399 protein-coding genes, 4 tRNA genes, 2 pseudogenes, 2 riboswitches and 1 other annotated feature (2 of these 408 running past the window's edge) are annotated in these 461,373 nt (G+C 56.6%); of the genes and pseudogenes, 89 read left to right on the top strand and 316 right to left on the bottom strand.

Annotation, left to right across the window (positions count from 1 at the left end; genetic code table 11):
• Positions 1 to 2,502, bottom strand: partial view of a nitrate reductase subunit alpha gene (locus SELSP_RS03530; protein WP_037367709.1) — the 5' portion only. The gene continues 1,194 nt to the left of window position 1, outside the view; only the first 2,502 of its 3,696 coding nucleotides appear in the window; it begins with the start codon at positions 2,500 to 2,502; the stop codon falls past the left edge of the window.
• A gap of 254 nt (positions 2,503 to 2,756) precedes the next feature.
• Here SELSP_RS03530 and modA point away from each other — a divergent pair, with 254 nt between their 5' ends.
• From modA to modB, 3 genes are read left to right on the top strand one after another with little or no spacing between them, the layout of a single operon-like run.
• Complete coding sequence (gene modA / locus SELSP_RS03525; RefSeq protein WP_013740671.1) at positions 2,757 to 3,548, top strand: molybdate ABC transporter substrate-binding protein; 792 nt, start codon at positions 2,757 to 2,759, stop codon at positions 3,546 to 3,548.
• The gene (locus SELSP_RS03520) at positions 3,548 to 4,591 is read left to right on the top strand and encodes a sulfate/molybdate ABC transporter ATP-binding protein (RefSeq protein WP_006193121.1); all 1,044 of its coding nucleotides are present in this window, start codon (positions 3,548 to 3,550) and stop codon (positions 4,589 to 4,591) included. Before modA ends, SELSP_RS03520 begins: the two co-directional genes overlap by 1 nt.
• 9 nt (positions 4,592 to 4,600) lie before the next feature.
• Complete coding sequence (modB, locus tag SELSP_RS03515) at positions 4,601 to 5,254, top strand: molybdate ABC transporter permease subunit (RefSeq protein WP_006193122.1); 654 nt, start codon at positions 4,601 to 4,603, stop codon at positions 5,252 to 5,254.
• An 88-nt stretch (positions 5,255 to 5,342) separates the two neighbouring features.
• Here the strand turns inward: modB and groL are convergent, their stop codons facing one another.
• From groL to SELSP_RS03475, 9 genes are all read right to left on the bottom strand, one after another.
• Positions 5,343 to 6,974, bottom strand: coding sequence for a chaperonin GroEL (groL, locus tag SELSP_RS03510; RefSeq protein ID WP_006193123.1), 1,632 nt, complete (start codon positions 6,972 to 6,974; stop codon positions 5,343 to 5,345).
• A 57-nt stretch (positions 6,975 to 7,031) separates the two neighbouring features.
• A complete protein-coding gene (groES, locus tag SELSP_RS03505) occupies positions 7,032 to 7,313 on the bottom strand; it encodes a co-chaperone GroES (protein WP_006193124.1) in 282 nt (93 codons plus the stop codon).
• 197 nt (positions 7,314 to 7,510) lie between these two features.
• A complete protein-coding gene (locus SELSP_RS03500; protein ID WP_006193125.1) occupies positions 7,511 to 8,764 on the bottom strand; it encodes an ATP-binding protein in 1,254 nt (417 codons plus the stop codon).
• A 249-nt stretch (positions 8,765 to 9,013) separates the two neighbouring features.
• Positions 9,014 to 10,138 (bottom strand): HNH endonuclease family protein, encoded by a 1,125-nt coding sequence (locus SELSP_RS03495; RefSeq protein ID WP_006193126.1) that lies wholly within the window; start codon positions 10,136 to 10,138, stop codon positions 9,014 to 9,016.
• Positions 10,135 to 10,419 (bottom strand): adenine-specific methyltransferase EcoRI family protein, encoded by a 285-nt coding sequence (locus SELSP_RS03490; protein WP_006193127.1) that lies wholly within the window; start codon positions 10,417 to 10,419, stop codon positions 10,135 to 10,137. Before SELSP_RS03490 ends, SELSP_RS03495 begins: the two co-directional genes overlap by 4 nt.
• 7 nt (positions 10,420 to 10,426) lie before the next feature.
• A complete protein-coding gene (locus SELSP_RS12620) occupies positions 10,427 to 10,603 on the bottom strand; it encodes an adenine-specific methyltransferase EcoRI family protein (RefSeq protein ID WP_407635837.1) in 177 nt (58 codons plus the stop codon).
• 7 nt (positions 10,604 to 10,610) lie between these two features.
• A complete protein-coding gene (locus tag SELSP_RS03485) occupies positions 10,611 to 11,834 on the bottom strand; it encodes an adenine-specific methyltransferase EcoRI family protein (protein WP_006193129.1) in 1,224 nt (407 codons plus the stop codon).
• Between the two features lie 66 nt (positions 11,835 to 11,900).
• Complete coding sequence (locus SELSP_RS03480; RefSeq protein ID WP_006193130.1) at positions 11,901 to 12,653, bottom strand: exodeoxyribonuclease III; 753 nt, start codon at positions 12,651 to 12,653, stop codon at positions 11,901 to 11,903.
• Positions 12,654 to 12,665: 12 nt separating this feature from the next.
• Positions 12,666 to 13,496 carry an undecaprenyl-diphosphate phosphatase gene (locus SELSP_RS03475; RefSeq protein WP_006193131.1) on the bottom strand — a complete coding sequence of 277 codons (831 nt, stop codon included), beginning with the start codon at positions 13,494 to 13,496 and terminating at the stop codon, positions 12,666 to 12,668.
• A 261-nt stretch (positions 13,497 to 13,757) separates the two neighbouring features.
• Between SELSP_RS03475 and SELSP_RS03470 the strand changes: the two genes are divergently transcribed.
• Positions 13,758 to 14,189 (top strand): Dps family protein, encoded by a 432-nt coding sequence (locus SELSP_RS03470; protein ID WP_013740669.1) that lies wholly within the window; start codon positions 13,758 to 13,760, stop codon positions 14,187 to 14,189.
• 77 nt (positions 14,190 to 14,266) lie between these two features.
• Here SELSP_RS03470 and SELSP_RS03465 read toward each other — a convergent pair whose 3' ends face one another.
• The 23 genes and pseudogenes from SELSP_RS03465 to SELSP_RS12610 all read right to left on the bottom strand — a co-directional run.
• Entirely contained in the window at positions 14,267 to 15,979 is a 1,713-nt protein-coding gene (locus SELSP_RS03465) for a methyl-accepting chemotaxis protein (protein ID WP_169304914.1), read from the bottom strand.
• Between the two features lie 516 nt (positions 15,980 to 16,495).
• Complete coding sequence (gene thiC / locus SELSP_RS03460; protein ID WP_013740666.1) at positions 16,496 to 17,803, bottom strand: phosphomethylpyrimidine synthase ThiC; 1,308 nt, start codon at positions 17,801 to 17,803, stop codon at positions 16,496 to 16,498.
• A gap of 106 nt (positions 17,804 to 17,909) precedes the next feature.
• Positions 17,910 to 18,013, bottom strand: a riboswitch (TPP riboswitch).
• 171 nt (positions 18,014 to 18,184) lie between these two features.
• Positions 18,185 to 21,244, bottom strand: coding sequence for a type I restriction endonuclease subunit R (locus SELSP_RS03455; protein WP_006193135.1), 3,060 nt, complete (start codon positions 21,242 to 21,244; stop codon positions 18,185 to 18,187).
• A gap of 21 nt (positions 21,245 to 21,265) precedes the next feature.
• Complete coding sequence (locus SELSP_RS03450; protein WP_006193136.1) at positions 21,266 to 21,538, bottom strand: helix-turn-helix domain-containing protein; 273 nt, start codon at positions 21,536 to 21,538, stop codon at positions 21,266 to 21,268.
• A gap of 1 nt (position 21,539) precedes the next feature.
• Positions 21,540 to 21,626 (bottom strand): hypothetical protein, encoded by an 87-nt coding sequence (locus SELSP_RS12415; RefSeq protein ID WP_233275193.1) that lies wholly within the window; start codon positions 21,624 to 21,626, stop codon positions 21,540 to 21,542.
• Between the two features lie 17 nt (positions 21,627 to 21,643).
• The gene (locus tag SELSP_RS03445) at positions 21,644 to 22,975 is read right to left on the bottom strand and encodes a restriction endonuclease subunit S (RefSeq protein WP_013740665.1); all 1,332 of its coding nucleotides are present in this window, start codon (positions 22,973 to 22,975) and stop codon (positions 21,644 to 21,646) included.
• Positions 22,972 to 24,549: a type I restriction-modification system subunit M gene (locus SELSP_RS03440; protein ID WP_006193139.1), complete on the bottom strand. Its 1,578-nt coding sequence runs from the start codon at positions 24,547 to 24,549 to the stop codon at positions 22,972 to 22,974. The genes SELSP_RS03445 and SELSP_RS03440 overlap by 4 nt, the downstream gene beginning before the upstream one ends.
• A 110-nt stretch (positions 24,550 to 24,659) precedes the next feature.
• Positions 24,660 to 26,426 carry a GmrSD restriction endonuclease domain-containing protein gene (locus SELSP_RS03435; protein ID WP_013740664.1) on the bottom strand — a complete coding sequence of 589 codons (1,767 nt, stop codon included), beginning with the start codon at positions 26,424 to 26,426 and terminating at the stop codon, positions 24,660 to 24,662.
• A gap of 513 nt (positions 26,427 to 26,939) precedes the next feature.
• Positions 26,940 to 27,677, bottom strand: coding sequence for a hypothetical protein (locus SELSP_RS03430; protein WP_006193143.1), 738 nt, complete (start codon positions 27,675 to 27,677; stop codon positions 26,940 to 26,942).
• Positions 27,678 to 28,087: 410 nt separating this feature from the next.
• Positions 28,088 to 28,627 (bottom strand): hypothetical protein, encoded by a 540-nt coding sequence (locus SELSP_RS03425; protein WP_006193144.1) that lies wholly within the window; start codon positions 28,625 to 28,627, stop codon positions 28,088 to 28,090.
• Between the two features lie 107 nt (positions 28,628 to 28,734).
• A complete protein-coding gene (locus tag SELSP_RS03420) occupies positions 28,735 to 31,788 on the bottom strand; it encodes an AAA family ATPase (protein WP_233275189.1) in 3,054 nt (1,017 codons plus the stop codon).
• A 17-nt stretch (positions 31,789 to 31,805) separates the two neighbouring features.
• Positions 31,806 to 32,969, bottom strand: a complete 1,164-nt coding sequence (locus SELSP_RS03415; RefSeq protein ID WP_013740662.1) for an exonuclease SbcCD subunit D — start codon at positions 32,967 to 32,969, stop codon at positions 31,806 to 31,808.
• Positions 32,970 to 33,020: 51 nt separating this feature from the next.
• On the bottom strand, positions 33,021 to 34,505 hold the full coding sequence (gene panF / locus SELSP_RS03410) for a sodium/pantothenate symporter (protein ID WP_006193147.1): 1,485 nt from the start codon (positions 34,503 to 34,505) through the stop codon (positions 33,021 to 33,023).
• Positions 34,502 to 34,777, bottom strand: coding sequence for a YhdT family protein (locus SELSP_RS03405; RefSeq protein WP_006193148.1), 276 nt, complete (start codon positions 34,775 to 34,777; stop codon positions 34,502 to 34,504). Before SELSP_RS03405 ends, panF begins: the two co-directional genes overlap by 4 nt.
• Positions 34,778 to 34,960: 183 nt before the next feature.
• A complete protein-coding gene (locus tag SELSP_RS03400) occupies positions 34,961 to 36,901 on the bottom strand; it encodes a GGDEF domain-containing protein (RefSeq protein ID WP_232362365.1) in 1,941 nt (646 codons plus the stop codon).
• A gap of 136 nt (positions 36,902 to 37,037) precedes the next feature.
• Positions 37,038 to 40,085: an efflux RND transporter permease subunit gene (locus SELSP_RS03395; protein ID WP_006193150.1), complete on the bottom strand. Its 3,048-nt coding sequence runs from the start codon at positions 40,083 to 40,085 to the stop codon at positions 37,038 to 37,040.
• Complete coding sequence (locus tag SELSP_RS03390) at positions 40,082 to 41,158, bottom strand: efflux RND transporter periplasmic adaptor subunit (RefSeq protein ID WP_013740660.1); 1,077 nt, start codon at positions 41,156 to 41,158, stop codon at positions 40,082 to 40,084. The genes SELSP_RS03395 and SELSP_RS03390 overlap by 4 nt, the downstream gene beginning before the upstream one ends.
• A gap of 29 nt (positions 41,159 to 41,187) precedes the next feature.
• Positions 41,188 to 41,643 carry a MarR family winged helix-turn-helix transcriptional regulator gene (locus SELSP_RS03385; RefSeq protein WP_013740659.1) on the bottom strand — a complete coding sequence of 152 codons (456 nt, stop codon included), beginning with the start codon at positions 41,641 to 41,643 and terminating at the stop codon, positions 41,188 to 41,190.
• Between the two features lie 567 nt (positions 41,644 to 42,210).
• Positions 42,211 to 43,008 carry a diaminopimelate epimerase gene (locus SELSP_RS03380; protein WP_006193154.1) on the bottom strand — a complete coding sequence of 266 codons (798 nt, stop codon included), beginning with the start codon at positions 43,006 to 43,008 and terminating at the stop codon, positions 42,211 to 42,213.
• Between the two features lie 86 nt (positions 43,009 to 43,094).
• Entirely contained in the window at positions 43,095 to 43,973 is an 879-nt protein-coding gene (locus tag SELSP_RS03375; RefSeq protein WP_006193155.1) for an RpnC/YadD family protein, read from the bottom strand.
• A gap of 134 nt (positions 43,974 to 44,107) precedes the next feature.
• Positions 44,108 to 44,896 (bottom strand): amino acid ABC transporter substrate-binding protein, encoded by a 789-nt coding sequence (locus tag SELSP_RS03370; RefSeq protein ID WP_013740658.1) that lies wholly within the window; start codon positions 44,894 to 44,896, stop codon positions 44,108 to 44,110.
• Positions 44,897 to 45,096: 200 nt separating this feature from the next.
• Complete coding sequence (locus SELSP_RS12615; RefSeq protein ID WP_407635836.1) at positions 45,097 to 45,951, bottom strand: methyl-accepting chemotaxis protein; 855 nt, start codon at positions 45,949 to 45,951, stop codon at positions 45,097 to 45,099.
• Between the two features lie 36 nt (positions 45,952 to 45,987).
• Positions 45,988 to 46,584: pseudogene (locus tag SELSP_RS12610) on the bottom strand (PAS domain-containing protein); the annotation flags it as partial.
• Between the two features lie 263 nt (positions 46,585 to 46,847).
• On the opposite strand from SELSP_RS12610, the gene SELSP_RS03360 reads away from it, so the two are divergent.
• The 4 genes from SELSP_RS03360 to SELSP_RS03345 all read left to right on the top strand — a co-directional run bounded on the left by SELSP_RS03360 (position 46,848) and on the right by SELSP_RS03345 (position 51,535).
• A complete protein-coding gene (locus tag SELSP_RS03360; protein WP_006193159.1) occupies positions 46,848 to 47,837 on the top strand; it encodes an ABC transporter substrate-binding protein in 990 nt (329 codons plus the stop codon).
• Between the two features lie 78 nt (positions 47,838 to 47,915).
• Positions 47,916 to 48,797, top strand: coding sequence for an ABC transporter permease (locus tag SELSP_RS03355; RefSeq protein ID WP_006193160.1), 882 nt, complete (start codon positions 47,916 to 47,918; stop codon positions 48,795 to 48,797).
• Complete coding sequence (locus SELSP_RS03350; protein WP_006193161.1) at positions 48,797 to 49,591, top strand: ABC transporter ATP-binding protein; 795 nt, start codon at positions 48,797 to 48,799, stop codon at positions 49,589 to 49,591. The genes SELSP_RS03355 and SELSP_RS03350 overlap by 1 nt, the downstream gene beginning before the upstream one ends.
• 252 nt (positions 49,592 to 49,843) lie before the next feature.
• Positions 49,844 to 51,535 carry a methyl-accepting chemotaxis protein gene (locus tag SELSP_RS03345; protein ID WP_006193162.1) on the top strand — a complete coding sequence of 564 codons (1,692 nt, stop codon included), beginning with the start codon at positions 49,844 to 49,846 and terminating at the stop codon, positions 51,533 to 51,535.
• An 82-nt stretch (positions 51,536 to 51,617) separates the two neighbouring features.
• Here SELSP_RS03345 and SELSP_RS03340 read toward each other — a convergent pair whose 3' ends face one another.
• Entirely contained in the window at positions 51,618 to 52,946 is a 1,329-nt protein-coding gene (locus SELSP_RS03340) for a replication-associated recombination protein A (protein ID WP_013740656.1), read from the bottom strand.
• A gap of 140 nt (positions 52,947 to 53,086) precedes the next feature.
• On the opposite strand from SELSP_RS03340, the gene SELSP_RS03335 reads away from it, so the two are divergent.
• On the top strand, positions 53,087 to 54,346 hold the full coding sequence (locus SELSP_RS03335; protein ID WP_232362366.1) for a bacteriohemerythrin: 1,260 nt from the start codon (positions 53,087 to 53,089) through the stop codon (positions 54,344 to 54,346).
• Between the two features lie 316 nt (positions 54,347 to 54,662).
• Here the strand turns inward: SELSP_RS03335 and SELSP_RS03330 are convergent, their stop codons facing one another.
• Entirely contained in the window at positions 54,663 to 55,382 is a 720-nt protein-coding gene (locus SELSP_RS03330; protein ID WP_006193165.1) for a hypothetical protein, read from the bottom strand.
• A 300-nt stretch (positions 55,383 to 55,682) separates the two neighbouring features.
• The gene (gene hcp, locus SELSP_RS03325; protein WP_013740655.1) at positions 55,683 to 57,320 is read right to left on the bottom strand and encodes a hydroxylamine reductase; all 1,638 of its coding nucleotides are present in this window, start codon (positions 57,318 to 57,320) and stop codon (positions 55,683 to 55,685) included.
• A 307-nt stretch (positions 57,321 to 57,627) separates the two neighbouring features.
• Here hcp and SELSP_RS03320 point away from each other — a divergent pair.
• From SELSP_RS03320 to SELSP_RS03305, 4 genes are all read left to right on the top strand, one after another.
• Positions 57,628 to 57,704: transfer RNA gene (locus tag SELSP_RS03320), tRNA-Pro, on the top strand.
• A gap of 509 nt (positions 57,705 to 58,213) precedes the next feature.
• Positions 58,214 to 58,714, top strand: coding sequence for a methylated-DNA--[protein]-cysteine S-methyltransferase (locus SELSP_RS03315; protein ID WP_006193168.1), 501 nt, complete (start codon positions 58,214 to 58,216; stop codon positions 58,712 to 58,714).
• A gap of 190 nt (positions 58,715 to 58,904) precedes the next feature.
• Positions 58,905 to 59,249, top strand: a complete 345-nt coding sequence (locus SELSP_RS03310; RefSeq protein ID WP_013740654.1) for a single-stranded DNA-binding protein — start codon at positions 58,905 to 58,907, stop codon at positions 59,247 to 59,249.
• 58 nt (positions 59,250 to 59,307) lie between these two features.
• Positions 59,308 to 59,937, top strand: a complete 630-nt coding sequence (locus SELSP_RS03305; RefSeq protein WP_013740653.1) for a hypothetical protein — start codon at positions 59,308 to 59,310, stop codon at positions 59,935 to 59,937.
• Positions 59,938 to 60,404: 467 nt separating this feature from the next.
• Here the strand turns inward: SELSP_RS03305 and SELSP_RS03300 are convergent, their stop codons facing one another.
• From SELSP_RS03300 to SELSP_RS03265, 8 genes are all read right to left on the bottom strand, one after another.
• Positions 60,405 to 60,698 carry a hypothetical protein gene (locus tag SELSP_RS03300; RefSeq protein WP_006193172.1) on the bottom strand — a complete coding sequence of 98 codons (294 nt, stop codon included), beginning with the start codon at positions 60,696 to 60,698 and terminating at the stop codon, positions 60,405 to 60,407.
• Positions 60,695 to 60,904, bottom strand: coding sequence for an antitoxin VbhA family protein (locus tag SELSP_RS03295; protein WP_006193173.1), 210 nt, complete (start codon positions 60,902 to 60,904; stop codon positions 60,695 to 60,697). The genes SELSP_RS03300 and SELSP_RS03295 overlap by 4 nt, the downstream gene beginning before the upstream one ends.
• Positions 60,905 to 61,754: 850 nt before the next feature.
• The gene (locus SELSP_RS03290; RefSeq protein ID WP_013740651.1) at positions 61,755 to 61,976 is read right to left on the bottom strand and encodes a hypothetical protein; all 222 of its coding nucleotides are present in this window, start codon (positions 61,974 to 61,976) and stop codon (positions 61,755 to 61,757) included.
• Positions 61,973 to 62,587 (bottom strand): recombinase family protein, encoded by a 615-nt coding sequence (locus SELSP_RS03285; RefSeq protein ID WP_013740650.1) that lies wholly within the window; start codon positions 62,585 to 62,587, stop codon positions 61,973 to 61,975. The genes SELSP_RS03290 and SELSP_RS03285 overlap by 4 nt, the downstream gene beginning before the upstream one ends.
• Positions 62,588 to 62,731: 144 nt before the next feature.
• On the bottom strand, positions 62,732 to 63,379 hold the full coding sequence (locus SELSP_RS03280; protein WP_006193177.1) for a Fic/DOC family protein: 648 nt from the start codon (positions 63,377 to 63,379) through the stop codon (positions 62,732 to 62,734).
• Positions 63,376 to 63,588 carry an antitoxin VbhA family protein gene (locus SELSP_RS03275; protein ID WP_006193178.1) on the bottom strand — a complete coding sequence of 71 codons (213 nt, stop codon included), beginning with the start codon at positions 63,586 to 63,588 and terminating at the stop codon, positions 63,376 to 63,378. Before SELSP_RS03275 ends, SELSP_RS03280 begins: the two co-directional genes overlap by 4 nt.
• A gap of 671 nt (positions 63,589 to 64,259) precedes the next feature.
• On the bottom strand, positions 64,260 to 64,958 hold the full coding sequence (locus SELSP_RS03270; RefSeq protein ID WP_232362367.1) for a hypothetical protein: 699 nt from the start codon (positions 64,956 to 64,958) through the stop codon (positions 64,260 to 64,262).
• A gap of 2 nt (positions 64,959 to 64,960) precedes the next feature.
• Entirely contained in the window at positions 64,961 to 67,105 is a 2,145-nt protein-coding gene (locus tag SELSP_RS03265; RefSeq protein ID WP_006193181.1) for a DNA topoisomerase 3, read from the bottom strand.
• A 64-nt stretch (positions 67,106 to 67,169) separates the two neighbouring features.
• Between SELSP_RS03265 and SELSP_RS03260 the strand changes: the two genes are divergently transcribed.
• Complete coding sequence (locus SELSP_RS03260) at positions 67,170 to 67,778, top strand: helix-turn-helix domain-containing protein (RefSeq protein WP_006193182.1); 609 nt, start codon at positions 67,170 to 67,172, stop codon at positions 67,776 to 67,778.
• Between the two features lie 2 nt (positions 67,779 to 67,780).
• Positions 67,781 to 68,617 (top strand): hypothetical protein, encoded by an 837-nt coding sequence (locus SELSP_RS03255; RefSeq protein WP_006193183.1) that lies wholly within the window; start codon positions 67,781 to 67,783, stop codon positions 68,615 to 68,617.
• A gap of 125 nt (positions 68,618 to 68,742) precedes the next feature.
• Here SELSP_RS03255 and SELSP_RS03250 read toward each other — a convergent pair whose 3' ends face one another.
• From SELSP_RS03250 to SELSP_RS03190, 15 genes are all read right to left on the bottom strand, one after another.
• The gene (locus SELSP_RS03250; RefSeq protein ID WP_006193184.1) at positions 68,743 to 69,498 is read right to left on the bottom strand and encodes a hypothetical protein; all 756 of its coding nucleotides are present in this window, start codon (positions 69,496 to 69,498) and stop codon (positions 68,743 to 68,745) included.
• The gene (locus SELSP_RS03245) at positions 69,495 to 70,022 is read right to left on the bottom strand and encodes a S26 family signal peptidase (RefSeq protein WP_006193185.1); all 528 of its coding nucleotides are present in this window, start codon (positions 70,020 to 70,022) and stop codon (positions 69,495 to 69,497) included. Before SELSP_RS03245 ends, SELSP_RS03250 begins: the two co-directional genes overlap by 4 nt.
• A complete protein-coding gene (locus SELSP_RS03240; RefSeq protein ID WP_013740647.1) occupies positions 70,012 to 71,832 on the bottom strand; it encodes a transglycosylase SLT domain-containing protein in 1,821 nt (606 codons plus the stop codon). The genes SELSP_RS03245 and SELSP_RS03240 overlap by 11 nt, the downstream gene beginning before the upstream one ends.
• Before the next feature lie 12 nt (positions 71,833 to 71,844).
• Entirely contained in the window at positions 71,845 to 72,948 is a 1,104-nt protein-coding gene (locus tag SELSP_RS03235) for a type IV secretion system protein (protein ID WP_006193188.1), read from the bottom strand.
• Between the two features lie 4 nt (positions 72,949 to 72,952).
• Complete coding sequence (locus tag SELSP_RS03230) at positions 72,953 to 73,744, bottom strand: hypothetical protein (protein ID WP_006193189.1); 792 nt, start codon at positions 73,742 to 73,744, stop codon at positions 72,953 to 72,955.
• A gap of 39 nt (positions 73,745 to 73,783) precedes the next feature.
• Positions 73,784 to 76,258: a TraG/VirB4 family ATPase gene (locus SELSP_RS03225; protein WP_233275188.1), complete on the bottom strand. Its 2,475-nt coding sequence runs from the start codon at positions 76,256 to 76,258 to the stop codon at positions 73,784 to 73,786.
• A gap of 3 nt (positions 76,259 to 76,261) precedes the next feature.
• A complete protein-coding gene (locus SELSP_RS03220) occupies positions 76,262 to 76,531 on the bottom strand; it encodes a VirB3 family type IV secretion system protein (RefSeq protein WP_006193191.1) in 270 nt (89 codons plus the stop codon).
• A 1-nt stretch (position 76,532) separates the two neighbouring features.
• Positions 76,533 to 76,892 (bottom strand): TrbC/VirB2 family protein, encoded by a 360-nt coding sequence (locus tag SELSP_RS03215; RefSeq protein WP_013740646.1) that lies wholly within the window; start codon positions 76,890 to 76,892, stop codon positions 76,533 to 76,535.
• On the bottom strand, positions 76,867 to 77,889 hold the full coding sequence (locus SELSP_RS03210) for an ATPase, T2SS/T4P/T4SS family (protein WP_006193193.1): 1,023 nt from the start codon (positions 77,887 to 77,889) through the stop codon (positions 76,867 to 76,869). Before SELSP_RS03210 ends, SELSP_RS03215 begins: the two co-directional genes overlap by 26 nt.
• The gene (locus tag SELSP_RS03205) at positions 77,858 to 78,235 is read right to left on the bottom strand and encodes a hypothetical protein (RefSeq protein ID WP_006193194.1); all 378 of its coding nucleotides are present in this window, start codon (positions 78,233 to 78,235) and stop codon (positions 77,858 to 77,860) included. The genes SELSP_RS03210 and SELSP_RS03205 overlap by 32 nt, the downstream gene beginning before the upstream one ends.
• Positions 78,235 to 80,628 (bottom strand): type IV secretory system conjugative DNA transfer family protein, encoded by a 2,394-nt coding sequence (locus tag SELSP_RS03200; protein ID WP_006193195.1) that lies wholly within the window; start codon positions 80,626 to 80,628, stop codon positions 78,235 to 78,237. The genes SELSP_RS03205 and SELSP_RS03200 overlap by 1 nt, the downstream gene beginning before the upstream one ends.
• Complete coding sequence (locus SELSP_RS11910; RefSeq protein ID WP_006193196.1) at positions 80,628 to 80,867, bottom strand: TrbI/VirB10 family protein; 240 nt, start codon at positions 80,865 to 80,867, stop codon at positions 80,628 to 80,630. Before SELSP_RS11910 ends, SELSP_RS03200 begins: the two co-directional genes overlap by 1 nt.
• A complete protein-coding gene (locus SELSP_RS11905) occupies positions 80,831 to 81,046 on the bottom strand; it encodes a hypothetical protein (RefSeq protein ID WP_071585619.1) in 216 nt (71 codons plus the stop codon). The genes SELSP_RS11910 and SELSP_RS11905 overlap by 37 nt, the downstream gene beginning before the upstream one ends.
• A 156-nt stretch (positions 81,047 to 81,202) precedes the next feature.
• Positions 81,203 to 81,664, bottom strand: coding sequence for an IS200/IS605 family transposase (tnpA, locus tag SELSP_RS03195; protein WP_006193199.1), 462 nt, complete (start codon positions 81,662 to 81,664; stop codon positions 81,203 to 81,205).
• 204 nt (positions 81,665 to 81,868) lie between these two features.
• Positions 81,869 to 83,344: a DUF2828 family protein gene (locus SELSP_RS03190; protein ID WP_006193200.1), complete on the bottom strand. Its 1,476-nt coding sequence runs from the start codon at positions 83,342 to 83,344 to the stop codon at positions 81,869 to 81,871.
• Between the two features lie 440 nt (positions 83,345 to 83,784).
• Here SELSP_RS03190 and SELSP_RS03185 point away from each other — a divergent pair, with 440 nt between their 5' ends.
• Entirely contained in the window at positions 83,785 to 84,273 is a 489-nt protein-coding gene (locus SELSP_RS03185; RefSeq protein WP_006193202.1) for a methylated-DNA--[protein]-cysteine S-methyltransferase, read from the top strand.
• On the opposite strand, the gene SELSP_RS03180 is transcribed toward SELSP_RS03185, so the two are convergent.
• The 3 genes from SELSP_RS03180 to SELSP_RS03170 form a co-directional block, all read right to left on the bottom strand.
• A complete protein-coding gene (locus tag SELSP_RS03180; RefSeq protein WP_006193203.1) occupies positions 84,270 to 85,118 on the bottom strand; it encodes a hypothetical protein in 849 nt (282 codons plus the stop codon). The two genes, SELSP_RS03185 and SELSP_RS03180, sit on opposite strands and share 4 nt — an antisense overlap.
• A 33-nt stretch (positions 85,119 to 85,151) precedes the next feature.
• On the bottom strand, positions 85,152 to 85,919 hold the full coding sequence (locus SELSP_RS03175) for a hypothetical protein (RefSeq protein ID WP_013740645.1): 768 nt from the start codon (positions 85,917 to 85,919) through the stop codon (positions 85,152 to 85,154).
• 198 nt (positions 85,920 to 86,117) lie between these two features.
• The gene (locus SELSP_RS03170) at positions 86,118 to 86,483 is read right to left on the bottom strand and encodes a hypothetical protein (protein ID WP_006193205.1); all 366 of its coding nucleotides are present in this window, start codon (positions 86,481 to 86,483) and stop codon (positions 86,118 to 86,120) included.
• Between the two features lie 195 nt (positions 86,484 to 86,678).
• Here SELSP_RS03170 and SELSP_RS03165 point away from each other — a divergent pair, with 195 nt between their 5' ends.
• From SELSP_RS03165 to SELSP_RS03155, 3 genes and pseudogenes are all read left to right on the top strand, one after another.
• Entirely contained in the window at positions 86,679 to 87,047 is a 369-nt protein-coding gene (locus tag SELSP_RS03165; RefSeq protein WP_006193206.1) for a helix-turn-helix domain-containing protein, read from the top strand.
• Positions 87,029 to 87,919 (top strand): annotated as a pseudogene (locus SELSP_RS03160) (IS3 family transposase); the annotation flags it as partial. The gene SELSP_RS03165 and the pseudogene SELSP_RS03160, both read left to right, overlap by 19 nt.
• Before the next feature lie 337 nt (positions 87,920 to 88,256).
• Complete coding sequence (locus tag SELSP_RS03155; RefSeq protein ID WP_006193208.1) at positions 88,257 to 89,453, top strand: helix-turn-helix domain-containing protein; 1,197 nt, start codon at positions 88,257 to 88,259, stop codon at positions 89,451 to 89,453.
• Between the two features lie 295 nt (positions 89,454 to 89,748).
• Here the strand turns inward: SELSP_RS03155 and SELSP_RS03150 are convergent, their stop codons facing one another.
• Both SELSP_RS03150 and SELSP_RS03145 read right to left on the bottom strand, forming a co-directional pair.
• Positions 89,749 to 90,993: an IS256 family transposase gene (locus SELSP_RS03150; RefSeq protein ID WP_006193358.1), complete on the bottom strand. Its 1,245-nt coding sequence runs from the start codon at positions 90,991 to 90,993 to the stop codon at positions 89,749 to 89,751.
• Positions 90,994 to 91,068: 75 nt separating this feature from the next.
• Positions 91,069 to 91,590 (bottom strand): suppressor of fused domain protein, encoded by a 522-nt coding sequence (locus tag SELSP_RS03145; RefSeq protein ID WP_013740644.1) that lies wholly within the window; start codon positions 91,588 to 91,590, stop codon positions 91,069 to 91,071.
• A 20-nt stretch (positions 91,591 to 91,610) separates the two neighbouring features.
• Here SELSP_RS03145 and SELSP_RS03140 point away from each other — a divergent pair, with 20 nt between their 5' ends.
• The gene (locus SELSP_RS03140) at positions 91,611 to 92,600 is read left to right on the top strand and encodes an IS30 family transposase (RefSeq protein ID WP_013740643.1); all 990 of its coding nucleotides are present in this window, start codon (positions 91,611 to 91,613) and stop codon (positions 92,598 to 92,600) included.
• 18 nt (positions 92,601 to 92,618) lie between these two features.
• Here SELSP_RS03140 and SELSP_RS03135 read toward each other — a convergent pair whose 3' ends face one another.
• The 8 genes from SELSP_RS03135 to recA all read right to left on the bottom strand — a co-directional run bounded on the left by SELSP_RS03135 (position 92,619) and on the right by recA (position 101,324).
• Complete coding sequence (locus SELSP_RS03135; protein WP_013740642.1) at positions 92,619 to 94,445, bottom strand: ATP-dependent nuclease; 1,827 nt, start codon at positions 94,443 to 94,445, stop codon at positions 92,619 to 92,621.
• Between the two features lie 10 nt (positions 94,446 to 94,455).
• Positions 94,456 to 95,202, bottom strand: coding sequence for a TRM11 family SAM-dependent methyltransferase (locus SELSP_RS03130; RefSeq protein ID WP_006193362.1), 747 nt, complete (start codon positions 95,200 to 95,202; stop codon positions 94,456 to 94,458).
• On the bottom strand, positions 95,202 to 95,738 hold the full coding sequence (locus tag SELSP_RS03125; RefSeq protein ID WP_006193363.1) for a hypothetical protein: 537 nt from the start codon (positions 95,736 to 95,738) through the stop codon (positions 95,202 to 95,204). The genes SELSP_RS03130 and SELSP_RS03125 overlap by 1 nt, the downstream gene beginning before the upstream one ends.
• Before the next feature lie 10 nt (positions 95,739 to 95,748).
• Positions 95,749 to 96,630 (bottom strand): type II restriction endonuclease, encoded by an 882-nt coding sequence (locus tag SELSP_RS03120; RefSeq protein WP_037367888.1) that lies wholly within the window; start codon positions 96,628 to 96,630, stop codon positions 95,749 to 95,751.
• A 215-nt stretch (positions 96,631 to 96,845) separates the two neighbouring features.
• Entirely contained in the window at positions 96,846 to 97,913 is a 1,068-nt protein-coding gene (locus tag SELSP_RS03115) for a DNA adenine methylase (protein WP_006193366.1), read from the bottom strand.
• Positions 97,914 to 98,229: 316 nt separating this feature from the next.
• A complete protein-coding gene (gene guaA / locus SELSP_RS03110) occupies positions 98,230 to 99,783 on the bottom strand; it encodes a glutamine-hydrolyzing GMP synthase (protein ID WP_006193367.1) in 1,554 nt (517 codons plus the stop codon).
• A 13-nt stretch (positions 99,784 to 99,796) separates the two neighbouring features.
• On the bottom strand, positions 99,797 to 100,291 hold the full coding sequence (locus SELSP_RS03105) for a regulatory protein RecX (RefSeq protein ID WP_006193368.1): 495 nt from the start codon (positions 100,289 to 100,291) through the stop codon (positions 99,797 to 99,799).
• The gene (recA, locus tag SELSP_RS03100; RefSeq protein ID WP_006193369.1) at positions 100,239 to 101,324 is read right to left on the bottom strand and encodes a recombinase RecA; all 1,086 of its coding nucleotides are present in this window, start codon (positions 101,322 to 101,324) and stop codon (positions 100,239 to 100,241) included. Before recA ends, SELSP_RS03105 begins: the two co-directional genes overlap by 53 nt.
• Positions 101,325 to 101,479: 155 nt before the next feature.
• On the opposite strand from recA, the gene SELSP_RS12400 reads away from it, so the two are divergent.
• Both SELSP_RS12400 and SELSP_RS03095 read left to right on the top strand, forming a co-directional pair.
• A complete protein-coding gene (locus tag SELSP_RS12400) occupies positions 101,480 to 101,647 on the top strand; it encodes a type II toxin-antitoxin system HicA family toxin (RefSeq protein ID WP_327219993.1) in 168 nt (55 codons plus the stop codon).
• A 30-nt stretch (positions 101,648 to 101,677) separates the two neighbouring features.
• Positions 101,678 to 102,079, top strand: a complete 402-nt coding sequence (locus SELSP_RS03095) for a type II toxin-antitoxin system HicB family antitoxin (RefSeq protein WP_006193370.1) — start codon at positions 101,678 to 101,680, stop codon at positions 102,077 to 102,079.
• A 46-nt stretch (positions 102,080 to 102,125) separates the two neighbouring features.
• On the opposite strand, the gene uvrC is transcribed toward SELSP_RS03095, so the two are convergent.
• On the bottom strand, positions 102,126 to 103,949 hold the full coding sequence (gene uvrC, locus SELSP_RS03090) for an excinuclease ABC subunit UvrC (protein ID WP_013740641.1): 1,824 nt from the start codon (positions 103,947 to 103,949) through the stop codon (positions 102,126 to 102,128).
• A gap of 315 nt (positions 103,950 to 104,264) precedes the next feature.
• On the opposite strand from uvrC, the gene SELSP_RS03085 reads away from it, so the two are divergent.
• From SELSP_RS03085 to SELSP_RS03075, 3 genes are read left to right on the top strand one after another with little or no spacing between them, the layout of a single operon-like run.
• Positions 104,265 to 105,023 carry a TSUP family transporter gene (locus tag SELSP_RS03085; RefSeq protein ID WP_006193373.1) on the top strand — a complete coding sequence of 253 codons (759 nt, stop codon included), beginning with the start codon at positions 104,265 to 104,267 and terminating at the stop codon, positions 105,021 to 105,023.
• Positions 105,024 to 105,035: 12 nt separating this feature from the next.
• A complete protein-coding gene (locus tag SELSP_RS03080; protein WP_006193374.1) occupies positions 105,036 to 105,962 on the top strand; it encodes a Ppx/GppA phosphatase family protein in 927 nt (308 codons plus the stop codon).
• 21 nt (positions 105,963 to 105,983) lie between these two features.
• Positions 105,984 to 107,450, top strand: a complete 1,467-nt coding sequence (locus SELSP_RS03075) for a DUF805 domain-containing protein (protein WP_006193375.1) — start codon at positions 105,984 to 105,986, stop codon at positions 107,448 to 107,450.
• Between the two features lie 22 nt (positions 107,451 to 107,472).
• Here the strand turns inward: SELSP_RS03075 and rnhA are convergent, their stop codons facing one another.
• Both rnhA and SELSP_RS03065 read right to left on the bottom strand, forming a co-directional pair.
• A complete protein-coding gene (gene rnhA / locus SELSP_RS03070; RefSeq protein WP_006193376.1) occupies positions 107,473 to 108,177 on the bottom strand; it encodes a ribonuclease HI in 705 nt (234 codons plus the stop codon).
• A 52-nt stretch (positions 108,178 to 108,229) separates the two neighbouring features.
• A complete protein-coding gene (locus tag SELSP_RS03065; protein ID WP_006193377.1) occupies positions 108,230 to 109,042 on the bottom strand; it encodes a Fic family protein in 813 nt (270 codons plus the stop codon).
• 276 nt (positions 109,043 to 109,318) lie between these two features.
• Here SELSP_RS03065 and SELSP_RS03060 point away from each other — a divergent pair.
• A tRNA-Val gene (locus SELSP_RS03060) sits at positions 109,319 to 109,395 on the top strand.
• Positions 109,396 to 109,452: 57 nt separating this feature from the next.
• On the opposite strand, the gene SELSP_RS03055 is transcribed toward SELSP_RS03060, so the two are convergent.
• Both SELSP_RS03055 and SELSP_RS03050 read right to left on the bottom strand, forming a co-directional pair.
• The gene (locus SELSP_RS03055) at positions 109,453 to 110,601 is read right to left on the bottom strand and encodes a glycerate kinase family protein (protein ID WP_006193378.1); all 1,149 of its coding nucleotides are present in this window, start codon (positions 110,599 to 110,601) and stop codon (positions 109,453 to 109,455) included.
• A gap of 63 nt (positions 110,602 to 110,664) precedes the next feature.
• The gene (locus SELSP_RS03050; protein ID WP_013740639.1) at positions 110,665 to 111,591 is read right to left on the bottom strand and encodes a ketopantoate reductase family protein; all 927 of its coding nucleotides are present in this window, start codon (positions 111,589 to 111,591) and stop codon (positions 110,665 to 110,667) included.
• Positions 111,592 to 111,760: 169 nt separating this feature from the next.
• Between SELSP_RS03050 and SELSP_RS03045 the strand changes: the two genes are divergently transcribed.
• Positions 111,761 to 112,195, top strand: a complete 435-nt coding sequence (locus SELSP_RS03045) for a hypothetical protein (protein WP_006193380.1) — start codon at positions 111,761 to 111,763, stop codon at positions 112,193 to 112,195.
• A gap of 63 nt (positions 112,196 to 112,258) precedes the next feature.
• On the opposite strand, the gene SELSP_RS03040 is transcribed toward SELSP_RS03045, so the two are convergent.
• On the bottom strand, positions 112,259 to 113,551 hold the full coding sequence (locus tag SELSP_RS03040; protein WP_013740638.1) for an O-acetylhomoserine aminocarboxypropyltransferase/cysteine synthase family protein: 1,293 nt from the start codon (positions 113,549 to 113,551) through the stop codon (positions 112,259 to 112,261).
• A 331-nt stretch (positions 113,552 to 113,882) separates the two neighbouring features.
• Here SELSP_RS03040 and SELSP_RS03035 point away from each other — a divergent pair, with 331 nt between their 5' ends.
• A complete protein-coding gene (locus SELSP_RS03035; protein WP_013740637.1) occupies positions 113,883 to 115,676 on the top strand; it encodes a methyl-accepting chemotaxis protein in 1,794 nt (597 codons plus the stop codon).
• 127 nt (positions 115,677 to 115,803) lie between these two features.
• Here SELSP_RS03035 and SELSP_RS03030 read toward each other — a convergent pair whose 3' ends face one another.
• From SELSP_RS03030 to SELSP_RS02990, 9 genes are all read right to left on the bottom strand, one after another.
• A complete protein-coding gene (locus tag SELSP_RS03030; RefSeq protein ID WP_006193383.1) occupies positions 115,804 to 117,153 on the bottom strand; it encodes an ammonia-forming cytochrome c nitrite reductase subunit c552 in 1,350 nt (449 codons plus the stop codon).
• A complete protein-coding gene (locus SELSP_RS03025) occupies positions 117,146 to 117,625 on the bottom strand; it encodes a cytochrome c3 family protein (RefSeq protein WP_006193384.1) in 480 nt (159 codons plus the stop codon). The genes SELSP_RS03030 and SELSP_RS03025 overlap by 8 nt, the downstream gene beginning before the upstream one ends.
• Positions 117,626 to 117,679: 54 nt before the next feature.
• Positions 117,680 to 119,779 carry a cytochrome c biogenesis protein CcsA gene (gene ccsA / locus SELSP_RS03020; protein ID WP_006193385.1) on the bottom strand — a complete coding sequence of 700 codons (2,100 nt, stop codon included), beginning with the start codon at positions 119,777 to 119,779 and terminating at the stop codon, positions 117,680 to 117,682.
• On the bottom strand, positions 119,776 to 120,150 hold the full coding sequence (locus SELSP_RS03015; RefSeq protein ID WP_006193386.1) for a cytochrome c maturation protein CcmE domain-containing protein: 375 nt from the start codon (positions 120,148 to 120,150) through the stop codon (positions 119,776 to 119,778). The genes ccsA (SELSP_RS03020) and SELSP_RS03015 overlap by 4 nt, the downstream gene beginning before the upstream one ends.
• 3 nt (positions 120,151 to 120,153) lie before the next feature.
• Positions 120,154 to 120,771: a cytochrome c biogenesis protein CcsA gene (ccsA, locus tag SELSP_RS03010; RefSeq protein ID WP_006193387.1), complete on the bottom strand. Its 618-nt coding sequence runs from the start codon at positions 120,769 to 120,771 to the stop codon at positions 120,154 to 120,156.
• 54 nt (positions 120,772 to 120,825) lie between these two features.
• Positions 120,826 to 121,506 carry a heme exporter protein CcmB gene (locus SELSP_RS03005; RefSeq protein ID WP_013740635.1) on the bottom strand — a complete coding sequence of 227 codons (681 nt, stop codon included), beginning with the start codon at positions 121,504 to 121,506 and terminating at the stop codon, positions 120,826 to 120,828.
• The gene (ccmA, locus tag SELSP_RS03000) at positions 121,463 to 122,116 is read right to left on the bottom strand and encodes a heme ABC exporter ATP-binding protein CcmA (protein ID WP_013740634.1); all 654 of its coding nucleotides are present in this window, start codon (positions 122,114 to 122,116) and stop codon (positions 121,463 to 121,465) included. The genes SELSP_RS03005 and ccmA overlap by 44 nt, the downstream gene beginning before the upstream one ends.
• 203 nt (positions 122,117 to 122,319) lie before the next feature.
• Positions 122,320 to 122,577 carry a Txe/YoeB family addiction module toxin gene (locus SELSP_RS02995; protein WP_006193390.1) on the bottom strand — a complete coding sequence of 86 codons (258 nt, stop codon included), beginning with the start codon at positions 122,575 to 122,577 and terminating at the stop codon, positions 122,320 to 122,322.
• A complete protein-coding gene (locus SELSP_RS02990) occupies positions 122,570 to 122,845 on the bottom strand; it encodes a type II toxin-antitoxin system RelB/DinJ family antitoxin (RefSeq protein ID WP_013740633.1) in 276 nt (91 codons plus the stop codon). The genes SELSP_RS02995 and SELSP_RS02990 overlap by 8 nt, the downstream gene beginning before the upstream one ends.
• Positions 122,846 to 123,015: 170 nt before the next feature.
• Here SELSP_RS02990 and SELSP_RS02985 point away from each other — a divergent pair, with 170 nt between their 5' ends.
• From SELSP_RS02985 to SELSP_RS02970, 5 genes are all read left to right on the top strand, one after another.
• Entirely contained in the window at positions 123,016 to 124,791 is a 1,776-nt protein-coding gene (locus SELSP_RS02985) for a MutS family DNA mismatch repair protein (protein WP_006193392.1), read from the top strand.
• A 123-nt stretch (positions 124,792 to 124,914) separates the two neighbouring features.
• On the top strand, positions 124,915 to 126,912 hold the full coding sequence (locus tag SELSP_RS02980; protein WP_006193393.1) for a molybdopterin-dependent oxidoreductase: 1,998 nt from the start codon (positions 124,915 to 124,917) through the stop codon (positions 126,910 to 126,912).
• Positions 126,913 to 127,095, top strand: a complete 183-nt coding sequence (locus SELSP_RS12605) for a type II toxin-antitoxin system RelE/ParE family toxin (RefSeq protein ID WP_081443697.1) — start codon at positions 126,913 to 126,915, stop codon at positions 127,093 to 127,095.
• A 28-nt stretch (positions 127,096 to 127,123) separates the two neighbouring features.
• Positions 127,124 to 127,393, top strand: coding sequence for a helix-turn-helix domain-containing protein (locus SELSP_RS11885; protein WP_006193394.1), 270 nt, complete (start codon positions 127,124 to 127,126; stop codon positions 127,391 to 127,393).
• Positions 127,394 to 127,682: 289 nt separating this feature from the next.
• The gene (locus tag SELSP_RS02970; RefSeq protein WP_006193395.1) at positions 127,683 to 129,311 is read left to right on the top strand and encodes a ribonuclease J; all 1,629 of its coding nucleotides are present in this window, start codon (positions 127,683 to 127,685) and stop codon (positions 129,309 to 129,311) included.
• 102 nt (positions 129,312 to 129,413) lie between these two features.
• Here the strand turns inward: SELSP_RS02970 and rpsU are convergent, their stop codons facing one another.
• Together rpsU and SELSP_RS02960 are read right to left on the bottom strand one after the other, a co-directional pair.
• Positions 129,414 to 129,596, bottom strand: coding sequence for a 30S ribosomal protein S21 (gene rpsU, locus SELSP_RS02965; protein WP_006193396.1), 183 nt, complete (start codon positions 129,594 to 129,596; stop codon positions 129,414 to 129,416).
• 118 nt (positions 129,597 to 129,714) lie between these two features.
• Positions 129,715 to 130,062, bottom strand: coding sequence for a histidine triad nucleotide-binding protein (locus tag SELSP_RS02960; protein ID WP_006193397.1), 348 nt, complete (start codon positions 130,060 to 130,062; stop codon positions 129,715 to 129,717).
• A gap of 318 nt (positions 130,063 to 130,380) precedes the next feature.
• Here SELSP_RS02960 and SELSP_RS02955 point away from each other — a divergent pair, with 318 nt between their 5' ends.
• Together SELSP_RS02955 and SELSP_RS02950 are read left to right on the top strand one after the other, a co-directional pair.
• Entirely contained in the window at positions 130,381 to 130,653 is a 273-nt protein-coding gene (locus tag SELSP_RS02955; RefSeq protein ID WP_006193399.1) for a type II toxin-antitoxin system RelB/DinJ family antitoxin, read from the top strand.
• Entirely contained in the window at positions 130,650 to 130,931 is a 282-nt protein-coding gene (locus SELSP_RS02950) for a type II toxin-antitoxin system YafQ family toxin (RefSeq protein WP_006193400.1), read from the top strand. Before SELSP_RS02955 ends, SELSP_RS02950 begins: the two co-directional genes overlap by 4 nt.
• Positions 130,932 to 131,255: 324 nt before the next feature.
• On the opposite strand, the gene SELSP_RS02945 is transcribed toward SELSP_RS02950, so the two are convergent.
• From SELSP_RS02945 to SELSP_RS02935, 3 genes are all read right to left on the bottom strand, one after another.
• The gene (locus tag SELSP_RS02945) at positions 131,256 to 132,893 is read right to left on the bottom strand and encodes a ShlB/FhaC/HecB family hemolysin secretion/activation protein (protein WP_006193401.1); all 1,638 of its coding nucleotides are present in this window, start codon (positions 132,891 to 132,893) and stop codon (positions 131,256 to 131,258) included.
• A 218-nt stretch (positions 132,894 to 133,111) separates the two neighbouring features.
• The gene (locus tag SELSP_RS02940) at positions 133,112 to 137,704 is read right to left on the bottom strand and encodes a YDG domain-containing protein (protein ID WP_006193403.1); all 4,593 of its coding nucleotides are present in this window, start codon (positions 137,702 to 137,704) and stop codon (positions 133,112 to 133,114) included.
• Positions 137,701 to 138,519 (bottom strand): ion transporter, encoded by an 819-nt coding sequence (locus SELSP_RS02935; RefSeq protein ID WP_006193404.1) that lies wholly within the window; start codon positions 138,517 to 138,519, stop codon positions 137,701 to 137,703. The genes SELSP_RS02940 and SELSP_RS02935 overlap by 4 nt, the downstream gene beginning before the upstream one ends.
• A gap of 248 nt (positions 138,520 to 138,767) precedes the next feature.
• Between SELSP_RS02935 and SELSP_RS02930 the strand changes: the two genes are divergently transcribed.
• From SELSP_RS02930 to SELSP_RS02920, 3 genes are read left to right on the top strand one after another with little or no spacing between them, the layout of a single operon-like run.
• Entirely contained in the window at positions 138,768 to 139,496 is a 729-nt protein-coding gene (locus SELSP_RS02930; protein ID WP_013740629.1) for a LytR/AlgR family response regulator transcription factor, read from the top strand.
• A gap of 10 nt (positions 139,497 to 139,506) precedes the next feature.
• Positions 139,507 to 140,910: an ATP-binding protein gene (locus SELSP_RS02925; RefSeq protein ID WP_013740628.1), complete on the top strand. Its 1,404-nt coding sequence runs from the start codon at positions 139,507 to 139,509 to the stop codon at positions 140,908 to 140,910.
• The gene (locus SELSP_RS02920; protein WP_006193408.1) at positions 140,903 to 141,769 is read left to right on the top strand and encodes a hypothetical protein; all 867 of its coding nucleotides are present in this window, start codon (positions 140,903 to 140,905) and stop codon (positions 141,767 to 141,769) included. Before SELSP_RS02925 ends, SELSP_RS02920 begins: the two co-directional genes overlap by 8 nt.
• On the opposite strand, the gene mtaB is transcribed toward SELSP_RS02920, so the two are convergent.
• The 11 genes from mtaB to SELSP_RS02865 form a co-directional block, all read right to left on the bottom strand.
• Complete coding sequence (mtaB, locus tag SELSP_RS02915; protein ID WP_013740627.1) at positions 141,752 to 143,050, bottom strand: tRNA (N(6)-L-threonylcarbamoyladenosine(37)-C(2))-methylthiotransferase MtaB; 1,299 nt, start codon at positions 143,048 to 143,050, stop codon at positions 141,752 to 141,754. The two genes, SELSP_RS02920 and mtaB, sit on opposite strands and share 18 nt — an antisense overlap.
• Positions 143,001 to 143,786 (bottom strand): 16S rRNA (uracil(1498)-N(3))-methyltransferase, encoded by a 786-nt coding sequence (locus SELSP_RS02910; RefSeq protein WP_006193410.1) that lies wholly within the window; start codon positions 143,784 to 143,786, stop codon positions 143,001 to 143,003. The genes mtaB and SELSP_RS02910 overlap by 50 nt, the downstream gene beginning before the upstream one ends.
• Positions 143,783 to 144,745: a 50S ribosomal protein L11 methyltransferase gene (gene prmA, locus SELSP_RS02905; protein WP_006193411.1), complete on the bottom strand. Its 963-nt coding sequence runs from the start codon at positions 144,743 to 144,745 to the stop codon at positions 143,783 to 143,785. Before prmA ends, SELSP_RS02910 begins: the two co-directional genes overlap by 4 nt.
• Before the next feature lie 104 nt (positions 144,746 to 144,849).
• Positions 144,850 to 146,184, bottom strand: a complete 1,335-nt coding sequence (locus SELSP_RS02900; protein WP_013740625.1) for a lipase family protein — start codon at positions 146,182 to 146,184, stop codon at positions 144,850 to 144,852.
• A 246-nt stretch (positions 146,185 to 146,430) separates the two neighbouring features.
• Entirely contained in the window at positions 146,431 to 146,706 is a 276-nt protein-coding gene (locus SELSP_RS02895; protein ID WP_013740624.1) for a GNAT family N-acetyltransferase, read from the bottom strand.
• Between the two features lie 27 nt (positions 146,707 to 146,733).
• A complete protein-coding gene (gene lepB, locus SELSP_RS02890; RefSeq protein ID WP_013740623.1) occupies positions 146,734 to 147,255 on the bottom strand; it encodes a signal peptidase I in 522 nt (173 codons plus the stop codon).
• A gap of 83 nt (positions 147,256 to 147,338) precedes the next feature.
• Entirely contained in the window at positions 147,339 to 147,680 is a 342-nt protein-coding gene (gene rplS, locus SELSP_RS02885) for a 50S ribosomal protein L19 (protein WP_006193415.1), read from the bottom strand.
• Between the two features lie 180 nt (positions 147,681 to 147,860).
• Positions 147,861 to 148,577 (bottom strand): amino acid ABC transporter ATP-binding protein, encoded by a 717-nt coding sequence (locus SELSP_RS02880; protein ID WP_006193416.1) that lies wholly within the window; start codon positions 148,575 to 148,577, stop codon positions 147,861 to 147,863.
• Positions 148,564 to 149,229, bottom strand: coding sequence for an amino acid ABC transporter permease (locus tag SELSP_RS02875; RefSeq protein ID WP_006193417.1), 666 nt, complete (start codon positions 149,227 to 149,229; stop codon positions 148,564 to 148,566). The genes SELSP_RS02880 and SELSP_RS02875 overlap by 14 nt, the downstream gene beginning before the upstream one ends.
• A gap of 21 nt (positions 149,230 to 149,250) precedes the next feature.
• Entirely contained in the window at positions 149,251 to 150,030 is a 780-nt protein-coding gene (locus SELSP_RS02870) for a basic amino acid ABC transporter substrate-binding protein (protein WP_013740622.1), read from the bottom strand.
• A 441-nt stretch (positions 150,031 to 150,471) separates the two neighbouring features.
• Positions 150,472 to 150,786 carry a hypothetical protein gene (locus SELSP_RS02865; protein ID WP_013740621.1) on the bottom strand — a complete coding sequence of 105 codons (315 nt, stop codon included), beginning with the start codon at positions 150,784 to 150,786 and terminating at the stop codon, positions 150,472 to 150,474.
• A 110-nt stretch (positions 150,787 to 150,896) separates the two neighbouring features.
• On the opposite strand from SELSP_RS02865, the gene SELSP_RS02860 reads away from it, so the two are divergent.
• Positions 150,897 to 151,352 carry a DUF441 domain-containing protein gene (locus SELSP_RS02860; RefSeq protein WP_006193420.1) on the top strand — a complete coding sequence of 152 codons (456 nt, stop codon included), beginning with the start codon at positions 150,897 to 150,899 and terminating at the stop codon, positions 151,350 to 151,352.
• A 60-nt stretch (positions 151,353 to 151,412) separates the two neighbouring features.
• Here SELSP_RS02860 and SELSP_RS02855 read toward each other — a convergent pair whose 3' ends face one another.
• Positions 151,413 to 152,678: a DAK2 domain-containing protein gene (locus tag SELSP_RS02855; protein WP_013740620.1), complete on the bottom strand. Its 1,266-nt coding sequence runs from the start codon at positions 152,676 to 152,678 to the stop codon at positions 151,413 to 151,415.
• Between the two features lie 312 nt (positions 152,679 to 152,990).
• Here SELSP_RS02855 and SELSP_RS02850 point away from each other — a divergent pair, with 312 nt between their 5' ends.
• The 3 genes from SELSP_RS02850 to SELSP_RS12395 all read left to right on the top strand — a co-directional run bounded on the left by SELSP_RS02850 (position 152,991) and on the right by SELSP_RS12395 (position 156,143).
• Positions 152,991 to 155,591: a cell division protein FtsA gene (locus SELSP_RS02850; RefSeq protein ID WP_006193423.1), complete on the top strand. Its 2,601-nt coding sequence runs from the start codon at positions 152,991 to 152,993 to the stop codon at positions 155,589 to 155,591.
• 90 nt (positions 155,592 to 155,681) lie between these two features.
• Positions 155,682 to 155,755: transfer RNA gene (locus SELSP_RS02845), tRNA-Gly, on the top strand.
• Positions 155,756 to 155,945: 190 nt separating this feature from the next.
• A complete protein-coding gene (locus SELSP_RS12395; protein WP_013740619.1) occupies positions 155,946 to 156,143 on the top strand; it encodes a hypothetical protein in 198 nt (65 codons plus the stop codon).
• A 61-nt stretch (positions 156,144 to 156,204) separates the two neighbouring features.
• Here the strand turns inward: SELSP_RS12395 and SELSP_RS02835 are convergent, their stop codons facing one another.
• Both SELSP_RS02835 and SELSP_RS02830 read right to left on the bottom strand, forming a co-directional pair.
• Positions 156,205 to 158,625 (bottom strand): S8 family peptidase, encoded by a 2,421-nt coding sequence (locus SELSP_RS02835; protein ID WP_006193425.1) that lies wholly within the window; start codon positions 158,623 to 158,625, stop codon positions 156,205 to 156,207.
• Positions 158,603 to 159,721 (bottom strand): AAA family ATPase, encoded by a 1,119-nt coding sequence (locus SELSP_RS02830; protein WP_006193426.1) that lies wholly within the window; start codon positions 159,719 to 159,721, stop codon positions 158,603 to 158,605. The genes SELSP_RS02835 and SELSP_RS02830 overlap by 23 nt, the downstream gene beginning before the upstream one ends.
• A 313-nt stretch (positions 159,722 to 160,034) precedes the next feature.
• Between SELSP_RS02830 and SELSP_RS02825 the strand changes: the two genes are divergently transcribed.
• Complete coding sequence (locus SELSP_RS02825; protein ID WP_013740618.1) at positions 160,035 to 160,841, top strand: class I SAM-dependent methyltransferase; 807 nt, start codon at positions 160,035 to 160,037, stop codon at positions 160,839 to 160,841.
• A gap of 137 nt (positions 160,842 to 160,978) precedes the next feature.
• On the opposite strand, the gene SELSP_RS11870 is transcribed toward SELSP_RS02825, so the two are convergent.
• The 11 genes from SELSP_RS11870 to SELSP_RS02770 all read right to left on the bottom strand — a co-directional run bounded on the left by SELSP_RS11870 (position 160,979) and on the right by SELSP_RS02770 (position 171,435).
• Positions 160,979 to 161,143 carry a FeoB-associated Cys-rich membrane protein gene (locus SELSP_RS11870; protein ID WP_006193428.1) on the bottom strand — a complete coding sequence of 55 codons (165 nt, stop codon included), beginning with the start codon at positions 161,141 to 161,143 and terminating at the stop codon, positions 160,979 to 160,981.
• Positions 161,144 to 161,201: 58 nt separating this feature from the next.
• On the bottom strand, positions 161,202 to 163,103 hold the full coding sequence (gene feoB / locus SELSP_RS02815) for a ferrous iron transport protein B (RefSeq protein ID WP_006193429.1): 1,902 nt from the start codon (positions 163,101 to 163,103) through the stop codon (positions 161,202 to 161,204).
• Entirely contained in the window at positions 163,103 to 163,342 is a 240-nt protein-coding gene (locus SELSP_RS02810) for a FeoA family protein (protein WP_009645483.1), read from the bottom strand. Before SELSP_RS02810 ends, feoB begins: the two co-directional genes overlap by 1 nt.
• 481 nt (positions 163,343 to 163,823) lie before the next feature.
• Complete coding sequence (locus tag SELSP_RS02805; protein ID WP_013740617.1) at positions 163,824 to 164,108, bottom strand: DUF2325 domain-containing protein; 285 nt, start codon at positions 164,106 to 164,108, stop codon at positions 163,824 to 163,826.
• A gap of 378 nt (positions 164,109 to 164,486) precedes the next feature.
• On the bottom strand, positions 164,487 to 166,577 hold the full coding sequence (locus SELSP_RS02800) for a heavy metal translocating P-type ATPase (protein WP_013740616.1): 2,091 nt from the start codon (positions 166,575 to 166,577) through the stop codon (positions 164,487 to 164,489).
• On the bottom strand, positions 166,574 to 167,389 hold the full coding sequence (locus SELSP_RS02795) for an HMA2 domain-containing protein (protein WP_232362378.1): 816 nt from the start codon (positions 167,387 to 167,389) through the stop codon (positions 166,574 to 166,576). The genes SELSP_RS02800 and SELSP_RS02795 overlap by 4 nt, the downstream gene beginning before the upstream one ends.
• A 27-nt stretch (positions 167,390 to 167,416) precedes the next feature.
• Positions 167,417 to 167,941 carry an HMA2 domain-containing protein gene (locus SELSP_RS02790; RefSeq protein ID WP_013740614.1) on the bottom strand — a complete coding sequence of 175 codons (525 nt, stop codon included), beginning with the start codon at positions 167,939 to 167,941 and terminating at the stop codon, positions 167,417 to 167,419.
• 113 nt (positions 167,942 to 168,054) lie between these two features.
• Complete coding sequence (locus SELSP_RS02785; RefSeq protein ID WP_037367891.1) at positions 168,055 to 168,264, bottom strand: 50S ribosomal protein L9; 210 nt, start codon at positions 168,262 to 168,264, stop codon at positions 168,055 to 168,057.
• A 148-nt stretch (positions 168,265 to 168,412) separates the two neighbouring features.
• Positions 168,413 to 169,531 (bottom strand): phosphonopyruvate decarboxylase, encoded by a 1,119-nt coding sequence (aepY, locus tag SELSP_RS02780; RefSeq protein WP_013740613.1) that lies wholly within the window; start codon positions 169,529 to 169,531, stop codon positions 168,413 to 168,415.
• A 23-nt stretch (positions 169,532 to 169,554) separates the two neighbouring features.
• On the bottom strand, positions 169,555 to 170,283 hold the full coding sequence (locus SELSP_RS02775) for a class I SAM-dependent methyltransferase (protein WP_006193439.1): 729 nt from the start codon (positions 170,281 to 170,283) through the stop codon (positions 169,555 to 169,557).
• Between the two features lie 36 nt (positions 170,284 to 170,319).
• Positions 170,320 to 171,435 carry a 2-aminoethylphosphonate aminotransferase gene (locus tag SELSP_RS02770; protein WP_013740612.1) on the bottom strand — a complete coding sequence of 372 codons (1,116 nt, stop codon included), beginning with the start codon at positions 171,433 to 171,435 and terminating at the stop codon, positions 170,320 to 170,322.
• Between the two features lie 212 nt (positions 171,436 to 171,647).
• Here SELSP_RS02770 and SELSP_RS02765 point away from each other — a divergent pair, with 212 nt between their 5' ends.
• Positions 171,648 to 172,844, top strand: a complete 1,197-nt coding sequence (locus SELSP_RS02765) for a helix-turn-helix domain-containing protein (RefSeq protein WP_006193208.1) — start codon at positions 171,648 to 171,650, stop codon at positions 172,842 to 172,844.
• A gap of 265 nt (positions 172,845 to 173,109) precedes the next feature.
• Here the strand turns inward: SELSP_RS02765 and SELSP_RS02760 are convergent, their stop codons facing one another.
• The 6 genes from SELSP_RS02760 to tsaE all read right to left on the bottom strand — a co-directional run bounded on the left by SELSP_RS02760 (position 173,110) and on the right by tsaE (position 177,157).
• Positions 173,110 to 173,655, bottom strand: coding sequence for a flavodoxin family protein (locus SELSP_RS02760; RefSeq protein ID WP_006193442.1), 546 nt, complete (start codon positions 173,653 to 173,655; stop codon positions 173,110 to 173,112).
• Positions 173,656 to 173,814: 159 nt separating this feature from the next.
• Positions 173,815 to 174,102 carry a zinc-ribbon domain containing protein gene (locus SELSP_RS02755; RefSeq protein ID WP_013740611.1) on the bottom strand — a complete coding sequence of 96 codons (288 nt, stop codon included), beginning with the start codon at positions 174,100 to 174,102 and terminating at the stop codon, positions 173,815 to 173,817.
• A gap of 231 nt (positions 174,103 to 174,333) precedes the next feature.
• On the bottom strand, positions 174,334 to 175,365 hold the full coding sequence (tsaD, locus tag SELSP_RS02750) for a tRNA (adenosine(37)-N6)-threonylcarbamoyltransferase complex transferase subunit TsaD (protein WP_006193445.1): 1,032 nt from the start codon (positions 175,363 to 175,365) through the stop codon (positions 174,334 to 174,336).
• Positions 175,358 to 175,855 (bottom strand): ribosomal protein S18-alanine N-acetyltransferase, encoded by a 498-nt coding sequence (rimI, locus tag SELSP_RS02745; RefSeq protein ID WP_006193446.1) that lies wholly within the window; start codon positions 175,853 to 175,855, stop codon positions 175,358 to 175,360. Before rimI ends, tsaD begins: the two co-directional genes overlap by 8 nt.
• Positions 175,849 to 176,574, bottom strand: coding sequence for a tRNA (adenosine(37)-N6)-threonylcarbamoyltransferase complex dimerization subunit type 1 TsaB (gene tsaB / locus SELSP_RS02740; protein WP_006193447.1), 726 nt, complete (start codon positions 176,572 to 176,574; stop codon positions 175,849 to 175,851). The genes rimI and tsaB overlap by 7 nt, the downstream gene beginning before the upstream one ends.
• Entirely contained in the window at positions 176,555 to 177,157 is a 603-nt protein-coding gene (tsaE, locus tag SELSP_RS02735) for a tRNA (adenosine(37)-N6)-threonylcarbamoyltransferase complex ATPase subunit type 1 TsaE (RefSeq protein WP_006193448.1), read from the bottom strand. Before tsaE ends, tsaB begins: the two co-directional genes overlap by 20 nt.
• Positions 177,158 to 177,462: 305 nt before the next feature.
• Here tsaE and SELSP_RS02730 point away from each other — a divergent pair, with 305 nt between their 5' ends.
• Complete coding sequence (locus SELSP_RS02730; protein ID WP_006193450.1) at positions 177,463 to 178,011, top strand: NADH peroxidase; 549 nt, start codon at positions 177,463 to 177,465, stop codon at positions 178,009 to 178,011.
• A gap of 441 nt (positions 178,012 to 178,452) precedes the next feature.
• Here SELSP_RS02730 and SELSP_RS02725 read toward each other — a convergent pair whose 3' ends face one another.
• From SELSP_RS02725 to SELSP_RS02630, 20 genes are all read right to left on the bottom strand, one after another.
• Positions 178,453 to 179,817: a GntP family permease gene (locus tag SELSP_RS02725; RefSeq protein ID WP_006193452.1), complete on the bottom strand. Its 1,365-nt coding sequence runs from the start codon at positions 179,815 to 179,817 to the stop codon at positions 178,453 to 178,455.
• Positions 179,818 to 179,869: 52 nt separating this feature from the next.
• Positions 179,870 to 180,883, bottom strand: a complete 1,014-nt coding sequence (pdxA, locus tag SELSP_RS02720; protein WP_006193453.1) for a 4-hydroxythreonine-4-phosphate dehydrogenase PdxA — start codon at positions 180,881 to 180,883, stop codon at positions 179,870 to 179,872.
• Between the two features lie 31 nt (positions 180,884 to 180,914).
• Entirely contained in the window at positions 180,915 to 182,192 is a 1,278-nt protein-coding gene (locus tag SELSP_RS02715) for a four-carbon acid sugar kinase family protein (protein WP_006193455.1), read from the bottom strand.
• Between the two features lie 27 nt (positions 182,193 to 182,219).
• Positions 182,220 to 182,984 (bottom strand): DeoR/GlpR family DNA-binding transcription regulator, encoded by a 765-nt coding sequence (locus SELSP_RS02710; RefSeq protein WP_006193456.1) that lies wholly within the window; start codon positions 182,982 to 182,984, stop codon positions 182,220 to 182,222.
• A 172-nt stretch (positions 182,985 to 183,156) separates the two neighbouring features.
• Positions 183,157 to 184,560, bottom strand: coding sequence for a thioether cross-link-forming SCIFF peptide maturase (scfB, locus tag SELSP_RS02705; RefSeq protein WP_006193458.1), 1,404 nt, complete (start codon positions 184,558 to 184,560; stop codon positions 183,157 to 183,159).
• A 65-nt stretch (positions 184,561 to 184,625) separates the two neighbouring features.
• Positions 184,626 to 184,775, bottom strand: coding sequence for a six-cysteine ranthipeptide SCIFF (scfA, locus tag SELSP_RS11865; RefSeq protein ID WP_006193459.1), 150 nt, complete (start codon positions 184,773 to 184,775; stop codon positions 184,626 to 184,628).
• Between the two features lie 29 nt (positions 184,776 to 184,804).
• A complete protein-coding gene (locus SELSP_RS02700; RefSeq protein WP_013740610.1) occupies positions 184,805 to 185,917 on the bottom strand; it encodes an NAD-dependent epimerase/dehydratase family protein in 1,113 nt (370 codons plus the stop codon).
• On the bottom strand, positions 185,892 to 186,977 hold the full coding sequence (locus SELSP_RS02695; RefSeq protein ID WP_006193461.1) for a radical SAM/SPASM domain-containing protein: 1,086 nt from the start codon (positions 186,975 to 186,977) through the stop codon (positions 185,892 to 185,894). Before SELSP_RS02695 ends, SELSP_RS02700 begins: the two co-directional genes overlap by 26 nt.
• Positions 186,967 to 188,040 carry an AroB-related putative sugar phosphate phospholyase (cyclizing) gene (locus SELSP_RS02690; protein ID WP_006193463.1) on the bottom strand — a complete coding sequence of 358 codons (1,074 nt, stop codon included), beginning with the start codon at positions 188,038 to 188,040 and terminating at the stop codon, positions 186,967 to 186,969. Before SELSP_RS02690 ends, SELSP_RS02695 begins: the two co-directional genes overlap by 11 nt.
• A 43-nt stretch (positions 188,041 to 188,083) precedes the next feature.
• The gene (locus tag SELSP_RS02685) at positions 188,084 to 188,560 is read right to left on the bottom strand and encodes a VOC family protein (RefSeq protein ID WP_006193464.1); all 477 of its coding nucleotides are present in this window, start codon (positions 188,558 to 188,560) and stop codon (positions 188,084 to 188,086) included.
• Positions 188,557 to 190,371, bottom strand: coding sequence for a thiamine pyrophosphate-binding protein (locus tag SELSP_RS02680; protein WP_006193465.1), 1,815 nt, complete (start codon positions 190,369 to 190,371; stop codon positions 188,557 to 188,559). Before SELSP_RS02680 ends, SELSP_RS02685 begins: the two co-directional genes overlap by 4 nt.
• 12 nt (positions 190,372 to 190,383) lie before the next feature.
• Positions 190,384 to 191,124: an SDR family NAD(P)-dependent oxidoreductase gene (locus SELSP_RS02675; protein ID WP_006193466.1), complete on the bottom strand. Its 741-nt coding sequence runs from the start codon at positions 191,122 to 191,124 to the stop codon at positions 190,384 to 190,386.
• Positions 191,124 to 192,740 carry an aldolase catalytic domain-containing protein gene (locus tag SELSP_RS02670; RefSeq protein ID WP_013740609.1) on the bottom strand — a complete coding sequence of 539 codons (1,617 nt, stop codon included), beginning with the start codon at positions 192,738 to 192,740 and terminating at the stop codon, positions 191,124 to 191,126. The genes SELSP_RS02675 and SELSP_RS02670 overlap by 1 nt, the downstream gene beginning before the upstream one ends.
• Before the next feature lie 63 nt (positions 192,741 to 192,803).
• The gene (locus SELSP_RS02665; protein WP_013740608.1) at positions 192,804 to 193,763 is read right to left on the bottom strand and encodes an FkbM family methyltransferase; all 960 of its coding nucleotides are present in this window, start codon (positions 193,761 to 193,763) and stop codon (positions 192,804 to 192,806) included.
• Between the two features lie 256 nt (positions 193,764 to 194,019).
• Entirely contained in the window at positions 194,020 to 196,164 is a 2,145-nt protein-coding gene (locus tag SELSP_RS02655) for a glycosyltransferase (RefSeq protein ID WP_006193471.1), read from the bottom strand.
• Positions 196,165 to 196,199: 35 nt separating this feature from the next.
• Positions 196,200 to 196,973: a glucose-1-phosphate cytidylyltransferase gene (rfbF, locus tag SELSP_RS02650; RefSeq protein WP_013740607.1), complete on the bottom strand. Its 774-nt coding sequence runs from the start codon at positions 196,971 to 196,973 to the stop codon at positions 196,200 to 196,202.
• A gap of 106 nt (positions 196,974 to 197,079) precedes the next feature.
• The gene (locus SELSP_RS02645; protein ID WP_006193473.1) at positions 197,080 to 200,052 is read right to left on the bottom strand and encodes a glycosyltransferase; all 2,973 of its coding nucleotides are present in this window, start codon (positions 200,050 to 200,052) and stop codon (positions 197,080 to 197,082) included.
• Positions 200,042 to 202,207 (bottom strand): glycosyltransferase, encoded by a 2,166-nt coding sequence (locus SELSP_RS02640; protein ID WP_006193475.1) that lies wholly within the window; start codon positions 202,205 to 202,207, stop codon positions 200,042 to 200,044. The genes SELSP_RS02645 and SELSP_RS02640 overlap by 11 nt, the downstream gene beginning before the upstream one ends.
• Positions 202,208 to 202,319: 112 nt before the next feature.
• Complete coding sequence (locus SELSP_RS12565) at positions 202,320 to 204,236, bottom strand: glycosyltransferase (RefSeq protein ID WP_006193476.1); 1,917 nt, start codon at positions 204,234 to 204,236, stop codon at positions 202,320 to 202,322.
• Positions 204,237 to 204,526: 290 nt separating this feature from the next.
• Positions 204,527 to 205,873, bottom strand: a complete 1,347-nt coding sequence (locus SELSP_RS02630) for an amino acid permease (protein ID WP_006193478.1) — start codon at positions 205,871 to 205,873, stop codon at positions 204,527 to 204,529.
• A 227-nt stretch (positions 205,874 to 206,100) separates the two neighbouring features.
• Here SELSP_RS02630 and SELSP_RS02625 point away from each other — a divergent pair, with 227 nt between their 5' ends.
• Positions 206,101 to 206,517: a hypothetical protein gene (locus tag SELSP_RS02625; RefSeq protein ID WP_006193480.1), complete on the top strand. Its 417-nt coding sequence runs from the start codon at positions 206,101 to 206,103 to the stop codon at positions 206,515 to 206,517.
• 96 nt (positions 206,518 to 206,613) lie between these two features.
• Here the strand turns inward: SELSP_RS02625 and SELSP_RS02620 are convergent, their stop codons facing one another.
• The 3 genes from SELSP_RS02620 to metG all read right to left on the bottom strand — a co-directional run bounded on the left by SELSP_RS02620 (position 206,614) and on the right by metG (position 210,295).
• Positions 206,614 to 207,348, bottom strand: coding sequence for a G5 and 3D domain-containing protein (locus tag SELSP_RS02620; RefSeq protein ID WP_006193481.1), 735 nt, complete (start codon positions 207,346 to 207,348; stop codon positions 206,614 to 206,616).
• Between the two features lie 209 nt (positions 207,349 to 207,557).
• The gene (locus SELSP_RS02615) at positions 207,558 to 208,328 is read right to left on the bottom strand and encodes a TatD family hydrolase (protein ID WP_006193482.1); all 771 of its coding nucleotides are present in this window, start codon (positions 208,326 to 208,328) and stop codon (positions 207,558 to 207,560) included.
• Complete coding sequence (metG, locus tag SELSP_RS02610) at positions 208,328 to 210,295, bottom strand: methionine--tRNA ligase (protein WP_013740605.1); 1,968 nt, start codon at positions 210,293 to 210,295, stop codon at positions 208,328 to 208,330. The genes SELSP_RS02615 and metG overlap by 1 nt, the downstream gene beginning before the upstream one ends.
• A 409-nt stretch (positions 210,296 to 210,704) precedes the next feature.
• Between metG and SELSP_RS02605 the strand changes: the two genes are divergently transcribed.
• Positions 210,705 to 210,959, top strand: coding sequence for an AbrB/MazE/SpoVT family DNA-binding domain-containing protein (locus SELSP_RS02605; protein WP_006193484.1), 255 nt, complete (start codon positions 210,705 to 210,707; stop codon positions 210,957 to 210,959).
• Between the two features lie 307 nt (positions 210,960 to 211,266).
• Here SELSP_RS02605 and SELSP_RS02600 read toward each other — a convergent pair whose 3' ends face one another.
• Complete coding sequence (locus SELSP_RS02600; RefSeq protein WP_006193486.1) at positions 211,267 to 212,907, bottom strand: ShlB/FhaC/HecB family hemolysin secretion/activation protein; 1,641 nt, start codon at positions 212,905 to 212,907, stop codon at positions 211,267 to 211,269.
• A gap of 327 nt (positions 212,908 to 213,234) precedes the next feature.
• On the opposite strand from SELSP_RS02600, the gene purF reads away from it, so the two are divergent.
• Positions 213,235 to 214,656 carry an amidophosphoribosyltransferase gene (purF, locus tag SELSP_RS02595; RefSeq protein ID WP_006193489.1) on the top strand — a complete coding sequence of 474 codons (1,422 nt, stop codon included), beginning with the start codon at positions 213,235 to 213,237 and terminating at the stop codon, positions 214,654 to 214,656.
• A gap of 68 nt (positions 214,657 to 214,724) precedes the next feature.
• Here purF and SELSP_RS02590 read toward each other — a convergent pair whose 3' ends face one another.
• From SELSP_RS02590 to cysK, 35 genes are all read right to left on the bottom strand, one after another.
• The gene (locus tag SELSP_RS02590; RefSeq protein ID WP_006193490.1) at positions 214,725 to 214,895 is read right to left on the bottom strand and encodes a DUF362 domain-containing protein; all 171 of its coding nucleotides are present in this window, start codon (positions 214,893 to 214,895) and stop codon (positions 214,725 to 214,727) included.
• Positions 214,879 to 215,106 (bottom strand): PASTA domain-containing protein, encoded by a 228-nt coding sequence (locus SELSP_RS02585; protein WP_006193491.1) that lies wholly within the window; start codon positions 215,104 to 215,106, stop codon positions 214,879 to 214,881. The genes SELSP_RS02590 and SELSP_RS02585 overlap by 17 nt, the downstream gene beginning before the upstream one ends.
• Positions 215,106 to 215,663 carry a ribosome recycling factor gene (frr, locus tag SELSP_RS02580; protein WP_006193492.1) on the bottom strand — a complete coding sequence of 186 codons (558 nt, stop codon included), beginning with the start codon at positions 215,661 to 215,663 and terminating at the stop codon, positions 215,106 to 215,108. Before frr ends, SELSP_RS02585 begins: the two co-directional genes overlap by 1 nt.
• On the bottom strand, positions 215,660 to 216,388 hold the full coding sequence (gene pyrH / locus SELSP_RS02575; protein ID WP_006193494.1) for a UMP kinase: 729 nt from the start codon (positions 216,386 to 216,388) through the stop codon (positions 215,660 to 215,662). The genes frr and pyrH overlap by 4 nt, the downstream gene beginning before the upstream one ends.
• A 228-nt stretch (positions 216,389 to 216,616) precedes the next feature.
• Complete coding sequence (gene tsf, locus SELSP_RS02570; protein WP_006193496.1) at positions 216,617 to 217,492, bottom strand: translation elongation factor Ts; 876 nt, start codon at positions 217,490 to 217,492, stop codon at positions 216,617 to 216,619.
• The gene (gene rpsB, locus SELSP_RS02565; protein ID WP_013740604.1) at positions 217,479 to 218,201 is read right to left on the bottom strand and encodes a 30S ribosomal protein S2; all 723 of its coding nucleotides are present in this window, start codon (positions 218,199 to 218,201) and stop codon (positions 217,479 to 217,481) included. Before rpsB ends, tsf begins: the two co-directional genes overlap by 14 nt.
• A gap of 214 nt (positions 218,202 to 218,415) precedes the next feature.
• Positions 218,416 to 218,658, bottom strand: coding sequence for a DUF2442 domain-containing protein (locus tag SELSP_RS02560; protein WP_232362379.1), 243 nt, complete (start codon positions 218,656 to 218,658; stop codon positions 218,416 to 218,418).
• A 36-nt stretch (positions 218,659 to 218,694) separates the two neighbouring features.
• On the bottom strand, positions 218,695 to 218,955 hold the full coding sequence (locus tag SELSP_RS02555; protein WP_013740603.1) for a DUF4160 domain-containing protein: 261 nt from the start codon (positions 218,953 to 218,955) through the stop codon (positions 218,695 to 218,697).
• A gap of 541 nt (positions 218,956 to 219,496) precedes the next feature.
• On the bottom strand, positions 219,497 to 221,653 hold the full coding sequence (locus SELSP_RS02550; RefSeq protein ID WP_006193503.1) for a tetratricopeptide repeat protein: 2,157 nt from the start codon (positions 221,651 to 221,653) through the stop codon (positions 219,497 to 219,499).
• Entirely contained in the window at positions 221,643 to 223,397 is a 1,755-nt protein-coding gene (locus tag SELSP_RS02545; protein WP_013740602.1) for a hypothetical protein, read from the bottom strand. Before SELSP_RS02545 ends, SELSP_RS02550 begins: the two co-directional genes overlap by 11 nt.
• Positions 223,398 to 223,620: 223 nt before the next feature.
• On the bottom strand, positions 223,621 to 224,001 hold the full coding sequence (locus SELSP_RS02540) for a hypothetical protein (RefSeq protein WP_013740601.1): 381 nt from the start codon (positions 223,999 to 224,001) through the stop codon (positions 223,621 to 223,623).
• A 115-nt stretch (positions 224,002 to 224,116) separates the two neighbouring features.
• A complete protein-coding gene (locus SELSP_RS02535) occupies positions 224,117 to 224,842 on the bottom strand; it encodes a nuclease-related domain-containing protein (protein ID WP_006193506.1) in 726 nt (241 codons plus the stop codon).
• A 283-nt stretch (positions 224,843 to 225,125) separates the two neighbouring features.
• On the bottom strand, positions 225,126 to 225,512 hold the full coding sequence (locus SELSP_RS02530) for a biotin/lipoyl-containing protein (protein ID WP_006193509.1): 387 nt from the start codon (positions 225,510 to 225,512) through the stop codon (positions 225,126 to 225,128).
• Between the two features lie 45 nt (positions 225,513 to 225,557).
• Positions 225,558 to 225,701: a hypothetical protein gene (locus SELSP_RS12250; protein ID WP_006193510.1), complete on the bottom strand. Its 144-nt coding sequence runs from the start codon at positions 225,699 to 225,701 to the stop codon at positions 225,558 to 225,560.
• A gap of 15 nt (positions 225,702 to 225,716) precedes the next feature.
• Positions 225,717 to 227,246 carry a methylmalonyl-CoA decarboxylase subunit alpha gene (gene mmdA, locus SELSP_RS02520; RefSeq protein WP_006193511.1) on the bottom strand — a complete coding sequence of 510 codons (1,530 nt, stop codon included), beginning with the start codon at positions 227,244 to 227,246 and terminating at the stop codon, positions 225,717 to 225,719.
• A gap of 114 nt (positions 227,247 to 227,360) precedes the next feature.
• Positions 227,361 to 227,783, bottom strand: coding sequence for a methylmalonyl-CoA epimerase (mce, locus tag SELSP_RS02515; RefSeq protein WP_006193512.1), 423 nt, complete (start codon positions 227,781 to 227,783; stop codon positions 227,361 to 227,363).
• A gap of 34 nt (positions 227,784 to 227,817) precedes the next feature.
• Positions 227,818 to 228,756: a methylmalonyl Co-A mutase-associated GTPase MeaB gene (gene meaB / locus SELSP_RS02510; protein WP_006193513.1), complete on the bottom strand. Its 939-nt coding sequence runs from the start codon at positions 228,754 to 228,756 to the stop codon at positions 227,818 to 227,820.
• Between the two features lie 137 nt (positions 228,757 to 228,893).
• Positions 228,894 to 229,286, bottom strand: coding sequence for a cobalamin B12-binding domain-containing protein (locus SELSP_RS02505; RefSeq protein WP_006193514.1), 393 nt, complete (start codon positions 229,284 to 229,286; stop codon positions 228,894 to 228,896).
• 88 nt (positions 229,287 to 229,374) lie between these two features.
• Positions 229,375 to 231,024, bottom strand: coding sequence for an acyl-CoA mutase large subunit family protein (locus tag SELSP_RS02500; RefSeq protein WP_006193515.1), 1,650 nt, complete (start codon positions 231,022 to 231,024; stop codon positions 229,375 to 229,377).
• Between the two features lie 144 nt (positions 231,025 to 231,168).
• Positions 231,169 to 232,668, bottom strand: coding sequence for an acetyl-CoA hydrolase/transferase family protein (locus SELSP_RS02495; RefSeq protein ID WP_006193518.1), 1,500 nt, complete (start codon positions 232,666 to 232,668; stop codon positions 231,169 to 231,171).
• Positions 232,669 to 232,917: 249 nt separating this feature from the next.
• Positions 232,918 to 234,264 carry an O-antigen ligase family protein gene (locus SELSP_RS02490; protein WP_006193519.1) on the bottom strand — a complete coding sequence of 449 codons (1,347 nt, stop codon included), beginning with the start codon at positions 234,262 to 234,264 and terminating at the stop codon, positions 232,918 to 232,920.
• A complete protein-coding gene (locus SELSP_RS02485) occupies positions 234,254 to 235,549 on the bottom strand; it encodes a bifunctional folylpolyglutamate synthase/dihydrofolate synthase (RefSeq protein WP_006193520.1) in 1,296 nt (431 codons plus the stop codon). Before SELSP_RS02485 ends, SELSP_RS02490 begins: the two co-directional genes overlap by 11 nt.
• 13 nt (positions 235,550 to 235,562) lie before the next feature.
• Entirely contained in the window at positions 235,563 to 238,223 is a 2,661-nt protein-coding gene (locus tag SELSP_RS02480) for a valine--tRNA ligase (protein ID WP_013740600.1), read from the bottom strand.
• Positions 238,224 to 238,346: 123 nt separating this feature from the next.
• Positions 238,347 to 238,591, bottom strand: a binding site (T-box leader).
• Positions 238,592 to 238,646: 55 nt separating this feature from the next.
• The gene (locus SELSP_RS02475; protein ID WP_006193526.1) at positions 238,647 to 240,614 is read right to left on the bottom strand and encodes a methyl-accepting chemotaxis protein; all 1,968 of its coding nucleotides are present in this window, start codon (positions 240,612 to 240,614) and stop codon (positions 238,647 to 238,649) included.
• A gap of 155 nt (positions 240,615 to 240,769) precedes the next feature.
• Positions 240,770 to 242,740 carry a methyl-accepting chemotaxis protein gene (locus SELSP_RS02470; RefSeq protein ID WP_013740599.1) on the bottom strand — a complete coding sequence of 657 codons (1,971 nt, stop codon included), beginning with the start codon at positions 242,738 to 242,740 and terminating at the stop codon, positions 240,770 to 240,772.
• Positions 242,741 to 242,933: 193 nt separating this feature from the next.
• Complete coding sequence (locus SELSP_RS02465) at positions 242,934 to 244,904, bottom strand: methyl-accepting chemotaxis protein (RefSeq protein WP_013740598.1); 1,971 nt, start codon at positions 244,902 to 244,904, stop codon at positions 242,934 to 242,936.
• Between the two features lie 339 nt (positions 244,905 to 245,243).
• The gene (locus SELSP_RS02460) at positions 245,244 to 247,211 is read right to left on the bottom strand and encodes a methyl-accepting chemotaxis protein (protein ID WP_006193529.1); all 1,968 of its coding nucleotides are present in this window, start codon (positions 247,209 to 247,211) and stop codon (positions 245,244 to 245,246) included.
• Positions 247,212 to 247,423: 212 nt separating this feature from the next.
• A complete protein-coding gene (locus SELSP_RS02455) occupies positions 247,424 to 249,394 on the bottom strand; it encodes a methyl-accepting chemotaxis protein (RefSeq protein ID WP_013740597.1) in 1,971 nt (656 codons plus the stop codon).
• 159 nt (positions 249,395 to 249,553) lie between these two features.
• Positions 249,554 to 250,585 (bottom strand): 3-deoxy-7-phosphoheptulonate synthase, encoded by a 1,032-nt coding sequence (gene aroF / locus SELSP_RS02450; RefSeq protein ID WP_006193531.1) that lies wholly within the window; start codon positions 250,583 to 250,585, stop codon positions 249,554 to 249,556.
• On the bottom strand, positions 250,570 to 251,460 hold the full coding sequence (gene pheA / locus SELSP_RS02445) for a prephenate dehydratase (RefSeq protein ID WP_006193532.1): 891 nt from the start codon (positions 251,458 to 251,460) through the stop codon (positions 250,570 to 250,572). The genes aroF and pheA overlap by 16 nt, the downstream gene beginning before the upstream one ends.
• A 321-nt stretch (positions 251,461 to 251,781) precedes the next feature.
• The gene (locus SELSP_RS02440) at positions 251,782 to 252,558 is read right to left on the bottom strand and encodes an ABC transporter ATP-binding protein (protein ID WP_013740596.1); all 777 of its coding nucleotides are present in this window, start codon (positions 252,556 to 252,558) and stop codon (positions 251,782 to 251,784) included.
• A 1-nt stretch (position 252,559) separates the two neighbouring features.
• A complete protein-coding gene (locus SELSP_RS02435; protein ID WP_006193535.1) occupies positions 252,560 to 253,615 on the bottom strand; it encodes a FecCD family ABC transporter permease in 1,056 nt (351 codons plus the stop codon).
• A gap of 3 nt (positions 253,616 to 253,618) precedes the next feature.
• A complete protein-coding gene (locus SELSP_RS02430; RefSeq protein WP_006193536.1) occupies positions 253,619 to 254,638 on the bottom strand; it encodes an ABC transporter substrate-binding protein in 1,020 nt (339 codons plus the stop codon).
• Positions 254,639 to 254,716: 78 nt separating this feature from the next.
• On the bottom strand, positions 254,717 to 257,173 hold the full coding sequence (locus SELSP_RS02425) for a TonB-dependent receptor domain-containing protein (protein ID WP_013740595.1): 2,457 nt from the start codon (positions 257,171 to 257,173) through the stop codon (positions 254,717 to 254,719).
• A 267-nt stretch (positions 257,174 to 257,440) separates the two neighbouring features.
• Positions 257,441 to 257,637: riboswitch (cobalamin riboswitch) on the bottom strand.
• A gap of 215 nt (positions 257,638 to 257,852) precedes the next feature.
• Positions 257,853 to 258,785, bottom strand: coding sequence for a cysteine synthase A (gene cysK / locus SELSP_RS02415; protein ID WP_006193540.1), 933 nt, complete (start codon positions 258,783 to 258,785; stop codon positions 257,853 to 257,855).
• Positions 258,786 to 259,114: 329 nt separating this feature from the next.
• Between cysK and SELSP_RS02410 the strand changes: the two genes are divergently transcribed.
• Positions 259,115 to 259,561: an RrF2 family transcriptional regulator gene (locus tag SELSP_RS02410; protein WP_006193543.1), complete on the top strand. Its 447-nt coding sequence runs from the start codon at positions 259,115 to 259,117 to the stop codon at positions 259,559 to 259,561.
• Between the two features lie 240 nt (positions 259,562 to 259,801).
• Positions 259,802 to 260,032: a hypothetical protein gene (locus SELSP_RS02405; RefSeq protein ID WP_013740594.1), complete on the top strand. Its 231-nt coding sequence runs from the start codon at positions 259,802 to 259,804 to the stop codon at positions 260,030 to 260,032.
• 92 nt (positions 260,033 to 260,124) lie between these two features.
• On the opposite strand, the gene SELSP_RS02400 is transcribed toward SELSP_RS02405, so the two are convergent.
• The 4 genes from SELSP_RS02400 to SELSP_RS02385 all read right to left on the bottom strand — a co-directional run bounded on the left by SELSP_RS02400 (position 260,125) and on the right by SELSP_RS02385 (position 262,060).
• Positions 260,125 to 260,337: a TOBE domain-containing protein gene (locus SELSP_RS02400; protein WP_006193548.1), complete on the bottom strand. Its 213-nt coding sequence runs from the start codon at positions 260,335 to 260,337 to the stop codon at positions 260,125 to 260,127.
• A gap of 43 nt (positions 260,338 to 260,380) precedes the next feature.
• The gene (locus SELSP_RS02395; protein ID WP_233275187.1) at positions 260,381 to 260,695 is read right to left on the bottom strand and encodes an SWEET family sugar transporter; all 315 of its coding nucleotides are present in this window, start codon (positions 260,693 to 260,695) and stop codon (positions 260,381 to 260,383) included.
• 194 nt (positions 260,696 to 260,889) lie between these two features.
• The gene (locus SELSP_RS02390) at positions 260,890 to 261,426 is read right to left on the bottom strand and encodes a hypothetical protein (protein WP_006193550.1); all 537 of its coding nucleotides are present in this window, start codon (positions 261,424 to 261,426) and stop codon (positions 260,890 to 260,892) included.
• Positions 261,427 to 261,520: 94 nt separating this feature from the next.
• A complete protein-coding gene (locus tag SELSP_RS02385; protein WP_006193551.1) occupies positions 261,521 to 262,060 on the bottom strand; it encodes a hypothetical protein in 540 nt (179 codons plus the stop codon).
• 248 nt (positions 262,061 to 262,308) lie between these two features.
• Between SELSP_RS02385 and SELSP_RS02380 the strand changes: the two genes are divergently transcribed.
• The 6 genes from SELSP_RS02380 to SELSP_RS02355 all read left to right on the top strand — a co-directional run bounded on the left by SELSP_RS02380 (position 262,309) and on the right by SELSP_RS02355 (position 267,599).
• Complete coding sequence (locus SELSP_RS02380; protein WP_006193553.1) at positions 262,309 to 263,481, top strand: ABC transporter substrate-binding protein; 1,173 nt, start codon at positions 262,309 to 262,311, stop codon at positions 263,479 to 263,481.
• Positions 263,482 to 263,571: 90 nt separating this feature from the next.
• Complete coding sequence (locus tag SELSP_RS02375; RefSeq protein WP_013740593.1) at positions 263,572 to 264,459, top strand: branched-chain amino acid ABC transporter permease; 888 nt, start codon at positions 263,572 to 263,574, stop codon at positions 264,457 to 264,459.
• Positions 264,460 to 264,466: 7 nt separating this feature from the next.
• The gene (locus SELSP_RS02370; RefSeq protein WP_006193555.1) at positions 264,467 to 265,420 is read left to right on the top strand and encodes a branched-chain amino acid ABC transporter permease; all 954 of its coding nucleotides are present in this window, start codon (positions 264,467 to 264,469) and stop codon (positions 265,418 to 265,420) included.
• Entirely contained in the window at positions 265,413 to 266,180 is a 768-nt protein-coding gene (locus tag SELSP_RS02365; protein ID WP_006193556.1) for an ABC transporter ATP-binding protein, read from the top strand. Before SELSP_RS02370 ends, SELSP_RS02365 begins: the two co-directional genes overlap by 8 nt.
• A gap of 2 nt (positions 266,181 to 266,182) precedes the next feature.
• Positions 266,183 to 266,899: an ABC transporter ATP-binding protein gene (locus SELSP_RS02360; protein ID WP_006193557.1), complete on the top strand. Its 717-nt coding sequence runs from the start codon at positions 266,183 to 266,185 to the stop codon at positions 266,897 to 266,899.
• Between the two features lie 49 nt (positions 266,900 to 266,948).
• Complete coding sequence (locus tag SELSP_RS02355; protein WP_009647098.1) at positions 266,949 to 267,599, top strand: CBS and ACT domain-containing protein; 651 nt, start codon at positions 266,949 to 266,951, stop codon at positions 267,597 to 267,599.
• Positions 267,600 to 267,705: 106 nt separating this feature from the next.
• Here SELSP_RS02355 and SELSP_RS02350 read toward each other — a convergent pair whose 3' ends face one another.
• Genes SELSP_RS02350 through SELSP_RS02310 form a run of 9 tightly spaced genes read right to left on the bottom strand, consistent with a single transcriptional unit; the run spans position 267,706 to position 276,956 of the window.
• Positions 267,706 to 269,028, bottom strand: coding sequence for a hypothetical protein (locus SELSP_RS02350; RefSeq protein ID WP_006193559.1), 1,323 nt, complete (start codon positions 269,026 to 269,028; stop codon positions 267,706 to 267,708).
• 57 nt (positions 269,029 to 269,085) lie between these two features.
• On the bottom strand, positions 269,086 to 269,895 hold the full coding sequence (locus tag SELSP_RS02345; protein ID WP_006193560.1) for a polysaccharide deacetylase family protein: 810 nt from the start codon (positions 269,893 to 269,895) through the stop codon (positions 269,086 to 269,088).
• A gap of 1 nt (position 269,896) precedes the next feature.
• A complete protein-coding gene (whiA, locus tag SELSP_RS02340) occupies positions 269,897 to 270,838 on the bottom strand; it encodes a DNA-binding protein WhiA (RefSeq protein ID WP_006193561.1) in 942 nt (313 codons plus the stop codon).
• A 12-nt stretch (positions 270,839 to 270,850) separates the two neighbouring features.
• Positions 270,851 to 272,152: a gluconeogenesis factor YvcK family protein gene (locus SELSP_RS02335; protein WP_006193562.1), complete on the bottom strand. Its 1,302-nt coding sequence runs from the start codon at positions 272,150 to 272,152 to the stop codon at positions 270,851 to 270,853.
• Between the two features lie 49 nt (positions 272,153 to 272,201).
• Positions 272,202 to 273,107, bottom strand: a complete 906-nt coding sequence (rapZ, locus tag SELSP_RS02330; protein ID WP_006193563.1) for an RNase adapter RapZ — start codon at positions 273,105 to 273,107, stop codon at positions 272,202 to 272,204.
• Between the two features lie 48 nt (positions 273,108 to 273,155).
• Complete coding sequence (locus tag SELSP_RS02325; RefSeq protein WP_006193564.1) at positions 273,156 to 273,953, bottom strand: Cof-type HAD-IIB family hydrolase; 798 nt, start codon at positions 273,951 to 273,953, stop codon at positions 273,156 to 273,158.
• 22 nt (positions 273,954 to 273,975) lie between these two features.
• A complete protein-coding gene (locus SELSP_RS02320; protein ID WP_233275186.1) occupies positions 273,976 to 274,770 on the bottom strand; it encodes a Cof-type HAD-IIB family hydrolase in 795 nt (264 codons plus the stop codon).
• Positions 274,771 to 274,821: 51 nt separating this feature from the next.
• Positions 274,822 to 276,024, bottom strand: coding sequence for an N-acetylglucosamine-6-phosphate deacetylase (gene nagA, locus SELSP_RS02315; protein ID WP_006193566.1), 1,203 nt, complete (start codon positions 276,022 to 276,024; stop codon positions 274,822 to 274,824).
• Positions 276,021 to 276,956 (bottom strand): ROK family protein, encoded by a 936-nt coding sequence (locus SELSP_RS02310; protein WP_006193567.1) that lies wholly within the window; start codon positions 276,954 to 276,956, stop codon positions 276,021 to 276,023. Before SELSP_RS02310 ends, nagA begins: the two co-directional genes overlap by 4 nt.
• Before the next feature lie 185 nt (positions 276,957 to 277,141).
• Between SELSP_RS02310 and SELSP_RS02305 the strand changes: the two genes are divergently transcribed.
• On the top strand, positions 277,142 to 277,618 hold the full coding sequence (locus tag SELSP_RS02305; RefSeq protein ID WP_006193569.1) for a hypothetical protein: 477 nt from the start codon (positions 277,142 to 277,144) through the stop codon (positions 277,616 to 277,618).
• A gap of 124 nt (positions 277,619 to 277,742) precedes the next feature.
• On the opposite strand, the gene SELSP_RS02300 is transcribed toward SELSP_RS02305, so the two are convergent.
• The 13 genes from SELSP_RS02300 to SELSP_RS02240 form a co-directional block, all read right to left on the bottom strand.
• Positions 277,743 to 278,045 (bottom strand): HMA2 domain-containing protein, encoded by a 303-nt coding sequence (locus SELSP_RS02300; RefSeq protein WP_006193571.1) that lies wholly within the window; start codon positions 278,043 to 278,045, stop codon positions 277,743 to 277,745.
• 1 nt (position 278,046) lies between these two features.
• On the bottom strand, positions 278,047 to 278,250 hold the full coding sequence (locus tag SELSP_RS02295) for a hypothetical protein (protein ID WP_006193572.1): 204 nt from the start codon (positions 278,248 to 278,250) through the stop codon (positions 278,047 to 278,049).
• A 193-nt stretch (positions 278,251 to 278,443) separates the two neighbouring features.
• Positions 278,444 to 280,408, bottom strand: a complete 1,965-nt coding sequence (locus tag SELSP_RS02290; RefSeq protein WP_006193573.1) for a methyl-accepting chemotaxis protein — start codon at positions 280,406 to 280,408, stop codon at positions 278,444 to 278,446.
• 470 nt (positions 280,409 to 280,878) lie between these two features.
• Positions 280,879 to 282,846 carry a methyl-accepting chemotaxis protein gene (locus tag SELSP_RS02285; protein ID WP_006193575.1) on the bottom strand — a complete coding sequence of 656 codons (1,968 nt, stop codon included), beginning with the start codon at positions 282,844 to 282,846 and terminating at the stop codon, positions 280,879 to 280,881.
• Positions 282,847 to 283,153: 307 nt separating this feature from the next.
• Positions 283,154 to 283,621 (bottom strand): NUDIX hydrolase, encoded by a 468-nt coding sequence (locus SELSP_RS02280; RefSeq protein WP_013740590.1) that lies wholly within the window; start codon positions 283,619 to 283,621, stop codon positions 283,154 to 283,156.
• 115 nt (positions 283,622 to 283,736) lie between these two features.
• The gene (locus tag SELSP_RS02275) at positions 283,737 to 285,704 is read right to left on the bottom strand and encodes a methyl-accepting chemotaxis protein (protein WP_013740589.1); all 1,968 of its coding nucleotides are present in this window, start codon (positions 285,702 to 285,704) and stop codon (positions 283,737 to 283,739) included.
• A 389-nt stretch (positions 285,705 to 286,093) separates the two neighbouring features.
• Positions 286,094 to 286,951, bottom strand: coding sequence for a class I SAM-dependent methyltransferase (locus tag SELSP_RS02270; protein WP_006193579.1), 858 nt, complete (start codon positions 286,949 to 286,951; stop codon positions 286,094 to 286,096).
• Positions 286,952 to 288,316, bottom strand: coding sequence for a class II fumarate hydratase (fumC, locus tag SELSP_RS02265; RefSeq protein WP_013740588.1), 1,365 nt, complete (start codon positions 288,314 to 288,316; stop codon positions 286,952 to 286,954). It abuts the gene before it with no gap.
• 151 nt (positions 288,317 to 288,467) lie between these two features.
• A complete protein-coding gene (locus SELSP_RS02260) occupies positions 288,468 to 289,067 on the bottom strand; it encodes a thiamine phosphate synthase (protein ID WP_006193581.1) in 600 nt (199 codons plus the stop codon).
• Complete coding sequence (gene thiH / locus SELSP_RS02255; protein WP_006193582.1) at positions 289,060 to 290,316, bottom strand: 2-iminoacetate synthase ThiH; 1,257 nt, start codon at positions 290,314 to 290,316, stop codon at positions 289,060 to 289,062. Before thiH ends, SELSP_RS02260 begins: the two co-directional genes overlap by 8 nt.
• Complete coding sequence (locus tag SELSP_RS02250; protein ID WP_006193583.1) at positions 290,313 to 291,110, bottom strand: thiazole synthase; 798 nt, start codon at positions 291,108 to 291,110, stop codon at positions 290,313 to 290,315. The genes thiH and SELSP_RS02250 overlap by 4 nt, the downstream gene beginning before the upstream one ends.
• 66 nt (positions 291,111 to 291,176) lie before the next feature.
• Positions 291,177 to 291,371, bottom strand: a complete 195-nt coding sequence (gene thiS / locus SELSP_RS02245) for a sulfur carrier protein ThiS (RefSeq protein ID WP_013740587.1) — start codon at positions 291,369 to 291,371, stop codon at positions 291,177 to 291,179.
• A 216-nt stretch (positions 291,372 to 291,587) separates the two neighbouring features.
• Positions 291,588 to 291,884, bottom strand: coding sequence for a helix-turn-helix domain-containing protein (locus SELSP_RS02240; RefSeq protein ID WP_006193585.1), 297 nt, complete (start codon positions 291,882 to 291,884; stop codon positions 291,588 to 291,590).
• 304 nt (positions 291,885 to 292,188) lie between these two features.
• On the opposite strand from SELSP_RS02240, the gene SELSP_RS02235 reads away from it, so the two are divergent.
• Together SELSP_RS02235 and SELSP_RS11860 are read left to right on the top strand one after the other, a co-directional pair.
• Positions 292,189 to 292,455 (top strand): type II toxin-antitoxin system RelB/DinJ family antitoxin, encoded by a 267-nt coding sequence (locus SELSP_RS02235; protein WP_013740585.1) that lies wholly within the window; start codon positions 292,189 to 292,191, stop codon positions 292,453 to 292,455.
• Positions 292,452 to 292,727, top strand: a complete 276-nt coding sequence (locus SELSP_RS11860) for a type II toxin-antitoxin system YafQ family toxin (RefSeq protein WP_006193587.1) — start codon at positions 292,452 to 292,454, stop codon at positions 292,725 to 292,727. Before SELSP_RS02235 ends, SELSP_RS11860 begins: the two co-directional genes overlap by 4 nt.
• 135 nt (positions 292,728 to 292,862) lie before the next feature.
• On the opposite strand, the gene hydG is transcribed toward SELSP_RS11860, so the two are convergent.
• The 13 genes from hydG to SELSP_RS12245 all read right to left on the bottom strand — a co-directional run bounded on the left by hydG (position 292,863) and on the right by SELSP_RS12245 (position 306,984).
• The gene (gene hydG / locus SELSP_RS02230) at positions 292,863 to 294,287 is read right to left on the bottom strand and encodes a [FeFe] hydrogenase H-cluster radical SAM maturase HydG (protein WP_013740584.1); all 1,425 of its coding nucleotides are present in this window, start codon (positions 294,285 to 294,287) and stop codon (positions 292,863 to 292,865) included.
• Positions 294,288 to 294,307: 20 nt separating this feature from the next.
• The gene (locus SELSP_RS02225; protein WP_013740583.1) at positions 294,308 to 295,447 is read right to left on the bottom strand and encodes a D-alanyl-D-alanine carboxypeptidase family protein; all 1,140 of its coding nucleotides are present in this window, start codon (positions 295,445 to 295,447) and stop codon (positions 294,308 to 294,310) included.
• Between the two features lie 45 nt (positions 295,448 to 295,492).
• Complete coding sequence (ilvN, locus tag SELSP_RS02220; protein WP_037367896.1) at positions 295,493 to 295,993, bottom strand: acetolactate synthase small subunit; 501 nt, start codon at positions 295,991 to 295,993, stop codon at positions 295,493 to 295,495.
• 62 nt (positions 295,994 to 296,055) lie between these two features.
• Positions 296,056 to 298,539 carry a sulfatase-like hydrolase/transferase gene (locus SELSP_RS02215; protein ID WP_006193591.1) on the bottom strand — a complete coding sequence of 828 codons (2,484 nt, stop codon included), beginning with the start codon at positions 298,537 to 298,539 and terminating at the stop codon, positions 296,056 to 296,058.
• A 13-nt stretch (positions 298,540 to 298,552) separates the two neighbouring features.
• Positions 298,553 to 300,235, bottom strand: coding sequence for a biosynthetic-type acetolactate synthase large subunit (gene ilvB / locus SELSP_RS02210; RefSeq protein WP_006193592.1), 1,683 nt, complete (start codon positions 300,233 to 300,235; stop codon positions 298,553 to 298,555).
• A 16-nt stretch (positions 300,236 to 300,251) separates the two neighbouring features.
• On the bottom strand, positions 300,252 to 301,292 hold the full coding sequence (gene hydE / locus SELSP_RS02205; RefSeq protein WP_006193593.1) for a [FeFe] hydrogenase H-cluster radical SAM maturase HydE: 1,041 nt from the start codon (positions 301,290 to 301,292) through the stop codon (positions 300,252 to 300,254).
• Entirely contained in the window at positions 301,258 to 301,920 is a 663-nt protein-coding gene (locus tag SELSP_RS02200; RefSeq protein WP_006193594.1) for a hypothetical protein, read from the bottom strand. The genes hydE and SELSP_RS02200 overlap by 35 nt, the downstream gene beginning before the upstream one ends.
• 42 nt (positions 301,921 to 301,962) lie before the next feature.
• The gene (gene metA, locus SELSP_RS02195) at positions 301,963 to 302,898 is read right to left on the bottom strand and encodes a homoserine O-acetyltransferase MetA (RefSeq protein ID WP_006193595.1); all 936 of its coding nucleotides are present in this window, start codon (positions 302,896 to 302,898) and stop codon (positions 301,963 to 301,965) included.
• 164 nt (positions 302,899 to 303,062) lie between these two features.
• Positions 303,063 to 303,242, bottom strand: a complete 180-nt coding sequence (locus SELSP_RS02190; RefSeq protein ID WP_006193596.1) for a hypothetical protein — start codon at positions 303,240 to 303,242, stop codon at positions 303,063 to 303,065.
• Positions 303,243 to 303,466: 224 nt separating this feature from the next.
• Positions 303,467 to 305,380, bottom strand: a complete 1,914-nt coding sequence (locus SELSP_RS02180) for an O-linked N-acetylglucosamine transferase, SPINDLY family protein (RefSeq protein ID WP_006193598.1) — start codon at positions 305,378 to 305,380, stop codon at positions 303,467 to 303,469.
• Entirely contained in the window at positions 305,373 to 306,476 is a 1,104-nt protein-coding gene (locus tag SELSP_RS02175) for an alcohol dehydrogenase catalytic domain-containing protein (protein WP_232362380.1), read from the bottom strand. Before SELSP_RS02175 ends, SELSP_RS02180 begins: the two co-directional genes overlap by 8 nt.
• A complete protein-coding gene (locus SELSP_RS02170; RefSeq protein WP_006193600.1) occupies positions 306,422 to 306,835 on the bottom strand; it encodes a type II toxin-antitoxin system death-on-curing family toxin in 414 nt (137 codons plus the stop codon). The genes SELSP_RS02175 and SELSP_RS02170 overlap by 55 nt, the downstream gene beginning before the upstream one ends.
• Positions 306,832 to 306,984, bottom strand: a complete 153-nt coding sequence (locus tag SELSP_RS12245; protein WP_006193601.1) for a hypothetical protein — start codon at positions 306,982 to 306,984, stop codon at positions 306,832 to 306,834. Before SELSP_RS12245 ends, SELSP_RS02170 begins: the two co-directional genes overlap by 4 nt.
• Before the next feature lie 218 nt (positions 306,985 to 307,202).
• On the opposite strand from SELSP_RS12245, the gene SELSP_RS02165 reads away from it, so the two are divergent.
• A complete protein-coding gene (locus SELSP_RS02165) occupies positions 307,203 to 308,027 on the top strand; it encodes a flagellin (RefSeq protein ID WP_006193603.1) in 825 nt (274 codons plus the stop codon).
• Between the two features lie 72 nt (positions 308,028 to 308,099).
• On the opposite strand, the gene SELSP_RS02160 is transcribed toward SELSP_RS02165, so the two are convergent.
• The 33 genes from SELSP_RS02160 to SELSP_RS12380 form a co-directional block, all read right to left on the bottom strand.
• Positions 308,100 to 308,516 carry a PIN domain-containing protein gene (locus SELSP_RS02160; protein ID WP_006193604.1) on the bottom strand — a complete coding sequence of 139 codons (417 nt, stop codon included), beginning with the start codon at positions 308,514 to 308,516 and terminating at the stop codon, positions 308,100 to 308,102.
• Positions 308,516 to 308,719, bottom strand: coding sequence for a toxin-antitoxin system protein (locus SELSP_RS02155; protein ID WP_232362381.1), 204 nt, complete (start codon positions 308,717 to 308,719; stop codon positions 308,516 to 308,518). Before SELSP_RS02155 ends, SELSP_RS02160 begins: the two co-directional genes overlap by 1 nt.
• Before the next feature lie 256 nt (positions 308,720 to 308,975).
• Entirely contained in the window at positions 308,976 to 320,891 is an 11,916-nt protein-coding gene (locus tag SELSP_RS02150; protein WP_006193606.1) for a YDG domain-containing protein, read from the bottom strand.
• Positions 320,892 to 321,011: 120 nt separating this feature from the next.
• The gene (locus SELSP_RS02145) at positions 321,012 to 322,370 is read right to left on the bottom strand and encodes a flagellin N-terminal helical domain-containing protein (RefSeq protein ID WP_013740578.1); all 1,359 of its coding nucleotides are present in this window, start codon (positions 322,368 to 322,370) and stop codon (positions 321,012 to 321,014) included.
• Positions 322,371 to 322,723: 353 nt separating this feature from the next.
• Positions 322,724 to 324,091, bottom strand: a complete 1,368-nt coding sequence (locus tag SELSP_RS02140; protein WP_006193609.1) for an FAD-dependent oxidoreductase — start codon at positions 324,089 to 324,091, stop codon at positions 322,724 to 322,726.
• Between the two features lie 81 nt (positions 324,092 to 324,172).
• Positions 324,173 to 325,612, bottom strand: coding sequence for an Rne/Rng family ribonuclease (locus tag SELSP_RS02135; protein ID WP_006193610.1), 1,440 nt, complete (start codon positions 325,610 to 325,612; stop codon positions 324,173 to 324,175).
• Between the two features lie 29 nt (positions 325,613 to 325,641).
• Positions 325,642 to 326,325 (bottom strand): TIGR03936 family radical SAM-associated protein, encoded by a 684-nt coding sequence (locus SELSP_RS02130; RefSeq protein ID WP_006193611.1) that lies wholly within the window; start codon positions 326,323 to 326,325, stop codon positions 325,642 to 325,644.
• Positions 326,322 to 328,175, bottom strand: a complete 1,854-nt coding sequence (locus SELSP_RS02125; protein ID WP_006193612.1) for a TIGR03960 family B12-binding radical SAM protein — start codon at positions 328,173 to 328,175, stop codon at positions 326,322 to 326,324. The genes SELSP_RS02130 and SELSP_RS02125 overlap by 4 nt, the downstream gene beginning before the upstream one ends.
• Before the next feature lie 26 nt (positions 328,176 to 328,201).
• Entirely contained in the window at positions 328,202 to 329,305 is a 1,104-nt protein-coding gene (gene rodA / locus SELSP_RS02120) for a rod shape-determining protein RodA (RefSeq protein WP_006193613.1), read from the bottom strand.
• Between the two features lie 15 nt (positions 329,306 to 329,320).
• Complete coding sequence (minE, locus tag SELSP_RS02115) at positions 329,321 to 329,599, bottom strand: cell division topological specificity factor MinE (RefSeq protein WP_006193614.1); 279 nt, start codon at positions 329,597 to 329,599, stop codon at positions 329,321 to 329,323.
• Positions 329,592 to 330,395, bottom strand: a complete 804-nt coding sequence (gene minD, locus SELSP_RS02110) for a septum site-determining protein MinD (protein ID WP_006193615.1) — start codon at positions 330,393 to 330,395, stop codon at positions 329,592 to 329,594. Before minD ends, minE begins: the two co-directional genes overlap by 8 nt.
• Positions 330,396 to 330,405: 10 nt before the next feature.
• The gene (gene minC, locus SELSP_RS02105; RefSeq protein WP_006193616.1) at positions 330,406 to 331,107 is read right to left on the bottom strand and encodes a septum site-determining protein MinC; all 702 of its coding nucleotides are present in this window, start codon (positions 331,105 to 331,107) and stop codon (positions 330,406 to 330,408) included.
• A 112-nt stretch (positions 331,108 to 331,219) separates the two neighbouring features.
• On the bottom strand, positions 331,220 to 333,004 hold the full coding sequence (gene mrdA / locus SELSP_RS02100) for a penicillin-binding protein 2 (protein WP_006193617.1): 1,785 nt from the start codon (positions 333,002 to 333,004) through the stop codon (positions 331,220 to 331,222).
• A 114-nt stretch (positions 333,005 to 333,118) separates the two neighbouring features.
• Positions 333,119 to 333,619, bottom strand: a complete 501-nt coding sequence (gene mreD / locus SELSP_RS02095) for a rod shape-determining protein MreD (RefSeq protein WP_006193618.1) — start codon at positions 333,617 to 333,619, stop codon at positions 333,119 to 333,121.
• A complete protein-coding gene (gene mreC / locus SELSP_RS02090) occupies positions 333,616 to 334,692 on the bottom strand; it encodes a rod shape-determining protein MreC (protein WP_006193620.1) in 1,077 nt (358 codons plus the stop codon). Before mreC ends, mreD begins: the two co-directional genes overlap by 4 nt.
• Positions 334,689 to 335,729, bottom strand: a complete 1,041-nt coding sequence (locus SELSP_RS02085) for a rod shape-determining protein (RefSeq protein WP_013740576.1) — start codon at positions 335,727 to 335,729, stop codon at positions 334,689 to 334,691. The genes mreC and SELSP_RS02085 overlap by 4 nt, the downstream gene beginning before the upstream one ends.
• A gap of 110 nt (positions 335,730 to 335,839) precedes the next feature.
• Positions 335,840 to 336,529, bottom strand: a complete 690-nt coding sequence (radC, locus tag SELSP_RS02080) for a RadC family protein (RefSeq protein ID WP_006193622.1) — start codon at positions 336,527 to 336,529, stop codon at positions 335,840 to 335,842.
• Positions 336,510 to 337,082, bottom strand: coding sequence for a Maf family protein (locus SELSP_RS02075; RefSeq protein ID WP_006193623.1), 573 nt, complete (start codon positions 337,080 to 337,082; stop codon positions 336,510 to 336,512). The genes radC and SELSP_RS02075 overlap by 20 nt, the downstream gene beginning before the upstream one ends.
• Before the next feature lie 12 nt (positions 337,083 to 337,094).
• Positions 337,095 to 337,367 carry a DUF4321 domain-containing protein gene (locus SELSP_RS02070; protein WP_013740575.1) on the bottom strand — a complete coding sequence of 91 codons (273 nt, stop codon included), beginning with the start codon at positions 337,365 to 337,367 and terminating at the stop codon, positions 337,095 to 337,097.
• 341 nt (positions 337,368 to 337,708) lie between these two features.
• The gene (locus SELSP_RS02060) at positions 337,709 to 338,716 is read right to left on the bottom strand and encodes a nuclease (RefSeq protein WP_013740574.1); all 1,008 of its coding nucleotides are present in this window, start codon (positions 338,714 to 338,716) and stop codon (positions 337,709 to 337,711) included.
• Between the two features lie 171 nt (positions 338,717 to 338,887).
• Positions 338,888 to 340,168 carry an ArsB/NhaD family transporter gene (locus tag SELSP_RS02055; RefSeq protein WP_013740573.1) on the bottom strand — a complete coding sequence of 427 codons (1,281 nt, stop codon included), beginning with the start codon at positions 340,166 to 340,168 and terminating at the stop codon, positions 338,888 to 338,890.
• A 305-nt stretch (positions 340,169 to 340,473) separates the two neighbouring features.
• Positions 340,474 to 341,202, bottom strand: coding sequence for a Crp/Fnr family transcriptional regulator (locus SELSP_RS02050; RefSeq protein ID WP_006193629.1), 729 nt, complete (start codon positions 341,200 to 341,202; stop codon positions 340,474 to 340,476).
• A gap of 18 nt (positions 341,203 to 341,220) precedes the next feature.
• Entirely contained in the window at positions 341,221 to 341,727 is a 507-nt protein-coding gene (locus SELSP_RS02045; protein WP_013740572.1) for a flavin reductase family protein, read from the bottom strand.
• A gap of 25 nt (positions 341,728 to 341,752) precedes the next feature.
• The gene (locus SELSP_RS02040) at positions 341,753 to 342,988 is read right to left on the bottom strand and encodes a Fic family protein (protein WP_006193631.1); all 1,236 of its coding nucleotides are present in this window, start codon (positions 342,986 to 342,988) and stop codon (positions 341,753 to 341,755) included.
• Positions 342,989 to 343,086: 98 nt separating this feature from the next.
• A complete protein-coding gene (locus SELSP_RS02035) occupies positions 343,087 to 343,476 on the bottom strand; it encodes an HI0074 family nucleotidyltransferase substrate-binding subunit (protein ID WP_013740571.1) in 390 nt (129 codons plus the stop codon).
• A complete protein-coding gene (locus tag SELSP_RS02030; protein ID WP_006193634.1) occupies positions 343,403 to 343,747 on the bottom strand; it encodes a nucleotidyltransferase family protein in 345 nt (114 codons plus the stop codon). The genes SELSP_RS02035 and SELSP_RS02030 overlap by 74 nt, the downstream gene beginning before the upstream one ends.
• Positions 343,744 to 345,231 (bottom strand): ATP-binding protein, encoded by a 1,488-nt coding sequence (locus tag SELSP_RS02025; protein ID WP_006193635.1) that lies wholly within the window; start codon positions 345,229 to 345,231, stop codon positions 343,744 to 343,746. The genes SELSP_RS02030 and SELSP_RS02025 overlap by 4 nt, the downstream gene beginning before the upstream one ends.
• 304 nt (positions 345,232 to 345,535) lie before the next feature.
• Positions 345,536 to 345,856, bottom strand: a complete 321-nt coding sequence (locus SELSP_RS02020; protein WP_013740570.1) for an HI0074 family nucleotidyltransferase substrate-binding subunit — start codon at positions 345,854 to 345,856, stop codon at positions 345,536 to 345,538.
• A 158-nt stretch (positions 345,857 to 346,014) separates the two neighbouring features.
• Positions 346,015 to 346,644 carry a DUF4276 family protein gene (locus SELSP_RS11855; RefSeq protein ID WP_006193637.1) on the bottom strand — a complete coding sequence of 210 codons (630 nt, stop codon included), beginning with the start codon at positions 346,642 to 346,644 and terminating at the stop codon, positions 346,015 to 346,017.
• Between the two features lies 1 nt (position 346,645).
• Positions 346,646 to 347,731: an AAA family ATPase gene (locus tag SELSP_RS02005; protein ID WP_013740569.1), complete on the bottom strand. Its 1,086-nt coding sequence runs from the start codon at positions 347,729 to 347,731 to the stop codon at positions 346,646 to 346,648.
• Between the two features lie 22 nt (positions 347,732 to 347,753).
• Positions 347,754 to 348,656 carry a VirK/YbjX family protein gene (locus tag SELSP_RS02000; RefSeq protein ID WP_013740568.1) on the bottom strand — a complete coding sequence of 301 codons (903 nt, stop codon included), beginning with the start codon at positions 348,654 to 348,656 and terminating at the stop codon, positions 347,754 to 347,756.
• 121 nt (positions 348,657 to 348,777) lie between these two features.
• Positions 348,778 to 349,683 (bottom strand): glycosyltransferase family 17 protein, encoded by a 906-nt coding sequence (locus tag SELSP_RS01995; protein WP_006193641.1) that lies wholly within the window; start codon positions 349,681 to 349,683, stop codon positions 348,778 to 348,780.
• A gap of 12 nt (positions 349,684 to 349,695) precedes the next feature.
• The gene (locus SELSP_RS12380) at positions 349,696 to 350,859 is read right to left on the bottom strand and encodes an LTA synthase family protein (RefSeq protein WP_232362382.1); all 1,164 of its coding nucleotides are present in this window, start codon (positions 350,857 to 350,859) and stop codon (positions 349,696 to 349,698) included.
• A gap of 493 nt (positions 350,860 to 351,352) precedes the next feature.
• On the opposite strand from SELSP_RS12380, the gene SELSP_RS12375 reads away from it, so the two are divergent.
• From SELSP_RS12375 to SELSP_RS12075, 5 genes are all read left to right on the top strand, one after another.
• Entirely contained in the window at positions 351,353 to 351,583 is a 231-nt protein-coding gene (locus SELSP_RS12375; RefSeq protein ID WP_233275185.1) for a hypothetical protein, read from the top strand.
• 503 nt (positions 351,584 to 352,086) lie between these two features.
• The gene (locus SELSP_RS01985; RefSeq protein WP_006193643.1) at positions 352,087 to 352,683 is read left to right on the top strand and encodes a hypothetical protein; all 597 of its coding nucleotides are present in this window, start codon (positions 352,087 to 352,089) and stop codon (positions 352,681 to 352,683) included.
• 143 nt (positions 352,684 to 352,826) lie between these two features.
• Positions 352,827 to 353,789, top strand: a complete 963-nt coding sequence (locus tag SELSP_RS01980; RefSeq protein ID WP_006193644.1) for a hypothetical protein — start codon at positions 352,827 to 352,829, stop codon at positions 353,787 to 353,789.
• Between the two features lie 22 nt (positions 353,790 to 353,811).
• Positions 353,812 to 354,849: a glycosyltransferase family 9 protein gene (locus SELSP_RS11850; RefSeq protein ID WP_006193645.1), complete on the top strand. Its 1,038-nt coding sequence runs from the start codon at positions 353,812 to 353,814 to the stop codon at positions 354,847 to 354,849.
• A 12-nt stretch (positions 354,850 to 354,861) separates the two neighbouring features.
• Entirely contained in the window at positions 354,862 to 355,899 is a 1,038-nt protein-coding gene (locus tag SELSP_RS12075) for a CgeB family protein (RefSeq protein ID WP_013740567.1), read from the top strand.
• A gap of 89 nt (positions 355,900 to 355,988) precedes the next feature.
• On the opposite strand, the gene SELSP_RS01970 is transcribed toward SELSP_RS12075, so the two are convergent.
• The 10 genes from SELSP_RS01970 to SELSP_RS01925 all read right to left on the bottom strand — a co-directional run bounded on the left by SELSP_RS01970 (position 355,989) and on the right by SELSP_RS01925 (position 366,038).
• Entirely contained in the window at positions 355,989 to 357,164 is a 1,176-nt protein-coding gene (locus SELSP_RS01970; RefSeq protein WP_006193647.1) for a glycosyltransferase, read from the bottom strand.
• Positions 357,165 to 357,245: 81 nt separating this feature from the next.
• Positions 357,246 to 357,764, bottom strand: a complete 519-nt coding sequence (locus SELSP_RS01965) for a D-glycero-alpha-D-manno-heptose-1,7-bisphosphate 7-phosphatase (RefSeq protein ID WP_006193648.1) — start codon at positions 357,762 to 357,764, stop codon at positions 357,246 to 357,248.
• Positions 357,754 to 358,725: an ADP-glyceromanno-heptose 6-epimerase gene (gene rfaD / locus SELSP_RS01960; protein ID WP_013740566.1), complete on the bottom strand. Its 972-nt coding sequence runs from the start codon at positions 358,723 to 358,725 to the stop codon at positions 357,754 to 357,756. The genes SELSP_RS01965 and rfaD overlap by 11 nt, the downstream gene beginning before the upstream one ends.
• 54 nt (positions 358,726 to 358,779) lie before the next feature.
• On the bottom strand, positions 358,780 to 359,778 hold the full coding sequence (gene rfaE1, locus SELSP_RS01955; RefSeq protein WP_006193650.1) for a D-glycero-beta-D-manno-heptose-7-phosphate kinase: 999 nt from the start codon (positions 359,776 to 359,778) through the stop codon (positions 358,780 to 358,782).
• 31 nt (positions 359,779 to 359,809) lie between these two features.
• The gene (locus SELSP_RS01950; RefSeq protein WP_006193651.1) at positions 359,810 to 360,925 is read right to left on the bottom strand and encodes a glycosyltransferase family 9 protein; all 1,116 of its coding nucleotides are present in this window, start codon (positions 360,923 to 360,925) and stop codon (positions 359,810 to 359,812) included.
• 64 nt (positions 360,926 to 360,989) lie between these two features.
• A complete protein-coding gene (locus tag SELSP_RS01945) occupies positions 360,990 to 362,012 on the bottom strand; it encodes a glycosyltransferase family 9 protein (protein ID WP_006193652.1) in 1,023 nt (340 codons plus the stop codon).
• A 33-nt stretch (positions 362,013 to 362,045) separates the two neighbouring features.
• On the bottom strand, positions 362,046 to 362,510 hold the full coding sequence (rfaE2, locus tag SELSP_RS01940; RefSeq protein WP_006193653.1) for a D-glycero-beta-D-manno-heptose 1-phosphate adenylyltransferase: 465 nt from the start codon (positions 362,508 to 362,510) through the stop codon (positions 362,046 to 362,048).
• Positions 362,511 to 362,528: 18 nt separating this feature from the next.
• Positions 362,529 to 363,536: a bifunctional heptose 7-phosphate kinase/heptose 1-phosphate adenyltransferase gene (locus tag SELSP_RS01935; protein ID WP_006193654.1), complete on the bottom strand. Its 1,008-nt coding sequence runs from the start codon at positions 363,534 to 363,536 to the stop codon at positions 362,529 to 362,531.
• A gap of 16 nt (positions 363,537 to 363,552) precedes the next feature.
• On the bottom strand, positions 363,553 to 365,106 hold the full coding sequence (locus SELSP_RS01930; protein WP_006193655.1) for an LPS-assembly protein LptD: 1,554 nt from the start codon (positions 365,104 to 365,106) through the stop codon (positions 363,553 to 363,555).
• 11 nt (positions 365,107 to 365,117) lie between these two features.
• Entirely contained in the window at positions 365,118 to 366,038 is a 921-nt protein-coding gene (locus tag SELSP_RS01925; protein WP_006193656.1) for a hypothetical protein, read from the bottom strand.
• A gap of 425 nt (positions 366,039 to 366,463) precedes the next feature.
• Between SELSP_RS01925 and SELSP_RS01920 the strand changes: the two genes are divergently transcribed.
• From SELSP_RS01920 to SELSP_RS01905, 4 genes are all read left to right on the top strand, one after another.
• Positions 366,464 to 367,429, top strand: a complete 966-nt coding sequence (locus SELSP_RS01920; RefSeq protein ID WP_006193657.1) for a bile acid:sodium symporter family protein — start codon at positions 366,464 to 366,466, stop codon at positions 367,427 to 367,429.
• A gap of 21 nt (positions 367,430 to 367,450) precedes the next feature.
• The gene (gene panC, locus SELSP_RS01915; RefSeq protein WP_006193658.1) at positions 367,451 to 368,311 is read left to right on the top strand and encodes a pantoate--beta-alanine ligase; all 861 of its coding nucleotides are present in this window, start codon (positions 367,451 to 367,453) and stop codon (positions 368,309 to 368,311) included.
• Complete coding sequence (gene panD / locus SELSP_RS01910; protein WP_006193660.1) at positions 368,302 to 368,685, top strand: aspartate 1-decarboxylase; 384 nt, start codon at positions 368,302 to 368,304, stop codon at positions 368,683 to 368,685. The genes panC and panD overlap by 10 nt, the downstream gene beginning before the upstream one ends.
• Before the next feature lie 171 nt (positions 368,686 to 368,856).
• The gene (locus tag SELSP_RS01905; protein ID WP_006193661.1) at positions 368,857 to 370,221 is read left to right on the top strand and encodes an alanine/glycine:cation symporter family protein; all 1,365 of its coding nucleotides are present in this window, start codon (positions 368,857 to 368,859) and stop codon (positions 370,219 to 370,221) included.
• A gap of 66 nt (positions 370,222 to 370,287) precedes the next feature.
• Here SELSP_RS01905 and radA read toward each other — a convergent pair whose 3' ends face one another.
• The 6 genes from radA to SELSP_RS01880 all read right to left on the bottom strand — a co-directional run bounded on the left by radA (position 370,288) and on the right by SELSP_RS01880 (position 376,586).
• A complete protein-coding gene (gene radA, locus SELSP_RS01900; protein WP_013740564.1) occupies positions 370,288 to 371,661 on the bottom strand; it encodes a DNA repair protein RadA in 1,374 nt (457 codons plus the stop codon).
• A gap of 2 nt (positions 371,662 to 371,663) precedes the next feature.
• Positions 371,664 to 371,813, bottom strand: a complete 150-nt coding sequence (locus SELSP_RS12240) for a hypothetical protein (protein WP_013740563.1) — start codon at positions 371,811 to 371,813, stop codon at positions 371,664 to 371,666.
• Positions 371,794 to 374,310, bottom strand: a complete 2,517-nt coding sequence (locus SELSP_RS01895) for an ATP-dependent Clp protease ATP-binding subunit (RefSeq protein ID WP_006193664.1) — start codon at positions 374,308 to 374,310, stop codon at positions 371,794 to 371,796. Before SELSP_RS01895 ends, SELSP_RS12240 begins: the two co-directional genes overlap by 20 nt.
• 114 nt (positions 374,311 to 374,424) lie before the next feature.
• Positions 374,425 to 375,492, bottom strand: a complete 1,068-nt coding sequence (locus SELSP_RS01890) for an ATP--guanido phosphotransferase (protein ID WP_006193665.1) — start codon at positions 375,490 to 375,492, stop codon at positions 374,425 to 374,427.
• Positions 375,492 to 376,124: a UvrB/UvrC motif-containing protein gene (locus SELSP_RS01885; protein WP_006193666.1), complete on the bottom strand. Its 633-nt coding sequence runs from the start codon at positions 376,122 to 376,124 to the stop codon at positions 375,492 to 375,494. Before SELSP_RS01885 ends, SELSP_RS01890 begins: the two co-directional genes overlap by 1 nt.
• A 12-nt stretch (positions 376,125 to 376,136) precedes the next feature.
• Positions 376,137 to 376,586 (bottom strand): CtsR family transcriptional regulator, encoded by a 450-nt coding sequence (locus SELSP_RS01880; protein ID WP_037367854.1) that lies wholly within the window; start codon positions 376,584 to 376,586, stop codon positions 376,137 to 376,139.
• A 358-nt stretch (positions 376,587 to 376,944) separates the two neighbouring features.
• On the opposite strand from SELSP_RS01880, the gene SELSP_RS01875 reads away from it, so the two are divergent.
• Together SELSP_RS01875 and SELSP_RS12155 are read left to right on the top strand one after the other, a co-directional pair.
• Positions 376,945 to 377,307: a type II toxin-antitoxin system RelE/ParE family toxin gene (locus SELSP_RS01875; protein ID WP_006193671.1), complete on the top strand. Its 363-nt coding sequence runs from the start codon at positions 376,945 to 376,947 to the stop codon at positions 377,305 to 377,307.
• Complete coding sequence (locus SELSP_RS12155) at positions 377,304 to 377,480, top strand: hypothetical protein (RefSeq protein ID WP_155813700.1); 177 nt, start codon at positions 377,304 to 377,306, stop codon at positions 377,478 to 377,480. The genes SELSP_RS01875 and SELSP_RS12155 overlap by 4 nt, the downstream gene beginning before the upstream one ends.
• A gap of 152 nt (positions 377,481 to 377,632) precedes the next feature.
• Here the strand turns inward: SELSP_RS12155 and SELSP_RS01870 are convergent, their stop codons facing one another.
• Both SELSP_RS01870 and SELSP_RS01865 read right to left on the bottom strand, forming a co-directional pair.
• A complete protein-coding gene (locus SELSP_RS01870) occupies positions 377,633 to 378,577 on the bottom strand; it encodes a nitronate monooxygenase (protein ID WP_013740561.1) in 945 nt (314 codons plus the stop codon).
• Positions 378,578 to 378,702: 125 nt separating this feature from the next.
• Positions 378,703 to 378,778: transfer RNA gene (locus SELSP_RS01865), tRNA-Thr, on the bottom strand.
• A 491-nt stretch (positions 378,779 to 379,269) separates the two neighbouring features.
• Between SELSP_RS01865 and SELSP_RS01860 the strand changes: the two genes are divergently transcribed.
• Together SELSP_RS01860 and SELSP_RS01855 are read left to right on the top strand one after the other, a co-directional pair.
• Positions 379,270 to 379,782, top strand: a complete 513-nt coding sequence (locus SELSP_RS01860) for a pyridoxamine 5'-phosphate oxidase family protein (protein ID WP_006193675.1) — start codon at positions 379,270 to 379,272, stop codon at positions 379,780 to 379,782.
• A gap of 41 nt (positions 379,783 to 379,823) precedes the next feature.
• Complete coding sequence (locus SELSP_RS01855) at positions 379,824 to 380,867, top strand: threonine aldolase family protein (protein WP_006193676.1); 1,044 nt, start codon at positions 379,824 to 379,826, stop codon at positions 380,865 to 380,867.
• Positions 380,868 to 381,045: 178 nt separating this feature from the next.
• Here the strand turns inward: SELSP_RS01855 and SELSP_RS01850 are convergent, their stop codons facing one another.
• Positions 381,046 to 381,420: a DUF488 domain-containing protein gene (locus tag SELSP_RS01850; RefSeq protein WP_006193677.1), complete on the bottom strand. Its 375-nt coding sequence runs from the start codon at positions 381,418 to 381,420 to the stop codon at positions 381,046 to 381,048.
• A 202-nt stretch (positions 381,421 to 381,622) separates the two neighbouring features.
• Between SELSP_RS01850 and SELSP_RS01845 the strand changes: the two genes are divergently transcribed.
• Both SELSP_RS01845 and SELSP_RS01840 read left to right on the top strand, forming a co-directional pair.
• The gene (locus SELSP_RS01845) at positions 381,623 to 382,993 is read left to right on the top strand and encodes an NCS2 family permease (RefSeq protein ID WP_006193678.1); all 1,371 of its coding nucleotides are present in this window, start codon (positions 381,623 to 381,625) and stop codon (positions 382,991 to 382,993) included.
• Positions 382,994 to 383,059: 66 nt separating this feature from the next.
• On the top strand, positions 383,060 to 383,965 hold the full coding sequence (locus SELSP_RS01840) for an Rpn family recombination-promoting nuclease/putative transposase (RefSeq protein WP_006193679.1): 906 nt from the start codon (positions 383,060 to 383,062) through the stop codon (positions 383,963 to 383,965).
• 59 nt (positions 383,966 to 384,024) lie between these two features.
• On the opposite strand, the gene dapF is transcribed toward SELSP_RS01840, so the two are convergent.
• The gene (gene dapF / locus SELSP_RS01835; protein ID WP_006193680.1) at positions 384,025 to 384,864 is read right to left on the bottom strand and encodes a diaminopimelate epimerase; all 840 of its coding nucleotides are present in this window, start codon (positions 384,862 to 384,864) and stop codon (positions 384,025 to 384,027) included.
• 4 nt (positions 384,865 to 384,868) lie between these two features.
• A complete protein-coding gene (locus SELSP_RS01830) occupies positions 384,869 to 385,072 on the bottom strand; it encodes a hypothetical protein (RefSeq protein WP_006193681.1) in 204 nt (67 codons plus the stop codon).
• A gap of 273 nt (positions 385,073 to 385,345) precedes the next feature.
• Here SELSP_RS01830 and gdhA point away from each other — a divergent pair, with 273 nt between their 5' ends.
• The 10 genes from gdhA (at position 385,346) to thrS (ending at position 396,925) form a co-directional block, all read left to right on the top strand.
• A complete protein-coding gene (gene gdhA / locus SELSP_RS01825) occupies positions 385,346 to 386,695 on the top strand; it encodes an NADP-specific glutamate dehydrogenase (RefSeq protein WP_006193682.1) in 1,350 nt (449 codons plus the stop codon).
• Positions 386,696 to 387,328: 633 nt separating this feature from the next.
• Positions 387,329 to 387,976: a precorrin-2 dehydrogenase/sirohydrochlorin ferrochelatase family protein gene (locus tag SELSP_RS01820; RefSeq protein ID WP_041409340.1), complete on the top strand. Its 648-nt coding sequence runs from the start codon at positions 387,329 to 387,331 to the stop codon at positions 387,974 to 387,976.
• Positions 387,945 to 389,264 (top strand): glutamyl-tRNA reductase, encoded by a 1,320-nt coding sequence (gene hemA / locus SELSP_RS01815; protein WP_006193691.1) that lies wholly within the window; start codon positions 387,945 to 387,947, stop codon positions 389,262 to 389,264. Before SELSP_RS01820 ends, hemA begins: the two co-directional genes overlap by 32 nt.
• Positions 389,224 to 390,159: a hydroxymethylbilane synthase gene (hemC, locus tag SELSP_RS01810; protein WP_006193692.1), complete on the top strand. Its 936-nt coding sequence runs from the start codon at positions 389,224 to 389,226 to the stop codon at positions 390,157 to 390,159. The genes hemA and hemC overlap by 41 nt, the downstream gene beginning before the upstream one ends.
• Positions 390,160 to 390,175: 16 nt before the next feature.
• Positions 390,176 to 391,687 (top strand): uroporphyrinogen-III C-methyltransferase, encoded by a 1,512-nt coding sequence (gene cobA / locus SELSP_RS01805; protein WP_006193694.1) that lies wholly within the window; start codon positions 390,176 to 390,178, stop codon positions 391,685 to 391,687.
• Positions 391,681 to 392,655 (top strand): porphobilinogen synthase, encoded by a 975-nt coding sequence (gene hemB / locus SELSP_RS01800; protein ID WP_006193697.1) that lies wholly within the window; start codon positions 391,681 to 391,683, stop codon positions 392,653 to 392,655. Before cobA ends, hemB begins: the two co-directional genes overlap by 7 nt.
• 13 nt (positions 392,656 to 392,668) lie before the next feature.
• Entirely contained in the window at positions 392,669 to 393,985 is a 1,317-nt protein-coding gene (gene hemL, locus SELSP_RS01795; protein ID WP_006193699.1) for a glutamate-1-semialdehyde 2,1-aminomutase, read from the top strand.
• A 251-nt stretch (positions 393,986 to 394,236) separates the two neighbouring features.
• A complete protein-coding gene (locus tag SELSP_RS01790; RefSeq protein WP_006193700.1) occupies positions 394,237 to 394,605 on the top strand; it encodes a TIGR02328 family protein in 369 nt (122 codons plus the stop codon).
• An 80-nt stretch (positions 394,606 to 394,685) separates the two neighbouring features.
• Entirely contained in the window at positions 394,686 to 394,901 is a 216-nt protein-coding gene (locus SELSP_RS01785) for a hypothetical protein (protein WP_037367860.1), read from the top strand.
• Positions 394,902 to 395,143: 242 nt separating this feature from the next.
• Positions 395,144 to 396,925, top strand: a complete 1,782-nt coding sequence (thrS, locus tag SELSP_RS01780) for a threonine--tRNA ligase (RefSeq protein WP_006193702.1) — start codon at positions 395,144 to 395,146, stop codon at positions 396,923 to 396,925.
• Positions 396,926 to 397,044: 119 nt separating this feature from the next.
• Here the strand turns inward: thrS and SELSP_RS01775 are convergent, their stop codons facing one another.
• The 4 genes from SELSP_RS01775 to SELSP_RS01760 form a co-directional block, all read right to left on the bottom strand.
• Complete coding sequence (locus SELSP_RS01775) at positions 397,045 to 397,734, bottom strand: ComF family protein (RefSeq protein WP_013740559.1); 690 nt, start codon at positions 397,732 to 397,734, stop codon at positions 397,045 to 397,047.
• Entirely contained in the window at positions 397,731 to 399,914 is a 2,184-nt protein-coding gene (recD2, locus tag SELSP_RS01770) for an SF1B family DNA helicase RecD2 (protein WP_006193704.1), read from the bottom strand. Before recD2 ends, SELSP_RS01775 begins: the two co-directional genes overlap by 4 nt.
• A gap of 83 nt (positions 399,915 to 399,997) precedes the next feature.
• Positions 399,998 to 402,010 carry an ABC-F family ATP-binding cassette domain-containing protein gene (locus SELSP_RS01765; protein ID WP_006193706.1) on the bottom strand — a complete coding sequence of 671 codons (2,013 nt, stop codon included), beginning with the start codon at positions 402,008 to 402,010 and terminating at the stop codon, positions 399,998 to 400,000.
• Positions 402,011 to 402,170: 160 nt separating this feature from the next.
• Positions 402,171 to 403,562, bottom strand: a complete 1,392-nt coding sequence (locus tag SELSP_RS01760) for an LCP family protein (protein ID WP_006193708.1) — start codon at positions 403,560 to 403,562, stop codon at positions 402,171 to 402,173.
• 157 nt (positions 403,563 to 403,719) lie between these two features.
• On the opposite strand from SELSP_RS01760, the gene SELSP_RS01755 reads away from it, so the two are divergent.
• The gene (locus SELSP_RS01755; RefSeq protein WP_006193709.1) at positions 403,720 to 410,454 is read left to right on the top strand and encodes an autotransporter outer membrane beta-barrel domain-containing protein; all 6,735 of its coding nucleotides are present in this window, start codon (positions 403,720 to 403,722) and stop codon (positions 410,452 to 410,454) included.
• 77 nt (positions 410,455 to 410,531) lie between these two features.
• Here SELSP_RS01755 and SELSP_RS01750 read toward each other — a convergent pair whose 3' ends face one another.
• Complete coding sequence (locus tag SELSP_RS01750) at positions 410,532 to 410,861, bottom strand: YnfA family protein (RefSeq protein ID WP_013740557.1); 330 nt, start codon at positions 410,859 to 410,861, stop codon at positions 410,532 to 410,534.
• A 310-nt stretch (positions 410,862 to 411,171) separates the two neighbouring features.
• On the opposite strand from SELSP_RS01750, the gene SELSP_RS01745 reads away from it, so the two are divergent.
• Positions 411,172 to 413,421, top strand: a complete 2,250-nt coding sequence (locus tag SELSP_RS01745) for an adenosylcobalamin-dependent ribonucleoside-diphosphate reductase (protein WP_006193712.1) — start codon at positions 411,172 to 411,174, stop codon at positions 413,419 to 413,421.
• Between the two features lie 322 nt (positions 413,422 to 413,743).
• Here the strand turns inward: SELSP_RS01745 and fliB are convergent, their stop codons facing one another.
• The 35 genes from fliB to SELSP_RS01565 form a co-directional block, all read right to left on the bottom strand.
• Positions 413,744 to 415,138, bottom strand: coding sequence for a flagellin lysine-N-methylase (fliB, locus tag SELSP_RS01740; RefSeq protein WP_006193716.1), 1,395 nt, complete (start codon positions 415,136 to 415,138; stop codon positions 413,744 to 413,746).
• The gene (rfbG, locus tag SELSP_RS01735) at positions 415,135 to 416,223 is read right to left on the bottom strand and encodes a CDP-glucose 4,6-dehydratase (RefSeq protein ID WP_006193717.1); all 1,089 of its coding nucleotides are present in this window, start codon (positions 416,221 to 416,223) and stop codon (positions 415,135 to 415,137) included. Before rfbG ends, fliB begins: the two co-directional genes overlap by 4 nt.
• A 15-nt stretch (positions 416,224 to 416,238) precedes the next feature.
• Positions 416,239 to 416,922, bottom strand: coding sequence for a glycosyltransferase family protein (locus tag SELSP_RS01730; protein WP_006193719.1), 684 nt, complete (start codon positions 416,920 to 416,922; stop codon positions 416,239 to 416,241).
• A complete protein-coding gene (locus SELSP_RS01725) occupies positions 416,919 to 417,725 on the bottom strand; it encodes a hypothetical protein (RefSeq protein ID WP_006193720.1) in 807 nt (268 codons plus the stop codon). The genes SELSP_RS01730 and SELSP_RS01725 overlap by 4 nt, the downstream gene beginning before the upstream one ends.
• A 31-nt stretch (positions 417,726 to 417,756) precedes the next feature.
• Positions 417,757 to 419,055, bottom strand: a complete 1,299-nt coding sequence (locus tag SELSP_RS01720) for a glycosyltransferase family 9 protein (protein ID WP_006193721.1) — start codon at positions 419,053 to 419,055, stop codon at positions 417,757 to 417,759.
• Between the two features lie 69 nt (positions 419,056 to 419,124).
• Positions 419,125 to 420,465 carry a lipopolysaccharide biosynthesis protein RfbH gene (rfbH, locus tag SELSP_RS01715; protein WP_006193722.1) on the bottom strand — a complete coding sequence of 447 codons (1,341 nt, stop codon included), beginning with the start codon at positions 420,463 to 420,465 and terminating at the stop codon, positions 419,125 to 419,127.
• A gap of 4 nt (positions 420,466 to 420,469) precedes the next feature.
• Positions 420,470 to 421,996 (bottom strand): glycosyltransferase, encoded by a 1,527-nt coding sequence (locus SELSP_RS01710; protein WP_013740556.1) that lies wholly within the window; start codon positions 421,994 to 421,996, stop codon positions 420,470 to 420,472.
• A gap of 27 nt (positions 421,997 to 422,023) precedes the next feature.
• Positions 422,024 to 424,159, bottom strand: a complete 2,136-nt coding sequence (locus SELSP_RS01705) for a sulfatase-like hydrolase/transferase (protein ID WP_006193724.1) — start codon at positions 424,157 to 424,159, stop codon at positions 422,024 to 422,026.
• The gene (locus tag SELSP_RS01700; protein WP_232362383.1) at positions 424,159 to 426,363 is read right to left on the bottom strand and encodes a sulfatase-like hydrolase/transferase; all 2,205 of its coding nucleotides are present in this window, start codon (positions 426,361 to 426,363) and stop codon (positions 424,159 to 424,161) included. Before SELSP_RS01700 ends, SELSP_RS01705 begins: the two co-directional genes overlap by 1 nt.
• Positions 426,364 to 426,368: 5 nt before the next feature.
• Positions 426,369 to 428,531: a sulfatase-like hydrolase/transferase gene (locus SELSP_RS01695; RefSeq protein WP_006193726.1), complete on the bottom strand. Its 2,163-nt coding sequence runs from the start codon at positions 428,529 to 428,531 to the stop codon at positions 426,369 to 426,371.
• Positions 428,525 to 430,594 (bottom strand): sulfatase-like hydrolase/transferase, encoded by a 2,070-nt coding sequence (locus SELSP_RS01690; RefSeq protein ID WP_232362384.1) that lies wholly within the window; start codon positions 430,592 to 430,594, stop codon positions 428,525 to 428,527. The genes SELSP_RS01695 and SELSP_RS01690 overlap by 7 nt, the downstream gene beginning before the upstream one ends.
• Positions 430,595 to 430,644: 50 nt before the next feature.
• Positions 430,645 to 431,946, bottom strand: a complete 1,302-nt coding sequence (gene aepX, locus SELSP_RS01685) for a phosphoenolpyruvate mutase (RefSeq protein WP_006193728.1) — start codon at positions 431,944 to 431,946, stop codon at positions 430,645 to 430,647.
• A 1-nt stretch (position 431,947) separates the two neighbouring features.
• A complete protein-coding gene (locus SELSP_RS01680; RefSeq protein ID WP_006193729.1) occupies positions 431,948 to 432,664 on the bottom strand; it encodes a phosphocholine cytidylyltransferase family protein in 717 nt (238 codons plus the stop codon).
• A gap of 36 nt (positions 432,665 to 432,700) precedes the next feature.
• On the bottom strand, positions 432,701 to 434,470 hold the full coding sequence (locus SELSP_RS01675; protein ID WP_006193730.1) for a glycosyltransferase family 2 protein: 1,770 nt from the start codon (positions 434,468 to 434,470) through the stop codon (positions 432,701 to 432,703).
• 8 nt (positions 434,471 to 434,478) lie between these two features.
• Positions 434,479 to 435,663 (bottom strand): class I SAM-dependent methyltransferase, encoded by a 1,185-nt coding sequence (locus SELSP_RS01670; protein WP_013740554.1) that lies wholly within the window; start codon positions 435,661 to 435,663, stop codon positions 434,479 to 434,481.
• 135 nt (positions 435,664 to 435,798) lie between these two features.
• The gene (locus tag SELSP_RS01665; protein WP_006193732.1) at positions 435,799 to 436,662 is read right to left on the bottom strand and encodes a CDC27 family protein; all 864 of its coding nucleotides are present in this window, start codon (positions 436,660 to 436,662) and stop codon (positions 435,799 to 435,801) included.
• Between the two features lie 77 nt (positions 436,663 to 436,739).
• Positions 436,740 to 438,200, bottom strand: a complete 1,461-nt coding sequence (locus SELSP_RS01660; RefSeq protein WP_006193733.1) for an O-linked N-acetylglucosamine transferase, SPINDLY family protein — start codon at positions 438,198 to 438,200, stop codon at positions 436,740 to 436,742.
• The gene (locus tag SELSP_RS01655) at positions 438,197 to 443,248 is read right to left on the bottom strand and encodes an O-linked N-acetylglucosamine transferase, SPINDLY family protein (RefSeq protein WP_006193734.1); all 5,052 of its coding nucleotides are present in this window, start codon (positions 443,246 to 443,248) and stop codon (positions 438,197 to 438,199) included. Before SELSP_RS01655 ends, SELSP_RS01660 begins: the two co-directional genes overlap by 4 nt.
• Positions 443,223 to 445,607, bottom strand: coding sequence for a glycosyltransferase (locus SELSP_RS01650; protein ID WP_006193735.1), 2,385 nt, complete (start codon positions 445,605 to 445,607; stop codon positions 443,223 to 443,225). Before SELSP_RS01650 ends, SELSP_RS01655 begins: the two co-directional genes overlap by 26 nt.
• Positions 445,604 to 448,435: a glycosyltransferase family 2 protein gene (locus SELSP_RS01645; RefSeq protein WP_232362385.1), complete on the bottom strand. Its 2,832-nt coding sequence runs from the start codon at positions 448,433 to 448,435 to the stop codon at positions 445,604 to 445,606. The genes SELSP_RS01650 and SELSP_RS01645 overlap by 4 nt, the downstream gene beginning before the upstream one ends.
• A gap of 132 nt (positions 448,436 to 448,567) precedes the next feature.
• Positions 448,568 to 449,881, bottom strand: a complete 1,314-nt coding sequence (locus tag SELSP_RS01640) for a flagellin N-terminal helical domain-containing protein (protein WP_006193737.1) — start codon at positions 449,879 to 449,881, stop codon at positions 448,568 to 448,570.
• Positions 449,882 to 450,225: 344 nt separating this feature from the next.
• Positions 450,226 to 450,564, bottom strand: a complete 339-nt coding sequence (locus SELSP_RS01635) for a hypothetical protein (protein WP_006193740.1) — start codon at positions 450,562 to 450,564, stop codon at positions 450,226 to 450,228.
• Positions 450,561 to 451,010, bottom strand: coding sequence for a flagellar export chaperone FliS (gene fliS / locus SELSP_RS01630; RefSeq protein WP_006193741.1), 450 nt, complete (start codon positions 451,008 to 451,010; stop codon positions 450,561 to 450,563). The genes SELSP_RS01635 and fliS overlap by 4 nt, the downstream gene beginning before the upstream one ends.
• Before the next feature lie 24 nt (positions 451,011 to 451,034).
• Positions 451,035 to 452,747 (bottom strand): flagellar filament capping protein FliD, encoded by a 1,713-nt coding sequence (fliD, locus tag SELSP_RS01625; RefSeq protein WP_006193742.1) that lies wholly within the window; start codon positions 452,745 to 452,747, stop codon positions 451,035 to 451,037.
• Positions 452,748 to 452,759: 12 nt separating this feature from the next.
• Positions 452,760 to 453,287 (bottom strand): flagellar protein FlaG, encoded by a 528-nt coding sequence (locus tag SELSP_RS01620; protein ID WP_013740552.1) that lies wholly within the window; start codon positions 453,285 to 453,287, stop codon positions 452,760 to 452,762.
• Between the two features lie 129 nt (positions 453,288 to 453,416).
• Entirely contained in the window at positions 453,417 to 453,641 is a 225-nt protein-coding gene (gene csrA, locus SELSP_RS01615) for a carbon storage regulator CsrA (protein ID WP_006193745.1), read from the bottom strand.
• Positions 453,642 to 454,112 (bottom strand): flagellar assembly protein FliW, encoded by a 471-nt coding sequence (gene fliW / locus SELSP_RS01610; protein WP_006193746.1) that lies wholly within the window; start codon positions 454,110 to 454,112, stop codon positions 453,642 to 453,644.
• Between the two features lie 11 nt (positions 454,113 to 454,123).
• Positions 454,124 to 454,714 carry a DUF6470 family protein gene (locus SELSP_RS01605; protein ID WP_006193747.1) on the bottom strand — a complete coding sequence of 197 codons (591 nt, stop codon included), beginning with the start codon at positions 454,712 to 454,714 and terminating at the stop codon, positions 454,124 to 454,126.
• A 28-nt stretch (positions 454,715 to 454,742) separates the two neighbouring features.
• On the bottom strand, positions 454,743 to 456,083 hold the full coding sequence (gene flgL, locus SELSP_RS01600; protein WP_006193748.1) for a flagellar hook-associated protein FlgL: 1,341 nt from the start codon (positions 456,081 to 456,083) through the stop codon (positions 454,743 to 454,745).
• Positions 456,084 to 456,093: 10 nt separating this feature from the next.
• The gene (gene flgK / locus SELSP_RS01595; protein ID WP_081443699.1) at positions 456,094 to 457,839 is read right to left on the bottom strand and encodes a flagellar hook-associated protein FlgK; all 1,746 of its coding nucleotides are present in this window, start codon (positions 457,837 to 457,839) and stop codon (positions 456,094 to 456,096) included.
• A gap of 68 nt (positions 457,840 to 457,907) precedes the next feature.
• Positions 457,908 to 458,381, bottom strand: a complete 474-nt coding sequence (locus SELSP_RS01590) for a flagellar protein FlgN (protein WP_006193750.1) — start codon at positions 458,379 to 458,381, stop codon at positions 457,908 to 457,910.
• A gap of 4 nt (positions 458,382 to 458,385) precedes the next feature.
• On the bottom strand, positions 458,386 to 458,871 hold the full coding sequence (gene flgN, locus SELSP_RS01585; protein WP_013740551.1) for a flagellar export chaperone FlgN: 486 nt from the start codon (positions 458,869 to 458,871) through the stop codon (positions 458,386 to 458,388).
• 39 nt (positions 458,872 to 458,910) lie between these two features.
• A complete protein-coding gene (locus SELSP_RS01580) occupies positions 458,911 to 459,204 on the bottom strand; it encodes a flagellar biosynthesis anti-sigma factor FlgM (protein WP_006193752.1) in 294 nt (97 codons plus the stop codon).
• A 204-nt stretch (positions 459,205 to 459,408) separates the two neighbouring features.
• Complete coding sequence (locus tag SELSP_RS01575) at positions 459,409 to 459,750, bottom strand: flagellar protein (protein WP_013740550.1); 342 nt, start codon at positions 459,748 to 459,750, stop codon at positions 459,409 to 459,411.
• 234 nt (positions 459,751 to 459,984) lie between these two features.
• The gene (locus tag SELSP_RS01565; protein WP_013740549.1) at positions 459,985 to 460,344 is read right to left on the bottom strand and encodes an arsenate reductase family protein; all 360 of its coding nucleotides are present in this window, start codon (positions 460,342 to 460,344) and stop codon (positions 459,985 to 459,987) included.
• Between the two features lie 290 nt (positions 460,345 to 460,634).
• On the opposite strand from SELSP_RS01565, the gene SELSP_RS01560 reads away from it, so the two are divergent.
• Entirely contained in the window at positions 460,635 to 460,958 is a 324-nt protein-coding gene (locus SELSP_RS01560; RefSeq protein WP_013740548.1) for a type II toxin-antitoxin system Phd/YefM family antitoxin, read from the top strand.
• A 48-nt stretch (positions 460,959 to 461,006) separates the two neighbouring features.
• Positions 461,007 to 461,285, top strand: coding sequence for a hypothetical protein (locus tag SELSP_RS11845; RefSeq protein ID WP_232362386.1), 279 nt, complete (start codon positions 461,007 to 461,009; stop codon positions 461,283 to 461,285).
• Positions 461,286 to 461,305: 20 nt separating this feature from the next.
• Here SELSP_RS11845 and mqnE read toward each other — a convergent pair whose 3' ends face one another.
• Positions 461,306 to 461,373: the 3' end of an aminofutalosine synthase MqnE gene (gene mqnE, locus SELSP_RS01555; RefSeq protein ID WP_006193757.1), read on the bottom strand. The gene runs 1,054 nt beyond the window's last position; 68 of the gene's 1,122 nt are visible here — the last part of the coding sequence; its start codon lies beyond the right edge, outside the window; the stop codon is at positions 461,306 to 461,308.

Raw genomic sequence — 461,373 nt, 5'->3', positions numbered from 1 at the left:
GGCGACGCGCGAGACGGCCTCGGCGAGCGTGCGGAAGATATCCCAGTCCGTGCGCGCCTCCCACAGGGGATCGACGGCAGCTTGGAACGGATGGACAAACGGATGCATGTCCGTCGAGGAGAGGTCGGTCTTCTCGTACCACGTCGCCGTCGGCAATACGACGTCGGAATAAAGCGCCGAGCCTGCCATGCGGAAATCGAGGTCGATGAGCAGGTCGAGCTTACCCTCGGCCGCGCCGCCGGGCTGACTGATCTCCTGCTCCTCGCGCCAACGTATCTCCGTCGGGCGCGTCGGGCACTTCTCCTCGGCGAAGAGACCGTTCTTCGTGCCGAGCAGATACTTGAGGAAGTATTCGTGCCCCTTCGACGACGAAGTGATGAGGTTCGCGCGCCAGATGAAGAGGTTGCGCGGGAAATTCTCGGGCGCGTCGGGATCTTCCGCCGAGAAGTTCAGCTCGCCCTTCTTGAGGCTTTCGGCGACGAACTTCTTCACGTCCTCGAAGTCCTCATGACCCGCTGCCTTCGCCTCGTCGATGATCTTCTGCCCGCTCTTGTTGAACGTCGGGTAGGATGGCAGCCAGCCGAGTCGCGCCGCGAGCACGTTGTAGTCGCCGGGGTGGCGGTAGCGCGGCTTACCCGTCGCCGCGACAATCTGCTCCGTGTCGATCTCGTCGCTCCGCCACTGATCCGTGCCGAAGTAGAAGAACGATGTGCTGTTCTGCAGGCGCGCCGCCGGCTGCCAGTCCGTCGCCGTCATGACGCGCGCCCAGCCCTCCGCCGGACGCAGCTTCTCCTGCCCGACGTAGTGCGCCCAGCCGCCGCCGTTCCTGCCTTCCGCACCGATGAAGAGCAGGAGGTTCAAGATCGTGCGGTAAATGATGTCGGCATTGTACCAGTGGTTGATGCCCGCGCCCATGATGACCATGGTTCTGCCGTCCGTCTTGATCGAGTTGTCCGCCATCTCACGCGCCGTATGAATGGCAAGCTCGGGCGAGACGCCCGTGTACTTTTCCTGCCAATGCGGCGTGTACGGCACATCATCCTCGTAGGACGACGCCGCCTCGCCGCCGAGGCCGCGATCGATCGCATAGTTCGCCATCGTCAGGTCGTAGACCGTCGTCACGAGGCGCTCGCCCGCCGCCGTCTTGATCTTCTTTACGGGCACCATGCGCTTTAAGAGCATTTCCTCGCGCTCCGTGCCGAAGTACGGCAGAGTGACTTCGACCGCGTCATCCTTGATGTCGAGGACGGAAAGACGCGCCTTGATCGCCTCGCCCGTGTCGCTGTCCTCCTCCTTGAGGTTCCACTTCGCCTGACGATCCCAGCGGTCGCCCATCGTGCCGTTCGGCACGACGAGCCTTTCCGTCATCTCATCCACGACGTAGAACTTGAAGTCGGCGTGCTTCTCGTCGGCGCGTCCCATGTCCTTCGCATTGAGGAAGCGTCCGGGCAGGAAGCTGCCGTCCTCCTTCTCATCGAGGAGCACGAGGAACGGGAAGTCCGTGAAGCGGCGCACATAGTCGACGAAGAACGGCACTTCCTTGTCGATGTAGTACTCCTTCAGGATGACGTGCCCCATCGCCATGGCAAGCGCGGCGTCGCTGCCCGTATGCAGACTGATCCACGTGTCGGCGACCGTCGTCGACTCCGCGTAGTCGGGCGCGACGGAGACAACCTTCGTGCCCTTGTAGCGCACCTCCGTCAAGAAATGTGCGTCGGGCGTGCGCGTCAGCGGCACGTTCGAGCCCCAGGTGATGATGTAGCCCGCATTGTACCAATCGCTCGACTCCGGCACGTCCGTCTGATCGCCCCAGACCTGCGGGCTTGCCGGCGGCAGATCGGCGTACCAGTCGTAGAAGGAAAGACCCGCGCCGCCCATGAGCTGCATGAAGCGAAGTCCTGCGGCATAGCTGAGCATAGACTTCGCGGGAATGACGGAAAAGCCGAAGTTGCGGTCCGGACCGTACTTTTCTACCGTGTAGAGAAGCGACGAGGCGATGAGCTCCGACACCTCGTCCCAATTCGAGCGTACGAAGCCGCCCATACCGCGCGCCGCCTTGTAGCGCTTCTTCTTCGCGGGATCGTCGGCGATGCTGCGCCATGCCTCAAGTGCCGTCTTATGATTCTTTCTCGCTTCACGCCAAAGCTCGGCGAGATCGCTCCTGAGATACGGGTACTTGATGCGCAGCGGGCTGTAGAGATACCACGAGAACGAAGCGCCGCGCGGACAGCCGCGAGGCTCGAAGTCCGGCATGTCGGGCGCGGTCTCCGGATAGTCGAGTGCCTGGTTCTCCCAAGCCACGAGGCCGTCCTTCACATAGATGTTCCAGCTGCACGAACCCGTACAGTTCACGCCGTGCGTCGAGCGCACCCGCTTGTCGAACGACCAGCGGTCGCGGTACATGTTCTCCCAGTCGCGCCCACCCTCATGAATCTGTTGGTGACCGCTCGCCGTCCGCTCCTTCGGGATAAGATAACGGAACTTCTGGAAAATGCTGCTCACTTCTCCATCTCCCTCCTGAGGAAATCTCATTTTCTTAAAGAACACGGAGCTTTTCATCCGCACTTCTCTAACTTCTCTAATCCGATTTATTATAGCAAAATTTTCTCGGATTTGTCTTGTAACAAATATCACAGATGAAAAATTTTCTATCGAATATGGGATATGCAGTGATAAATATTACTGCAAGTCGCTTTTCTTATGCTATACTAAGATGATATGGTATAATGATTTTCACCGAAGAAAGGAGTTTTTCCATGAAAAAAATCGCCCTTCTCCTCTCGTGCCTCGCCCTCTTCGTTCTCGCGGGCTGCGGCACAACGCCGAGCGCTTCGGACGCGAAGAAAGATTCCGTCGAGCTGCAGGTCTCCGCTGCCGCGAGCTTGACCGACGCGATGAATGAGCTGGCGATCGAGTACGCGAAGGAGCATCCTCAGACGAAGCTCGTCTTCAACTTCGGCAGCAGCGGCGCCCTGCAGCAGGCGATTGAGAACGGCGGCAGCGCCGACCTCTTCTTCTCGGCGGCGCAGAAGCAGATGGATGCGCTCGAAAAGGCGGGGCTTCTCGCCGACGGCACGCGCAAGAACCTCCTCGAAAACGAGGTCGTGCTCATCGTTCCCAAGGATGGCGGCAAGGCGATCACCTCCTTTGACGCGCTTGCGACGCCCGCAGCTTCGCGCATCGCTCTCGGCGAGCCGAAGGGCGTTCCCGTCGGCCAGTACACGGAGGAAATTCTCACGAAGCTCGGCATCCTCGACCAAGTGAAGGCCAAGGCGGTCTACGGCTCCGACGTGCGCCAAGTTCTCTCGTGGACGGAGACGGGCGACGCGGACTGCGGCGTCGTCTACGCGACGGACGCTGCCATTTCCGACAAGGTCAAGGTCGCAGCGAAAGCTCCGGCAGGCTCGCACAAGCCCGTCATCTATCCCGCTGCCATCTTGAAGGACACGAAGCACATGGACGAGGCGAAATCCTTCCTCGACTTCGTTTCCTCGGAAAAGGGCATGGCGATCCTTGAAAAGTACGGCTTCAAAGCCGCCGGAAAATAATGGAACTTGAAGTCAAGATCCGCAAGAAGCTGCGCGGCTTCGATCTTGCCGTGGAATTTTCCGTGCACGACGAGGTGCTCGCGCTGCTCGGCGCCTCGGGCTGCGGCAAGAGCATGACCTTGAAGTGCATCGCGGGCATCGAAAAGCCCGATGAAGGTCGCATCCTGCTCAACGGGCGCACGCTCTTCGACAGCGAAAAGGGCGTCAACCTCGCGCCGCAGAAGCGCCGCGTCGGCTACCTGTTCCAAGACTACGCCCTGTTTCCCAACATGACCGTCGCCGAGAACATCACGTTTTCGGCACGCGGCACGAAAGAAGAAAAGCGCAAGCTCCTCGAAAGGGAGCTTGCGCGCTTTTCGCTTGCAGGACTCGAAAACTCCTACCCCAAGGAACTTTCGGGCGGACAGAAACAGCGCACGGCGTTCGCGCGCATCCTCGCCTCCGATGCAGAGTTACTGCTGCTCGACGAGCCATTCTCCGCGCTCGACAGCTACCTCAAGTGGCAGTTGGAGCTGGAACTGCTGCACCTCTTCGACGACTACGGACGCGCCGCCGTCCTCGTCTCGCACGACCGCGGCGAAGCCTACCGCCTGGCCGACCGCATCGCCGTCTTAAGCGGCGGCGCCCTCGAATCGCTCGGCACGAAGCACGCGCTCTTCGAGCAGCCCGGCACGCTCGCGGCGACGCTCCTCACGGGCTGCAAGAATATCTCCCGCGCACGCCGCACGACAGAGCATGAGCTCTTCGCCGAGGACTGGCAGATCACGCTGCACTCTGCCGCCCCCGTGCCCGAGAATCTCCGCTACGTCGGCATCCGCGCCCACTTCTTTTCCCTGCGCGAAGAAGCGGCGGAAAACACGCCGCGCATGGAAGCTGTGCAGATCATCGAGGATGCTTTTTCCTACCTCGTCATGGCGAAGAAGGCGGATTCAGACGCCGCGCCCGTGCGTTGGGAGATTGAAAAAATCGCTTGGCAAGGGCTGGGGCAAAAAGAATTCTATCTGCATTTTCCCGCCGATCGGCTCATCTTGCTCGAACGATAGGAGGCGCACATGGAATTTTCTCCCTTTTGGATCACCTTGAAGACGGCGACGGTCGCCACCTTCATCTCCTTCTTCCTCGGCATCGCCCTCGCCTACGCCGTCCTCCATCTAAGGCGCTTCCAAGGCATTGCCGACGCCGTCATCACATTGCCCATGGTGCTGCCGCCGACCGTCGTCGGCTTCTTCCTGCTGCTCGTTTTCGGCAGAAAAAGCCCTCTAGGGCAAATGCTCCTCGACTTCGGCGTGCCTCTCGTCTTCACATGGAAGGCGACCGTCATCGCCGCCGTCGTCGTCTCGCTGCCCCTCATGTACCGCACGGCGCGCGGCGCCTTCGAGCAGCTCGACAAGAACATTGTCTATGCGGCACGCACACTCGGCATCTCCGAGTGGCGCATCTTCTGGCGCATCCTCGTGCCGAACGCCAAGCACGGCATCGTTGCGGGACTCGTGCTGACGTTCACGCGTGCGCTCGGCGAGTTCGGCGCGACGATCATGTTCGCAGGCAACGTCCCCGGCACGACGCAGACGATGTCCACAGCGATCTACGCCGCCGTACAGGCGAACGACTACGACCTCGCCTTCCAATGGGCGACGGCTCTCGTCCTCTTCTCCCTCGTCTTCGTCGCCGCCATGAACGCTTGGCTCGCGAAGAGCCGCAGCTAAAATACGGACGCAAAAAAAGCTTCCTGCTGCAGCGTCGCTGCAGCAGGAAGCTTTTCTATTTTAATTTGTTCGCGATGGATTTCGCGCCTTACATCATGCCCGGCATACCGCCGCCCATGCCCGGTGCGCCCATCGGCATCGGAGGCTCCTTCTCCGGCTTGTCCGCCACGAGCGTCTCCGTCGTCAGAACCATCGCCGCGATGCTCGCCGCGTTCTGCAGAGCGGAGCGCGTGACCTTCGCCGGGTCGACGATGCCCGCGCCGATCATGTCGACGTACTCGCCCGTCAGAGCGTTGAAGCCCGTGCCGTTCGCCGACTTCTTGACGTTCTCGACGACGACGGAACCTTCGAGACCCGCGTTGTTCGCAATCTGGCGAACCGGCTCCTCGATGGCGCGCTTCACGATGTTGATGCCCGTCTGCACGTCGCCCTCGGCGCTCAAAGCGTCAAGCGCAGGCAGGATGTCGACGAACGTCGTGCCGCCGCCGGCGACGATGCCCTCTTCGACCGCCGCACGCGTAGCGTTCAGAGCGTCCTCGATGCGCAGCTTCTTGTCCTTCATCTCGACCTCGGTCGCAGCGCCGATCTCGATGACGGCGACGCCGCCCGCGAGCTTTGCGAGGCGCTCCTGCAGCTTCTCCTTGTCGAAGTCCGAAGTCGTCTCCGCGACCTGCTTCTTGATCTGCTCGACGCGCGCGTCGATCGTAGCCTTATCGCCGGAGCCGTCGACGATCGTCGTCTCTTCCTTCGATGCGCGAACCTGACGCGCCTGACCGAGATCCTCGATCTCGACGCTGTCGAGCTTCCTGCCGACTTCCTCGGAGATGACCGTGCCGCCCGTCAAAATAGCGATGTCTTCGAGCATCGCCTTGCGGCGGTCGCCGAAGCCCGGAGCCTTGACGGCAAGAGCCTTGAACGTGCCGCGCAGCTTGTTGACGACGAGCGTCGCAAGCGCCTCACCGTCGAGATCCTCGGCGATGATCATCAGTTCCTTGCCCTGCTTTACGACCTTCTCAAGAATCGGCAGGATGTCGGCAATCGCCGAAATCTTGCGATCCGTGATGAGGATGTACGGATTGTCGAGAACGGCTTCCATCTTGTCCGTGTCCGTGACCATGTAGGGGGAGATGTAGCCGCGGTCGAACTGCATGCCCTCGACGACCGAGAGGTTCGTGTCCATGGACTTCGACTCCTCGACCGTGATGACGCCGTCCTTGCCGACCTTCTCCATCGCCTCTGCGATCAGCTCGCCGACTTCCTCGTCGCCCGAGGAAATCGCCGCGACCTGCGCGATCGCCGCCTTGCCCTCGACCTTCTTCGAGTTGCTCTTGATCTCATCGACGAGCTTCTTGACCGCCTGGTCGATGCCCTTCTTGAGGATCATCGGGTTCGCGCCCGCAGCGACGTTCCTCATGCCCTCGTGGATCATCGCCTGCGCGAGAAGCGTAGCCGTCGTCGTGCCGTCGCCCGCGATGTCGTTCGTCTTCGTCGCGACCTCCTTGACGAGCTGTGCGCCCATGTTCTCAAACGGATCTTCGAGCTCGATGTCTTTCGCAATCGTCACGCCGTCGTTCGTGATCGTCGGTGCGCCGAACTTCTTGTCGAGAACGACGTTGCGCCCCTTAGGCCCAAGCGTGACCTTTACGGCATTTGCCAAAGCGTCGACGCCCTTGCCGAGCGCACGGCGCGCTTCTTCATTGAACAAAACCTGCTTTGCCATGGTAAAACCTCCCAATATCTATCGAATCTATCGAATCTGCGCTCTCTCAGACAAATCTCAGAGCACCGCGAGGATGTCGCTCTCGCGAACGATCAGGTAGTTCTGCTCGTCAACCTTGACTTCAGAACCCGAGTACTTCGAGAAGATAACCTTGTCGCCCGTCTTGACTTCCATCTGCGCACGCGTGCCGTTGTCAAGCATCTTGCCCGTGCCGACTGCGACGACTTCGCCTTCCTGCGGCTTCTCCTTCGCCGTGTCCGGCAGCACGATGCCGCTCGCCGTCTTCATATCGCCTTCCGAAACCTTGATGACAACTCTGTCGCCCAATGGCCTGATCATGTTTATCTTCCTCCCAAATCAACGGAATCGCTGACGAATCAGCTCTTCCTAAATTCTTTTTGTTAGCACTCGCATTGCTTGAGTGCTAATCACAGTTCTTATATTACTCATTTTTCGACAAATAGTCAAGGACTTTTTTTGATTTTTTGACCTTTTAGAGAAAAATCTGTCACGAAGTGTGATAGAACGGCACGTTGTCAGTTCTCCAGACTCTTCTCATCGAGCAGAAAATCATAGACATTCATGAAGAGGACGCCCTGTTCATTATAATGCGGCGCCGGGCTGTCCTTCGTGATGATCATGCGCTTGAAAAAATCCCCCGTCAGCATCAGGGAGCGCTGCTCCTGCTCCATCTTCGCGGCATCCGGCAGCGCGTAGGCAGACTGGATGTAATAGCGCTTCGAGCCCTTATTGCAGACGAAGTCTATTTCGAGCTGCCTGCGGATGCTGCTTCCCTTATCATTCGTGCCGTACTGCTGGATGACGCCCACATCCACATTGAAACCTCGGATCTTCAGCTCGTTGAAGATGATGTTCTCCATGCTGTGCGTTTCCTCCAGCTGTCTGAAATTCAGTCGGGCATTTCGCAGCCCCATGTCCGTAAAATAGTATTTCACTGGAGTGTCCATGTATTTCTTTCCCTTTACGTCATAGCGCAGAGCACCGTCAATCAGAAACGAATCACACAGATAATCAATATATCGTTTGATCGTACTGTTGCTGATCTTCTTTCTCTTGACCGAGCGAAAGGTCGCCGACAGCTTTTCCGGGTTGGTCAGCGAGCCAATGGCAGAAGAGAGAATGTTCAAAAGCTCTTCCAGCTCCGCCTTGTTGCGTATCCTGTGCCTGCCGACAATATCGGAAATATAGGTTTCCTCAAAAAGTGCTTTCAGAAAAGCAATCTTCTGCTCTGCCGTCGTAAAATTCAGCAGCAACGGCAGACCGCCGTAGAGCATATATTCATTCCAGCCATCGTATTTGCTGCCAGAATAGACCGACATAAATTCTGCAAAGCTCAGCGGATACATGCGAACCTCATCGCCGCGCCCTCGGAATTCGGTAATCACGTCCTTCGACAGAAAGCGGGCGTTACTGCCGGTCACATACACATCTACATTTTCCATGCGAATCAAACTGTTAAGGACGGACTCAAATTCCCCCAGAAGCTGCACCTCATCGAGCAGTACATAATACAGCCCTTCGCCTGCGAGCTGTTCCTTCAAATACGGATACAGCACAACAGGATCGCAGAATCGCTTATTTTCAAACGTATCGAACGCGATCTCGACGATATGATTCGCGTCCGTTCCTTCCGAGAGCAAATGCTCCTTGAAGAGCTTGAACAAGAGATACGATTTCCCGCATCGTCGCATGCCAGTAACGACCTTGATCAGCCCGTTATGCTTCTTGCTGATCAGGGTATTCAGATAACGATCTCTTTTGATTTCCATTCCACAACCTCCTATTGAAGATTTTTGCGGTATGCCGCAAAAATCTTCAATATAATTATATCCCCGACAGCATTATTTTTCCAGTCAAACAAAAAGATTTTTGCGGCTGCCCGCAAAAATCTTTTTTAGGAAACTCATATAATAAACATAGATGCGTACTCAATCACATAAAAATGCTTTCTTCATCTCAGTTAATCCGTCGCCATGAAGCACTTCTTCCTTTACTTCATATCTCCAAAATCCTCCATTTTAATACTTATCCGTTTTTTTCCCGTTACAAGATTTACAAAGCATTTGACAATTATCAGGTTGCGTATGTCCGCCTTTACTCCAAGGCATGATATGATCTCCCTCCATTTCATCGAAATCAAAATGCTCTTTGCACACGGGGCATATTCCATCCTGCTTACTATATGCCGCCTGCTTATCCCGTTTATCAAATGCTCGTAGATTCAGCAAGCGTCCTGCAAATGGATCCGTATCTCTGCACAGTAAAAACTCATAGATACCCTTGCTTTTCTGTACATCCTCATCCTCATGCAAGCGTTTTGTCTCCGCTGCCATAACGGAAGAATTATATGTACGGCTATGGTACTTGTTATAAAGATGACACCAGTCCAATCCTTTCATATCCGGAAAATATTTTGGAAAAATCTTTTCCGCCCAATGGATGACATCCTGAAAATATTGCCACAACTTATTTGCATCCGCATCTGCTTTATGCTGTGCCATATATTCAGTAACCTCTTTAATTCCCTCGTACTCACAAATACCCTTAAGAACCTTTTCAAGAAGTTCCTGTCTGTTAGGATCACCTGTTATATACTTGCCAGACAAGGCTTTTGCCGGACAAGTACGCTTTGAAAAATATCGCTTTGCGTCAGACAGCCATTCTCCTGTATAAACAGAGTTCCGCAGCTCCTGATCTGTCAGTTTTGCGCCCGCGATATTGACTACCTTGAACCATTCTAATTTTTCAGATTCCTCACCTTCACAAATATAAACCATGAGCTCATAATCCATAATTGCATTATACTTATCATCTGGTAAGGAATCCCAATAATATTTCTTGCCATCAATACCAATCGAAAACTGATGCTTCAGATATTGCATTACCGACAAAGTCCTCTGCTGTCCATCCAGAATCTCATAAGCATCACTTCCAACTTTTACCCAGTATATGACATTTAACGGAAATCCCTTCAAAACGGTTTGAATCACCGCTTCTGCCTGCTCATTGTCGTAGACAAATTCCCGTTGATATGGCGGACGAACAGCCAATCTACCGGCATAGGCAAAAACACCGTCATCCCCCTTGTCCTCATAACCCTCAAAAATATCCTTGATCTTGATTCGTTCCGGCATTATTTTCATCGTCTTATCCTCCTAATCAAAATGCGAGGATATATACTCAACAAATATCCATCTGTATTTTTGGCAGTGTAGTACACCTTCCCCACGGGCTTTTCCTTTACAAGAATCGCGGCTCGCGTATTCACCTTGCCGCCGCCCTGTGTTTCACCATCTCGATTGTGTTGAACGCCATCTTGATAAATAACCGTCATCGGATAATCCACAGTATTCCCCAATGTAATTCCTAAAATTTCAAATTGCTCTGGATTGTATTTATCCAAAAAAGTAATCGGCACCCCCATGATACCATTACATTTTACGTCTGATAAAGCTCCTTCCGTAGCGCAGCTTTCCGTCAATGTACGGTTCATCTTTTCCCGTACTTGAGGCAATTCCTGCAAGGCCTCGGATATTTCCCGCCGCAAGTCCGATGATCTCGAATTGATCAGGGCTATACTTGTCAAGGAATGTGATCGGGACTCCCAAGATTCCGTTACAACTTGCGCCGGACAACAATTCGGAAGTATAGGCGGCGATATTTCCGTTCCGTTCCGTTCCGTTCCGTTCCGTTCCGTTCCGTTCCGTTCCGTTCCGTTCCGTTCCGTTCCGTTCCGTTCCGTTCCGTTCCGTTCCGTTCCGTTCCGTTGAGATTATCTGCTGTATCACTAAACCTGTCAACAGCTAAATAAAAACTCGGTCCGCCGGGCTCATAACTGCCTTTAGGAGCAATCTCCGACATCGGCTGTGCAAGCTCGCGACTAGAACCAACGATTTCAAATTGGCTCGGATTATATTTATCCAGATACGTCAGCGGAACCCCCAAATTCTCAAAATAGTCGCATGGAATATCCGCTGTCTTATCGACATTGATTGCATCATAATTATCATATTTAGGATATTCTTCCTCGTTGCCATAATATCGCTTATAAAGCACCAATTCTTCGTGTCTCATTGCATAATCAAGGTTCGTAAACCAGCGAACCCCTTTCACACGAATATATTTTCTTCCATCATCCTCCACGCCACATCCCGCTGCACGAAGCGGATAGTCATTCGGGACATAGAATTTCCGATCCCCGCTATGAATACTCGCTCCAAGCCATAATTTATTATTTTTAATAAGCGGAAAAATATCTTTATAAGTAATGGCATTGACATTACCTATAATCAAAAAATCCTTTTGATACACCATAATTTGTGCAACATATTCGCGAAAAAGGCTGAACGGCGGATTCGTCACCACAACGTCGGCTTGCTTGAGATAATCGATACATTCTTCAGAGCGAAAATCTCCATCCCCTTTCAGTTTCTTTACCCCGCGCTTTTTAGATTTCAAAAGAGCATCTATATCTTCATCAGAAACACCTCTGCCGTTTGCCATCGGAACTTCCTTCACATCCATGACATATCCATGCCCTCGCACTACGGGCTCATCCGCACCATCGAAAAGTGTCAGCTGCTGCCCGATAAACGGCGAGGTACTGTAAGAAGTACAGATCAATCTTTTTAAGCCAAGGTAATTAAAATTTCGTAAAAAGAATTTGCAAAAATTGCTTTCAAAGGGATCATCACAGTTGCAAAGAACCGTCTTCCCCTGGAATTTATCTTCATAATGGTTCATCTCTGCCTGTATATCTTCGTAGGCAGTATAGAACTCATCTTTCTTTGCATCTCTTGCTTTCGACAATCCTTCATTTTTGACACCGCTTTTTGCCATAATCGCCTTTCTCGCAGACGTTCTGCCATTTTAAGGAACACGAATCATTCGAGACAGCAAGCCCCCTCACCCCAGCACCAGTCCCACAGGGCAATGATCGCTGCCGAAGACCTCGTTGTGGATCGTCGCCTCCTTGATCTTCGGCGCGAGGCGGTCGGAAACGAGGAAGTAGTCGATGCGCCAGCCTGCATTCGTCTCACGCGCCTTGCGAAGATACGACCACCATGTATAGATGCCCGTCTTGTCGGGGTAGAGCGCACGGAACGTGTCGGTGAAGCCCGCTGCGAGAAGCTCCGTCATCTTCTCGCGTTCCTCGTCGGTGAAGCCTGCATTCTTGCGGTTCGTCTTGGGATTCTTGAGGTCGATTTCCGTATGCGCCACGTTGAGGTCGCCGCAGACGACGACGGGCTTCTTCGCGTCAAGCGCCAAAAGATAGTCGCGGAACGCCTCCTCCCAAGTCATGCGATAGGCGAGGCGCTCAAGGCCGCGCTGCGAATTTGGCGTGTAAACTGTCACGAAGTAGAGATCGTCGAACTCCAACGCGATGACGCGCCCCTCGTGATCATGCTCTTCGATGCCGAGGCCGTAGCTGACGGAAAGCGGCTCGATGCGGCTGAAGACCGCCGTGCCCGAGTAGCCCTTCTTCTCCGCACTGTTCCAATACTGCTTGTAGCCCGTAAGCTCCAAGATTGCCTGCTCCGGCTGCATCTTCGTCTCCTGCACGCCGAAGACGTCGGCGTCGAGCGCCTTGAACGACTGCATGAATCCCTTGCCGAGGCAAGCGCGCAGACCGTTGACATTCCATGATACGAAACGCATGATATTTCCCCCTCAGCCCTGCACGGGATCGCCGACGAAGTAGAGATAGAGGACGACGATGATACCGAGCACGATGCGATACCAGCCGAACGCCTTGAAATCGTTGTTCTTGATGTAGCGCAGCAGAAACTTGATCGAAAGGATCGACACGACGAATGCCGTCGCCATGCCCACGACGAGAATCAAGATCTCGCTGCCCGTGTAGTGCCAACCAAACTTGACCATCTTCAAGAGACTCGCGCCGAACATGACGGGAATGGCGAGGAAGAACGTGAATTCCGCCGCCACATAGCGCGACGTGCCGAAGAGGATGCCGCCCAAGATCGTCGCGCCCGAGCGCGACGTGCCCGGCACGAGAGACAGCACCTGGAACAGGCCGATGATGAACGCCGTCTTGTAGTCGAGCCGCTCGATCTCGCGCACGCGCGGCGTGCGGCGCTTGTTGTAGCTTTCAACGACGAGGAACATGACGCCGTAGAAGATCAAGGTCGCCGCGACGACAGGCGCCGTCATGAAGTGCTCTTCCATGAACTTGTTGAACAAGAGTCCGATGACCGCCGCCGGCACGCAGGCAAGTATGACCTTGTACCAGAGCTGCCACGTAGCGCGCTTCTCCCAGCTTGACTTCCAGCTCGAAAACGGGTTGAGCTTCTCAAAGTTCAGCACGACGACGGCAAGGATGGCGCCGAGCTGTATGACGACGAGGAACATGTCCATAAAGGACTTCGACACGTCGAGCTTGATGAACTCATCGACAAGAATCATATGCCCCGTGCTGCTGATCGGCAGCCACTCCGTCAGCCCTTCGACAATGCCCAGGACAACCGTTTTCAAAAGCTCCATAATACTTAAATCCACACAGAATCCCCCTAATTCTCCCTACGAGATATTGAACGGGAACATTATACCACAGTTGCCGCGTCGTTGGAACAAAAAGGATTGCTCTTTCCATTCGCAAACTTGCGGAATCACTGCCCACCCATGAATTCTTGAATTATAAAAGATAATAAATCTTATTTGTGAATCCGTACCATTTGTGCTATAATGGGAGCGATGAATTTGCGGGCAAAGTTCCTGCCCCTATATCGCAAAGGAGGATTTTTCATGCACAAGATGTTGAACCAGCTTCTTTCCGACCTCGTCGTCGAATATCACAAACTTCAGCACTACCACTGGTACGTCAAGGGTCCCGACTTCTTCCCCGTTCACGCGCAGTTGGAAAGCTACTACGACGGCGTGCGCGAAGACATCGACGCCATCGCCGAGAGCCTGCTGCAGATCAACCACGAGCCGCTGTCGTCCCTCAAAGACTTCCTCGCAACCGCGAAGATTGAAGAAGCGAAGCCCGGCTTCGTGACCTCGGACGAGATTCTCGCCGAAGTCGAGAAGGACTTCTCCTATATCTACGAGCAGGTGCGCAGCCTCAAGAAAGCTGCCGACGAGGCGAACCGCTACGTCACTTCCATGCTCATGGACGACTTCATCAAGAAATACGCCAAGTCGCTGTGGATGCTTCGTCAGGCTCGCATGAAGTAAGAGAAACCGCAGCATGAACAGCCAAAAATGGGCGATGCACGGATATGCATCGCCCATTTTTCATTTCGTGCCGCTCTTCAGGTCTTGAACTTGGCGGCCGCCGCATTGAGGTCGTGTGCCATATCGGAGAGGCCGCGCGTACTTGCAGCGATCTCTTCCATGCCCGCCGCCTGTTCTTCCGTCGCGGCGGAGACATTCTCGGCCTCGGCTGCGACCTTGGAAGCGGAGTCGTGAATCCTGCCCGTGGCATCGTCGATCTTTTCCGCCCTCTGGCTCAGATTCTCCATGTTCTTCTCGATGGCGGCGGAATTTTCCTGCACGCGCTGAATCATCGCGCGAATCTCTGAGAAGCTCTTGCCCGTTGCCGTGACGTTTTCGCGTCCCTTCTCGGCTTCCTCGCGACCCGTTTCCATCGCCTGCACCGCCTGCTCCGTCTCCTGTTGGATGGCGCGAATGAGGTCTTCAATGCGCTGCGAGGCGTTCTGCGACTCCTCGGCGAGCTTGCGCACCTCTTCGGCGACAACGGCAAAGCCGCGCCCGTGCTCGCCCGCACGCGCCGCTTCGATAGCCGCATTCAGGGCGAGGAGGTTCGTCTGTCCGGAAATGTTCGAGATGACCTCGACGATGTCTCCGATCTCCTTCGAGCGTTCACCGAGCTTCGCGACGACATTCGACGAGGAGATGACCGTGTCGGCAATCGCGTTCATCTGATCGACCGTCGACAATACGAGCTTGTTGCCTTCCTCTGCACGCTGCGACGTATGCTCGATGTCGGCGGCGACCTGCTCGATCGTCTGCGCTGCATCCGCAAGCCCTCGCGTGAACGCATGAACTTGGTGCTTCGCCTCCGCGACGGAATCGAGCTGCGCCTGTGCCGCGCCCGCAACTTCCGTGATGGACTCGGCGACATTCTGCGTCGCCTGCGCCGACTGCTCCGATGTACTCGTCAAAGCGCCGGACGAGTTGGAAACCGAATCCGCCGTCTCCTGAATCTTCTTCGTCATCGAGCGCACATTGTGCAGCATCTTGTTGCATGCCTCTGCCATCTGCCCGAACTCATCCGCCGAGTCCGCAGCGAACTTCAAGCTCAGGTCGCCCGCTGCAATCTTCTGCAGCGAATCGAGCATACTCGAAACGGAGCCTCGAATCGTATGCAGCAGGAAGTAGCCACAGACAATCGCGACGACGAGAACAAGGATTGTGACGACGACCGTCGTCATGATGACACGCCCGTAGACGACATCGGCCTTCTTATCGATCGCATCGGCGCCATTCATGGCGCGATCCTCATCGGCGAGGACGAGATCCGACAGCTTCTGATAACTTTTGCTCCATTTTTGGTCGATGAAGGCGAGCGCTTCCTCTCGCTTCCCTTCCGCGAAAAGGCGGTCGCCCTCCTCGCCAACCTTTAGATATTCCTGCCAAGCATTGTATTCATTGTTGAAAAGATCTTGATCCGCTTTGCGCTCCTCTTCCGTGTAATACGTCGTATCGTCAAGCATCTTTTTGTAATCGGCGAAGACGTCTTCAACCTTCTTTATGCTTGCCGCATGCTGCTGTTCAAGCTGCGCACGGGTCTGAGGATCCGTCGCCGAGCCTTTCAACAGGGCGAATACGCGCGTATCGTTCACGGCGTCGGACAGCCGCGACGATATGTTCAACGCCCGCGTCCAGTCCATGAGATCTGACGTCGACTTATTCAGCGTACTGCCGGAATACGTCGCATAGCCGCCAAACCCCAAGAACATCACGATCAAGATTGCGAAGCTCAAGACAATCTTCTTTGCCACCGTCAACCCATTCATCCTCTTCATCCCTTCCATGTACGCAGTTTTGCCAATCGAAGCAAACAATGCGCTGTTTGTCCCTGTCTCCTGCAAAGGTCAGCACACGATTTTCGTCAATAATAGTTGACAACGACCACGAATGGAGAAAAAAAGACTTCTCCAACCACAGCATGCTTCTTTCGCCAAAGCTGCTTCTCCTAAAAACCCAAAACATCATCTGCAACTAATAATAGCACAAGTGACCTCACCCCGCAAGATAAATCCTCGCAAAAATCTCCTGCTCACCCGTCTGCAGCCCGCATTTCCAACGGGAATATCGCTCGGCGCAAACGTCCTACGGCAAGTCAGCAACATCCTTCGATATGTATGCTGTATATCTTTCATGATAACACAGATGACCCCCCCCGCAAGACATTTTATGATTTTTTTGGGACTTGGAGTCCAACCTGCCCAGCAAAGCAAAAAGGTGCTGCCGCATGAGCCAAATCTGCACCATGCGGCAGCACCTTCTTCCTTATTCTAATCACACCTGCCTGCAGATGGCTTGTCAAAATACTTCTGGATGATTTCCACTGCACAGTAGTCGCCGCACATGGAACACGCACCTTCGCCGGCATCGTTCCTCGCCTCACGGCGCGACCGTGCACGTGCGGGATCGATGGCAAGCGCGAGCTGCGCTTCCCAATCGAGCTTCTTCCTCGCCTCTGCCATTTTCCTGTCCCATGCCGCCGCGCCCGGCACGCCCTTGACGATGTCCGCCGCATGTGCAGCGATGCGGCTTGCAATCACGCCGTCGTGCACGTCTTCCAGCGTCGGCAGGCAAAGATGCTCAGCGGGCGTCACATAGCAGAGGAAATCAGCGCCGCTCACGGCGGCGAGCGTGCCGCCGATTGCCGCCGTGATATGGTCATAGCCCGGCGCGACATCTGTCACCAAAGGACCGAGTACGTAGAACGGCGCATCGTGGCACAGCCTCTTTTCGAGCTTCATGTTCGCCGCAATCTGGTCGAACGGCATGTGACCCGGACCTTCGACCATGACCTGCACGCCGCGTTTCCACGCGCGATCAACGAGTGCGCCGAGATTCACGAGCTCCGTGATCTGCGCACGATCCGTCGCGTCAGCAAGACAGCCGGGGCGCAGGCCATCCCCCAGACTGATTGTCGAATCGTACTTCTCACAGATGTCAAGGATATCATCGAAATGCGTATAGAGCGGATTTTCCTTCTCGTTGTAGAGCATCCAGCCCGCGATAAAAGATCCGCCGCGGCTCACGATGTCCATGACGCGCCCCTCTTCGCGCAGGTTGCGCACGGCTTCGAGCGTCAGCCCGCAGTGCAGCGTCATGAAGTCTGCACCATCTTTCGCCTGCCGCTCAATCGTCTGCAGAATGTCATCCGCCGTCATCTCTACCACGGCACCGTGCCGCTTGATCGCCGTGACCGTCGCCTCATAAAGAGGCACTGTGCCGACCATGACGGGCGAATGAGCAATGATGCGCCGCCTCGACTCGTCGATGTTATTTCCCGTCGAGAGATCCATGACGGAATCCGCGCCTGCACGCACGGCCGCATCGAGCTTCTCGAGTTCCGGCCCGATGTCGGGAAACGTGCTCGATGTGCCGATATTCGCATTGACCTTCGTGCGCAGTCCCGCACCGACGCCCGCAGGCTTCAGACCAACATGATTGACGTTGGCACAGATTGCTACCGTCCCCTTCGCTACACGCTCGCGGATATTTTCTGCCGTCAGCTGCTCCGCCTCCGCCACCTGCCGCATAGCGTCGGTAATCTTCCCCTCTCTTGCATACTGCATCTGCGTTGCCATGATATTCCTCCTTGCAAATAGCATGAAACCATTTCACATCAACGAATCCACAGCAGCGCAACAGCAGAAAGGAGCTGCCCGCAAAGCCGGGCAGCTCCCTCAAGATTCTCAGAAACGCCCACTTCCCTACGCAGGTATTACCCCGACAGGTTCCAAGGGTCGGCTTCGTCACGCGCAAGCCTCTCAGCAAATGCTCCCCTAGTGGATCCATATTCTTTTGACGCGTCTCATTCTACCAGATGTCACACGTTTTTTCAAGAGCCTCCTTGCCACACTAGTCAATGGGGAAACTATCCGTCTTGATAATCAGTTTCTTCTCGGCCTTTATGATGCCTATTTTCACTTTTGGGGGGCTTCATGGTAAAAAAACAGGCGATTCCCTCACTCCTCCACCAGCCCCATAAAAGTCGCAAAGAACGTCTTGAGCTTTTCGATGACGCCCGCCTTCTTCTCGGCGCGAGCGCCGCCGAAGCGGCGAACGGGCGGCAGGATCGTATCAATCGCCGTGCCCGTCGTCTTGAACCTGCCGTCGCGCAGCGCACTTCGGACGAACTTCTCCGTCTCCTCGGGCTTCAGCTTCTCCTCCTGCACGATTTTCTCAAGCGCCTTTTCCTTCTCCGCATCGACATAGGTGCGCCAGTCCTCCATCACCTTCGTACTCGTGTTGACCGTCTTGATGAAGCCGTCGATCAGCTCCTTCTTGCTCCGAAGCTCGGGACTTGCGCCGACGGCACGGTCAATCGCTCCGATGATGCTCTGATCCATGCCGTTCGATGCATGATACTTCTCCACAAGCAACAGAATGTAGTCGATATTGATGTCCACCTGCCGGATCAATTCCAGCTCGAACACGACATCGTCGTTGATGTTCTCCTTCTCCGCATTTCCCGCGCCCGTCATCTCGCGATGAATGTCCAAGTACATGCTCTGGTAATCCTGCAAATCGCGCGGTGGCAGGAGCGGATCATTCTCCTCGAAATCATCAAACGCCGTGAGAATGTTCCTGAGGCGCAGAATGTTGCCGAAGATGCGCACGAAATCCTTCTGCGCCTGCTCGCCCAAGATCGGCTCACCGACAGCGAATTTCTCGCGCAGCTCCAGGATAAGCTCCGCATAGCCCTTGTGGTGACGGCCGCTCGCATCGTCATAGCCCTCGTAGTAGTCGCGGAAACCTCGCAGCAGCACGACGCTCTCGGCATTCTCATCACCGAAAAGCGAGATCGCATCGTCCGTCGCTTTCGCCAGATTGCGAAAAGCGACGATATTGCCAAACGTCTTGACCGAATTCAAAATGCGGTTCGTGCGTGAAAACGCCTGAATCAGCCCATGGTACTTGAGGTTTTTGTCCACCCAAAGCGTGTTGAGCGTCGTCGCGTCAAAGCCCGTGAGGAACATATTGACGACGATGAGCAAATCGATCTCGCGCTTCTTCATGCGCTGAGAAAGATCCTTGTAATAATTCTGGAAGGAATCCCCGTCCGTCGAAAAATTCGTAGAAAAACGCGCATTATAGTCCGCAATCGCGTCCGAAAGGAAGTCGCGGCTCGTGCGGTCAAGCCCCGCCGTATCAAAATCTTCATCGGGCAAAGCGTCCTCGGGATCGTCCTCGTTCGCCGCATAGCTGAAAATCGTCGCAATCGCAAGGTCACGCCCCGCCGCTGCCAGCTGACGCTTGAACTCCTCGTAATACTTCATGCAGACAGGAATCGACGCGACCGCGAACATCGAATTGAATCCCAGCACGCGCTGTCCCTTGAGCGAATACGCCTTGCCGCGCATCGTCTTCTGGTCGAAATGCGCGAGGATATATTCCGTTACGGCACGAATGCGCTCGGGCGCGGCAAGCGCCTTCTCACGGTCGATGGCACGCACTTCCTTGTCCTCGATCTCCGCCTTGCTCTTCATCGTGTTGATGTAATCAATGCGAAACGGCAGCACATTGCCGTCGTTGATGGCGTTCACAATCGTATAGGTGTGGAGCTTGTCGCCGAAAAGCTGCGGCGTCGTCCGCGCCGAAGGCTTGCCCGCGCCCGACGCATTCGGCGCGAAAATCGGCGTTCCCGTAAAGCCGAAGATATGATACTTCTTGAACGCCTTCGCAATCGCCGTGTGCATATCGCCGAACTGCGAGCGATGGCACTCATCGAAAATCAGCACGACATGCTTGCCGTAGATCGCGTGCGCCTTGTTCTGCTTGATGAACATGGCGAGCTTCTGAATCGTCGTGACGACGATCCGCGCCGCATCATTCGCGAGCTGACCCGCGAGCACGCGCGTCGACGTATTGCCGTTCGCCGCGCCCTTTTCAAAGCGGTCGTACTCCTTCATCGTCTGATAGTCAAGATCCTTGCGGTCGACCACGAAGAGCACCTTGTCAATATCCGGCAGCCCTGCGGCAAGTTGCGCCGTCTTGAACGAAGTCAGCGTCTTGCCCGCCCCCGTCGTGTGCCAGATATAGCCGCCGCCCTCGATCTTGCCCCAAGTCTTGTAATTCGACGCGATCTTGATGCGCGACAAAATGCGCTCCGTCGCCGCAATCTGGTACGGACGCATGAGCATCAGCACCTCTTCCGTCGTAAAGATCGAATAGCGCGTCAAGACGGCGAGCAGGGTATGCTTCGCGAGGAACGTGCGTCCAAAATCCATGAGATCCGTGATGAGGCGGTTGCTCGCATCCGCCCAAAACGATGTGAACTCAAAACTGTTGCTCGTCTTCTTGCTCGCCCTGCGCCCCGCCGCATCCATCTCGCGAATATGGCTCGCACGCGTCGTATTGGAATAATACTTCGTATTCGTCCCGTTCGAAATAATGAAAACCTGCACATACTCATACAGCCCCGCACCTGCCCAGAAGCTGTCGCGCTGATAGCGATTGATCTGATTAAACGCCTGCCGAATCTCCACGCCGCGCCGCTTCAGCTCCAAATGCACGAGCGGCAAGCCGTTGACGAGAATCGTCACATCGTAACGATTCGCATGAGCCGCCGCATTCTCTGCTTGAGCGTCCGCACCGCCCTCCACCGCATATTGATTGATGACCTGCAAACGATTGTTGTAAATGTTCTCCTTGTCGATCAGCTTGATGTTCTTCGTCGTTCCGTTATCGCGCCGAAGATTCTGAATGTAATCCGTCTGAATGCGCCGCGTCTTCTCTGCAATGCCGTCGCCCGCAGGCGCGATCGACACCTTGAAGAACCGCTCCCACTCCGCATCGCTGAACGCATAATCATTGAGCGCCGAAAGCTGCTCTCGAAGATTCGCGACCAGCTCCGCCTCGTCATGAATCCGAAGATACGTATAGCCTTCCTCTTCCAACAGCCCGATCAATGCCCGCTCAAGCGCCGCCTCCGACTGATACGCCGCATACGGCGCCCGCTCCTCGCGAACATACTGCGCGAGCACGGTGCTCTCTTCCGCGCTTGCAATCAGGTTATAGTACAATGTACCGACCTCCTCGCCCCATCAGACAAAACTGACTTGGACTTCCTTTCCCAATGCCTTTGCAATCTTATCAAGCGTCACCAAGGAAGGTACCGCCTGTCCTTTTTCAATACGGCTGATGTTCGATTGGCGAACCCCCGATTTCTCCGCCAATTCTTTCTGTGTCAGATCCTGCTCCATGCGTGCCGTAATCAGGAGTTCTGTAAGTGCGAATTCCAAACGTGTCCGTTCGTGTTCTTCGCGAAAAGCGGGGTCTTTCATCTGCTCTGCAATATAGCGATCCAAATCATCCATGTCAGTTCTCCTCTCTCTCGCAATAAATCACACGATATTTTTTCGCACGTTCGATTTCTCGTACTGGGGTCTTCTGTGTTTTCTTAATGAATCCATGCGTTAGAACTATCCGTTGCTTCTTGGAAAGGTCAGCAGTCGGTCGCGGTAGTGTTCGTATTGCTTCTTGCGAGCGGCGATCTCGGCGGGGAGGCCGCTTGTGAGATCGTTGCATAAGGTATCGAAGCGGTCGAGGATGGAGACGATTTTTTGCTGAACGTCGAGCGGCGGGACGGGGATAGGATATTTCTCAATAATATTCTTATTGATGTTCGATTGAGAACCCTGTCCCTTTGCCTTCAACGTTTTATACTGACTACAAAGCCAATGATATACATACCTATGCTCAGCCATTTCCTCATTAATTTTTAAATTGCAACATGCCTGATTCGTTGTCAGTGGGATACGATTAATCGCAACTTTAGCAGCAGTTGCCCCATACATAGCAACAATCACACAATTTGCAGGAATCCATCGCGCAGAGGAAGCTTTCAACGCCTCCTCTGATATTTTTATCCCCGTATCATAAATATCTGCCCAATCGATTTCTTGTGTCCTAAGCCACGGAATAGTTCCAACATAAAATGCAGCATTCGATGCAGTTGGAGTCCCTCCAGAACATATCTGAGAAGAAACTTCTCCTAATGTTTTCCATTCAACATCAAACGTTTTCCGCAATAGCCCAAATTTACTTATTCTTTGAGCTTGTCTGTCTGTCTGTCTGTCTGTCTGAACGATTGTATCATCCACACGGACAAAATTCAAAAGGCTGTCGCGGTAAAAATTATACTGTTTTTTCCGCAATGTAAGTTCCGTCATTAGTTGTTCTGTCAACTCTGCTGTAAGTTCTGTAAAATCGTCTAGCAATTTTACAATTTCGTTTTGTATAGCAAGTGGCGGTATCGGAATTTGCATATTTAGTACTTTTGCCATATCAGGATGCTTGATACCTGAACCCCGATAAAAGGTATCGATCACCTTTCCTTGACTCATCATCCAATAATATAAATATCGATTTGACAATTTTGTTATATCATTAGATGTAGCGATTCTATTATCTGCTGTTACAAACTTCCCTTTATAATATTTAATGCAATCTGTCACATCTCTAGACTTTCCCCATGGAATTGAAACAACTTCACCTTCTTTTAGATACTCTCCCGCAAGTTCTTCGGTCGTCCAACCGGTCCTCTCTCCTGTAGATAAAAGAAATACATCCCCTTTATCAACCTCCATTAGGAACAAGTCATTCGCTAACAGATACCGATAATTTTCAACAATCGGCTGTTTATCTCGTTCAACTGCATTGAATTTTTTATCCCATATAGTGACAGACCATAACGGTACATATTCCACCCCATTCGGGCAAAACTCTTCCATCAACTCCCTCAGCCTGCTCATAGCGCGATGCCCTCCTCGTCCTCGATCTCGGCGATGATCTTGTCGATCTCACGCCGCAGCACTTCTTCCCTTGCGACGATCTCGCGAATCTCTGCATTGAGCGCCGCGATGTCGATGACTTCGCGCGTGTCCTCTGACTCGACGTAAGTGCTGACGGAGAGATTGTAGTCCTCAGCGGCGATTTCCTTGCTTTGGACGCAACGCACCGTGTGGGCGACATCTGCGCGGTCGGTGTACATCTGCAAGATATGCTCGATGTTTTCCTGCGTGAGCTTGTTGTTGTTCGTGACCTTGATGCATTCCTTCGAAGCGTCGATGAAGAGCGTAGTCGTGTCCGCTTTCGACTTCTTCAGCACCATGATGCAGGTCGCGATGCTCGTGCCGAAGAAGAGATTGTCCGGCAGCTGGATCACGGCATCGACGAAATTGCTGTCGATCAGATACTGGCGAATCTTCTTCTCCGCGCCGCCGCGATACATGATGCCGGGGAAGCAGACAATCGCCGCCGTGCCGTTCGCCGCCAGCCACGCGAGCGCGTGCAGAATGAAGGCGAAATCGGCTTTCGACGGCGGCGCGAGCACGCCCGCAGGCGCGAAGCGCGGATCGTTGATGAGCAGAGGATTTTCCTTGCCTGCCCATCGAATCGAATACGGAGGATTGGAAACAATCGCCTCAAACGGCTCGAATGCATCATGCTGCGGGTCAGTCAGCGTGTCGCCACGCGCAATGTCGAAGTCGTCGAAATTGATGTCATGCAGGAACATATTGATGCGGCAAAGATTGTACGTCGTGATGTTGATCTCCTGCCCGTAGAAGCCGTTTCGCACATTCTCCTTGCCGAGAATTTTGGCAAATTTCAGTAATAGAGAACCACTGCCGCAGGCGGGGTCGTACACTTTGTTCACCCGCGCCTTGCCGATGACCGTGAGACGCGTCAGAAGCTCGGAGACTTCTTGCGGCGTATAGTATTCGCCGCCGCTCTTGCCGGCATTCGAGGCGTACATGCCCATGAGATATTCATAGGCGTCGCCAAAAGCGTCGATCGTATTGTCTCGATAGTGCCCAAGCTGCATTTCGCCGATGCCGTCGAGGAGTTTCACGAGCTTTGCATTGCGCTCCTTCACCGTAGCGCCGAGCTTGTTGCTGTTGACGTCGAGATCTTCAAAAAGCCCCGCAAGATCGTTTTCACTCGCCGTTCCGGTCGCCGAGGCTTCGATGTTGTGAAATACCTTTTCCAGCGTTTCATTGAGATTTTCATTCGTCGGCGCACTTTTTCGCACATTGGCAAAAAGCTCGCTCGGCAGGATGAAGTACCCCTGCTCCTCCACAAGATTCTCGCGCTCCGTCTCCGCCTCTTCATCGGACAGTGCGGCATAGTCAAACGCCGCATCCCCAGCCTCCTGCGCCTCACGGTTGAGATAGTTCGTCAGCTTCTCCGAGATATAGCGATAAAAGAGCGTGCCCAAAACATACTGTTTGAAATCCCAGCCATCCACCGAACCGCGCAGATCGTTCGCAATCTGCCAGATCGCCCGATGCAGCTCCGCCCGCTCCATTTCCTTCTTGTTGTCCATCGTATCGCCTCCGTAGTCAGTATGCTCTTCTAATTCGTGTTGAATCCGCCTTTGTCCTTCTAGTGAAAACGTTCCCCGCAAAACAACCAGACATCCACGGAGCAGATAGCTTACAAAATTTCGCCAAATTTTTCTCTCACTTCATCGCTATCCCTGCCGGAAATCGGCTTGCCGGTGACATTTGCAATGGCATCGAGAATTTTTCTCGCGCGATGAACGATAAATCTCTCGAAATCATCGGACATGCAATCGGCCATATCAATCCAATGACTGGCGAGATAATCGCACAAATCGGCTCGTTCCACCTTTTTCTTCTCAATACGCGCCAGGTATTCACTCGGAGCAACACCGCCAATCTCCCGATTGGTGCTGTACGATAGGGGCGTCTTGTTAATGATGGAATCCCACTTGATATAATCATATTTCTTGATCTTGCAGTAGTTCTTCGGAAAGATATGGTGAATGTCGATGCCGGCAGCTTTATAGAGAACAAGATCTATCTCCTGCCCGCTGATGAAGTCACGACTGTGATTCTTCATGATAAGCGCCATGATTCCCTTATAGGCAGCACTCCGTCTTGACTGAAGCATCAACAGGCGCATGGGATTGAAATAGGAATCGACGATGGTCTTGGGCAGCTCACCACCGTTCAACCAATTCATCACGCCAACTACATCATTTACATAACGCGTCTCATTGGCACTTCCATAAAGCTCACCGAATACACCGCACCAATACCATCGCTTGATTTTGTTCTTCACATTGGAATTTTTGATTCGACGATCGGGCAGGAGCAAGGCGCACAAAACGGCCAATGGAATGAGCTGTGTCGTATAAGGAAGGTCGCGGCTGACGAAGATGCGCTCCTCGAAGAGCAACATTTCCGCTTCCTCGAATCCTTGCATCAAAACATCGGCGTATTTTTGATAATCGGCAAGCTTCAGGTTCAGCACGTCCTTCTTCTTGCAGCTCACCACACCCTTCTTCTCATAGGCAGAAAGAAGCGTGCAGGCAGTCAGGAAATCCGTAGCCGTGACAATATTCAGAATATCTCCGTTGAGATGATTGTTTTTGCGCTTTTCCCAATCTTTCCTGAGTTCAAAATCATCCATAGCGAATACAGCTGTGACGAGTTCGAAAACCGTAAGCGATACGCCGCCTTGGTTCACATTCTCAAAAACTTGGCACACCGCTTCCTTCGGCGTGTCCTTGTCCAGGCCGATGACAGGAATTTTGTAATGAGTGACGGTCATTATAATTTTTCCACGAAAAGTTCTATACTCGTCGCTTGCCTCGTGTGAATTACTGTGATAAGCAAGATATGCCCGTTCCCACTCAAAGGACTTCTCGTCATCCAAGATGATATTCAGAGGAAACAGCTTATTCGCATATTCCCTTTCGGCAGTCGAAACATCGAGGTCAATTTTCCTGCCAAAGTCGGATGTGATTCGCTTCGACTCTGGGACGGATAAAATAGCCTCCACTCGATCGATAGCAGGATCAATCGCTTTGGCAATATCGATGTAGTAAAATCGCTTGATCTCATTGCCTTTGTCGGTTCTGGTTTTGATGGCATTCGGACTGCACATAGACGCATAGATGGAAGTGAGCCGCTGCTGACCATCCAGAATAAGCTGCTCGGGCTGTGCTTTGCAGGACGGTGCGCCCTCAATCATGCGATATTTGAAGCGTACATTCGCATTGCCATATTCGAGGAACATGGCGGCACCTACTGGAAAATTCTGCGTAATGCTGGCAATAAGCCCACGAATGCGACTGTCATCCCATACCCAGCCGCGCTGGAAATCAGGCAATTGAATGTTTCCTTTGTCGATGTCCTTCATCAAATCCAAAATCGGAGTATCGTTTGTTCTCATGCAGTCCATCTCCTATCTTTTATTGCCATCGCAGCGCATACTGCCACAGCTGTTATCTATCTCTATATTGCTGATCATATCGCCCGTCTTCTTGGAGTCGGTTTATTCTACGGATTCATTATATCGTACATTGCCCTGCATTAAAAGCACAGACGGACTGTCCTCTATATAGCTAAACGGCAAAGATCTCAAAGTATCTCCTCATAGCACTGGCGTTTATATGTCCATCCAGATGTTGCTTTCGTACTGCCTCTTGAATCTTTTTTCGTACCTGTACATTTTCTCCAATCGTTTTTAATAAATTTTCTGCACACCATGCAAGCCAATCAATATTAAAATTCGCATAATCAAAGTTCTCCCAATCAGATATCCAAGCATAAAAAGGGGTGCCGCTCTTTTGAATGAACTCGCGTGCCTCCCACCAATAATCGCTTGCAATATCGAATCAAGATATTCATGCAGCAGAGATATGCAATCTTCGTGCTCTTTACTAATACACTTCTGACGAGCAATTCATGAAAAAAAATTAGCTACTTTGTTTGCTCTTGAACGAAAATCAATGCCTTTTGTAATGCAGTCATAAAACCGACATGTATACAGTTGCTCTATTACATCATGATAACACCATAAATCCCACATCATATCCGTTCGATCATTAGAAAGTAAACACGCCGCCTGCGCCTGCAACTTTGTATAGGTATAGAGTTCCAACATTCCATAATCTCTTGCATATACAGTCATGCCGCTTAGGTCAGGTGTAAAATCTCCTGCCCACTCATACACCTTGTTTCCATCTTTCTCATAGAGTAATTTTCCTTTTTTGAAATCAACGAGTCTATGTAAAACCTTTTTATTATATTCTTTAAAAAATTTGTTTCTTAAGAGTGCTTTCAGTTTGTCTTCATCAAAATCCATCCACGGTTCATTTTTGCTTTGACTATTATTCTGAAACATACTGTCCGCAATGGATTGCAGAATAAAATAATCCATATCTTCTGCGTCAATAAGTTTGGGGTATTTATCCTTCTTTGGAGAATACACATTGTCAAGAAAAGCATCCAATTCATCAGGATCATTACGTTCTGCTATACCATAATAAAACGTAATCATCTCAAGCAAATTTCGAAATGGATTTACTTTAACAACAGTATCTCCGTCCTCCGCAGAGCAACGAAGCCTTCCATCTTCTATCCTCGGATTGAACAAGCGTACTGGTTTCATTTCTATTCGATCCATTCCCATTCTGTTCATCCGATATAGTTTTCTCCCTAGATACATAGTATCACTCCTCGCATGAAACTTTTAAATAGAGCAACGCAATTTCAGGTCCGTACGCTGTAGTATCCTCAACAACAGCTTATTTAACATATACTCTTTTAATCATATATCTAAACGAACAACGAGTGGCGCAAAAAAAGTCTACAGTTAATTCATACAGCGAAGTCACATCTTAGAACAATTCAACCTTATATCGTATGCAAAATGTTTCAGTAATAGGAACCATCATCTCGTATACTATAAATCCGGCCTAATTGATTCATGCAGAATTCAAAAATATTATTTTTGAAGATTGCCGGTAAGTTAAAGTGTTTCCCATCGCTAGTTGAATATTTCCATCCTTTGAGACTGTCAAATATAAAACGTAACGATGTAACATTTACCTATGTTCTACTGTCGAATTCCTCACTCTTCCACCAACAGGAAAAATAATCTTCCGTCATATTCAGTCCCAAATGGTACTTCTTTAGAATCTCATATGCACCTTGAAAAAGATCCAAAATCTCATTCTCCGCTTGCAAAAATTTTATATTGTCTTCAATCGCTGCGTTCGTGAACTTACTCACTCGCAAGAAATGTTCTGGCGGGTGCCTACATATATTCAGACTTTCCGTTATTTTCCCTCCAAAAGTGAATATATCAAACCCACCATCCAAAGAACCATTATACGTTTCACTGGGAAGATTCTTGATGCTTGCTGCATTACGTGCGAAATAAGCACGAAGCTCTCGCACGGCTTCCTGGGAAACATCTATAACTTTTTCATTGGAAACATCGTCCTTAGAATCATTTCTCGATATACGTAATTTTCTCAGATAAAGTTTGCCATTTCCAAAAATGTCAAACGACCAACCTCCATCCGCTCCAACACAGCCCCATGCCAACTTGCATGCATAACCCAGAAGAACATTTCCTCTGCCCATTTCCTTGGTTCACTCCTTTTCCCTCCACTCTAGGCATCTTTGGCACGCCTCTTCTGCACCTATGAACGAATCTCTACCGCACACCCCATACTTCTTTGCCGCCTCATCTACCCCACGACAAACCTCGCCGTGCTCCCGTCCTCACCCTTTTCCACCTCGAGTCGCACGTCGATGCGGTTTTTCAGTTCCTCCACGTGGGAAATGATGCCGACGAGGCGGCCGCCTTTTTGGAGGTCCATGAGAGTTTTTATGGCGAGGTCGAGGGTTTCGGCGTCGAGAGTGCCGAAACCTTCGTCGATGAAGATGGTGTCGAGGCGGATGCCGCCGGCGTAGTTGGTGACGACGTCGGCGAGGCCGAGCGCGAGGGCGAGGGCGGCGAGGAAGGATTCGCCGCCCGAGAGGGTCGCCATGGGGCGTGCGTAGCCCGTGTTCTCGTCGAAGATTTCGAGGTCGAGTCCCGCGCTCCTGCGCATGTCGACGACGCCTTCCTTGCGCTCCAGGCGATACTGCCCGTGCGTCATGCGCAAGAGGCGCTGATTCGCGGCATCCGCCACGTCAGCGAGAATAGAACGCAGGACGTATGTCTGGAAATGCATGCGGTGAGGATTCTGCCCGGCGGCGACTTCCGCGAGCCTGCCTGTCGTATGGTAGGCGGCTTCAAGCGAAGCCGCTTCAAGGGTGAGCTTTTGCAGCTGCTCCTCGCGCGACCTGCGCTCCTTCAGCTCCTGTGCCAGTGCGGCGGCTTCGCGCGTGCCTGCCGTCCACGCAGCAGCTGCTTCCTCCCGCGCCGCTTTGAGCTTGGCAAGATCGGGCGGAGCGATGCCGGCCGCTTCCTCGGCGGCTTTTTTTTCTGCCTCGGCGAAGGCCGTCCGCTTGTCCTCGTAGGCGCGAATGCGATCGGAGACTTCCTTGCGGCCTTCTGCTGTCGCGAAGTGTCCCGTGAGCACGGCACGAAATGCCGCTTCGTCCGAGAATCCCGCTCCCTTCAAGCGCTCGGCGAGAAGCGCCGCGCTCTTTCGCGCTTCTTCCTGTGTGAGTGCCGCTGTCGTCTTTGCCGCCTCGGCGGCTGCCTTAGCGGCTGCAAGCTCTTTCCCCGCGCCAGAGAAAGCGTCCTGCGCCGCGGCCAGCGCCTTCTCCCTCTCTGCGACGCCACGCCTAGCTGCCGCGAGCGCCATCTCGACCGCCTTCGGCTCGCGGTATGCTTCGGGCAGAGACGCGCTCTTTTCCTGCAATGCTCCCGCCGCCTGTGCGGCCTCGCCCTTGGCTGCTTCCGCGCCCTTCGCCGCCTCCTTTTCTGCGGCTTCCGCCTGCGCGAGTCTTGAGGCAAGCGTCTCGCGCTCATCGGCGGCCGCCTTCTGCGCCGCTGCCGCCTGCCCGGCCGCCTTGACCTCGGCCTGCAAGGAGGCGATGGCAGCGGCGAGACTTCCCGCGTCCTCCGTCGTCTGCGTCAGCGACTTCTGCGCCGCCGCCAACTCGCCGCGCACGGCGGCGAGGTCGGCTTCTGCCGCCGTCTGCGCCTTTTCCGCCTTCTCGCGCGCCTTCTCCGCCTTTTCCGCCTCGCTTCGCGCGCGCTCCACATCCGCCTTTTCAGGCACCTCGTCTTTGCTTGCTGTCGGATGCGGATGCGCGGTCGAACCGCAGACGGGGCAGGCCTTGCCGTCTTCCAGACTGCGTGCGAGGAGCGCCGCCTGCCCTTCCATGTAGACGTGCTCCAAGGCGCGCTGGTTCCTGCGCTTCGTCTCATGCTCTTCTCGCGCCGCCCGCGCCTTTTCGCCTGCGATCTCGGCGGCTTCCTGCGCCTTTGCTGCACGCTTCTTTAATAGGGCGAGATTCTGCCGCGCCTCGCGCTCCTTTTCCTTCTGCGCGAGCGCAAGGGAAAGCCCTTCGGCCTTCGCCGCGCGCTCGGCAAGCTCCTTCTCGCGCGTGCCGAGCGCGAGAAGCTCTGCGGCGAGCTTTTCCTGCGCCGCCTTCGCCTGCGCCGCCTTCTCTGCCGCCTCATGTGCTGCCTCTTCGCGGCTCTTCGCACGCGCCCGCGCCTGTGCCAAGTCGATCGCGCACGCGCCGTATTCTTCGAGCTTGCGCACCTTCGCCTTGCCCTCTTCCAGCTCGCCTTCCCGCGCCTTCTCGTGCACCAGCGCGTCTTCGGCACGCTTCAGCTCATGCGCCGCCTTCTCGCGCCGCTTCTCCTGCGCTGCGCACTCAGCCTCGCGCTCCTTCGCCTTCTCGCGGTCACGCGCCGCGCCTGCCGCCACGTCTTCGATCTGTGCCGCACGCTGCGCCTCTTCGAGCTGTGCGCGGTAGCGCTCGACAGAGCCGCGCTTCTTCTCATGGTCGGCGAGCGTCTTTCGCGCCTTTTCCCAGCGCGTCAGAATTTCCGCCGCACGGATGCCCTCCTGCTCGGCACACTGCGCCGCTTCCTGCTTTTCCTGCAGCGCCGCCGCCTGCTTTTCGAGGACGGCGAGCGTTTTTTCCTTCTCCTCGCTCACCGCTCGGTGCGCGTCGAGCGAATCTGCCGCGCCGCCCGCGAGGAGCGCCCCTTCCTGCGCCTTGATTTCCGCTCTTCGCGCTTCCATCGCCTTGGCGCGGCTTTTGAAGAGTTCCTCCAATCTGCGGTAGCGCTCCGTCTTGAAGAGCATCGCGAGAAGCGCCTCGCGCTCGTCCACCTTCGCCGTCAAAAGGTCGCGAAACGCGCCCTGCGGCAGGAGGACGACCTGGCGGAACTCGGCAGGGCCGAAGCCCAGAAGCTCCGTCATCTTCTGCGTCACCGACGACGGACGCTGTGCGAGCACGCGCTCCTCATTTTCTGCAGCTTCTCCTTCCTCAACCTGCCAGAGCATTGCCGACGCCTGCACCGGCGTCAGCCCAGTGCCGTCCTTCTTCATACGCTCATAGGACGGCGTGCGGCAGATATGGTACTTCTGCGTTCCCAAAGCAAAGACGAAGTCGACGCTCGTCCTCGCCTCGCGCGGCGCTTCGTCCGTGCGCATCATCGTGCCCGTGCGCCCCGCCATGCTCGCCTCGCCGTAAAAGGCGAAACAGATGGCGTCGAGCAGTGTCGTCTTGCCCGATCCCGTGCGGCCGTGAATGAGGAAAAAGCTCCTCGCGCCGAGTTCCGTGAAATCGACGACAGTCTTCTTCCCATACGAACCAAACGCTTCCATGGTCAATCGCAGCGGCCTCATATCTTCGCCTCCCTTTCCTCGCGCAGCAACTCTTCGAGCACATCAAAAAGCTCCTTCTTCTGCGCCTCGTCGAGCGTCTCGCCCGTCATGTCGGCGAAAAACTCGCCGAAGAGCACGTCGTCGGGACGCTCCAGCTTCTTCCTGCCCTGCTCGCGCAGAGCGCCCGCCTGCTCCATGAGTCCCGGGCGCGTGACCTGCAGGACATTCGGATAGATGCGGCTGAGTTTGCCGTGCGCGTCGAGCACTGGTCCCTTGTCCATAAGCTCGACGGCCGTATAGTCCTCGCTCTTCGGGAAGCGCTCGCGGTCTTCGAGAATTTCCTGAAGCGTGCCGCGCACGACGGCGAGATCATGCGGCGCAGCGAGCGCGGCTTCCTCGATCGTCACAGAGCCGTCGGCGGCGAGGTCAACGACGGTCGCACCCTTCCTCTGACCCGCTTCGCTGAACGAATACTTCATGAGCGAGCCTGCGTAGCGGATGTTCGCTGCCCCCGCCTGCTGCGGCGCGTGCAGATGCCCGAGCGCCGTGTAGGAAAAGGGCGCAAAGCACGCGGGACTCACGCTGTCCGAGCCGCCGACGGAAAGCGGCCTCTCCGACTCAGACAATGCGCCGCCCGCAATGAAGGCATGGGCGACGGCGACGCTGCGGCAGCCCTCGGGCACGAGCGCCGCCGCGCGTGCGACCGCGAACGAAGTCGCCTCGTCGAAGCCCGCGAGATCTTCCGCCGCCTCACCGTAGGCGAAGCGCACCGTCGCCGGCTCCATGTAGGGCAGGAGCGAAAAGGCGACCTTGCCGTGCGCGTCGTCCAAGATGACGGGAGCGACATCCGCCTGCAGCTGCCCCGCGACAAAAACGCCGCCCCCTGCAAGGAGGCGGCTGCCGAAGCCGAGGCGCGCAGCGCTGTCATGGTTGCCCGCGATATAGATTACCTTGAGCTTTTCGTCGAGCAAAAGGCGCGAGAGCACCTCGTCGAAGAGTTCGACCGCCTCGACGGGCGGCACGGCGCGGTCATAGACGTCGCCCGCGATGACGACGGCCTCGGCGCGTGCGTCTCTGGCGAGATGCACAAGCTCGTCGAGGACGTGCGCCTGATCGTCCGTCAGATGGCGGCCGAAGAAGAGCCGCCCGAGGTGCCAATCGGCGGTATGGATGAAGCGCATGGGAAACCTTCCTTTCATACGAAGGCGGCGCGATATGGCCGCAAAGCGGATTTATTTATCGGGGAAGAACACGCGAAGCCTTTCCGCGGCGGTCGGCTTGCCCAGATATGTGCCGAGCAGGAAGAAGGCGAGCGACGACGAAAGCCCCAGCACGATGGGATGCAGCCCGAAGACATGGATCTTCAGCGCTTGCGCCGCGCAGTAGACGACGGTGCCGCCCGCCATCGAGAGCATAGCGCCCGCCTTGTTGGCACGCCGCCAATAGAGGCCGAAGAGCATGACCCAGAGAAATGCCGTTTCGAGTCCGCCAAAGGCGAACATGTTGATGAGCCAGATGAGATTCGGCGGCGAGGCCGCAAGGAAGAAGACGAGCGCGCCGATGATGACGGTCGAGGTCATGGACAGGAGGCGCAAGCGACGCATCGAGGGGACGCGCCTCTTCTTCATCTTTTCGTGCATGTAGACGTCCTTGATGATCGCCGACGAAGCAACGATCAGAAGCCCCGAGATCGTCGAGATCGACGCCGCCAGAGGGCCGATGATGGCGATGCTCGCGAGTGCGGGCGGCATCGAGCGTGCGATTGCCTGCGGGATGATGTTGTCGACCGTGCCGTAGTCCGTCACGGGGCCTGTCAGCACGCCGTGCGCGAGGATGCCCGTGAAGTTGATGCCGATGTTCATGAAGCCGATGACGAAGGTGCCGATGAGCATCGCCTGATGAAGTCCGCGCGTGTCGCGGTAGCTGATGCCGCGCACGACGGACTGCGGCAGCGCGATCGTGCAGATGCCGACGAGCAGCCACTGCGTGAAGTAGAGGCCGAGCGGCATGTCGCCGGCGGACAGGGGCGCAAGCATCGCCGGATGCTCGCGCTCGATCGTCTCCAAGATCGCCCGGTAGCCGCCGCCCGCCTCAAGCACGAAGTACAGGAGCAGCACGATGCCGACCATCATCATGATGGCACACAGCGTGTCGGTCAAGGCAACGGCGCGAAAGCCGCCGATCGCCGTGTAGAGGACGACGACGGCGCCGAAGAGCACGAGTCCCGTCAAATAGCTGTAGCCCGTGACCGCCTCGAAGAGCTTCGCGCCGCCGACGAACTGCGCCGTCATCGTGCCGAGGAAGAACAGCACGATGACGAAAGCGGAAAGGTTCGCGAGCGTATCCGAGCCGAAGCGTGCGCGGATGATATCGACGATGGTCACGGCGTCAAGCCGGCGCGAGAGGAGCGCGACGCGCTTGCCGAAGATGCCGAGCACGAGGAAGATCGCCGTGACCTGCACGACCGCCATGTAGATCCAGCCGAAGCCGACCTTCCACGCCATGCCGGGACCGCCGACGAACGAGCTGACGGAGCTATACGTCGCGACCGTCGTCATGGCGAGCACGAAGCCACCGATCGCACGGTTGCCGATGAAGTACTGCGAGACGAAGCCCGCGCCTTCCTTTTCCCTGCGCACGCGCACGGCGAAGCTGACGGCGAGCATCAACCCCATGAAGACGAGGAGCGGCAATAGGAGCGAGAGCTTTTCCATCATGCCTCGCCCCCCTTTTGCCTCTCCTCATCGTCGAGCGGCATATCGCGGAAGACGAAGCGCAGCAGGAGTGTGACGATGACGAGCGCCATCGCCCATGTGCCGAACGTGCCGAGGACGACCCAGAGCGGCAGCCCCGCGATGCGGATGCTATTGTCAAGAAAATTCGCCGTGCCAAAACCGGCGAAGAGCCAATAGACGATGAGCGCGGCGAGTGCCAGTCCTGTGGCTATGGCCTCGCGCCTTACCTGGTGGTACTTCTCTTTTCTTGTCATTGTATGATTTTCCTTTCTCCTCGGGAGTCTCCTCCTCGAATGTATCAGCGGGAATCCCCGTCTGATCGGCGTCTGCCCAAAACGGCAAACAGGAGCCGACTGCAGCGCGAAGACGCTTTTCGCGAAACTTCGCGGCATACAGCCGACCCCTGTTATTTCTCCATGTGACTCTTGTTTTCCTGCTCAATGTGCGGGTACGCTTTCAGCGCACTCCGCGCGCTCGCCGGCAATCCTCGGACGCTCGGCGCATTCCGTCTTCTCGCTGTCGAGCAGAGAGCCTTCCGCACATTCTGACCTCCCGCCATCGGGCGACGGGCTTTCCATCTGCTCGATGCGCACGCAGTTGCGCCCTTCCTGCTTCGCCCGATAGAGCGCATCGTCCGCACGCTTCAAGAGCGCCTCCACTGTGTCCTTCTGCACGCCATGCCAGCGCGAAACGCCGATGCTGCACTGGATGGGACGGTAGTTGCAGATCGGCGCCTGTGCGATCCGCTCGCGCAGATGATTGGCGAAGATTTCCGCCTCTTTCAGCGAATAGTGCAGGCAGAGAATGACGAATTCCTCACCGCCCCAGCGAACCAGAAGGTGACGGCGGTCAAGCGAGGTGTGCAGAATCCCCGCGAAGGAGCTCAGCACATGATCGCCCTCGTCGTGTCCATAGTCGTCGTTCACGCGCTTGAAAAAGTCGATGTCGAGGATCATGAACGCGAGATGTCCGTCCGTATTCTGCGCCACCTTCACCCATTCGGGGAACGTATCGTTGAACTTGTAGCGATTGAAGCAGCGCGTCAAGGGATCGATCTGCGCTTTTTCCTTCGCCTCCACAATTTCATTCTCCAGAGACTTCTGCACCGCTTCGCTGCGCACCTCGTCGCGGATGCGCATGCGAATCGTGCTCAGGACGAAGACGACGAAGGACAGCAGCGCGAAAGGCGTGATGTACGTGTCCCACGCAAACAGGTGGTACTGAAACCAAAGTCCGTCGAAAAGCCCGAGCGGCGCAATCGACAAGAGCGGCACGAGCGCCGTGCGGCAGTATTCGTTGCCGCGCTTCGCCTCGCGCCAGAGCAGGATGCTCGCCCACGGCGCAAAGATGGCCGCCAGCGGATAGTAAAAGTTCATGCAGGCGAAAAAACTGCCGCGTGCGACGAAGATTTCGCCGAGAGCGGACGCAGCCAAGAGGAGCACGAAGGGTACGGACAAAAGGCGCATCGTGCGGCGCTGCGCGGCGGGCAGGAAGCCCGCGAGAAAATGAAACGCCAGGATCGCTATGCCATACACTGCCGTAAGCTGCACGAACCACCAGAAGCGCGGCGAATCAAAAAGGAAATACCGCGCGTTCATCACGCTGGCCATCCAGATGCCGTAGACGAGGAAGAACAGCAGCAGAAAGACGTAGGCGCCTCGGTTGCGGCGCAGGGTGCAGCTGTAGATGGCGACGATCGATCCCATCATGAAGATCAAAGAAAGTCCGAAGACGAAGGGCAGATCGGCGAAGAAAAGCTCCGCCACGCTCGCACGCATGTCTCGCAGACACAGGTGATCGAAGCGGCCGAGATCGACCGTGCTGAAAGAATGCATTCCGACGGTCAGTGTCTTCCCCGCATATCCTTCCGGCAGAGGAACGAGATGCCAGCGCGTGCCGTAGCTGTAGTCGCCGTCCTCCATCGAACCGTATTCGTAAAGGAGCTTGCCGTCGAGCCACAAGCGAACCGACTGGTTCGTCGTCTTGAAGAACAGGCCCATGCCGCTGTGCCCCTCTTCGGGCAGACTCGTTGTCAGATAGACATAGCGCGTCTCGCTCGAAAGGAGCGGCTGTGCAGGATAAGTCACACACTGCCATCCTTCAGCGCCATTCTGCGCCTCCTGCAGAAGCGCCTGCATGTCTCCCTCGTCCGGAAGGTTCGCGCTTTGCCAACAGTGCATTTCCGTAGGCTCAGTTTCCTCTTTAGCGGAATGCTGCAGGGAAAATCCCGTCATCTCATGGGAATCCGAGGAAAGACCATGCGCGGCGACTGCAGGCAAAGCCTTCGGCAGGGAGGCGGCGATGACAAAGAGAGCAGCTGCGAGTGCAAGAATGCGCAGAAAGTCATGCGCCGTTCTGCGCCCCCTTTTCCCCAACATCGCCATGCACCGCCCTCTCGCTGCTGACCGCGAAAGCCTTCCGTCCGTCGCCCCAGCAAAACACAAGACCCTTTTGCCATAATATATCACACGTTAGTACAAAAGTCCATAGTTGGAGATAGTATTTTTTTCCTCTTCAAGTCTCCCGCTTCACGCGATAGACGGTGACGTACATGACGGGCAGCACGAGCAGCGTCAATACCGTCGCCACGGAAAGCCCGCTCGCAATCGCCACCGCCATCGGTCCCCAGAAGGAACTCGTCATCAGCGGGATCATGCCGAGGATCGCAGCAGCAGCCGTCAGCATGATGGGACGAAAGCGCAGCACAGCCGAGTCGATGACCGCCTGCCACGGCGACTCGCCCGCCTTGATATGCTTCTGAATCTGGTCGATGAGGATGACCGAGTTGCGGATGATCATGCCCGAGAGCGCGAGGATGCCGAGATCGGCGACGAAGCCGATCGGCTCGCCCGTGAGGAACATGCCGCAGGCGACGCCGATGATGCCCAAGGGAGCTGTCAAGAGTGTGATGAGCATGGCGCGGCCTTCGCGCACTTGGAAGATCAAAAGCGTCATGATGATGAAGATCATCGCTGGTACGGGAACGAGAAGATATTTCATAGAATCTTCGCTGTCTGCAAGGCTTCCGTCCGGCTCGATAGCGTATCCTGCGGGAAGATTCTCGCGCAGTTCCTTCGTCGCCGCGTACGCTTTTTTCGCCGCATCCGTCGGCGTGCCCGCGATGATGTCGGCGCGTACGGTCACGGCGGGCTTCAAGTCGCGCCGCCAGATGATGCCGTTTTCCGCATCATAGGAAATCTTCGCCACCTGCGCAAGCGGCACATAGCCTGCCTGCGGCAAGTAGATCGGCAATTCTTCGAGGCGCGAGAGATCGTCCCTCGCCTCCTCCCTGAGCCGCAGCACGATGTCCACCGTGCGATCGCCCTCGTAGAGTTCCGCCGCTTTCACTCCCGCCAGTTCCGTGTAGAGCATCTGCTGCACCATCTGCGTCGAAAGTCCAAGCGCCTTGAGCTTGTCTTGATCGAGCGCGAGGTGCAGAACCTTGCTCTTTTCCTGCCAGTCGAGGTTCACGTCGCGCGTGTTCGCATCGCTCGCTACGAGGTCAGCAACCTCATTGGCAAGCGACATGACTTTTTCCTTGTCTTCTCCCTCGACGCGCAGCATGACGGGGTACGCCGCAGGTGGCCCCGTCTGGATGAACTTGAGGTTTGCACGCACGTTCGGGAAGTTTTCGGAAAGCTCCGTGCGGATCTTCGCCGTCAAATCCTCGCGTGACTCCTTGTCGTTCGCAACGATGACGAACTGCGCGTAATTGTCCGCAGCCAAGACGGGTTCAAAGGTCAGCACGAAGCGCGGCGCACCTTCGCCCACATAGACGGAATAGTTCCTGTACTCGTCCGCAAGGCCGTCGAGGAAGGCAGCGAAGCGCTTCGCCTCGCCGTCCGTGTTCTTCATGGAAGAGCCTTCGGCGAGGTGCATCTCGACGATGATCTCCGGCCGCAAAGACGGCGGGAAGAAGTCCTGCCGGCAAACGCCCAAAAGCGCGATGGATCCAGCGAATACGAGCGCCGTCGCGCCGAGCACAAGACGGCGATGCGCTAAAAACGCCTCAAGCACACGGCGAAACGCGCGATAGAACCGACCTTGATGGAGCAAGGCTTCGCCCTTTTCATCGCGCTTCGGCTCGATGCGGATGATGTGATAGCCGAGGAGCGGGGCGACCATGACGGAGACGATCCAAGAGAGCAGCAGCGCGGCGGCAATGACGGGAAAGAGCGAGGCGCAGAACTCCGCCGCCATGCCCTTCGAGAAAGCGACGGGGATGAAGCCCGCGCATGTGATGAGCGTGCCCGTCAGCATGGGCAGAGCTGTCGCACGGAAGGCGTGCGAGGCGGCGCTGAAGCGGTCAAGCCCCTCTTCAAGCTTGACGCTCATCATCTCGACGGCGATGATCTCATCGTCAACCAGAAGCCCGAGGGAGATGATGAGCGCGCCCAAAGACACCTTCTGCAGGTCGATGCCCGCACCGTACATGAAGAGGAAGACGCCCGTCAGTACGAGCGGGATGCAGCAGGCGACGACGAACCCCGTGCGAAGGCCGAGCGTCAGAAAGCTCACGGCGAGCACGATGATGACGGCTTCTCTGAGCGTGTCGACGAAATCATCGATGGATTCTGCGACGACCTGCGGCTGGTCGGAGACCTGATGGATTTCCAAGCCGAGCGGCAGATCGTCCTTGAGCGCGGCGATTTTCTTCTGCAAATCCTCGCCGAGCGTCAGGATGTTGCCGCCCGGGCGCATGGAAACGGCGATGCCCACGGCAGGCTCGCCATTGAAGTACATCTTCGGCTCGGCCGGCTCGGCGTAGCGGCGCGTGACGCTCGCGACGTCGCCGAGTCGGAAGGTGCGCCCGCCGGCGGCGATCGGCAGGGCGCGGATCGCCTCAAGGTCGTCGAAAGCGCCCGAGACGCGCACGTAGACGTTGTCCGTCTGCGTCTCGATCATGCCCGCCGGCGTCATCTCTTCCTGCGTACGGATGGCAGAAAGAATCGCGTCGGGCGGTATGCCAAGCTCCGCGAGACGCTCGCGCGCGGCCTCGACGTAAATCTTCTCCGGCTGCACGCCGATCAATTCGACCTTCTGCACATTTTCGACCGCAAGCAGGGCGCGGCGCGTCTTTTCCGCCTGCTCGCGCATCTCCTCGTAGGACCAGCCGTCGCCCGTTACGGCGTAGACCGAGCCAAATACATCGTCGAAGCGGTCGTTGTAATAAGGGCCGTAAACGCCTGTGGGCAGGTTGCGCTTCTCATCCTCGCAGAGATTGCGTGCATCGCGCCACGTCGGACGAATATCCTCCTTCGCCACATCGTCGCCCAGCGTCACATAGATGACCGCCTGACCCTCGCGCGAATAGCTCTTGAGCTCCTTGAGTCCCGGCACATCCTGCAGCTTCTTCTCCAGCTTGTCCGTGACCTGCTCTTCCATCTGCTGCGCTGTCGCACCCGGCCAGGCGACGGACACAACCATCTGGCGGATCGTGAAGTCAGGATCTTCCATCCTGCCGAGCTTGCCATAGGAAAAAATGCCGCCGATAAAGACGACGAGAATGAAATACCAGACGAGCCCCTTGTGCTTGAGGGAGATTTCCGTAAGATTCCTCATGGCGCATCCCCCGTCCGCACTTCGTCGCCCTCGCGCAGTTTGTGGACGCCCGCCGTCACGACGAGCGCACCGTCGGGAAGTCCCCGGACGAGCACGTCGTTGCTGTCATAGCCGTCGACCGCAACTTCCTGCAAGAACACCTTGTTGTCCGCGCCGACGAGCCAGACCGAAGGTTTGCCGCCCGTCTGGTAGATGGCGGCGAGCGGCAGTCGCACGGCTGCTGTCGGTGCCCGTCCCACAGCCACATTCGCCGTCATGCCGAGCGCCATGCCAGCCGGCGGTGCGGGCACAGAGACGCGCACGCGGTAGGTGCGCGAGACGGCATCCGCCATCGGCGCGACCTCGCGCACCGTGCCGGAAACGACGCCTGCACCGAGCGCCCAGAAGGAGACGGCGACTTCCTTGCCCGGCGGCACATCGACGAGACGATCTTCGGGCACGGCGATCTCGACCTCAAGCTCGCCCGACTCGACGAGTGTCACGACCGTCTGCCCTGCGGCAACGACCTGTCCCGCCTCTGCTGCCACGGCAGAAATCACGCCGGGCGCATCGGCAAGAAGCTCCGTATAGGAAACGGCATTGTGCCCCTCTGCCGCTTGGGCGAGCGCCTGCCGATAGCTCGCCGCCGCCGCCCCATAGGCAGTCTCGTACTGGTCGAGCACGGCGGCGGGCACGGCCTCGGCCTCGTAAAGCTCGCGGTAGCGCGCCGCATTTGCCGCCGCGAGGTCGAGCTGCGCCTTCGCTGCATCGACTGCGGCATCGGCCTGCCTCGACCTCTGTACGATGTCGGAGGCGTCGAGGCGCAGGAGCGGCGCTCCCGCTTCCACGCGGTCGCCGACGTTGACCGCACGCGCGATGACGCGGCCGCCTACCTGGAATGCCAGATTCTTCTCATAGCGGCCGCGCACACTGCCCGCATAGTTGACCACGTGCGCCGCCTCATTCGTCTCGACGCGCTCGGTGCGCACCAACGGCGGCTTCGCCTTTTCGGGCGGCGCATCGCCGCAGCCTGCGGCACTGACGAGAAGCCCCGCCAAAAGGAGCGCCAGAATACTGCGTGCCCCATATCTCACATCGTTTCCCCCTCTCCGCATTGCAGGTTTCACCGCGCCGTCTTCCCAATGAGCTCTCGAAAATCCGCCTTCGACGAGCGTTCCGCCAAAATCCGGAAGTTGCGCTCCACACAGGAGACGTCCTGCGGCGACAACGTATCAATCAGATAATTAACCCACGAGTTCATCACGGACAGCAGGAACGGGTGCTGCATGCGTCCGTACTCCGTCAGGCGGATGCGCTTGATGCGGCGATCCTCCGCGTCCTTCTCGCGACAGATGAAGCCCTTTTGCTCCAAGAGCTTGAGCGTGCGCGCCACGGCGGACTTGTCCGTCTGCAGAGCACGCGACAAATCCTCCTGGCTCGCCCCCTCGCAGTCAAAAAGGCGCAGAAGCAGGACGTACTCCGAATACGTAAGCTGCAAAGGACGACATGCTTCCAACACATAGCTGCGCGAACGTCCGTCCAAAATGGAAAAACAACGCGCCACCTGCAAATTATCCATCAAGATCCCCCTCTCAATACACGACCAAATGCAACAGCAGCAAGCTCACATCCATAACGTACATATTCTCTTAGTTGATTATATCAACATTTTCCTTATATTTCAATAAATCGGTGCACTATATATCCAAACGCCATCTTTCCATGCTATAATACAATTGGTGCTACGAAAACGGTAGGCGGTCGATTCTTAGCCCCTGAGAGGCGGTCAACGTCAGCCAATCGCGCTTCACCTTCGGCTCACGCTCTTGGGACGTTTTCGCATACGCGCCGTTTGCCAATCAGCTACGCCTGCGAGCTTGCTTCTTGGACGGCTCAGCAGGGGCGTTGCTTATGGATCTGTACGATTTTTTATCGTTGGTTTTCCTCGTAACGATCTGCATCGTTGCGTTAAAAGCAAAATAAGAATTCCCCGCCTCAGGCTCACAACTTAGGCGGGGAATTCTTCTCTCAACCAAGAGTAGGGGCTGACCGTTTACCAGTAGCACCTCTTCTCTTTTTATTATACGACACGATACGATACACGTCAAACCATTTGGCGCAACCCACCTCACGAACCTCCGCCATATCACAGTCCCACGTTTCCCAGTTCCACCGTGCCGCGGCAGGAAATGAGCACCTCGCCTTCGAGGAAGAACCGCCTGCCCGTCTCAACGAGGAGCGTGCCGCCCGGCTGCTCGACGGCGATGCGCCCACACTCGCTCCCTTCGGCAAGCGCAAGTGCCAGACTTCCCGAACCGCAGGCACGCTCAAAGACGTGGCTTTTAGCGCTCGGCACAGCGACGTAGGGACGGATGCGAAAGTGCTCGCGTCCCATGCGCTCAAACGGCACGACTCCGTAAGCATCGGCGTCCGTCTCGCGCATCAGACGGGCAAGCAGCTCGTCGTAATCCGCCGCCGAAAGGTCTGCGGCTTCGACGACGAGATGCGCGATGCCCGGAAGCGATACACATATCGCCGCGCCCCCAAACGAAAATCCGTCAAGAGAAATACGCCGCACCTCATGCGCCGGCGGCATCTCGGCGCGTGCCAGCCAGCGTCCCGAGCCGAGTGGATGCGCCTCTGCCCGAAGCGGTTCGGGTGCACCCGAGCACTCGACAAGAAAGCGGGACTCTGCACCTTCAGCTGCCGCCAGAGCCGCCGCTGAAAGCGTCGCATTGCCGCAGAACTCGCCGCCCGACATCTCGATGCGAAAAAGCGCCTCCTCAGCGTGCGGCGCAACGAGGAAACCCGCCTGCTCCGCCGCCAGATGATCGTAATCCATCGCCTCAGCGAGGAGCGCGGCACGCGCCTCCTGTGCAGCTTCCCCGCGCAAAAATACCGTCGTATTTCCCAGCGGACTCAACTTGATGAAATCCAATTCCATAAACTATATCTCCTACGAGAAATGCGCTTTTTGCTTGCTGTTTCCACAACGCAGGCAAAAAGCGCACAACACTACCGACAAAGCATTCACAAAAGCTGATGCATCTTTCCCAAGCTCTCAATCTTATCCAACGGCCACTGCGAGACTTCAGAAATATCCTGTAATGACCATTTTTTCTTCTTCAACATGTTGAGCACGATTTCCGTCACGCCCTTTTCCATGCCCTTTTCCATGCCCTTTTCCATGCCGATCTCTTGTGCTTCCTGAAGCTGGACACGCTTTGCCAATTCAGGATCCCACTTGAAGCTCACCATGTCAAAAACCTCCTCCATCTCACGCTCAAGAAAATATTCCGCCAAAAGATCCTGCTCGATACAATAGCGGATTGCCTGCTTAACAGCCTCCTCCAAACATACTCCCGCCGCTGTTTTTCGTCGGATTTGCGCCACGAAAACGCTATACCCCTTGAGCGCACGACTCTTTTCAAGAAGTCTGCTGCCCGACATTTCATTAATGTTATATGCCTTGACGCAAAGTTCCAACGAGGAGCACTCTCCCTCGAAAGCTTCCGACAGACGCATTTCCCATTCATCCGGCGCTGGATCAAGACCATTGTAGAATACATAGAAGCATGGTGCCGGCAACCGGAGACGTCGCGTTCGATACGGTGCATCCTTCGGCACTTGCTTCCGATAAAGCTTCGCCATATACCAAAACATACGCAAGGGCATATTCTCGTTCAAAGTACTCTGGTGCTCCATCAAAACAATTTGCCGCTTACCCGCCAAGAAACTCACATCATTCTTCTCGTCGTTGAAGAATGTCCCCTGCAGCGTCATGAGCTGTATTTCCTGCAAGGAAACATCTCGCCCAAAAAGCCCGCGATATACATCCTGCAAATAATCTTTGCGGCGGAATATATCGCAAAAAAGCGAATCCTTGTACGTTCTCTTCACCCGCGCCATACAGCTCTCTCCATGTCAAAAAATATCCTTTCTTTATTCTATATTTTATCACGAGATCTCTACTCGCTCAATAAAAAAACACGAAATACAGCAAGGCTATGCACAAGCCCCAAGCTCGCGCACAGCCTTCAAAACTACAACTTCGTGATGTCCTTGCCAAACCACTTTTCCGAGATCTTCGCCATCGTGCCGTCGGCGCGCATCTCGTCGAGAACCTTCTGCATCTTCTCCTTGAGCGCCGTATCATCCTTGCGGTAGGCGACGCCGAACTGCGTCACGGGGCCAACGTGACCGTCGAGCGCGGCGATCTTGTCGGGATGCTTCGACATGTAGTAGCGGCCGATGATCTCGTCGCAGACGATCGCATCGACGCGGCCGTTCTCAAGATCCATGAACGCCGACAAATAGTCCGCGTACTTCTTGACGTCCTTGTAGCCCGTGACATCCTTATGACCGTCCACATAGTCCTCTGCCGTGCCCGAGGCGCTCTGCGTCGCAACGATCTTGTCCTTGAGGTCGTCTTCCTTCGCGATCGAGGCGTCGTTCGCACGCTTGAAGATCACCTGCTGATCGTTCATGTACGGCTCGGAAAAGAGCAGGTTCTTCTTGCGCTCCTCCGTGATTTCCAGACCGTTCCACAGCGCGTCGATGCGGCCGCTCTGAATCTCAGCCTCCTTGCTCGCCCAGTCGATGCCCTTGAACTCGACCTCCGTGCCGAGGCGCTTCGCAGCCTCCTTCGCCAATTCCACGTCGAAGCCCGTGATCTCGTTCTTCTCGTCGAGGAATCCCATCGGCGGGAAGTTGTCGTCCAGACCGATGACGATCTTCTTCGGCGCGTCGTTCGCCGCCTTCTGTCCACCACAGCCTGCCATGAAACCTGCCGCGAGCATGAGGGATAAACAGACGAATAAAATTTTCTTCAAAACAAATCACTCCTTTTCTTCGTTAAAGTATTATCATAGTGATATTATACATGGACAGCGAGGATTTGCCAAGGGGGAATCTCGTCATAATTTTCGGCTCTTTGATACGACAAAACGCCGCGAAGGAGCACATTTTCCTGCTCCTTCGCGGCGTTTCCTAGAATCCTGCATGGAAAAGCACGGATAAATCCAGTGCTTTCCTACATATTCTTCGTCAATTTCTCAATTTCGCCCGATACGTCCTTCGCCTGCACCACAGACGTATGGATTTCCTTCATCCCCTCCGCTTGCCTTTCAATCAAGAGGTTGATCGTCTTGATCTTCTCCTCAATATTGGCCGAGGCCTTCTCCATCGAGCCGAGAGCCTCAACGATCTTGCCGACAGCCTCCTGACTGCTGTCCGCAAGCTTTCGCACCTCTTCAGCGACGACGGAGAATCCCCTGCCCGCATCACCCGCGCGTGCCGCCTCGATCGAGGCGTTGAGCGCAAGGAGGTTCGTCTGCTTCGAGATGTTCATGATGAGCTCCGTCATCTTCAGCGTGTTCTCCGTCTGCGTGCGCGTATCCTCTGCCGCCCGCGTGATTTCCTCCTGTACGCCAGTGATCTCGGTCGTGCGCTCCGCCGTCTCGTCCACGCGCGTCGTAATCGTCTCGATCGAGTTGTAAAGCCCTTCCATCCTTGAGCCGAATTCCTTGTAGAACTGTTCCTTTCCGGTCTTCAGCAGCGTGATGTCCTCGATGGCGCCGGCGACCAGAACGGGCGTGCCGTCGGGCTTTCGGATCGTCTTGCCCACGGCGTGAAACCACAGGTATTCGCCCGTCTTCGTCTTCAAGCGATACTCGAGGTCGAACGGCGTCCTGCCGCTGCGATCCATGATATGCGCCTGAAACGCCTGCAAGGTGCGCGCCTTGTCCTCAGGATGCAGGCGATCGGCCCACGAGTTCAGTCTGTTCGGGAAGTCCGTCGTATTGGAGAAGCCCAGGAGGTGGCGGAAGCGGTCCGACCACCAGAACTCATTGTTCGGATTCGTCGGATCATCGCCGACGACCTTCATGTTCCACGAGCCTTCCGCCAAGATGCTGTCGATCGCCTCGTAGCGCTTCAAAGTGTAGTCGAGATATTCCTTGTTCTTGACCTCCTCGTCGATGTCGACGAAGACGCCGATGATCTCTTCGGGATGCCCGCTCTGGCTGCGCACGACGTTGCCCGAGGCATGAAACCACTTGTAGCTGCCGTCGTGCACCTTCATGCGGTAGTCGACGTCGTAAGGCGTATTGCCGCTCAGATCCTTGATGCACTGCGTGAAGGCGGAAAGCGTTCCGTCCACATCGTCGGGATGCAGGCGCGAACTCCAAGATTCCACCGTATTGGGGAAGTCGTTCTCGTCATGGAAGCCGACCATGCGGCGGAACTCGTCGGACCAGATGGCATAGGCGATGCTGAAGTCCGCATTGATCTTCATGTACCAAAGCCCCGAGTGTACAGCGTCATTGACCGTGCGGATGCGGAACTTCTGGTACTCGATCTCCTCATTCACCTTGTCAATGAGCGCATTGAACGCGTCCGCCCACGGCTCGCGCGAATCTGCCTTGGAGAAAAGCTGATTCTTCTCATGCCCCTGTGCAACCCTCTGAATGGCTGCCGCCAGATTCTGCCCGTCATTCGGGGCGGCTGCAGCCTTTTTCATGCCAAACATCAAAATCTCCTCCAATAATACTATTTTCCGTTCATGCCTTCTCTATAAGTACTAGGATATATCGCTTGGCAGGAATTGTCAACTATACGCTTCGTCCTGATTTTCGTAGAGCTATGGCATTTCTTTCTGTAAACATGTATAATATTCGTATTGCTTCAGCATTTTCTCCATGAATCCATCCGGGTTCTTCATCAAGAAGTGTTTGGCGACGCGGCTTCAGATGCGTTTCCATACGGCAGAAAGGCGGAATCCTCATGCACATTTCCAAAAAGTTCAAGGCGCTCGTCCTCGGCGCCTCCCTCCTCACGGCGAGCCTCGGCTTCGCCGGCTGCGGCCAAAGCGCTGACACGAAGGACGTGAAGATCGGCGTCGTGCAGCTCGTCGAGCACAACGCGCTCGATGCAGCGAACAAGGGATTCGCCGACGGACTCAAGGAGCGCGGCTTCGAAGAGGGCAGGAACATCTCCATCGACCGCCAGAACGCGCAGGCCGATCAGTCGAATCTGCAGAACATCGCGCAGCGCTTCGTCAACGCGAAGATGAATCTCGTCTGTGCGATTGCGACGCCCGCCGCGCAGAGCATGGCGAACGCGACGCACGACATTCCCATCGTCGGCACGGCGATCACGGACTACGTCGGCGCGAAGCTTGCCGCCTCGAACGAGAAGCCCGGCGGCAACGTCACGGGAACGAGCGACATGAGCCCCATCAAGGAGCAGATCGACCTCATGCTGAAGATCTGCCCGACGGTCAAGACCATCGGCGTCATCTACTGCTCAAGCGAGGTCAACTCCGAGGTACAGGCAAAAGCGATCGCCGAATATGCCGAGAGCCGCGGGCTGAAGGTGCGTACGGCGACGATCTCGACCGTCAACGACATCCAGCAGGCGGCAAACAGCCTCGTCGGCGATGTCGACGCCTTCTTCGAGCCGACGGACAACGTCATGGCCTCCGCCGTGCCGACGCTTCTTGCCATCACGAACCCCGCGAAAAAGCCCGTGTTCTGCAGCGAGAACAACTGGGTCAAGGCGGGCGCGCTCGCGACCTACGGCATCGACTACTACAAGCTCGGCGTGCAGACGGGCCACATGGCCGCCGACATCCTCGAAGGCAAAAAGAAGCCCGCCGACATGCCGATCGAAATGGCGAAGGAACTCAAAGTCAGCATCAACAAGAAGAATGCCGAAACGCTCGGCATCGAGATTCCTGCCGACATCCTGAAGGACGCGCAGATTTTCGAGTAACCTCCGCCCCATCAAAACCATGATGCAACCGCAAGCGCTCTCTTGCGGCTGTATTGTCGAAAAGGAGACTTTCTCTCTATGGATCTCATCATACCAACGATTTCCCAAGGACTCCTCTGGGCGCTCCTCGCCATCGGCGTCTACCTGACCTTCCGCGTCCTCGACATCGCCGACCTCACCGTCGAGGGCAGCTTCCCGCTGGGCGCGGCGACGGCAGCGACCCTTCTTGCCGGCGGCGCCGCGCCGCTTCTCGCCATCTTTGCCGCCTTCGTCGCGGGCATGATCTCGGGCGTCGTCACGGGACTTCTGACGACGAAGCTCAAGATTCCCGCGCTCCTCGCGGGCATCCTCACGATGATCGCGCTCTACTCCGTGAACCTTCGCATCATGGGCAAGGCGAACCTGCCTCTTCTCAACACGCAGACGATCTTCACGCAGGCGCAGAGTTTCGGCCTCACGCGCGAAGTCGCCGTGCTCGCCATGGGCTTTCTCGTCGTCGCCGTCATCGGCGTCGCGTGCTACTACTTCTTCGGCACGGAACTCGGCGCGGCGATCCGTGCGACGGGCGACAACCCGCACATGATCCGTGCGAACGGCGTCAATACCGACATGACGATCATCCTCGGGCTCCTGCTCTCGAACGGCCTCGTCGCCATCTCGGGAGCGCTCGTCGCGCAGTCGAACGGCTTCGCTGACGTCGGCATGGGCGTCGGCACGATCGTCATCGGCCTCGCCTCCGTCATCATCGGCGAAGTGCTCTTCGGCACGCGCAGCTTCAAAAACTGTCTCCTCTCCGTCATCGGCGGCTCCATCGTCTACCGCGCCGTCATCGCCATCGTCCTCGAACTCGGCATGCCGCCCAACGACCTCAAGCTCTTCACGGCGGCGCTCGTCGCGCTCGCACTATCCCTGCCTCTCATCCAGGCGCACATCCGCCGCGCGAAAGGAGGCTCTCGCTGATGCTCAAACTTCAAAACATCGCCAAGACCTTCAATCCCGGCACAATCACAGAAAAGTACGCGCTCCGAGGCGTCACGCTGCACCTTTCTCCCGGCGACTTCGTGACCGTCATCGGCGGCAACGGCGCGGGCAAGTCGACGCTGATGAACTCCATCGCCGGCACCTTCCGCGTCGATGCAGGCAGCATCGTTATCGCGGGCACAGACATCACGAAGTGGCCCGAACACAAGCGTGCCAAGTACATCGGGCGCGTCTTCCAAGACCCCATGATGGGCACGGCGGCGGGCATGATGATCGAGGAAAACCTCGCCATTGCCGCACGCCGCGGCAATGCACCGCGCCTTCGCTGGAGCTTCTCCAAAGCGCAGCGCGAACGCTTCCAAGAACTCTTGGCAGGACTCGACCTCGGCCTCGAAGATCGTCTCGAATCCAAGGTCGGCCTTCTCTCGGGCGGCCAGCGCCAAGCGCTGACGCTTCTCATGGCGACGCTGGCCGAGCCTAAGCTCCTGCTCCTCGACGAGCACACGGCGGCGCTCGACCCCAAGACGGCGGAAAAAGTTCTCGACATCACAAAATCCATCGTAGAAAAACGCAAGCTCACGACGCTCATGATCACGCACAACATGAAGGACGCCCTTCGCCTCGGCAACCGCCTCATCATGATGCACGAAGGAAACATCCTCGTCGACGTCAAAGGCGAGGAAAAATCGCGCCTGACCGTGCGCGACCTGCTCGCGCTCTTTGAAAAAGCGGCGGGCAACGAAATGGCGAATGACAGTCTGCTGCTGTCGTGAAAAACATTTCGTTGCAGAATAACAGAATGAACTTTTCCCTATAATTTGACAGAAGATCTGTATACGAGTTTCCATGGACTCATATATAGATCTTCTTTTTATATTCTAATGTTTAAACAAGACTTTTATCTCAAGGATTAATAATTAAAATATAGAAGGACATTATGTAACTTTTAGAGGACATCACAGATGTCAATATATGTAATATAGTTTATTTAGGTTCGTACTCAAAACCACAAAGGAGGCTTTGTAATGAAACTGCAAACAAAAAGCGTACTTGCGTTCAACATCTGTCTCATCATCGCCTGCATCGTCATGGCTTTGATCGGGTGGTTCAGTGCGAACGCAGGCTTCGACACCTCGCTGCAAGTACAGGCAGCATCGAATCTACGCATCATGGTCGACAACATGGATTCCCTTTATCCGGGGGATTGGGAAGTCCGAGACGGCATTCTTTACAAAGGCGACCATAATATGAACGAGGATACGGAGATCGTCGACCGATTCGGTAGCAGCTGTCACGGCTTCGTTACATTCTTTGCCGGCGACACGCGCATTTCGACGAATGTCAAAGACCAAAACGGCTCGCGCAATATTGGTACGAAGGCTGATGACCAGATCGTCAACACTGTGCTGAGAAACGGCGCGACCTATGAAGGACGTACAACGATTCTCGGCAAGGATTACATGAGCGCCTATCTCCCCTTGAAAGACGCCGCGGGGAAAAACATCGGCATGGCATTCATCGGTATCGACGTGCGCACATCGGACATGGACGATGTACGCCACTCCTTCATGCTCGCCAGCGTCATCGCTGTCCTCGTCTTGGCAGGACTCCTGAGCTTCCTGTCATACATCATCATCGGCAAAGCGATCCGCCCCCTGCTCACGCTCGCCGATACCTTGAGCCAAATTGCAAACGGAAACCTTCGCGTCGCCAACCTTCCAGAAGATCGCAGCGATGAACTCGGCACGCTCGCGCACAGCGCAAACGGCATGAAGGCTCGTTTGAAGAGCGTCATCAAAAATGTCGCCTCTTCCTCTGAATCCGTCGCCGCCTCTTCAGAGGAACTGACCGCCAGTGCAAGCCAGACGACGCAGTCCGTCACGCAGGTAGCGGAAAATGCCACTAACATGGCAGCGGGAGCTGCTGCCTCTGCCGATACGATAGGCAATCTGACAGAGCAGGCTCATGCCATGGGCGAGACCATCGATCTGCTGCGAAAGAGCGCGGCTTCCATGCAGAATCTCGCCCAGAAGAGTCAAGAAGTGACCGTAGACGGGCAGGAAAAAGTCCGTCATGCCATCACCGAAATCAAAGCCATCGCCGAACAAGTGCAGTCTTCGGCGGCAATCGTCGATACGCTGGGCAAGCGTTCCGACGAGATCGGTACCATCGTCGAAACCATCTCCGGCATCGCGGAGCAAACGAACCTCCTCGCCCTCAACGCCGCCATCGAAGCGGCGCGTGCCGGCGAGGCCGGCAAAGGCTTCGCCGTCGTCGCCGAAGAAGTGCGAAAACTCGCCGAGCAATCGGGCATCGCCACGCAGGACATCACCGAACGCATCACCGCCATCCAGCAGGACACGACAAAAGCCGTCGATTCCATACAGGCTGGAAACGAAAATGTCCAGAGAGGCACCGATGCCGTCAATGCTTCGGGAGCAGCCTTCGACAATATCGCCAACCAGTTCGGCGAACTCGAACAGACGATCCGCACCGCCGTTGATGCCGTACAGGCAGTAAGCCGAACGAGCAGCGAGATGATCGCCGCCATGAACCAAGTGCAGGAGAGCAGCAACAAATCGCAGGAAGATACACAGACGATTTCTGCCGCCACCGAGGAGCAGGCAGCCGCCATGCAGGAAATGGCGCACGCCAGCCAGACGCTCGCCGAACTCGCACAAAAACTTCAGGAAGAAGTGCAGAAGTTCCAGTTGTAATTTTAAATGAGGTAAAAGTGGCAGTGCAGGGGAAAGGCTTTTCCCCTGCACTGCCACTTTTCCGTCCGCTTCTGCACCGCCGCTACTTCGCGCCATGCTCCTTCTTCCAACGCTTGATGCTCAAAAGCCGTTCTTTGAAGCGTCCCTCAAGTCCCTCCTCCGTCGGCTCGTAGTAGACGCTTCCCAGAAGATCGTCGGGCAGACACTGCATGTTCGTGAGCTTGTCCTTCGTGTTGTGCGCGTACTGATATCCTTTGCCGTAGCCCTCATCCTTCATGAGCCGCGTCACGGCGTTCCGTATGACGAGCGGCACAGGCTCAGCGAGGCGCTTTGTCGCATCGGCCTTTGCCTTCAAATAGGCGACTTCCATCGCATTCGATTTTGGCGCGAGCGCCATGTAAACGGCGGCCTCCGTCAGATGAACCGAGCACTCGGGCATGCCGATGAAGTGGCACGCCTGATACGCCGCGACGGCAAGCTCCAAGGCGCGCGGATCGGCAAGTCCCACATCCTCGCTCGCAAAGCGCACGATGCGCCGCGCGATATAGAGAGGATCCTCGCCCGCCTCCAACATGCGTGCGAGCCAGTAAACCGAAGCGTCCGCATCGGAGTTTCGCATCGACTTGTGAAGCGCCGAAATCAGATTGTAATGCTCCTCGCCCTTCTTGTCGTAGAGCAGAGACTTCTTCTCCAAGCACTGCTCCACCGTCTCGCGCGTGACCTTGATCGCATCCTTTTCCACCTCGCCGTTCAAAACGACGATCTCCAAGGTCGAAAGGGCTGTGCGAGCGTCGCCGTTGGCGAACACGGCAAGGGCCTCCAGAAGATCGTCCGCAATCTCCACCTTCTGATTGCCGAAACCCTCGGGCGCGGCGAGCGCACGGCGCAAAAGCCCCAGGATGTCCTCCTTCTGCAAGGCCTTGAGCACGAAGACGCGGCAGCGCGACAGAAGAGCGCTGTTGATCTCGAACGACGGATTCTCCGTCGTCGCACCGATGAGGATGATGCTTCCCTTTTCCACGAACGGCAGGAAAGCGTCCTGCTGCGCCTTGTTGAAGCGATGAATCTCGTCGACAAAGAGGATCGTGCGCTCGCCGTACGCTGTGTTCTTCTCCGCCTCCTGCATGACCGTGCGAATCTCCTTGATGCCGCTCGTCACGGCGGAAAAGTCGATGAAACGAGCCTTCGTCTCCCGCGCAATGATACGCGCGAGCGTCGTCTTGCCGACGCCCGGCGGTCCCCAGAAGATCATTGAGAAGATCTTGTCCTCGGCGATGAGCTTCCTGAGCATCTTTCCCTTGCCCACGAGGTGTTGCTGCCCCACATAATCCGCGAGACTTTTAGGGCGCATCCGCGCCGCCAGCGGCAGATCGACCTCGCGCCGAAAAAGTGACTCCTGTTCCATTTCCATCCCCCACACCTCGTTTCTTTCCATTATAGCAGATATCGCTATGGGTCAAAAGACGCGCTTAAGACAAACTTCCCAACCTACGATATACTTTAGAAGAGAATTACTATGCAAAAAATGGAGTGAGCCTTATGTACCGCTTCTTGGAAAATTTTGAAACAGGAATCCCCTTTATCGACAACGGACACCGCCGCCTCCTAGAGGATATGGAAGAAGCGCGCGAAGCACTCGCCGCTGGCCATGAAGACGAGTACCACCGCTTGAGCGGTCAACTCTTGGCGACGATGAACGATCATATCGTCAAACAGCACGTCTACGAAGAAGAAATCATGGCCATGTCGCGCGACGGCGAACTTGCAGATCAGAAGGAAGCGCACGCACATTTTCGCGAAGTCATCGACCAGCACAAATCCTCGATGAACTTCCAGAACGACCATGAGGAGCTTACGAGTCTCCTGCACTTCCTCAACGAATGGTTCCTGCAGCACATCTTATCGAGCGACATGCTGATCGGAAGTGCACTGAAGAAGGCAAAGGCCGCCGCCGTCGAGGCGAAGGCGCGGGCAGCAAAGGAAGCGCGGGCAGCGGAAACGGCGCATGCCGAAGAAGCCGCCAAGGCACGAGAAGTGGCACATACAACTAAAAAGGAAGAGCAAGCGTCCTCCGTCGAAAAGAAGGCGAAAGCAACCATCGAGGCAAAAGCATCGGCGGCCCAGATGCCAGAAGCCCCCGCCGATCCCGCCAAAAAGACGACAAAGAAGCGCACTGCCGCGAAACCGACCAACGCCGCTGCACCTGCTGAAGAAGTCGGCAAGGGCGACGCGCCTGCCGCGAAAAAAGCGACGAAAGCCGCCGCAAAGAAGCCTACGGAGGAAGCAGCCTCCGCACCTGCTTCTGCCGCCAAACCTGCGGCAAAGGCAGCCGCGCCCAAGGCAATAAAGCCGGCGACGACAGTCATCAAGGCGAAGAAGGAGCCCGCCGATCCCTTCGCCTTCACCGACGAATTCCGTACGCAGATTCCGCTCGTCGACAAGGAGCACGAAACACTCTTCGACTTGGTGCGCCAGACATACGAACTCGTGCATGACGAGTTCCGCGTCGATAAATTCGACGACATCATCGAGATCATCGAAGAACTGCGCGACTACACGATCAAGCACTTCGCCGACGAGGAGCGCTACATGAAGAGCATCAACTACGACGGCCTTGCCGAGCAGGTCGCCGCACACACGGCCTTCGTCGAGAAGCTCAATAACATCGACTTCGACGAAATCGACCGCGATCAGGAAGACGCGCTCGACAAACTCATCAAATTCCTTCTCAACTGGCTCGTACAGCATATCCTGAAGGTTGACAAGAAGATGCCCTACATCGAAGAAGCGGCATCGAAGCTGACAGAATAAACCGCAAGGAATGCGACGCAAGGCATCGCACGTCGCGCGCACTCTCCTGCACGAACGAGGGCGGCGCATAAGTCCAACCGACTTATGCGCCGCCCTTGTTCTATCTTCCGTATGTCATTAGACGGAAACACCCGCCGCCTGCGCCTTCTCCAGGAAAGTCAGAGCTTCCGTCAAGAGCAGATTCGCCAGATCGACACTAATCGCAAGATGCGCCACCTCTTCGATGCGTCGAATGCGAGAAAGCCGTTACTGTCATGCCCGTACATTGTGTGCCGTGATGTTGCAGGAAGCGCTTACACATACCGTTTCCCTACCCTCAATCGTCCCGTTTCCCAAGCGAAATCATGCCTTTCCTCTCCCCTGCAAAATCCACGCCCTGCTGCACCAGAAAGATATGATGCTCGATGACGCGTCCTAAGGCATGCGCGATCCTTGTCGCGGCGAGCTGCAGGAAGCCCAAGATCATGAAGAGGCAGTCGAAGCCCCAGACGGAGAAGAGCGCCGCGCCAGCAAAGGCGACGTAAAGCACCGTCAGGAGCTTCGCCAAGATTATGCCCAGGATCATGCGCACGGCACCGCGTCGCACCATGCGTCGGTTGCGGAAGTGTCGGCGCACAAAATCCCGCACGCACTTCCCCAGCTTGCGCGGCTCTCGCAGCATACGGCAAAAGGAAAGGATCGCCTCACGCTTCCATTGCAGCCACGCATACAATCGCGTGTTCAGATGCCGAAGTGCTTCGGGCAAAGAAGCAAAGTTTCCCAACCCTTGCAGCCAGTTCTTCACTTCCAGGCACTTTCCCAGAGCCCCCTTGAACCAGCCCCAGACATTGAAGTCAAGCTTGCGTATATACTGCACGATCTCCCTCGTCGAGAGATCCGCGAAGCGCAGCGGCACATAGAAGAGCCGCAGCAGAACGACTTCCAGAAAGATGAGCATTCCGCGCAGGACGAGCGCCAGCGCATAGTGGCGCACATAGACCTCGGGACGCTTCCGTATTGCCTGCACCTTGCAGCGCAGCTGCTTCAAAAGCTTCATTACCGAAATCCCTCCTCCATCCCTCGTTTACAATTCATACGATTTTAACACAGATCATCTTTCTCCACAATATGCAATGATACATATAAATCTTGCATAAAACCAGCCTTCGCCATCCCTGCCAACTCCATCTTTCCACTTGCATCCTTTCATCTCTTATTCTAACGTATCCCAAGGACATGATTTGTCCATGAAATAAAATTTCTACATCCCTCTCCGAAATTTTTATAAGAAAAGGGCTCCCCTTACTCTTCGCAAAGGGAACCCTTTTTCGCTATGCGGCTTCAGCACGCACGATGCTCAGCCGATCATGCTCTTGATGTCGCTCTCGACGTCCGTGATGCCGCCGATGCCGAAGGTTTCGACAAGCACGTTCGCAACGTTCGGCGAGAGGAATGCAGGAAGCGTCGGTCCGAGGTGGATGTTCTTCACGCCGAGGTGCAGGAGCGCGAGGAGGACGATGACCGCCTTCTGCTCATACCATGCGATGTTGTAGACAACCGGCAGTTCGTTCACATCGGCGAGGCCGAAGACTTCCTTGAGCTTCAGCGCGATGAGCGCCAAGGAGTACGAATCGTTGCACTGCCCCGCATCGAGAACGCGCGGAATGCCGCCGATATCGCCGAGATTGAGTTTGATGTACTTGTACTTCGCGCAACCCGCCGTCAGAATGACCGTGTCCTTCGGCAGAGCCTCAGCGAAGTCGCGGTAATAGTTGCGCGTCTTATGACGACCGTCGCAGCCGGCCATGACGACAAACTTCTTGATTGCGCCCGACTTCACAGCGTCAACCACCTTGTCGGCAAGCGCAAAGACCTGCTCATGCGCAAAGCCACCGACGATCTCGCCCTGCTCCAACTCCTTCGGAGGCGCACACTTCTTCGCCAACTCGATGACAGCGGAAAAGTCCTTCTTGCCGTTCTTCTCTTCGATGTGCGGACAGCCGGGGAAGCCGACGGCAGCCGTCGTGAAGATGCGATCCTGATAGCTCGCCTTCGGCGGCACGATGCAGTTCGTCGTCATGAGAATCGGGCCGTTGAAAGACTCGAACTCTTCCTTCTGCTGCCACCAAGCATTGCCGTAGTTGCCCGCGAAGTGTGCGTACTTCTTGAAAGCCGGATAGTAGTGCGCGGGCAGCATTTCGCCGTGCGTGTAGACATCGACACCCGTACCCTCCGTCTGGTCGAGCAGTTCCTTCAGATCCTTGAGATCGTGACCCGAGATCAAGATGCCCGGATTCCTGCGTACGCCAAGATCGACCTTCGTGATCTCCGGATTGCCATAAGTCTCCGTGTTCGCCTTGTCCAAGAGCGCCATGACATCGACGCCGTACTTGCCCGTCTCCAGCACGAGAGCTGTGAGATCGTCGCCCGAGAGGCTGTCGTCTAAGAGCTTCGCCAGCGCCTTCTGCATGAAGGCGTCGATCGCCTCATCGCGATAGTCGACGACATTCGCATGATGATTGTACGCCGCCATGCCCTTGAGGCCGTACGTCGCAAGCTCCCTGAGGCTGCGAACGTCCTCGTTCTCCGTCGCGAGAACACCAACGTCTGCCGAGGCCGCCTTTTCCTGGAATTCGCTCCTCGCATCGTTCCAAAGAGCCGCCGCCGGAAGCTTCGACGTGTCGGCAAGCTCCTTCAGCATCTCTTCCTTCATGCGCAGCGTCTCTTCGATCGCATCGGCAATCGCTGCATCGTCGAAGTTCGCATTCGTAATCGTGATGAAGAGATTCAGCGTAACGCGATCATTGACCGCTTGGGAAACCGCCTTTCCCGCCTCGCGCAGAGCCGTCGAAACGGCTGAAATCCCCTTCGTCACATAGATCAAGAGATCTTGAAGTCCTGCGACCTCCGGCTTCTTGCCGCAAACGCCGACCTGCGTACAGCCTTTGCAGCCCGCCGTCTCCTGACACTGAAAGCAAAACATCTTGTTCTCCATATATACCATCCTCTCTCTTTGCGATGTAATGAGAACCTGCACGCGGCAGTTCCTCCTGACAGCCTTATCATAGCAAAGAGAACATGCCCCTTCGGTAACACTTGTTACAAAAACGAAAAAAGTCCTTCATTTTCTTGGATGAGAATCTTTCTTCCTATACTTTTGCACTCGCACAATCTCAAATACGTTTCCATTATGTATCAGCCGAGCACTCTCCCCATCCGAAAATCCTGCCGCCGCAAAGTTTTTCTAAAAAAAGAAAATTCCCCCTAGCTTTTTCGGGAGAAGTCTGCTATACTAAAGTAGTCGGGGCGTGGCTCAGCTTGGTAGAGCGCTTCCTTGGGGTGGAAGAGGTCGTGGGTTCAAATCCCGTCGCTCCGACCAGCTTAGATATTTCAAGGCTTTAGGGGTTATTCGAGTGCTATCGAATAGCTCCGTTTTTTACTATCCAATTTTCTCCATCTCAGGAATCGCGCGGCAGGAGCAGGTACAATTGCAGATGGAAATTTTTATGTCCAGTTTTTGTTGACAAATGCAAAACCATAGAGAAAAAGCATGACGCACACCGCCATGCTTTTTCTTTTCCCTCTCCTCTGCTCTTACAAGCATACTACAGTAAATGACAGGCAGACAAAAATTTTCTCTGTGATTTTCTTCCATCCGTAATGCCTTGCCTCTGTGTTCGGATAATACCGATAAATTCAGCCGCCCATCTTCAATATGTTTTCTATATGATATCATGATATATAGTATTATTCAATAGAATTTTAGAAATATTCAGATGATATTCTTATGAAAATACAATTGGGCTTTCCCTCATCCTTGCTTTATAATAGTCGAAGGAAGCTGCATTAAAATGTCTGAAAGTTTCACATACGAAAGGAAGCCTCTCCATGCAATACACAGCGCATTACGACTCGCCATTCGGCTCCATGACCCTCGCCAGCGACGGCACGGCACTCGTCGGCCTTTGGTTTGACGGGCAGAAATACTTCGCCGCCACGCTCGAAGAGGAGCACAAACAAAAAAGCCTCCCCATATTTCAGGAGACGTGCCGCTGGCTCGACCTCTACTTCAGCGGAAAGAAGCCCGACTTTCTGCCGCCGCTCGCACCGAAAGCCACACCGTTTCGTCAAAAAGTCTGGGACATCCTGCTCTCGATCCCCTACGGCGAAACGATAACCTACGGTGAAATCGCCCGCCGCATCGGCATGGAAAAAGCCGCCCACGCCGTCGGCGGCGCCGTCGCACACAACCCCATCTCCGTCATCGTCCCCTGCCACCGCGTCGTCGGCACAAGCGGCAGTCTCACAGGCTACGCCGACGGCATCGACAAGAAGGTGCAGCTCTTGACGCTCGAAGGCGTAGATATAACGCAGTTCTTTATGCCATAAGAAACGGCAGATGATTCGCCATCCCTGCGAAATTTGCGATATACCGCAGGCGATGTACATCCTTTTGTACATAGCCAAAAAAATTTCAAAAAAATCGTTGACAAGCCCAGCTTCTGATATATAATGTAAATATGAATCTTGACAATATGATACAGAAAAATATTCCTCTCGGACAAAAGGAGTTGATTTTTTGCGGAATCTACAAGTATTGCTCTCAGAAGAAGAGCATAAAGGGCTTGAAAAGCGTGCCGAAACAGAAGGTCTGCCGCTCAGCGTCTACGTTCGCAGCCTGCTTCTCGGTGACGAAGATGAATTTTCAGCCGCATATAAGGAGGCGCTCGCACGCGTCACGGCATTGGCGCCTGGTACGGAATTCAATCTGAAGTCGCTCTTCGGCACGGACTGGACGCAGAGCCGCGGCACGAAGCTGACACTCGGCAGGACGTTCTATGAGATGGTTCGAAGCAGCGCCGTTCCCACAGTGAAGGCACTTGGCAAGGACAGCTCGAACATCATGCAGTATAAGCGTCTATGACAATGGATTCGCGCAGTGAATGCCAGGAAGATATGGAAAATTAAAGGAGTGTGACATCATGAACTTGAAGGAAGCCTTTCAGGCGCAGAATAAGCTCGGCGAATTGATGGGATATATTATCCTCTATTTGTCCGATTCGGACAACGTGATGACCATCACAGAAAAGCACCTTCGCAGCAAGGCTTTAGCGGGACAGCAGGACGAAAGCGTGGATGCGAGCTGCAAGGCCGAAGAGGGTTTCGATGTAGGGCGGCTTCTCGGCATTTGGGAGGAACTCATGGAGGAGAAGACTCGCCTCAGCACAGCCATCGGCAAGGCCAAGGCAGACATGGACTTCAGTCTTGATGCCGCCGTAGACGAGAACAAGAGCCGTCGGGCATTTCTCTCCACGCTCCAAGGACTTGCCAATCGCAAAAGCACGCATGAACTGGAAAAGGGTGCAGGGCGCGGCTATGTTTTCAACAACGAGGGCAATCCGACCTCCTACTGCTACGACATCGACCGCATCATGACCATAGACTATGACCGCAGCAAGGTGCGCGCCATGGTGAAGGAACTGAATCGCCTATCGAATGAAGTTTCCATCAAGATTGACGAGGCTCTGCTGCGAACGCCGGTAGACTACACGCCGAGATTCGATCTTGCGGGCGAGAACAAATTTATCCTTGAGGAGATGATGATGAAATAATCTACACGCGGCGCTGCCGGCGCGAGATATGCTTCGCGCCGCAGCCGTTTGCGCAGGGACAGACAGCGAAGGGACTTCGGTTCAGGTGTGGATGAACTATGAGCCCACACAAAAACATTCAACTCTGCTTTACGGAGAGTGTATCTAGCAAATTTTCGACGTCCATACGTAGCATCCATCGTGCTATCGTTCTTCGTCCTTCGAAATGTCAATATTTCCTACGGACGCCAATTCACGGCTACGCTTCGCCAATGTGGATCTGCTCCCTTATATGGGGAGCAAAATATTAACGATTACGCCAAACGCCCTGCCTCGGCATTGGCGGGAGGCCAACAGAAGAAACTTTGGTGGCTGTCTCTGCTCAAGCGGCTGACAAGTCGCTTTCCATCAATACCGCAACAGACTCTTGCAAGCGGGAGCATGAATGCCGCTGCGCTTAAGCCGCTGGGCTATACTCCCGACAAGGATCATGTACTCTTGGAAGAAGGCGTCTGCCACAGCTTCAAATCCGGCACAGTCTTTGCCAGGAGCGCCGAATAAGCAATAACTTCCCGATTCCCCGCCCCAAATTTCCTACAAAGAGAAATGCCCCGCCGCGAAACTGCACGCTTCGCAGCGGGGCATTCTGTTTGCTTCTTCAAATCAATATACCGTGTCACCACGAAATCTTTCTCATAAGCCAAGAACTCATACCCATCCTGGATTCCCAACTTATTTCTCAAGACCCCGTTGGGTTGAAGATATGGATCCCTTGCACTCATACGATTTCCGCCTCTTTTTTCCCCGCCAGCTTCTCACGGAATATCTCTCTTGCCTCCTCGGTCGTGATCTCGATATTTGCGATACGATCGAAAACCGCCAGTTCCTCCTCCGTAAACTTAAAACCTTCCAATTCATGCACCTTGATTGCCGAGTCCACGTTTTTTCTCATTTCTTCCTTAGATGCCATATCCATTCCCCCATTCATACAATAAGACCACTTATATTATACCACTCAAACTCCACACATCAAAAACATTCTACAGGCCTTGAAAATATTGACTTTATATCAAAGAAAATACTCCCTTTATGCACATTTTCGTAGTTTTTGCGACAACAGTCTGCTGGGCGAGTTTTCGCTGCTTGCCGCCGTTGGAACGCGTTTGGTCAATGTAACTCATATACTTTATGCTCTAAACTTTGAAATATGATATACTATCACTGCCACGGCCCTCATCAAGCCAATCCGGCTAGGAGGGAGGTTGACACAATGTCATTGATTGATTTCATGGTTTCCCTGCTCATCAGTATCCTTGGGAGCATCCTCGGGACGCTGATCCTGCAGATGCTGGCGCAGTAGAAACCAGCTGCGATGTGGCACCAGCAAGATGCGCCTCATCAGCGCACCAAAAAGCCCCTTCGGGTCATCACTCCCGTCGGGGCTTTTCGGTTGGTTGACGTATGTCATCAACTGATTTCTTTAAGCATTTTATCACTACCGAAAACAGAAGTCAAGATATGAATATGCCGTTCCATAGATGGTCACGATGCAAAACAAAACGCCGCAACTCCTTTCATATCAAGGATTTGCGGCGTTTTGGCAACTACTCGAACTCAATTCTTATATTTTAGCTACTCTTGTGAAGCCTTATATTTCAAGGCTTCCCGTTCTCCTTATTCCTCTCATTCTCCTCATTATACACCTTTTTGAGATTTTTGGGGGTCATACGGGGGTCACGCTTCCGTCCGTTCTTATCGTTCTGCACCTTAAAGAATTCGCTTCTTTTTCTCTGATCGATCCTCCAAACGTGTTGATGATCTCCTGGCAATGCGTCAAATCAATCATGGACAAGCCCCCAAAAAAAGCGTTGGATTTCCTGCCCCTTGATCGGATCGATCTCACGGAATTTGACAGCTTCCTTCACGCTCCAATGAACGTCAACTACCGCTCCATATAAGGAAAGCTGGTTGTCCTGCTCGGCCAATTCATAAGCACGGTTCATATCATACCGCAGCCCCTCTTCATAATCATCCGGATTGTATCTTCGTTCAATCTTCATCTTCCGCTGTCCTCCTTACATTTGTTTTTCCGTCTCAAGAAACCACCGTTTTCTCGCACATATCGCGAAAGCGTCGAAACACTCAGGTTCGTCACAGCAGCCACATCCTTATAGGAACGTCCCTCTCGCAGCAGTGCAAGCGCGTGTTCCTTCCTCGCCCTATCGATCGGCGGCCTGCCCTCACGAAACCCCTGTTTCGTCCTGGCAATCGCCTTGCCTTCCTGCATCCGTTCCAAAATCATACTTCGCTCAAGCTCGGCCACCGCAAGAAGCGTCGTAATAAAGAACTTGCCCATGGGCGTCTGGTCGAGCAATCCTACATTCAAGACATTGACTTTCACGCCTCGATCAATCAGAGAACGGATCAGATGGATTCCCTCCTCCACATTGCGGGCAAGGCGATCCAGCTTTGTCACAATCAAAACGTCGCCCGCTTCCATGCGGCCAAGCAGACCTTGAAGCTTCGGCCGCTCCATGGATGCTCCGGAAAACTGCTCCACCGTAACCGAAGAGGCTCCATTTTCTCTCAGGCGTTGCTCCTGTTCCTCCAAGGAATTTCCATGAGCCTTCTGCCCCTTTGTCGATACACGGGCGTAGCCCCAAACCGTCATTTCAATCCCCCGTTTTGACCAAAAGTTTTGATTATCCTTTCCCTCTGATTCTACCATAAAAGTTTAAACCGGTCAAAACTCTTAGGTTTTGACCGGTTTAGGTGTCCATCATGGACACCTTTCAGCATGACGGGTTCTTCCGCGTCATTCCCGCCCCTTGCTCTTGTCCTCGTCCGCTCTTCCTTTCACCAAGACTTTCCGCTTCGGGTACTTCTCCTTCGGCATCTCCTTTATGGTTTCCCTCATTAATTCTGCCATGAAGCGACTGTCAACCGCGCCCAGCACAGCTCTTGCCATGAGTTTTTCTCGATCGACATTTTCCATATCCAATTCATAGCCAGCATTCTTCGCCACTTGGTAAATCAGCATGTGCTGCGTCCTGCCGTTTCCCTCTCGGAAAGGATGCAGCATGTTCAGATCGCAATAGAGATCGGCGGCCTTTTTGCAAAACCTCTCAGCATCGAGCCCCTGTAGATTGTTGTCCTTTTTCAGTCGCTTGAAAATGTCCATGCCCTGTTCTTCAAGATAAGGGCAATGGCAGAATACGGTATCCTTTTTCGCAATATCCACAGTACGAAATTTTCCAGCCCAATCGTAGACATCCTGAAACAGTTCGTAGTGGATTTTCTTCAATGTGCTCAAATCGAACTCGCGAAAGGCTTGCTTCTTCAGATCAACGTACCGCGTCGCCGTAAAATTCTTCTCGTAATCCATGAGCTTGTGCCCATCATGGATCCCCAACTTGTTCCGCAGCACCCCGTTCGGTTGAAGATATGGATCCCTTGCACTCATACCATTTCCGCCTCTTTTTCTCTTGCCAGTTTCTCACGGAATATCTCTCTTGCCTCCTCCGTCGTGATCTCAAGATTCGCAATGCGATCGAAAACCGCCAGGTCTTCCTCTGAAAACTTGAAGCCTTCCAACTCGTGCACCTTGATTGCAGAATCCACCCATTTCCGCATTTCTTCCTTAGATACCATATCCATTCCCTCCCATTTCATACAGCAGAGCCACTTATATTACTTCTTATATTATAGCATATATTGCAGAAAAAGTCGATCTTAAAGCTTCCATCATGTATATCTTCAAAGAAATATTTCTGCATAATACCTTATTTAAGGTTCGTATTCTCAGGGCGTTCCCTTCGGGACGGGCTGTCGTGAACAGAGCCAGCTTCGCTGTCTCTGCCCTTCGGGCTTCCATCCCTAACGCAAAACCATTTGAAATGATGGCAAGAGGGATTTGCACCGTTATCTTTCTCGTTCCGCTTCCGCATTGCTTCACAGCGCTTCATGATATTCCGCTTCTGTTCCGCAATGCACGCTCCACGAAAAACATAACGAGAGCGTGCAAATCCCTTTTGCCTTGAACAACAACGCCGCAGGCACAAGCCAAGAACTAAAGTTCATGGCCTATGCCCGCGGCTTGCTTACCACCACCCCACCCACCACCGCAGGAGGCTTCGCCCCCTGCACCCCCAGCAGGGAACTTCGTCCCCTGCACCCCTTTCAGCAGTCTCGCCGACAAGGCAGGAGGGAGAAGGAACACCTTCTCCCTCTACCGCAAAAGCCTGAGCTTCATCACGCTCCGCGTAAAGGCTGAACCCTTACGGGAAATCGGAATATCCGATTTGCCTTGACGCTTCGCACAGCCGAAGACAGTCTGCCAAGCCTCATGATTTGAACCACAGCAACAATATACTCAATACAGCCAGGAACACCATCACATGCGCAAGAATCCAAATGCGGTCGACGGCATCCCCCATCTGTTTCAAGCGTCCTGCCTGCCAGCCAGCAATATCCTTCATCTGGGATTTCTGCCATGCTATAGCTTCTTTCGCCATTTGTTCATAATTTGCAGCCGCATTTTCAAAGGCCGCTTTATAAGCCTCAGAAGCACTTTTTTCAATCTCTTCGGGCACCTCATCCTGAATATGCCGAACTAGGCGTTCCAGTCTATCCGTTTCCTTAGAGATTTGTTGCGTGCAGCCTTCTAAGGTCAGTGTCTTTTTTACGACTTTTTCCAACGGTGCCATCTGCTCGTGAATGCTTTTCATAAGCCCGTTCAATTCATTCAAAGCATCCGAAACATGCTGCTCTTCTGCCGTTCCATCCGTCCGCCGAGCCAGCATCGCAGCCATGCGCTGCTGCAACGCATTGAAATCTTCGACGATTTTTCTTTCTTCTTCAGATTTTGGATGAGCAGCTATATTTTTCGGTTTCTCTAAGGATATTGGTTCCTTTGATTCCAAAGGCAGCTCTTCTTCCTCTATTTTCGACGCCACTTCGTCAACAGTATCACGATCGACAGCCTGCATCGCAATAAATTCTTCTTCCTCATCCTCTGTTGCCGTGTCCTCGAACCTTTCCACAGTCACATCACCTTATCTTTCTTCAAAACTGGATGACCGTTCTTGTCATCAAATGTTTTTTTGCAATGATTGCAAAGCCAAAAAGCTCCATTCTTGCCATTGAGCTTTGCCAGCACAGTCTCGCATTCCGGGCAAAACGCAACCACCGGTTCGCCGCTGTCATCGGGATAAAACATCTTCCTTCCCGTATCCGGAGAAACGCACTTCTCATTGCTGCACATATGAAAGTACATCTTGCTTTTTTGAGAATACTTCCGCAGCAAAATACCTTCACGGCAAATGGGGCAAGGTGTTCGTTTCTTATCCTTCGGCAAAGGGAATAGGTGCTTTTCGGCAAACTGAATATTTTCATGCACCATGGAGTACACATCATCCATATAATCCGAAAGATTCCCTTTGCCATGTGCTATTTCATCCAACGCATATTCCATCTCTGCCGTCGTATCGGGCACAGCAAGAGATGGACTTACATTCTCAATCAAAGAAATGCCGAAAGGTGTAGGCAGAAGTTCTTTCTTCACTTTCTTCAGGCATGGTTCGACAGCCTTTCCTTTCAAGCTCGTCGCCTGCAATTCCGCAATGATGGTATCTCGCGTCGCTGGTGTCCCTATGCCCTTGACTTCCTTCATTTTTTCACGGTTCGGATTATCTGCTTTCATGAACTTCCAAATGTTTGTCATGGCCGCAATCAAGGTTCCCTCTGTAAATCGCTTTGGCGGCTTTGTTTTCTTGTTTAGGATGGAATAGTCACCCTTTGCGATTTTGTCGCCTACAGCGAAATCTGGAAGCCGTGGAGTGCCTTCTTGTTCTTCCTCTTCCCTCTCCACTTCACGGAACCCCATCTTACGGATGATTTTCCCACTGCCTGAAAACATTTCATCCCCGACTTGAAGTGAAAAAGTCGTTTTCTCAAACTCATGCGGTGGATAAAACTGGATAATATAGCGTTTGGAGATCATGCCATAAATACGTTCTTCCTGTTCATTCATGTCTTCTGGTCGAATGCCCGTGGGAATGATTGCATGATGTGCTGTGATCTTCCCATCATTGAAGGCTTTGCTTTCAATGTCTACATTCGCTCCGGCTGCACCTTGTACATCCATTTCCTTCAAGGCAGCCAGAATCCTTGGAACATCTTCTCTTTGCGAAGCCGGGATATAGTTGCAATCGCTTCGCGGATAAGAAACGAGCTTCCTTTCGTAGAGCTTCTGTACAGTTTCCAATACCTCTTGCGGGGAATATCCCCATATTTTATTCGCTTCGATCTGCAACGTATCTAAGGAATACGGCAATGGCGGGTACTGTTTTCCCTCCGATGTCGCCACATCTCGGATAACGCCCTCAGCCTTCTCTACCTTCAATTTGATTGCCTGCAAGAGGTTTACATCCAACACACGTCCTTCTTCGTCCAAGGGAATGTTTTCTGACGGCTCCAACGTGGCCGTAAAAGGAACCCCTTTATATGCAAAAATCCCTTGCAGCACATAATACTTTTTCGGCTTGAAAGACAAAATATCTTTTTCGCGCTGCACGACTAGCGCCAGCGTCGGCACTTTCACACGGCCAATCCGATATGTCCCGTCATGTCCGGCTTTTCTCGCATTAACCGTATATGCACGCGACAGATTCATGCCGATGAGCCAATCTGCGCGGGCACGGCCAAGCCCGGCTTCATACAGACCATAGAAATCTTTGTTGTCACGCAAGGAAGCAAATGCCCTTTTCAAAGATTCATCGTCCTTCGCATTGATCAAAATACGCCGGACTTCACCCTTGTAATGCAGAAAATCCAGAATCTCATCAATCAGAAGCTGCCCTTCCCTGTCGGGATCCCCTGCATGAACAACAACATCCGCATCTTTGATCAGACCCTTGATTATATCCAGCTGCTCCTTTTTTTGCGGATCGGGCTTCATAAGCCAAGTGCTCGGCAGGATGGGATAGTTGCTCCATACCTTATATTCTTCTCCGTACAGCTCGGGCGTTGCCATGCCAAGGATATGCCCGAATGCCCATGTAACGGCAATATCCCCTTTCCGAAAACAACCTTTCCCCTTTTCCATACCGCCATCCGGCCAGAGATACGCAGCCACAGCTCTTCCTATATCCGGCTTTTCTGCGATGTAAACGGTCTTTTTCAACATCATCACTCCTTGTTGTTTTATTGTATATATAGTATTATTAAGTAAAAAATAAGTGGCGGTGTATTTTATGGACTTGAAAATATTTTCCACAAAACTAAAATACCTACGAAAAAAAGCAAATCTCACACAAGTGCAACTGGCAGAAATGCTGCATATTTCTCAAGCACAAATATCGCGGTATGAAACCGGCTTGGATGAACCCTCGGAAGATTGCTTGCAGGCTTTGTCCTCTGCCTTCGAGATCGACGGACAATCTGCTGCTCTGTTCTGGTCATCGCCTCTGCCCGACATACCCAAAGATTCTTCAGACGGCACTTCAGAAAACTTTGCTCGTCGCCTCCGTGCCATACGGCAATATCACGGCAAATCACAGAAAGATTTTGCTCAATTCCTAGGCATCAGTCAATCCCTCATATCCGCTTTAGAAATCGGGAAAGCAACGCCAGACCTCGTGCTGATCCAAAAACTCGGCAAAATGGGGTTCGATCTGGAATGGCTGGTCTTTGGCTCACATGCGCGAGACTCCCCAAAAGAAATCCTTGATGATCTGATGCCTAAACGTACCATGCAGCAAATTCAGCAAATACTGAGAAAAATGCCGCCGCAGCGTCTTGACTTTATCCGCCAATTCCTAGCGCTTATTCTCACAGACACGAAAAATAAAGGAGATGCATAATTATGGCCATGGTTTGCAGGACAAGACTTTTCTCATTGCTTCTGTTCGTCGTCCTCCTATTTTCCTTCAGCGGATGTGCCAACACATCGCAGTCGGAAGCAGACTACAAGAAAGAAGCCACCTTTATCGAGGATGTCGAGAATTTTGCCAAGCAGCCGGATGCTTTCAAAGGAAAGAAGATTCAAACCGTCCTGACGGTTTTCAATGCAGTCACCAAAGGCAAGGATGTGACCGTCTATGCTGCACAAAATCTCATGAATGTGCAAAGCGGCAACATCTTCATGCTGCACTACACATTGAAAGATGGCGAAAACCCCCTCAAGAACGGCGATCTCATCCGCTTCTTCGGCGAATACAAGCAAACGGCCGATTCCAAAGAAGCTGTCCCTGGCCAAACCGTCCGCGTCTTGGAATGTGACGCACAGTATATCATCCATCCCATGTGGCAGCCTTTGGCTGTCTCATCGCTCCATACTGCCACCGTAAATGTTGCAAACGAGCAAGGCAACACCACGCTTGAAATTCATTTTGGCCACGGAAAATTTCTTGCTGACGGCATCGAATTGCCGAAAGGAACCCTTTCGATCCGTGAAACAAGGCTCGGTTATGGGATGTTCGATCCCATCCCGTTTCAAGGAAAAATCTTAGATGACGGCAACGGTTCTTTCACTGCGGAAAACGGCGCATCGTTTTCCGTGACAATCGAGCACAAGCAAGGCAAATGGACGACAAACGAGGCAACTACCCTGCAAACGCACGGAGGAAAGACCTTGGAAAACCTTGAAGGAAAAGTTATGACACGCACCATTCCCGCTGGAACTTACGAAATGAAATTGTAAAGTACACCACCAATTTCTTTTGTATGTTTTCTGCTCGCGGACACATCGTGCCGCATCGGCTCGGATGCAGACCAAGAAGTGCATACATCACGGACAATAAGAAAGCAGGGCATGCCCCTGCTTTCTTATTGTCCGAACTTCATAAAACCCACATTCTGGCTCTTGCTGCCATTGTGCTTGTTATCATATTCTGTCGGATGAAACGGGTCATAGACATAGACACTCGCCGCTTTCTTTTCTTCATCATCGATACGACGACGAGTAGCCTCCGCTTCTTGTTCAGCAACCCGTCTCATATATTCTGCGCCCGTGATCTGTGCCTGATTGATGGAATCCAAGGCTTCCAGCGAAGAAAGATTGTTCTCCCTTTGCTTTTCGCCAACAATGCCTGGCGTTTGGACAGAGAGAACCTCTTGCCAAACCGTTCCACGTGAAACCTGTTCTTCCTTGATCTTCCCCATAAAAACAGCAATCTCTTGATTCCAGCCTGACAGATATTCATGAAGCTTATCCAAATACGGTTCCCTTGCGCCATAGGCATTCCACACGTCATGATACATATCATCGATCGGTTTATATCCACGATTTGCAGTAATATCTCCCATTTTGGGAAAGCATCCATCCGTCTCTACTTTGCCGATAACCTTGCCATAATCCATATCCAGCTTCGTATTGGCCAAAATGCGATTTTTAAGATTTGCAATCTCATTCGCAACCACTTTGACATATTCTGCCGTTTCTTTGATGCTGTCAGCAAGCCGCTTGAAATCGATAACATGATCACCCGGATGCAGCAGGCTGCCCCAGCCTCCCCATGCAAAAGCCGGGGAAGCACCAATCATAGATACGGTCAAGGCAACAACAAATACTTTCTTTTTCATGAAAGCACCTCCATGATGTGATAAAACGGCTCATACGACAAAAACAACGACACCTTTGCCACTACATTCCCTTGCGAGACAGGCCCGAAATAGCGGGAATCAAACGATTTTTCCATATCATTGAGAAGCAGCAGTTCGCCATCCGGCACAAACTTGATCCCATCATCCTGTTGCGGCAAGCCGGCAACAGGATAAATGGGATAATCGGCATCCCCTAAAGAAAGTCTCCCTTCTTCTATACGATACGAATCTCCGGAAAAACCGCGTACACGCTTCAACAACAGAAAGCCCTGCTGCACATGAAGGGATGGTACATCCATTGGCAATTCCACAATGACATAATCCCCATAGTGCAATTCTTGGGAACATGTCTTTAGATAAAGCCCGCGTGTGGCAGAATCCGTCGTGTTGCTGTAAAATATTTTCCCACAAAAAAACGTCAACAGAATCGGCAGGAACATAAACAAGATCAGCACCAGCAGAAAAATCTTGAGCTTTTTCTGCTCTCGAAAACTAAGATTCATAGCGGCCTCCCAAAGCCTTCATAAAGGTCTTCGGCAATATAAAAATCAATATTCCAAGAGCAAGCAATCCCAAACAAAGCAGCATATGATTAACCATCTGTTCTGTCGTGATAGTCGGTCTAGCCTTATAGGAACCAACGACTTGCCCGTGTACAAGATTGACATATTCCTGCGCCCAACCCGGAAGAGGTTCACCTGCGCTGATGCTATTCGGCCCTCCATTGTATCCTGCCAGCGCATAGTCCCAATCGCCAAACTGCTCGTAGAGATTATGCATATAATGTGCAGCTGCATCCAACGCTTCCTCAGGATTGAAAGGATCGATACCCCATCCTGCGGCCGTGTCCGGCATAAACTGTGCAATTCCTTGCGCCCCTACGGATGATACCGCATTGGGATCCCAGCTGCTTTCCAGTTGTATTTGCGCTAAAAACAGATTTTCCGGCACACCCCACTTTTGTGCAGCCGCTCTTGCCATTGCCACATACTCTGCCGGTCCGTTAATCTCCATGCCTCCCCCTTGAACGGTTTGCCCGGGAAGAGTTGCGCCAAAGATATTCTCCGGAATCGTCGCATCCTTGATGAGCAAAATGCAAAATCCTACCATCACGGAAACGATGCAAAGCTTCAGCGTATTCGATACCAAGCTTCCCAGCACACCTTCCGAAATGAACTTCGTGAACCCAAAAGCTTGGAAAGGTAACGTAAACACGGCAAAAAGTGCAGCAACATAAAATTCGACATACACAATCATGATGAACACGGAAAGCACGAAGAAAAAGAAGATCGTGAGCCATGTAATGAGCAGCGTCGGCAAAATCACATTCAGATGTGTCGAAAAATCCATGGCACCAAAGGATGCAATCTTATTGAGTGCAGGTGTCATGAAATATATGACCTTCTGCAAAATAAGTTGTGGCTGTGAAATATTATTCTCAATAATCGTCGGGTCTTGCACAAAAGTTCCCGAAACGCTCGTCACAAGTCCCAAAAAGAACTCATTGACCAACATTTGCCAATGAACCACAAAAACATACAGAAGCCCATATTTAATTGTCTTTTGTACGATCGCGACCAAAGAAAACTCAAGTCCCGCCACAAGGATAGGCAAAGCGAGATCGATGACGCAAAGCACGAAAAGAAGGCCAAGAGCGGCATATTGCAAAGCTTGGAATCCTTTGCCGATGACATCCACAAGATAGACCAAGATCGAGTTGATGGATTCGCCAAGTTGATGCATATGTTCGATGCCCCAAGGCATTGCAATATTATCATGGCCAGTCCGACCATAGCCTCCACCAGCCTGCCCTCCCGGTCCAACGACATCTCCTGTAAGATCAACACCAAGAGAAATCAGGATAGGCACTGGATCGACTCTGCCGCCGAATTCGCCATTCGGTCCCACTTCTACATGGCAATGCGGTCCAGTTGAATACCCGAGCGGTCCATCATAAGCATCTCCACCGGTATAACCAATAATCTGTCCTTCCGTATAGTAGCCATCTGGGATACTTAATGTTTCCGCAGCACAGTCGGCGAAGAACATATACATACCATCATCGCGTGTAATCTCAACCCAATAGATATATCCTCCACCAGCACCATGATTAACGTAGCCAGAGTAAGGCGCTGCAATCGGTGTACCGGAATTTGTTCCAACATCCACGCCCATGTGGACATGCGCATTCTTCCCGTGTCCAATTTCACCAAAGGGAGCTGTTATCTCTCCTCCGGGGAAAGGCGGCGCAGCATGGGCAATCGTCATCCAAGCAAAGAAACAGAACAACAAACAACAAACTTTTTCCCTCATCGCTCTATCACCTTATTCGTCGCGATTCTCCTGAGGCTCTTTTGCTGTGCGGGTACCATGCCTATCGTTCTCTCGATTCTTTCCTCCGTTACCCATCAAAGCCATTCCGATACGGCTTCCACCAAACGATTGCCTGGCAACGGGATTCCCAGCCCCCGATCGATAACTTGCACCACCCACGGGCAAACTTTGGCCAATACGACGCATTCCCCGGCCAGCCAAAGATGCAGCCTTCGTTGCTCCGCCATATGCCAAGGAGGCCACCGTCGCGCCGGTTCCGATGGCAGACCGTGTTGAATTGATGACATCATGACCTTCCAGCGCCGGCTGGCCATTCATGAATCCGGATGCAAGATTAGGTATTTTCCAAATAAGAAATGCCATCGTTGCATACGAAAGCGCATACTTCAACATTTCTGCAAGATCAGGATTCGCTTGATCTGTCCACCCCGGTATGCCTCCAGCTTGAGTGACGAGAGAATCGAACAATGTCAACAAAAAATACATGAGCATCAACTTGATACCATAAGCGAAAACTGCCGATACAAGCCTTTGAAAAAGAAACTGCGTATACCGCAAGGCACCGAAGGGCAATAGAATAACGCCTAGAGTAGCGAAAATATTGAATTCAATCTTTGTTATCAGAATCTGCAAGGCGATGAAGAAATATGCCGCAAGGGTTATGGCAATATAGATCAGCTTCATAGACATAATACCCGGGAGAATCGATGTGACCGAAACGAGAGAGGAAAGTACCGGCTCGATTGCTTTGAACCCATCCGTTATGATAGTCGAAGGCTTGAGAATATCACTGCCGCCGACAGTCCCTCCGGCCGCCGTCAATCCCGCATATTGAAAAGAAACCAATATCGCTTGGTTGATTTTGTCAAAATTGATGATGAAGAACATGAACAGCCCGATCTTCATCACGCGGCTGATGATCTCAGACATGCGAAGCTGTCCGCTGTAAAGCGTCCATGTCGCCGCAATATCGATTGTTCCCAGTGCCATGATGAGTGCTACGGCATGTGGTGCCAATGCCTTGTACCCAAACATGCAATGATCTTCAAAAAAGATCAGCAGCTGATTAAAGAAATCTACATCTGCAAGATTCATGCGCTCACCAGCCTAAACCATTGCGTGCAAATGGATCGTCCAGCGTTTCCCCTATACGCCCTGCCGCATTAGCTTTATTGTACATATCATCGATCGTCTGCTCTGTCGCCTGTGCCATTGCATCTGCCACAGCCTGCTGATTCTGTGCTTTGACGACCTCCATCTGATTCTTCATCGCTTCATTTTGAACACTGATCGCCTGAATAGACGTATTGATACTGTCGATGTGCGCCTTTTCGGCAGCGATTTCATTCGTAAGCTGCTGGCCTTGCTTTTGTCCTTCAGGTGTTTTGTTAAGCTCCAAAAGCTCTGCCAGCTTATCCTTGGACTTTTGCAAATCCTGCATCAAAGCACGATATGCAGCAACATCCTGCTGATTGCGCATGGAAAGGACTTCCTGCATCGTGACAGCTATATTTTTCTCACTCGTAGCCGTATGAGACAAATCCCCGCCTCGCAGGGTAGGGAAACAATGTCCCCAAACTTCCGGCAAATTTTTGACATCATCCAGCATCCCTGTCATCTTGGTATGCGCCTTGACTTCCTCGATGGCCGCGACAAATTCTTTTTTGTAGCGGTCAAGAATCTGCTTCGGCAAAGATTCAAGTTCCTTGATCTGCATTTTGATCTGCTCGGCAGTGTTCGTGACCACTTTTATGGTTTCCATATAGGTTTTGATTTGCTGCATGATGTTCGAATCATCAATGACAGGAATTGCCGCATGAGCGCGGAAAGGCATTACTGTGAGGGCAGCAGCCAGTGCAAACGTCAAAATAGTTTTTTGTTTTCCTTTCATCGTCCTCTACCCCTTTCTCGGGTGTCCATAATGGACACCTTACAAATAATTCTCGCGATAATCCTCCCATTCATCTTGACAATCCTTATACTTCAGCCATTCCTCGATAAAGCTTTCTCTCCCAGCACTTTGCAAGATGGAATCCATAGCCTGTTGATCCTTCTTCGCCGTCGCTGTCACAAACGGCAGTTCGATCGGTTGTAGCGCCAAACGGAAGATACGGTTCCCTTTCTCCGATGAATAATAGTAATCCCTCTTCGGCTCCATATTGGCAATAATATCCATCTGTTTCTCATTGCAGCCAAACATTCGATAGATTTCTTGACTTTTCTCCGTTTTCGCTTCCTTGTCCGAAAGGTAAATCTTATTCGGGCAATTGTTCAAGACTGCACTCAAAAGTTCCGGCTTTGCCGATAAATCGGTCAAATTCTGCGTAGCAAGGATGATGCTCGTATTCTTCTTGCGCATATCCTTGAAATACTCCTTGATCTTCTCCTTAAACATCGGATTGTCAAAGAAAAGCCACGCTTCATCCATGATGATGAGAGATGGGCCAGATGCCTTCTGCAATTTCGTCTCGATGCGATGGAAGAGATATTCCAAGGTAGACGGCACGATGGCAGGCGTAGCCATCAACGTCTCCATCTCAAATACCTGCCAGCGACCTATACCAGAAATATCCTTGTTGTTGTCAAAAAGCTTGCCATAGGCTCCTTTGACCGTGAGCGCTGCCAATGCCTGGCGTATTTCCTGATCCTGCACCATCTCACAGAACGTGGAAATCGTGCGCTGCTCCTTGGGAAACTCCCGCAAAGAAAGCAGTGCTTTCCAAACAAAATTATCCTTGGCAGGAGTAATCGTTATATTCTTCAGATTCAAATATCCAAGAATCCATTCTTTTGCCCATTTTGTTTCCTTCTCATCCTCAACATGCGCCAGAGGCTGAAAAGAAAGCTCTCCACTGCCTTCAGAAGCAATATTATAGAAGTTTCCTCCAACGGCAAGAGTAAGAGCACGACTGGATGCCGCCTTGTCAAAGATAAAGACATTGCTATTTGGATATTTGAGAAAATGAACTTCCAAGGTATTCAGGAGCACCGACTTGCCGCTGCCGGTGCGCCCACAAATCAACGTATGTCCTACATCTCCGACGTGCAGGGACAACCGAAACGGCGTGTACCCCGTCGTATCCGTATAAAGCAATACAGGCCCCTTCAAGCACTCATTCCTCTTGTCTCCTGACCACGTTGCCGTGACCGGGGCTAGGTGACAAAAATTTAGGCTGCTGACAATCGGCCGACGGATATTGGCGCGATAGCAGCCGGGAATCGATCCCCACCAGCTCTCCATGCTGTTATCCGTCTCGATATATGCCGTATACCCCAAAGAATTGATGCTTTCTAAGATGCGATTAGCTTTTTCCAGGCATTTCCCTTGATCTTCATCAGATACCATGACGGTCATGGTATAGTAACCATAACTCGTATAATCCTGACCAAGCTCCTGCAAGGCTGCCGATGCATCATCTTTGTTGTACATGGCCGTCTCGTCGCGCTCATCCTCCATCTTTTCCTTCAAGATGGCTTCTCGCACCTGCGTCCAAAAAGACTTGATCTGCTGATTCCACCTCTGTCGATAATCCTTCAGTTCCTTTTGGGCATCCACCTTCGACATGCAGATAAAACGGGAAACCCAGCGATATTCTATGTCCAGATTATTGAGCCTATCAAAAGCGCCCGGGGTAGAAACCGGCGGAAAATCCAATATCGTAATCATCTTGATGTACCGATCGCCAAGCATCATCTCTCGACCACCCAGCACCCCGCAATCACAAATATAATCCGATATGTAGTTCAGCGGGTTCACTTTGACCACTTGCTTCTTTGTAGATATGGTGGAATGAAGATACGTCAACGCCTCTTCGGCATTCAGAGGATGAATGTCCGGGAACCAACTGTGCAGCATATCACCAATCAAATTGACATTGTTGATGAATTTCTCCACAATGCCGACGTAAAGGCGCATATCCGTCTTGCCGTCCTTCTGCTTGTCCGAGATGAAAAGATCGGTAAGCTTGTGCTTCAAAAGCTGTGGCGGCTCCAAATAGACAATGAAATAGTATCTCGTCTCAAAGTGCTTTTGCCCGGCATAATATGCTTTGCGTTCATCTTCCATCTTTTGCGCCAACGGTACATCGAGCCGGGATTCCTGATACTCCTTGGAAATCCCTCGCTGTGCCTCAAAGTACAAAACATAGCCTGTCGGCAGTTTCTTGATGACATTATTGACGGCTGCATTGTACTGCATCAGATCAAGATATGTAGAGCTATCCATATCCGGTCCACGAAATTCATACACGGCAAGCATGGAATGATCCTTTCCATGGACAATGCCCGTATCCTCATCGACATATGCCCACGGAAGAAGATACTGAAGTCTTGGTTTTTCCTCAAAAACGCCCACTTCCTGCGAAAAGGGCTTTCTCTTCTTCGAGAAAAATGCCAATCGAACCACCCCCTATCGATAGTAATAGTTTTTGTGCAGCCGCGAATACCAAAACACCTCATGGAACTGTGCATCCTGCTGCCCCAGATAACGGAACAGATAATGCGCAGCAACCGTAATGAAAATAACCGTGAAGGTTTTGAAGATCAATCCTCCAAGCACAGCGAAAACGATTTCCCCGATAAAGATATTGCGAGGAACCCCCATCCAGTAAAGCGGCTGCACCAGCGCTCGATGAATGGGCACTTCATAACCTTCCGGTACTTCGCGATTCGCCTCCATCTCAAAGCCCCATAATGGTCAACGCCCCTGCCGATTCCGAAATCGCAGTCATGAAATTGGGCGCAAAGAGTGCGATGGACACCGCCAATATCAAGAGGATGAATTTTTGCGTACCGCCGCCTGCATGTCCGCTGAAAAGCGCAATAGCTGCTCCGGCGATTCCCATGATTCCCAATACCATGGGTAAAGGCCCGGTAAGCTGTTCGGCAAGAGAATTAAAGAATTTCATCCATGGCCAATTCACTGTTACAGAGCCTTCCTTACCGTCAACGGCAGACGCAAGAACGGTAGGCGCTGATACGAGGAAACTTGTGGTGAGTGCTGCCACTCTTGCCTTAATAAATTTTACGGACTTTTTCATGATGACTCTCTCCTTCATTGATATGTTCATAAATATACTTATCTTTCAGGCTGTCATAGCCTTGAACTTCGATGATGTCCTTGATGACACGGCTCTTCTTTCCGTTTCCCAAATCCACATGGCTGATGGAAATAACCACATCGATGACCTCACCGATAAGCTCCTTGATGTCGCCAGCGGCTTCTGGATCTTCCTGTGCCAATGACTTGATTCTCGTCAATCCGGCAACTGCATCATTTGCATGAACCGTGCACGCCCCACCTTCATGACCGGTATTCCATGCTTTGAGCATCGTATACGCTGCACCGTCACGCACCTCTCCAACGACGATTCTTTCGGGGGAACGCCGCATACAATCGGCCAGAAGGCGCGTCATATTGTACTTGACACCATCCTTTCCCGTATCCTGCTTGGTAAACATCGGGCTGTAATCATCGGCCGAGCACTGCAATTCCGGCAAATCCTCCAAACTGATAATACGGTGATAGGGTGAAATCTCCGCAATAGCTGCCAAAAGAGCGTTAAGGAATGTTGTCTTTCCCGTTCCTGTGCCTCCAACAACAAGGATATTCTTGCGCTTTTTTATCGCCTCCTCAATATATTGTTTTTGATAGGCCTTCAAAAACTTCATCTTCACATAATCATCCAAAGAGAATATCTTGATTGCCTTTTTACGGATATTGAATTGCGGATGTCGTACAATCGGCGGTATCTCTCCTTGAAAACGGCATCCGTAGCCAAAAACCTCCGCTGAAATAGAGGGAATCTCCTCGTTGACGATTTTCCCAACCTGCCCCGCCACAAGTTCGATGATGGCCAAAACTTTGGACGGCTCCATGAAGCACTGTGTTTTGACCTTTCCTTCATCATAGGACTGGTAGCGAATAAAGCCGTCGTCATTCACATAGATTTCGGTGATGTCCTCTCGGTTCATGAGATTTACAACATCCACACCAACAACAACATCAAAGTTCAGATTTTCCCTCTTCTGCTCCATCCCTCGTCACATCCTCTTGTGCAGGCTCCTCTTCTTGTTCAGCCAACTTGCTTGCAAGTTCAGGGTTCTCACTCGCAAAGACACGATAACGCTGCATATAGCCATTGATCGTGCTGATGCTCTCTTCTCCCTCCAACTTCTCTTTGGCTTCCAACAAGGCACCGATCAAGATTGTTGGTTTATCTTTCGGAAAACCTGTTTTCTTGATCATCTTATCCAATGTCACCATGCGGGCCTCTTCCATTTGCTGGCGCACGCTTCTCTGTACAGCAGCAATTTTTTCCTGCTGCTGTCGCAACGCCGCAAACTTCTTTTCCAGCTTCGCAACATTTTGTACTCTTGCCATTAACGGCTTCCCCTCCCTTCGTTCCATACCGGACGAAACGGCTCAACTTCCTGGCGCTCTTGCCATGCAATATGCAATGGTTTTTCTTTTTTCTGCCTTTTTTGAGACAGGAGCGCATCACGCTCTGGATACGGCTCATGGCGGATCACATCCGATGCGATCGGCGCGTCTGCCAATCGGTCCAGAAAGAACTCGCTTTCGTAATACTTCACTTTATCCGTCAAAAGCGGCGGACTGCCACTTGCGACGACAATCTCCCGATCGCCCAATCTTTTGAGTTCATCAGCCGTCATCAACGCTCTCGCTTGCGCAGAGCGCGTATATTGACGCTTGGTAAACCAGCCGCTATCCGACTCACTTTCTACCATGATCGTCTTGTTGCCGAGCAAGGATTCTGCATATTTCCCCGTATCGTTGTCATTCGGGGCATAAAAAATCTGCAAATGACAATTCATCAATATTTGGTTATCCTTGCCGTAAATTCCGTTTATTTGCGGCAGTCCTTGATTGATAAGAAATACTTTCATGCCGTAACCTGCAATATAAGACAGCGTAGCCGCAAAAGATTGCAGATTTCCCAAGCTGCTGAACTCATCCATCAAAAACAAGCACTTATGCTTATAAACTGCTTTCGCTCGACCATTTTCATATGTCCCGATCTTTCTTGCATGGTGCTTGACCATCATTTCAAAAAATAATCGGAAGATTGGTGCCAGACGCAGCAGATCGGACGGCGGCGTAACCAAATAGAGTGATACGGGTTTCTTGTAGTTCATAATGTCATCGACACAAAAATCACTGGTCGAGGTGTTCCGCGATAGCACAGGATCGAGATATTCCTTCAGTGCTGTATTTGCCGTAGAAATGATGCTACCGCATTCATTGTCCGGCTTGGAAAGAATTTCGACAAAGTTTTGGTAAATAATAGGATGTGTGTTTGGCATATCTTCCAAGGAAGAGGCGCCTTTATAAATTCCCGCCATATCTTCTGGCAAAAATTTTCTCACCCCATACATTTCCTTTTTCTTATTCCACTCACGAATCTCGATGCCATCATCCGGCACATGCTCAAAGCACTGCAAATTTTCCAACGTGTCCTTAAAGCCTGCTGCCATCATCTTTTGTTGCTTGCGATACCCCTCCTTCGGAGTGTCTGAAACATCACCATCCTCATCTACGTATTCCCAAACAGGATTTCCATTTTTATCCATTTCCGGCACAATGTTCGCCTTCAAAAAAGAGGCCACTGAAAAAAGTGTCGGTTCTTCCGGATAATGCACCGGATCGGCAAAATGTGCATATTTGAGATGCAAAATGACAACCATGATAACCGTTGCCGCATTGCTTCCCCAATGATCTAACTTCCCCTTGCCTTCGTAATCCGCAAGGATATAAGCAAGATTCTGTGCTGCCGGCACTTCTGAGGGAGTCCCGATCTTGATCTCATCCAAAGGGTTCCAGCGTGCAGAACTCCCATCTTCAGCCGTAGGTTCAAACTTGATCACCATATGCCCCATACGTTTACGGCATCCTGCCGTAACTCCCCAATTCTCGCTCTTGATGTCATTGACAATAACGCTTTCCTTCCAACCGCCTAAAAGTGTTGGAATGATGAGCCCAACCCCCTTGCCGCTTCGTGTTGGCGCAATGACGGCGAGATGTTTATTGGAGTTGTCACGCAAATAAAAATGCGGGACTTTCTTATAGAGTTTCAGCATCGTTTCATAGAAACAAACGAAAGGATAGACCGTCCATCTGTCTTCCTTTTTAGGATTATATGGCTGCGGATTGTTCAGCAGAGATTGATAGATTTGGATTGCCTTTTGAACTTTGCGCTTTTGCAGCGTATCATCTGAAATATCTGCCGCCTTATTTTGCAGCTTTTCCAAAATGGTTTCCCATTTGGCGATTTTCTTCTGCATCCTCCTGTCATAAGCCATTTCTGCGAAAGATACCTTCTCTTTCTTGGCTGATTCCACGAATCGCATGAAGCTCGTCGCTGCCTTGACTAAAGCATTATCATGAAGACCAATCACCACACCGCCTGCGGAAATCAACCCCATATCCAGAAGATCCTTTTGTTCCCCCCATGACGCACTCCCGTGCGAATCCAATTTCTTCTTCGGATGGAGGAAATAGAGCATTACCACTCCTATGACAACGCCCGCAAAGACATAAAGATTCGTCACTCTGAATGCCAACGGTGCTTGCCCATGGAATTCCAACCACCAACCAAAATATTTCCAAGGCCAATAATATGCATGGCCATTCATCATGAACGGATGCCCAAGCAAAGGATGGTAGTTCATCATTTCCGCAAATCTCTGCGTCGCAAGCCATAATGCGATAACTATGACTGTTAAAAACATCCAAAGCTTTGCGAAAATACCCATCAGATTTCACCACCATATTCATTGATTGCCAAATCTTGGTTGATGAACACACTGAACTGGAAACCGGGACGTATCTCTATCGTTGCGCCTCGATTAAGATCTTGATCAACGAATCTTTGTCCTGTACTCAAGATAGAAGCTACTGCACCGGAAACAGCCTCCTGCCCCGGACTGCGCTCATCATTGCCGGAAGTATTGCCCGTCAAGCTTTGAACACCGGCAGCCAAAAGCGCCGACATAAAGCCGAACGATACGCTGAACTTCTATGATCGTCATATCGATCCAACAAGCCAGGAAAACCAACGCCGTCAATCGCCTGCTGATCCGGCAGCATGAACGATGCTCCCGATGGCAAAATAACGCGATAAAACACAACGCCGATCCGCTTGCCCCCGGAGGCAGAACTCTTGCCAATCAAACGGCTTCCCTGCGGAAATCATGACCACCCGTCAAACGGGTGGTTTGCTCGCCCCTATAAGGGGCAGTTACTAGCCAGCGTCTAAAGACGCTGGCTTTCACTACGTTCAAGCCAGATTGCTCTTGACTCGTCACCGCCCTTAAAAGGGCGTTCGTACTACTTGCTACCCTTAAAAGGGTCTTCGTATTCCTTCACACTTAACTTATCCATCGCGATATCATGACTTTCTTGCTCTTGGATATACTTGCGAATGGTTGCTTCATTTAACCCAACCGTACTCACGTAATATCCTTCTGCCCAAAAGTGCCGATTGCCAAATTTGTATTTCAAATTGGCGTGTTTGTCAAATATCATTAACGCACTTTTCCCTTTGAGATATCCCATAAATTGTGATACACTAAGTTTCAGCGGAATGCTTACCAACATGTGCACATGGTCGACCATCAAGTGTCCTTCCAAAATCTCTACACCCTTATACGCACAAAGTTGCTTTAATATGTCACGGATGCTCTCTTTGTACTGGTTGTAGATAATTTTTCTGCGGTATTTGGGCGTAAACACAATGTGATACTTGCATAACCACTTTGTGTGCGATAAACTATTAGCTTTCTGTGCCATAAGCACCTTTCCTTTCTGTATACTGGCTTGAACAACCTTAGTATACTACCCGGAAAGGTGTTTTTTGTATACCCCTTTGTCTTCCACCCGCATAGCGGGTAGTTTACTGTGTCGCATGCTTTGCATGCGACACTGGGTCACGACCCATAAGAAAAAAAGCATGACGCGCACCGCCATGCTTTTTCTTTTCCCGCTCCCCTGCCCTTACGCCTGAATCGCCGCATATCTCTCGCTTGCCAGCACCTTTTCCATATATTCATACGGCGTGATGCGATCCTCCACAACCATGGAGAATACGCCGGGACTGCAGCCGGAAACGAGCATGACGCCTTGCTCGTTCATCTTGACGGGCTGCTGCTGACGGCGGCTCTGCACGTTCCAGAACACGATGCGCGGCAAGCGATAGCCCGCCTCAGCAAATATCTTCTTCGCCTGCTCGAAATTCGTCACAGAGGCATTTTCCGTGCAGGCGTCAAACTCCATGTCCGTGATGATGTAAAGCACCTCGGGCAGCTCCTGCTGCGGCACACTGCCCGAGACCGCCGCGCGCAGCAGGAGCCGGAAGACGCCTTCGAGATTCGTATTTGCCACCTCGTTAAACGTCCTGCAATAGCTGACCTTGTCCGCAATCGTCGCGCCCTTAATCTGAAGGATGCGCGGCTTATGAGAAAACGTAATGAAATGATCGCGGAACGCGCCCACATTGCGCTCCGCAAAATAGACGGCGAGCGAGAGCGCGACGCAGGCCGGCAAAGGCTCTCCGCCCCCATACATGGAAGCGGAACCGTCGAGCACGACGAGCGCGTTCTCCCCATGCGTATAGTCGGGAAGCGCCTTCCATGTGATGTCGAGGGTACGCGACGCCTCTGCCGAAAGGCCTCTTCCACTCTCCCATTTGCAAAGCGGGCGAATGACTTCGTAGGGATAGAGCGTCCCCGTATGAAGAGTCTCAGTCCCGCGCGCCACGCGCTCCAAGAACGCCTCGTAGCGCTTCGCATCGTTGCGCCGGAAGGCCTCGCGGTACTTGAACATCGCCTTGGACGGCTGCTTCGCATAATCAAAGCTGTAGTCCTTCGTGCGCAGATGGTTCTCGATGATCCGGATGCAGCGGCGCAGACGGACAAGCATCTTTCGATATTCCGACTCCTGCATCCCGAACGATGCCGCCAGATGACGCGCCGTATCACGCGCCTCGCGCGACGAAGTGTTGACGGACGGCAGCCACTTCGCGAGAAGCGAGACATCCTCCCCTTTTCGCGACGCGCCGAGATCGCTTTCCAGCTGCTTGCGAATCAAGCGGACGGCGGCAGACTCCAACGGTGTGCCGAGAAGCGCGAGCACATCGTCCCAACGCCCGTACTCGGGGATGAGCGGCAGATTCTTCTCCACGCACGCAGGCGCATAGACGGCAAGATGGCGCAGAAGCACGCGAAAGACGCGGCGCTCGCCCAGCCCGCCGCGAACATCACGCGCATAGAAGAGCGTGCGCAGCGCACGCATAGGATCCTCAGCAAAAGCGCGCGTGAAGCGCACGACGATCTCCGCCTCCTTCGCAGAGCGCAAGGTGCCGACCGCAGCAAAGAAGTCGAGCACGTCCGAGCCTGAGCCGGCGTAGGTCGCGGCATCGTTCTCCGTCCGCGTGTACGTCTTATTGCTTTCCTCTTTGAGCAAGTCGAGCATCGTGCTTCCTCCTTCGCGCAAAAAAATCCGGCGCAAAGTGCAGATGCAAATATGCCGAACAGATTCATTCTCCGTAGCATACGCCGGGAACATATACAAGAACAAGATGCCACGGACGGAAACGGCAAGCCGCTCCGTCCTGTGAGGTCGTGCCTCACTATTGTGGTTATACGGACCAAGATTGCTGTTGGCATCTTTTTTGCGAGACGCCTTTCCGTGCGGTACCCGCAGCGGGATGCCGCACGGCCTCCAAGGATTGCTGTACGCGTCTCCTGTATATGATACCATGGTATGCAGCATCGCACAATAGATTTTCCCAATATTCAGATGACATTTTAAACAAAATACAATTGGTCCTCCTCTCATCCTTGCTTTATAATAATTAAAGAACATTGTGTCGAAATATCTAAAAATTTCACTATACGAAAGGAAGCCTCTCCATGCAATACACAGCGCATTACGACTCGCCATTCGGCTCCATGACCCTCGCCAGCGACGGCACAGCGCTCGTCGGCCTTTGGTTCGACGGGCAGAAATACTTTGCCGCTACGCTCGAAGAAGAGCACAAACAAAAAAGCCTCCCCGTATTCCAGGAGGCATGCCGCTGGCTCGACCTCTACTTCAGCGGAAAGAAACCCGACTTTCTGCCGTCGCTCGCACCGAAAGCCACGCCGTTTCGTCAAAAAGTCTGGGACATCCTGCTCTCGATCCCCTACGGCGAAACGATAACCTACGGCGAAATCGCCCGCCGCATCGGCATGGAAAAAGCCGCCCACGCCGTCGCGCACAACCCCATCTCCGACATCGTCCCCTGCCACCGCGTCGTCGGCACGAACGGCAGCCTCACGGGCTATGCCGACGGCATCGACAAGAAGGTGCAGCTCTTGACGCTCGAAGGCGTAGATATGACGCGCTTCTTTGTACCTTAATTCTCGTAAATACTGAGCATGACATAGCTCCCATTTAGTCCGAACGAAAGATTTTCATCGGGAGCGATGCTGTAGGCTGCCGTCATGCTTCTCGACGACTCCTCAGGAATCTGCGGCAAACGATAGGCGCGGGCATACGCCTTCCGCGAATCGTTTGCCATGAGGCCGGAACGTTCAAAGCGCAGCTTGCTCCCCCGGAGAAGCACAAGTCCCGTCACGATTCCTTTTTCGTGGAAAACGATGAGCCTCTTATCCGGATAATACAAGCCCTGGGAAAAACTCATGTCGCCTGCATGACAGGGCTCCTCCCGACTCAATTCCTTCCCCTCGCCGAGAATCTCCTGCACGGTGCGCGTGCGCATACCGAAATGAACGCCGCCGACGGACTCAAAGTAGTCCGGCGTCAGCGTGCGCTGCAATGCATCGCCGCCCGCCAGCGTGATATAGTCCCCCGCACCGCCGAAAAGCTTCCAGCCGATGCCAAGCGTGCGCTCCCCGTATGCCTCTCTGGTTCGGGAATCTGCACCGGATGCAAGGCCGCCTGCCCGGTCCTCCCTGGTGCCGACCTCGCAGCCCGTGCGCATGCACTCCCCACCCGCCTCTCTGATTCGAAACTTTGCACCGCCGGACGCAAGGCCGCCTACCCAGTCCTCCATGGCGACGACCTCGCAGCCGTTGATCGTGCGCCCCTCGATTGTGAGCACCGCACACCTCGCTTCATCGTACCAAGTGCCCGCCATGCGCTCCAAAACCCGATCGGTCTCATCGCGCGGCTCCGCCGCCGCACTCTGTCCCAAAGCGAGCAGCACGAGTGCGCATAAGATGAGCAAAGAAAAATGTTTCATCCCGCACCTCCCGATCCTGCAAAGATTCCACTATCACCAAAAATTAATGCGCCACAGCGCTGAACCTGACATAGCTCCCATTCTTTCCGAACGAGAAGAACTCCCCGGGAGCGATCTCATAGAACGCCAGCGGATTGTTGTACGTCCTTTCCACGGGGATCTCGGACATCTTATAGGCGCGCGCGTATGCCGCCCGTCGTTTGCCCCGAGGCCGGAGCGGTCAAAATACAGGTTGCTCTCCGGCAGCAGAACAAGGCCTGTCACGATGTCGTCTTTATGGAGAACGATAAGCCCCTTGCCCGGATAATGCCAGCCGTAAGCAAAAGTATCATCGCCTGCACGGCAAGCATTTTCCCTGCTCAATTCCTGCCCCGCACCGAGCCTTTCCCGCACGGCGCGCGTGCGCATACCGAGACGAACGCCCTCGACGGATTCGGAGCAAGCAGGATTCAGCGTGCGCTGCAGCGCTTCCCCATCGTTCAGTCGGATGTAGTCCCCCGGCCCGCCGAAAAGCAGCCAACCAATGCGCAGCGTGCGCGTGCCGGCCGCCTCTCCAATGATGAAGTCCAGAGAGCCGCTGCCTGGTCCGTTTGCCAGTCGATCGCCGCCGACAACCTCGCAGCCGTTGATCGTATTGCCCTCGATCGTCAGCACCGCATTCCCATCTTCATCGTACCATGTACCTTCCAGGCGCTCCAAGATTTGATGGACTGAATCCAGCGAAATTCCCATCGCCGCCTCGCTCTGCCCCGAAACGAGCAGCACGAGTGCGCATAAGATAAACAAAGCAAACCGTTTCATCTCGCACCTCCATAAAAACAAAAACGCACCCATCCAGAAGCTTCGCTTCATGAATGGATGCGTTTTTCGAACATTCACTTGCGATGCAAAGGATGTCCCCAAAGTTTCCGCAAATCCTCATATCAACCGAATGCACAGAGTCCGCTCCATATCTTCCTTACATTGAAAAAAGCAAACCGAGTGCATCCCTGCACGATGCTACATCTTTTCCCATTCAGTAAAATGGTAGGCACGAACGCCTCCGCCGATATCCTCACCGTCGCGCCGCACATCGTAGTAGCCATACTCCTCAAGATAGTCGCGCACAGCGATATTGCCCGTGTAGACATCGAGCCTGCCGCTCGGCAGTGCGCTTCGGAACTCACCTGCCGCAGAAGATGGCGAGCTGGCCTCGTACATCGTGATCGTGCTGCCTCTCTTGACAAAGATCGCAAACTTTGCAGATTTCACATAGTTCTGGAAATCGCTCTGGCTGACAGTACCTGTCCACATGGCGAAACTCATGCTCGACATCGCCAGCATCAACGTAAGAACCAACACCATTACCTTTACTGCCCGTTTCATAGCCTTTCATCTCCTTTTCTCTTAACACCTATGGATCCTCGAAAATAACCCTCTGCACAGTCTACTTCTTCTTGAAGTGGTAAACTAAAACTGGACACAGAGGGGGTATAAATCAGACACCGTTTGTAGTATTCTGTACACAGGATAACAAGCGGTGGACAATTTAGCTCTCTGATGCGCACAGGAGGTTGCCACATGAAGTACACGAAAGAGCAAAGATTGGACATAGGCCGTCGGATTTACGACGGCGAACTCACAAGGTATGAAGCAGCAGAAGAATATGAGATCAGCGACGAAACGGCGCGAAATTATATGCGGCAGTACCGAAATGCCACCCGACTCCCTCCAAAAAGAGGAACAAAGAGCAACTGCGGTCTTGCCAATATGAAATTCAAGCCGACGCCCGCGGGACTGGAAGACCTCCAATCCATGACGAAAGAAGAGCTGATCGACGCCCTTGTGATGGCTAGGATTACGGAAGCGCGCTTAAAAAAAGCCTATCTGGTGGAAGGAGTTGGTGCGGAAAAGAAGTTCATTCCTATCGGCAAGAAGAGTACCAAGTAATCGTGGAGCTTTCCGGGGAGTTCCCGATCCAGCTGCTCTGCGAAAAGATGGGCATTCCACGCAGCAGTTTCTACAACTGGAAGAAGAGCGTTGAAAATCCATCGGAACAGGAGAAACGGCTTGTACAGAGCATCGAGTTGTTCCAGCAATACCATAGCCGCTTTCCTTCTCACGGGTATCGTTGGTTGAATGCCAAGATCCGGTTGGACAAGGGAATCGTCTTTTCCGATCCCTATGCCCATAAATGCTGCAAGATTGCTGGAATCAAGAGTGTTTCCAAGCATTACAAGTACAAGAAGCCCGGGGATTCGTTCAAAACGTACCCGAATCTGTTGCTCGCAGGAATCAATATTGCCGGTCCGATGGAATGCGTGGTGAGCGACATGACTGCCTTTTATGTGCAGGGCATCTATTATGAACTCACGTTGTATATGGATTTATGGAATGATGAGCTGATTGCACATTCGCTTTCATCCAAGCGCGGCGATCGTATGACCTATCTCAATGGTTTGCGGGATGTCATCGAGTTCAAGAAGCAATATCCGAATCAGGAGCTTGTCCTTCATAGTGACCGAGGCTCTGTATACGCTTCCAAAAGCTACAACGAACTCCTGCCCATGTATAACATCACTAGATCCATGTCCAGAGCCGGCACGCCGACGGACAATGCTGCCATGGAATCCATCAACGGATGGGTAAAGGTCGAGTTGTTTACGGATTTGCACATCACATCTGCAGACGATGTCCCCGGGCAGGTCGCCGAATATATTCGATTCTTCAACGAAGAGCGTCCCGCATACGCCCTTGGATACCTTACTCCAAAGCAGTATCGGGAACGGTTCGCGCCCAAGCGCGGAAGAGCCGACACTTGATAAACGGTCATTGTGAATAGATTCCGTAGACATCCAAACCAGCATAAAAATCTCGGTCTTCAACGGTTGTCTAACGCTTCGATAAGGTTTGTCTGAGATTCAGGTTTCCATGACTATTTTTGGAATTTTTGTGTCCAGTTTTTGTTGACAAGTGCATCTATTATAGCAGAAACTCTCCAACAAACATACGGCAGTAAATGACAGGCAGATAAAATTTCTCGGGGGTAAATTTCCAAAGTAAATCCCACATAATAGGTCACTAACGGGATTTACTCTGAGAAGAATTTATGGCTGAATTTAGTGTGAGAAATCTCTCTACACAAAGGAGGCTGTCATCATGAAGCAAGCAGACAACAACAAGAAGAACAAGCACCTTACTGCACAAGACCGCCAGGAAATCATGAACGGGCTCGACAGGGGATTGTCCTTCAAGGCGATCGCCCTGCTCGTTCAGAAAGATCCTACCACCATATCTTACGAAGTGAAGCGACATCGCAAAGAGCACCGCAATGCGTTCGTGCAAACAGACGAACTCTGCCCCTTGCTCGAAAAGGCACCCTTCGTCTGCAACGCCTGCCCCAAGCGCCGTTCTGCTAACTGCCGCTTCCTCCGCCTTCTCTATGTCGCTCCGCAGGCACATGCCGAATACGAAGCGCTCCTGCACGATGCACGCGAAGGCATTCCGTTGAACCGTGCGTCTTTTTACAAGCAGGATCGCATCATTTCCTCTTGCATTGAGAAGGGGCAGCACATTTATCATATCGTCGCTTCTCACCCAGAGCTCAATGTGTCTCTCAGCACAGTTTATCGGCATTTTTCCAAGGGATATTATTCGGCTTCCAAGATTCACCTTCCACGCGCCGTAAAGTTCAAGCCTCGCAAAAAGAAGCGGGCGGATGTCGTTCCTTCTGCCATAAAGAAGGAACGCACCTATGCGGATTTCCTCGCTCATATGGAACGGGAAGGGCTTAGCGCACATACGCAGCTTGATACCGTTATCGGAGTTTCAGGCGGCAAAGTCATCCTCACCGTCCACTTCACTGCGTTCAATTTCATGTTCGGGCTTCTGCTCGAAAACAAGACGGCTGTGCAGGCTGCCTTGAAGTTCCAAGAGGTCAAACGAACTTTGACTGCAGGCGGTTTTGCTTTTCCTGCCCTTATGCCCGTGATGCTTACGGACAACGGTGGAGAGTTCTCCGATGTTTTCGCCTTTGAGAACAATCTTGAGGGGGAAAAGGAGGCCTGCCTTTTTTTCTGCGATCCCATGCAGTCTTACCAGAAGGCGCAAATTGAGAAGAATCACACGCTTTTTCGCGATATTGTGCCGAAGGGGTCTTCTTTCGACCATTTCACACAGGATACCGTCAATTTGATTTTTTCGCACATCAATGGCGTCCGTCGCAACATTTACAGCGGCAAGTCTCCCTATGAGATGTTTACGTTCGCTTTTTCCGAGGAACTGGCTGCTCTTTTGGGCATCTCGTATGTTGCGCCGGAAGATGTCGTGCAGTCTCCTAGACTTCTAAAGGGCTGATCTTGCGCTGCACATCTTTCTCATAGTAAATCCCGCCAGGGTGGAACTTACTCTGAAAAGCCTCGCTTTTCGGAGTGCGAAGCATGTCCTTCTTTCTAGCTTATCCCTTATGGTTCGGTCGCTTTTAAGACGATATTGTGCTCAGGTCATCCATTGCATACAAATTCTGATGCTTCTCGCACTTACTCCTATCGGCTTTCTTAGACTAAATCCCATAGACTTACATCAGCGGAAGTTACTTTGCGAATTTACGAAAATTTCTCGGGTGTGTCAAGAGTTTTGTGTAAATCACTTTTCAGTATGTCGTATCATAGTGTTCCATGAGTTTCGCCATACGCTCATCCATCAACAGTTGGTTGCGAACGAGCGCCCAGTTTGGTATCCTGCGCCCTGCCCATTTCTGGTAAAGCTCCTGCACCCGTAAGTACAGCAGCTTGAACACAGCATCCTCGTTCGGGAAAGAACCCTTCTTCGTGACTTTGCGGAAGTTGGAGTTCACGCTCTCGATCGCGTTCGTCGTATACATGACCTTGCGCACGGCACTGCCGTAAGAAAACAGTTGCTCGACATGCGTGAAGTTGTTCTGCCATACGGCGACAGCGCCGGGATAGCTCGCCCAGTCCTTCTGGAACTGTTCGAATCGCTCGCGTGCCTGACGCGCATTCACCGCGCCGTATATAGCTTTGAGATCCTTCGTGAAACGACTCCAATCTTTGCGCGGGATGTATCGGATGGAGTTGCGAATCAGATGTACGATGCATCGCTGCACGACCACCTGTGGGAAGATCGCTCGCGCACCGTCTTCCAGACCCGTCACGCCGTCCATGGAGAGAAAGCCGATGGCTTCCAAGCCGCGCGACTTGAGTTCGTCAAAAACCTGCATCCATGCATGCTTGCTCTCGACTTCGTTGATCCAAAGCCCGAGCACATCCTTGCACCCATCCATATCGTAAGCCAGGACGACGTGCACCGCCGTTTGTTGGATGCCGCGCTCCGTGCGCAGCGAGACGTACAGGCAGTCGACGAACACGAACGGATAGAATGGCTTCAACGGACGGTTTCTCCATTCCTTCACTTGCTCCATGATGCAGTCCGTGATATGGGAAATCTGTTCATGCGACATCTTAAAACCATAGATGTCCTCGACGGTGGCGGCGATGTCGCGCTGGCTCATACCGCGTCCGTACAGGGCGAGAACCTTGCCTTCAATGGAAGAGACATCACGCTGGTGCTTCTTGACGATCTGCGGCTCGAAGGAGCCTTGACGGTCACGGGGCACGTGGATGGGGACTTCTCCCAAGGTTGTCTTGAGGGCCTTTTCGGAGTATCCGTTGCGAGCATTGCCACTGGAGTTCGTGCGTTCATGGTTGGCATAGCCGAGATGATTTTGCATCTCCCCTTTGAGCGCCGCCTCGAAGATGGGTGCGAAGATGCGTTTGACAACATCTTGGATTTCTTGTGCGTCTTGGGGTTGGTAGGTTTCCATGATTTGTTTGGCGATATTGTCTGCCGGAGTGGGAATCATTTTGCGTTTTGCCATGTTGGAAAAGCCCTCCTAGTGGATGCTCGAATCGAGCTTGAAATAAATCACCAAACTTGGCATTTACACAAACTATTATACACTCCCGTAATTTCCTGTATCGTATACATATCTGGCAATATTCTGCATCAAGTTGATCACCCAGCGCGGCTCATTATATGCCATGCTTCCGTCCTTATTTTCCGCATCTTTATCATCTGCAAAAGGCACGATGCGCATGGTAAATTCGTATCCCCAGCCACTGAATTCCTTGTCCGCACTATCCAGATCATAATATAATTCCGACATGCCGTAACTTACAACATAGCGATGAAATTCCTGTTCGCTGTTGTCATATATACTGATTCCATCCAGCGGATCTTTGCCGCCCAACATGAATTTGATGATCGTACCGTAATGTCTTTCCGCTGTGTTCGGATAGATCTTTTTCAAAGCAGCGTCACTCGCATCCCAGCCCGGCGCCGCATCATCCGCACCGCCATACCTCTCGATATACTCCTTTTTATTGGGGGCGAATGTACAATCTAAATGCAACAATTGTTGAAATAAAAGAATGACACAAGGGTGCTTCTGGTATAATGGTGTTTGCAAAGACAACCATAAGAAAGGAGCAACCCATGTGTCACTACCATCATCTTACACTAGTTGAGCGTGAAAAGATAATGTTTTTTCATGCTCAAGACAATTCTGTTTCCGCAATTGCAAAAAAGCTTGGGCGTAACAAGGCGACCATTTCCCGAGAACTACGGCGAAATACCAAAAATGGATTTTATCAACCTGCCACTGCCCAACGTCAGTATGAGACCCGGCGTAAGTTATGCCATCCGCATAAGCGACTGGAAGATGCTTCCCTTTATGCATACGTCAGGGAGAAATTCTTGAATCAACAATGGTCTCCTGAACAGATTGCCGGACGGCTTGCATTGGAATACCATAGACCTATCATTAGCTACAACACGATCTATCGTGCAATTTACGCGGGGCAGTTTGACGATCCAAACAAATCGCATGGAAATCGCGGTGTAATTCGCAAATTGCGTCATCGTGGAAAATCGCGCCATCGAAAGGGTTATGTTGAAAACCGCGGCAAGATCGCGATTTCAAATGACATCGCGAATCGTCCGGCGGGGGCGCAGAACCGTTCGCGCAGAGGGCATTGGGAAGGCGATACGGTTGCTGGGAAAACAGGCAAGGCTTGTTTAGTGACTTTAGTGGATCGTAAGACGCGCTTTCTCGTTGGAGGGAAATCTTCTGCCAAACGTGCTGCCGATGTCAACGAAGTTATGTTGATCGCATTGGAAGGACATCCCGTAAAATCTATCACGCCGGACAGGGGCAAAGAATTTGCGAAGCACGCGGAAGTTACTGAAGCTTTGGAAGGAGTCAAATTTTATTTTCCCCCACCACATCATCCTTGGGAACGAGGAGCAAACGAGAATACAAATGGTCTGCTTCGCGAATACTTTCCCAAAGGACAAGACATCACCGACATACCGGATGCATACATTCAGGAGATGTTTGATAAATTAAATCGACGTCCACGCAAATGCCTAGGATACAGAACTCCCTACGAGGTCTATTATTCAGAGACGTTGCACTTGACTTGACAATTCGCGTTCTTTTCATTATTTGTTTTCTAAACTAAAATCACACAACTCATTAACTGCTTCTTTTACATAAGGATATTTATCATTACACTCATTTAGCAATGATAGAAGAACTTTATTTGCTTCTAAATTAAACATTCCTGCCAGCCCTTCTTTTACCCTATTAGTTTTCATTCCTGATGATGTAAACGATATTTCCACACCTGTAACCGGATTTAAAGAATTTTTCTCATATTCACACAACTCCAAGATTCCACCCGCTGAAAAGGATTTCGTGTGAATTTTTTTACATATTTTTTTCTCATTTAACTGTTTCATATTTTTTCTTTCCAAAAGCAAGTTTATCAGAAAAACCATAACCTCCGGATATATAAAATCCTCAATCTCATTGTTCGTATTATTATGTTCTAGATTTGTATTCCCGTTATTCATATGATTCTGAATCAATATTGCACTCACTTCTATATACTGATAATTATTAGCTCTTATCTTATTATATATTTCTCTTCCTTTTGTATCATTATCGAAAATAATTTTAATCTTAGGTTTGTATTTAGATGTATTATTATGGTAGTAAGAATTATAAAATTCCAAGTATTTTAAAGCATTATCTGCACCGTCCAGTGATTCTATGTTAGGGCAAGGGTTCCCAAAAAATTTAATTAATCCTGTTAAATATTTTTTATCACAATTTCCTTCAACTAGCAAATTATTACATTGTAATAATTCATAATTTACAGGCTCTATACCTAAATGTGAACATATTTTATCATATCCATTCTTCCCATTAATATCAACGAGTAATGTTTCTATTACATTAACATTTTTCTTTTTTCGATTGGAATATTGCTCATAATACTTCGCATCCAATAAAAATACATTTTGCATATTATATTCATTTATAAATATTTTTGAATGTGTTGTAAAAAACAGTTGCATATATTTACTTTTTTCATCAAAAAGAGATTTCAGTTTTCTTTGTAAACCTTCGTGTAAATAGACATCTGGTTCATCGATACAAACAAATACATTTTTCTTTCTATCAATACGAGATAACATTTCAAATTTTAAAAGAATCGTTGCTAACCTCTGTAATCCTGCGCCTTTATCTAAGACACCAATACTTCCATTATCATTTAATGACAATTTTACATCTTCGGATATTAAATCTCTAAATGTTTCTGAATTTTTAGGAACAATAAACTCCACCTTCCAATTTTCCCTAAAACGCCTAAATGTGTCTGAAATATTATTGGCAAAAATCCCCAATATGTTAGATAGTCCGTCAACATAAGTATCATAAGCTTCTTTCAATGCCCTTTTAGACTGCGAGAAGCGACTTTTGTCATACTCAACATCAATAATACCATCAGTTATTTTTCCTATTAATTCAGGAATAAACGTATTGATTGATTCGATATAGACAAATTCCATTTGTCCAAACAATTCCGAAATTTGTTCAGTAGATAATTCTAATTTATTCTTTTTCATTTTTCTATGCCACTCAAATGAAAAACCTGTAAGACTATTTTCTGGAGAATTCGCCGAATAATTTTTCATATCTCTGCACAAAACAAAATACTTATCACTCTGATCATCCCAAAAAGTCAATTCAATTTTAGGGTGAATAGATTGTCCCCCTGTTGCTTTTTTAATTTTAGGCATATCTATTTCTGTAGCATAATCTTCAGGGTGAAAGAATATATTAATTGCCCGCAATGTATTAGTTTTCCCCACATTATTTTGTCCACATATTGCAACACTATTGAATTCTTGCGAAATATCTATAGTCATAGATAAAATGGAACGGTATCGTGATATACTACATTTTATAATACGTATCATCAGTTGACCCTCACTTTCTAAACACAAACAAATATTCATGGGCTATTAGTAAAAAGTTATATTTTACACTATTAGTTTTCCAATATCCCGTTGCCTTACAATTATGCTGCTCTTTGATAATCAACTCTTTTAACGTAAAGCCAGCATCCTCAAAAATACGCATAACCTGAAAAGACATTGGAATCATATGCCCCTTTTGACGGGTATCTCCCATCAAGACGACACAAAACTTGCCTTTTTTCATCACACGGTAGCTCTCAGCAGCAACGGCGTTCATTTCTTCAAGGAAGTCCTTCACTTTCAAATGCGATAAATCAGCTTCAATATCTTCGCTGTACTTAATAATATCAGCATAGGGCGGATGTGTGCAAATGAGGTCTATGCTGCCGTCAGGAATAAAATCCAGATTGCGCGCATCCCCCTTATGGATATATACCTTACCATCTGCCCCATCATGCTCAAAATCTATTTTTTCTTTGCACCTCTCCAGTGCAGTATCATTTACATCAACACCTATGATGTTTCTATTCAGTAGTTTTGCTTCTACAAGTGTAGTTCCACCACCGGCAAATTGATCAAGCACCAGATCCTTTTCCTCAGAATATCTAAGCAAGATATTCCGAGGAATATAGGGCGACCAATTCCCTCTCCATTTTGCATCGTGGGTTGCCCAATTTCCTCTTTTGGGAAACGACCAATGCGTTGTCATTTCCAACTCAAATTCTTCCGGCTCCCATTTCGTTATTTTCTTTACCATTATCTAATATCCTCAAGATGCACTCCAAATCTATCCAACAAAGCCTTCATTGAAAGCCACCGTCCGGCCTTAGTCGGATAATTGCAATCTTCTTGTCCCCAAATCCATTTATATACTTTAAGAATTGTTTCTACAGGTATTCCAATAGTATCATGAAGTTGCAATCTATGAATAACATCATCTGGTTCTTCACCACAGAAAACATTATAAAGACCTTTAATTAGTAATAATCCCTCCCTCTCATCATAATCATATTTATCAGCTATATCATCACTAATTTCACTATGACTAATTAACCATAAGCTTTGTTCGTTTGGATTGAAAATAAACACCATAAAATCATCTCTCGATAACCTTCCAAAATTTCTTTTTCCTCCTGGCTTATTAATTGCAATTATTTCCCCGGTTGACAGATTTTCAACCTCATATAGCAAGTACGGTATATTGTTGAGTTCATCTCTAAAAGCATTCTTTTCTTGATTTTTTATATGTAGTGGAACTAACTTCACATTGTATTTAAATATTTTATTCGACATTTTTTGTACCTCATATCATTACTTTATTAATAATGCCTTCTTCCAGATCCTTGATATTATAAATATGCTGCATCATATCAAATGTTTCTTCAAGATTATTACGTGCACTTGTCCAACCTTTTCCATCAGTAAACCAAACAAACGTAAATCCGGGAATCCCTTTGGTTTCCCAAGCAAGCGTTTTATAACTGCGTGCAGTCTCGTTTAATTTACTGCCACCACTCCCATAAAAATTAGTTTCAATACCGTAAATCATCTTTGAGGTTTTAACTACAAAATCGAAACGTTTTTCCATTTTTCCCTGATTAGAAATAGCAGACAAATCTATATTCCATTTATCTGTGATTTGATGGATATAGATTTCTTTAAAATAAGTATCACCTCTTACGAATCCCGCTTTCTGAATGAAACTTTCAACTAAATCCTCCATAAGATGCCCGCCACGATTTTTACGACCATTAGAATCAAGCCCCGTTTCAACACCCGTAACATAGTCGACAAGATTGTTGATAATGTGGTTTTTCAGTAAATCAAACAAACCCGTATGCTCCATAAAATAGGCGTAACGCTCGTAATATACGGGACTGTTCAGAGGATACTTTCTTAAGTCGAACTGATATAGATGGCCGCCTTTTTCGTCTTGGCAATATATTTCATTCGCTCTTACTGCCAAGAGCAGAGGAATGCACTTCAAAACTTCAGGATATTTCTTCATCAGATTCTTGAAATCTTCCTTGATATTGGGGGAGCCAATAAGAGAATTGAGGATATTCAATTCAACTTTGATGCCATGAACATTACGATAGACCTTATCAAAATCAATATAATAGCCATAGTCAGCAATGCTGTCACGAAATCCAGATAGCCAAGTAGTAAAATCTCTCTTTGACATATATCTTTTCCTCTTACTATACCTTCTGTACTTTACAAGGCTTTCCTTTTTCGCACCGAGCCGAACGACAATCGCGACAATATGATTGTGGGATATAACGACCATCCCCCATATTCCTATAACCAAACTTTCGTTCTATATTATCCGTATCATATGCTGTCTTACCACAGCAAGGACATTGTGCATATTCTCCATATGGCATATTGCAAACCTCCTTAAAAATTCGAAATAAGCAATTCTTTAATTTTTCCTCGTGCTTGGCTATTACAGTTAATCATTCGATTTGCTTCAACTCTTCGGATCGTATGTTCAGAGTAAATGTTATCAAAGAAATCGTCTTCTGTATTTGAATTTTTCGGATCTGAATTACTCACCACAATTTTTGCTCCTTTTTTGTTCAATTCATCAACAAATCTTGCCAGTTCTTTCTGACTTTCATCATTAAACAAACTTTCCGTATATGCTGTAAAACTTGCTGTGGCTGTAAGTGGCCAATATGGCGGATCAAAATAAACAAAGGTATGTTCATCAATAAATTTTTCTGAAAGTCTATAATCACCACAAACAATAATAACTTTTTGTAATTTGTGAGATAATGATCGAAGATTACTCTCATCACAAATCAGAGGATTCTTATACGCTCCCATTGGGACATTAAATAAACCTTTTTTATTTACACGAAACAATCCATTAAAACATGTCTTGTTCAGAAATATCATCAGTGAAACTTTTTCGACACTTCTCGTCTCATCACCATTCATTTTCAAATCATTAAAACGCGCTCTCTTTTCCATATAGTAGACTTTACGTTCATCTGTCTCCATTGGGATAAACTCATCTTGCATCGTATGCAGCATAGCAACAAGTTCATCAATCTCGTCTCTAATCATGCAATACGCATTGATAAGTTCCGCATTAGTATCACTGATATAAACTTCTTCTAACTCATATTTGCTCAATATATCAAAAAGGACAGCACCACCACCCACAAAGGGTTCCGCATATTTGGTGATGATGTCATTTTCAAAAGGATAATACTTTTCTATTTCTCGAAGAAGCTGCCCTTTTCCACCAACCCATTTTAGAAACGGTTTTATCGTTTTTTCCTCTTTTTGGTTGCATCGTATACTTCCTGCATCTGATTTCTTAGCAGTAGCAGGAATCATCCACATATTACCTGCCATGGTTGCATGATCAATCTTATTCTCAGAACAAAGAGCAGCCACTCGTCTCTGTGAAATCCCCCACTTATCCGCAGCTTCTCTTGCGGATATATATTCCATAGTGATACCTCCATTTTCAATTTTTTCATATTCTAACGCCGAAAATTTTGAGCCATTATTGCATGGATTCTTTTTGAAATCCGTACCCCATTTTTCTCCGTCACGAATTTTGATATAGGAAACGCTGATAAAATGAAGTGATCCAGATTTGTACAGATGGCTGTGCCTATCGAGCTCCTCACAGGCGTAGCAGTGCTACGTCGAGAAGTTGCAGACGACGAGAGGACAGGATAGACGTGTGAAGATGGACGACCACATTTATCAGCGGTTCCTATAATATGAACATTGATTTTAAGCCATTTAGGAAAAATCCACTCTACTCAAACTCGATCGTCCCCGGCGGCTTGCCGGTGCAGTCGTAGAGCACGCGGTTGACGCCCTTGACCTCGTTGACGATGCGGCTCGTGACCTTCTGCAGGACGTCCCAAGGGAGAGGCGCACTCTCGGCGGTCATGAAGTCGCTCGTGAGGACGGCTCTGAGCGCGATGGCATGGTCGTACGTCCTGCCGTCGCCCATGACGCCGACGCTTCTCATATTCGTGAGCGCGGCGAAGTATTGGCCGAGGGTCTTGTCGACGCCGGCCTTGGCAATCTCTTCGCGATAGATGGCGTCGGCCTCCTGGACGATCTTGACCTTCTCTGCCGTGACCTCGCCGATGATGCGGATGCCGAGGCCGGGGCCGGGGAACGGCTGACGATTGACGAGATACTCGGGGATGCCAAGCTCGCGGCCAGCCTTTCGCACCTCATCCTTGAACAAGAGGCGCAGCGGCTCGACAATCTCCTTGAAGTCGACGCAGTCAGGCAGGCCTCCGACATTGTGGTGGCTCTTGATGACGGCAGACTTGCCGAGACCGCTCTCAATGACGTCGGGATAAATCGTCCCCTGCACAAGGAAATCGACCTTGCCGATCTTCTTCGCTTCGGCTTCAAAGACACGGATGAATTCCTCGCCGATGATCTTGCGCTTCTTCTCCGGTTCTGTCACTCCCTTGAGTTTTTCGTAGAAACGCTCCTTGGCGTCGACGCGGATAAAGTTCAAATCGTACGGGCCTTCCGCGCCGAACACGGCCTCGACCTCGTCGCCCTCGTCCTTTCTGAGGAGGCCGTGATCGACGAAGACGCACGTCAGCTGCTTGCCGATCGCCTTCGAGAGCAAGACCGCCGCCACGGAGGAGTCGACGCCGCCCGAAAGCGCACAGAGCGCCTTGCCCGCGCCGATCTTCTCGCGCAGGGCTTCTACCGTCGTCTTGACGAAGGACGACATCTGCCAATCGCCCTTGCACAGCGCGACGCGGCGCACAAAGTTTTCAAGAATCTTCGTGCCGTATTCCGTGTGCATGACCTCGGGATGGAACTGCACGGCATAGAGCTTTCGTGCCGCATCTTCCATAGCCGCGACGGGGCAGTTCGCCGTCTTTGCCGTCACGCGAAAGCCTTTGGGCGCTTCGGCGATGTAGTCGGTGTGACTCATCCAACAGACGCTCTTTTGCGGTACATCAGCGAAGAGCACGGACGCCCCGTCCGCAACTTGAAGCTCCGTCCTGCCGTACTCGCTGACAGGCGCCGTCTCAACCTTGCCGCCGAGTTTGTGTGCCATGAGCTGCGAACCGTAGCATATACCGAGGATGGGGATACCGAGGGAGAAAATTTCCTCGCTGTACGTCGCGGAATCCTTCTTGTAGACGCTCTCAGGGCCGCCCGTAAAGATGATCGCCTTGGGCGCGAGCGCACGAAGCTTCTCCAGCGGGAGCGTATGCGGATGCACCTCGCAGTAGACGCTGCACTCGCGCACGCGGCGTGCGATCAGTTGGTTGTACTGACCGCCAAAGTCCAGTACGACAATCAATTCATGGCTATCCTTCTGCAAGGCAAATCCTCCTTCATTCTTCTTCCTCTTCGGTGAAGTCAGCGACGGCGGCGCGGCAGACGGCAGTCGAGAAGCCGCGCCGATAAAGATGCTGCAGCATCTTCTGCACATCGGCATTTTTCTTGAAATGCAGGGCAAGGCATCGCCCCGCCGCATCCCGCTCGCGCTCAAATATATCGCCCGGCACGCACTCAGCGATGAGCGCCGAGGGAAAGCCCTTCTGCATGAGTTTCGCCGTGATCTGGCGCACACTCTGGCGGCTCTCTTCGTAAAGAAATGCAAACTGGTGGCGGCACGCCTCCTCGTCGTCGAGATAGCCGCGCTCCGTCAAGGTGGCGAGCGCCTCTTTGATTTCCTCCTCCTCATAGCCGCGCTGTGCGAGCTTTCGCGCGAGGTGCGCCGTGCTGTGCTCGGCACGCGCAAGGAGGTCGACCGCCTTCATCAGCGCCGTCTTCTCAATCTTCGTCCGCTGCCGCTTCCGACTGCTTTCCTGCGGCTTCTCGCTCATTCTCGTCGTCGGGGACACGCTCTACCTCCCCATCTTTTGCTGCCGTCGCCTGCTCCATGAGCTTGGCGCGCACCTTCTCCTCGATCTCGGCGGCTAGCTCAGGCTTTTCTTTCAGCGCCTTCTTCGCATTTTCCTTGCCCTGGCCGAGGCGCGAACCGTTGTAGGAATACCACGAGCCGCTCTTTTCGATGATGTCAAAGTCTGTCGCAATGTCGAGCACCGTGCCGACGCGCGAGACGCCCTCGCCATACATGATGTCGAACTCTGCCGTCTTGAAAGGAGGCGCAACCTTGTTCTTGACGACCCGGACTTTCGTGCGGTTGCCGATCATCTCCTGCCCCTGCATGATCTTGTCCGTCTTGCGCACGTCGAGGCGCACGGTCGAATAAAACTTCAGGGCGCGGCCACCTGTCGTCGTCTCGGGGCTGCCGAACATGACGCCGACCTTCTCGCGGATCTGGTTGATGAAGACGGCGACCGTGCGCGACTTGCTGATGAATCCCGTGAGCTTTCGCATGGCGCGGCTCATGAGACGCGCGTGCATGCCGACGACCTGATCGCCCATGTCGCCGTCGATCTCCGCCTTCGGCACGAGTGCCGCCACGGAGTCGACGACGATGATGTCGATCGCGCCGCTGCGCACGAGAGCGTCAACGATGTCAAGCGCCTGCTCGCCCGTATCGGGCTGCGAAATCAAAAGCTCGTCGATATTGACGCCGAGCTTCTTCGCATAGACGGGATCGAGCGCGTGCTCGGCATCGATGAATGCCGCGATGCCGCCATTCTTCTGCACCTCAGCGATCATGTGCAAGGTGACCGTCGTCTTGCCCGAGCTTTCAGGGCCATAAACCTCGACGATGCGCCCGCGCGGCAGACCGCCGACACCGAGCGCGACGTCGAGCGGCAGAATGCCCGTCGGAATCGTCTCCACGTTCATGTTTGCCGACGCCTCGCCAAGGCGCATGATCGATCCTTTGCCAAATTCTTTCTCTATATGCTTCAGAGCATTCTTCAAGGCTTCTTCTCTATCCATAAAGGTATGATCTCCTCCTTCGATTGACTCTTCCTCCTATTATATAGAACAGCGATTCTTTACGCAAGCTTGACAAGAAGAAACCTCTTGCCTTATTGCGCAATATTACGTATTATAGAAGATAAGGAGGAGCTCCCGTGAAGATTTCCTAACTCATTAAAATTCTGAAAAAGCATCATTGTTATAAAAAACGAAGCGGCGGCAATCATGATATTTGGTACAGCCCCCATACGAACAAACTATTTCAAGTCCCGCGTCACGGCAATCAGGATGCCGGAACAGGACTCGTCAACAGCATCCTAAAGCAAGCAGGAATCAAATGATGCCTGTTGCATACGGAAAGGAGTTTTCTCATGAAATACGTTTATCCTGCACTGTTCCATCCGGAAGACGACGGCATCTTCTTCATCTCTTTTCCCGACCTCGACGGCTGCTTCACACAGGGGAGTTCCATCGCTGAAGGAATGGACATGGCTGCGGACGCATTGAACCTCATGCTTTGGCACATGGAAGAGGAACGTATGCCCATCCCCGAGCCGTCGCCTTTGCAGAAACTCAATGTCGAGCATGGCGACTTCTTGACGTTGATTGGCGCAGACACGCTTGCCTACCGCAAACAGCACGACACAAAAGCCGTGCGCAAAAACCTTTCCATTCCCCGCTGGCTCGACACACTGGCCACCGAGCGCAATATCAACTTCTCAAACATTTTGCAAAATGCCCTGATGCGTGAACTTGGCATAAGCCAATCATGAGCACACGAAAAGCCGCGCCCTGACAAAGGAGGCGCGGCTTTATTCTTTATTCCTCTCCCGCAAGCATCTTCTCCTGCGCGAGGAAGAAATTTTTCACGGCTTCGGCTGCGGGAAGCGTCATACCGTCGACGGCGGCAAGCTCCTCGACGCTCGCTGCCTTGATCTTCGCGATCGTGCCGAAATGATTCCAGAGCGCCTTGCGCCGCTTGGGGCCAATGCCCGCGATATGGTCGAGCACGGAGACAAGGTTGCGCTTGCCGCGCAGTTTGCGATGGTATGTGATGGCGAAGCGGTGCGCCTCATCGCGAATGCGCTCGATGAGGTAGAGCGCCTGGCTGCGGCGCGGCAGGATCACGGGATCGGAACTGCCCTCGGTGAAGATGTACTCGAACTGCTTGGCAAGCCCGACGACGGGCACGGTCAAGTGGCCTGCGCCGCGGATGATTTCCAGTGCGGACGAAAGCTGACCCTTGCCGCCGTCGATGATGATGAGGTCGGGCATTTCGTCTTCCGCGAGCTTGGTGTAGCGACGCTCCGTCACCTCGCGCATCGAAAGGAAATCATCGGGCTTTCCCTCGGCGCTTCGGATCTTGAAGCGCCGATAGTCGGACTTCTTCGGCAAACCGCCCTCGAAGACGACCATCGAGGCGACCGTCTCCGAGCCTTGATTGTGCGAGATGTCGAAGCACTCCATGCGCATCGGCTCTTCCTTGAGTCCGAGATAGCGGCCAAGCTCCCGGACCGCGCCGAGCGTCTGATCGTTCGCCTGCTCGATGCGCGCGGCCTCGTCCGTGAGGTACTTCTCAGCATTGGAGCGAGCCATTTCGACGACGTCGTGCTTCGTGCCGCGCTGCGGTACGGCGAGCGCCACCTTCGCCCCCTTGCGCTCGGCGAGCCAACCCTCCAAAAGTTCCGTCTCCTCGATGGGAAACGGCAGCAGGATCTCGCGCGGTACGAATGCCGCGCGATGGTAGTACTGCTTCAAAAATGCCGTAAGAAGCGCCTCGTCCGTCTCCTCCTCACTGCCCGAGAGCAGAAAGTGCTCGCGCCCGACCATCTTGCCCGCGCGTATGAGAAAGACCATGACGACCGCACCTAACCCCGATCGCGCCATGCCAATGGCATCCTGGTCGCCCGATCCCGTCACGATGTTCTGCTTCTCCGCCACCTTGCGCACGGCGGCGATCTGATCGCGCAGACGCGCCGCCCGCTCGAAGTCGTAGTCCTCCGCCGCCTCCGTCATGCGGCGCGAAAGCTCCTTTTCCACCTGCTCCGTCCGACCTTCGAGGAACAGGCATACCTCGCGGATCATCGCGCCGTACTCCTCCTTGTCGACCGGCTCGCAGCACGGCGCAAGACAGCGCTTGATGTGATACTCCAAGCATGGACGCTCGACCTTCATGTTCTTGCATGTGCGCAGCGGGAAGAGTCTCTTCAGGAGCTTCACGCTCTCGTGCATCGCGCCTGCCGACGTATAGGGGCCGAAGTAGCGCGAGCCGTCTTTCGTAACGCGCCGCGTGACCACGACGCGCGGATACTCGTCGGCCAGTGTGACCTTGAGGTACGGATAGCTCTTGTCATCCTTGAGGCTGATGTTGTAGCGCGGGCGGTGCTTCTTGATGAGGTTGCACTCCAAAATCAGCGCCTCGACCTCCGAATGTGTGAGAATCGTCTCGAAGTCGGCAATCTTCGCGACCATGGCTCGCACCTTCGGCGCTTGGTGCTTGCCGCTCTGGAAGTACTGCCGCACGCGGTTCTTGAGGACGACGGCCTTGCCAACGTAGATGATGCGCCCCTTCGCGTCCTTCATGATGTAGACGCCAGGCGAATCCGGCAGCAGTCTGAGTTTCTCTTCCACGATTTCCGTCACTTGCTTCCCCTCACCTTCCGCATGCGCTCTTTGATCTTGACAGATTTCTATTCGCCGCACGGCAGGAAATTCCTGCCGCGGCAGAGGTTTGTGGACAAAAGTGCGCCGCCCTTAATGAAAGTTACCCTATCAGTCTGCGCCCTTCGGGCTTGACTTCTTGGACTTTCATAGTAAACTACACGCACAAACGTCCACTTTGTGGACATTGTGCGCCGCCCTTAACGAAAGTTGCCAATCAGTCTGCGCCCTTCGGGCTTGACTTCTTGGACTTTCATAGTACTATATAAATACAACATTAGTGGGGAGGCTTGAATCATGGGCTTGGAAATGCTGCTCTTCATCTGCATCATGGGCTTTTTTTCAGCGTTCATCGACGCTGTCGTCGGCGGCGGCGGGCTGATCTCCATCCCTGCGCTGATGATGACGGGGCTGCCGCTCCTAGAGGTGCTCGGCACGAACAAGGCGGCTGCCGTCATGGGCGCGTGCACGAGCTTCATCTCCTTCATCAAGAGCGGCAAGGTCGATATGAAGCTCATCCGCCTGCTCTTTCCCATCACGCTCCTCGGCTCCGCCGTCGGCGTGCTCGTCGTGCGGCAGGTGCCGCCCGACTTCCTGCGCCCTCTCGTCGTCGTCATGCTCGCACTCGTGCTCCTCTACAGCATATTCCGCCGCGACTGGGGACGCGAGAACAAGTACCGTGGCATGACGCGCCGCGTTCTCCTGCTCTCCGTCGTCGTCGCCTTCACCTTCGGCTTCTACGACGGCTTCTTCGGACCGGGTACAGGCTCCTTCATGCTCTTCGCCTTCCTGCTCGTGGGCTTCGACTTTCTCGGCGCGGCGGCAAACGCGCGCGCACTGAATTTTGCGAGCAACCTCGCCGCCGTGGTGCTCTTCGCCTACTTCGGTCTCGTCGATTTCACCTACGCCATCCCCATGGGCATATCCATGATCGTCGGCGCCTGGTGCGGCGCGCGCCTCGCCATCAAGAAGGGAAGTTCCTATGTACGGCCGCTCTTCATCGCCGTGACGACCGTGCTCATCGGCAAGCAGCTCTTCGACCTTTTTGGCAAATAACGGAGGATTCCCATGATACACGCAATCATCGACATCGGCTCCAACACCGTGCGCATGGCGGTCTACCAAATCAAGGACAGCGCCGTGGAGCAAATCATGAAGAAAAAGGACACGACGGTGGGACTCGCCTCGTTTATGCACGACAACGTGCTCGAAGAGCGCGGCATCAAGCGGCTCGTCTACGCGCTCGAAGATTTCCAAAAGTTCCTTGCGGCGCTGCACATCGAGAACGTCTCGATTTTCACAACGGGCGCTCTGAGGAACGCCGCGAACAGCCGCGAGGCAATCGCGGAAATCAAAACACGCACAGGACTGGATATTTATGTAATACGCGGCGAAGAAGAAGCGGAGCTTGACTTCATCGGCGCGACGCACGACCTTGCCGCTGAAGAAGGACTGCTCTTCGACATCGGCGGCGCAAGCACGGAGATGGTTCACTACAAGGCGCAAAAAATCGTGCGCAAGACGAGCCTTCCCGTCGGCTCTCTCTACCTGCACACGAAATTCACGAAAGAGCTCCTGCCGTCTCGCGAGGAAGTCGCGAAGATGCGCACGGACGCCGCACGCATCCTCGATGCCGCCGCAGATTTCACAGGACTCCAGGGGCTTCCCGCCTGCGGCATCGGCGGCACTTTCAAGGGCGCAGCGGCGCTCTCTGCCGCTCTCTTTTCTGCCTCGGACGGCCGGACGATCACACGCGCGGCAATCGATGCGCTGCTCGCGCGCTTCCTGCGCGATCGCCATCTCACAGAAGATGACGCCGTGCATCTCATGCGCACCGTTCCCGACCGCATGCACACGCTCCTGCCCGGCCTCGTCATCGCCGGTCTCCTCACCGAACGCTTCGCACTTTCTTCCATCGCCTACAGCGACTCGGGCGTGCGCGAAGGCTACATCTACGACCGCATTTTGAAGGAATCAAGCAGGAGAACGATATGAATCGAAGGAGAGACATGACCGATGGCAAAAACAGGCAAGGCAGCAGAAGACACGGAAAGCATCCTGGAACGCCTGAGACGCGAGAGCTTTTCGAGTGAAGCGGCGCTCGAAGAAATGCTGCACCCTTCGAAAAAAGCGAAAGAACCACCGACAGACGACAGCGATGGCTCTGAGGATATAGACGAGCTGGACAGGCTGGACAGACTAGGCGGGCGAACCGACACGAACAACCTTGACACGACAGAGATATCGGCAGAAAGACAGACACAGGCAGCCAAAGACGGCATCGAGGAAAGAACGCCGCCGATCGGCGAAACGCGGCCGCGTCAGAGCGCCGCCGAACTCTTGCAGGAATTGCTCGCAGACGAGGAAAAGCGCAGTGAGATGGCAGCCGAATTGGAAGAAGAGGTGAAGCCGCCGCCGCGCGGCGGCTTCCTGCAGGGGCTTTTCGAAAAATGGCTCTCGCCCGAAGGCCGCATGGGGCAAAAGCTCTTCGTCCTGCACCTCGTCGGCAGTCTCGTCGCGGCGGCAGGCCTCGCCGCGCTCGTCACGGGTGTGACGGCTGCCGTCCTCTCATGGCTCGGCGCAGGCCGCCCCATGCCGTCGGAAAACATCTCGCTCGCGGCCGCTTTCGCCGCCATCCTCCTCATCAGCGTGCCTCTTGCACTTCTGCTGATCGTATTCTTGCGCGCGGCCATGCGGCGCTGGCATGACCTCGGCTACGGCGATACAGCATGGCTCATCGCCGTCATCTGCCCGCTCATTATCCTCGCGCTCGCCGAAGAGGGTCGTACACTGCTCCTCTTCCTTGGCCTGCCGCCGCTTTTGGGCGTCGCTCCCGATCATCTGCTGCTCAAGAGCGCCCTGCCCTATGGGGGCGCGGCACTCGCCCTGCTCATCCTCCTGCACGTCTATCTGATCTTTGCCGAAGGAGAGTTTTCGAGCAATGCTTCCGGCTCACCCGAGAGCGCCGCTGATTTACACCCCTATATCGCGGAGCGCCCCAAGGAGGACTATCCGTTCTTCCTGCGCATGCTCCAACTCAAGGGGCGCATGAACCGCAAGCGCTTCTTACTGCGCCTGCTCTTCCTCCTCTTCTTCGTCTCGCTGCTCGTCTTCGTCGTGCTGGAAACGGCGGAGCGCCTGCCGCAGCCCCTCGGCAATCTCGTCGCTCTCTACGGCACATCGGTCTCCTGCGCCCTCGCCGCCATCCTGCCCATCGGCATCGTCACACAGCGTCTGCACGACATCGGCAGAAGCGGCTGGCTCGCGGGCGTGCCGCTCGCGCTCACGCTCGCCTTCATCGGCTGCCTCGCGTTCTTCGACGGCGACCCTCGCATCCTCGCACGCGAACCGTTCGGTCTCGAAATCATCGCCGCCGCCTTCGCCCTCGAAATCTACGAAGTCTTCCTGCTCGCCGCCCTCGTCTTCGTCAAAGGCTCCGTGACCGTCAACGATTATGGCGAATCGACGCTGGAGCGGCAGTAGGCAAAAAGAGAAGCACAAACCTTCATAAAAAGGCTTGTGCTTCTCTTTTTGCCAACATGTCGCAGATCTCATTGTACTTATGCCCCGCATGACCCTTGACCCAGCGGAAAATGATGCTTCGCCCGGCAATCAGGCCATCGAGTTCCTGCCAAAGCTCCTGATTGAGGACGGGAGTCCCGTCCGCTTTCTTCCAGCCGCGCCGCTTCCAACTGAAGATCCACTTCGTGATGCCGTTCTTCAGATACTGGCTGTCCGTCGACAGCACGATCGGCTCTCGCTTGGGCAAATGACGCAGCGCCTCGATCGCCGCCGTCATCTCCATGCGGTTGTTCGTCGTCGAAGGATTGCCGCCCGAAAGCGTCTCCATCTCCTCGCCCGGACGCACGATGCAGACCGCCCAGCCGCCCGGCCCGTTCGGATTCCGAAGGCACGAGCCGTCCGTATAGACATGGCAGAGAGATGCGTCGTCCGCCGCTTCATTCGCTCTGCCGCCCATTGCGGCGCTTTTTTTGCGCACGGGCGCACGGCGCGTCGGCGCGGCTTCCGCTTCATCGAAGAGCGCCGACAAAGGCTGCGCCGCCGTAAGCCAGGCGCGGGCTTCTGCCTCCGTCGGAAAGCTCTTGTAGCGTGCGCCGCGAAAGCCTTCTACCTGCGCGCGGCATTCCTCCCATGTAAGAAAGATTCCCGTCGCACGTCCCGCACGCACGGCATAAAATTTTTGAGCCATTTTCTTATTCACACCCAAACTTTTTTTACACTTCTTCCGAAAAGCCGTTCCGTCAATACTTCGCAGTCTCCTGTTCTCTATAGGACATCGCCAAAGCCGCCAGTTCCGGCCTCTTCCTCTGCAACTCCGGCACGTCCATGTGCAGGGAATACATCGTAAAGAACGCCTCCAATTCCCTCTCCATATTCTGCTGCAGCAACTGCAAGAACGACGTAAGACGCCCGCCCACGGAATACTCTTCCAAAGCAGCGAAATACGCGCCTCGGTTCTTCAACTTGATGGAAGTCGGTGGAAAACCCTGCGCCAGCAAATGATAGTTCATAAGAAGGCGCGCCGTCCGCCCATTTCCATCTTGAAACGGATGCATCCTGACAAACTCCGCATGAAGCCATGCCGCCTTTTCGAGCGGATCGGCAAAATCGTCATGCTCCATGCGATAGGCGAAATCCTTCATCGCCTCCCACACCTTGCGCGGATTCGGCGGCACATGACGCGCACCGCGGATATGCACGGGAATATTGCGATAAATGCCGCCGATGCCCCGCGCGGGAACGACTCTTTCATGAATGTCCTTGATGATGCCTTCCGTCAGAGGAACGTGCCGCTTCACGCAATCCTTGACAAACTGCCACGCTTCTGCGTGGCCGCGCACTTCATCCAATTCGCGCAGTGTCGTTTCCGTCGGAACAATCTTGTCGGCAAGAATCATCTTCGTTTCAATCAAGGTCAGGGTGTTTCCCTCGATGGAGGTCGAATCGTGCGTAAATTCCACGAGAAAATTTTCTTCCCAATCCTCCTTCTCAAAGTCGCTGAGTTTGGGAAAGACCTCGCAAAAAAGCTCGACCTTCTTCTCCAAACTGCCCATCACGCCTCACCTCCATCTCTTGCATCTCACAACTCCAGACATATCTCCCACATTTGTTTTCATTTAGGCGAAAACAACCAATTCATTGCTTCTCCACAAATTCCCCCCAACTCCCTGTGGATAACCAGTGAATGATTGAGCGCATTTCAAGGTTTATCCACAGGGCCACCTTTTTTATCCACAAAAAAATGTGCATAACGGCGATTTTTTTACTTTTCAGGGCTAGTCAAAGGACAAAAAATCGTGTATAATACATTTTATGTTCAACCCAATACTGCTCATGTAACTCAGTTGGTTAGAGTGTCACCCTCACATGGTGGAAGTCGGGGGTTCGAGTCCCTCCATGAGCACCAGAATCTTCGCCGCTGCGCCTCGCGCAGCGGCTTTTCTTTTATATCCGACAGGCTTTGCTATCCTTGCGCCGCCCGATAGAGCAGAAGCGCCTGCCGCACGGTCTGCCTGAGATTGCGGCACGTCGTTTCTTCCTCCATCGCTTCTGCGACCGTCATCGGCAGGTGGAGAATCGGGAAGTAGGCATCAATGCCTTCTTCGTTCACCGCCTCGGCATCGGCGAGCGCGCAGCCGCACAGCGCAATCGCCTTGAGCTTCGGACTCTTCATCTTGGCGAGCTTGGCGACGCCGACCGGCGCCTTTCCCATCGCGGTCTGCCGATCCATGCGCCCCTCTCCCGTCAGGAGGATGTCTGCGTCCGCGAGCGCCTTCTCTATGCCCAAAGCGTCGAGCACGAGCGTGATACCAGGCTTCAACTCCGCCTTGAGAAACGAGTGAAAAGCAAAGCCGAGCCCGCCCGCCGCTCCCGCGCCGGGCACCTGTGCACCCTCGATGCCAAGTTCCCTTTCCGCCAATCCGGCGAAAGCCCGGATCGCCGCATCCATTTCCTCGACGATCTCAGGCGTCGCTCCTTTCTGTGGGCCGTAGACATGCGAGCAGCCCAAGGGGCCATAGAGCGGATTCGTCACGTCGCAGGCGACGTGAATGCAGCACTCCTTGAGCGCAGGATGAAGCCCCGCAAGATCAATGCGCCGCACAGCGGCAACATCGCCGCCCGTCCTTCCCACAGCCTTTCCCTCCGCATCGAAAAAGCGTGCGCCGAGCGCCGTGAGCATGCCGAGTCCGCAGTCATTCGTCGCACTGCCGCCGATGCCGATGATGAAGTCACGGCAGCCGCGATCGATGGCGGCGAGCATGAGTTCGCCGAGTCCGTACGTCGTCGTGCGGCGCGGATCGCGCTCGCCTTCGGGCACGAGCGGCAATCCTGCCGCATCTGCCATTTCGATGACCGCCGTATGCGTCGCGGGCAGGAAGCCGAAGCGGCTCTCGACGGGCTTTTCCAAAGGACCCGTGACAGCGAGGCGCACGACCTCGCCTGAAAGTCCCTCGACAAGCGCATCGACCGTGCCCTCGCCGCCGTCTGCCAGCGGAAATACCTCCACCTCGGCCTCGGGAAACACCTCGCGTGCAGCATCGGCTGCCATCTCTCCCGCCTTCAAGGAAGAAAGGCTTCCCTTGAAGGAATCAATCGCAACGATGATTTTCATAGCTCTTCCCGTCCTTTCAGCTTTACGCCTTGAGTTCCCCTCAAGGACACTACCGCTATATTTTTATCGGATTCCCTTCGCCTTGCCCCAGTCGCTGATCTTCTTGTAGAGCGGCACGGGCACATGATAGCGTTCGCCGAGAGCGACGATGCGGTTCACGAGTCCGTCGAACTCGGAAAGTCCTCCCTTTTCCACATCGCGCTGCATACTCGTCTTGAGTCCCGGCTCGAACGCATCGATGAAGGCAATGCCCGTTGCCACGAGATCCTTCTCGAAGACAATCCCCATCGCCTTGCCGAGCGCCTCGACCTCACGGATCAGGCCGAGATACGTGTCACGCACCGCGCCTTCCTTCTGAAACGCCTCGCTCGTCGCATCGTGATAAAGCCCTGCCGCGCCCATCGGCGAGACGAAGCCGAACTTCGTCAGCGCATCGCGGCGGATGTCGAGGCTGTAGTGTCCGCGAATGTCGGCATCCTGCAGGAGCTTTTCGAGCGCCTTCGCCCTCTCCTCCAAGCACTTCGCCTGATCGGGACGGAAACCGAAGATCACGCGCAGGATCTTCTGCGGCTGCTCCAATACGCCCGGCGCCTTGAGATTGCCGAAGATGTAGATGCAGCCGTCGAGCACGGTCAACCCCGGCAAATCCTTCTGCATGACCTCGCCCGTGCCGAAGACGTTCAAGATCGGGATGATGAGCGTATCGGGGCCTGCCGCACGCTTCGCGAACGCGATGGCGTCGGGAAGCGCGTAGTACTTGCAGCAGACGAAGAGCACATCGGGCGTTTCATCGTAAGCCTCCGCCGTCTGCGCCTTCACGTTCTTGATATGGAGCGTGCCTCGATGCGCCGACTCGATCGTCAGACCGTCCTTCTGAAGAGCCTCCAAGTGCCTGCCGCGTGCAATCAACGTCACATCGTGCCCCGCGAGCGCGAGATAGCCGCCGAGCACCCCGCCCGTGCCGCCCGCGCCGAACATCGCAAATTTCATTGTAAATGCCTCCCTCCGTATACAGAAAAAAGAAAACCGCTTTTCCATTATATCATAAATCATCGAAGAGAAAATCAAACGGCACACGGAAAGTTTTTTCAGCTCTTGGGAAAATCCAATTCTTATGGTATAATAAAAGACGATTAGATAATGCAGGGAGGCTTTTGTCATGGGAGAGATACCACAGGCCGCTTGGGTCGTCATATCGATCATCGGCTTCTTCGTCGGTCAGTACGTCGTCATGGCGGTGCTGCACCATTTCGGCTATTCCATCCGCGTGCTTTCCTCGGGGAAGATGAAGAACACGTTCGTGCTGGGCTTCGCCTTCACGATGCTCGCCGCGTGGCTACCCGTCGCCGTTCTCTGGATCTTGGGGCCGCGCTTCGTCGAAGCGACGGGATATCCGCATTCCTTCATCGCGATCACGGCGACGGCGCTGACGATCACGCTCCTCTACATCGCGTGCCGCCGCACGGAAGGCGCTGTAGAGATGGTGGATGAAGAGGAGCTTGCCGCCTTCAAGGCGCGGGCGGTCGCGCGCGCGCGCGAAGAGAAGATGAAGCGCGACGCCATGATCGCCAAGGTCAGGGCGCTGCAGCGCTGACAGAAAAACTGCAAAAAAATACGGCAGAGGCTTCGCAAAAGCCCCTGCCGTATTTTCTTTTCATCAGAGCGCCTTGAATGCCTGCTCCAAATCGTAGAGAATGTCGTCAATATGCTCCGTGCCGATGGAAAGGCGGATCGTGCCGGGCGCGATGCCGCTCTTTTTCAGTTCCTCCTCGTTCATCTGGGAGTGCGTCGTGCTTGCCGGATGGATGACGAGCGACTTCACGTCGGCAACATTGGCGAGCAGGCTGAATACCTTGAGGTGGTCGATGAACTTCTGCGCCGCTTTGCCGCCGCCCTTGACCTCGAAGGTGAAGATGGAGATGCCGCCCTGCGGGAAGTAATGCTCGTAGAGCGCATGATCAGGATGCGAGGCGAGCGAGGGATGGTTGACCTTCTCGACCTGAGGATGTTTCGCGAGATAGTCGACGACCTTCAAGGCGTTCTCCACATGGCGCTCGACGCGCAAGGAAAGCGTCTCAACGCCCTGCAGCAGGAGGAACGCATTAAACGGCGAGATCGCCGCGCCCGTGTCGCGCAGAAGGAGCGCACGCAAATAGACGGCGAAAGCGGCGGCGCCGACGTCCTTCGCGAAGGAAAGGCCATGGTAGCTCGCGTTCGGCTCGACGAGCCACGGGAAGCGCCCCGATGCCGTCCAGTCGAACTTGCCGCTGTCGACGACGATGCCGCCGAGCGTCGTGCCGTGTCCGCCGATGAACTTCGTCGCCGAGTGAACGACGATGTCCGCGCCGTGCTCGATGGGACGCAGCTGATACGGCGTCGCAAACGTCGAATCGACGACGAGCGGAATGCCGTGCTTGTGCGCGACGGCGGCGACCGCCTCGATGTCGACGAGGTTCGCGTTCGGATTGCCGATGGACTCGATGTAGATGACCTGCGTGTTCTCCCGAATTGCCGCCTCGAAGGCCGCCGCGCCGCCCGCCGGATCGACAAACGTCGTCTCAATGCCGAAATCAGGGAAGGTGTGCGCAAGAAGATTGTAGGTGCCGCCGTAGATCGTCGTCTCAGCGACGATGTGCTGTCCCGCATGAACGAGTCCCTGCAGCGCTGTCGTCACGGCCGCTGCACCCGAGGCAAAGGCGAGCGCCGCGACGCCGCCTTCAAGCGCCGCCACGCGTTTTTCGAGCACGTCCTGCGTCGGATTCATGAGCCTGCCGTAGATGTTGCCCGCATCCTTCAAACTGAAACGATCCGCCGCATGCTGCGAATTGCGGAACACGTACGACGTCGTCTGGTAGATCGGCACAGCACGTGAATCCGTCGCCGGATCGGCTTCCTCCTGCCCGACATGGAGCTGCAGGGTTTCAAACTTATACTTTCTCTCGTCGCTCATCAAAATCTCCTCTTTCCTCGGGCTTGCCCGCAATACAAGAAAACATACCTGATTCATAGGTTAGGCTTATTATAGCACAATATCATACTTTGTCAATAGGTTTTATAAATCTATGTGCAGCCAGGAGTATGCACCCATTAGAAAAGAATTATCTTTCGTGTTATGGGAAGGATTTCACATTTCCATGCCGAACACATAAAAAAATAAAGGGACATAGGTCTGTTTTTTGAGAAGGTTTATTGGTAAAATCGCGTTCTACATTCATTCGCGGAAGAAACATCGCCGCAGTAGCAACATCCATGGATGGATCGTGGTTATGGGAGGGGTATGCATGTTTCATTTTGCTTCGTCGTCGCTGCGCATGAAGTTCATCATCCTTATGGTCGGAACTTCACTTGTCACCGTCATCTGTATCACCGCGCTTTGGCTACAGACGCTGCGCATGGAAGCGCAGACGCAGCTGGAAAACTATCGCACGCAGCTTCTGCAGGATGTCGACACATCCTTGAAGAACGAGACGCAGATCGTCGTCAGCTTGCTCGAAAAGATCTACCAACAGCAGCAAGCCGGCCTCTTGAGCGAGCCGGAAGCGAAGAAGATTGCCGCCGATCTCGTGCGCGACCTGCGCTATGACGACGGCAAGGGATACTTCTGGATCGATACGGCGGACGGCGTGAACGTCGTCCTCTTAGGGCGCGACGTCGAGGGCAAATCACGCATCGATCTCGTCGATCCCAACGGCGTCCACTTCATTCAGGAGATGCTGAAAAACGGCCGGCAGCCGGGCGGCGGCTACACTGACCTGAGCTTTGCCAAGCCCGGTGAGACGACGCCTCTGCCCAAGCGCAATTATACCACGACCTTCGCGCCATACCAATGGGTCTTGGGCACAGGCGTCTGGATCGACCAGATCGACGCGCTCATCGCCGCACAGAAGGAAGTCATCGATGCGGATTTTTACAGCAGCCTGCGCATGACAGTGCTCGTTTCCGTCTTGATTGAAGCCCTTTGCATCGCCTTGGCGATCTTCTTCAGCAACAAGCTGGCAACCCCTATCGCACATGTGACGAACCGCCTTGCCACGCTTGCACAGGGAGACTTCCGCCACAACGCCGCGCTTGAGACCAAGATTTCGAGCACGGACGAGATCGGCAGGATGAGCCAGGCGCTCGACACTTTGCAGCACAACGTGCGGCAGATGATGAAGCAGGCCATCGACGCGGCAGAAAAGATCACGACCGCTGTCGCCCAGCTCAACGAGAGTGCCGACCAATCCGCCACGGTCAGTTCCCAGGTCGCTTTCTCCATGTCAAAGGTGGCAGACTCGTGCAACGAGCAATTCGCGGAAATGGATCGCACGAAGGCTCAGATCGGCACACTTGAGCAGCACATGAGCGCTTTCGCCGGAAACCTCTCGCAGACCGTCGATGCCGTCGATGGAACGAACCGCGCGGCAGCACAGGGCGCGACCCGGGTCAACGAGGCCGTGCTGCAGATGCAGCGCATCGCAGAGTCCGTATCGCGTTCCGCCGAAGTCATCACTGTGCTCGGCGAAGAGTCCGATAAGATCGGCACGATTGTCGACGCCATCGCCGCCATCGCCGATCAGACGAATCTCCTTGCACTGAACGCCGCCATCGAGGCAGCGCGCGCAGGCGAGAACGGGCGAGGCTTCGCCGTCGTCGCCGAGGAAGTCCGAAAGCTCGCCGAGCAATCGAGCACGTCGGCGGACGAGATCACCGCGCTCATCACCTCGATTCAGGAAAAGGCGCAGAATGCCGTCGAGGTCATGCAGGAAGGCGCCTCCCAGGCGCAGGGCGGCACAGAAGCCGTCGACGCAGCCGGCCGCACCTTCAAGGAGATCGCCTCCATGGTCGAGCACGTCGCCAGCGAATCGAGCGCCATGGGCAGCCGCGTCCACGAATTGGAGCAGAGCACGCACAGCATACGCGACTCCGCAGAGTCGATGAACAAGATGAGCCGCAGCGTTGCCGCCGAATCGCAGACCGTATCTGCCGCGACCCAGGAGCAGACCGCTGCCGTTCAGCAGATCGCCGCCGCAAGCCACTCGCTCAACGAGATGTCGCAGGCGATGCACGCTGCCATCAGCAAGTTCAAGGTATAGGAAAGACCTCTGCATATTCCTTTGAAGGAACCCCTCTCGCACGCAAAAAGCCCGCGCGCCGCTCAAGGCGCACGGGCTTTTCATTTAGGACAGCAAGCTGTCAATCTTATCTTCGTTTATCTGCCGCTCAGAGATGATCAAACGGCTTGTCCGGCAGATTGTCCATCGGGAACGCGCCGCGCGTAGCGGCATTTGCCGCTTCGATCGCCTGATGTGCGAGGTCGATCGAGAGACCGAGCGTCCTCATGCACTGGTCGGGATTGTGGAAGCCGACGCCGTTTTCAGCCTCGACGTAGTCCCAATACCACTGCGCTTCGCGAATCAGCTCACGCGCCGGAGCGAGCTGCTCGTCCGTCGCACCGGCTTCTGCCGCCGCCTTGATGGCGAGATGTGCCTTGGCGCACGTGATGCCCGCCGTTCTCTGCAGCTTGAAAGTGTTGTCGTGGATCGTCTTGACGCGTGCGATGAGCACTTCCTTGCTTTCATCGTGGCACTTGAGGCATGCGTCCTCGACGTACTTCAACGGGCTGGAAATATAATGCGACGTGTACTTCTGCCCGTTCTTGCGCATGTACGGCATGTGGCAGTCGATGCAGGTGACGCCCGCGTCCGCATGGACGCTCGTCTTCCAAACATCGTAGTCGGGATGCTGCGCCTTGAGCATCATCGCGCCCGAGTCGGGATGCTTCCAGTCGCCCTTGAAGCCGCCCGGCAGATCGGTGCGCTTGTAGTACTCGTACATCTCTTCCGCCGTGTAGCCGTTGTCGCGCGGGAACACGACGCGGCCCTTCTTCGCCTGCTCGAAGTAATACTCCGTATGGCACTGGCCGCAGACGAGGGCGCGCTTGTCGTTGTCGCTGAGCTCGTCCCATGTCTTGCCCCAGTTGCGCTCCAGATCTTCGATCTGCGCAGGAATGACGAGACGCAGCTTCATCGTCTTGACGTCATGGCATGTCGCACAGGCGATCGAAGCGTCGTTCGGCACCTGATCGGCCAGCTCCTTGAAGCTCTTCAACGTATAGTCCCAGCCCATCGTGTCGTAGAAGACGTCCTTCGTATAGGCACTCTTACAGGTGATGCAAGAGCCTGACTGGTTGGCCTTGTTCGTGCGCAGCGAGTTCTTGACGTCCTCAAGCGCATAGACATGGCCGCGGTCATCGTCATACTGCAGGGAAAAGGCATAGCCCTTCCAGTTTTCGATCATCTCCGGTTCGTCCATGAGTCTCGAATGGACGCCGGAACTGCCATAGCCCGTCGGCGTCGGCGAATCGCTCGCCGTCATCTGATACGATTCGTATTGGAGCGGATATGCCTCCTTGAAGGCTTCCATGCCGAGATGGGCATTGTTCTCCGTCGGTATCTGAGCGAGCTTGAAGGTGCTCGACGGCTGGGCGATGCCGATGCGCACGATGACGAAGCCGAAGAATGCGACACAGACAACGATGACGCCCAGCAAGTACTTTTGCAGCTTACTCAACTTTGATCCCTCCTTCCAGGTGATTGGAGCCATGTGCCACGCTCCTGTGGCATTTCAGGCAATCGGTATTGGCGTCCATCGGACCTGCGTGGACGACTGCCATCGTCGCGCTATGACAGCGCAGGCAGTTACCGTTCACGATCTTTTCTGCGTCTTCCGAGATGCGGATCTTGGCAGGATAGTCGCGCTTCAGCTCGTGGTAAACGTCGATCATGCCGCTTCGTCCCTTCTCGACGAAGTACGCCGTCATGCTGTCGTGCGGCAGGTGGCAGTCCACGCACTCACGTTCTCGATGCGACGATTCCATGAACGTCGCCTTCTCCATCTTCATCGCATGGCACTGTCCGCAAAATGCGGGAGAGCCGGAAAACGACAGCCCCGCCGAAGTGCAGACGGAAAAGATGACGCCTGCGGCGAAGCCTCCGATGATGCACTTCAGCGTGTTCTTCTGAAAGAATTCCTTTGCTTCCAATCCCCTTCCCTCCTTTCCATAACCAAAGGGGTTCGTCTCCTCAAAAATATATGCCTAGCATCTCCTCCTTAGGGCGCACGATGTGCCGAAAAAGGTGAATGCCGCACCGAGCCACAGAAGCCAGAGCAGCGGTTTTTCGCTGACGGACGCCGTCAGCGGCAGCCGTGCTTCCTCCTCGATTGCCGGCAGTATTTGCAGCATGATGCTCTTCCTATCCTCGGATATGCCCAAGAGGCGCAATCGTCTCTTGCCATCGAGGACGGCGAAGGATTCCGTCGTCGCCTTCATGCCCGCCGCCGTCAAGCTGACTTCGGCGAGGTCAACGGTCTCGCCGTCGGTGACGGCGATGTCCGCGAGAAAGAGGCGGCGACCCTCATCATCGGGCTCCTCTTCTTCCATGACATGCTCCAGACGGTAGGCTACATCTCCCTCCAAAATGGCCCTGCCGCGCTGCAGCACGATCTCGTGACCGACGGCCGCAGGTGAGGGAGCGATGTAGATGTCGCCCGCCGCGCCGTGCGCGATAGCAGGCTCTCTCGCCGCATCCTCGCCGCTCGCGCTGAGTTTCGTCAAGGCGCGCACTTCCTCGCCGTCGACGCGGAACACATACTCCTTCTCCCTGCGGCTCTCCGAAAGTTCCATGCCCTCGTAGAGAATCGAGTTTCTGCCGAAGGACTGCGGCTCATCCGGCACGAACTCAAGTGTCGTGCTCGTTCCCGCCGCGGCGAGCGCCATCGTAAAAAGAGCCAGAGCCGCGCCCGCGTGTGCGACGGCTGCGGCAAGGCGAAGTGCACCGCCGCGCCAAGCGAGAACACTCGCAAAAGCGGCGACAGCCGCAGCGCCCGCAAGGACAAGCGAGGAGACTTCTCTGACGCCTGCGAGTCCTGCCGCCGCCGCACCTACAAATATAGCGCCGATGAGCGCCTTTGGCAGCGACACCTGACCCTCGCCATAGTGCAGCAAGGAGGCGGCTGCCATCGCAAGCAGCATACAGATGGCGAGCGGCAGGCTCGTCTTGACGTAGAAGCCCGTGTCGACGGCGGCAGAATCGCCGCCAAGCCCTGTGAGAAGCGGCATCGACATGCCGATGAATACGATGATGGCGAGAAAGGTCAGGGCAAGACAGCCGAGCAAGAGGAAGAATTCGCGGCTTCGATGCGCCGGGTACGGAGAGCCTTTGGGGAACTTTCCCGCACGCCAGACGAGAAGCGAAAGTCCCGCCAGCGCTACGATCGCATCGACGGCGACAAGCCAGAGGCCGACGCCCGTGCCGCTGAAAGAATGCACGGAGAAATCGCCCAAAAGGCCGCTTCGCGCGAGGAACGTGCCGTAGAGCGCGAGCGCATAGGAGAAGATAGCAGAAAGATGCGCGAGTGCGAGATTCGTCGGGCGCACGCGAGCGGCAGAGAGCAGGTGGACGAGGACGCCCGCAGCGAGCCACGGCACGAGCGAAGAGTTCTCCACGGGATCCCAGCCCCACCAGCCGCCCCAGCCGAGCACCTTGTACGCCCAGAAAGCACCGACGAAGATGCCCGCACCGAGGAGCGCCCAGGCGACGAGCGCCCAGCTTCGCGCAAGTGCGAGCCACGCCGTGCTGTCCGCCTTTTCAGACAGCAGCGCCCCCAAGGACGCCGCATACGGCACGGCGAGCAGTGCGTAGCCAAAGAACACGAGCGGCGGATGAATCGCCATCCACGGGTCTTGCAGGAGCGGATTCATTCCCGCGCCGTCAGCAGGCGCATAGCCCTCCGTCACAGCGAACGGACTGTAGAAGAGGACGAGCGCCGCCAAAAGAGCCTGCAGGAAGAAGAACACGGCCTGACCTGCGTTTCCGAGCCGTGCGCGAAGGGCGAGCGCCGCGCCCGCCGCCGCATGGAAGAAGAGCCACAAGAGGAATGAGCCTTGCTGTCCTGCCCAGAAGGCGGAAATCTTGTAGACGAGCGGCAGATCGAGCGAGGAATAGCTCCACACATAGTCGATGTCGAAGCGATCGTGCAGAATCAGCCAGAAGAGCCATGCGCTCGCCAAGACCGCCGCGAAGAAGGAAGCGAGCGCGAGCGCCTTGCCCGCAGCCGCCTTTCCGCGCATCCATGAAAATGCTGCCGCCATCGCAAAGATGAGCGAGAGTACGAGGAATGCCGTGCCGGCTGTCATAATGAACCGCCTTTTATCTTTTCATACTTCGACGGACACTTGATGAGCAGCCGATCCGCCTCGAACGCGCCGTCCTTGTACGAACCGACGGCGACGATGTGATGCGCCGAGCGAAATTGATCAGGCTCTGTGCCGTGATAATGCACTTCCATTTTTTCTCCTGATTCATCGACGAGTCCGAAGACGAAATCCTTCCCCTTCTGCGCGGGTGCGGGAGCATCCGGATCGAGCAGCCCCTTGACCTGCACGGAGCCGTGCGCCGACCGCGCCTCAGCGATGTCGACATAGGGCGTGATGCTGTCGGCGAACGCCCAGCCCGCATAGAGGACGAAGAGGGCGATGAGGCCGAAGAGCACATACGATTTTTTCATGCGTCAGTCCTCCTTGACAGACCGAAAGAGCAGTGCGAAATAGAGCAAGGTCGCGTCGATAAGACCGAGCGCGAGCACGCCGAGCATCAACGGCTCCATCGCCACATGTGCGCCGCTGTTCAACAGCGGCTCGGGATGCAGCGAGAAGTAGAGGCGCGGCAGAAGGAAGACGAGGAACGGCACGGTCAGAAAAGAAAAGAGCGAGTAGACCGCCGAGACGAGCGCACGCCCGCGGTTTTCGGGCACAGCCGAGCGCAGCGTGAGATATGCGCCGTAGATGAGGATGAGTACGAAGATCGTCGTCTGGCGCGGATCCCAATTCCACCATGCGCCCCACGAAAGGCGGCTGAAGAGCGCGCCCGTCGCCGTGGCGAAGATCACGAAGAAGAAGCCCAGCTTCGCCGAGCGTGCGCTCAGCGCGTCGAAGCGCTCCTTGCGACATCGCAGGAAGCGAAGCGCCCACCACGCACTCAGAAGAAAGGCGAGAACCGAGACCCACGCCGCCGGAACATGGAAGAAAACGAGGCGCACATAGTCGCCCAAGCCTTCTGCGGGCGGCACGAGGAAGAACACAGCGGCGAAGAGCGCTGCTGTCAGCACGATGATGAGGACGCGAAGCATAGATTCACCCCTTGTTCTTGAAAGAATCGGCGAGCATTCTTTTTCGCCGCCGTTTCAGATTTCCTGCCATACGAAGTCGAAGAGCCACGAGGCGCCGAGCGTCAGGATCATGTCGTAGAGCGCCATCGCACCGAGCAGGGAAGAGGACGGCAGGAGGGAGCTGAAAAGCTCTCCCGTGAGATTGAGCGCGGGCAGGAACACGGGCAAAACGACGGGCAGCAGCAGCACGGAAAACAGTCCGCTCTTCGCGCCCGCACCGACCGTCAGCGCCGAGACGATGACGCCCGCCGCCGCCAAACCCCAGATGCCCAAGAATACGACGAGGAGAAAGACCATGGCGGCGAAGAAGTCCGCCAGCGAAAAGCCGAGAAAGACTTGAAAGAGCGCTAGGTCAAAGACGGCGAGTGCTACGAGCATGAAGAGCGTGTAGCAGAATTTGCCGACGAACACCGCCTGCGCTCCGGCATAGATGCGCAGGGCGAGCAGCGTGCCGCTCGCCGCCTCTTCGTAGAACGCCCGGCCGACGCCCGCCTCCGCCGAGAAAAACAACACGACCCACAAGAGTCCCGCCGCTACCTGCGGCTCAGGCGGCGCACAACGAAGCGCAAAGGAAAGCGCCGCGATCGCCGTCAACGAAAACATGAACATCGCCGCCCAAGAGGAGCGGCTGCGCATGGCACAGGCGACCTCCCTACGAAAGATGAGCCGCGCCCCCTGCAATGCAGATCCTTGCATCGGCAGCCACCTCCTCTTTTTGCTCGTTCGTCGCCCAGAGCACGAGCCGGCCTTCTGCCGCCGCTTCACGCGCGAGCGCGGCGAGAAGCGTGCGCCCTTCCTCATCGAGGTTCGCGCCCGGCTCGTCGAGCAGCCAGAAGGGCGCATCCGCGCCGAGCAGCACGGCGAGCTTCAGACGCTGGCGCATACCTGTCGAGAAGCTTGCCGTCTGCATCCGCCAATCTTGCGCCCCCTTGAGTCCCACGCGCGCGAGGAGCGTCCGTCGCGCCGCATCGGAAAGCGCAATACCGCGCAGTCCGAGGAAGAAGTCGAGGTTCTCCGCCGCCGTCAGCAGCGGGTAGAGCGAAAGCTCGGGCGAGAGATAGGCGAGATTCGCCTGCCACGCCGCTCCCTCGGCCTCTCCCGCCGCCGTCTGCAGCGCGACGCGCCCTTTTGTCGGACGCAGAAGCCCCGCCGCCAGGCGCAGGAGCGTGGACTTGCCGCTGCCGTTCGGCCCGCGCACGCTGGCGACGATGCCGCCCGCAAGCTGGAAAGAAAGCCCCCGAAGCACGCTGCGTCCCGCGAAGGATATGCCCGCATCCTCGAAGGAAAGCGTCAAGGAATTTTCCAACGGCAGCACACTCCTTCGCACTTCGTCACAATAAGAAATGTTATCGATTTAATTTATCTTATGATATGAATATATTATATCATAATTTTTTCCATACGCCAGCGATTTTTTATGATTCTCTATGATTTTGTATCAAAAAACCGCACTTTTGAAACAAATGCATCGCCGAAGCTTAGGCAAATCATTTCAAAAATGCGGTATTGTCAATCGTAGTGACCTTTACAGGACAAAATCTCCAACGAATCTCGCGACACCCGATAAAGCAAACGATTCTTCTCATCAATTCTCCGACTCCAAAAACCGCTCAACTCTCCTCTGAGCGGCTCAGGCTTGCCGATTCCCTCGAACGGGTGACGCTCGACATCCTTAAGCAGCAGGTTGATCCGTTTCAAGGTTTTCTTGTCCTGCATCTGCCAAGCAATGTACTCTTCCCACGCATCGTCCGACCAAACCTTATTCATCGCCTGCAACCTCGATCAAATCGTGCTGCACGCCTTTTCCGGCATCAAGCTGCGCAATGCCGCGACGCAAACGTGCCAGGCTCTTCTCCGAATAGAGCGAATCCGTCAGAGGAGCGGCTCTCAGTTCAAACGGAATCCTGCGCTCCCGCGCGACGCGCCGCGCAAAGATCAAGATAGCGGAAGGCGCAGAAAGTCCGATATCCGCACACACTTCTTCAAAATTCGATTTCAAATCATCGTCCATGGATACAACAATATCCTGTGCCATTCGACGCACCTCCATAATCTTTATTTCTTTCATTATATACCATTGCCAGTGAATCCTCAAACAAAATCCCTCGCGAATTCTGCGGCTGAGAACTGGACGCAGATGCGTTTCACGCTTATAATATAGGGAAAGACGGATTACATATCGGTTAAAGACGAGGACGATGCTTTATGAACAAAAATTTCTTCCAAGCGGCGCGAGAGACGGATCTCGCCGAGAAGCGGCGGCTGGATCGGCGCGGACAGATGCTTTCCTGGCTGCGCCTCACGACGTTCTTCCTGTGCCTTCTCGCGCTCGCCGCCGCCTGGGACACGGGCGCACTTGAGATATATCTCGTCGCCGTCGCGCTCGCCTGCTGCTTCACCGCGCTCCTGCGCCGTCACGGCAAGCTCTTCGAACAGCGCCTGCTCTTGGAGAGCCACATCGCCGCGCTTTCAAACTTCCTCGCACGATTTTCGGGGGAGTGGCACAACTTTCCTGTGACGGGCGCGGAATATCTGAAGGACGAATTGCCACAGGCGCAGGATCTGAGCCTCTTCGGCGCTGATTCCATCTACCAGTACCTTTGCGCCGCACGCACGAAGGCGGGGCGCGATAGCCTCGCCGACGCGCTCTCCCCCTTCCCTGCTGATCTCGCGCTTGCAAGGAAGAGGCAAAAAGCCGTCGAGGAACTGATCACCCGCCCCAGGCTCGTCCTCGACCTCACGGCAGCAGCCGCTCTTCTGCCTGACGGGCACGATACAAAGCCGCTCCTCACAGCGCTGCAAAGAAATACAGAGAAGCCCTACGCGGGCACGGTCTTCATCGCGTGGGTTCTTCCCGCCGCCCTCGCGCTCGCCATCGTCGGCGCATCGCTTTCTCTCATCGGCTGGACGATGCCCGCCATACTCGTGCTGCTGCAGTTCCTCATCGCCTTCGCGCTCGGCAGGCGCACGGCATCCGCGCAGAAGCCGCTCGCCGCCATGCACCGCGAATTGCGCCTCTACGAGCGTCTCTTTTCGCGCCTCGAAGATGCGACATTTCAAAGCCCGCACCTTATCGCACTGCAGACGCAGCTCAAGGCGGGCGGCGCCGCGCGCTCCCTGCGCCGCCTCGCCGTCCTCGCCGATCATGCGCACACGCGTCACAACCTCATCTTCCTGCTGCTCGCCAACGCCTTCTTCCTCAGCGACCTGCACTTCGCGCACCGCATCGCACACTGGCAGGAAAAGGCCGCCGCGCACCTCGGCGACTGGCTCGCCGTCTGGGCGGAAACCGAAGTGCTCCTCTCCCTCTCGACCGTGGGACTCGTGCGCGAAATGTATGCGTTCCCCGAACTCCTCGAAGACGCTTCGCCGCGCCTCGAAGCCAAGAACTTGACCCATCTCCTGATTCCCGAGGAAAAGGCTGTGCCGAACGACATCGACGCGACGGCAGGCACGCGCATCATCACGGGATCGAACATGTCGGGCAAGACGACGTACCTCAGAACCGTCGCAAGCGCCTGCGTCCTCGCCTACGCGGGCGCCCCCGTGCCGGGCGAGCGCTTTCGCCTCTCGCCGCTTCACATCTTCACCTCGATCCGCGTGACGGACGACGCGGCGCACGGCCTTTCCACCTTCTATGCCGAAATCCTGCGCATCAAGAGCATGATGGCGTTCAAGGAAAAGCGCCTGCCCATGCTCATCGTCATCGACGAAATCTTCAAGGGCACGAATAGCGCCGATCGCCTCATCGGCGCAAGAGAAGCCATTTCGCGCCTCACAGGCGCGGACTTCATCACCCTCGTCTCCACGCACGACTTCGAGCTTTGCGAGATCGAAAGCGACGCCGCTCCCGTAACGAACTGGCACTTTGAAGAAAGCTACGAGGACGACAAGCTTCTCTTCGACTACAAGATCAAAGAAGGACGCTGCACGACGCGCAACGCTCAGTATCTGCTGAAGATGGCGGGCATCATGGAGTGATGCGCGAAAAGCCTTGCCAGCCGCGCCTTCGTCTGCTATGCTTATAGCCTGCACGCACACGCCCCGCTTTGCGGACGCTCGTGCGCGGCCTTATCTTCGCTCTGCTTGTTGGGAGGAATCATCATGGAAATCCTGCGCTCGGTCTGTCCCTACGACTGTCCCGACTGCTGCGGCCTTCTCGTCGAGGTCGAGGACGGGCTGGCTCGAAAGGTCAAAGGCGACCCCGCACACAGTTTCACGCGCGGCACGCTCTGTCCAAAAATGGCGCATTACGAGCGCACCGTCCATTCGCCGCGCCGTCTCCTCACGCCGCTCAAGCGCACGGGAAAGAAGGGCGCGGGCGAGTTCCGTCCGATTTCCTGGCGAGATGCGGTGCAGGAGATCGCCGCACGCTGGCAGGAAATCATCGCGCAGTACGGCGCGGAGGCCATACAGCCCTACTCCTACGCAGGAACGATGGGACTCTTGCAGCACGACGCCTATCACGCGCTCTTCCGCGCACTCGGAGCGGCAGAGCTTGACCGCACGATCTGCTCCCCCGCAAAGCGTCATGGCTGGAACTCCGTCATGGGAGCGACCCTCGCCATCCGCCCGCAGGAAGCACAGCAAAGCGATCTCATCATCCTCTGGAGTCTCTCCATGCTCGCGACGGACATCCACTTCGCGCACGATGTGCAGGTGGCAAAAAAGCGCGGCGCCAAAATCTGGTGCGTCGATACATACGAGACGGCAACGGCGCGTCAGGCCGACCGCGCCTTCTTCGTGCGCCCCGGCACGGACGGCGCACTCGCGCTCGCACTGCTCCATGTGCTGGAAACAGAGGGACTCACGGACGAGACTTTCCTCGCCGCGCACGTCCAAGGCTGGCAAGAACTGAAAAAAGATGTCCTGCCGCGCCATACGCCGGAAAGCGCCGCTGCTGTCACGGGACTTTCTCCCGCGGCCATACGAGAACTCGCCCTCGCCTACGGCAAGGCGCGCGCGCCCTTCATCCGTCTTGGCAGCGGCTTCTCGCGCTATACGAACGGCGCGATGACGACGCGCCTCCTGCTCGCTCTGCCCGCCGCCGTCGGCGCATGGAAGAAGCCGGGCGGCGGCCTCCTCTCCTCCGTGCCGGGCAGCCGAGCCTTCAGCAAGAACATCGTGCAGCGCCCCGACCTGCGGAAAAACGTGCGCCTCGTCAACATGTGCGAAATCGGCAACGCCTTGACCTCCGCCTCCGAGCCGCCCATCAAGAGCCTCTTCGTCTACTCCTCGAATCCTGCCTGCACCGCACCCGACCAGAAGAAAGTGACCGAGGGACTTCTGCGCGATGACCTCTTCACCGTCGTGCACGAACGCTTCCTGACCGACACGGCGCTCTATGCCGACATCGTGCTGCCGGCGACGACCTCGCTCGAGCACAGCGACATCTATGCAGCCTATGGACACTACACGATCCAGCGCGGCGAAGCTGTCATTTTGCCCATCGGCGAGTCGAAGCCGAACTGGGCAGTCGCCTGCCTGCTGGCCGACGCCCTAGGGCTTGACGACCCGTTCTTCAAAAAAAGCGAGGATGAACTCATCGACGAGCTGATCGCCTCGACCGACGCCTGGCCGCTTCCCGTAGACAAGGCAGCGCTCGCCGCAGGGCTGCCCGTCGACCTTCCTCTGCCCGAGAATTACAAGCTCGACTTCAAAACGCCCTCGGGCAAGATCGAACTCCTGAACCCGAAAGAAGAGCCGCCCCTGCCCGACTACTTCCCCGCCCACGGCGACGACGAGCCGTTCCAATTCATCAGCGCTCCCGATGCACGCATCCTCGACTCCTCCTTCAACGAGCGTGAGGAACTCTCGCGCGGCAAGGTCATGGAACTTCTGATGCACCCCGACGATGCAGAAAAGCTCGGGCTTGCGGACGGCGACCCCGTCGTATGCAGCAACGAGCGCGGCGCGGCCGGCTTCACGCTCGCCCTGAGCCGCCGCGTCCGCCCCGGCACGCTCGTCAGCGAAGGCGTCTGGTGGCGCGCCTACTGCAAAGGAAGGTGCGGCCTCAACATGCTGACCAGCCAGCGCCTGACCGACAAGGGCGGCGGCAGCACCTTCTACGACGTAAACGTCCGCGTCGAGCGGGAGTCATAAATCCACGACTCCCTGCCCTGCAGAAACTTCACGAACTGCAGAATCATTTTTTTCGTCTGGCAGAACGGCACGATCGTCTTGTTGCACACCTTCTCAAAAAAGTCACAGAAGACGCCTGTGCAGGAAATCCGTACAGCATTACGAAAAAAACAACAATGGGAAAAAGATTTTTCATCACGCTAAAAATCTACACCTAAAAGGAGTCCTTATCATGCGCAGTTGGCAAAGCAAAAAAAAGGAAATTCAATCTTTGACGGAAACTGAAAAAAGTGAACTATCTCTTGCCGCAAGTCTGGTTGCGCAAATCATCGAAACTCGCGAGAAAAAAGGATGGACGCAGAGAGATTTGGCACAAAGATCAGGCATTGCACAATCTTCCATTGCTCGTTTTGAAAGATGCGGTGCGATGCCGAGGCTCGATACCTTTGCCAAAATTTCCAACTGCGTAGGACTTCGCCTCGCCTTAGTAGAAAATCCATAAAGAGGCTTGTCCGTTCGCCGCCTTCACGGGCGGCTTTTTGTCGTTTTCTTTTGCAAAAAGAGTTCATGTGTTATATAATACTATGAGATGTGTATTGATCGGCTAAAACTTGCTGGACGTATGTTCAGCTATCACACAGGACATGACAGGAAGCGCGGATACATTCAGCGCTTCCTAAAACAAAAATTTCGGAGGTGTATATTTTTTGGCTTCAAATTCTTCAAACACACATTCTGCCACACATTCTGCCAATCATCCGGCCAATGCAAAAAAATTACAGGTCATCCCCTTGGGCGGCCTCGGGGAAATCGGCAAGAACATGACGGTATTGCGTTTCGGCAATGACATTCTCGTCATCGACGCGGGACTGATGTTTCCGACGGAGGACATGCTCGGCATCGACCTCGTCATCCCAGACATCACCTATCTGTTGGAAAACCGCGACTGTATCAAAGGCATCGTACTGACGCACGGTCACGAGGATCACATCGGCGCTCTGCCGTACGTCCTCACGCAGATCGACGTTCCCGTCTACGGCACGCCGCTGACGCTCGGCATCCTCAAGGGACGCTTGGAGGAGCGCGGCGTTTCGACGCAGAACCTCCATCCCATCATGGCGGGCGATCAGCTGCGGCTCGGCTGCTTCGCCATCAAGTTCGTGCGCGTGAACCACAGCATCCCCGATGCCGTGGCGCTCGCGATCCGCACGCCACTCGGCACGATCTTTCACACGGGCGACTTCAAGATGGACTACACGCCCGTCGACGGAAAGCTCACGGACTTCAAGACGCTCTCGGAAATCGGCAACAAGAGCGTGCTGCTCATGCTTGCCGACAGCACGAACGCCGAGCGCACAGAGCCTGTGCCGAGCGAAGCGACCGTCGGCGTCGCCTTCGACCGCGTATTTCGGCGCGCACGCGGGCGCATCATCGTCGCGACCTTCTCCTCGAACGTCTCACGCATCCAGCAGATCATCGACTCCGCCGTGCGCTACCGCCGCAAGGTGGCGATCCTTGGCCGCAGCATGGTCAACGTCACGAACATCGCGATGGAACTCGGCTATCTGACCGCACCCGAGGGCACGATCGTCGACATCGACGAGATTGGCCGCTACAACGACAACCAGATCGTCATCGCGACGACAGGCAGCCAGGGCGAGCCGATGTCCGCTCTGACGCGCATGGCGATGAGCTCGCATCGCAAGGTCAACATCACGCCGATGGACACCATCATCATCTCGGCGACGCCGATTCCCGGCAACGAACGCTACGTCGGCAAGACCATCGATCTCCTCCTGAAGCTCGGCGCTGACGTCGTCTACGGCAGGAGCGAGGGCATCCACGTTTCGGGTCACGCTGGGCAGGATGCACTGAAGCTCATGCACAATTTGATCCGCCCGCGCTACTTCATGCCCGTGCACGGCGAATACCGCATGCTCGTGCGCCATGCCAAGCTCGCGCAGAGCCTCGGCATGCCGGAAGAAAACATCTTCCTCAATGAGAACGGCGGCATCCTTGAATTCACGCGCAATACGGCGAAACTCAACGGCAAGGTGCAGTCCGGCATCGTCCTCATCGACGGTCTCGGCGTTGGCGACGTCGGCAACATCGTCCTGCGCGACCGCCAGCAGCTCTCGCGCGAAGGCGTCATCATCGTCGTCGTGACGATCAACCGCTCCTCCGGCCGCATGGTCTCCGGACCCGATTTCGTGTCACGCGGCTTCGTCTACGTGCGCGAATCCGAAGAACTCATGGATACCGCCAGAAGGCGCGTCTTCAGCGCTCTCAAGAAGTGCGAGGATGAGCACATCACCGAATGGTCCTCCATCAAGACGACCATCCGCGACGTTCTCGGCCGCTTCATCTTCGACGCCACACGCCGCCGCCCCATGATCCTGCCGATCATCATGGAAGCGTAAGCTTGATACACAGACAAGATTCAATGCACGAAAAAAATCCGCAGAGCATAAGCTTTGCGGATTTTTGTTTCAGCTTCTCTCACACGCTTCCATCACGAATCATCATGCGCGGAACTTGCGCTTACGAGCCGCCTCGGACTTCTTCTTGCGCTTGACGCTCGGTTTCTCGTAATGTTCACGTTTCCTAACTTCTGCCAAAGTACCAGCCTTCTGGCAGGTACGCTTGAATCTGCGGAGAGCACTGTCGATCGTTTCGTTCTTTCCTACTTTGACCTCATTTGCCATTGTTCTTCCCCCCCTCCACTAGATTTGGGGCGCACGGGAAGGCGGGCGCATAAAATAATTGCCAACACTGCATCGTGCACCTTATCATTATACATGATTTCCTTTTCGGGGTCAACCATCAACCGGGCGGCCATTGCATGGATCGTCCGCCTAAGAGATGAAAATGCAGATGCCCGACGGTCTGTCCACCCTCCTCGCCCGTATTGACGACGACGCGGAAGCCTTTTTCCGCAAGGCCCAGCTCCTTTGCGAGCTGCGGCACGACATCGACATGGATGTGCGCGACGAGTGCCCTGTCTTCCTGCGTCAAGCCGAGCAGACTCTTGATATGCTTCTTCGGAATGATGAGTACATGCACGGGCGCCTGCGGCTCAAGATCCTTGAAGGCGATGACGGAATCATCCTCATAAACCGCTGTCGCGGGAATCTCCTTCGCCGCGATGCGGCAAAAAATGCAGTCTGCCATCTTTTCCACCTCCCTTCAAAAATCACTGTAATCCTTCATCCTTATCACCATTATTCGACTTTCATGGCGAAAAACCTGCCGCCAGAGAAAAGATTGGGAAGAAACGCTCCGTTTTCAACGGTTGTCTAACTCTTCGATAGGGTTTGTCTAGCATTTAGCTTTTTTATGACCATTTTTGGAATTTTTGTGTCCAGTTTTTGTTGACAAGTGCAGTTTTGGAGATTTTACATCCCCATCCCCAGTCATGAATAAGAATTTTGCTTTACATCGTAAACCAAACAAGATATACTTTTTCTAAAAGGAAGGAGTGTGACCATCATGTCAACTGTCCCTACTCAAATAAGAATTGACCGTAATATAAAAGAACAGGCCGGAATTTTGTTTTCTGGGCTGGGCTTGGATATGTCTGGTGCCGTTAATATGTTTCTGCATCAATGCGTTCTTCGTGGAGGCATCCCTTTTTCTATCGAAATGCCGCGTTATAAGCAAAGCACTTTGGCCGCTATGGAAGAAGCAAGAAGAATCTCCCGCGACCCTAATGTTCCCGGCTACGACAATATGGACGACTTGAAGAGGGCATTGGAAGAATGACTTATCGCATCAAATTCACCAGCGCTTATAAGAAAAGTTACAAGCGTGCCAAAAAACGCGGTTTGAATCTCAAACTATTAGATGATGTTATCGAGGTATTGAGACAGGGACATAAGCTAAATGCCAAATACCGTGACCACGAACTCCATGGAAATTGGGCGGGGTTTCGCGAGTGCCATGTTCAACCTGATTGGTTATTGGTGTACCTCGTTGAAAATGACATCCTAACCTTGACCCTTGTCGAAACTGGAACTCATGCAGATATATTCGATGAATAAGCTGTTCATTTATGTTGTGATAAACTAAAATTGTAACGGTAACTGTGTCAGTAACGCCTCTTTTTAATGCGGTTTTCTAGAATATATTCCTGCAAGCGAACGGCATAGTCATATATCTTCTGAACCCTTTGTCGATCTGAATACTTCATGCCACCAAAACCTTTTCTTTCATGATCCTCTCCTCGCAGAAAACCTTAAACAAGCAGCCCCCGTCTCTTTCAAAGAGACGGGGGCTGCTGTCTGTCGGCTGTCATTTCGCTTGTTTTTGCAGCCGAATTGTGTGCTCTCAGCTGCTTTTATGTATCACGCTCTTTTGCTTTTCTCTTACCAGACCTTGCCGACCATGAACCACAGGCGGTTCTTTGCCTTGGCGTCGTCGCTCGCGTTATTGGCAAGGCCGATGCGGCGCGCCCAGTCGAGGCGCAGGAAGTAGTCGCCGGGGCGGCTGTAAGAGATGCCGATGCCCCAGCCTTTGAGGGTTTCGCTGCCGTCTTTTCCGTCGTTGGCGTACTGCACGCGACCCATGTCGAAGTAGGTGCTGAGGACGAGATTCGGCACGTCCGTACGGTACGAAAGCTCAATGCTGCCCAAATAGCCGTTGTCGCCCGAGGCTTCGCCCTGCGGGTAGGCGCGTACGCCGTTCGCTCCGCCGAGGTAGATTTCTTCCGAGCTGTCGAGGTTCGTTCCGGCTTTCTGCGCCTGCGCCTTGAGGCTGATGTTCCAGCGGTCGCTGATCTCGTGGCGCAGGTTGAGGTTCAGCACGGCTTTCGTGAAGCTGCCTTCCGTACCCGCACGCTTCATCTGCCGACGCGCCCAGTCAGAGTCCGCACCGAGATGTCCGAAGTAGCCCGTGAGGTCGTAGCTCCACGAGGTGCGATATTGACGCTCTGCCCCTTTGATGCCGAGATGGAAGGTGCTGCTGTGCTTTTCAAGCTCCATGCCGATCTTCTTGTACTCGTCCTTGAGCCTGCGCCAGTCCCAGCCGTAGGTGACGGCGAGCGAGCTTTGCGCCGTGCGCCAGAGCGGCGTCGTGCCGAAGAGGCTCAAGGTGTCCGCCGTGCCTTCTGCACCGAGACGGCGGAAAGCTCCCGACAGCTCGTAGTCCATGCGGCTGACGCCAATGCCGAGCGTGGTGCCGTCGGCGCCGACGGGGTGGCTGTAGCTGAGGCTGTAGTTGTGCAGGTCTTTGTTGGAGAGGGTCAGCCCCAGGTTCAGACGGTCGCCGCTCTTCGTGAGGTTTTCAAAGCTCCCTTGCAGACCGAAGCGGTAGCGGCCCGAAGGTTCGCTGCCGTAGTTTTCGCTGTAGAGGACATAGCTCCGGCGCTTGCCGTCCTTGACGCGGATCGTGAGGTCGCCCGTGCCGAAGGTTGTGCCCGGCGAGAGAAGCCCTGCCGCTTCGATGCCGCCGAGGGCGGCGATGTTGTAGAGAGCGGTTTCCAAGGGCTTGCCTTCGATGGGTGCGCCTTCTTTGAGTGCATGGGCGAGCCGCTCGATTTTCGCGTCGCTGATGGCGGCGCTGTTTTCGACGGTGATTTTGCCGTAGCGTCCGGCGAGGATGCGGATGGTGAGCGTGCCGTCCGCATTCGACTGCGCCGGCAGGTAGGCGGCTGCCGCAGGGTAGCCGTGGCTGCGCGCGTAGTCGGTAAGTTCGGCGAGCAGGTCGTTGACATCGAGCTCGGAGATGTCGCGGCGAAGGTAGGACGCCGTCCGTTCTTCAATGGCTTTTTCCAAGAGCTGCGTGCCGTCCTGCTCGACGTCGATGCGCGAGAGGCGAAAAGGCATCATCGCCTTGCTGCCGCCTGCATGGTTCGGCAGGCGGCTTTCGAGCGCGTTTTCCTGCGCCTTTTCGGGCAGGTGCGCATCGGATGGCGGCAGGTTCGTCGCGGCGAAGGCTGTGCCCGGCAGGAGAAGCGCCGCCGCAAGGGGCAGCGTAAGTTTGAGGTGCAAGTGTTTTGCTTTCATCTTCAACGGAAAGACTCCTTTTCACAAAGATTTAAGGAATCACTGATAAATTCAGCCACCCATCTTCACATATCTGTGCTGTCCTCTCGTCGTCGACAAATCCTCGACGTAGCACCGCTACGCCTGTGGTTTGTCTCCTCGATAGATACAGCGCATCTATGCAAATCTGGGCGACTTCATTTTATCAGTGTTTCCTTACGAAGCACGGGTATGCGCCATCAAAGACGCAAGCCCTGAATTTCGAAGGCACGCTCCGCATCGAAGCGATAGAGTCCGAGCGTTGCGGCGCGGATGGGACGCGGTGCACCGTAGAGGTAGACGGTGTCGCCGAAGCCGAAGTCGAAGCGCGGCGCAGCATCCTGCACGAGTGCGGCAAGGATGCCGCCTATGGTCGGCATGGCATTGACAGTGAAAGCAGTCGCGTTGTCTGCCGCCTGTCGGATGCGGTAGTTGCCGAGGACGCCGTCCGTGACGCCGCCGACGCGCCCTGTGACACCGTAGCTGCCGGGCGTTTCGGTATCCTTCACTGTACTCTCAAACGTCAAGCCGTCCGCACCGAATACGGATGCGTCTTCACCGTCGGCGAAGCCTTCCGCGCGTCCCTTGAAAGCAGGCAGCGGCTCTCCCTGCGTGACACTCGCCGCGTCGGCGGTCAGCGTGAGGTCGCGATGCGTGATCCTGCCCGCGCCCTGCGCGGTGTCGGCGATGCTGTAGTTTCCTGCATCCGCACCACGGAGGGCGACGCCCGTGTAGTCAACGCGATTTGCCCGAGCGACGTTCTTGTCGTTGTAGGCTGCACCTGCGGCGGCGGCTGTAACGCTTTCACCCGCAACGACATTGTTCAGCGCCGCATGGAACTGCGATGCGTCAGCTGCGGTCGTGCCGTCGTAGGTCTTCGTCTGCGACTCGACTGTATCAACGGTCAGCGTGCGCTTCGTGATCGTGCCCGCCCCCTGCGCCGTTTCAGCAATGGTATAGTTCCCCGCGCCCGTGCCTGTGAGCTTGACGCCTGTGTAGTTGACCTTGCTTGCCTTGGCGACGTTTTTGTCGTTGTACGCCGCGCCCGCAGCGGTCGCGGTGACGCTGTTTTCTTCGCCCGAGACGACATTTTCGAGCGTCGCTTGGAACTCCGATGCCTTTGCCGAGGTCGTGCCGTCGTAGGTCTTTGTCTGCGCCGTGACCGCGCCAACGGTCAGCGTGCGCTTTGCAATCGTACCTGTACCCTGCGCCGTCGTCGCGGCGAGACTGTAGTTGCCCGCATCCGCACCCGCGAGGGCGACGCCTGTGTAGTCAATGCGATTCGCCGCAGCGACGTTCTTGTCGTTGTAGGTCGCAGTGGCGGCGGCGGCGGTGACATTATCCCCCGCGACGGTATTGCCGAGCGTCGCGCGGAACTTCGATGCGTCGGCGGAGGTTGTGCCGTCGTAGGTCTTTGTCTGCGCTGTGACTTCGCCAAGCGTCAGCGCACGCTTTGTGATCGTACCCGCGCCCTGCGCCGTATCGGCGACAGCATAGTTCCCAGCGCCCGTACCCGTGAGCGCGACGCCCGTATAGTTCACGGTGTTTGCCCCCGCGACGTTCTTATCGTTGTACGCCGCGCCCGTGGCGGTCGCGGTCACGCTGTTTTCCTCGCCCGTGACGACATTTCCGAGCGTCGCGCGGAACTTCGATGCGTCTGCGTCTGTCTTGCCGTCATAGATCTTCGTCTGCCCCGCGACTGTGCCAACGGTCAGCGTGCGCCGCGTGATCGTGCCCTTCCCCTCTGCCGTCGTCGCGGCGAGACTGTAGTTCCCCGCGCCCGTGCCTGTGAGCGCAAGCCCCGTGTAGGTGACCTTGTTTGCCGCAGCGACGTTCTTGTCGTTGTAGGTCGCGCCGCCGGCGGTCGCCGTCACGCTGCCTTCCTCGCCCGCGACGAGATTATTCAGCTTCGCTTGGAACTTCGACGTGTCTGCGGAGGTATTGCCGTCGTAGGTCTTGCTCTGCGCCCCGACGGTACCAACGGTCAGTTCGCGCCGCGAGATCGTGCCCGCGCCCTGTGCCGTGGTCGCGGCAAGCGTGTAGTTCCCGGCATCCGCACCCGCGAGACCGACACCCGTGTAGTCGATGCGATTCGCCCCGGCGACGTTCTTGTCGTTGTACGCCGCACCCGTGGCGGTCGCCGTCACCTTGTCACCCGCGATGGCATTGTTCAGTACCGCGCCGAACTTCGACGTGTCTGCGTCGGTCGTACCGTCGTAGGTCTTTGTCTGTGCCGCGACTGCGCCGAGGGTCAGCGCACGCCGCGCGATCGTGCCGATGCCCGTGAGCGCAGTCTTGTCGAGCGTGTAGTTGCCCGCGCCCGTGCCCGTGAGCGTCAGCCCGTTAAACGTGACGGTTTTGTCTGCGGCGGCATTCTTGTCGCTGTATGTGCCTGCAGAAGAACCGAGTGCGATGCCCGTGCCCTCGCCCGTGACAAAGCCCGTGAGGGTATAGTTCGTCCCCTTCGTGAGCGTCTGCGTGACGTTTGCATTGCCGTCGTAGGTCTTATTAAAGCGCGTGCCGCCCACGAGGTTGAGCGTCAGCTGCTTCGGCGTGATTGTCCCCACGCCCTGCGCCTTTTTGATGGTATAGTTCTTCGCACCTGTGCCTGTGAGCGCGAGATTTTGGAACGTCACTTCCTTATCCTTGCCTGCGTTCTTGTCCGCATACTTGCCCGTGACGGCACCCGCCAGTTCGACATCGGTGCCATCGCCCGCGACAAAGCCCGTGAGACCATAGTGCCGCCCCTTCGTGAGCGTCCGCGCGGCGGTATCGCTCCCCCCGTCATAGGTCTTGTCAAAGCGCGTGCCGTTCGTAAAGTTGAGCGTCAGCTCCTTCGGCTTGACCGTGTACGCGCCGCCGACGATGTCATACTGCTCGCTGTAGGCATGATATGTGCCGGCATCCTTCCCTGTCGTCCATGTGATACCGGGGGCGATACCCGTGATGGTCGGCGCCGTGCCGTCGTAGACCTTTTCGCGGTTTGCAAGATGCTTCGTCTTGAGGAATGCCGTGAGCAGCGGCATGGTCTTGCCGTCGTAGATGCGCCACGGCGTCCTCTTGCCGCCCTCGGTGGCAACGTCGCTGCCCCATCCCGCGTATGTCGCCGCCTTCTTCATATCGTCCAGACTGTGCTCTTTGACATCGCTCACTGTAGTATTTCCCAGCTCTTTGCCGACGCCCTTCCGGATCAGAGCGCCATTCCCATCCTTTACACTGCCCTCCTTCCATACGGCATGGCTGACCGTAGCATCGTTCAAATCTCCCACAACGCCGCCGACGGTCGGATCCCCCTGTCCCGTTCTTTGCTCCACATCTCCCGTCTGCACGGCGTTCCGAACGCGGCTGCCCCACGCTACCGATCCCGCAATGCCGCCGAGTATCTCATTTCCCAAGACCTTGCCCGCATTCCGGACATTCTGAACGGTGGAGTCGCCAAACACAAATCCCGCAATGCCGCCGACAGCCTTGTTCCCTTCGACTGTGCCCTCATGGTAGGCGTTCTCAAGGGTACTCTTATTTAGCTCTCCCACAATGCCGCCGACCACGGTATCGCTTCCATAGACCTTACCACTGAAGGAGACGTTCCGTATGGTAGACCATTTTGCAGTTCCCACAATGCCGCCGACATCCTTCACTCCCGACACGGAGGCGTCCTTCAGGGAGACATTCTCGATGCACGCGTGATCCTCGATGTATCCAAACATCCCGCGAGAAACCTGCCCGGCAGTATCGGTCGGTAACTTAATGGTAAGCCCCGTGATCGTGTGCCCTACGCCGTCAAATCGTCCCCTAAAGGTCCCTCTGGTAACATCGCCAATCGGCTGAAAGCCCCCATCCCAGTCCTTTGTCTCGCTTGCCGCGATGTCATCCGCGAGCATATATCTGCCGAGGATCTTCCTCTTATCGGGATCCACGTCATCAATCTGATTCGCGTCCATGTGCTGCAGCTCGTAGACGTTATGCACGCGCATATAGTCATAGTCCCCATGCGTCCCGCCGCCGAGGTTCTTGACATCCCATGTGCGTGCTGTTGCAGATTTTGAGTTGTTCGCATTCTTGTAGTCGGAAACCGTCTTCGAGACCGTTGCGCCGTTTACGGTAAAGTTCCGCGTCGTGGTATTGGCGACATCGTAGCCGATATGCGGCGTTTCCTCGCTGCGGATCGTGACGTTCGCCCCCGTGAGTGCCGTGCCGTTTGCGTCCGTGACAGCATCCGTGTTGAGGACTTTGACGTTCTTGCCCTCGATGTAGAGTTTGCTCGCCTTTACCGTACCGAGGTTCAGCACGTCGCCCGTCTGCGCGGTCGCAGAGAGGGGGCTTGTGCCGTTTGTCTTGAATGTGTTCGTCGCTGCGGCAATGTCAGCGGGGTTCGCCGTCGAGAGGTAGAGTGCGCCCGTATTCACCTGTGACCCTGCGGCGAAGAGGATGCCGTGCGGATTCACGAGGTAGACGTTCCGACCGCCCTCGATCGTGCCGTAGATGTTCGATGCGCCCTCGCCCGTGACGAGGTTCAGATAGTCGCGCGTCTTTGCGCCGCCGTCAAAGCGCACCTTCTCGTTCTGCTCGATGGAGAAGTCCTCCCATTTGAGGATATTGTGCGCGGTCTTGCCCGCGATGTCCATGACCGCGCCGCTCGTGGAGATGTCTGCCTCGGTCTTGTTCGTCGCGGCGTTCGCCCCCTCGATGGGCAGCGCATATGCCGTCTGCGCGGCAAAGGGGGCGGCGAGTGCGCCCGCGAAGATGGCACAGAGGATGGTGCGGCGCAGGTGCTTGTTCGATGATGTTTTCATATTGCTTCGTCCTTTCTTTTCTCTAACAATGTTTCGATTTGTGCGAGGTGCTGACGGATTTCGGCTTCGATTTCATCGGCTCTTCGCTCCTCGGGCGGTGCGTTCTCCGCCGCCTCCGCCGCCTGCTTCTGCTTGACGGCTTCGGAGATGGTGCCAACGGCTTCTACCACGATGCCTACCATGACATTCAAGAGCGTGATGGCGGTGAGAAGAATGAATACCAGAAAGTATAGCCACGCATAAGGGTACATCGCCATGATCGGCCTTGCCACTGCCGTCGCCCACGATTCAAAGGTCATGACCTGGAACAGCGTGAACATGGAGCCGCCGATGTCGCCGAACAGCTCGGGGAACGCATCGCCGTACATCGTACTGCCGAAAACCGCGAAGATATAGAAGACGATGAAGAGCAGCAGAAGCGCCCACGTCATGCTGGGGATCGCCTTGAGCATGGACGATACGAGGATCTGCAGCTCGGGGAACTCGGCGAGCGCCTTGAGCAGTCGGAAGATACGGAAGGCTCGAATGACCGAAATGCTGGAGGAGATAAAGACGATGGAGCTGAGGACGATGACGAAGTCGAAGATGTTCCAGCCCTCTGACCAAAAACTTCGCCGATAAACGAGCAGTTTTGCAATCAACTCAACGGTGAAAATCACCAGACAGGCTTTGTCGACTGCTTCGAGAAACAAGACTTCTTCGGCGGACAGTGTTCGATTCGTCAATACGCCCAATACGGCGGCATTGAGGATGATGACAAAGGTGATGATCTTTTGCGTATGCTTCCAATGAAGCGCTTTTTCCAGTACGTTCATAATCCTCCCATTCTGCCGCTGTCGCCGGCGGCACAGACAGAAATGAAACAAAGGCGCGACACTCCTTTGTCTTATATAATCTCTTTCATTAAGACCAAAGACCTTATCTTTTCTATTTTCTCACATTTATACGAAAGGTCAAGAAAAGTTGTCACAAACGCCGAAAGTATGGTATGAACGCAAAGGAGGGAAATCCATGCTTGCAAATCCGCAGGGATTTCCCTAGAATATGATGAGGAGGTGATACGATGAATATTGCTGTACTGGACGATCTGCCAGAAGATCTGCATCGGCTTTGCGAGCTTCTCGAAAGCGTCTGCGCCGAGCATACGCCGCGCCCCGTGATTCGCGCGTTCACGGACGACAAGAAGTTCCTTGCGTACATGTCCTCCGTACGCGCCGACATCGTCTTTCTCGATATCTATCTGGGGGAGCGCACGGGCATCCAAACGGCACAGATTCTGCGCTCGTTCAATGCGAACTGCGCGATCATCTTCGTGACGACGAGCCGCGAGCACGCGGTGGAGGCATTCGATGTGACGGCGGCGCACTACCTCATCAAGCCCGTGACGGAGGCGGGCGTACGCGAGGCATTGGCGCGTACGCCTTTTTTCAAGAAGGAGCGCCCGACGATCCCGCTCACGATCGAATACACGGAGCAGCGCATACCGATCGAGTACATCCGCTATGTCGATGCCGACGGGCGTCGCTGCTCGTTTCATCTGACGGACGGCACGACGCTCTCCCCCTATATGACGCTCGCCCGCGCACGGGAGCTGCTCGATGCCATGCCGATGTTCCTTTCCTGTCACCGCAGTCTGCTGGTCAATATGGACGAGATCCATCAACTGACTTCGGACGGCATTTTGCTCTCCGACGGCACGCTGCTGCCGATTGCCACGCGCCGCAAAAGCGAGGTCGAGCGCATCTACCGCGCCTATATGCTGGAGAAGATGCGTGCGGGATTTCTGACATAGGAGAAGATTCATGCAGCTATCACCGATGATCGAACTCATGCAGTATCCGTTTGCCGTACCGCTGGTAACGCTTCTCTATACGGCGGTTCACATCCTGCCCGTCAATCTGACCCGTCTTTATATCTTTCGCCATTACTTGCGTTTTTCTCCGCTGCCGATCATTTCGGGGCTGCTCCTGCTCACGGGGATCGAGGCGATCATCCAGATCGAGGCGGTCACGGTGTTTTCGCGGCGCATCGCCTTTCCTTTTCTCTTTTTCATCTTCTTCTACCTGCTCGCGATGACGCGCGTGCCGATTGGCAAGCAGATCTGCATCCTCATCCCCCCGGGACTCATTTGGTTCGCCATGCAGACGGTGATCTATGCCGTAGAGGACGCCTACCCGCTCTTTGATGTGCCGTTCCTGCTCTCGGGGCTTTGCACGATTGTCTGCCTGCCCATCGCTGTGCCGCTTTTTCTCTACTATGGGCGCACGATCGCCGCGCCGCTCCTTGCGGACGATTCCTTCGATGCGGTGTGGACGCCGCTCGCGTGGCTCGGCGGGCTGATTCTCGTGCTCACGATCCTGCTCTCGCCGTTCAATGACCTGCGCACGCATACGGCGCTCTTTGTTCGTCTGAGCGGGGCAGTCGGCGGCTTCTGCTGCATCGGTCTGGCGCTCTATGCCATGAATGCGCGGCTGCGTCAGCGCGTGCTGCGCGAACAGGTGGCACGCGAGGCGGAGATGGCGGCAATCACGCGCCAGAATGCAGCGCGGATGGAGGAAAATGACCGCACGACACGCGCGTTTCGCATGCAGTTCACGGAGATGGTCGCTGCGGCGCAGGAACTGCTCGCACGGGGGGACGCTGCGGGCATCGAGCGGCTGATGGGCGCGGCTGCGTCTGCAATTCATACGCGCTATGCCCCCGTCTGTCGGAATGAGACGGTAAATATTCTCATCGGCTATTGGCAGCCGGTCTTTGAACGGCTCGGCGCACAGACGGCATACCGCATTGAGGTTGGTGCAGAGAACCCGATTGACCCGCTCGATCTGACGGCGATCCTCGGCAATCTGCTCGCCAACGCCGCCGAGGCGTTGGAACGCCTCGCGCCCGATGCCCCGCGCCTCCTGCGGCTCGCGCTCGTCCATCAAGGGGACACGCTCTTTCTGACGGCGGACAACAGCTATGACGGAGAGCTGCGCTACGATGCGGCGGGCAACCTGCTCTCGTCGAAGCGCGGCAACGCAGAGCGCGGCATCGGCATGGAGAGCATCCGCACAAGTCTTGCACGCTATGACGGCACGATGGAGATTGCGCCGGAGGACGATCTCTTCGCGGTGTCCATCGTGCTGCGGGCGACACAGGACAGAGCGGCAAATATCATGCCGATGCCTACCGACGACTGCGGGGAGGGGAACGCTCATGACTGACGCAGAGATTCGGCTGCTCTACACGCTCGTGTGTGCGCCGCCCTTTGACCTGCTCGTTTTCTATGTCTTTCACGATCAGCTGCGCTTTGCGCGGATCTATGTCGTCTGCGGCTATATGCTCGTGCTCGCGCTGACACAGGCCACACAGATGTCTTTGCCGCTCGATATGTCTCTCGTCGCACTTCTCTGCCGCCCGCTCGCTCTCTTCTATATGCTTCTCGTGATCCGCGACCAGCCGCTGCGGGTAATATCCATCGCCCTGCTCGTCTATCCGCTGCTGATGCTTGCGGGAACGCTCGGCACGATGACGGAGCATTTCTTTGGCGCAGGACTGCCGCCGGGGCTGTGGAAATGCCTGCTCATCCCCATGATGTTCCTCCTCGTCCTGCCCGCCGCGCTGCATACGATCCGCCACTTGCTCATGCCGATGCTGTCCGTTGATGATCGGCGGCTCTGGCTCTATCTCAGCGGCTACGAGGTGATTCTCGTCGCGCTCGCCGTCGCCGCCGATCCGGCGAATACGTCGGTGCAGCCGACGATCCTCGCTGCGCGGCTCTTGCTCCCGCTCGCGCTCGTCCAATATCTGCGCGTGTCCACCCTCCTCACGCGCTATGCAGAGGAGGGAAATGCACTGCATCAGCAGCAGCTTCACGAGCAGATGATTCGCACGTCCGAAGAAGCGCGCTATCACACGATGCTCGACCTCTGGCGCAGCTCGCGCCGTATGCGCCACGATCTCAGACACCACATGACGATGATCGCGCAGCTCGCGCATGAGGAGAGCCGCGAGCGCCTTGCCGCGTATCTCGACGATCTCGCCGAGCAGTTCGCAGAGCAAAAGTCAGAGGAACGCAAGTAACTCGCCCCAAACGCCGTCACGATAAAGGTGAACGAGACGCATCGCATGGATGTCTCCCGTCCGAACGGGCGCATCCGTATAGACGCGGATGTAGTTCGCCGTGAGTCCGTCCGTGACGCCCTCGCGCTCCGTCTCGAAGAGAACGGGCATCTCTGTGCCGAGAAAGGCTGCGTGAAACGCCTCGCTCTTCTTTGCGGCGAGCGCCTGCATGCGATGCACGCGCTCCTTCTTCTCCGCCTCGGGAACCTGCGCGGCAAACGCGGCCGCCGGCGTGCCTCGGCGCGGCGAGTAGGGGAATACGTGCATGCGTGCGAAGTTCATGCGCTCGACGAAAGCAAGGCTTTCCTCGAAGAGCTCCTGCGTCTCGCCCGGAAAGCCCACGATGATGTCCGTCGAGATGGCGACGCCGGGCACGGCACGTTCGACGCGTTCGATGAGCGCGGCGAACTTCGCCGTATCGTAGTGACGGTTCATCGCGCGAAGCACTTCATCCGATCCCGCCTGCAGCGGCAGATGAAGATGCCCGGCAAAGCGCTCCTCCTGCGCGAGGAGTGCGAGCAGATCGTCCGACAGCTCGATCGACTCCAAAGAGCCGAGGCGCAGACGCTTGAGCCCCGGCAGGGAAAGAACAGCGCGCACGGCGTCGGCAAGCGTCACATCGCCGAGGTCGCGCCCGTAGCAGCCGAGGTGGATGCCCGTCAGGACGATCTCCTTGAAGCCCATGGCGAGGAGCTTCGCCGCCTCGCGCCGCACGCTCTTCAAGAGGCGCGAGCGCACGGGGCCGCGCGCGTAGGGAATGATGCAAAACGAGCAGAAATTCTCGCAGCCCTCCTCAATTTTCAGAAAAGCACGCGTTCTCGCGGGCGCACCGAAAAGCGGGATGTCCTCGAACTCGGAGGCGTGCATGATGTCGCCCGTGCCGTCGAAGACGCCCGCCTCACGCGCCGCTCGCTCCACGTGATCGACGATCGCCGCACGCTCCTTCGTGCCAAGCACGACGCGCACGCCCTCGATCGAGCGGATCTCCTCGGGTGCGACCTGCGCGTAGCAGCCCGTCACGGCGATGACGGCTCGCTCGTTCAGGCGGCGCGCACGGCGGATGAGCTGGCGCGACTTCTTCTCGCCGAGACTCGTGACCGAGCATGTATTGATGACGTAGACGTCCGCCGCCTCGTCGAAGGGGACGATAGCGTAGCCGCGCTGCCGGAAAAGCCCCTCCATCGTCTCCGTTTCAAACTGATTGACCTTGCAGCCCAAGGTCGTCAATGCTGCTTTTGGCAAAACCTAAATCTCCTTTTTCATACTGCACGAGCGCGAGCGCGACGATCGCCGCCGTATCGACGCGCAGGATGCGCCGACCAAGCGTCACGGCAGAAAAGCCGTGCGCGACTGCAAGCTGCGCCTCCGCCTCATCAAAGCCGCCCTCCGGCCCGACGAGCATGAAGATGCGCCGCGCTTCTGAATCCGAAAGAACCGTGCGCAGCTCCCGCCGCTCTTCCATCTCGTAGAAAAAAAGGCGCAGGGCATATTCCGCTGCCCCCTGCCCTTCCATCGCCGCGCGAAGGGGCACGATCGGCATCACCTCGGGGATGCGCGTGCGCCCGCACTGCTTCGCCGCCTCCGCTGCGATCTTCTGCCAGCGCTCCACGCGTGCACGCGCCTTCTTTTCGTCGTAGCGCACGACGACGTTCTGACTGAGCACGGGACGGATGCACGCGACGCCGAGTTCCGTCGTCTTCTGCACGATGAAGTCCATGCGGTCGCCCTTGGGCAGGCACTGGAAAAGCTCGATTTCCGCCTGCGATTCCGCCGCTTCCGACAGTCGCCGGACGAATCGAAGCTGCACTCTGCCATCTGCAAAGCCCGCGACCTCGGCCTCAGCCGAGCCGCCCGCACCATCGGCAACGAGGAGCTTCTCGCCGAGCTTGGCGCGCATGACGCGCTGCAGATGGTGCGCGTCCGCGCCCCGCACTTCCATCGTGTCCGCGATCTCGCCTTCTAAGAAGACGCGCCTCATCGCGCTCCTCCCCCTTTGACGATGACGGCCGCCCAACCCTTTTCCTGCTCGATCTTCGCAACGGAAAAACCATGCCGGACTGCGGCTTCCACGACATCCGCCAGACGATCCTCGATGATGCCCGACAAGAGCATCGTGCCGCCCGCCGCCAGAGATCCCTTCACCTCGCCGAAAAGGCGCACGATGATGTCGGCGATGATGTTCGCAATGATGAGATCCGCCTCGCCCGCAACGCTCTTTAGAAGATCGCTTCGCTCCGTGCGCACGACGTCCTCTGCACCGTTCTGGCGCACGTTCTCGCGGGCGACGCGCACGGCGACAGGATCGAAGTCCACGGCTTCGACCCTCTTTGCGCCGAGCTTCGCCGCGACGATGGCGAGCACGCCCGAGCCTGTGCCGACATCGAACACCGTCATGCCCGGCCGAACGAGGTCTTCGAGCGCACGGATACACAGGGATGTCGTCGCGTGCTGCCCCGTGCCGAATGCCGCGCCCGGATCAAGCTCTGCGACGATTTCCCCCGCCTCGGCTTCGTATTCTTCCCATGTCGGCTTGATGACGGTGCGTGCGCCGATCTTTTCCGTGTGGAAGAACTCCTTCCACGTCTCGGCCCAATCCTCGTCGGCGACCGCCTTCCACGACACCGCGCCCGCGCCCTTGTCGATGCCGTGCTGCGCGAGAGACGCCAATCGCTCGCTGAGATTCTGCAGCTTTCCCTCAAGCTCTTCGTCGAGCGCCCAGTACGCCTTGACGCGCACGACCTCCGTCTCCTCGCTCTCCTTGAGATCCGTATAGTCCCAGAGTCCCGAACGAATGTATTCGTTCAAGAGCGCCGGATCTTCGATGACCACGCCCGCAGCGCCCAATTCCTGCAAGATTTCCGACACAAGATCCGTCGCCTCGTGCGACGTATCCACGCTCACTTCCGCCCACTGCAAAAAGCATCGCTCCTTTCTCATTCGTTACCATCATACAATAACAAGCCCCTGCGCGCAAGAAAAAGCCCCCGCCCGAAGGCGAGGGAAGCGCACAGGGTTCAAAAAGCGGCCGTTTGCACGCGCATTTACAGTCCCAATGCCGCATCGCGCGTCTCGCTTCCCTTGTACATGAGATAGAGGAACGCCTCGATCGCAGGCAGATCGCCCGTGTTCGTGCTGCGCGATTCCATAGACAGCAGCCGTCCGTCGCTCGTGTAAAGCTCCTCTTCAAGTGTCAGGCGGAAACTGCCATGCCTTTCTCGCAGCAAATTGCCCGAAAAATGCTCGACGAGGACGTACTTGCAGCCGGCAGCGCGGGCGGCAGCGAAAAGCGATTCCTGTGTTCCGCCTTGCGTGGAAAAGACCGTCGGCGCATAGCGGACGTCGAGTGCATCGTGCACGGCACGCTCGATGTACGGCGCATCCTGTGCGAGCGCCTCGGGCAGGTCGAAGGACGACGCCGCGACGTAAAGGCCGCCCGCAAGCTCCTGCGGCGTACCGCAAAACAGCTCGTGCGGTGAATCCGTCTGCACCGCATCATAGTAGCAGCGCAGCGCCTCGTCGAAGTAGAGTGCCATCTCATGATGGAAGCGATCCTCGCGCGTCCGCGGCTTCCAGACGATCTTCTCGCCGAATTGCACGAAGCCCTTTCCCAAAGACTGCAGGATGGCGACAACGGGATCGGCCTTCATGACGATGCGCGTGAAATGAAGCTTCGTTTCGTAGAGCCGTGCAAACTTCTCGTCGCCGACGGCAGGCGCACCGAATGTGATGACCCTGAGCTGCTCGGGCGGCACGCCGAGATCAGCGAGACGCGCCGCCGTCACGAGGGAGGCCGCACCGCCGAGACTGTGCCCCGTCAGATAGAGCACTTCTTCCGGATGCTCCTTGAGCTCATCTGCCAGCGCTTCTCCCGCCGTCCGATTGCCGAACTCCGGCATCTCCTCCGTAAAGAGCGCCGCCATGACGAAATCGTTGAATCCCTTGTGGACGTGCGGCAGATCTCGGGCGTCGCTTCCGGCTGCAACGGCAGTGAACTCCGATGGACTGGTGCCGCCAAAGGGAACGGCAGAAAGGCGCAGATCGACCTCGATATCCTTCTTGTTCTCCGTGCCGGGGAAGGAAAGCACGGCGATGCGCCTGCCGTCTGCAAGCGTCTTTCGCGCCAGATGGACACGCCCCTCTGCGGCTCGCGTCGATGTGCTGCGGCTCTGGAAATCCCAGGCCGTCTCCTTGAGCCAGCTGCGCACGAGAAGTCCGCCGTCGTCGGAATATGAGGCGGAAGAAACGAGCGCGGCAAGCAGGTCGATTTCCGGCTCTTCCTGCGCCGAGGCCGACAGCGGCAAGAATGCAAGGCAAAAGAAAAGCAGCGCCGAAACCAAGGGCAGGAATCGCCGCTCTGCAAAATTCTTTCGTTCCATCTCAACCCCGCCCCCGACAAAATGTTCGCTCCTTTTGGGAAAGTGTATGATAAAAAAAGAGGAAACTACACGCACAAACGTCCACTTCGTGGACATTGTGCGCCGCCCTTACAGAAGCCTAGCCAATCGGTCTGCACCTTCGGCTTGACCTCTTGGGGCTTCATGGTAAAATCAATAGAAGCCGCATTAAGAACGACTCTTATTGATTTCCCTCTCGGCAGTCGTTCTGCCAGAGCATCCGCCCGATTATTGCGATACACCTTTCTCCGCATGTCGCTTCAGCCAGGCTGCCGCATACGAGCACGAAGCATCCTTCACCAGCTTTCCGCCGCGCCGCTCAATCTCCGCGACGGCTCTCGCGATGAGCTTGCCCGCGACGCCCTGACCCTGCAGCGAGGCGTCAACTTCCGTATGGAAAATATCGTAGACTCCCGGCGCTGCTTCCGAAAAATCCGCGCGGGCGAGCACGACGCCGTCCGCGCTCTTGTATACGATGCTGTTTCCTTCCGTCTGAAAATCCATGTCTGCCTCCTTATGCAAGAGCAAGCCTCAAGGCAGGGACTTCGCCTCGGCGACCGGCCAGAACACGACCATCGCCTTGCCCTTGATGAGATCATAGGGGACGAAGCCGACATCGGCGAAGCGACTGTCCTCGGAATTGTTGCGGTTGTCGCCCATGACGAAGATGTGTCCGGCGGGCACCGTCGACAGCGGGTAGTTCGTCAGTGTTTTTTCGAGGATGTAGTCCTCGTTCAACAGCTGCTGATTCAAGAATACCTTGCCATCCTTAATCTCGATCGTGTCGCCGGGCACGGCGATCACGCGCTTGATGAAGTCGCGGCTCGGATCGCGCGGATAGCGGAAGACGATGATCTCGCCGCGCTCCGGCTCCCGCATGCGGTAGATGAACTTGTTGACGACGAGGCGCTCGCGCGACTGCAGGGTCGGCCGCATGGACGGGCCGTCCACGACGTAAAGCTCCACGATGAACTGACGGATGACGAAGGCGAGCACGACGGCGACGACGATCGCCACGAGCCAATCCTTGACTTCTTCTCCCAACGAACTCATAAAATACCTCCTGAAAAGGAAATAGGGACTGCGAAGGGAAAATGCCCAGCCGGCATTCCCCAAGGCAGTCCCCATGATGTGCTTCAGCGCCTCTCGCGGATGCGAGCTGCCTTGCCCGTAAGGTTGCGCAGGTAATAGAGCTTCGCACGGCGCACGATGCCGCGGCGCACGAGCTGAATCTTGTCAAGGCGCGGCGAATGCACCGGGAAAGTACGCTCGACGCCGACGCCGTAAGAAATGCGGCGCACGGTGAACGTCTCGCGAACGCCCGTACCCGAGCGCGCGATGACGACGCCCTCGAACGCCTGGATGCGCTCACGCGTTCCCTCGACGACCTTGACGTGCACGCGCACCGTATCGCCGGGAGCGAACTCGGGGATGTCGGAGCGCAGCTGTTCCTGCTCCAAAGCCTGAATGATGTTCATTTGTTTTCCTCCTTAATCTCAGACGTTCGTAAGAGAGCCTTTTCTCCCCCAGAGGACCGCCCGTATGCTCGCCTATTTTATCACAAAAGGCGGGCAATTTCAACCACTTCTGCAAGAAGTTTTTTTCGCAGGATACTGTCGCTGCATCGCTTCTCTCACTTCTTCACGACGCACGACGCCTCAGAGCACCTTCGACAGGAAGTTCTTCGTCCGCTCTTCTTTCGGATGCTCGAACACTTCTTTCGGTACGCCCTGCTCGATGATCCGCCCGTCGTCAACGAAGAGCAGGCGGTCGCCGACTTCACGCGCAAAGCCCATCTCGTGCGTGACGATGACCATCGTCATGCCCTCGGCGGCCAGGGAGCGCATGACGTCCAAGACCTCCTTGACCATTTCGGGATCGAGAGCGCTCGTCGGCTCATCGAAGAGCATGAGGCGCGGCTTCATCGCGAGCGCACGCGCGATGGCGACGCGCTGCTGCTGACCGCCCGAAAGCTGCTCGGGGTAGGCCTCCGCCTTGTCCGCCAGACCGACTTTCTCCAGGAGCATGCGTGCATCCTTTTCCGCCTCTTCGCGTGCGGTCTTTCTGACCTTGCGCGGCGCAAGCGTGATGTTGTCCAGAACCGTCATGTGCGGGAAGAGATTGAAGCGCTGGAACACCATGCCAACCTCGGCACGCACGCGGTTGATGTCGGCTGCGGAAAGCTCCTTGCCGTCGATGGAGATCTTTCCCTTGGACGGCACATCGAGGTAGTTGATCGAGCGCAGGAGCGTCGACTTTCCCGAGCCGGACGGCCCTATGATGACGACGACTTCCTTGTCCGCGACTTCGAGATCGATGCCCTTGAGGACGAGGTTATCGCCGAATGCCTTGTAAAGCCCCTTAATGCTTATCATCGGTTCTGAACCTCCGTTCGAGATAGGCAACGAGCTGCGAAATGGAAAGCGTCATCACGAGATAAATGATGGCGACGCAAGGCCAGATTTCCAGCGAGCCATAGGTGCGGGCAATGATGAGCTGGCCGCTTCGCGTCAGTTCTTCAAAGCCGATGACCGAGACGAGTGACGAATCCTTCAAAAGTGCGATGAACTCGTTGCCGATCTGCGGTATGACGCGCTTGACCGCCTGCGGCAAAATGATGTGCCACATCGTCTGCAGCCACGTCATGCCCAGGGAACGCCCCGCTTCCATCTGCCCCTTGTCGATCGACTGGATGCCCGAGCGGAAGATCTCGGCGACATAGGCGCCGCTGTTGATGCTGCACGCCGTGATTGCCGCGAAGAACGGATCGACGCGCTGCCCCGAGATGACGGGAAGCGCGAAGTAGATCAAGAAGATCTGCACCAAGAGCGGCGTGCCGCGCAGAAAGTCGATATACGCCATTGCCAGAAGGCGCAGCGGCTTGACCTGCGAGATGCGCGCCACGCCGACGACGAGGCCGATGACAACGCCGAGTGCGACGGAAATCGCCGTGATCTTTATCGTCACAAGCGCACCGACGAGCAGGACGGGGAAGGAATTCACCGCCAGATCGAAATCAAAATTCATGCCTGCACCTCACGACTGCCCTCACTCGGCTTTCTGCCCGAACCACTTCTTGTAAATCTCGTCGTACTTGCCATTTTCCTTGAGCTTCTTCAAGGCTTCGTCGACCTTCTTCTGCAGTTCCTGATTGTCCTTCGCCATGGCGATGCCGTAGTCCTCGGAGGTCAGAAGCTCGTTGACGACGCGCACGTCCTTCTCGCCGCTCTTGGCGATGTAATAGTCGTTGACCGGGCGATCGTTGACGACAGCCTGCACGCCGCCCGCCTTCAGCTCAAGGAAGGTATCCGCCGAGCTGTTCAGCTCCTTGACCTGAATGTCCGGATTCTTCTTGACTTCCTTCGCACTCGTCGTGCCGATCTGCACGGCGACCGTCTTGCCCGCGAGATCCTTGAAGCCGTTGATGTCTGTGTTGTCCTTCTTGACGACGATCGTCAGACCGGACTGATAATAAGGCTCCGAGAAGAGCACGTTCTTCTTGCGCTCGTCGTTGATCGTCATGCCCGAAATCGCGATGTCGATGTTCTTCGACACGAGTGCCGGAATCAAGCCGTCGAAATTGATGTTCTGGATGTCCGCCGTCATGCCCATCTCTTCTGCCACGGCACGCGCGAGATCCATGTCGAACCCCTCGTACTCCTTGCCGTTCTCACCTTGGAACTCGAAAGGCGCGAAGTCCGCATTCGTGCCGACGCGCAGCGTCTTCGACGCCGAGCCCGAATCCCCCGAGCCGCCGCAGCCCGCAACGGCGAAAGAAGCCGCAGCCAGAAGTCCGACAGCGCCGAGCAGCATTTTCTTCATCTTCATGAAAGAATCCCCTCCTAGAAACAAACACTCTATAAAAGCAACATAAAGAAGCTCGGGATGACCCGAGCCCTCTCGCATCGTGTAACATTATAACACAGAAGCAAACGCTTATCCATAGTGTATTTGGCAGAGGTTTTTAACGGTTTTTCAAGCATTTTCTGCACACGGATATGTTTTTGTTACTTTTCTCGTCCGTTGTGATAAATAGGGGCTGCCGCACATACATCATGTACGACAGCCCCCATCTTTCACTCCCTGCATCAGAAGATCAGATGCGCTGAAGTAGGTGTTCTGATCGGGGAAACCGACCCCCCCTTCCCTCCGCGCAGGATTTCAGAAGCCTTGCCGATCATGCTCTTCGATTATGATACAATGATCGCCAACAAGCAACAACAGAATAAAAAGAGGGCGCAAACGCGCCCTCGGCAAAAAATCCGCCTTTCAATACTTGCGATGTTCCTTCACATAGTCGACGGGACGGCTCCAATCGACGTGGACGTCCGTCGCTTCCCAAAGACGTGTCAGAGCCGTCTTGAAGCTCTCGACATCGGCCGTCGGGTCGATCATTTCCTTGCTGAAGTCGCGCAGATTCTCGTGCGGCACGCCGATCTCATGCTTCTCGGCCAGATATTTTTCCACGGCGCAACGGCCGTCCTCATCATCCAAGACGACGGTCGCCGCCTTCTTTTCCGCATCGTATTCGATGTAGCCGAGCTCCTTCTTGTACTGAATCGCTACGCTGTAAGTCGTTGACACGCTTTATCACCTTTCCTTATCTTAGTTTTTCCGCTATACTATATATACAATAGAAAATCCGCCGGCTCAGCGGCAATGTTCTCTCCATCTACACAAAGAAGGTGCTCTTCATGTATTCCGAATACCTCATGCTGCTCCTGATCCTCGCCCTCGGCATCATCGGTCACAATACGACGGTCGCCTATGCCGTCATCATCGTGCTCGTTCTGAAGCTTCTCGGGCTGACGGCAATGCTCGACATCCTTTCCGTCAATGGGCTGAACTGGGGCATCGTGCTTCTTTTGGCTGCCATCCTCGTGCCGATTGCAACGGGCGACGTGACCATCGCCAACATGCTCGACGCCTTCAAGAGTCCCTTGGGCGTCGCCGCCATCGTCTGCGGCGTTCTCGCCGCCATGGCGGGCGGCGGCGGCGTCGAGCTGCTGAAGAACGATCCGCACATCGTCGCCGCACTCATCATCGGCACGATCATCGGCGTGTGCTTCTTCAAGGGCGTCGCCGTCGGGCCTCTGATCGCGGGCGGCATGACCTACGCACTGATGAAGCTCTTCGCCTCTATCAAATAGCTCGCTCACCTCAGCCAAGCTGCATCCCGGCACATTCTCACTACCTAAATCATACGGCTCTCATTCCAGCAATTTGCGCATCGCCTTGGCATTCTCCTTGGCGGTGCGCTTCTTGTCGTAGAGGGCGACCGCCTTGTCCTGCTCTGCCTCATCCTTTGCGAGCACAAGCTCGACGCGCTCGCCGAGGATGCGCTTCGCCTGGCGCAGCACAAGCTCCATCGAGGAATCGCCTGAGACGATCACATACGTTCGCGCGAGGTCGCTGTGCGCCGCGTGCAGAAGTTCCGCTACCGACGGGCATTCCTCGCGCCTGCCCGGCACGATGACGTTCGCGCCGAGTTCCGTCAGGCGCAGGCCGCGTGCCGCATCCGACGCGACGGCGAGGAGCGCGACGGGAAGCAGCGACTCATAGTCTGCCGTCAGAGCATGCGCCTCCGCCATATCCGTCACGCGGAACGACCGCAGCTTGCCCCAGCCGATCGCCTGCTCGACGACGACGCCCGGATGATCGGTGTGCACATGGACGAGCAGGGAGCGCTCATCGTGCACGACGGCGACGAAGCGGCACTCCTCCTGCAGGCGATGCTCGACGTCACGCGCACGCGCCTTGCTTCCGACGATACGGAACGTCACGCAGTACGGGCGCACGAGGTCGCGGCGCGGGTCGGGAATCGAGAGCCGATCTTCGCCCACGCCGAGAGACAGGCTCACGGCCGGCGAGACGAAGTGCCCGTCGAGCCCCTTCATACAGCCCTGCAAAAACGTCTGCATGACGAGCGCCCCCGGCTCTTCGCGCTTTTCCTCCGCCAGAGCCTTCCTGCCTTCGTCGATCGCTGCCTGCAGGATCTCCGATATCGGAAGATTCGCGCGCACCGCATGGTACGCGCCCTTCGCCACCGCCTTGGCAGCGGCGACAAGCACCGTTTCCACCGTCGGCGGCAGCACGCGCTGCGCGTAGAGAATGCCGTACTGGAACGCCTTGCCGAATTCCGACGAAGTCGCGTCGTTCTTTCCCGACAGCCCCTTCGCGATGCCGCGCAGGAGCTGTGCGAGCACGACACCCGACGTGCCGCGTGCGCCGAGCACCGCCGCGCTCGCCACGCGCCTCGCAAGACCGCCGATGCTCTCATCCTTCACGTCGACGAGCGGCATGACCGCCGCGCCCATCGTGCGCAGCACATGCGTGCCCGGAAGCGCCGAGCGCTCCCCCTGCCTCTTTCTTGAAAGCGCATCAATGCCCTCATATTCCAGAAGAAACTCCCCGTAAGCGCCGCTCAACATGCGTTTGAAATCGCTTCCCGTAATGACCTCTCGATTGCCCGTCATAGGATCCCTTCTCTCCATTCAAATAATTTGTAGAAAATTTCCTGCAAGAAACAGGATTCCTTTATAGTATTCGCGAAATAAGAGAATTAACCTTCTATAAAACTTCAATAAATCCATTTCCGCAATTAATTTACCATGAAAGTCCAAGAAGTCAAGCCCAAAGGGCGCAGACGGATTAGCTCTTTCATGTAAGGACGCGCACGATGTCCACGAAACAGACGTTTGCGCGTATAATTTAGCGCGAAAGGCGCAGGAAAAGCACCGGCAAATGCCTGCGCCGTGCGGAAGCGAGACGAGCAAAGGAGTCATTCGATGCCTAGAACAAGAAAGACCTCGGCGAAAACAAAAGAACTGAAAAATCTTGCCACGGAAGCCATTGTTTCCGAAGCCGCCTCAGGCGAGAGCGTCCCTCCAAGCGAAACGGAAACTGCGGGGACGCAGACCGCTGCACCCGCCGCGCCGGATGCGGCAAAGACGCGCGAAGAGACCGCTGCCAGTGCAGACGATACGGCAGCGGTCGCCGCAAAGGACGAAGCGAACGGCGCTGCAGATGAAGCCCCCGGCGATACGGCAAAACCCGCCGCCAAAAAGCGCGGCAGGAAGCCCGCCGCCAAGACGGCGACGAGGAGCACGCGCGCCAAGGGCACGAAAGCTGCCGCCAAGAAGACGACGAAGCGCACCGTCAAAAAGGCTGCTGTCGAGCCCTCGACTGCAGGAACGAAGAAGAAGCCGCACGGCGAGCCGATCTTCGCGCTCGACATCGGCACGCGCAGCATCATCGGCATCGTCGCTGAAAAACTCGACAACGAGCAGATGCGCATCCTCGCGACCGTGCGCCGCGAGCACAAGACGCGCGCCATGCTCGACGGCCAGATTCACGACGTGCCGCAAGTCGCCGACCTCATCCGCGAGGTCAAGCGCGAGCTGGAAAAGACGACAGGCCCTTTGAAGTCCGCCTCCGTCGCAGCTGCCGGCCGCGCCCTCTACACCATGACCGCCGAAGCCTCCGTCGAGATCAACGGCGTCATCACCGACGAGCAGCAGCGCGCCCTCGACTTCTCGGGCGTGCAGGCGGCGCAGGCGAAGCTCGCCAATTCCAAGGACATCGAAGACCCTGGCCGCTACTACTGCGTCGGCTACAGCACGATCCAGTACACGCTCGACGACATCCCCTTGAAGAGCCTCGTCGGTCAGCGCGGCAAGACCGCCAGGGCGACCGTCATCGCCACCTTCCTGCCGCGCCAGGTCATCGACTCCATGCAGTCGGCCCTCAGGGACGTCGGCCTTGAGATGCACGCGCTGACCTTGGAGCCGATCGCCGCCATCAACGTCCTCATTCCGCCGACGATGCGCCACCTGAACCTCGTGCTCGTCGACATCGGCGCGGGCACGTCCGATGTCGCCATCACGAAGAACGGCTCCATCATCGCATACGGCATGGTGCCCCTGGCGGGCGACGAGATCACCGAGGCCATCAGCCAGCGCTACCTCCTCGACTTCAACGTGGCGGAAGAAGTCAAGCGCAACGCCTCCGCCGGGCGAGAATCAAAATTCACCGATATCCTCGGCACGGAATACGACCTCGGACCCTCCGATGTCATCGGCCCAATCATGCCGAACATCCAGAACCTTGCCGACTCCATCGCGCGTCAGGTGCTCGAACTCAACGGCGACTCGCCGCAGGCCGTCATGCTTGTCGGCGGCGGCTCACAGACTCCGGGACTCGCCGCGCTCGTATCAAAAGCTCTCTCCGTGCCCGAAAACCGCGTCGCCGTGCGCCATCCCGAGAGCGTCATCGGCGTCGAGGCCATCCCCGAAGAGCTGCAGACGCCCGATGCCGTCACGCCCTTGGGCATCTTGAAGATCGCCTCGATCAACCTGCTGCACTTCCTCTCCGTCTACGTCAACGAGCAGGAGATCAACCTCTTCAATTTCCGCGACCTCACCGTCTCCGACGCCCTTCTGAATGCCGGCATCCAGCTCAAGAAATACAACGGCCGTCCCGGCCTCGGACTCATGGTCACGGTCAACGGCGAGAAGAAATTCTTCCCCGGCTCGCTTCCCTCCATGGCGATCCTAAAGCTCGACGGCGAGGACACGACGCTCGACGCCCTCGTCAAGGCGGGCTGCCGCATCACCGTCGCCCACGGCAAGGACGGCGAGACGCCCGAAGTGCGCCTCGCCGACGTCCTGCAGATCGAGCCGGACTTTCCGCTCGAAATCAACGGCAAGGAGACGCACATCCACCAGGCCGCCTACGTCAACGGCGAAGCCGCCAAACCAGACCGCCTGCTCGCCGACAACGACATCGTCGAGAGCAAGGAACCGCGCACCTTGGGCGAGGCTCTGAAAGCCGCCGGCTACCCGCCGACGGGCCGCAAGATCCGCTACACGCTCAACGACAACAACGCACAGTACGTCGTATCGCCCGAAATCCTGCTGAACGACGCACCCGCGACGATCTCCGAGCCGATTCACGAAGGCGATCGCATCGAATATCAGATGACGGCAGAACCAAAGCTCAGCGACGTGCTCGACATCTCGCGCCTGCAGGCTGCCGTCACCATTACCTACAACGATCAGGAATACGAAATTCCTTCCGCCTCCCTGGAACTTGAGGTCAACGGACACAAGGCGTCGCCCGGCACCTACCTCGAAGACGGCAGCGTCGTCTACTATAGGATTTCCGAAAAAAAAGCGACGACCGTCAACGAAGCTCTGCTCGCCGTCGGCTTCGAGCCGCCGCCCGCCACGAGCCGCGTCAGCGTCTCCATCTTCGTCAACCGCCGTCCCGTCGTCTTCACCGACCCCATCAAGAACGGCGACCGCCTCGACATCGTCATCAAGCCCCTGCCCGCACCCACGACTCCCGCGGGCTTCAGCGGCATCCCCGGCACAGCCGCGCAGTCGTAAAGCAGGGCGCAGTCCGCACGCGGCGAAACCCGCTGAAACTCCCCCTTGCCACACCCATCAATCTATGATACAATATCTTGCGTAGCGTTCGCGGGCATAGTTCATCGGTAGAATGAAAGCTTCCCAAGCTTTAGAGGTGGGTTCGACTCCCATTGCCCGCTCCATGCGAGAATAAAGCACTGTCAAAAACGGCAGTGCTTTTTTAGTTCAGTATACAGGCGGCTACCTCATTGTGGATGAGCTTGAGAACTATATAAACAAAGTGCTCGTGCGTATGATTACGAACATCTTCAAAAATGAGCGTATCAACCGTGCCTGATTTTTTCTACGCACTATGCGGAAATCCTCGATTTTATGGATCGCAAGGACAACATCTACATCACGCGCCGCAATCGAACAGATGCCTCTATCGAACTGCTGAACTACGCATCCGAGATCAAGCGAAACGATGTCAAGAAGAGCGATGTAATCCTCCTCCTGCCGCTCTACGCAGAACGCTTTCCAGTTCATAACATCTATACGCGCCCCAAAATCGAGATACTGCTGATATGAGGATTCAGAGCCGCCAAAGATGATTCATCTGCGAAGTTTGAGTATAGGTTCTAGCATCTCATCAAACAACATACTGCGAGATCTCATTCTTAAGTTTCACATCTGAATATACAAATCCTCCATCTTGAAGCTGCTGCGTTACTTCATTATATACGGGTGCTTTTCCATCGGGATCTCGGATCGTGAGCAGAATGCAAAACTCCTGCTCTAGTTTTTCTCCATTTTCTCTGAACTCTCTTTCGATCGCTTCGCGGCAAAGCATCTCTATCTTCATATACCACTTGCGATCTTTCCCAAGTAGCTTTTCCCTTTCTCTGGGTTTCATTTCATCGAGATCAATCGCATATTTCTTGATCGGGTGAAACTTCTTTCCATACCGTAATAGTGTCCTTTCTCTTGCGAATATTTTCTCCTCTGTCGCACCAAGCACTTTTCTACTGTAATAGTCTTCCCTCAGTAGGTTTGCTCCATTTTCTGCGCCAAAGGGGTTTATGACTGTTCTTTTCGTGATATCACGTTGCTTGATGCCCGTCATCGTTCCAAATCCTACACTGATATCCGACTGGCAGTATTCTGGTCCTTCCGATGCACGCAGAATTGGTGAACTAACTACAGTAAGCGTAATCTGACCTCGATAGAAGCCATCATCACCAACCAAACTCTTCGGAAAGGGGAACTCCAAAATGTTGATAAACTGACTTTTAAGAAGTGAATCCCGTAAAATCAGCGTGATCTCATGTTCTGTGTTATACAGAATATTCCGCGTTCCAGGCGGCATTCCGAACCCCATGAAATTTATTTTATCTTCCATTTTCATGCGTTGTCCTGCGGGATAACCAGCATTATGAACCATGATTGCTTTGATGAGCAACGGGTCGAAATCCCCCGCCAAGAGATGATTCAGATCTGCCGCAATGCGTGCAATCCACGGCGTGGAAAAACTCGTCCCTGTTGCACGCGCAACAACTCCAGTACGATTGAGAACTCTCACCCCCGTCGTTGTAGCCGTGCCATCCGGACGTATTCCCGCATTGCCTCCGTAGGCGACAAGATCTGGTTTGATGATATAAGCAGGTCCCGGTCCGCATCTTGTAAACGGTGACGGTGTATCCACCTCAGCGAGATCATATTGTCCTTTCTCTCCCGCAATGGAGCCAACAACGATTGCTCTGACGGAATCCGCCATCTTTGTTATGCACTCATGTTCCCCGCCTCGTAAAAAAGCAGTGCTGTTGCCGGCAGACTTGATAATGAGTACATTGTTCTCATCAGCAATATTGTCTAATGCCATACCATATTGTGAAAACGTCTTTTCAGCACACTCTTCAACTGTACCGACGGACATCGTCCAGATCTTGATGTCCCTGTGCCGTTCAATGGCATCTCTGACGTTATCAATAATATCCTCCGGATAAACAGTTTCTTTCCGAAGATCAGGGATAACGACCGCCTCCATCATCATGACACCAGCTGTTACAGTATCGTTAGTACCATTGAGCTCATCGCTGTATTCTATTACGGACGCCACCATAGAGCCGTGCCCTCTATCCTGATAGAGGTCTTCATAATATGCCTCCCCTCCCATTAAAATCCATGGTGACAGGTATCTGTTCCTTTCGATTCCACTGTCAAGAACACCGACAACAGGATATGTTTCACCTTCTATTGGCTGTTTTGCTATCGGTACGAGCGTATCGTCAATGGAATCCATATCCATGCGAATCGGGATCGCCTCTTCGATCGAGAATATGCCCTCAAAGCCAAGCACTGTCTCCATATCGATAGCACTGTCGAGCGATACACGGTACAGATTCATATCCGTAGCGTATCTGATCTCCCGTTCAATTTTTATCCCATGTGTACCACATTGTTCCTTGAACATTTTTTGTACCAAGGTATTTTTATCCGAATCCCGATAATCGATCAGACTGATACGATACAGGTGATTGTTCGGGTTATACTCGACACGTTGCGCTGTAAACGGCTCAATTTCTGCAATCGTTGAAATCAGCTTGGCAAAATTTTGTGTATCCTGCAGTGTGTACTTGATTTTCAAGATGAGCTCTTCTGTAGTTACTACGGATAGAAGCCGCCGCGTTTCTTTCGGCTTCGTCGACTCTTTGTCAGCTTCTGCTGTATCGGGGGACGAAAGTTCATTGCCCAGCACAGCCGATGTAATACCGATGACATTGGCCTTTTGATCGCTGTCGAGAAGGGCGACTACCTGCCCACGATGTGACTTTGCAATCGCGTCCTCTACAATCGTAGTCGCAACGACCATTGGGAGCTTTTGCTTTTCCCGTTTATGTGCTGCAAAGGTGGTCTCAACCCGCGACATATTTGACACAAGCTGCCTGGAACGGCGCGTAAGCGCTTCACCTTGCAATACCCATGGCGGCATCGTCGCACTGCCACCGCCTTCCGTACGCTGTTCGTCTCTTTTTCTTTTTTCAAAAAACTTAATTGGGAGCCATCTCTCCATGTTTACACACTCCTTTCCCCAGGTAGTTTCTAACCTGCCTCTCCGAAATTCCAAAGTGAGCACCGATCACTTTCTGTGTCACACCATGCTCGTTCAGATACTGTATCATGTCATACTGGCTATAGTTCCCATGATTTTTGAACAGAAATACTTCCATAACGTAATCCAGTATTCCGATCTCTTCTTTTTGATGAAGCACAGCCTTTTTCAGCATGTTTTGAACGATATCCTTGATGTCGGAATATGAGAGCCCTGCCATTGTTCCCAGTATGTGTTTCCACTGTGAATCGGTAATACTCGAATCATCCACAATCTCAGAAAATTGCCTGATAAATCTGCGGATTTCATCACGCTCCGGCACAGGAAGTTCAATGACGGTCTGGAACCGCCGCCAAACTGCTTTATCGAGCATCCCTGCGTGATTCGTCGCCGCGAGGAGTATGCCCTCCTGCGAGAAATCATCGATGTTCTGGAGGAGACTGTTCACCACCCGTTTGAGCTCGCCGAGTTCATGTACGTCATCTCTGGCCTTTGCAATCGCATCAAATTCATCAAGGAATAGAATGCATGGCTGTTTTTTTGCGTATGCAAAAATACGATGAATGTTCTTCGCCGTATTCCCGAGCAGTGATGATATGAGCGTGTCAAATCGTGCTGTGACAAGAGGAAGCTTTAACTCCGAAGCAAGATATTTTGCTGCGCTTGTCTTCCCACAGCCCGGAGGTCCGTAAAGGATCAGTGTTGTCCGGAGATTCAACCCCATGGATATCATTTTATTTTTACTTCGGATTGTATTCCTGAAGTCATCCAACGATGCCTGAACCGATTTGCTGAGAATAATATGATCAACAGAGGGCGCATAGTCAATCTCCGCAATATCGAGGCGGCTTTCTTGATCTACTGGCAACGTTATCAATGTGTCCATAACTGCCTGACTTCCGCCCACACGATTCAATGCAGACAGAATACGTGTGCTCCCCCTGTTTTCCCCGTCAGCCTCCATCTTCTTTGCAAGGAGACGGGAATAACTGGCGACTTTGACCGGATCCTTTCGCATTCCTGATTCTATGATTTTTATGATTTCTGTATAGTACATAGGCACCTCCTTTGCTACAATTTTATTCTATCATCAAGATTTCCTATTTTCAATATTTTTGTTATTTATTTTATAAAATCGTCTATTTTTATATATAAAACGTCATTTTATTCTAAAAAACAGACTAAACGCTCATAGAATCGCATCTGTATAGGTAATAGCTTTTATGCTGCCCGATGAGTAGTGAGCAGAGAAAGTGCGCTATGTATCCCATCTATCGCTCATAAGCGCCCTCTTGACATAGATGAACAAACATCATAATATGCTTATAGGTGTTGAGATTTTATATCAATTATTCATAAGGAGGGCTTTCATGAAAACCAAGCTCAGCGGTGTAGCGGAAACCTTGCTCATTCCCCTGTGGGCGCGAGCAGAAGAAACGAAGCGCTCAGACGCCCTGATCCGAGACGATTTCGCGGTGCGGCTCGTCGAGCAGATCGACTACGACTTCGCCAAGTTCGCCCGCGCCAAGCACTCGCAAACGGGGGTCGCCGTACGCAGTTACATCCTCGACCATGAAGCGAAGGCATTCATCGAAAAGCATCCCGATGCAGTATGCATCAATCTCGCCTGCGGTCTCGACACCCGCTTCTACCGCATCGACAACGGACAGATTAATTGGTACAACCTCGACCTGCCTGATGTCATGGAACTGCGCCAAAACCTACTGGCAGAAGAAGGCGCGCGCATTCACAATCTCGCCGCCTCCGTCTTCGATTCCGGCTGGATCGAAAAAATCGAGCACGAAGGCCGTCCCGTCCTCATTCTTCTAGAAGGCGCTGCCATGTACTTCAGCGAAGAAGAGATGCGCAGTCTCTTCGCCATGCTCGCCGAGGCCTTTGCCGATGCTTCCATGTTCATCGAAATCATGCCGCCTTTTCTCATCAGTCAGCAAAAGCGCCACGATTCCGTAGATACGCAGAAAGCGCCCTTTCAATGGGGCGTAAAAAGCGGCAAGGAGATAGAAAACCTCCATCCCGCCATCGCCTTCCTCAAGGAGCGAACCCTCTACGAGGGATTCCGCAGCCGCTGGGGCTTGTTCGGACTCCTCTCCGTGATTCCTTGGTGGAACAAGAACTGCAACGACAAGATTGCCTGCCTTCATTTCGCAGGCCGCTGAGTCGCCGCGGAATGTCTTGAAAAAGTCTGCGGTAACGCTTCGTATAGTTTTACGACTCCTCCAAGCATACGATAAACAATTCGCACGAACAAGAAAAGCGCCGAGAATCTCTCGACGCTTTTCTTATATTCATCTATTTACTTTTCCTGCCCCGTGCTACAGCTGCTGCCGCAGCCTCCGCAGCCGCCGCTGCAGCTGCCGCCGCAGCAGTCTTCCTTGCCCGCCTTCACATTGTGATAGACGTGGCGCAACGCGAAGAAGAGCAGGACGGCGACAATCGCGCCGACAATGATGTTTGCCATGGCAAAGATCTCCTTTCAGGAGTCAGAGAAGCACGGACGGCTTTCGCCCATCGCTTCCCTAGCCGTTCATGCCGAAGGCGCAGGCTCCCCAGTAGACAAGAAGTGAGACGACCCAGGCGACGCCGAAGGTGTAGAGAGCGGCAAAGAGCATCCATCTCCACTTGCCCGTCTCCTTCTTGATCGTGCCGAGCGAAGTCATGCACGGCGTGTAGAGCTGCGAGAATACCATGAAGGCGAGCGCCGAGGCTGCCGTGAATGCCGTACCCATCGAGCCGGCGAACTGTGTCGCCGTCTCTGCGGCGTCTTCTGCCTCGGTCGAGACATCGCCGACGCCATAGAGGATACCGAGCGTCGAGACGACGGACTCCTTCGCCATGATGCCCGTGACGACGGCCGCGCCCGATTCCCAAGTCTCAAAGCCGTGCAGTGCGAAGAGATGGCTCATACCGCCGCCGATCGAGGCGAGGAAGGACTCGCTCATCTCATCCGTAGCGCCGTCCGCATTGTAATTCGACAAGAACCAGATGCCGACGCTCATCGCGAAGATGATCGTACCAGCCTTGATCAGGTATCCCTTGCCCTTGTCCCAAGTTTCCAAGAGCACCGTCTTCATGTCCGGCATGCGGTACGGCGGCAGTTCGAGGAGGAACGTCGAGCCTTGGCTTCTGAACGCCGTGACGCCCAAGACCTTCGCCATGATGATGGCGACGACGATGCCGATGATGTACATCGAGAATACGAGATTCGCGGCATGTTCAGGGAAGAACATCGCAGCGAAGAGCGCCATGATTGGCAGCTTCGCCGAGCATGTCAAAAAAGGCGTGATGAGAATCGACGTGAGCCTGTCCTTTTCCGAGTCGAGCGCACGCGCACCCATGATGGCGGGCACGCCGCAGCCAAAGCCGACGATCAGCGGCATGATGCCCTTGCCCGTGAGGCCGACGCGGCGCATGATCGGATCCATGATGAAGGCGACGCGCGCCATATATCCCGTACCGTCGAGGAAGGACAGCATGAAGAACAAGGTGAAAATGAGCGGCACGAAGTTGATGACGTTGCCGACACCCGCGACGATACCGTCTGCAATCAAGGATTTCAGCCACTCGGCGACACCCGCAGATTCCATCGCGTCATTGATCCAGTCGGTGAACGGTCCGCCGATCCAGTCGCCGACGGCATCTGCGAGCGGCTGACCAATCCACGTGAAGGCGATACAGAACATCAGGTAGAGGATACCGAGAAGAATCGGCAGAGCCAAGACGCCGTTCGCGAGCACGCGGTCGATTTTCTCCGAAGTCGACAAGCCGACGTTTCCGACGACGACTGCCTTCTTCATGATCTTGTCGATGAGATCATAGCGCAGCTCGATGAGCTTTTCATCCAGCTCTTCGGCGGAAAGGCCGCTCTTCTTGAGTTCCGTCGCCTTCGTCTTGTGCTCTTCAACTATCGCACTCGGACGGTAGTTCGACATGACGGTCGTCGTGAAGATTTCGATGAGCTTCTGGATGCTCTTCTTGCTGCGGCCGACCGTCTGCACGACAGGCATGCCCAAAGCTTCTTCGAGCTTCTGGAGGTTGATGCGGATGCCCTTTCTTTCCGCCTCGTCCTGCATATTGAGGTCGATGAGAAGAGGGATGCCCTCTTCGAGGAGCTGCACCGTGAGAAAGAGATTGCGTTCGATGTTCGACGAGTCAATGACATCGACGGCGAGGTCGGGCATCGTCGTCTTGAAGTAGTCGATGACGACCTGCTCCTCCGCCGAGCGCGCATTGATACTGTAGGTACCGGGCAGGTCGACGACTGTGATCACGCGATCCTTGTAGTTGACGACGCCCATCTTCTTGTCGACGGTGACGCCCGGCCAGTTGCCGATCTTCTGGCGCATGCCCGTTAATTCGTTGAATATGGTCGATTTTCCCGTGTTCGGGTTGCCCGTCAGGGCGACACTCATGGTGCTCATCAGGCTCCCGCTCCTTCCTTGATTTCCGTCACTTCAATCTTCTCCGCATCGGCGCGGCGAAGCGCGAGATTGTACGAGCGAAGCCCGATCGCCATCGGATCGCCCATCGGCGCCGACGGCAGCACCTTGATGCGCGTGCCCGGGATCAGCCCCATCGTCATCAGGCGCTGCTTGAGCTCCGAATCGCCCACCTTGTCGACACGAAGAGACATTCCTGTCTTTCCGTCTTTCAACGTCATGTTTCTTACCTCCATTAAATAAGACAACAAACTGCACGCGCAAACGTCCATATTGCGGACATTGCACGCCTCCCTTAGCGAAACTCAGCCAATCGACCTACGCCTACGGCTCAATCGCTTGGGGTTTCATAAAAAATGAGAACGACAATGAAACTGAATCCAGTTCATCGGCAGAGATAATAATACTCTATCCAGCTCATGCTGTCAAGGAAATAAGGCATAATTTAAATTTTTTCTATCAATTCATAAATATTCTCATTTAATCAGGCAAAGACCCGCTGTCCTGCCGAAGAAATTGCGCCCTTCCCGTAAAAAATGCTGCAGAGATGCAGACGCACGGCCTCATTCCAAAGATCCGTCTTGAGGCCATAAACGGCGCTCCTGCACACAAAAAGCGCAGGAGCGTCCCCAGCACCCCTGCGCTTTTGCGAATTCGTCAAAATATCATGGAAGACATCGCGCCATCATGCTGCACCCGTGCTCATGCCAAATGCTCTGCGAGGACATTCTGCAACGCCGCCATGCTTGCCGAGTGGCAGAAAGCAATCTTCGCGTTGCACTTCTTCGCCTCTTCCTGCGCGTGCATGGCAAGCTGGTGCGATGCCGTGCTCGTGAAAAGAATGATGAGATCGGGCGAGCCGATCTTCCTCCTGAGGTCGCGGCACATCTTCGGGAAGACCTTTGCCTTGAACCCGCAGCTCTTGCACGCTTCCCGATAACGGCACTCCATACACTCGTTTCCCCCGAGAATCACCACACTGCTCATAACCATTCTCCCTTTCTTTATTCATAAATATGAATATCACTCATCTTTATGACACTATTATAGATGAGCTGAGAATGATTGTCAAGTCCATAATCAAGGGCGACTCGTATAACTTTTGTCTTGGTCTTGCGGGGATGTCACGGCAAGGAAGCGCTGTCATCTTGCGGCAGATATCCCAACGGACTGCAAAGAGAAGCGAGCGACGCGCACATGCACCGCAGCATCAAAAAAGGATACCGCACAAATCCCTGCGGTATCCCTTTCTTTTTACCATGAAGCCCCAAGAGGTCAAGCCGAAGGTGCAGACCGATTGGCTAGGCTTCTGTAAGGGCGGCGCACAATGTCCACGAAGTGGACGTTTGTGCGTGTAGTTTACTTTCAGCCGACGCGCCTTACAGGCTTCTTGCCTGTCGAGAGGATGCGCGCGCTGTTTAAGACGACGGCGAGCGTCGCCGTGTTGTGGATGACAGCCGCCCACAGCGGGCTGATCATGCCCAAGGCGCCCATGAGCATGGCGCCCGAGTTGACGAGGATCGTCGCGCGGAAATTCTGATGGATCAGTCCCATCGTGCGCTTGCCGAGACGCAGAGCATCGACGAGGCCTTCGGGATCTTCCGAGCGGATCGTCACCGCCGACGACTCGGCGGCGATGTCCGTCTGGCGGCCGCCGAGCGTCACGCCGACGTCGGCAAAGGCAAGCGCCGGCGCATCGTTGATGCCGTCGCCGACCATCATGACTCTGCCGCCGCGCTCCTTGAGCTTCATGACGTAGTTCGCCTTGTCTTCGGGCAAGACCTCGGCATGGTAGGAGTCGATGTCCATCTGACGCGCCACATGATCGGCGACCTTCTCCGAATCGCCCGTGAGCATCACGATCTCGTCGACGCCGTAACGGCGCATCTGGTTCAGCGTCTTCTTCATCTTCGGGCGCACGGGATCGGTGATGCCGATGATGCCCATGAGGGAGCCGTTCCTCGCGATGTAGAGGAGGTTTTCCGTCGTGTCCTCGACGACGAGCTCGCCCGCGCCCTGCACGCCGCGCTCCTTCATGAACTTGTAGCTGCCGACGATCACGTCGCCGCCCTTGAAGCCGTCGAAATCAGGCACGACCGCCTGCATGCCGCGTGCGACGATCGTCTTCGACGAGCGGTGCTGCGGCACTTCCCAGTTGTTGTCCTTGACGTACTTCTGAATGGCGACTGCCAGAGGATGCACGGAGTGCATCTCCGCCGACGCCGCCAGAAGGATCATCTCCTTCTCCGTCACGCCCTCCGCCGTCTTGATGGAGGAGATCTGCGGGATGCCAACCGTGATCGTGCCCGTCTTGTCGAGGACGACGGTATCGGTATTGGCGAGCGCTTCCATATAGTTGCCGCCCTTGACGAGGATGCCCTTCTTCGCCGCCGCCGCAATCGAAGCGGAAATCGCCGTCGCTGTCGAGAGCTTCAAGCCGCACGAGAAGTCGATGAACAGGAGGTTCAGCACCCTCTGCCAATCGCGCGTCGCGCCGTAGACGATCGCCGCGCCGAGGAAGGAGATCGGCACGAGCATGTTCGCCATGTTGTCGGCGAAGTTCTGCACGGGCGCACGTCTTGACTGCGCCTCTTCAACGAGGTGGACGATGTGTGCGAGTGACGTGTCCTTGCCCGTCTTCTCGACCTCGATGACGATCTCGCCGACCTCGATGACGGAGCCTGCGTAGACAGGCGACTTCTCGCGCTTCATCGCGGGATTCGACTCGCCCGTAATTGACGCCTGGTTCACGGACGCCTTGCCGCTGACGACGCGGCCGTCGACGCAGATCATCTCGCCCGAATGCGCCGCGATGCGGTCGCCGACCTGCACGGACTCGACCGCGACCTTGCGCTCGACACCGCCGTCAACGAGCCAGACGAAGCGCTGGTTCATGTTCAGAAGGCCGGAAATCTGCTTCTTCGCGCGCTCCGCGGCGTAAGCCGTCAGCATCTCGGCGCCGTTCGACAGCGTCAGCAGCGTGAGACTCGATTCGGGCTTGCCTGCGAGCACGGAGGCGATGACCGCCGTGCTCGTCAGCGTGTCGGCGTTCGGGCGGCGCTCTTTCACCATGCCCACGACGCCGTTCTTGAGGAAGTTGCGCGCGATGGCCAAGACGAGGAGACTGCGAAACACCTTCATTCCCGCAAAAGCTTCAGGCGCGAGCTTTTCAAGCGCCTTCATGCCCGCGAAGCTCGCGAGCGAGAAGATTGCTTCGCGCCGATAGCCCGCCATGTCAAGCTCGGGATCGCTCGGTGCGCACTCTTCTTCCATGCGCTTGACGAGCCGACGCACGAGTGCGAGGGGCAATTCTTCCTTGTACCAGATCGTCAGCGCCTTGTCGCCGACCGAAGCGGCGACGACGCCCTTTATGCTTCGAAGCTGTGCACCCAAGAGGGCGCGCTTATCCTGAGCAAGATCCGCCGATAGGCGGAGCGAGCATGTCCCATACGTCATATCATCTTCCATCCTTTCAAGATCGAGAATGCCCACCAAAGCATCTGAGGACCCGACGGCCGCTGTTCATAGAGCAGGATCTTGCGCAAGCCGCGCACGATGAAGCCGAGAGCGAATACCGACGGGAAATCGAGCCAGCCATGCGTCTTCTCGTGCAGCCATACGTTCGCCGCGCCTGCTGTGCGGCGGATGCTTGCACCGAGTTCAGCGAGCGGCTGAGTGACGCCTGCCGCAGGGAGCAAATCGGAAAGCCCCTGCGGCAGATTAAAACCCGCATGCTCCGTAGCACCAAAGACGCGCTTGCCAAGATCCGCCATCAGGCGATCGACAGCTCCCTCATCGCCCGTATAGCAGACGAGCAGACTGCCCGTAACACTCGACGCCTTGACGGAATCGATGAAGGCGATGCGGCCAAGGTTCTTCTCCAGAAGCTTTGCCAGCTCCTCGTTCCCCTGCAGGGCCGCCGCATAGTAGCGCCTGCGCCCGGGCACGGCACTCTTCAGCGCGAAAGCTGGCATTGCCGGTGCAGACACGGCTGCAGAGCCGGACGCGTCCTGCGCCATGCCCATGCCGCGTCCCCTGCCTTGACCGAACATGCTGCTCATGCCGCTGCCCATGCCCGTCGGCATCATGTTAAAGAGTCCGCTCATGCCGGAACTTCTGCCCATGCCGCCCCGCCCCATGCCGGACGCCATGCCGAAAAGACCGCTCATGCCCGCGCTCCTGCCCATGCCCATGCCGCCGCTCATGCCTGCAGAAGCGCCGCCCGAAAGCATGCTGCCGAGGCCTTGGACAAGGGCCGTGCCGATCATCAAACCAGACATATAAGACATAAAGATTTAACTCCTCCCCTGTGCCATCTGCACATGATGCTTCACATACGTTTCAATCTGTGAAAGCTCTTCGTTCTCAGCAAAAAATTCCGGCTCATAGGTGATGAGCACGGAGCCGGTGAGCGTACTGCACTCGACCTTGTCCACCTCGGGACAGTCGGCGAAGTACGCCAGAATCTGCTCTCTAAGTTTCTCGTTTCCCACGAGTGAACGGCTGTAGAGGCGCATCCTGCCCGGCGCATAGGCGGCGGGACGCATCGAGCCGATCAGTGCGCCGAGCTTCGTCGGCGGCAGGGGAAGCTTCTGAAGCTCCTCGTCAATCTTCTTCATCACATTTTGCTTGAGACTTGCGCCGAACGGCATCGCAAGATCTTTCGCGAGCTTTTTGCGATACTGCCAAGCGTGAACGAGCGAGAGTGCCGCCCATGCCGCGCCGCAGACGATATGCAGACGCTTCGCCGGAACAAAGAGCGTCACGACCGTGCCTGCGGCAGCCGCTGCCAGCGGTAAGCCCAAAGAAATCTTTGCCATAGCGTCCTCCTTCATGCAATTCGTTATCAACGGCAAAACAGGAAAGGGGCTGCGCACGCAATATGCCATGACGATACGAGCATTTGCCTGTCGCAGCCCCTCTTATGTTTCCCTTACTGGTTCGCGCCGGCTTCCTGCGCAGCGATGAGGTCCTCAAGCTCTTCCTTCTGGCGCTGAAGCTCAGCAAGCGGCACCTGCGCTGCAGGAGCACCCTGCTGGATCGCCATCATCTGCTGCTCGCGCTCCTGCATGAAGCGATAGCCAAAAACGCCTGCGACAGCACCGACAGCAAGACCAATCCAGAAATCGCTCTTAGAGAAAATCGTACCCATAATATTCATCCTCCTAAAATTCAAAAGTGTCGACTCGAAAGACCGCTTCTTCGGCACTTTCTTCGCGTCAACGTCTTTTCCTATCATACCGATTATCCTACCATTTGTCAAGGGTATACCAGGCACTATCTGTTATCAATTAAAGGCTGAGAAAGCGCATCATTGCTAGCTTGTTGGCCTTTGGAGGAATCGTTGGTCGACCGAGGTCGGCACGCGATCCGACGGCGCATCGCACCTCCAAAAAGCACGGCCCTGCCTGCCCTTTCATCTCCTCCAAGGCGGCGGCAAGTTCCTCGCCATCTTTCGCACGCCGCGCAGCGGCGTAGCCAAGCGCACGCGCGAGCGCCGGAAAGTCGATGGAGGAAGCCGCCGTCGGCATGCCGCCGACGCTCTCGTGCGCCTCGTTGTTCAAGACGACGTGGCAAAAGTTCGATGGCTTTGCGGCAGCGATGACAGCGGCCGCGCCCATGTGCATGAGGAAGGCGCCGTCGCCGTCGAGGCACCACGTGCGCCGCCCCTTCTTTTCGAGCGCGATGCCGAGCGCGATGGACGAGCTGTGCCCCATCGAGCCGATCGTCAAAAAATCGCGCTCGTGCCCCTCGCCGCGCTCCTCGCGAAGCTCGAAAAGCTCGCGGCTTGCCTTGCCCGTCGTCGAGACGAAGACATCGCTCTCGTCTGCGGCATCGAGGATCGTGCGAATCGCCTCCTCACGGCGCAGCGCATAGCCGTTTTTGTAAGAAACCTTCGTATCGTGCGTGAGCGCACCCTTTCGGACGACGAAGGCCACCGAACGCCCATTCTCCAAAGACGAGCGGAAGCGTTCCATAGCGTCGCTCACGTCTTCCCCTCGCGTCTCCTTCGCGAGCACGAAATGCTCGACTTGCAGAAGTTCGAGCAGCGGAAGCGTCACCTCGCCCTGATAGGCGTGCTGCGGCTCGTCCTTCACGCCCGGCTCGCCGCGCCAGCCGATGACGAAGATCAGCGGGATCGCGTACGCCTTCTCGTGCAGCAGCGACGCGAGCGCATTGACGATGTTGCCCTCACCGCTGTTCTGCAAATAGACGAGCGGCGAGCGACCCGTCGCGAGATAATGCCCCGCCGCGATTCCCGCCGCCGTCCCCTCGTTCGCCGCGATGACGTGCGGCGCATGATTGCCGTATCGCTCCATCAAGGCGTCGCAAAGAGCGCGCAGCTGCGAGTCGGGCACGCCGACGAAAAAATCTGCGCCCAAAATGTCCAAAAACTCCGTCGCCTGCATGACATCCTCCTTCTGGCTGCCACTCATTCTTTCGGCACTTCCTCGCGAGAAAAAACCACGGAATAGAGGAATGGCGCATTCCAATAGCCCTCCACCTGCACCGGCTCGAACGAGACCCGAAGAGCATGCTTCTCCGCAAAATCCTCAAAGAAACTCTTCTGATAGAAGAGTTTGTCCAATCCTTGATAATGCACATCATATTCCGGATCAATCTGACGACGGAAAGCGAAGAACTCGTCCTTCTTCTCAGCATCATGCACCTCGATGATGGCGATTCTGCCGCGCGATTTTCCGACCATCCCCTCCATGACCTCTTGTGCATACGATTCATCGGGGAAGTAGTGAAAGACACACGTTGAAAACACCGCATCATACTTCTCTTCCCGCGGCATCTGCCTCGCTTCCGCACAGACTGCTTCGCGCAGTGTCCCACCACGAAATACATCTGTCAAGACAGCAATCATTTGTTCCGAATAATCGAGACCGCCGACAGCGAACCCATCGAGTCGAAAGAGCCAGAGGTTTGCTCCCGCACCGCAGCCGACCTCGAATATGCTGCCGCCTGCAGGCAGACGAAGCGCCGCCTTCGTTTCCTCATACTGCTTTAGAAGTGATTCATACGGTATACCGCCGCCCGTCACATCAAAGCCATTGATGCGCTTGAGTTCCAAGAGCATCGCCCGCTTGTCCGAGCGATCAATGCCTGCAAGCTGTGCGCTTCTCTTATTCCAGATTTCCTGCCAGCGATTCATCTGTCTTCTGTCTCTCCTGCCCTATTCATTGCCGTATCAATTCTTCGGCAAAACCATACCCAATTCCACAAGAGCTTCTCTCAGCACGCGGAAAAACTTCTCAATATCCGCCTCGTCGATCGCGCCGAGCGCGCACAGGCGAAACGTCCCCTTCTCCTGCATCTTGCCCGGATAGATCGTGAAGCCATGCGCATAGCAGTAGTCGTGCACGCGGTCAAAATCCCAGTGCTCATCCGCAGGATAAAGCACGGAGACGACGAGTCCCGACTGAATCTCCGGGCGGATCGCCTCCTTCAGCCCCAGAGCCGCAAGCCCGCGATGAATCGCCTGCGCCACCCGCGCATGACGCGTCGCCTTCGCCGCCTCGCCCTCGGCAAAGTATTCGGCGAGCGCCTGCTTTGCCGCATAGATCGTCTGCACGGGCGGCGTGAACTGCATCTGTCCCGTCTTTTCAAAGTACGCGTACTGCTGGTAGAGGTTGCAGTAATACGAGCGCACGGGATAATCCTTCGACGCCTCGATGAGTGAGGTGCGGCCGATGACAAAGGAAAGCCCCGTCATCGCCTGTATACCCTTCTGCGCCGACGCCATGCAGAAGTCGATGTTCGCCTCCTCCATCGAAAATGGCAGCATCGCATACGTCGAAGTCGTATCGACGACGAACGCCGCGCCGTGCGCATGCGCAAGCGCACCGATTTCACGGATGGGATTCAGGACGCCTGTGCCCGTCTCGTGGTGCGTCGTATAGACGAGAGCGATGTCGGGATCGTCCGCGAGCGCACGCTCGACCACCTTGAGATCAGGCACGTCTTCGACCGACGAGCGAATGTCGATATAGGGAAGTCCATAGGCGCGGCATATATCGACGGCACGCGCCGAATACGCGCCGTTGTTGACGACGAGCACCTTCTTCTGCGCAGGCAGAAGCGAATTCAGGCACACGTCCATGTTGAGCGTACCGGAGCCGCAGAAGAGCACGCACGAAAACGCCTTCGCATCGGCATGAACGATCTTCAAAAGCCCCTGCGCGACCTCGCGCATAACATCGCCGAACTCTTCTTCGCGCGGACAAATATCGGGCACGACCTGTGCCATCTTCACCGTATCCGTCGTCGTCGCCGGACCTGGATTCAAGAGGATCTTCCTCTCCATCAGCCACCGCCTCCATAAGAAATTATTAAGGAAAGTATAGCACAAGAACGAGAAAAGGGGAAGCGTCCATGTACACTTCCCCTGCACTTCATCCATATGGTAAATTTCCAAAGTAAATCCCACATAATAGGTCACTAACGGGATTTACTCTGAGAAGAATTTATGGCTGAATTTAGTGTGAGAAATCTCTCTACACAAAGGAGGCTGTCATCATGAAGCAAGCAGACAACAACAAGAAGAACAAGCACCTTACTGCACAAGACCGCCAGGAAATCATGAACGGGCTCGACAGGGGATTGTCCTTCAAGGCGATCGCCCTGCTCGTTCAGAAAGATCCTACCACCATATCTTACGAAGTGAAGCGACATCGCAAAGAGCACCGCAATGCGTTCGTGCAAACAGACGAACTCTGCCCCTTGCTCGAAAAGGCACCCTTCGTCTGCAACGCCTGCCCCAAGCGCCGTTCTGCTAACTGCCGCTTCCTCCGCCTTCTCTATGTCGCTCCGCAGGCACATGCCGAATACGAAGCGCTCCTGCACGATGCACGCGAAGGCATTCCGTTGAACCGTGCGTCTTTTTACAAGCAGGATCGCATCATTTCCTCTTGCATTGAGAAGGGGCAGCACATTTATCATATCGTCGCTTCTCACCCAGAGCTCAATGTGTCTCTCAGCACAGTTTATCGGCATTTTTCCAAGGGATATTATTCGGCTTCCAAGATTCACCTTCCACGCGCCGTAAAGTTCAAGCCTCGCAAAAAGAAGCGGGCGGATGTCGTTCCTTCTGCCATAAAGAAGGAACGCACCTATGCGGATTTCCTCGCTCATATGGAACGGGAAGGGCTTAGCGCACATACGCAGCTTGATACCGTTATCGGAGTTTCAGGCGGCAAAGTCATCCTCACCGTCCACTTCACTGCGTTCAATTTCATGTTCGGGCTTCTGCTCGAAAACAAGACGGCTGTGCAGGCTGCCTTGAAGTTCCAAGAGGTCAAACGAACTTTGACTGCAGGCGGTTTTGCTTTTCCTGCCCTTATGCCCGTGATGCTTACGGACAACGGTGGAGAGTTCTCCGATGTTTTCGCCTTTGAGAACAATCTTGAGGGGGAAAAGGAGGCCTGCCTTTTTTTCTGCGATCCCATGCAGTCTTACCAGAAGGCGCAAATTGAGAAGAATCACACGCTTTTTCGCGATATTGTGCCGAAGGGGTCTTCTTTCGACCATTTCACACAGGATACCGTCAATTTGATTTTTTCGCACATCAATGGCGTCCGTCGCAACATTTACAGCGGCAAGTCTCCCTATGAGATGTTTACGTTCGCTTTTTCCGAGGAACTGGCTGCTCTTTTGGGCATCTCGTATGTTGCGCCGGAAGATGTCGTGCAGTCTCCTAGACTTCTAAAGGGCTGATCTTGCGCTGCACATCTTTCTCATAGTAAATCCCGCCAGGGTGGAACTTACTCTGAAAAGCCTCGCTTTTCGGAGTGCGAAGCATGTCCTTCTTTCTAGCTTATCCCTTATGGTTCGGTCGCTTTTAAGACGATATTGTGCTCAGGTCATCCATTGCATACAAATTCTGATGCTTCTCGCACTTACTCCTATCGGCTTTCTTAGACTAAATCCCATAGACTTACATCAGCGGAAGTTACTTTGCGAATTTACGACTTCATCCATATTACATCTTGCCCGCTTCCAGCCGCGCCTTCCGCTTCAGCCGTTTTTCCAGCATCACGCGCATGAAATCGTGCGCCCTTTGCAGATCCTCTGCGTCGGGGTGGCTCGCGGCTCTCTGCCAGCGCGCCTGCGCCTTCTTTCCCGCGTGCGGATCATCCTCTGCGGCAGCTTCCTTCTTGCGCTTTTCGACGATTTTCGGATTGAGCTTGCCCTGACACGAAAACGTACCCGCGATATAGCATGCCGCGCCGAGCGCATATCCTGCACGCGCGAACGCCGTGACGGCATGCTCACTGCCCGGATCTGTGCCGTGCGTCTGGAAAAATACGACATCCTTGCCCTCGATCCGCGGCAGGAGTGCGAGCATCTTCGGATCGGGCGCACCGCGCCGCAGCCAATAGCCGAGCGCCACGGCCTCATATCCCGAGAGGTCTTCCGGCGCTTTCTCCACCGAGAAGAGGTCGGCGTCCGCTTCCTCCGCCATCGCTTCGGCGACAAGCTTCGTATTTCCCGTAAGCGACGAATAAATCACGCACCATTCTTTCATAAAAAAAACAGTCCCCTCTCATTTTATATGCCATCCTTACCATCTTAGCATATAAAACAAGAGGAGACTGTACCTTATGCTACGAAAGTTTGCGTCTTATCCGATGAAAGGAAACCATCCCGCAGGCTTCCATCGGGCAAAAGTATGCAAAGCTTCGGCTTATCTGCCCCTTCTGGCAGAGAAGCAATCGCGGCAGTAGACCGGGCGATCATCCTTCGGCTCGAACGGAACTTCCGTCTCCTTGCCGCAGGCAGCGCATGTCACCTGGAACATCGTGCGCTCACCGCTGTCGCCATCATGGCTGCGGCGTCTCTTTCCGCGGCAGTCGCGGCAGCGAACCGGATCATTTTCAAACCCTTTCTCCTTGTAGAACTCCTGCTCACCTGCGGTGAACGTGAACTCCTTGCCACAATCCTTGCAAACCAATGTCCTGTCCTGGAACTCCATGAAATATCTCCCTTGCTGATAATTATGTGAAAACGCCCCTCTCGGACGCTGCACGCACCGACGGCTTGGCATGTCCAAACCTGCGCTTGCCTACCCATTCTAACAGATTCAAACAAAAAGCGCAACTGAAATTATTTTGCCATTTCTTGGAGGATGACCAAGCGAAACGTTAGGAATCATCGCTATTGCCGCGCCTTTCGTCCATCGTGCAGCGAGCATCGGAAGCATGCGTCACGCCCCGCTCACATCGCGCAGCGAAAGCCCCGGCACGGCGTTCAGATGAGCGTCTGAGAAGCCGCCCGCCAGAGCCTGATAGTAGGCGCGGCAGCCGATCATCGCCGCATTGTCCGTGCAGAGCCGAAGCCCCGGATAATGGAACTCGACGCCGCTCTCCGCTGCCGCCTGGCGAAGCCGCCTTTCGAGCGAGCTGTTCGCCGCGACGCCGCCCGCCAAGACCAGCGTCCTCAGTCCCGTCTCGCGCAGAGCCGCCAGCGACTTCTCGACGAGCGTCTCGACGACGGCGTTCTGAAACGACGCTGCGACGTCGGCGGCATTGACCTCGATCTTCTTGAGCTTCATCGAGTTCAGATAGTTCAAGACGGCAGACTTCAGCCCGCTGAAACTGAACTCGTAGTTGCCCTCTTCTTCCAAGGCGCGCGGAAAGTCGATGGCTGAGGCGTCGCCTTCTTTCGCGAGGCGGTCGATCTCGGGGCCGCCCGGATACGGCAGCCCAAGCACGCGAGCCACCTTGTCAAACGCCTCGCCCGCCGCATCGTCGCGCGTCTGCCCGAGCAAGGTGAAATGGTTGTAATCCTTGACGTGGACGAGCGCCGTGTGCCCTCCCGAAGCGACGAGCGCCACAAACGGCGGCGCAAGCTCCGGCGAACTCAAGAAATTCGCAAAGATATGGCCTTCGAGATGATTGACGCCGATGAGCGGCACGCCAAGCGAGAAGGAAAGCCCCTTGGCGGCGGCGACGCCGACGAGCAGCGCGCCGACAAGCCCCGGTCCGTAGGTGACAGCAACTTGACCGACCTCCTCCTTGGCGACGCCCGCCTCCTTGAGCGCCTCGTCGATGACGGGCACGATGTTCACAATATGACAGCGCGACGCGATCTCGGGCACGACGCCGCCGTACTTTTGATGCACGGGGATCTGCGTCGCGATGATGTTCGACAAGATTTCGCGTCCGCCGCGCAGCACGGCGGCGGACGTCTCGTCGCAGCTCGTCTCGATGGCGAGCGTCAAGATGTCCTTATCCATGCGCCTCATCTCCTTTTCCGTCCGTCCCGCCGAGTGCGGCGAGCGTCGCTTTGATGTCCGTGTTCCAGAGGATTTCCGCATCCTCCGCGTTGTCCGTATAGTAGTGCGGTCGCCTGCCGACGCTCCGAAAGCCGAACTTCCTGTAGAGCGCGAGCGCCGCCTCGTTCGATGGACGCACTTCAAGCGTCATGCTGCGCACGCTGTGCTCCATGGCGATCCGCATGAGTTCTGCGAGCAGCGCTGCGCCGACGCCGCGCCGGCGCATCTCGGGCGCGACGGCGACGTTCGTGATGTGGCCCTCCTCGCCGAGCAGCCAGACGCCGACGTAGCCGATGACTTCTGCGTCATCAAGCGCCAACAGGTAGTAAGCCGCTTCCTGCGCGGCCTCCTCCCAGAAAGACTCGCGCGACCACGGCATGGAAAAGCACGCCTGCTCCACCTTCTCGACGGCGGCGGCATCAGCGGGCAGCATCTTGCGAAAGGTCAGCATGGCATACCCTCCGTCTTCTCTTTGCCATGACGCTTCTCCCAAAGCACCTCCGCCTCCGAGCGCCGAATGTAGAACGGCTCCAGCGTCATGGGATCATCGCACTCGCCCGCCGCAAGCCGCGCGATGCCGAGCCATGCGACGTGCGAGGCGCGCGCCGTCAGAAGATGCGCGGGCGCGAGCGTTACATTGTCGGGCAAATTTCCGAGACGCGCCCGCTTCTTCACGGCGAGTTCGCCCGTCAGCAATACAGGCTTTCCCCTGTCCGCCGCCTCGGCGATCGCCTCGGCAAGCGGCGCGACGCGCACGGGACGCACCTCGTGCAAACTCCCGTCACGCCACTCGTAGAGACCTGCATAGGCGTTTCCCTTCTGCGCGTCCATCAGGGCGAGCGTATGAACGTCCGGCACGGGGACGGCAAGCGCGAGCGCCGCCAAGGTCGAGACGCCGACGAGCGGGATGCCCAGACCGTAAGCGATAGCCTTCGCTGTCGCCAAGCCGATGCGAAGCCCCGTGAAAGAGCCGGGGCCGATGCTCACGGCGACGCCCGTGAGCGCCGAGCGCTCGACGCCCGCAAAGGAGAGCGCCCCCTCAATATGCGAAAGAAGCGTCTCCGAATGCGTGCGCCCCGCCTCGACCGTCACTTCCGCCTGCAGTTTCCCCTCGCTCGCCACGGCGACGCTCGACACCGAGCTTGCCGTATCAATCGCCAGAATCGACAACGTCCCTCATCTCCTCAAAAAATTCCTTGAGCTGCACTCCCACAAGCGAAAAACACAGCCGACGGCGATCCGCCGCCTCCTCTGAATCGACCTCCCCCGCCGAAGATGCCACGCGCTCGATCGTCACGCGCACATAGTCTGCGGGCATCTCCTCGCTGAACTTGTCGAACCACTCGACGACGACGACGCCCTCGGAATCGTCCGCATACTCATAGAAGCCGATGTCATAAAGCTCCTCGGCACGCTCCAGGCGATAGACGTCGAAATGCGTAAGGCGCATCTTCCCTTCATATACGTTCATCAAGTTGAACGTCGGACTCGTGACCTCGCCCGAAAATCCCAAACCACGCGCCAGTCCCTGCACGAAGAGCGTCTTTCCTGCGCCGAGATCGCCCGCGAGCGCGAAGACCGTCCCCGCCGGGCAAAGCGCCCCGATGCGCTCGGCGAGCGCCGCCGTCTCCTCGGGGGAAGCCGTTTCCACCGTAAACATTGCTGCAACACCTTTCCATAGGAGAGCGCCGCTTCCCTCAGCCATCGCGCTGGGCTTTTTGCCGAAGCCCTCCGTCGTTTCTCTGCCTATCATACCACAAGCCCGCCGTTTTTTGAAACGCTTCGCGCAAGTATAGCGATACTTCTTATCAATAATAATTATCCACTAGTATTTATTTTGAAAAAGTATAAAAACACGAGATATATGGAGATATTTCACAATATATGCCTATATCTTTGTTATTTAGCATTTTTTCGATATTTCCTTCTTGGGACGCTTCGCCTATAATAAGGGCACAGCAAGCGACAAGCACATGAGGGAACACCCCCGCACGGTGAATCGCGAGCCACTACCAAGAAAAAGAAAAACATCCACGATATTTTGGGAGGTAATGTAAAATGAAAAAGTTTGTTTGCACGGTTTGCGGTTATGTTCACGAGGGCGACCAGGCTCCGGCAGAGTGTCCGATCTGTCATGCGCCCGCTTCCAAGTTCGTCGAGCAGACGGGCGACATGCAGTATGCGGACGAGCATCATGTCGGCGCCGCCAAGGGCGCGGATGAAAAGGTCATCGAAGGCCTGCGCATGAACTTCACGGGCGAGTGTTCTGAGGTCGGCATGTACCTCGCGATGAGCCGCCAGGCAGACCGCGAGGGCTACCCCGAGATCGCCGAGGCCTTCAAGCGCTACGCTTTCGAGGAAGCCGAGCATGCAGCGAAGTTCGCGGAGCTTCTCGGCGAGGTTCTGACGAACAGCACGAAGGAGAACCTCAAGATGCGCGTCGACGCCGAGCACGGCGCCTGCGCAGGCAAGAAGGAGCTCGCTACGCTCGCGAAGCAGCTGAACCTCGACGCCATCCATGACACCGTGCACGAGATGTGCAAGGACGAGGCACGTCACGGCCGTGGCTTCAAGGGTCTCTTCGACCGCTACTTCGGCAATAAGTAATGACTTTCCCTCGGGGCGGGGATCTTGAACCGCCCCGGGAACTTCCCCATAAAGAAATCACGGATAACGATGAGTCCGTCCCATCGACGCTCTCGATTCGTCCGTGCTTTCTAAAACCTTCTCAAACCCCATAACCACTATCCAGAGGGGATTTCCCCAATCCCCGACCACTCCCAAAAAGCGACCCTTTCCCCAAGGGTCGCTTTTTCTATGGGCTGTTTCACTGCTGCGGCATCAACTTCTTCGCCGTCCTGCAAGATACCACACATGATCAGTAAACTACACGCACAAAAGTCTACTTTACGGACATTGTGCGCCGTTACAGAAACCTAGCCAATCGATCTGCGCTGCGGCTTGATCTCTTGGGATTTCACGCTAAAATAAAGGTCTCCATGCCACATCAACTGCAGCATGGAGACTTCGATGAAAACTACAGAAATATCAACCGAACATCACGTTGAGAATCAGGAGCACGATGATACCGGTAGCCCAAGCAATCGTGCTGGCGACAGAGTAGAGGCGCAGCTGCTCCTTACCTTCGGTAATACCGATGGAGCGGTTGACGACCCAAAAGAAACTGTCGTTAAAGTACGAATAGAAGAGCGAGCCCACACAGGCGGCGAGAGCCGCGAAGACGGGGTTCACGGAGAGATTCGCGATAATCGGCGCCGTGATCGAGGCCGCCGTAATCATCGCCACCGTGCCGCTGCCTTGGATGAATCGCACGATCGTCGCGATGAAGAACGGCAGCAAGATGGCAGGAATGCTCGTCTGCAGCATGGCTTCGGCCAAAACCGTGCCGACGCCGCTGTCGCGGATCAACATGCCGAAAGCGCCGCCGCCGCCTGTGATGAGGATGATGATGCCCGCCGACTTGATGCCTGTTTCCATTTCCTCCAGCACGCGTTTCTTGTCGAGACTTCCCGTCAGGCCATAGATCGTCAGGAGAAGTCCGATGCCGACGGCAATAACCGGTGTACCGAAGAACTGAATGGCATCGGCAATCGGCCCTTTCATCCCCATGGCAGCCGCCACTGTACCAATAAGAATCAAAAGGATCGGAACGACGATCGGCGCAAACGAGATGAAGGCCGAAGGCAGATGCGCGTCATCGTAGATGCTGCTTCCCTGGTTCGATGCCGTATACGATCTGTCACGCGTCCAACCGCCATCCGCTGTCGGAATCTGCCAAATCCTTTCGCCCGCCCACTTCGCAAAGAGCAAAGGACCGATGAGCATCGGCACGGAAAGCACGAGTCCCCAGAGAATCAAGGATCCGACGCTCACTTCAAAGATGCCTGCGACTCCCACAGGCCCCGGGGTCGGCGGCACCATCGTATGCGTGATAACGAGACCGGTGGCGAGCGCGATGCCGATGGAAACGATCGACTTGCGCGCTTCTGTAGAAATCGCCTTGGCCAGAGGCGTCAAGATGACAAAACCCGAATCACAGAAAATCGGGATGGAGACGAGGAAGCCCGTCAACGCCATAGCGATTTCTTCACGTCCCTTGCCGAAAAACTTGAGAAAGCACAGAGCCATGCGCTTCGCCGCACCCGATACCTCGAAGAGCTGGCCCATCATGACGCCAAAGCCGATGATGATGCCGATGCTCCCGAGAGTACCGCCGAAACCCTTCGTGATGCTCGCGACAATCTGCTTGAACTCGATGCCGCCGATCACACCGACGAGGACGGTTGCCAAGATCAGCGCCAAGAATGTATGAATCTTGGTCTTCATGATCATGAAAATCAAGCAGGCAATACCAAAGCCAAGACCTATGAGTATTTGCGTTTCTGCAGCCATGAGGATTCATCTCCTTGTTCATAAAATCATTACTTCTGCGGAACTGCCCCGTTCATCCCTGCTTGAAATTCGGGGCATATTTTGCTGCGAGGCGGATCGCCTCCACCATGCTCACGGCACTCACGATGCCCTTTCCGGCGATATCGAAAGCCGTGCCATGATCAACCGATGTACGCAGGAATGGCATGTCGAGTGTGACGGCGATTGTACGCTCGAAGTCGTACGTCTTCGTCGCGATATGACCTTGATCGTGATAGAGGGAAAGAACCGCCTGATAGCGTCCCTGCAAAGCCTGATGAAAGACGGAGTCCGGACCGATCGGGCCCACGACATCGTAGCCTTCCCTCTGCGCCTCTTCCACAGCAGGCGCAATCTCCTTGACTTCTTCCCAACCGAAGAGCCCATGCTCACCCGAGTGCGGATTGAGTCCCGCGACAGCCATCTTGCCCTCAACGCCGAGCTGCTTCAATGCTTTTGTGCAGCGGCGGATATACTCAAGCACGCGCTCTTTCGTAATGGCGTCACAGGCATCGCGCAGTGACATGTGCCGCGTGAGGAAGAATACGCGCATCTCGTCGACCTCGAACATCGTCAGCGGATCACGCGAGTTCGACAGTCCGCCAAGAATCTCCGTATGTCCGATGTAGTCAATCTTCGCCGCACGCAACGATTCCTTGTTGATCGGCGTCGTGGCAATCGCATCAATCTTGTGCGCCATCGCCAGCTCCACACACTTCTTGATGTAATCAAATGCCGCCTGTCCGCACATCGCCTGGACTTCGCCCATCTTCAACTTCGCCATGTCGACATTCTTGAGATCAATAAGATTGATGACGCCCGCCTCATCGAGGGCAGCCGCAGGCTCCTCCACCGTATGGATGCGCGCTTTTACACCGCAGACACCGATTGCCTGCTCCATCGTTCCCTTATCGCCGACGACGATGACCCTCGCAACATCCGTCACCTTCTTGTCGAGCAGCGATTTGACGGTGATCTCCGCACCGACTCCGGCAGGATCGCCCATAGGCACACCGATTAGAGGTTTTTCCATCACATTCGTTTCCATACGCACAACTCCTTTTATCTTTCAAGAATCATCAAAGGGCAATATCCTTGGCGATTTTTTCCAAGCAAAGCCCGATCGCATCATCGCCGCCGATCATCCCCCCTTTCGTCACAATGCGCAGCTTCGGCAAGCGGCCGCCAAGAATGCGTCCGTAGACAGCAAGCGGCAGAACCTCGTCACGCACCTCAATGCCGTCGGCGTCCAACTTCTCCAAGAGAGCAATCGTGATGTCACCACCCGAACAATAAATACCCTCGAGTTTGCCGCTCTTCTCCAAGATCTCGCCCGCAGCCTCGGTCAATGTGCCGGAAAGGATGCGTGACACATCCTCCCGAGTGACACCGAGTGCCTTCGCAGTCGCCTTGAGATCGAGATGTCCCTCATCAGAAAGCGGCGTCGTCGTCAGCAAGAGAACGTCTTCAGCGTCTACGGCATCGCAGATCTTATTGACGACCCGCCGAATTTCCGCCTCACGCCGCTCCTTCTCGAAAAACTCCTTCACGCGCATGTCGACAAAGAATACGCGCCTCTTTTGCAGCAAATCGGCAATCTGCCGCTTCGTCGTCGCCGTCACGCTGCCGATGACGAGCAAAACCTTCTGTTCGCGCTTTTCCTTCACCTGCATCTCGTACACAAACTGCATGGTCAAGGGCCCGGGATCGACCGTCAGCACGCGGCAGCCGCTCTGCAGCACCGCTTTGGCGATCTTCTGCACATCTTCATTGCGCACGGCATCAAAGACGAGAACGCGAGCTGCCTTCGCCGCTTCACTGACGGCTGCAGCGAGCGGACCTATGTCCTGCGCCAAATCTTTCAACGAAAAGTATCGCACCTCGTGACGCGTTTGCTGCGCGACAAGATCTACAACATCATCCGATGCAACGGGCATCTTCGGATCGCGCCCCGCATCCGACTCTGTCAGAAGCATGCCGTTCACGAGCATCGTTCGATTTGCGACGATGCGTCCCGAGTCGGGATAAGCGGGTACGACAATCGCCGTAAAGTCGTCGCCCAAGGCGGAAAGTGCCCCGTCAATCTCCGCTCCGATATTACCGCGCAGCGTCGAATCAATGCGCTTGTTGAAAAATTCACCACCCGACTTCAACTGCAAAAAGGCTTCTCTGACACGTCGGAAAGCCTCCTCGGAGGATAATCCGCGGCTCGCCGTCGAGTAGGCCAGCACATCCGCCTTGTGCGCTGCCGCACCATCCAGGCGAAACAGACTGCTCACACTGAGTCCGATTTTCTTGAGGAGCACACCCGATGCATTTGCCCCTGTCAGATCATCAGCGACAATCACGCCTTTCATCGTATCTTCTCCTTTCTGGCAAGCCAATCAAATCGCGATGATTTCTCCACGCGGCATCGCCTTCTTCACCTCTGTCTTCGTAAACGGATAATCCGTGATGACGCGATCCAGTTCGCTCATATGAGCCGCCTTATAGAGCTTTTTCTTGCGGAACTTCGATCGGTCGGCGACAAGGATAGAAACCTCGCTTATCTCAAGGAGTTTCCGCTTGAACACGCACTTGCTCTCTGTCGGTACGACGAGGAAGAAGTCCTCCGTGACAGCAGACGTGCCGACAAAGGCGAGATCAATGCCGTAACGCACAAGCTGCTCCGTCGCCATGGCACCCGCAACGGCCCCTGTCTCTGGCAAGACGACGCCGCCCAAGAGGACGGTGCGAATCTCCGTTTGAGAATACAGATGCGCACCTATGTGCAAATCGTTCGTCACAACCGTGATATTAGCGGGCGCTGCCTTCTTCAAACGGTCAGCGATCTCGAACGTCGTCGTGCCTGCATCGAAGAAGACCGTCATACCCGGACGGATCTGTCGCAGCGCCGCCTCCGCGATGCGCCGCTTAACTTCGATATCACGCACCTTCTTCTTCGCATACGAAGTCTCCTCCACGAGATAGTTTGGCAGCATGGCTCCGCCGTGCGTGCGCACAAGCAGACCCTTCTCTTCCAACTGTTTGAGATCACGGCTGATCGTCATGGCCGTGACATCGAGCGCCTGCACCAGGACGCTGCTCGTGACCGTTTCATTCTGCTGCAGGTAGTCAAGAATAAATTTCTTCCTGTCGATCGAAATCATATGCGCCCCCTTGATGTTAATTTAGTTTATGTTTTGTTATCTTTTGTTATTTTATTATAAAGCTGTCGTTTTCTTCTGTCAATATGGAAAATAAGTTCATTGCTTTTAGCTGCATAAAAAGAGAGTGCATGAAGTCTTTCAACTCCATGCACCCGTCATATTTCTCTTTCACCTACAGAGCAGTCGCCTGCACCTGTTCTTCCTTCTCCAGTGCCAGCAGCGCCTGCACGTAGAGTGCACATTCGAGACGCTTTTTTTGAATCTCGCAGCCGACTTCGTAAGGCTTTCTTATATCGCCGTGGAATAGGTCGGCGTTGGCATGGCAGCCGCCGCTGCAGAAGAAGCGTGCCCAGCAGTCGGCGCATTTTTCCTTGTTGAGGACGTGCGACTCGCGAAAGTACGGCGGCAGTTCTTCGTCCGTCACTCCGTCGTAGATGCTGCCGAGCTTGTAGCGCTTTCTGCCGACGAATTGATGACACGGGTAGAGATCGCCATTTTCCGCGACGGCGAAGTATTCGTGACCCGCGCCGCAGCCCGAGAGGCGCTTGGCGACGCAAGGGCCATTTGACAAGTCCATGTTGAAGTGGAAAAAGAAGAATCCCCTGCCCGCGCGATGCCGCTCCATGTAGGCGGCGGCGAGGCGGTCGTACTCCTCGCAGATGCGCGGCAAATCTTCTTCCATGAGGGCGAGCGGGCTGTCCTTCAAGACGACAGGCTCGACCGAGAGAATATTGAATCCCGCATCGTGCATCGAGAGCACGTCCTCGGTAAAGTCGAGATTGCGCTTCGTGTAAGTGCCGCGAAGATAGGTATAGACGCCGCGATAGTCCCAGTCGCCGCCCGCGCGGCTCGCAAGACACCTTCGGAAGTTCTCCACGATGCGGTCATAAGTGCCGTGTCCGCCGATGTCGGGACGCATGGCGTCGTTCGTCTCCCTGCGCCCGTCGAGCGACAGGACGAGCGAAAAATCGTTCTCGTTGAGCCACGCGATGTTCGCATCGCTTAAGAGCATGCCGTTCGTCGTCAGCGTGAGCTTGAAGATCTTGCCCGTCTCCTTCTCGCGCTTCCTTATATGCTCCGTCACTTTCTTAATCGTCTTCATGTTGAGGAGCGGCTCGCCGCCGAAGAAGTCAATCTCACAATGCTTGCGCGGCCCTGAACCCTCGATGAGAAAATCGACAGCGCGACATCCGACCTCGGGCGACATGACGGCACGCTCCATGCCGTAGTTGCCGCCGTCGCCGAAGCAGTATTTGCAGCGCAGATTGCAGTCCTGCGCGACCATCAGACACAGCGACTTCACGAGTCCCTTCTGGGAAAACGTCGGCGGCACGTCAATGTCGGGCGCGAAAAGCTCGCCGAGCGCCATGAGTTCGTGCAGCTCTTCGAGCGCTTCGGAAAGTTCCGCCCTCGGGTACTTCGCGCCGAGCGCATCGACGACCGCCCGATCATTCGCGCCGTCGAAGACGTCCATGATGTCGTAGATCATCTCGTCGACGACATGGACGGCGCCGCTGTTGACATCAAGCAGGATGAAGCTGTCCGCCTGTTTGAACTTATGTATTCTCTCTTTCATAATTCCTCCAGATATATGGCGAAGCGTGAAGAAAAGACCTCTTCCTTACGGAAGAGGTCTTTTTTTCACGCTTGCTTCCTGCTCTCACAGACCTGATTGCCCACCGTGCAGGACGTCTTGCATGCCGACTGGCACGACGCCTGGCATTCGCCGCAGCCGCCCGTCTTCAGCGTCTTCTGCATCGTCGGCTTGTTGACCGTCTTGATGTGTTTCATCGTATGACCCCCTTCTTGCCGTCTTTCCCTTATTCTACCCTTTTTCCGCTCGCTTGGCAAGATGTTTGCACATCGCGCAGGTATCGCCAGACGCGTGCGAATCCCGCTGCCGCGTCGAAGCGGCATTGCCAGCCGAGTTCTCGAAGTTTGTCGGCACTGGGGAGGTTCGCCTTGTTGAAATTGTTTTCCAGATACGCCGCGCCCTTCGGCCGCTCCTTCGCGATGACCTTCAAACTCAGTTCGGGACGCAATTTCACGAGGATTTCCGCAAGCTCGCGGATGCTCAAGAACGCCCTGTCGTTCGACACGTTGTACGCCTCACCCGACGCGCCCTCGAAGAGGATGAGAAAGAACGCCGAAACAGCATCGGCGATGTAGCAGAAGGGGCGGCAGGCGCTGCCGTCGCTGTGCATGACGATGTCCGTGCCCGCCGAAACGCACTTCATGAAGGAGGAGAAGACGCGCGGATCGCTCTCAATATCCATCGTTGGCGCGTAGGTGTGCGCGATGCGTGCGATCTTCGCGTTCACGTCATATTCGACGGAGAAGAGCCGGCACCACGTCTCGCCCATGCGCTTGCTGCCGCCGTAGCAGCTCAAAAGATCGAGCGGGTCTGCCGCGCCGATGTCCGCCTCGTGGATCTCACCCGCGCCCTCTTGCATCTTGCCGTAGACGTCGCCGCTGCTGAAAAAGAGGAAGGACTGCGTCCTCTTCTCCCTTGCCAAGCGCAGCAGATAGTATGTGCCGAGCACGTTCGGCTCGGCGACCTCGACGGGCATCGTCTTGTAGTACGCAGGATTCGCGAGGCTTGCAGCGTGGATGATGAAGTCGACCGCCCCTTCGATCTGCCACGGTTCTCTGAGATCGTGCTGCACAAGCGAGATATATGGCGCATCCGCGTATTCGCCGAAGCGTGCGCGCGCTTTTTCCTCGTTTCGCACATGGAGCAGCAGCCGCATCCCCATCGCGCGTTCCTCGTTCAGATAGACGAGGAAGAACGCGACGTAGGACGCGAGCATTCCCGTCGCACCCGTGAGCAATACGGTCTTGCCTCTGAGCTTTTGCCAATCCAGCCCACGCGCGTAGATGTCCTGCATGTCCTCGTCGAGCACCGGGCTATTTAGAAACGTTCTTCTTTCCATCGCCTTCCCCCCAATAATGGAGCTTCTCCACAGGGAAATCGTCGAGATTGTCCTCGCTCGTATCCTTCAGCGGAATTTCGCACGTTGCGCAGAGCGCATGGTGCGCCCCCTTCGTCTTCAGCTGCATACAACGAAAATCGTAGAGCTTCTTCGAGTTCCAGATCTCTTCCAGCGTATTGTCGCAGATGCTGCCGACCAAGGTGTCGCGCGACCAATCCGTACAGCAGACGACGACGTCGCCGTTGCTGCGCACCGTCATGTGCGTGAACGGATAGCGGCAGACCTTGCGCTCCTTGTAAAGCGCCTGTTCCAAGTACGCCGCCTGCGCTTCCTCGCCCTTTTCCTCGCTGCCGTAGAGTCGGTCGAGGGCATTTTCCTCAAGCTTCGGCAAAATCCACGGCGTGTCAATCAGCTGCTCGTCGGAAACATCTTCGTACATGCGATAGAACTCGTCGTTTTCCTCGCCGTGCGTGTCCATGATTTTCGCACAGATGAAGGGCTTCTTCGCGCCCTTCTCGTCGCGGTACTTCTTCAAGTAAGCGATGTTCTCGCGAATCTCGTGCGGCGTGACGCGCGACTGCGTGATGCGCGCCTGTCCATCCGTGCGCACGGAGTAGATGGAAGCGCGCAGGTAGTCGAGTCCGAGATCGACGAGTTCCTCCGCCACTTCCTTCGTCAGAAGAGACGCATTCGTCGTGATCTCCATCTCATGACAGACATCGGCTTCCTTGATCTTCTTCACCATGCGGCAGACGCCCTTGTGCAAAAGCGGCTCACCCGTCGAGTAGAGCTTGATGAGCTTGATCTTCTTGCCCTGATGGCGGCAGAAGTCCTTCATATCTTCCAAGAGCTTGTCAAAAAGCTCATCTGTCATATTGCCGAAGGGACCGCCGTGCTTCGTGTATTCCTGTGTGCTCTGCCAGCACATCAGGCACTTGAAGTTGCAGATGTTCGTCGGCTCGATGCACACGCACAGAGGTACCGCGAGCGGCACGACCTCGCGCAGTGTCAGGCGATTCTTCTGATATGCCTCGGAAAAAGGCACAACTTCATTTTCCACGATGATTCCTCCAATATTGCAGCAGACACGCAAGCGCCTGCCGGATTTCTTCTTCCTCAACATCGCGATAGACGCTGAGCTCATGTGCTTCGTTCAAAAGCACTGCCGTGATTCTCTCGCTCGTCTGCTTCTTATCCTTGTGAATGGCGGCGATGATGCCCGCAGGCGCGAACCACTCCTCGCGCCAGGGGATGTGCGCGAGGATCTTCATGCAGAGCGCCGCGATACGCGCCGCATACGCTTCTTCGATGAAGCCGCGCTTGACCGATACCGCATTCGCCGTCATCATGCCGAGCGCAACGGCAGATCCGTGCGGAATCTCATAGGAGCTGACGCTCTCAAAGGCGTGTCCGAAGGTGTGCGCGTAATTGAGCAGAACCCTCTTGCCGCGATCAAACTCGTCCTCCTCGATGAAACCGCGCTTGAAGTCGAGCGACGTCCTCACATACTGCAGCAGCTTCTCGTAATCGTGCGCAAGAATCGCCTCCATATCGCGCTCCATGCCGTCGATGCCCGCCGCGCCCGCGATGACGTTGAACTTCACGACTTCGCCTAAGCCGCTGCAGTAGTCCCGCGGGCTGAGACTCCGGAAAAACTCGGGATAGATGAAGATCTCATCGGGTGGATAGAAGGAGCCGAGAAGGTTCTTGAAGCCCTTGTAGTTCAGTGACGACTTGCCGCCGATGCAGCTGTCGCAGGCGGCAAGGAGCGTCGTCGGGAAGAACGTCCAGCGAATGCCGCGATAGAGCGCCGTGGCGACAAAGCCCGTGACGTCCTGCGTGATGCCGCCGCCCAAGGACACGAGATGCGAATTGCGCTTGGCGCTCATCTCCGTCATGCGCTCACAGATTGCGAGCATTGCCGCCATATCCTTTTTCTCCTCGACAGCTTCAAGCAGGAAGAATCGCTCCTTCGGCAAATCCGGCAGGCGGTCTTTATAAATCTCGTAAACCGTACGGTCGAGCACAAAAAACGTGTCCTTCGCCGCCGCCAAATCCTGCAGCAGGGACAAATCCCTGCAAAAATCCACGCTGTATTCCTTGAACGCCGACTTGATCTTCATGCCGCCTTCTCCTTTCCCGTATCTCGCTGCAGACGAATCCCGCTCATCTGCCGGGACTCAAGCCTTCCTTCTGTGCATCTCGCCGCGCGATCAGCTCCAGCCAATTCCCCTCGGGATCGCGGCAGAAGCAGCAAAGGTTGCCGTTTCCCATATCGTGCACGCGCGTCACGCATGCGCCGCCATGCGCGGCAATCGCCATGCGAGTCGCTTCCATATCGCGCACGCCGAAGGCGATGTGCAGCCCCGCCTCGATCGGCAAGTTCGTCTTCTTTTCCCGCCCTTTGGGTACGATGACTTCCAGAAGCTCCAGCATATCGCCGACGCCGCTCGCCTTTCCCTGCTCCGTGATGAGCTTCGTGATCCGAACCTTCGCACCCGCCGCCTGGAAGAGGTCGGCAAGCAGCGCGTCCTCCTGCTCGACGTTTTCGCATATCGCGTGCATGTAGAAGACCTCGCGGTAAAACGACGCCATGCGCGCCAAGTCTCTGACGTAGATGCCTGTATGGCGCAGGTTGATCATGCTTTTCCTCCGTCCGGTTCGATGAGCGGGATATACATATTGCGTGCCAGCTCCTCGCGCGGCAAAAACGGCGCGAGATCTTCCAGCGGGGGACTCGTGAGCCGCCCGTCGGGCAGCCGCTTCGTCGCGGACTTCGGCTCGAACTTCTGCTCTTCCGTCACGAACACTTCCGTGAGCACATAGCCCGGTTCTCTGAGCGCCTGCGCGATCTTTTCGTGCAGCTCCGCGTTGGAAGAAATCTTGATGTAGGGCATCTCGAACGCCTGCGCGATTCGCTCAAACGACGGGAAGCCGAGATCGCCGCTCTCGGGGCCGACGCCGACGAGCGCATTGCCGAAGACGTTCTTCTGCGTCTGACGAATCTGATGATAGCCGTTGTTGTTGATGACGAAGAGTTTGACAGGCAGCCGATTCGTGACGACGGTCTGCAATTCCTGCAGGTTCATCATGATGCTGCCGTCGCCCTCAAGGCAGATGACGCTCCCGCCGCTCGCGACGGCTGCGCCGACGGCAGCGGGCAGACCGTAGCCCATCGACGAGATGCCGCAGTTCATGAGGAAGCGGCTGCCCTCCTTGATGAAGTACGACTGGCTGCCGACGACGCTCGCAGACCCATTGGTGACGACCGTGATGCTGCCCTCGGGCAGCGCACGGCTCAAAGCATCCATGAAAGCATAGACGTTCGTCTTGCCCGCCGCTTCCTTCTGCTCGGGCCGCACGACGGGGTACTCGCTCTTCCACCTGCGGCACTGCGCGAGCCATGCCCCGTTTTCCTTCGGCTCATCCTCCTTCGACGCCGAGAGAAGCGCACGCATGAAGTCCGCCGCATCGGCACACACGGGATAGTCGACGCGGATCGTCGGCTTTTGGAGCTCTGCGGGGTCGATGTCGTTGACGATCGTATATGCCGCGCGCGCCCAAAGTCGTACGTCGTAGCCGACCTGATAGATGCTCAGTCGGCTGCCGATCGAGAGCAGAAGGTCGCTGTTCTGCACGGCGAAGTTGCCCGCGCGGTCGCCCATCGTGCCGCCCCTGCCGCAGTAGTACGGATGCCCCGTCGCGATGAGGTCGATGCTGTCCCAGCATGTGACGACAGGCATTGACAGGCGCTGCGCCAGTTCCTCGACGAGCGACGCCGCACCCGCGAGGCGGATGCCGTTGCCCGCGTAGAGCACGGGACGCTCGGCGCTTCTGAGCTTTTCCAGCACATGATGCGCGGCCTTCTCAATGTCTGCATATTCCTCCTGCGCATGAGCCTTGAAGCCCGGCAAGTCGTCGTCGATGAAGCTTCCCTGTATGTCGAGCGGCAAATCGAGCCACGAAGGCCCGGGGCGGCCGCTCTTCGCCAAGTGATACGCTTTTCCGAGCGCGAAGGGAATCTTCTGCGGCTCGGTGATCATCTCTGCATACTTCGTCATATTATCAAGCGCTGACACGATGTCGAACTCCTGTCCGCCCAGCGTGCGAAGCGGCAGACCGCTCGCCCGCACCGTCAGAGAGGATTTCATCTGCCCCGAGAGCACGAGCAGCGGAATCGAATCCTGATAAGCGCCCGCAACGCCGTTCAAGGCATTGATCGCGCCCGGCCCGCTCGTCACGCAGAGCGCCGCCATGCGCCCATGGACACGCGCATAGGCTTCCGCCGCCATCGCCGCCGCCTGCTCATGATGGCAGTATATCGACGTAATCTTCTCGTGGTGCCCGAGAGAATCGTTGAGGTGCATAGCACCGCCGCCAACGACGGTGAATACGTGCGTGATGCCTTTTTTGACAAGAAAATCCGCGATATAGTCTGATACTTTGACCTTCATGAAGCACCTCCGCTACTTCAGCGATGCACCGCCGTCCACGGGCAGCACCGCGCCTGTGATGTAAGAAGCCTCATCCGAGACGAGGAAGAGCGCTGCGCGCGCCACTTCGAGAGCGTCGGCGACGCGCCCCATCGGTATGCCCGAAAAGCGCGAGAAGTCGCGATTCGTATAGATCGGCGTGTCCGTGATGCCGGGAGCGAGGCAGTTCACGCGCACGTCAGGCGCGAAGTTCAGCGCACAGAGCTTCGTGAACTGGATCAGAGCCGCCTTCGACGAAGCGTAGAGATACGTCTTGCTGCCCGCGATATGATAGGGAAGACCGCCGATCGAAGCCGTGTTCAGGATCACGCCCTTCGCTCTTTGCAGGAGCGGCAAAAACGCCGCCGTCATATCCATCGCCGCCTTCGTATTCGTGCGAAAGACACGCTCCCACGCCGCATCGTCAATCTCGTCGATCGCCCGCGTCACGAAGATGCCCGCATTGTTGAAGAGGATGTCGAGCCGTCCGAACTCTTCCTGCACAACAGCAAGAAGCCGCGCCACATCGTCGGCATCCGTCACGTCTGCACAGACGAAGCGTACGTGCCCCGCATGTTTCTTCTCAATCTCAGCGGCAAGCGTCTCGCCGCGCTCCGCATCTCTGCCCACGGCGATGACATGCGCTCCCTCAGAGGCAAAGAGCCGCGCCGACGCATGGCCGATGCCCGAGGTCGCGCCCGTGATGAGCGCGGTCTTTTCCGCGAGCCGCCCCATCACTCGCCTTCCTTTCCCTGCCATTCGTAGCGCGTCTTCGTGATGAAGTCCACCGTCATCTCATCCTTGATGCGGTTCAAGAAATCTCTGACATACGCATTCAAATAATCGGCCTTGCTCTTGGCAAAGCTGTACTCCCTGCTCTCATCAAAGTAATTGCTCGCTCTCTTGGAATAGCCGTCGAATCCAGCCAAGGAGACAGTCGAAACCTTCATGCGGAGCAGAACTTTGAGGAGCATGATCAGAGAGTTGTCAATGATTTCCGTATCCCTATCGATCAGGGAACTGTAATTCAGCACATAGGGGAAATCACCCGCGATCTTCGTCACATTCGATGTCGCCAAAATCGGTTTTCCCTTATTGATACTGCGATGCAGGTCGCTCACAAGCTGCGTATAACGCTTTGCCTTCGTGAGAAAGATGCCTGTGACCTCGATATCTTCCGGAGCATAATTCACGGAAATCACGATCGGCTTCTTATCCGCGATGAACTTATCGACTTTGCTGCGTTCTTTCTCCATGCTGCGTCCCGGCCCTAAGATGAGCAGAGGACGGTTTGAAAGTTTTTCCGTCAAGAGACGAAGCGTTGCCGAATCATCGCACTCGATACTCTGATACTCACGATAAAGTTTCTCGATGTACGCCTCATCATAGAGAAGACTCTTCGACACTTCCAAACTGCTCAAGATATCACGAATCTGCTTGACCGACAACGTTCGTTTGTTCATCAAGTTCTTTACATAGTTCGGATGACAATGCATGGAAGAAGCGATATAGAAAAAGAGGTTATAACCCCAGTACTGTTTCTGATAAATGTCCAGGATAACATTATCAATCGCTTCAAGTACCTGGTTGACATCATATCGCGCACCCTGCTTCTTGTTGCGGAACATCATCAAGAGTTCCAGCGGTGCATTGCCCGCGCTCTTTCCCATGCCGTAGAGCGTGCCGTCCGCCAAGAGCCCGCGCTCCGAATCGAGCGAGAGAAAATGCTTCGCATTCGCATAGCCGAGCTGGAAATTGTTGTGCGCGTGGTAACCGACACGAATCTGCGGGTCGAGATTCGCGTCCAGAATGCCGTATATATGGCACAAATGCTCCTCGTCGAGCAGTCCGTAGGTATCGACCATCGACGTCGCATAGGGCATGACCTCGTTGACAAGCTTCGCATACTCGGCGAGCTTCTCATCCGTATACGTCGTTACGGAAACCATCTGTGCAAAGACCTTGTAGCCGAGCTTCTTGACCTCGGCGCAAAACTTCAAGGCAGCCTCCATCTTAGATTCCTTGAAGATCACGCGGATGCCGTCGAGGAACGTCTCTTCGCACGGCTCCAAACGCTCAATACTGCAGGTGCCATAGTCGATCATGCCGAGGACGAGCGCGTCCCCCTTGGAAACTCCTTCGAACATGCGGCTGACGGAAGCCGTGTCGGGCAAGACCGTACGCCCGCGGTCGAAACTGCTCTTTTCATCAAGGAAGCCCACCTCAATGAACTCCACGCCCGAACTTACGAGCCGCTCAAAGATTTCTACAATCCGATCGTAGCCAAACTCCCAATTGTTTACATAGCCGCCGTCACGCAGCGTACAATCAAGCAGCAGCCGCTCTCCCAAAGCAATTCCCTCCCATCATCTTATAGAACAAGACCTCATTTGACGCTCTTCATTTGACGCTCTTCAGTCACCGTACTTCTCCAAAAGCGCACGATGCTTCTCTCCATGCAGGAAGAAGAAGTTCGTCTCTGTCGTCGACTCGTCCATCTTCTCGAAAGGAATGAGCTTTTCGTTCTCAGACGTATAGCAGCCATATCCCCAGCCCTTGAACATCTCGATGATCTCGTTCGGGTGATAGTCGAAGCGTGCCGCATGTTTCCTGAGCATCTCCGTGTAAACGACGGGACGCAAATCGCGAAAAACATGTATTCCTCCCGAAAAGACCATCTTTTCCGCCCCCTCGGTATCACATTTGATAAAGTCGAGACGCTTGACATCATGCTTTTCAACAAAGTCATCGAGCGTATCGACGGGGCAGACGATCTCTTCCAGGCGATCCCGGCACTCGCCCTGCCCTTGATCTCCTTCCTTGAAGTAGTACGTATCGGTGATGGGGCGCAGCGACGCCGCCTCGTTCGCCGCCGGCACGAAGAACTTCAAGTCGCCGCTCTCACTGTAAAAGCCCATGTGGTAGGCTTTTACATGCTTCTCCTCGCCATTCAGCCGAAGGTTCTTCTCCAAGCCGTGGAAGGTCTCCTCCACTGGCTCAAAGGCGTAAATTGTCGAATCCTCATGAGCTTTCGCCAAGCCAAGGCTCACACGCCCAACATTCGCTCCGATGTCGAAAATCGTCGCGCCAGCGGGGATAAAGCGGCTTATGAAATCAATTTCCTCGCCCTCCGTACCGATGAAGATCGTCTCCGCGCGGCAAATGTTCTGTGTCATATCAAAGAAGAGTTCGATATCCTGTGTTTTGAGTACGATGCCGTCCTCTCTAATCTCGACACTTTTGCAATAAGGATTCTTCTTGATAATCTTCTGCACCTCAAGCAAAGGCACGAGCCGCTCGCGCGCCAATTCCCAATACAGGCGCTTTGACACCTTCCCCGCTTCGTATAAATCATAGAGCTTTTCCAGTTTCATCGTATCCGTCATCCTTCTTTCTTGAAATGCGCACCAACAGGCTCAGTCAAAGGCATCCTGTGACATTTTCCAAAGCCTCTCGACAATCTGTGGACCATACAGCTCTTTCGTATAATACTCCTCAATAATATCGAAAATTTTTCGGAAAGATAAAGCTTGATCCTTCGGTCAGATTTTTCGTATGCAGGAAGAATCTCTTCTCTCATCAAACGCCATTTCTCAGCCGGCATCACCTGCAGCATCGCCGCTTCCGCACTCAGCTCTGCCGTTCCTTCAGGACGCCTTCAAGTCTCTTGCAGATCTCTTCATAGTACGACTCCTCGCCATAATACTCTCGAACGATATCAAAAAGTCCATCCAAGGAAATCTGCAGCTGCTGCGCCTTGATTCTTTCGCATTGAAAATATATGCATTCTTCCATCAGTCTCTTTTTTTCTTCTGACAGAACCGTCGACGGAATCTCCCCCGCCGTTTTGAGCAAATCAAAATAATTCTTGATGAACACTTCGACAAAGTTGAACCCCGACGTCATATGCTCACCTGACCCCAAACGCATGAAAGGCGCCGCAATGACAGCGAAGTCCGGCTCCTGCTTCAGCATCTCCATTTGCAGGTATACCTGAGGAATGCGCGTAGCATCATGCTTTTGCGGCTCTTTGATCCGCGCATAAATGTCTCGCCGCATGATGGTGCTCGTAATCCACGTCATATGATAGCCAACCATATGAACGTACTCCGCGATTCCGCTTCCTGTATGCATGCGATACGGCTCATGCGCCCTTCTCAGATGAAAGATCGCTCTCCCTCGGTGTTGGAGAAGCCTTCCGAGTACGGCAAGCAAAGACCCATCGGTAAAATAATCGTCATCCCCTGCAACAAGCACATACTCGCCGCGGCTCTTTCCGATAGCCACGTGAATATTTGCTTCCGCACCGACATTCATTTCGTTGCGATGGTAACGCAGATTCCTGTACGTCTTTTGCATCTCTTCGACAAAATCTTTCGTATCATCTGTCGATGCATTGTCCGAAACAAGGATTTCCGCCAGATCATCGTTTCCCAACTGTCGTAAAACACAGTCCAGAGATTTCCGCAAGTATTCACAGCGGTTGTAGGTAATGATGGCAAACGTCAGAAGCGGCGCTGCTATCTTGCGCTCTGCAAGCAGTCGTGCCAATACCTGTTCATTCGCCAAAGGAAGCCATTTCCGTTCTTTCAAAGAAAATGCTTTGACGACGCGTGCAGGACTCCCCGCTGCTATGCAATAAGCAGGGATATTCCCACACACGGTGCTGCCCGCCCGTATGAAACTGCCGCGTCCGATCTGCACGGCGCCCTCGATCCGAACCCCTTCCTCGATCCGCACGCCGCTTTCAATCTGAATGCCGCCTCCCTCGCTCGAATCCATCTGCGCTTCGAGGGAAAGGCCAATCACCGTCTCATCGTAAGCATAGTCCTTGATGTGGACGTTCTCCGCCACCGTCACATTGTTTTCCAACCGGATGCCATAAAGCACCGTGATCGTGCTGCCGGCACTAATTGTACAATGATCACCAAGAAGGAGCTTGGGGCGCCCGGCGAAATTCGACAGGGCAAGGCCGCAGCTCGCTGTCCGATGCACATGTGTATCGCGTCCGATAACAATGCCCTCAGGATGGGAAAAATCTCGCCAAGATGGAAGCGTCGTTCCCTCGCCGCACGCATACAAAACAGCCTGCGCCCCCTCCGTCTCTGCAAGATTCAGATAAGGATGATATCTTGCAAAAAATTTCGCGTGATCCGCTTCTTCGGCATCGAAGGAGATATCTCGTGACTGATAGGCGCACCAAGCCTCCTTCGCCAAGGACGTCACGATCCGACTTCCGATTTCCTCAAAGCTTCGGCACTGTGCCAGCAAGGCATAATATTGTGTTTCATACTCTTCATCCCACGGCAAATCCATCTGCGTTGCAAAAAATGAGGGCAGAAGGAAGCGGACATCCGCTGTCTCTTCTTCCGAAACTTCTCCGAATCGCATCTCTGACAGTTCTCGTCCCGTCGGCACATAGACAACGCCTCGCTTGTAGTCCGATTCCAGCACATTGCCATCGCGAGGCAGGGACTGACTTCCCAGCACTCCGACCATACCGATGGAGGCATCCTTGAAAACTGTCAGCAATTCCTCGATCAACTGCGATCGGACAAGACGCACATCATCGTTGATATAGATCTTGTATTTGGCATCGGAAAGAACCAATGCTTTATTCGCCTGCACGGCATACGGTTTTTCCGCCGTCAACGTAAAGAGTTCCGCCTCATATCCTAGGGGCAGATGAAGCGCCTGCAGCGATTCCAAACAGGTGCAGTAAAGTGCCTCATCCGACTTGCGTACGAAAAATGCAACTTTCTTTTCCTTTTTCATACCATGCCCTTCCTGCAAACGTCCATCCCCGTGATTTACCAGAGCTTCCAAGGCGCTTTGCCGCTTTGCCACAACTTTTCCAACAAGATCTTCTCGCGCAACGTATCCATGCACTGCCAGAAACCTTTGTGCAGATAGCACTTCAGCTCGTTCCTCTTTGCCAGCTCTGCCATCGGCGTCTGTTCGAACACGGTCGAATCACCCTCGATAAAGTCAAAGACGGAAGGCTCAAGCACCATGTATCCCGCGTTGATTGGCGCACTGTCCTCCATCGCCTTCTCTCGAAAGGCATGCACAGAATTATCAAAGCCAATGTCCAGGATGCCCTTCTGCTGTTTCTGCATGATCGCCGTCAGTGTCGCCGCCTTGCCGTGCGACTTATGAAAGCGCACAAGTTCACCGATGTCAACATCTGCCACACCGTCGCCATACGTCATCATGAAGGTTTCATCCTCCACATACTTGCGGATGCGCCGGATGCGTCCGCCCGTCAAAGTCTCAAGCCCCGTATCGACGATCGTGACCTTCCACGGCTCCGTATGCTGGTTGTGCACGATCATGCGGTTCTCCTGCGTGAAGTCGAACGTGATGTCCGACGTATGAAGGAAGTAGTCAGCGAACCACTCCTTGATCATATGCTGCTTGTAGCCCGCGCATATAATGAATTCATTGAAGCCGAAATGACTGTACCCCTTCATGATGTGCCAGAGGATCGGCATGCCGCCGATCTCTATCATGGGCTTAGGCCGCCTCTCCGACTCCTCCGTAATGCGCGTGCCGAACCCACCCGCCAAAAGAACTGTCTTCAAACCTTCATCTCCTTTGCTGCCAGCACTGCGGAAGAGGTCATCACTCCTCGCCCGCATATAGCAGAATGATCCATCGCAACGCATCATCTGCACGAACGACAATCCGTCAGTCCTGTAAAATCTTCCCCAGCAACTCGACGAGCTGTGCATAGTACGGCTCGTTCCCGTAATACTCTTCGATGATGTCGAAGATGCCATCGAGAGACAAGCCGATCTGCTCCTCTTTGATCCGTTTGCACCAGGGGAGAATCGAATGCTCCAAAACGTGCTTCTTTGCTGCAGAAAGCTGTGCCGCAGGAATTTCCACCGATGCCGTTAATATATCGAAATAATTCTTAACGAAGACCTCGATAAAATTATAGCCCTTCGGCTTATGATCGCCGCCGCTTTCCATGAAGAAGGAACCGATCAGCACGGCAAAATCCGGATTCTGTTTCAATATCTCCATCTGCAGATACACCTGCGGAATACGCGAATCATCATACTTATGCGGCTCACGGATATGATCGTAGAGTTCGCGCCGCATGACAATGCAGCTGATCCACCCCATGAAGTAGCTCACAACCTCGATATATCGCAAACGACCTGTCCCCGTACATACAGAGCGCGGGTCTTCCGATTGTTGACCCAAACAGAAGATTGCGATGCCTCGATATCGGACGATTCCACTGAGAAGCACATGGATGGCGCCATCGACAAAGTAATCATCATCGCCCATGACGAGCACATACTCACCACGGCTCGCCTTGATGGCCTCATGGATATTTCCTTCCGCACCGATGTTCTTCTCGTTGCAGTGATAGCGCAGATTTTTGTGCGTCCGCTGCATCTCTTCGACAAAAGCCCGCGTATCGTCCGTCGAAGCATTGTCTGAAACGAGGATCTCCACGAGATCATCGTTGCCGACCTGCTGCAGTACGCATCGCAGCGACTTCTTCAAGTATCTGCTGCGATTGTACGTGATGAAGGCAATGGTCAGAAGCGGCGTCGTCCGCCTCCTTTCTGCGAGCACCTTCCGCAGCGTCTCCGTTCTTTCTGTGGACAGCCACTCCCCCGCTTTCGGCGAGAAGGCGAAGGTGATGCGAGCCGGGCTTCCCTCGGCGATGCAATAGGCAGGGATATCCGTACAAACCGTACTTCCCGCTTTCACAATGCTGCCGCGCCCGATACGCACAGCCCCCTTGATGGACACATTCTCTTCTAGGCGCACGCCTCGCTCAATCTTGATGCCGCCTTCTTTCGTGACAATAGCGCAGTCTTTGGGCAAGAGGCCGATTCCACTGTCATCGTAGACGTAGTCCTTGATGTGAACATTCTCTGCCACACTCACACTGTTTCCAAATTCGATGCGCTGCATTGCCGTGAGCGTGCTGCCTGCACCAATCTTACAATGATCGCCGAGGACAATGCGCGGCTTTCCTTCGAAGTTCGGCATAGAGAGACGCAGGAACGCCGTCTCATGGATCTGTGTCGCCACACCGATAGAGATTCCTTCAGGACGGGAGAATCTCTGCCACGAGGGAACCTCGCTTCCCTCGCCGCACGCATAGAGGGTACTGCGCTCCTGCGCGTCTGTGCGATCAATGTATGCATGATATTTCCCAAAAAACTTTTTGCGATCGACATCGGAGTTATCGAAAAAGATACTTTCCAGCTGGCAGACGCACCAGATGTCTTCAGGCAAGGGAACGACGATGCGCATGCCGGCCTCCTCCATCGCGCGGCAATGATCGAGCACGGCGTAATACTGCTTTTCATAGGATTCATCCCATGGAATATCTCTTTGCGTCGCAAAGAAGAAGGGCAGAATTCCGCGAACATCTTCGGCCTTTCCCCTCGTGCCTTCAAAGCGCTGCTCAGAGAAGCTCTCTTTTGACGGCACATAGACAGCGCCGCGCTTATACGGCGAATCCATGAGATCCCCGTTAACGGGAAGCGACTGACTCCCTAGGATGCCGGCCATACCGATGCTTTCGTCTTGGAAGATCGTCAGCAGATCCTCGATCACCTGCGGATGAATCAGACACATTTCATCGTTGATGTAGATCTTGACCTTGGCATCCGTTCCCGTCAAGATTTCATTGACCTGTGCCGCATAGGGCTTTGCCGCATCCAGCGTGAATACCTCCACTGCATACCCTTGCGGCCACTCCATCCTCTCAAGAGATTCCATGCAGCATCCATACCATTCCTCGCTGCTCTTGCGCACGATCACTGCAATCTTCTTCTCCCTCGGCAGGCGGCTTTCCTGCACCGTCCCGACCGCCTCCGCAGGATGCTGCAGCAGACGGCGAAGCTCTTCCACATCCATGATCTTGTATGTCGAAGGGATGTGCCATTTCTGCTGGAACAAGGCACCGTTGCGCCGGAGCAACGCATTGGAACGCCGGACTTTTTCCGCCACCTCTTGGTCGCCATATCCTTTCGAGAAGCTTGCATGTCCGAAATGATGAATAAATGTGTCATGGCAGAGGAGGAGATCCCATCCTTGCTGCAGAATGCGCAGGGAATAATCATCATCCTCGAAGTTGCCGGGACTGAACTGCTCGTCAAGAAAACCCACCTTGTCGAACACTTCCCGCTTGAAGAGAAAGCAAAATCCTACGAGCGTCGTCTTCCTTTCCCAGCGTGCAGGATCCGATACATTGTATGTCGCAGCGAACGCCTGCATATCCTCCACATTTTCGTAGGACGTCTCGATCTGCTGGTTGTTGGAGCAGCAGTTCGTGACGCAGCTCACCGCACCGACCTCCGGGGCGCTGTAAAGGGCACGGCAGAGGTTCTCCAGCCAGTTCTTCGTGACGATGACATCGCTGTTCAATAGCAGCAATTCTGTCCCTTCCGCGATCGAAAGTCCTTGGTTGCAGCCCTTCGGGAAGCCTTGGTTTTCCTCGTTGTAAATGCAGCGGAGATCCATCTGCTCCCTGAGCCACTCGGCAGAGCCGTCCTTCGAGGCATTCTCTACAACGATGATCTCATACGTTCCCGCCTCGGTATATTCGCGTATACTGTTGACGCAGAGCTGCAAAAGCTCCAACGTGTTATAGCTCAGGATGATGATGCTCGTCTTATGACGCATGACTTCCCCTTCCCGACGGATTCCCGCCCAAGATTTCCTTGAGTTTTGCAAGGATTTCCGGGTAGAACGCCTCGTCTCTATAATATCTCTCTACGATGTCGAACAGCTTTTCCAAAGACAGCGTGGAATATCCCGCTTTGATCTTCCAACACCACGGATAGATGACACGCTCCATGACCTTCTTTTTCTCCAGACTCATCTGCTCGGGGGACGGCGCTGCTGTCTCCTGCAGGATATGCAGATAATTCTGTATGAAAACCTCTGCAACATCGAATCCCGTCGTAAAATGATCTCCGGTTTCTGCCGTGAATACATCCTCTTCGAGAATGGCGAATTCCGGCTTCTGCTTCAAGATCTCCATCTGCAGATACACCTGCGGCAGGCGCGTTGCATCATATTTGTGCGGCTCTTCGATGGCGTCGTACAATTCGCGCCGCATGGCGATAGTGCTCAACCATGTGATGCCGCAGCGAAGGAGCGCTAGGTAGTTCAGGCAGCCGCTCCCCGTATAGACCTTCTTGGCCGAAGGATCGTCTGACCATACGCGGTAGAAGAGCGCATAGCCGCGATACTGATACATGAGATCTATCAACGAATACAGCGTGCCATCCACCAGGTAATCGTCGTCCCCCGCCACGATGACATATTCTCCCCGGCTCTCGCGCATGGCGACATGAACATTCCCCTCCGCGCCGATATTCTGCTCATTGCAGTGATAGCGCAGATTCCGGTATCTCTTCTGCAACCCCTCCACTAAACTCCGCGTATCATCTGTAGAAGCATTGTCCGAGACGAGCACCTCGACCAGCGCATCATTGCCCGCCTGCTGCAGGACGCTCTCTAGTGATTTGGCGAGGAAGCGACTGCGATTATACGTGATGATGGCGTACGTCAGCATCGGCGGCGTCTTTTCCCGTTCAGCCAAAAGAGCCGCCAGATCCTCAACACAATTTACCGGAAGCCAACGTCCTTCTTTCGAAGAAAATGCCTGCACGACGTGCGCGGGATTCCCTTCCGCCACGCAGTAATCGGGGATGTCGGTCCGAACGACGGAACCCGCCCGCACGATGCAGCCGCGTCCGATCTGCACGGCACCTCGGACGACGACATTCTCCTCCAGACGCGTCCCATAGCCGATGCGTATGCCGCGCACCTCCGAGACGCTGCTGCGGCCGCGCACGGCAAGGCCGACAGCCCCGCCTCGCTGCACGAAATCCACGAGATGCACATTCGGCGCCAGCGTCACAAAGTTTTCGAGCACGATGCCAGAAGCCGCCGTCAACATGCTGTACGCATCCACCGCACATGCATCTCCGACGACGATGCGTGGGACACCTGCAAACTCCGCCTGCTCCGCGCGGCACAGCGCCGTCTTGTGAATCTTCGTGTGCGCACCGATGGAGATCGCCTCCGGCAGGGAAAAGTTCTGCCAGCCTTCGACGGCAGAATCCTCGCCGCACGCGTAGAGCATCTGCCTGTCAGGCGACACATCATCCGTCAGATAAGCATGATGCACGGCAAAGAACCTCTTGCGATCCCCCTCGTCAGCATCGAAGGAAATGTGTCGCCCCTGGTAAGCGCACCACGGCTTCTCTACGGTCGGCACAACGATGCGCTTCTCCTGCTGCTCAAAGCGCCTGCTATATGCGAGCACGGCATAATATTGATTCTTGTAATCCTCATCCCACGAAAAGTCGCCCTGCGTCGCAAAAAATGAAGGCGCAAGGAAGCGGACAGCCTGACATTCCCCAACCGCAGCACTGCCGAAACGAGCCTCTTGAAGGCCCTTCTCTGACGGAACATACACGGCGCCGCATACATACGGCGATTCCATGAGATTTCCGCTCACAGGAAGCGACCGGCTGCCGAGGAAACCGACCATGCCGATGCTTCCGTCTTGAAAGATCGTCAGGATTTCTTCGATCGCCTGCGGAAACACAAGACGCAGATCGTCGTCGATATAAATCTTGACCCTGGCATCTGTTTCCTTCAAGACAGCATTCACCTGTCTTGCATACGGTTCTCCCGCAGAGAGCGTGAAGACCTCTGCCGCATGATCTTGCGGCCATTTTATTTTATGCAGGGCGGCTATGCATTGCGCGTACTTTGCCGGATGACTTTTGCGCACAAGGACGGCAATCTTCTTTCCATTCATGGAAGAAATCCTTTCTCATACATCACGTCAGGGATGATCTGCGGAGACATCACCAAGGCTTCCGCTATTTCCAACTTCTCTGTCACAGAAGCGCAGGCGACTCCCCCATCCGCTAATCTTCATGGTCGGACGATTTCAACACCCTGTCTTTCAAGATGGAAACGACCTGTGCATAGTACGGTTCGTTCCCATAATAATCACGCACGATTTCGAAGATTCCTGCCAACGAGAGGTCGAGTCTTTCCTTCTTGATTTTCTCACACCAAGGAAAAATCATCTGCTCCATCAGCCGCTTCTTCTCCCTCGTCATCTGCTCAGGCGGAATATCGACACATGACGTCAGGATGTCGAGGTAATTCTTGATGAATACCTCGGCGAAATTGTAGCCGGCAGGTTCGTGGTTTCCCGTCCCTTCAGCAAAAAATTGTCCCTCGATGATCGTGAACTCTGCCATCTGCTTGAGTATCTCCAACTGGAGGTACACCTGCGGCATACGCGTATCATCATACTTCTGCGGTTCTTCTATGCCAAGATAAAGGTCTCGCCGCATGACGACAGCAGTCAGCCACGTCATGGCGTAATTGAGCCTAGCGATGTATTCCAAAGCGCCCGCACCACGGTGCACATGCATCGGCATCGGATTCTGCGCCATATAGAAAAGTGCATCCCCGCGATTCTTTTTGATCGTATCAAGCAGGACATGCAGCGCGCCGTCACAGAAATAATCGTCATCGCCCGCGATGAGAACATATTCGCCGCGGCTCGCCTGCATGGCTCGATGGATGTTCCCTTCCGCACCGACATTCTTCTCGTTGCAGTGATAGCGAAGCTCCTTGTACATCTTCTGCATCTCTTGAACGAATGCTCGTGTGTCATCGGTCGAAGCATTGTCCGAGACGAGAACTTCGACTTGCGCAAGATTCCCGACCTGAGCCAGTACGCGCGGCAGTGATTCTGCAAGATACTGTCTGCGATTGTAGGTGATGAAGGCAATCGTCAACAGTTTTCTGGGAGGGAAGACCATCTCCTGCTCGTCCATACCGTAGGCGATCCGAATCCCCGCATCGCCTGCATGATCGACGGCCTCAGAAGAGATCCCCGCCTTCGTCGTGATGAGACAATCTACCTGCCGCAGCACCGGGACAGAAAGTCGCTCTTCCAACGGATGTGTCAGAACGAGCGGCGCCTCATCTCCTGCCGCTTCCAACGTCTCCTGCATGTACGATAGCGCAGCCGTTGTCTCCTGTCCTTCCCGTATGCCGAACAGCAAGGCTGTCTTATCCTCATGACGATAGGCCTTCAAATAATTCTCAAACACCCTTTGCCAGACCCGATCCGGCATATCAACGTCAGCGATGCAATAGTAAATCGCATATCCTTGTGCCTGCAGTTCCTTCATCGAGGCCGTCAATTCCGCATCTCGGGTCTCCTCTTGCACACCCTCGGCAAACTTATCGACAAAGCGGCGCACATCCTTTAGTTCCGACAGCAAGGACAAGATTTTTTCATCGGGCCAGTTCCACCACTTGATCTTCTGCAGCTTGTCGATGATTTCCTGCGGAAATCGATACTTGATGACGCGCGCCGGATTCCCCACGACGACGGCGTAGGGCGGCACATCCTTCGCCACGACAGCCCCCGCTCCAATGACGGCGCCGTTGCCAATGCGCACGCCGCCCATCAGCATCACATCGCAGCCAATCCAAACATCGTTGCCGATGACGATCTGATTGCGATTGACTCCCTTGGCAAGATTCAAGGTATCCCCATCGATCTGCAGCATATCATCGAAAGGATATGTCGTGACGCAGCGATAATCGTGATTGAGTCCCATCTCGAAAACAAGCCGATGTCCCAAAGCGCAATATCTGCCGATCAGAACGTGGCAGTCACAATTTCCATATTCCATGCTGGCGCCTACCAGATACGAACGCGCCCCTATCGTCACAAGCCTGTTCTTCTCACTCTCATCTTCAAAGATCCTTCGCTCTGTCGGAGAAAAGCTCTGCACCTCAATATTCTTTATCATTTTCCGGTCACCACGTCTTTCGCGTCCTTATCCATCTCCCATAGTCTCGTGCTGTGCAAGGATTGCAGGCAAAGGCTGAAACGTGTCTCCTGCTCCTTGCACACGAGAGCGTCGCTCTTCTGCGCCCTATGCCTGACCGTAAAGTCCCTCACTTCCCCTGCTGCTCGTTGCCGTATATGAGATAGAGGAGAGCCGATTCCAACTCACGGGCGCTCGTCTTCTGGCGCATGTTTCTCTCCTCAGCATTTTCTCTCATCATATCATAAACACGCGATAAAAACCAATTTTTTCTAGGAAATACCGCGCTTCTTCCTGCGATAGCCGAGCCACAGAACGAAGAGCCAAACGGGCAGGACGAGGACGGCAAACTGCATGTCGGGTATCTGCGTCATGAGGGCGTACATCATGATGAGGAACGCTAGGCAGATGTAGTTGACAACGGGAAAGAAGGGGGCACGGAATTTCGCCCTGCGTCCCTCTCTCGCATAGAGGCGACGGAATTTCAAATGCGTGATGACGATCGTGCCCCAGCTGATGATGACGGACGCCATGGCGATGGAGAGAAAGAGCATGAATACCTGTCCGGGGAACAGGTAGTTGAGGAGTACGGCGAGAAGCGTCACGCCCGAGGAGATGAGGATGCCGACGACGGGCACGCCCTGACGCGACAGACTCGCGAGAATTTTCGGCGCATCGCCGCCCGCAGCGAGTCCGTAGAGCATGCGTGAGTTGCTGTAGATCGCCGAGTTGTAGACGGATACCGCAGCGGTCAGGACGACGAAGTTCAGGATGTGCGCGGCGGCAGGGATGCCGACGTTCGAAAAGATCTGCACGAAGGGGCTTGCCTCCATGCCTACCTCGTCCCACGGCCAAAGCGCCATGAGCACCGCCATCGCGCCGACGTAAAAGATGAGAATGCGCCAGATGACCTGATTGATGGCGCGCGGAATCGAACGATCCGGGTCGGCGGCCTCTCCCGCCGTGATGCCGATCAGCTCGATGCCGCCGAAGGAAAACATGACGACGGTGATCGAGAGCAGCATGCCCCATACGCCATTCGGAAAGAAGCCGTCGTGCACCCAGAGGTTGGAGAAGTTCATCGGAAATGTCTCAGGGCGTGAAAAGACGAGGTACAGCCCGAGGACGATCATCGAGACGATGGCGGCGACCTTGACGATGGCAAGCCAGAATTCCATCTCGCCATAGGCCTTGACAGCCGCGAGGTTCAGCGCCGTGATGACGACGAGCGTGACGAGCGCCGAGAGCCACTGCGGCAGATCGGGCAGCCAGTAGTTCATGTAGATGCCGATGACGGAAAGCTCCGCCATGCTGACGATGACGTAGTTGAACCAGTAGTTCCAGCCCGAGAGGAAGCCCGGGAAAGCGCCCCAATACTTCGCGGCGTAGTGACTGAAGGAGCCGGACACCGGCTCCTCGACCGCCATCTCGCCAAGCATGCGCATGATGAGAAAGATGACGACGCCGCCCGTCAGATAGGCGAGCATGACGGAAGGTCCCGCAAGCTTGATCGTCGACGCCGAGCCGTAGAAAAGCCCCGTGCCGATGGCGCCGCCGAGCGCGATCATCTGCAGATGACGATTCTGCAGACCGCGCCGCATTTCTTTTTGTTTCTGCATGGTATCATATCACCTCAAAAAACTACACGCACAAACATCCACTTTGTGAACAAACGTGCGCCGCTCTCAACAAAAGTTACCCAATCCGTCTGCACCCTTCGAGTTTGACGTCTTGGACTTTCATAGAAAAATTGCTCTTTTTATTATAGACTGTGCATCCTGCTCTGTAAACAAAAACGGAATGATGCTATACTAGGGAAGTCCGAAGTGAGGAAGGAGAGGCAACTATGGCAGAAGAAATCCACCACGAAAACATCGACTACACGCTCTTTGAGAACATCAAGATGAAGATGCTCGGCATGATCAACAGCGCCGCCAGTCCCTATGACATCATCTATGAGATCGCCAAGGAGCTGGAATCCGTCACGCACGAGGCGGGCTATGCGCACGAGGTGCGCCAGGGGCTGCGCTCTGTCTACGGGCTTGCCATGCACGACCGAAAGCTCCTCGCCGACGAGCTTGCCGACGTCGAGGAGCGTTTGAAGCGCATCGAGGAATCGCACGAAACGGGCGACTTCACGGACGAGGAGAGGACGCGCATCGAGTTCGCCATCGTGCTGCACAAGAAGAACATCGAACGCCTCAAGGGCCTCATACAGCACGCCGAAGCCTTCCACGAGGAGCCGTATATCGAAAAGCTCTGACCGCGCGAAGGCGCACGCCATACGTTTTGTTTTCATAGGCGACGCACATACGAAAAGAGGACTGCCGCTTTCGCGTACAGTCCTCTTTCTATGTCGTTATTCCAAGACATAAACCTTGACCCAACGGCGGCCGAATTCCATCGCCTCACCGTAGGATTCCATACACAGGTCGATGCGCTCGCCATTGATGGCGCCGCCCGTGTCCCCTGCGATGGCCACACCGTAGCCCGGGATGTAGAGGCGTGTTCCCAAGGGAATCACGTCCGTATCCACAGCTACGACGCCCCGCTCTGCGAGCATACCGGAAGCCGTGATGCCATTGCCGCCGCCGTCGGTCGGCAGGTAGGCCGTCGCTTCCATATCGTACTCACGCACATAGCGCATAGCGCCGCGCGATGTTTCTACAGACTGGGCACGTCTTGCTGCTTCTTCTCTTTCTTTTTCTGCGACCAAATCGTGTATCTTGATGTTGAGATTCTTTTCAAGTCGTGTTGCCCCGTCCAGCTCCGCCGAGAAGCGGTCGCCGACGTATCCGTAGTCCTTGAGCACCTCGCCCACATTGCTGCGGGTCGTATAAACCTTCTGCCTGTCGCCTTCAAACTCAATGACGACCGGCACGGCACGTTGCACAATAATTTTTTCTTCTTTGTCCGATTTCTTTAACTGAAACTCATCCTTGTGCCTAATCTCAACGCCTGCCTGATGCAAAATCAGTTCCGGGCTTGAGTATCGGGTGCTTACCTCCAAAGTCTTGCCGTCGACGACGATGCTGACATTGCGCATCGCGTCCGTAAAACCTGTCGTGAATACGACTCCGAGGATCAACACCATGCAAAGTGCTAGTTTCCTTAAAGTCATTCAATCCCCCCTTAGAAATCTAACGACAGGCTCATTCTAGCACCTTTTTCCCCCTTTGTCAAGATATGCCCCACTTTGACAGAATTAACCACCATATTTAGGGAAAAGAGAAGTGGTGAAAGCCCTTTTGCGACAGGCTTTCACCACTTCTTTCTTTGTGTCATATTAAATCAAATTTTCTCTCAAATCCCGTACAGATCGCGCGTATTCTCGCGCGTCGCCCGTGCGAAGGCTTCAAGGCTCTCGCCGCGCAGTTCCGCCGCCTTCTTGGCGACGTAGAGTACATGGGCAGGCTCGTTGCGTTTGCCGCGAAACGGCATGGGAGAAAGGTAGGGGGAATCTGTCTCAACGAGAATGCGCTCCGCCGGCAGGCGCTGCACGATCTCGGGCAGCTTCGCGGCGTTCTTGTACGTCAAAGGCCCATCGATGCCGAAATACCAGTCGCCCTTCAAGAGCTCCGCCGCCATCTCCCAGCTTCCCGAGTAGCAGTGCAGCACGCCGCGAAGCCCTCTGCCCTCCGTCTTGAGGATCTTCATCATGTCGCCGTGTGCCTCGCGGTCGTGGATGCAGACGGGCAGCCTGAGCTGACGCGCGAGATCGAGCTGGCGCACGAAGATCGCACGCTGCAGCGCACGCTTCTCCTCGTCCTTCTCCCAATAATAGTCGAGCCCGATCTCGCCGATGGCGACGACCTTCTCCTGCGCCGCCCATGCGGCAAGCCGGTCGTCCGTCGCCGCCGTCATCGGCTCCACCTCCTCGGGATGGATGCCGACCGCCGCATAGACCGACTCAAACTCCTCCGTGAGCGCGACGCTCCGCGCCGAGGATTCGAGACTGTCGCCCATCGTGATGATCTTCACGACGCCAGCTGCCAGTGCACGCTCAACGACGGCGGCGCGATCATCCGCGAACTTCTCACCGTCGAGATGCGCGTGCGAATCGATGAGCTCCATCACTTCACCTTGCTCCCTGCGGATGCGGCAGGCTCGACGAGGTGCAGTCCGCTCTCGTCCGTCGTGCACAAGATCATGCCGTGCGAGCGGATACCGCGAATCTTCGCGGGCTTCAAGTTCGCGACGAGAACAACCTTCCTGCCGACAAGCTCGTCTGCCGCATAGAACTCGGCGATGCCCGAAACGACCTCGCGCTCCTCCGCGCCGAGGCTCACGGTAAGGCGCATAAGCTTCGCCGTATCGGGCACGCGCTCCGCCTTCCGAATCTCAGCGACGCGCAGATCGACGCGGTTGAAATCGTCAATCGTGATGACGCCGTCCGCAGGCGCAGCAACGTTCGTCTTTTCTGCTTTCCCCTGCTTTTTCTGCGCCCCTTGGGACTTTACGGCAGAGCCTTTCTTCCCCTGCACCGTAGGCTTTTCCTCCGCCTCAATCTCGATGCGCGGGAAAAGCTGCTCGGGGCTTCCCACATGCGTTCCCGCTAGGAAGCCGCCCCACGTGCGCACATCGGCAAAACGCACGCGAGAGAAGTCTCCCTCCATGCCGAGCTGATGCCAGATCTTCGCCGCCGTCTCGGGCATGAACGGCTCGATGAGTACGCTGATGCGGCGCAGGCTCTCGGCGAGATTGTAGAGCGTATTCGTCAGTTCCTGCTTCTTCGCAGCAGCATCCTTGGCAAGCGCCCACGGCATCGTCTCGTCGATGTACTTGTTCGCGCGGCTGATGAACGCCCACGTCGTCTTGATGGCGCTCTGCAGCTTCATCTCCTCCATCTCGCGCTCGTAGGCAGCGATTGCACTTTCCGCGTCCGCAAGGAAGGCGCGGTCGATCTCGCTCTCTCCCCGCGCCTCTTCCACGACGCCGTCTTGGAACTTGCCGATCATGTTCAGCGTGCGGTGCAGGAGGTTGCCAAGGTCATTCGCAAGGTCGGCATTGATGCGCGTAATGAGAGCGTCGCGCGAGAAATTGCCATCCTGCCCGAGGTTGATCTCGCGCAGCAGGAAGTAGCGGATGGCGTCAGCGCCGAACTCGTCGATGAGCTGCACGGGATCGACGACGTTGCCCTTCGACTTCGACATCTTGTCGCCGTCTACGATCAGCCAACCGTGGCCGTATACCATCTTCGGCAGCGGCAGATCGAGCGCCATGAGGATGCACGGCCAGATGATCGAATGGAAGCGCACGATCTCCTTGCCGACGAGGTGAACGTCGGCCGGCCAATACTTCTCAAATTTCTCGGGATCGTCCAAGAAGCCGATCGGCGTCAGGTAATTCGTCAGAGCGTCGAACCAAACGTAGATGACATGATCGGGTGCGATCGGCACGGGGATGCCCCAGTCGAACGACGTGCGCGAGATGCACAGATCTTCAAGCCCCTGCTTGATGAAGTTGATCATCTCGTTGCGCCTTGAGACGGGCTGTATGAAGTCGGGATTCTCCTCGATGTATGCGAGGACGCGGTCGGCATAGTGCGACATCTTGAAGAAATAGGCGTCTTCCTCGACCTCCGCCACCTCGCGCCCACAGTCGGGGCACTTGCCGTCCGCGAGCTGGCGCTCCGTCCAATAGCTCTCGCACGGCGTGCAGTAAAGCCCCTTGTACTTGCCCTTGTAGATGTCGCCCTTCTCGTAGATGCGGCGGAAGACCTCCTGCACGACGCGCTGGTGGCGCTCCTCGGTCGTGCGGATAAAATCGTCGTTCGAGATGTGGAGCTTCTGCCAAAGTCCCTGAAATCCCGCAACGATCTTGTCGACGTAGGCGATGGGCGTCACACCCTCCTCCTCTGCCTTCTGCTGGATCTTCTGCCCGTGCTCATCGCTTCCCGTGAGAAAGAACACATCGTGATCGGTCAGCCGCTTGAAGCGCGCGACAGCATCGGCAATCGTCGTGCAGTACGCGTGCCCGATATGCAGCTTCGCGCTCGGGTAGTAGATCGGCGTCGTTATGTAGAATGATTTCCTTGTCATCAAAAAAGCCTCCTCAACGGCATGATGCCGCATTTATATATCTTCCCTATTATAGAATAAATTTGTTCTCCTATGCAAGATTTTCAAGCTCCAAGCATTGAGAAAGCGCCGATACATTCAACCCTTCCTTGAAGATTCAGCTTCAAAGCACCTTCACTCTCGCTATGTCCTCTATCAAAAGTACAGTATCCTTCTGGCATGGATTTATTATTTCTTCTTAATTATTTCACTTGAAACATTCTCTTGAAAATGCTATACTGTAAGCAAAGGAAAAAGTATACATTTTAAGTCAAAAAATGTTTCTTCATGTAAATACTGTAAACCTGTAATAATCACTCAACTCTGCTTTTGCACGTTGAATGACTATTTCCCCGCAGTTGGCTGGCCTGCTTCTAAGGAGGAGATAGCTATGAAAGCCACAGGAATCGTCAGAAAAGTTGACGAACTCGGTCGTGTCGTCATACCGATCGAGCTGCGCCGCACGCTCGGCATCGCAGAGCGCGATGCCTTGGAGATCTACACCGATGAGGATCGCATCGTGCTCAGAAAGTACGAGCCAACCTGCACGTGCATCTTCTGCGGCAGTGTAGACGACGTGTCGCTCTTCAAGGGGCGCAACGTCTGCAAAAAGTGCGCGATGGATATGAAAAAGGAAGCCGTATAGGCCCCCTCCATCGAACGCAGCACCGAACGGCAAGACGTCGCGTTCGAACTGCATCATCCGACGCGAATACATGATTTCCTAAGCCGAAGGGGCTGTGCATGAATCAGATCCGATTCATGCACAGCCCCTCTTTCCTTATCCAAGACAGCATGCAGCATGAGAAAACTGCAAACTACACGCACAAACGTCCACTTTGTGGACATTGTACGCCGCCCTTACAGAAACCTAGCCAATCAGTCTGCGCCCTTCGGGCTTGACCTCTTGGGGTTTCATGGTAAAACTCTTGAGCACGACGATATTCCCGCCATTACCAGATCTTGCCCGCAAGGAACCAGAAGCGGCCGCGATCCATGTTCGATTTTTCGCCGCGAGGAAGGCCGATGCGGCGCGCATAGTCGACGCGAGCAAACCAGTCGGGCGCATTGTAGGCGAGTCCGAGACCCCATCCCTTGAGCGTCGTCGTGTCGCCATCGAAGGAACTGCGGCCGGCATCGAAGTAGGTGCTCGCGACGAGCCCCGGCACATCGGTGTAGTAGCGGAACTCAACCGTACCGAGTATCCCCTTGTCACCTGTTCCCGTACCCTGCGGATAGGCGCGTACGGCATTGGCGCCGCCCAGATACATCTGCTCGGAACTGTCGAGATTCTTCGACGCCATCTGCCCCGACAGCTTTACCATGACATCCGCCTGCTTGCCGAGCGACTGTACGGCTGTAACCTTGGCTTCCACCTTCGTGAAGCCGCCGTCCGTGCCCGCACTTTGCGCCAATCTCTTGGCATACCACGAATCCGCCGAAACCTTGCCCGCCGTCAGCACGAAATTGTAATTCAGCGAAAGGCCGTTCTTGCGGTCGCGCCAAAAACCTTCGACACCGGCATGGATACCGTGCGAGTGCTTCTCGCTGGCCGCCTGAGCGCCGAAAGCATCCATATCGTCTTTGAGCCTGCGGTAATCGTAGCCGTAGGTAAGGGCGAGCTTCTCATCCGTCGTATGGTATACCGGACGGCTGCCGTAGATGCTGATCGTGTCCGCCGTGCCGTGTGCTCCCAGACGCTTCAGCGGGCCGCTGACCTCATAGTCCATGCGGCTGTAGCCGATGCCGAGCGACGTGCCGCCGTGCCCGACGAGCGCTTCGTAGTTCACATAGTAGTTGTGCAGCGACTTGTTGGAAATCAAAGCGCCGACATTGACCTTCGATCCCATGCCGTCGACGTTGTAGATCGAATGCTGTGCGCCGTAGCGATAGCGTCCTGTGGACTCGCCGCCGTAGTTCTCTGCGTAGACGATGCTCGAAGAGGGCTTGCCGTCCTCGATATGCACGGTCACATCGCTCGTCCCGAACGATTTTCCCGCGCTGAGCGTGCCGACGGCGCGCGCGCCGCTGAAGTCGCTGATCGTGTAAAGCGCCGTTTCGAGATCCTTCGTGCGGATGATCTCGCCCTTCCTTAGCCCCGCAAGGAAGCCCTGCGCCGCTGCATCCTTGAATCGGCTCTTGTTGTCGAGCTTCACATCACCGTAACGGCCGGGGATGACCTTGATGATGACATTGCCGTCCTCAGACTCCTGTGCGGGCAGGTAGGCGGCAGCAGCCGGATAGCCATGGCTGCGGCAGTACGCTGTGATCTGATCCTGCAGGTCGTTGAGTCCCGCGAGCGTCGTCTCCTTGCCGATGCGCGCTAAGAGAATGTCGCGAACTTCGGCGTTGTTGAACTTGATCTCGTCCTCGACGTCGAGCTGGATGTTCTTCACGAGGAACTTCACTTCGTTCGTTGCCGTATTCTTCTTCATGTTGTTCTCGACGCCCGCCTCTACCCTAGGCAGCGTCCCTTCGATGTCCTGCCCGGGCTTTGAAAGCGAAGACGCGGCATACGCCGGCACCGCCGCCGTGCTCGCGAGAAGCCCCAAGAGCACCGCCCTCGTCAAAGTATGGTGCAGCTTGTTTTTCATGCCAATGATCTCCCTTGCTCTAAATTTATGGATATGCTGCTTCGTGCAGTCTTCCTCCTAAAATAGGAATCTGTCGGACGTATGCCCACCCGTTTGCAGGAAAAGCCAATCCATCAGACATAGCCTAGCTTTTTTTCTTTTTCGACATGCCCCTTTTGAAATCCTTCCCCCAGAAGCATTTATTGTGCCTCGCGCGGAATTTTAATCCGCTGCCATCCATGCATATCCTTCTGCGTATTTTGTATACAGTCGTTCCATTGACATGACTTTTCTCATGGTGTACGATGTAGGGGAAAAAGAAGTTTCCCCCAAGCAGGAGGCACAGGAATGAGCATACATGAAGAATGCGGCGTATTCGGCGCATTTTCCCCCGAGCCGGCGAACGTCGCCGCGATGACGTATTACGGACTCTACGCGCTGCAGCACCGCGGCCAGGAGAGCTGCGGCATCACCGTGAACGACGACGGCGTCTTTTCCTCGCACAAGGATCTCGGACTCGTCAACGACGTCTTTTCGCGCGAAATCCTCTCGCGCTTCCCCGAGGGCACGATGGCCGTCGGCCATGTGCGCTACGGCACGACGGGAGCGACGAGCCGCCGCAACTGTCAGCCGCTCGCCATCAACCACCAGAAGGGCAAGCTGGCGCTCGCACACAACGGCAACCTCAGCAACGCCGATGTCCTGCGCGACAAGCTCGAACTCGCGGGTGCAATCTTCCACACGACGATCGACACAGAGATCATCGCCTACCTCATCACGCAGGCACGGCTCAAGACTCCCTCCATCGAAGATGCGGTCAGTCAGACGATGAACCGCCTCGAAGGCGCTTATTCACTGTGTCTGATGTCGAGTGCCAAGCTCGTCGCCGTGCGCGACCCGCAGGGCTTCCGTCCGCTTTGCTACGGCAAGATGCCCGACGGCACCTGGATCGTCGCCTCCGAGAGCTGTGCGCTGAGCGCCGTCGGCGCCGAGTTCGAGCGCGACCTCTTGCCCGGCGAGATCCTCGTCTTCACGAAGGACGGCATGACGAGCCGCTTGGAACACTGTCATACGAAGCCTAGAAAATCGTGTGTCTTCGAGTACATCTACTTCGCACGTCCCGACTCCATCATCGACGGCGTTTCCATCCACGCGGCAAGGACGCGTGCCGGCGAGATCCTAGCCGCCAAGCATCCCGTCGACGCCGACGTCGTCATCGGCGTACCCGACTCGGGACTCGACGCGGCGCTCGGCTACAGCCGCGCCTCGGGCATCCCCTACGGCATCGGGCTCATCAAGAACAAGTACATCGGCCGCACCTTCATCGCACCTGGGCAGGAAAACCGCGTCGACAAGGTGCGCATCAAGCTCAATCCCATCGCCGAAACCGTCTACGGCAAAAGGGTCGTGCTCATCGACGACTCCATCGTGCGCGGCACGACGAGCAAGCGCATCACCGACCTCATCCGCAAGGCGGGTGCGAAGGAGATCCACCTGCGCATCTCCGCACCGCCGTTTCTCCATCCCTGCTATTACGGCACGGACATCGACTCTGCCGATCACCTCGTCGCCGCGCACCACACGCTTGAGGAAATCACGAAGATCGTTGGCGCCGACACCCTCGGCTACCTGCCGATCGAATCGCTGCCCGCACTCGCCGGCAACATCCCATGCTGCGACGCCTGCTTCAGCGGCGATTATCCGACGAGCATCCCGAAGAATACGAACAAAGACCGCTTCGAGAAGAAGCTCTCCGAAAGCGAAGGCTGAGGAATCCTCCCTCGAAAGCGCACAAAAAAACCGCTGCCAGGCAGCGGTTTTTTCATGCGTTCGGCGCATCAGGGCGCGGAAATCGCGGAGACGGGACAGCCTTCCGCACACGCACCGCACTCAATGCACTTCTCTTCGTCGATCACGTACTGGGACTCACCCTCCGAGATCGCCTCGACGGGACAGGTACCGGCGCACGAGCCGCACGAAATGCACTCTTCGCTAATCTTGTAAGCCATGACAGGACACCTCCTTTCGCAGCCGCGCTGCAAGCACGAGCTTTATCTTATCGCCTTCTCGCCTCTGCCGCACGACATAGGGAGACTGCTCATCTATCGGAAAAAAATCTCGTGTGGGACGTGTCCACTCCACCTCATAGAGGAATCCGAGCGCCTCAAGACGCTCTTTCGCCTCCTGCCAGGGAATGCCCAAAACATCGACTTCTTCCATCAGACTTCCATGATTTCCTTTTCCTTGACGACGCGTGCATCATCCACGGCCTTGATATACTTGTCGACAAGCTTCTGCATGTCGTCCTGGCCCTTCTTCGCATCGTCCTCGGTGATTTCCTTCGCCTTTTCGAGCTTCTTCATCTGCTCATTCGCATCGCGGCGAATGTTGCGGATCGCGACCTTCGCATCCTCCGTCTTCTTGTTCAGCGACTTCACGAGTTCCGTGCGGCGCTCCTGCGTGAGCTGCGGAATGGAGAGCCGTACCGCCGTGCCGTCGGAATTCGGCGTAAGCCCGAGATCGGACTTCATGATCGCCTTCTCGATGTCGTGCAGGATCGTCTTCTCCCAGGGCGTGATCATGAGCATGCGCGGCTCGGGCACGGCGATCGCCGCGACCTGGCTCACAGGCGTGGGCTGTCCGTAGTAGTCGACCATCACGCGATCGAGGAGCGCAGGGGTTGCGCGTCCGGCGCGCAGCGAACCAAAATCGCGGCGCAGCGCTTCGAGCGTTTTCTTCATGCGCTCTTCCTGCGCATGGAAAATATCCTTGATCATGCTTCCTCTCCCCCTACAATCGTGCCGATATCCTCGCCGACCGCAGCCTTGAGGATATTCTCATGCTTGTCAATATTGAATACGACAATGGGAATCTTGTTGTCCATGCAGAGACTCGTCGCCGTCGAGTCCATGACGGCGAGGCCGCGCTGCAGAACTTCAATGTACGCAAGACGCGTGAACCTCTTTGCTGCAGGGTTCTTACGCGGGTCGGAGTCGTAGACGCCGTCGACGCCCTTCTTCGCCATGAGGATGACGTCCGCCTCGATCTCGGCGGCGCGAAGAGCCGCGGTCGTATCCGTCGAGAAATACGGATTTCCCGTACCCGCCGCCAGGATCACGACGCGTCCCTTTTCGAGGTGACGCACGGCCTTGCGGCGAATGTACGGCTCAGCGATCTGACGCATCTCGATGGCGCTCTGCACGCGCGTATCGACGTCGATGTTCTCCAAAGAGCTTTGCAAGGCGAGCGAATTCATGACGGTCGCGAGCATTCCCATGTAATCCGCCTGCGCCCGATCCATTCCCTTGTCGCTTCCCGCAAGGCCGCGCCAGATATTGCCGCCGCCAACGACGACGGCGACATCAATGCCGTGCTCGCGCACCTTCTTGACCTCGGCCGCAATGGCGTCGACGGTCGGCAGGTCGATGCCGAAGCCCTGATCTCCTGCGAGAGATTCACCGCTGAGTTTCAAAACGACACGCTTGTAGCTGGCAATATCCAAAATGAACGTCCCCCTTGCAGAAGTATCTTCCCATCTCGTTGCTTCTCTTCCCTATTCGACGAAGCCGGAAATAATCCTCTTCGCTTTGCAGAAAATCGTCCTGCCGTTAGAGCTTCCTAAGGTGTTGTGCATTTGCGAGACAACTTCCTGAAAATGGCAGGAAAAAGCTGCCGCACAGAAACATTTTCCATCCATCGCCATGCAGCAGCTTTTCTTATTTCAAATCTCTTAGCCCTTGATCTGAGCAGCGACCTCAGCCGCGAAGTCCTCCGACTTCTTCTCAAGACCCTCGCCCAGTTCGAAGCGAACGAAGCGCTCGACCTTGACATCGCCGAGAATTTCCTGAACTTTCTTGTCCGGATCCTTGACGAAGGGCTGCTCCAGCAGGCAGACTTCCTGATAGAACTTGTTGATGCGACCCTCGACCATGCGCTCCACGATCTTTTCGGGCTTGCCCTCTTCGAGAGCCTGCGCACGCAGGACTTCCTTCTCGTGCTCAAGGTCTTCCGCCTTCACGCCCGAACGGTCGATCGCCGTCGGCGCAGACGCTGCAATGTGCATGGCGACGTCCTTGCCAATCTCCGCCGTGCCGCCCGAAAGGTCGACGAGCACGCCGATCTTGCCGCCCATGTGGATGTAGCTTGCAATGCGGCCCGAAGCGTTCTCATAGCGCTCGAAGCGGCGCAGCGAAATCTTCTCGCCGATGCTCGCGACGGCTTCCGTGACGATTTCCGCCACCGTCTTGCCTTCAAGCGTGCTCGCATTCAAGGCATCCACGTCGGCAGGATTCGTCTCTGCGATGTGCTTGGCGATCTTGTCGCAAAGCTCGTGGAACTTCTCCGTAACGGCGACAAAGTCCGTCTCGCAGTTGATCTCGACGAGCGCCGCGACCTTCGCATCGTCCGCAACGTAAGCTGCGACGACGCCCTCGGACGCGATGCGGCCGGCCTTCTTCTCAGCCTTCGCAATGCCCTTCTCGCGCAGGTAGTCGATCGCCTTGTCCATGTCGCCGTCGGTCTCCGTCAGCGCCTTCTTGCAGTCCATCATGCCTGCGCCCGTACGCTCGCGCAGCTCCTTGACCATCTTTGCGTCAATCTTTGCCATCTTGCGCCTCCTCGCCTGCACCTGCCTGACCCTGACGACCCTCGACGATGGCGCTCGCCATCGCGCTCGTCAAAAGGCGGACGGCACGGATCGCATCGTCGTTGCCCGGAATCACATAGTCGATCTCATCGGGATCGCAGTTCGTATCAACGATTGCGACGATGGGGATGTTGAGTTTTTTTGCCTCAGCGACGGCGATGCGCTCCTTGCGCGGGTCAACGACAAAGAGTGCGCCCGGCAGACGGTTCATCTCCTTGATGCCGCCGAGGAACTTCTCCAGCTTCGTCATCTCATGACGCAGCTGCAGGACTTCCTTCTTCGTCAGGACGTCAAACGTGCCGTCCTCTTCCATGCGCTCAAGATCCTTCAAGCGGCGGATGCGCTTCTGGATCGTCTGATAGTTCGTCAGCATGCCGCCGAGCCAACGCTCGTTGACATAGAACATCTCAGCCTTCGTCGCCTCTTCCTTCACAGCGTCCTGCGCCTGCTTCTTCGTGCCGACGAAGAGAACGCTCTTGCCCTCTTCCGCCAAGCTGCGAAGGAAGTTGTACGCCTCGTCAACCTTGCGCACGGTCTTCTGCAAATCAATGATGTAGATGCCGTTCCTCTCCGTGAAGATGTATTTCGCCATCTTCGGATTCCAACGGCGGGTCTGATGTCCGAAATGGACACCGGCCTCCAAAAGTTGTTTCATAGAAACTACTGCCATAATTGGTGCACCTCCTGTTTTTTCCTCCGCGCCCCTCATCCTCTGCACCACTCTCAAGGGAGCACAGGGCAGACGTCAGTGCGCGTGCGTTATATAGACACCGTGAAAAATTTTAGCATAGATGGGGTGGAAAAGCAAGTGGGAAAAGTATGAAGGAATCACTGGTAAATTTACGCGGCTCTTTTTTCTACTTCGGGAATCGTGTTGCACATGGTCACGCCGTCCTGTTCCGATCAACGGGGATGCTGCATTCATAGAGGTGCTCCGGTGCGATGTCTATATCGTCGCTCCAAATGACCGTGCCGTATAATGCTTTCGCGCGTAGGAAAAAAGGCAAGCTTTTCAGCGGGGCAAAGATTTCCTTTGCCAGCAGGGGGCGTGCGTCGTAAACACGCTGTGCGCCGCCTGTGAATGTGATGAGCAGGGTATAGTCATCCCGTGCTTTCACGTTTTCCACAATCCATACAGGCTGTCCCATGATGAAATCCTTTCTTTAGCGGAGTGGGGCGATCTTGTAAAGCGGCTGCTCGCTCATGGCAAGCTCCCAGTTGGCAAGAAGCTCATCGCGATGAATTTCTGTCCATGCGGCAATCAGTTTGACTTGCTTGCGTGGCATATCGCCTTCTATGAGATCGCCGTCCATATTAAAAACGGCATTGTTTCCTTGGTAGGTTGCGTGAAAATGAGGCGAGTTATGCTCGCCGTTGTTATACATACGAATGATAATTCCAAAGAACATTGAAATTGTTGGCATGTCGTTCCCCTTTCCCTATAGAAATCAGTTGCCCTAGGTGCGGCTCTTTTTTATGCCCTTTTTTGCGTGTCGGCAAAGGCTGTGGCGTGATGTGCTGGAATATGCTATACTTGATGCGTTGCCGCCCCTAGACATGGCAATGGAAAGGGGGTGCATGGACGAATGGAAAACATCGTCGCCACATTCCTTATCTCCGTCGCGGCAGGAATAGTCAGCTACTATCTCTGCAGATGGCTTGACGAGAGATTCTGAAGGCAACAAGCCTGAGCGTTAAGCCCTGCTCGCAATATGGGAATAGAAAAGCCCCCCAAGGCACAAACTCGGGGGGCTTTTTGCATGTCGGAATGGTATCGTCGCCACATTCCAGCCACCCTTAGTATAGCATATTCGCCCGTTTGTATGCAAGTTCTTCTTCGCCGCCTACGAGCGGCTCTTTTTTAGGTACATCCAGCATTGCCATCTTGGCACATCCTTTCCGCTCGCTCTGCGAACAACTTGTCTCAATCTTCTACATCAAATACAGCCATTGCCTGAAAAAGTCTCACCTCAGTTCATCCAATCTTTCTTTTGCATAATCAGCAGCTCTGCCCTGCATCTCATACGCTTTTGTAAAGCATTCCACTGCTTTTGCTGCATTTTGAGCAACCCCTTTGCCTTCCAGATAGCAATTGCCTAATTTGTAGTATCCCCAATCGCTGCCTGCTTCTGCCGCTTTTTTGAACCAATCATAAGCTTTTCTAAACCATATATTTGCCTCGTTATAATTCTCGCGCCCATCAAAAATCATGCCTATTGAATACGCCGCATCACCTGCACGCGTTCCCCCTATTTCATATGCTTTTAAATAATACTCTATTGCCTTATCTTTGTCTTCCGTGGTACCTTTTCCATCCGCATAGTTATCTGCTAAAAAAATCCACCCCCAATCATTTCCCGCTTCGCCAGACTTCCTGAACCATTCATTTGCTTTTTTGTATTCCTCCTTATTATCAAAAATAATTCCTAAATCGCATGCCGCATCGCCTGCCCGAAATCCCTGCATTTCATATACTTTTTGGTAACACCGTATGGCCTCTTTCTCACATGCGATATCGCCTTCACCCTCCCCATAAATCTTTCCCAACTTATACCATCCCTCATCACATCCCGCTTCAGCAAGCTTCTTAAACCACCCAGCAGCCTTCTTATATTTGCCTTGTACCTTGAACAAATTGCCCAACTCTCTCGTCGAATCCCAAAAGCCCGCTTCTGCGGCCGTTCTCCAATAATATATCGTTTTTTGCTCATCACACCTTGTCCCGTAGCCATGCAAAAACATACCCGCCACTTCATGACGTGCAAACACATCACCTTGCTCTGCAAGCTCATATACGCGAGGAAACCGCTCTTCCAATACCGCCGTCTTTTGCTCATCATCCGCCCGGGATTCTGCCTCATACAGCTGTGCCAGTACATCCCCGGCATCTGCGCCTTTCCATCCCCAATCCGGATCATAATAATATCGGGCAAGAACATACATTGCACGGGCATTGCCTGCTTTCGCCAATTCTTCAAAAAGCTCCTCGGCTTCATCCAGTTGATAAGCGATATACAGTCGCTCCGCTTCCTGCAGCTTCTCATTTGGCATCGTTAGAAGAGGCTCGTCTTCCGACTGTACATCGCTTAAAAGCCCCGCAAGCTCTGCCTGCTGCAAATCAAACAACAATTCCATTACAAGGTCATAGATTTCCACTTCGCTATCAAGGTTGACGCCCATTCTCTCGGCCAGATATTTCAGCAGCAATTCAACGCGAATCTGCCTTTCGTCTGCCTTTACAGCGCTTTTTTCGAGATACTCCCTGACCGTATCCACGATATAGTTTTCTTCCCGCTGTAACGCTTCCATCTTTCTTAGCGCGCCAAATGCCAGCAGCCAATCAGAATCATCCGCAGGCACTATTTGCCGCTCGCCCAGCAATTTCCCCTGCAATGCCCCATCTTCTGCAATTTCCTGCAAAACTGCCAGGAAATTCACCTTGCCCCGCGGTTGTATATGGACCGATCCCATGGCTGTTTTGAGCAAAAGCAGCTCAGAAGTGCTCCATTCCCCTTTTGTGATTTCGTAAAAGTCCCGCACGAGGCAGACAATTTTTCCCGTCTCGTCCAAATCACAGTATTCGATTCCCTCAAAGGCTTGATATTCAATGGAATTCTGCCATGTGAGCAGATTTACATTGCGCTCCACCTTCTCCAAGCGCGTTTCCAGGCGCACGAGTTCACTTTTATTATGGCGCAGGAATTTTGCCAAGCCTTCATAAATGTTTTCAATCTCTTCGCCCACCCGATGCAGCGAAGCATTGAGCTTATTGTTTACCGCCGTGATGAGGTCGAACGTCATCAGGTTTTGTTCTGCCAGCTTCTGCAGTGTTTGCTGCGCTGCATACTGCGCCGCAGCACGGCTGCTGTTGATCTTGTCCTGCAATTTTGCGTTACTGCCTGTAATTCCACCCAAGAAACGCCTAAAAAAGTCTTTGCTGGAAAGCTCCTGCGCAGCATCATCCGCTTTCGTCATTGCCTCAATGCTTGCAAAAACAAGGCGGTTGATTGCCTGCCGATTGTCTTTATGTCCCTCAATCAGATGCTCGATCTCTGCCTCCAAAGCTATTTTCTCTTCCCTCGTCAAGACATCGGTTTCTATGAGGCACAACTCACTTGCCATTTTCATTTTCCTCCCCAAATTTCTTCAATTCTGCTTGATACGCTGCGATTTTTTCATCATGCAGATGCTGTTTTGCCGCAAATTCTTTTTCTTCCGCAGCCATCTGGGCAAGGCTTTCTCCTTGCTGTGCCGAGATGATATTCATCTGATTCCCCACGTACCTTGCTTTTTTCGCTGCACGCTCGGACACTTCTCTGCTCAAAAGGCGCTGTCCCATCTCAACAGGCTTCCATTCTTTTTGTGCGCAGGAATTCTGCCCCCTCTGTCCACCTGCAGCCAATGTCAGGACGCGGCCCATTCCTTCCATAAACTTCTCCGGCTTCGGCAAACGAACGTGTACACGCCAACGGACAATATTTTCTATATGCTCGGTCAAGAGGGTATCAGCAAATTGCACACGATCTGGACTCGCATACATCTCCAAAAGTTTTTCTCCGCCTATGCCCTTTTTCTTGCCTCCGCCCAATGCGACATTCAGATCCTCGACCACCAAATCCAGCTCCTCCTGAGACAGCAAATATTGCTGCGCCAAAGGAATCAAGCGTTCATCAAGAATCCGCACCATTTCCCAAGCATCTTCCTCAACGAAGTGATTTGTCGCCGTACTCGTCGCCATAGTGCCAAGTGTGCCGCCGACAAGACCAGCGCCCAGAACGATTGCCGTCGATGCGCCTCCACTTGCTGCCGAAGCCACCCCTTGGACGAGAAAAGTTCCTAAGTAGCCGCCGCCTATACCGCCCGCAAGATTTGTCATATTTTTAAAGAGCTGTTTTGCGGAAATCCTACCGCGGAAACAATTCGTAATATCACCTGCCGACATGGCCAACATCATCGCACCGGCGGCAATCGCGTTACTGCGCAAAAGCTTCGCCAAATCTTTCGTGGCTGCACCGCCATAGACAGCGGCTCCCTTGTGCATAGAGTCGAGCAGCGATTTACGGACGCTGCTCGGCAGAAGGCGCACCACTCCTATCGATGGATTCAGCAAAGCGCGGTTCAGTCCCGTACGGGTCAATTGCGATGTCAGCATAGAGGCTGCAAATGCCATCCCTCCCATCTGCAAACCATTGTACATGGCAATATCGACAGCTTTTTCTACATCCTCGCCTGCCCATATAGCTTTAGCAAAGGAAAGGATCGCCGATATGCCCATGCTGCTCCTGGCGACGACCATGCCATGCGCCGCATCAAAGGAGAGCGATTCCACCGTACCTGCCCGCGCTATATTGCAGGCTGTCTTGTAGTCCACATTTCCTTTGCGCACAAACTGCCGTGCTGCCCTCGGGTCATCCACCCCGGCTACTTGTCCTTCAGCAATTTTCTCTTCCATACAGCGAATCGAAGCTTGATATTGGTCGCTCGGCACTTCGAGCTGCATCGGCTTTCCCTGTGCATCCAAATAGCGATACTTCCCGTTGCGAAAAGCCGCATCTACTGTCGCTTGGGCATTTGCACAATACTTCGTCTGGATGAGTTGTCCGTCCACCATGCGATCCGGTCCATTCTTGGCATTATCATCCCCAAGAATCCACGCGTCTTTCCCAGACAGTTTGTCGATAAGGTCATTCACCTGTTCTGCAGCATAACCATGCCCTTGCCGCGCATTGAAACGGCCAAGACGGTCGCCATGCGCAGCGCTTTCCATAGCGGCATTGAATCCGGCAGCATTGCCGCCTTCTTTCTCTTCGCCCTGCAGCCTTTGTCGAATACTCGCCTCGCGCCGATTTTCATAATCGTTTCCCATATCCATCTCTCCCAAACTATTTAAGCAGCTTTTAGTTTTATTATACAACAATCGCCAAGAAGAGCATCCTCTCATTCATCATCGGTTCTCGCTTGAGTTTGTGCGTGCAGTTTTCCCATTGCCTAAAGTATGTGGCACCTTAGGACGCTTTTCCACATCAAAAGCAGGATACCTTTTCTCGCTCAAGTATAACACGATTATTCTCAACTGTAGAGGCAGGGAATCACTCCTGCCTCTTTTTGGTGGGTGGTTGCATCGGCATATCTTTGCCGACCTCGCCCAAATCCTCAAAATCGTATTTTTGGCGTTTCGCCTCATGAGCGGCGATATTCTCATCCATCTCTTTCGAGATTTGCTCGGCTTTCGCTCGATTCGCCGCAACACCTTCACGCACCATCTTGCTATGCTCTTCGATTCTTCGACCAGTATCTTCCCACTGACGTTCAAAGTCGTCATGAGATGTACGGGGCTTCGTATTCGCCCAATGCAGCCCCTTCGGGGTTTCGGGCTGCGATTTAGAAACGAACGGGACGCCCATGTTGTCAGCAAGCGTTAACACTGCCATCGCCAACAATCCCAGTCCCCCTGCGACTATTTTATTCATTTTCATTGTCTCCTTTCTTATTTGGAATAAACTGTCCGGACATATCAAGAAGGCCCCCTGTACATACGCCCTCTCACCTTACAGAAACCTAGTCATTCTAGACTTCGACTTGATGCTAAACTTTACCAGCACGCTGCAATAGTGTCGAAATCTGCGTCACTTCGGCATCTCCTAATATATGACGCGCTGCATAATTTGTGATGAAATCAAGAATCGTGTTCCCATTATCCGTAACCTCAGCAGAGCAATCGAGAAGAATCACATCGGGATTTGTAAAATAAACCATGCCGTCAACCCAAACACGAATTCCCTCTTGTTTGAGAAACTGAGCCATTGCATGAATCTGCCCTTTCAACTGTATGACAGGATTGCGCAAAGTCGACGCATAATCTGTTCCGCCTCGTCCAGTCTTCTCCTGCACCCAATCTTCCCCCCCGCTTGGTGCAATCCTTCCAGTATGATTCTTCACTTGAACGATAAAAACGCCATTTCTGCCAACAACAACAATAGAGCAGTAGCGTCCCATGACCACGACATTGCTAAACACCTCATAGTCATCCGACAGACGCCGCAAAACATCGAGCGCACGTTCCACGCCCTTGTCCCCCGATGCAGATTTTCGGTAGTTGTGCCAAAAGTGCCTGCCCAGCCACCCTGCACCACCAAAAAGCACGAAGATTGGCACTACTGTATTAAAAGACAATATACGATGCACGAAAAGAATATTATTTACCCACCAAAGCCACACGAGTCCTGCAATGCCATAAAAAAATGCAGCCAGAAAAAAATTCCTCTGCTTCGTCTTTGCTAAGGCAGATTCCTTCGTATGCAAAATCGCCACGTATTCCTCCTCCTACTCAAAAAAGCATCACAGATAAACTACAAGCACAAATGCCCACTTAGTGAACATTGTACACCGCCCTTACAGCAGTGTATCCCATCGATCTGATCCTCCAGCTTGATCTCTTGGACTTTCACGCTAATTTTCAAGAATCTCTCTATTGAAAAAACTGCCGCACGCGGATGCGTGCGGCAGTTCCATTCGTACAAGCTCAACCTACGATGACCAGGAAGCCCCCCCGCCAATAGAGGGCGGAGGTTCAACCTCGTTCCATTCGTACAGCTTAGCCGACGATGACCAACGGATCGCCGGCCTTGACGCTCTGACCGGCGGCGACGTTGATCGCCTTGACCGTGCCGGCCTGCGTTGCAGCGATTTCGTTCTGCATCTTCATGGCTTCGAGAATCAAGAGGACATCGCCCGAGTTGACCTTCTGACCCTCGGAAACGAGGACGTTGACGATCTTGCCCGGCATCGGGGCGTTGACGGAAGCTTCGCCGGCGCCAGCGGAAACAGCTGCCTTGGCAGGAGCGGCAGGAGCAGCCGGAGCAGCGGCCTTCGGAGCGGCGGGAGCGGCTGCCTTCGGTGCAGGCGCCGCGACGGCTGCCTTCTCTTCCTCGACCTCGACTTCGTAGCTCGTGCCATTGACCTTGATGTTGAACTTTTTCATTGTAAATTCCTCCAAGTCTTCAATTTGTTTTCGCTTACGTCTTTCTTAATGGATGCTCTGGCGACCCGCCATTGCCCATGCGTCGTTGCGCTTGATCTTGACGGCAACGACTTTATTGCCAACCATCATCTGGACGGCTGCAGCGATGACCGCAGCGACCTCAGGTTTGACGTCTTTTGCGTTTTGCATAAGTGAACCTCCCGATTACAACGGAATATTGCCGTGCTTCTTCGCCGGCCCGACTTCGCGCTTCGAGGCGAGAGCGTTCAATGCCGTGATGACATAAGGGCGCGTCTCCTTCGGCTCGATGACCATGTCGGCGTAGCCGCGCTCCGCCGCCTTGTACGGCGTAGCGAATTCCTCGACGTACTCCGCCGTCTTCTGATCCTTGTCGGGATCCTTGCGGAAGATGATGTTCGCAGCGCCCGCAGGGCCCATGACGGCAATTTCAGCCGAAGGCCATGCCATGACCTGGTCTGCGCCGAGTTCGCGGCAGCACATGGCGATGTAGGAACCGCCGTACGCCTTGCGCGTGATGACCGTGACCTTGGGCACCGTAGCCTCGCTGTAGGCGTAGAGCATCTTCGCGCCGTGGCGGATGATGCCCGTGTGCTCCTGACCGACGCCCGGCAGGAAGCCCGGAACATCGACGAGGTTGACGAGCGGGATGTTGAATGCATCACAGAAGCGGATGAAGCGTGCGGACTTGTCGGAAGCGTTGACGTCGAGGCAGCCCGCCATGACGTTCGGCTGGTTCGCAATGATGCCGACGGAGCGGCCGTCGAAGCGCGCGAAACAGGTGATGATGTTCGTCGCGAAATGCTGATGCACTTCGTAGAACTCGCCGTTGTCGACGATGCTGCGGATGACGTCCTTCATGTCGTACGGTGCATTCGGGTTGTCCGGAATGACCGAGTTCAGGGACTCGTCCATGCGCGACGGGTCGTCGCCCGTCTCGACGATCGGCGCGTCGTCCATGTTGTTGCTCGGCAGGAAGGAGAGCAGGTAGCGGATCTGCTGGATGCAGTCGTCCTCATTCTCCGCCGCGAAATGCGCGACGCCCGAGACCGAGTTGTGCGTCATGGCGCCGCCCAAGGCTTCCGCCGTGACTTCTTCCGCCGTGACGGACTTGATGACGGCAGGTCCCGTGATGAACATCTGGCTCGTGTTCTTGACCATGTAGATGAAGTCCGTGATGGCCGGGCTGTAGACAGCGCCGCCCGCGCACGGTCCCATGATGACGGAGATCTGCGGCACGACACCCGAAGCCGCCGTGTTGCGATAGAAGATGCCCGCATAGCCCGAAAGCGCGTCAACGGCTTCCTGGATGCGTGCGCCGCCCGAGTCGTTGATGCCGATGCACGGAGCGCCCATCTTCATCGAGAGATCCATGACCTTCCAGATCTTGTGCGCGTGCTTCTCACCCAAGGAGCCGCCCTCGACCGTGAAGTCCTGCGCGAACGCGTAGACAAGGCGGCCGTCAACCGTGCCATAGCCCGTGATGACGCCTTCGCCCGGCAGATCCTTCTGATCCTGACCGAAGTTCGTGCAGCGATGCTTCATGAACATGTCAAGCTCGACAAAGGTGTTCTCATCGAAAAGCTTCTCAATGCGCTCGCGAGCCGTCATCTTGCCCTGCGAATGCTGCTTGTCGATGCGCTTCTGCCCGCCGCCCTGCTGGATATGCTCCTTCTTGGCGTGCATGAGAGCGATTTTTTCCTGAACTGTAGCCATACTCTTCCTCCTCTATATCGAATCTTCTCTTATATCTTACCTTATGAAAGTCCGGGCGGTCAAGCCCGACCTTTTCCGTCCCGCTCTTCCCAGGCGCAGGCCGGAGGAAAGGGTTCAGCGGTCTTCGTGCTCACAGATTTCGAGGAGGACGCCGTGCGTGGCTTTCGGATGAAGGAAGGCGATTCTAGCACCGCCCGCACCGTAGCGCGGCTTCTCGTCGATCATCTTCACGCCCTTTGCCATGAGGTCGGCAATCGCGTTCTCGATGTTGTCGACGCGAAGAGCGATGTGCTGGATGCCGCCGCGGCCGCCGTTCTTCTCGATGAACTTCGCAATCGGGCTCGTCGGGTCGGTCGCCGCGAGAAGCTCGATTTCCGAGCCGTTCGGCGTCGGGTTGAAGCTCGTCTCAACCTTCTGCTCAGCAACGACTTCCTTGCCCGTGCACGGGATGCCGATCTGCTCCGTCCAGAACTTGCCGACCTCGTCGAGATCGTTGACAGCAATACCGATGTGGTCTACACCCAAAACTTTGAACATGTGGATTACCTCCTAGATATAGAAAGATCTGCCGTCACTTGAGCATATTTTTCATGATGTTCTGCGTGACGGTGTAGGGATCTGTCCTGCCTGCCTTGATGTCGGCAACGAACGCGTCGAGCTTGCCCGAATCGACGACCTTGCTCTTGACGTACGAGCCGATATTGCTTTCGAGGATGTCGATCATCTCGTCCTTCGTGCGCTTCGTGCGCCGCTCGGCGAGAATCCCCTTCTCCTCGATGTAGGCGCGGTGCTTGTCGACGGATGCGACAAGTTCCTTGACGCCGATCTGTTGATTTGCTATGACCTTGTCGATGGGCGGCCGCCAGTCTTTCATCACGCCGTCCAAATCGAGCATCATGTTGATCTCGCGCACGAGCTTGTCCGCGCCGTCAAGATCTGCCTTGTTGATGGCGAACACGTCGCCGATCTCCAAGACGCCCGCCTTGATGGCCTGGATGTCATCGCCCATGCCGGGAATCAATACGACCATCGTCGTATCGGCTGCCCGAACGATGTCGACCTCGGATTGCCCGACGCCGACGGTCTCGACAAAGATAATGTCCTTGCCAAAAGCGTCCATCGCCTTGACGGCGTCCGCCGTCTTGTGCGAAAGGCCGCCCAAGCTGCCGCGTGTCCCCATGCTGCGGATGAATACGCCTTCGTCCATCGCCAGACTCGCCATGCGGATGCGGTCGCCCAAGATGGCGCCGCCCGAAAACGGGCTGGTCGGGTCGATGGCGATGACGCCGACGGTCTTGCCCTGCTTGCGGTATTCGTTCGCGAGCTTGTCCGTCAGCGTGCTCTTGCCGGCGCCCGGAGGCCCCGTGATGCCGAGCACATAGGCGTGACCCGTATGCGGGTAGAGCGCCTTCATGATGTCGATGGCATTTTCCGCCTCGTTCTCGATCGCCGTGATGGCTCTCGAAAGCGCGAGGCGATTTCCTTGCAGGAGTTCCTTGGCTATGTCCATGGAATGCACCACCTATGCCATTGTTCCGGAAAATCTCGAAAAACACAGAATTGCCCGTTGTTTCCCGAAATTTCGCGCATGATACGGATAAAAGCAAGGCTGGCGGCAGACGAACTGCTGCCAGCCCCACAGCGAACTTACTTCTTCACATGCTCGTTGATGAAATCGACGATGTCGCCCGTCGGCGTGCCCGGCGTGAAGACGGCGGCAATGCCCGCTTCTTTGAGTGCGGGGATGTCCGTCTCAGGAATGACGCCGCCGCCAATGATCAGCGTGTCCGTCATGCCCTTGCCGCGCACAAGCTCGACAACCTTGGGGAAGAGGTGCGGATGAGCGCCCGAGAGGATGCTCAGCGCGATGACATCGACGTCTTCCTGCAGAGCTGCTTCCGTAATCTGCTCCGGAGTCTGGCGAAGACCTGTGTAAATGACCTCGAATCCTGCATCGCGAAGAGCGCGCGCGACGACTTTCGCGCCGCGATCATGACCGTCCAAGCCCGGTTTTGCTACCAATACCCTGATTTTTGCCATTTGAAATTACCTCCAAGTTCAAGTAGAGAAAGGATTGCAGGGTGCGGCCGTCCGAAAAACGGACGGCTTCCCCTAAAAGTCCTGCGGATTACAGGGACGTATGAGCCTCGTATTCGCCGAAGACGCTGCGCATGACGCCGCAGATTTCGCCGAGCGTCGCATACGTCTTGACAGCCGTGAGGATGTGCGGCATGAGGTTTTCCTTCTCATCCTCGCACGCGTTCTTGAGGGCTTCGAGCGCGGACTTCACAGCTGCGTTGTCGCGCTTCGCCTTGACCTCGGCGAGCTGCTTCTTCTGCTTCTCGCCGACGGAGGCGTCGACCTTCAGGAGATCCTTCGGCGGCTCCTCGTTTTCCTTCTGATACTTGTTGACGCCGACGATGACGCGAGCGCCGGACTCGACATCCATCTGCCAGGCATAAGCACTGTCCTGGATTTCCTTCTGGATGTAGCCCTTCTCGATGGCAGCGACAGCGCCGCCCATCTCGTCGATCTTCTTGATGTACTCCATCGCTTCCTTCTCGATCCGGTTCGTCATGGCCTCTACATAGTAGGAGCCTGCCAGAGGATCGATGACGTCAGCGAGACCGCTCTCATGCGCAACGATGTGCTGCGTGTGCAGAGCGATGGAGACGGACTCTTCCGTCGGAAGCGCGAGCGCTTCGTCGCGGGAGTTCGTATGGAGGGACTGCGTGCCGCCCATGACGGCTGCCGCCGTCTGCAGCGCGACGCGGACGATGTTGTTGTCCGGCTGCTGCGCCGTGAGCATGGAGCCTGCAGTCTGGGTATGGAAGCGGAGTTTCATGGACTTGTCCTTCTTCGCACCGAAACGGTCGCGCATGATCTTCGCCCAGATGCGGCGGGATGCACGATACTTCGCGACTTCTTCGAGCACGTTGTTGTGCGCGTTCCAGAAGAAGGAGAGACGGCCCGCGAAATCGTCGACGTTGAGTCCCGCCTCAATGGCGGCATTGACGTAGGCGATACCATCAGAAATCGTAAAGGCGATTTCCTGGGCAGCCGTAGAGCCGGCTTCGCGGATATGGTAGCCCGAGATGGAAATGGTGTTCCACTTCGGTACGTTCTTCGAGCAGTAAGCGAAGATGTTGGTGATGAGGCGCATGGACGGGCGCGGCGGGAAGATGTAGGTGCCGCGAGCCGCATACTCCTTGAGGATATCGTTCTGAATCGTGCCCGTGAGCTGGTCTGCGGGCACGCCCTGCTTCTCAGCAACGGCGATATACATCGCAAGAAGCACGGAAGCCGGGGCGTTGATCGTCATGGACGTCGAGACCTTGCCGAGATCGATCTGGTCGAAGAGGGTCTCCATGTCGGCGAGCGAGTCAATCGCCACGCCGACCTTGCCGACCTCGCCTTCGGAAATCGAATCGTCGGAGTCGTAGCCGATCTGCGTCGGCAGATCGAAGGCGCACGAGAGGCCCGACGCGCCCGTCGCAATCAACATGCGGTAGCGCTTGTTGGACTCTTCGGCCGTGGAGAAGCCGGCGTACATACGCATCGTCCAGAAGCGGCCGCGATACATCGTAGGCTGCACGCCACGCGTGTAGGGGAACTGGCCCGGAATGCCGAGATCTTCGGCATAATCTCCGCCTTCGACGTCGAGCGGCGTGTAGAGGCCCTGCTCGGGAACGTTCGGGCGAAGCGGGAATTTCGCGGTGGTCTTTTTCAGGTCAGCCTCGTACTTTTCCAACTCGGCCTGGATTTTCTCATTGCTCATATTGTTTTCCTCCTGTCAGGGAATGCGAAAAGGGGCGCACCCGCTCGTCTCCTGCGTGTCTTTGCCGCAGAAGTCCGAGCGGTCTATAGCCGCTTCCTTTTCCCCAATTGATTTCCGATCCGTTCAAAAGATGTTTTCTGCGCCTTATTTCATGGATTTCGTTTCGATGAACTTCTCATGGAAGGAAAGCGCTTCCTTGATGATGTGCGGCGTATGCGCATGCTTGGTGGCCTCTACGGCTCTGTTGTAATAGTCAAGCAGCACCGGCTTGTAGTCGGGATGCACGCAGTTGTTGATGATTTCCAGCGCGCGCTTCCTCGGTGCAAGACCGCGCAGATCCGCGATGCCCTGCTCCGTGATGATGACGTCGACGTCGTGCTCCGTGTGATCGATGTGCGAGCACATGGGAACGATGGACGAGATCGCGCCGTCCTTCGCAATCGAAGGCGTGTAGAAGATCGTCAGGAAGGCGTTTCTCGCGAAGTCGCCCGAGCCGCCGATGCCGTTCATCATCTTCGTGCCCGTGACGTGCGTGGAGTTCACGTTGCCGTAGATGTCGACTTCGAGCGCCGTGTTCATAGCGATGACGCCGAGGCGATGGACGACTTCCGGGCTGTTGGAGATTTCCTGCGGACGCAGCAGCAGGTACTTCTTGTACTTCGCGACATCCTTGTAGAAGCGCTCCATGCCTGCCGGCGAGGGCGAGAACGCCGTGCCCGAGGCAAAGTTCAGCTTGCCCGCATCGATGAGGTCGAGCATGCCGTCCTGGATGACCTCGGTGTAGACCGTGAGGTCTTCGAGGTCGGAGTCAACGAAGCCCGCCATGACGGCGTTCGCGACGTTGCCGACGCCCGACTGCAGCGGCAGCAGGTTCTTCGGCATGCGGCCCGCCTTGATCTCGGCGTTGAGGAATTCGAGCGTGAAGTGCGACATTTTCTTCGAATTCTCATCGATCGGCGCGAGGTTGCGCGTGCCATCCTTGATGTCGCACGGCACGATGAACTTGATCTTGTCCGGCGTGCACGGGATAAACGGCGTGCCGACGCGGTCATCTGCCTTCACGATGGGAATCGGCAGACGATGCGGCGGGTCGAGCGGCACGTAGACGTCGTGCATGCCTTCAAGCTCCAACGGCTGCGTCGTGTTGACCTCGACGATGACGATGTCGGCCTGCTGCACATAGGAAGCGGCGTTGCCGAGCGACGTCGAGGGGATGATGTTGCCCTCTTCCGTAATGGCGACGGCTTCGACGATGGCGAGGTCGAGCTTGCCGAGGTAGCCGACGCGTCCAAGCTGTGCGGACTCGCTCAGATGGAGGTCGAGATAGTCGACGGAGCCATTGTTGATCTCGCCCCTGAGAATGGCGTCCGTCTGGTACGGCAGGCGCTTCGCGATGCCGTGGACGGCTGCAAGCGTGTCGTCAAGCTCCGGGCCGGTCGAAGCGCCCGTCCAGAGGTCGATCTTGAAGGGCTCCTTCTTCATGCGCTCGGCCAGGGCAAGCGGAATGGCCTTCGGGTACGAGGAGGCCGTGAAGCCGCTCATGCCGATGCTCATGCCCGGCTTGATGTAGGCAGCCACTTCCTCCGCGCTCACGATCTTCGCCTGCAGGTCTTTGTTGCGTACGCGATCCGAGATGTCAATCATTCAATACATCCTCCCTCACAAGGCCGTCCGGCCCGTGTAGTCTAAGGAAACCGCCGCTCCTCCCGGGAAAGCAGGAGAGCCGGGCTTCCGGTGATGAACTGCCGCCGCAGCCAAGTCCGCCCCGACCTCCATTTTCACTCGATAGCTTTCCGCTATTGCGTGAAAATGAGATAACTGAGGCTTATCGTACTACTATGCGACAATTATATCCTAAGCTAAAGAATACCACTTCGACGCTTTAGCGTCAAGTCAATTTTCGGACTCTTCACCGCTATTTTTGGGCGATTCGCCGCCCTTCTTCGCTCTTTGGCGAAGCTCTCGAAGCTTCTGCCGCTTCCTCGCCGCCAGTTCGTCCATGACGATAGCTTCGTCCTCCTCGTTTCCCGCGAACTCCGTGACGGCGGCGAGCGCCGCGAGAAGCCACAGGAGCATCGACGACGGGATGTTGAAGAGCACGTCGTCCGTGAGGCCGTTCAGCGCGATGGAGAAGAACGCGAGGCTGATCGCGAGCATCAGCCCTTGGCGGAAGCCCTCGCTGTCGTGCACCTTCGAGAAGAATGCCAGCCCCATCGTGCCGAAGAAGAACCACAGGAAGGATACGGCGCCGACGACGCCGATCTCCGCCGCGTAGTTCAGATACATGTTGTGCGCGTGGACGATGAGCACGTCCGCGCCCTGCAGATAGAAGTCGTACTCGGGGTAGACCATCCAGTAAGCGCCCCAGCCGATGCCGAAGAACGGATGGTCGCCGATCATGGCGAGCGTGCTTTCCCACAGCGCAAGGCGCATTTCCGATGAGGTGTCGACGCGCGTGAAGACCGACGTCACGCGGTCGAGAAGCGCGGGGTCGAAGAGGAAGAGCGCGCCCGCGACGACGCCGACCGCAAGCAGCACGCGCCCATCGCGGAACATGCCGTAGAGGATGAAGATCAGGGCGATGACGAGGAACGCCATGCGTGCATACGTCATCGCGAGGCACGCCGCTAAGAGCACGAGCGCCGCGCCGAGCGCGATGCGCCGTCGTTGATCGCGCATCTTCACAAAAAAGGCGAAGGCAAAGCACATGGCGACATCGAGATAGCCCGCGAGGATGTTGGGGTTCTCCCACGTCGAGAAGACGCGCTTCTTGAGCTCGGGGAAGGCGTCGCCGTCGACCCACTTCATCGTGCTCGTGTCGATGCCGAAGGCGAACTGGTAGAAGCCGTAGAGCAGAACGAGCACGCACGAAAGGCCGAGCGCGTAGACGATCTTGCGGATGTCCTGCGACGCCTGGACGTTCTGTCCGATCAGAAGGTACGTCAGAAGGTAGACGCCGACGAGGTTGTAGTAGTTGTAGAAGCTGAAGCCGCGGTCGGGCGAGACGAAGATGGAAACCGCGCCCAAAAGCGCGAAGAGTGCGGCAGGCACGTCGTAGGGCAGTCGGCGAAAGCGGCGGCACTCCTTGTCGACGACGAGTCGCGCGAGCCAGAAGATGACGCCGAGGAGCAGCGCCGCCGTCGCCAATGGCGGCGAGAGCGCGATGAGGAAGGCTTCGAGCAAGATGGCGTAGTAGATGCCGCCCGCAAGATAATCCGACAGGCCGTCCTTAGCCGTCATGGTGCGCCCCCCTCTCCAAAAGCAGACGCCGCAAGTTCCCTATGAGATACAAGGAGCCTGCCGCGCAGAGGATGCGCCGCCCGGCCGCCCGGTCGAGCGCACGCGAGAGCGCCGCATCCGCAGCCGGGACGACTTCGACCTCCCGCGTGATTTCCCACGCGACGCGGGCAAGGTTCTCGGGGTCGCCCGCGCGCGCCGAATCCGGCGGCGTGATGACGACGCGATCGTCCGCACGCACGAGCGTCCGAAGCATTGCACGATAGTCCTTGTCCTCCAAGATGCCGAGGAGCAGCACGCGCTTCTCGCCCGCGAATGTCGCGTCAAGGCTCTCCTTGAGGGCCGCCGCCCCCGCCGGGTTGTGCGCGCCGTCAACGACGATGCGCACGCCTTCGAGCGTGAAACGCTCGAAGCGCCCCGGCCAGGCGACGGACTTCAAGGCGCGGGCGATCGTCTCGTGCGTGACGGCGCGATGCTTCTCAGCGAGAAGCATCGCCGTCCGAATGGCGAGCGCGGCGTTCTGATGCTGGTATGCGCCGCCAAGAGCGAGCGCGTAGTGCGCCGCGCCGCCGTTCTTCGACGAGAAGTCGATTCCATCAGCACCTGCGGCCGCGCGGAAATCTTCGCCATAGGCGAAGATTTCGCTTCCCTCCTCCTCCGCCTTCTGCCGCAGGACGTCGAGCGGCATTCCCTCCGCCGCCGTGACGACGGGCACGCCCGGCTTGATGATGCCTGCCTTGTGACGGGCGACACCTTCGAGCGTGCCGCCGCAGCGGTCGGCATGTTCCATGGCGACGTTCGTGATGACGGCGACCTCGGGCATGATGACGTTCGTCGAGTCGAGAAGGCCGCCCAGACCGACCTCGATGACGGCATAGTCGACGTGCTTTTCGGCGAAATAATAGAACGCCGCCGCCGTCAGCACCTCGAACTCCGTCGGCTGCTCCGCGCCTTCGGCGAGCATCGCGTCCGCCGCCCGCTTTGCCGCGCTGATCGCCGCCGCAAAGTCCGCCTCGCTTGCGCGCTCACCGTCGATGACGAAGCGTTCCGTGTAGGAATCGAGATGCGGCGAGGTGTAGAGTCCCGTCCTAAAGCCCGATTCCGTCAAAATCGCCGCCGTCATGGCGCTGACCGAGCCCTTGCCGTTCGTGCCCGTGACGTGCACCGTGCCGTATCGCCTTTCAGGATGCCCGAGCAGCTCGACGAGCCTTTCGATGCGCGAAAGCCCAAGCTTCGAGCCGAATACGTTGAGACTTTCGAGGTAAGAAAGACTTTCCTTGTAGTCCATTTCCCCACCTTCCTCAGAGCTTCGCCAGGTAGGCGAGACGCTCTTCGACCGCCTTCTTCTTCTCCCGCGCCGCTTCGAGCTTTTCGCGCTCCTTCTCGACGACGGCGGGCGGCGCCTTCTTGACGAATCCCTCGTTCGCGAGCTTGCCGCCGAGGCGCTTCTCCTCGCCGACGAGGTTTGCCAATTCTTTTTCCAGACGCGCCTTTTCCTTCTCGACGTCGATGAGCCCCCTCAAAGGCAGGTAGATCTCGACGCCTGCGACGATCGCCGCCATGGCGTTCTCGGGCTTCGCCGCGCCGTCCTCCAAGACGGTCAGAGGCTCCGCCCACGAGAGCGCGGCGAAGTACGCGGCGTGCGCGGCGAATACGGGCGCGAGCGCCTTGTCCGCGAAGTGCAAAATGACCTCGCTCCTCTTTCCCGGCGCGGCCTCGACCTCGGCGCGCATGTTGCGGATGCGCACGATCACTTCCATGATGCTCGCCATCTCGCGCTCCGCCGTCTCGTCGACGAGACTCTCGTCCGCCTCGGGCCACGGCGCGACCATGATGCTCCTGCCCTCATGCGGCACGCGCTGCCAGATTTCCTCCGTGAGGAACGGCATGAAGGGGTGCAGCAGGCGAAGCGTGCGCTCCAAGACGTACGAGAGGACATACTGTGCCGTCTTCTTCGAGCGCTCACCCGCCGCGTCCTTGTCATAGAGCCGCGCTTTCGCCAGCTCGATATACCAGTCGCAAAACTCGCTCCAAATAAACTCGTAGATCATGCGTCCCGCTTCGCCCAGCTCGAACTTCTCAAGGTTCTGGGTCACCCCCGCCGCCGTCTTCTGGCAGCGCGACAAGATCCAGCGGTCGGCAAGCGTATAGTCCTCCGCCGTCGGAGTGAAGCCCGCATCGAAATCCTCCAAATTCATGAGCATGAAGCGCGAGGCGTTCCACAGCTTGTTCGCGAAATTTCGCGCCGCCTCGACGCGCTCCCAGTAGAAGCGCATGTCGTTGCCCGGCGTGTTGCCCGTAATGAGCATGAAGCGCAAGGTGTCCGCGCCGTACTTGTCGATGACCTCGACGGGATCGATGCCGTTGCCGAGCGACTTCGACATCTTGCGCCCCTCGCTGTCGCGCACGAGACCGTGGATGAACACATGGTGGAAAGGGATGTCCTTGCCGAACTCCAAGCCCATCATGACCATGCGTGCGACCCAGAAGAAGATGATGTCATAGCCCGTCACGAGAACGCTCGTCGGGTAGAACTGCTTGAGCTCGGGCGTCTCCTCGGGCCAGCCCATCGTCTCGAACGGCCAGAGTCCCGAGCTGAACCATGTGTCGAGCACGTCCTCATCTTGGTGCAGATGGTGGCCGCCGCACTTCGGGCAAGTCTCGACGTCCTCGCGTGAGACGATCGTCTCCTTGCAGTCCGTGCAGTACCATGCAGGGATGCGATGGCCCCACCAAAGCTGGCGCGAGATGCACCAGTCGCGGATGTTTTCGAGCCAGTTCACATAGATCTTCGTGAAGCGCTCGGGCACGAACTTGATCCTTCCATCCTGCACCGCCTCAATCGCGGGCTTCGCCAGGCTCTCCATCTTCACGAACCACTGCTTGGAGACGAGCGGCTCGACCGTCGTATGGCAGCGCGAACAATGGCCGACGGCGTGCTCATGCTCTTCCGTAGAGACAAGCACGCCCGCCTCTTCGAGGTCTTTGACGAGCATCTTGCGGCACTCGTAGCGATCGAGTCCCGCGTACTTGCCGAGACCTTTCGACATCGTGCCGTCGTTCTCTATGACGCGCACCTGCGGCAGATCATGACGCAGCCCCATCTCGAAGTCGTTCGGGTCGTGCGCCGGCGTGACCTTGACCGCGCCCGTGCCGAACGAGGGATCGACGTATTCATCGGCAAAGATGGGAATGGGACGGTTGACGATGGGCAGGATGACGTTCTTGCCGATGAGATCCTTGTAGCGTGCATCATCGGGATGCACGGCGATACCCGTATCGCCGAACATCGTCTCGGGGCGCGTCGTCGCGATCTCGACATAGCCCGAGCCGTCCTCGAATGCGTAGCGCAGATGCCAGAGATGGCCCGCCTCCGTCTCGTGCTCGACCTCGATGTCCGAAAGCGCCGTGTTGCACGACGGGCACCAATTCGTGATGCGCGTCCCCTGATAAATCAGCCCTTTCTCATAGAGGCTCACAAAGACCTCGCGCACGGCATGCGAGCAGCCCTCGTCCATCGTGAAGCGCTCGCGCGCCCAGTCGCACGAAGAGCCGAGCGTTCGGAGCTGATACATGATGCGGCTGCCGTACTCCTCCTTCCACTGCCAGACGCGCTCCGTGAACTTCTCGCGCCCGAGTTCGTAGCGATTCGTACCCTCTGCGCGAAGCGCCGCCTCCACCTTCGCCTGCGTCGCGATGCCCGCATGGTCGCAGCCCGGCATCCAAAGAGTATTATAGCCCTGCATGCGCCGCCAGCGGATCAAAATGTCCTGCAAGGTATTGTCGAGCGCATGCCCCATGTGCAGCTGCCCCGTCACATTGGGCGGCGGAATCACGATGGAAAACGGCTTCTTTCCCTCCTCGGGTTCGGCATGAAAGAGATCGTTCTTCTCCCAGAACTCGTACCATCTCTTCTCAAACGACTGCGGCTCATAAACCTTCGGGATATTATCCTTTGCCATGAAAAAACCTCCATACATGTCGCATTGACGCAAAAGTCCCCTGCAGGAAGCACGGACTGCCGCAAGACAAATCCCCGCAGCCCGCATAAACCTCCCGCAAACAAAAAATAAAGCTCTCCCGTCCGAAAGGACGGAAGAGCCTGCTTCCGTGGTACCACCTAACTTCCCGCAAGGCGAAACGCCCTGCAGCTCCAAGGCATAACGCCGCCGCCGCGCCCGCGCCTACGCACCGAACAGCAAAATGCGCCATGCGGCTTCAGCCCGAAAGCTCCGAAGCGACCTTCCACCGCCCGCCGCAGGGATTCTCACCGGCCATCCCCTCTCTGAAGCGGCGCTTGCAGCGTACTCCTCTTCCTCATCGCCTTTACCGTCAAAAGGATACCATAAGAATGGCATTTTTGCAAGATGCGGCAGTGCGCGCTCTCAAAGCCGGAACTTCGAGACGCCGTCCTGCAGCTTCTGTGCAAGCTCCGCGAGCGTATGGCTCGCGGCGGCGATTTCCTCGGTCGATGCCGCCTGCTCCTCGGAGACGGCGGAAACGTCCGTCGCCTTCTGCTGCACCGTATGCGACACCGCGCCGACCTGATTCACGATGTCCGTCATGCTCGCCGCATCCTTCGTCAGCTGCCCCGTAATCTTCGTGAGCGTCTCGATCTCCTCGATCAGCGCCTTGACGGCTTCCGCGATGCTCGCGAACTTCTCGTCGGCCGCCTGCACCTCGCACACATTCTCCTTGACTGCGCCTTCCTGCTCCTTCGTCAGCGAGAATGCGCTCTCAATCTGCGCGGAGTTCTTGCCGATGACATCATTGATTTGCTGCGCTGCCTGCTCGCTCTGCTCGGCGAGCTTTCTCACCTCGTCGGCGACGACGGCGAAGCCCTTGCCCTGCTCGCCCGCACGTGCCGCCTCGATGGCAGCGTTCAAGGCGAGAAGTTTCGTCTGACCCGCGATGCTCGTAATGAGCTCGTTCATTTCCGCGATGTTCTTCGAGCCGTCGTAGAGGTGCTGGACGGCGGCACCGACCTTCACGGCGCCTTCCGCGAGGTTCTCGACGCCTGCAACCGCCTTTTGGAGTGCCTCGCGGCCTTCTCTCGTCGCCTGACCCGATGCGTCGGCGACGCGCTCGGACGCCGCAACGACCTTGGCAAGATCCTTCGTCTGGCCGTCCATGCTCGTCGCGATCTCTTTAGCATTTTCCACGATGTCGTTCTGATGCGCCGCCTGTTCGGCAATGGCGATGACGTCTTCCGCCGCCGACTGCGAGGCATTCGCCGTCTGATTGGCGCTCGCCGTCAATTCTTCCGACGAAGCGGACACCTGCTCGGCGGCCTTCGACGTATCCTCGACCATCTTACGAAGCGTCGTCATCATCTTGCTGCAGCTCGTCTGCAGATCGCCGATCTCATCGGCACGGTCGCTCGCGGGCAATTTATGCGTGAGATCGCCGTTCGCGATGAAGCCGACCGAAGCGGAGAGGAATTCGAGCGGCGTGATCGCTGCCGTCAGGAAATAATAGGTGATGCCCCCGAGGAGCGCGAGCGCGACGAGGCAAATCGCCAAGATCACATACGCCATGCGCGTCGCGGCGGCAAACGCTTCCTTCTGCGGCACTTCGATGACGACGTGCCAGCCGGTAGAGCCGACGGGCATCTCCTGATAGAACTTCGCCACGCCGTCGAACTCCGCCTCGAACATCTCGGGCTCCTTCGACGTGAAGCGTGCGGCGAGATCCTTGTACTTGCCGCCCTCCATCTCATTGAGCGGCGCGTCGGAAAGCGTGAACTTCTTGTGATAGATGAATTCGCTGTTCGGTCCCAAGACGAAGATTGAGCCCGTCTGACCGACCTTCACATCCTTGAGGATTTCCGTCATATCATCGACGGAAATATCAATGCCGAGAACGCCGATGAGCTCGCCATTCTTACGAATCGCCTGACTTAACGTCATGACTTTGGCGCCGTCCGAAGGCGCTTGATAAACATCGGAAATATACAGTCCATCGGAAGAGACTGCCGCCTTGTACCAGGAACGCGTGCGCGGATCCCAGTCGGCTCCAAACGCCTTGCTCGCCGTATAGCTGCCATCGGGCCGCCCAAGAAATGCCGAGGTCACGCCGTGCCTCGATGCGATGTGATCGATCGCCTTCTGCAGGACGTCTCCCTCAGGCATGATTTCCGACCAGTCCATCATGACGGTCTCCATCATGGAGATTTCCTCGCGTACATTGCCGTCGAGCTTCGCCGCATAGTGGTTCGCGCGCTGATTCATGGCGACCTGCACCGTGTCGCGCAAGGCGGCGCTCGCCATCATATAGATGGTGAATCCCATGATGATGAATACGACGATCAACGGTATGCCGATGCCCATGAGCATCTTCGGTTTCAGTTTCATCTCTTTTCCCCCTGTATTTCTCTTTGGATGGCTTTTCTTCCAGCGACAGTTGAAGGGAGCACTCTTCATGCTCCCTTCGACTGTCGTTCTCCATATGCTTTATCGGAGTTTTTAACCATACCATAACAGGAGAATACACCCATATCCTATGGGCATCACAACCTGAATTTTGCTACTCCCTGCTGCAGTTGCTGCGCGAGGTCGGCGAGCGCGTGACTTGATGCCGCGATCTCCTCGGCGGACGCCGCCTGCTCCTCGGAGACGGCGGACACGTCCGTCGCCTTCTGCTGCACGGCATGGGACAGGTCGCTGACCTTCTGCACCGTATCGACCGTGCTCTTGCAGTCCGTTTCGAGTGCGCCCGTGATCTTCGTGAGCTTCTCGACCTGCTCGGTCAAGGCCTCGACGGAGCCGGCGATGCTCGCGAACTTCTCGTCGGCGGCACGAACTTGACCGACATTTCCCTTGACTTCGTCCTCCTGCGATTTCGTGAGTGCAAATGCGCTCTCGATCTGCGCGGAATTCTTGCCAATGACCGCGTTGATTTGCTGCGCTGCCTCCTCGCTCTGCTCGGCGAGCTTTCTCACCTCATCGGCGACGACGGCGAAGCCCTTGCCCTGCTCGCCCGCGCGCGCCGCCTCAATGGCGGCATTCAAGGCGAGGAGCTTCGTCTGGCCTGAGATGCTCGTAATGAGCTCGTTCATTTCCGCGATGTTCTTCGAGCCATCGTAGAGATTCTGCACGGCTGCGCCAACCTTCGCAGCTCCCGTCGCAAGACTCTCGACGCCCGCAACTGCCTTTTGAAGCGCTTCCCTGCCCTCTCTCGTCGCCTGTTCCGTCTCGTCCGCAACCTTCGTCGAAGCATCGACGACCTTAGCGATGTCTGCGGTCTGCGCTCCCATATTGTGTGCAACTTCGTTCGCCATCTCCGCGATGTCACTCTGCTCCGCCGCGCGCTCGGCGATGTCGACGACGGCTTCTGCCGCAGACTGCGACGCATTCGCCGTCTGCGTCGAACTTGCCGTCAGCTCCTCAGAGGATGCGAGCACCTGCTCGCTGGCCTTCGAGGTGTCCTCGACCATCTTCCGGAGCGTCGTGACCATCTGACTTGAGCTCGTCTGCAGCACTCCGATCTCGTCGACGCGATCACTCGCGGGCAATTTGTGCGTAAGATCCCCCTTGGCGATGAAGCTCATCGTCTCGGACAGGATCTCGATCGGCGAAATCATGCCCGAGAGGAAGTAGTAGGTGATGCCACCCAAGAGCGCGAGCGCTGCGAGGCTGATGACGAGAATCGCATACGACATCTGCGTCGCCGATGCGAACGCCTCCGACTGCGGCACTTCCACGACGACGTGCCAGCCCGTCGAGCCGATCGGCATCGATTCGTAGAACTTCTGCACGCCGTTGAACTCCGCATCAAACATCTTCGGATCCTTCGATGTGAAGCGTGCTGCCAGATCCTTGTACTTGCCGCCCTCCATCTCGTTGAGCCGCGGGTCGTCGACCGTGAATTTCTTGTGATAGATGAATTCGCTGTCCGGCCCTAAGACGCAGAGCGAGCCTGTCTCGCCGACCTTGACGTCCTTGACGATCTCCGTCAGGGAAGCGACCGAAACGTCCGTAGCGATGACGGCGATGAGCTCGCCGTTCTTGCCGCGCACTGCCTTGCTCAGCGTGACGATCTCCTGATTGTCCGCGATGCTCGTATAGACAGGGCAGATCTGCACATCATCCGAAGCGGCGGCATTCTTGTACCAGGCACGCCCACGCGCATCGAAATCCGCCGGCAGCGGCTCGCTGCCCAAAAATGCGCCATTGGGATAGACGACCGTAAAGAATTGGACACCTTCACGTCGACTGAACGCCGCGACCTCCTCCTGCAAGACTTCCCCTGTCGGCATGGCCGTGCTCCAGGTCATGCTGATGGCGTCGAGCAGCGCTTCCTGTGCCTGCATTTTGCCGTCGATCGCTTCGGCGTAGCGGCTGGCGCGCTGCTCCATGGCCACCTCCGTCGCCGTCTTAAGCCCCGAGCTCGCCATCCTGTAGATGATGAAGCCCATGGCGATGAAGACAATGAGCAGCGGCACACCAATGCTCAGGAGCATCTTAGGTTTAAGTTTCATGTTCATCTCCTCCGAACAGACAGTGGATATTTCTCCGATAGAAAAAGGGACGCTTCTGCATCCCCTTTTCTCATACGTTCTTATTCTTTTATCGTATTTTTAAAGAAATTTACCAGAGGAGGAAATATCCATCTTACCGGGGAATAAACACCTATAGTCCCTTATGCTGCCGAAAATCGTCGCATGTTCCGTCTCAAAGCCTGAACTTCGAGACGCCTGCCTGCAGCTGCTGCGCGAGATCTGCGAGCGTGTGGCTCGCGGCCGCGATCTCCTCGGCGGACGCCGCCTGCTCCTCGGAGACGGCGGACACGTCCGTCGCCTTCTGCTGCACGGCATGGGACAGGTCGCTGACCTTCTGCACCGTATCGACCGTGCTCTTGCAGTCCTTTTCGAGTGCGCCCGTGATCTTCGTGAGCTTCTCGACCTGCTCGGTCAAGGCCTCGACGGAGCCGGCGATGCTCGCGAACTTCTCGTCGGCGGCACGAACTTGCCCGACATTTCCCTTGACTTCGTCCTCCTGCGATTTCGTGAGTGCAAATGCACTCTCGATCTGCGCGGAATTCTTGCCAATGACCGCGTTAATTTGCTGCGCTGCCTCCTCGCTCTGCTCGGCGAGCTTTCTCACCTCGTCAGCGACGACGGCGAATCCCTTGCCCTGCTCGCCCGCGCGCGCTGCCTCGATGGCAGCATTCAAAGCGAGGAGTTTCGTCTGGCCTGAGATGCTCGTAATGAGCTCGTTCATTTCCGCGATGTTCTTCGAGCCGTCGTAGAGGTTCTGCACGGCGGCGCCGACCTTCGCAGCTCCCGTCGCAAGACTCTCGACGCCCGCAACCGCCTTACCGAGCGCCTCCCTGCCTTCTCTCGTCGCTGCTTCCGTCTCGTCGGCAACCTTCGTCGAAGCATCGACGACCTTTGCGATGTCTGCGGTCTGCGCTCCCATATTGTGCGCGACTTCGTTCGCCATCTCCGCAATATCGCTCTGCTCCGCCGCACGCTCGGCGATGTCGACAACGGCTTCTGCCGCCGACTGCGACGCATTCGCCGTCTGCGTCGAGCTTGCTGTCAACTCCTCAGAGGACGCGAGCACCTGCTCGCTGGCCTTCGAGGTGTCCTCGACCATCTTTCGGAGCGTCGTGACCATCTGATTCGAGCTCGTCTGCAGCACTCCGATCTCGTCGACGCGATCGCTCGCGGGCAATTTGTGCGTAAGATCCCCCTTGGCGATGAAACTCATCGTCTCGGACAGGATCTCGATTGGCGAAATCATGCCCGAGAGAAAGTAGTAGGTGATGCCGCCCAAAAGCGCGAGAGCAACGAGGCTGATGACAAGAATCGCATAGAGCATCTGCGTCGCCGATGCAAACGCCTCCGCCTGCGGCACCTCGATGATGATGTGCCAGCCCGTCGTGCCGATCGGCATCGATTCATAGAACTTGTGCACGCCGTTGAACTCCGCATCAAACATCTGCGGATCCTTCGATGTGAAGCGCGCTGCCAGATCCTTGTACTTGCCGCCATCCATCTCGTTGAGCCGCGGGTCGTCGAGCGTGAATTTCTTGTGGTAGATGAATTCGCTGTCCGGTCCCAGGACGAAGAGCGAGCCATGCTCGCCGACCTTCACATCCTTCAAAATCTCCGTCATACTATCGACAGAAGCATCCATGCCGATGACAGCGACAAGCTCGCCGTTCTTATTATAGATCGCCTTGCTCAGCGTCATGACCTGCGTCTTGTCAGGGTCGCTCTGATAGACCTCGGAAAGCTCCACATCTTTCGAGTTTACTGCATTCTTGTACCACGGGCGCGTGCGCGGATCGAAACCTTCCGACACCTGATCCTTCACCACGGACGAACCGTCGGGGAATCCGACGTAGAAGTCAAAGACGCCGGGACGTGCCGAGATGTCGCGGACCGCCTGCTGCAGATCGTCCCCCTGCGGCAAACCGACGCTCCAATCCTGGGCGATGGTCTCCACCATCGCGCGCTTTTCCTGCACACTGCCGTCAAGCTCCGCCGCATAGCGGCCCGCGCGCTGCTCCATGCCGACTTCCACCGCGCTTTTCAACCCCGAGCTTGCCATCAGATAGATGATCGTTCCCATGAGGATGAAGATGACGATGAGCGGAATGCCGATGCTCAAAAGCATCTTCGGTTTGAGTTTCATTTCGTGCTCCTCCCTGTGTTCTTCCAAAACTTGTAACCTACATGCTTCTTTTCTACTCCATTTTCAAATATCCTGCAAAGATTCCTGATATTTAAGGAACCGCTGATAAAAGGAAGTCGCCCAGATTTGCGCAGATGCGCTGTATCTATCGAGGAGACAAACCGGAGGCGTAGCGGTGCTACGTCGAGGATTTGTCGACGACGAGAGGACAGCGCAGATGCGTGAAGATGGGTGGCTGAATTTATCAGTGGTTCCTTAACCCCAAGAGGTCTAGCCGAAGGTGCAGACCCATCGGCTAGACCTCTGTAAATCATGCGGATGTATGTACCGCGTCTTTTTTCAAAGGCGGAACTTCGAAACTCCCTGCTTCAGTTCCTGAGCAAGATCCTCGAGCGCGTGGCTCGCGGCCGCAATCTCCTCGGCAGACGCCGCCTGCTCCTCGGAGACGGCGGACACGTCCGTCGCCTTCTGCTGCACAGCGTGCGAGATGCCGCTGACTTTTTCCACCGTATCAACCGTGCTCTTGCAGTCCTTTTCGAGCACTCCCGTAATCTTCGTGAGCTTTTCTACCTGCTCGGTCAAGGCTTCAACAGAACCGGCGATGCTCGCGAACTTCTCGTCGGCAGCGCGAACTTGGCCGACATTTCCCTTGACCTCGTCTTCCTGCGATTTCGTCAGTGCGAATGTGCTCTCGATCTGCGCGGAGTTCTTGCCGATGACCGTGCTGATCTCCTGCGCCGCCTGCTCGCTCTGCTCGGCGAGCTTTCGCACCTCGTCGGCGACAACGGCGAAGCCCTTGCCCTGCTCGCCTGCTCGCGCTGCCTCGATCGCGGCATTCAGCGCGAGGAGTTTCGTCTGTCCCGAAATGTTCGTGATGACCTCGTTGATCTCCGCGATGTTCTTCGAGCCATCGTAGAGGTGCTGCACGGCTGTGCCGACCTTCACGGCACCTTCCGCAAGATTCTCGACGCCTGCAACTGCTTTTTGGAGCGCCTCGCGGCCTTCTCTCGTCGCCTTTCCCGTCTCGTCTGCGACCTTTGTCGAGGCATCGACGACTTTGGCGATGTCCCGCGTCTGCTCGCCCATGTTGTGCGCGACCTCGTTCGCCATCTCCACGATATCGTTCTGCTCTGCCGCGCGCTCGGCGATATCGACGACGGCTTCCGCCGCAGCCTGCGACGCATTTGCCGTCTGCGTCGAACTTGCCGTCAACGTCTCGGAGGATACAAGCACTTGGTCTGCCGCCTTCGTTGTATCTTCGACCATCTTGCGCAGCGTCGCGAGCATCGCGCTTGAGCTGTTCTGCAGCACGCCGATCTCGTCGACGCGTTCGCTCGTGGGAAGCTTGTGCGTGAGATCTCCCTTGGAGATGAAGCCCATCGACTCAGACAAAATCTCGATGGGCGAAATCATGCCCGTGAGGAAGTAATACGTGATGCCGCCGAGAAGTGCAAGCGCCGCGAGGCTGATGCCGAGGATCGCATACGACATGCGCGTCGCCGCCGCAAATGCTTCAGAGAACGGCATCTCGATGACAATGTGCCAACCCGTTGCACCGATCGGCTCAGAACGATAGAACTTCTTGACGCCTTGGAATTCCGCTTCGAAGGACTGCGCTTCATCGGATGTGAAGCGTGCCGCAAGATCCTTGTACTTGCCGCCGTCGAGCTCATTGAGCGGCGGATCTTCAAGCGTGAATTTCTTGTGATAAATATACTCGCTGTTCGGCCCCAAGACGAAGAGCGATCCCGTTTCGCCGACCTTGACGCCTTTAAGGAACTCCGTAATCTGATCGACCGCGAGATTCATGCCGATGACCCCGATGAGTTCGCCGTTTCTTCGCACGGCGCGGCTCAGCGTCACGACATTCGTATGATCCGACGCCGTCGGATAGACAGGGGAAATCTCCACCTTGTCGGAGGCCGCCGCATTCTTGTACCAGTCGCGCGTGCGCGGATCGTAACCCGCAGGAAGCGACTGACTCGTTGCGTAGGAGCCATCGGGTTTGCCAATATAGAACGACTTGACGCCCTCTCTGCCGCCCAGATGTGACACAGCGTCCTGCAGCGCCTCGCCTTCGGGCATATTGTCCGCCCAGCTCATGGCGATTGCTTCCAGCGTCTCGCTTTTTCCCAACAAATTTCCATCGATGATTGCCGCATTGTGGCCGGAGCGCTCGGTCATGGCAATGAGCCGGCTCGTCCTGAGACCGTCACTTGCCAACAGATAGATGATGACGCCCATGACGGCAAACACGATGATCAAGGGCACGCCGATGCTCAAGAGCATCTTCGGTTTCAACTTCATTTCATTACCCTCCGTATAAAGATTCTCATTCGCACTGGTTTCGGCAACAGGAAAAGGGAGGATTCATCCCTCCCTTTTCCTGCGCTCCCGTATTCTTTTTATCGGGCATTTTGCAAAAATCTTTAGCCCAAAAGCATATTTTCACGCGAGCCTTTCAGAAAATATGTTCAGCCGGCACGCGAAGCGATATAAATTACTTTTCCGTCCCGTTCCTACAGACGGAACTGCGCCACGCCCTGCTGCAGCTGCTGCGCGAGATCTGCGAGCGTGTGGCTCGCGGCTGCGATCTCCTCGGCAGACGCCGCCTGCTCCTCGGAGACAGCGGACACGTCCGTCGCCTTCTGCTGCACAGCGTGCGACAGATCGCTGACCTTCTGCACCGTATCGACCGTGCTCTTGCAGTCCTTTTCGAGCGCTCCCGTGATCGTCCCGACCTTCGTGACCTGCCCAATCAGGGCACGGATGGATTCAGCGATCTTCGCAAACTTCTCGTCAGCTGCGCGGACTTCTTCCACGCTCTCTTTGACCTCTTCGTCCTGCGATTTCGTCAGCGTGAATGCGTTCTCGATCTGCGCGGAGTTCTTGCCGATGACCGCGCTGATCTCCTGCGCCGCCTGCTCGCTCTGCTCGGCGAGCTTTCGCACCTCGTCAGCGACGACGGCGAAGCCCTTGCCCTGCTCGCCCGCACGCGCCGCCTCGATCGCGGCGTTCAAGGCGAGAAGTTTCGTCTGTCCCGCGATGCTCGTGATGAGCTCATTGATCTCCGCGATATTCTTCGAGCCGTCGTAGAGGTTCTGCACAGCCTCGCCGACCTTTACGGAGTTCGCCGCGAGGCTGTCGACGCCCGCGACCGCCTTTTCCAGCACAGCGCGGCCTTCGCGCGTCGCCTCAGCCGTCATCTCAGCAACCTTCGTCGATTCACCGACCACCTTGGCGATGTCCTCGGTCTGCGCGCCCATGTTGTGCGCGACCTCGTTCGCCATCTCCGCGATGTCGCTCTGCTCCGCCGCGCGCTCGGCAATATCGACAACAGCTTCCGCCGCCGACTGCGACGCGTTCGCCGTCTGCGTAGAGCTTGCCGTCAATTCCTCGGACGATGCTAACACCTGCTCTGCGGCTTTCGATGTACCTTCGACCATCTTCCGAAGCGTCGCGACCATCTCGCTCGAACTCGTCTGCAGCACGCCGATCTCGTCGGCGCGATCGCTTGCGGGCAACTTGTGCGTGAGGTCGCCCTTGGCGATAAAGCTCATCGTCTCGGACAAGGCTTTGATCGGCGAAATCATGCCCGTGAGAAAATAGTAGACGATGCCGCCCAAAAGCGCGAGCGCCGCGAGGCTGATGACAAAGATCGCATACGACATCTTCGTCGCTGCGGCGAACGCCTCGGACTGCGGCACCTCGATGACGACATGCCAGCCTGTCGAGGGAATGGGAACCATCTGATAGAACTTCTGCACGCCCTCGAACTCTTCTTCGAGCATCTGCGGCTTGTCGGCCAGGAACTTCGCGGCAAGAGCCTTATATTTGCCGCCGTCCAGTTCGTTGAGCGTCGTATCGTCAAACTGAAATTTCTTGTGATAAATGAACTCGCTCTTGTCTCCCAAGACAAAGATGGAGCCGTGCTCGCCGACCTTGACGTCCCTGAGCATTCCTGTCAGGGATTCGACCGAAACATCCGTGCCGATGACGGCGACAAGCTCGCCGTCGTGGCCGCGCACCGCCTTGCTCAGTGTCACGATGATCGCGCCGTCTGCCGCGTTCTTGTAGACGTCGGAAAACACTACGCCATCGGAAGACGCCGCGTTCTTGTACCAATCGCGCGTGCGCGGATCCCATGTGGGCGGATACTCCTGGCTCGTCACATGCGAGCCGTCAGGACGCCCGACGAGGAAGCCATAGACGCCATTGCAGCGCCCCAGCTCGTCAACCGTTCCCTGCAGCGCCTCATTCGCTGGCATGCCGTCCGCCCAACTCGTACCGAGAGCCGTCAAGAGAGCCGCCTGCTCACGAATGTTGCCGTCGATCTCTTCGGCGTAACGATTGGCGCGCTGCTCCATGCCGACCTCCGTCGCAGTCTTGAGCCCCGCGCTCGCCATCAAGTAAATGATGACCCCCATGACGATGAACACGACGAGCAGCGGCACGCCAACGCCCGAAAGCATCTTCGGTTTGAGTTTCATAATCCTTCCCCTCCATAGAAATTGTAGAAATTTTCCGTACATATCGCACGATAAAAAATGGGATGCCCGCGAACACGCATCCCATTTCCTCATACGTTTCTATTCTTCTATCGTCTTTTCCACATTTTTTCTAAAGGAAAAACCAAGATTTCTTCAAAATTAAATATCCATCGGCTCGATTTTCTCGTCCTGCATGAACTTCGCGAGCTTCTTGACACCGCGCATGACCTCGTAGTAACTCTCGGGCGTCAGCGACTGCGGGCCGTCGGAAAGTGCCTTCGCCGGATTCGGGTGCATCTCCATGATGAGCCCGTCTGCGCCTGCGGCGATCGAGGCGAACGCCATGGGGCGCACGAAGCGCCACTTGCCCGTGCCGTGGCTCGGATCGGCGATGATGGGAAGGTGCGACAGGTGCTTGATGGCGGCGACGGCGCTGAGATCGAGCGTGTTGCGCGTGTACGTCTCGTAGGTGCGGATGCCGCGCTCGCAGAAGATCACGTTCGGATTGCCCTCGTTCATGATGTACTCGGCGGCATTGAGCCATTCGTCGATCGTCGCCGCGAGGCCGCGCTTGAGCATGACGGGCTTCGTGCCGCGTCCGACCTCCTTCAAGAGGCGGAAGTTCTGCATGTTGCGCGCGCCGATCTGCAGGACGTCAGCATACTCGGAAACGAGTCCGACGTTCTCGACCTCCGTGACCTCGGTGACGACCTTGAGTCCCGTCTTCTCGCGCGCCTCGGCGAGGAGCTTCAAGCCTTCCTCTTCAAGACCTTGGAAGGAGTACGGCGATGTGCGCGGCTTGTAGGCGCCGCCGCGCAGGAACTCGGCGCCGCCCTTCTTGACGATCTCGGCAGCCTCCATGAGCTGCTCGCGCGACTCGACGGCGCACGGCCCCGCCATGACGACGGGCGTTCCCGCGCCGATCTTGACGCCGCCGACATCGACGACCGTCGGCATCGGATGGAACTCACGGCTCGCGAGCTTGTAGCTCTTGGAGATGGCAACGCTCTGCTCGACGCCCGCCATCGCGTCGATTGCCAAAGAGCCCATGCGGCGCTTGTCGCCGATGACGCCGACGATCTTCTGCTGTGCGCCCTCCATGATCTTCGCCTCAAGCCCCACGCCGTTGATTGCATGGATGACTTCCTTGATATTTTCCGCCGTTGCGTCCGGATTCATAATGATGACCATAAAGATGCTCCTTTCAAATTTGCAGCCGTCAGCACGGGAAACGCGCCGAGGGTGCGCAGCCAGATGCTCTTTTGGCGCACCGCTTCAACTGAAGCGGCAAGCCCAGCGGCATCCGCCTCCAACTCAAAGAAAAAGATATAAGCTCCAAGCTCCGTGCGCGCGGGGCGCGACTCAATGCGCAGCATGTTCACACCGCGCACGGCGAACTCCTGCAAAACCTCGCACAAGCTGCCCGCGCGCTTGCCGTCAATCTGGCAGATTACCAGGAGCTTCTCAGGCACAGGCTCATTCGAGAAACGAAGCGCCGGCGACTTTTTCCCCGCACGCTCAACGAGGAAGAAGCGCGTGCAGTTCGCCATCGTGTCCTGGATGTCCTCGGCCACGGGATAAAGGCCGTACAGTTCGCCCGCACGCGCCGTGCAGATGGCGGCACAGCCGTCCTCAGGACGGCTCAGCGCGACGAGGCGAGCCGCCTCCGCCGTCGAGGAGACTGCGACGAGGCGAGCCGCCGCATGGTGCTCCTTCAAGTAGGCGCGACACTGCGAGAGCGGCTGCGCATGAGAGATGATGCTTCGCACCTCGGTTTTCGGGTACTTCATCATCAGCTCGTTGCGCACGCCCCAGATGAGTTCCAAATTCAAGGCGAAGGCTTCGCTCGAACTCAAGGTGTCGAGCGTGATGTTCACCGAACCTTCGAGCGAATTTTCCACCGGCACGAGCGCCCCCTGCACCTGCCCCTCCTCCACCGCCGAAAGCGCCTGAAAGATGGCAGGAAAGGGCAGAAGCTCGCGCGGCTCATCGAGAAGCCCGTTCAAATGAAGCGCCGCCGCCTCACTGTGCGTACCCAGAGGGCCGAGAAAGCCCAACGTGTCCATTACCCGCCTCCTTCTCCACTCAGAAAGCACGGATAAATCCCGTGCCGCCTTACGAAAAAGCCCCCTTGAGCAAGGACGCCAAGGGGGCAGATTGCTGAAAACGCTTCTATATTATCACAGAAACGACAGCTTTGCAAGTTTACAGTTCACGAGTTTACAGTTTGTCTGTCGTGATTGTTCAGATGAGATTTCAAAGCAAATCCTCACGCCTTGCCGAAGTCTGACGATCGGCCCGCGCATTCGACCCGATGACTGTTCGAAGATTCATAGTGAATCCCGACGCATAATCTTCTCATAGGATTTACAGGGAGCAATGTTTCCTTACGATTTTATCCCGTACTGCGGCACATAGCGGATATAGATGCGCCCGTCCTCCCCTTCTTCCACTTTCGCGCATACTTCGTAGAGATCGCGGATGAACGCCTCCGTCAAAAGCTCGCGCGGCGTGCCAGCTCCAACGATGCGCCCCTTCTGTATGGCGATGAGACGATCGCAATAAAGCGCGGCGATGTTGAGGTCATGGATCGCCGCGACGACGGTGAGGTCGAGCCGCTTTACAATATCCATGATCTGCAACTGATACTTGATGTCCAGATGATTGGTCGGCTCGTCGAGGATCATGCACTCGGATTCCTGCGTCAGAGCACGCGCAAGAATCACGCGCTGCTGCTCTCCGCCCGAGAGACTTGAGAAGCTACGTTCTGCACAATCGTCCATGCCGACGGTACGAAGCGAGCGATGCGCGATCGCATAATCGTTCGCATTGTCACGGTCGAAAAGACGCTTGTGCGGCGAGCGCCCCATGAGCACGACGTCGAGCACGCTGAAGTCGAAGCTGTAGAAATTATGCTGCGCCACGACAGAGATCTGCTGTGCGGACTCTCGATAAGACATCTCATCGAGTGTGTGTCCGTTCAGTGTGATCGTCCCTGCGGTCGGCTTCTGTACGCGATAGAGGCATTTCAAAAACATACTCTTGCCGCTGCCGTTGGGGCCGATGATGCCGAGAAATTCCTTCGGCTTCAGATGAAAATCTAACCCCTTGAGGATCTCCTTGTTTCCGATGAAGAGTTTTACCGCCTCCGCGAGTATCTCCATATCACTGCCCTCCGAATCCATAGGTGCGCTTCACCATGAGGTAGATGAATGCGGGTGCGCCCACAAGTGCGATCAGGATGCCGATCGGCAGCTCCGTATGTGGAATGAGAACGCGGCAAAGCCCGTCGGCGACGACGAGGAAGATCGCGCCCACGAGAGCGCTCACGGGGATGAGGCGCCTATGATCGGTACCGACGAGCATCCGCACGACATGGGGAACAACCAGACCGACGAAGCCGATCATGCCCGCAGCAAAGACGGCGAAGCCGACGACGAGCGCACTGACGATCAGATAGCCTTGCCGATAGGCATGAAGATCGGTGCCGAGCGTGATCGCGGACGCATCGCCGAGCAGCATGAGGTTGAGAATACGGCTCTGCGACCAGAAGAAGAGAACCGCGAGCAGGGAAATGCCGCCGAGCAGCGCGATATGCTCCCACTTTGCTCCCGCGAGACTGCCCATCATCCAGTAGGTGATCGTCTGAATGCCCTCCTTGTCGTTGGCAAAATAGACAATGAAGCTCGAAAAGGCGCTGCACACAGCGCTGAGCGCCATGCCGCCGAGCAGCAGCTTCATCGCATTCGCACGTCCGCCGATGTTCGCGATGAATAAAACCGCGAGAGAAATGGAAAATGCGCCCAAAAATGCGGCGATGCCGACGGCATTTTCGCCGAGCGCCGCGCCGACGCCAAGCAGGATGGCGAAGGTCGCGCCAAGAGACGCGCCCGCCGAGATGCCGAGGATGTAAGGATCGGCGAGAGGATTCTTCACAATCGCCTGCATGATGACGCCGCAGGTGGCAAGGCCCGCGCCGATGATGGCGGCGAGCAAAAGGCGCGGCAGGCGAAGCAGCCAGACGATGTCATGGACAGGACCCTTGCCCGCCATGTCGATGGGCGTGCCGCTCTGTATTTGATCGAGAAGCGCAGCGGCGATCGCATCGGGCGGCAGATCGACCGTTCCGATGGAGAGCGCCCAGAAGAGTGCGCCAATGAGAAGCGCTGTGAGCAGGGCTAAGAGGGCAAGAAGCCCCGCGCGAGAAAAAAATGCTTGCATAGATTATTCTCCATATATCTCGGGATACAGCCCATGAGCAAAGATCGTGATGCCGTCGTAAGTGCGAATCCCCGCACTGTAGACCGCATAGAGCGGCGCCGTATAGATGCGTCTCTCTTTTACACAGACGAGCGAGCTAAGCGCCGGATTCTCATAGAGGCGTGCGAGGATCGCATCCTCGTTGCCATAGTCGTTTTCGATGACAACGAGAAAGATCGCGTCGGGGTTCAGCTCAATCATCTCTTCCATGCTGAGACTCGTGCCGTCCGCCGCCAGATGCTCGGCGCCGAGCGCCCGAAGCATATCGCCTGCGAGCGTATCTTTGCCATAGGTACGAATCTCCTTGCCCATAAGCTCGATGACGAGAGCGCGCGGACGTTTTTCTCGGTGGGCGGTCTTTTCAGCGACAAATGAGATTTCATGCTGCATCTCGCCGATGAGAGTCTCGGCACGATCTTCCCGTCCGAAGATGCGGCCGAGATTTCGGATGTCCTCGCACTCCTGCGCGATGGTTTTCATCTTTGTCATGCGTGCAGACGCCGGTGCGATGTAAGTGTGCACGCCGCGCCCCGCCCAAAACGTCGTAGAGCGCAGTACCTTCGGAGAGAAGGTGGACGCCCAGCCGACGATCAGATCAGGCTGCATCATGAGGATCGTCTCCACGTCGAGATGTTCGAGACTCGTGTAGGGGATCGCCTCGTATGCCGCTCGGTACTCCGGTCGGATGTATTTCGCGTCCGGCACCCCCATGCCTGCAACGATGCGATCGCCCACGCCGAGCGCGAGCAGCGTCTCGATCGAGTTCTGCCAGACGGCGACCACGCGCTCCGGCGGACGCTCGTAGACCTGCGCGATGGGGTCGCCCTTTTCGTTGATGTTCTCAATCGTGACGGGCGTATACGCTGCATCCGCCTGCTCCGCTGTGCCAAGACGCTGTGCATTTTCATCCTGCACCTTCACGATGGGACTGCAAGCCGTGAGCAGGAAAACGAGGCAGATGAGCAACAGATAGAAAACTTTCATCCTTCCTCCTATAAGAAAGGGACGCAGGACATTCCGCGAAAGAATAGCCTGCGTCTTTTCCTTTTCATGACCGAACGATCAGAACGTATAGCGTGCGCCGACCATGATGCTGCGGCCGGGCATGGCTGAACTGCCGATGCCGTTCCATGAGTTGTACGAGGTCTGATACGCCTCATTCGTCAGATTGTTTATAGTAAGGTACCCTGTGAGATCGGGGGTGAAGCTGTAGTTGAAATTCCAGTCAAGGACGAGGAACTGACTGTCCGTGAACGCTGTCGGACTGCATCCCGTATACCAGTTCATCAAGAGTCCCGTATAGATCTTCCCCTTCTCATAGGAGAGATTGAGCGCATAGTGATTTTGCGGACGCAGACGATTGATCTGCGTATTGATGTCGCTGCCGCTTTGGTAGCCCCAGTTCGGGTCGAGCACCCAGCCGGGCTTCGCCATCCACTTGTCCTCCATGTGGGTGTAGGATGCGCTCATCGAGAAATGCTTGTCAAAAGCATGGTCGAACGTGATGTTGAACGACTTCTTGTCCTCGCGTGCATTGACCGCCGTACTGGAAAAATCGGCATCATCATTATTCCAAATCGGCAGCGTCGCAATCGCATTGCTCATGCGCGTCCAGTCATAGTGAACGGCAAGTGCGGTATGCTGAGAGAACTCCTTGCGCACGCCGAGTGTCCACGCATCGCCGCGCTCATCTTTCAACGGGGTCTCAAATACGCCGTCTACTTTTGTGTAGTCGCCCTGGCGCAGCGGACGGAGAATCTTCGTCCAGCCGAAATATGTGCTGAGGGTATCGTCAAATACGTATTCTGTGTTGAGTGCATAGGTGAAGATGTTCGTCTTTCCTTTTCCCTGCACATCGTCCCCTGCAGTAGACGACTCATAGCCTGAGTAGTAGCTGTAGCGGAGTGCGGGAGTAAGATCCCAGTTCGGGGTGATGTGAATCTTGTCCTGCACATAGGCAAGGACAGAGTCGCGAGCCGTATGCGATTCCGTGACTCTTCCATTGTTCCGAATGCTTTTCGCATAGTTCTTCGCCTTGTCATAAGTAACGCTCGCGATGACATCGTTCTTGCCTATGGCTCTTGCGTACTGCACTTGAAGACCGTGGTTTTCTTCCTCGTACCAGCTGGTCGGCTCAGGCGCTTTGCCGCCCGTTTTTTCGAGCCATTCCTGCACCTTTGCCGGATCGCCGCCCGGGAAAGGCGCGAGATGATCGCTGATCCACTGCTTGAGCTGCTCTTTCGTTGCACCTGTCGGGAATTGTGTGCGATAGTCTTGAACAAGATCTTTGCGTTTCTTATCGCCCCAGACATACTTATCGCGGTTGGAGTAACGGTGGTTTTGATGATAGAGCCGAACGAAGCTCTCCATACGATTGTCCTTGTCGAACGTCCACTTCAACTCCCAATCGTTGTGCCTAAAGCGGCTGAACGAATTGTACACCTTGCCATCAAGTGCGTAGAGGTTCGCATAGCCGGGGTTGCGCGCATCGCCGGCAAGCGTGCGTGCCGGTTCCCAGTTTCCCGTATTTGGGTTGATGCCCCCTTTGAGGGCGTTATTCGAGTCCAGCTGACCGACGGCAGCGCCAAAAATGATGCGTTCCCAGTCGTCCTGATTCCAATACTTGAGACGCGGCGTTGAGATCGGATAGCCGTCTTTGCCGCTCTTGTGGTTGTACCAGAACTTGATACTCTGCTCATCGGTCAGATCCTTGTCGATGCGGATATTGACCGCATCTTCCGCCCAGTGCGAGCCGCCGAGCGTGCCGATCTTGCCCGTTTCGCCATCGACGTATTCCGTATCGCCGCTCAACGTGCGCGTCACCGTGCCGAAATAGCGGAAGGTAGGATTCTCATCGATGGTACCCGATAGCGTCAGCGAATAATTATGTTTGCTCCACGAGCCGGTCGAAAGATCGAGTGTTCCCTTACGTTCGACCGTTCCCTTGCGCGTGATGATGTTGATGACGCCGCCCGTCGCATCCGGTCCATACGCCGATGCGCCGGGACCTTTGATGACCTCGATCTTATCGACGCTCTCGATGCCGAGCAGCTGGTCGAGATTGACGCCTGTGGACTTACTGCCCTTGGTGCTATTGTAACCGATGCGCGTACTCGTAAGGTTGTCCACGCGCCGCCCATCGATGAGGATGACGACACGCGAGTCTCCGTTGATGAGCACGCCGTTGTTGTAGAACTGATATCCATACTCACCGCCGCGGTAGCCTGGGTTCTGGAACGTCACGCCCGGGATGCGCTTGATCGCCTCCGTGAGATCCGCGTAGTGACGCTTCTCGATCTCCTCGCGCGTGATGACCTTGACATCACCGCCCGTACGGTAGTAGGATTGCTCCGTCACCGTGTCGCCGAACTGGTTGATCGTCTGTTCCGCCGTGACTTCGATGCTGTCCAGCGTATAGAATTGCAGATTTTCGTCATGCCCTGCGTGAGCGGGATTTTGCCCCCCCCATGTGGACAATAATCCGGCAAGAATCGCGCATGTGAGGTGTCGCTTTTTCATTTCTTTCATTTCCTCCTTGATGAGCGTACGCCCTTCCTTTTTCCTGCAACGCCTATCCGGCATTGCTGAAAAACTGCATAAAATGCACGCACAAACGTCCAATTTATGAACATTGTGCGCCGCCCTTCATGAAAGTTCGCCAATCCGTCTGCGCCCTTTAGGCTTGACTTCTTGGATTTTCATAATAAAAAAAGCTTTCTCCACGAAGAAAGCCGCTATATCATCCCGATATCGTAGTCGGCTCCCCTTCCCATCTCTCGTGGATCTGCGGGGCGCACAAAACAGGCAGTTCTCCTGGCTCGGAATCCTCGCGCGGCTGCGCCTTCCCAGAGATGGCTCCCCAGTGACCGGATGTTCATCCATGCAGCTTTGCTCTTCCTTACAGTGGCGGGACCGCTCCGGCATTTGACCGGATTCTCTTTTAGAAAACATAGAGAAAAGCACCGTGTTTTCGGTACAGCGTTTTCTATGCGTCCTAAAGCGTTGTTCAGCACCTGTTTTTTTATGCAATTTTTATTCGCATCTCATTCTATAAGAACTTTCATCTTTTGTCAACGATAGAATAGAGTAATAATTTAAATGAGATTTAATCCCATCGACAGTGTGCCGATGGGATTAAATCTCGTTTGAAAAGGAACGATTTGCTTTTCACGAAAAATTCTAAAGGATGACTTCCATCTCAGTCCTTAAAGAGCTCTGTCGAAAGATAGCGGTCGCCCGTGTCGGGCAGGAGAGCTACGATCGTCTTGCCCTTCGCCTCGGGACGGCGCGCAATCTCGACGGCGGCGGCAAGAGCAGCGCCCGACGAGATGCCGACGAGCGCCCCTTCCGTGCGCGCGAACTCCCTGCCGTAGCGGAAAGAGTCGTCGTTCGACACCGTGATGACCTCATCGTACACGCTCGTATTGAGCGTCTCGGGCACGAAGCCTGCACCGATGCCCTGAATCTTGTGCGGACCGGCCTTGCCTTCACTGAGAACAGGCGAATTCTCCGGCTCGATGGCGATGACCTTCACGTTCGGATTCTTGCTCTTCAAGTATTCTCCGACGCCCGTCACCGTGCCGCCCGTGCCGACGCCCGCAAGAAAATAGTCGACCTTGCCTTCCGTCGCCTCCCAGATTTCAGGCCCCGTCGTCCTCTTGTGCACGGCGGGGTTAGCAGGATTCGTGAATTGCGACGGAATGTAGGCGTTCGGCGTTTCCTTCGCAAGTTCCTCTGCCTTCTCGATCGCGCCCTTCATGCCTTTCGCGCCGTCCGTCAGGACGATCTCTGCGCCGTACGCCTTCAAGAGGTTGCGCCGCTCGACGCTCATCGTCTCGGGCATCGTGAGAATGGCACGGTAGCCGCGCGCCGCTGCGACGCTCGCGAGGCCGATCCCCGTGTTGCCGCTCGTCGGCTCAATGATGACAGAGCCGGGCTTCAAATCGCCGTTTTTCTCCGCCTCCTCGACCATCGCCTGCGCGATGCGATCCTTGACGCTGCCCGCGGGATTGAAGTACTCAAGCTTCGCGAGGATCGTCGCCTCGATGCCATGCTTCGCGCTGAAATTCTTCGCGTGCAGGAGCGGCGTGCCGCCGATGAGTTCCGTAATGCTTTCGTATATTTTTGCCATGATATGTCCTCCTCAAAATTCAATATATGTAATTCATATCTGTTTGATATGTTATATACTACATCGTTTTTCCTAGCGTGTCAATAGGCTTTTTGAAAAATTGTTCGCAGCGGCGAATCTTTACACTCGCCAACCGCACAGTCACAATCCCGAAGCTCTGCAGGGCTGCCTCTTCTGATGCACCTTATGAAGGAAACACGAATAAATGCAGCGCTTCCCTAAGAAATCGCACGGCAGAAAACATATTTCATCGCTATGTAATTGACAAATTCGCGATTTCCCTATAGAATAAATACATAGATAAACTGTATGAAAAGAGGTATACCCTTATGAAAATTTCCGCCAAAGGGCGCTACGGACTGGCTGCCATGGCGTTCCTCGCGCGAATCGGCCAGGCGAACAGCCCGACGACGATCCTCACGATCTCCGAGAATCTAGGCATATCCAAAATCTACCTGGAGCAGGTATTCTCCCTTCTGAAGCACGCGCGTCTCGTGACCTCAAGCAAAGGGTCGCAGGGCGGCTACCATCTCGCTCGCGCGGCGCAGGAGATCACGGCATGGGACGTGCTCGCTGCCATCGAACTGCCGCTGACGGAAAAGGCAGGTCCTGCGACGGGAGATGCACAGGAGGATCTTGAGCAAGCGTTGGCGAGCTGCGTCTACGACCCTCTGGACGCCGCCATACGAAAATCGCTTCAAGGAGTGAACCTCTGCGCCATCCTCGAAGAGGCTGACCGACAAAAGTCCAAGGAAAATATCATGTATTTTATCTAGGCGCAAAGATTTCATTTTCCACTCAAGGATATTCGGTATTCCTCCGTCATTTCATTTCCTTTATCTTCCATTATTTTTGGGACTTTTCAGCGGGAAACAGAAAAACCTTGCAATTTTCGTCCGATGGTGTATAATGGGCAAGGAATTCGGAAGGATGATATTTCGTTCTTCCCGTCTTGTTTCGAGGAAGTCCTTCAAATGGATTTCCGGTACGGTTGCAACACCGCTGGAGGGATTTTTATGACGATTGACAATGTCACCGTCATCATCGAGAGCGGCGCTCTTTCTGCTAAGGAAGCGGAGCGCTACATCCGTAAAATCCAAAGGCACTCGAAAGGTCGCACGCTCAAGCGTGTTTCATTCAAGCTGGCTGACGGGCATTTGGATTTGCGCTATGCATTCGAGGGCATCCCCTTCGAGCGCATCCGCCGCATCTCGCATGAGACGCCAAAAGAGCGCAAGGCTGTCTGACCACCGCCGAATCGCACATAATGAAAAGCCGCTGTCGAGGAAACCCGACAGCGGCTTTTCATTATGTGCAGTTCCTGAACGCCAGGGGTCGCTCAGTCGTCCACGCCGACCATGACGGAAGTCGCCTTAATGACGGCATAGGCTTCCTTGCCGATCACAAGGCCAAGCCGCTCGACGGACCCCATACTGATGGTCGCCGTGACGACGTTGCCGCCTGCGATCTCGATGCCAACGATGGCATTGACCGCACCTTTCTCGATGGATACGACCTTGCCCTTGAACTGATTTCTTGCACTGAGCTTCATTTTCTCACTTCTCCTTCACAAATAGACAAAATCCTTCCCTCTGCTAAAAGAGCGCAGTCAATGCAGTGGTCAGACCGAAGACGATTCCTGGAGAGTTGGCAATGACGATCGGCCAATCGCGCTGCTGCTTGAAGAAGCCGTACGCCACCCAGATCGTGCAGTTGATGAACGCGACGAACGGCTGAATCCAATCGCCCGGATGTCCGGACAGATTGCCGATGATCTGCGGGATATAGGAGACATACATGCACACGGACAGAATGGATCCGATCGTTCCGACGACCTTCATCTTATCCTGCACGGCGCTCTTCCCGAGATTGGCAGCCTTCTTCTCCACATGCTCTGACTCGGATTCCATTTTTTTCAACGATGTTTCCATAGGATGAACTTCCTTCCTAAAATAATACAAGCATCACCACTTCGCTCATACTAAGAAAATTCCCGCCAAAAGTCAAGAGGCAATCTCAAAATCCTTCCTTTTGCATTTTATCTAAGCTAGCGTGGAAATCCAAGAACTCAAGCCGAAGGCGCAGACCGATTGGCAAACTTTCCTCAACCGAAAATGACCTGATGCACGCCAATCTCCTCGATCAGACCCACCTCATCCACCGTGAAACTCACGTTTCTCGCCTCATCAAACCAATATACATGCTTCGAACCGATCACCTCGCCCCTGCCGTACATCGCTTCGACCTCCTCAAAGGCGTCTCCGATGCAAAAGCCCGACGGTGTACGGAACTCCGTACTCCTGCATTCGATGAAAACGATGGGTGCCTCGTCCGGCGGGCGCTTGTCACTCTTCTGCATCTCGCCGCAGAACGTGATGCCAGGGTATTTGTAATATACAAGACGCAAGGATTCGATCGCTTTTTCCTCCTCGTCGAAGCCGCTGCCCAAAAAATCCTCGACATATTGAAGCGGCATTCCGACGCCAAACTCGATCACGCCCGCCCCGTCCCCGCCTACGGCGTCACAGAGCAGCCCCCATTCGGAATCAGGCATCGTATGTGCGCTCGCCGTACCACCGGCAAAGACAAGAGCAACGAGCAGCAGCGCACCACAGAAAATGGTCTGGAACAGATGTTTCATTTTTCAAAACCTCCTTGATGATGCCATCGCCAGAAACAGTGTCAAAAGCAGCTCCTGCCGCTCTGCTTCACGGCTGAACATATGTCCTGAAAGTTTATACATCGCCCGCTATAATAGTGATTTTCGTGATGCGATCCGCATCATCGACGCTGAAACTCACGCTTCGGTAGGACGGAAGCGTATAGATGCGCTCACCCGGGGCATATTCCGACACTTCGCCCTCGCCGTACATTGCCACGACGTCCGCATAGTTGCCGCCGACGCGAAAGCCCGACGGCGTATGGAAGTACGGGCTTTGGCACGCGATGCTTCTGACCGGGATCTCACCTGTCGGCCGCGAATCGTTCCTGCCGACAGTCGCACCGAATACGATGTTGCCATACGTATAGCGCACGATGCGAAACTCATAACGTTTATCCTGCAATTCAAAATCGCTGCCCAAGACAGCCTCGACCTCGTCGAGCGACATGCCGCATTGGAATTCGACCGTGATATCCATGCTCCCTTGCGCACGCGGATAGAGAAGCACCGCCTCGGAATCAGGCATCGTATGCGCACTCGCGACGCTGCCCGCAAGGACGCTGCCTGCGAGCATCAAAGCACAGGCGAAAAAGAACCGGAACACATTTTTCATTTTTCTAAGCTCCTCCTTGTTTCCCAAAAGGTTTCGAGCAACCTTCCTTCGCTCGCTTCATATTATATATTATACTATAGGAACGTCTCTTTGTGACCCGTATAAAATGACCTATCAGAGAAATTTCCTCAAAGAAAACAAACGCCCATTCCTCACGAATCCGTTCTTGACTAACTCTGTAACATCGCATATAATAGGGAAAGTTATCGTGCTGTGCACGTTTTCGAAGAATTTTGGAGGGGATTTTCATGATTTTCAGCAAGAAGAGCCTGCGGCTCGCCTGCGCCGTTCTCGGAGCGACGCTCTTGGGCAGCGTCTTTGCAGGCTGCGGCTCGAAGGAGTCGGGCGATACGATCAAGGTCGGCGCGAACTTCGAGCTTACGGGCAACGTCGCGAACTACGGCAACGCTACGATTGAGGGCCTGCAGCTCGCAATCGACGAGGCGAATGAGGCCGGCGGCATCAATGGCAAGAAGATCGAGCTTGTTTCCGTCGACGACAAGTCGGAAGCGGCGGAGTCGATCAATGCGGCGACGAAGCTCATCTCCGACGACGACGTCAAGGTCATCGTCGGCCCTGCGACAACGGGCCTCGTGCTCGCCGAAACGCAGACGGCGACGGACGCGAAGGTGCCGATCATCGCACCGTGCGCGACGAGTCCCGAGGCGACAGTGGAAAACGGCAAGGTCAAGCCCTACGTCTTCCGCAGCTGCTTCATCGACCCGCAGCAGGGCGAAGTGATGGCAACCTTCGCCGCGAAGGAGCTCAAGGCGAAGACGGCAGTCATCTACGTCGACAACAGCTCGGACTACTCGAAGAACCTCGCGAAGGTGTTCAAGGAGAAGTTCGAAGCGGCGGGCGGCAAGGTCGTCATGGAAGAAGCCTTCCTGCAGAAGGATCAGGACTTCAAGGCGACGCTCACGAAGCTCAAGACGGCGAACGCTGACGTCATGTTCGTGCCCGCTTACTACGAGGAAGTCGGCAAGATCGTCAAGCAGGCGCGTGAGATGGGCATCAATTCTGCGATCCTCGGCACGGACGGCTGGGACGACACGAAGGTCGTCGACATCGCCGGCGCGGACGCGCTGAACAACACCTTCTTCAGCACGCATTACTCGGAGAAGGACGCCGAGGTGCAGGGCTTCATCGAAGCGTACAAGAAGAAGTACAACCGTGCACCGAACGTCTTCGCGGCTCTCGGCTATGATGCGGGCAAGATGCTCGTCGATGCTCTGAAGCGTGCAGGCAGCGGCGATACGGAAAAGATTCGCGAGGCGCTTGAGGCGACGAAGGATCTCAAGGTCGGTACGGGAACCATCTCTATGGATAAGAACCACAACCCGATCAAGACGGCGGTCATCCTTGAGATGAAGAACGGCGAAAAGGAACTCAAGGCGAAGATTGCGCCGGAGGGGAACTGATTCCACTTCCATGCAAGGGAAAAGGCCGCAGAGATGCGGCCTTTTCTATACTTTGATGAAAATTTCGTTTCACAAAAGAAAGGAGAAATCATGGAGCTTTCGGAGCAAATCGCCCAGCAGCTCATCAACGGCGTGTCGCTCGGCAGCATCTACGCCTTGATCGCGCTCGGCTATACCATGGTCTATGGTATCATCAAGCTCATCAACTTCGCGCACGGCGACATCTACATGGTCGGCGCATATCTCGGCTTCTTCGCCGTGACGAACCTCGGGCTTCCCATCGTGCCCGCACTCATCCTCGCGATGATCATCACGGGACTCTTGGGCATCGTCATCGAGAAGCTCGCGTACAAGCCGCTGCGCCATGCGCCGCGCATCTCAGCGCTGATCTCGGCAATCGGCGTCTCGCTCTTTTTGGAGTACGCGATGATGTACTTCGTCTCGCCGACGCCGCGCACCTTCCCGCCGCTCTTTCAGGACGTGGCCTTCAGCGTCGGCTCTCTCGTCATCAACGGACAGCAGATGCTCATCTTGGGCATCACATGCTTCCTCATGGTCGTCCTGACCTACATCGTGCAGTACACGAAGATCGGCAAGGCGATGCGCGCCGCGTCCTATGATACCGAAACGGCGCAGCTCATGGGCATCAATGCCGACCGCGTGATCTCCTTCACGTTCTGGATCGGCTCATCGCTTGCGGCTGTCGCGGGCGTGCTCGTCGGCGTCTACTACAACTCGATCGACCCCCTCATGGGCATCATGCCCGGCATCAAGGCATTCGTCGCCGCGGTGCTCGGCGGCATCGGTATCCTGCCGGGTGCTGTCGCAGGCGGGCTCATCCTCGGCATCGTCGAGGCGTTCGTCTCGGGCTTCGTTTCCTCGACGTTCCGCGATGCGGCGGCCTTCGCCATCCTGATCCTCGTCCTCCTCTTCAAACCTGCGGGGCTTTTCGGCAAGAACACCCGCGAGAAAGTGTAGGTGCGGCATGAATTTACGCAAGCAGGATCTCATCTTCTTCCTCTTCGGGCTCATCCTCTTTGCCGTTCTTCAGGGACTGATCACAGGGCGCGTCATCGGCTCTTTCTGGCAGCTGAACCTCCTGTTCCTCGGCATCAACATCATCCTGACGGCGAGCCTCAACCTCATCAACGGCTATACGGGACAGTTCTCGCTCGGCCATGCGGGATTCATGGCGGTCGGCGCCTATGCCGCCGCCATTCTGACGACGAACTTTCATGTGCCGTTTCCCCTCGCGCTCCTCGCAGGCGCAATCGCTGCGGCCTTCCTCGGCGTGCTCATCGGCCTGCCGACGCTGCGCCTTCGCGGCGACTACCTCGCCATTGCCACCTTGGGCCTCGGTGAAATCATCCGCGTCGTGCTCATCAACATCGACTACGTCGGCGGTGCCGCGGGCTTCAAGGGCATCGCGCGCGACACCAACTTCGCATGGGTCTTCTTCGCCGTGTTCGTCACCTTGTTCTTCATCAAGAACTTCGTGAACTCCACGCACGGCCGCGCCTGCATCGCGATCCGAGAGGACGAGATCGCCGCCGAGGCCATGGGCATCCCAACGACGCGCTACAAGGTCATGGCGTTCGCCATCGGCGCAGGATTCGCAGGGCTCGGCGGCGGGCTCTTCGCGCATACGCTGACGTATCTGAACCCGACGTCTTTCACCTTCATGCAGTCCTTTTTCTTCCTCATCATGGTCGTCTTGGGCGGCATGGGCTCTCTGACCGGCTCTGTCGTCGGCGCGTTCTTCGTCACGATCCTGCAGGCGGCGCTCGCAAGCTGGCCCGAATTTCGCATGATCATCTTCGCCGTCGCCCTGATCCTCTTCATGCTCTACCGCCCCAAGGGAATCTTCGGCTATGTGGAACTCACGGCGTTCGGCCCGTTGAAGCGCATCTTCGGCAAAGGAGGTCAGGCGAATGGCTGAATTACTGAAAGCGGACGGACTCGCGCAAGTCTTCGGCGGCCTGCGCGCCGTGTCAAACTTCAACATGGTCATCGAAAAGGGCGAACTCATCGGTCTCATCGGGCCGAACGGCGCGGGCAAGACGACGGCGTTCAACATGATCACGGGCGTCTACCGTCCGACCGAAGGCGAGCTTACCTTCAACGGCAAGAGCATCGTCGGCAAGAAGCCCAGCGAGATCACGGCACGCGGCATCGCACGCACCTTCCAGAACATCCGCCTTTTCTCCGAGCTAAGCGTCCTTGAAAACGTCAAGATCGCCTACCACACGCGCACGAAGTACACGGTCGCCGAAGCCGTGCTTCGCCTTGGCAGGTATTTCAAAGAAGAGCGCGAAATAGAAGAGAAGGCGATGAAGCTTCTCGCCATCTTCCACCTCGAAAAGCAGGCGCACGAACTCGCGAAAAACCTGCCCTACGGCGCACAGCGGCGCCTTGAGATCGCGCGGGCTCTCGCCGCGAAGCCCAAGCTCCTCCTCTTGGATGAGCCGGCGGCCGGCATGAATCCGCAAGAGACGCAGGAACTCATGGAAATGATCCGTTGGATCAAGAAGGAATTCGGCTTGACGATCCTCCTCATCGAGCACGACATGAGCCTCGTCATGGGAATCTGCGAGCGCATCTACGTCCTCGAATACGGCGAAATCATCGCCGAGGGCACACCGAAAGAAATCAAGGAAAATCCCGAAGTCATTCGTGCCTATCTCGGCGGGGAGGCGTAAAGATGGCAGAAATCATGCTGAAAATCGACAACATCCACGTCTACTACGGCGCGATCCACGCGCTGAAGGGTGTGAGCCTCGAAGTCAAGGCGGGCGAGATCGTCACGCTCATCGGCGCGAACGGCGCGGGAAAGTCCACGACGCTGCGCACGGTGTCGGGACTGCTCGCGCCCAAGAGCGGCGGCATCTCCTTCCTCGGGGAAAACATCGCGGGCATGCCCGCGCACGAGATCGTCAAGCACGGCATCTCACAGGTGCCTGAAGGGCGGCGCATCTTCGCTGAGATGAGCGTGCAGGAAAACTTGGAGATGGGCGCTTTCACGCGCAAGGACAAGGCGGGGGTAGAAAAAGACTTCGAGATCGTCTACAACCGCTTCCCGCGCCTCAAGGAACGCCGCAAGCAGCAGGCGGGCACGCTCTCGGGCGGCGAGCAGCAAATGCTCGCGATGGGGCGCGCCCTCATGAGCCGCCCGAAGCTCCTCCTCTTGGACGAGCCGTCGATGGGCCTTGCGCCGCTCCTCATCAAGGAGATCTTCTCCATCATCGAGGACATCAACCGCGAGGGCACGACCGTCCTCCTCGTCGAGCAGAACGCCAACATGGCGCTTTCCATCGCGCACCGCGCCTACGTCATGGAAACGGGCAGGATCACGCTCCAAGGCGCGGCAAAGGAGCTCGCAGCGAGCGAAGATGTGCGAAAAGCCTATTTGGGCGGCTGAAACAGAGGAAAATCCGTTATCCGCGCTTCCTAAAGAAAGGATGCTGACAATGTTTGTAGCAAACCGCATGGCAAAAAATCCCTTCACCGTCACGCCGGACACGAAGGTCTCGGCCGCGAAGGATTTGATGAAGAAGCACCGCTTCCGCCGCCTGCCCGTCGTCGATGAAGACGGCAAGCTCGTCGGCTTCTTGAGCGACCGCGACATCATGCGCGTCTCGCCGTCGCCCGCGACGACGCTCTCGCGCTACGAGATCACCTCGCTCCTGGCGAAAATGTGCATCGGCGAAATCATGCAGAAGGAGGTCGTCTCCGTCAAGGATGACGCGACCATCGAGGAAGCCGCGCTCATCATGTACAACCACAAGATCGGCGGCCTGCCCGTCGTGTCGAGCGTCGGCGCCGTCGTCGGCGTCATCACGGAAACCGACATCTTCAAGACCTTCGTCGACGTCATGGGGCTGACGCACGGCAAGACGCGCTTCACCATCGCCGACGTCGGCGACAAGGTCGGCGTCGTGCGCGACCTCGGCGGCATCATCGCCGACTGCGGCTGCAACATCGACAGCCTCGTCACCTGCCAGCAGGACGACGGCAGCTACGAAATCGTCGTGCGCTTCGACACGACGGACAGCGAAGCCGTGAAGAAGAAGCTCGAAGAAAACGGCTTCCACGTATCGCATGTCGTGAAGATCGGCTGATTGGGCAACAGCTCGTATGCGAACCATCAGGGTCTTGATGCACGAAAACCCGCCTGCCTTTAGATTCGGCGGCGGGTTTTCTTATGCATACAATTCCCATTCCGGTTCACTTTCCCGCCGGCATCAGGATGATCTGCACGGGCAGGTTCGACGCGCCCGGCGGCGACAGCTCGAAGCTCGGCTGCACGGAGCTGTGGTAGCTGCCGAGGTCGGACAGCTCTGCGGCGACCTTCAGGCGATCCTTGCCTGTGAGGCGTGCGGCGCGGTCAGCATCGCTGTCAGGCGGTATGGCGTCACCGAAGAAGAGCCTGCCGCCCGGCGTTTCCAAGAGGCTTGAGCCGTGACCGAAGTCGACGCTCATCGCGCCCGCATAGACGCCGCCCAACGGCGTCAGATAGTACTGCGTCGCCTCGCGTCCCGTCGTCGGGATCTGGATGCGGTAGAGCACGCCGTAGTTGCCGACGTTCGTCACCGTGCTGCCGTCCGTCGCGTCGACGCCCGTGCGGAAGACGTCCTGACGATTGTCGCCGATCGGGATGTAGACGACGCCGTCCTTGTCGGGATTGTACGGCTTGCTGCTGATCACGCGGTTCATGCCCTGGAACGTGCCGCGCAGGCGCTGCTCATCCTTCGGCAGGACGCGTGCGCGGGAGATGAATTTCAGCGGATCGGCGGTCGCCGGATACATGAGAACGGAAACTTTGACAGGGCCGTCGGCGTGAAAATCGTAGACACCGTAGACGAGCTGCCCCGGCTCAAGCGCCGTATGATTCATCTCCGGCTCCAAAAGCCGCTTCGTGCCGCGCTGCACATAGAGCATATCATCGCGCTTCGTCTGGAAGTAGGCGAGCTGCGTACCCTTGCCCACCTCCAGGTAGTCGCTGCTCGGACGGCTCGCACCGCCGCGCGTGACGCGAACGACGACGGAGGAATCCCCCTCGTTCTGCAGCACGACGGCAACCTTCTTGCGCACGCTCGTGTTATTCAGATGATAGTAGAGGATGCGCGCATCGCCCGCAACGGTGTCCTCATAGAGGATGCCGTCTTCTGTCACGTATTCGGGGCTGTCGGAAAAGAGCAGTGTGCCGCCCGTGTCCTCGGTCTCGACGTTCCACTCGCGCATGGCACGCTGCGCCTCGTTGAAGCGCAGCGCACCCGGCAGGCCTGTGCCGAAGTTCAGACGCACGCTGTACGGCTCCGCTTCCTGCTGCACTCTCCGTCCCAAGAGGCGCGTTCCCTGCGGCTCATGCACGGCGCGCGCCTCGTCCGTCGTGACGCGCGTCGTGGAAGCCTCGTCCATTCCGTGACGCTCCGCTCCAGCCGGAGGATTCGTCACGCCCATGCTCGCGAGCGTCGCAAAAAAGCACGCCGCAATCCTTGCCTTCCATCGTTTCATCTTGTCGAAAACCCCTTTTTCCTCTACCCACATAAGATAATTCCTCAAAACTTCCACTTGGCGAAGCAGCACGAAGCATTCGCCGCACGCCTAGTGCTGCAAATGCTGGTTGATGCCGAAGATGCTGAAAAGCTCCGCCTTCAAGATGCGCAGGCGAAACTCCGTGAGGCCGAAGCGCGGTCGCGGGATGTTGACACGCTGCAGGAACATCGGATCGGTCTGGAACGTGTTGAACCCCGCATCGCCCGTGACTGCCGTCAGATAATTGCTGTCGCGCAGAAGCCTGGCGATCTCTTCATTGCAGCTGCCGTTCGGGTAGGAGAAGCTGAACACCGTCTTGATGCCGTTCCACTCCATGAGCAGCTTCGACAAGCGCACCTGATCCTCTTGCTCGGCGCGGGACATGCCGACGAGCGGCAGATGGTCGGCCGTGTGGCAGCCGATCTCAATGCCGCGCTGCTGCATGTCGCGCAGTTCGTCCCACGTCAGATAGCCCTTCTTGCCGATGAAATTCGTGACCACGTAGACCTCGCCCTTCATCCCGCGCTCTTCGAGGAGCGGCAGCGCCTGCGTGTAATTGTCCTCGTAGCCGTCATCGAAGGTGACGATCACAGGCTTTTCGGGAAGATTTCCCTTCCCCTTCGCCGCCTTGGAAAATTCCAGCATGGTGATCGTCTCGTAGCCCTCGGCCTTCAAATAGTCGAGCTGCGCGGCAAATTCCTCCGTCGGCACATAGTAGCGTTCCACCAATGCCCCCTCGGGATCGTCCACGCGGTCGGCGATATGGTGATACTCCAGGACGAGCACGCCCTGCGCCGGATGAAAATGCGCGTAAACGGCGAGCGAGAAAACGACGAGCAGAACGATTCCTGCCGCATACAAGATCATGCGCTTTGCCATCTCAGATTCCTCCTTCCTGCCCGTCCGCCAAGGAGACGAGCTTTCGCAGCCGGTGATTGACGCCCGATTTTCCTATGCCCAAAAGCCCCGCAAGCTCTGCGAGCGTCGCCGTCGGATGTTCCATGCGCACCTCTGCCGTCTTTCGGAGTCCCGCAGAAAGCCCCGCGACGGCATCCGCCGCCTCCAGTGCGCGAATCGCCGCGATCTGTCTGCCGGCGGCATCGACCGACTTCTGTACGTTCGCCGTCTCGCAGTTCACGAGGCGGTTGACCTGATTCTTGACTTCCTTCAAGTTGCGCGTGACCTCGAATGCCTCAGCTGCCTTCTCCGCACCGAGCAGAGAGAAAAAATCAATGATGGCGTCGCTTTCCTTCAGGTAGACGACGTAGCTTTCCTTGCGGTCGGTCAGCCCCGCCGGATACCCCATCGTGCGAAGGAGCGAGAGCAGAAGCTCCGCAAAGGAATAGCTCCCCGTCACCAATTCCAGATGATAGCCGGATTCCGGGCGGCTGACGCTGCCGCCGCCCAAGAAGGCGCCGCGCAAGTACGCCTGACGGCAGCACGCCCTCTTGAGGAGCGCGCTGTCCGTGCCCATGTTGAGCGCTGAGCCGCGCATGAGACCCATGCGCTCCATGAGGGCGGCGACCTCGCGCGACGGCAGGACATGCACGCGATAGCTGTTGTTCTTCTTCAGGCGGCGCGAGCGGCTGACCGTCAATTCCGTATGGACGCCCGCCGAACCTTTGAGGAGCATCAAGGCCTTGCGCGCGACCGCAGCGTTCTCCGTCGTAAACGCGAGTCCGACGGCGCGCTTCGCCCCGAGCGTCAGGACGGCGCCCATGCGCAGGAGCGCCGCCAGTTCTGCCGTGCGGCAGCACGCCTTGCGCCCGAGGGGACGCGCGAGATCGTTCTTCACCTCAGCTGAAAACGATGGCTGCGCCATAGGAGTCCCTCCTCACTTGCCGATGCCGGGATGCAGTTTGTACGCCATCTTCATCACGCTCTTCATGAGCTTTTCCGGATCGTGATGCGCGACATCGTCGTCATTCACGAGGTCGGCCTTGACGACGCCGATGCCGAGCGCGTTGACGGCATCCTCATCGATCGCCACGGGTTCGATGCCCTCCTTCTCCAAAAGCTGCGCCGTCCCGTACGGCAGCGGCGTCGCATTGACGAGCATGTAGTCGATCGCGCCCCTGCCCGCATGATCGAGAATCGCCCGGGCGTGCATAGAAGCCGTGTAGCCGTCCGTTTCGCCCGGCTGCGTCAGCACGTTGCATATATAAATCTTCAGGGCGCGGCTCTTTTTGAGCGCCTCCGCCACGCCGTCGACGAGGAGATTCGGCATGATGCTCGTGTAGAGACTGCCGGGGCCGAGGATCACGACGTCCGCCTCGCGGATCGCCGCAAGCGCCGACTCCACAGGCTCGACGCGCTCGGGAAAGAGCTTCACGCGCCGGATGTGCTTGTGCACCTCGGGGATATGCGACTCGCCCTCGACGAGGGTGCCGTCCTCCATGACCGCATCGAGCCGTACATGCGCCGTTGATGCCGGAAGCACGCGCCCCTTGACGGCGAGAACCTTCGACGACTTCTTCAGCGCCTCTTCCATGTCGCCCGTGACCTCCGCCATGGCGGCGATGAAGAGGTTGCCGAAGCTGTGTCCCTTGAGTTCCGTACCGCTCTGAAAGCGATACTGGAAGAGCTTTTCCATCAGAGGCTCCGTATCGGCGAGCGCGACGAGACAGTTCCTGAGATCGCCCGGCGGGATGATGCCGAGTTCCTCGCGCAGCCTTCCCGAAGAGCCGCCGTCGTCGGCGACCGTCACTACCGCCGTCACATTGCTCGTCGCCTGCTTGATGCCGCGAAGGAGCACGGAAAGCCCGTGTCCGCCGCCGATGACCGTGACCTGCGGCCCCTTGTCGAGGCGGCGCTTCTCGTAGATGATGTCGACGAGCTTTTCCGAGCTGTCGGGCAGGAGCACGCTGATGACGGAGCGTATGACGAAGCGCGTCGCAAAGAGCATCAGGGCGAGCCCTAAGACGACGATGACGAGACCGACGATCGTCGTGATCACATAATCGAAACTTCCGCGCCACAGGTAGACGGCACGGAAGATTGCCTCCTCGATGATGTCGAGATACTTGTAGTTGAAGACGAGGGCAAGACCCAGACTGACCATCATGACGCCCGCGCCGAACACGAGCATCCAACGCTTGAAATGCATGCCCGGATAAAGCCATTTCAATAAGTGCATTCTTTTGATCGACCCTTTCCTAAACAAGGCGGTGCAAAACGTCGCCCATCTATTCGGGCAGCTCCTTCGGATGCTCGGCGACCTCGTTCTTCATGAGATCGCGATGCTCAAGCTCCACTTGGAAGCCGCGCGCCGTCAAGAAACGATAGATATGGCAGGCGATGTAGACGCTCCGATGCATGCCGCCCGTGCAGCCGATGGCGATGACGAACTGCGGCTTTCCCTCCTTGATGTACTGCGGCATGAGGAAATCGAGCATGGCGTCGAGCTTTTCCTCGAACTCCTGCGTCACGGGCCACTTGCCGATGTATTCGGCGACCTCCGGGACGGCGCCGCTCTTTCTGCGCAGTTCCTCGATGTAGAAGGGATTCGGCAGGAAGCGCACGTCGAGCACCATGTCCGCGTCCAGGGGCATGCCAAACTTGAAGCCGAAGGACAGGACATTGATGCTCATCTTGTGCCCGTCCTCGCTGCCGAAGAGCCGCCAGATCTTCTCTTTGAGATCGACCTTCTTGAGCTGCGACGTGTCGATGATGTACGTCGCCTTGTTGCGCACGGATTCCAAGCGGCGGCGCTCCTTCTGGATGCCGTCGGAAATGCGCGCGTTCGCCGCCATCGGATGGCGGCGGCGCGTCTCCTTGTAGCGGCGGATGATCGTCTCGTCAGAGGCTTCCATGAAAAGCATCTCGTAGGGCGTACCCGCCTGATCCATCTCTTCGAGCACATGCACGAAGGTGTCGAAGAACTCGCGCCCGCGCGTGTCCACGACGAGCACGACGCGGCTCACATGTCCGGCCGAATGGCGGCAAAGCTCGGCAAACTTCGGGATGAACACCGGCGGCAGATTGTCCACCACGAAATAGCCGAGGTCTTCCAAAAAGCGGCACGCCTGCGTCTTGCCGCTGCCCGAAAGCCCCGTCACGATGATAAATTTGAAATCCTTCTCTTTCGTCATGCTCTCCACTCCTGCAAACTGATAAGAATCCCTTGAAAAACCCAGATCCTAGAGAACAAGCTCCTCGATCGCCCTTGCCACGCCGTCCTCGTCGCAGCCTGGCGCAAGATATGTCGCGAGCGCCTTCGCTTCCTCCTGTCCGTTCGCCGTGACGACGCTCGTACCCGCGAGGCGCAGCATGGATAGGTCATTGTCCGAGTCGCCGCACGCCATGACCTCGTCTGCTCGGATGCCCGTCGCACGCAGGATCGCCTCGATGCCCGTCGCCTTCGATACGCCCGTCGGCACGAGGTCGAGCGTGTAGCCCTTCGACTGCTGCGGATCGACGCGTCCCGCAAATCGCTCGCGGATCGACGCGGCGATAGCGCCGACGCCGCCCGCGAGGTCGCGCACGACGACCTGCGCGACGCCCTCGACGTACGGCGAAAAATCCTCGCCGACCTCGTGCACGGCGAAGCCCTGCACCGTGCGGTAGGCGGTAAAATACTCGGGTCGGAAATCCTCAGCGTAGATGTCGTCGCCGATGTACCACTGCGCGTACCAGCCGTTCTCCCGCGCAAATGTCAGAAGCTCCGCCACCGTCTCGGGCGAAAAGGCGCGCAAAAAGAGCGGCTCTGTCGCATCGAGCGCCTGCACCAGAGCGCCGTTGCACGAGATGATCGGCGCGTTTGCTCCGATGATCCTGCCGAAGTAGCTCGCCGAGAGCAGCATGCGCCCCGTCGCCAGCGTCACGGCAACGCCCTTTTCCATCGCCCGCCGCAAGACGTCCTTGCTGTAGTCCGACACCATCTTTTCCGAAGTCAAGAGCGTGCCGTCGAGATCCATCACGATCAGCCGAATTGCCATCCTCTATCCCTCATGCTTTCTTTCACTTTCCTTCAAGTACATAGGCGTGCACAGCCCGTGCCACGCCGTCCGCCGCTCCGTTTTCTGCGAGGAAGTCCGCCGCCTCCCGCGCCGCAGGCGTGCCTGTCGCCATGGCGACGCCGATGCCCGCGGCAGCGAGCATCTCGCAGTCATTATCCGAGTCGCCGAGCGCCAGCACCTCCGACATGTTGATGCCGAGGCTTGCCGCAAGGCGCTCGATGCTCGCCGCCTTCGACACGCCCTCCGCCATGATGTCGACGTACTTCTCCTTCGAGCGCACGGCTCGAACCTTTCCCTCGAACATGCGCGAGATTTCTGCCGCACGCACCGCCGTCTCCTCGGCACGGTCACTGATCGACAACAGCTTGAAGACGCGCGTCCCCAATGCAAGGAGGCCATCCCAGCCGACGGCCTTTCCCTCGATGCCCGCGAGCTTTTCGTAAGCGCAGGCACGGCAGTCCCGCTCGCAGAAGAAAAGTCCCTCGTCCGTATAGGGCTGCACGTACCAGCCGTGCTCCTTCATGCAGTCGAGGATTTCTCGCACCACGTCGGGCGCGATGGGCGAAGCGAAAAGCTCCTCGCCCGCCGTCGTCTTGACGAGTGCGCCGTTGCACGAGACGATCGGCACCGTGACTCCGATCTCCTTCGCGTAAGGCAGAGCCGAGAGGTGCATGCGTCCCGTAGCGATCGCCACATGGACGCCCTTTGCCGCCGCCTCCTTGAGCGCCGCCCGATTCTTTTCTGAGATGCCGTTCTTCGCATCGAGCAGCGTGCCGTCCATATCCGTCACAATCATGCGTATTGCCATCCGTCCGATTCCTTCCCTTGCCTTCTTGAAGCCTTTCCTCTACTCCCTGTCCTGCCACGCGCCGTCCAAGGCGTCGGGCGCGGCGATGTAGGAGAGATGCCCGCCGACAATCGTCGCGGCGATGTTGAGCTCATCATCAAAGAGCGTGAGATCGGCCCGCTTCTCCTCCTCCAAAGAACCCGTCTCCTCATAGATGCCGAGTTCCTCCGCGGGCGTGCGCGTGACCATCTCAACGACGCGCTCGATGGGTGCGCGCGTCGTCCGCGCGAAGTTCCGAACCGCCTCGTTCATCGCGAGCACGCTGCCCGCGAGCGTGCCGTCCGCCAGCTCTGCGCGCGTTCCCTTGACCGTGACCTCCTGCCCGCCCAGCTCGAATACGCCGTTGCCCATGCCGGCGGCACGCATCGAATCCGTCACGAGGATGATATTCCTGCCCTCCTTCGCATGGTAGAGGATGCGCTGCGCCGCAGGATCGACGTGGATATTGTCAGCGATGAGTTCGCAGTTGACCTTGGTATCGAGCGCCGCGCCGACGATGCCCGGATGACGCTGGTGCAGTCCGCTCATGGCGTTGAAGCAGTGCGTGATGTGCGTGACGCCGTGCTTCTCTATGACTTCGAGCGCCGTCCCGTAGTCCGCGCTCGAATGGCCGATAGAAACGAGGATGCCCGCATCGCGGCAGCGGTCGATGAACGTATACTTGCCGTCCAGCTCCTCGGGCGCCAAGGTCACGATGCGCACGACATCTTCGAAGGACTCGATCCAATCGTAGTCGGCGCGTACGATCGCCTCCTCCGCCTGCGCTCCCTTGTACGCCTTGCTGATGAAAGGTCCTTCCATGTGCACGCCGAGGATGCGCGCGCCCTCGGGCGTCATGCGCATGGCGCTGCGCGCGCGCTCGAAGGCAGCGTGCACCGCGTCCTCGCCCGCCGTCATCGTCGTCGCGAGCCACGAGACGACGCCCGTGCGCGCGAGGTAGCGGCCGATGGCCGGCAGCGCCTCTTCCGCCGCATCCATCACGTCCCAGCCGCACGCGCCGTGCACATGCACGTTGATGAAGCCCGGCGAGACGAACAGCCCATGCGCATCATGCACCTCGTCGATGCCCGCTTCCGCCTCCACCTCATCCATGTCGATGATCCTCTCGATGCGCTCGTCGTAGAGAAGCGCCATATCTTCCATGACGCGGAAATCTCCCTCCATGTTCGGCAGCAAGAGCCGTCCATTGATGATCGCCTTCATCTGACCTTTCCCGCCTCCCCCGTTTCTCGATTCTGTGCTCTCTCCTGCGCGTCCCTGCGGCGCTGAAGGAAGTGATAGAGCGCTCCCATGAGTCCTGCATCGTTGCCCAGCTCGGCGAAAGCGAGCTGCGTCGCGGAGCGGAACGGGCGCGGCACCGCCTCCTCCAAGTCCGCGAGGATGCGCGGCGCCAGATACTGGCGCTCCGCCATCACCGCTCCGCCGAGGACGATGCGCTCGGGATTGAGCATGTAGCAGATATTCGCGATCCCCTCGGCGAGCGGCGCGATGAGCCTCGCGATGGCGTTCACCGCATCGGCGTCGCCTGCACGCGCCCACGCAAACACCGTCTCACCGTCAAGCTCCTCGGCGATGCCGTGCGCCTTCGCCGCGCTCTGTACCATGCGGCGCACGGAAGCGAGGTCGCCGAACCTGCCGCCCGCGAGCCTCATGCTGCCGGCCTCGCCCGCGCTGTAGTTCGCGCCGCGCCAAAGTCTGCCGTTGAAAAGGATGGAAGCCCCGACATCCGTGCCGACCGTCAGACAGACGAGCGAACGCACGCCGCGGCCTGCACCGAGCCAGTACTCGCCAAGCCCCGCGCAGTTCACATCGTTCTCGACCGTACAGGAAAGTCCCGTCGCTTCCTCGACGAGAGCCTTGAGGGCAAATCCCGTGTAGTCCTTGATGCTAGGACCTGCGTAGATGACCTTGCCCGCGACCGGATCGACGATGCCGAGCGTCGAGATCGCGACGCCCGCGACGCCTCTTCCCCGAAAAGCATCGACGATGGCGAGCACCTTCTCGGCTACGCCCTGCGCCCCCGCCGTCCGTCCTTCCGTCGGCACAGAACCTTTCTCGCGCAGCCTGCCTCCTGCAGCAAGTGCATACTTGATCGAAGTGCCGCCAATATCCAAGCAAATGAAATTTTCTTCCATGGACTCCCATCCTCGAAAATATTGAACATCGTTCCTACCACTATAGCACAGGAGAAGCACGGGCGCAATGGTAGTGACAAGGCGCGGCGCATAAAGTATAATGGGAGGGAGAAAACATGCCCGCATCGCGAACAGCTCTCTCTGAAAGGCGTGCAGAAGCGACGCGGGCGGAACGGAGAACCCCTATGAAAATCTTCCTCTACTTCGGCCTCCTCCTCATCCTCTGCGGCGCCTTCGGCTTTGGCTACACCTACACCGCCGACCACCGCACGGCAAAGAGTCTCTCCGCCTACTGCAAGATCGACTTCCAAGGCTCCTACGACGAAAGCGGCCGCGTCGAAGGCGCGACGCTCACGATGTGGGACTACCGCTACAGCAGCGCGAAGCCAAAGCCGCTCGTGACCATCAGCGCCGACGGCGACGCCTGGGACATCGACGCCATCGTCAAGCAGGAGCCGCCGAGCTACGACCTCAAGGAATACAGCCCCGAGACCTCGCTGAAGAACACGAACAAATTCTTCCTCAACGTCTCGCCCCAGCTGCTGCCGCTCCTCAGAAAGGCCGACGAGGTTCGCGTCAAGATCCGCTACGACAACGGCTACAGCGTCGACCTGCCCTTGAACGAACCTGACCTCGCCTACTGGAAGGCACAGCTCTATTGAAAAACCGTGAATAAAGGCCGCCGCCCGCCTGTGCAAATTCGGGCAACTTCATTTTATCAGCGTTTTCTAAAAAAATCCGCCCGTCTCGCTGTCCGATACAGCGGGGCAGGCGGATTTTTTCCGCTCATTTGCGATTCTTCGCGCGCTCCTTGATGTACGCTTCCGCACGCGTCAGCTCCTCGTTCGAATGGAGAAGCTGCGGCGTGTACTTGATGAGGATCGAGCCTGTCGCCGTGCTCGTCTCCACCTCGCTCAGCTCCGAATACGAGCGAAGATACGCCAGAAGTTCCTTCTCCACCTTGGGGCTGCCGACGAGCATCTTGCTGTGCAGCCGTATGCGCCCGGGGATATAGGACGAAACCTCGACGGAACGCAGGAAGAGCTCGAACTTGTTCGTTGGTATGCCCAACGCCGAGAGAATGCCCATCTTACGCCTGCTGCGCCTCGATCAGAGCCTCGATCTCCGCCTTCTGCTGCAGAAGCTCTTCGAGCGATGCCTGCGGCAGTGCGGCAGCAGCCGCCTTCTTCGCCGCGCAGCGCTTCTGCACGCAACGATAGCCGAGCGCACCCGCCACGATGCCCGCAGCGAGACCCACCCAGAAAATCGGCTTGCCAAATCCAAGATCACCCATGATGTTACCTCCGTATATGTCTTTGATTTACTTGAGGAACGAAGCGGCAAACGCCTCCTCGCAGGAGGCGATCCGCCCCGTGAGCAGACCGCGTCCATATCCTCGCATTTCCGCTTATTATAAGCGCAGAATCCGTCCCTGTCAAGTGCCGCAAAGCCTTTATTTTCAAGGCTTTGAGCGATTTTCATCCTCATCACAGGCGGAACTTTTCTACGCCCGCCTGCAGACGTTCGGCGAGGTCGGCGAGCGTCTGGCTGGCGGCGGCGATTTCCTCGTTCGATGCCGCCTGCTCCTCCGATACGGCGGAGACGTCCGTCGCTTTCTGCTGCACCGTATGCGAGACATCGTTGATCTTCTGCACGGAAGCCGTCGTCTCGCTGCAGTCGGCCTGCACCTTCTCACTGATCTCGACGATACTCTCTATGCTCGTTTCCAGCTCCGCCACGAGATCCATGATGCGATGGAATTTCTCGCCCGCTTCCTTGACCTGCCCGACGTTCTCACGCACCTCGCCCTGCTGATTCCTCGTGAGTTCGAAGACATGCTCGATCTCTTCGGAGTTCTTCTGTATGACGCCGCTGATCTCCTTCGCCGCCGCTTCGGACTCTTCGGCAAGCTTTCGCACCTCTTCGGCGACGACGGCGAATCCCTTGCCCTGCTCGCCGGCGCGCGCCGCCTCAATGGCGGCATTGAGGGCGAGGAGCTTCGTCTGCCCTGCAATCGAGGTGATGACCTCGTTGATCTCCGCGATGTTCTTCGAACCGTCGTAAAGCTTCTCGACCGCCGCGCTCGCCGTCGCCGCGCTCTTGGCAAGGCCCTCGACGCCCTCGATGGCAAGGTCGAGCTTCTCGTCGCCTTCCTGCGTCGCCTCGCCCGTCAGGTTCACGGCGCGCTTCGCCGTGCTGACCGCCTCCGAAATCGTCTTCATCTGCCGGTTGACGCCCGTGACCTTCTGCGTCGCGGCGTCGACAATCCCGCTCTGGTTTGCGCTCTCTTCGGCGATGATGCAGACGGCTTCAGCGGCGGACTGTGCAGCCGTCGCCGTCTGTGCAGCGCTCGCCGTCAGTTCCTCGCTCGACGCGGCCACCTGCTCGGCAGCCGACTTCGTCGACTTGACCGTCGTCTGCAGGCCTTCGAGCATATCGCGGCAGCTGTTCTGCAGCGTGCCGATCTCGTCGCTGCGGTCGCTCTTCGTCAGATGTGCCGTGAGATCGCCGTCCGCAATCTTTTCCATCAGACCCGAAAGAGCGCCGATCGGCGTTGTCACCGACGTCAAAAGGACATAAGTGATGCCCAGCAAAAGTGCGAGCGCTATGGCGCAGATCGCAAGCAGCGCCCAGCTCATGTGCGCAGCCGCGGCGTTCGCCTCGGAGACCGGCAGAGCCACGAGGAGCGTCCAGCCCGTCTCCCCCACAGGTACGGCGGAATAGAACTTCTGCACGCCCTGATATTCCGTTTCGATCTGCTCGGGCTTTCCCGTCGTCAATCTGGCGGCAAAGTCCTTGTAAGCGCCGCCGTCAATCTCGTTGAACTTATCCTCGACCGTATACTTCGGATGATAGATGTACTCGGTATCGGGGCCGAGGACGACGATCGAGCCGGTCTCGCCGACCTTGACGTCCTTGAGCAGATTTCCCACCGGCTCAAGCGATATGCCGACGCAGAGAACGCCGCGCACTGCGCCGTTCTGCACGATCGCGCGGCTCAGACTGATGACCGGATCGCCCTTGACCGATTTGAACGGCTTCGAGACGATGAGTTTTCCCGGCTGCGCCGCCGCCTCCTTGTACCACGCGCGCGTCCTCGGGTCGTAGCCCGCGCCAAGCGAACTTGATGCCACATAGGAGCCGTCCGCATTCCCGAAGACGGCGCTGTCGACGCCGTCGAGTTTGGCGATCTCGCGCACGGCCTCCTGCATCGCGGCGCCTTCGGGCAGACTCTGTGCCCAATTCATGCAAGTCGTATTGACGGCGACGCGCGCCGACTCAACGATCGTGACGATAGCATTCGCATAGCGCGAGCCAAGCTCGCTCATGCTCCTCTGTTTGGATGTCGACAAGGCGTCCGTCGCCATCGTATTGATGACGAATCCCATGACGACGAATACGATGAGAAGCGGCACGCCGATCCCCGTGAGCATTTTTCCTTTCAACTTCATAATGAACCTCCCAGCCCAGCTTCTATGAACACATATACACTCCACGAGTACGCCCTTCCTCTATTGCTCCGACAGCAGCGGACAAACAAGGTAAAAGCGCATACTACAAAGAGATTTCCCCTCTATGTTTTGTCATTCGCCATCCATGCGACTTTTTCCTGCTTGCCCCTAGTAAAAAAGTCGTTTATTTTACGACTTATGGGGGGGGGGGGTACAATGAGCCTATAACAACTTATGCACATGATATGTATTTCTCTTATGTTTTCTGACTTTAGTATATCTGTCTCAAAAAAATTTTTCCGCTTAACTCTTTGAAAATTTTAGGTATTTATACCTAGTTTTGCCAAGCAAAAAAGAAGAGGAGGCTCGCAAGGATGCGTCCTCCCCCTCTTTTTCCCTTATTCTTGTTTTGTGCATATCCTGCAGATACAGACAAAATTCCCCTTCAGGAAGTTTATTGTGAACAAACATTAAAGGCGGAATGCCTGCACGCTGTTCTGCAGCTCTATGGCAAGGCCCGCGAGAGTCTGGCTGGCGGCGGCAATCTCCTCCGTCGAGGCTGCCTGCTCCTGCGAGGCAGCGGATACGTCGGACGCCTTCTTGTGAATCTTGTGCGAGACATCGTTGATGCGCTGCGCCGATGCCGTCGTTGCATCGCAGTCCGCCTGCACCTTGCGGCTGATGTCGACGATGCGCACGATGGCCGCCTCCAGATCGCCGACAAGATCCATGATGCGATGGAACTTCTCGCCCGCCGCCTTGACCTGCCCGACGTTCTCGCGCACCTCTTCCTGCTGCGCCTTCGTCAGCGCGAAGACCTGCTCGATCTCTTCGGCGTTCTGCGTGATGACGCCGCTGATCTCCTGCGCCGCCGCCGCCGACTCCTCGGCGAGCTTTCGGACTTCCTGAGCAACGATGGCGAAGCCCTTGCCCTGCTCACCTGCGCGCGCCGCCTCGATGGCGGCATTGAGGGCGAGGAGTTTCGTCTGCCCCGCGATATTCGTGATGAGTTCGTTGATCTCCGCGATGTTCTTCGAGCCGGCATAGAGCTTCTCGACGGCCGCGCCCGTCTTCACCGAGCCGTCCGCGAGTCCCTCGACGCCCGCGATGGCCTGATCGAGCATCGCGTCGCCTTCCTTCGTCGCCTCTCCCGTCGATGCGACCGCCTGCCCGGCTTCCGCAATCGCCTGCGAGATCGTCTTCATCTGCTCGTCGACGTTCACGAGCTTCTCCGCCGTCTCCTCAACAATCTGACTCTGTGCAGCGCTTTGGTTGGCGATGTCCGTAACAGCCTCAGCAGAGATTTGTGAGACCTGCGCCGTCTGTCCGGCGTTCAGCGAAAGCTCCTCGCTCGCCTGCGACACCTGCCCCGCCGCCTTGCGCGTCGAACTGACCGTGCGCTTCAGTCCTTCGAGCATCGTACGGCAGCTCGTCTGCAGGGCGCCGATTTCATCGCGGCGCACATCGGAGGAAAGCTGCATCGTCAAGTCGCCTGCCGCGACCTTCTCCATCAGAGAGGACAGCAGCCCGAGCGGAGTGATCGCCGAAGTCAGCAGGACGTAGGTGACGCCCAAGATGAGCGCGAGCGCGACGATGCAGATGACGAACAGCGCCAGTTCCATCTGTGTGACGGCAGCGTTCGCCTCGGAAACCGGCAGCGCCACAAGAGCCGTCCAGCCCGTCTCGCCGATCGGCACGCCCGCGTAAAACTTCGCCTCGCCCTGATACTCCGCCTCAAGCTGCACAGGAGTCCCCGACGTAAGTTTCTCCGCAATCTCCTTGTAAGCGCCGCCATCAATCTCCTTGAACTTGTCCGCGAGCGTGTACGTCGAATGATGAATGTATTCCGTGTCAGGGCCAAGGATGATCAATGCGCCCGTCTTGCCGACCTTCACATCCTTGACTGCCTCGCGCGCGGCGTCAAGCTCGATGTTGATGGAGAGCACGCCGATGAGCGCGCCGTTTCGCACGATGGCGCGGCTGAGCGTCACGACGGTCTTGCCGTCGGAAGCTGCCGTCGTCGGCTTCGACATCACCGCCTTGTCCGGGTTCGCCGCCGAAGCCTTGTACCACTGGCGCGTGCGCGGATCGTAGCCCGCCGGGAAGTGCTTGCTCGTCTCATAGCTGCCGTCCGGCCTGCCGATATAGGCAGAGGCAACGCCCGGCAAATCCGCGATGTGGGTGAGTGTCGCCTTCAGCGCCTCGCCCTCGGGCATCGACTCGCCCCAGGCGGCCGCCGTCGCATTGACCACGGCAGTATCAGCGGCGACGATCTTGTCAATCTCGTTCGCATAGTGCTCGCCAAGCTCGTACATGCTCTTCTGCTTGGACGCCGTCAGCGCCGAGCTCGCCATCATGTTGATGGCGACGCCCATGATGATGAAAATCACGACGAGCGGCACACCGATCCCCAAAAGCATCTTGGGTTTTAATTTCATACAATTCATCCCTGTCCTTTCTTGTCCATTCCCTGGATATTCCTTTAATCAAACCCTAACTTTCTAGGAATACCCCTTAAGCTGTGCTTTAGTCCTCCATATTCGTAAAATCGGCTCTTTTTCCTGCCTCGTTTTCCTGAGAATTTTCTCAATAAACATGAAATAGAAAATATATCCCATTTCTTCTCATACTTTTGTCGAGAGAAAATCGTTCATTCAGGAGAGTATCGCCTATTTTACTCCAATTTTCAACCAGTATCTTCCATTTCATCCTTTTAACTTCATATTTCTCCTCTTTTCCCCTTCATCACGCATAGCGATGCAGACGATGCTCAAGAAGCCCTCCCGCACCATCATAGACGAGCTTCAATGTGAAAAATGGCACATCTTGCGCCAGAAGGCGCAGAAAGATGCGGTCGCCCTCCCAAAGCTCCAGACTCTCTATGCGCCCCTTCTCCACCCAGGCAAGCTCCCCCTCGTCGCAAGAGATCGGCGCTCCCGTGAAGCGATCCGCCGTGAAGAGATGCATGTACTCCGTCACCCCGTCGCCCGAAACGAACGTGACGAGCGCACGGAACTGCCAGCAAAGGAGCCGATATCCCGTCTCCTCCTCCACCTCGCGCAGCAGGCATTCCTCGGGCGACTCGTCCGCCTCGAAGTGACCGCCGACGCCGATCCACTTGCCGTGATTGACGTCGTTCTCCTTGATTGTGCGATGCAGCATCAGATACTTGCCCTCACGCTCGATATAGCAAAGCGTGCTCATTCTTTCCATCTTCCAGCTCCTTCCTTTCCCTTCGGAAAAAGAACAAGGGGCAAGATGCGCTTCACCGCTCTCGTCCCTTGCCTTATCCCCTTTTGTCTTGCGCCCGCATGCCGCAGGCTCCATCTTAGAGGCGGAACTTCTGCACGCCTTGCTGCAGCTGCTCCGCCAGATGCGCGAGCGTCTGGCTGGCGGCGGCGATCTCCTCGGTCGAGGCTGCCTGCTCCTCCGATACGGCGGAGACGTCGGTCGCCTTCTGCTGCACCGTATGCGAGACCTCATTGATCTCCTGCACGGCGGCCGCCGTCTCGGCGCAGCTCTTCTGCACCTTCTCGCTGATCTTGACGACGGATTCGATCTCGCCCTCAAGCTCCTCGACAAGCCCCATGATGCGGCGGAACTTCTCGCCTGCTTCTTTGACCTCTCGCACATTCTCGCGCACATCGTCCTGCTGGCTCTTCGTCAGCGAGAATACATGCTCGATCTCTTCCGAGTTCTTGCCGATGACTGTGCCGATCTCCTGCGCCGCCTGCTCGCTCTGCTCGGCGAGCTTTCGCACCTCGTCGGCGACGACGGCGAATCCCTTGCCCTGCTCGCCCGCGCGCGCCGCCTCGATCGCCGCGTTGAGCGCGAGGAGTTTCGTCTGCCCTGCGATGCTCGTGATCAGCTCGTTGATCTCCGCGATGTTCTTCGAGCCCTCGTAGAGTTTTTCGACCGCCGCGCTCGTCTTCGCCGAGCCATCGGCCAGCCCTTCGACGCCTCGGATCGCACCCCTGAGCTTTTCCGCGCCTTCCTCGGTAGCCTCGCCCGTCGAGGCAACCGCCTGCTGCGCCTTATCGACCGCCGAGCGAATCGTCTTCATCTCGTCGTTGACGCCCATGACCTTTCCTGTTGCATCCTCAACGATCGTACTCTGACGCGCACTTTCCTCGGCGATGACGACGACGGCTTCCGCCGCCGACTGCGCCGCGTCCGCCGACTGCGAGGAGCTTGCCGTCAATTCCTCGCTCGACTCCGACACATGGTCGGCGGCTTCCTTCGTCGTCTTGACCATCGTCTGCAGGCTCGTCATCATGTCGCGGCAGCTGTTCTGCAGGGCGCCGATCTCATCGGAGCGGCTGCTCGCGGGAAGATGCGTCGTGAGGTCGCCGCCCGCGATCTTCTCCATCAGCGAGCACAGGACGCCGATCGGCGTCGTCACCGCATGGAGCAATACATAGGTGATGCCGAGAAGCAGGACGAGAGCCGCGAGGCAGATCGCGACAACGAGCATGCTCATGTGCGTGACGGCGGCATTCGCCTCGTCGCGCGGCAGGGCGATGAGCACCGTCCAGCCCGTCTCCCCGACGGGAACGCCCGCATAGAATTTCTTGCTGCCCTGATAGTCAGCTTCGATCTGCTCAGGCTTTCCCGTCGTAAGCTTCGCTGCCAGATCCTTATAAGCGCCGCCGTCAATCTCGTTGAATCGGTCGTCCACCGTATACTTCGTGTGGTAGATGTACTCCGTCTCCGGCCCTAGGATGACGAGCGCTCCCGTCTCGCCGACCTTGACGTCCCGCACGATGTCCCCGACGGATTCGAGCGAAATATCGATGGCGGCGACGCCCTTGACCTCCCCGTTCTTCTCAATGGCGCGGCTGATCGTCAAGACGGGCTTGCCCGTGGACGCCGCCTTGTACGGCTTGGATATGATCGTCTTGTCGGGAGCAGCGGCCGCCTCCTTGTACCACGGGCGCTCCCTCGGGTCGTAGCCCGCGCGGAACGATGCGCTCGTCGCCGCGCTGCCGTCCGCCCTGCCGATATAGGCGGAGACGACGCCCGGGCGATCCGCCATGTGCAGCAGCGCCTCGTGCAGCGCCTCGCCCTCGGGCATCGCCTCCTCCCAATTCACCGTCGCCGTTTCGACAGCGACGCGGTTCATCTCCACGATCTTGTCGATGGCGTTGGCATAATGCTCGCCCATCTCGTACATACTTCTCTGCTTCGATGCCGTCAGCGCCGAGCTCGCCATCGAGCTGATGACGAATCCCACGATGAGGAATGCCGCAACGAGCGGAATCCCGATACCCAAGAGCATCTTCGGTTTCAGTTTCATAAGAACCTCCTCTTTTTCTCCCAACTTTTCTTTTATTATAGAACAAAAACCCCTCTTTGCGGGAAGAAAGTTTTTTCTGCGAATTCGGGCAAAACGAGGAAACTTCCTGACAGTTGATTCCAATATACATGAATTGCGATGAATCTGCATAGAAGGAACCGACTTTCTGCTGTAAAAGAAAGAAATAAGAGCAATCAAAACTCCGCAGACGAATTTCATGAGCAATTTCTAACAATGTTTAAAGGACGTTTGCCCCATGTCGCTTGCGTGCAAAATATGCACGCAGCACCCGCCTATCGGGCATCGTGCGCCGCCCCTCCGGCAAAAAAAGGCTGCGCACGAGTCGAACCGACTCATGCACAGCCTTCCACTTTTCTGTTACGACGACTTCACTTCCTGCCGACAAGCAGTTTGGACGCGCTGCAGCACATGAAGCGCGCCTCGCCTTGACTCATGAACATGCCCTTGGCCGTGTCGAGAAGTTTGACCTCCTCGTAGCCCTCATCTCGCAGCTTGGCGGCGAACGCTTCCATATCACCGTACTTGCCGCGCTCCATGATGTCATGAATCGCGAAGACGCCGCCCTTCTTCAGGACACGAAGCGTCTCCTCGAGCATCGTCTGCCCCGAGATCTTCGGGATGTTGTGATAGACATAGTTGCTCGTCACCGCATCGAAACTCTCGTCGGGAAAATCGAGCTTGAGGGCGTCGCCCGGGCGGAACTCCGTATTCGTCACGCCCTCAGCCGCCGCATTCTCCTCGCAGATCCGCTGGCTGAACGAGGCGTAGACGCCGCGCCAGAGATCGACGCCGATCGCCTGGCACGCGGGATTTCCCTTCGCGCAGGCGATCGTCAGAGCGCCGCTGCCGCAGCCGACGTCGAGGATGCGCCCGCCTGCGGGAAGCTTGACAAATGCCGCCGTTCCCTCGACGATCTGCCGTGCCAACTGCCGCTTGCCGTCGTAAGAAAACATGCGGTAGAGAGCGCAGAACCAAAATGTGAGGAGCATCGAAGCGAGAGCCGCGAGCACAAGGAAGGCATCGAGGGCGAGCCACGCGCCCGCACGCGGCAAAAGGGCGAGCGCGAGCGCGAAGAACGCCCAGAAGAGTACAGCGGCCAGGAGCGCTGCCGCAATCATGCGGCGCGGCAGCCAGTTCTTGTAGTTCGGCTTTCTGCCCGTGCCGTCCTCGGGCGATTTCCCCGCGCCCGCTTCCGGTACGGCCGGACTCTTGCCGACGTCCGTCACTTAGACCATCTCCTCGGGATGGAAGACCTCGTCGAACTTCTCAGGCGTGAGGAAGCCGAGCGCGACGCACGCCTCCTTGAGCGAGATGTTCTCCTCGTACGCCTTGTGCGCCGTCTTCGCCGCCTTCTCGTAGCCGATGACGGGATTCAGCGCCGTCACGAGCATCAGCGAGCGATGCAGGTTCTCGTGCATCTTCTCCTTGTTTGCCTTGATGCCCACGACGCAGCGCTCATCGAAGGAGCGCAGGGAATCCGCCAGGAGGCGCACCGACTGCAGGAAGTTGTAGATCGTCACGGGCATGTAGACGTTCAGCTCGAAATTGCCCTGCGAAGCCGCGATGGCGACAGCCGCATCGTTCGCCATGACCTGCACCGCCACCATCGTCGCCGACTCGCACTGCGTCGGATTGACCTTGCCCGGCATGATCGAGCTTCCCGGCTCATTCGACGGGATCGTGATCTCGCCGAGACCGCAGCGCGGGCCGCTCGCGAGCCAGCGCACATCGTTGGCGATCTTCATGAGGTTCGCCGCCAGCCCCTTCAAGGCGCCGTGCGCGAAGACCATCTCATCCTTCGCCGAGAGCGCGTGGAACTTGTTCGGTGCTGTACGGAAATCGAGTCCCGTGATGTCGCTGACGACGCGCGCGACCTCCTCGGCAAAGCCCTCGGGCGCATTGAGTCCCGTGCCGACCGCAGTGCCGCCCAAGGCCAGCTCCTTCAAGAACGGCAGCGTCGCCTCGATCTGTGCGCGCGAAGCCTTGAGCATGGCGAGCCAGCCGCTGATCTCCTGCGTGAAGGAAATCGGCACGGCATCCTGCAAATGCGTCCTGCCCGTCTTGACGATTCCTTCATTCTCCTTCATCAAACGCTCGAAGGTCGAGGCAAGCTTGTCGATCGACGGCAAGAGCTTGTCCTCGATGGCGACGACGGCGGCGATGTGCATCGCCGTCGGGAACGTGTCGTTCGAGCTTTGCGACATATTGCAATGGTCGTTCGGATGCAGCAGCTTCTCGCCCGCAATCTCGTTGCCGCGATTCGCCAGCACCTCGTTGACGTTCATGTTCGACTGCGTGCCGCTGCCCGTCTGCCATACGGCGAGCGGGAAATGCCCGTCCAGATCGCCCGCGAGAATTTCATCCGCCGCCTTCGCGATGGCGTCGCGGCGCTTCTCGTCGAGCCTGCCGAGCGTCGCGTTGGCAAACGCCGCCGACTTCTTCAAGATGGCAAAGGCGCGAATGATCTCCTTCGGCATCTTCTCCGTGCCGATGGGGAAATTCTCGAAGCTCCTCTGCGTCTGCGCCCCCCAATAGCGATCCTTCGGCACGCGAACCTCTCCGAGAGAATCATGCTCGATCTTGTACTCCATAAACGTCTCCTCCTTCATCTGTAAGCGGAAAGAAAAGCGTCGGACAAATTCCGACGCTTTCAGTGTAACATATATGAGAATATTTTTCAATAAAGTTTTCGTAAAGGAACGCGGCCTTTTGACACGAAAAGCCGCATCATGCCTCATGCTCTCACATGCACCGCATCAGCTCCGACATCATGCAGCAGCCCGCCGCGCCGGCTTCGATGCAGGCGTCGAGCTTGTCCATGCCGATGCCGCCGAGCGCGAATATAGGGATCGGCGACTCCTTGCAGACGGCGGCGAGGGCGGCGATGCCGAGCGGGACAGCACCCGGCTTGCACGCCGTGACGAAGATGGGACTGAGCGTCGCGTAGTCTGCGCCAAGGGCGACGGCTTCGGCGATTTCGGCGGCGGAATGCGCCGATGCGCCGACGAGCTGCACAGCGCCCGCTTGCGGCGCTGACCGCCGCCCGCTCGCCGCTCGCCATTCGCGCAGGACGTCAAGCGGCAGATGGATGCCGTCCGCGCCGAGTTCCGACATCATGCCGAGCGCAATCCGACCGTGCGCGAGACACTTCTTGCCGCCCTTATGCACGATGCGTGCGACCTTTGCGAAAAGCATCCGATACTCCTCCACACTCAAATCCTTTTCGCGCACGATGATCCAGTCTGCCATCTCCATCGCGGCGACGCGCTCGATCTGCGCGAGGAAATCGCCTTTTACGAGACGGCGATTCGTGATGCACGCAATGATTCTTCCCCTATACATAGACGTAATCGTTCAGTACGGGCTGCAAACCGCCGCGCGAAAGCCCTGCGTACATCTCGGCGAGCGAACGCGCGTCGGCGATTTCAAACTGCTCGTCACCCGCCGCCTGCGCTTCCTTTCCCTCGTACTTCTCCTCGTGGTCGCCGATGCCCGTCGAGACGCCCGCCGATACCTTCGTCGCCGCGATCTTCACGATGCCGTCGCGAAAGCTCGCCGACTCGCGCGAGGAGACCGTGATGCCGACGTAGGGCAGGAAGATGCGGTAGGCGCATAGCACCTGGCAAAGCTCCCTTTCATGCACGTCGCGCGGGTTGATTCCCGCGTTGTTGACGATGGGACGAAGCCTTGGACAGGAGAGCGAGTATTCGACGTGCGGATACTTGCGCTGCAGGAAGTAGACGTGCAGCGCCGTCGCCAGGGCGTCGCGCCGAAAGTCGGCGAGCCCCAGAAGAGCCGAGAAGCCGACGCCCCTCATGCCGCCCAAGATGGCGCGTTCCTGCGCCTCGAAGCGGTAGGGAAAGACGCGCTTCCTGCCCGCGAGGTGAAGCTCCTCGTAGCGCACGGCGTCATACGTCTCCTGAAACACCGTCACATAGTCCGCGCCGCACTCGTGCAGATAGCGATAGTCCGACGTATTCACCGGATAGATTTCGAGTCCGACGTTGCGGAAATGCCGCCGCGCTAGACGGCACGCCTCGCCGATGTAGGCGATGTCGCTCTTGGCGGGGCTTTCGCCTGTCAACAGCAGGATCTCCTCGATGCCCGACGCCGCGATGACCTCCATCTCGCGTGCGATCTCCGCTTCCGTGAGCCTGCGCCGCACGATGTCGTTGTAGCGGTTGAAGCCGCAGTAAATACAGTAATTATCGCAGTAATTCGCGATGTAAAGCGGTGTGAAGACGTAAACCGTGTTGCCGAAATGACGCCCCGTCTCCCGCTGGGCACGCCTCGCCATGCGCTCCAAAAACGGCGCGGCGGCAGGCGAGAGTAGCGCCGCAAAATCCTCGATACTGCACCGTTCGTACGCGAGAGCGCGTTCCACGTCGGCGGCGCTGTAGGCGGCAGGATCGTACTCCGCTGTCGCAGAAAGCACCTTTTCGCGCACATCGGAATCAATCCGCTCCATATCGCTCGCATACGCCATGACATCCGTGCGGCTCGCCGGATCGTTTTCGAGCCGATGCTTCCTTTCAAGCGCCGCGCCGCTCAAACGCGCCGAATCTATGAAGTAGCTTGCATCTTCTCTCATCTCGTCGCCTCTCCTTCGTGCAGAAAGCCCGTCAGCGGATCGGACGCAGACGCGCCGCGCTCCAAGACGCGGCCAAGCCCCGCAAGATACGCCGCGCGTCCCGCCTCGATCGCCGCCTTGAACGCCCCCGCCATCCGCGCCACGTCGCCCGCCGTCGCGATCGCCGTGTTCGCCATGACGGCGGCGGCGCCGAGCTCCATCGCCTCGCACGCTTCCGACGGCCTGCCGATGCCCGCATCGACGATGATCGGCACGTCGATCTCCTCGACGAGAATCTTGATGAACGCTTTCGCCTGCAGCCCTTGATTCGAGCCGATGGGAGCGGCGAGCGGCATGACCGCCGCCGCTCCCGCCGCCTCAAGGGCGCGCGCCGCATAGAGGTCGGGAAACATATACGGCAGGACGGTAAAACCCTCGGCGGCGAGCAATTTCGTCGCGCGAACCGTCTCCTCGTTGTCCGGCAGAAGATACTTCGCGTCGCGCATGATCTCCACCTTGATGAAGTCGCCGCAGCCAAGCTCGCGCGCCATGCGTGCGATGCGCACGGCTTCCTCTGCCGTGCGTGCGCCCGACGTGTTCGGCAAGAGCGTCACATGCTCAGGAATGTAATCGAGGATGCTCTGCCCTTCGCGCGTATTCGTGCGCCGCACGGCGAGCGTCACCATTTCCGCGCCCGCATTTTCCACGGCAGCGCGGATGAGTTCGAGCGAATACTTGCCCGAGCCGAGGATGAAGCGCGAGCGGAACATTTTGCCGCCAAGCTTCAACATGTCTTCCCCTTGCTTCTTTTCCATACGATTTCCCCCTTCGCCCTCCCTTTGGGAGAAGCCTTTGCCATCGACAGCACGCTCCTCATCGTCTCAGCCGCCGCCGACGAAGCTCACGATCTCCACGACGTCGCCCGCCGCAAACCGCACCGAGTCATACGTCGCCCGCGGCACGATCTCGCCGTTTCGCTCGACAGCGATGCGTGCGGGTACATATCCCGCTTCCTGCAGATAATCCAAGAGCATCCTGCCGTCCGCCGCAACGTCCTCGCCGTTGATCTTCACCATCTTCATCCCTCCCCAAAAAGAAAAACCGCATACGCCAAAGCGGTGTATGCGGTCAAAGTCGCCCTCTATTCCCTACGTTGGCATGATCCAAATCAGGTTTCGGGTCGGAGCGAAAAGCCCCCTCTCAGCCCATTCGTGGACTCCCCTTTTTCAGTATTCATTATAGCGCAGTTGTGGAAAAATGCAAGGAAAATTCGCCGACGCCGATCTGCTTTTCTACACGCCGCTGTGCGCGTTCTGCGGTACGAACATCACGCGAAGCTGCATACCCAACCCCTCGGCCAGCCTCTTCATCGTCTGCATTGAAGGGTTGGCCTCTCCTGTTTCAATGCGACTGATATCCGCCTGCGAAATGCCCGTTCTTGCAGACAATTCTTTTTGCGTGAGCTTTGTAACCTTCCTTGCCTCCAATAGTGAGCGAATAAGCTGAAACTCAGGCTCTAGTGCCTCATACTCTGCCTTGAACTCAGAATCCTTCAATCGCTCATGCAAAGTCGTATGAAAACTTCTCATCGCTGCATCCCCCTCTGCCTATAATAATCGGAATCCTGTGCAAGAATGAATTCTTCAGCGGGCGCTATCCCTTTTTCCATCTCATAATACACGACACAAAAACTCATCATACCGCTCCTTGTAATTCATTATATGTTATTTATCACATATAATCAACAACAAATACGGTGCAGCTAAGAGTCCTAAGACTGCACTGTATCTCTTCTCAAATTTATGCTATACTGATATCGTAAGACAGGTCGACAGTTTCAACGATTCCTGTAGCTTTATTCCATATTTCCGTCTCAAAAAGGAGGTTGAAAACATGCCTTCGACCATGATACGAGTCCGCATGGATTCAGCGTTAAAAGCCCAAACGGATGCCGCACTCGCCAGCATGGGACTCAACATGTCCGTCGCGGTCAACGCGATGGCGCGTCAGATCCTGCGCCAAGGAAGGCTTCCTTTTGAGCTTTATGCAACAAATCCCGAAACGATGGCCGCTCTGCAGGAGGCCGAAGAGATACGCAGAAATCCCGAGAATTTCAAATCCTATGCTTCAGCACATGAAATGATGGAGGATATTCTTTGAAATACAAGATCATCCCCACAGCACGTTTCCGCAAAGACGTAAAAACTGCTGCCAAACGCGGTCTGCCTCTTTGCCGTCTGGAAGAAATCGTCGACCAGCTTGCCGCTGGAACGCCATTGCCCGAAAGGAATCGCGACCATGCACTTACAGGTACATTCGCAGGATATCGGGAATGTCATATATTGCCAGATTGGTTGCTAGTCTATCGTATTGATAACGAAATTCTCACTTTACTCCTTCATCGAACGGGTACACACAGCGATTTATTTTGATGCTCTTTCTCTTTATGAAGGAGCAAGACCTAACGCTAAAGGAGCTGTCGCAAACACACGCGACAGCTCCTTTTCCGTATTTTGCAGATTGCACCGCCTTCTACGCGCCATGCATAAATATACATTCCTTCCCCCTCAAAAGCGAAAGTCCCTCATGCCGTCGCCGAGTTCCTTGAGGTAGAGCGCCGCCTTCTTCTTGACGGCGGGGTTCGGGATGTCCTGCCACTGCTCCTGTATGACGCGTTCGCCCTTTTCCTGCGTCGTTTTTTGCGCGTAGTCCTCCAGGTATTCCTTCAAAGTCATGAGCGCATTCGGCAGACAGCAGTTCTTGATCTGCCCGCTCTTACACAGGCTCATGAAGCGGTCGCCCGTGCGTCCCGCGCGGTAGCACGCGGTACAGAAGCTCGGCACATAGCCGAGGTCTAAGAGCCATTCGATGACTTCGTCCAGCGTGCGCGTGTCGTTGACGTCGAACTGCGCCGAATTTTCCTCGGGGCTCTCCCTCTTCTCATAGCCGCCGACGCTCGTCGAGGATGCGCCCGAAATCTGCGAGATGCCGAGGTCGAGGACGCGGCGGCGGCTCTCCTCGGATTCTCTCGTCGAGATGATCATGCCCGTATAGGGCACGGCGATGCGGATGACGGCAACGATCTTCGCGAAAGTATCGTCGTCGATGGCGTTGGAGAACGCGCCCGGGTCGATGTCGTCCGCCGGCCGAATGCGCGGCACGCTGATCGTATGCGGGCCGACGCCGAAACGCGCTTCCAAGTGCTCGGCGTGCATTAAGAGGCCGACGAAGTCATAGCGGTACATGTTGAGACCGAAGAGCACGCCGCAGCCCACGTCGTCGATGCCGCCCTCCATCGCGCGGTCCATCGCCTCCGTGTGCCACGCGTAGTCATGCTTCGGGCCTGTCGGATGGAGTTTTTCGTAGTTTTCCTTGTGGTACGTCTCCTGAAAGAGGATATAAGTGCCGATGCCCGCTTCCTTGAGCTTTCGGTAGTCCTCGACCGTCGTCGCCGCGATGTTGACATTCACGCGGCGGATCGCGCCGTTTTTATGCTTGATGGAATATATCGTCTTGATGCTTTCTAGCACATATTCGAGCGGATTATGCACGGGGTCTTCTCCCGTCTCCAGCGCGAGGCGCTTGTGCCCCATATCCTGCAGAGCGATGACCTCGCGGCGGATCTCGTCCTGCGTGAGCTTCCTGCGATGGATATGCTTGTTCTTCGCATGGTAGGGACAGTAGACGCAGCCGTTCACGCAATAATTCGACAAATAGAGCGGTGCAAAGAGCACGATGCGCTTGCCGTAAAGCTCCTCCTTGATCTCCTTGGCGAGCGCGAGCATCCGCTCGACGAGATCGGGCGCATCGACGGCGAGCAGCAGCGCCGCCTCGCGGTGCGTGAGTCCCCTGCAGTCACGTGCACGCGAAAGAAGCTGCTCCACGAGCGCGCGATCGTCCTTGTTCTCTTCCGCCCACGCGAGCGAGGCGAGAATTTCCTCATGGTTGATGAACTCCTCGGCACGCGCGGACTTCGGATCGTACGTTGTCATGCTTATGCCCCCTTGCATCCTCAAGATCTTTCCTGCTTCCCGCCCTCTGCCAAGGCGCTAAAGCCGTAGTCGAGGAGCGCGGCGGCCTCCGATGCCCGCGTATCCTCGTCGTCCGAGTGCATGACGACGGCGATCAGCTCCGTATCGCCGCGCACGGCGGATGCTGCGAGGCAGCCCCCTGCCGCACGCGTCCAGCCCGTCTTGAGTCCCGTGCAGCCCGGGTAGGAGTAGAGCAGCGCGTTCGTGTTCTCGCAGTACGTCTTGTAGCCTGCAGGCTGCAGGTAGTAGATCGTGCTCGCCTTCGTGCCGACGATCTTGCGGAACTCGGGATTTCGGAGGCCATAGGCGGCAATGAGGGCGATGTCATGCGCCGTCGAATAGTGGTTCGCATCAGGCATGCCGTTTGGGTTGACGAAATGCGTATGAAAAGCGCCTATCTCCCGCGCCTTCCGATTCATCATCGCCGCGAACTGCGCCTCCGAGCCGCCGAGTGTCTCGGCGATGGCGAGCGCCGCGCCGTTGTCGGAGATCAGCATCATCTGGCGCGTGAGATCTCGAAGCCGCGCCTGCTCGCCGGGGCGCACGCGCGTCGTCTCGACGTCGGCGGCAAACGGCGTAATCGTCACGGCAAGGTCGGCTCTGCCGCTCTCGACCGAGAGGATGCACGTCATCATCTTCGTCATGCTCGCAGGATACTCGCGCTTGTCGCCGTTCTTCTCGTAGAGCACCTCGCCCGTACGCGCGTTCATGAGAATCGCCGCGTCCGCTGTCATCGAGCGCACGGAAGCGGGCGGCGCGGCGAGTGCTGTGGGCGGCACAGGCGGAGTAGGGGAAGCGGCAGGGGCAGCGCCGGGCAGAGCGGCTTCAGGTATCGCAGGCGCAGCGTTCGGCGCGTTCTTCCGCGACGGCTTTCCGAAGGCGATCGTGCGCCGCGCTGAGCCAGCATGCTGCGGCTCGGTGTGCACCTCGGTCTGTCCGACGTCGTGCGCACGCTCGCCGACCGCGACGGGCGCGTGCGCGGCGAGCGCGGGCACGCCCCCCGTCAGCGCATACGAAAGCGCGAGCGCCGCCGCAGTTCTGCGCAAAGCGCGATGTCCCAAAAGGCGCACGCCGCTCGGCCTGAAACCACAAAAAGAGAAGAAATCCTTACATCCCAGCAAAAGAACTGCCCCCTTACGAAACCGCCGATAAATCCGGCGCTCCCCTCACATCTCCTTGACCGGCACGGGGCCGCGCGACAGCGCGATGGCGCCCGTGCGTGCGATCTCGATGATGCCGTACTCCGAAAGCACTTCGGACAGGGCGTCGATCTTGTCGCCCTCGCCCGTCAGCTCAATGACGACATTCTCCTTGCTCACGTCGACGATGCGCGCGCGGAAGATGTTGACGACGTTGATGATGTCGGCGCGCGTCTCCTTCGTCGCCCGCACCTTGATCAAGACGAGTTCGCGCTTGATCGAGTCCACCTCGCTGAGGTTGACAATCTTGATGACGTCGATGAGCTTCGCGAGCTGCGTCGTAACCTGCGCGAGTTCGCGCTCGTCCTCAACCGACACGACGATGTTGATGCGCGTCACGTCCGGCTCTTCCGTATAGCCTGCCGAAATGCTCTCGATGTTGAACGCGCGGCGGCTGATCAGCCCCGATATATGCGTGAGGACGCCCGGCTTATTGTCGAGAAGCGCCGCGAGGAAAAATTTCTGCATCATGCTTGATTCAACCGCCTTCCTTACCGCCTTGAGAAGTCTCAGGCGGCACTCTCATCATATCACACATGGGCGAACGACGCCACATGCTGCCACGCGATCGCGAGGAACTTGTCGCGCAAGGCGTCGCTCCAGATCTCCCGATGCCCCTCTCGCTCATACAGATGCCATGTATAAGCGCTCATGTCGATCGTACCGTCCATGCGCGTAAACTCCTTCGTTTCCAAACGAAACTCATGTTCCTTCGTGCGGATTGCGAGCTTGTACGTCTGCCCCGGGAAGATGGAATTCGAGATCACATACTCGCGTGCCCTGCCGCCGAACACGGCGGGCAGGTTCGCATCGAGCGTTTCATCCATGGGCAGCCCCGCCTCGTGCATGACGACGGCATGGAGATCGAGAAGGCTCACGAGCTCATCCGTCATGCCGATGGCGGGAATGCCCGCACCGCGCATCATGAATGCCGTGCCGCAGCGCTCGTCGCTGAAGAAGAACGGATCTTTGCTGTGAACGGAAACCCCGTGGTCGGAATAGGCATTGATGATGTACTCATCGTCCTTGTAGTGATCCTCGATATAGCGGAAAAGCTCGCCAAGCGCCCTATCCATGCGCTCGATGGCAGCCACGTTGTCGTACACGTTGCGCCGTTTTCCATTGAGATCGAATGCCCTCTCTCTCGGCACTCCTTCATAGACACGTTCCTGCCAAGGAAGCTTCGCCTGCGTTTTCGGCTGGGGCGGAATGGCATAGGAAACGACCGGATGCGAGTCCGATACATGCAGGAATACATAATTGTCGCACTCCGCAAAAGCATCGAGATGATCGATCGTCCGCTTGACGCCCTCGTACGTCGGAAGCGTGATGTACGGAGCTGCGACGATACGGTCATAACCGCGTTTGAGACCATTGTCTATACCTGTGGCGTCTCCCATGGTCTGCACGCAATGGTAGCCAAGCTCCTTCATGCGCTCGGAAAGCACCTTGTTTTCGGCAGGAATTTCCATCCACACATCCCCATGGAAAACCTGGCTTCTGTGCATATGCATTCCCGTTTCCATCGTACTGAGAGAAGCAAACGTGTACTCGGCGACAGAAAACGCTTGATCAAAGATCACACCCTTGGAAAAAAAGCGCATGAGATTCGGCATGGCACGGAATCCATCGCGGCGCATCGCCGCCCAGGACAAGCCGTCGAGCAGAAGATTCAAAATCAGGCGCTTGCGCTTGGGACTGTGCACGAGCTGCACAGGTTCCGTCACAACGAAAACCCCTTCCGAAAAGGTAAGGCGCGTGTCTCTCTCCATGCGCAAAAGACCGAATTCCCCGATCCCCGTATAGAAATCTCCGCGCGTCTGTCCATCATCGAGCGTGATGGCAGCCTTCATCTGGGATTCGAACGGTGCAATGGTGGCGGCGACAAGAACGGGCACATCAGGCGATACATGAACGTTCAAAGAAGTCGCAGTCATCGCCCTGCGCAGGTCGAAGGTGATATTCGAATAAAGCTCCATATCTTCTTCGCCCGAATACTCCAGATGAGCCAAGCGCACAGCACGCATATTGAAAAAGATATCGGTATTGTAGATGCCGCACCACAGCCTTCTCCCTCTCTTTTCCGGTGAAAGGAGAAACCTGCCGAACAACGTGTGCCGATGCGCCTGCACCCCTCCCTGCGAAAGCAGCTCGACTTCCTCGTAAAAGGGCGTCTGAAAGACCGTCAGCCTTCCCATCAGAAAAGCACGCCGCACAGCCATGTCCTCAAGGCGAATAGGCATCCCCAACAATTCCCCTGTATGCTTGTGACAAAGTCCCTTGAAGCGCGCAGCAAGCTCCTCTTCGCCCTGTGCATCATAAATATCGACAAGCAGCCGCCACAATCCCACATGAACGGAGCGAAGCGCATACGCACGCTCTGCCAAGACACGTGCTCCGGGCAAATCGCCTGTGACAAATCGAAAAACCGCCTCGATGAAAAGAGGTTCCGCTTCATCATGGCTCAAAGCAGCAAATTCTGTCAATGCAGCTTTCGTCGAAGGAGGAAAGGAGCGCTGTTCAAGCCACAGAAAAAGCTGCTTTCTAAGGACATTCGTGCGCTGCTCGCGCAGAGCGTCCGCCATGAGCGGAAGAAGTTCGGACTCCGGCGCGTCAAGCAGCATTTTCTGCACGGCATCCAAAAGACGTGTGCCGCCTTTATGCAGCAAGAAGCGGTTCTCATCATTCCAGAAGAACACGGAAGCATCCGCATCGAGGGGGAACAAGCGGTACGACAGTTCCTCATACGAGGGAAACTCCTGCGGAGATGACGCCACTTCCGACAATCTCACCGCCCTGTCGAAAAGCGCTGCGCGTGCCCTTTCATAGTTCGCGCGCATAGCATCGGCATTCGGCACATAGAGCAAATCACGCAGCAGAGAAAAAAGCTCCTCATCGGGCGCACAGTTATACGCTTCCATCAACGCAAGAACCACAGTTCGCCAAGCTGCCGCGTCTCCCGCAGCAGCCGCCTCCTGCAGCTGCCCGATCAGCTGCACCTCTTTCTCATTCATCCCACTGTCTCCCTTACTCGCTCTCCAAGACCATTTCGTCGAGACTCTTGCCGCCCGGCACCATCGGCAGGACGTCGACGTTGCCCGGCACGATGACGTCGATGAGCATCGGCTCCTCGCTTGTCAAGGCCGCTGCCAGATCCGCCTTGAGACTTGCCGGATCTTGGAGGCGGCAAGCCCCCACGCCCATCGCCTCGGCGAGCTTCACGAAGTCCGTGCTGCCCGGCAGGAGCGTCTGGGAATAATGCTTGTCGTAGAACATGCGCTGCCACTGCGTGACCATGCCGAGCACGCGGTTGTGCACGACGATGATCTTCACGGCAACGCCGTTCGCCGCCGCTGTCGCCATCTCCTGACAGTTCATCATGATGCTTCCGTCGCCCGTGAAGAGGATGACCTGCTGGCCGGGCCGCGCGACCTTCGCGCCGATGGCGGCGGGCAGGCCGTAGCCCATCGTGCCGAGACCGCCCGACGTCAGGAAGCGGCGCGGCTCCTTCGCATCGTAGTACTGCGCCGCCCACATCTGATGCTGGCCGACGTCGGTCACGATGATCGCATCGTCAGCGGCAAGCTCGCTGACCGTCTCGATGAGCTGCTGCGGCATGACGCATCCTTCCTTCTTCTTGTAGGAAAGCGGCTGCTCATTGTTCATCTCGACCGTGTAGCGGCTCCACCCGGAAAAGCGTGCGCGCAGATCGCCGAGCGCGGCCAGCTTTTCCTTGAGGAGCGGCAGCGACCAGCGCAGGTCGCCGAGCACGCGGCAGTCAGCGACGACGTTCTTGTTCACCTCGACGGGATCGACCTCGAAGTGCACGATCTTCGCGCGCGGCGCGAAGCCCTGAATTTTGCTCGTCACGCGGTCGTCGAAACGCATGCCGACGGCGATGAGCAAATCGCACTCCTGGATCGCCATGTTCGCCGCGTATGTGCCGTGCATGCCCGCCATGCCGAGGAAGTTCTCGCGTGCGGCCGGCACGCAGCCGATGCCCATGAGCGTCGTCACCGAGGGAATCCCCGTGAGATCGAGAATCTCGCGCACAGTCTTTGCCGTATCCGAGAGCGTCACGCCGCCGCCGAGGATGAGGAGCGGCCGCTTCGCCTCGGCGATTGCCGCCGCCGCCGCCTCGACCTCTGCCGCCTCGCCCGTGAAATCTGCCGTATAGCCCTTCAAGTGCACCTTCTCGGGATAGACATAATCCAGCTCCTGCGTGAAGACGTCCTTGGCGATGTCGACCGTGACCGGCCCCGGACGCCCCGTGCGCGCGATGAAGAACGCTTCCTTCAAGACCTGCGGCAAATCCTTCGCCGCCTTCACGAGGTAGTTGTGCTTCGTGATCGGCGTCGTGATGCCGCAGATGTCCGCCTCCTGGAAGGAATCCTTGCCGATGTAGGGATTGCCGACCTGCCCCGTAATGCAGACGAGCGGGACAGAATCCATGTACGCCGTCGCGATGCCCGTCACGAGGTTCGTGCCGCCGGGGCCGGACGTCGCCAGGCACACGCCGACCTCGCCCGTCGCACGCGCATAGCCGTCCGCCGCATGAGCCGCTCCCTGCTCGTGGCGCACGAGGATATGGGGAAACTTCTCCGTGTAAATCGCATCGTAGAGGTCGAGCACAGCGCCGCCCGGATAGCCGAAAACAACGCGCACGCCCTCCTTGCGCAGGCTTTCCAAAACCGCCTGCGCCCCATTCATCTTCAAAGCAAACACCTCACAAATCTATACTTCTCCTGCGCCGAAAACCCGCGTCCTCGGCGACGAAACGGCCGATGGCCGAAAGCTGTGCGCCCAGGCACGCGCGGCAATGCTCGGGCGTATCCTTGACGCACGCCTTGCCCGGATAGAGCGCGTACTTGCGGCGAAAGTCGCCCTCCGTCACATTCGGCATGATGACGTTCGCGCCCGAGCGCAGGATGAGCGAACGCGCACCGCGCTCCAAGGTCTCCATCGCCGTCGTCGCCGGAATATTCGCCTCGGGCAGGAGCAGCCGCAAGAGCGAAACCATGCGCCGCGTCAAGTGAATGTCACCCGCCGCCGCCTCGCCGAGCGGCGTATCGCCGTTCGGGATGAAGGGGCCGATGCCCACCATGTCCGCATCAATCTCCTGAAAAAAGAGAATATCGCGAGCCAGAGACTCGACCGACTGCCCGGGCAGCCCCACGAGCGACCCCGTGCCGACCTCGTAGCCGAGCGCGCGCAGGGACGCGAGACATGCGCGGCGCGCCTCCCAGCTCATGCCCGGGTCGAGTCTTTCGTAGAGTTCGCGATCCGTCGTCTCAATACGAAGCAAAAAACGGCTTGCCCCCGCTTCCTTGAGCGCACGATACTCCTCTTCTGTGCGCTCGCCGATGGAAAGCGTGATGACAAGCCCCAAAGCCCGTATTTCGCGCAGGATCGGGGCGAGCCGCTCGACATGCCAATAGCCGTCCTCGCCCCCCTGCAGCACGACCGTCCGATAGCCGTAACCGCGTGCATTTTGCGCCAGGCGCACGATCTCCTGCGAGCGCAGGCGATAGCGCTCCGCCCTTTCATTTTCACGCCGCAGACCGCAGTAAAAGCAGCTGCGCCGGCAGATATTCGTGAACTCGATGAGTCCTCGAAGATGCACGCCGTCGCCCACATACTTTCGCCGCACGCGGTCGGCGGCAGCGGCGAGAGGCTCTTCTGCAGCGGAAGATGTCAAAAGCTCGGCGAGCTCCTCCTCGCACAAGCTATGCTCATTCTCCGCCTTTTCGATCAGCCTTTGCCCCATGATCCTTTTGCGCCTTTTCTTCAGATGCCTGAGCGGAACCTCCCAGCAAGGATGCCGTCAGATCTTCACGCTCATGCTCTTCCATCCGCTTCAGATCATCCGTCGTCAGCGTCTTCTTCGTCTGTGCGGCAATCTCCATGCGATGCCCGCGCTCGTAGGCGAGCACCGCTTCAAGGAACTTGCGCTCCAAGCTCTTCTCGGGCAGATCCTTGATGACCGTCACATTCTTCGGGAACGTCGTCGTGATGGACGACCATGTGCTGTCGAGATCATCGGCACGCTCCAAGGTCGAAGTCCCCGCCGCAAGATCGATGCGCAGATATTCCGCCTCGCCCACAAGGTCATCGTAGCCCGCGAGCGATTCGCCGCGCCAGCGCCTCTTGGCGACGACGTCGGCAATCGCCACATCATCGTACGTCTGCAAGGTCGGCACGATGAGCACGCGCGGGTTCAGCACGCCGCCCGCAAGAAGCTCATAGTGCATGACGTTCTTGTTGAAGAAGTAATTGGCACGCGCCGAGGACTGCACCCATTCGTAGATATTCGGCGGCACATGAGGCGCCGCATCTGCCGTCGCCGCAAGAAAAATGAGCGGAAGGGCGGCCGCCAGCCATCGTTTCATCTTCATCTTTTTTCTTTCACTCCTTTTCTTCCAGCCATTCGAAAAATCTCAATCGTCCGCCGCACGGTAAAGCCCGTCAAGCTCATACGGCGTCTCCTGATACACATAATAGTTGAGCCAGTTCGCGAACAAGAGGTTCGCCACCGAGCGCCAGCGCACGACAGGCGTTTGCGTCGGATCGTCCGCCGGGTAGTAATTCTGCGGGATCTCAATCGGAAGCCCCGCCGCCACATCGCGGTCGTACTCCTGCTTCAAGGAAAGCGGATCGTACTCGGCATGACCCGTGATGAAGAACTGCCTCTTTTCGATATTGGCAATCGCATAGACGCCCGCGCGGCTCTCTGACTCCGCGAGGATCGTCAGCTCGGGCATGCGCTCGATGTCCGCCTTCTTTATCTCCGTATGGCGTGAATGCGGCACATAGAACTCATCGTCGAAACCGCGAAAAAGTCGCTCGTGCTCGACGCAAAGGTGATGCTTGTAGACGCCGAAGACCTTCTGCCCCGTAGCCTGCTTGTCGATGCCGTAGTGGTAGTATAGCCCCGCCTGTGCGCCCCAGCAGATATGGAACGACGAATAGCAGTGCTTCTTGCTCCACTCCATGATCTCGGCGACCTCTTCCCAGTAGGCGACCTCCTCGAAGGCCATCTGCTCGACGGGTGCGCCCGTGATGATGAAGCCGTCATACTTTTTGTGGCGCACCTCGGCGAACGTGCCGTAGAACTCCGCAAGATAGTCCTGCGACGTATGCTGCGGCACATACGACTCCGTATAGATGAAGTCGACCTCGACCTGCAGCGGCGTATTGCCCAAAAGGCGCAGAAGCTGCGTCTCCGTCACCGACTTGTTCGGCATGAGGTTCAGGATCAGAAGCCTAAGCGGGCGGATATCCTGGCTGTAGGCACGCTCCGCATCCATGAAAAAGATATTCTCGCTCTCCAGAACCTGCGCCGCCGGCAAACTGTTCGGTATTTTGATCGGCACGAAACCGCCTCGCTTTCCCCAGAGCGGCCGAGCCGCCTCAATCGTGATTCAGTTTAGCATAGAACAGGGAAAGGTGTCAAATGAGAAGGGTGCAGGAAAAAGGAAAACCGCCTTGCGGCGGCTTAAATATTCGAGGAGTCGAATGTCATATTTTTGTGCTTCCTTTATGCTGCACTTTCTGAAATCATAGCTGCAATATCCTCATGCTGTATCGTATCGGTCTCGATTCTGCCATCCGAACGGTCTATATCGGCTTCATAGGCAACGCCAGCTTCATAAATCTCCACAATGCTGGCTGTCTCACCGCTCTTGAGACGTACTCTGTCATACAATTTGATTTCCATAATATCACCTCGTCACATAAATCGAAATCAATCGAACGACCTCTGCATCTTGTATCTGATACCCGAGGGTGGAATAGAACGCCTCCGCTTTATGCTTGTCTTTCGCCGGATTCAAAGCATACTGCGTGAGCTTCTCTTTTGGAAAGACCGCTATCCCATAACCCCGTATCTCTAAGGTCATTATACCACCTTCGAACATATTTTTCGACAGCATACAAAATTTTTTACTGCCCGTCCCGCATATCTCCTCCCATCCACCGACGCCATACTTCCTCATACGCCGCCTCGACTTCCTGCACATATTGGCGAAAGTTCATCAGCGGTGAGGCGAGGAGCATGTCGCGCTCTTTTTCTCGGAGCATTTGGAGCGTTTCGGGCGAGCCGGCAAGGAGCTTTGCGATTTCCACGTACTGCGCTGCATCCTCGGCGATCAGCTCGGGAAGGCCTGCATTCTGCAGCAAGCTCGCGCCGAACCTCGCGCCGTGCGTCCCGCCCTTGAGTGTCACGACGGGTACGCCCATATAGAGCGCCTCGCACGTCGTCAGCCCGCCCGTATAGGGGGCGGTATCAAGCGCGATGTCCATGTCGGCATACTCGGCGAGGTAATCCGAGGAAAAGCCGCGCAGCTCGATGCGCGACGCATCGAGACCGAGCCGCCCGAAGCGCTCGACGGCGATCGAGCGCCCCTCTTCGCTCCCAAAGAGCCGGCTCTTCAAGAGCAGCCGCGCGCCCGGCACATCCGCCAAAATCTGCCGCCATAGGAGCAGCATCGCGTCCGTGACCTTGCTGTAGTTGTTGAAGCAGCCGAAGGTGATATGCCCGCGCGAAAGGCACGGCGGCGGCGCGACATCCGGCATCACGACGAACGGCAGGTAGCAGAAGTGGCTGTGCGGCAGGGAGAGCGGACGCTCGCTCCGCTTCTCCCGAGCGCCCTGCGACGCGCCGTCCTCCGCCGCGCCTCGGCAGTTCCCTCCTGCCGTGCGCTCTGCCGCCATTTTCGCATCTTCCGCCACGTCCTCCGCCGCATCGAGCACCCGATCCCCAAGCACATAGTCGATCGCCGAAAGCCCCGTCGATCCCATGTAGCCTAGCCCTGTAATCTGCACGGGCGCGGGCTTTCGCGCGAGGACGGCGAGGCAGTTGTCCTTCGTGTGCCCCGAGAGGTCGCAAAGGATGTCGATCTCGTCCGCCGCGACGAGCCGCGCCGCCTCCTCGGGCAAAAGCCCGAGGATATTCGTCCAGTGAACGCCCGGCTGCTGCGCCATCGTGCGCGACACAGCGTCCTCGCTATTGTTCGCATAGCAGAAGACCTCGAAGCGCTCGCGGTCGAAAGCACGGAGGAGCGGCAGCAGGAAGAAGGCGACCGCGTGACGACGGAGATCGGGCGAGATATAGCCGATGCGAAGCCGCGCATGCGCGTGCCGCACCCTCGTGTGCGCCATGCGCTCCACATCGGAAAAGAAGCCGTCGAAGCCCTCGGCCAGCCCCGCAAAAGGCGCACGCTCCTCCACGGCGACATAGTTGAGCGCGAAGAGCGCGTTGCTGTATTCCGCCACGGCCTGCGCTTCATCTGCCTCCATGCGGCTCGCGGCGAGAAAGGCACGGACGCCCTCTGCCGCGCTTCCCGCGAGCGTCAGCGCAGAACCCCTGAGGCTATAGCCTTCCGCGAGGAACTTTCGATAGTAGGCGGCAAGCGGCGCGGGCGGCTCCTCGGCAAGCCGCTCCTCCAAATACGAGATGAGCGCCGCGAGATGCTTAAGCTCCGTGCGCGTCCTGCCCTCGGCCTTCTCGATGTAGATCTCCTGCAGCGCCGCGCCCGGGTGCGCGGCAGCGCTCTCGCGGATACGTGCGATCTCCGCACGCGCCGCCCCATAGTCGCCAAGCTGCACGAGAGACGCCGCCAACACATAGCGAAGCTCCACGAGATCATGAAAAGCCGCCGCCTCGCCGGCAGAAGCCCCCGTCCAAGAGGCAAACGCAGCCGTGAGCAGCGCACGCACATCCGTGTACCGCGCGGCGGCAAAAAGGCGGCTCGCCTCGCCGAGCAACTCGGCAGGCGAGCCGCCTGCAAACGCCGCGAGCGGCTTCTTCGCCGAGCCGCCCAGCCCCTTCTTCTGACGCTTGCCGCGCTTAGCCATGCGCTTCCTCCCCGTTCACGAAGAGCACCTTGCAGTACATCTCCTGCTTGTCGTGCAGCAAGGCGAACGCCTCCTCGTATTTTTCAAACGGAAAGGTATGCGTCACGAGCGCCTCAGCATCGACTGCATGGCTGCGCATCGCGTTCATCGCGTCGAGCCATTCGGCAGGGCGCGTGTTGAGGCTGCTCTTCCATGCGCCGTGCAGCTCGACCTCCTTCTGCAGCAAGAGATCGTACATGAGACCCGTCATCTCAAGGCTCTTCTCCGGCCTTCCCATGACGACGACGCGCCCGCCGCGCTTCACGGACAGCAGCGCCGTCTCCAGTGCACCACCCTCGCCGAGCCCCTCGATGCACGCATCGGCGCCGCGCCCGCCCGTCAGGCGCATGACGTAGTTGTAGACATCCGAGCCCTCGATGTCGACCGACTGCAAAAAGCCCAGCGAGCGAGCGAAAGCCGCCTTTTCCATCGTTCGCGCCACGAGCACGATGTTTCGGACGTCGGCCTCGCGCGCCCAGCTTGCCAGCGCCAGACCGATCGAGCCGAGTCCGAAGACCACGAGCGTCGAGCCGGGGCCTACGCCCGTCTTGCGGAAAGCATGCAGAGCCACCGCCGCCGCTCCCGTCAGCGCCGCTGCACGGAAGCTCACGTCGGGCGGCAAAAATACGAGGTTCTGCTTCTTCACCGCCACGAACTCCGCCATGCCGCCCGCGCGCCCCGCGCCGTAGAGCTGCATCTCGCCGCAGTCGCGCGGCCTGCCGTCAAGACACGCCATGCAGCGCCCGCAAAAAAGCATCGGGTACGCCGCCGCCGCGCGGCCGACGAGAGCGACATCCTCCGCCTCGACGATGCGCCCCGCGAACTCATGCCCGAGGATCTGCGGCGCATTGTCCCCCGCCGCACCCGTCTCATAGACGCTCTTGACGTCGGACATACTGATGCCCGACGCCTTGACCTCAAGCAGCACCTCGTCCTTCGTGCGCTCGGGGCGCTCCACTTCCTCCAGACGCAGATCACGCGCCCCGTACAGCCGCAATGCCTTCATCCATGCCACATCCCTTCCATCTCCCGACGCCGCACCTTCTCGCCCAGCCATACGGCCAGCTCATCGGACGCCATATTGCCCGCTGCCACGTCGATGATGACCTCTTCGAGCACAGCGTCCTCTTCCTCCAAGGCACAGCCATTGACCGCGAGGAACACCAGCATCGAATGAAGCGCCGTGCGCTTGTTGCCGTCAAAAAACGGGTGGTTCTTCGCAATGCCGTAGCACAGCCGCGCCGCCTTTTCCGTCAATGTCGGATAAAGCTCCACGCCGCCGAAACTCTGGAAGGGCGCATTGACCGCCGAGGCCAGCAGCCCCATGTCGCGCACGCCCTTCTCCATGCGGGACGTGCGCTCCATCTCCTCGTGGAAATAAAGCACATCCTCCACCACCAACTGAATCTTGCTCATCGGTTCTCCAACTCCTTGTAGAGCTTCGCGTTCTTCTTCATCAGCTCTATGGAAGTCTGCCGAATCAGCTTTGCCGCTTCAAGGCTCGTCCGGCTCGTCTTTCTTTCCATCTTTTCCTCATTTCTTGCACTCGTCATTGGCTTGCCCATGGCACACCCCTCCTCGCGCCTCGGAAATGCGTTCTTTTCCTTGCCCTATAGTATAGTATACCACACTTTGCCGCCTGCGCCTACTTTTGCTTTTCCATGGGAATACTGCTGCATCATCAACGATTTTCTAGATAAAAAGTCTTGCTTTTCTTCTTTTTTTCTTTTATAATACAGATGTACAATAATCTGTCGTCACCAACGAAAGGATGTGCTGCCTCATGGCGATCACACTCGGAAACAACCTCATCCAGCACTCGACCTTGAACCGCATCAACCATACATCGAACAACCTCGCGCGTCAGATTTCGAGCGGCACGAAGCACCCGTCCGCCGTATTCGGACCTTCCGCCTACGCCATCGACATGCGCATGAATGCGAACATCGCCGCCGTCAGCCAGTCGGATGTCAATTCGCAGCGCACGAACGCCATGCTCAAGACGGCAGAAGGTGGCGTAAGCTCCTCCGTCGAAGCGCTCGGCCAGCTGCAGCAGACGCTCCTCAATGCCGCCAACGGCACGAACAGCGACTCCGACCGCCGCGATCTCGGCAAGATGGTCGATCAGACGATCGCCACGCTCAATGACAACGCCGGCATCCAGTACAACGGCATGAACCTCCTCGACGGCTCGAAGTCCGCGAACGTCGCCTCGCTCGACGGCTCGACGAGCATCACGAACCTCGGCGACATGCGCTCTTCCGCGCTCGGCCTGACGGACGCGAACGGCAAATCCACGCTGAACCTCGGCACGGACGCAGGCATCGCCGACGCGCTCGACAAGGTCACGACGGCGCTCAACAAGACACTCGACCAGGCGACGACCATCGGTGCAGCGCAGCAGCGTCTCAACTACCAGTCGGCGAACTTCGTCACGCAGGAAGAAAACCTCATGGCCGCCTCGACGACGAGCAACGGCACCGACATGGCAAAGGCCGCGAGCGAATTCAAGAACAGCGATACGCAGCAGAAACTCTTCCTCTTCGCACAGAAAGCGCAGATGAGCACGATGGCATCCCACTACTCCGCCTTGGCTCTGCTTCGCTGACATAACACAAAAAAATCCGGCCTAGCGGTCGGATTTTTTATTGCCTGTTTCCCTCATGATTCAAAGGCCTTCTCATCCGCCAAATTTCTCTACGAACTGTTCTGGCGACAAGATTGGTACATCACTCAGAGCATAATCTTTGGCATTGCGTGTTATGATGAAGTCAGCAGCCGCAGATTTGGCACACTCGACTTGCAAGCAATCCTCAAAGTCAGCAAACATCCCATTTTTCAAAGCTGTGCACAACTTCTCTCCATCAACAGCCTCTACTTGCAAAATTTCAAAAAAAGCCAACAGAAGCTTGCGCCGTTCCGAATTTGTAAAATGCTTTCGAAGGATATAAAACATATCCACAATGGAATGAGCCGCCACAATCCCCTCATAGTCGCGATTTTTGCATCCTAACACAATTCGATATGCCGCCTGGTAAAAAGGTTCTCGCTCCGTTAAATAATCAAGCAAAAGGTTCGTGTCCAGCAAGATCCGCATCAAAGATACTTCTCCTCCCTGTATTCTGCAAGTTCTCTAGCATAATCCAACTCGGGAACCTTGCGCTTCATGCTCTCCAAGACGGTGAAGGCCTTCTCACGAGCATCATATTGCCGTTGCTCCCGCGCGGCGAATTTGCGATGATATTCATTCATGTATTGGATCAGATCCGCTATTCCCTCGTCGGGCATGGATTCCATCATACGAAATGCCTCTTGACGTAATGCATTCATGTCGAACACTCCCTTCTTCGATTTCCATTATATCATAAACCACCCCCCATGCACATAGCAGAAGGAGGCTCCCGCCGCGGCGGGAGCCTCCTTCTTTACCATGAAACCCCAAGAGGTCAAGCCCAAAGGGCGCAGACTGATTGGTTAGGTTTCTGGTAAGGGCGGCGCACAATGTCCACAAAGTGGAAGTTTGTGCGTGTAGTTTATGCTCAGACGCGCGTGGCGATCATGCCGACGCCTTCGTCTTCTTCTTGATTTCCTCCTCTTCGTCATCGTTGGTATGGCTGTAGCCCTTGCCGCTGTAGTAGCCGGCACTGCCCACGCCCTTGCCCAAGGCATTGGCGAGGCCTCTGTCAGCGGCTCTCGAAGAGCCGTCCGCATAGGAGCCTGCACTGCTCGAATAGTCCGCGCTCCGCCGACTGCTGCTCGCGCCTGTGCGAGCATCGCTCGAAGCGCCGACGCTCATGCCCGCCGCGGCGGCAAGGCCGCGGTCGACGACATTGCCCGCACCGACAGCGCTGCCTGCAGAACCGACAGCACTCGCTGCGCCCTGCGGCTTGACAGCTGCGCCCGACTGTGCGCCCTGCGGCTTAACACTTGCGCCTGGCTGTGCGCCTGCTGCGCGCGCGGCTTCATTCACCGCGCCCGTCGCGCCCTGCACCTTGCCGTTCGCAACTGCAGCGCCGCCAACGCCCGCGCTGCTGCCAATGTTCGTGCCTGTTCCTTGCTGGCGGATACCCGCATCGCCGGCATTCGTGCTCGTGCCCTGCTGCGGCTTCATGCCGCCGTAGTTGACCCCCGTTCCCGTATAGGCGAGCGAGGCGTCCGAGCCACGATGTGCGCCGAACGTATCGTTTTCATCGTAGCTTGCACGGACGTACACCTGCCCGTCGGGGCGCAGCGTGCGATCCACGCCGTCCGTGCGCGGTGCGACGAAGAGCCGTGCCGGCACCGGATTGAGCGTATAGTTCTTATCGTAGGCGCCGCTCGCGAGCGTCTTCTTGCCGTCCCTCATGTACCAGCCCTGAAGCTCGTTCCAGTCGGGTGTGTCATAGTCCACCGATCCCTTAGTCGGGCCGTAGGTAAAGACGCCGCTGTTGAAGCGCTGCAGATCATTCTTGACTTCCTGCGTCAGGTCGCTTCCCCTGTTCGCCGCTTTCGAGCCGTCCTCGATATGACCCGTGTAGTTCACATTGCCCCGGCGCTCATACGTCGCCTGCGAATCCGGAACGACATTCAGCGTGCGGCGGCGGATGATGCCCTTGGTATCATCAATTGTATTGTTGCCATTCTTCGTCGTGATCTCATAGTTCGCTAGGATGGGATCTCGCGTCTCGTCCTTCTCGAAGGTATAGCGCACCTTGTGATGCTTGTATTCCTCTGAATCGTTTTTCGCGGCGTCCGCATCGTCCGTGTAGACGCCGGAGACACGCAGCGCCTTCTTAACCTTCTGCGCTTCCTCAGCCACGAGACCCTTTTGTGGCGATTCCACGCCCGTCCCGTTGTACGTGAAGCTCAAATCGTCGAGCGCATCGCGCACGACGCGATTGCCGTCATAGACCTTGTCCGCAGACTTGCCCAGACCGACGAAGACCTTGCGGCGGTCGATCTGGCCCTTGTCCGACGTGATCTGCGCCTTGCGGTCACCCGACATCAGCGAACTGCCCGCTGCATCGACCAGCATGTAGTTGTGGCTGTTCATGGCAATGTCATACGTCACGTGCTTGTTTTTGCCAACGTTCTTATTGTCGTACTCCGCTTTTGTCAGCGTCATGCCCCTCGCCTTGTCCTTGGCCTCCCAAGTCGGCTGTGCCGGGGCGGAAATGCCCGTGACTTTCGCATTCTTGTCCACGAGATTGATGTTGCCCTCGCGCTGCAGGGTCGTCTCGACCTTGCCCGCGCTCGTGCGGTGGACGAAATCCTTGACCGTTTCCGTGCCGTCATACTCTTTGACGATCGGCTCGTGCTTGAGCGTCGCCGTGATCGGGCGCGGCGTGATCTTCGCCGAATCCTTGAGGTTGGACTTGACGAGCGTATAGTTGCCCGCCTTGTTCCTGCCATTGGTCAGCTCTATGCTCTCATGGTAGGTGACGTCCTGCGCCTGCACACCGTTCTTGTCCTTCTTGACGTTCGGCGAGGCGAACTTGCCGACGTTATGCGTCTGATTGAGCTTGACATCACCCGCGTCTGCAGCGACGACACCTTCATCGCCTACGGCATCCACGAGTTTGAACGTGCGGCTGTGGATCTTCCCGTCCTTGACGGCATACTGCGTGCCATCGTAAATCTTGTCCGGCGCAGCCGTGCTCGCCGGATCAAACGCTACGCGCACGATGCGCGGCGTGATGCTGCCCGTGCCGAGCACGGTGTCGGTCTGCACGCCCGAGGGAAGTGCCGCCGACGGCAGCTCATAGTTCCCCTGCTTGACGGCGTCGCCCGTCTTCTGGAGTCTATACTCCACGAGTTTGCCGTCTTTGAGGACATTGCCCTTGGCGTCTTTGAGCACGTTGCCCGCGCCGTCCCTTGCCACATCGGCATCGGCCTTGCGCGAGTCCTTGTTGAGGAAATGCGAGGCAGCTGTATCAACCGTGAAGTCGATGCCATCGTCCTTGAGCATCTTCGCCGCATCCTTGTCCGTGACGTGCAGCTTGGAGCGAAGCTCCTGCTGCTTTTTCGCCAATTCGCCGGCGCTCAGGGAAGGTGCGGTCAGAGACGACGTGCCGTCGTAGATCTTGCTGTAGGCGTCCGCCTGCACCTCGACCTTCCTCGGCGTGATCACCGCCCTGAGTCCCGACTTGTTGTCGGTATGGGTATCGGTCGCAGCGTCGCTCAAGCGGAGATCGGCGCCGCTCGGGTTCTCCGAAAGCTCCCAATCCTTGTAGCGAGCGCCTTCGGCCTGGTTTGCCCACGCCTTGTCGCCGTTGATGCGCTTGAGCTTGTAGACGATGTCTTTGTTCAGCGTATCCGCCGGATCGGCACTGTTTTTCACATTGGCGTCGCTCTGGCCGTGATGCGCATGTCCGCCCGAGAGGTTCTCGTAGTGCGGACGGTAGCCCTCGTAGTCGCCCTTCTCATCGCCGTACAGCGTATAGTCGAGCTCGATGGGCTTCTCACCCGTGCCGAGATCGACACTGAGCTTGAGCTTGTCGTGGAAGGCCTGCTTGTTCTCAGGGCTCAGCGCCTTGCCGCCGATCTTGGCGAGCGGGTCTCCGTCGTACGTCTTGGAGAAGTCCGCGCCGTTCTTCAGCCACGTCTTCTTGAGGTCGAGAGTCAAAGGCTTGATGACGCCCGTGCCGTAAACGGTGTTGTCGCCGTCGTAGAAGTAGTTGTTTGCGACGGAACCGGGTGTCTGCAGGCTGGCAAGGGCATCCTTGACACCCGTAAGCTCGACGTCGCGCGCCTCGGGCGTACCGTTGAGATTGCCCTGCGGGCGCTTGACATGCTTGTAGACAGCCGTATTGCCCGGTGTGTCGAGGAAGGAACCTTCCACGGCACGGTCGCCGTAACGTCCCGAGAGCTTCCCTGCGAAGGTGTTGGCTCTCGCATTCGCGGGGTCGCTGAAGTTGAAGAACCCCTTGTCGCTCTGTGCGACACCGTCGAACTGCAGCCCCTTCTTTACGGCGTCCGTGACATTGGCGTTGCCGTCGTAGTTCTTGCCCCAGCCGTTCGTCTTCGTGAGCGTCAGCTGCTTCTGCCAGATGTTGCCAAGGCCATCGAACATGTGCCCTTCGCCCGTCTGCGGGTCGATGAACGACTGCGACGTGGCGGTCTTCAGCGTATTGCCCGCTTCGTCAACGACGCGGATCTGGAAGGTGTAGTTCTTGTTCGCCGTCGCATCCTTGAGGCGCATCTTGTAGGTGACGTCCTTGTTCGCCGGCTGAATCGCCCCCGTGTAATGCGGATCGCGGTTCGCGTTGGCATCCTTATATTCGCCCGTCGCGTTGAAGTCGAGCTTCTCGCCGTGGGCGAAGCCGCTGTTCTCGTCGCCGCCGATCTTGCCGTCGCCGTCGAGCGTAATGACCTTCTTCCAGTCGAGGTTCGGATTGTGTTCGACGAGCTTGCCCGTCTTTGCGTCTTTCGTATAGTAGCCGTTCTTGACGTCCTTCGTGCCGTCGTAGACCTTCTGCACGAGATGGAGCGTCAGAGCCACGCGCCTGCCGATGATCTCACCGCGCCCGACGCCCGCCGCATCGCGGTCGTAGTTCTGGCTGAAGCGGTAGACGCCGTCGGCGCCGAGCGTGGCGCCCGTGACACCCGAGTAGTCGAAGTTGCCGTCGTTCATGGCGAACTGGAACTTGACGTCCTTGCCCTTGCCGACGTCCTTCGCCGCCACGTCAGCCGACTTCGCGAGGTAGTCGGCACGCTCGACTGTGTAGTTCTTCACATCGATTGTCTGGTCGTGACCGTTCTCGTCCTTGTACGTCGCCCGAATGTTGTTGACATAGGTCTTGGGCGCAGGCGATTTGACGTCCGCCGTGCCATCATAGTACTTGCGAATCGGATCGGTCTTGAAGCCGACCTTGAGCGCACCGCCCGTGAGCTGGCGCTTCGTGATGTCGCCCGTACCGTGCAGCGCATAAGTCTCGCTGCTCGACGGCGTGAGCTTCGCGCCGTTGTACGACAGATAGTAGTTCGATGCCTTCGCAGGCTTCGTCCCCGTGCCGACAATCTTGACATTCTTGTAGTCGACGCCCTTCGTGTTGACGTTGGCGTCCTGATATTCCGCCGTATAGCTTCCTGTACCCGTGCGGTTCAGATTGCCGCCTTCGCCGCCCTGCCAGCCGCCTGTGATGTTGAGAAGCGTCTCGGGCTTCTTGACCGTCTTCGTGCCGTCATACTGCTTCGTGGCATGGGTCGCCGTCAGATAGAGCGGCGCACGGTCGATCTTGTTGTTCGTCGTCGTAAGGCCGAGATTCGTCCCCGCCGCTTTGTTGTAAACGACGGTATTGGGATTCACTGCATCATAGACAACGTAGTTGTTCGCATAGTCCGTGCCGTCGGCATCCTTGCCGTCGATCTTGAGCGTGTAGTCCACGCGTTTGTTCGCCGTATCGGAAGCATCAGCGGCATTGGCGCCCGCATAGGCCGCCGTCGTCTTATTCGTGCCGTAGCCCGTAAGAAGACCCGTGTCCTTGTTATTGTCCGCGCTCTTGCCGAAGCTCACGAGCGCTTCACCTTCTCGCTCCGTGCCGCCGATCAGCACCTTCGTGTCGGCGTCGTACGTCTTTTCACGCGCTCCCGTGACCTTCGCGTAGACCTTGCGTCTCTCAATGTCTCCCGTAGCCGTCAGCGTCTTGCTCGCAGGGCCTGTGAGCGTATCGAAGGCGTAGTTGTCCGCAGCATCGCCTGTGAGCGTCGCCGTGTAGGTGATCTGGCGCGTGTTCGTCGCCGCTGCACCCGGGTCGACCGTCGCCGTCGCCTTATCGAACGTCGCTGTCGTCGTCAGCTTGTCCTTATCCGCCTCAACAAAGTTCAAAATGGAAAGGTTCGACTTGTCCGCCGCCTTCGTGCCGTCGTAGACCTTGCGGATGTCCGTACCATGAGCGAGATTCGCCTGCAGCACGCGCTTCTCGATGTCGCCCTTCGTATAGCGGTTGTAGGTGCCGTCGGAGAGCATCTGGTTGCCGTCGGCGTCCGCCGTATAGAAGTCGCTGGAGAACTCGAAGTTGTTCTGCGCCGCATCCGAGAACTTGAGGTTGAACAGCACCTTCTTGTTCTGCCCCACGTTCTTGTCATCCGCCGTATTTCCGGCATTGCGGTACGTCGCCGACTTGACCTTCTCGACATCGATGTCGAAGAGCTTCGTGCCGCCGCCGTCCGTGACGTAGCTGTCCGTGATGTAGTCTTCCCACCTCGCCGGCTGATTGTGCGCCGCATCCCCGACGCCGACGTTCGCCGTGCCGTCGTACGTCTTCTTGATCGGCTGCGTGCGGAACTTCAGCTTGAAATTGTTCTTCGTGACTTGGAATGGCGTGATCTCGCCGTCGCCCGTCGTCTTGAAGAATCCCAGTGTCGTGTCGGCGTCAAGCGCCTTGCCGGTGCTGTCGGCGAGATAGTAGTTCGCAGCATCCGCGCCCGTGAGCTGGATATTGTTGTACTTGATGTTATTCTTCTTCGAAGCGGCGGTCTTCGTCGCATTCTTCGACTTGTAGACGCGCGTGTACGTCGTATTGAGATCGACCGTATCGCTGCCCTGCTTGTCGCCGCCGACGAAGCTTAGGCCTTGCCCTGTCGTAGAAGGCGCATTGCCGACTTTGACGACGTCCGTGTTGTCGAACGCCTTCGTAACGCCAGCCTGCGTCTGAATCTTGAGGGCGCGGCGATTGATCGTGTTCGTCGTCGTCGTGAGGACGTACTTGCCCGAACCATTGACAGGAACCGCCGCTCCCGTCTTGCCGTCGTGAAATGCGTAGTTGCCCGCGATCGCAGGATCCGAGTCGATCGAGAGCGTGTAGTCGACCGTCTTGTTGCCCGTGCCCGCCGTCTTATCGCGATAGGAGGCCGTCGTGGCATTGAGGCTCTTGTGCGCCTCGATCAGACCCGTGTCATCGACAGCCGTGCCATTGAGCTTGTTGTCAAACGTCACAAGCTCGCTGCTCGAGAGCGGATGTCCATTGCCGCTTCCGCCTCGCACATCGATATCTGCATTGTAAATCTTCGACACGTCCTTGACATGCGCATAGACCTTGCGCTTGTCGATCGTGCCGTTCGCCACCGTACGCGAGAGCGTGCCGTTCGCCGCATCGAACGAATAGCCTGTAGGAAGGTTCGTGAACTCATAATTGTTCAGAAGCGAGCCGTTCGTGCCGTCGCTCTTCTTCAGCGAGATGGTGTAGGTAACGCTGCCCGTGCCCGTGTTCGCCGAGACGTTCGGGTTGGCATACGTCGCGCTTTTGAGCGAGTAGTCCGTGTTCTTGACGTACGTCTTCGGCGTGCCGCCGAGGTTCATCGTCAGACCAGTGATATAGTCTTCGGCTTTTCCGCCGGCCTTCTTGACGAGCGTCGTGCCATCGTAGGTCTTGCGTGCGGCAGAGATGTCGAGGTTGAGATCAGCCGCATTGAACGTGCGCTTGTCGATCTTGCCCGACCCAATTCTCGTGTCGGAGACCATCTTGTAGTTGGAATCCTGGAGAGCCGCCTGGATGTTCGAATACTTCACGCGATCCGTGTACTCGCCGGCATCGCTCTGCGGCGTCGTGCCGTTCTCGCCCACATAGGTTCCCGTGAGCACCGCCGTATTGAGCGTCGGATGCTCATTGTTGAGCAGGGTCTGCACCTTCGTCCGCATATCCGCGCTTTCGTCGTGCGGCTTGAGCGTGTAGCCCCAGGTGCCCGAAGGAGGCACGCTCTTGTCTACAGCCGACGTGCCGTCGTAGGTCTTCCGTGCATAGTTGAAGTCCACATCGATCTCGCGCGGCTTGATGACGCCTTCGCCCTTGAGCTCCGTCACGACCGTATTATTCTTGTCCACGAAGTAGTAGTCGTTCTCGTATCCATTCGGAGAAATCTTGAGCTTGTAGGTCACGACATGCTTGTTGGACTGGACATTCTTATTATCATACTCCCCGACGATGTCACTGCCATCGCCATAGGTGCCGCCAAGTTCCTTCGGCGCGAGGTTGTCCAAGAGGACGATGGAAGAACCGGTAAGCTTCTCGCCCTTGCCGTTCGTCACATCCTTCGTGCCGTCATAGACCTTCTCATGCTGCGGATTCACGAGCGTCGCTTGGAGCTTCCTCTGCGCGATCTTGCCATGCAACGCCTTCGTCATGGAGATATAGCCGTCGGCAGACGGCGACAAGGCGCTGAGATCGTAGTTGTCCGAAGCGTTCGTCCCCAGGATGGGCTTCACCTTGAAGGTGAAACTATACGCCGTCTTCGTCGTGCCGCCGATGACAAGGGCGTTGCCGTCCTTGTCCACATTGGCATGTTCGTTCCCGAATTCGCCGATGCGCTCATACGATTTCTGCGGCGTATGGAGGAAATCCAGCTTCTGTCCATTGCCGAAATCCAATTCCAGCTTGCTGAGCTGATTGTGATCCCCGGCAGCCGCCGTACCGTCAAACACCTTGCTCTGCACGCCGAAATCCATTTTGAAGTTCGTACTGTTCGCGACGAACGTCGTGATCTTGCCCGTACCCGTGCTCGTCGATGCATCCTTGAGGACGTAGTTGCCGTCCGTGATCGTCGGCTTGAAGTCAGACTTGTAGCGGACGGTATACTGCGCGGGCTTCCCGGAGATCTGCGTCGTGCCGTCCGACCTGTAGTTGGCATCCGTCGCTTTCTCGGCGTCCGCAGCCGCACTCTCATAATATGTGCCGACGACATCCGTATCCGCACCGAGCGTCAGAGCCACGTTCTCGCCCAGATCCGACGTGACGCTGTTGTAGCCCTTGTCTTTGAGCTGCTTAGCGTAGACGTTTGACGTCCTGTCGTAGGAGCGCACGACCTCGGGCAGATTGTTCAGCACAAGCTCGCGCGGCGTGATCTTGCCCGTGCCCGTCATCGTGATGGCGCTGCCCACGGTGCCATTCGTCGTCTGCGTACCCACGCTGTATTTGAGGCGATAGTTCGCCGCTGCAGCCGCAGCCGTCGTCGCGTCCGCACCCGTAAGCTCGATCTTGTACTCGACGTCCTTGCCATCCTCGATGACATTGCCCGCCGCCGTGCGCGAGACGTCCTTGTCGCCAGCCTCCGAGCCGCTCGTCTTCTTCTTGTAGACGGCAGACGTCGCCTTGATCTCCGCGCCGTCGCCTTCGACGAGTTTGGTCTTGTCCGTCGTGCCATCGGCGTAGCCGAAGTTCGTGCCGAAGACCTTGTTCTCATCTTTGACGTTCTCATTACCGTCATACACCTTGTCGATGCCCGTCTTCTTCAAGAGGTCGACCGTGATCTCGCGCGGCTTGATTGCGGCTGCATTCTTGATGTCATACGTGTCTGCAGTCGTAAGGTCTTTCGTCGTGGCACCATCGTCGAACGCATAGTTTTGGAGCGCCGAGCCGCTCGCTTTAAGGGTATAGGAAAGAAACTGCGCGCCGTTGGGGCTCGTAGCTGAGTAAACGTCCTTCGTATTGGCATTGCTGGCGTTCTTGTAGTATGCCTTGCCATCTGCGGCGCTGATCGTGAACTTGAGGTTGTCCTTGTCCTTGTCGACAAGACCTTTTTGCGTGGTGTCCGTAGCCTTGCCGGCATCTTCATTGACCGCAACCTCCACCTTATTCTCCGTGCCGTCAACGAGGAGGTAGTCCTTGCCATCGTAGATCTTTGAAGCGCCCGTGATGCTGAAGTGGCTTGCATCGAGCTTGCGCCTTTCGATCGTGCCTGTGCCCCAGAGCGTGCCGCCTGAAGTCACGGCGGCAGCTGCATTCGGATCGTCGTCAATGGCCTCACGGTAAAGGACATTGCCCTCCTTATCGACGAGCTTGTAGTTCTTCGTCATCCCAGCGGTCGTGCTCTTAAGTTTGATGCCCTCATAGGCGACGCCGTGCCCAGTCCCCGCATTCTCCACTTCCGCTTTGGTCGTCTTGTCCTTGTACTTCACTGTGACGTCAGCCTGATTCAAGGTCACATCATTCGTCCCGACAAGCGGTGTCGACGAATCTAGGATGAGATTGGGGTCGGGCTGGTATTGGGCTTTAAGAACTTTCGACGTGCCGTCATACGTCTTGTTGATCCCCGTATCCGTAGTCAGCTTCGCCTTGATCGTCTTCTGAAGGATATTACCCGTGAGATTCTTGTCATTGATCTTCGTCGCATCAAATTCGTAATTACCATCGGCGTCGCCGAAATTCACCTTGGAGCTGTCTACATAGATCGACTTGTTGTATCCAGCATTGGGACTTAGAGCCGCGCCTGACGTCCAGTTGCCTTTCTCGCGGAACGTCACGCCGTCGGTATTTATGGTCATCGTTGCGCCGTCACCGTCGACGAGCCCTTCGGTTCGCACGACGACATTGCCCGCCGTGAGCGCTGCTTTGAACGCATCTCCGGCATTCGCTGTGCCGTCGTACTCACGCTGGATTTTGCCCATCTGGCCAACATCACCGATAACCTTGCGCTTGCCGATCGTGACGTTCGCGCCCGCGATATCATAGCCGTGCTGTTCGCCATAGAGCATAGCCTCGCGGCCGCCCTTGCCGTCGACTCCATCATAGGCTGCATTGGATCCCGCATTGCGGCGACCGCCACCGGCCGTACCTTGGGAAAGATGTACGAGCGAGCGATCATCTGCGCCATAGAGTTTAAGATCCGCATCATTAACATCCGTGATGGCAGAGTAAGAACCATCGTTATTTTTCTTCGCAATCTTCAAATAGTCGGCATTGTAGACACGGCTAATGCTCTTGCCGTCGTTGCTTTCCTTGCCCGCACGCGCGACATAGCTGCCGTCCGTCTGCTTGTCCGCCGCCTGCACCGTATAGCCTGAAGCGATATTGTCCGAATGCCCGTGACCCGCCTGCTGAAAATCGGCATACGAATACTCCGCCTGCACCGTTCCCTTCATAAAGGCGGTCAAAAGCGGCGTCGAATGACCTTCGAAGATGCGCCACGTCGTATTCGCGCCGCCCTCGTCGGAGATGTCCCACCCCTCGTAAGTGGCGGCCTGTTTTGCATTCTTAGCAGTTGATGTACCGCTAGGCACAACAAGGGTTGCTTCACCACTAGAATTCTTGGTATAGGAGTTAAAAATAAAATTTTGGGTCGTTGGTGCAGTCAAATCGGCAGTCGTAGTATATGCGTCTTTAATAAAACTGCCTGCAACATAACTGTCCAAAACCTGATAAACACCAGCAGAAACTCCACCTATAGTTGTCCCAGTATTATAAACAGCATATATCTTGACATTGCCAGTTATAGCTCCAGCCAGTCCTCCCCCTTGCGTCACAGTCGCAGTATTATAGGCATGATCTAATGATGAACCATCCAACATTCCAACGATGCCGCCTGCATAACTTCCCGCACCAATACTTGTCGTCGATTCATTATAGACGGCACTAATAACCGTGTTCCCTTTGGCATGACCGACAAGACCGCCACCATATTGAACAGTGGAGAGATTCGCATTCTTCAGTCCGACGTTCATAATGGTCGCGCCATTCGTCGTACCAAATAGTCCTGTATATTCTGTACTCGTGCCCGCGCCAAGCGTCAAACCCGAGATTGTATGGAACATGCCATCGAATTTGCCTGTGAAAGGAGTTGCCGATGTCCCAATAGGACTTTGTGTGCCTGTGAGGGTAATATCCCGACTCAGCATATAGTTTTTGTTAAGTTCGATGAGATCCAAGTCTGCTTCCGAACCGATCAACTTGTACAGATTGTCCTGCGTCAAGTTCTTATACTTTCCTCCAGATCCTACGGTCGGCAGAGGATCTGTCGGTATGCCGGTATTTGTATGACCGACATGCACATAGCCCGTATAGGGACGCACTTCCTTCTCGCCGCCAGCCTCCACCTTCAGCGGATCTGTATTGGCAAGCGTATATACCTCGCTCGACTCAATATTCGCATCGTTCATGATGCGAACGCTCCTGCCTTCGAGGACGATCTTATCTGCTTTCAAGTTCTTCCCAGAGGCATTATCGACAAGACTGACGACATCGGCTTTTGCCGATGCAGCCGCCTTCCCGTTTGCTGGCGTGTCAATGACAGTACCAGCGCCGATCTTGCTGCTGTTCGCCGCCTGCGAATAGTCGACGCCCGTCAAATCCTGCGTCGTCACATAGAGGTTGCCGACATCGACGCTCGCATCCTTGCCGAAGATCACGCCATGCGAATTGGCGATATAGACATTGTTGCCGCCCGTCATCTTGCCGTCGATATGCGACGTCACATTGCCCGTGACGATATTGAGGTAGTTTTTCGCATTCGGTCCCGTCGTCACACCGCCGTCAAATTCTACAGTTTCCGTACTTTTAATCGAGAAATCCTTCCAGCCAATGACGTTGTTCGACTGCGTACTCGTAATTTTCGTCGTATTTGCCGTCGCCGTATCAATCGTTACATTCCCTGCCTTCTTGCCGTCAGCGGCAAGCGTGCCACCGTCATGGATCGGCGCACCATGCGCCGTCGAGGCAATGCCGAGGAGGCCGGCAAAGAGACCGAGGCTGACCTGACACGCCAAGGCGTCCTTCTTGCTCATTCCTCTCATTTCTTATCTTCCTTTCTATCGCAAGAGAAGCCACCACAAGATGTGGTGGCTTTCTTTCCTTCTCGACTCCTGCCTCGGCAGGGCATTGAGGCGGCAAAAGCCACCTGTATCTTACTGTAGCAAGCTCAGCACGCCGCTCGACGACTGGTTCGCCTGTGCGAGCATAGCCTGCGCTGTCTGCGTGAGGATATTGCTCTTCGTGTAGTCCGTCATCGCCTTCGCCATATCGGCGTCGCGAATCGTCGACTCGGCATACTGCGTGTTCTCGCTCGCCGTGATGATGTTCGACGACGTGAACTGCAGGCGAGCCTGCGCCGCACCGAGCACCGTCTGCTGGTCGAGACACATGCCGATGGCGTTCTCAATGACATTGACCGCCGCATTGGCGCGTGCACGCGTCGTGACCTGAATCGCCTTCGAGTCGGACCCCATCATGCCGAGCGCCTTCGCGTGCATATCGGTGAAGCCAACCTTGACCGCCTGATTCGAGCGCGTGCCGATCTGGAAGACCATGGCATTGTCGGGTGTCGGATCTTGGGCGCGTACCGTCATCTGGAACTTGTCGAACATATTGTTCTGTGCCTTCTTGATATTGCCCTGTGAATCGGTCAAGCAGAACGTCACGCCGCCAATCTGACCCGTCGTGCCGCCATTCTTCGCGCGAATCGTCAGAGCATCCTTGCCGTCCGCCGTAACGACATCATGCCCATACTGATCAATGCCGACCTTGGACAATCCATTAGGTGCCGGGCCTTGATAAGCCTCCAAATCCGTATCGCCTGGATCTGGAACAAACTTTCCAGTTCCACTTGTAGTGTTAGTAAAACAAGCCGTCAAGTTAAAGTTTCCGACGCGGAATGTCTTCTCGTATGTCTTGCCATCTTTGACATAGGAAACAGTCATCCTGTCTGTTGGCAAAATCCCCAAACTATTCCCGTTACGATCCTTGTAATTGGTCAATGCCGTACCCGACGGATTCGTTCCCTCTGCAAAGGCCTGATTCGCCCATGTGGACTGCGTGCCGCCCGCAACCGACACCTGGTTGTTGTACGTGCCGCTCATCAGGATCTTGCCGTTGTACTGAATGTTCGCGTTGTCGTTAATCTGGTCGACCATCGCGTCCATTTCCTTCTGGATCGTCGCGCGGTCGTCATCGGTGTTCGTGTCGTTCGCCGCGTTGATGCACTTCTCCTTGAGCGTGCGCAAGATCTCGACGGTCGAGGCGACAGCGCCCTCGGCGACCTTCATCATGCTGTTGCCGTTCTGCGTGTTCTGGTTGTCCTGATCGAGCGCACGGATCTGCACGCGCATGCGCTCGGAGATCGACATGCCCGAAGGATCGTCGCCCGCGCTCGTGATCTTCATGCCCGATGAGACCTGTGCAAGGCTCTTCGCACGGTCTTTCTCGTTCTTGTTCAGCGTGTTCAGCGTATTCGCTGCCTGCATGTTGTTCTTTACTACTAGTGGCACAGCAAAAACCTCCCTGATCATTGACGCCACAGCCAAAGAGACGCGCTTCCCTACGCTGCGACTGTCTTCCCTGATATGCCCAGAGGTCTCCGCCGACCTCCCTATCACTTTACAGCAATTATATCGTCGCTTCCTGCATTTTCCTTAAGCAGAGCGATGATTTTTTTCAAAAGGTGCTGCAGAAAGTTCGATGCCATTGCTCACCAAATAAATCTGTATCCTGCGATATGCGGAAACGCCGTCGGTTTCATGATATTAGTGGCTTTACTATGAAAGTCCAAGAAGTCAAGCCCGAAGGGCGCAGACTGATTGGGTAACTTTCGTTTGTGCATGTAATTTCTACTCTTTTTCATTCAAGCGAAAAGATCGTTGAATGCCTCCGTCATCGTCGGGTGCGTGTAAACGGCATCCGCCAGCGTGCCTGCCGGGATGCCCGCATCCATGGCGAGCTTTACGATATTGATCATTTCCTGCGACTCCGGGCAAAAGAGATGCGCCCCTAAGATCTTGTCCGTCTTTGCATCAATGACCGCCTTCAACAACCCCGCAGGCTTTCGCAGCACCTGTGCCTTCGGGATAGCGGCGACAGCGAGCTTTCGCACGGCGACCTCGAAGCCTGCGGCTCGCGCTTCCTCTTCCGTCATGCCCACGCGAGAAAGCGGCGGATCGATGAACACCGAATAGGGCACGACGCCGCGGTTCTTTGTCGTGCGTTCGCCCTTGCCAAACAGCGTGTCCTTGACGATGCGGAAATCATCGAGCGAAATGTATGTGAATTGCAAGCTGCCCGCGACGTCGCCCATCGCCCATATATGCTCTGCCGTCGTCCGCAGTTTCTCATCGACCGCAACCGCACCGCGATCCGAAAGCTTTACGCCTGCCTTTTCCAACTGCAAAGCGGCAAGCTCAGGCCGCCTGCCCGTCGCAACGAGAACGGCGTCCGCCGCGAGCCGACGCTCACTCCCGGCCGCCTCGACCGTGAGCACGGCACCGCCGTCCTCATCCTTGACACCGAGCACCTTCGCGCTCTTCACGATGGATATGCCGCGTTCTTCAAGCACTTTCTCCACGCAGGCAGCGATTTCCTTATCCTCACGCGGAATAAATTCCGCCGCATCCTGCACGACCGTGACGTCGGAGCCAAAATTTGCATAGTAGGAGGCAAACTCCAAGCCGATGTAGCCGCCGCCAATGATGACAAGCTTTTCAGGCAGCTCGTCAAGCTCCATCATTCCCTCGCTCGTATAGACATGCACACTCTCCTTAAGCCCCGGAATCGGCGGCACGAAGGGTGCCGCGCCCGTATTGATGAAGATGCGCCCGGCGCGCACGATTCTTTCTCCCGTCTCCGTCACGATGCGCACCGTATGCGCGTCTAGGAAGGAAGCCTCACCGTCGATGACCTCCGCCCCCGTCGCCGTGACCTTCTCGTAGTTCTTCTGGCGGAGCATCGCCGTCAGACGCCGCTTTTCAGCGATTGCCGCCCGATAGCGCGCCGCCCTCGCCGCAAAATCGCCGCCCGCCGCAGCAGAAAGCCTCGCACTGTACTCTAGCGACTTCGACGGGATGCAGGCGACATTGATGCAAGTGCCGCCGTAGCGCTCCTTCGAACGCTCGACAAGCGCGACGGACTCGCCGCGCTTTGCCAGAAGCCCCGCCAAAGTCTTGCCCGCCTTGCCGAATCCAAGGATCAAATTCTGGTATTCTTTCGTTTCCTGCATGAAAAAGCCTCCGTATTCATATATAAAAAGTACGCATAAATGCACAGCAAAACAACATTCCCAAAATCCGCCGCATGCGCCTCAATCTTCCTTCGGCAAGATCGTGTAGCTTTCGAGCGCCATGACGTCCTTGGCGACGACGGTCAGGCGAAGAGCGAGTTCGGCGGCGAGGTGTGCGAGCGGCTCGGCAATTTCCACGGCGCGTGCGATGCGGCTCGCCACTTCGATCTCGTATGCGCCCGCGTGCGCCTTGCTCTCCAAGCGACGGATGTCCCGGCAGATTCGGATGGCGATCGTTTCGGGCGATTCGACCCTGCCCCGACCGTGGCAGTAAGGGCACGGGCTGTAGATGATGCTCTCCAAATTCTGCCGCGACTTCTTGCGCGTGATCTCGATGAGGCCGAGCGCCGTGATGTCGACGATGTTCGTCTTCGTGCGGTCGAAGCGCACGCGGTCGCGCAGGAAGGCGAGGAGCTTTTCCTTCTGCTCGTCCGTGTCCATGTCGATGAAGTCGACGAGGATGATGCCGCCGATGTCCCTGAGGCGGATCTGCTTCAAGATCTCAGCCGCCGCTTCGAGGTTCGTGCGGTAGACCGTGTCGCCGAGGTTCGCCTTGCCGACGTAGCGCCCCGTGTTCACGTCGATGGCGGTCAGCGCCTCCGTCTTGTCGATGACGATGGAGCCGCCCGAGGGAAGCACGACCTCGCGCTCGCCGAGGCGCTCGATTTCTCCCTCCACGCCGTAGCGACGAAAGAGCGGCTCGCGCTCTTCGTAGAGATGGACTCTTTGTGCAAGCTCGGGCGAGATGGATTCGACGAGTTCCTTCACGCGGCGGCAGGCGTCAGCGTCGTCAATGTAGAGCGCATCAATCTCTTCTGTGAAGGAGTCGCGCACGAGGCGCACGATGAGGTCGGCGTCGCGGTAGAGGAGCGCCGGCGCCTTCGCCATCTTGTTTTTCGCCTGCAGGGTTTGCCAGAGGCGCACGAGGCGATCGACGTCCTCTTGGAAACTCTCTTCCGTCTGCCCGTGCGCCGCCGTGCGGATGATGAGTCCCATGCCCGCCGGGCAGATGCGCGCAGCGATCTCCCGAAGCCGCGCACGCTCGGCCTCGCCTTCGATGCGCCGCGAAATGCCGATGTAGGCGGCCGTCGGCATGAGTACGACGTTCCTGCCCGGAATCGACAGGTGCATTGTCGCGCGCGGCCCCTTCGTGCCGATGGCGTCCTTCGTGATTTGTACGGGCAGCCGCTGGCCGATGTGGATGCGTGCGACGGGCGTCGTTTTCTGTGCGCCCTCGTGCGGCACGCCGTCGCCGATGTAGAGGAACGCGTTCTTCTCCCAGCCAATGTCGACGAAAGCCGCCTGCATGCCCGGCAGGACGTTCTGCACCTGTCCCTTGTAGATGTTGCCGACGAGGTGCGACTGCGACTCGCGCTCAACCTCGACCGCCAGAAGCTCGTCGCTTTCCACGATCGCCATGCGCGTCTCTTCGGGGGCGCAGTTTACAAGAATGGTTTTCATCACATCAACTCCATCGATGAGTATCGGTCTTACGATTCGATCAGGGCGAAAAGGTCTTTGCCGCCCGAAAGAAGCGCCGTGCGGCAGATCTCGGCCTCCCTCGGCTCGACGGCGAGACCGAAGTCATGCGCCAGAAGCCCGATCGCCTCGCCAGGCTTCAGACTGCCCTCAGGCGTGACGGCGATGGCGAGAAAGAGCAGCAGATCGCCGCCCTCTTTTTCCACACGGATTTCCTTCAGGTACGCCTTCGCGTCGACCTCGCGCGTCTTCTTCGGCAGGACGCGCCGATAGATGGCCTCGGGCGCAGCGAAGAAGGCAGCGACAGCGCGCCGCGCCTCCTCCTCCGCGCCCGCATAAGGCACGCGCACGCGGTACTCGGCGCGGTCGACCGCCGCCATCAGCGACTTCGCCTTGCCCTCGTACGGGACGAGGCGACCGAGGCGCACGCCCGACGGCAGGGCGGTGGCGAGCCTGTCCCACGCCTCGGGCTGCGCGACGGGGCGCGAAAGCTCCACGTCCATGACCTCCGCCTCGCTCGTCACGCCCACGGCGAGCGCCGAGGCGAACGAGAACTTCATGTGCGGGTTGAACCCCTCCGAATAGACGACAGGCAATTTGGCGCGGCGGATCGCCCGCTCGATGAGCGCAGCGTAATCGAGATGGGAGATGAAGCGGATCTCCTCGCCCTTCGTCAAGAGTGCGCGCAGCTTCATGCTTCTCCCCTCCAATCGACGACGTCGCAGCCAAGCTCGGGACAGACGCCGCAGCCCGTACACGTTTCGCGCCGGCAGTCATGCGTGAGCGCCGCTTCCTGTGCACGCTGCCACTCGCGGCGCAAAAAGTCCTCAGACACGCCCGGGCTCGTGTGCGCCCACGGCAGGACTTCTTCCAGATCGCGCGTGCGCCGGCTGTAGAACTCGGGCGCAATGCCGCAGCGGCAAAAGGCGTCCTTCCAGACCTCGTCCTTGAACTGATCCGTCCAGCCGTCGAACTTCGCGCCGTTTCGCCACGCCGTCTCAATGACGGCTGAGAGCCTGCGATCGCCGCGTGACAGCGCTCCTTCGAGGACGCTCGCGCGTGCGTCATGGTAGTGAAACGAGATCGCGCGATCGCGTATGCTCTCCTTCAAAAGCCGCTGTCTTCGCTCGAATTCTTCCTGCGGCACCTGCGCGAACCACTGGAACGGCGTGTACGCCTTGGGCACGAAGCACGAGACGGACACCGTGACCTTGACGCCGCGCTTTCCCTTGACTTCCTTGTAGCAGTCGACGACTTTCTGCGCGAGTTCTGCGATGCCGACGATGTCCTCGTCCGTCTCGGTCGGCAGACCCATCATGAAGTAGAGCTTGACCGCCTTCCAGCCCTGCTCGAACGCCGTGCGCACCGAGTGCAGCAAGTCGTCTTCCGTCACGTTCTTGTTGATGACGTCTCTGAGGCGCTGCGTGCCCGCCTCGGGCGCAAACGTCAGGCCGCTCTTTCGCACCTGCTGCAATCGCTCGGCGATGTCGACGGAGAAACTGTCGATGCGCAAAGACGGCAGGGAAAAGCTCACGCGCTCGCCCTGAGTGCCGGCAAGAAGCCCGTCGACGAGCGGCGAGAGGCACGAGTAGTCGGCGGACGAGAGCGACGTCAAGGACATCTCGTTGTAGCCCGTCGAGTCGAAGAGGGTGCGTGCCAAGGATTCGAGCGTCTCGGGACGGCGCTCGCGCACGGGGCGGTACGCCATGCCCGCCTGACAGAAGCGGCAGCCGCGCGTGCAGCCGCGGAAAAGCTCGAGCATGAGGCGGTCGTGCACGATGCCGAGGTACGGCACGACGGGCTTTTCCAAAAAGGGCGCGGCATCGAGATCCTTGACGACGCGCCGATAGATTTGCGGCGAAGCTGCCGCATCGAGGATGCGAAGCCCCGTGAACATGCCCTGCGCATCGTACTCGGGCGCATAAAAGGACGGCACGTAGACGCCCGGAATCCGCGCAGCGCGGCGCAGGAAGCCGCGCCTGCCGTCCGGGCGACCCTCCTTCTTCCAGGCGATCAAGGCGTCGCACACCTCGACGACGATTTCCTCGCCGTCGCCGAGCACGAAGAAGTCGAAGAAGTCGGCGATCGGCTCCGTGTTGTATACGCAGGGGCCGCCGCCGATGACGAAGGGCTGCTCGTCCGTGCGCTCCGCCGCATGGAGCGGCAGCCCTGCGAGGTCAAGCATGTTGAGCGTGTTCGTGATGAGAAGTTCGTACTGCAGCGAGAAGCCGAGGATGTCGAAGGAAGAAATCTCCCGGAAGGTTTCGAGCGAAAAGAGCGGGATGCCGCGGCGGCGCATTTCCTCTTCCATATCGAGCCAAGGCGCATAAACACGTTCCGCCGCGATGTCATCGCGGCGGTTCAAAATCTCATAGAGAATCTTCAGCCCGAGGTTTGACATGCCGACCTCATAGACGTCCGCCATCGCGAGCGCGATGCGGCAAAGGACGGCGGCGGAGTCCTTCGGCTGCGCGTTCCATTCACCGCCCGTATAGCGTGCGGGTTTCTCGACAGCCTGAAGCATCTCCTGTTCCAACTTGACCATAAATCCTCCCCGGAATAATTCCTTTCTCAGAATACAAACTTTGCCTTGCGCATGTGGATGTTGAGCAAGATCGTGATCGCGATCAAATTCGTCGTCAGCGAACTGACGCCGTAGCTCATGAGCGGCAGCGGTATGCCCGTGACGGGCATGATGCCCGTCGTCATGCCGACGTTGACGAGCACATGGAAGGCGAGCATCGAGGTGATGCCGACGGCGAGCAGCCGGCCGAAAGTGTCGCTCGCGTCACGCGCGATCTTCACGCCGCGCCAGAGCACGACGAGGTACAAAAGAAGCAGCGCCGCCGCACCGACGAAGCCCAGTTCCTCGCCGACGACGGCGAAGATGAAATCCGTGTGGTTCTCGGGCAGGAAGTTCAGCTGGCTCTGCGTACCGCCGAAAAGCCCCTTGCCGAAGATCAGTCCCGATCCGATGGCGATTTTCGACTGAATGATGTGATAGCCCGAGCCAAGCGGGTCGACACTCGGATCGAGAAAAACCTTGAGGCGCATCTTCTGGTAATCCTTCAAAAAGAGCCAGAGAAGGGGCGACGCCGCCACGCCCGCCGCAAAGCCTGCCGCCAGTATGCGAAGGTTCACGCCCGCGACGAACATCATGCCCAAGAGAATGGCGATGAAAACGAGCGACGTGCCGAGATCGGGCTGCTTGAGGACGAGGAAGAACGGCAGCGCCACATAGCCGAGGACGGGCAGGATGTCGCTCACGGTGTTGAGTTTTCCCACGCGATCTTCCAACATGGCGGCGAGCGCGATGATCATGATGATCTTCGAAAACTCCGACGGCTGCAGGGTGATGGGGCCGAGCTGAATCCAGCGCTGTGCGCCGAGCGCCGTCTGTCCGATGATCATGACGAGGAGAAGCATGACAGCGTTGAAGATGTAAAGATTCCTGCCATAATTCTGCAGCGCCTTGTAGTCAAAATTCATGAGGAATATGGCGAAGAGCACGTTCAAGACGACGAATGCGCCCTGCTTCTGCACGAACCAGTAGTGATCGCCGCCCGCCGTATTGATGTGCGTGGCGCTGCCGATGACGATGAGGCTCATGACGACGATCGCCGCCGTCGCACCGATCAGCGTGAAGTCCATGCGCCTGAGCCAACGCTTGTTCATTTTCCCCTGCGCCTCCTAGCGTCTGCTGCTTTCCTTGGGCTTCATTCGGCTCACGGGAATGTTCGCGATGAGCGCGACGGAATCCTGGTCGTTGGCGAGCGAGATCTCCATATCCTTCTGATTGATCTCCACATAGTTGGAAATGACGTGGATGATGTCGGTCTTAATCTTGTCCATGACCTCGGGCGAAACGCTCAGTCGATCATGAATCAGGACGACCTTCAGGCGATCATGGGCGATCTCACGCGACGACTTGCCCTGCTTGCCGAAAATCTTGAGCAAAGCTTCAATCATCACGCTTCCCCCTTCCGAGGATCATGTTCTTGAGCCGCTGCAGGAAGCTCTCGTTCGGCGTTTCAAGGAAGGGCACGTCCTCGCCCATGATGCGCGAGACGACGTTGGCATACGCCTTGCCCGCGAGCGAATTCGCATTGTCAATGACCGGCTCGCCGCGGTTCGCCGAATCGATGACCTTCTCATCGTCGGGAATCTGTCCAATGCACGGCAGGGACAGGATGTCGTTGATCGCATCCATGTCGAGCATCGTGCCGTCCTTGACCATCTGCGAGCGGATGCGGTTGACGACGAGCTTGATCTCCTTGCCGTCGTTCTGCAGTCTGCCGATGATCTTGTCGGCGTCGCGCACGGCGGCGATCTCGGGCATCGTGACGACGATCGCCCAATCCGCTGCGATGACCGCCGTCTGGAAACCCTGCTCGATGCCCGCCGGGCAGTCGACGAGGATGTAGTCGAACTCCTCCTTCATCTCAGCGATGAGCTCCTTCATCTGCTCGGGCTCGATCGCCGACTTGTCCGCGACCTGTGACGTCGGCATCAAAAAGAGCGTCTCATACTTCTTGTGGCGCACGAGCGCCCGCTTGTACGTCGTGCGCTTCTGGATGACGTCGACGAGCGTATAGACGATGCGGCGTTCGAGTCCAAGGAGCAAATCGAGATTCCTGAGCCCCGTATCGGTGTCGATGAGCACGACCTTCTTGCCGCGCTTCGCGAGTCCCACGCCAATATTCGCCGTGGTCGTCGTCTTGCCGACTCCTCCCTTGCCTGAGGTGATAACGATAACTTCTGCCATCGGCTGCTTCCTACCTTTCTATCGGTTCAATCACGATTCGTCCATCCTGCACGCTCGCCCTTTCGGCAAGCTCCGGCTTCTCATACTGCTCGGGCGACTGCGCTATGACGTCGGCGATGCGGATCTGCACGGGCATCAGGTGATCCGCGATGATGATGGCGTCCCTGTCGCCGTAAGCGCCCGCATGGACGATGCCGCGGCAGGTGCCGCGTATGTCGATGCTGCCGCCCGCGATGACCTGCGCCCCGGGGTTCACGTTGCCGAGAACGAGCACCGAGCCTTGGCTCTGCACCTCCTGTCCGCCGCGAAGCGTGCGGTTCACGACGAGCATCTGCACGTCCTTCTTGTCCGCGTCCGGCTCTGCCTTCATCTCAGAAGACTCCGCCCTCTTCCTGCCGAGGACGGCTCCCGCCCGCGCCGCTGCCGCCGCCCCGCTCACCGCGCTGACGGCAGGCTTCTTTGCATCAGCTTCTTCCTTCATCTCACGGAAGTACAAGCCGTGCTGCAGGAAGAGCTTCTTCAAAGCGAGGCTTTCCTTCGCCGTGAACGTCCCCGTGCGCCACTCGATGACCGTGCCGCGCCGGAAGAACAGGGCGCTCGATTCCAGCTTTTCACGAATCTCGCGCTCAACAACAGAAAACTCGGGCTTTCCTGCCAGCACGAGCAGAAGCCCCGTCTTCAGCCCCTTAAACAATACGCTTTCTTTCTCCATGATTTCCTCGCTTTTGCGTGCGTGTGCGGCGATGCGCCGCACGAAGGGTCAAGAAACGGCTTCGGTGCATTTGCCCTGTCGTTTCTCCTTGCTGTAATACGATTCTATTATATCAAGATTTCTGCCGCGCCGCCACTTCTTGCCGAACAGCTTTGACTTCGGGCGTATCGAGGCCAAAAGCCGCGTCGAGGATCTTCTTGCCGATCGGCACGGCGGACAGAGAGCCGAAGCCGCCCTGCTCGACGATGACCGCGACGACGATCGTCGGGCTGTTGAACGGCCCGTAGGCGACGAACCAGCCGTGGTCGCGCCCGTGCGAGTTCTCCGCCGTGCCCGTCTTGCCCGCGATGTCGATGGGATACTTCGCACCAAAGGCCGACGCCGCTGTGCCGTACTTCGTGACGTCCCTGAGCCCCTGCTGCACGAGCGCGATGACCTCCGGGCGCACATCGAGCCTGCCGATGCGCTTGGGCTTTATCGTCTCGACCGTACTGCCGTCAGGGCCTACGATGCGCTGCACGAGATGCGGCTGATAGCGGTCGCCGTTCGCTGCAATCGCCCCCATGATGGCGGCCGCCTGCAGCGGCGTCACAAGGTCGAATCCCTGCCCGATCGCCGCATCGAAGGTCTCCGACAGATACCAGTCGTCTTCGTAGACCTTCTTCTTGTACTCGCGGCTCGGCACGAGACCTTCGGCCTCGTAGGGCAGGTCGATGCCCGTCTTCGAGCCGACGCCGAACATGCGCGCGTACTCGCCCAGACGGTCGACGCCGAGGCGATTGCCCATCTCGTAGAAGTAGACATTATCCGAGTGGGCGAGCGCCTGGATGAAATTGATAGGGCCGAGCGCTTCGCCGCCCGCGTTTCCCTTCGGAATGATCCAATGACGTCCCGAGTCGTAGATGATCTCATTCGGCGAGACGACATTTTCCTGCAGTGCGGCAGTGCCCGTGACGATCTTGAAGGTCGAGCCCGGCGGATACTCGCCCGTGATCGCCTTGTTGTCCATCGGATGATACGGATTCTCGTTGATAACCTTCCAATCCTTCGTCGATATGCCGTTGACGAAGAGGTTCGGATCGAAGGACGGACGGCTCACGAGAGCGAGCACCTCGCCCGTCTGCGGATTCATGACGACCGCCGCCGCCGCGTTGGCGCCGATGGCGGAAAGCTGCTGATCGATGGCGCGTTCGGCGGCGACCTGGATCGTCGCATCAATCGTGAGGACGAGGTCGTTGCCCGCGACCGGCTCTTTCGTGCCGAGGTTGTTCACGGGCTTGCCCGCAACGTCGACCTCGACCTGCCTGCCGCCGTCCGTGCCGCGCACCGTCTTGTCGTAGACGCGCTCCAAGCCAAACTTGCCGACGATGTCGCCCGACTTGTAGCCTTCCGCCTTGCGCTTTTCCAGCTCCTCGTTACTGATCTCGCTGACGTAGCCGAAGACATGCGCCCCCCACGTCTTGTAGACGTAATCGCGGATCGGCTGCGCCTCGATCATGACGCCCGGATACTTGTCGCGCTGTTCCTCGATGATCGTATAGACCTCAGGGCCGATGTCCTGCTTGATGCGTATGGGATCGAAGCCGACATGCGCGTCGATCTTCTTGTGGATCTCTTCCGTCGGCACATGAAGGAGCACGGACAATCGCTCGATGACGTCCTCGGGAATCGTACCCGACAGTGGCAAAAGCGACACGGTGAAGCTCGGGCGGTTCATGACCAGAGGCGTGCCGTTACGGTCGAAGAAATTGCCGCGCGGCGCAACGCTCGGGATGATGCGGATGCGGTTGCCGTCCGCAAGGCTCGCATAATAGTCGCCGTCATAGATTTGGAGATAGACGAGCCGCAGCAGAAGCACGGCGATGACGGCGACGATGACGCCGCCGAGCACATGCATGCGCCCTGCATACTCGTTTTCATTTTCTTCCAAAGGTATATCTCCCCATTCAGACAAGAAGACGCCCCGCAAGGCGCCTTGATCTTTTCCCTGAGAGGCGCTGCGCCCCGGCCATTACTTTCGCCGCCCCAGCCACAACTGCATGCGGCTCGCCGCGCGATAGACGGGATAGGCGAAAAGAACGTTCCAGCAAAGCGCCGGAAGAAGTGTCTTGACAACATAGAGCAGACTAAAGCCGTAGCCGAGAAGCAGCATGAGAACGAGCACAAAGAAATAGTGCGCGGCCGTCGCCCACATCGTCGCCATCGCAGGCAGGAACACGGGATCCTTGAACACGTTGCGCGAAAATGCGCCCGTGGCATAGCCGATGATCGTCAAGGCGAAAACGTCCATGCCGAAGAACATGCCCGTGGTGAGATCCTGCAGGAGTCCCGTCATGAAGCCCAGAAAAGCACCGCGGCGCGCCCCGTAAAGGAGGCTCCACGAAACGGTCAGAACCAGCATGAGGTTCACCGAAACGCCGTTCCATGAAAATACGGGGAAAAATGAGGTCTGCAGGACGAAGAGCGCGATCACGAACGCAAGCCAAAAGAAGATCCTGCGATAGCTGATCATGGCCGCGCACCTGCCTCGCGCTTCTGTGCGCCCTGCGGCTGCACGGCAGGCTGGGCGTTCTGCTGTTTCGCCGGCTGCTTCGGCTGCGCCGGTGCGGCCGGCTGAGCAGGCGCAGGCGCAGGCTGCGATGCCGCGCGCTTCGCCGCTTCTGCTGCCGCCTTCTCTGCCGCCGGATCCGTCTCCGTGCCCGGCGTCTGCGCGGGCGGCGTGATCGGAGCGGGCGGCGCCTCGCGCGACGCCACGATGACAGCGACATCCTCCAAACGCTGGAAGTCGACGGCAGGCTCTAAGACGGCGTACTTCAACAGGCCGCCCTCGTCGTTCTTCAATGCCTTGACCGTGCCGACGAGAAGCCCCTTCGGATAGACGCCGCCGTAGCCCGACGTCACGACGACATCGTCCTCAACGACATCGGCAGACTTCGGAATGTTTTTCATGCGCGGCATCAGGGGATTGGCCGGATCGCCCTCGACGATGCCCGCGACGCGCGACTCCTGCCGCTGCACGATCGTGCCGACGGCGGCGCGCGGGTCGAGGATCAGCCGCACCTTCGAGGAGTACGGCGCGGCCTCAACGACGACGCCGACGAGTCCCTTCTCCGTCACGACGGGCATGTTCTCATGCACGCCGCTCGCCGTACCGCGGTCGATGACGATGACGCCCGACCACGTCGCATAGTCGCGTCCGATGACGCGGGCCGCCACGAGGTCGAACTGCGTCTTCGTCTGCTTGTAGCCGAGAAGCGCCTTGAGGCGTGCATTTTCAGCGAGCGCTTCGTTCGCTTCGAGATTCTGCACGCGCAGCCCCTCCACCTCGTTCTTCAGCATACGATTCTGGTCGTAGACGTAATAGACTTCCCAAAACTCCGTACCGAGGCTATGGATCTTGTCTCCCACCCATGCCGTCGCGGACTGGAGGGGACGCAGCACCGTCGCGGCGGCGCGGCTCAGGAAAGGGGACTGAAACCTGCCCTTTCCCGCAAAGAACACGAGGCAGAGGACGCAGACGAGCGAAACGAGGAGCAGCCAGACCTTGCGGTTCGAGTCCTGGTCGTCTCTGCGTATGCGGCTCATTGTCTCAACTTCTTAGAGATCATCACGACGCGCTTTAGAAGCTCGATGTTTTCAAGCGACTTGCCCGTGCCTTCGCCGACACAGGACAAGGGGTCTTCCGCGATGAGGACGGGCATGCCCGTCTCGTGGCTCAGCAGTTTGTCGAGGTTCGTCAGGAGCGCGCCGCCGCCCGTCATCATGATGCCGTGATCCATGACGTCGGCCGCCAGCTCCGGCGGCGTCTTTTCGAGCGTGCCTTTGACGGCGTCGACGATCTTGTAGATCGGCTCGTTCAAGGCGTCCCTGACCTCGCTCGCGCGGATCGAGAGCGTCTTCGGCAGTCCGCTGACGAGGTCGCGGCCGCGGATGTCCATATCGCGGTCGACGTCGGGCGTCACGATGGCAGAGCCGATCGTGATCTTGATTTCCTCCGCTGTGCGCTCACCGATCATGAGGTTGTACTGACGCTTGATGTACTGCACGATGGAAGAGTCCATCTCGTCGCCGCCGATGCGGATCGAGCGGCTCGTAACGATGCCGCCGAGCGAAATGACGGCGATCTCCGTCGTGCCGCCGCCGATGTCGACGACCATGCTTCCCGTCGCCTCCTCGACGGGAAGACCTGCGCCGATCGCCGCCGCCATCGGCTCTTCGATGAGGTAGGCCTCACGCGCTCCCGCCTGCTGCGCCGCATCGATGACGGCGCGCTTTTCGACCTCGGTCACGCCCGAAGGCACGCCGACGACGACGCGCGGGCGCACGAAGGACTTCGTGTTCATCGACTTTCGGATGAAGTACTTGAGCATTGCCTGCGTCACGTCGAAGTCGGCGATGACGCCGTCCTTCATCGGACGGATGGCGATGATGTTGCCCGGCGTCCTGCCGATCATGCGCTTCGCGTCCTCACCGACAGCGAGCACCTCGCCGTTCTCACTCTTTATCGCTACGACAGACGGCTCGCGCAGAACGATGCCCCTGCCTTTCACATGCACCAATGTATTCGCGGTTCCAAGGTCGATGCCCATATCGCGGGACAAGCCACCAAAAAGACTCCACATGTTGAAATAAAACTCCCTTCTCTTCACACGCATCCCATAAAACACGTCTGCAAAAATCTGTCAAAAAGCCTTGTCAATCATAGATATAAGGGCTGATGAAGATACGATTTCTATTGTATCATACCTTCTTCTTTTAGGGAAATAAATTTATCATAACCTACGATGACGTGATCGAGCACGGGGATGTCCATGATCTCCCCCGCCTCGACCATGCGGCGCGTCACGGCGATATCCTCGCCGCTCGGCGCAGGGTCGCCCGACGGATGATTGTGAACGAGGATGACGGCAGCCGCCGACTGCTCGATCGCCGCCTGAAACACCTCGCGCGGATGAACGACGGAAGATGTGAGCGTTCCCACGGAGATCGTCTTCAGCGCAAGGATATGATTCTTCGCGTTCAAAAGCAGCACGGCGAAGTGCTCCCTGCGCTCGAAGCGAAAGCGCGGCATGACGTAGGAAGCAGCGTCGGCAGGGCCGTGCACGATCGTCCGCTCCTCCGCCGCCTTGAGCGCGAGGCGGCGTCCAAGTTCGACGGCGGCGAGGATCGTCGCCGCCTTCGCCATGCCCACGCCCTTGATGGACGAAAGCTCTTTCGCGCTCATCTGCGTGATGGCGGCGAGTCCGCGCTCCTTGTAGAGCGCGAGCACCTTCTCGGCGACGCGAAGCACCGAGTCGTCCTTGACGCCCGTGCGCAGGAGGACGGCGAGAAGTTCCGTGTTGGAAAGGCTCGCCGCGCCCTCGGCCAGAAGCCTTTCGCGCGGCCGCTCGTCGGCGGGCAGATCACGCACGAGAAGCGTCATAGAGATCGACCCCCGCTTTTTCTGCAAGATGAGCCGCCGCATGAAGCGGCAGTCCGACGACATTCGAGAACGAGCCTTCGATGCGTTCGACGAAGACGGCGGCACGCCCCTGCACAGCATAGGCGCCCGCCTTGCCCAAAGGCTCGCCCGTAGCGACGTAACGCGCGATCATCTCTTTTGAAAGCGCGGCAAAGAAGACGCGCGTCTTCTCGACCGTCGAGAACTCTTGGCCGCCCCTGCACCAGGCGACGCCCGTCAGAACGTCGTGCGCACGCCCCGAGAGCGCGGCGAGCATCTCGTGCGCCTCCCTCTCATCTGCAGGCTTGCCGAAGATGCGTCCGGCGAGCGCGACGACGGTATCAGCGCCGAGCACGGGAAGCGCCGCGTGCGCCGCCACGGCGCGTGCCTTGGCGAGCGCATTGACGCGAACAAGCTCCTCCGCCGTCTTCGCCTCGCGCACCTCTTCCGCCTCGCTCACTTCCACGCGGAACGAGGCGCCGATCTGCGCGAGAAGATCGCGGCGGCGTGGCGAAGCCGATGCCAGGATGAACATGAATATTCCTCCTCAATAACGTCGGAAAAGAACGAGCGCGACGATGACGCCGACGAGACTCATGATGTTCGGCGTGAAAGAAAGGCCGAAACTGACGCTGACGACGAAGAGATCGATCGCCACGGGCGCCAAGACGAACGCCGGATGCGTCTCGGAAAGAAGCGGCGCAATCGAAGAAAGCGCCTCCACGCCGCGCAGAGCTTCGCCCAAGAGTCCGCCGAGCACCGCGCCGGTAAAAACAAATACGGCGCACATGCCGAAGCCGCGCCCCGAAGAAAATTTCACAGAAAATCCCTCCAAAGGAAACACCGCTTGCCTCGACGATTCAGAAAATCGCGGATTCATTCAACCGCCCATCTCTCTACATCCAGGCGACTTCATTTATCAGCGATCCCTCAGCGAATGCATCGACAGTCAAACGGCGCTGCACAATGATTTTGATTGCTCCTGCCTCTTTTCTAGCCGCGCGGCATAAATCCTGCTCGACTAAGGTCATTTCTTTCGCGTGCCGCACAGAAAGAAAAAAGGGGAGCTGTGCATAAGTCGAATTTGACTCATGCAACAGCCCCCTCTTTGGGTGTATGTGCAAGCATCTTTTTCAAAACAGCGGACGTTTGTGCGCGTATTTACAGCAGATGATGCACCTTTGCCAACTGCTCGATCTTCTTGATCGACCATTGAGATATATCGGCGATGCTCGTGAGATCGTATCCTTTCTTCAGCATGGAAAGGATCATGCCAGATTCTCCCTGCTCAATACCTTGCTCAATGCCCTGCTCAATGCCCTGCTCAATGCCCTGCTCAATGCCGCGCTCGAAGATGCCTTCGCTCAAATTGCACATGGTGTTCATCTCCTTTTCCATATCGCCCGAAATGTCGAGATCGAATTCGGATTCGAGAATCTTCTTCTTTTCTGCCGCAGATTTTACTGTGTCGCGAAATAAGAGCTTCAGGAAGCGGACGAGCTCATTGCCCGAATCATCCGCACCGAGGTAAATCATGATGATGTTCAGCAGGTCATAATCGCTTTTTTCTGCCTTCGTGCGATGCAGAAAGTGACGCTCCTGCATATCGTAGAAGTTGATGGCGCTCTTGTCATCAGGCGCATCCATACAGATCCAGACAGAATAAACCTTCTTGATGTCATTATAGTTTGATTTTGCAAACTCCGTTTCCTTCTGGGAGGAAATCAAGCGGCAGGCATAGTATATGGCTCGCCGCAGCAGCGCGTAACCAAGACGGCTGTTCGACTGCGTCTTCTGCGCCTCAATGTTGACGATCAAGGTGATACGCGCACCTGTCTGAGGCACTTTTGCACGGAACAGAATGTCGAAACGAATCCATCCTTCCGTGGGGCTGGCGCTCTCCGTATTGTCTCCGCGAATCTCCTTCGGAATCCGCCTTGCAGCGTTCGTCTTGTCCATATCGATGGGGATAGCGCCGATTTCCGGCTCGCCCTCGATGCATCGACCAATGATGGTCGCGAGATCCATTTGGCGAAATTCGGGAACGACTCCCTTGAGGATTCGCGCCACGACATCCTTTTGCGCGAGCAGACGCTTAGCATGCTGATCGTAGGCAGGGTTCGCATAGCCAAGCAGCAAATCCTCGGGCGTGATGTTCGATGACGTCATGACGGACAGCCTCCTTTTTCCTTTCTCTACTATCATACCATGATCCGGGAAGCTTCGCCAGAAATTCTTCCCATGTGCATCAGTGACAGACAGGGGTGATGAAGAAGGCGCTTTTCCACACGAAAAAGGGGCCGTTGCACATGATTTGTGCGACAGCCCCAAAAATACAGATTACATGAGATAGCGCAGGTATACGTAGACCGTCGACGTGAGGATCGTCAAGATCATCAACGGGAAGCCGACCATCATGAAGCGGACGAACGTCATGGGGACGCCCCTCTCCGCCGCCATGCCCGCGACGATAACGTTCGCGGACGCACCGATGATCGTGCCGTTGCCGCCGAGGCAGGCGCCGAGCGCAAGGCTCCACCAGACCGGCTCAAGATTCGAGACGCCCATCGCACCCATGTCCTGAATCAGCGGAATCATCGTCGCAACAAACGGAATATTGTCGAGGAACGCCGAAACGATCGCGCTCATCCACAGGACGAGCATCGACGTCTTCGTCACGTCGCCGCCCGTAAGGTTGACGCCCTGCACCGCAAGATCGCGGATGACGCCCGTCTCCACGAGGCCGCCGACGGCGATGAAGAGACCGATGAAGAAGAAGATCGTCGGCCACTCGACGCCGTGCATCGCGTGCTCGACGAACTCTTCCTTGCCAACCAGAAGGAGCAGGAGGAACGCGCCCGCAATCGCGATGAGCGAAGACTCAAGCCCCGTAAGCGAATGGAGGAAGAACATCAAGATGACCAGGCCGAGCACGAACAGACACTTCCTGAGAAGCGGGATGTCTTTGAGCTCATCCCACTCGTTCTCCTGCATCACGAGAGCCTTGAGCTCCGGCTTCGTCGTCAAATGCTTGCGGTAGAGCAGGACGAAGATCGCCGTGATGAGGATGAGGTTGATGATCGAGATGATCGCGAGGTTCTCAATGAACGCCGCAAATGTCAGCTCCTTGACGGCGCTGCCGATCATGATGTTCGGCGGATCGCCAATGAGCGTCGCCGTGCCGCCGACGTTCGACGCGATGACCTGCGCCAAAAGATACGGCATGACATCGACATGGAGCTTCGTCGTGATGCTGAACGTGACCGGAACCATCAAGAGAACCGTCGTCACGTTGTCGAGGAACGCCGAGCAAATGGCCGTGATCAGCGACAGGTAGACCAAGAGATTCACGGGATCGGCCTTCGCCTTCTTCGCCGCCCAGACGGCGATAAAGTTGAAGAGTCCCGTCTTGCTCGTGATGGCAACGATGATCATCATGCCGATCAGAAGCCCGAGCGTGTTGAAGTCGATGTGGTGGACGGCGGTCTCCTGCGTCATGATGCCCATGATGATCATGAGGATTGCGCCGATCATCGCAATGATCGTGCGGTGGATCTTCTCAGAGACGATCACCGCATACATCGCGACGAAGATGATACCAGCTATTGTTTCCTGTTCCATAAAAACCTCCTTGAATTTGCCTGCCCACGGGCAGTCTCCTGCACTTTCTATCCGCCTTCCCCCGTCAAGCTGGAGAGGCAGGGAAACGACGGACAGCCGACCGAAAAATAGACGGAGCCCTTGGTTGAACAGACTCCGCCTAAATTTCACTTATTGAATTGTCCTGCGCCTATTATAGCAGATTATCGTGAGTTTGGAAAGAGGTCACACCTATCTATATCATTTCATCTTGTTTCCTATTGCATTGAGCCTCACTTCACATGCATCTTGCGCTGATCCGACGAAATTCGCTTCCTCCATTCCCCTTACAGATACTCCTCCAGTTTCTCCCGATCCAGAATATGAATCGTGCGCGACTCCACCGCGAGGATCCCCTCCTTCTGCATGGCGCTCAGCTCGCGCGAAAGCGCCGGGCGCGACACTGCGAGGTAGATCGCCGTGGACTCGCGGCTCTCGGGCAGGCAGATCTTTCCTTCTGCCTGCTGCGGCTGCAGCATCAAGTAGCGTGCGATTTTGCCGCGCAAAGAGCCGCTCGCAAGCACCTTTAGCATATTGTTCATCTGGTACGCCTTGCGTGCGAAATCGCGCAGAAGATTGCGCTGCAGGAGTCCCTGCAGGCGCACGCGCTGCGCTCTTTCCGGATCGTCTGCCTCGCCGAAATCGTCCTCCGCCGCACCCTGCGTCAGCATGCGGCTCGAAATCTCCAAAAGCTCCGTCGCTGCGAGCGCCTGCGTGAACATATCGTAGGCATGGCGTTCGATGAAGAGATATACCTCGCCGAACATCACGCCCGGTTTCCGTATCTCCCCTAGAAAGATCTGCCGCCCCGAATACGTGTCCTTCAGTATGCGCACAGCGCCCGAAACGAGCAGAAAAAGGCGCTCGGGCACATCACCCTCATGGAAGATGATCTCCCCCTTCTTGTAGTGCACGAGGCGCACTTGGCTCGACGCGAGAAGCGCCTCGACATCATCATCCGTCATGCCGCGCGCAAGGCTCGTCCCCTTGAGCTGCTCCTTGATTTCCTGACGCATGTCTGCCTCCTAGAACTCTTAGTCTCGGACGAGAACCTTCTCGATCTCCGCCACATACATCGTATGGTAATCCTTCTCCGGATACCACTTTGCATCACATTCGCGCTCAATGAAGCACTCGGGCTTCATCTCCTGTGCATAGAGCTTGCGGCAAAGGAGCGCCAGACGCGCCTCCGAAAAGTAGGTGAATCCTCCTTCTGAAAGCGGCGTAAGTCCCACCTTCTCGATCTTCGCCTCATCGCGCCCCGACACCGTGCCGAGGTAGTTCAAGACCTTGCGCTTCGACTCGTCGAGCACGGAAAGCGTGAAGCCATCCGCCCCATCGACGAACTCCTTCGTATAGCGCTGCGGACGGATGAAGATGAATACGACAGACTTGCCCCAGAGCACGCCCATGCCGCCCCAAGAAGCCGTCATCGCGTTCGCCTTGCCATCCTTCTCGCCGCAGACGACGAACCAATCCTTGCCGATCAGCGTAAATACATTATCCTGCAAATCCTGCGGCTGAATCTCCTTGAATGCCATATTGTGTTCCTCCTCCATTGGTTGCTCAGGCTCTATTCACCTTTCCTCCATCTGCCTTTTCCTTCTTGAAAAGAAGCATATTGATCTTATAGTAGATTGCCCGTTTCCTCGTTTTCACAAGATCCTTCTGCGGAATCTTGTCCAATCTTTTCTGAATCGTCGCCCGCGATCTTTTCAGCACCTTCTCCAACTCTTGTATCGTAATACCCTGCCCATAAAATAAAGCAGCCTGAAGCAAAATGTAATACAAATCTTTCGTCAGCGCATCCTCCAAATTCATTTCTTCGATCTGCTGGCGATACCGCTCCACCTGCTCCTTCTTCCGCTCCAATATTCGTACAGTATCGTCAATCGACTCCGCAATGAATCGTATGAACTCTTCCACGAACAACGTCATCTCTGCTCGGTTGAGCTCACTGTCCGTTTCCTCGAAAAGTTTGTAATACCTCTTCTGATGCTTCTTGAAAATAACGGACAGCCGAACCGTTGCCAAAGGATGAAGATGCTTCCCCAGGAAATACGCCGTTATAAAGCGCACCGTTCTTCCATTTCCATCATAAAAGGGATGAATATAAGCAAAAAAATAGTGGAATACAGCCGTCCGAATCAATACGGGAATCTTCTCATCATGAAGAACAGCCAACGCCTTTTCCATCTCTTCTATAATTCGTGCTTCAGGAAAAATCCCTTGGTGCACAGTACGTTCCGTCGGGGAAGCAATATCAACAGAATCCTTGCGGAATATTTCTCCATCCAATTCATTTCGCGGATCGTCACGAATGACCTCTTCATGTGCAAATTCATCATAAAACTTACGGATGTCATGGCTTGTTTCAAAGGCGATCTTTTCCTTTGAAAGCAGTCCCCGATACTTTTGGACAATACTCTCCAAACGGTGGGATTTCCGTATCCCCCCATCAAGGATTTCCTTGATTTCACGCCTAGTACTCCGAACGCCTTCGATATCGTTCGTCGACTTCACTTCATCTACGATGCACAAGAGCGAAAACTGCCGCAGAATAACATGCGGCACCGTATTGACGAGGTACAGAAACACCTCATACGATTTATAAATGCGCTCCATGAGCAAAAACATCTCTTGCGTAAGGCACAAGAATGCCGGATACGACGTTTTATGTTTATACTGTTTAATCCATATATCGAAGTGATAGGCCGCCTCAGATTGACAACGCGCCTGATATACTGCCTCTACGTCCTCCGTCTTTTTGTAGTATATCTTCTTCAGGCTCTTGTATGCCATTTCCCCCTACACCTGACCTTTACTAAAATGGGCATTTTTATAAAGATGAAAGCTTGATGTTTATAAAAATGCCTATTTCTATAAACGTCAAGCTTTCATCAAAGCCATCTCTCCCGCAGATCCTCCGCCAGCTGCTCGAACATCGCGATGAACTTCTCCTGACTGTCACGAATGATGGAAAGCGCGATCGGTTCACTGTAAGAATGCGCCACATTGTTACGCGCCTGCAAGGCCGCAAGCCAAAGTTCTTCATCCTTGACCATCCGCGCCTGATACGCCAGCTTGATGACGCTCTTCGGCGAGCCGCTCTTATGCTCGCCATAGCCGCTCGCCTCCAACTGCTCCTTCATCGCCTTCCATGCCTGCTCGAAGCATATCTCGAAAAGCGACACCATGCCCGCCGTCGCAATCGTATCATAGGGAGGCTTCTTCCCCTCGATCTCCTTGAGATTCTGTAGCGCTTTGAGGAAATTCTCTGCCTTTTTCATAAAGCAAAACACCATCCCTTTGAATCTCTTCCAAAAGCTCCGGCTGCACAGGACCATCCAAGTTGACAACATCGAACATCAGGAGCGTCGGCAGCTCTTCGTCTACATCGAGCGAAAACCGCACAACGTCGCCGCCTGCAACCGCGAGATCGACATCGCTGCGCTCCCAGTTGTCGCCGCGCGCCCGCGAGCCGAAGAGCACGACACGCGACAAGCCGTACTTGCGTGCGAGCCGCACGATCCCCTCACGGATAGGATTCGGCAGATTCATCGAAAAACCTCCCAGTCTGATCCTTCGGCTTGACCTCTTGGGGCTTCATGGTAATATTTCTGCTTGCTGCTTCGCGGCGTTTCCGGCAAAGTCATGCGAAGTGCGCCGGAAGCCAGCAACGGACGTATATATCGCCGCTGCACATATCCCACGGTAGCGATTCCCAAGAATGCCGCGATCTCTGCTCTTGTGCGCGGAACCTTGCAAAAAGCCAACAAATCCTGCTCGCCAAGCGAAAAGCTCTCTCTCACAGATTCTGATTCCCGCTGATTGAAAAACGTAACGACAAACTCATCGCGCCTATTCTCAAATTGCGGCTCAGGCAGACCAAAGGCGTGCATTTCCCGATACATCGTCGGAATCCCCGAATAACGATTTTCTGCCTCGATGATCATTTCCGCCATAACTGCGAGCGCCGGATTGCGCAGATCCAATTTCGCCTTTCCCAACTGCTCAACCGTCATGCGTCCGTACAAACTGCCTGGACTATGAATCTCCAATCGATCTGTAAACATGTAGATCTGAATCGGCGCCCCTTCCGTATAAATGCTGTAATCTCGATGAATGAGTGCATTGAGCACAGCCTCACGAATAGCCGCAACAGGATACTCCGTCCGATCGCACCGTCTGCCGGTCCCCTTATCAATACTCACCTGTGTCTTCATATTGCGCCGACAGAAAACAAGCGCCTCAGCAAGCATCTCGGCCAGAGTTCCTTCTATGCGCTTATTATCCAAGAAACGTGCATCATTCTCATCCGTCGCACCAACTTCCTTGCCTGGAACGACAACTGCCGTAATGCAAAACTGCGTGAGAAACCCCTGCGGATATATACCAAAATTCAGCAGAGCCGCCAACGTAGGCTTGCCGTCGCGCAGCACATTCAGCAGCTCATAGGCACGTTCACGCGGAATCTGTGCAAACCCTGGACGCTCTCTGCATTTCTCCTGCCAATAGGCCTCGGTCGCTTCCAACCGCAGATCTTCGCTCCTTGCCCGAGCTACTGACCGTTCATCATCATGCAGATGCTTGCGAAACGCTTCAAAGCTGTAAAGCTCATACTCCGACATGCAGTAATCGGCATCCCCGACACGCACATAGGAACCCTTCACTCGCCCCTTGCCCTTATAATAGCAAGGTCTCTCCGATAAGTCCAAACCAGGAATTTCCGCAGAGCAAACATCGAGGCCATCCACTTCCGCCACGGTAAAGACCGCTCGCACAGGAGGCTCCATCTGCAGGCATTGCTCTCCAACCTTCTTTTGCAAATCATGCAGATCATATACACCCACAAGAGCGAAATCTTGTTCTTCATCAATGCCAAATAGCAACGTCCCGCCACCATCCTGATTGGAAAAGCTCGATAACGTATCATAAAGATGACGCGGGCATCCTTCATGCGCAGCTTTGACCTCCAACATCTGCGTTTCCGTTTTTTTCTGCAAAACCCAACGCGTCAATCCAACGAGATCTTCTATAATCATTTTACTTTTCCTCCATATCAGTAAGCTACACGCACAAACGTCCACTTCGTGGACATTGTGCGCCGCCCTTACAAAAGCCTAGCCAATCGGTCTGCGCCTTCGGCTTGACCTCTTGTGGCTTCATGGTAAAATGATAACAGAAACATCAATTCTATTCAATGATTTTACATGTTTTTATAACAATTTATAGTTTGTTATCTAAAATATATAATAACAACACAATAATATAACAAGATTTATATCTTTGTTATATTCCATCCATCATACGCCAAAAATTCCATTTCCGTTTTATATCATCGTATTCTCATCTTTCGTCCTCTTCCCATCGTGCTGCCACTTCCCCCTCCAGCGCCGCCAGCATCGCAAAGTACTTGCCCTTTACAGCCACATAAATCACCTGCGCCGTTTGCTCGTTGTATGTATGCGCAGACAACTTCCGCTTTTCGAGCATATCAAGCCACGCTTCCGCCTCTTGCACCAGCCCCTGCTTCCACCCCTCGCGTATGCTGGCCCGCGGACTGCTGACCTCGATTCCCTCGTAGGAAAGCACCGTTTTCATCAGCTTCCATGCCAGCTCAAAGCAAAACTCGAAGAGCTGAATCGTCGCGTCAAGGTACAAATTCAACGTCAGAAGTCGCCCGTGCCTCCCCCCGCGCTCGCGAACCGAAAAGCTTCACCCAATGAAACCCCGTCTTTTGCGCGTAGAAGATGCGATAAATCGCTTTCCAATGTTCCGACGGCAGACCGTACACGCCTCTCACCTCGACTACCGTCAGGTATCTGTTAGCAATTCTGAAGATTTTCCAGATAACAAAGCCACGCATCGAAATGGCAGCATTTTTCACGCATAACATGCAAACCAATATTTTCCGCAATCTTATAACCATCAGGAACTTTATCATAATCCTCACATATTTTTAAGATACGTTTCGATGGTGCAGTATTCGGACTATTATTGATATGTTCTGGCGTAGGAAAACACCTGCTGATTTCACGCAAGGACTCCATCTGCTGATGGTTCAAATCACAAAATGAAAACGCATCTACATTTGAAAACAAAAGCGTCTCATATTCATGCAGCAATAGGTTCGGATAAAAGTTTTCTTCGCTAATATCTTCCGCGATTTTCCGTTCTACAAATTCCACCATCCGATATACATCATCTTTCGGCGCTTCTCTATATCCTGGAGTTTCTGCAGGAAGTCCATAATAATCCAGCATTGTTGTGACAATCGCTCTAGTGTCTTCCCTGCAAAGATCGCGAATATCTTTTCGTATGCGACTATACTTGGAAACACCATCGCAAGGAATTGCCGTAAGATAGATTTGCTTTTCAACAAAAGAAGGAACCAAGATATTCTTGATAAACGTTTCCTCCGATAATCCCTCACAATAAATCTTGATGCGCACCATATCAAGGACGCCCCCCAAAAATATTTCGTTTCCACAAATCTCCCAAAGTATAATCTTCTGCAATCCAGAAAGACAATGCCTCGCTGTTCAAGCGACGAAAAGTGGATGTGGCGTCCTTATGCTCGACGACGATGATGTCATTCGCTTGAAATTCATTCAGCAATTCTACGGACTGTGTCGAGACAATGATCTGTTTTTTCCGAGAGGCCTTCTTTATCAACGAGGCTAAAAGCTGAATCGCGTAAGGATGCAATCCCAATTCAGGCTCATCAATCAAAATAGTTTCCGGCTGAAGGTACGTTGGCTGTAAAAGCAATACTGCCAAACAAATAAACCGCAGCGTTCCATCCGATAATTGGGAAGCCATAAACGGCAGATCGCTGCCTTTCGCCCTCCACTCCAAGTCAATGCTTTTCGGATTCAACGGATTCTCGCGCAAGATAAAATCATCAAAATACGGCGCTGCCATCTGCACGACACTGACAATACGATAATAAGATTTTTCTTCTGTTTTTTGCAGGCGATAAAGAAATGCCGCTAGATTCCTTGCGTCCGTCGCCAGTTCAATGTTGTCATTAATACCATGAATCTGCTTCACCAATGCCGTATCGCTCGTATCGTGAAAATGATACACTCGCCATTTCTGTTTCTCTAAAATCGGCTTTACATATCGATCGATTCCCGTGTGTGTACCTTCGCGCCAAACAGATTCCATATTGCCACAGCCAATGGAACGCTCATCACTTTTCGTCCAGTAAAAAACCTCATCGCCAATCATCAAACGATTATCCGCCGTAGCCTCAAGAGAAAAGCCATAGCCATTGTTGCCGAAGTAAAAAGCAGCGCTTAATGCTTCGGTTCTTTTACGCCCCCAATGCAAGAACGTATCCGGACCGCCTTTTTTAGCGACATACGATTGCAGTCGCCCCTCAATCATTGCCTGTAGAAGCGAAAACAAGGAAATTAAATTCGTCTTACCCGAACCATTGCTGCCAATCAAAACATTCAACATACCAAACTCTATTTCCGTCTCTTGAATGGACTTGAATCCCAACACCTTAAGCCTCGTCAGCTGGAATTGATTCATACAATCCCCCTCCCGCATTTCTCTAGCGCAATATCTTCCCCATATTCTCCGCAATCTGCGCGTCCACATCATCCAAGAAGGCAAAACGCCTGCGGTAGACTGCACGCTTCCTCGTCGGCACTTCCTCCATCGTCTTTCGCGTCTCGACGAGCGGCAGTTCATAGAAGCGTGCATCCGCCAGCACCTGACCGCCCGCTTCTTCCCAGAAAGTGCCGAAATCCGTCTTGAGCTTGCGGTCGCGGCGGATATGATTGTTCGCGTAATAGCCCTCATTCGACACGGCATAGATGTGCTTAAGCCCCAAAGATCTTGCGACGGCCTGCGCCATATAGAGAATGAGATTCTTCGTGCGGTAGGCATGACACGCCTTCGTCACCTGTTTGACGACATCCTTGGCATTTTCCATATTCGGCCCCTGCATCGCACCGATCCACATCGCCATCTCGCCATCCGGCGCTTTGTTCAGCCAGAAGATGATCTGATAGAGCGCACTCTCACCAAGCCGCAGCATAACGGAAAGAAGCCCCTCCTTACGCTGTCCCGGCTCGAAAAGAAGAAACGCTGCAAGCTCTTTTTCCATACACGACTCGCCACGCCAAAGAAGCATCTGCTCATGCCGATACAAGGCAAGCAAAACATGCTCGTCCAACACATCGCATAAAAATCCTATATGCGCCTCAACAAGCGCGGCGCGTTCCTCAAATGTGGACTTGTTATAAAAAAACGCCCGCGTCGGCTGCTCATAAACGAAAGGACACACATCCGCCACCTGCTGCAAGACTGCATCCTGATGAAAAAAATCATCAATCTGCCGCATCCGCGAGCGATTCGCCATCGCACGAGCACAAAACACCACACAGCGACGCGCTTCGCGCGGATTTGACATATTGTATATTTTCTTCCCTAAGCTCCAAAAACTTTGCACAGCTGTTCTCCTTAGCCTCCAAACCCATTTCATCAAAAAATCACCGATAAGCCAAAAGCCACACCAAGGGGCAATGCCACATTTATCATTGCTTTTTTTAAATCAAATTCGCTCATAGTTCTCAGCCATGATACATATACGGATACTTCTTCGCAAACCATTCAATCCACGGAATATCCATATCCTCCAAGGTACATTTTTTCAAATACTCATCTCGCCACCAAATATAGCCCTTCTCCAGTGCGTCTTCGATCACTTGATTCTGCTCTTCTTCTGGCAAACCATAAATGGGATTGCACATTCCGTCGGATGTCGAGTTAATCTTATTGCGAATCATCTTCAAACCACCCAAAGATGAAAAGTGCCAGCCGCCGTATACCAGCGGAAATTGATTGCGCCGTGAACGCAGTTTTTGCATATCCACGATCTGCCCATATTCCGCAAGAATCAAACCGCACCAGTTCGAATCTCTTCGATAATTGATGAAAAAATTATACATCGCCTGCTCACATACCACAGGGCTATACCGCAAGAACTCCCGTATGGACGATCGCTTGCCCATATAAGGCACTGACCGCAAAAAACAACGCGTATTGCGCGACAAACCGCGCAGGCCTTCACGCTCTGCCACACGCTCGAACGTAGAAAAAATATGAACTTCACCCAAGCCATCTTCCACTTGTTGCAAAAGCTCCGGTGCAGCAAATTCATCGACATCAGACAAAAGGATAATATCATCGTCCTTGCAGTCAACAAGAGCATTCTTGATATAATTTCGCTGAAAAATCTCAATTGACCAGTCGCTGTCATATGGCATTTCTTCCTCAATTGCCACATAGCGAATTTTTTTCTCGTAAGGTGCAAAGAGCTTTTCATATTTAGGAAAATTGAACTCCTTGGGCTTATTTTGAAACGTACGATTTCCCTCGACAATGACAAACAAATCGACAACATCGTAAAGCATCTTCAAACGCCATTCAAGAAGTTCATATTCGTTATAAAACGTAAAACAATCGTAAATCGCCAATGTTCTGCATCCTCACTGTTCCATATCCCCGATTAAAATTCGCGAAAGCGTCCTCATCGCGGCGACTTCATAGAGCGCTGCCTCACGCTCCGTCGCAAGATCGTCCTGCGGCGATGCGATTCCCGGTAAAAGCTCCATGCGGTCGTCGTCGACATTGCCCATAGCTTCGCGACTGATCCAACAATCTGAGTTGAACGCATACTTCGTTCCTTCCGTCATGCTTCGTGCAATCGACGCGTACGAAAATCCCTCAGGTGCAATCAGCTCGATCAGCGTCGGAACAATCGCCGTATGCCCGCCCACAGCATCCTTGGGCAGGATATCCTTCGTCACTCCATTGCCATACAAGACGAACGGCACGCTTTCGTGCTCAAAAAGCGTCGGCTGCGCCGTCGGATCCATGCGAATCGAATGATCGCCCGTGATCACGAAAATGCTGTCCGGATAAGCTGCCATCGTCCTGCGCACAAAATCCGTCACCACCTTGTCCATATAGCGGTAGTGTCCCACTTCCAATGCCAGCTGCTTCGGCTGCTCCGTGCGTCCCTGCAGCGCACTTTCCAATTCTGCCGTATCAATGCCCTCTGCAGCAAGATCAATATCGTAAGGCGGATGATTGGAAATCGTCATGATGAGATGAACCGTCGGTTCTTCCTCTGCCAAATGATCGTAAAGTGCCTCGAAGAGATGACCGTCTGTCGTTCCCCAAACATTTTGCTGCGGCGCATTATAATCCGGCGCACCGTAAAATGCATCAAACCCTTGGGCGAGCGACAGTTTCTTGATGGAATCCCATTCCGGATATCCCCCATACCAAAACTCCACACGATAGCCCAAGCGCTGAAACTGCGGTGCCATCGAAGTGAGATACACCTCCCGAAAACTCTTCGGCTGATAATTCAAATCCATGCCTACATCGCTGAGGCCCGTCACAAGCCCCGTAATCGCCACGAGTGTAAATGTACCGTTCGGCATAAAAGACTGCGTATAAAAGGCTCGATCCTCAGCAATCAAACTCTTGATGCCATCGGCGCCATGAAGATCGGCATACTCGGGGAGCATCGGCCATTGCGCATACGTTTCGCCAAGGATGATGAAGATATGCTTCGGCTTCGGTAGTCGCGCCCCCCTCGCCGTGCGCGTGAGGCTCGCCTCAAGCCCCTCTCTCCTATTCATGTCCCCCCCTAGGAAACCCATGTATTCCTCAGCACGCGATACATCAATGAAACTGACGCCGCCATCCTTTTGCATATTAAGGTAAAAATCCCGCACACGATACATCGCCTGAATATCGTCCAAAATGCACTCATTAAGGAAAGGATCTTTCGTGACCGAAGCATTCTCCCAGTTGATTGAATGCTCGTAATTAAAACTTCCTCCGAAGCGAATAAAGATAAAAAATATCGGAATGAATAGAAAAAGCCCCACACCTAACGCCCATCGATTCAAGCAATTTGGCAAAGGCATCGTTTCCGTACGCAGCAGGCGACGCAGCAGAAAATAGGAAATTGCAGTCAAAACAACGGCCGCCAAAAGGCGTGTCGGCAGCGCATACGATTCAACTAACATCGAGAAAATCGTCTGCGTGTCTTCATGCATCCCCTGCACGACCTCCCTGCCGAACGTCGCATGAAACACCTCATAATACGGAAACCGCGCCTGAAAGAATATGGCAAGAAGCGCGCTCCCTGCCGTTCCGATCCAAAGCCGCAAACGATCAAGCCGCAGCCTCGGCAAAACAAGTTCCGGCAAAGAGCAGAATGCAAAAACAAGAAGCGCGATCGCCCCTGCTGATTTCAAGCTGATACGAAAGCCCAGCCAAAGCGCAAGAAACACTTCCCCCATTGAAGTGTTCGGCGCTATCGCTTCCGACATATATGCCATGAAATATGCACGATAGAGACATATAACGAAGAGAAGGAAAAGAAAAACCTTCAAATCCTTCTGCAGATTCGCAAAAAACTGTTCGAGCCGCAATGCCAGGCCTCCTCGTATGGTGAATGCAGTCGAAAACTGTCATCTCAAAGTATATCACAAGACATTCCAGTACAAAAGCCATTTCCACAGAAGAATCCGCCATCCTAAATCCCGCAACATGATTATTGAGCAGTTCGGAGAGAACTGCCCGTAAATCATTTTAACATTCCTGCTTCAGACATTGATTTTTACCCATTTTTATACTATCATAAATCCATGAGGGTGACGTTCGTTCTATGTCAATTCTCGTTCAGCAATTTTCGCTCTTACCGTGATGAAACTATATTCGACTCTTACCTCGCATATTCCCTTATGCGCATTCTACGAACATACCACCAACTCTCGTGTCTATTGAAACATTCATGATTCTTCGTTATCTTAATATGACGAAGCCAACAAAACACAAAATAGTGGGGATGTGAAAAAATGAACCTGGGGGCTATTTGGCTTATACTTTGCGCACTCGTTCTCATACGTTATTGTTGGAAATATAACGAGAATGATCCCGAACGACGTTTTTTTGGCATATTTCTAGTCGTTCTCCTTGCATTCCTATTTTATATAGTACAATCGCTCCTTTTCATTCCATTTGTCGCAGTTGCTTTTGTAGCCATCATGCCAGCATATGTGACATATATGCTCAAAAGCATCCTCACTAAAGATATAACGCTTCTTCCATTGCTCTTTTTCGTGATATCCGCTCTTATCTCTGCCATAGTACTCCAACCTGCTTCATTATATGATAACCCCTCTGAAACAGTGATTTCTGGAGAGGCACTTCTCCAAACATACATAAACCAAACACAGGTTTATGAAATCCACTTTTCTCAACCGATAACTCTTGAATCGCTGATTCCAAACACCTTTACTAGTATAGCTATCGGTTTTTCCCTTTTGATTCTAGAAAAATCATTCAAAGAATTCTTCAATATCAACGGGAAATTTTTCATCAATATTGGAGAACATATTAAATATGAATGGACTTTATTTAAATGGAAACGGTCCAAAAGGAAATTTTTATAACCATATACACTGGTAATTTCAGCCATACACTTATATGATTCTAGCCAATTGTCGTGCTTAGGCGCACCGTGAATAATTCTTTCATATATTCATAATTCATTCACTTTATTACCACCCAACCCAAACGAAAGGATGTTTTTCTTATGAAATTTCTCATTGTCAGCCCGCGACAAACTAGTGGAGGCGCTATTGTTCTCCACCTCCTCTGCAAACTATTGATGGATCGCGGTCATGATGCAAAAATTTTTTATACCGCATTTAAAAGAAAATATCCTATATCCTATGCCACGTTTTTATTCGATCACATTTGCTTCTTACGGCATGATATTCCTCGACGACTCAAGGCACAATTATTTCCCAAGGCGAAGTTCACCAAAAAACCTCGCTACAACGGCTACGCCTACTTTCCAGTCAAAGGTTGCCAGCAAAAGTATCTCCCAACAATTGATGACGAAACCATTGTAATCTATCCTGAAATCGTCTATGGAAACCCTTTACGTGCCAAGAAAACCATTTACTGGCTTTTGTTTTTCAATCCCTACAAGGGTGACGCTAACGCTTACGCAAAGGATGCTCTCATTTTTACTTATCATGAACTGTTTAACGACGAGATATTAAACCCTTCTGGGCGCAAATTACATCTACAAGCTCTAGACGAAGACATGTGGAAACAGACAAATTTCGGAGAGCGTTCCGGCTGCTGCTACATCGTGCACAAAGGACACGACCGCGCGGACTTGCCCAAGCAGTTTGACGGACCCGTCATCGACAAACTTTCCAAACATGAGATTGCAGAAATCCTCAATCAGAAAAAATATTGCTATTGCTATGATATGTACACTTCCTACAGTCTCATCGCCGCCATGTGCGGCTGCATCCCGATCGTCATGCTTGAAGAAGGAAAAACCCGTACCGATTGCATCGGAAAAGAAGAAGAAGGCTACGGCATTGCTTGGGGCAATACACCAGAGGCGATTGAATACGCCTTAGCTACACGCGAAAAGATGTTTGAGCAAATCCATAAGATGCACAAGGAAAACGATGATGCTGTTGATTCTTTCCTTGTCGAATGCAAGAGATATTTTTATCCCGAGCAAGATATTTAACAACAGAGGAGGGTTCCCCTTCATGAAAATCAATCTGAACAACATGCGATTATTGGTTGAGGGTACTCCTGGCATGGGTGACCTGATTATGCTGACACCTGCCTTACGTGAACTGAAAAACCAATTTCCTGGATGTGAAATCACCATCATGTCACATCCAGGAAATTTAAAAATGGTGGATCGTCTACCCTACGTCTCTCGTGTTTGTCCCATTGATAAATCTGTCACAGGAATCCTAAAAACGGCTCGACTACTACACCAACAAGATATTATCATCTTCACCACATGGCAATCGCTATACGCTCGTATGCTGAAGTTTCTGAGAGTCTCCTTTTGTGCAGGCGTATGCAAAGAAAAATACCTCAAACGGAAATATTTTCATCTTGTTTTACCTCATTTAGACTCTTATGGTACACAGTATCGCCCTCAATCCATTGCCAATCAGCTAGGGCAAGCTTTAGGCATGCAATTGTCCATAAATGCACATTACGATGTATCTACCCCGACGGAAGAAGAGTGGCAGTCCGTAAAAACGAAGCTTCATCAGTTAGGGCGATCCTTGAACGAGGAGAAACCATATATTGTATTTGCCCCGGTAGGCAGAACCGCTCAATCAATTCCTTCATCTTTAGTCATGGCAGCGATTGAACATCTTCAAAAAAATTATCCTTATGAGATTGTCCTGTCCCACGATCATCCGTTGTCATATCTACAATCATTAAAGCAACAAGAAGGAACGAACAACATATATGATTTAAGCGGCTGTCTCTCCTTACGTGAACTCATAGCCTTGTTGGATCGTGCTCAATTAGTCATTGCTACAGATAGCGGCCCCATGCATATAGCATGTGCAAGGAAAACGCCGTCCATCGCGCTCTTTACGACAGATGTACCTTCACGATGGGCAGGCCCTTTTTGCCATCCCATCAGCATGCACATGACATGCAGTTCAACCTGCAACGCAGAGGTGGCACGCACCTGTTTAGAAAAAAAGTGTTTAACAAAAATTACGCCTAATATGATTTGCTCTACAATCAATCAAGTTATATGCTCGATATAAATGAGGTACCCTATGAAAATTCTGATTCTAGCTCCCCCGTATCTTTCACATTCTAGCGGTGTATCATCTGCATTCCAAAAGATTGGCTATCGTACACAACTTTTTTATTGCAACGAATTCTATTTAGATTGTAGCTACTGGGAAAGAAAACTCTATAAACTAGGTTACAAAGCCGCAAAAAAGAGATATGAATACACTCAATGCTCACGATTAAGATTTTGCTATGATAACTTCCAGCCAGATTATATCCTTGTCCTCAGTGGTCTTTATTTAGATGAATGTCTTCTTTCTTATCTAGAATCTTTACATATTCCTAAATTTTTATGGACATGGGATGGAATAAACAGGTTTCCTTTTTTTAGTAAAATCATTCCCCATTTCTCGCACATCTTTTGCTTTGAATCGAAGGACGTACCTTTCATTCAAAAAACATATAGCATCTCTTCTACATATTGTCCTTTAGGCTATGACGAGAATGCATACTTTTTCGAAGAAACTATAAAAGATATTGACATATCCTTTGTCGGCATCCCTCTACCAAATCGGACAACTATATTGGATGCTACAGCGAAATATAGTCAGGAGCATCATCTGACCATGCTTATCGCAGGACCATGGTATGACAGAAAATATTTTTGGAAAAAGTGGCAGTACCAAAAAAGGCATCCGAAGTTATTTCCTTACTTATTAAATCATCGTATTTCCAGCAACGAAACGGCAAATATATATCGCCGCAGTAAAATTTGTCTGAACATCGGTGCTATCGAACATCTCGGTCTAAATCCAAGAACGTTCGAGATCCTAGCAACAGGCTCTTTCCAACTGACAGATCATATCTACAAAAAAGACATCGATGACGGCATATTGCAAGCAGATTCTACGATCTCTTTTCTTGATGAATATGATCTTCTAGAAAAAATTGAATATTACTTGTATCATGAAGAGCTACGCCGAGAGCTTGCTCAAAAAGGATATAAAGATGCTGTTCCCCACACCTCGATCCGTTCTTTCGTCCAAAGCAGAATCTGTCCCGAGATGGATAAATTTTGAAGCTGGAGTCATTTTAACGAAAATAAGCATTACCAGATTGATCCACTATTGATCCACTATGATTACGCAAAGGAATTTTTCCCAGCACCTTAATATTTCCTACATTCATCCAGTAAGCTTTCCCATTCATCCCAAATTACGGAGGCTTCATACTGGCGCATTGATTCCCTTGCTGCCATCCCCATCCTCACCCGCAAATCTTGATTTGCCATAAGCATTTTCATACTTTGTACCATACCATCTACACCATCTTCAGCAAGAAATCCAGTGATGCCATCTTGAATCAATTCATTTACAGAAATACTATCCTTATAACCAATCGCTGGAAGTCCCATACTCATGGCTTCGGTTAAAGCTAAGCTAAAGCCTTCATAAGCGCTAGGACAAACGAATAGATCACCCTTTTGCAAGACAGAGGCGACATCATGGGTCGTACCCTTCAAAAAAACTCGCTGTTCCAAACCCGCACGCTGAATCAACGTTTCCAGACTTTTTTGATACGACTTCTTCGCACCGCCCCCCCAGATTTCCACAATCCAATCGGGAAAATCATCAGCAAGTCTGGCAAAAGCTTCAATCAGCAGATGCGGCCTCTTGTGATTTTTCACCAGACGCCCGATGAAAATGATCTTGTATTGTTCTTTCTCACATCCCAAATCTGCTGCTTCTTCATACTGCGGAACTACATTGCCGATGGTCACCGTCTTCATATTGGGAAAACGTTTCTTTATTGCTTCCACAAAGGACGGCAGCAAGACTTGACATGCTGTACTCTTGCCCAAAGCCGGTATTTCTTCCTGCGGGTATGTATGGAAAATATCTTCCGGATCGCCATGAGACATAGTGATTACAGGTATTTTCGTTTCTAAGTCACAAAGAAAAATCTTGCTGGCAAGCGTCTGCCAGCAAATGACAATATCAGGTTTGAAACTTTCCAAAACACGTTTTGTCGGTGCAAGCAGATACGTCTTAACAAATCCATTGTTCACAGCACGCCCTCTTCGCGTACTGAAGGCACGAACGAGCTCTCGTTTGACTTTCAGATACTTCGGGAAAACGACATCTGTATCTTCATAATGCTGCAAGTTGCATAATTCAATGCCATCATCGACAGGAAAGAACGGCTTGCCAATCTTATCATCACAAAACACCATCGCCACATCATGACCGCGCCGCTTCATCTCGTTCGCAAAGCTGCAATGCACCTTCGCCGCACCGCCTGTGTCACCCACCATCTTGGAAAAATTTGCTAACAGAAGCCGCATAAAATAATTATCCCCTTTTGTTTCAATCTCAAAAGATGTTTATACCAGGTATATAACTCATATCCCTTCCTATGAACAGATTCATCCCAACATCCCCAACACTCGCTCCACCACATCCAGCAAACTCCCGCCCTCATACCGCACGCCCCGCACACCTGCGTGTCTTGCACATTCCATGTCACTTTCGCTGTCGCCGATGAGGACGGCACGCGTTCGGTCGATGTCGTACTTCGCACAGGCGGCGTCGATCATGCCTGTGGCGGGCTTTCGGCAGCTGCAGTTTTTTGTGTACTCGGGAATCTTGCCGTCAATATGGTGCGGGCAATAGAAGAGGGCGTCCAAGTGTGCGCCCTCTTTTTTCAGTTCTTCATTCATCCAGTCATGTAGGCGGCGGACGTCCTCTTCCGGGTAGTAGCCGCGCGCCACGCCCGATTGGTTCGTGACGACGATGGTGAGGATGCCGCATTCGTTGAGGCGGCGGATGGCGGCGGGAGTATCGGGCGTCCAGATGAAATCCTCAGGACGATGCAGGTAATGAATATCGACGTTCAGCGTGCCGTCACGATCGAAGAATACAGCGGGGACGCCCTTATTCTTCATAGCGGAAGTATCCTCCGTCCTCAAGGAAGTCGACGTATTCCTTGACGGCGGCGCGGAAATCGTGGAAGCCTCCGTCGTAGCCGGCCTTCAGGAGCTGCTTCGGATCGGCTTCAGTGAAGCTCTGATACTTGCCTTTGAGCACTTCGGGAAAATCGCGGTAGCCGATATATCCCTTGCCCAAGGCAGCGATGACGGCATCGGCGGCTTCGTTGTAGGTGTGTGCCTTGCCCGTGCCGCAGTTGTAGATGCCGGACGGCCCTTTGTTTTCCCAGAACCAGAAGTTGACCTTTACGACATCCTTGACGTAGATGAAGTCGCGGCGCTGCTCGCCGTCGTCGAAGCCGTCCGTGCCGCGGAAAAGACGCGCTTCGCCCGTTTCCTTGAGCTGGCGGTAGAGTTGGTAGAAGATTGACGCCATCTTGCCCTTGTGCTGTTCCTGCGGGCCGAAGACGTTGAAGTAGCGCAGACCGACGATCGGACTGCGGCTCTCGCGCATGACCTGACGCACATAGCGGTCGAAGGCGAGCTTGCTGTAAGCATAAGGATTCAGAGCGTCCTCCGCCGCGTCGTTCTCGGTGAAGCCGTGGCGGCCTGCGCCGTACGTCGAGGCGGACGAGGCGTAGAGAAACGGCACGCGGTGCAGCAGGCAGAAGTGCAGCAGTGTCTTCGAATATTCGTAGTTGACCTTCATCATGTAGTTGACGTCGTACTCCATCGTATCGGAGCAAGCGCCTTCGTGAAATACGGCATCGATGTCACTGCCGCCGAATTCGTCATCTTCGATGCTCTCTAAAAAGTCGTCCTTGTGACGGTAGTCGATGAAGTGAAGTCCGCGCAGGTTCTTGTAGTTCTCCCCATCCTTGAGATCGTCGACGATGAGGATGTCGTTCCTGCCCTTGCGGTTGAGTTCCTTGACGATATTGCTGCCGATGAACCCGGCGCCGCCTGTGACGATGATCATGAAGATCCCCTCTCTCTTTTCATGCAAGGCGCGTACGGAACGCGCCCTTCAAACTCATGCTTCTTCGCGCGGCAGTTTCCGCAATTCTTCCTTCAACTCCTCACGGCTCACGGCGTAGGTGCCGAGCTTTCTTACGACGACACTTGCGGCGAGGTTTGCAAGGAAGGCGGCGTCCCTGCCCTTGAGTCCGCCCGCAAGGCCAGCGGCGAGGACGGCGATGACCGTATCGCCCGCGCCCGATACATCGAAGACTTCCTGCGCCCGCGTCGGAATATGCACTTCTTCACCCTCGCGCACGAGCGTCACGCCGCTTTCCGAACGCGTCACGAGCACATTTTTGATGCGATACTTGCGCATGATGTAGTGGGCAGCCTTGAGCACCTCGGCATTCGTATTCTTGATGGGGTCGATGAGGATCTCGTTGATTTCCTTGACATTCGGCGTGATGTAGTCGGCGCCGCGATACTTCGTCCAGTTCGCGCCCTTGGGGTCGATGATGACGGGAACACCGTGCGCGTGCGCCGCTTCGATGATCGCCGTCGTCGTGACCTCGCTGCACGTTCCCTTCGCATAGTCGGAAACGACGATGGCGTCGATGCTCTCAGCGAGCTTGCAGCGCACGAAGGCGAGGAATTTGTCGATGTAGATTTTTTCGAGAGGCTCAGTGCTCTCAAAGTCGAGCCGCATCATCTGCTGATGTCCGCCGATGATACGCATCTTCGTCGTCGTCGGGCGGTTCGTCGGCACGAGTCCCGCATGGTCGATGCCGTTTTCCACGAGCTTTTCCTTCAAGGAGCGGCAATGGTAGTCCTCGCCGACAAAGCCCGCGAGAAGCGTGTCGCAGCCGAGGAGCGCGAGGTTGTGCGCAACGTTCGCCGCGCCGCCGAGCGTCTCCTTCTGGCGCGTGATGTGATTGATCGGCACGGGCGCTTCGGGCGAGATGCGCGTGACTTCGCCGTAGTAATATTTGTCGAGCATGACGTCGCCTGTGACGAGAATCTTGCAGCGAGAAAGGCGCTCCTCGACGAGGGTGAGCATTTTTTCGATGTCCATAGAAAGCTCCCTTCCAACGAGATGATTTCTCTTATAATTCTACAACCTTGCAGCAATATTGTCCATCGTGCGCGGGGATATTGCCGACTTTATTTTCATACTCATACAGAAGTTCCTCCGCATAGCGCAGCACTTCCTTGACGGGGATGTTCTTCATGCACGCCATATTTTCTGCCCCCGCTCTCGGACATTCGTGCTTGCCGCACGGATGGCAGGATTCGGGCGTCTTCAAGAGGATGTCCTTGGCATCGTAAGGGTAAAATCCCGGCACGGGGCTTGCGCCAAACATCGTGACGATGGGCACGTTCATCGCAACGCCGACGTGCATAGGGCCGGAATCCGTCGTAATGAAGAGCGCACACTTCTTGAGGAGCGCCGCAAGCTCGGCGAGCGTGACGCGCCCCGTGAAGGTCCGCAGCATCACATGATCGCCGTGGCGCATCTTGGCACGGCAGGCGCAAACGAGTTCTTCGTCCATCGGGCCGCCGAAGAAGGCGACGCCATAACCCTTTTCCAGAAAATAGTCCGCCGTTTGCGCAAAATAGTCGTCAATCCAGCGCTTCGTCTTCCAACTCGCGCCGATGTTCAAGGCGATGACCTTCCCTCCCGCAGGAAAGGCGTCCTGCCAGAGCTTTGCCGCGCTTTCTTCTGCGCCTTCGGGCAGCCACATCTCCAAGCCAGCATCATCGATGCGCTCGATGCCGACAGCTTCTTCCAGTACGTCGAAGTGGGAATGGATCTGGTGCTTGACTGCCTTCTTGTTTTCCATAACCTTGTCGAAGAAGGCGGAAAAGATGGGCTTTGCATAGCCAACAATACGACCTGCACCCGAGAAGGCGGCGAGCGCCGAGGCGCGCTCGTTGCGATGCAGGTTGATGACGAGGTCGAAATGCTCGCGGCGAACGCGGCGGATAAAGCGCAAAAAAGCGAGCGGATGATTATCCGCTCCCTTCTTGTCGAGCAAAAGACAGCCGTCGATATGCTTGTTGCAGACGACGAGATCGGCGAGTTTCTTGTCTGCGAGAAGCGTGATGCGCGCCTTCGGAAAGTTCATCCGAAGCGTCCGGAGGACGGGCGTCACGAGCATGAGGTCGCCGATGTGCATGAGGTTGATGACGAGGATGTTGTCGTAGTTTTTTTGCTGCATAGAATGCTTCCTTATGATGACTGCCGGCAGGCAAAAGATTTCCGTTCGTCTGCCGTTACTGTTTTCACCGTGCCAAAACCTCCCGAATCTTCCCCTTTACTTCCTCGACGGAGAGGATTGCGAGGCAATCGAGTCCCTTGGGGCATCTCCTCTTCCAGCACGCTTTGCAGGAGCGCGGAATCTCCATGGCGTTTTCCTGCTGTCCGTAAGGGCCGTTGCGGTTGGCGTCGGTCGGGCCCATGAGCATGACCGTCTTCGTGCCGAGTCCTGCGGCGAGGTGGACGGGGCCGGTGTCGCCGCCGAGGACGAGGTCGGCGCGCTTGAAGATGTGCGCGAGTTCCTTGAGGCTTGTTCGCCCGACGAGGTTGACGGGCGGCACTTCGGTGAGCGCTTCGATGTCGCCCACGAGGCTTTCGTCGAGGCGTCCACCGCCGACGAGCACGGGGATGAGCTTCTCACCGTAGAGCCAATCGGCGAGAACGGCGAAGTACTTGACGGGCCAGCGCTTATTCGGCCAGTTCGCGCCGATGGCGAGAACGGCGAAGCGATGATCTTCGCGCACGCCCTCGGCAGCAAGCAGCGCGTCCGCCGAAGCGGCTTCCGCAGGGGAGACGGCGACGGGAAAATGCACTTCATCAACGCGGCAGCCAAGGGCGCGTGCAACGTCGAGGTACCGCTCGACGATATGCCCCGAGGCGTGCGCCCCCTTGATGGAGTGGCTCACATAGGCGGAGCCTTCGCGCATGTTCGCCGTGCCAAGGCGCAGTTCCGCGCCCGACTGCGCGACGATCGCCGCCGACTTGAAGAGTCCCTGCAGGTCGAGAGCCGCGTCGTACCTTCTCGCGCGAAGCTCATGGCGGAAGGGGCGGAACTCTTCGAGGAAGCCGCGCACGGTGCGGAAACGCTTCTTTTCAAAGAGGATGATGTTGTCAATGAAGGGATTGCCCGCCAAGATGTCATACGCTGTTGGCTCGACGACCCACGTCAGATGCGCGTCGGGAAACGTCTCCTTGATGGCATAGGAGACGGGAAGCGCATGAATGACATCGCCGATGGCGCTGAGCTTGACGACGAGGATGTTTTTCATGCAGCTTCCCGCCTTTCTCCTGCAAGCCTGTTTCTATCTCTGATGAATCTTCTCAATGATCTTCGTCGTCGAGCACCCGGGCACGAGGTCGATGAAATGCACCTCACCGCCGTATTTTTCAACAATCTTCGCCTCGGGCAAAGTTTCGCGCGTGTAGTCGCCGCCCTTGGCGTAGACGGCAGGGCGCACCTTCTCTATGAGCATTTCCGCCGTCGGCTCGTCGAAGAGCACGACGTAGTCGACGGCGACGAGCGCGCCCACGACCGCCGCACGGTCAAGCTCCGTGTTGACAGGACGCGTCTCGCCCTTCAAGCGGCGCACGGAAGCGTCGGTATTGAGTCCGAGCACGAGGCAGTCTCCCAAGGCACGCGCCGCTTCCAAATAACGCACATGACCTGCATGCAGGATGTCGAAGCAGCCGTTCGTGAAGACGACGCGCTGCCCCGCTTCGCGCAGCGTCGCACAGAAGTCCTCGATCCTTTCCTTCGGTATCAGCATGTGAATCCCCCCAAGATTTCAGCCGGAAAGCTCCCGTACCTTCCTCGTAAGTTCCGCTGCACTGACCGTCGCCGTGCCGAACTTCCGCACGGCGATACCTGAGGCGATGTTCGACAGCTGTGTCGCCGCGAGCGGCGAGGCGCCGCCCGCAAGCGCGAGAATGAATGCTGCGACACACGTATCGCCCGCGCCCGAGACATCGTAGACCTCGCTCTTGTCCGACACGGGAATCTCATGCCTTGCGCCGTCCGCAAGAAAGAGCATCATGCCCTTTTCGCCGCGCGTGATGAGCGCCCCCTTCGCACCGAGTTCAGCAACAAGCTCGCGCGCCGCCTCTTCGAGCGCCTCTTCCGTATCAAGGTGACGCTCGAAGGCGGCGGCAAGCTCCGCGTCGTTCTGCTTCACATAGTCGACGCCCGAGAAGGAGCGCACGCCATAGCGCGAATCGACGATCGTCGGCACGCCGCGCTCGCGGCAGGCGGCAAGAAGCCGCTCGCGAATCCCCTGCGTGATCGTACCCGAGCCGTAGTCGCTCAGGACGACGGCGTCGACGTGCGCCAATGCCGTCAAGAGGCGCTCTTCCAACTCCTCCGCGAGCACAGAGGAAAGCGGCTCACGGCTCTCCTTGTCGATGCGCACGATCTGCTGGCTGACCGTCGCCCTGCCGCCCGCGATGACGCGCGTCTTGGAAATCGTCGGTCGTTCAGAAGTCGCCAGAAGTCCCGCCGTATCGACGCCCGCGCGAGAGAGCACCGCGGCAATGCCCGCACCGCCCGCGTCTTTGCCCAAGATGCCGAAGGCGCATACCGCGCCGCCCAAGGTCGCGGCGTTGTGCGCGACGTTCGCCGCGCCGCCCGCGACGACACGCTCGCCCATCTCCTCAAGTACGAGTACAGGCGCCTCCCTCGAAATGCGCGAGATGCGCCCGTCGAGGTAGATGTCGGCGACCATATCCCCGAGGACGAGCACGCGCGTGCCCTTCAAGCAGCCCACTGCCGATGCTAGATCATTTATCGATGCTGCCATTTCCACACTCCTCCGCTCACCACGGCGTGAAGTTCAAACGGACGCTCCAACTGTCGCGTTTCGCACGATAGCGCGTGACGAGCTGCACGCAATGCATATCGTGATACCAATAGTAGTCGACATCGCCCAAAGTGCGGCGGTCGATGTCATACGCCGTACCGCAGACGAAGCGGTCGCGCTCCGTCAGCTGATAGCTGAATCCTGTGTATAGGGCGCGATGGTAATCCGCCACATCGTAGTAGAAGAGCGAATTTCCCGCATAGACCTGTGCGTAACTGTACTTTCCATAGGCCGCCAACCGGTCGCTGAACTTCTTCACGAGCGTAGCCGACCAACTGAATCCCGTGATCCTCGATCGATCATACGATTCCTTCGTCACGGAATAATCCGCCGCAAACGAAAGCAACGCCCCTCTCCCCAAGGGAATCGGATCATGGTAGACGCCGATCTTCCCGTATGTGTGCGTGCTCTTGATGCCGTCGTTGTACCAGCGTCCGTGGTCTGCTTCGATTCCCCAGCCGATCGGCGCATCCTTGAAATGGTAGCCGAGCTCGTAATGCAGGCTTGGCTCACGACGAATCCACCTGTCATCGTTATCCTGCCAATAGCCATACTGCAGGCTCAGCGTCCCATAGCGTCCGCCATAGCGAAGTTCCGCCCTGCCATGCACGCCTTCCTTCGTCGATACCAAGAGCGTCGGGATAAAGTCCAGACGCTCCGCCACAGGAAGCGCGAAATCCTGCTCGATGATAAGCCCGTCCGACTTCGTGTACCTCACCGAAGGGAAGGGCGGCATATCCTTATGATCTGGTCGGATGTCCGCCGTATACTTATCACGATGACCGACGCGCGTCTTCTTGAGCCAGAAGTCGCTGTTATAGAAGACAATCTTGTCGTTCGGATAAATCTCAATGCGCTCGGCGCTCACGCTGTAGTCGGGTGTCTTCGCATGACATTTCGTCGCGCGTCCCTCGTGGATGATGACCTTATCGGGATAGACCTCGATGCGCTTGCCCGAGACGTACTGGTGGTTGACCTTTCCCGAAGCGTCCTCGATCTTGCCGATGCCCGTACCGTAGTTGTAGGAGAGCTTCCAGCCACGAACATCCACTTGCGCCATGTCCGGCGTCACCTGCACGATGTGCGCCTCGTTCTCGACGGCGACGTCCTGCGTGAGAGCATTGCCCTTGATCTCGTCGGAAAGCACGCGGCGGTTGTCGATCTCCGTGATCTTGACGCTGCCTCGCGCGAAGAACTCGCCCGTCACCTGGTCATAAAACAGTTCGTCGCCCTCGAAAGCCGTAGGAAGAGGCTTCAGGTGGTCTTCCATGGGCTGGCGCAGATGCGCCTGCATCGCTGCCGTATCTCGGACGAGCTGCTCCTGCGCTTCCGACAGGCGATTCTCCCTTGCCGCACGCCGCTCGTTTTCGATGTAGTCGAGAACATCCGCCGCCGTATCCGTCGACGAATGATACTCCGCAAATGCCGCCGAAGGCAGACAGGACGCCGCAAAAACTGCGGCCAAAAGGGCGCTCTTTCGAGGGAAAACGCGCCGAACCATCATCTTCATGAAATTTCCTCTCACTTTTCCGTCGTCGGTATCGCATAGAGGACAGTCTCATCCTGCGTCTGGATGAAGAGCTCCGTCCCTTCCGGCAATTCGATGTTCTTCCCCTTGACGAACGCACCGCCGATGATGCCGATCGGTCCTAAGAGCAACATGCCCGCAACACTCGCGCCGGCAGCCATGGCGTAGCTCTTCATCTCCTGCTTCGATTCCTCGCCGACGAACGTCTTTACCTCAGTGCCGTCCATCGCCTTCGTCGTATGGAAGTCTACGTCAATCTGCGCATCGCGGCCGAAGTTGCGCGCCTGCGTGACCTTTTTCACTGTGCCCACGCCCGGCTGCCCTTTGGCGAATACGAGCATGCCGCCCTGCACGACATCCTCCGCGACCTTGTAGCGGATGGTATCGCCCGCCTTGAGGTTCTTCGCGTTGACCTCCTGCGTCAAGGCGATCTTGATCACGGTGTTCTTCGGCACAGTCACCTGCTCAAGCGGCACGCTATAGCCGCCGAAAGCCGCCGTTCCGAGATCCTGGATGCGCTTCTTGTAAGTGCCTGCGCTCGTCTTTCCTGCGACCGCCATCTCCATCTCCGTCACGCGCTTATCCACCGCCTTGGGGCTGACCTCGTGCATGAGCCCCCATTCGACGGCATTGAGCTGCGTCAAGAGGCCGGGTCCTGTCGTGTTGTCGTAGATGTCATCGTAGACGATGTTGACACGGTCGAGCATGGAGCCTTTGTTGTGTTTTCCAAGATAGTCCTTCTCCAAATGATTGATGCGGTCGAGGAACGCGCCCGTCTGCTCCGCGCCCCATGTCTCCGTCTCAACGGCGGCGAGTTTTCCCTGCACCGTCTCCTCTGCGGCGCTCGCCATGCCGACCTGCGTCACAAAAAGCGCGGCGCAAAGAGCCGTGCTCATGATTTTTTTCAAGAACATAGAAGTTCCTCCTTTATAACAAACATGGATTTCCATACGAAATAGAATTTCTCTTATGCCTTATTCTGCAAACAGCGGGGAAATCCTCCCTTAAAAGTCCACTAAACTCGGATAAGCGCGTATCCCTCCGCCGAAAGACGATCGATATCTCCCCTTGCATTTTCCCACCCACTATGCTATCGTAGGGGAGCGAAGATGATATCCTTAGGGAATCGTACTTCGCTGTATTTACCGTGCAGGTGCGAGCGACGCCCGCACGCTTTATGTCCTGCCACAAATGAATACCGCAGCGGTAAACATCTGCTTAGATCCCTCGGGACTGAGACAGCAAGGTTTCGCACAAGATTACAGCGCACATGGTACATAGCCGTAACTGTTTTGCATGTATTTTGGCCTTTCTGTCTTTTGGCAGGAAGGCTTTTTTGATGGGAGGAATCCATTTGCAAAACATCGGCCGCTTCATCGTCAAGAACATGGTCTGGCTCGTCGTCCTCGTCGGCGCGGCGGGTGCGGTCTTTCCCGCGTCGCTCTCTTGGATTGCGCCGCAGGTGCCGCTTCTCCTAGGGATCGTCATGTTCGGCATGGGCATGACGATCGAGTTCAAAGACTTTCGCCATCTGGTGCACCACCCGTGGGATGTGGGCATCGGCGTACTCGCGCAGTTTACCATCATGCCGCTCGTCGCTTATCTCCTTACCCAAGCGTTTTCCCTGCCGCCCGCTCTTGCCGTCGGCGTGATTCTCGTCGGCACCTGCCCGGGAGGCACGGCGTCAAACGTCATCACCTACCTTGCCAAAGGCGACGTAGCCCTGTCGGTCACCATGACTATGGCGACGACGCTTCTCGCCCCCTTCGTCACACCGTTTCTGACGCTCCTCTTAGCGGGTGAGGAAATCGCTGTCAATGCTCCCGCGATGATGCTCTCCATCGCCGAAATGGTGCTCCTGCCCGTCCTCTTAGGCGCGGCACTCAACCATTTCTTCCGCCGTCGTGTCGCATACGCGCTGATGGTTCTGCCGCTCATCTCCGCTCTGCTCGTCGCCCTCTTGGTCGGTGTCGTCGTCTCCATGAGCGCACCGCGCCTCGCCGAAGTCGGGACGCTCGTCGCCCTCGCCGTCGTCCTGCACAACGGATTCGGCCTCGCACTCGGCTACGCACTCGCCGGGCTGCTTGGACTCTCTGCACCGAAACGACGCGCCATCGGCATCGAAGTCGGCATGCAGAACTCCGGCATGGCGGCATCGCTCGCGCTCCTCTACTTCAATCCCGCCGCCGCGATTCCCGCGGCGCTCTTCAGCGTCTGGCACAACATTTCCGGCTCGCTTGCAGCGAACTGGTTCACGCGCCATGATGCAAACGAAAGCAAGATTTCCGCCGATGTTTCCCTCTGACAAGCCACAGGAGGCAATCTGATGAAAATCCTGACCACACCGAAAGAACTCCAATCCTATGCGCAAAGCGTCAAGAACGCAAAGGAAACAATCGCCCTCGTACCAACGATGGGAGCGCTCCACGCAGGCCACCTCTCACTCGTCGAAGCGGCGCGAAAGAGTACCGACCGCGTCATCGTTTCCATCTTTGTCAACCCCGTGCAGTTCGGTCCGAACGAGGACTTCGCCGCCTACCCGCGCACCTTTGAAGCCGATGTGGAGAAGCTCGACGCTGCGGGCGTCGACGCCGTCTTTCACCCCGCCCCCGAGGCGATGTACCCCGCAGGCTATGCGACCTATGTCGAGGTCACGGGCACGCTCACGGAAAAACTTTGCGGTGCAAAGCGTCCCGGGCACTTTCGCGGCGTGGCGACCGTCGTCTTGAAGCTCCTCTTGCTCTCGCACGCAGACCGAGCTTTCTTCGGACAAAAGGATGCGCAGCAGGTCGCCGTCCTGCGCCGCATGGCCGCCGACCTCGGCGTCACGGCCGAGATCGTCATGGCGCCCATCGTGCGCGAAGCATCGGGCCTTGCGCTCAGCTCGCGCAACACCTACCTCTCGCCCGATGAACGCACCGCCGCTCTCGTCCTCTCGCGAAGTCTGCGAGAAGCACGCGATGTCTACGAAACAGGCGAAAAGCGTACGAAAGTACTCAAGGAGATCACGGCCGTTGAGCTTTCCAAAGAACCCTTGGCAAAGATCGACTATGTAGAGCTTTACTCCTTTCCGGAACTGGAAGAAATCGAGCGAATCCATGCACCCGCGCTCCTCGCCGTCGCCGTATACATCGGCAAGACGCGTCTCATCGACAATATCATCTTGGGGGAAGAAACATGCTGCTGAACTTGATGAAATCCAAAATCCATTGTGCGACCGTCACGGAAGCAAATCTCGCCTACATGGGCAGCATCACCATCGATGAAGCGCTCATGGAGGCAGCGCACATCCTGCCGCACGAACGCGTGCAAGTCGTCAACAACAACAACGGCGCACGCCTCGAAACGTATGTGATCAAGGGCGCACGCGGCTCCGGCGTCGTATGCCTGAACGGAGCTGCCGCACGCTGCGTGCAGCCCGGCGATATCGTCATCATCATGTCATACGCCATGATGACCGAAGAAGAAGCGCGCGCCCACACTCCCATCGTCGTCATGCTCGACGAAAGAAATCAGCAGAGAGAAGTGCGCGGCGCAGAGGAGCACGGCACGATCGCATAGCGAATGACAGCTGCATGCCGCACCTTCTGAGCACAAAACTCCCTGCGAGGACAAATTCTTCCATCGCAGGGAGTTTTTCTCTTTCAAAGCCTTTACAAATCAAGGTAAGTTATGATACCATAAAATTCGTTATTTTATATACTATTGTCCTTTGTCAATGGAGGGAATTTTATGGAAAATCTAATACCTCTTCTCAATTCCATCGATTCGGTGCTTTGGGGACCGCCTCTCATCACCCTGCTCGTGGGGACGGGCATCTTTCTGACCGTACGCCTGCGTCTCCTGCAGGTCGTGCACCTGCCGCTCGCACTGTCCTTGATCTTCCGCGCAAGAAATCGCGGCGAGGGCGACGTGTCGAGCTTCAAGGCTCTGTGCGTCGCGCTCGCCGCTACCGTCGGCACGGGCAACATCGTCGGCGTCGCGACGGCGGTCAAGGCGGGCGGCCCGGGCGCGATCTTCTGGATGTGGATGGCGGCCTTCTTCGGCATGGCGACGAAGTATGCCGAAGGACTGCTCGCCATCAAGTACCGCACGACGGACAGCCACGGCGACATCGCGGGCGGCCCGATGTTCTACATCGAAAAGGGGCTCGGGCGCGCGTGGCGTCCCATGGCGATCTTCTTCGCGTGCGCCTGCGTGCTCGTCGCCTTCTTCGGCATCGGCACCTTCCCGCAGGTCAACGCCATCGTCGACAGTGTCGAGATCTCGTTCGGCGTGCCGCGCTGGGCGACGGACTTCGCCATCACGGCGCTCATCGCCGCCATCACGCTCGGCGGCCTCAAGAGCATCGCGCGCGTCGCCGCCGCCATCGTTCCCTTCATGGCGCTTTCCTACATCGCGCTTTCCCTCATCCTCATCGTCATGAACATCGACGCGCTGCCGCACGCCGTCGCCCTCATCCTGCAGAGCGCTTTCACGGGCGAGGCGGCCGTCGGCGGCTTCGCTGGCTCGACCATCATGATGGCAATGCAGAACGGCATCGCGCGCGGCGTCTTCTCGAACGAATCGGGGCTCGGCTCCGCGCCCATTGCGTCGGCCGCATCGAAGACGAAGCGTCCGGCAGAGCAAGGCCTGATCTCCATGACGGGCACCTTCATCGACACGATCATCATCTGCACGATGACGGGGCTTGCCCTCGTCCTGACGGGCGTCTGGTCGGGGGATACAGCGGGCGCCGCCATGACGAGCGCCGCCTTCTCGGCAAACTACGGCACAATCGGCAGCCACCTTCTGACGATCGCCCTCGTGCTCTTCGCATTCACGACGATCCTCGGCTGGAACTACTACGGCGAACGCGCAATTATCTACCTCTTCGAGCGCAAGGGCGTGCTGCCCTATCGCCTGATCTTCATCGCGCTCGTCGCCTCGGGCGCATTCTTGAAGCTCGAAGCGATCTGGATCCTCGCCGACATCGTGAACGGCCTCATGGCGATTCCGAACCTCATCGCACTCCTCCTGCTCTCAGGCGTCATCGTGCGTGAAACGAAGCTCTACATGGAATACGTCAAGCGCCATTCGAGAATCAAGCACTCGTAAAAATCGAGAATCGAAAAGGGGCTGTGAAGAGTCGACTTCGACTCCTCGCAGCCCCTTTTTCCCTATTCACTCCCTCGGCATGGCGAGGCGCAGTGCTTCCGCGAGTGTCGCCGCGCCGAAGAGGTCGATGCCTTTTATGCTCTTGAGGCGTTCGGCATTCTTCTGCGGCAGGACGGCGGCGCGAAAGCCGAGCTTGGCGGCTTCCTTCAAGCGCACGTCGGCCTGGCTGACGGCACGGATCTCGCCCGACAGGCCAACTTCGCCGAAGACGATCGCCTTCGGACGCACGAGGCGGTTGGCGAACGACGACGCCATGGCAACACACAGGCCAAGGTCTGCGGCAGGCTCGTCGATCTTGATGCCGCCCGCGACCTTGACGTAGACGTCACATGCGCCGATAGGGAGCTTGACGCGCTTTTCAAGGACGGCCAAGAGAAGCTGGATGCGCTTGACGTCGACCGAGTCCGCCGTGCGCCTCGGCGGCATGTAAGGCGTCTCGGCGACAAGCGACTGGATCTCGACGAGAAGGGGCCGCGTTCCCTCGACCGTCGGCACGACGACCGTGCCGCTGTCCGGCTCGCGGTCGGACAAAAAGAGCTTCGAAGCGTCGGGCACGTCGGCAAGCCCCGTGTCGCGCATCTCAAAGAGACCAAGCTCGTTCGTGCTGCCGAAGCGGTTCTTGACGGCGCGCAGGATGCGAAACTGCGCATTGCGCTCGCCTTCGAAATAGAGCACGGTGTCGACGATGTGCTCAAGGACGCGCGGCCCCGCGAGCGTGCCGTCCTTCGTGACATGACCGACGACAAAGGCGGCGATGCCATGCGTCTTCGCGAGGCGCAGAAGCTCGACGCTGCACTCGCGCACCTGGCTGACGCTGCCCGGCGCACTCGTCACATCGGGGCGGAATATCGTCTGGATGGAGTCAATGACAAGAAGTTCCGGCTTGACCGTCTCGATATGTACCGTGATGCGCTCAAGGTTCGTCTCGCTGACGACGAAGAGATCGTCGGCAATCGCACCGAGGCGGTCGGCCCTCATGCGCACCTGGCGCGTGCTCTCCTCGCCCGTCACATAGAGCACGCGCTTTCCTCCCCGTGCGATCTCAGCCGCCACGCGAAGTGTGAGGCTCGACTTGCCAACGCCCGGATCGCCGACGATCAAGACCATCGAGCCGGGAATCACGCCCCCGCCCAAGACGCGGTCAAGCTCTCCCGATCCCGTCAAAAAGCGCGGCATGTCCTCGACTGCCACATCGCCGACAGCGACGGGACGCGCGCCGTCGGAAAGCCCGAGGCGCAGACCTCCCTCAGCCGATTCGGGCGCGATCGTCTCCTCGACGAGCGTGTTCCACGCGCCGCAGCCCGGGCACTTTCCCACCCACTTGGACGTATCGTAGCCGCACGCCTGACAGACGAACGCCGTCTTTTTCTTCTTCGCCAAATTCATTCCGCCTTTCCGCGCTTCATCAGCGAGCGCCGCAGAAAGCGCAGCAGCGAACGGACGAGCCAGAGCGGCGCCCACGCCGCATTGACGAGCATGTTCCAGGCAGAAGCTGCTCCGCCCGGCGCAAGCTTATTGCGCTGCGCCCGCACGAAGCGCCTTCTCCTTCTTCGCCTTCGCCGCGTCCTTCGGCTGCTTCCGGACGAAATCAAGCCGGTCGCCGACCTTCTTGACGTAGATCGTATCGCCGCGTCCAAAATCGCCCTTCAAGAGCCTTTCGGCGATCTCGTCCTCGACGAGCTTCCGTATCGCACGCTTCAGCGGACGTGCCCCGTACTTGAAATCCGTGCCGCTTTCGACGAGCTTCGACTTCGCCGCGGGGCTGACCTCAAGCGCCATGCCTTTTTCCGACAGACGAGCCTCGACTTCGCGCAGCATGATGTCGACGATCTTCGTCAGTTCTTCCTTGCCGAGCGGACGGAAGACGAGCATCTCGTCGACGCGGTTCAAAAACTCGGGCCGAAAGACGCGCTTGACCTCCTCAAAGACGCGCGATTTTCCCTTTTCGTAAGCGTCGCCGAGCGTCTGCACCCCCGCGGTGAAGCCGAGCGACGTCGACTGCTTGAGATAGTCGGCGCCCGCGTTCGAAGTCATGATGATGACCGTGTTCTTGCAGTCGACCGTGCGCCCCTGCGCATCCGTCAGCCGCCCGTCGTCCAAGACCTGCAGCAGCACGTTGAAGAGGTCGGGGTGCGCCTTCTCCACCTCGTCGAGCAGAATGATCGAATACGGGTGGCGGCGCACGGCCTCCGTCAGCTGGCCGCCCTCCTCATAGCCCACATAGCCCGGAGGGGCGCCGACAAGTTTCGACACCGTATGCTTTTCCATGTACTCGGACATGTCGAAGCGCACGATGGCTTCCTCCGTGCCGAAGAGCGATTCCGCCAAGGCGCGCGCGAGCTCCGTCTTGCCGACGCCCGTCGAGCCGAGGAAGAGGAACGAGCCGATGGGGCGCTTCGGGTCTTTAAGTCCCGCGCGTGCGCGGCGCACGGCCTTGGCGACCGCCGTCACGGCCTCCTCCTGTCCCACGACGTGCGCCGTCAGAATCTGCTCAAGATGAAGCAGGCGCTCCGACTCCTTCGCGGCGATGTCCTTCACGGGGATGCCCGTCCAAAGCCCGACGGCATCGGCGATGTCGTCCGCTGTGACCGTGACCTCCTTCATCTCGCGTTCCTGCCAGCGTTCCTTGGCGGCGACAAGATCCTCTTTGAGCGCACTCTCCTCATCGCGCAGAGCCGCCGCACGCTCGTAATCCTGCAGCTTGATCGCTGTGTCCTTCTCGATGCCGAGCTTCTTCAGACGCTCTTCCAGACGCTTGATGGACGTCGGCAGGACGACGGTCTTCATGCGCGACTTCGACGCCGCCTCGTCCATGAGGTCGATCGCCTTGTCGGGCAGACAGCGGTCGGGAATGTAGCGATGCGACAGGCGCACCGCCGCCTTCAAGGCCTCGTCCCGGATCTTCGCGTGGTGAAACGCCTCGTACTTCGGGCGCAGTCCGTGGAGGATCTTCTCCGCCTCCTCCGTCGTCGGCTCCTCGACGAGGATGCTTTGGAAGCGCCGCTCCAGCGCCGAATCCTTCTCGAAATACTTCTTGTACTCCTTCAGCGTCGTCGCACCGATGATCTGCACCTCGCCACGAGAAAGGGGCGGCTTCAAGATGTTCGCGGCATCGAGCGAGCCTTCCGCTGCGCCCGCCCCGATGAGCGTGTGCATCTCGTCAATGAAGAGGATCACATTGCCACTCTTCATGACCTCGTCGATGATGCCCTTCAAGCGTTCCTCAAACTCGCCGCGGTACTTCGCGCCCGCCACGAGTCCTGCCATCGGCAGGGACACGATGCGCTTTTGCTGCAGGAGGCGCGGCACAGCGCCCGTGGCGATGCGTGCGGCAAGTCCTTCCGCGACTGCCGTCTTGCCGACGCCCGGCTCGCCAATGAGGATAGGATTGTTCTTCGTGCGCCGCGACAAAATCTGCACGATGCGCTCGATCTCCTTCTCCCTGCCGATGACGGGGTCGAGCTTGCCCTCCCGCGCCATCCGATTGATATCCCTGCCGTACTTGTCGAGGAGCGGCGTGCCCGCAGCGGCCTCTCCCTGCGCGGGCGCGGCGCGGCGGCGGCGATCGGGCGCGGGAAGCTCGGCGCTCTCGTGCGTGCCGCCGAGCATGTCGATGACCGTCGCACGCACGATGTCGAGATCGGCGCCGAGCGAGATCAGGACGTGCGCTGCGACGCCTTCATTCTCGCGGATAAGCCCGAGGAGAATGTGCTCCGTGCCGATGTAATTGTGCCCGAAGGAGCGCGCCTCTTCGACGGCAAGCTCCATCACGCGCTTGGCGCGATCCGTGTAGTACGATGCGCGCCGCTCCTCCATCTCGCGTCCGCCGAGCATATCTTCGACGCGCGTGCGCACATGACCGAAATCGAGTCCCAAAGAGCGCAACGCGCGCGCTGCAATGCCCTCCCCCTCGTGCAGAAGCCCGAGGAGGATGTGCTCCGTACCGATGAAGTTCTGCTCCAATTCCTGCGCTTCGTACTGAGCGAATTCCAGCACCTTGAGCGCACGACCCGTAAAGCGGTTCGTCATAAAAATTCCACCTTTATGTCAAAGGAAGCGCCGATCGATAGAGCGATTCGGAAAGAAGCCCTCGCCGTGCCCCCATGTATCCGCCGTAAAGTGCAGCGGAAAGTTTCCCGCAACTCATGCCGCAGTTTCCAAAATTCGGCGGACGACTTCCGCCCTCTTCCTGTCTATTTCATTCTTCGACATGTTCTCGTTTCCTGCCAGAGCGCAAAGATAATTTGCCCGGCTTGCAATCAAAATGTCGCCGAAGACGCTCGACGCCAGACCCTCGATGAAGCCGAGGTCGACGCCGAGGCGCACGCGGCTCAAGATGGCGAGCGTCTCGGCATCGCCCAGGGCGCGCGCGTAGTGCAGCACGCCGTAGGCGCGCCAAACCTCGTCCTCGATGCGATCCTTTTCATAGAGCAGCAGAGCCTTCCTCGCGCGGCGTTCCTGCTCTACAATTTCGCCGACCGAGATGCGCAGATTGTCGCAAAGCTCGCGCTCCGTCAGCCCCAATGACAATTTGTTCGCGACGGCGAACAAATTGCCCGCAGACTCCGCTCCCTCACCGTACATGGCGCTCATGGAAAGCCCTATCTGCGGCGATATGTTGAGGATGTTGCCGATGTTCTCCGTGTAGACGAGCCCCGGCAGATGGAGCATGACCGACGCGCGAAGCCCCGTGCCGAGATCCGTCGGACAGCTCGTCAGATAGCCGAGCTTCTCGTCGAAGGCGAAGTCGAGCTTCGCCTCAAAGACGTCGTCAACGCGCGACGCCCTGTCGTACGGCGACTTGAGGTCGAATCCCGCCGCCATCGCCTGGATGCGCAGATGGTTCTCCCCGTTGACCAGGATGCTCATGGAGCGGTCGTTGCTGATATAGGCGCTGCGATGGGCAGGATTCTTGAGCAGCTGGCGGCTGACGAGATGCTTCTCCCAAAGTACGTTCTGCTCAAGCGCCGTGCTCTTCGCGAGTTCGATGCGGTCGAACGGCTCTTCGAGCGCCTCCTCCACGTCGCCGAGCACGGCGGCAATGCGTTCTTCCGTCTCAGCGAGCCGGACGAGATCCGCGCGGTTGGGGAAGGGAACTTCGTGCAGATTTCGCGAGAGGCAGACGCGGCTCGCCAAGACGACGTCGCTGTCCGTGCCATCCGCTGCGAGCCATGCGAGATGAGAGCCTGTGAAGAGTTCCTGCTTCGCCATCACGCCTCGCCCCCTTCATCTTCTTTCCTGTCCTCTGCCGAGGAAGGCGCTGAAGCGTATTCCTGCGCCTTTTCCCTTTCCTGCGCGGCAAGCTGCACGGCGAGCGCACGGATCTCGTCGCGATACTCGGCCGCCCTCTCGTACTCCTCCTTCGCCACGGCACGCTCCTGCCGCGCGCGAAGGAGATCGATGCGCTGTTTGAGCGCAAGCGTGCCGCCCGCCCGCTTCGGTATCTTGCCGCGATGATTCCCCGCGCCGTGGATGCGCAGCAGGAGCGGCGTCAGTTCCTCGCGGAACGTATCGTAGCAGACGCTGCAGCCAATCTTTCCCTGCTGGGCGAAGTCGCGATAGCTCATACCGCAGTTCGGGCATGTGAAGGACGCTTCCTCTTCCGTCGGCTTTTCCTCCTGCTCGCTCTCTTGCTCTTCTGCGTTCGCCGACGGATCTGGCATGCGCTGGATCACGCCCCGTATAAAATCGTTGATCGAATAGTCCTCGCCGCTCATGCCCGCCATCGTCTTGCTGTAACGCGCCGCGCAATCGCGGCAGAGATGCATCTCCGTCGTGCCGTCGTTCTTCAGCACGACGAAATGCACGCGCGCCTCATTCTTCTTGCAGTCATCACAAAGCATCCGTTTCCCCCCTCACGAGAATTTTTCCAAAGTCAGAAGCAAGGATCGGATGAACTTCAGGCGATCCTTCGGCTCGAGCTTCTCGTACGCCGTCGTCACCGACTGCATGACGAGCGCCGCCTCACGCGTCGAAATCATGCCGTGCTGCGCGAGATAGCGCACCATCGACTGCACGAGTTCCGGCTCCGACTCCTCCGTCAATTTTTCGAGCATGTCCTGATAGACAAGATTCTGCAGCGGCACCTGCACGATGCGAATGAAGCCGCCCAAACCGCGCCGCGACTCGACCGTAAAGCCCTTCTCCTGCGTGAAGCGCGTGTTGAGCACATACGAAATCTGCGACGGCGCACACGAGATCTTATCGGCGATCTCCGTTCGCCGAAGCTCCACCTTGCCATCCTGCTGCGCCGCCAACTGCCGCAGGATATATTCCTCAATCAAATCAGCGATATTGCTGCTCATAGTATCACCCTGCCTCAATACGGATAGAAAGAACTGCCGCCCCGCCCGCACTGCCGAGAAAAACTGCCAGATATGCACAGCGACAGACGGTATTTGAGGAAGCACTGATAAATTCAGCCCCCCATCTTCGCACATCTGGGCAACCTCATTTTATCAGCGATTCCTTGACAATTTGATTTTTCTTCATTATATTTGTCTTTTTGACCTTTGTCAATGAGAAATCAAGTAAACAGAATTGCCCTACGGTTTCCAATCCCTTCAACTCCACAAAAAAACATGCTATAATAGTATATGACTAGGTATGTTTGTTTATCTTTGATTTTTTCGCCAACAAGATGGAATATCCAAAAATCTATCCGTGAAAGAGTGCTTTCCCGTGCATGTTATATTTTACGAAACAGAAAACGGAACTGCCCCTGCAAAAGATTTCATCTTCTCACTCGACCCAAAGCTCAAAGCCAAGGTCTTATATGTCATTGACAAACTGGAATCACGCGGTTCCAATCTGCGACTGCCAGATTCAAAAGAACTATCTGACGGAATCTTTGAATTACGAGCCATATCCGGCAACAATATCGCCCGTGTCTTATATTTCTTCATCGTAGGAAATACAGCTGTTTTAACAAACGGTTTCATCAAAAAGACCCGCAAGACACCGCCGAATCAAATTCTGCTCGCAAAAAAATACCGCGACGACTACAAAAGGAGGAATCCCGTATGATAACTTGGCAGGAAGTTCGTAAAGAACTATTGAGCGACCCCGAAGTGCAGCACGAATACGATATTTTGAAACAGAACGAGGAGGCAAAACAACGGAGGCTTAACCGTGTTGAAAAAACTCACAGCAAACCTTCTTCCGCGCCATCACACTCTTCTCAGCCAACTTACGCTTGATGAAGCTTAGATTCTCAGTACATATATCGGGAAAACCTAACTCCATCCAATAAAAACAAGGGCAGCCCGGCAAAGCCGAAATGACTTCGCCGGGCTGCCCCTTCTTCACGTCTTATGCGAACGAATTGCGAGCGCCAAATGCCGCTCTGCCGTCAAATCTCGATCTTGCCTGCGTTCGCGAGCGTTTCGCGCGCCTCCTTGACGATTCCTTCGATGATCGCCTTGACCGGCTCGATCTTCTTCAGAGGCAGGAGACTCTGTCCTGCCTGCATCATGCCGTTCTCAACATCGCCGTCGACGGCGGCGAGCTTGTTCGTGCCCGTCGCGCGCTCGATGAGCTCTTCCTTCGTCGCCTTGCCCGAGAACTCAAGCGCGACGAAATCCTGCGAGAACTTGTTCTTGATGCCGCGCACCGCGCCGCCGATCGAAAGTCCCGTGACGATCGTATCCGTATCGACTGCTTCGAGGAGCTTCTCCTTCATCTTCGGATGCACATTGCACTCCTCGGCAACGAGGAAGCGCGTGCCCATCTGCACGCCTGCCGCACCCATCAGAAGGGCCGCCGCCAGGCCGCGCCCGTCGGCGATGCCGCCCGCCATGACGACGGGAATCCCGACTTCGGGGATGACCTGCGTCATCAGAGCCATCGTCGTCAGAACGCCGATATGGCCGCCCGCCTCCATGCCCTCGACGACGATGGCATCGGCGCCCGCCGCCTCGATGCGCTTCGCGAGCTTCACGTTCGGCACGACGGGGACGGTCTTGACCCCTGCACTCTTGAACTTTTCCAGGAATGGCACGGGATTGCCCGCACCGAGCGTCACAAAAGCCGGCTTCTCGCGGCAGATGACCTCGACGATCTCATCCTTGTTCGGTGCCATGAGCATGACATTGACGCCAAAGGGCTTGTCGGTCAGCTCACGCGTCTTCTTGATCTCCTGCTCCACCCACTCAGTCGAGCGTCCGCCCGCCGCAATGACGCCGGCGCCGCCCGCATTCGATACCGCCGCGACAAGTTCTGCGTCCGCAATCCAGGCCATCGCGCCCTGAATGATCGGGTACTTGATTCCTAAGACTTCCGTGATGCTCTTTGCCATAATCGTTTCCTCCATTCAATATAGGGAGCTCTGATAAAGAGCTTCCGTTTCCCCTTGCTATTATATGTGGATTTCCCGCATGCGTCAAACAAAAAAGCCTCCCCGAAGGGAGGCACAGGTTCAAATGGAGCTGATGATAGGGCTTGAACCTACGACCTGCTCATTACGAATGAGCTGCTCTACCAACTGAGCTACATCAGCATGTCGACACACAAAACCTGCGTGACTGACGAAGTTCATTATACGGCTTCGTGCATAAATTGTCAATACCCTTTTCGATATTTTTTCAGCAGCACCACTATGGCTTAAATACTCCAACCATGCTATACTTTCCTCGTTGCCGCTCCCAAACTGGCGACAGAGAGGGGGGCTACATGTAACGTCGGATGTATTTTTGATGAGCGTCATTGCTGGTGTCGTATCTTGTGCGATATGGTACGGCATCCAGAAATGGTTGGAACACTAGCGGCAACGTGTTTCAGCCTGAAAGGCAAGCCCCCGCGTGTGCGTCCGCAGGGGCTTGTTGCTACATATGCAGCAGATGTACCTTTGATTGCTCTCAGTATAGCACCCTTCTCGCCCACTGTCAAATCGTCTCCGCCCATCAGCAGCCTTCTTGACGAATCCTCATCGCCATAGTACGATTACAATAACAAAGATTGCAAATCATCATCAAGTAAAGGAGAGATTCGATGAACTACGAAGCCGCTGCCGAATTTTGGGTTGAAAAGGACAAGGATGCCGTCAAGATGCCGCCAGACGAACTGCGAAAGGAGCTTGACACCTTCCTCAAGGACGAGAAGGTCTGCACGCTTGCCGTCGCCGACGGCGATTTCGTCCGCTGCACGCCGCTGACGTACACTTACCGCGAGGGCAGATTCTACATTTTCTCCGAGGGCGGCTTGAAGTTTCGCGCACTCGCCAAGAACAAGAACGTCGCCTTGGAAGTCCATGCCGAATATCACGGGCCGGGCAGCGCCAAGAGCGTGCAGGTGACGGGCGAAGCCCTCGTCATCGGAGCAGATGACGAGAGCTTCGTCGCCCGCGCGGACGCCGCGGGCATGAACGGCGCAAGCCTAAAAAAGATGGGACTCATCCTCATCGTCGTCACCGCGCGAAAACTCGAATACCTGAACTCCGAACTGCGCAAACGCGGCTATTGCCCGCGCCAATGCCTGGACCTGTCCGACGCATCTCTCGCTTGAGGAAGCACAAATCCATCCGACATGAAAGAGATGATGCCTACATGAGCAGTACAAAGCAAAAACTGTCCTTCGCCTCCGACTACATGGAGGGCGCACATCCCGAGATCCTACGCCGCCTTTTAGAGACGAACATGGAGCAGACGGCAGGCTACGGGCTTGACGCCTATTCCGAATCCGCCCGCAAAAAAATTCGCGCCGCCTGCCAAGCGGACGACGCTGAAATCTTCTTCCTCATCGGCGGCACGCAGGCAAATGCCGTCGTCATCGACGCGCTGCTCCGCTCCTATCAAGGCGTCATCGCGGCCGAAACAGGACACATCAGCGTGCACGAGGCGGGCGCGATCGAGTTCGGCGGACACAAGGTGCTGACGCTCGCGCACCAGGCAGGGAAGATCACGGCGGCGCAGATCGAAAGCGCACTCACCGCTTACCGCGAGGATGCGAATCGCGAGCACATGGTCATGCCCGGCATGGTCTACCTCTCGCAGCCAACGGAGTACGGCGCGCTCTACTCCCTCGCAGAGCTTGAAGCCATCAGCGCCGTCTGCCGTGCAGGCGGCATACCGCTCTACCTCGACGGCGCACGCCTCGCCTACGCGCTCGCCTGCCCGGCAAACGACGTGACACTCGCCGACATTGCACGCCTTGCAGATGTCTTCTACATCGGCGGTACGAAATGCGGCGCACTCTTCGGCGAGGCCGTCGTCTTTCCGAAGAGGAACACCGTGCCGCACTTCTTCAGCATCGTCAAGCAGCACGGCGCCCTGCTCGCCAAGAGCCGCATCGCGGGGCTGCAGTTCGATACGCTCTTCACGAGCCATCTCTACGAAAAGGGCGGCGAAACAGCGCTCCTCGCCGCCGACCGCATCCGCAGCGCACTCAGGGAAAAGGACTATTCGCTCGCCTATGATGCGCCGACGAACCAGATCTTCCTCGTGCTCGACGAGGCGCAGAAAGCGCGACTCTCCAAACAGGTCGAGATGGGATTCTGGGAAAACCTCGCCGACGGCAAGACCGTCATGCGCATCGCCACGAGCTGGGCGACGCAGGATGAAGATGTCGATCGTCTCATCGCGCTGCTTTGAAAAGCATACGTCCGAAAGTTCAAGTGACAGGCGCGTGGATTGAAATATCCCGTTCGGATGCCGGTATGTCCATCCCGTCTGTCATGCCCCACGTTTCTCAGTGGAGCCTGCAAAAGGCAAAGACAGCCGTACCCATGGTAAGGGCGGGGCATCCGCCCCTACCATGGGTATACTTTTTTCATCCCTGCCCCATCGCATCAAGCAGCCACTGCCGCAGTACGAGGACGTGATTTTCTACGGCATTTTTGTTGGCGTAGACGAGCGTCACGGGAGATTCCTGCAGCCAGTCCCGGCACTTCGCGGCGAAGGCGGCGGCTTCGGGGCTTTTTTTCAATTCTTCGAGGTATGCCTTTCCGAAGAGATCAAAGTTCATCTCGCCGCTGTGGTAGAGCTTACGCAGTTCGGGTGACGGCGTGACTTCCTTCGCCCACTCGCTCAAGGCGGCACGCTCCTTCTTCATGCCGCGCGGCCACAGGCGATCGACAAGGATGCGTCTGCCGTCCGTCGGCGCAGGCTCTTCGTATATGCGCTTCATCTGCAGTTCGTATGCCATCGTGAAGACTCCCTTCCTTTGTAAAACTTCAAGTTCACCCTCTTATTCTAGCACGAACGCAGGATTTTTCCAGAGACAGATGCTAGGGAATCCGCCTCACTCGCGAAGAAAGTCCCTGTGTTATGCCTTGCTATCTCCTGCTGTTTCCGCTAGAATAAAAGTGTCATTCATCAAATCTTCCCAAGGAAAAGGAGACAATCCGATGGAAAAAATGCTGGAAAACGTGTTTCACTTGAAGGAAAACCGCACGACGGTGCAGACGGAGCTTCTGGCGGGGCTTACGACGTTCATGACGATGGCGTACATCCTCGCCGTGAACCCGCTGATCTTGAGCGCTGCGGGCATGGATGCGGGCGCGGTGTTCACGGCGACGGCGCTCGCTTCGGGCATCTCGTGCGTCCTCATGGCGTCGTTCGCCAATCTGCCGTTCGCACTGTCTTCCGCGATGGGACTCAACGCCTTCTTCGCCTACACGGTCGTCGGGCAGATGGGCTACTCGTGGCAGCTCGCATTGACGGCTGTGCTCGTCGAGGGTCTGATCTTCATCGCACTCTCCGTGACGAATGTGCGTGAGGCTCTCTTCAATGCGATTCCGCTGACCTTGAAGAGCGCCGTCACCGTCGGCATCGGCTTTTTCATCACATTCATCGGCCTGCAGAACGCACACGTCGTCGTCGCAGGGCCGAAGCTCGTCGCGCTCTTCTCGTTTCCCAAGGCGATGGCAGAAGGAACGTTCCATTCCGAGGGAATCACCGTCCTCCTCGCGCTCTTCGGCATCCTCTTGACCGCCGTGCTCGTCATAAAGAACCTCAAGGGGCACATCCTCATCGGCATCTTCGCCACTTGGGGGCTGGGCATCGTCCTGGAACTTCTCGGCGTCTACATCCCCGATCCTGCACGCGGCTACTTCAGCCTCATGCCTACGGGCATCGTCGCGCCGCCCGTATCGCTCGCGCCGACCTTCCTGCAATTTGACTTCCATGCGATCCTCTCGCTTGATTTCATCGTCGTCATCTTCGCCTTCCTCTTCGTCGACCTCTTCGATACGCTCGGCACGCTGATCGGCTGCGCCTCGCGCGCCGACATGCTCGACGAGAAAGGGCGTCTGCCGCGCGTCAAGGGAGCGCTCCTCGCCGACGCCTGCGGCACGTCGCTCGGCGCATGTCTGGGCACATCGACGATCTCGACCTACGTCGAGTCCTCGGCGGGCATCGTCGAAGGTGGGCGCACGGGGCTGACGGCCGTGACGACGGCGATCTTCTTCCTCGTCGCGCTCTTCTTCTCGCCGCTCTTCCTCGCCGTGCCGGGCTTCGCGACGGCGCCGGCGCTCGTCATCGTCGGCTTCCTCATGATGCAGCAGGTCGCGAAGATTCCCTGGTCGGACATCACTGAGGCGATCCCCTCTTTCATCTGCATCGCCGTCATGCCGTTCGCCTATTCCATCGCCGAGGGCATCGCATTCGGCATCATTTCCTACACGCTGCTGCACGTCGCCTCAGGCAAGTTCCGCAATGTGACATGGCTCATGTATGTCCTGACCGTGCTCTTCATCTTGAAATACGCTTGGCTCTGACGAACGCGGCAATCCTTGTCTCAGCAATATGCTTATAGTATAATATAGGCAAGAGGTGACACACCCGTGAGAAATACGAAACGCACCTACAAGGATTCGCTTTTCCGTGATATCTTCAATAATGCAGAGCGCTTGCCGGAAATCTATGAGGCTCTTCTCGACCACAAGACAACACCGGATGACATAACACTCGCCACAATCGATGAAACCCTCTTCACCGGGGTCAAGAACGACATCGGTTTCATCGTCGGCAACCAACATGTGCTCCTTGTCGAACATCAAAGTACCATCAATGCCAATATGCCTCTACGCCTGCTGATGTACCTTGTGGAAATTTACCGTCGCTATGTAGACAAGGATGCCATCTACAAAAAAGAATTGATTCCTCTCCCAGCGCCGAAATTCTATGTATTTTATAACGGGCTTGCGGAAATGCCTGATATCTGGGCATTGCATCTATCCGACGCTTTCGGGGGACACGATAGCGATTTGGAGCTTGAAGTCAAGGTTTTCAACATCAACGACAAGCCGAATCGTCCGATTTTAGAAAAATGTCATGCGCTCAAAAGCTACAGTGTCTTTGTCGCCAAAGTACGAGAATGTATCAAGAATGGCAGTTCGCTCGAAATTGCCGTAGGCAATGCTGTACAATACTGCGTTGCACATGATTATCTCGGAGAATATTTTCGGCAAAAGCAGGCAAAGGAGGTCTTCGATATGCTCAATTTTGTCTGGAATCAAGAACGAGCCTTAGAAGTTCGCGCCGAGGAAGCAATGGAAAAGGGCCTGCGTTTGGGCAGACAGGAAGGCTTGTCCCAAGGCTTGTCCCAAGGTGTGCTGGAAACAACGACCGCTTCTATTCGCAATGTGATGAAAAGCATGGACTTCCCTATAGAAAAAGCGATGGATATCTTGCAAATTCCTGAGGAAGAACGCGCAAAATATACAGCTCTGGTTCTCGGAAAGCACTAAAAAAGGAACTGCTGCGTGAGTCAAATTCGACTCACGCAGCAGTTCCTTTTTTCCCATATTCATTCATACCTTCCGGCAAAGACCTTCTCGGCAGGCCCCGTCATGTAGACATGATGGTTCTCCGCCCACTCGATCTGCAGCCTGCCGCCGTCGAGCTGTACCTCGGCTTCTCTCTTCGTGCGTCCCGTGAGCGCGGCGGCGACAAGCGTCGCGCATGAGCCTGTGCCGCACGCGAGCGTCACGGCAGCGCCGCGTTCCCAGACACGCATGCGGATGTGGGAAGCGTCCTTGATTTCCGCAAACTCCACGTTTGTCTTCTTGGGGAACTTCTCGTGCCGCTCAAGGAGAGGCCCGAACTTTTCCATCGGCACATCTTGTGCATCCTCGACGAAAATCACGCAGTGCGGGTTGCCCATGGAAACGCAGGTCATGGAAAACGTCTCGCCCTCCGCCTCGATCGGCTGCTCAATGACGCGTGATGCGCCAAAGCCCAGGACAGGAATGCGCTCGCCTTCAAGGATCGGCTCGCCCATATCGACGCGCACGCCCGTGAGCCTGCTGCCCGCAAGCTGCAGGCGCGGCACGAGGATGCCCGCGCCCGTCTCGACCGTGAATTCCGCCTCGCCGCTCAGCCCTTCCGCATGGACGACGCCCGCGAAGCAGCGGATGCCGTTGCCGCACATCTCCGCCTCCGTGCCGTCCGCATTGAAGATGCGCATGCGAAAGTCCGCCTGCTGCGACGGCAGCACGAGAATCAGCCCGTCCGCGCCGATGCCGTAGTGACGGTCACAGACCCTTCGCGAGAGCGCCGCAAGGTCATCCGGGAGCTGCTCCCGAAAGCCGTTCACAAGGACGAAATCGTTGCCGCAGCCCTGCCATTTCGTAAAGGAAAACGCCATATTCTTACCCCCAGGAATGTTTTGCGAGGAAAGACCAGAAGGACGCGCCGAAAACTCGCTCCTTTTGGCGGCTTTCCTCCAGCACGCGCGCATCTGCCGCCATGCAGTTTTCCTTCATTGTAGCGAAGAACGAGCGCTTTGCCAAGCCTTTTTTGCCCGTCATGCCCTTGTGCAGCAACAACGGAGCGCCTTTTCCCAAAACATTCATAACGATTCTCCTTTGCACATACCCCTATTGGTATTTTTATTATACACATAGGGGTATGTGTTGTCAAGGAAGAAGATCTTCGCCTCTTCATAGCGCCAACAAGCAGGCGGATGGCCTAGCGCATACGAAAATCCACTCCTCGCCTGTAACTATGTATACATAATACCTTAGCAAAACCGTATACTTTTTCTGCCATTTGCGCTATTATATATGAGTGCTTAGGCACACGATAGTTTTTTCTTATGAAGTTTCAAAGCAAAGGGGTAATCACGCATGACGGAAATGCAGCAGTATGTAGAGGACATCCTCGCCTCTATCGAAAAGAAGGATCCGCAGGAGAAGGAATATCACAACGTGGTCAAGGAAGTCCTGACCTCGATCGTGCCTGTCTTGGAGCAGCATCCCGAGTACAAGAAGCACAAGATCCTTGAGCGCATGGTCGAGCCGGAACGCGTCGTCATGTTCCGCGTGCCTTGGGAGAACGACAAGGGCGAGGTTCAGGTCAACCGCGGCTACCGCGTGCAGGCGAACAGCGCCGTCGGCACCTACAAGGGCGGCCTGCGTTTCCATCCGAGCGTGACGCTCTCCATTTTGAAGTTCCTCGCTTTCGAGCAGACGTTCAAGAACTCTTTGACGGGGCTTCCCATCGGCGGCGCCAAGGGCGGCTCGGATTTCGACCCGAAGGGCAAGAGCGACAACGAGGTCATGCGCTTCTGCCAGAGCTTCATGACGGAGCTCTATCGCCACATCGGCTCGATGGTCGATACGCCGGCGGGCGACATTGGCGTCGGCGGCCGTGAGATCGGCTACCTCTACGGTCAGTACAAGCGCATCGTCAACTCCTTTGATTCCGCTGTCCTCACGGGCAAGGGACTCGGCTACGGCGGCAGCCTCGCACGCACGGAAGCCACGGGCTACGGACTCCTCTACTTCATGAAGGAGATGCTCGAAGACAACGGCAAGAGCCTTGAGGGCAAGACCGTCGTCGTCTCCGGCTCGGGCAACGTCGCGACGTATGCGATTGAAAAGGCCATCGAATTCGGCGCAAAGCCCGTGACCTGCTCCGACTCGAACGGCTACGTCTACGACCCTGAGGGCATCGACCTCGCGCTCGTCAAGGAGATCAAGGAAGTGCGCCGCGGCCGCATCAAAGAATACGTCGAAAAGCGTCCGAATGCCGAGTACCACGAGGGATGCCGTGGCGTCTGGACGGTCAAGTGCGACATCGCCTTGCCGTGCGCGACGCAGAGCGAACTTGACATCGAGGGCGTGAAGGCTCTCGTGGCGAACGGCGTCATGGCCGTCGGCGAAGGCGCGAACATGCCGACGACGCTCGATGCGACGGAATACCTCTTGGAAAAGGGCGTCCTCTTCGCCCCTGCGAAAGCTGCAAACGCCGGCGGCGTCGCCGTATCCGCGCTTGAGATGAGCCAGAACTCCGAGCGCCTGCACTGGACGTTCGAGGAAGTCGACAATCGCCTCAAGGGCATCATGAAGAACATCTATCAGAATTCCAAGAAGAACGCGGAGAAGTACGGCATGAAGGGCAACCTCATCGCCGGCGCCAACATCACGGCATTCCTTCACGTCGCAGACACGATGGTCGCACAGGGCATCGTCTAATACTGACCTATCCAAGAAGCAAGCCCGAAGGGCGCGCTGATTGGCCAATAGGCCGTATGCGAAAACGTCCCGCAGGTCAAGCCAAAGGGCGCAGATGCGCAGCTAACGTTGACCGACACTGAGGCTTCTATAAAATAACAACAGCCCGATGGGAATCTTCCCGTCGGGCTGTTGTTTGCTCTGTTGCCTTATCCTTTGAACCTGTCATGGCAATGCCGCTGCCTTTCCAATCGTACACATGGGAAACACTTTCCCTTCCGTGTCGAGCACAGCAAAGCCATGAATCACGCAATGCTATAGCTGTGCAAGTCTTGTATCGTCCCAAGTTTTCACGGCAGCATGAACATGAAATTCCATAAAGACGATTCTTCAAAAATCTCAGAAAGTCTTATTCAGTTTTTATATAATTACAAACGTTTTGTGTGCATAGCGTAGACAATAAATTTTTATAATGAATAATAGTTGATTGAAGTTTCTCCGTAGGACTTTTTCTCTCGTTTCCACGATGAACAAGCAAGATACATACAAACTTTCCTGCAGGGCTTTTTTTTTTCATGCCTTTACGATATAATAAAGAAGAAAACGAAAAAGTGAACCACATTCGTAATTTGGAAGGACTCTCAAGATTTGGACATGTATCCGATTGACCTGCGCCTTGAAGGGCGCGCCGCGCTTGTCGCCGGCGGCGGAGCGGTGGCGCATCGCAAGGTCGCAGGGCTGCTTGCAGCAGGAGCGGCTGTGACCGTCGTCGCGCCGGAGCTCGTGCCGCCCTTGGCGGCGCTTGCAGCCGACGGGCGCATCACTTGGCTGGCGCGGCTTGCGACGGCGGAGGTTTTCGCATCGCTGCCGCGTGCGCTCCTCGTCTTCTGCGCGACCGACAACCGTGCGGCGAATGCCGCCTTCGGCAAGGCGGCGAAAGAGGCCGGCGCTCTCGTCAACGATGCGACGACGCCCGGGCTTTGCGACTTCTTCCTGCCGGCGGCTTTGCGAGACGGCGATCTCCTCGTCACGGTATCGACGGGCGGCGCATCGCCCGCACTCGCCCGCACGCTGAAGAAGCGGCTCGCCGCTCGCCTGGGCGCGAGCTGGGGCGACTGGCTCGAAAGGCTCGCCGGGCTGCGCGAGGAAGCGAAGGAACGCATCGAAGGAAGTGCAGGACGCGAGACGTTTTGGCGCGCGGCTCTTTCGGAGCATATTTTAAATCTTGTCGAAGAAGACAGACTGGATGAGGCGGAGGCAGAGATAAGACATGCACTTGATTGTTTTGGGACTGAATCATAAGACGGCGCCCGTGGATGTGCGCGAGCGGTTTTCCATACCGAAGGACGCCATCCGCAAGGGGTTCCAGCATCTGGCGGAGTATGCCGATCTCCTTGAAGCGGTCGTGCTCTCGACGTGCAACCGCAGTGAGATTTACGCGGTGACGGCGGACGATGCACATGCGGGTGAGGCCGTGCGCCGCTTTTTCTTCGACCTCACGGGAAACGACGAGGACATCGAAGAATACCTTTACATGCACGAGGACGAAGAATGCATCCGCCACCTCTTCCGCGTGGCGGCGAGCCTTGATTCGCTCGTCCTCGGCGAGGGGCAGATCCTCTCGCAGGTCAAGCAGGCGTACGCGCTCGCACTCGAAGGCCACGCGACGAGCACCGTGCTGAACACGCTGTTTCACCGTGCGATTGCGACGGGAAAGCGCGTGCGCACGGAAACGCGCATCGCGTGGAGCGCCGTGTCCGTCAGCTACGCGGCAGTCGAGCTGGCGAAGGACATCTTCGGCACGCTCGACAAGTCGAGCGTCCTGATTTTCGGCGCGGGAAAGATGGCGGAACTGACGGCCGAGCATCTCGTCTCGCACGGCGCGAAGAAGCTCTACATCGCGAATCGCCACATGGAAAAGGCCGAGGACTTTGCCGCTCGCTTCGGCGGCGAAGCCGTGCCTTTCGAGCGCGCGATGGAAAAGGCGGAGGACGTCGACGTCGTCGTGACCTCGACGGGCGCACCGCACTACGTCGTCAAGGCGTGGGAGACGCGCCACCTCATGACGCAGAGGAAGGGGCGGCCGCTCGTCTTCATCGACATCGCCGTGCCGCGCGACGTCGATCCCGAGGTCGAGGAAATCAAGGGCGTGAAGCTCTTCAACATCGACGCCTTGGAAGCCGTCGTCGACGATCACATGGAGGAGCGCAAGCAGGAGGCGGTCGAGGCCTCGCGCATCGTCGAGGAGGAGATTGTTTCCATCGAGAAGCGCTTCCAATACCTCTCGTGCCGTCCGCTGATGGCGCTCCTCTCCGAGCGCTGCGAGCGCATACGATGTCGTGAGATGCAGCGTGCGCACACGAAGCTGCCCGAACTCACGGAGGAGCAGCAGCGTGCCGTTGACCACATGACGCGCATGATCGTCCGCAAGATCCTGCGCACGCCGATGATGAAGCTCAACGCATCGGCGGGGACAGCGGACGAGGCATTCTACATCGAGGCGATGCGAAGCCTCTTCAAGCTTGATACGATAGGGGAGACGGGAACTTGTGAAGAAAGACACCATCGTTATAGGTACGCGCAGCAGTAAGCTCGCGCTCTGGCAGGCGGACTATGTAGAGGCGAAGCTCCGGGAGAGATACCCGGAGCTTCATGTCGTACAAAAGCGCATGACGACGAAAGGCGACCGCGTGCTCGATGCGCCGTTGGCGAAGATCGGCGGCAAGGGGCTTTTCACGAAGGAGCTTGAGCAGGCGATGCTCGCGGGCGAAATCGACCTCGCCGTGCACAGCCTCAAGGACATGCCGACGGAACTGCCCGAAGGGCTCATGCTCGCTGCCGTGACCGAGCGCTTCGACCCCGGCGACGCCGTCGTGAGTCCGCGCTATCAAACGCTCGCGAACCTTCCCCAAGGCGCGAAGGTCGGCACGTCGAGCCTTCGCCGCCGCGCACAGCTCCTCGCCAAGAGGCCCGACCTTGAGATCGTCAGCCTGCGCGGCAACGTGAACACGCGCCTCAAGAAGCTCGAAGAAGAAAATTTCGATGCCATAATCCTCGCCGTCGCCGGACTCAAGCGATTGGGCTTCCATGACCGCATCACCGAGATCCTGCCGCGCGAAATCTGCCTGCCCGCCGTCGGACAAGGCGCACTCGCCATCGAGGCGCGTGCGGACGACGAGGCGACGCTTTCCCTTATCGCCTTCCTCGACGACGCGGCGACGCGTGCGGCGGCGAGAGCGGAACGCGCCTTCCTCGCACGCGTCGAGGGCGGCTGCCAGGTGCCCGTCGGCGTCTACGCCGAGGCAGCGGACGAGGCGCTCGAAATGGAGGCGGTCATCGCCTCCATCGACGGCGAGCGCCTCTATCGCAAAAAGAAGGCGGGCAGCGCCCTTGACGCCGAGAAAATCGGCCGTGCGCTCGCCGAAGAACTGCTCGCCATGGGCGGCAAAGAAATCCTGCAGGAACTCGGCCTGCTGCAACCGTAAGGAGGAAAGCGAAGCTATGGTATATCTTGTCGGAGCCGGCCCCGGAGACCCGGGGCTTTTGACGGTCAAGGCGCACGCGTGTCTGAAAAAGGCCGACACCGTCGTCTATGACTACCTCGCAGACAGCCGCATCCTCGCGCTCGTGCCGGAAGAAGCCGAGCGCATCTACGTGGGAAAAAGTGCGGGCAACCACGCGATGAAACAGGAAGACATCTCGAAGCTCCTCGTCAAGCTCTCGCGCGAAGGAAAATGCGTCGTGCGCCTCAAGGGCGGCGACCCCTTCGTCTTCGGGCGCGGCGGCGAGGAAGCGCTTCTCTTGGCGGAAAATGGCCTGCCGTTTGAAATCGTGCCGGGCGTGACTTCTGCCATCGCCGTGCCCGCCTATGCGGGCATCCCCGTCACACATCGCGGCGTCGCCGTCTCCTTCGCCGTCGTCACGGGGCACGAAGACCCAACGAAGGAAGCCTCGGGGCTAGACTGGCAGAAACTCGCGACGGGCGTCGATACGCTCGTCTTCCTCATGGGCGTCGGAAACCTTCCCGCCATCACAGCCGAACTCATGCGCCACGGCCGTGCCGGCAATACGCCCGCCGCCGTCATCCGCTGGGGCACGCGCCCCGAGCAAGAGACGCTCATCACGACCGTCGAAAACGCCGCTGACGATGTGGCGCGAGCCGGACTCAAGCCGCCCGCCATCTTCCTCGTCGGCGATGTCGTGCGCTATCGCGAAAAGCTGCGCTGGTTCGACGCGCCCGAGAGGCGCCCGCTCTTCGGCAAGCGCGTACTCGTGACGCGTGCGCGCGCCCAAGCCTCGAAGCTCACCGAAGGCCTCGAAGCGCTCGGCGCCGCGTGCCTCGAAGTGCCCGCGATCCGTATCGCAGAGCCTTCCGACGGCGGCGCGGCGCTCTGTGCCGCCATCGCTCATGTCGCCGACTACGACTGGCTGATCTTCACGAGCGCGAACGGCGTCGAGCATTTCTTCCGCGCCCTTGACGCCGCGGGCAAGGATGCACGCGCCCTCGCCCGCGCCAAAGTCGCCGCCATCGGCCCTGCGACAGCCAACGCGCTCGCCGCCTGCGGCGTCCGCGCCGACTGCGTGCCCGGCGAATACCGCGCCGAAGCCGTCGTTGAAGCCCTCAAAGGCGATGTGCGAAGCGGCACGCGCATCCTCCTCGCACGCGCTGAAGAAGCGCGCGAAGTGCTGCCCGAAAGCCTCAAGGCACTCGGCGCAGAGGTCACCGTCGCCGCCGCCTACAGCACAAAGCAGGCAGAGGCCGACGGCGCTGCTCTCGCAAAAAAACTCACGAGCGGCGAGATCGACATCGTGACTTTCACAAGCTCTTCGACGGCAAAGAACCTCTGCGCCATCCTCGGCGGCGCAGAGCCTTTGCAGCATGTCAAGTGCGTCGCCATCGGCCCCATCACGGCGAAGACGTGCGAGGCTCTCGGCATAAAGCCCGCGGCCGTCGCCAAAGAATACACGATCGAAGGACTCATCGAAACCATCAAGGAGATGCTGTTATGCTGAAGCAAACCCTTCGTCCGCGCCGCCTGCGCAGGACGGCGAACATCCGCGCCATGGTGCGCGAGACGGAGCTTTCCGTCCGTGATTTCGTCTACCCCATCTTCGTCGTGCCCGGCGAGAATATCAAGGAGGAAATCCCCAGCATGCCGGGCTGCTTCCACCTCTCCGTCGACCGCGCCGTCGAGCAGGCGAAAGAACTCGCCGCCCTCGGCATTCCCTCCGTCGAAGTCTTCGGCCTGCCCGAGTACAAGGACGAGATCGGCTCTTCGGCATGGGACGCGAAAAGTCCCGTGCAGCAAGCGATCCGCGCCATCAAACAGGCGGAGCCGGAGCTTGCCGTCGTCGGCGATGTCTGCCTTTGCCAGTACACGTCGCACGGCCACTGCGGCAAGCTATGCGGCCACGAAGTCGACAACGACGCGACGCTGCCGCTCCTTGCCAAGACAGCGGTCAGCCAGGCGGAAGCCGGCGCCGACATCGTCGCGCCGTCCGACATGATGGACGGACGCATCGCCGCCCTGAGAGAAGCCTTGGACGAAGCCGGCTTCTCCCATGTCTCCATCATGAGCTACACCGTCAAGTACGCTTCGGCGTACTACGGCCCCTTCCGCGACGCTGCGGACTCCGCGCCCTCCTTCGGCGACCGCCGCGCCTACCAGATGGATCCCGCCAACGCACGCGAGGCGATGAAGGAAGTCGCGCTCGACCTCGCCGAGGGCGCGGACATCATCATGGTCAAGCCCGCGCTCGCCTACCTCGACATTGTGCGCCGCGTGCGCGACGCCATTGACCGCCCCGTTGCCGTCTACAACGTCAGCGGCGAATACGCGATGGTCAAGGCGGCGGCAGCGAACGGCTGGATCGACGAAAAGCGCATCGTGCTCGAAACGCTCACAGGCATGAAGCGTGCGGGCGCCGACATCATCATCACCTACCACGCGATCGACGCGGCGAAGTGGCTTCAAAGCTGAAAAGGAGCGAAATATGCTGAACTTAGAAAAATCCCTGGAAGCGTTTGAAGAAGCGAAAACCCTCATGCCGGGCGGCGTCAACAGTCCCGTGCGCTCCTACAGAAACGTCGACTGCAATCCGCCGTTTATCGCGCGCGGCGAAGGCGCGCACATCTTCGACATCGACGGCAACGAGTACGTCGACTATGTGCTTTCGTGGGGTCCTCTCGTCGCCGGACACGCGCATCCCGCCATCGTAAGCGCACTGGCTGACGCCGCCGCACGCGGCACGAGCTACGGTGCGCCGACGACGCTCGAATCCGACCTCGTGCGCCTCGTGCAGAAGGCCTATCCTTCCATGCAGCTCGTGCGCATGGTCAACTCCGGCACGGAAGCGACGATGAGCGCGCTCAGACTTGCACGCGGCTTCACGGGACGCTCGAAGATCGTCAAATTCGTCGGCTGCTACCACGGCCACAGCGACAGCCTGCTCGTCGACGCCGGCTCGGGGCTTGCGACCTTCGGCGTGCCGTCGAGTCCCGGCGTGACCGAGGGCGTCGCCAAGGACACGATCACCGTGCCGTTCAACGATACGGACGCCATCACGCGCGTCATGACGGAATACGGCAAAGACGTCGCCTGCATCATCGTCGAGCCTGTCGCGGGCAACATGGGCTGCGTCCTGCCCGAAAACGGCTACCTCGACACCTTGCGCGCGCTGACCGAAAAGCACGGCGCACTCCTCATCTTCGACGAGGTCATGTGCGGCTTCCGCGCCTCCCTGGGCGGCGCACAGGCAGCGTACGGCATCACGCCCGATCTCACCTGCCTCGGCAAGATCATCGGCGGCGGCCTGCCTTGCGCGGCGTACGGCGGCCGCCGTGACATCATGGAGCAGATCGCGCCCGCCGGTCCCGTCTACCAGGCAGGCACGCTCTCGGGCAATCCGCTCGCCATGACGGCGGGCATCGAAACGCTCAAGCTCATCTTGAAAGAGCCCGAACCCGGAGAAGCCGATGCGAGCCGCGCGCTCACCTTGAAGACGAAGAAGCTCGTCCTCGGCCTTGAATCCGCCGCACGCGAGGCGGGTGTCAAGATTCAGGCGCACCAGGCCGGCTCGATGTTCAGCATATTCTTCAGCGCGGGCATGGTCAAGGACTACGCAAGCTCCGCCGCTTCGGATCAGGAAGCCTTCAAGGTCTGGTTCCGCGCCATGCTCGAACAGGGCATCTACCTCGCCCCCTCGCAGTTCGAGACGCTCTTCCTTTCGCTTGCCCACACGGACGAAGACATCGACCGCACGATTGCTGCAGCGGAGAAGGCGTTTGTCGAGGTCAAGTCGAAAAAATGATAAAATGATATTGTATGAAATGAACTAGGAAAAAACCGCGGTTTTTTCCTAGTTCATTTCACAATTAAGAAGAATATGCTCTTTTTTCCCAGTTCATTCTACTTCTAAGGAAGTGCTGCTTGAGAAGGCAAATATGAACCAAGTAGCTCGATTATTCATGAGTATTCACACAATTGAATGCAGTAACACTTTAGTAAAGAAATACCCTAATGAATATTTAGAAAAATCAACTTTGTTAACAGGAGAACAACATGAGACTATGGCATGAAAAACTTATCCACTTATTGCCCAAAAACCAGCTTCTTGGACAACATAGGGAATGTTGTGCTCTGAGGGGCAATGGATGGAAAAAGAAACATAAAACTGTGGACTATGTGTTTACATATTCCCCGTATCATCTTTTTATTTACCATGTATTGGTTATGGAGGAGATGGAAAAAAGAGGATATCATGTTTCTGTGGAATGGAAAGATAAAAATTATAGAGGAAGGACAGCAGAAAAGTACGATAATCTTAACGAGGAAATTATAGGCAGTCCAATTTACAAAGAGCATAATATTGAATATCTGACTGATTGCATAGAAAATTTAAGAGATAAAGGTATACATTTAAAAGTATAGAACTCAAAAATAAAACGCAAAAGGAAGTGTTGCAGGCAGTTCGGCGCGCCCATCGCCGCGTGAAGGGAGATTTCACGCAAATGTTTAAAAGCATTACGGCAGACAATGGTTCAGAGTTTTTGGATGGAAAAGGGCTGCAAAAGGCAGCAAAGTGCGATGAAGTGTACTACGCACATCCCTTTAGCAGTCGGGAGCAACGAGAATGGGAACCGTATTTTGCGCAGATTTTTGCCGAAAGGAACCGATTTCAGCCCCCTGAAACCAAGAGAGCTGAAACGGATCGAAGATTGGGTTAACAACTATCCGCGCAAAATCTTCGATTATAAGACTGCAAATGATATGTATGCTGCGGCTGCATAAGTTACCAAAGTTTGGCAGAACGATGCGACAATTAAACTTGCAATCTTCCCTCGAATCCCCGCATGCAAGAGTTTCGTGACAGATTGCACATTTTGCTCTATAATAAAAGAAACCGTGCAGGCCGCCGCTCGCCTCTGTGCGCCGTACCAGCACAAATGTCCAGCAAAGGGGAAACATCATGGATAAAGAACAATTCCTGCACGTCTACCGCCACTCGTTGGCGCATGTGCTTGCAAAGGCTGTCATCGAAGTTTTCGGCAAAGAGACACAGTACGCTATCGGGCCGGAGATTGCCGACGGCTTCTACTACGACTTCCTGCTGCCGCGCGCAGCGACGAACGACGACCTCAAGACCATCGAAGAGAAGATGAAGGAAATCTTGAAGCGCAAGGAAGATTGGAAGCGCGAGGAGATTTCCAAGAAGGATGCGCTCGAACTTTTCAAGAATCAAAAGTTCAAGGTCGAACTCATCGAGGATCTGCCCGACGACGAGATCCTCACGACATACCGCACGGGCGATGACTTCGTCGACCTCTGCCGTGGGCCGCACGTCGAGAATTCCGCCGCACTATTGTCTGTCGCCTGGCAGCTTCGCTCCATGTCCGGCTCCTACTGGCGCGGCGACGAGAAGCGCGACCAGCTCACGCGCATCTATGCCTACGCCTTCCCGACGAAGGAGGAGCTCAAGGCGCACCTCGCGTTCATCAAGGACGCGCAGGAGCGCGATCACAAGAAGATCGGGCCGCAGCTCGACCTCTTCATGTTCGACGAGACGGCGCCCGGCATGCCCTACTGGCTGCCGCGCGGCTGGAAGCTCTTCAACGCGCTGCTGGAATTCTGGCGCGGCATCCACGAGGCGCACGGCTATCAGGAAGTTTCCGCGCCCGTCATCAACAACAAGCGCCTGTGGGTCACGAGCGGCCACTGGGCGCACTACAAGGAAAACATGTTCCTGATTCCGGGCGCGGACGGCGACATCGAAGCGGACGACACCTTCGCGATCAAGCCGATGAACTGCCCGAACGCCATCAAAATCTACCAGCGCAAGACGCGCTCCTACCGCGATCTGCCGATCCGCTACAACACGGTCGACGTCATCCACCGCAAGGAGAAGTCGGGCGAGCTCAACGGCCTCTTCCGCGTGCAGCTCTTCCGCCAGGACGACGACCACACCTTCCTCATGGAAGACCAGATCGCCGCTGAGATGGGCGACATCATGGACATCGCCGACGAGATCTATTCGACGCTCGGCATGAGCTGCAAGGCGGAGCTTTCGACGCGCCCCGACGACTTTATGGGCGACATCGAGACTTGGAACGTCGCGGAAAAAGAGCTCAAGGCGATCCTCGATCGCAAGTACGGCGAAGGCAATTACGAGGTCAACGAGGGCGACGGCGCCTTCTACGGCCCGAAGATCGACCTCAAGATGAAAGACGCGCTCGGCCGCGAGTGGCAGGTCGGCACCTTGCAGCTCGACTTCCAGCTGCCGCAGAACTTCGACCTTAAGTACATTGCCAAGGACGGCAGCCACAAGCAGCCCGTCGTGCTGCACCGCGCCATCTTCGGCTCGATGGAGCGTTTCATCGGCGTCCTCATCGAAAACTTCAAGGGCGCATTCCCCTTCTGGCTCAGCCCCGTGCAGGTCGGCATCGTGCCGATCCGCCCCGAGCACAACGACTACGCCAAGAAGGTCGCGCAGAAGCTCTTCAAGAGCCGCGTGCGCTTCGAGGTCGACTACGCCGACAAGAACATGCGTGAGAAGATCAAGGGCTTCAAGCACTACAAGGATCCCTACATCCTCGTCTTAGGCGACAAGGAAGCCGAGGAAAACACCGTCTCCATCAACGTGCGCGGCACGAACGAGCAGCTCAAAGATGTGCCGCTCGACACCTTCATCGAGATGTGCCGCACGATGAACGAGGAGCACAGCCTAGAGCTTATGACGAAGGTTCCCGAATAAGCTCTCGCACAAACACATAAATGCAAAATGCCCCATCCGCCGCAAAATGCGGCAGATGGGGCATTTTTGTATGCTTGCGCAGCTGAATCATGCATCAACACGATGCAAGCATCCCTATTCTAGCTTCGGTCGCTCGCCAGCGCCAGTGCATACACAGAGCCTGCACCCGCCTTTTTCAGCACGGCGGCGCAGGATGTGAGCGTCGCCCCCGTCGTCAGGATGTCGTCGAGCAGCACGATACTTTTCCCCGCGATTTCTCCCGCGCCGCCTTTCCCCGCCTCGGAGAGAGAGAACGCGCCGCGCACATTTTTCCTGCGCTCCTTCTCGCCCAAGCCGTACTGCGGCACGGTCGAGCGCATTCGCGTCAGCAAGGGGCGTACGGGGATGACCTTCGCCTTGAGCCACTCGGCGAAGATCAGCTCGGCCTGATTGAAGCCGCGCTCCTTCTCTCGCGCTTCATGGAGAGGCACATAGACAGCAAGGTCGGCGACAAGAAATTGCTCCGGCAGTTTCGCCGCCGCCAGAGCCGCGTGGATATAGGGCAGGACGCCGCGCCTGCCGCGATACTTGAGGTCACGAATGAGCGTGCCGAGTGCGCCGCCGTAGAAGCCGACCGCCCACGCATCATCGAGCGCGGCGAGCGCTTCTGCCGAAAGTGCAAGGCGGTGCGGGCGCACCGTGCGCGAAAGACATGGCGCACACCAGCCGCCGCGCCTCTCGCAGTAAGCGCCACAGGCCGGGCAGCGTGCGGGAAAGACGACGGAAGATACGGCGTCCGCCAAGGCGGCGAGCCATGCCGCGCCCCTCACGAGAGCAGCGGACTCTCGCCGCCCGCGCCCGCAAGCCTCTCGGCGAGCAAGGTGTAGCGCCTGCGCGTCCTATCGTTCGATACCGCCGTGAAGACAGCCGCCTTCGAGCCGAGCAGCACGACCTTCTTCTTCGCACGCGTCACCGCCGTATAGAGGAGATTGCGCTGCAGCATGATGTGATGCGCAGCGACGAGCGGCAGGACGATCACGGGGTACTCGCTGCCCTGGCTCTTGTGCACGCTCATGGCGTAGGCGAGCGTGAGCATCATGAGTTCATTCGGCTCGTAGTCCGCTGTCAGTTCGTCGGAATAGCGCACCTTGACGCCGTCCGCCGACACCTCGCGGATGAAGCCGATATCGCCGTTGAACACGCCCTTCGTGTAGTCGTTCTTCGTCTGCATGACCTTGTCGCCGACGCGCAGCGTGAGCGTGCTGTTACGAAACTCCGCCTTTTCGGGCGCGGGCGGGTTGAGCGCCGCCTGCAGGAGGCGGTTCAGATTGTCGACGCCGCACGGCGTGCGGTGCATGGGCGACAGTACCTGCACCGCGTCCAGAGCGGAAAATCCCTCGCGCGGCAGCTCCTCGCGGCACAGCGCGACGATGCGCCGCGCCGCCGTCTCCTCGTCGGGCATCTCCAGGAACTCGAAATCGCCGCCAACAGCGAACTGCGGCATGCGCCCGCGATTGATCGCGTGCGCGTTCAGGACGATCGTTCCCTCGCCGCTCTGGCGAAAGACTTCCTTCAAGCGCACGCTCGGCACAGCGCCCGAGCGCAGGATGTCCTTGAGGACGGCGCCGGGGCCGACGGCAGGAAGCTGGTCGACATCGCCGACGAGGATGACGCGCGCGCCCTCGGGCACGGCTTCAAGGAAATGCTCCATGAGCACGATGTCCATCATCGACACCTCGTCGAGGATGATGGCGTCGGCGTCCAGAGGATCGTCCGCGTCCTTCTCGAATACGGGCGAGCCGTCGGCCTCTATGCCGCCCTGTGCGCCCAGAAGCCGATGCACCGTCTCCGCCTTGCGCCCCGTCGCCTCTGCGAGCCGCTTCGCCGCGCGTCCCGTCGGCGCACCGAGGAGCACGGAGAGCCCCTGGCTCTCAAGAACTGCGATCATGCCGCGCACGACCGTCGTCTTGCCCGTGCCCGGGCCGCCCGTCAGCACAAAGACCGCATGGTCGAGCACGGCGGCGACAGCCTGCTGCTGCTCTGCGGCGAGCGTGATGCCCGCCGCCCGCTCCCAGTCGGCGACGATGGCCGCCGCCCTTTCTGCGGGCAGCACGGCGGCCTTCTGCTGCAGGAAGAAAAGCATCTGTGCCGTGCGCTTCTCCGCGCGGTAGAGCCACGGCGGATAGATGAGCGTCTCCGCGCCGACCTCCTCGAAGGCGAGCCGTTCGGCGGCCAAGGCTTCCTTCAAGACCTCGCGCACCTCCTCCGTCGGCGTGCCGAGGAGCTTCGCCGCACGCTCCGTCAAAGCGGGCGCAGGGATGCAGCAATGCCCCTGCTGGGAGACGGTGAGGAGCGCATGGCCTAGCCCTGCCTCGATGCGTTCCTTGCTGTCCTCGGCGATCCCTGCGCTCTTGGCAATCGCATCCGCCGTCAAAAAGCCGATGCCGGCGATGTCGCGTGCCAGACGGTACGGATGCTTCTCCATGACCTCGATGGCAAAGGAGCTGTACGTCTCGAAGATGCGTGCGGCGTACGCGCCCGAAACGCCATGCATTTCGAGCCACAGCATGATCTCTCTTAGCTCTTCCTTCTCCATGTAGGAAGCGTGGATCTTCGCTGCCGTCTTCTTGCCGACGCCCGCGACCTCGGTGAGGCGCGAGGGCTTCTTCTCGATGATCTCAAGCGTCTCCTTGCCGAACTTCTGCACGAGGCGGTGCGCCATCGCCTCGCCGACGCCCGCGATCGCGCCCGACGCAAGGAAGCGCTCGATGCCCGCGAGACTCGTCGGCGCAGAAACGCGAAGCGTCGCCGCCTTGAACTGCTCACCGAAGCGCGGGTGCTGCACCCACTCGCCCGAAAGCGCAATCTCCTGCCCCACGAGCGGTGCGGGCGCGTTCGCCGTCACCGTCACGAGTCCGCGCCGCCCCGATGGCCGCAGGCGAAAGACCGTGAAGCCCCCCTCGGGCGCGGCAAAGACGACGCTTTGTGCCGTCCCTTCGAGCGTTTCCATGCTGCACCTCCTGTCCCTTGGCGGCTCTTTTCCTTCCTGCGCTTCGCTCCGCGCAAAGGCTCAGTCTCGCCGCGGGCATTTCCCTAGTCGGCGAGCGCTTCCCAACGCGCGTAGCGCTCCTCGATCTCCTGCTCCTTCGCCGCATACAATTCGGCGATTTCCGCGCTCTTTTCGGGATCGCCCTGCACCTCGGGCCGATTCATCTCGAACTCCAATCCCTTGAGTTCCGCCTCCGCCATGGCGATCTCCGCCTCGGCGCGTGCGAGCATCTCGGTGCGCTTGGCGTCCGACAGAGATGCGAGGCGGCGCTGCTCCTGCTCCTTGCGGGCGGCAGCGCTTTCCTCTGCCGTCTTAGAAGCATCTGCACCGCTCGCCGCGCCTGCGGCAGTACCCGCCTGCATCGGCGACACATCCGATGCCGCACCTGCCGCCCGCCGCATAGCGGAGGTTGTGCTTTTTTTTGCCGCCTTTTTCGCGCCGCCCGCCCTTTCCTCAGCGGCTTCGGCGGCTTCCTTCTCCTCGATTTCCTTCTTCATGCGGTAGTAGCTGTAGTTTCCCTCGTACTCGCGCAAACTTCCCGCTGCCAGCTCCGCCGTCGTGTTCGCGACCTTGTCGAGGAAGTAGCGGTCATGCGAGACGACGACGAACGTGCCGGGAAATGCCATCAGCGCCTCTTCGACCGCTTCGCGCGCAGGAATGTCGAGATGGTTCGTCGGCTCGTCGAGCACGAGGAAGTTCGCGCCCGTGAGCATGAGCTTGAGGAACGCCAGACGCGCCTGCTCGCCGCCCGAGAGATCGCCGATGCGGCGAAAGACCTCGTCGCCGTGGAAGAGGAACGCGCCGAGGTACTTGCGCGCCTCGTCCTCTGCGATGCCGAAATCGTAGTTGAGCTCGCCGACCAAGGTATTCTCGGGATTCAGCCCCTCATGCTGCTGCGAGAAGTAGCCGATCTTCACGCGGCTGCCGATCTTCACGCGCCCCGTCTGCGCCGCAAGCTCTCCCAGAAGCACGCGCAGGAGCGTCGTCTTGCCCGCGCCGTTCGGGCCGACGACGGCGATGCCGTCGCCCTTGCGGACAAGCAAGGAGAGATGCGAAAACACGGTGCGGCTGCCAAAAGCGAAGGTCACATCCTCCAATTCCGCCACGCGGTCGGCGCACTCAGCGGGCGGATGAAAGGCGAAGTAGCTGAAGCTCGCCTTCTCCGCCGGCAGCACGATGCGTTCCATACGGCGCAGCTGGCTCTCGCGCCCGCGCGCCTGCTTCGCCTTGATGCCCGCGCGGTAGCGGCGGATGTACTCCTCCGTGCGCTTGATGTGCTCCTGCTGCTTCTCGTAGGCGGCGAGCAGCGACTTCTGCCGCTCGGCGTGCACCTTCTGGAAGTAACTGTAATTTCCCGCGTACGCGGTCACCGTGCCGCCCGAAAGATCGAGGATGTGCGTCGCCACGCGGTCGAGGAAGAAGCGGTCGTGCGAGATGATGATGACGCCGCCCGCATACTCTGAGAGGAAGTCTTCGAGCCACTCGATCATCTTGATGTCGAGATGGTTCGTCGGCTCATCGAGAAAAAGGAAATCCGGCTCGCGCAGCAGCGCCTTCGCGAGGCATATTCGCGTCCTCTGCCCGCCCGAGAAGTGATGCACATCTTTCTCGAAGTCCTCCGCCGTGAAGCCCAGGCCAAAGGCGACGCGGCGGATGCGGCTCTCGAACGAATAGCCGCCGAGCCGCTCGAACTCGTCGACGACGCGCCCGTAGAGTGCGAGCTTCTCCTCGCTCGATGCGGCGGCGATCTCCTTTTCCAATGCACGCTTCTTCTCGCCGAGGTCGATGACGTCGGCAAAGGCACGACGAAACTCCTCGTAGAGCGTGCCCTCGCCGAACGCCGCCTGCTGCTCGACATAGCCGATCGCCGCGCCGTCGTCGAGCTGCACGCTTCCGGCATCCGCCTCCTCCTCGCCCAGGAGGCAGCGCATCAAGGTCGTCTTGCCCGCGCCGTTTGCGCCGACAAGACCCGCGCGTTCGCCGCGACGCACCTCGAATGATACATCATGAAAAATCTCTTTCACGCCAAACGATTTGGCAAGCCCGACTGCCTTCACCTAAAACTCCCTTTTCCCCATGGCGCACGCATACGTTTCGCCCCCATCTGCACACAGCGAGGGACTTTAGGAATCACTGATAAATTCAGCGACCTCATTTTATCAGCGCTTCCTTTATTTCATCCGTGCTTTCCTGACAACAATGATTTGCAAAATAACTTTATCGCTTCACATAATCCCTGCCGATGTTCACGAGCGCCTCGTCCTTCGCGCCGCCCTCCATGAGGATGCATGGAAACGGCATGCCGTAGAAGAGGTCGACCGTCCTGCCGCCCGCCGTGATCGTCGTCTGCGCTCGGTCGCTCCTCTTGCCCGTCTCGACGCTGCGGATGACGAAGCCCTTCGCCTGCAGGATCGCCGCGACCTCCGCTCCCGCGCCCGTGATGCCGCTCGAATTGACGACCGTGACGGCGACCGCACTCGGTGCGGGCGGCTTCGTCGGCTCTTCCTTCTTTTTTGCCGCGTTCTCGCCCGATGCACCCGCACCTTCACCCGTCGTTTTTGCACCCGCCTGCTGCGGCTCGGCGTCGTCGAAGCGGAAGCCCTCGGGCATGTCCGCCTTGTACTTCGCCGCATAGCTCTCGGCGCGCTCCGCCGCCTCGCCTGCAAACGGGACGCCCGCCGCGCGCGCCGCCATGCGGCGGATCTCCACGATGTCGGGAATCCAATAGCTGACGCCCTTGAACCAAGCGGGATTGCCCGGCGCCATCTCCGCCGCCAGCCCGTCTTCCTGCACCTTCTTCATGATCTGCAGGAACTTGATCATGTCGCCCGTGTCGAGATCGGTCTTGACGCTCTTCGCCACTTCGCTCACGATCTCGGGCAGCTTCGCGAAGATCTCGGGCGAGGTCACCTTCTGCAGAACCGCACGCATGAAGCGCTGCTGGCGGCGGATGCGCCCTATGTCGCCCTCCATGTCACGATAGCGCACATACTCGATCGCCTTCTCGCCCGTCATGTGCTGCATGCCCGGGTAGATGTCGATGACGAGTCCGCCGTCGTCATCCCAAGGGTCTTCGTAGTACATACGCTTCTCCACGTCGATGTCGATGCCGTCCAAGGCGTCGATGATGCGCTCGAAGGCATGCACGTCGATGAGGATATAATAGTCCATCGGCACGTCAAGCAGCTGCTCAAGCGTCTTCTTCGTCAGCGCATAGCCGCCATAGGCGTAAGCGGCATTGATCTTGTCGTAGCCTGCCCCCTCGATGGCGACGCGCGTATCGCGCGGAATCGAAAGCAACGACGCCGTCCCCTTCTCGGGATCGACCGTCGCGACCATCAAGGTGTCGCTTCGCCCCACATCGTCCTTTCGCTCATCGACACCCAAGATCATCACGTGGATCTCGGAACTTCCTGCGATCATGCCGTCCGCCGTCGTGCGGCGCACGAGGCCGCTGCCGAAGAAATGCGCCGCAGCCGCCGCGACTGCAGCGACGAGCAAGACGGCAACGAGGATCCCGATGCGCCGATAACTGCGCTTCTGCTCCAAAACTTTCCCTGCTTTCCTTATCGAATACAGACAGCTGCCGCCGTCTGCCTTCATACTCATATAGTTCAATACAGCAGTATAGCAAAAAAAGCCCGAAGCCGCAATAAAAGGGCGCAAGGGGACAAAATTTGACAAGATACTGATAAATCGCTATAATGAATCCAAAAGTCTATCTTATGCAAAAGTCTTGGGTTTTTAGTCCCAGAGGAGGAAAATAATGTTCAACAAAAAATCTTCGCGCCATTCGCTGGCGCTTTTCGTCGCCCTCGCCCTCGGCAGCGGCGCGTTGCTTGCGCCATCAACGGCGGGCGCTGCCGATGTCAGCGGGCAAAATGTGGAGATTGACGATGCACATGCACCAAGCAATAACGCCGAACACCCCGGAGGCGGAGCCGCTTTCGGTACAGCCGCAGGTTTTATCAAGGACGAGCATGACAATGGCAACGTGAAAGACAACACGCTGACCTTCAAAAACCTGTCTTATAACAAGTACCTGTATGGCGGTCTCACGTTCGGCACGGGAAATGTGACGGGCAACAAGGTGTTCGTCGATCCGGCAACCTCGCCGCACCAATCAATCTCCGACGGAATCTTCGGCGGTGCTGCCAATAACGGTGGCAATGTCACGGACAATCATGCCACATTCAACGGTACCCATCTCAACGGCGACTTGGTCGGCGGTATGGCGACTGATGGCGGCACAGGAACCGTCAAGAAAAACACGGCGACGCTCAAGGGCGGCAACGTGCATGGAAGTATTTACGGCGGCACGACAGGAAATCAGGCGAGCGGTGACGTGCTCGAGAACGAAGTGCTCATCGAAGGCGGCATCGTCACAGGCACAGGAAATGTCTACGGTGGCTATACCGATGAGAACAGCAATGTGAAAGGCAACACCGTCACCATCAAGGGCGGCATCCTGAACGGGATCTACGGTGGCTATTCCAGCGGCACGGGAGAAGTATCGGGCAACACCGTCAACCTCGGTGACGGCACGGGCGCCATGGCGGCAGGCTACGCGATCAACGGCACGCTTTTCGGTGGTCAAAATACTACCGATCCGAGCAAGGTGTCGAACAATACGCTCAATGTCAATACCAATGCCGTAGCGCACAATATCAAGAATTTCTCGACAATCAATTTTAACTTTAACGCTTATACGAATACGACCCAATCCTTGCTTACTCTGAATGATTCCCATGGAACGACTATCGAGCGCTTGAGCGACCTCAAGTTAAAGGATGTCCCGCGCGGGTCCGGCACGCTGATTGAGAACGCTTCCGGTCTTACCATCAATTCATACAGCGGCACACTGAAATTGACGGCAGAAAAAACAGAAACCATCATCGACAAACAGGGAACGACCAAGATCGGTTACAACGCCTATCAATTCAGAGATTCGACTGAGACACGCTCAGAAGGACTGGAAGTATGGGGTGGACGCTCTACCATCGGCAACACGACAACGAAAAATACAGTTACGCTGAACGGCAACTATACCGGCAGGAATGCCTATGGTGGACGAACCGACGGAACAGGATCGACGGCAACAGGAGAAGATGCCACGAACCACAGCATTGAGAACACGATCACACTCGATGGTGCAGGGTCCATCGTGAACAATATGACTGGCGGCATGACACTCTCAGCTGGCGGCAAGGCCACAGGCAACCGTGCTGTATTGAAAGCCGGTACGGTAAACGGTTCTCTGACCGGCGGCTCTGTGGGCAGCAGCGGCGGCGATGTCACAGGCAATTTCGTCGACGTTAACGGCGGCACAGTACACGGCACAACCTACGGCGGCTATGCCAGCGGCACAGGCAAAGCGGAGCACAATACCGTCACACTCACAGGCGGCACTCTAAACAGTGATATTTACGGCGGCGTTGCTTCTAGTGGTGCAGCAGTAAAGAACATCGTCAACATCACAGCCGGCTCCGCAGCGGGCCACGATGTCTACGGCGGTTTCTCTACGCATGGCGACGCAACGGGCAACACGGTCAATATCACGGGCGGCTCGGTACGCAATGTGGATGGCGGACGTTCTCTAAACGGTCATGCGACGAATAACATCGTTAATATCGGCAGCGCAGACGCCGCCTTCGGCGGAAGCATTACCGGCATTATCAACGGTGGCAGCGGAACCACCTACGGGAATGACTACCGCACAGGCAACACGCTGAACGTCAAGGGCAATGTGAGCGCCGCCAATATCAGCAATTTCGCCGAAATCAACTTCTATTTCAATTCGCATGTAAATCAGTCCAATTCCTTCCTGACCTTGAGCGATGCAGGCGGAACAACGCTCCATAGTCTCAGCGACCTCAAGATAAACGGCGAACACGGGCGCAAAGGCACGCTGCTGAAAAATACCGGCGGCACGATCACGATCTCAGACGGCAATGCTCGCCTTGTCAAGACGAACGAAAACAAGGAACTCGTCCTTGCCAAATCCTCAGACAGCAAAAGCATCACCTACGAAGGCTACGCGTTCGCCCATCAGACCGCACCAACGACTGTCACCGAAGGCGGAACGACAAACACATGGGGCGGTCGCTCCATCGGCGGCAACTCCACGCGCCACAACAAGATCACCGTTGCAAGCGGCACGCATACGAACATCTATGGCGGTTGGACAGCAGGCTCGGGTACGACTGCGGAAGACAAAGACAACAGCTATGAGAACGAAGTCACGCTCGACGGCGCAACGACAGGCAACCTCTACGGCGGCTATACGGACAATGCTGCTGGAAAAGCTGAAAAAAATATCGTCACGGTGAAAAGCGGCACGGTAAGCACTGACCTCTATGGCGGGATCGCCAACAAAACCACTGGAACAGGGCATGTCAAAGAGAACATTGTGAACATCTCCGGCGGTACGATCAACAATGTCTACGGCGGCTACAGCGCAGGCTCGGGCGAAGTCTCTGGCAACAAAGTCACCGCCACAGGCGGCACAGGCTTCAACGATGTGCGCGGCGGCTACTCCACGAGCGGCGCAGCGAACGAAAACAAAGTCACGCTCGGCGCAGTCTCCACAGGTGCAGTCACGGGCGGTCACGGTGCGACCGCGGCAGACGGCAACGAAGTCACGCTTACAGGCACAACCGTTACGGGCGATGTCAAAGGCGGCGAAGGCGCGACAACGAAGAAAAACATCGTCAACTTGAACGGCGGCGTGACCATCAACGGCGCACTCAAAGGCGGCACGGGTACGCCCGGCGCGGCAGGCGAGGAAAACAAGCTGAACGTCAAAGGCACGAACTCGGCGCAAAGCATCTCAAACTTCCAGAAGCTGCACTTCGACACAACGGGTGCGACAGCAGCCAATCCCCTGCTGAATATCACAGGCGGCGCAACAAACCTCGACTGGAATACCCTTGACGCCAGCGGCACCTCGGTCAACCGTACGACGCTCCTCAAGAACACGAACGGCATCCACCTCTCGAACTACACCGCCGGCACGGTGAAGTCCAAGATCAACGAAGCCGGAACAACGGAGTACAACATCGACGTTGCAAAAACAGGCACCCTTACCACGGACATCACCTACCAAGGCTATCAGTTCAAGGGAAAAACGACCGCGACGACCGAGGGCACAGACACCTACGGCGGGCGCTCCAAGGCGGGCAACACGACCACGGAGAACGAACTCACCGTCGATAGCGGCAGCCATACGAACATCTATGGCGGCTGGACGAGCGGCGCAGGCTCAGAGGCGGCTGCAGACAAGCAAAAAGACAGCACGAACAACAAAGCCACCGTCAAAGGCGCAGCGACCGCCACAGGCAATGTCATCGGCGGTCTGACCGAAGTCGCCGACGGCAAAGCGACGGGCAACACCGTCACCGTTGAGAAAAACCTCGCCGCCAACATCATCGGCGGCAAGGCAGCATCGGGTGAAGCCTCGGGCAACACCGTCAACCTCGCCAACGCCACCGTCAACTCTGTCACAGGCGGTGACGGCACGACGACGAACAACAACACGGTCAATCTCAACGGCAGCGCGCAGGTCACAGGCGCACTCAAAGGCGGCTCGCAGGCAAGCGGCACAGGCAATACACTCAACGTCAAAGGCAAGAACAACAAAGCGGGCAGCATCGAAAACATCCAAAAGATGAACTTCGACGCGACTGGCCTTGCCAAAGACGACACGATGCTTGAGGACACGAACGCTGCCGGAACCAATGTCGACTGGGCGAACCTCAAAGCATCGGGCACAGCGGCGAAACCGCTCACGCTCCTAAAGAACACGCACGGCATCAACCTCACGGGCTATACGGGTGCAGCAAAATCTGAGACGGGAGAAACGACCGAGACGAACATCGACGTCCGCAAGACAGGCACACGCATCACCGAGATCACCTACGAGGGCTACCAGTTCAAGGGCGTGACGCAGGCGACGACCGTCACGGAAGGCGCTGTCACAGACACCTTCGGCGGCCGCTCCAAGGCGGGCAACTCGACGCGTGAAAACACGATCGAAATCGCGAGCGGCACACATACGAACGTCTACGGCGGCTGGACAAGCGGCTCCGGCTCGACGGCGACGGACAAAGACAACAGCTACAAAAACACCGTCACCGTCAAAGGCTCGGCAAACGTCACAAATACGCTCTACGGCGGCTATACCGAAGCGGCGGGCGGCAAAGCAACGGAAAACACCGTCACCGTTGAAGCGGGCGCAACTGTACAGAATATCATCGGCGGCAAGGCAGCGGCAGAAGCCTCGAACAACACCGTCAACCTCGCCAATGCCACTGTCAACTCTGTCACAGGCGGCGACGGCGCGACGACGAACAACAACATCGTCAACCTCAAGGGCAACGCGCAAGTCACAGGCGCACTCAAAGGCGGCTCTGCCGCAAACGGCACGGGCAACACGCTCAACGTCACAGGAACAAACAACAAGGCGGGCAGCATCTCGGGCTTCCAGAAGCTGACCTTCGATACGACGAACGCCGATGCGAATCCCATGCTCCAAGTCACGGGCGGCGCGGCGACCGATGTCGATTGGACGAACCTCACAGCGACGGGCGCGGCAAGCGAGACGCCAAAGACGCTCATGGAAAATGCCGCCGGCATCAACACCAACGGTCGCACGGGCGACGCCGTGAAATCCGAGCTGAACACCGACGCCACGATGGAGACAAACATCGACGTCGTCAAGTCGGGCAGCACCGTCACAAAGCTCGTCTACGAGGGCTATACCGTCAAAGGCTCGACGAAAACGACGACCTACGGCGCAGATACATGGGCAGGCCGCTCCAAGGCGGGCAACACGACGCAGGACAACACGCTCACGCTCGATGATGCGAGCAAGTCCTATACGAACGTCTACGGCGGCTGGACGAGCGGCACAGGCACAAAAGCCGCCGCCGACAAGCAAAACAACAGCCTGAACAACACCGTCAACTACACGGCGGGCACGCTCACGGGCACGCTCTACGGCGGCTACGCCGCAAACGGCGAGGCCTCGGGCAACACCGTGAACCTCGGTGCAGGCACGAGCGCCGCCAACATCTACGGCGGATTCGGCAGCGTGACGAAGAACAACACGATCAACCTCAAGGGCGCACGCGTCACAGGCATGGTCTATGGCGGCTCGGCGACCAACGGCACGGGCAACACGCTCGCCGTCTACAAGCCGTCCGAGGTGCAGAACTTCGCAGGCGTGCAGAACCTCCACTTCCACACCGACGAACTGACGGCAGGCAACACGACGCCCCTCTTGAAGCTTGGCACGACGACGAAGGACATTCGCGGGCTGAACATCGGCGTCGATCGCAGAGGCGATGCGCCGAAGCTCAAAAAAGGCGACAAGCTCCTGCTCATGAAGACCGCCGGCGGTGATCTCACGACCGACGACAAGATCGAAAACAAGATCGAAGGCAAGCAGGGCATGGCACGCCGCTATACCTACGAAATCAAGAAGGAAAACACTGGCGAACTGACCGCGACCGTCACACAGGCAGGTCTCGGCGACGATGCAAAGTCTCCGGTAGAAACGCGTGCAGGACTTTCGAACCTTGTCAACCAAGGCGCGGATTACATCGTCGAAAGCGGCATATCGGCGGCCGAAACGGCGCTCCGCGCCGATGCAGGCAGCTCCGCGAAGTCCGACAAGAGTGCACAGCGAAAGACGGCAGTCTCAGACAACGCATCCTATCAGCTCTGGGCAGGCGTAGGCGCAAACACGATGCGCGTCGAGAGCGGCTCCCACGTTGACTCAAAGGGTTGGAGCCTCGGTGTCGGCTGGGCGCGTGAGGACGAGATGAAGGACGGCGCAAAGCGTCTCTTCAGCCCCTTCGTCGAATACGGGCGCGGCTCCTATGACTCCTACCTCGACAACGGTGCGCACGGCAGCGGCACGATCGGCTACCTCGGCATCGGCGTCCTCGGAAAACTCACGCAGAAAGACGGGCTCTGGCTCGAAGGTTCCGTGCGCGGCGGGCGCGCCACGAGCGACTATCAGCTCCACGGCTCAAGCGACGCCAACTACGACGGCTCGAACACCTACTACGGCATTCACCTCGGCATAGGCAAAACCGTCGAGCTGAAAAAAGACTCCGCCATCGACGCTTATGCCCGCTACTTCTGGTCGCACCAGAACGGCATGTCGGTGAAACTCTCTTCGGGTGACGATTACGACTTCGCATCTGTCGACTCGCACCGTCTGCGCCTTGGCTTCCGCTACAGCCAAAAGGATCAACAGCAAGGCGAATTCTACACCGGCCTTGCCTGGGAGTACGAATTTGACGGTGAAGCACGCGCAAGCATCGGCGGCGACGCCGCACCCAGCCCCTCGCTCAAAGGATCGAGCTACATGCTCGAACTCGGCTACCGCTTCTCGCCCGAGAACAGCCGCGTAAGCTACGACCTCCACCTCAATGGCTGGCAGGGCAAGCGCAAGGGCATCACGGGCGGCGCATCCGTCAAGTGGGCGTTCTGACAAAAACAAAGGCATCTCAAACAGCAAGAAGGGCAGTTCCCCTCGACACATTCGTCGAGGGGAACTGCCCTTCTCTTTCAGCGCGGCGCGTACATGATGACAGCGACGCCCGCGAGCGCGATGGCGCTGCCGATGATGTCGAAGCGGTCGGGCGCAATGCCGTCGACGCGCCAGCCCCAGAGGAGCGACAATACGATAAAGACGCCGCCGTAAGCGGCGTAGACGCGCCCGAAACTGCCCTCGGGCTGCAGCGTCGGCACGACGCCGTAAAGGATCAGGATGACCGCGCCGAAAAAAGCATACCAAAGACTCGCGCCGTTTCGCAGCCACTGCCAGATCAGATAGCCGCCGCCGATCTCGAACAATCCGGCCAGAAGGAAATACGCAAGAGATTTCAACACAAGCATGATTCCGCCTCCCATTCTAGGGAATCACTGATAAATTCAGCGCTTCCCTAGGCAAAGATTCTCTCTGCCGACTCCTTTTCCCTGCCCGTCGCTTCCATTTGCTGCAGGCAGGAAGGCGGCATCCCCTGTTCATACCCTTAGAAGAAATGCTAGAAAATCATCAAGATATGCCAGTAATCTTTCCGCAAAACAACAATATCTAGTTTTTCAGGCGAAAATCCGGCATTTTTTATTTGCCAACAGATACTCTTTATTCTATAATAGACGCTAGCGTTTTTAAAACGAGCACATATTATTAGGAGGCACATCATTGGAAAAGTGGTTTGACACGGAAATCGGCAGGAGCATCCTGCAGGCAAAATATTATCATGCGGGAGAGACAGAGCCGCACGAGTTCATCGAGCGCGTGGCAGGCATCTTCTCGCCCGAGGTGCGCGAAAAGATGCGCGCTTACCTTGAAGATGGCGCACTCTCGCCCGCGGGGCGCACGCTCTACGCAGCAGGCGCGAAGGGCAAGTTCAAGAGCAGCCTGTCGAACTGCTACATCATGCCGTCGCCGACGGACGACATCGAGTCCATCTTCACCGTCAACCAGCAGATTGCCAAGATCTTCTCCTACGGCGGCGGCATCGGCGTGAACATCAGCGGCCTGCGCCCCAAGGACAGCCGCGTGAACAACGTCGCGCGCAGCTCGACGGGCGCTGTATCCTTCCTCAAGATCTTCAACACGACGGGCGAAGTCATCAGCCAAAACGGCAGACGCGGCGCGATGCTCGTCGCGCTCGACTCGGAGCATCCCGACATCTACGAATTCCTGCACATGAAGCAAGAGAACGAGAAACTCGCCTCGATGAACCTCTCAATCCTCTTCTCCGACGCCTTCATGCAGGCCGTCATCGACGATGCCGAATACGAACTGACCTTCGACGTCGAGGCGACGGGCGAAAAGATCCGCCGGACGATCCGCGCCGCCGAATTCTTCGATGAATACTGTCAGACGCAGTGGGATTGGGGCGATCCCGGCGCACTCTTCAAGGACAGGCTCAACGACTACACGCTGCTCTCGGGCTACGACGAATACAAGATCGAGGTCACGAACCCCTGCGGCGAGTTCGGCGGCAATGCCTACAACTCATGCAACCTCATGAGCCTCAACCTCTATTCCTTCATCGAGGACAAGTTCGGCGATGCGCCGCATATTGCAGAAGAGGAGTTCCGCGCCGCCATCCAGACGGCCGTGCGTGCGCTCGACGAAGTGCTCGACTACGGCTTCGACACGCAGCCTTTGGAAGAAAACCGTCAGTGCATCCGCGATTGGCGCAGCGTCGGACTCGGGCTCTTCGGCGTCGCCGACGCCTTCGTCGCCATGAAGCTCGCCTACGGAAGCCGCGAGAGCTGCGACTTCATCCAAGGCGTGCTGCGCACGATGTTCACGGAAGCCGCACGCACTTCCGCCGCTCTCGCGAAAGAAAAGGGCGCCTTCGGCAAATACGACTGGGAAAAGACGAAGAAATCGCCGCTCATCCAACGTCTCGCCGAGGAAGCGCCCGAGGTCTACGCCGAGATCAAAGAGTACGGCCTTAGAAACGGCACGCTTCTTTCCATCGCGCCGACGGGCACGATCTCGCTCCTCATGGGCGTATTCTCGGGCGGCTGCGAGCCTCTCTATCAGATCAGCTACGAGCGCACGACGCACAAGATGGAGGAAGGAAGCGGCTCCTTCCGCGTCTACGCACACTCCGTCAGCGATCTGCTCGACTATCACAAGCTGCCGCACGACCTCACGAACGAGGACATCAAGAAGCGTTTCCCGTGGGTCATCGAGAGCCACGACGTGCCCTACCTGCACCGCGTCGAACTGCAGGCGGCCATGCAGAAGTACGTCGACAACTCCATCTCCTCGACGGTGAACTTGAAGCACGCAGCGACGCCCGCCGACATCAGGAACATCTACCTCGCGGCATGGAAATCGCGCTGCAAGGGCATCACGGTTTTCCGCGACGGCTGCAAGCGCGGCAACATCCTCGGCGTCAAGGAAGCCGCCGAGCAGGAAATCGCCTACGACACCGTGCGTCCACGCCGCCGCGACAACATCGCGCGGCTCGAAGGTGTGACGCTCCTTCGTCATACGTCGTGCGTCGACAAGATGTACATCACGGTCAACAAGACCTCCGACGGCGACGTCTTCGAGCTCTTCACGAACACCTCGGGCGGCTGTCAGTCGAACATCGCGACGATCACGCGCCTGACCTCTCTCGCACTGCGCTCGGGCGTGCGCGTCAAGGACATCATCAAGCAGCTGACCGTCAGCCGCTGCTCCGCCTGCCAAGCCCTGATCCGCAGCGGACGCAAAGACATCTCGCTCTCGTGCGGCAGTGCCATCGGCACGGCTCTCGCCGAAATCTACAACGAATGCCAAAAGGACGAGACGGCGAAATACAAGGACAAGAGCGACGACAAGGCGATCAACAAAGAATGCCCCGAATGCAAGCGCCACACCCTGCGCCCCGAAGGCAACTGCGTGACCTGCACCTATTGCGGCTGGTCGAAATGTGAATAGCTCAAACGATGTTGCTTGCAGATTGCCTTCACATCCTGCAGGCAGCCTCGATGGAGATTTTCATAAGTCTGTTTTACTATGAAAGTCCAAGAAGTCAAGCCCGAAGGGCGCAGACTGATTGGGTAACTTTCATTAAGAGCGGCGCACAAACGTCCACAAAGTGGACGTTTGTGCGTGTAGTTTACACCCGCCTCCGCCCTTTTACTAGAGCGGAGGTATTTTTTTGTGCACGAAAAAAGCTGCCGCACATGATTTATGTGCGACAGCACCAACAGCCTCTTCCATCCTCATAGACGTCCATGCACATAGCCGTCAGACGGCGTCAAAAGTTCCCGTCGAGCAGGCTGAGCAGACGATCTTCGGGCAGCAGGCGGGCGATCTTTTCCGCCAGCGCGTCGATATAGCCAGGGAAATGATTCGTGCGCACGGCAAGCCAACCTGCGGCAGCTAGAATACTCCGCTTTGTCCGCTCATCTTGCCCCACACTTTCGACATCCTTTTCGGTCGCATCCGTCATCACCTGTAGCGCAGATACTCCCCCTTCATCAAGCGCAGGGTCCGCAAGCAGCAGAAACTCCAGCATCTTGTAAAGCACGACGAACACTTCATAGTTTGCCAGGAAACTCGTGCCGCCCGTCAGAGGGTAGCGTCCGATCAGAAATTCGTTAACGAGCCAGTTTTCCAAGGCATTGCCGTGCTTTGAAAGGATTCTCTCTCCATAGCGTCTGCGCCGCTCCGCAAGGGCAGCGCAGACGCTTTTCTTTTCCACAGCTCCTCGCCCGCTCGCTGCGTCGCCGTCCCCTTCGCCGAAGGCTCTGCGAATCCTCGCTAAATACGCCGCCGTTTCGGGCAAATCGTCTTCCGTCGCCTGTGCCAGAGCAGGAAAGAGCCGTTGGAAGAATCCCAGATACAGCGCTGCATCGAAGGGATTCGCCGCGAGAAGAGCCTTTGCCTCCCCTGCGGCGGCATCGGCGATGGCGGCGGCGTCCCTTGTCAGATCTTCCGCCGCCCCCTGCTCGACATACGCTTCGGCGCGCGCGAGCAGGAGGCCGAGCGCCGCGAGACGCGCGTCGAGCGAGAGGCGTCGCTCGGCCAAGAGCGCGATTCCTGCAAGCTGCAGGCTGCGGAAGACCGCCGCCGACAACGGTGTGCCAAGCGGCATGCGATCAACATAAGCGGGGCGCGGCGCGGCGACTTCCACCCACTCGAATGCCAGCGGCTCTTCGGTGAACAAGACTTCCTCTGCCGCCACGGGACAGCTCAGACACAGGGCGCGGTCAAGCGTATCTCCGACCTCGTGCATCTTGCGCGGGTACTCGGCGCAGACGTCGGAGATCGCGCCGATGCCGAAGCGTCGGTGCAGCGAGCAAAGCCCATCCTCGCGCAAAAAAACGCAGCGACCATCTTCGTGGCGCATGATCCAGCCGCCCGTTGCCTCGCTGCGTTCCAAGCCTTTTTTCAATTCGTGCAGAAGCTCCGGCCGCCCCTCATAGCGCGCCAATGTCGCCGCATCGAGCGCGACGCCCCACTTCGCACAGCAGCAGAGCGAGCCGCATCGCCTGCCATCGCAGACGAAGCGGCGCATGTAAACAGGCTGCAGGCACGGTCGCGGCGCGGCGGCGGACGCGAAGATGGACTCAGCGGCCTTCCCGCCGCCTTCATCGCTCTCTCCCCCCCGTGCTGCGTCCTTTTCCAAGCACTCATCCTGCCGCTTCACGCCTCCGCCTCCTCGAAATAGGCGGCGATCTGCGCCTCCATGACGTCACCGACGTCCTCGCCCGCCCGCCATGATTTCGCCCAATCGACAGTATGCGCGATCGCCTCCTCGATGTGCCAGCGCGGCTGCCAGCCGAGACGCGCCTTGATGCGTGAGGAGTCGAGCTTCAGGAAGCCCGCCTCGTGCGGCGCGGCGCACTCCTCCTCAGCACGCCACGAAGCGCCCTCGCCCCAAGCGCGGCAGAAGAGCTCGGCCAGATCGCCCGTCGTCACGCAGTCGGAGTCCGCAGGCCCGACGTTGTAGCTTCCGGCGAGCGACGCATCGCTTGCTTGCGCGTGCGCGATGCGCAAATACGCAGAGAGAGGCTCCAAGACATGCTGATAGGGCCGCGTCGATGCGGGATTCCTAAGGACGACGGCGCGTCCTTCGCTCGCCGCGCGTATGCAGTCGGGCACGATGCGCTCGGGCGAGAAATCTCCGCCGCCGATGACATTGCCCGCGCGCGCCGTCGAGATGCGCACGCCGCCATCCGCGAAGAAGCTCTGGCGGTAGCTCGCCGTCACAAGCTCCGCACAGCTCTTGCTGTTCGAGTACGGGTCGAAGCCCATGAGCCGCTCGTCCTCGCGGTAGCCCCATTCCCATTCCTTGTTCTCGTAGACCTTGTCCGTCGTCACATTGAGAAAAGAACGGACCGTATCGCTTTCCCGCACACATTCGAGGACATGTGCCGTTCCCATGACGTTCACAGCATACGTCTCGACGGGCGTACGATAGCTCTCGCGCACGAGCGGCTGCGCCGCAAGATGCACGACGATCTCGGGACGAGCCTCGCGAAAGGCCGCGCGAAGAGATGCGAGATCGCGCACATCGCCCTCGATCGAACGCATGGAATCCGCCAGCTTCAGCTTCTCAAAGAGCCGTGCGCCGTCCACCGTCGGCGAAGCGAGCGAAAATCCTGTAAGATGCGCTCCCGCGCCGAGCAGCAGTTTCGAGATCCATATCCCCTTGAAGCCCGTATGCCCCGTCAAAAGCACGCGTTTGCCGCGATAAAACGCAAGGTCATTCCGCCGCGTCATTTTCTTCATCTGCGCTCCCCCCTCTCAGCCATGCTGCAATTCTTTTCCGTATTCGGCGAGAAAGACCTGCCTCGCCGTCTCCCAGGAGTCGTCAAGGCGCTTGCGCCCCGTCTCATGGATGCACGGCGGCTTTTCAAAATGCGGGATCATGAGGCGCATGCCGCGCCGCCGATACTCCATGGAAGCCGAAATATCATAAAAGTGCCAACCCGTGAAGAGATCGTCGCGCCACGGCACATCCGTCTGCGTCGCCAGGAAGATGCCGTCGAGCGCCTCTGCTTCGATTCCTGCATCCGGTACAGGACGCTGCTCCAACAGATCCATCGCCTCAGGATCGCGGATCTGCCAAACCGAGCCATAGCATTCTTTCGCATTCCACCATACGCCATCGGGCGACATGTGGCGACAGCCTGTGAGACCAATAAGCCCCACCTCTGGTTTCTCACGAAAAATTTCCCATAGCCGGAAGATGATTCTTTTTTCCGTCAGCAAGATGTCCTGATGGAGATACACCTTATACTGTGCCGACGATGCCCGCCGCGCCGCCTCGTAGCCCGCCGCCATCGACGGTGCGCCGTGCACGGGAACAAGCTCGGCCGAAACGCCCTGCGGCAGATCGAGATGCCTGAGGTAGCGCACGCACTCGGCATACATCTCCTCATCGTTCACGCATGAGATGAAGGCGATCTTCTTCGCGTCTTCGTTCATCGAAGCAGCTCCTCCTTTCGCAGGATGTCGCACACGGAGTCGGCATCTCCCGCCGTATTCCGGACAAATTCTTCGAGGTAGCCGCCGTCGATTCTGCTCTCAGCGAGCAAGCGTCGCAGAGCTTCGACAGTTTCCGCCGCTTCGATGCCGTTCTCCAATCTATGCAGCAGACGCGCCAAGAGGCGGCGCTCCGCATCGGTATAGTGCGCCTTGAGGCGTAAAACTTTCCATGAAAAAGCAGACCAACGAGTGATCCACCACAAGGTTTCGAGGTCTCGCCGCTCATTTGCCGCGCCGCAGACTTGCAGCAAGCGAAGCGTTTCGGCATCGCCTTCCTCCACAACACTGCATACGGCGAGTTCTTCATAATGCGCCAACTTCACGAGCCGCTGAATCTCGACGAAAGAAAGCAGACGTCCATTTCCTGCCAGCAGGGGATTGCTTCCATAGCGCAGCTCGCCCGCAAGCCACGAACGAAAAACGCTCCAATGCCGGGCGTTGCGGAACGGTACGATGACAGATCCTCCCTCTACGAGAAAGTCCTGCAATGCACACAGAACGCTCTCCGGTTCATGCAGTTCTTCGATGCCGGGTGCGAGCACGATCAAAGCAAAACGGCCATACCACGCTTCCGGAAAGAGCGCTTCCCATGACGTCGATTGAAATGTGAAGTCTGCATGATCCTGTCGGAAACGCGCTTCCCACACGGCATCCATCTGGACGAGCAGCACATCCCCGGGCATCTTGTCATCGAAGAGGCTTACCATTTCCGCATAGATTCTTTCATCAAAAGGCATATCCATCGCCGCAGCACCTCCCTGTCCCTTTTCTCCGTCACGCTTCTTCCGCGACGAAGACCGGCTCTCGTCTTCCCTCTTTCACCTGCTGCAGCAGCAAATGATACGCTTCCAACACCGTCTGCGGCTCGATCGAGGCGATGCAGTGTGCTTCCTCTATGTGCTTGCAGCCGTAAGCATCGCGCGGCTCCTCGGCGCAGTCCGCCAAAGCCCTCGCGGGCTGCACGATAACAGATGCGGTGCGGTAGGGGTAGTAGCTTCGAGGAATCGCCTTTTCGTCGAGCGGCAGATCGCTCCCGTAGCAGCAGACTTCCAGCACGGGAAGTCCTACGATCGCCGCTATATGCAGGAGGCTCGTATCGTTGCCGATGTACGCCGAGCAGAGCGTGACGGCAGAAGCCGTCTCGCGAAAGTCGAGCGCGCCCGCGAGGGAAAGCACATGCTCCTCGCCGAGCGCACGGGCGACTTCCGCCGCTTCCGCCGCATCGTCCCTGCCCCCCAGGAGCAGGAAGAACGCCTCGCTCTCTTCGGCCAAAAGCAGGCGCAAAAACGCTGCGTAGGCGGCGGACGGCCAATGCTTGCGCCGCGTGCTGCCGCCCAGACCGATAGCGAAGAGCTTTCGCCCTGCCGAGGGTGCTCCGAGATATGCGAGCTTTTCGCGCACGCCCGCGATGTCCGCCTTCGTCAGCCAAAGCTCCAGCGAACGATCGGCCACGGGTGCGGCAAGCATCTGATCGAGCACATCGAAGCAAAGATCAACCATGTGCAAGGGATGCACGGGCTTTTCCAAAGGGCGCGTCAGAAGCGAGGCGCAGTCCTCGCGCGAAATTCCGCCCTCCGAAAAATCGCCTATATGACCGATGCGCTCCTTCGCGCCTGCCATGTATGCGAGAAGGTAGGCGCTCGCATAGTGCCCGAATACGAAGGCGAGATCGAAGCGCTGCCCCAAAAGATGCTCCGCCGCATACCCGGCGTGCGCTGCAAAAAGCTCTGACACATGTCGTAGCACGGGAAGCTGCTCATTGCCGAGCAGGAAGTCGATGTACGGACATTGCTCGGCAAGCTTGAAGCCCGGCGGAAAGATCATGAGCGTGATCGCCGCCGCAGGATAGAGGCGGCGGATCTCGCGCAGAGCGCCCGAAAAGCACAGGAAGTCGCCGACGCCCGCATCCATGATGACGAGCATCTGCATCTTCTCGCCTGCGGTGCGCGGCGTGCGATACCCTTCCGCCGCAAAGACAGGCTCCATGACGCGCATGAAATCCTGCGCGGGAAATGGCGCATCGGGCGAAAGGCGCTCGCCAAAGACCTCGAATGTCCCAAGTATCGTTTTCATAAAGCCTCCTGCGCTTGCAAGGTGCAAAGCCGCTGATGGATTCTCTTCCCTGCCGCGCCGCAATTTCCCCTATCCGTTGAGGACGCTGTGCAGGACCTCCGCCATATAGTCAATCTGCTCTGCCGCCATGCCCGGGTAGACGCCGAGCCAGAAAGTATCGCGCATGATGCGGTCGGTCGCCGAAAGCTCGCCGACGACGCGGTAGCCGCTTTTCGCTTCGCGCAGGCGGTCAAAGCACGGATGCTTGACGAGGTTGCCCGCGAAGAGCATGCGCGTCTGTATGCCGTGTGCTTCGAGGGCGCGAACGATCGGCTCTCTTTCGACGCCCTCGCGGCAGGTCAAGAGGAAGCCGAACCAGCTAGGCTCACTGTGCGGACACGGCTCGGGCAAGATGAGCTTTTCTTCAATGCCTTGAAGCGCCGCCTTGAGGCGAGTAAAGTTCTGCCGGCGCTTTTCGACGAAGGAGGGCAGCTTCTTGAGCTGTGCGCAGCCGACCGCCGCCTGCATATCCGTGACCTTGAGATTGTAGCCGAAGTGCGAGTAGACGTATTTATGGTCGTAGCCCCTCGGCAGTTCGCCGTACTGCCCGTCGAAGCGGTGGCCGCAGAAGCCGTCCTCGCCCGGCGGGCATACGCAGTCGCGCCCCCAGTCGCGCAAAGAGCGCAGGATGCGAAAGAGCAGAGCGTCCTTCGTATAGACGGCGCCGCCCTCGCCCATCGTCATGTGGTGCGGCGGGTAGAAGCTCGACGTGCCGATGTCGCCGACGGTGCCCGTATAGCGCTGCTTGCCGTCAATCTCATAGCGCGAGCCGAGCGCGTCGCAGTTGTCCTCGACGAGCCACAGCCCGTGCTTTTCGCAAAATGCCTTGACCGCTTGAAGGTCGAACGGGTTGCCGAGCGTGTGCGCGAGCATGACGGCGCGCGTCTTGGGTGACAGCGCCTCTTCAAGCCGCGTGACGTCGATGTTGTACTGCGGGATCGTCACGTCGACAAAGACGGGCACGGCGCCGTACTGGATGATCGGCGCGACCGTCGTCGGGAAGCCTGCCGCGACCGTGATGACCTCATCGCCCGGACGCACGGCGCGCTCGCCGAGGAGCGGCGAAGTCAGCGCCATGAAGGCGAGCAAGTTCGCCGCAGAACCCGAATTGACGGCGAGCGCGTGGCGCGTGCCGAGGAATGCGGCCAGCCCCTTCTCGAACTGTGCAGCATAGCGCCCCGCCGTCAGCCAGAATTCCAAGGAGCTGTCAACGAGGGCTTCCATCTCCTCATGATCGTAGACGCGCCCCGCGTAGGGGATGCGTGCCCCCTTCGTCCAGGGCATAGGCTTGTGGTATTCATCGGCGTACTCGCGCACAAGCGCGAGGATCTTGTCGTGAAGTTCCTGCTTCTTCGCTTCTATTTCCTTCATCTCTTCATCTCCTCCGCGCACGCAGAACCATCTCGATGAGATCCGCCTGCTCAAACATCTTCTTGCGCCGCATACCGCTCTCCCGCGCCGCACGCTCACGCAGGAGCTGCGCCCAGGCGCGTGCGCCTTCGATCTGAACGGCTAGGGCGGCGCCCTCCTGCCCTTCATGCTTGCGAAAATAGCTGAGCGTATCAACGATATAGAGGAGATCTCCCTCCTCCAAGAGCCGCAGCCAGCACTCGACGTCAGGCAATACACTCGGAGGTTCCCTGCGCAATATCTCATGCACGATTTCCTTCATCCTGCGTGGCAGCAAAACCGTCGTGAACTCGCCGATGAAGTTCGCCTGCTTCTCCAAGAGGCCGTAAATTGCCAACTCGCCCGGAATACGCGATGTCTCCTCAACAGGCAGCGGATCGACAGCAGGATCGTCGACAAAGTTCCCCTCCTCGTCAATAACGCGGCGATGCGAGGTCACAAAGGCAATACCGTCTTCCATGCTCAGCGCATCCGCCATGCGCTCGATCTTCTCAGGCGCATAGAGATCATCATCGAAAAGGTAGGCAAGATACTCGCCGTTTGCTCTTTCCAGCGGGCGCAGCCAATTCTGACGCAGGGAAAGGCTCGAATCATGTACATAGTGTATGCGCGCATCATCGGCATACCCCCGCATGAGCTCTTCCGTACAATCATCGCTGCTGTTGTCGCTGATGATGATCTCGATGTGGCGATACGTCTGCGCGAGCGCGCTTTCCAGCGCGAGCTTGAAGAACTCCGGCCGCTCATGCGTCGGGATAAGTATGCTCACGAGCGGCAGCGCCTCCGTCGCATACTCTTCGAGGAAGGCTCGCCTTCCCGCCTCATCGGCAGGAAAACTTTCACCAAGGAACTCCACGAGCGGCTCATCCTGGCCAAGCACGGCCGAGCGCAGCCCTTGGCGACGGAACTCCAAACACTGCGCCGCATCGAAGAAAGCCGCTCCATGAAAGAGATCCTCGCGCCACGGCAGATCGACCTGCGTCGCCATGAGGAAGCCATCGACGGCGAGCACGTTCTCCATCTCGCCGAGCACCCGCCCCCAGGACACCGTACGCGCACCTTCGGCTAGCCGGAGGGCGCCGATGCGTCTCGTCGAATGAAAGGCGATGCCGTCGGGCGGCAGGAGCTTCGTGCCTGAGATACCGAGTACGCCGAGATCGACGTGCGTTTCAAAGAGGTGGACGATGCGCACCAAGAGATGCGAGTCCAGAATGCGCACGCGCTCATCGAGATAGACCTTGTACTTCGCGGCACTCGCTTCCATCGCCTGTCCGTATGCTGCCGCCATGCCCGCCTTTCCCTCGACCTCGACGAGTTCCATCGTAAAGCCTTCCGGCTGTTCCAATAGGCGAATCGACATCAGGAGGTCCTGAGGAAGTTCCTCTCCTTGGCGTGCGACAATGACGGCGATCTTCTTCGCGTCCTGCACGACTTCGTTCTGAGGCTGGATTTCCTGATCCTTCATCGCCTCTTCCCTCTTTTCCTTATTCATCCATGCACGCTCCATCCTTTCATCCGTTCAGCCGAACCACGACTTCCGCAAGGCACGCTTTTCCTGCCAGATTTCACCGCGCGTGTCGAAAGACGCGGTATGCGCACGCGCAATGGCAAGGAAATGCGCCAAACGCTCCCCGTCTTCGATTTCTCGCGTCATATCCGCGCGGCGGAAAAGCTGCATCTTCGGCCGGCGCAGATCGACGCTGCCATCCTCGTCGACAACTTCCTGCGATTCAAGACGGAACTCATGCTCCCTCGTGCGTATGCATAGTTTGTACGTCTGTCCGGGGAAAATGGAATTGCTTATGACATGGTCACGCGCCTCGCCGCCCAAGGCAGCGGGCAGATTGCCGTCGATATGTGCAGGAGCGGTGAATCCCGCAAGACGCGCCGCCGCCGGATAGATGTCGAGCGCACTCGTCAGTTCGTCGACGACACCGAGCTGCGGCACGCCCGCGCCGCGCAGCATCCATGCCGCCCCCGTCTGCGCCGCTCCCATCAGATATTGCGGCTCATCGACGAGCACGGCGGATCCATGATCCGAATACAGCTGTATGATGTACTCGTCCTCCCCGTAATGTTCCTCGATATAGGAGAAAAGCCGGCCGAGACTTTCGTCGACGCTCGCCATGTTCTCACGCGCCGCTGCTGCGAAAATTGGCTCATTCGGCAGGTAGACACTCGGCAGAGCCGCCTTCGCTCCCTGGATGCAGTCGGCAAGCGAGGCGCCCGTCTGCACGGGAAGCGGCATCGCAGACGAGCGCGACGGCCACGGATGCATGTCCGTAAAATGCAGAAATACGAACTGATCGCATGGTGCGAAAGCCTTCAGACTCCCGATCGTCCGGCGCACGCCCTCTGAGGCAGAAAGATCCCACGCGTTGACAATGAGTCGGTCATGCCCTCGCGTCGCGCCGTTATAGATGCCATTGCCGTCCCCCATGACATTCGTGCAGTAGTAGCCAAGCGCCTTCATCTGCTCCGAAAGCGTGACGAACGACGGATCCAGTTCGTTCATGCAGTTCTCATTGAAGGACTGCAGCCGATGGAGATGGCATCCCGTCTCGATCGTCGCCAGCGATGGGTAGGTGTACTCCGCCACGGAAAAATGCTGGTCGAAGATAGTTCCTTTGAGGAAGAAGCGCATGAGGTTCGGCATCAGGGCGTAGCCATGCTGCTTCATCGCCGTCCATGAAAAGCCGTCGGCAAGAATGTGCAGCACGAGCTTCTTTCGCTGCGGGCTGTGCCGCAAGGGGATGGGCTTTCCCGTGAGGAAGGGATGCTCGGACGATATCTGCGTCTTCTCGCTGATGCGATAGAAATTCGTCGCCCACTTGCCGAGAAAGATGCTTCCTCCTTCCTCTCCCACAGGCGCGAGACGGATCTCCTGCGTCTCCTCCGTGCCAATGAGTGGCAAAAAGACTTCTTCATCCTCGTCCAGCGTGATGCTCTCCTGCACAAGACGCGCGCGCAGGACGTCGAAGACGAAATCTGCGCCGCCGATTGCACAGAAACGCGGATCCTCCTTGTACATCTCTAGCAAGAGGCCCTTGTTGTTCAAGCCCCCCTGCCCAATGTAAGCACCGACCCAATAGCGCAAGTCTGCCCGTGACTCCTCCAGCATCGGAAGGAACTCACCGGCGAAGACGCCGATCTCATCCGCCAGGACGCCGTCCGCCAAGTGCGCCCGGCTTTTGGCGATCGGTGCATAGACCGGCTCTCCCATGGCGAGCGACAAGAGATCGAGATACTCCGAGAACTGTTCGCGCGGTATCGCGACCTCGATTGGCAGCCGATAGATATGACTCGCAATGCCCTCCAAGATGAGCTGCCTGCGCACGTCGCCGAAATGCCTGCAGCATTCGATGAGGCTTTTCCAGATCTCGTAGTGGCACTTCTTCTTCCGATAAGCCTGCTCCAATGTATCGCGTGCGACTTCAAAACTTCCATGGAAGAGAGCGTAGCGTGCATAGAATATATCGAAGTTCTCCGACTGTGGGAAGAGCGCTCGATATTCGACGAGCAGCTGCAGGAAAGAGTCATCGTAATCCTTCCGCGCACTCTTCTCCTCCAAAGCCGCGAAGAGTTTGCCTCCGCGCACGCATGATTCCTGATACAGGCTCTCATTTGCAGAAATCGCCCGCATATCCCGCTCCATCAAGTTTTCCCCTCATTCCTGTCGCCGCTGAACCACGACGGGCGCAGCGCACGCTTCTCGCGCCACACTTCCCCGCGCGTATCGATCGCGGCCGTATGCGCACGCGCCATGGCGAGGAACTTTTGCCGAAGTCCCTCATCTTCCACCGAATGCCGATCCTTGCCGCGCAGGAAGAGCTGCTGCAGCTTCGGCTGTCTGAGATCCGTCATGCCGTCCTCGTCGAGCGGCTCGCGCGATTCCAAGCGGAATTCGTGCATCTTTGAGCGGATCGCCAACTTGTATGTCTGCCCCGGGAACAGCGAATTGCTGATGACGAATTCTCTCTCTTCGCCGCCCAGAGCCTTCGGCAGATTGCCGTCGAGGTGTGCGGGAGCATCGAATCCCGCGAGATGCGCCGTCGCCGGATAGATGTCGAGCGCACTCGTCAGCTCATCGACAATGCCTGTCTGCGGTACGCCAGCACCGCGCAGCATCCACGCCGCCCCCGTCTGGTTCTCGCCGATGTAGTCGACATCATCGCTGAATACAGAGACGCCGTGATCCGAATAGACCTGCACGATGTACTCATCTTCTGAATAATTCGCCTCGATATAGGCAAAAAGCTCGCCAAGACTGCGGTCGATGGAGCGCATGTGCTCCAATACGCCTTCAGCATAAATCGGCACATGCGGCAGATTGACGCTGGCGACGCCTTCCGCCGCACCCGCAAGCCGCTCGGCGAGAGGCAGCTGCACCTGCGTGGCGAGAGGAAGCTGAAAGTCCGCTATTGATCCTGGATGGGCGTCCATCAGATGCAGCAGAATGAAGGGATCACATTCGGAAAAGGCGCGCATCGTCTGCACGGTCTGCTCCACTCCCCGATAAGCCAAACTGGCATCGCCATGCACGATCATGAGCCTGTCATAGCCGCGCGTCACCTGCGGATAGATGCCCGTCGCATCGCCCATGGTGCTCACGCAGTAATAGCCGAGATGCGCCATCTGCTCCGCGATGGTGATGTAACGCGTTGAAAGCTCCGCCATGCAGGTCGGATTGAATACCTGCGAGCTGTGCGCATAGACGCCCGTCTCGATCGTCGCCAGCGAGGGAAATGTATATTCCGCCACTGAATAGTGGTTGTTGAAGATGACGCCCTTGGAAAAGAATCGCATGAGGTTCGGCATTGGCTCGAAATCACGGCGCTTCATCTCGGGCCAGCAAAGTGCGTCGATGAGGATGTGCAGCACGAGTTTCTTGCGATGCGGGCTGTGTCCGAGACGGATCGGCTTGCCTAGGATGACCGGCGACGCCGAAGAGATTTCCGTGCGCTCGCTGAGGCGGAAGAAGCTCGTGACCCACTTGCCAAGTGTCGCTCTGCCCTCTGCGATAGACGCGCTGCGAAAGACGACTTCCTGCCGCGCTTCCGTCCCAGCCAATGGCACAATGACATCGTGAAGACCTTCCTGCACATCGTCCGCCTGCGCACCATCGAGATCCGCTGCATCTGCCCCGCCGATCGCAAGGGGCGAGCGGATCTCCCGCGCCCGCATGATATCGAACACGAAGGCATCATCCTCCGCCAGGGGAAAATCCGTCGTCTCCTTGAGCGCTTCCAAGAGCATCGCCTTCGCATGCAGCCGCCCTCGGTCGACAAGGACGCCGCTCCAATAGCGCCAGCCGTCCGCCGGCTCTTGAAAGCTCGGCAGGAACTCGCCGAGGAACACGCCCGGCGGCGCTTCGATGCCGTCCGCCCCGAAACGCGCGCGCCCGAGCACATACGGCGCGAGGTTCGGCAGACCCATGGCGAGCGAGAGGAGCGCCAAGGACTCTGTCAACTCCGCCTTCTCGATGGGCACATCGACGGGAAAGCGATAGATACGGCTCGCAACGCCCTCGATGGTCAGAAGCCTTCTCTTGTCCCCGAGGCGCTTATAGCATTCGATGAGGAGCTTCCATACTTCGTAGTGACATTTCTTCTTCTCATAGGCACGCTCCGCCGCTTCGAGTGCCACCGTCACACTGTCGTGCGCGAGAGCGTACTGCGCGTAGAAGATGTCGAAGTTCTCTGACTGCGGGAAAAGCGCCTGATACTCGACCAGCAGGGACAGAAAAGAATCATCGTATGCCCCGCATGTACTTTTTTCCTGCAGGGCAGCAAAGATTCTGCCTGCCTCCCTGGCTCTTTCTTGATACGCGGCTTCTTCCGCAGGCATCTTCATCTTCATCTCCTTCACTCTTCCGCTGCATCGGGAAACCATGCGGCACGCAACGCCCGCTTCGCGGGCCAGACCTCGCCGCGCGTATCGAGCGAGGACGTATAAGTGCGCGCCAGCGAGAGGAAGCTCTGTCGCAGCGCCTCGTCATGAATCTCGCGGCGCTTTTCGCCGCGCAGAAAGAGGCGCTGCTTCGGCTGCCGGAGATCCACGCTGCCGTCTTCATCGACGACCTCAGCAGAGCCTAGGCAGAACTCGTGCGTCTTCGTACGAAGCGCCATGTTGAAAGGCTTCCCCGGAAAAAGCGTGTACGATACCGTATGGTCGCGTCCACAGCCTCCAAAGACGCGCGGCAGGCTGCCGTCGAGGTCGGCAGGCGGCAGAAATCCTGCAAGATGCGCCGTCGTCGGATAGATGTCGAGCACACTTGTCAGCTCATCGACGAATCCCGCGTTCGGCACACCCGCACCGCGCAACATCCACGCCGTGCCGTTCAGATTTTCGCTGACGTAGTCCACCACCTCGCCGAACACCGCAGCGCCATGGTCGGAATACAGCTGTACGACGTACTCATCCTCTGCATAATTCTCTTCGATGTAGGCGAACAGCTCGCCAAGGCTGCGGTCGGCACGCCGCATGCCTTCGAGGACAGCTTCCAGATGGAGTCTCGAATTCACGCGGTCTACGCTCGGCGTATCGTCGTCCGTATCGTCGAGCCGATCGGCAAGCCCCAGCGAGACCTGCGTCTCTAAGGGCACCTGCCACCTGGCCGTCGTGCTCGGATGCGCATCCTCTACGTGGAGGAAGATAAACTGATCGCACTCGGCAAAGGCGCGCATCTGTGTCAGCGCATTGTGGACACCGTGATACGCATGAAGCCCATCGCCGCCGGGCTTTGCCATCAGCCGGTCGTAGCCGCGCGTCACGCCGTTGTAGATACCGCTCGAATCTCCCCAAACGTTCACGCAATAGTAGCCAAGACGCTTCATCTGTTCCGAAAGCGTCAGGATGGAAGGAGCCAGTTCTCCCATACAGGTGGAGTTGAAGATCTGCGAATGATGTGGATAGAGCCCCGTATCGATCGTCGCCAAAGCAGGATACGTATACTCTGCAACTGAGAAATTGTCCTGGAAGATCATGCCTTTGGAAAAGAAGCGCATGAGGTTCGGCATCGGCGCAAAACCGTATCGCTTCATCGCAGGCCAGCACAGGGCGTCGACGAGGATATGCAGGATGAGCCTCTTCCGCTTCGGACTATGCCCCAAGCGCACCGGCTCCCCCATCATGAAGGGGGCAGAAGACTTCAGCTCCGTGCGCTCGCTCAAGCGAAAGAAACTCGTGACCCATTTGCCGAGATGCATCGATGACTCGCCGAGCGACGCACTCCGGAAAAAGATTTCCTGCCCGGACTCCGTACCCGCCAAGGGCACGACGAGATCCGACGAGCCGATGCGGTCGCGGGTATCCCGCCAAACGTCCACGGCTGCCGCCCCGTCCACCTGCTTCACTTTCATGACATCGAAGACGAGTTCTTCCGCCGCGGACACGATCGCGGGATCTGCCTTGAGCGCCTCGAACAGCGCCGCCTTGGCATCGAGCGATGTCATCTCCACGAAGATGCCGCTCCAATAACGATACTCGTCGTGCGCCGGACGAAGCGTCGGCAAAAACTCTCCGGCAAAGGCCCCGGGCAAGGCCAGAAGGCCGTCTTCCCCCATGCGTGCGCGCCCGATCGTATAGGGTGCATGGGTGGGCACTCCCATCGCGACCGACAAGAGTGCGAGGGATTCTTCCAGCGTTTCCCGTGCGAGCGGCACTTCTATGGGAGTGCGGTAGACGCGGCTCGAAATGCCCTCGAAGATCAGCAGGCTGCGCATGTCGCCGAGCCGCCGATAGCATTCGATGAGGATTTTCCAGACTTCGTAATGATACTTCTTCTTGGCGTACGCCTCCTGCGCTGCCGCAAGCGCCGCCTCTGTATCCCCATGCGCGAGCGCATGACGCGCATAGAAGATCTGGACATTCTCCGAATCTGGAAAGAGGCGCCGATACTCCTCCAGCAACACGAGATATGTGGCATCGTAGCGACTGCATTCACTCCTTTGCAGCAAGGCCGTAAAGAAGGCGCGTCCCGCTTCGCTCTTTTCCTCATACATGTGCTCCGCACGATCGTTCAGCATCCGCAGTCCTCCTCCCACTTCTCGTGAAACGATGCCGTGTGCTCACGCGCCAGCTGCAGGAACTCCTCCATGAGTGCAGCATCGAAGACCTCGCGGTGCAGCGCGTCGCGCGTGTAGATGTGCGCCGTGAACCGACTTAGATCCACGGTGCCGTCGTGATGGGTCGGACGCTCCGTCTCCATGCGGAACTCATACTCCTGCGTGCGTATGCTGAGCTTGTACGTCTGCTCCGGATAGATGGAGTTGCTGATGCAGTAGGATCTGCCCTCGCCGCCCAAGGCGCGCGGCAGTACGCCGTCGAGCTGTCCCGCAGGCGCCGAGAAGCCTGCGAGCTTCTCCATGATCGGATAGATGTCCAAACAGCTCGAAAGCTCCTCGACCGTTCCCCGGTGCTGCACGCCTGCGCCGCGCAGCATGAGCGCGGCACCGCCCTGCGTCTCAGAGAAGTACCACGCATCCTCCGAATAGACGGAACTGCCGTGATCGGAATAGGCGCAGACGATGTATTCATCGGGCGCATAATGCTCCTCAATATAGTCGAAGAGTCTGCCCAGTTCGCGATCCATCATTTCGATGCGATGCGGATTGTCATAGCCGTAGACATCGTTGTACGGCAAGCGCACGGAAACATCGTCTCCCGGCATGACGCGCGTATGCTGCCACGGGATATGCGTCTGCGTCTTCAACGCCAGGGGAGCGATCGTCGCCGGTGTCGAGTGTGCGTCCCCCACGTGCAGGAATACATAGTTGTCACATTCATCGAAGGCTTCCAAGTGTGCGATCGTGCGTGCGACGCCATCGTACGCAGGCTGCGCCAGATACGGGTTGACGATGAGGCGATCGAAGCCGCGCGTCACGCCGTCATAGATGCCGCGCCCGTCGCCCATGACATTGACGCAGTAATATCCGAGATCCTTCATCTGCTCGGACAGCGTCTTTATGTCCTTGTCGATCGCGAACATCGGCTTGTCCCACACGACCTGCGAGCGATGCGGCATCATGCCCGTCTCGATCGTACCAAGGGAAACGAACGTGTACTCCGCCACGCAGTAGTTGTTGTTGAAGATGACGCCATCGGAGAAGAAGCGCATGAGGTTCGGCACAGACCGGAAGTCGCGCGCGCGCATCGCCTGCCATGAGAGGCCATCGAGCAGGAGGTTCAGGACGAGCTTCTTCCGCTTTGGACTATGCCCCGGCAGAATCGGCGCAGCAACGATGAACGGCTCCGCTGAAGACACCTTTGTCCCTCCTTCGAGACGCAGGAAGCGGAACTCCCCGCGTCCGCTGAGGATGCTGCCCTCGGTCCGCACGTCCGCCACGTCGATTCTCTGTTCCTCCTGCGTCACGGCCACAGGCAGGATACATTCTTCAGCAACCTCGACGGAGCCTTCGGCGCGGCGCGCCTTCATGACGTCGAAGACCATGCCGCAGTAATCATCCACCACAGAGCCGTCGCTGCGCTTCAAGAGATCCAAGCGCCTTGCCCGTACATGGAAGAGATCCTCCGCATTGTAGATTCCGCAGTAGTAGCGGCGGCGCTCTGCCTCATGACCCTCGTTCAGGAGGAACTGCCCGTGTGCAGACACAAGATCCAAATTGCGGCTGCCATCCGCCCGCTCCACGAAATCGAAGCGGAAGGGCGCCAGCTGCACATCGAGCATACCGCAGAAGAATGCATCTTGCCAGCGCGCCTCTTGAAAGATGGGCAAAGGCACATCAAGCTCCATATTCTTCTGGCAAAGCGCCTTGAAAAATATGGCCTCTTCGTCAAGGCCGAGCGCATCAGCGATCTCGAACAAGATCTGCCAAATCTTGTGGCTGATCTTCCGTCTCCTGTACGCCTCGTGCGCGAGACGATGCGCCTCCTCCATCTCGCCGAGCGCGAAGGCAAGGCGTGCCGTGAAGTAGAACACGGCCGCCCTGTTCTTCGTCACCTTGTCGTAGGCTTCAAGCTTCGTGCAATATTCCTCCGTGTAGGCGCCTTCACGCACGGCTTCCCTAAGCCAGAGACCGAGCGCATCCTCCTCGCCCGTGTCCCATCCCAGATTTTCCTGCTCCTGCATGGACTCTTTCTTCCCTTCAGCCTCGCACGAAAGGATGCTCTCCGTGCCAGTCAAACTTCATCGATCAGGCGAATGATGTCCTTGAACGGCATGAGATCCGCGTCCGCCTCAAGCGAACGATGGTGCTTCAAGATGGACATCGCCGTGCGCTCCATCGCGGGGAAGGCGCTGCGCGTCAGCTGGTTCGCGTAGATGACGATATTCACGCCATGCGCGGCAAGTTCCGCCTCCGTCACAGAGCTGTAGGAGGTCGGCACGGCAACGAGCGGCACATGCGCGTATTCCTTCTGAAAAGCATCGGCGAAGGCGAATACCTCGTCCGGCTCCTTTCTGCGCGAGTGGATCATGACGCCATCCGCGCCCGCCGCCACGTAAGCGGAGGCACGCTCCAAGGCATCCGGGAGACCCTTTTCGAGAATCAGACTCTCGATGCGTGCGATGATCATGAAATCATCCGTGCGCTGCGCCTCCTTGCCCGCCCGGATCTTCGCCGCGAAGTGCTCGATCGTATCCTGCTGCTGCTCGACCTCCGTGCCGAAGAGCGAATTCTTCTTGAGTCCGATCTTGTCTTCCAGTATGACAGCAGAAACGCCCATGCGCTCCAACGTGTGGACGTGATAGACGAAATGCTCGATGAGGCCGCCCGTATCGGCATCGAGGATGATGGGCTTCGTCGTCACGTCCATGACATCGTCGATCGTGCGGATGCGCGAGGACATGTCAACAAGCTCGATGTCGGGCTTTCCCTTCGCCGTCGAGTCGCAAAGGCTCGAAATCCACAGCGCATCAAACTGATCGAGGCCGCCCTCATGCTCGACGACGGTCTTCTCCGCCAAGAGGCCCGTGAGCCCGTCGTGCACCTCGATCGTCTTAACGATGGGCACGATTTCCAACAAGCGGCGCAGACGGCGGCGGCGGAACTCGGGCATGACGAGTCTCTCCTTCATGCGCTCGTCGATCTTCTTGACATCCGGATTCCATGTGTAGGGCACCTCGATGAGCTCGCCGCCCATCTTCTTGAGATTCGCCAGCACGTTTTCGCGGATCGCAGACATCGGACCGCCGCGCCAGTTGTCGCCGTGCACGACGAAATCGGGCTTCAGCGATGCGATGACCTCATCGTACATGATGGCGTCCTGCACGATGACGCGCTCGACCTCCGGCTCTGCTTCCAGAAGTGCGATGCGCTCTTCGAGCGATACGGCGGGGAAGCGGTTGTAACGAACCATTTCGCGATCGGAGAGGACTCCCGCGACGACCGTTCCGCGCTTCTTGGCTTCGCGCAGGATATTCCTATGCCCCTCGTGAATCGCATCGGTGCAGAAGCACGCGTAAGCAATCTTTTCTTTCATATTATCCTTTTCCCTTCAAGCTTTTCCGCAGAGTTTCCAGCTCTGCCAAGGTATCGATCTCCTGTACATCTTCCGCCGTACACGCGCGCACATGCACGCTGAAGTCCTCGATGTCCGCTGAAAGAGCCGCCTCGTCCCAGTAACGCGCCGCCCCGCCCGGCGTCTCATAGAGATGCCGGATCGACTGCGCGAGTTTCCTACCATCTTCCGTCGTCCAGTACGATATGCCGACCATTTTCCAGCAATCCGTCCCCCCGACCGCCATGCGGCGGATGACGCCCGCCTCATCGGGGAAGAAGCACCAATCCGTCGTCTCCTTGACGGGAATCGCCAGATAGTTTGACCCTTGCTGCTCGCGCGAGAGGAGCGAGGGATTCTGCAGAAAGAGGTCACCCTCGACGACGAAGGCGTTCTCGACGAGAGCGCCCGCGGCGAGCAGCGACGAGATATTGTTTGCCTCGTGCCAGTGGGGATTGTCGATGAAATGCAGCGTCGGGTATTCTTCCTTGAGCGCATCAAACTTCTCGCCCAAGTAGCCGCGCACGACATAAATCTCAGGAATGTCCGCCGCTACGAGGGCGGCGAGCAGCGTGTCGATGATGCGCCTCCCATCGACGCGAACCATGGGCTTCGGCATCTCGTCGGTCAGCGGACGCATCCTCTCTCCGCGTCCCGCCGCAAGGACGATGGCGCGCTCGGCTATGTATGGATCGGACATGACTCCTGCCTTCTTCCTTCCTGATCTCTTGACGCTTCACTCGGGAAGCGCTGCGAAAAGCTCTTCGAATATGCTGCGGGCGCGCGAGAAATCCGCATGAGCGCGAAGCTCTTCGCGTGCGAACACTTCCCTCGCTCTCTCCGCCAGAGTCTGCCGCGCTTCCACGAAGGAGTGTGCAGCAAGCTCCTGCCCGCACGAAAGGAGCAGCGAGGCCCACTCGGCAGGATGCCAGACCAGCGTCCCCTCATCGTGGAATTCATGCGAGAGCAGAGGCACATCGAAGACTCCTGCACGGAAATCCTTCTCCATCTGAAAGAGGAGGACGAAAGCCGCCAGAGGGAAGAATCGCTTCCGGAAAAAGGCCAGCTCCAGCCAGGCACAAGCGTCGAGCACGCGGCGGCGCAGCAGCACGCCCGACAGGCCTCCCATAGGCGTGCGCCCCGCAGCCAACGCATAGGCTCTGTGCCATGCCCCTGCTGCGACGAAGCAATGCGACCGATGCATGGAAAAAACAAATCGCTCGGGATCTGCACCTTCTGCAGTCGCCGTCTCCTCGGCGTCGGCGAGTACGAAGGAAAGCTCATCGTCGAGTTCCAGTGTCGTAACCATCTGCAAGATCTTCTCAGGGAAGAGGCGATCGCCGGGCATGACCCACTGGATATATTCGCCACGCGCCGTCTGCGCCAGACGCACGCCCCATCCGGGAGAGTCGGCGCGGACAATGCAGTGCGGCAGGTGCAGGGCGGCGAGCATCTCCTGCAGATCGGACGCACCGTCTGCGAAATCGAGCACGGCGACCTCCATATACGGATAGGTCTGCGAGGCGATATTCTCCAGCGTGCGATGCCAAAACGAGAGATTTCCGAAATACGGCACGATGACGCTCACAAGCTTCCGCCGCGAACGCACGCGCTCTTCGGCGAAATCTTGTGCCAACTGTTCCGCCAAGCACATGAGACTCTGCAGCGGGGAGAACGTCGCCCCTTCCGTATAGCGAAGCTCGATCTGCCCCTTCGGCAAAATCAAGCCCTGCACCGTCTCGCTCTCGTCCGAAGCAATTGCGACAGGCGGCACATCGCCTTGAAAGACCGTATCGAAATGCTCCTTCCAGTAATAGCAGCGCGCCGTGTGCAGCGAATACTTCGCCGCATTGGCAATCCAACCGTTCAAGACCTTGACGGCCGTATGCTGTGCGCCGCGCCATTGGAAGTGCGCGAAGTGCAGGAAGCTGATGGGAAGCGCCGGAGCAGGCACACGCCTTTCCCCTTCCATGCGATAGAGATAGTGCGTGCCCTGCGCCAGCAACGGATAGGCGTGCGCCGCCTCCCGCCCGACGATGGCCTTCTGCATCATCTCGTGCTCCTTCTTCCGGCGCAAGGGACGCGAGAGCAGAAACTTTCCTGCATCTTCTTCCGGCTTCTCCAATTCATACATCCAATGCCATGCGTAGAAGGTCATATCCGTGCGCAGTCGCCGGAGCACGGAACGGCAAGGCTTCGCAGCATCCTCCGTAACGAGGAACTCATCGGCGTCGACAGGCACGACGATGTCGGCGCCACGCTCGTCAAACGCCCTGTGCATCAACGCCGTCATGATCTCGTCGTGGCAAAGCTCCGCCGACTCGTAGCGCTCGACACGAACGGGAAGCCCCTCCGCTCGAAGGGCGCACAGGATATTCGCCGTGCCGTCGATCGCCGCATGATCGACCACGAGCATCTCGTCCGCATACGTCAAGGTGTGGCGCACGAAACTCTCGATAATGTCGGCACTGTCTGCAACCAAGGATACAGCGATGATCTTGTTCATGCCGCCCCCTACCTCTTGATGAAGATGCAGCTCGAAAGCATCGTCGCGACAAGTTCCGTATCCATACCGACCGCCGTGATTTCCTCAGCAAAAGGGCCTTCCTTGCACGGCACCCGGCTCGCCGCCACGCGCGTGATTCGCTCCGCCACCGTATAGGCGTCGAGCGGCGCATCGCAGTACTCGCTGGAAAAGACGAGCGGATGAAAGGATGTCTCGATATCCTCAAGGATGTAGACACCGCCGCTCGGCAAGACGGGGAAGAGCGTGAAGAGCGCCTTGATCTGATGGCTCCAGAAGTGCGAGGCATCGTCGATGATGATGTGCGGCCGAATCCCCTTGAGACTTTCGAGCACATCGTCCTGCGAGAGGTCAGCAATGCGAATCTTGATGCGCTCTTCTTCATAGGCACGGCAATTCTCATCAATATCGACACCATAGACTTGAGCCTGAGGAAAGAAACGCTTCCACATGCGCTCGCTGCCGCCTTTGGAAACGCCAAGCTCCAAGAGGCGCAGGGGTTTGTTCTTCCAATCGCGCAGAAAGAATTCGTACTTCTTCAGGTAGTTGTGGCGATAGCGGCACTTGTCCGTGCATTCTTCTACGCCGATGCGGTCAAGCTCATGGAACTCGTGAAAGAATCCCGCCTGCAGTCCCTTCTTCTCGCTGACATGACGCTTCAGCCGCAGGTTGAACGCCGTCGGATGCAAAGGCCTTGCCTCGCGCCGCTTCTCAAGCTTCGCCGCGAGCAGGAGGGCGGGAGCCGTGCGCATGTGAAAGAGCATGGCGAATCCGGGGAAGATGCTCGCAATATCCTGCAGGTCGTATGCCCAGACGCGCTCCCAGCAGCGCAGTACGCTGCGCTCTTCATCGAGGGCATCGGGCGTCTGCACGAAGAGCAGCATCTTTCCTCCGATACGGCAGCAAGCCGCCACGGCTTCCGCACTCTTTGCAAAATGCGGCTCTTGTTCCAACCCTTCTGCGAGCACGACAAGATCGTACTGCTTCCCTTCCATGACATCCGCCACTTCCTGCAAGGAAGAGGATATACCGAAATCCTCGTTGAAAAGCGGAACATAGTCCACCCTTGCCCCACGGGAGAGGAATGGTTCCTGGAGCGCAGCGATCACACCCGTCCCGAAATAGGACAAGCCGATCACGAGGACGTCCTTCTCCCTCACCTCGGCTTCCGTCAAGACTCCCTGCTCCCAGAATTCTCTCAGGGCCTTTATATAATAATGATGCAGTCTCACGCGCATCCCCCTCTCATCTCTCGCCGCAGTCATGAAAAAGCCGGGCATCCTGCACGCCCGGCAGACAAGGATCGCACATCAGCCGCGGACCGCAGCCAGAAGTCCGAAATCGGGCAGCTTCATCCTGGCGGCAAGCTCAAGCGCCGCATCGCGCTCTCCCAGAGCGACAAGCGTGTAGCCCATGTTCTTGAGCGTCATCTCATCGTGTGCATCGAGACCGAGCGCCTGCTTCAAGAGATGCTTCGCTGCAGCGAAAGACCCCGCGAGGAAGAAGCCCGCTGCGAACGAATTCAGAAGATGCACCTTCTCCAAAAGAGCGATATTCTTCCCAAGAATTTCCTGTGCCAGTCGCATAGCCTCTTTCTCATCGTCCGCCGCGCTCTGCTGTGCCGGCTGCATCTGCTGTAGGGGCTGCGCCTCGATGCGCTGCACCTGCTGTGCCAACGGCTGAAATGCTTCCGTCTGTGCTTTCGGTGCCGCATCGTCGACCTGCAAAAAGCGTGCGATGGCGGGATATCCTGCACGGATCTCGTCTTCCTTCGTCGTGCCGTAGCAATCGAGCATCTCGGCAAGTTCTTCCTTGTCTTCCGCCGAAAGGGATGCTGCATAATTCTTCAGCACGAACTCGGCTATGGCAAGGCCGTCCGAGGTGCGTTCCTGCAGGAAGCAAATGCGTGCGAGCAGGATGCGTGCCCCGAGATGCTGCGGCGCAAGGCGCAGCGTGTTATCCACCCACTGTGTCGCGCGTTCGTAGTCACCGCTCATGAAATAGGCGTACGACGCATCATAAAAGGCATCCGAATCCTCGATCCCCTGCTCGATCATCGCTGCGACCGTGCCGAGCGCCTCGCCGTACTCTTCATCCGCCATCTGTACGACAAGCTTGCGCTTCGCCTCATCCACTGACGCCGTCTTTGCATTCTTCTTATGCCATTTTGACAAGATATATTCCTCCTAAAAACTTTTGCGTTCATTATATCATACGTTCGTATATCGAAAAAGCACGGAAACAGCTTAAACTATTCTCGTCCATCGAGCCACGCCTGCCAGACGTCCTCATACATCGCTTCGATTTCGCGCACATAGCTTTTGCCGTCCATCACAGGAGATCGCTGCATCATGGGGCGCAGGTTCTTGTGCAGTGCCGCGAGAAGTTCCGCGTCCGATGCAAGCGCCGCAGCCTTCTCCACGTATTCTTCGGGCGTATTCGACACAAGCTCGCCGAGTCCGACGTTTTCCAGAAGCGACAGCCCGAAGCGCGTGCCATGGCGCGTGCCCGCGAGCGTCACGACGGGCACGCCCATGTAAATGGCCTCGCATGTCGTGCCGCCGCCTGTATAGGGAAATGTGTCGAGCGCAATGTCCATGTCCATGTACTCGTGGACGTAATCGAGCGTCATGGGACGCACCTCGATCTCCCCACGACAATAACCGAGAGAAAGCGCCTTTTCGATCAGCGCCTCGGGCTTCCATGCTTTGAGCAGCAGCTTGGCACCGGGCACGCGTCTGAGAAGCGTCAGCCAGAGGCGCAGCATTTCCTCCGAAATCTTCGCAGAGTTGTTGAAGCAGCCAAACACCGGCCTTTCGTGCGGCTGCCAGTCGATCGTACTCTTAAAGATCTCTTCAAAAGGCGTGTAGCAAAAGTGCGAGTGCGAAAGGCGCAGCAGTTTTTCCGAGAAATAGGCATCGCCCTTACCGGGAGGGTCAAGAAAGCGATCCGACAGGTAGTAGTCGACCGCCTTGAGTCCCGAGGTGCTCATGTAGCCGATTCCTGCGATCTGCACGGGCGCCGCCTTGTAGCCGAGCGTCGCCAGGCCATGTCCGCCGTCCGTATGAACGCCGAGGTCGAAGAGGATGTCGATCTCGTCTGCAGCAATCGTCCGCGCACGCTCCTTCGCCTCGGGCAGAGCGATGTTGCGCCAGATGTTGCCAAAGGACTTCATCTGCTCGGCTGCGCCGTCGGAAAGCCCGCCAAGGTCATAGCAGTAGACCTCGAAACGATCGCGGTCGGCGAGCGCCAGCAGCTGCATCATGAAGCAGCTCATGATGTGCGTCTTAAAATTCGACGAGAGATAGCCGATGCGGATTTTCGAGTGGCGGCGATGATCGTCTCGCACATGCTGCAGCTCTTCTTTGGGGCGGAAGAAATTCTGATAGAAGAAGTGGCTCTCAGCCAGCTCCTCATCACTGACATGCGGCAGATAGTGACAGATCAAAAGGTAATCGCTGTAAAGCTTCCTCTGCTGTGCGAGATACGGTGCGTACAGAACCGCCTCGCGATAGGCGGCGGCGGATTCCTCCGCGCGCTCAAGGAATCGCAGGAAGTAACCGAGCCGGCCGTACAGGAAGCTCTTCTCCCCGCGGTCAAGCTCCGCCCCGTGCTTTTCCAGCAGCTGCCCGATGCGCTCCGTCCCCTGCGCCCAATCCGTCCGCTCCTGCAAAACGGCGAGCTCTTCTGTAATCTTGGAAAAATCCTTCATCGTCCGCCCTCTTCCTCCTTCTTTCGCTCCACTGCCATACAGTAGAAGCGCTCCAACTCCTCCATGTAATGCGGCGTCTGCATGACGGGCGAGGCGATAAAGCGCGCATGGAGCGTCCGATGCAGTTCATCGAGAAGATCTGCCTCATGAGCGAGCGCCACGGCCTTCTCAATGTACGTCCTCGCATCGGCTGCAGCAAGCTCCGAAAGCCCCACGTTCTTCAGCAGCGAAAGCCCGAAGCGCGTGCCGCGCCGCCTGCCATAGCGCGTGACGACGGGAATGCCCATGTAGAGCGCGTCGCACGTCGTGCCGCCGCCCGGATACGGGTACGTGTCGAGCGCGATGTCAACTGTCCTATATCGCTCCATGTAGTCGCTCGTCGCAGGCTCCAAGTCGACGCGCTCGATGTCGATCTGCGCCTTCGCCATGCGGCGCAGTACCTCTTCTCGCATCTTCGGCGCGAAAAGCTCCTGACACTTGACGAACAGGCGGCTCTTCGGCACGCGCTCCAAGATCTCCCGCCAGCAGAAGAGCATTTCTTCCGTGACCTTGTACCAATGGTTGAAAACGCCGAAGACGACATGCCCCGCTTTCCGGCATGGCGCACCCGATGGCTCGGGCGCCGCGCTCTTCGCCGTGTAGAGGAACTGGCTCGTCAAGCATACAGGCTCTTCCGTGAAGAGGGCGTCGTGCCTTCCCAGCGGGTCGACGATGTCGTCCGTGAGGAAGTAGTCGACCGCCGAAAGCCCCGTCGTGTTGACGTAGCCGAGTCCCGATACCTGCACGGGCGCGGGTCGATAGGCGAGCACGGGCAGAGCGCCGCCCGCGCTGTGCCCCGCGAGGTCGACGAGGACATCGATCTCATCTGCACGAATCCTTTCGGCAATCTCCGCAAAGGAAAGCCCCGCGACATTGCGCCATGCCGTCGCGTGCTCTTTCAGAGCTTCGGTGAAGCCGTCCTCCTCCTCCGCGAGCGAATAAGCATAGACCTCGAAACGTGTGCGGTCGAAGCGCACGAAAAGCCCATAAATAAAGGAAAACATGACATGACAGCGAAAATCAGGCGACAGATAGCCGATGCGAATCTTCTCATGATCCTTCCAAGCGCGTTCGGCAAGCGGCTCGATGCCCGCAAGAAGTTTCTCATAGCCTCGATGCGCGGCAAAAAGCTCCTCCTGTCCGATCGCCGTATTGTGCAGGGCGAGCAAGTGCGAGCTGTACGCTTCCGTGCGTGCGTGAAGGTCGTCCGCGAGGTCTGCGGCTTCGCGGTAAGCTCCCGACGCCTCGTCGGCACGGGCAAGCATGTAGGCGGCATGAGCTTTTGCGAGCGCGAGACGATGGCGGAAGGGACGTGTCTCGCGCGTCTTTTCCGTCCGCGCCTGCGCTTCCTCCGCGCTCGCCAGCGCCGCTGCATGATCGCCCGCGAGCTTCTGCACTTCGGCGAGAAGCTGCAGGATCTCGGGTCTTTCTTCTTGCGCTTTTTCGAGCGCCATTTCCAGGAAGCCCCGCGCCTTTTTCGGCTCCTCCAACTGCAGCGAAGCAAATCCCATGCTCATCAAAAGCCGGCTTGATGCGGCATCCAGCGCGACGAGGCGATGAGCGGCGGCGAGGAAGCTGTGCCACTCGCGCGCGGCGAAGGCGGCGTCCGCCTCGGCTTGCAGACGGGGCACGAGCTTCCTGCACTGCTTCTTGCTGTCCTCGCCGAGCTTGTGTGCCCAGATCTTCTCATACGCCGCTTCGAGATGGAGCATGTAGCGTGCGGCGTCCATGAGAGGAGATGCCTCCATGCGCGTGCGCAAGGTGCGGCGCAGAACAGCGAGCGCAGCCACATCGGCGGCGAGCACGCATGCCTTCTCCACATATTCGTCCGCCGTATGTGCACAGCAGGCGTCGGCAAGGCCGAGGTTCGCCAAGATGCTCGCGCCGAAGCGTGCGCCATGGCGCACCCCCGCCAATGTGACGACAGGCACGCCCATGTAGAGCGCGTCACATGTCGTACCCCCGCCCGGGTACGGGAATGTGTCGAGCGCGATGTCGACCTCGCCGTAGGCCACGAGGTACTCCGCCGTATGGCCTTCGGTTCTGATGCGGGCGAGGTCGATGCCCGCCGCCTCCAAGCGGCGGAGCGCCTCCTCTCTGCCGTCCGACGCATCGAAGACCGCCGTCTTGAGGAAGAGGCGCGAGCGCGGCACGGCACGGAGGATCTTCGCCCAAAGATGCAACACCCGGTCCGTGACCTTCGCGAAGTTGTTGAAGCTGCCGAACGTAATATAGCCCTTCTCCCGCGCGGGCAAGGGCGCGATGCGCGATTTTTCCCCCGCGCGGCTCGCACGGTAGCAGAGGTGACTCTCGGGCAAGCGCAGGAGCTTCTCCGTAAAGCAGCCGTCGTTTTCCCCCATAGGGTCGATATACGCGTCCGTCAAGAAATAATCGACCGCGGAAAGCCCCGTCGTATCGAAGTAGCCGATGCCCGAAATCTGCACGGGTGCAGGACGAAGCGCGAGCACGGGAAGCGCGTTGTTCGCGCTGTGTCCCGCAAGGTCGAAGAGGATGTCGATCTCATCGGCGCGGATCCTCTCGGCAATCTCTGCAGGAGTCCCGCCGCCCACATAGCGCCAAGCCGACGCATGAGAAGAAAGCTCCGCCGCCATCGCATTCTCGCCTGCAAGCGAGTAGCCGAAGACCTCGAAGCGACTCTTGTCAAAGTGCGTGAAAAAGGCGAAGCTGAAGAGCGCGACGATGTGGAACGTGAAGTCGGGCGAGATATAGCCGATGCGGATCTTCCCGCGCCGCTTCGGCGCTCGCTTCATGCGCGGCACGCCCTTGAAAAGCTCCCCATAGCGTCGTGCCGCATCGAGCATGAACTGCGACTCGCGCTCGACGTAGTGCAGGGCGAAGAGGTAGTTGCTCCAAGAGGAGGCCTTGTCTTCGAGCGTCTCGGCAGACTCGAAGGCCGCCCGTTCCTCGCGCAGCGACTCCTCGACCTCTCCCATGCTGCAGGAAACGCGCGCGAGAAGATTGTGTGCGAGCACCTCGTCGCCTCGTGCGAGCATACCGAGGGAAAGAGCGCGCTGCGCATCCAGACGGGCCGCCTGCCAATGCCCAAGCAAAAAGGCCGCCCGCGCTCGAAGGAACAGGCCGAAAGCGTCATCCTTGCCCGAAATATACAATCCTGCTGCACGCGCGGCATTTTCTCCCTCTCCGGCGTCGATGTAGAGTCCCGCCGTCAGACGCCATACATCGCGCTCCGCCCTGCCTGCAGCGAGGAGCGTGTCGGCGGCGGCAAGCGCTTGGCGAAGGTCTCCCGCCGCAAAGAATCGCTTGAGCGCGACAGCGAGCCTCGCCGCTTCCTCGGGCGAGATCGCCGTCTGTGCCGCATCGTGCGCTGTGAGCGCCGCTTCATAGCCGACTTCGAGTGCTGCAACATAAGAAGCGCCGTCCATCAAAGGTGACTTTTCCATCATGGGGCGCAGATTCCTGTGCAGGGCGGCAAGAAGCTCCGTATCCTCGGCAAGCGCTGCCGCCGTCTCTACATAGCTTGCCGCATCCGCCGCCGCCAGATCCTCCAAACCGAGATTGGCGAGGATGCTGCAGCCGAAACGCGTGCCGTGCGAATCTCCCTTGAGCGTGACGACGGGCACGCCCATGTAGAGCGCATCGAACGTCGTACCGCCGCCCGGATAGGGGAATGTATCGAGCGCGATGTCGACATCATGATACTCGTGCAGGTATTCACGAGTATCGGGACGCAGCTCGACGCGTGCAGGCTCAATGCCTGCCGCTTGCAGTCGCTCAAGTGCGGCGGTGCATCCCTCCTCGCTCGAAAAGGCGGCGGATTTCAAGAGCAGACGCGATTGCGGGACTGCGGCAAGGATCTGCGCCCATGCCGCGAGCGTCTCGTCCGAAGCCTTGGCGAAAGCATTGAAACTGCCGAAGGTCACAAAACCTTTCCGCAGGCATGGCGCAGCGCCCGCAAGCGGTGCGCCCGCCTCGGGCGTATAGCAGAGGTGCGTATGTGAGAGAACGAGCAGCTTCTCCGTAAAGAACGGCGCTTCCTTGATACCCGCCGGCGCGCCGTCGAGCCATACATCGCCGATCATATAGTCGACCGCGGGAAGCCCCGTCGTCGCGAAGTAGCCGATGCCTGACATCTGCACGGGCGCAGGGCGATGCACGAGCACGGGAAGCCCCGTGCCGCGCGTATGACCGGCGAGATCCACGAGGACGTCTATGTCGTCCTCGTAGATGCGCCGTGCCGCCTCCTGCGGCGAGAGCGGCGAGATATTGCGCCAAGCGTCGACGAGACGCATGATGCGGCGGCTCTCCTCGTCCTCCGGGCCGTTTTGATAGCAATAGACCTCGAAGCGCTCGGCATTGTAATGCGTGAAGAGTGCCTCGGCAAAGCGCAGCACAACATGATGGCGCAGGTCGGGCGAGATATAGCCGATGCGAATCTTGCGCCGCTTTTGCCGACAGCGATGGAGAAACGGTGTCACGGCGCGGAAAAGCTCTCCATAAGCGCAGTGCGCACGGTACACTTCTTGCTGCGGCACGCGCAGAAAATGCAGCGCGAAGAGGACATTGCTCCATGCCACGGCGCGAAGCTCAGGAGTTTCCGCTGCAGCAGCCGCCTTTTCGTAGGCGGCTGCTGCTTCTTCTGCCAATCCCATAGCACGCGCCGTCTGCCCGAGAAGGTTGCAGACCTTCTCGACGTAGAGAGAGGCAATCCCTTCCTCGCGCTGCAAGAGCGATACGAGCGCATGATGCGCCGAGAGCAGCTTTCCTTCAGCGAAGAGGAGACGCGCCCGAAGGAACGCGCCGTAGACAGACTGCGGCTCCTTCTGCAGAAGCGCCTCGACCAAGGGCGCCGCCCCCTCATAGTCGCCCGCCTCGATGTGGATGCTCGCAGCGGCGCCGAGCGCCTCCGACTGGGTCGCCTCGTCCTTCGCCAGCTCGCGCACAGCGTCCATCGCTGCGTCGAAATCGCGCACGGCGAGACACGCGCCGATCCTCTCGCGCAGCCTATCTTTTTCCTTCTCGCTTGCCATGCGCCCGCTCCTTTTTCTTCATCTTTTCCAGCGTGCGCCGGGTGGAGCGCATCGCCTCTTCGTACTCGCGCCACATTTCTCCTGCCGCCGCACGATCAAAACGATCGCGCTCCTCCAGATACTCGCCGTAGAGAAGTTCCAACGGCTGTGCATACTCTTCTTCCGTCGCGACGTATATGCGGCGCTCGAAATACTCCTTGATGAGCCGCAGCCATTCCAAGCGGCTCAAGAGAATGACCTCCGCCTGCTGCCCTTCCTGCTCCTCATGGCGGCGGTAGCAGCTCAAGGGCTTCTGAAAGAAGATGCAATCGCCCCCTTCCAGAAGCTTCAGCCACATCGCCACGTCGGAAATCGTCTTGTAGCCACGGCTCTCGGCGCGCCAATAGTGGTGCTTGAGATCGGCTCGCCGAAAGAGCACGGCGGACGGCTCTCCGAGGAAGTTTCTGCAGCCGAGCAGCGTCTCCCTGCCGACGGCCTCACCCTCGAATACGGAATAATCCGCTTCACTTTCGGGCACTCCTTCCGTACAAGGATTCGGCTGCACCCTGCCCTCCCCATCAATCTGAGCGCGCCTTGACGTCACTAGTCTCGCCGCAGGATTCTCGCGAAACGCCTGCATCATCTTCTCGATCTTGCCGTCGAGCAGGATGTCGTCGTCCATCAGCCACTGCAGGTACTCGCCCTTTGCGAGATGCTCGAACGGCGCGAAATTCTCCTCCTTCGTCTTCGCCGTCCTATTTCGGTGATAGCACAGCCTCGGATCGCCCAAATACTTTTCAATCAGAGCTTCCGTTCGGTCGTCCGTGCCGTTGTCGCAAACGATGATCTCAAGGTTTTCGTACTTCTGCCGCAGGGCGCTTTGGAGCGCAAGCTCGAAGAACTTCGGGCGGTTGTACGTCGGGATCATGATGCTGACGAGAGGCAGCGCCTTCCTGCGCCAATGCCTTTTGTACGGCTCGGCAAGCAGGAGAGAAACAGCATCCTCCTCGGGCAGGACGCCCGTCTCGCCCTTCGCCTCGGCGAGCAGGGAAGAAAAGCTCTTGAGCCGCGCCGAAAGCTCGACCGCCGCCGCGTCCGTGCGGCCCGCCGCGCGATAAAGCAGCACCTCATCGCGCTTCTCGGGCGGCAAGAAGCGTGCGTAGTAGAGTGCGACGTGAGTCAGTTCGCGCATGGCAAGCGCCGCCGTGATGAACGGCGCATCGCGCTCCTTGTCGTAGAGCGTGTCGAGAAGCGCGATGACATCTGCCGGCTTCTGTCCCGCAAGCGCGTCATAGAGCGCAAGGAAGATCCTCGTGTCGTAAGGATATTCCTTGACCGCACGAAGGAAATAGTCGAATGCTTCCGCCGGTCTTCCCTTCATCGCCTCAATCTTGCCGAGCGAAAGGCAGACGAAAGGAAACATCTGTAGGGAATTATCCGCACGCAGCGAAGTAGGCACCTTCTCCCTGCACGCCATGCCGCGTCGGAACATCTTCTCCGCCAGCAGGTAGTCACGCTCCTCCCATGCCAGAAGCCCAAATTCCATGGGGAATTCCGCGAGATCGGGGTACTTCTCCATCGCCTCCTGCAAGACGGGCACAAGTTCTTCTTTCGGGCGCTTCTGAGCGAGAAGAGCGCGCACGAGTCCCCAATATTCCGCGCCTTCGCGCCCCATGTAGACGATCTTGCTCGCAATCGCCTTCTGCGCATACTCGACCGCCTTCGCGAAATCGCCCAAGCCGTAATAACAATCCATATAATGCAGGGCGTCATCCACCGATTCTCCCTCTGCCTCTTCCTTCTGGCGCAGGAAGTCGAGATTGCGCTCCAGCTTCTTGCGCACGATGTGCTGTGAATATCCCGTGTGGAAGATGACGAGCTTTGGCGTCACGAACATCTCGTGCTCTGCCCGATGAGCATCTACGACATGCTCATGGATCTTGCCCTCGTAGCGAAGATCGGGACTATTGCGGAAGATGCGCAATTGGAAGATCGCGCCCGTGAAGCGGTTTCCCTGATCCTTGTCGATATTGACGAGGCGGCAGATCACGCCGACGATGGGCTTCGTGCTCTTCTCCACCTCCAAGAGCAGCGGACGCACCTTGGCAATCGTCTGCGGACTGAAATATTCGTCCGCGTCAAGGAAGAGAATCCAATCGCCCTTCGCCTTTTCCAACGCGCAGTTCTTCGCGGCGGCAAAATCGTTCTGCCACGCATGATGAAAGACGCGTGCGCCCGCCTCCTTTGCCATCTCGACCGTGCGATCGGTCGAGCCGGTATCGACGACGATCATCTCGTCAGCGATCTTCTTCATCGAGGTGAGCCATGTGCCAATATTTTCCTCTTCATTCTTCGTGATCACACACGCGGAAAGCTTCATGCCTCGGCCTCCTTCATCCATGCTTCATAAGCGTCGATATCCTTTTCCTGCGATCCCATCTGCCGCGCCCGTGAAAAACTGTCATGCGCACACGCGAAATCACCGAGACGGTAGAAAGCGATACCTGCATCGTGCCAAAAAGCGGCATCAGCTGCGGCGGCATCTGCCGGCACGGCAGCCAAGAGTTCGAGCGATGCCCGCCATTTCTCCGCCGCCAAGAGGACTGCCGCCGCCTCACGCTTCTTCTCCGGCGAGAGTGCCGAGAGGATGCGCACATAGCGAAGCAGCGCTTCGTCCGGCAGGCGCTGTGCAAGCGCCGGAAAAAATGTCCAATACGACTCCCAAAGCTCTTCTGTAAGCGGCTCCTCCTTCGCATAGCAGCGCACGATCTCCTGCAGCGCAGGCAGGAGCGGCTGCATCTCCTGCACGGGAAGATGCGCCTTCCCTTTCTGTTCCGACAGCTGCAGCAGTGTGAGAAACAAATCCTGCATCGTGTCTGCGACCAATCTCGTCGCCACCCCCGCCATCTTCTGCCAGTCCCCTGCCTGCCAAGCAGCGAGGCAATCCGACTCAGGCAGACGTTCGCCAAAGATTGCCGCCAAATCCGCTGCCGCATCAGCAGCGAGCTTCGCTTCTCCAGCGGACGCTGCCCAGCGTACGAGAAAGCGCAGAGCCTCCGCCGTATGCGGGAAGAACTCGCGCAAGGTTTCACCGCACGGCACGCCCACGAGTCTCTGCCAGGCGGCGAGTGCTTCCTCACTGAACGGATGGAGACGCAAAGATGCGGCGAGCGCCGCCTTCGCCTTCGTCGTCTCGCCAAGCGCAAGATAAATCTCTCCCAGACGACGCCAAGCGACCGGCGCGTCTGCGGCAAAGCGCGACGCCTGCCATGTCGATTCGGCTTCCTGCGCAGCACGGGAAAAAGCCTGCTCAAAAGAATCCGCCGCATCCTTGAGCCTTCCCATCGACGAGAGGATCATGCCTTTCTCTGCATAGAAATCGGGCAGCTCAGGAAAGGCTTCCAACGCCCTGTCCGCTAATGCAAGCATATCTTCTGCCGTCATACGGCATTCCCGCATCGCCTGCAGCGCTGTCCTGTACATATCGCTGTCGCTGCCGATGGCAGTGACCGAGGAATCGAGCGCCGAAAGGGCGTAGTAAAGCGCCTTTTTCCAATCGCCAAAAGCAACATAGCAGTCCGCCAGATAGCGATAATGCCCGGGCTGCTCGCCGTTCTTCTCGATGTCCGCCTGCAGGAGTGCAAAGTTCCGCTCAATCTTCTTCCTGACGCGCCCCGCAGAATAGCCGAGATGGCATACGAGCAGATGCTTCTTTTCCAGCTTGATTTCGAGCTGACCTTCCTTCTTTCCGACCGCCTCGTGGATGCGCCCGGCGAAGGCGATATCCGCACGGCGACGGAAAATGCGAACGGTCGGGAAGCGCTGGATCTCCTTAAAATGATCGTCCTCGTCGAGATTGGCAATCGCCAGCATGACCGCCTCGATTTCAGGCTGCTCGACGGACAGTGCGGCGAGATACGGTCGCACGGCCTGCGGCTCTGCAAAATATTCGTCAGCATCAAGGAAGGCGACCCAGTCCCCCGCCGCATGGGAAAGCGCTTCGTTCTTCGCCGCCGCAAAGTCGTCGCGCCACATATAGTCGTAGACGCGTGCGCCCGCCGCCTCGGCCAGCGCCTTCGTATCGTCCTTCGATCCCGTATCTACAACGATGCGCTCATCGCTGTAGACCGCCGTGTTTTGGAGCCAGCGCGGCATGTCATGCGCCTCGTCGCGCACGATCGCACACGCCGAAATTCTCAGCGTCTTCTCCCTCTCTGTGATTTTTTGCCAAAGAGCTGCGCGCTCCTTCGCCACGGCGAGCATCGCATCGTCGAACTCCATCGCCTCGCCGTCCTCTTCGTGCTCAGCATAAGCACGAAGAGCCTCTTCCATCGTCGCAATCGCCTCAGGGAACTTCATCTGCCGTGCCAAATGCTCGGCATACTCGGCATGAAACTCCGGAATGCGCGGAAAATCGCGTCGTGCCTTTTCCAGTACACGCGTGCGCTCCTCGCCCTCAGGAAGCGTATAGAGCAGCATGCGATAGCAGCGGCTCGCAAAAAGCACGGGACGAGGGCCATCTGCGATGTCGAGCCGCGCGTAGTGAAGCGCTCGCTCCTCATCGCCCACGCCTTCATACGCCTCGGCGAGGTAGCGGTAGAGATCCTCCGGGCTCTGCGTCTGCTCCAATTCCTGCAGAAGGAGTCTCAAGTTGCGCTCCGCCTTGCCCTTCGCACGACTCGCAGTATAGCCCGTATGAAGCAGCACAAGGGACTCTTCGGAAATGAACCCGAGGCGCAATGCACCGTCCTCGCGCTCAATATGCTCATGGATGCGACCCACATAGCGGATCTCAGGCAAGCGGCGGAAGGCGCGCACGACATAGGTATGATCAATGCGCTCTTCCTTCTCGCCGTCGACGTCGAGATTCACGATCTTCACGGCGAGCGCATCAAAGCCTTCCGCTTTTTCAAGGACAGTACACAAATTTCCGCGCGTCGCCTCGGAAAAGCGCTCATCCGCATCGAGGAATACGACCCAGTCGCCTGTCGCATGAGAAAGCGCCGCGTTCCGCGCCACCGCAAAGTCATCGCACCACGCGCCGCGAAAGAGCTTCACCTTGGGCAAAGCCTCTGCAATACGGCACGTATCGTCCTCAGAGCCGGTATCATAGACGATGATCTCATCGACGCTCGCCGCTATGCTCTCGATGGATGCGGCGATATTTGCGCTCTCGTTCTTCGTGATATAGCAAGCTGAGATTTTCATATCGTACAAATTCCCCTTTATCATAGAACAGCTATCTCATGTATCGTGATAAAGTGCAGGGAACTTAATGCACGCAAAAGAACCTCCCCCGAAGGGGAGGTTCTTGAGAGCTCTTTTGTAATTCTGACGAAATTACTGGAGCAGGCTGAGAACGCCGGAGCTGGACTGGTTCGCCTGAGCGAGCATAGCCTGAGCAGCCTGCATGAGAACGTTGTTCTTCGTGTAGTTCGTCATCGCCTTTGCCATGTCGGCATCGCGGATGGTGGACTCGGAAGCCTGGACGTTCTCGCTTGCCGTCGTCAAGTTCTGGCTCGTGTAGTTCAAGCGGCTCTGAACAGCGCCGATCGTCGTCTGCTGGTCGAGTGCCTTGCTGATCGCGTTGTCAAGAACGTTGATGGCAGCGTTCGCCTTGTCGCGCGTGCTGATGTTCAGCGTGGAGCCGTCCGAACCCTGGAGGCCGAGAGCCTGGGCGCGCATATCGGTCATGCCGACGCGGATCGCCTGGTTGGCGCGCGTGCCGATCTGGAAGTTCATCGAGTTGTCCTGCGAGTTGTCCTGCGCACGAACCGTCTCGGAGAAAGCGTCGAGGACAGCATTCGCGGACTTGTTGATGTTGCCCTGCGTATCCGTGATGCTGAACGTGATGCCGCCGACCGACTTGCCAACGCCCGTGCCTGCAGCGTAGAGCGAGATCGCGCTCTCACCGGAAGCCGTGTAGACCGTGTCACCAGCGACGTTCGTGCCGATGACGGATGTAGCACCGACATCAGTTGCCATGCCGCCGACAATGCCCGTGCCCGAGAGGCGCTTGATGACCTCCGAGAAAGTCTGCGTCGAAACCTTGAAGCTCGTCGTCTCCGTCTTGCCCTGGTTGACGTACGAAACCGTGATCGTATCCTGCGAATGGATGTTGAGGTTGCGACCCGTGCGATCGAGCAGACCCGTCATAGCCGAAGTAGCTACCGTCGCCGTGCTCATCGACTGGTTCGTGAACGTCGTCGTCGTAGCCGTGACCTTCTGGTTGTGCGTGCCGTCGACGAGGTACTTGCCGTTGAACGTGATGTTCGCGTTGTCGTTGATCTGGTCGATGCTCTGGTTGAGCTCCTTCTGGATCGTCAGACGGTCGTCATCCGTGTTCGTGTCGTTCGCAGCGTTGATGACCTTCTCCTTGAGGGTCTTGAGGATGTCAACCGTGCTGGAAACAGCGCCCTCAGCAACCTTCATCATGCTGTTGCCGTTCTGCGTGTTCTGGTTGTCCTGATCGAGCGAACGGATCTGGACGCGCATGCGCTCGGAAATCGCATAGCCCGAAGCGTCATCGACAGCGCCGTTGATCTTCATGCCGGACGAAACCTGCTTGAGGCTCGTCGAGAGCGCGCTCTGATTCTTGTTCAACGTGTTCAGCGTGTTGACCGCCATCATGTTGTTCTTAACTACCAATGCCATTTGTCTTTTCCTCCCTGGTTGTTCCTAGTTCTTCTCCTGCCGGGCATCCTTGTCCGGTGCTTGAGACGGCTTGCCGTCCCTGCGCCTTGCGGCGCAAATAAGCAAAGCAGGCGTTTTCCGTCATTGCTGCATGCCGCCGCTAGCTAGCTTCATGCAGCGGGTCGATCGGAGACCCGCCTGGTTGCTGACACTTTTTGAGCGGCAAGTATCTCTTGCCTTTGCTCAATTAGTTTATCGGTGGGACGCGTCATTTCCTTAAGTGTTTTTTGAAACTTTTTTCCCGCCGACGATTTTTTTCTTGCAGCGCTCGATAAAACGCACTCCGTCAAATCGACGCCGTTTCCTTACATTTCTCGGTTCACGAGATGACCGCTGGGGTCAAAACCCCTGACCTCGTAGTCGCGTACAGTCTCATGCTGCGTGCGCGACTTGTTCAGCCAGACCTTCGTGTTATAGATGATCTGCATCTCGACGGGCTTGAGTTCTTCGACGAGAGCTCGCCCTTCCTGTGTCACCTTGAAGGCTTCGATGCTGCACGCTTCCATCTTCTCGAAGATCTTGGCTCTCTGCTCTTCAAGGTCTAAGAAGCGGTCGATGTCGTCCTCCTTGAGGAACTTCAGCATCTCGCGCGAAAGCTCCAAGTACAGCCGCCAAAGTTCCTCGGGCGTGTGCATCTCCATCATGCGCCCTCGGGAGGCGGCGTCGTCGAGATTTCAGGCATGGGCGGCGCCGCGCTTTCCAAGCTCTCGCCCGATTTTTCGGCACGCGCCTTCTTCATCGCCTGCGCCCAGGCGTCGCGCAGTTCGCGTATGATGCCCGCCGCCTCGTCGATCTTCGCCGTGTCGCTCGCCAGATTTCCCTGCACGAGGCAGTCGTAGACGTAGTTGTACAGCGGCAGCAGCTGATGCGAGATCTCATAGTTGAAGTCGAGCGTCACGCGAAATTCCGTGATGATCTTCTCCGCCTTGATGATCGAGTTGTTCGCCGACTCGTAGTCCTTCTTCTCCAGAGCCTCCTTGCCCTCCGACATGAAGCGCAGGGCGCCGTTGTAGAGCATGAGCGTCAGGGCTTCGGGCGTCGCCGTCATGATCTGCTGTCTCTTATATGCTTCCGCTGCTGCATTTACCATTCGTTTTCCCCCTGCCTTCCCCTATCACTTCGCGCCGAAAATCGAGCTGTAGGTGCTGTTCATGCGCTGCAGCGCCGATTCCATCGCGTCGTATTTCTTATAGAGCTGTGACTGGAAGTCGTCCAAGAGATTCTTGAAGTCCTTCATCTTTTTCTTCTGCGAGCGGATCAAGTTGCCGAGCGTTGACGCATCGTCCCAATCGGACTTCGTGCCCGCTTCCTTGCTGATCTCCTTGAGGCTGTCCAGGGCGACTTTCGACAGGCGCATCGAAACGCCCGAGTTCTTGAAGTCGTCCTTCTCGTCCAGCGAACCAAAGACGCGGTAGACGGAGTCGGGATCTTCCGCCAGCGCCTTCTTGAGCTTGTCCTCGTCCAGCGACAGATGACCGTGGTTGTTGCCAACCTTCGTCGTGATGCCGAGCGACGATGCGGAGTTGTACTTCGACTCGGCAGCCGCGACGGGCGTCGCGACGGCTTCTCTCATCTTGCTGATGAGCCTGCCGAGGTAGGTGTTGTGGTAGAGGAGTCCGCCCTTCGCCTTTTCGTTCCAGCGCTTGACCTGCTCTTCCGACATGCCTTTTTCCTGCTCTTTCGTCAGCGGGTCGTAGTCCTTGTCGTGCTGCGTGTTGTATTCTTTCTGCAGCTCGTCCAGGAGCTTGTTGTAGCTCTCAACGAACTTCTTGACCCTGTCGACGACGGCGTCGACGTTCTGCGAGACGGAGACCGTGACAGTCTGTCCCGTCTGCGTCTTGTTGAGGAAGTTGTAGGTGACGCCTCCCGCGACGAGGCGGTTCTCATCGACAATGTACTCTCTGCCGTCGACCTTGACCTTGCCAGCTGTGCCGCCGAACTTCTGCTCTGTGCCCTGCACGAAAGAGGGCAAGTTCGTCAAGGTGTTCGTCGACTGGTCGAATTTCGCGAAGTGCAGGTTGTTCACGAGCTGCGTCGAGCCTTTGTCGAGCGTCTTGACGCTGATGACATTGCTAGCGCCGCCGTTCTTGTTGTAGATGCTGAAAGAACCCGTCGCCGCATCGTAGCTCGCATTGAAGTTCGCCTTGTGCGCGACATCCTTCGGCCCTTTCGGCGGGCGCTTGGCGTTCTGTATGCTGCTCGCGAGATCGTTCAGCGTCTTCTTGTTTTCCACGAGATCCTTGAACGTATACTTGACGTGGTAGATATCGTCGGCAGATGCCGGATCCTTGTCCGCGAGATCCATATCGATCGCCGTGTCGCCTTCATTGACGACGGCATCCGTGCCGTCCGCATAGTAGACGTGATACTGCTGCACACCGCCGGGGCCGGGCGTCGTCAGCTTATCGATGCGCTTGAAAGCGATGTCGGCAAGCTCGGTCGACATTGCTTTACTCGGATTATCCGAGGAACGCGTGATCGGCGCGTTCGACACGAAATAGGAGTTCGACGCGAGTTTTTCAACCGTGACCGTATGGCTCATGACCGCCGCCGCACCATTCGCATTGACCGTGACCGTCTTGTCGTCCGAACTTGACGCGCTCTTCGCCGCCATGTCGGACTGCTTCTTGTAGTTCGTAAGCTCGGAGAGGTTGTACGTGTTGACCTTGTTGTAAAGCTCGTTGAGCGCGGTCTTCGTGTACTCGTTCGTCATCTCGCGCTTGTACATCTTGTCGTATTGGTTTTGCTTGCCCTTCATGCCCATCTTGACGAGGGATTCTACGTCAAGACCCGAGCCGGAAAGGCCGTAAATTCCGTTTACACCCATAATTCTTCCTCCTTAGGCCGGCTGATCCAGGAACGTGCCCAGCCATTCGCGCGTCTTTTCCATGCCCTTGATCATGTACTCGGGCGGCATCTCCTTAATGAGCTTGCCCGTCTTCTTTTCGAGCATGCGCACGCTCATGACGTCGACTTCCTTGTGGTACTCGAAGGCGATGTTGCAGTTCATGCGGCTCATGATGCGGTTGATCTCCTTCATGAGGTACGTCATCTGCGACTCGTCGACCGGCTTGTCCTTGCCGGCCTTTTCCCTGCGCTCTTGCTCTGCCGCCTCGCTCTTCGCCTTCGCCGCTTCGCTGATCTCCCGCGCCTGCAGCTGCGTGCTCAGATGCTCGTCGACGACGGCGGCGGGCGAAGCCTCGCCGGCAAGGCCGCTCGCCGCGGGATTGTCCACGCCCGTCGCCGCTGCCTGCTGTCCGCTGTTTGCGGGTGCTGCAGGAGCGGGCGCCGGACTCCCCCCCACGGCAAGATCGGTCATCTGCATGACGGCCGCCGCGCCGAGCGCGTCCTGAATCTTGCTTATCATAGTTTCTCCCTCCATAGATAAAATATATGCAATCCCTTGTTTGCCGAGCGCTTCCTGCGCGGGGCAATACAGGAGCTTCCTGCTCCTGCAAGGAACGACTTGCTAAAGTCTTGCCCCGGATGAGGCGCTTCACTCCGTCCCGGGCAACGCACCGCTGAGGTCGATGTCAGCAGGCGCTGCCGCCCGCTTATTCTCGTCCTGTATGGCGCGATATATCTCGCCGCGGTAGATCTTGACCTCGCGCGGCGCTTCGATGGCGATGCGGACGTTGTCCCCCTGCACTTCCACGACATGAACGACGACGTCGTCGCCAATCATGATCTGTTGGCGCGGCTTGCGCGTCAATACCAACATTCAGTTCGCCTCCCGCTCGCTTGCTTCCTTGTCCTCCGCCTTCTTGGAAAACAACTTGTGCTTCGTGCAATAGCCGCTCTTGTCGAGGACGATCTGGCATCCCTCATTCGTGCGGCTGTTGATGACGATCGGCGCAAGAAGGTTTGCCGTCATCTCGCGGATATCTTTTCCCGGAATCGTCAAGAGCGTATAAAGCAGAAGATCTTCCTGCCGCTCAAGAGCAAGGCTTTCGAGCACATCGTCTTCCAAACGGAACTCGTAATCGGGGAAGAAGATGAACGGAATCGCCATCAGGAAGGCGAGGTCAGGCGTCACCGCCGACTGCAGGAAGACGTAGGGGCTTTCCTCGTCGTATGGTATGATGATGAACTCGTGCTCGTCTTCGAAGGCAGGAAGACCTGCAGCAAAATGAACGATCTTGCTCTCGTCTTCCTCTATTTCTCCAAAGCGCGTCGTCGTGATCTTTCTCATGTTCTTCTCCCCTATGCGTATACATCATAATGGCCGATGGATGTCCACATGTGAATGGAACCTTCCACTTTCATATGATAGTCGATACTGCCCGGCTCATAGTCGTATGTGGCGAACGGATCGGAGCGTATGTCGATCGAGTGCTCGCCGACATCGGGCGAGCCTTTGACCTCGGCCGGATAGACGGTGATCTTCGGGCGTGGAATGGGTCTCAGCTCGATCTCCTTCTGCTCCTTGATCTCGGCTTCGATCTTGCCCTTCGCCTGCTTCTGGAAAAAGTCGGCATTTGGCTTCGCCGCACCGTCGATCGCCTGCCAAGCCTCCGATGAGCGGCGGCTCGTGCCGCTTTTCACGCCCGAAATGCCTGCGTTCTTGAAGTCCGCGCAGAGGTCGGCGTCCTTCCTGAAGCCGTACGCCTTGCGGCTCTCGTAGCTGTCGATGTCGATGCGCACCTGCGTCGTGCCGAGATTCGCGCTCGCTTCGCGCCGCCTTCCTTGCATCTTGGCAGGCGTCATACTCGTCTGAAGCTTGAAGGAGCGTGCCTGCCAGCCGAGCACGGGCAGCGTATGGCGCACGTTGAGATACGTCATATTGGAAAGCATCGCGCTCCTCCTTTCTTCCGGCTTTCTCTTACCTCAAGTAGTCGGTCAAGGTCGGCGGCAGGATGCGCGAGCCGACGGAGAGCGACATGTTGTAGATCGCCGATGCCTGCATGAGCTGGACGGCGAGTTTTGCGACGTCCGTGCTGTTCGTGTCGGAGATGTCCTGCTTGATGGAAACGGCGTAGTCGTCGAGGATGTCCGCCATGCCCTTGTAGACATTGTGTCGCGCCGCGATATGATCCTGCGCGATGACGACGTTGTTGTGCGACTCGTCGGCGAGCGTCACGCCGTCGGAAATCAGCCAGTTGACGTCGGAGGAGTCGACCTTCGCCGCCACGGTCAGCATGTCGTTGATCGCCGCCGTGCCCGACTGGGTGTTGCCCGAATTTTCATCGTCGAAGATGTCCGTGCCGAAGATGTCGCCCGCCGTAGCGTTGACGGTGTCGGCGGTCGGCTCGACAGCGCCGTTCTTTTTGACCATCGAGATCTGCTTGAAATCGCCTTGGTACTTGACGATCTGCTGGTCGATGGTCTTGAGCTTCAAGTTGACCGTCTGACCGTTCACCGTGATGCTCTGCGACCAATTCGCACCCTTGCCGGCAGCGGCCGGCGGCGTCGTCGAGGCGTCCTTGATCTGCCCCGTGTTGAGGAAGTTATCCGACACGTTGAATGCGCCGCCGAGAGTGCCCGCGCGGTCAGCCGCCGGATTGACTTCCGTCTGCCCTGCCGCGACCTTCTTCTTGTAGCCGTCCTTCATGAAGTCGTAGGAATAGATGTCTCCCGTCTTCGTATCGAGATAGTATTCGTTCTTGTCGTCGCCCTGGAGCGTGATCATCTGCTTCATGCGGCCCGACACGTTCGTATTGTTGAAGAACTTCGACTGCTGATCGTCAAGCGTCTTGGGCACGCCGCGCGCGACCTTCTTCTCCGTGAGGAGGAACGGCTGCGTGAGGTCGGACTGCCCTGAGAAGATGTAGCGGTCGCCCTGCTGCGAATTGCCGAGGGAAACGATCTCATGCAGCTTCGCCGTCATCTCCTTGGCGATCGCCGCCATATCCGTATTCTGGTGCGGCGACTGCGCCGCTTGGATCGTCTTTTCCTTCAACGTCTTGAAGATGTCCGCCATGCCCGATACGGCGCCGTCCGTGCGCTGCATCCACGATTTGCCGGCATCGACATTCTTCTTATACTGCTCGTTCTCGTTTTGCTCCGTGCTGTAGCGAAGCCAGTTCGAGTAGCGCACAGGATCGTCCGACGGGCGGTGCAGCGACTGTCCATCCGACTGCTCCATGAGCTTCGCCTGCTCCTCTGCAGCGGTATTGAGCTGTTTCTGATAGCGCGAAACCATCTGCAAGCTGCCGATTCTCATCTACTTCACCTTACCTTCCCACCAGTCCCGTGTTGTTCACGAGACGGTCGAGCATTTCGTCCATCGTCGTCATGCAGCGTGCGCACGCGCTGTAGCCCTGCTGGAACTTGATCATGTTGGAAAGTTCCTCGTTCCAGTTGACGCCTGAGACCGACGTGCGCCAAGCCTCGATCTGCGTCATGACATCCTGTTGGAACTTGACCTTCGTGTCCATGGCGTTCGAGTCGATGCCGAGCGCACTCGTCACCGAGTTGTAATAGTTGTTGAGTGAAACCGTGCCCGTCGGACGCGTTTCCGTCGGGCTGCCCGCCGTCGGGTTCTTGTAGATGGTCAGCCCCGTGTCCTTCTGCTCCATGTTGAAGATGTTCGTCAGAAGGACGGCGTTGCTGCCGTCCGCCGTGCCGTTCATGTCGCTCGTCGTATGGACGACGGTGCCCGTGCCCGTGATGTTCGGCGGGACAGTCGAATTGCTGTAGCTGAAGTTCTGCACGTAGGAGTTCTTCGCGTCGCTGTTGTCGCCGAAGCCGCGCGCCGCAACCTTGAGCTCGCCATTCTGCGTGACGAGTTCGGCGCTGACCTTCATCGCCTTGATGATCTCAAGTCCCTGCAGTTCTTCCGTATCGCCAGGCGTCGTCGAAAGCGTCGTCGTATGCGTCGTCACGGGCGGCGAACCCGCCGTTGTCGACCCCGTGCCCGTCACTTTCGCCGCAAGGAGCGACTGGCGTTCCTTGTCCCAGACATAGTACTTGTCGTTTCTGCCGAAGAAGTTGAGATTCGACGTCTTGTCCTTGTCGATGCCCGCACCCGCGCGATGCTGGTCGTTGAACTGCGTCATGAACGTCGCCGCGATGTTCGCGAGCTTGTCCATGTACGCCTTATCCTCCTTGATGGAGTCGACAGCGGCCTGCAAGGTGCCGTTGCCCGGCACAAAGAGGGTATTCGTATCCTTGAAGATCAGCGAGTAGTCGTTGACTCCGTAGCGCTTGTTCTCAACTGGGCCGTCCATCTTGAGTTCAAGGCGCGAGATGCCGTTGACGATGGACGCGCCGCCCGAAACGATCTGGTACATGCCATTGTCCATCTCGTAAACGTGCAGGCTCATGTAGCCCGACAATTTGTCGACAAGGAGGTCGCGCTTGTCCCTGAGGTCGTTCGCCATCGCGCCGTTCGCCTCGGCGAGCGAGATATTCTTATTAAGCTCGACGATCTTCTGCGTGATCTCATTGACGTCCTTGACCTGCGTGTCCATCTCGCGATAGACGAGGTCGAGCTGCTTCTGCACGTTCTGCGCCGACTCTTCGAGACGGTCGGCGAACTGCTTGCCCGACTCGACGACGGAAACGCGCTTCGCAGGGTCGCTCGCGTAGACGCTGAGGTCGTTCCATGCGCTGTAGAACTTGTGCATCGCGTTCTGCAGCCCCTTGGTCTTCGAGTCGTTGAATACCGCCTCAATCTTGTCGTAGTTCTTCTGGCGGTATTTCGCGTAGGACTCTGTTGCCTCTTCCTGCCAATACTGCTTGTCCGCGAAAAAATCGCGGGCCCTCGTCAGCGACTCCGAATCGACGCCGGTGCCGACGAAAAGTCCGCCAAACATGCCGCCCTGCTCCAGCGGGCGCGTAGCTGCAGGATTCACGCGCTGGCGCGAATAGCCCTCTGTGTTCGCGTTCGTGATATTGTGTCCCACCGTATCAAGGGACAGCTGATTGTTGTAAATGCCGCGAACCATCGTGTTCAGTCCGGAAAATGTCGATCGCATTCTTTCACCCTTTTCCTTCGGAAGCGCCGCCTCGCTCCTGCGAATCCGCGCTTTCTCTATCTATCCCGTCAGACGCTCGCATCGAACACCTTCGTGTCCGCGCCCGCCTGCTTCTTCCCCTTCTGTACGTCCTTCGCCGTGTACGTCGCCTCCGCAGGCGTCCCCGCCATCACATTGATGTTGAAGAGGATGAACTGCATGTGGCGATCGAGCAGGGCACCGTTCATGGCGACGGCTTCCTGCATCTCGCGCATGACGGTGTCCGCCTCTTTCAGCAGTCGCTTCGCGACAGTGCGCTCTTCCGACGGAGTCGTGCGCGAGAGGAGTTCGGTCAAATCACGCGTTGCCGTTCCTTTGAGGAGAAGTGCCTGGCGCTTCTCTATGCGCCGCAGCTCAATGAGCAGGACTTCGATAGCCTTCGTCTCCTTGCTCAGCGAATCGCCCGAACCGCTGCAAAGAGCCTGGCGCTGACGTTCTGTCGCGAGGAGCAGCCTCTGGCACAAGTCGATCTGCTGCCTGAGCAGCTTGATGATTTCTCCCATAGCTTCACGCCTTGAAGTCGAAACGCCGTTCGCGCGTCACGCTTTCCTTGCCGCCCGCCCCGTAGGACGCGCCCGCCGCCGTGCCGCCGATGCGGTTGAGGTTCGCCGTCACTGCGGCGAGTGCGCCTTCAGCAAGCAGCGTATTCCGCTCGCCGAAGCGCTCAACTTCCTTCATGCGACGGTCAAGTTCCTCGTGCAGCGCCGCAAGCTCTCCGGCAATCCGCCGATCGGGACACTGCGCCAGAAGTTCGCGCATCTTCATCGTCGGCCTTATGCCCGCTTCCTTTTCCGCCATGACGCGAAGAGCCGCCTTACGGCGCGTCTCAAGCCGCTCGATCTCCGCCGCGAACCGTTCCTCTTCCTTCACGGCGCGCTCGATCGCCTTGAGATCCATCGCGGCCAGCGCCTTGTGCTTCGCCTCGCTGACCCTCACAAGCTCCGCGTAGCACGAAGAAAGTGCTCTCATGACTTCCTTCATTTCACGCCACATAAGCATCCTCCTCGCGACGGCACGTCAAAACAAGGTTTTTCAAATGCGCTGATCAAGCATCTTCGCAGCTATGTCGCGGCCTGCAACATAGTAATCGCCCGCGGCGATGCGCTCTTCATAAAGGCCAACCTTGTCCTCTCGAACCTTATCGTTATCCGCCTTCAAGCGGTTGAGAATCTCACCGAACGTCCTGCCTTCCTCAGAAAGCACAACGGCGTCCTTGCGCGGCGCTTCCGGCCGGTATCTTTCCTGCGTCTGCACGGCAGAAAGAGCTTCATTCGCCGCATAGACGCCATAAAGAGCCTGCACACGTCCCTGCACCTGGATGGACATCGCACCTCACCACCTTTCTTGTTATAGACGGAAACGGAGCATCCTCACTCACATACCCGTCTTTCATGAGTAGTATCGGAAAAAAATTCTTTCAGCTTAAGCGCCGCTCCATGAGAAGTTTCTGCGAAAGAGCGGCTCTCAAGCGTCCTATTTTTTGGCGACGGGCACGGAATTGCGCCGTCGAAAAGAAGAGGTCATCCGCCCTCAGCCAATGCGATCCGCCCCCGCCTTGAAGTCGCGCATGCAGCCCGCGCAGTAGCGTCCGCGCGTGATCAGCGTACCGCAGCTCTCGCACGGATAGCGGATCTCCCGATCCGCCTGCAGCAGGCGGGAGTCGTGGATCATGCGCAGGATCTCCTTTGGCTCAGCCCCTGTCCCTGCAGCAATCTCGTCGAGCGTCGTCACCTCCGGATGCGCATTCACATAGCGGATGATGCGTTCTTCTTCCTCACGCTGCTTCTCGAAGCAGTCCATGCAGAGCCTCTGCTTCGGCTGTGCGATAAAGAGCTTGCCGCACGAAGGGCAGTTTTTCAAATTTCCGTTCATCTCGTACCTCTCCCCGTAAAAGTAGCCAAAATATATGCGTCCAATGTATCTATCGTCGCGAACGCCTCTATTCCTAAGGGAAGATCCGAGGATTTTTCCAAGGGCTTCCCACCGCCCGGCAAGCGCTTCTCTCCAAGAAGCAAAAAAGACTGCACCCAAGGCAGAAAGCCCGGGCACAGCCCCGAAAACACGGATAAAACGAAGTCACTCATCCCGGCGCATCTCGCCGGAAATTCATTCAAAGCGCTCCTGCCACTCCTTTTCCTTGAAGCCGACGAGGACGAAGTCAGCAGCGACGAGAAGCGGACGCTTGACGAGCATGCCGTCGGAAGCGAGCAAGTCATACTGCGCGGCCTCACTCAGGGTGGGCAGTTTGTCCTTGAGCCCAAGTTCCTTATACTTCAAGCCGCTCGTATTGAAGAAGCGCTTCAGCGGCAGGCCGCTCTTCGCGTGCCAAGCACGCAGTTCATCAGCTGTCGGCCTCTCCTCCTTGATGTCTCGCTCCTCGACCAGAGCGCCGCGCTCTTCCAGCCAGCGACGCGCCTTTTGGCATGTCGTGCAGCGCGGATAGCATACGAAAAGCCCCTTCTTCATGCAAATGCTCCTTTCGCTCATAAGCTACACGCACAAACGTCCACTTTGTGGACATTGTGCGCCGCCCTTACAGAAGCCGAGCCAATCGGTCTGCGCCTTCGGCTTGACCTCTTGGGGCTTCATGGTAAACTACACGCATAAAACAGTTCTTTTCTCGACCATGCGTTATACCACTGGATACTCTGCTCCGATCCCCGCAGCAGAGGTGTCGACAAATTCGTTGCCATTTTATCGACATCTTGCTATACTGAACGCAGAGTACCTGCATGATCCGGAAAGGATGGTTCATCATGCCGCAAATACGCCCGCTTCCCCCTACGATTCCCATCACAGCCTTCAATCGCGGCCAAGCCGGAAAAATTTTCTCCAACGTAAAACAAATCGGCATGACGGTCGTCATGAAGAACAATGAACCGGAGTGCGTCCTGCTGTCGCCTGCCGATTACAACGCCCTTGTCGAGCGCTTAGAAGACGCTGACCTTCTGCATCTCGCTTCCGAAAGACTGAAAGACTTCGACAGCAAAGAGCAGGCGGCTATTCCCTTTGAGGAAGTCTGCAAGCGAAACGGCATCGACCTTCCTTCTCTCGATTTTGAGAGCGTCGAAATCGAATAACGTGGCAGGTACAGTTCCTGGCCGCAGCGCAAAAAGATTTCGAGCGTCTTGACGGCAGTCAAAAGCAGGAAACGGCAAAAGCCATCTGCAAGGTTTCTCAAAACCCACTGCCTGCAAGTGAGGGCGGCTACGGCAAGCCATTGGGCGCACACACCGACACGAATATTAAAAATCAAGCTGAAGCGCTCAGGCATCCGTATCGTCTACAAACTGGTGCAAGACCGCGATCACATGCTTATCATCGTCATTGGTCTGCGCAGCGATTCTGCCGTATATAAAACCGCTGCACGCAGAATTGCAAAGCTTGACGAGGACGCACTATCATAACAGCAAGTATATTGCCCACCTCATTCATACACATGAAGGATATTGAAGTTGCAGTCACATGCCGCCGGGATGCGGCCGGCTTCCTTGA

It is taken from the genome of Selenomonas sputigena ATCC 35185 (assembly GCF_000208405.1).
GTDB lineage: Bacteria > Bacillota > Negativicutes > Selenomonadales > Selenomonadaceae > Selenomonas > Selenomonas sputigena.
The sequence above is the reverse complement of the archived record's forward strand: the minus strand, read 5'-3'. Positions and strand labels throughout refer to the sequence as shown.

Excerpts from the sequence above, each read along its gene's own strand:
- modA (WP_013740671.1), top strand. The coding sequence starts at position 2,757 with ATGAAAAAAATCGCCCTTCTCCTCTCGTGCCTCGCCCTCTTCGTTCTC.
- SELSP_RS03520 (WP_006193121.1), top strand. The coding sequence starts at position 3,548 with ATGGAACTTGAAGTCAAGATCCGCAAGAAGCTGCGCGGCTTCGATCTT.
- modB (WP_006193122.1), top strand. The coding sequence starts at position 4,601 with ATGGAATTTTCTCCCTTTTGGATCACCTTGAAGACGGCGACGGTCGCC.
- groL (WP_006193123.1), bottom strand. The coding sequence starts at position 6,974 with ATGGCAAAGCAGGTTTTGTTCAATGAAGAAGCGCGCCGTGCGCTCGGC.
- groES (WP_006193124.1), bottom strand. The coding sequence starts at position 7,313 with ATGATCAGGCCATTGGGCGACAGAGTTGTCATCAAGGTTTCGGAAGGC.
- SELSP_RS03500 (WP_006193125.1), bottom strand. The coding sequence starts at position 8,764 with ATGGAAATCAAAAGAGATCGTTATCTGAATACCCTGATCAGCAAGAAG.
- SELSP_RS03495 (WP_006193126.1), bottom strand. The coding sequence starts at position 10,138 with ATGAAAATAATGCCGGAACGAATCAAGATCAAGGATATTTTTGAGGGT.
- SELSP_RS03490 (WP_006193127.1), bottom strand. The coding sequence starts at position 10,419 with ATGGGGGTGCCGATTACTTTTTTGGATAAATACAATCCAGAGCAATTT.
- SELSP_RS03485 (WP_006193129.1), bottom strand. The coding sequence starts at position 11,834 with ATGGCAAAAAGCGGTGTCAAAAATGAAGGATTGTCGAAAGCAAGAGAT.
- SELSP_RS03480 (WP_006193130.1), bottom strand. The coding sequence starts at position 12,653 with ATGCGTTTCGTATCATGGAATGTCAACGGTCTGCGCGCTTGCCTCGGC.
- SELSP_RS03475 (WP_006193131.1), bottom strand. The coding sequence starts at position 13,496 with ATGGAGCTTTTGAAAACGGTTGTCCTGGGCATTGTCGAAGGGCTGACG.
- SELSP_RS03470 (WP_013740669.1), top strand. The coding sequence starts at position 13,758 with ATGCACAAGATGTTGAACCAGCTTCTTTCCGACCTCGTCGTCGAATAT.
- thiC (WP_013740666.1), bottom strand. The coding sequence starts at position 17,803 with ATGGCAACGCAGATGCAGTATGCAAGAGAGGGGAAGATTACCGACGCT.
- SELSP_RS03450 (WP_006193136.1), bottom strand. The coding sequence starts at position 21,538 with ATGGATGATTTGGATCGCTATATTGCAGAGCAGATGAAAGACCCCGCT.
- SELSP_RS03445 (WP_013740665.1), bottom strand. The coding sequence starts at position 22,975 with ATGAGCAGGCTGAGGGAGTTGATGGAAGAGTTTTGCCCGAATGGGGTG.
- SELSP_RS03440 (WP_006193139.1), bottom strand. The coding sequence starts at position 24,549 with ATGGACAACAAGAAGGAAATGGAGCGGGCGGAGCTGCATCGGGCGATC.
- SELSP_RS03435 (WP_013740664.1), bottom strand. The coding sequence starts at position 26,426 with ATGAGAACAAACGATACTCCGATTTTGGATTTGATGAAGGACATCGAC.
- SELSP_RS03430 (WP_006193143.1), bottom strand. The coding sequence starts at position 27,677 with ATGAACAGAATGGGAATGGATCGAATAGAAATGAAACCAGTACGCTTG.
- SELSP_RS03425 (WP_006193144.1), bottom strand. The coding sequence starts at position 28,627 with ATGGGCAGAGGAAATGTTCTTCTGGGTTATGCATGCAAGTTGGCATGG.
- SELSP_RS03420 (WP_233275189.1), bottom strand. The coding sequence starts at position 31,788 with ATGGAAGCGTTTGGTTCGTATGGGAAGAAGACTGTCGTCGATTTCACG.
- SELSP_RS03415 (WP_013740662.1), bottom strand. The coding sequence starts at position 32,969 with ATGCGCTTCATCCATACCGCCGATTGGCACCTCGGGCGGCTCTTCTTC.
- panF (WP_006193147.1), bottom strand. The coding sequence starts at position 34,505 with ATGATGGAAAAGCTCTCGCTCCTATTGCCGCTCCTCGTCTTCATGGGG.
- SELSP_RS03405 (WP_006193148.1), bottom strand. The coding sequence starts at position 34,777 with ATGACAAGAAAAGAGAAGTACCACCAGGTAAGGCGCGAGGCCATAGCC.
- SELSP_RS03400 (WP_232362365.1), bottom strand. The coding sequence starts at position 36,901 with ATGTTGGGGAAAAGGGGGCGCAGAACGGCGCATGACTTTCTGCGCATT.
- SELSP_RS03395 (WP_006193150.1), bottom strand. The coding sequence starts at position 40,085 with ATGAGGAATCTTACGGAAATCTCCCTCAAGCACAAGGGGCTCGTCTGG.
- SELSP_RS03385 (WP_013740659.1), bottom strand. The coding sequence starts at position 41,643 with ATGGATAATTTGCAGGTGGCGCGTTGTTTTTCCATTTTGGACGGACGT.
- SELSP_RS03380 (WP_006193154.1), bottom strand. The coding sequence starts at position 43,008 with ATGGAATTGGATTTCATCAAGTTGAGTCCGCTGGGAAATACGACGGTA.
- SELSP_RS03375 (WP_006193155.1), bottom strand. The coding sequence starts at position 43,973 with ATGGCGCGGGTGAAGAGAACGTACAAGGATTCGCTTTTTTGCGATATA.
- SELSP_RS12615 (WP_407635836.1), bottom strand. The coding sequence starts at position 45,951 with ATGAAGGTCGTCGGCGATGATCCGACGAATCCGAACAATGAGTTCTGG.
- SELSP_RS03360 (WP_006193159.1), top strand. The coding sequence starts at position 46,848 with ATGCACATTTCCAAAAAGTTCAAGGCGCTCGTCCTCGGCGCCTCCCTC.
- SELSP_RS03355 (WP_006193160.1), top strand. The coding sequence starts at position 47,916 with ATGGATCTCATCATACCAACGATTTCCCAAGGACTCCTCTGGGCGCTC.
- SELSP_RS03350 (WP_006193161.1), top strand. The coding sequence starts at position 48,797 with ATGCTCAAACTTCAAAACATCGCCAAGACCTTCAATCCCGGCACAATC.
- SELSP_RS03345 (WP_006193162.1), top strand. The coding sequence starts at position 49,844 with ATGAAACTGCAAACAAAAAGCGTACTTGCGTTCAACATCTGTCTCATC.
- SELSP_RS03340 (WP_013740656.1), bottom strand. The coding sequence starts at position 52,946 with ATGGAAATGGAACAGGAGTCACTTTTTCGGCGCGAGGTCGATCTGCCG.
- SELSP_RS03330 (WP_006193165.1), bottom strand. The coding sequence starts at position 55,382 with ATGAAGCTTTTGAAGCAGCTGCGCTGCAAGGTGCAGGCAATACGGAAG.
- hcp (WP_013740655.1), bottom strand. The coding sequence starts at position 57,320 with ATGGAGAACAAGATGTTTTGCTTTCAGTGTCAGGAGACGGCGGGCTGC.
- SELSP_RS03315 (WP_006193168.1), top strand. The coding sequence starts at position 58,214 with ATGCAATACACAGCGCATTACGACTCGCCATTCGGCTCCATGACCCTC.
- SELSP_RS03305 (WP_013740653.1), top strand. The coding sequence starts at position 59,308 with ATGAACTTGAAGGAAGCCTTTCAGGCGCAGAATAAGCTCGGCGAATTG.
- SELSP_RS03300 (WP_006193172.1), bottom strand. The coding sequence starts at position 60,698 with ATGAGTGCAAGGGATCCATATCTTCAACCCAACGGGGTCTTGAGAAAT.
- SELSP_RS03295 (WP_006193173.1), bottom strand. The coding sequence starts at position 60,904 with ATGAATGGGGGAATGGATATGGCATCTAAGGAAGAAATGAGAAAAAAC.
- SELSP_RS03290 (WP_013740651.1), bottom strand. The coding sequence starts at position 61,976 with ATGAAGATTGAACGAAGATACAATCCGGATGATTATGAAGAGGGGCTG.
- SELSP_RS03285 (WP_013740650.1), bottom strand. The coding sequence starts at position 62,587 with ATGACGGTTTGGGGCTACGCCCGTGTATCGACAAAGGGGCAGAAGGCT.
- SELSP_RS03280 (WP_006193177.1), bottom strand. The coding sequence starts at position 63,379 with ATGAGTGCAAGGGATCCATATCTTCAACCGAACGGGGTGCTGCGGAAC.
- SELSP_RS03275 (WP_006193178.1), bottom strand. The coding sequence starts at position 63,588 with ATGAAATGGGAGGGAATGGATATGGTATCTAAGGAAGAAATGCGGAAA.
- SELSP_RS03265 (WP_006193181.1), bottom strand. The coding sequence starts at position 67,105 with ATGATGTTGAAAAAGACCGTTTACATCGCAGAAAAGCCGGATATAGGA.
- SELSP_RS03260 (WP_006193182.1), top strand. The coding sequence starts at position 67,170 with ATGGACTTGAAAATATTTTCCACAAAACTAAAATACCTACGAAAAAAA.
- SELSP_RS03255 (WP_006193183.1), top strand. The coding sequence starts at position 67,781 with ATGGCCATGGTTTGCAGGACAAGACTTTTCTCATTGCTTCTGTTCGTC.
- SELSP_RS03250 (WP_006193184.1), bottom strand. The coding sequence starts at position 69,498 with ATGAAAAAGAAAGTATTTGTTGTTGCCTTGACCGTATCTATGATTGGT.
- SELSP_RS03245 (WP_006193185.1), bottom strand. The coding sequence starts at position 70,022 with ATGAATCTTAGTTTTCGAGAGCAGAAAAAGCTCAAGATTTTTCTGCTG.
- SELSP_RS03240 (WP_013740647.1), bottom strand. The coding sequence starts at position 71,832 with ATGAGGGAAAAAGTTTGTTGTTTGTTGTTCTGTTTCTTTGCTTGGATG.
- SELSP_RS03235 (WP_006193188.1), bottom strand. The coding sequence starts at position 72,948 with ATGAATCTTGCAGATGTAGATTTCTTTAATCAGCTGCTGATCTTTTTT.
- SELSP_RS03230 (WP_006193189.1), bottom strand. The coding sequence starts at position 73,744 with ATGAAAGGAAAACAAAAAACTATTTTGACGTTTGCACTGGCTGCTGCC.
- SELSP_RS03220 (WP_006193191.1), bottom strand. The coding sequence starts at position 76,531 with ATGGAGGCGAATCGCGAAGTACCGGAAGGTTATGAAGTGCCCATTCAT.
- SELSP_RS03215 (WP_013740646.1), bottom strand. The coding sequence starts at position 76,892 with ATGAAAAAGTCCGTAAAATTTATTAAGGCAAGAGTGGCAGCACTCACC.
- SELSP_RS03210 (WP_006193193.1), bottom strand. The coding sequence starts at position 77,889 with ATGGAGCAGAAGAGGGAAAATCTGAACTTTGATGTTGTTGTTGGTGTG.
- SELSP_RS03205 (WP_006193194.1), bottom strand. The coding sequence starts at position 78,235 with ATGGCAAGAGTACAAAATGTTGCGAAGCTGGAAAAGAAGTTTGCGGCG.
- SELSP_RS03200 (WP_006193195.1), bottom strand. The coding sequence starts at position 80,628 with ATGGGTATTTTCGCAAAGCTTTGGATGTTTTTAACAGTCATAGTTATC.
- SELSP_RS11910 (WP_006193196.1), bottom strand. The coding sequence starts at position 80,867 with ATGTCGGCGCTTTTGGCTGCCGGTGTTCAAAGCTTGACGGGCAATACT.
- tnpA (WP_006193199.1), bottom strand. The coding sequence starts at position 81,664 with ATGGCACAGAAAGCTAATAGTTTATCGCACACAAAGTGGTTATGCAAG.
- SELSP_RS03190 (WP_006193200.1), bottom strand. The coding sequence starts at position 83,344 with ATGCTCGACTTGCTCAAAGAGGAAAGCAATAAGACGTACACGCGGACG.
- SELSP_RS03185 (WP_006193202.1), top strand. The coding sequence starts at position 83,785 with ATGCAATACACAGCGCATTACGACTCGCCATTCGGCTCCATGACCCTC.
- SELSP_RS03180 (WP_006193203.1), bottom strand. The coding sequence starts at position 85,118 with ATGAAACATTTTTCTTTGCTCATCTTATGCGCACTCGTGCTGCTCGCT.
- SELSP_RS03175 (WP_013740645.1), bottom strand. The coding sequence starts at position 85,919 with ATGAAACGGTTTGCTTTGTTTATCTTATGCGCACTCGTGCTGCTCGTT.
- SELSP_RS03170 (WP_006193205.1), bottom strand. The coding sequence starts at position 86,483 with ATGAAACGGGCAGTAAAGGTAATGGTGTTGGTTCTTACGTTGATGCTG.
- SELSP_RS03165 (WP_006193206.1), top strand. The coding sequence starts at position 86,679 with ATGAAGTACACGAAAGAGCAAAGATTGGACATAGGCCGTCGGATTTAC.
- SELSP_RS03155 (WP_006193208.1), top strand. The coding sequence starts at position 88,257 with ATGAAGCAAGCAGACAACAACAAGAAGAACAAGCACCTTACTGCACAA.
- SELSP_RS03150 (WP_006193358.1), bottom strand. The coding sequence starts at position 90,993 with ATGGCAAAACGCAAAATGATTCCCACTCCGGCAGACAATATCGCCAAA.
- SELSP_RS03140 (WP_013740643.1), top strand. The coding sequence starts at position 91,611 with ATGTGTCACTACCATCATCTTACACTAGTTGAGCGTGAAAAGATAATG.
- SELSP_RS03135 (WP_013740642.1), bottom strand. The coding sequence starts at position 94,445 with ATGATACGTATTATAAAATGTAGTATATCACGATACCGTTCCATTTTA.
- SELSP_RS03130 (WP_006193362.1), bottom strand. The coding sequence starts at position 95,202 with ATGGTAAAGAAAATAACGAAATGGGAGCCGGAAGAATTTGAGTTGGAA.
- SELSP_RS03125 (WP_006193363.1), bottom strand. The coding sequence starts at position 95,738 with ATGTCGAATAAAATATTTAAATACAATGTGAAGTTAGTTCCACTACAT.
- SELSP_RS03120 (WP_037367888.1), bottom strand. The coding sequence starts at position 96,630 with ATGTCAAAGAGAGATTTTACTACTTGGCTATCTGGATTTCGTGACAGC.
- SELSP_RS03115 (WP_006193366.1), bottom strand. The coding sequence starts at position 97,913 with ATGGAATATATATCCGCAAGAGAAGCTGCGGATAAGTGGGGGATTTCA.
- SELSP_RS03105 (WP_006193368.1), bottom strand. The coding sequence starts at position 100,291 with ATGAGCGAGAAGCCGCAGGAAAGCAGTCGGAAGCGGCAGCGGACGAAG.
- recA (WP_006193369.1), bottom strand. The coding sequence starts at position 101,324 with ATGGATAGAGAAGAAGCCTTGAAGAATGCTCTGAAGCATATAGAGAAA.
- SELSP_RS03095 (WP_006193370.1), top strand. The coding sequence starts at position 101,678 with ATGAAATACGTTTATCCTGCACTGTTCCATCCGGAAGACGACGGCATC.
- SELSP_RS03085 (WP_006193373.1), top strand. The coding sequence starts at position 104,265 with ATGGGCTTGGAAATGCTGCTCTTCATCTGCATCATGGGCTTTTTTTCA.
- SELSP_RS03080 (WP_006193374.1), top strand. The coding sequence starts at position 105,036 with ATGATACACGCAATCATCGACATCGGCTCCAACACCGTGCGCATGGCG.
- SELSP_RS03075 (WP_006193375.1), top strand. The coding sequence starts at position 105,984 with ATGGCAAAAACAGGCAAGGCAGCAGAAGACACGGAAAGCATCCTGGAA.
- rnhA (WP_006193376.1), bottom strand. The coding sequence starts at position 108,177 with ATGGCTCAAAAATTTTATGCCGTGCGTGCGGGACGTGCGACGGGAATC.
- SELSP_RS03065 (WP_006193377.1), bottom strand. The coding sequence starts at position 109,042 with ATGGGCAGTTTGGAGAAGAAGGTCGAGCTTTTTTGCGAGGTCTTTCCC.
- SELSP_RS03055 (WP_006193378.1), bottom strand. The coding sequence starts at position 110,601 with ATGAAAATCATCGTTGCGATTGATTCCTTCAAGGGAAGCCTTTCTTCC.
- SELSP_RS03050 (WP_013740639.1), bottom strand. The coding sequence starts at position 111,591 with ATGAAATTTGCGATGTTCGGCGCGGGCGGCACGGGCGGGGTGCTCGGC.
- SELSP_RS03045 (WP_006193380.1), top strand. The coding sequence starts at position 111,761 with ATGGGAGAGATACCACAGGCCGCTTGGGTCGTCATATCGATCATCGGC.
- SELSP_RS03040 (WP_013740638.1), bottom strand. The coding sequence starts at position 113,551 with ATGAGCGACGAGAGAAAGTATAAGTTTGAAACCCTGCAGCTCCATGTC.
- SELSP_RS03035 (WP_013740637.1), top strand. The coding sequence starts at position 113,883 with ATGTTTCATTTTGCTTCGTCGTCGCTGCGCATGAAGTTCATCATCCTT.
- ccsA (WP_006193385.1), bottom strand. The coding sequence starts at position 119,779 with ATGACAGCCGGCACGGCATTCCTCGTACTCTCGCTCATCTTTGCGATG.
- SELSP_RS03015 (WP_006193386.1), bottom strand. The coding sequence starts at position 120,150 with ATGAAAAAATCGTATGTGCTCTTCGGCCTCATCGCCCTCTTCGTCCTC.
- ccsA (WP_006193387.1), bottom strand. The coding sequence starts at position 120,771 with ATGCTTCGCGTCCTCATCATCGTGCTGACAGCAGCGCTCTTCGCCGCT.
- SELSP_RS03005 (WP_013740635.1), bottom strand. The coding sequence starts at position 121,506 with ATGCAAGGATCTGCATTGCAGGGGGCGCGGCTCATCTTTCGTAGGGAG.
- SELSP_RS02995 (WP_006193390.1), bottom strand. The coding sequence starts at position 122,577 with ATGAATAAGGTTTGGTCGGACGATGCGTGGGAAGAGTACATTGCTTGG.
- SELSP_RS02990 (WP_013740633.1), bottom strand. The coding sequence starts at position 122,845 with ATGGCACAGGATATTGTTGTATCCATGGACGATGATTTGAAATCGAAT.
- SELSP_RS02985 (WP_006193392.1), top strand. The coding sequence starts at position 123,016 with ATGAACAAAAATTTCTTCCAAGCGGCGCGAGAGACGGATCTCGCCGAG.
- SELSP_RS02980 (WP_006193393.1), top strand. The coding sequence starts at position 124,915 with ATGGAAATCCTGCGCTCGGTCTGTCCCTACGACTGTCCCGACTGCTGC.
- SELSP_RS11885 (WP_006193394.1), top strand. The coding sequence starts at position 127,124 with ATGCGCAGTTGGCAAAGCAAAAAAAAGGAAATTCAATCTTTGACGGAA.
- rpsU (WP_006193396.1), bottom strand. The coding sequence starts at position 129,596 with ATGGCAAATGAGGTCAAAGTAGGAAAGAACGAAACGATCGACAGTGCT.
- SELSP_RS02960 (WP_006193397.1), bottom strand. The coding sequence starts at position 130,062 with ATGGCAGACTGCATTTTTTGCCGCATCGCGGCGAAGGAGATTCCCGCG.
- SELSP_RS02955 (WP_006193399.1), top strand. The coding sequence starts at position 130,381 with ATGTCAACTGTCCCTACTCAAATAAGAATTGACCGTAATATAAAAGAA.
- SELSP_RS02950 (WP_006193400.1), top strand. The coding sequence starts at position 130,650 with ATGACTTATCGCATCAAATTCACCAGCGCTTATAAGAAAAGTTACAAG.
- SELSP_RS02945 (WP_006193401.1), bottom strand. The coding sequence starts at position 132,893 with ATGAAAGCAAAACACTTGCACCTCAAACTTACGCTGCCCCTTGCGGCG.
- SELSP_RS02940 (WP_006193403.1), bottom strand. The coding sequence starts at position 137,704 with ATGAAAACATCATCGAACAAGCACCTGCGCCGCACCATCCTCTGTGCC.
- SELSP_RS02935 (WP_006193404.1), bottom strand. The coding sequence starts at position 138,519 with ATGAACGTACTGGAAAAAGCGCTTCATTGGAAGCATACGCAAAAGATC.
- SELSP_RS02930 (WP_013740629.1), top strand. The coding sequence starts at position 138,768 with ATGAATATTGCTGTACTGGACGATCTGCCAGAAGATCTGCATCGGCTT.
- SELSP_RS02925 (WP_013740628.1), top strand. The coding sequence starts at position 139,507 with ATGCAGCTATCACCGATGATCGAACTCATGCAGTATCCGTTTGCCGTA.
- SELSP_RS02920 (WP_006193408.1), top strand. The coding sequence starts at position 140,903 with ATGACTGACGCAGAGATTCGGCTGCTCTACACGCTCGTGTGTGCGCCG.
- SELSP_RS02910 (WP_006193410.1), bottom strand. The coding sequence starts at position 143,786 with ATGAGGCGCGTCTTCTTAGAAGGCGAGATCGCGGACACGATGGAAGTG.
- prmA (WP_006193411.1), bottom strand. The coding sequence starts at position 144,745 with ATGAGAAAGGAGCGATGCTTTTTGCAGTGGGCGGAAGTGAGCGTGGAT.
- SELSP_RS02900 (WP_013740625.1), bottom strand. The coding sequence starts at position 146,184 with ATGGAACGAAAGAATTTTGCAGAGCGGCGATTCCTGCCCTTGGTTTCG.
- SELSP_RS02895 (WP_013740624.1), bottom strand. The coding sequence starts at position 146,706 with ATGGATTTTCAGACGGAAGGAAACAGCATCGTATACAAGAGCGCGGAC.
- lepB (WP_013740623.1), bottom strand. The coding sequence starts at position 147,255 with ATGAGTTCGTTGGGAGAAGAAGTCAAGGATTGGCTCGTGGCGATCGTC.
- rplS (WP_006193415.1), bottom strand. The coding sequence starts at position 147,680 with ATGAACATCATTCAGGCTTTGGAGCAGGAACAGCTGCGCTCCGACATC.
- SELSP_RS02880 (WP_006193416.1), bottom strand. The coding sequence starts at position 148,577 with ATGATAAGCATTAAGGGGCTTTACAAGGCATTCGGCGATAACCTCGTC.
- SELSP_RS02875 (WP_006193417.1), bottom strand. The coding sequence starts at position 149,229 with ATGAATTTTGATTTCGATCTGGCGGTGAATTCCTTCCCCGTCCTGCTC.
- SELSP_RS02870 (WP_013740622.1), bottom strand. The coding sequence starts at position 150,030 with ATGAAGATGAAGAAAATGCTGCTCGGCGCTGTCGGACTTCTGGCTGCG.
- SELSP_RS02860 (WP_006193420.1), top strand. The coding sequence starts at position 150,897 with ATGTATTCCGAATACCTCATGCTGCTCCTGATCCTCGCCCTCGGCATC.
- SELSP_RS02855 (WP_013740620.1), bottom strand. The coding sequence starts at position 152,678 with ATGACGGGCAATCGAGAGGTCATTACGGGAAGCGATTTCAAACGCATG.
- SELSP_RS02850 (WP_006193423.1), top strand. The coding sequence starts at position 152,991 with ATGCCTAGAACAAGAAAGACCTCGGCGAAAACAAAAGAACTGAAAAAT.
- SELSP_RS12395 (WP_013740619.1), top strand. The coding sequence starts at position 155,946 with ATGGATCGCAAGGACAACATCTACATCACGCGCCGCAATCGAACAGAT.
- SELSP_RS02835 (WP_006193425.1), bottom strand. The coding sequence starts at position 158,625 with ATGGAGAGATGGCTCCCAATTAAGTTTTTTGAAAAAAGAAAAAGAGAC.
- SELSP_RS02830 (WP_006193426.1), bottom strand. The coding sequence starts at position 159,721 with ATGTACTATACAGAAATCATAAAAATCATAGAATCAGGAATGCGAAAG.
- SELSP_RS02825 (WP_013740618.1), top strand. The coding sequence starts at position 160,035 with ATGAAAACCAAGCTCAGCGGTGTAGCGGAAACCTTGCTCATTCCCCTG.
- SELSP_RS11870 (WP_006193428.1), bottom strand. The coding sequence starts at position 161,143 with ATGGCAAACATCATTGTCGGCGCGATTGTCGCCGTCCTGCTCTTCTTC.
- feoB (WP_006193429.1), bottom strand. The coding sequence starts at position 163,103 with ATGAGCACCATGAGTGTCGCCCTGACGGGCAACCCGAACACGGGAAAA.
- SELSP_RS02810 (WP_009645483.1), bottom strand. The coding sequence starts at position 163,342 with ATGACGTTGAAAGACGGAAAGACAGGAATGTCTCTTCGTGTCGACAAG.
- SELSP_RS02805 (WP_013740617.1), bottom strand. The coding sequence starts at position 164,108 with ATGAGCAGTGTGGTGATTCTCGGGGGAAACGAGTGTATGGAGTGCCGT.
- SELSP_RS02800 (WP_013740616.1), bottom strand. The coding sequence starts at position 166,577 with ATGACGTATGGGACATGCTCGCTCCGCCTATCGGCGGATCTTGCTCAG.
- SELSP_RS02795 (WP_232362378.1), bottom strand. The coding sequence starts at position 167,389 with ATGATCGGCACGGCCCTTGTCCAAGGCCTCGGCAGCATGCTTTCGGGC.
- SELSP_RS02790 (WP_013740614.1), bottom strand. The coding sequence starts at position 167,941 with ATGGCAAAGATTTCTTTGGGCTTACCGCTGGCAGCGGCTGCCGCAGGC.
- aepY (WP_013740613.1), bottom strand. The coding sequence starts at position 169,531 with ATGCAGGCGACGGAGTTTTTGGACATTTTGGGCGCAGATTTTTTCGTC.
- SELSP_RS02775 (WP_006193439.1), bottom strand. The coding sequence starts at position 170,283 with ATGAATCGCTGGCAGGAAATCTGGAATAAGAGAAGCGCACAGCTTGCA.
- SELSP_RS02770 (WP_013740612.1), bottom strand. The coding sequence starts at position 171,435 with ATGGAGAGGAAGATCCTCTTGAATCCAGGTCCGGCGACGACGACGGAT.
- SELSP_RS02765 (WP_006193208.1), top strand. The coding sequence starts at position 171,648 with ATGAAGCAAGCAGACAACAACAAGAAGAACAAGCACCTTACTGCACAA.
- SELSP_RS02760 (WP_006193442.1), bottom strand. The coding sequence starts at position 173,655 with ATGAAAGAATGGTGCGTGATTTATTCGTCGCTTACGGGAAATACGAAG.
- SELSP_RS02755 (WP_013740611.1), bottom strand. The coding sequence starts at position 174,102 with ATGGAGTTCCAGGACAGGACATTGGTTTGCAAGGATTGTGGCAAGGAG.
- tsaD (WP_006193445.1), bottom strand. The coding sequence starts at position 175,365 with ATGGATAAGGACATCTTGACGCTCGCCATCGAGACGAGCTGCGACGAG.
- rimI (WP_006193446.1), bottom strand. The coding sequence starts at position 175,855 with ATGCTGACCTTTCGCAAGATGCTGCCCGCTGATGCCGCCGCCGTCGAG.
- tsaE (WP_006193448.1), bottom strand. The coding sequence starts at position 177,157 with ATGATAGGCAGAGAAACGACGGAGGGCTTCGGCAAAAAGCCCAGCGCG.
- SELSP_RS02730 (WP_006193450.1), top strand. The coding sequence starts at position 177,463 with ATGAAAAAGTTTGTTTGCACGGTTTGCGGTTATGTTCACGAGGGCGAC.
- SELSP_RS02725 (WP_006193452.1), bottom strand. The coding sequence starts at position 179,817 with ATGGCTGCAGAAACGCAAATACTCATAGGTCTTGGCTTTGGTATTGCC.
- pdxA (WP_006193453.1), bottom strand. The coding sequence starts at position 180,883 with ATGGAAACGAATGTGATGGAAAAACCTCTAATCGGTGTGCCTATGGGC.
- SELSP_RS02715 (WP_006193455.1), bottom strand. The coding sequence starts at position 182,192 with ATGAAAGGCGTGATTGTCGCTGATGATCTGACAGGGGCAAATGCATCG.
- SELSP_RS02710 (WP_006193456.1), bottom strand. The coding sequence starts at position 182,984 with ATGATTTCGATCGACAGGAAGAAATTTATTCTTGACTACCTGCAGCAG.
- scfB (WP_006193458.1), bottom strand. The coding sequence starts at position 184,560 with ATGAAAGAGAGAATACATAAGTTCAAACAGGCGGACAGCTTCATCCTG.
- scfA (WP_006193459.1), bottom strand. The coding sequence starts at position 184,775 with ATGAAACACATCAAGACGGTCAACAAGCCGACGATGCAGAAGACGCTG.
- SELSP_RS02700 (WP_013740610.1), bottom strand. The coding sequence starts at position 185,917 with ATGGAAAGAAGAACGTTTCTAAATAGCCCGGTGCTCGACGAGGACATG.
- SELSP_RS02690 (WP_006193463.1), bottom strand. The coding sequence starts at position 188,040 with ATGAAGATCAAGTCGGCGTTCAAGGAATACAGCGTGGATTTTTGCAGG.
- SELSP_RS02685 (WP_006193464.1), bottom strand. The coding sequence starts at position 188,560 with ATGATCAACCTGCGCCATACAGGCATCTACGTCAGAGACTTGGCGCGC.
- SELSP_RS02680 (WP_006193465.1), bottom strand. The coding sequence starts at position 190,371 with ATGAAGGTCAAAGTATCAGACTATATCGCGGATTTTCTTGTCAAAAAA.
- SELSP_RS02675 (WP_006193466.1), bottom strand. The coding sequence starts at position 191,124 with ATGGGGCGGCTCGCGGAAAAGACCGCGCTCATCACGGGCGCGACCTCG.
- SELSP_RS02665 (WP_013740608.1), bottom strand. The coding sequence starts at position 193,763 with ATGAAACTGGAAAAGCTCTATGATTTATACGAAGCGGGGAAGGTGTCA.
- SELSP_RS02655 (WP_006193471.1), bottom strand. The coding sequence starts at position 196,164 with ATGAAAAAGGAAAAGAAAGTTGCATTTTTCGTACGCAAGTCGGATGAG.
- SELSP_RS02645 (WP_006193473.1), bottom strand. The coding sequence starts at position 200,052 with ATGCGTCATAAGACGAGCATCATCATCCTGAGCTATAACACGTTGGAG.
- SELSP_RS02640 (WP_006193475.1), bottom strand. The coding sequence starts at position 202,207 with ATGAATGGAAAGAAGATTGCCGTCCTTGTGCGCAAAAGTCATCCGGCA.
- SELSP_RS12565 (WP_006193476.1), bottom strand. The coding sequence starts at position 204,236 with ATGATAAAGAATATTGAGGTGCAGAGCTTTTCTCCGACAGAGCGAAGG.
- SELSP_RS02630 (WP_006193478.1), bottom strand. The coding sequence starts at position 205,873 with ATGCAGAAACAAAAAGAAATGCGGCGCGGTCTGCAGAATCGTCATCTG.
- SELSP_RS02625 (WP_006193480.1), top strand. The coding sequence starts at position 206,101 with ATGGCAGAAGAAATCCACCACGAAAACATCGACTACACGCTCTTTGAG.
- SELSP_RS02620 (WP_006193481.1), bottom strand. The coding sequence starts at position 207,348 with ATGGTGTTGATCCTCGGAGTCGTATTCACGACAGGTTTTACGGACGCG.
- SELSP_RS02615 (WP_006193482.1), bottom strand. The coding sequence starts at position 208,328 with ATGGAGCTCATCGATTCGCACGCGCATCTCGACGGTGAGAAGTTCGCG.
- metG (WP_013740605.1), bottom strand. The coding sequence starts at position 210,295 with ATGACAAGGAAATCATTCTACATAACGACGCCGATCTACTACCCGAGC.
- SELSP_RS02605 (WP_006193484.1), top strand. The coding sequence starts at position 210,705 with ATGAAAGCCACAGGAATCGTCAGAAAAGTTGACGAACTCGGTCGTGTC.
- SELSP_RS02600 (WP_006193486.1), bottom strand. The coding sequence starts at position 212,907 with ATGAAAAACAAGCTGCACCATACTTTGACGAGGGCGGTGCTCTTGGGG.
- purF (WP_006193489.1), top strand. The coding sequence starts at position 213,235 with ATGAGCATACATGAAGAATGCGGCGTATTCGGCGCATTTTCCCCCGAG.
- SELSP_RS02590 (WP_006193490.1), bottom strand. The coding sequence starts at position 214,895 with ATGGCTTACAAGATTAGCGAAGAGTGCATTTCGTGCGGCTCGTGCGCC.
- SELSP_RS02585 (WP_006193491.1), bottom strand. The coding sequence starts at position 215,106 with ATGGAAGAAGTCGATGTTTTGGGCATTCCCTGGCAGGAGGCGAAAGAG.
- frr (WP_006193492.1), bottom strand. The coding sequence starts at position 215,663 with ATGATCAAGGATATTTTCCATGCGCAGGAAGAGCGCATGAAGAAAACG.
- tsf (WP_006193496.1), bottom strand. The coding sequence starts at position 217,492 with ATGGCAAAGATTGACGCAAAGATGGTCAAGGAGCTGCGCGAGCGTACG.
- rpsB (WP_013740604.1), bottom strand. The coding sequence starts at position 218,201 with ATGGCAGTAGTTTCTATGAAACAACTTTTGGAGGCCGGTGTCCATTTC.
- SELSP_RS02555 (WP_013740603.1), bottom strand. The coding sequence starts at position 218,955 with ATGCCAACAATTTCAATGTTCTTTGGAATTATCATTCGTATGTATAAC.
- SELSP_RS02550 (WP_006193503.1), bottom strand. The coding sequence starts at position 221,653 with ATGGCAAGTGAGTTGTGCCTCATAGAAACCGATGTCTTGACGAGGGAA.
- SELSP_RS02545 (WP_013740602.1), bottom strand. The coding sequence starts at position 223,397 with ATGGGAAACGATTATGAAAATCGGCGCGAGGCGAGTATTCGACAAAGG.
- SELSP_RS02540 (WP_013740601.1), bottom strand. The coding sequence starts at position 224,001 with ATGAATAAAATAGTCGCAGGGGGACTGGGATTGTTGGCGATGGCAGTG.
- SELSP_RS02530 (WP_006193509.1), bottom strand. The coding sequence starts at position 225,512 with ATGAAAAAGTTCAACATCAAGGTCAATGGCACGAGCTACGAAGTCGAG.
- SELSP_RS12250 (WP_006193510.1), bottom strand. The coding sequence starts at position 225,701 with ATGCAAAACGCAAAAGACGTCAAACCTGAGGTCGCTGCGGTCATCGCT.
- mmdA (WP_006193511.1), bottom strand. The coding sequence starts at position 227,246 with ATGGCTACAGTTCAGGAAAAAATCGCTCTCATGCACGCCAAGAAGGAG.
- mce (WP_006193512.1), bottom strand. The coding sequence starts at position 227,783 with ATGTTCAAAGTTTTGGGTGTAGACCACATCGGTATTGCTGTCAACGAT.
- meaB (WP_006193513.1), bottom strand. The coding sequence starts at position 228,756 with ATGGACATAGCCAAGGAACTCCTGCAAGGAAATCGCCTCGCGCTTTCG.
- SELSP_RS02505 (WP_006193514.1), bottom strand. The coding sequence starts at position 229,286 with ATGGCAAAAATCAGGGTATTGGTAGCAAAACCGGGCTTGGACGGTCAT.
- SELSP_RS02500 (WP_006193515.1), bottom strand. The coding sequence starts at position 231,024 with ATGAGCAATGAGAAAATCCAGGCCGAGTTGGAAAAGTACGAGGCTGAC.
- SELSP_RS02495 (WP_006193518.1), bottom strand. The coding sequence starts at position 232,668 with ATGATTGACATCTCGGATCGCGTACGCAACAAAGACCTGCAGGCGAAG.
- SELSP_RS02490 (WP_006193519.1), bottom strand. The coding sequence starts at position 234,264 with ATGACGGCTAAGGACGGCCTGTCGGATTATCTTGCGGGCGGCATCTAC.
- SELSP_RS02485 (WP_006193520.1), bottom strand. The coding sequence starts at position 235,549 with ATGGACTACAAGGAAAGTCTTTCTTACCTCGAAAGTCTCAACGTATTC.
- SELSP_RS02480 (WP_013740600.1), bottom strand. The coding sequence starts at position 238,223 with ATGGCAAAGGATAATATCCCGAAGGTTTATGAGCCGCAGTCGTTTGAG.
- SELSP_RS02475 (WP_006193526.1), bottom strand. The coding sequence starts at position 240,614 with ATGAAACTGAAACCGAAGATGCTCATGGGCATCGGCATACCGTTGATC.
- SELSP_RS02470 (WP_013740599.1), bottom strand. The coding sequence starts at position 242,740 with ATGAAACTTAAACCTAAGATGCTCCTGAGCATTGGTGTGCCGCTGCTC.
- SELSP_RS02465 (WP_013740598.1), bottom strand. The coding sequence starts at position 244,904 with ATGAAACTCAAACCGAAGATGCTTTTGAGCATCGGCATTCCGCTCATC.
- SELSP_RS02460 (WP_006193529.1), bottom strand. The coding sequence starts at position 247,211 with ATGAAGTTGAAACCGAAGATGCTCTTGAGCATCGGCGTGCCCTTGATC.
- SELSP_RS02455 (WP_013740597.1), bottom strand. The coding sequence starts at position 249,394 with ATGAAACTCAAACCGAAGATGCTTTCGGGCGTTGGCGTGCCGCTGCTC.
- aroF (WP_006193531.1), bottom strand. The coding sequence starts at position 250,585 with ATGGTCATCATTATGAATCCGGACGCAACGGCGGAAAATATCAAGGAA.
- pheA (WP_006193532.1), bottom strand. The coding sequence starts at position 251,460 with ATGGACACGTTGGGCTTTCTCGGCCCTCTGGGTACGCACAGTGAGGCG.
- SELSP_RS02440 (WP_013740596.1), bottom strand. The coding sequence starts at position 252,558 with ATGGAGATACTCGCGGAGGCGGTAAAACTCTTCATCGGAAACAAGGAG.
- SELSP_RS02435 (WP_006193535.1), bottom strand. The coding sequence starts at position 253,615 with ATGCAAGCATTTTTTTCTCGCGCGGGGCTTCTTGCCCTCTTAGCCCTG.
- SELSP_RS02430 (WP_006193536.1), bottom strand. The coding sequence starts at position 254,638 with ATGAAAGTTTTCTATCTGTTGCTCATCTGCCTCGTTTTCCTGCTCACG.
- SELSP_RS02425 (WP_013740595.1), bottom strand. The coding sequence starts at position 257,173 with ATGAAAAAGCGACACCTCACATGCGCGATTCTTGCCGGATTATTGTCC.
- cysK (WP_006193540.1), bottom strand. The coding sequence starts at position 258,785 with ATGGCAAAAATATACGAAAGCATTACGGAACTCATCGGCGGCACGCCG.
- SELSP_RS02410 (WP_006193543.1), top strand. The coding sequence starts at position 259,115 with ATGAAAATTTCCGCCAAAGGGCGCTACGGACTGGCTGCCATGGCGTTC.
- SELSP_RS02405 (WP_013740594.1), top strand. The coding sequence starts at position 259,802 with ATGACGATTGACAATGTCACCGTCATCATCGAGAGCGGCGCTCTTTCT.
- SELSP_RS02400 (WP_006193548.1), bottom strand. The coding sequence starts at position 260,337 with ATGAAGCTCAGTGCAAGAAATCAGTTCAAGGGCAAGGTCGTATCCATC.
- SELSP_RS02395 (WP_233275187.1), bottom strand. The coding sequence starts at position 260,695 with ATGGAATCCGAGTCAGAGCATGTGGAGAAGAAGGCTGCCAATCTCGGG.
- SELSP_RS02390 (WP_006193550.1), bottom strand. The coding sequence starts at position 261,426 with ATGAAACATCTGTTCCAGACCATTTTCTGTGGTGCGCTGCTGCTCGTT.
- SELSP_RS02385 (WP_006193551.1), bottom strand. The coding sequence starts at position 262,060 with ATGAAAAATGTGTTCCGGTTCTTTTTCGCCTGTGCTTTGATGCTCGCA.
- SELSP_RS02380 (WP_006193553.1), top strand. The coding sequence starts at position 262,309 with ATGATTTTCAGCAAGAAGAGCCTGCGGCTCGCCTGCGCCGTTCTCGGA.
- SELSP_RS02375 (WP_013740593.1), top strand. The coding sequence starts at position 263,572 with ATGGAGCTTTCGGAGCAAATCGCCCAGCAGCTCATCAACGGCGTGTCG.
- SELSP_RS02370 (WP_006193555.1), top strand. The coding sequence starts at position 264,467 with ATGAATTTACGCAAGCAGGATCTCATCTTCTTCCTCTTCGGGCTCATC.
- SELSP_RS02365 (WP_006193556.1), top strand. The coding sequence starts at position 265,413 with ATGGCTGAATTACTGAAAGCGGACGGACTCGCGCAAGTCTTCGGCGGC.
- SELSP_RS02360 (WP_006193557.1), top strand. The coding sequence starts at position 266,183 with ATGGCAGAAATCATGCTGAAAATCGACAACATCCACGTCTACTACGGC.
- SELSP_RS02355 (WP_009647098.1), top strand. The coding sequence starts at position 266,949 with ATGTTTGTAGCAAACCGCATGGCAAAAAATCCCTTCACCGTCACGCCG.
- SELSP_RS02350 (WP_006193559.1), bottom strand. The coding sequence starts at position 269,028 with ATGTGGGTAGAGGAAAAAGGGGTTTTCGACAAGATGAAACGATGGAAG.
- SELSP_RS02345 (WP_006193560.1), bottom strand. The coding sequence starts at position 269,895 with ATGGCAAAGCGCATGATCTTGTATGCGGCAGGAATCGTTCTGCTCGTC.
- whiA (WP_006193561.1), bottom strand. The coding sequence starts at position 270,838 with ATGGCGCAGCCATCGTTTTCAGCTGAGGTGAAGAACGATCTCGCGCGT.
- SELSP_RS02335 (WP_006193562.1), bottom strand. The coding sequence starts at position 272,152 with ATGCACTTATTGAAATGGCTTTATCCGGGCATGCATTTCAAGCGTTGG.
- rapZ (WP_006193563.1), bottom strand. The coding sequence starts at position 273,107 with ATGACGAAAGAGAAGGATTTCAAATTTATCATCGTGACGGGGCTTTCG.
- SELSP_RS02325 (WP_006193564.1), bottom strand. The coding sequence starts at position 273,953 with ATGGCAATTCGGCTGATCGTGATGGATCTCGACGGCACGCTCTTGACT.
- SELSP_RS02320 (WP_233275186.1), bottom strand. The coding sequence starts at position 274,770 with ATGATTGTGACGGATATGGACGGCACGCTGCTCGATGCGAAGAACGGC.
- nagA (WP_006193566.1), bottom strand. The coding sequence starts at position 276,024 with ATGAAGGCGATCATCAATGGACGGCTCTTGCTGCCGAACATGGAGGGA.
- SELSP_RS02310 (WP_006193567.1), bottom strand. The coding sequence starts at position 276,956 with ATGGAAGAAAATTTCATTTGCTTGGATATTGGCGGCACTTCGATCAAG.
- SELSP_RS02305 (WP_006193569.1), top strand. The coding sequence starts at position 277,142 with ATGAAAATCTTCCTCTACTTCGGCCTCCTCCTCATCCTCTGCGGCGCC.
- SELSP_RS02300 (WP_006193571.1), bottom strand. The coding sequence starts at position 278,045 with ATGGGCATTCTCTCGGCGTTGGGCATACCAACGAACAAGTTCGAGCTC.
- SELSP_RS02295 (WP_006193572.1), bottom strand. The coding sequence starts at position 278,250 with ATGGGTGATCTTGGATTTGGCAAGCCGATTTTCTGGGTGGGTCTCGCT.
- SELSP_RS02290 (WP_006193573.1), bottom strand. The coding sequence starts at position 280,408 with ATGAAGTTGAAAGGAAAAATGCTCACGGGGATCGGCGTGCCGCTTCTC.
- SELSP_RS02285 (WP_006193575.1), bottom strand. The coding sequence starts at position 282,846 with ATGAAATTAAAACCCAAGATGCTTTTGGGGATCGGTGTGCCGCTCGTC.
- SELSP_RS02280 (WP_013740590.1), bottom strand. The coding sequence starts at position 283,621 with ATGGAAAGAATGAGCACGCTTTGCTATATCGAGCGTGAGGGCAAGTAT.
- SELSP_RS02275 (WP_013740589.1), bottom strand. The coding sequence starts at position 285,704 with ATGAAACTGAAACCGAAGATGCTCTTGGGTATCGGGATTCCGCTCGTT.
- fumC (WP_013740588.1), bottom strand. The coding sequence starts at position 288,316 with ATGGAGTACAAGATCGAGCATGATTCTCTCGGAGAGGTTCGCGTGCCG.
- SELSP_RS02260 (WP_006193581.1), bottom strand. The coding sequence starts at position 289,067 with ATGTATAGGGGAAGAATCATTGCGTGCATCACGAATCGCCGTCTCGTA.
- thiH (WP_006193582.1), bottom strand. The coding sequence starts at position 290,316 with ATGAGAGAAGATGCAAGCTACTTCATAGATTCGGCGCGTTTGAGCGGC.
- SELSP_RS02250 (WP_006193583.1), bottom strand. The coding sequence starts at position 291,110 with ATGGAAAAGAAGCAAGGGGAAGACATGTTGAAGCTTGGCGGCAAAATG.
- thiS (WP_013740587.1), bottom strand. The coding sequence starts at position 291,371 with ATGGTGAAGATCAACGGCGAGGACGTTGCGGCGGACGGCAGGATGCTC.
- SELSP_RS02240 (WP_006193585.1), bottom strand. The coding sequence starts at position 291,884 with ATGAGAAGTTTTCATACGACTTTGCATGAGCGATTGAAGGATTCTGAG.
- SELSP_RS02235 (WP_013740585.1), top strand. The coding sequence starts at position 292,189 with ATGCCTTCGACCATGATACGAGTCCGCATGGATTCAGCGTTAAAAGCC.
- hydG (WP_013740584.1), bottom strand. The coding sequence starts at position 294,287 with ATGACAACGTACGATCCGAAGTCCGCGCGTGCCGAGGAGTTCATCAAC.
- ilvN (WP_037367896.1), bottom strand. The coding sequence starts at position 295,993 with ATGCAGAAATTTTTCCTCGCGGCGCTTCTCGACAATAAGCCGGGCGTC.
- SELSP_RS02215 (WP_006193591.1), bottom strand. The coding sequence starts at position 298,539 with ATGAATGAGAAAGAGGTGCAGCTGATCGGGCAGCTGCAGGAGGCGGCT.
- ilvB (WP_006193592.1), bottom strand. The coding sequence starts at position 300,235 with ATGAATGGGGCGCAGGCGGTTTTGGAAAGCCTGCGCAAGGAGGGCGTG.
- hydE (WP_006193593.1), bottom strand. The coding sequence starts at position 301,292 with ATGGGGCAAAGGCTGATCGAAAAGGCGGAGAATGAGCATAGCTTGTGC.
- SELSP_RS02200 (WP_006193594.1), bottom strand. The coding sequence starts at position 301,920 with ATGAAGATGAAACGATGGCTGGCGGCCGCCCTTCCGCTCATTTTTCTT.
- SELSP_RS02190 (WP_006193596.1), bottom strand. The coding sequence starts at position 303,242 with ATGGAAATCAAATTGTATGACAGAGTACGTCTCAAGAGCGGTGAGACA.
- SELSP_RS02180 (WP_006193598.1), bottom strand. The coding sequence starts at position 305,380 with ATGGCTAAGCGCGGCAAGCGTCAGAAGAAGGGGCTGGGCGGCTCGGCG.
- SELSP_RS02175 (WP_232362380.1), bottom strand. The coding sequence starts at position 306,476 with ATGGCTGGGCGAGAAGGTGCGGCGTCGGGAGATGGAAGGGATGTGGCA.
- SELSP_RS02170 (WP_006193600.1), bottom strand. The coding sequence starts at position 306,835 with ATGAGCAAGATTCAGTTGGTGGTGGAGGATGTGCTTTATTTCCACGAG.
- SELSP_RS12245 (WP_006193601.1), bottom strand. The coding sequence starts at position 306,984 with ATGGGCAAGCCAATGACGAGTGCAAGAAATGAGGAAAAGATGGAAAGA.
- SELSP_RS02165 (WP_006193603.1), top strand. The coding sequence starts at position 307,203 with ATGGCGATCACACTCGGAAACAACCTCATCCAGCACTCGACCTTGAAC.
- SELSP_RS02160 (WP_006193604.1), bottom strand. The coding sequence starts at position 308,516 with ATGCGGATCTTGCTGGACACGAACCTTTTGCTTGATTATTTAACGGAG.
- SELSP_RS02155 (WP_232362381.1), bottom strand. The coding sequence starts at position 308,719 with ATGATGGAATCCATGCCCGACGAGGGAATAGCGGATCTGATCCAATAC.
- SELSP_RS02150 (WP_006193606.1), bottom strand. The coding sequence starts at position 320,891 with ATGAGCAAGAAGGACGCCTTGGCGTGTCAGGTCAGCCTCGGTCTCTTT.
- SELSP_RS02140 (WP_006193609.1), bottom strand. The coding sequence starts at position 324,091 with ATGCAGGAAACGAAAGAATACCAGAATTTGATCCTTGGATTCGGCAAG.
- SELSP_RS02135 (WP_006193610.1), bottom strand. The coding sequence starts at position 325,612 with ATGAAAACCATTCTTGTAAACTGCGCCCCCGAAGAGACGCGCATGGCG.
- SELSP_RS02130 (WP_006193611.1), bottom strand. The coding sequence starts at position 326,325 with ATGAAGCTGCGCGCACTCTTGACGAAGGGCGAGGAGATCCGCTTCATC.
- SELSP_RS02125 (WP_006193612.1), bottom strand. The coding sequence starts at position 328,175 with ATGGTCAAGTTGGAACAGGAGATGCTTCAGGCTGTCGAGAAACCCGCA.
- rodA (WP_006193613.1), bottom strand. The coding sequence starts at position 329,305 with ATGAACAAGCGTTGGCTCAGGCGCATGGACTTCACGCTGATCGGTGCG.
- minE (WP_006193614.1), bottom strand. The coding sequence starts at position 329,599 with ATGATTGAAGCTTTGCTCAAGATTTTCGGCAAGCAGGGCAAGTCGTCG.
- minD (WP_006193615.1), bottom strand. The coding sequence starts at position 330,395 with ATGGCAGAAGTTATCGTTATCACCTCAGGCAAGGGAGGAGTCGGCAAG.
- minC (WP_006193616.1), bottom strand. The coding sequence starts at position 331,107 with ATGGAGAAAGAAAGCGTATTGTTTAAGGGGCTGAAGACGGGGCTTCTG.
- mrdA (WP_006193617.1), bottom strand. The coding sequence starts at position 333,004 with ATGCATGTGCTCGGCGGCGTCATCGTCGCCGTCATCGCCGTGCTTCTG.
- mreD (WP_006193618.1), bottom strand. The coding sequence starts at position 333,619 with ATGATCAGCTATCGCAGGATCTTCTTTTGGCTTGCGTTCGTGATCGCG.
- mreC (WP_006193620.1), bottom strand. The coding sequence starts at position 334,692 with ATGAGCCGCATACGCAGAGACGACCAGGACTCGAACCGCAAGGTCTGG.
- SELSP_RS02085 (WP_013740576.1), bottom strand. The coding sequence starts at position 335,729 with ATGTGGAGTCTTTTTGGTGGCTTGTCCCGCGATATGGGCATCGACCTT.
- radC (WP_006193622.1), bottom strand. The coding sequence starts at position 336,529 with ATGACGCTTCTCGTGCGTGATCTGCCCGCCGACGAGCGGCCGCGCGAA.
- SELSP_RS02075 (WP_006193623.1), bottom strand. The coding sequence starts at position 337,082 with ATGTTCATCCTGGCATCGGCTTCGCCACGCCGCCGCGATCTTCTCGCG.
- SELSP_RS02060 (WP_013740574.1), bottom strand. The coding sequence starts at position 338,716 with ATGACGTCATCGAACATCACGCCCGAGGATTTGCTGCTTGGCTATGCG.
- SELSP_RS02055 (WP_013740573.1), bottom strand. The coding sequence starts at position 340,168 with ATGGAACAGGAAACAATAGCTGGTATCATCTTCGTCGCGATGTATGCG.
- SELSP_RS02050 (WP_006193629.1), bottom strand. The coding sequence starts at position 341,202 with ATGCGTCAGGAAATCAAGGAGCAGCTCAAGGGGACGAGCCTTGCGCGC.
- SELSP_RS02045 (WP_013740572.1), bottom strand. The coding sequence starts at position 341,727 with ATGGCATTCAAGGAGATTCAGCCGCAGGATTTGCAGGATAATGTATTT.
- SELSP_RS02040 (WP_006193631.1), bottom strand. The coding sequence starts at position 342,988 with ATGGCATACAAGAGCCTGAAGAAGATATACTACAAAAAGACGGAGGAC.
- SELSP_RS02035 (WP_013740571.1), bottom strand. The coding sequence starts at position 343,476 with ATGAAAAAGGCAGAGAATTTCCTCAAAGCGCTACAGAATCTCAAGGAG.
- SELSP_RS02030 (WP_006193634.1), bottom strand. The coding sequence starts at position 343,747 with ATGAATCTGCCGAATCCTATCCGTGAGGGGATCGTGCGGCTCGCACGC.
- SELSP_RS02025 (WP_006193635.1), bottom strand. The coding sequence starts at position 345,231 with ATGATTATAGAAGATCTCGTTGGATTGACGCGTTGGGTTTTGCAGAAA.
- SELSP_RS11855 (WP_006193637.1), bottom strand. The coding sequence starts at position 346,644 with ATGGTGCGCATCAAGATTTATTGTGAGGGATTATCGGAGGAAACGTTT.
- SELSP_RS02005 (WP_013740569.1), bottom strand. The coding sequence starts at position 347,731 with ATGAATCAATTCCAGCTGACGAGGCTTAAGGTGTTGGGATTCAAGTCC.
- SELSP_RS12380 (WP_232362382.1), bottom strand. The coding sequence starts at position 350,859 with ATGAATAGGAGAGAGGGGCTTGAGGCGAGCCTCACGCGCACGGCGAGG.
- SELSP_RS12375 (WP_233275185.1), top strand. The coding sequence starts at position 351,353 with ATGGCAAGAAGCGCGCTCCCTGCCGTTCCGATCCAAAGCCGCAAACGA.
- SELSP_RS01985 (WP_006193643.1), top strand. The coding sequence starts at position 352,087 with ATGAACCTGGGGGCTATTTGGCTTATACTTTGCGCACTCGTTCTCATA.
- SELSP_RS01980 (WP_006193644.1), top strand. The coding sequence starts at position 352,827 with ATGAAATTTCTCATTGTCAGCCCGCGACAAACTAGTGGAGGCGCTATT.
- SELSP_RS11850 (WP_006193645.1), top strand. The coding sequence starts at position 353,812 with ATGAAAATCAATCTGAACAACATGCGATTATTGGTTGAGGGTACTCCT.
- SELSP_RS12075 (WP_013740567.1), top strand. The coding sequence starts at position 354,862 with ATGAAAATTCTGATTCTAGCTCCCCCGTATCTTTCACATTCTAGCGGT.
- SELSP_RS01970 (WP_006193647.1), bottom strand. The coding sequence starts at position 357,164 with ATGCGGCTTCTGTTAGCAAATTTTTCCAAGATGGTGGGTGACACAGGC.
- SELSP_RS01965 (WP_006193648.1), bottom strand. The coding sequence starts at position 357,764 with ATGAAGAATAAGGGCGTCCCCGCTGTATTCTTCGATCGTGACGGCACG.
- rfaD (WP_013740566.1), bottom strand. The coding sequence starts at position 358,725 with ATGATCATCGTCACAGGCGGCGCCGGGTTCATCGGCAGCAATATCGTC.
- rfaE1 (WP_006193650.1), bottom strand. The coding sequence starts at position 359,778 with ATGGACATCGAAAAAATGCTCACCCTCGTCGAGGAGCGCCTTTCTCGC.
- SELSP_RS01950 (WP_006193651.1), bottom strand. The coding sequence starts at position 360,925 with ATGCAGCAAAAAAACTACGACAACATCCTCGTCATCAACCTCATGCAC.
- SELSP_RS01945 (WP_006193652.1), bottom strand. The coding sequence starts at position 362,012 with ATGAAAAACATCCTCGTCGTCAAGCTCAGCGCCATCGGCGATGTCATT.
- rfaE2 (WP_006193653.1), bottom strand. The coding sequence starts at position 362,510 with ATGCTGATACCGAAGGAAAGGATCGAGGACTTCTGTGCGACGCTGCGC.
- SELSP_RS01935 (WP_006193654.1), bottom strand. The coding sequence starts at position 363,536 with ATGGCAGCATCGATAAATGATCTAGCATCGGCAGTGGGCTGCTTGAAG.
- SELSP_RS01930 (WP_006193655.1), bottom strand. The coding sequence starts at position 365,106 with ATGAAGATGATGGTTCGGCGCGTTTTCCCTCGAAAGAGCGCCCTTTTG.
- SELSP_RS01925 (WP_006193656.1), bottom strand. The coding sequence starts at position 366,038 with ATGTTCTTGAAAAAAATCATGAGCACGGCTCTTTGCGCCGCGCTTTTT.
- SELSP_RS01920 (WP_006193657.1), top strand. The coding sequence starts at position 366,464 with ATGGGAGGAATCCATTTGCAAAACATCGGCCGCTTCATCGTCAAGAAC.
- panC (WP_006193658.1), top strand. The coding sequence starts at position 367,451 with ATGAAAATCCTGACCACACCGAAAGAACTCCAATCCTATGCGCAAAGC.
- panD (WP_006193660.1), top strand. The coding sequence starts at position 368,302 with ATGCTGCTGAACTTGATGAAATCCAAAATCCATTGTGCGACCGTCACG.
- SELSP_RS01905 (WP_006193661.1), top strand. The coding sequence starts at position 368,857 with ATGGAAAATCTAATACCTCTTCTCAATTCCATCGATTCGGTGCTTTGG.
- SELSP_RS01895 (WP_006193664.1), bottom strand. The coding sequence starts at position 374,310 with ATGACGAACCGCTTTACGGGTCGTGCGCTCAAGGTGCTGGAATTCGCT.
- SELSP_RS01890 (WP_006193665.1), bottom strand. The coding sequence starts at position 375,492 with ATGGCGAAGCAGGAACTCTTCACAGGCTCTCATCTCGCATGGCTCGCA.
- SELSP_RS01885 (WP_006193666.1), bottom strand. The coding sequence starts at position 376,124 with ATGCTTTGTGATGACTGCAAGAAGAATGAGGCGCGCGTGCATTTCGTC.
- SELSP_RS01880 (WP_037367854.1), bottom strand. The coding sequence starts at position 376,586 with ATGAGCAGCAATATCGCTGATTTGATTGAGGAATATATCCTGCGGCAG.
- SELSP_RS12155 (WP_155813700.1), top strand. The coding sequence starts at position 377,304 with ATGATAACTTGGCAGGAAGTTCGTAAAGAACTATTGAGCGACCCCGAA.
- SELSP_RS01870 (WP_013740561.1), bottom strand. The coding sequence starts at position 378,577 with ATGGCAAAGAGCATCACGGAAGTCTTAGGAATCAAGTACCCGATCATT.
- SELSP_RS01860 (WP_006193675.1), top strand. The coding sequence starts at position 379,270 with ATGAACTACGAAGCCGCTGCCGAATTTTGGGTTGAAAAGGACAAGGAT.
- SELSP_RS01855 (WP_006193676.1), top strand. The coding sequence starts at position 379,824 with ATGAGCAGTACAAAGCAAAAACTGTCCTTCGCCTCCGACTACATGGAG.
- SELSP_RS01850 (WP_006193677.1), bottom strand. The coding sequence starts at position 381,420 with ATGGCATACGAACTGCAGATGAAGCGCATATACGAAGAGCCTGCGCCG.
- SELSP_RS01845 (WP_006193678.1), top strand. The coding sequence starts at position 381,623 with ATGGAAAAAATGCTGGAAAACGTGTTTCACTTGAAGGAAAACCGCACG.
- dapF (WP_006193680.1), bottom strand. The coding sequence starts at position 384,864 with ATGGCGTTTTCCTTTACGAAATGGCAGGGCTGCGGCAACGATTTCGTC.
- SELSP_RS01830 (WP_006193681.1), bottom strand. The coding sequence starts at position 385,072 with ATGAATGTTTTGGGAAAAGGCGCTCCGTTGTTGCTGCACAAGGGCATG.
- gdhA (WP_006193682.1), top strand. The coding sequence starts at position 385,346 with ATGACGGAAATGCAGCAGTATGTAGAGGACATCCTCGCCTCTATCGAA.
- SELSP_RS01820 (WP_041409340.1), top strand. The coding sequence starts at position 387,329 with ATGTATCCGATTGACCTGCGCCTTGAAGGGCGCGCCGCGCTTGTCGCC.
- hemA (WP_006193691.1), top strand. The coding sequence starts at position 387,945 with ATGCACTTGATTGTTTTGGGACTGAATCATAAGACGGCGCCCGTGGAT.
- cobA (WP_006193694.1), top strand. The coding sequence starts at position 390,176 with ATGGTATATCTTGTCGGAGCCGGCCCCGGAGACCCGGGGCTTTTGACG.
- hemB (WP_006193697.1), top strand. The coding sequence starts at position 391,681 with ATGCTGAAGCAAACCCTTCGTCCGCGCCGCCTGCGCAGGACGGCGAAC.
- hemL (WP_006193699.1), top strand. The coding sequence starts at position 392,669 with ATGCTGAACTTAGAAAAATCCCTGGAAGCGTTTGAAGAAGCGAAAACC.
- SELSP_RS01790 (WP_006193700.1), top strand. The coding sequence starts at position 394,237 with ATGAGACTATGGCATGAAAAACTTATCCACTTATTGCCCAAAAACCAG.
- SELSP_RS01785 (WP_037367860.1), top strand. The coding sequence starts at position 394,686 with ATGTTTAAAAGCATTACGGCAGACAATGGTTCAGAGTTTTTGGATGGA.
- thrS (WP_006193702.1), top strand. The coding sequence starts at position 395,144 with ATGGATAAAGAACAATTCCTGCACGTCTACCGCCACTCGTTGGCGCAT.
- recD2 (WP_006193704.1), bottom strand. The coding sequence starts at position 399,914 with ATGGAAACGCTCGAAGGGACGGCACAAAGCGTCGTCTTTGCCGCGCCC.
- SELSP_RS01760 (WP_006193708.1), bottom strand. The coding sequence starts at position 403,562 with ATGAGTATGAAGGCAGACGGCGGCAGCTGTCTGTATTCGATAAGGAAA.
- SELSP_RS01755 (WP_006193709.1), top strand. The coding sequence starts at position 403,720 with ATGTTCAACAAAAAATCTTCGCGCCATTCGCTGGCGCTTTTCGTCGCC.
- SELSP_RS01750 (WP_013740557.1), bottom strand. The coding sequence starts at position 410,861 with ATGCTTGTGTTGAAATCTCTTGCGTATTTCCTTCTGGCCGGATTGTTC.
- rfbG (WP_006193717.1), bottom strand. The coding sequence starts at position 416,223 with ATGAAGAAAATGACGCGGCGGAATGACCTTGCGTTTTATCGCGGCAAA.
- SELSP_RS01730 (WP_006193719.1), bottom strand. The coding sequence starts at position 416,922 with ATGAACGAAGACGCGAAGAAGATCGCCTTCATCTCATGCGTGAACGAT.
- SELSP_RS01725 (WP_006193720.1), bottom strand. The coding sequence starts at position 417,725 with ATGGATATGCCTTTTGATGAAAGAATCTATGCGGAAATGGTAAGCCTC.
- SELSP_RS01720 (WP_006193721.1), bottom strand. The coding sequence starts at position 419,055 with ATGAAAACGATACTTGGGACATTCGAGGTCTTTGGCGAGCGCCTTTCG.
- rfbH (WP_006193722.1), bottom strand. The coding sequence starts at position 420,465 with ATGAAGGAAATAGAAGCGAAGAAGCAGGAACTTCACGACAAGATCCTC.
- SELSP_RS01710 (WP_013740556.1), bottom strand. The coding sequence starts at position 421,996 with ATGAATAAGGAAAAGAGGGAAGAGGCGATGAAGGATCAGGAAATCCAG.
- SELSP_RS01705 (WP_006193724.1), bottom strand. The coding sequence starts at position 424,159 with ATGGAGCGGGATATGCGGGCGATTTCTGCAAATGAGAGCCTGTATCAG.
- SELSP_RS01700 (WP_232362383.1), bottom strand. The coding sequence starts at position 426,363 with ATGAAGATGAAGATGCCTGCGGAAGAAGCCGCGTATCAAGAAAGAGCC.
- SELSP_RS01695 (WP_006193726.1), bottom strand. The coding sequence starts at position 428,531 with ATGCTGAACGATCGTGCGGAGCACATGTATGAGGAAAAGAGCGAAGCG.
- SELSP_RS01690 (WP_232362384.1), bottom strand. The coding sequence starts at position 430,594 with ATGCAGGAGCAGGAAAATCTGGGATGGGACACGGGCGAGGAGGATGCG.
- aepX (WP_006193728.1), bottom strand. The coding sequence starts at position 431,946 with ATGAAAGAAAAGATTGCTTACGCGTGCTTCTGCACCGATGCGATTCAC.
- SELSP_RS01680 (WP_006193729.1), bottom strand. The coding sequence starts at position 432,664 with ATGTCCGATCCATACATAGCCGAGCGCGCCATCGTCCTTGCGGCGGGA.
- SELSP_RS01675 (WP_006193730.1), bottom strand. The coding sequence starts at position 434,470 with ATGAACAAGATCATCGCTGTATCCTTGGTTGCAGACAGTGCCGACATT.
- SELSP_RS01660 (WP_006193733.1), bottom strand. The coding sequence starts at position 438,200 with ATGAAGGATTTTTCCAAGATTACAGAAGAGCTCGCCGTTTTGCAGGAG.
- SELSP_RS01655 (WP_006193734.1), bottom strand. The coding sequence starts at position 443,248 with ATGGCAAGCGAGAAGGAAAAAGATAGGCTGCGCGAGAGGATCGGCGCG.
- SELSP_RS01650 (WP_006193735.1), bottom strand. The coding sequence starts at position 445,607 with ATGAAGCTTTCCGCGTGTGTGATCACGAAGAATGAAGAGGAAAATATT.
- SELSP_RS01645 (WP_232362385.1), bottom strand. The coding sequence starts at position 448,435 with ATGAAAATCTCAGCTTGCTATATCACGAAGAACGAGAGCGCAAATATC.
- SELSP_RS01640 (WP_006193737.1), bottom strand. The coding sequence starts at position 449,881 with ATGGCATTGGTAGTTAAGAACAACATGATGGCGGTCAACACGCTGAAC.
- SELSP_RS01635 (WP_006193740.1), bottom strand. The coding sequence starts at position 450,564 with ATGATGGAGATGCACACGCCCGAGGAACTTTGGCGGCTGTACTTGGAG.
- fliS (WP_006193741.1), bottom strand. The coding sequence starts at position 451,010 with ATGGTAAATGCAGCAGCGGAAGCATATAAGAGACAGCAGATCATGACG.
- fliD (WP_006193742.1), bottom strand. The coding sequence starts at position 452,747 with ATGGGTGTAAACGGAATTTACGGCCTTTCCGGCTCGGGTCTTGACGTA.
- SELSP_RS01620 (WP_013740552.1), bottom strand. The coding sequence starts at position 453,287 with ATGATAAGCAAGATTCAGGACGCGCTCGGCGCGGCGGCCGTCATGCAG.
- csrA (WP_006193745.1), bottom strand. The coding sequence starts at position 453,641 with ATGTTGGTATTGACGCGCAAGCCGCGCCAACAGATCATGATTGGCGAC.
- fliW (WP_006193746.1), bottom strand. The coding sequence starts at position 454,112 with ATGAGAAAGATCACGACGACGCGCTTTGGAGAAATAGAGGAAGACGAG.
- SELSP_RS01605 (WP_006193747.1), bottom strand. The coding sequence starts at position 454,714 with ATGCTTTCCAATATGACGTATCTCAACGTGCGCCATACGCTGCCCGTG.
- flgL (WP_006193748.1), bottom strand. The coding sequence starts at position 456,083 with ATGAGAATCGGCAGCTTGCAGATGGTTTCGCGCTATCAGAAACAGCTC.
- flgK (WP_081443699.1), bottom strand. The coding sequence starts at position 457,839 with ATGCGATCGACATTTTCCGGACTGAACACGATGGTTCGCGGCATTTAC.
- SELSP_RS01590 (WP_006193750.1), bottom strand. The coding sequence starts at position 458,381 with ATGGGAGAAATCATCAAGCTGCTCAGGCAGCAGATCGACTTGTGCCAG.
- flgN (WP_013740551.1), bottom strand. The coding sequence starts at position 458,871 with ATGTGGCGTGAAATGAAGGAAGTCATGAGAGCACTTTCTTCGTGCTAC.
- SELSP_RS01580 (WP_006193752.1), bottom strand. The coding sequence starts at position 459,204 with ATGTCCATCCAGGTGCAGGGACGTGTGCAGGCTCTTTATGGCGTCTAT.
- SELSP_RS01575 (WP_013740550.1), bottom strand. The coding sequence starts at position 459,750 with ATGAACGGAAATTTGAAAAACTGCCCTTCGTGCGGCAAGCTCTTTATC.
- SELSP_RS01565 (WP_013740549.1), bottom strand. The coding sequence starts at position 460,344 with ATGAAGAAGGGGCTTTTCGTATGCTATCCGCGCTGCACGACATGCCAA.
- SELSP_RS01560 (WP_013740548.1), top strand. The coding sequence starts at position 460,635 with ATGCCGCAAATACGCCCGCTTCCCCCTACGATTCCCATCACAGCCTTC.